Annotated in this window: 409 protein-coding genes, 24 tRNA genes, 3 pseudogenes and 1 riboswitch (1 of these 437 running past the window's edge); of the genes and pseudogenes, 293 read left to right on the forward strand and 143 right to left on the reverse strand. The window is 51.7% G+C overall.

What is annotated here, in order from left to right; genetic code table 11:
* The first annotated feature begins 1 nt into the window (after position 1).
* Positions 2–535, forward strand: coding sequence for a hypothetical protein (locus tag SHEW_RS06655; RefSeq protein WP_011865097.1), 534 nt, complete (start codon positions 2–4; stop codon positions 533–535).
* 231 nt (positions 536–766) lie between these two features.
* Here SHEW_RS06655 and xseA read toward each other — a convergent pair whose 3' ends face one another.
* A complete protein-coding gene (gene xseA, locus SHEW_RS06660; RefSeq protein WP_011865098.1) occupies positions 767–2,095 on the reverse strand; it encodes an exodeoxyribonuclease VII large subunit in 1,329 nt (442 codons plus the stop codon).
* A gap of 119 nt (positions 2,096–2,214) precedes the next feature.
* On the opposite strand from xseA, the gene guaB reads away from it, so the two are divergent.
* From guaB to tadA, 3 genes are all read left to right on the forward strand, one after another.
* Positions 2,215–3,681, forward strand: a complete 1,467-nt coding sequence (gene guaB, locus SHEW_RS06665; RefSeq protein ID WP_011865099.1) for an IMP dehydrogenase — start codon at positions 2,215–2,217, stop codon at positions 3,679–3,681.
* Between the two features lie 102 nt (positions 3,682–3,783).
* A complete protein-coding gene (gene guaA / locus SHEW_RS06670) occupies positions 3,784–5,361 on the forward strand; it encodes a glutamine-hydrolyzing GMP synthase (protein WP_011865100.1) in 1,578 nt (525 codons plus the stop codon).
* A gap of 146 nt (positions 5,362–5,507) precedes the next feature.
* On the forward strand, positions 5,508–6,044 hold the full coding sequence (tadA, locus tag SHEW_RS06675; RefSeq protein WP_011865101.1) for a tRNA adenosine(34) deaminase TadA: 537 nt from the start codon (positions 5,508–5,510) through the stop codon (positions 6,042–6,044).
* 45 nt (positions 6,045–6,089) lie between these two features.
* On the opposite strand, the gene SHEW_RS20820 is transcribed toward tadA, so the two are convergent.
* Both SHEW_RS20820 and mltF read right to left on the reverse strand, forming a co-directional pair.
* The gene (locus tag SHEW_RS20820; RefSeq protein ID WP_190272411.1) at positions 6,090–6,227 is read right to left on the reverse strand and encodes a hypothetical protein; all 138 of its coding nucleotides are present in this window, start codon (positions 6,225–6,227) and stop codon (positions 6,090–6,092) included.
* A gap of 50 nt (positions 6,228–6,277) precedes the next feature.
* Positions 6,278–7,708 carry a membrane-bound lytic murein transglycosylase MltF gene (mltF, locus tag SHEW_RS06685; RefSeq protein ID WP_011865102.1) on the reverse strand — a complete coding sequence of 477 codons (1,431 nt, stop codon included), beginning with the start codon at positions 7,706–7,708 and terminating at the stop codon, positions 6,278–6,280.
* Between the two features lie 325 nt (positions 7,709–8,033).
* Here mltF and purL point away from each other — a divergent pair, with 325 nt between their 5' ends.
* The 8 genes from purL (at position 8,034) to SHEW_RS06720 (ending at position 21,053) form a co-directional block, all read left to right on the forward strand.
* Positions 8,034–11,915: a phosphoribosylformylglycinamidine synthase gene (gene purL / locus SHEW_RS06690; RefSeq protein WP_011865103.1), complete on the forward strand. Its 3,882-nt coding sequence runs from the start codon at positions 8,034–8,036 to the stop codon at positions 11,913–11,915.
* 1,242 nt (positions 11,916–13,157) lie between these two features.
* A complete protein-coding gene (locus SHEW_RS06695; protein WP_011865104.1) occupies positions 13,158–14,714 on the forward strand; it encodes a cytochrome ubiquinol oxidase subunit I in 1,557 nt (518 codons plus the stop codon).
* 15 nt (positions 14,715–14,729) lie between these two features.
* On the forward strand, positions 14,730–15,869 hold the full coding sequence (gene cydB / locus SHEW_RS06700) for a cytochrome d ubiquinol oxidase subunit II (RefSeq protein WP_011865105.1): 1,140 nt from the start codon (positions 14,730–14,732) through the stop codon (positions 15,867–15,869).
* Positions 15,870–15,883: 14 nt separating this feature from the next.
* Positions 15,884–16,000, forward strand: a complete 117-nt coding sequence (cydX, locus tag SHEW_RS20350; protein WP_011865106.1) for a cytochrome bd-I oxidase subunit CydX — start codon at positions 15,884–15,886, stop codon at positions 15,998–16,000.
* Positions 16,001–16,515: 515 nt separating this feature from the next.
* Positions 16,516–17,013: an HNH endonuclease gene (locus SHEW_RS20355; protein WP_083764347.1), complete on the forward strand. Its 498-nt coding sequence runs from the start codon at positions 16,516–16,518 to the stop codon at positions 17,011–17,013.
* A 567-nt stretch (positions 17,014–17,580) separates the two neighbouring features.
* A complete protein-coding gene (locus tag SHEW_RS06710) occupies positions 17,581–18,402 on the forward strand; it encodes a deaminase (protein ID WP_011865108.1) in 822 nt (273 codons plus the stop codon).
* A gap of 116 nt (positions 18,403–18,518) precedes the next feature.
* Positions 18,519–19,694, forward strand: coding sequence for a hypothetical protein (locus tag SHEW_RS06715; protein WP_011865109.1), 1,176 nt, complete (start codon positions 18,519–18,521; stop codon positions 19,692–19,694).
* A 126-nt stretch (positions 19,695–19,820) separates the two neighbouring features.
* Positions 19,821–21,053 (forward strand): hypothetical protein, encoded by a 1,233-nt coding sequence (locus SHEW_RS06720; RefSeq protein WP_011865110.1) that lies wholly within the window; start codon positions 19,821–19,823, stop codon positions 21,051–21,053.
* Between the two features lie 20 nt (positions 21,054–21,073).
* Here SHEW_RS06720 and SHEW_RS20695 read toward each other — a convergent pair.
* Positions 21,074–21,229, reverse strand: a pseudogene (locus tag SHEW_RS20695) (IS110 family transposase); the annotation flags it as partial.
* Between the two features lie 95 nt (positions 21,230–21,324).
* Here SHEW_RS20695 and SHEW_RS06725 point away from each other — a divergent pair.
* Positions 21,325–21,804: a hypothetical protein gene (locus SHEW_RS06725; protein WP_041406532.1), complete on the forward strand. Its 480-nt coding sequence runs from the start codon at positions 21,325–21,327 to the stop codon at positions 21,802–21,804.
* A 401-nt stretch (positions 21,805–22,205) separates the two neighbouring features.
* On the opposite strand, the gene SHEW_RS06730 is transcribed toward SHEW_RS06725, so the two are convergent.
* The 3 genes from SHEW_RS06730 to SHEW_RS06740 form a co-directional block, all read right to left on the reverse strand.
* Complete coding sequence (locus tag SHEW_RS06730; RefSeq protein ID WP_011865111.1) at positions 22,206–24,209, reverse strand: methyl-accepting chemotaxis protein; 2,004 nt, start codon at positions 24,207–24,209, stop codon at positions 22,206–22,208.
* Between the two features lie 198 nt (positions 24,210–24,407).
* Positions 24,408–27,479 (reverse strand): efflux RND transporter permease subunit, encoded by a 3,072-nt coding sequence (locus SHEW_RS06735; protein ID WP_011865112.1) that lies wholly within the window; start codon positions 27,477–27,479, stop codon positions 24,408–24,410.
* A gap of 3 nt (positions 27,480–27,482) precedes the next feature.
* On the reverse strand, positions 27,483–28,598 hold the full coding sequence (locus SHEW_RS06740; protein WP_011865113.1) for an efflux RND transporter periplasmic adaptor subunit: 1,116 nt from the start codon (positions 28,596–28,598) through the stop codon (positions 27,483–27,485).
* A 142-nt stretch (positions 28,599–28,740) separates the two neighbouring features.
* On the opposite strand from SHEW_RS06740, the gene SHEW_RS06745 reads away from it, so the two are divergent.
* The gene (locus SHEW_RS06745; protein WP_011865114.1) at positions 28,741–29,352 is read left to right on the forward strand and encodes a TetR/AcrR family transcriptional regulator; all 612 of its coding nucleotides are present in this window, start codon (positions 28,741–28,743) and stop codon (positions 29,350–29,352) included.
* Positions 29,353–29,565: 213 nt separating this feature from the next.
* Positions 29,566–30,480, forward strand: a complete 915-nt coding sequence (locus SHEW_RS06750; protein WP_011865115.1) for an outer membrane beta-barrel protein — start codon at positions 29,566–29,568, stop codon at positions 30,478–30,480.
* 139 nt (positions 30,481–30,619) lie between these two features.
* Here the strand turns inward: SHEW_RS06750 and SHEW_RS06755 are convergent, their stop codons facing one another.
* The 3 genes from SHEW_RS06755 to SHEW_RS06765 form a co-directional block, all read right to left on the reverse strand.
* Complete coding sequence (locus tag SHEW_RS06755) at positions 30,620–31,192, reverse strand: chalcone isomerase family protein (RefSeq protein WP_011865116.1); 573 nt, start codon at positions 31,190–31,192, stop codon at positions 30,620–30,622.
* Positions 31,193–31,224: 32 nt separating this feature from the next.
* Positions 31,225–31,704 carry a DUF2947 domain-containing protein gene (locus SHEW_RS06760; protein ID WP_011865117.1) on the reverse strand — a complete coding sequence of 160 codons (480 nt, stop codon included), beginning with the start codon at positions 31,702–31,704 and terminating at the stop codon, positions 31,225–31,227.
* Positions 31,705–31,812: 108 nt separating this feature from the next.
* Positions 31,813–34,293, reverse strand: a complete 2,481-nt coding sequence (locus SHEW_RS06765; RefSeq protein WP_011865118.1) for a motility associated factor glycosyltransferase family protein — start codon at positions 34,291–34,293, stop codon at positions 31,813–31,815.
* A 431-nt stretch (positions 34,294–34,724) separates the two neighbouring features.
* Between SHEW_RS06765 and pseB the strand changes: the two genes are divergently transcribed.
* Together pseB and pseC are read left to right on the forward strand one after the other, a co-directional pair.
* Entirely contained in the window at positions 34,725–35,723 is a 999-nt protein-coding gene (gene pseB / locus SHEW_RS06770; protein ID WP_011865119.1) for a UDP-N-acetylglucosamine 4,6-dehydratase (inverting), read from the forward strand.
* Positions 35,723–36,889: a UDP-4-amino-4,6-dideoxy-N-acetyl-beta-L-altrosamine transaminase gene (gene pseC / locus SHEW_RS06775; protein WP_011865120.1), complete on the forward strand. Its 1,167-nt coding sequence runs from the start codon at positions 35,723–35,725 to the stop codon at positions 36,887–36,889. Before pseB ends, pseC begins: the two co-directional genes overlap by 1 nt.
* On the opposite strand, the gene SHEW_RS06780 is transcribed toward pseC, so the two are convergent.
* The 14 genes from SHEW_RS06780 to SHEW_RS06845 all read right to left on the reverse strand — a co-directional run bounded on the left by SHEW_RS06780 (position 36,873) and on the right by SHEW_RS06845 (position 48,879).
* Positions 36,873–38,078, reverse strand: a complete 1,206-nt coding sequence (locus SHEW_RS06780; protein WP_011865121.1) for a class I SAM-dependent methyltransferase — start codon at positions 38,076–38,078, stop codon at positions 36,873–36,875. The genes pseC and SHEW_RS06780 overlap by 17 nt on opposite strands.
* On the reverse strand, positions 38,079–39,269 hold the full coding sequence (locus SHEW_RS06785; protein ID WP_011865122.1) for a class I SAM-dependent methyltransferase: 1,191 nt from the start codon (positions 39,267–39,269) through the stop codon (positions 38,079–38,081).
* A gap of 10 nt (positions 39,270–39,279) precedes the next feature.
* Positions 39,280–40,008, reverse strand: a complete 729-nt coding sequence (locus tag SHEW_RS06790; protein WP_011865123.1) for an SDR family NAD(P)-dependent oxidoreductase — start codon at positions 40,006–40,008, stop codon at positions 39,280–39,282.
* Positions 40,008–41,150, reverse strand: coding sequence for an AMP-binding protein (locus SHEW_RS06795; RefSeq protein ID WP_011865124.1), 1,143 nt, complete (start codon positions 41,148–41,150; stop codon positions 40,008–40,010). Before SHEW_RS06795 ends, SHEW_RS06790 begins: the two co-directional genes overlap by 1 nt.
* On the reverse strand, positions 41,150–41,395 hold the full coding sequence (locus SHEW_RS06800; protein ID WP_011865125.1) for a hypothetical protein: 246 nt from the start codon (positions 41,393–41,395) through the stop codon (positions 41,150–41,152). The genes SHEW_RS06795 and SHEW_RS06800 overlap by 1 nt, the downstream gene beginning before the upstream one ends.
* Entirely contained in the window at positions 41,392–41,958 is a 567-nt protein-coding gene (gene pseH, locus SHEW_RS06805; RefSeq protein ID WP_011865126.1) for a UDP-4-amino-4,6-dideoxy-N-acetyl-beta-L-altrosamine N-acetyltransferase, read from the reverse strand. The genes SHEW_RS06800 and pseH overlap by 4 nt, the downstream gene beginning before the upstream one ends.
* Before the next feature lie 9 nt (positions 41,959–41,967).
* Positions 41,968–42,729, reverse strand: a complete 762-nt coding sequence (locus tag SHEW_RS06810) for an SDR family NAD(P)-dependent oxidoreductase (protein WP_011865127.1) — start codon at positions 42,727–42,729, stop codon at positions 41,968–41,970.
* Positions 42,730–42,747: 18 nt separating this feature from the next.
* A complete protein-coding gene (locus SHEW_RS06815) occupies positions 42,748–42,981 on the reverse strand; it encodes an acyl carrier protein (RefSeq protein ID WP_011865128.1) in 234 nt (77 codons plus the stop codon).
* A gap of 84 nt (positions 42,982–43,065) precedes the next feature.
* Positions 43,066–43,803 carry a cytidylyltransferase domain-containing protein gene (locus SHEW_RS06820; protein WP_011865129.1) on the reverse strand — a complete coding sequence of 246 codons (738 nt, stop codon included), beginning with the start codon at positions 43,801–43,803 and terminating at the stop codon, positions 43,066–43,068.
* Positions 43,804–44,880, reverse strand: a complete 1,077-nt coding sequence (gene pseI / locus SHEW_RS06825) for a pseudaminic acid synthase (RefSeq protein ID WP_011865130.1) — start codon at positions 44,878–44,880, stop codon at positions 43,804–43,806. It abuts the gene before it with no gap.
* A 1-nt stretch (position 44,881) separates the two neighbouring features.
* Positions 44,882–45,991 (reverse strand): aromatic ring-hydroxylating oxygenase subunit alpha, encoded by a 1,110-nt coding sequence (locus SHEW_RS06830; RefSeq protein WP_011865131.1) that lies wholly within the window; start codon positions 45,989–45,991, stop codon positions 44,882–44,884.
* Complete coding sequence (gene pseG, locus SHEW_RS06835; RefSeq protein ID WP_011865132.1) at positions 45,988–47,058, reverse strand: UDP-2,4-diacetamido-2,4,6-trideoxy-beta-L-altropyranose hydrolase; 1,071 nt, start codon at positions 47,056–47,058, stop codon at positions 45,988–45,990. Before pseG ends, SHEW_RS06830 begins: the two co-directional genes overlap by 4 nt.
* Positions 47,036–47,788, reverse strand: a complete 753-nt coding sequence (locus SHEW_RS06840; RefSeq protein WP_011865133.1) for an SDR family NAD(P)-dependent oxidoreductase — start codon at positions 47,786–47,788, stop codon at positions 47,036–47,038. Before SHEW_RS06840 ends, pseG begins: the two co-directional genes overlap by 23 nt.
* Positions 47,788–48,879 carry a 3-oxoacyl-ACP synthase III family protein gene (locus tag SHEW_RS06845; protein ID WP_011865134.1) on the reverse strand — a complete coding sequence of 364 codons (1,092 nt, stop codon included), beginning with the start codon at positions 48,877–48,879 and terminating at the stop codon, positions 47,788–47,790. The genes SHEW_RS06840 and SHEW_RS06845 overlap by 1 nt, the downstream gene beginning before the upstream one ends.
* A 132-nt stretch (positions 48,880–49,011) precedes the next feature.
* On the opposite strand from SHEW_RS06845, the gene SHEW_RS06850 reads away from it, so the two are divergent.
* On the forward strand, positions 49,012–50,034 hold the full coding sequence (locus SHEW_RS06850) for a ketoacyl-ACP synthase III (protein WP_011865135.1): 1,023 nt from the start codon (positions 49,012–49,014) through the stop codon (positions 50,032–50,034).
* Here the strand turns inward: SHEW_RS06850 and SHEW_RS06855 are convergent.
* From SHEW_RS06855 to SHEW_RS06870, 4 genes are all read right to left on the reverse strand, one after another.
* Positions 50,017–50,280, reverse strand: coding sequence for a hypothetical protein (locus SHEW_RS06855; RefSeq protein WP_011865136.1), 264 nt, complete (start codon positions 50,278–50,280; stop codon positions 50,017–50,019). The two genes, SHEW_RS06850 and SHEW_RS06855, sit on opposite strands and share 18 nt — an antisense overlap.
* Positions 50,277–51,572 carry a motility associated factor glycosyltransferase family protein gene (locus tag SHEW_RS06860; RefSeq protein WP_011865137.1) on the reverse strand — a complete coding sequence of 432 codons (1,296 nt, stop codon included), beginning with the start codon at positions 51,570–51,572 and terminating at the stop codon, positions 50,277–50,279. Before SHEW_RS06860 ends, SHEW_RS06855 begins: the two co-directional genes overlap by 4 nt.
* Before the next feature lie 50 nt (positions 51,573–51,622).
* A tRNA-Arg gene (locus SHEW_RS06865) sits at positions 51,623–51,698 on the reverse strand.
* Between the two features lie 76 nt (positions 51,699–51,774).
* Entirely contained in the window at positions 51,775–52,935 is a 1,161-nt protein-coding gene (locus SHEW_RS06870) for a flagellar assembly protein FlgT (protein WP_011865138.1), read from the reverse strand.
* Between the two features lie 518 nt (positions 52,936–53,453).
* On the opposite strand from SHEW_RS06870, the gene SHEW_RS06875 reads away from it, so the two are divergent.
* Together SHEW_RS06875 and SHEW_RS06880 are read left to right on the forward strand one after the other, a co-directional pair.
* Positions 53,454–53,963, forward strand: a complete 510-nt coding sequence (locus SHEW_RS06875) for a FlgO family outer membrane protein (protein WP_223294803.1) — start codon at positions 53,454–53,456, stop codon at positions 53,961–53,963.
* Positions 53,960–54,406, forward strand: coding sequence for an LPP20 family lipoprotein (locus tag SHEW_RS06880; protein WP_011865140.1), 447 nt, complete (start codon positions 53,960–53,962; stop codon positions 54,404–54,406). Before SHEW_RS06875 ends, SHEW_RS06880 begins: the two co-directional genes overlap by 4 nt.
* 78 nt (positions 54,407–54,484) lie before the next feature.
* Here the strand turns inward: SHEW_RS06880 and SHEW_RS06885 are convergent, their stop codons facing one another.
* From SHEW_RS06885 to flgA, 3 genes are all read right to left on the reverse strand, one after another.
* Entirely contained in the window at positions 54,485–54,910 is a 426-nt protein-coding gene (locus tag SHEW_RS06885; protein WP_011865141.1) for a flagella synthesis protein FlgN, read from the reverse strand.
* A gap of 10 nt (positions 54,911–54,920) precedes the next feature.
* Complete coding sequence (gene flgM, locus SHEW_RS06890; protein ID WP_011865142.1) at positions 54,921–55,238, reverse strand: flagellar biosynthesis anti-sigma factor FlgM; 318 nt, start codon at positions 55,236–55,238, stop codon at positions 54,921–54,923.
* Positions 55,239–55,358: 120 nt separating this feature from the next.
* Positions 55,359–56,066, reverse strand: a complete 708-nt coding sequence (gene flgA, locus SHEW_RS06895) for a flagellar basal body P-ring formation chaperone FlgA (protein WP_011865143.1) — start codon at positions 56,064–56,066, stop codon at positions 55,359–55,361.
* 209 nt (positions 56,067–56,275) lie between these two features.
* Between flgA and SHEW_RS06900 the strand changes: the two genes are divergently transcribed.
* From SHEW_RS06900 to SHEW_RS07145, 50 genes are all read left to right on the forward strand, one after another.
* Positions 56,276–57,196 carry a chemotaxis protein CheV gene (locus tag SHEW_RS06900; RefSeq protein ID WP_011865144.1) on the forward strand — a complete coding sequence of 307 codons (921 nt, stop codon included), beginning with the start codon at positions 56,276–56,278 and terminating at the stop codon, positions 57,194–57,196.
* A 137-nt stretch (positions 57,197–57,333) separates the two neighbouring features.
* Positions 57,334–58,173: a CheR family methyltransferase gene (locus SHEW_RS06905; protein WP_083764348.1), complete on the forward strand. Its 840-nt coding sequence runs from the start codon at positions 57,334–57,336 to the stop codon at positions 58,171–58,173.
* Positions 58,174–58,361: 188 nt separating this feature from the next.
* Positions 58,362–58,760: a flagellar basal body rod protein FlgB gene (gene flgB, locus SHEW_RS06910; protein WP_011865146.1), complete on the forward strand. Its 399-nt coding sequence runs from the start codon at positions 58,362–58,364 to the stop codon at positions 58,758–58,760.
* Positions 58,761–58,762: 2 nt separating this feature from the next.
* On the forward strand, positions 58,763–59,182 hold the full coding sequence (gene flgC / locus SHEW_RS06915) for a flagellar basal body rod protein FlgC (RefSeq protein ID WP_011865147.1): 420 nt from the start codon (positions 58,763–58,765) through the stop codon (positions 59,180–59,182).
* A 10-nt stretch (positions 59,183–59,192) separates the two neighbouring features.
* Positions 59,193–59,975, forward strand: a complete 783-nt coding sequence (gene flgD, locus SHEW_RS06920) for a flagellar hook assembly protein FlgD (RefSeq protein WP_011865148.1) — start codon at positions 59,193–59,195, stop codon at positions 59,973–59,975.
* Between the two features lie 63 nt (positions 59,976–60,038).
* Positions 60,039–61,400 (forward strand): flagellar hook protein FlgE, encoded by a 1,362-nt coding sequence (gene flgE / locus SHEW_RS06925; protein WP_011865149.1) that lies wholly within the window; start codon positions 60,039–60,041, stop codon positions 61,398–61,400.
* Positions 61,401–61,599: 199 nt separating this feature from the next.
* Positions 61,600–62,343, forward strand: a complete 744-nt coding sequence (gene flgF / locus SHEW_RS06930; protein ID WP_011865150.1) for a flagellar basal-body rod protein FlgF — start codon at positions 61,600–61,602, stop codon at positions 62,341–62,343.
* 10 nt (positions 62,344–62,353) lie between these two features.
* Positions 62,354–63,142 (forward strand): flagellar basal-body rod protein FlgG, encoded by a 789-nt coding sequence (gene flgG, locus SHEW_RS06935; RefSeq protein ID WP_011865151.1) that lies wholly within the window; start codon positions 62,354–62,356, stop codon positions 63,140–63,142.
* A 39-nt stretch (positions 63,143–63,181) separates the two neighbouring features.
* Complete coding sequence (flgH, locus tag SHEW_RS06940) at positions 63,182–63,856, forward strand: flagellar basal body L-ring protein FlgH (protein ID WP_041407052.1); 675 nt, start codon at positions 63,182–63,184, stop codon at positions 63,854–63,856.
* 11 nt (positions 63,857–63,867) lie between these two features.
* Positions 63,868–64,959 carry a flagellar basal body P-ring protein FlgI gene (locus SHEW_RS06945; protein ID WP_011865153.1) on the forward strand — a complete coding sequence of 364 codons (1,092 nt, stop codon included), beginning with the start codon at positions 63,868–63,870 and terminating at the stop codon, positions 64,957–64,959.
* Positions 64,960–65,006: 47 nt separating this feature from the next.
* A complete protein-coding gene (gene flgJ, locus SHEW_RS06950) occupies positions 65,007–66,032 on the forward strand; it encodes a flagellar assembly peptidoglycan hydrolase FlgJ (RefSeq protein ID WP_011865154.1) in 1,026 nt (341 codons plus the stop codon).
* Positions 66,033–66,096: 64 nt separating this feature from the next.
* Entirely contained in the window at positions 66,097–68,013 is a 1,917-nt protein-coding gene (gene flgK, locus SHEW_RS06955) for a flagellar hook-associated protein FlgK (protein WP_011865155.1), read from the forward strand.
* 11 nt (positions 68,014–68,024) lie between these two features.
* A complete protein-coding gene (gene flgL / locus SHEW_RS06960; protein ID WP_011865156.1) occupies positions 68,025–69,215 on the forward strand; it encodes a flagellar hook-associated protein FlgL in 1,191 nt (396 codons plus the stop codon).
* Between the two features lie 87 nt (positions 69,216–69,302).
* Positions 69,303–70,124, forward strand: coding sequence for a flagellin N-terminal helical domain-containing protein (locus SHEW_RS06965; protein WP_011865157.1), 822 nt, complete (start codon positions 69,303–69,305; stop codon positions 70,122–70,124).
* A gap of 236 nt (positions 70,125–70,360) precedes the next feature.
* Positions 70,361–71,179: a flagellin N-terminal helical domain-containing protein gene (locus SHEW_RS06970; RefSeq protein ID WP_011865158.1), complete on the forward strand. Its 819-nt coding sequence runs from the start codon at positions 70,361–70,363 to the stop codon at positions 71,177–71,179.
* Positions 71,180–71,283: 104 nt separating this feature from the next.
* Positions 71,284–71,673 (forward strand): flagellar protein FlaG, encoded by a 390-nt coding sequence (locus tag SHEW_RS06975; RefSeq protein WP_011865159.1) that lies wholly within the window; start codon positions 71,284–71,286, stop codon positions 71,671–71,673.
* A 30-nt stretch (positions 71,674–71,703) separates the two neighbouring features.
* Positions 71,704–73,077, forward strand: coding sequence for a flagellar filament capping protein FliD (fliD, locus tag SHEW_RS06980; protein WP_011865160.1), 1,374 nt, complete (start codon positions 71,704–71,706; stop codon positions 73,075–73,077).
* Positions 73,078–73,104: 27 nt separating this feature from the next.
* Complete coding sequence (locus SHEW_RS06985; RefSeq protein ID WP_011865161.1) at positions 73,105–73,425, forward strand: hypothetical protein; 321 nt, start codon at positions 73,105–73,107, stop codon at positions 73,423–73,425.
* 6 nt (positions 73,426–73,431) lie between these two features.
* Positions 73,432–73,842 (forward strand): flagellar export chaperone FliS, encoded by a 411-nt coding sequence (fliS, locus tag SHEW_RS06990; protein WP_011865162.1) that lies wholly within the window; start codon positions 73,432–73,434, stop codon positions 73,840–73,842.
* A gap of 266 nt (positions 73,843–74,108) precedes the next feature.
* Positions 74,109–75,542 (forward strand): sigma-54 dependent transcriptional regulator, encoded by a 1,434-nt coding sequence (locus SHEW_RS06995; protein WP_011865163.1) that lies wholly within the window; start codon positions 74,109–74,111, stop codon positions 75,540–75,542.
* Positions 75,543–75,763: 221 nt separating this feature from the next.
* Complete coding sequence (locus tag SHEW_RS07000; RefSeq protein ID WP_398351593.1) at positions 75,764–76,786, forward strand: sensor histidine kinase; 1,023 nt, start codon at positions 75,764–75,766, stop codon at positions 76,784–76,786.
* Entirely contained in the window at positions 76,779–78,122 is a 1,344-nt protein-coding gene (locus SHEW_RS07005) for a sigma-54-dependent transcriptional regulator (RefSeq protein WP_011865165.1), read from the forward strand. The genes SHEW_RS07000 and SHEW_RS07005 overlap by 8 nt, the downstream gene beginning before the upstream one ends.
* Before the next feature lie 196 nt (positions 78,123–78,318).
* Positions 78,319–78,651, forward strand: a complete 333-nt coding sequence (fliE, locus tag SHEW_RS07010; RefSeq protein WP_011865166.1) for a flagellar hook-basal body complex protein FliE — start codon at positions 78,319–78,321, stop codon at positions 78,649–78,651.
* 58 nt (positions 78,652–78,709) lie between these two features.
* Positions 78,710–80,407, forward strand: coding sequence for a flagellar basal-body MS-ring/collar protein FliF (gene fliF / locus SHEW_RS07015; protein ID WP_011865167.1), 1,698 nt, complete (start codon positions 78,710–78,712; stop codon positions 80,405–80,407).
* A complete protein-coding gene (gene fliG / locus SHEW_RS07020; protein WP_011865168.1) occupies positions 80,400–81,443 on the forward strand; it encodes a flagellar motor switch protein FliG in 1,044 nt (347 codons plus the stop codon). The genes fliF and fliG overlap by 8 nt, the downstream gene beginning before the upstream one ends.
* Positions 81,443–82,462, forward strand: coding sequence for a flagellar assembly protein FliH (fliH, locus tag SHEW_RS07025; RefSeq protein ID WP_011865169.1), 1,020 nt, complete (start codon positions 81,443–81,445; stop codon positions 82,460–82,462). Before fliG ends, fliH begins: the two co-directional genes overlap by 1 nt.
* Positions 82,434–83,774 carry a flagellar protein export ATPase FliI gene (fliI, locus tag SHEW_RS07030; protein ID WP_011865170.1) on the forward strand — a complete coding sequence of 447 codons (1,341 nt, stop codon included), beginning with the start codon at positions 82,434–82,436 and terminating at the stop codon, positions 83,772–83,774. The genes fliH and fliI overlap by 29 nt, the downstream gene beginning before the upstream one ends.
* Before the next feature lie 29 nt (positions 83,775–83,803).
* Entirely contained in the window at positions 83,804–84,250 is a 447-nt protein-coding gene (gene fliJ, locus SHEW_RS07035; protein WP_011865171.1) for a flagellar export protein FliJ, read from the forward strand.
* 389 nt (positions 84,251–84,639) lie between these two features.
* Positions 84,640–86,337: a flagellar hook-length control protein FliK gene (locus SHEW_RS07040; RefSeq protein WP_223294773.1), complete on the forward strand. Its 1,698-nt coding sequence runs from the start codon at positions 84,640–84,642 to the stop codon at positions 86,335–86,337.
* 99 nt (positions 86,338–86,436) lie between these two features.
* The gene (gene fliL, locus SHEW_RS07045; RefSeq protein ID WP_011865173.1) at positions 86,437–86,958 is read left to right on the forward strand and encodes a flagellar basal body-associated protein FliL; all 522 of its coding nucleotides are present in this window, start codon (positions 86,437–86,439) and stop codon (positions 86,956–86,958) included.
* 42 nt (positions 86,959–87,000) lie between these two features.
* Positions 87,001–88,026 (forward strand): flagellar motor switch protein FliM, encoded by a 1,026-nt coding sequence (gene fliM / locus SHEW_RS07050; RefSeq protein ID WP_011865174.1) that lies wholly within the window; start codon positions 87,001–87,003, stop codon positions 88,024–88,026.
* Positions 88,027–88,051: 25 nt separating this feature from the next.
* Complete coding sequence (gene fliN / locus SHEW_RS07055; RefSeq protein WP_011865175.1) at positions 88,052–88,435, forward strand: flagellar motor switch protein FliN; 384 nt, start codon at positions 88,052–88,054, stop codon at positions 88,433–88,435.
* A 27-nt stretch (positions 88,436–88,462) separates the two neighbouring features.
* Positions 88,463–88,822, forward strand: a complete 360-nt coding sequence (fliO, locus tag SHEW_RS07060; RefSeq protein WP_398351595.1) for a flagellar biosynthetic protein FliO — start codon at positions 88,463–88,465, stop codon at positions 88,820–88,822.
* Between the two features lie 11 nt (positions 88,823–88,833).
* Entirely contained in the window at positions 88,834–89,586 is a 753-nt protein-coding gene (gene fliP, locus SHEW_RS07065; RefSeq protein WP_086023629.1) for a flagellar type III secretion system pore protein FliP, read from the forward strand.
* An 8-nt stretch (positions 89,587–89,594) separates the two neighbouring features.
* Positions 89,595–89,864, forward strand: coding sequence for a flagellar biosynthesis protein FliQ (fliQ, locus tag SHEW_RS07070; protein ID WP_011865178.1), 270 nt, complete (start codon positions 89,595–89,597; stop codon positions 89,862–89,864).
* Between the two features lie 42 nt (positions 89,865–89,906).
* The gene (fliR, locus tag SHEW_RS07075; protein WP_011865179.1) at positions 89,907–90,704 is read left to right on the forward strand and encodes a flagellar biosynthetic protein FliR; all 798 of its coding nucleotides are present in this window, start codon (positions 89,907–89,909) and stop codon (positions 90,702–90,704) included.
* Positions 90,704–91,837 carry a flagellar biosynthesis protein FlhB gene (flhB, locus tag SHEW_RS07080; protein ID WP_011865180.1) on the forward strand — a complete coding sequence of 378 codons (1,134 nt, stop codon included), beginning with the start codon at positions 90,704–90,706 and terminating at the stop codon, positions 91,835–91,837. The genes fliR and flhB overlap by 1 nt, the downstream gene beginning before the upstream one ends.
* Before the next feature lie 152 nt (positions 91,838–91,989).
* Positions 91,990–94,089, forward strand: coding sequence for a flagellar biosynthesis protein FlhA (gene flhA / locus SHEW_RS07085; protein WP_011865181.1), 2,100 nt, complete (start codon positions 91,990–91,992; stop codon positions 94,087–94,089).
* 11 nt (positions 94,090–94,100) lie between these two features.
* On the forward strand, positions 94,101–95,525 hold the full coding sequence (gene flhF / locus SHEW_RS07090; RefSeq protein WP_011865182.1) for a flagellar biosynthesis GTPase FlhF: 1,425 nt from the start codon (positions 94,101–94,103) through the stop codon (positions 95,523–95,525).
* Between the two features lie 4 nt (positions 95,526–95,529).
* Positions 95,530–96,411 carry a MinD/ParA family protein gene (locus tag SHEW_RS07095; RefSeq protein WP_041406542.1) on the forward strand — a complete coding sequence of 294 codons (882 nt, stop codon included), beginning with the start codon at positions 95,530–95,532 and terminating at the stop codon, positions 96,409–96,411.
* Positions 96,404–97,123, forward strand: coding sequence for an RNA polymerase sigma factor FliA (locus SHEW_RS07100; protein WP_011865184.1), 720 nt, complete (start codon positions 96,404–96,406; stop codon positions 97,121–97,123). The genes SHEW_RS07095 and SHEW_RS07100 overlap by 8 nt, the downstream gene beginning before the upstream one ends.
* A gap of 42 nt (positions 97,124–97,165) precedes the next feature.
* A complete protein-coding gene (cheY, locus tag SHEW_RS07105; RefSeq protein WP_011865185.1) occupies positions 97,166–97,549 on the forward strand; it encodes a chemotaxis response regulator CheY in 384 nt (127 codons plus the stop codon).
* 13 nt (positions 97,550–97,562) lie between these two features.
* Positions 97,563–98,300 carry a protein phosphatase CheZ gene (locus SHEW_RS07110; RefSeq protein ID WP_011865186.1) on the forward strand — a complete coding sequence of 246 codons (738 nt, stop codon included), beginning with the start codon at positions 97,563–97,565 and terminating at the stop codon, positions 98,298–98,300.
* Positions 98,301–98,315: 15 nt separating this feature from the next.
* Positions 98,316–100,556, forward strand: coding sequence for a chemotaxis protein CheA (locus SHEW_RS07115; protein ID WP_011865187.1), 2,241 nt, complete (start codon positions 98,316–98,318; stop codon positions 100,554–100,556).
* Positions 100,557–100,649: 93 nt separating this feature from the next.
* Positions 100,650–101,759, forward strand: coding sequence for a protein-glutamate methylesterase/protein-glutamine glutaminase (locus SHEW_RS07120; protein ID WP_011865188.1), 1,110 nt, complete (start codon positions 100,650–100,652; stop codon positions 101,757–101,759).
* The gene (locus tag SHEW_RS07125) at positions 101,752–102,375 is read left to right on the forward strand and encodes a hypothetical protein (protein WP_011865189.1); all 624 of its coding nucleotides are present in this window, start codon (positions 101,752–101,754) and stop codon (positions 102,373–102,375) included. Before SHEW_RS07120 ends, SHEW_RS07125 begins: the two co-directional genes overlap by 8 nt.
* A 46-nt stretch (positions 102,376–102,421) precedes the next feature.
* Positions 102,422–103,213, forward strand: coding sequence for a ParA family protein (locus SHEW_RS07130; protein WP_011865190.1), 792 nt, complete (start codon positions 102,422–102,424; stop codon positions 103,211–103,213).
* On the forward strand, positions 103,197–104,186 hold the full coding sequence (locus SHEW_RS07135) for a chemotaxis protein CheW (protein WP_011865191.1): 990 nt from the start codon (positions 103,197–103,199) through the stop codon (positions 104,184–104,186). The genes SHEW_RS07130 and SHEW_RS07135 overlap by 17 nt, the downstream gene beginning before the upstream one ends.
* Positions 104,187–104,193: 7 nt before the next feature.
* A complete protein-coding gene (locus SHEW_RS07140; protein ID WP_011865192.1) occupies positions 104,194–104,688 on the forward strand; it encodes a chemotaxis protein CheW in 495 nt (164 codons plus the stop codon).
* 134 nt (positions 104,689–104,822) lie between these two features.
* Positions 104,823–105,227 carry a DUF2802 domain-containing protein gene (locus SHEW_RS07145; RefSeq protein ID WP_190272426.1) on the forward strand — a complete coding sequence of 135 codons (405 nt, stop codon included), beginning with the start codon at positions 104,823–104,825 and terminating at the stop codon, positions 105,225–105,227.
* A 30-nt stretch (positions 105,228–105,257) separates the two neighbouring features.
* On the opposite strand, the gene SHEW_RS07150 is transcribed toward SHEW_RS07145, so the two are convergent.
* Together SHEW_RS07150 and SHEW_RS07155 are read right to left on the reverse strand one after the other, a co-directional pair.
* A complete protein-coding gene (locus SHEW_RS07150) occupies positions 105,258–105,614 on the reverse strand; it encodes an EscU/YscU/HrcU family type III secretion system export apparatus switch protein (protein WP_011865194.1) in 357 nt (118 codons plus the stop codon).
* Positions 105,614–107,767: a hypothetical protein gene (locus SHEW_RS07155; protein WP_011865195.1), complete on the reverse strand. Its 2,154-nt coding sequence runs from the start codon at positions 107,765–107,767 to the stop codon at positions 105,614–105,616. The genes SHEW_RS07150 and SHEW_RS07155 overlap by 1 nt, the downstream gene beginning before the upstream one ends.
* A gap of 238 nt (positions 107,768–108,005) precedes the next feature.
* Here SHEW_RS07155 and SHEW_RS07160 point away from each other — a divergent pair, with 238 nt between their 5' ends.
* Positions 108,006–108,737, forward strand: coding sequence for an MlaA family lipoprotein (locus SHEW_RS07160; protein WP_223294805.1), 732 nt, complete (start codon positions 108,006–108,008; stop codon positions 108,735–108,737).
* A gap of 130 nt (positions 108,738–108,867) precedes the next feature.
* Complete coding sequence (locus SHEW_RS07165) at positions 108,868–109,971, forward strand: response regulator (protein ID WP_011865197.1); 1,104 nt, start codon at positions 108,868–108,870, stop codon at positions 109,969–109,971.
* Positions 109,972–110,076: 105 nt separating this feature from the next.
* On the opposite strand, the gene SHEW_RS07170 is transcribed toward SHEW_RS07165, so the two are convergent.
* On the reverse strand, positions 110,077–111,546 hold the full coding sequence (locus tag SHEW_RS07170) for a peptide MFS transporter (RefSeq protein ID WP_011865198.1): 1,470 nt from the start codon (positions 111,544–111,546) through the stop codon (positions 110,077–110,079).
* A 577-nt stretch (positions 111,547–112,123) separates the two neighbouring features.
* On the opposite strand from SHEW_RS07170, the gene rfaH reads away from it, so the two are divergent.
* From rfaH to cysC, 28 genes and pseudogenes are all read left to right on the forward strand, one after another.
* Positions 112,124–112,651, forward strand: coding sequence for a transcription/translation regulatory transformer protein RfaH (rfaH, locus tag SHEW_RS07175; protein ID WP_011865199.1), 528 nt, complete (start codon positions 112,124–112,126; stop codon positions 112,649–112,651).
* A gap of 771 nt (positions 112,652–113,422) precedes the next feature.
* Positions 113,423–116,185, forward strand: coding sequence for an SLBB domain-containing protein (locus tag SHEW_RS07180; protein WP_011865200.1), 2,763 nt, complete (start codon positions 113,423–113,425; stop codon positions 116,183–116,185).
* An 85-nt stretch (positions 116,186–116,270) separates the two neighbouring features.
* On the forward strand, positions 116,271–117,245 hold the full coding sequence (locus tag SHEW_RS07185; RefSeq protein WP_011865201.1) for a Wzz/FepE/Etk N-terminal domain-containing protein: 975 nt from the start codon (positions 116,271–116,273) through the stop codon (positions 117,243–117,245).
* A 217-nt stretch (positions 117,246–117,462) separates the two neighbouring features.
* Positions 117,463–118,560 (forward strand): dTDP-glucose 4,6-dehydratase, encoded by a 1,098-nt coding sequence (gene rfbB / locus SHEW_RS07190; RefSeq protein WP_011865202.1) that lies wholly within the window; start codon positions 117,463–117,465, stop codon positions 118,558–118,560.
* Complete coding sequence (gene rfbA / locus SHEW_RS07195; protein WP_011865203.1) at positions 118,560–119,435, forward strand: glucose-1-phosphate thymidylyltransferase RfbA; 876 nt, start codon at positions 118,560–118,562, stop codon at positions 119,433–119,435. Before rfbB ends, rfbA (SHEW_RS07195) begins: the two co-directional genes overlap by 1 nt.
* Positions 119,436–119,444: 9 nt before the next feature.
* Positions 119,445–120,311, forward strand: coding sequence for a dTDP-4-dehydrorhamnose reductase (gene rfbD, locus SHEW_RS07200; RefSeq protein WP_011865204.1), 867 nt, complete (start codon positions 119,445–119,447; stop codon positions 120,309–120,311).
* A 2-nt stretch (positions 120,312–120,313) separates the two neighbouring features.
* Positions 120,314–120,859 (forward strand): dTDP-4-dehydrorhamnose 3,5-epimerase, encoded by a 546-nt coding sequence (rfbC, locus tag SHEW_RS07205; RefSeq protein WP_011865205.1) that lies wholly within the window; start codon positions 120,314–120,316, stop codon positions 120,857–120,859.
* Entirely contained in the window at positions 120,859–121,917 is a 1,059-nt protein-coding gene (locus SHEW_RS07210; RefSeq protein ID WP_011865206.1) for a DUF1972 domain-containing protein, read from the forward strand. Before rfbC ends, SHEW_RS07210 begins: the two co-directional genes overlap by 1 nt.
* A 27-nt stretch (positions 121,918–121,944) precedes the next feature.
* Positions 121,945–123,453 carry a lipopolysaccharide biosynthesis protein gene (locus SHEW_RS07215; RefSeq protein WP_011865207.1) on the forward strand — a complete coding sequence of 503 codons (1,509 nt, stop codon included), beginning with the start codon at positions 121,945–121,947 and terminating at the stop codon, positions 123,451–123,453.
* A gap of 14 nt (positions 123,454–123,467) precedes the next feature.
* Positions 123,468–124,334 carry an SDR family NAD(P)-dependent oxidoreductase gene (locus SHEW_RS07220; RefSeq protein WP_190272413.1) on the forward strand — a complete coding sequence of 289 codons (867 nt, stop codon included), beginning with the start codon at positions 123,468–123,470 and terminating at the stop codon, positions 124,332–124,334.
* Positions 124,335–124,368: 34 nt separating this feature from the next.
* On the forward strand, positions 124,369–126,108 hold the full coding sequence (locus SHEW_RS07225; RefSeq protein ID WP_041406548.1) for a thiamine pyrophosphate-binding protein: 1,740 nt from the start codon (positions 124,369–124,371) through the stop codon (positions 126,106–126,108).
* Positions 126,109–126,110: 2 nt separating this feature from the next.
* The gene (locus SHEW_RS07230; RefSeq protein WP_011865210.1) at positions 126,111–127,241 is read left to right on the forward strand and encodes a polysaccharide pyruvyl transferase family protein; all 1,131 of its coding nucleotides are present in this window, start codon (positions 126,111–126,113) and stop codon (positions 127,239–127,241) included.
* An 8-nt stretch (positions 127,242–127,249) separates the two neighbouring features.
* Complete coding sequence (locus SHEW_RS07235) at positions 127,250–128,392, forward strand: glycosyltransferase family 4 protein (protein WP_190272414.1); 1,143 nt, start codon at positions 127,250–127,252, stop codon at positions 128,390–128,392.
* Between the two features lie 11 nt (positions 128,393–128,403).
* On the forward strand, positions 128,404–128,982 hold the full coding sequence (locus SHEW_RS20360) for an acyltransferase (RefSeq protein WP_011865212.1): 579 nt from the start codon (positions 128,404–128,406) through the stop codon (positions 128,980–128,982).
* 22 nt (positions 128,983–129,004) lie between these two features.
* Positions 129,005–130,078: a glycosyltransferase WbsX family protein gene (locus SHEW_RS07240; RefSeq protein WP_190272415.1), complete on the forward strand. Its 1,074-nt coding sequence runs from the start codon at positions 129,005–129,007 to the stop codon at positions 130,076–130,078.
* Complete coding sequence (locus tag SHEW_RS07245; RefSeq protein WP_041406553.1) at positions 130,068–131,048, forward strand: EpsG family protein; 981 nt, start codon at positions 130,068–130,070, stop codon at positions 131,046–131,048. The genes SHEW_RS07240 and SHEW_RS07245 overlap by 11 nt, the downstream gene beginning before the upstream one ends.
* Positions 131,048–131,857 carry a glycosyltransferase family 2 protein gene (locus SHEW_RS20365; RefSeq protein WP_011865215.1) on the forward strand — a complete coding sequence of 270 codons (810 nt, stop codon included), beginning with the start codon at positions 131,048–131,050 and terminating at the stop codon, positions 131,855–131,857. The genes SHEW_RS07245 and SHEW_RS20365 overlap by 1 nt, the downstream gene beginning before the upstream one ends.
* A 201-nt stretch (positions 131,858–132,058) precedes the next feature.
* A pseudogene (locus tag SHEW_RS07250) lies at positions 132,059–132,978 on the forward strand (IS5 family transposase).
* Positions 132,979–133,349: 371 nt separating this feature from the next.
* The gene (wecA, locus tag SHEW_RS07260) at positions 133,350–134,417 is read left to right on the forward strand and encodes a UDP-N-acetylglucosamine--undecaprenyl-phosphate N-acetylglucosaminephosphotransferase (RefSeq protein WP_011865216.1); all 1,068 of its coding nucleotides are present in this window, start codon (positions 133,350–133,352) and stop codon (positions 134,415–134,417) included.
* A gap of 153 nt (positions 134,418–134,570) precedes the next feature.
* A complete protein-coding gene (gene wecA, locus SHEW_RS07265; RefSeq protein ID WP_011865217.1) occupies positions 134,571–135,614 on the forward strand; it encodes a UDP-N-acetylglucosamine--undecaprenyl-phosphate N-acetylglucosaminephosphotransferase in 1,044 nt (347 codons plus the stop codon).
* A 64-nt stretch (positions 135,615–135,678) separates the two neighbouring features.
* On the forward strand, positions 135,679–136,563 hold the full coding sequence (galU, locus tag SHEW_RS07270; RefSeq protein WP_041407059.1) for a UTP--glucose-1-phosphate uridylyltransferase GalU: 885 nt from the start codon (positions 135,679–135,681) through the stop codon (positions 136,561–136,563).
* 113 nt (positions 136,564–136,676) lie between these two features.
* Positions 136,677–137,574 (forward strand): annotated as a pseudogene (rfbA, locus tag SHEW_RS07275) (glucose-1-phosphate thymidylyltransferase RfbA).
* A 180-nt stretch (positions 137,575–137,754) separates the two neighbouring features.
* On the forward strand, positions 137,755–138,498 hold the full coding sequence (locus SHEW_RS07280; protein WP_011865219.1) for a phosphatase: 744 nt from the start codon (positions 137,755–137,757) through the stop codon (positions 138,496–138,498).
* A 283-nt stretch (positions 138,499–138,781) separates the two neighbouring features.
* Positions 138,782–139,450 (forward strand): hypothetical protein, encoded by a 669-nt coding sequence (locus SHEW_RS07285; protein WP_011865220.1) that lies wholly within the window; start codon positions 138,782–138,784, stop codon positions 139,448–139,450.
* 382 nt (positions 139,451–139,832) lie between these two features.
* Complete coding sequence (cysD, locus tag SHEW_RS07290) at positions 139,833–140,738, forward strand: sulfate adenylyltransferase subunit CysD (RefSeq protein ID WP_011865221.1); 906 nt, start codon at positions 139,833–139,835, stop codon at positions 140,736–140,738.
* A 65-nt stretch (positions 140,739–140,803) separates the two neighbouring features.
* On the forward strand, positions 140,804–142,213 hold the full coding sequence (gene cysN, locus SHEW_RS07295; protein WP_041407060.1) for a sulfate adenylyltransferase subunit CysN: 1,410 nt from the start codon (positions 140,804–140,806) through the stop codon (positions 142,211–142,213).
* A gap of 159 nt (positions 142,214–142,372) precedes the next feature.
* Positions 142,373–144,100 (forward strand): SLC13 family permease, encoded by a 1,728-nt coding sequence (locus SHEW_RS07300; protein ID WP_011865223.1) that lies wholly within the window; start codon positions 142,373–142,375, stop codon positions 144,098–144,100.
* A 62-nt stretch (positions 144,101–144,162) separates the two neighbouring features.
* On the forward strand, positions 144,163–144,792 hold the full coding sequence (gene cysC / locus SHEW_RS07305; protein ID WP_011865224.1) for an adenylyl-sulfate kinase: 630 nt from the start codon (positions 144,163–144,165) through the stop codon (positions 144,790–144,792).
* A gap of 177 nt (positions 144,793–144,969) precedes the next feature.
* On the opposite strand, the gene SHEW_RS07310 is transcribed toward cysC, so the two are convergent.
* The gene (locus SHEW_RS07310) at positions 144,970–146,436 is read right to left on the reverse strand and encodes a capsule assembly Wzi family protein (protein ID WP_011865225.1); all 1,467 of its coding nucleotides are present in this window, start codon (positions 146,434–146,436) and stop codon (positions 144,970–144,972) included.
* A gap of 385 nt (positions 146,437–146,821) precedes the next feature.
* Between SHEW_RS07310 and cysQ the strand changes: the two genes are divergently transcribed.
* From cysQ to SHEW_RS07330, 4 genes are all read left to right on the forward strand, one after another.
* Positions 146,822–147,616 (forward strand): 3'(2'),5'-bisphosphate nucleotidase CysQ, encoded by a 795-nt coding sequence (cysQ, locus tag SHEW_RS07315; protein WP_011865226.1) that lies wholly within the window; start codon positions 146,822–146,824, stop codon positions 147,614–147,616.
* Between the two features lie 28 nt (positions 147,617–147,644).
* On the forward strand, positions 147,645–148,535 hold the full coding sequence (gene mak, locus SHEW_RS07320; protein ID WP_011865227.1) for a fructokinase: 891 nt from the start codon (positions 147,645–147,647) through the stop codon (positions 148,533–148,535).
* Positions 148,536–148,609: 74 nt separating this feature from the next.
* A complete protein-coding gene (locus tag SHEW_RS07325) occupies positions 148,610–149,350 on the forward strand; it encodes an ElyC/SanA/YdcF family protein (protein ID WP_011865228.1) in 741 nt (246 codons plus the stop codon).
* A 12-nt stretch (positions 149,351–149,362) separates the two neighbouring features.
* On the forward strand, positions 149,363–150,031 hold the full coding sequence (locus SHEW_RS07330) for a DUF2982 domain-containing protein (protein WP_011865229.1): 669 nt from the start codon (positions 149,363–149,365) through the stop codon (positions 150,029–150,031).
* A gap of 172 nt (positions 150,032–150,203) precedes the next feature.
* Here SHEW_RS07330 and SHEW_RS07335 read toward each other — a convergent pair whose 3' ends face one another.
* The 4 genes from SHEW_RS07335 to galU (SHEW_RS07350) all read right to left on the reverse strand — a co-directional run bounded on the left by SHEW_RS07335 (position 150,204) and on the right by galU (SHEW_RS07350) (position 153,224).
* Positions 150,204–150,659, reverse strand: coding sequence for a bactofilin family protein (locus tag SHEW_RS07335; RefSeq protein WP_011865230.1), 456 nt, complete (start codon positions 150,657–150,659; stop codon positions 150,204–150,206).
* A gap of 110 nt (positions 150,660–150,769) precedes the next feature.
* Positions 150,770–151,246, reverse strand: coding sequence for a ferredoxin-type protein NapF (napF, locus tag SHEW_RS07340; protein ID WP_011865231.1), 477 nt, complete (start codon positions 151,244–151,246; stop codon positions 150,770–150,772).
* 44 nt (positions 151,247–151,290) lie between these two features.
* The gene (gene galE / locus SHEW_RS07345) at positions 151,291–152,304 is read right to left on the reverse strand and encodes a UDP-glucose 4-epimerase GalE (RefSeq protein WP_011865232.1); all 1,014 of its coding nucleotides are present in this window, start codon (positions 152,302–152,304) and stop codon (positions 151,291–151,293) included.
* A complete protein-coding gene (gene galU / locus SHEW_RS07350; protein ID WP_011865233.1) occupies positions 152,304–153,224 on the reverse strand; it encodes a UTP--glucose-1-phosphate uridylyltransferase GalU in 921 nt (306 codons plus the stop codon). The genes galE and galU (SHEW_RS07350) overlap by 1 nt, the downstream gene beginning before the upstream one ends.
* A 454-nt stretch (positions 153,225–153,678) precedes the next feature.
* Here galU (SHEW_RS07350) and phhA point away from each other — a divergent pair, with 454 nt between their 5' ends.
* From phhA to maiA, 5 genes are all read left to right on the forward strand, one after another.
* Positions 153,679–154,476 carry a phenylalanine 4-monooxygenase gene (gene phhA, locus SHEW_RS07355; protein WP_041406559.1) on the forward strand — a complete coding sequence of 266 codons (798 nt, stop codon included), beginning with the start codon at positions 153,679–153,681 and terminating at the stop codon, positions 154,474–154,476.
* 46 nt (positions 154,477–154,522) lie between these two features.
* Positions 154,523–154,861 carry a 4a-hydroxytetrahydrobiopterin dehydratase gene (locus tag SHEW_RS07360; RefSeq protein ID WP_011865235.1) on the forward strand — a complete coding sequence of 113 codons (339 nt, stop codon included), beginning with the start codon at positions 154,523–154,525 and terminating at the stop codon, positions 154,859–154,861.
* 233 nt (positions 154,862–155,094) lie between these two features.
* Positions 155,095–156,639: a transcriptional regulator TyrR gene (gene tyrR / locus SHEW_RS07365; protein ID WP_011865236.1), complete on the forward strand. Its 1,545-nt coding sequence runs from the start codon at positions 155,095–155,097 to the stop codon at positions 156,637–156,639.
* A 246-nt stretch (positions 156,640–156,885) separates the two neighbouring features.
* Positions 156,886–157,872, forward strand: coding sequence for a fumarylacetoacetate hydrolase family protein (locus SHEW_RS07370; RefSeq protein ID WP_011865237.1), 987 nt, complete (start codon positions 156,886–156,888; stop codon positions 157,870–157,872).
* A 93-nt stretch (positions 157,873–157,965) separates the two neighbouring features.
* The gene (gene maiA, locus SHEW_RS07375) at positions 157,966–158,610 is read left to right on the forward strand and encodes a maleylacetoacetate isomerase (protein ID WP_011865238.1); all 645 of its coding nucleotides are present in this window, start codon (positions 157,966–157,968) and stop codon (positions 158,608–158,610) included.
* A 29-nt stretch (positions 158,611–158,639) separates the two neighbouring features.
* Here maiA and SHEW_RS07380 read toward each other — a convergent pair whose 3' ends face one another.
* Positions 158,640–159,530 carry a LysR family transcriptional regulator gene (locus tag SHEW_RS07380; protein ID WP_011865239.1) on the reverse strand — a complete coding sequence of 297 codons (891 nt, stop codon included), beginning with the start codon at positions 159,528–159,530 and terminating at the stop codon, positions 158,640–158,642.
* Positions 159,531–159,730: 200 nt separating this feature from the next.
* On the opposite strand from SHEW_RS07380, the gene SHEW_RS07385 reads away from it, so the two are divergent.
* The gene (locus tag SHEW_RS07385; RefSeq protein ID WP_011865240.1) at positions 159,731–160,948 is read left to right on the forward strand and encodes an MFS transporter; all 1,218 of its coding nucleotides are present in this window, start codon (positions 159,731–159,733) and stop codon (positions 160,946–160,948) included.
* A 41-nt stretch (positions 160,949–160,989) separates the two neighbouring features.
* On the opposite strand, the gene SHEW_RS07390 is transcribed toward SHEW_RS07385, so the two are convergent.
* The 13 genes from SHEW_RS07390 to SHEW_RS07450 all read right to left on the reverse strand — a co-directional run bounded on the left by SHEW_RS07390 (position 160,990) and on the right by SHEW_RS07450 (position 170,079).
* Positions 160,990–162,357 (reverse strand): sigma-54-dependent transcriptional regulator, encoded by a 1,368-nt coding sequence (locus SHEW_RS07390; protein ID WP_011865241.1) that lies wholly within the window; start codon positions 162,355–162,357, stop codon positions 160,990–160,992.
* Between the two features lie 2 nt (positions 162,358–162,359).
* Complete coding sequence (locus SHEW_RS07395) at positions 162,360–164,183, reverse strand: sensor histidine kinase (protein ID WP_011865242.1); 1,824 nt, start codon at positions 164,181–164,183, stop codon at positions 162,360–162,362.
* A gap of 83 nt (positions 164,184–164,266) precedes the next feature.
* Complete coding sequence (locus tag SHEW_RS07400; RefSeq protein WP_011865243.1) at positions 164,267–165,664, reverse strand: TRAP transporter large permease; 1,398 nt, start codon at positions 165,662–165,664, stop codon at positions 164,267–164,269.
* The gene (locus SHEW_RS07405) at positions 165,664–166,302 is read right to left on the reverse strand and encodes a TRAP transporter small permease (protein WP_011865244.1); all 639 of its coding nucleotides are present in this window, start codon (positions 166,300–166,302) and stop codon (positions 165,664–165,666) included. Before SHEW_RS07405 ends, SHEW_RS07400 begins: the two co-directional genes overlap by 1 nt.
* Before the next feature lie 87 nt (positions 166,303–166,389).
* The gene (locus tag SHEW_RS07410) at positions 166,390–167,355 is read right to left on the reverse strand and encodes a TRAP transporter substrate-binding protein (RefSeq protein ID WP_220045243.1); all 966 of its coding nucleotides are present in this window, start codon (positions 167,353–167,355) and stop codon (positions 166,390–166,392) included.
* A 308-nt stretch (positions 167,356–167,663) separates the two neighbouring features.
* Positions 167,664–168,896, reverse strand: coding sequence for an MFS transporter (locus tag SHEW_RS07415; protein WP_150099951.1), 1,233 nt, complete (start codon positions 168,894–168,896; stop codon positions 167,664–167,666).
* Between the two features lie 141 nt (positions 168,897–169,037).
* A complete protein-coding gene (locus SHEW_RS07420; protein ID WP_011865247.1) occupies positions 169,038–169,265 on the reverse strand; it encodes a hypothetical protein in 228 nt (75 codons plus the stop codon).
* A 152-nt stretch (positions 169,266–169,417) separates the two neighbouring features.
* Positions 169,418–169,493: transfer RNA gene (locus SHEW_RS07425), tRNA-Val, on the reverse strand.
* Between the two features lie 38 nt (positions 169,494–169,531).
* A tRNA-Val gene (locus SHEW_RS07430) sits at positions 169,532–169,607 on the reverse strand.
* Positions 169,608–169,644: 37 nt separating this feature from the next.
* A tRNA-Val gene (locus SHEW_RS07435) sits at positions 169,645–169,720 on the reverse strand.
* A gap of 38 nt (positions 169,721–169,758) precedes the next feature.
* Positions 169,759–169,834 (reverse strand) — tRNA-Val (locus SHEW_RS07440).
* A 59-nt stretch (positions 169,835–169,893) separates the two neighbouring features.
* Positions 169,894–169,969 (reverse strand) — tRNA-Val (locus tag SHEW_RS07445).
* Positions 169,970–170,003: 34 nt separating this feature from the next.
* Positions 170,004–170,079: transfer RNA gene (locus tag SHEW_RS07450), tRNA-Val, on the reverse strand.
* Between the two features lie 981 nt (positions 170,080–171,060).
* On the opposite strand from SHEW_RS07450, the gene gltX reads away from it, so the two are divergent.
* From gltX to SHEW_RS07505, 11 genes are all read left to right on the forward strand, one after another.
* Positions 171,061–172,470, forward strand: coding sequence for a glutamate--tRNA ligase (gene gltX / locus SHEW_RS07455; protein WP_011865248.1), 1,410 nt, complete (start codon positions 171,061–171,063; stop codon positions 172,468–172,470).
* Positions 172,471–172,573: 103 nt separating this feature from the next.
* Positions 172,574–172,649 (forward strand) — tRNA-Ala (locus SHEW_RS07460).
* A gap of 80 nt (positions 172,650–172,729) precedes the next feature.
* Positions 172,730–172,805, forward strand: a tRNA-Glu gene (locus tag SHEW_RS07465).
* Positions 172,806–172,912: 107 nt separating this feature from the next.
* Positions 172,913–172,988, forward strand: a tRNA-Glu gene (locus tag SHEW_RS07470).
* A 107-nt stretch (positions 172,989–173,095) separates the two neighbouring features.
* Positions 173,096–173,171: transfer RNA gene (locus SHEW_RS07475), tRNA-Glu, on the forward strand.
* Positions 173,172–173,278: 107 nt separating this feature from the next.
* Positions 173,279–173,354 (forward strand) — tRNA-Glu (locus SHEW_RS07480).
* 107 nt (positions 173,355–173,461) lie between these two features.
* Positions 173,462–173,537: transfer RNA gene (locus SHEW_RS07485), tRNA-Glu, on the forward strand.
* A 107-nt stretch (positions 173,538–173,644) separates the two neighbouring features.
* A tRNA-Glu gene (locus SHEW_RS07490) sits at positions 173,645–173,720 on the forward strand.
* Positions 173,721–173,841: 121 nt separating this feature from the next.
* Positions 173,842–173,917, forward strand: a tRNA-Glu gene (locus SHEW_RS07495).
* 74 nt (positions 173,918–173,991) lie between these two features.
* A tRNA-Ala gene (locus SHEW_RS07500) sits at positions 173,992–174,067 on the forward strand.
* Positions 174,068–174,486: 419 nt separating this feature from the next.
* The gene (locus SHEW_RS07505; RefSeq protein WP_223294774.1) at positions 174,487–174,909 is read left to right on the forward strand and encodes a cytochrome P460 family protein; all 423 of its coding nucleotides are present in this window, start codon (positions 174,487–174,489) and stop codon (positions 174,907–174,909) included.
* Positions 174,910–175,042: 133 nt separating this feature from the next.
* On the opposite strand, the gene SHEW_RS07510 is transcribed toward SHEW_RS07505, so the two are convergent.
* A complete protein-coding gene (locus tag SHEW_RS07510; protein ID WP_011865250.1) occupies positions 175,043–176,872 on the reverse strand; it encodes an ABC transporter ATP-binding protein in 1,830 nt (609 codons plus the stop codon).
* 242 nt (positions 176,873–177,114) lie between these two features.
* On the opposite strand from SHEW_RS07510, the gene SHEW_RS07515 reads away from it, so the two are divergent.
* The 8 genes from SHEW_RS07515 (at position 177,115) to SHEW_RS07550 (ending at position 186,162) form a co-directional block, all read left to right on the forward strand.
* Positions 177,115–178,626: a DNA-3-methyladenine glycosylase 2 family protein gene (locus SHEW_RS07515; protein WP_011865251.1), complete on the forward strand. Its 1,512-nt coding sequence runs from the start codon at positions 177,115–177,117 to the stop codon at positions 178,624–178,626.
* 65 nt (positions 178,627–178,691) lie between these two features.
* A complete protein-coding gene (locus SHEW_RS07520; protein WP_011865252.1) occupies positions 178,692–179,279 on the forward strand; it encodes a methylated-DNA--[protein]-cysteine S-methyltransferase in 588 nt (195 codons plus the stop codon).
* Positions 179,280–179,393: 114 nt separating this feature from the next.
* Positions 179,394–180,719: a DEAD/DEAH box helicase gene (locus tag SHEW_RS07525; protein WP_011865253.1), complete on the forward strand. Its 1,326-nt coding sequence runs from the start codon at positions 179,394–179,396 to the stop codon at positions 180,717–180,719.
* A gap of 33 nt (positions 180,720–180,752) precedes the next feature.
* Positions 180,753–181,223, forward strand: coding sequence for a dual specificity protein phosphatase family protein (locus SHEW_RS07530; protein WP_011865254.1), 471 nt, complete (start codon positions 180,753–180,755; stop codon positions 181,221–181,223).
* An 82-nt stretch (positions 181,224–181,305) separates the two neighbouring features.
* Positions 181,306–182,847 (forward strand): phospholipase D family protein, encoded by a 1,542-nt coding sequence (locus tag SHEW_RS07535; protein ID WP_041407065.1) that lies wholly within the window; start codon positions 181,306–181,308, stop codon positions 182,845–182,847.
* Positions 182,848–182,941: 94 nt separating this feature from the next.
* Positions 182,942–183,835 (forward strand): chemotaxis protein CheV, encoded by an 894-nt coding sequence (locus SHEW_RS07540; protein ID WP_041406563.1) that lies wholly within the window; start codon positions 182,942–182,944, stop codon positions 183,833–183,835.
* A gap of 300 nt (positions 183,836–184,135) precedes the next feature.
* The gene (sstT, locus tag SHEW_RS07545) at positions 184,136–185,359 is read left to right on the forward strand and encodes a serine/threonine transporter SstT (protein ID WP_011865257.1); all 1,224 of its coding nucleotides are present in this window, start codon (positions 184,136–184,138) and stop codon (positions 185,357–185,359) included.
* A 398-nt stretch (positions 185,360–185,757) separates the two neighbouring features.
* Complete coding sequence (locus SHEW_RS07550) at positions 185,758–186,162, forward strand: hypothetical protein (RefSeq protein ID WP_011865258.1); 405 nt, start codon at positions 185,758–185,760, stop codon at positions 186,160–186,162.
* An 84-nt stretch (positions 186,163–186,246) separates the two neighbouring features.
* Here the strand turns inward: SHEW_RS07550 and SHEW_RS07555 are convergent, their stop codons facing one another.
* Positions 186,247–186,900, reverse strand: coding sequence for an RluA family pseudouridine synthase (locus SHEW_RS07555; protein WP_011865259.1), 654 nt, complete (start codon positions 186,898–186,900; stop codon positions 186,247–186,249).
* Between the two features lie 248 nt (positions 186,901–187,148).
* On the opposite strand from SHEW_RS07555, the gene SHEW_RS07560 reads away from it, so the two are divergent.
* A complete protein-coding gene (locus SHEW_RS07560; RefSeq protein ID WP_041407067.1) occupies positions 187,149–188,069 on the forward strand; it encodes a M14 family metallopeptidase in 921 nt (306 codons plus the stop codon).
* Positions 188,070–188,137: 68 nt separating this feature from the next.
* Here the strand turns inward: SHEW_RS07560 and SHEW_RS07565 are convergent, their stop codons facing one another.
* Positions 188,138–188,788 carry a LysE family translocator gene (locus tag SHEW_RS07565; protein ID WP_011865261.1) on the reverse strand — a complete coding sequence of 217 codons (651 nt, stop codon included), beginning with the start codon at positions 188,786–188,788 and terminating at the stop codon, positions 188,138–188,140.
* Positions 188,789–188,915: 127 nt separating this feature from the next.
* The gene (locus SHEW_RS07570; RefSeq protein WP_011865262.1) at positions 188,916–189,755 is read right to left on the reverse strand and encodes an AraC family transcriptional regulator; all 840 of its coding nucleotides are present in this window, start codon (positions 189,753–189,755) and stop codon (positions 188,916–188,918) included.
* A gap of 208 nt (positions 189,756–189,963) precedes the next feature.
* Here SHEW_RS07570 and nadE point away from each other — a divergent pair, with 208 nt between their 5' ends.
* The gene (nadE, locus tag SHEW_RS07575; protein ID WP_086023616.1) at positions 189,964–190,797 is read left to right on the forward strand and encodes an NAD(+) synthase; all 834 of its coding nucleotides are present in this window, start codon (positions 189,964–189,966) and stop codon (positions 190,795–190,797) included.
* 143 nt (positions 190,798–190,940) lie between these two features.
* Here the strand turns inward: nadE and SHEW_RS07580 are convergent, their stop codons facing one another.
* Complete coding sequence (locus SHEW_RS07580; RefSeq protein ID WP_011865264.1) at positions 190,941–191,447, reverse strand: DUF6942 family protein; 507 nt, start codon at positions 191,445–191,447, stop codon at positions 190,941–190,943.
* 113 nt (positions 191,448–191,560) lie between these two features.
* On the opposite strand from SHEW_RS07580, the gene SHEW_RS07585 reads away from it, so the two are divergent.
* The gene (locus tag SHEW_RS07585; RefSeq protein ID WP_011865265.1) at positions 191,561–193,138 is read left to right on the forward strand and encodes an alpha/beta hydrolase; all 1,578 of its coding nucleotides are present in this window, start codon (positions 191,561–191,563) and stop codon (positions 193,136–193,138) included.
* Positions 193,139–193,296: 158 nt separating this feature from the next.
* Here the strand turns inward: SHEW_RS07585 and SHEW_RS07590 are convergent, their stop codons facing one another.
* Positions 193,297–195,465 carry a sensor domain-containing diguanylate cyclase gene (locus SHEW_RS07590; RefSeq protein WP_011865266.1) on the reverse strand — a complete coding sequence of 723 codons (2,169 nt, stop codon included), beginning with the start codon at positions 195,463–195,465 and terminating at the stop codon, positions 193,297–193,299.
* A 437-nt stretch (positions 195,466–195,902) separates the two neighbouring features.
* Between SHEW_RS07590 and SHEW_RS20935 the strand changes: the two genes are divergently transcribed.
* The 3 genes from SHEW_RS20935 (at position 195,903) to drt4 (ending at position 198,619) form a co-directional block, all read left to right on the forward strand.
* Positions 195,903–196,331 (forward strand): DUF4124 domain-containing protein, encoded by a 429-nt coding sequence (locus SHEW_RS20935; RefSeq protein WP_041406566.1) that lies wholly within the window; start codon positions 195,903–195,905, stop codon positions 196,329–196,331.
* Positions 196,332–196,334: 3 nt separating this feature from the next.
* Positions 196,335–196,919: a hypothetical protein gene (locus SHEW_RS07600; RefSeq protein WP_011865267.1), complete on the forward strand. Its 585-nt coding sequence runs from the start codon at positions 196,335–196,337 to the stop codon at positions 196,917–196,919.
* 68 nt (positions 196,920–196,987) lie between these two features.
* Positions 196,988–198,619 (forward strand): antiviral reverse transcriptase Drt4, encoded by a 1,632-nt coding sequence (gene drt4, locus SHEW_RS07605; protein WP_011865268.1) that lies wholly within the window; start codon positions 196,988–196,990, stop codon positions 198,617–198,619.
* A gap of 198 nt (positions 198,620–198,817) precedes the next feature.
* On the opposite strand, the gene SHEW_RS07610 is transcribed toward drt4, so the two are convergent.
* From SHEW_RS07610 to SHEW_RS07620, 3 genes are all read right to left on the reverse strand, one after another.
* Positions 198,818–198,894: transfer RNA gene (locus SHEW_RS07610), tRNA-Pro, on the reverse strand.
* A 180-nt stretch (positions 198,895–199,074) separates the two neighbouring features.
* Positions 199,075–200,862, reverse strand: a complete 1,788-nt coding sequence (locus SHEW_RS07615; RefSeq protein WP_011865269.1) for a DUF3413 domain-containing protein — start codon at positions 200,860–200,862, stop codon at positions 199,075–199,077.
* Between the two features lie 100 nt (positions 200,863–200,962).
* Complete coding sequence (locus SHEW_RS07620; RefSeq protein ID WP_011865270.1) at positions 200,963–201,178, reverse strand: YejL family protein; 216 nt, start codon at positions 201,176–201,178, stop codon at positions 200,963–200,965.
* Positions 201,179–201,255: 77 nt separating this feature from the next.
* Between SHEW_RS07620 and yejK the strand changes: the two genes are divergently transcribed.
* From yejK to SHEW_RS07705, 17 genes are all read left to right on the forward strand, one after another.
* The gene (yejK, locus tag SHEW_RS07625) at positions 201,256–202,287 is read left to right on the forward strand and encodes a nucleoid-associated protein YejK (RefSeq protein WP_011865271.1); all 1,032 of its coding nucleotides are present in this window, start codon (positions 201,256–201,258) and stop codon (positions 202,285–202,287) included.
* Positions 202,288–202,516: 229 nt separating this feature from the next.
* Entirely contained in the window at positions 202,517–203,401 is an 885-nt protein-coding gene (locus SHEW_RS07630) for a 6-carboxytetrahydropterin synthase (protein WP_011865272.1), read from the forward strand.
* A gap of 69 nt (positions 203,402–203,470) precedes the next feature.
* Positions 203,471–204,328, forward strand: a complete 858-nt coding sequence (locus SHEW_RS07635) for a M23 family metallopeptidase (RefSeq protein ID WP_398351601.1) — start codon at positions 203,471–203,473, stop codon at positions 204,326–204,328.
* Positions 204,329–204,617: 289 nt separating this feature from the next.
* Complete coding sequence (locus SHEW_RS07640) at positions 204,618–205,319, forward strand: LON peptidase substrate-binding domain-containing protein (protein WP_150099952.1); 702 nt, start codon at positions 204,618–204,620, stop codon at positions 205,317–205,319.
* Positions 205,320–205,376: 57 nt separating this feature from the next.
* The gene (locus SHEW_RS07645; protein ID WP_011865275.1) at positions 205,377–206,015 is read left to right on the forward strand and encodes a sigma-70 family RNA polymerase sigma factor; all 639 of its coding nucleotides are present in this window, start codon (positions 205,377–205,379) and stop codon (positions 206,013–206,015) included.
* A complete protein-coding gene (locus SHEW_RS07650) occupies positions 206,008–206,757 on the forward strand; it encodes a ChrR family anti-sigma-E factor (RefSeq protein ID WP_011865276.1) in 750 nt (249 codons plus the stop codon). The genes SHEW_RS07645 and SHEW_RS07650 overlap by 8 nt, the downstream gene beginning before the upstream one ends.
* 49 nt (positions 206,758–206,806) lie before the next feature.
* On the forward strand, positions 206,807–207,751 hold the full coding sequence (locus SHEW_RS07655) for a YbgA family protein (protein WP_011865277.1): 945 nt from the start codon (positions 206,807–206,809) through the stop codon (positions 207,749–207,751).
* Positions 207,748–209,184, forward strand: a complete 1,437-nt coding sequence (gene phrB, locus SHEW_RS07660) for a deoxyribodipyrimidine photo-lyase (RefSeq protein ID WP_011865278.1) — start codon at positions 207,748–207,750, stop codon at positions 209,182–209,184. Before SHEW_RS07655 ends, phrB begins: the two co-directional genes overlap by 4 nt.
* 1 nt (position 209,185) lies before the next feature.
* Entirely contained in the window at positions 209,186–209,629 is a 444-nt protein-coding gene (locus SHEW_RS07665) for a nuclear transport factor 2 family protein (protein ID WP_011865279.1), read from the forward strand.
* A 9-nt stretch (positions 209,630–209,638) separates the two neighbouring features.
* A complete protein-coding gene (locus tag SHEW_RS07670; protein WP_011865280.1) occupies positions 209,639–210,361 on the forward strand; it encodes an SDR family NAD(P)-dependent oxidoreductase in 723 nt (240 codons plus the stop codon).
* Positions 210,358–211,611 carry an NAD(P)/FAD-dependent oxidoreductase gene (locus tag SHEW_RS07675; protein ID WP_011865281.1) on the forward strand — a complete coding sequence of 418 codons (1,254 nt, stop codon included), beginning with the start codon at positions 210,358–210,360 and terminating at the stop codon, positions 211,609–211,611. The genes SHEW_RS07670 and SHEW_RS07675 overlap by 4 nt, the downstream gene beginning before the upstream one ends.
* Complete coding sequence (locus tag SHEW_RS07680) at positions 211,608–212,411, forward strand: DUF1365 domain-containing protein (protein ID WP_011865282.1); 804 nt, start codon at positions 211,608–211,610, stop codon at positions 212,409–212,411. Before SHEW_RS07675 ends, SHEW_RS07680 begins: the two co-directional genes overlap by 4 nt.
* Positions 212,412–212,522: 111 nt before the next feature.
* Positions 212,523–213,803 carry an SAM-dependent methyltransferase gene (locus tag SHEW_RS07685; RefSeq protein WP_011865283.1) on the forward strand — a complete coding sequence of 427 codons (1,281 nt, stop codon included), beginning with the start codon at positions 212,523–212,525 and terminating at the stop codon, positions 213,801–213,803.
* Positions 213,781–214,290, forward strand: coding sequence for a DUF2878 domain-containing protein (locus tag SHEW_RS07690; protein WP_011865284.1), 510 nt, complete (start codon positions 213,781–213,783; stop codon positions 214,288–214,290). The genes SHEW_RS07685 and SHEW_RS07690 overlap by 23 nt, the downstream gene beginning before the upstream one ends.
* Positions 214,291–214,338: 48 nt before the next feature.
* A complete protein-coding gene (locus tag SHEW_RS07695; RefSeq protein WP_011865285.1) occupies positions 214,339–214,827 on the forward strand; it encodes a chalcone isomerase family protein in 489 nt (162 codons plus the stop codon).
* A complete protein-coding gene (locus SHEW_RS07700; RefSeq protein ID WP_011865286.1) occupies positions 214,824–215,357 on the forward strand; it encodes a DUF3833 domain-containing protein in 534 nt (177 codons plus the stop codon). The genes SHEW_RS07695 and SHEW_RS07700 overlap by 4 nt, the downstream gene beginning before the upstream one ends.
* Positions 215,358–215,611: 254 nt before the next feature.
* Entirely contained in the window at positions 215,612–216,997 is a 1,386-nt protein-coding gene (locus SHEW_RS07705) for an FAD-binding oxidoreductase (RefSeq protein ID WP_011865287.1), read from the forward strand.
* Positions 216,998–217,115: 118 nt separating this feature from the next.
* Here SHEW_RS07705 and SHEW_RS07710 read toward each other — a convergent pair whose 3' ends face one another.
* The gene (locus SHEW_RS07710; RefSeq protein ID WP_011865288.1) at positions 217,116–217,706 is read right to left on the reverse strand and encodes a VOC family protein; all 591 of its coding nucleotides are present in this window, start codon (positions 217,704–217,706) and stop codon (positions 217,116–217,118) included.
* A gap of 74 nt (positions 217,707–217,780) precedes the next feature.
* A complete protein-coding gene (locus SHEW_RS07715; RefSeq protein WP_041407074.1) occupies positions 217,781–218,320 on the reverse strand; it encodes a L,D-transpeptidase family protein in 540 nt (179 codons plus the stop codon).
* A gap of 145 nt (positions 218,321–218,465) precedes the next feature.
* On the opposite strand from SHEW_RS07715, the gene SHEW_RS07720 reads away from it, so the two are divergent.
* The gene (locus SHEW_RS07720) at positions 218,466–219,293 is read left to right on the forward strand and encodes an ion transporter (RefSeq protein ID WP_011865290.1); all 828 of its coding nucleotides are present in this window, start codon (positions 218,466–218,468) and stop codon (positions 219,291–219,293) included.
* Between the two features lie 58 nt (positions 219,294–219,351).
* Positions 219,352–220,839 (forward strand): MATE family efflux transporter, encoded by a 1,488-nt coding sequence (locus SHEW_RS07725; protein WP_011865291.1) that lies wholly within the window; start codon positions 219,352–219,354, stop codon positions 220,837–220,839.
* 169 nt (positions 220,840–221,008) lie between these two features.
* On the opposite strand, the gene SHEW_RS07730 is transcribed toward SHEW_RS07725, so the two are convergent.
* Positions 221,009–221,278 carry a DUF2986 domain-containing protein gene (locus SHEW_RS07730; protein ID WP_011865292.1) on the reverse strand — a complete coding sequence of 90 codons (270 nt, stop codon included), beginning with the start codon at positions 221,276–221,278 and terminating at the stop codon, positions 221,009–221,011.
* Between the two features lie 124 nt (positions 221,279–221,402).
* Here SHEW_RS07730 and yqfB point away from each other — a divergent pair, with 124 nt between their 5' ends.
* Both yqfB and SHEW_RS07740 read left to right on the forward strand, forming a co-directional pair.
* The gene (gene yqfB, locus SHEW_RS07735) at positions 221,403–221,726 is read left to right on the forward strand and encodes a N(4)-acetylcytidine aminohydrolase (protein WP_011865293.1); all 324 of its coding nucleotides are present in this window, start codon (positions 221,403–221,405) and stop codon (positions 221,724–221,726) included.
* Positions 221,727–221,839: 113 nt separating this feature from the next.
* Positions 221,840–222,484: an esterase/lipase family protein gene (locus tag SHEW_RS07740; protein ID WP_150099953.1), complete on the forward strand. Its 645-nt coding sequence runs from the start codon at positions 221,840–221,842 to the stop codon at positions 222,482–222,484.
* Positions 222,485–222,499: 15 nt separating this feature from the next.
* Here the strand turns inward: SHEW_RS07740 and SHEW_RS07745 are convergent, their stop codons facing one another.
* Complete coding sequence (locus SHEW_RS07745; protein ID WP_041407076.1) at positions 222,500–222,955, reverse strand: hypothetical protein; 456 nt, start codon at positions 222,953–222,955, stop codon at positions 222,500–222,502.
* 273 nt (positions 222,956–223,228) lie between these two features.
* On the opposite strand from SHEW_RS07745, the gene SHEW_RS07750 reads away from it, so the two are divergent.
* From SHEW_RS07750 to SHEW_RS07765, 4 genes are read left to right on the forward strand one after another with little or no spacing between them, the layout of a single operon-like run.
* Positions 223,229–223,963, forward strand: coding sequence for a DUF1538 domain-containing protein (locus tag SHEW_RS07750; protein WP_011865296.1), 735 nt, complete (start codon positions 223,229–223,231; stop codon positions 223,961–223,963).
* Positions 223,963–224,751, forward strand: coding sequence for a DUF1538 domain-containing protein (locus SHEW_RS07755; RefSeq protein ID WP_011865297.1), 789 nt, complete (start codon positions 223,963–223,965; stop codon positions 224,749–224,751). Before SHEW_RS07750 ends, SHEW_RS07755 begins: the two co-directional genes overlap by 1 nt.
* On the forward strand, positions 224,741–225,091 hold the full coding sequence (locus SHEW_RS07760) for a P-II family nitrogen regulator (RefSeq protein WP_011865298.1): 351 nt from the start codon (positions 224,741–224,743) through the stop codon (positions 225,089–225,091). The genes SHEW_RS07755 and SHEW_RS07760 overlap by 11 nt, the downstream gene beginning before the upstream one ends.
* Positions 225,088–225,492 (forward strand): CBS domain-containing protein, encoded by a 405-nt coding sequence (locus SHEW_RS07765; protein WP_011865299.1) that lies wholly within the window; start codon positions 225,088–225,090, stop codon positions 225,490–225,492. The genes SHEW_RS07760 and SHEW_RS07765 overlap by 4 nt, the downstream gene beginning before the upstream one ends.
* A gap of 84 nt (positions 225,493–225,576) precedes the next feature.
* Here SHEW_RS07765 and SHEW_RS07770 read toward each other — a convergent pair whose 3' ends face one another.
* Both SHEW_RS07770 and SHEW_RS07775 read right to left on the reverse strand, forming a co-directional pair.
* A complete protein-coding gene (locus SHEW_RS07770) occupies positions 225,577–225,933 on the reverse strand; it encodes a glutathione S-transferase N-terminal domain-containing protein (protein WP_011865300.1) in 357 nt (118 codons plus the stop codon).
* Between the two features lie 212 nt (positions 225,934–226,145).
* Positions 226,146–229,505, reverse strand: coding sequence for a DUF748 domain-containing protein (locus SHEW_RS07775; RefSeq protein WP_011865301.1), 3,360 nt, complete (start codon positions 229,503–229,505; stop codon positions 226,146–226,148).
* A 170-nt stretch (positions 229,506–229,675) separates the two neighbouring features.
* Here SHEW_RS07775 and SHEW_RS07780 point away from each other — a divergent pair, with 170 nt between their 5' ends.
* The 6 genes from SHEW_RS07780 to SHEW_RS20095 all read left to right on the forward strand — a co-directional run bounded on the left by SHEW_RS07780 (position 229,676) and on the right by SHEW_RS20095 (position 233,787).
* Positions 229,676–230,668: a 2Fe-2S iron-sulfur cluster-binding protein gene (locus SHEW_RS07780; protein WP_011865302.1), complete on the forward strand. Its 993-nt coding sequence runs from the start codon at positions 229,676–229,678 to the stop codon at positions 230,666–230,668.
* A 131-nt stretch (positions 230,669–230,799) separates the two neighbouring features.
* Entirely contained in the window at positions 230,800–231,231 is a 432-nt protein-coding gene (locus tag SHEW_RS07785) for a GNAT family N-acetyltransferase (RefSeq protein WP_011865303.1), read from the forward strand.
* Positions 231,232–231,302: 71 nt separating this feature from the next.
* Positions 231,303–232,007 carry a DUF445 domain-containing protein gene (locus SHEW_RS07790; protein WP_011865304.1) on the forward strand — a complete coding sequence of 235 codons (705 nt, stop codon included), beginning with the start codon at positions 231,303–231,305 and terminating at the stop codon, positions 232,005–232,007.
* Positions 232,008–232,239: 232 nt separating this feature from the next.
* Positions 232,240–232,590, forward strand: a complete 351-nt coding sequence (locus SHEW_RS07795; protein WP_011865305.1) for a VOC family protein — start codon at positions 232,240–232,242, stop codon at positions 232,588–232,590.
* Between the two features lie 2 nt (positions 232,591–232,592).
* Entirely contained in the window at positions 232,593–232,940 is a 348-nt protein-coding gene (locus tag SHEW_RS07800) for a 5-carboxymethyl-2-hydroxymuconate Delta-isomerase (RefSeq protein ID WP_011865306.1), read from the forward strand.
* 73 nt (positions 232,941–233,013) lie between these two features.
* The gene (locus tag SHEW_RS20095; protein ID WP_011865307.1) at positions 233,014–233,787 is read left to right on the forward strand and encodes a substrate-binding periplasmic protein; all 774 of its coding nucleotides are present in this window, start codon (positions 233,014–233,016) and stop codon (positions 233,785–233,787) included.
* Between the two features lie 75 nt (positions 233,788–233,862).
* On the opposite strand, the gene asnB is transcribed toward SHEW_RS20095, so the two are convergent.
* From asnB to purM, 5 genes are all read right to left on the reverse strand, one after another.
* Complete coding sequence (gene asnB / locus SHEW_RS07810) at positions 233,863–235,521, reverse strand: asparagine synthase B (RefSeq protein ID WP_011865308.1); 1,659 nt, start codon at positions 235,519–235,521, stop codon at positions 233,863–233,865.
* 339 nt (positions 235,522–235,860) lie between these two features.
* Positions 235,861–237,522, reverse strand: coding sequence for a M28 family metallopeptidase (locus SHEW_RS07815; protein WP_011865309.1), 1,662 nt, complete (start codon positions 237,520–237,522; stop codon positions 235,861–235,863).
* Between the two features lie 221 nt (positions 237,523–237,743).
* Positions 237,744–238,490, reverse strand: coding sequence for an HAD-IIA family hydrolase (locus SHEW_RS07820; RefSeq protein ID WP_041406575.1), 747 nt, complete (start codon positions 238,488–238,490; stop codon positions 237,744–237,746).
* Between the two features lie 272 nt (positions 238,491–238,762).
* Positions 238,763–239,407: a phosphoribosylglycinamide formyltransferase gene (gene purN / locus SHEW_RS07825; RefSeq protein ID WP_011865311.1), complete on the reverse strand. Its 645-nt coding sequence runs from the start codon at positions 239,405–239,407 to the stop codon at positions 238,763–238,765.
* Complete coding sequence (purM, locus tag SHEW_RS07830; RefSeq protein ID WP_011865312.1) at positions 239,407–240,444, reverse strand: phosphoribosylformylglycinamidine cyclo-ligase; 1,038 nt, start codon at positions 240,442–240,444, stop codon at positions 239,407–239,409. Before purM ends, purN begins: the two co-directional genes overlap by 1 nt.
* 211 nt (positions 240,445–240,655) lie before the next feature.
* Between purM and upp the strand changes: the two genes are divergently transcribed.
* A complete protein-coding gene (gene upp, locus SHEW_RS07835) occupies positions 240,656–241,282 on the forward strand; it encodes a uracil phosphoribosyltransferase (RefSeq protein ID WP_011865313.1) in 627 nt (208 codons plus the stop codon).
* Positions 241,283–241,376: 94 nt separating this feature from the next.
* Here upp and SHEW_RS07840 read toward each other — a convergent pair whose 3' ends face one another.
* The gene (locus tag SHEW_RS07840) at positions 241,377–242,696 is read right to left on the reverse strand and encodes a Na+/H+ antiporter family protein (protein ID WP_011865314.1); all 1,320 of its coding nucleotides are present in this window, start codon (positions 242,694–242,696) and stop codon (positions 241,377–241,379) included.
* Positions 242,697–243,009: 313 nt separating this feature from the next.
* Here SHEW_RS07840 and SHEW_RS07845 point away from each other — a divergent pair, with 313 nt between their 5' ends.
* A complete protein-coding gene (locus SHEW_RS07845) occupies positions 243,010–243,615 on the forward strand; it encodes a peroxiredoxin (protein WP_011865315.1) in 606 nt (201 codons plus the stop codon).
* A 135-nt stretch (positions 243,616–243,750) separates the two neighbouring features.
* On the opposite strand, the gene cyaB is transcribed toward SHEW_RS07845, so the two are convergent.
* Positions 243,751–244,317 (reverse strand): class IV adenylate cyclase, encoded by a 567-nt coding sequence (gene cyaB, locus SHEW_RS07850; RefSeq protein ID WP_041406577.1) that lies wholly within the window; start codon positions 244,315–244,317, stop codon positions 243,751–243,753.
* 296 nt (positions 244,318–244,613) lie between these two features.
* Here cyaB and SHEW_RS07855 point away from each other — a divergent pair, with 296 nt between their 5' ends.
* Together SHEW_RS07855 and SHEW_RS07860 are read left to right on the forward strand one after the other, a co-directional pair.
* Positions 244,614–245,360 (forward strand): substrate-binding periplasmic protein, encoded by a 747-nt coding sequence (locus SHEW_RS07855; protein WP_011865317.1) that lies wholly within the window; start codon positions 244,614–244,616, stop codon positions 245,358–245,360.
* Between the two features lie 151 nt (positions 245,361–245,511).
* Positions 245,512–246,528 (forward strand): DUF3137 domain-containing protein, encoded by a 1,017-nt coding sequence (locus tag SHEW_RS07860; protein WP_011865318.1) that lies wholly within the window; start codon positions 245,512–245,514, stop codon positions 246,526–246,528.
* 99 nt (positions 246,529–246,627) lie between these two features.
* On the opposite strand, the gene rnt is transcribed toward SHEW_RS07860, so the two are convergent.
* On the reverse strand, positions 246,628–247,341 hold the full coding sequence (gene rnt / locus SHEW_RS07865) for a ribonuclease T (protein WP_041406579.1): 714 nt from the start codon (positions 247,339–247,341) through the stop codon (positions 246,628–246,630).
* A 168-nt stretch (positions 247,342–247,509) separates the two neighbouring features.
* On the opposite strand from rnt, the gene SHEW_RS07870 reads away from it, so the two are divergent.
* From SHEW_RS07870 to SHEW_RS07950, 17 genes are all read left to right on the forward strand, one after another.
* On the forward strand, positions 247,510–248,370 hold the full coding sequence (locus SHEW_RS07870) for a flagellar protein MotY (protein WP_011865320.1): 861 nt from the start codon (positions 247,510–247,512) through the stop codon (positions 248,368–248,370).
* 609 nt (positions 248,371–248,979) lie between these two features.
* Positions 248,980–251,133 (forward strand): prolyl oligopeptidase family serine peptidase, encoded by a 2,154-nt coding sequence (locus SHEW_RS07875; protein WP_041406583.1) that lies wholly within the window; start codon positions 248,980–248,982, stop codon positions 251,131–251,133.
* A gap of 158 nt (positions 251,134–251,291) precedes the next feature.
* The gene (ybgC, locus tag SHEW_RS07880; RefSeq protein WP_011865322.1) at positions 251,292–251,690 is read left to right on the forward strand and encodes a tol-pal system-associated acyl-CoA thioesterase; all 399 of its coding nucleotides are present in this window, start codon (positions 251,292–251,294) and stop codon (positions 251,688–251,690) included.
* Positions 251,680–252,369 (forward strand): protein TolQ, encoded by a 690-nt coding sequence (tolQ, locus tag SHEW_RS07885; RefSeq protein ID WP_011865323.1) that lies wholly within the window; start codon positions 251,680–251,682, stop codon positions 252,367–252,369. Before ybgC ends, tolQ begins: the two co-directional genes overlap by 11 nt.
* The gene (gene tolR / locus SHEW_RS07890) at positions 252,369–252,803 is read left to right on the forward strand and encodes a protein TolR (RefSeq protein WP_011865324.1); all 435 of its coding nucleotides are present in this window, start codon (positions 252,369–252,371) and stop codon (positions 252,801–252,803) included. Before tolQ ends, tolR begins: the two co-directional genes overlap by 1 nt.
* 3 nt (positions 252,804–252,806) lie before the next feature.
* A complete protein-coding gene (gene tolA / locus SHEW_RS07895) occupies positions 252,807–253,742 on the forward strand; it encodes a cell envelope integrity protein TolA (RefSeq protein WP_011865325.1) in 936 nt (311 codons plus the stop codon).
* Positions 253,743–253,751: 9 nt separating this feature from the next.
* Complete coding sequence (tolB, locus tag SHEW_RS07900) at positions 253,752–255,077, forward strand: Tol-Pal system beta propeller repeat protein TolB (protein ID WP_011865326.1); 1,326 nt, start codon at positions 253,752–253,754, stop codon at positions 255,075–255,077.
* A 34-nt stretch (positions 255,078–255,111) separates the two neighbouring features.
* Positions 255,112–255,654 carry a peptidoglycan-associated lipoprotein Pal gene (gene pal, locus SHEW_RS07905; RefSeq protein WP_011865327.1) on the forward strand — a complete coding sequence of 181 codons (543 nt, stop codon included), beginning with the start codon at positions 255,112–255,114 and terminating at the stop codon, positions 255,652–255,654.
* A 19-nt stretch (positions 255,655–255,673) separates the two neighbouring features.
* Entirely contained in the window at positions 255,674–256,396 is a 723-nt protein-coding gene (gene ybgF / locus SHEW_RS07910) for a tol-pal system protein YbgF (protein ID WP_011865328.1), read from the forward strand.
* 159 nt (positions 256,397–256,555) lie between these two features.
* Positions 256,556–256,631, forward strand: a tRNA-Lys gene (locus SHEW_RS07915).
* Positions 256,632–256,669: 38 nt separating this feature from the next.
* A tRNA-Lys gene (locus SHEW_RS07920) sits at positions 256,670–256,745 on the forward strand.
* 38 nt (positions 256,746–256,783) lie between these two features.
* A tRNA-Lys gene (locus tag SHEW_RS07925) sits at positions 256,784–256,859 on the forward strand.
* A 174-nt stretch (positions 256,860–257,033) separates the two neighbouring features.
* Positions 257,034–257,109, forward strand: a tRNA-Lys gene (locus tag SHEW_RS07930).
* A 174-nt stretch (positions 257,110–257,283) separates the two neighbouring features.
* Positions 257,284–257,359 (forward strand) — tRNA-Lys (locus SHEW_RS07935).
* Between the two features lie 175 nt (positions 257,360–257,534).
* A tRNA-Lys gene (locus tag SHEW_RS07940) sits at positions 257,535–257,610 on the forward strand.
* 39 nt (positions 257,611–257,649) lie between these two features.
* Positions 257,650–257,725 (forward strand) — tRNA-Lys (locus tag SHEW_RS07945).
* A gap of 656 nt (positions 257,726–258,381) precedes the next feature.
* A complete protein-coding gene (locus SHEW_RS07950; protein ID WP_011865329.1) occupies positions 258,382–259,524 on the forward strand; it encodes a DcaP family trimeric outer membrane transporter in 1,143 nt (380 codons plus the stop codon).
* Between the two features lie 53 nt (positions 259,525–259,577).
* Here the strand turns inward: SHEW_RS07950 and SHEW_RS07955 are convergent, their stop codons facing one another.
* The 3 genes from SHEW_RS07955 to acs all read right to left on the reverse strand — a co-directional run bounded on the left by SHEW_RS07955 (position 259,578) and on the right by acs (position 263,716).
* Positions 259,578–259,835 carry a GrxA family glutaredoxin gene (locus tag SHEW_RS07955; RefSeq protein ID WP_011865330.1) on the reverse strand — a complete coding sequence of 86 codons (258 nt, stop codon included), beginning with the start codon at positions 259,833–259,835 and terminating at the stop codon, positions 259,578–259,580.
* A 65-nt stretch (positions 259,836–259,900) separates the two neighbouring features.
* Positions 259,901–261,646 (reverse strand): DNA repair helicase RadD, encoded by a 1,746-nt coding sequence (radD, locus tag SHEW_RS07960; protein WP_502577622.1) that lies wholly within the window; start codon positions 261,644–261,646, stop codon positions 259,901–259,903.
* 117 nt (positions 261,647–261,763) lie between these two features.
* The gene (gene acs / locus SHEW_RS07965; protein WP_011865332.1) at positions 261,764–263,716 is read right to left on the reverse strand and encodes an acetate--CoA ligase; all 1,953 of its coding nucleotides are present in this window, start codon (positions 263,714–263,716) and stop codon (positions 261,764–261,766) included.
* Between the two features lie 178 nt (positions 263,717–263,894).
* Between acs and SHEW_RS07970 the strand changes: the two genes are divergently transcribed.
* The 3 genes from SHEW_RS07970 to catB all read left to right on the forward strand — a co-directional run bounded on the left by SHEW_RS07970 (position 263,895) and on the right by catB (position 268,677).
* A complete protein-coding gene (locus tag SHEW_RS07970) occupies positions 263,895–267,317 on the forward strand; it encodes a hybrid sensor histidine kinase/response regulator (RefSeq protein ID WP_011865333.1) in 3,423 nt (1,140 codons plus the stop codon).
* A 33-nt stretch (positions 267,318–267,350) separates the two neighbouring features.
* Entirely contained in the window at positions 267,351–267,962 is a 612-nt protein-coding gene (locus SHEW_RS07975; RefSeq protein ID WP_011865334.1) for a fumarylacetoacetate hydrolase family protein, read from the forward strand.
* Positions 267,963–268,050: 88 nt separating this feature from the next.
* A complete protein-coding gene (catB, locus tag SHEW_RS07980; protein WP_011865335.1) occupies positions 268,051–268,677 on the forward strand; it encodes a type B chloramphenicol O-acetyltransferase in 627 nt (208 codons plus the stop codon).
* Here the strand turns inward: catB and SHEW_RS07985 are convergent.
* Positions 268,674–268,976 (reverse strand): hypothetical protein, encoded by a 303-nt coding sequence (locus SHEW_RS07985; protein WP_150099954.1) that lies wholly within the window; start codon positions 268,974–268,976, stop codon positions 268,674–268,676. The two genes, catB and SHEW_RS07985, sit on opposite strands and share 4 nt — an antisense overlap.
* Positions 268,977–268,998: 22 nt before the next feature.
* On the opposite strand from SHEW_RS07985, the gene SHEW_RS07990 reads away from it, so the two are divergent.
* Entirely contained in the window at positions 268,999–270,288 is a 1,290-nt protein-coding gene (locus SHEW_RS07990; RefSeq protein WP_011865336.1) for an NAD(P)/FAD-dependent oxidoreductase, read from the forward strand.
* Positions 270,289–270,464: 176 nt separating this feature from the next.
* Positions 270,465–270,710, forward strand: coding sequence for an HP1242/YdcH family protein (locus SHEW_RS07995; RefSeq protein ID WP_011865337.1), 246 nt, complete (start codon positions 270,465–270,467; stop codon positions 270,708–270,710).
* Between the two features lie 102 nt (positions 270,711–270,812).
* On the opposite strand, the gene SHEW_RS08000 is transcribed toward SHEW_RS07995, so the two are convergent.
* A complete protein-coding gene (locus SHEW_RS08000) occupies positions 270,813–271,682 on the reverse strand; it encodes a LysR substrate-binding domain-containing protein (protein WP_011865338.1) in 870 nt (289 codons plus the stop codon).
* A gap of 200 nt (positions 271,683–271,882) precedes the next feature.
* Between SHEW_RS08000 and SHEW_RS08005 the strand changes: the two genes are divergently transcribed.
* Together SHEW_RS08005 and fghA are read left to right on the forward strand one after the other, a co-directional pair.
* Positions 271,883–273,013 carry an S-(hydroxymethyl)glutathione dehydrogenase/class III alcohol dehydrogenase gene (locus SHEW_RS08005; RefSeq protein WP_011865339.1) on the forward strand — a complete coding sequence of 377 codons (1,131 nt, stop codon included), beginning with the start codon at positions 271,883–271,885 and terminating at the stop codon, positions 273,011–273,013.
* A 60-nt stretch (positions 273,014–273,073) separates the two neighbouring features.
* On the forward strand, positions 273,074–273,910 hold the full coding sequence (gene fghA, locus SHEW_RS08010) for an S-formylglutathione hydrolase (protein WP_011865340.1): 837 nt from the start codon (positions 273,074–273,076) through the stop codon (positions 273,908–273,910).
* A gap of 22 nt (positions 273,911–273,932) precedes the next feature.
* Here the strand turns inward: fghA and SHEW_RS08015 are convergent, their stop codons facing one another.
* The gene (locus tag SHEW_RS08015; protein WP_011865341.1) at positions 273,933–275,471 is read right to left on the reverse strand and encodes an MFS transporter; all 1,539 of its coding nucleotides are present in this window, start codon (positions 275,469–275,471) and stop codon (positions 273,933–273,935) included.
* A 14-nt stretch (positions 275,472–275,485) separates the two neighbouring features.
* The gene (locus SHEW_RS08020) at positions 275,486–276,532 is read right to left on the reverse strand and encodes an HlyD family secretion protein (protein WP_223294775.1); all 1,047 of its coding nucleotides are present in this window, start codon (positions 276,530–276,532) and stop codon (positions 275,486–275,488) included.
* A gap of 119 nt (positions 276,533–276,651) precedes the next feature.
* Between SHEW_RS08020 and SHEW_RS08025 the strand changes: the two genes are divergently transcribed.
* The gene (locus tag SHEW_RS08025; protein ID WP_041407082.1) at positions 276,652–277,251 is read left to right on the forward strand and encodes a TetR/AcrR family transcriptional regulator; all 600 of its coding nucleotides are present in this window, start codon (positions 276,652–276,654) and stop codon (positions 277,249–277,251) included.
* 153 nt (positions 277,252–277,404) lie between these two features.
* On the opposite strand, the gene SHEW_RS08030 is transcribed toward SHEW_RS08025, so the two are convergent.
* The 4 genes from SHEW_RS08030 to ppsR all read right to left on the reverse strand — a co-directional run bounded on the left by SHEW_RS08030 (position 277,405) and on the right by ppsR (position 280,945).
* Positions 277,405–278,064 carry a response regulator transcription factor gene (locus tag SHEW_RS08030; protein WP_011865344.1) on the reverse strand — a complete coding sequence of 220 codons (660 nt, stop codon included), beginning with the start codon at positions 278,062–278,064 and terminating at the stop codon, positions 277,405–277,407.
* A 250-nt stretch (positions 278,065–278,314) separates the two neighbouring features.
* On the reverse strand, positions 278,315–278,740 hold the full coding sequence (locus SHEW_RS08035) for an acyl-CoA thioesterase (RefSeq protein WP_011865345.1): 426 nt from the start codon (positions 278,738–278,740) through the stop codon (positions 278,315–278,317).
* A gap of 153 nt (positions 278,741–278,893) precedes the next feature.
* Entirely contained in the window at positions 278,894–279,955 is a 1,062-nt protein-coding gene (locus SHEW_RS08040; RefSeq protein WP_011865346.1) for a 3-deoxy-7-phosphoheptulonate synthase, read from the reverse strand.
* Positions 279,956–280,132: 177 nt separating this feature from the next.
* Positions 280,133–280,945 (reverse strand): posphoenolpyruvate synthetase regulatory kinase/phosphorylase PpsR, encoded by an 813-nt coding sequence (gene ppsR, locus SHEW_RS08045; RefSeq protein ID WP_011865347.1) that lies wholly within the window; start codon positions 280,943–280,945, stop codon positions 280,133–280,135.
* 126 nt (positions 280,946–281,071) lie between these two features.
* Here ppsR and ppsA point away from each other — a divergent pair, with 126 nt between their 5' ends.
* From ppsA to SHEW_RS08070, 5 genes are all read left to right on the forward strand, one after another.
* Positions 281,072–283,441: a phosphoenolpyruvate synthase gene (gene ppsA / locus SHEW_RS08050; RefSeq protein ID WP_011865348.1), complete on the forward strand. Its 2,370-nt coding sequence runs from the start codon at positions 281,072–281,074 to the stop codon at positions 283,439–283,441.
* A 109-nt stretch (positions 283,442–283,550) separates the two neighbouring features.
* Positions 283,551–286,631 carry a D-2-hydroxyglutarate dehydrogenase YdiJ gene (gene ydiJ / locus SHEW_RS08055; protein ID WP_011865349.1) on the forward strand — a complete coding sequence of 1,027 codons (3,081 nt, stop codon included), beginning with the start codon at positions 283,551–283,553 and terminating at the stop codon, positions 286,629–286,631.
* A 62-nt stretch (positions 286,632–286,693) separates the two neighbouring features.
* Positions 286,694–287,143: a DUF1285 domain-containing protein gene (locus SHEW_RS08060; protein WP_011865350.1), complete on the forward strand. Its 450-nt coding sequence runs from the start codon at positions 286,694–286,696 to the stop codon at positions 287,141–287,143.
* 123 nt (positions 287,144–287,266) lie between these two features.
* Positions 287,267–287,683 carry a MarR family winged helix-turn-helix transcriptional regulator gene (locus SHEW_RS08065; protein WP_011865351.1) on the forward strand — a complete coding sequence of 139 codons (417 nt, stop codon included), beginning with the start codon at positions 287,267–287,269 and terminating at the stop codon, positions 287,681–287,683.
* Positions 287,684–287,731: 48 nt separating this feature from the next.
* Positions 287,732–288,205: a PliI family lysozyme inhibitor of I-type lysozyme gene (locus SHEW_RS08070; protein WP_223294776.1), complete on the forward strand. Its 474-nt coding sequence runs from the start codon at positions 287,732–287,734 to the stop codon at positions 288,203–288,205.
* Between the two features lie 135 nt (positions 288,206–288,340).
* Here the strand turns inward: SHEW_RS08070 and SHEW_RS08075 are convergent, their stop codons facing one another.
* Together SHEW_RS08075 and SHEW_RS08080 are read right to left on the reverse strand one after the other, a co-directional pair.
* Positions 288,341–288,685, reverse strand: a complete 345-nt coding sequence (locus SHEW_RS08075) for a hypothetical protein (protein ID WP_011865353.1) — start codon at positions 288,683–288,685, stop codon at positions 288,341–288,343.
* Positions 288,686–288,947: 262 nt separating this feature from the next.
* A complete protein-coding gene (locus SHEW_RS08080) occupies positions 288,948–289,979 on the reverse strand; it encodes a Glu/Leu/Phe/Val dehydrogenase dimerization domain-containing protein (RefSeq protein WP_011865354.1) in 1,032 nt (343 codons plus the stop codon).
* A gap of 256 nt (positions 289,980–290,235) precedes the next feature.
* Between SHEW_RS08080 and SHEW_RS08085 the strand changes: the two genes are divergently transcribed.
* The gene (locus SHEW_RS08085; RefSeq protein ID WP_011865355.1) at positions 290,236–290,685 is read left to right on the forward strand and encodes a DUF4826 family protein; all 450 of its coding nucleotides are present in this window, start codon (positions 290,236–290,238) and stop codon (positions 290,683–290,685) included.
* A gap of 187 nt (positions 290,686–290,872) precedes the next feature.
* Here the strand turns inward: SHEW_RS08085 and SHEW_RS08090 are convergent, their stop codons facing one another.
* From SHEW_RS08090 to rluE, 6 genes are all read right to left on the reverse strand, one after another.
* Positions 290,873–292,021, reverse strand: a complete 1,149-nt coding sequence (locus SHEW_RS08090) for a ribosomal protein uL16 3-hydroxylase (RefSeq protein WP_041407083.1) — start codon at positions 292,019–292,021, stop codon at positions 290,873–290,875.
* 195 nt (positions 292,022–292,216) lie between these two features.
* Positions 292,217–293,587, reverse strand: a complete 1,371-nt coding sequence (purB, locus tag SHEW_RS08095) for an adenylosuccinate lyase (RefSeq protein ID WP_011865357.1) — start codon at positions 293,585–293,587, stop codon at positions 292,217–292,219.
* A gap of 32 nt (positions 293,588–293,619) precedes the next feature.
* The gene (gene hflD / locus SHEW_RS08100) at positions 293,620–294,237 is read right to left on the reverse strand and encodes a high frequency lysogenization protein HflD (protein WP_011865358.1); all 618 of its coding nucleotides are present in this window, start codon (positions 294,235–294,237) and stop codon (positions 293,620–293,622) included.
* 3 nt (positions 294,238–294,240) lie between these two features.
* Positions 294,241–295,356, reverse strand: coding sequence for a tRNA 2-thiouridine(34) synthase MnmA (mnmA, locus tag SHEW_RS08105; protein ID WP_011865359.1), 1,116 nt, complete (start codon positions 295,354–295,356; stop codon positions 294,241–294,243).
* A 177-nt stretch (positions 295,357–295,533) separates the two neighbouring features.
* On the reverse strand, positions 295,534–295,983 hold the full coding sequence (locus SHEW_RS08110; RefSeq protein ID WP_011865360.1) for an NUDIX hydrolase: 450 nt from the start codon (positions 295,981–295,983) through the stop codon (positions 295,534–295,536).
* An 11-nt stretch (positions 295,984–295,994) separates the two neighbouring features.
* Entirely contained in the window at positions 295,995–296,789 is a 795-nt protein-coding gene (gene rluE / locus SHEW_RS08115) for a 23S rRNA pseudouridine(2457) synthase RluE (RefSeq protein WP_011865361.1), read from the reverse strand.
* Between the two features lie 272 nt (positions 296,790–297,061).
* On the opposite strand from rluE, the gene SHEW_RS08120 reads away from it, so the two are divergent.
* A complete protein-coding gene (locus tag SHEW_RS08120) occupies positions 297,062–299,281 on the forward strand; it encodes an NADP-dependent isocitrate dehydrogenase (RefSeq protein WP_011865362.1) in 2,220 nt (739 codons plus the stop codon).
* A gap of 125 nt (positions 299,282–299,406) precedes the next feature.
* On the opposite strand, the gene cspD is transcribed toward SHEW_RS08120, so the two are convergent.
* Positions 299,407–299,613 (reverse strand): cold shock domain-containing protein CspD, encoded by a 207-nt coding sequence (gene cspD / locus SHEW_RS08125; RefSeq protein ID WP_011865363.1) that lies wholly within the window; start codon positions 299,611–299,613, stop codon positions 299,407–299,409.
* A 244-nt stretch (positions 299,614–299,857) separates the two neighbouring features.
* On the opposite strand from cspD, the gene clpS reads away from it, so the two are divergent.
* Positions 299,858–300,166 carry an ATP-dependent Clp protease adapter ClpS gene (clpS, locus tag SHEW_RS08130; RefSeq protein ID WP_011865364.1) on the forward strand — a complete coding sequence of 103 codons (309 nt, stop codon included), beginning with the start codon at positions 299,858–299,860 and terminating at the stop codon, positions 300,164–300,166.
* 35 nt (positions 300,167–300,201) lie between these two features.
* On the forward strand, positions 300,202–302,460 hold the full coding sequence (gene clpA / locus SHEW_RS08135) for an ATP-dependent Clp protease ATP-binding subunit ClpA (RefSeq protein ID WP_011865365.1): 2,259 nt from the start codon (positions 300,202–300,204) through the stop codon (positions 302,458–302,460).
* 219 nt (positions 302,461–302,679) lie between these two features.
* Here the strand turns inward: clpA and infA are convergent, their stop codons facing one another.
* The 3 genes from infA to aat form a co-directional block, all read right to left on the reverse strand.
* Positions 302,680–302,898 carry a translation initiation factor IF-1 gene (infA, locus tag SHEW_RS08140; protein WP_011865366.1) on the reverse strand — a complete coding sequence of 73 codons (219 nt, stop codon included), beginning with the start codon at positions 302,896–302,898 and terminating at the stop codon, positions 302,680–302,682.
* 130 nt (positions 302,899–303,028) lie between these two features.
* The gene (locus SHEW_RS08145) at positions 303,029–303,733 is read right to left on the reverse strand and encodes an arginyltransferase (RefSeq protein ID WP_011865367.1); all 705 of its coding nucleotides are present in this window, start codon (positions 303,731–303,733) and stop codon (positions 303,029–303,031) included.
* The gene (gene aat, locus SHEW_RS08150) at positions 303,723–304,433 is read right to left on the reverse strand and encodes a leucyl/phenylalanyl-tRNA--protein transferase (protein ID WP_011865368.1); all 711 of its coding nucleotides are present in this window, start codon (positions 304,431–304,433) and stop codon (positions 303,723–303,725) included. The genes SHEW_RS08145 and aat overlap by 11 nt, the downstream gene beginning before the upstream one ends.
* A 52-nt stretch (positions 304,434–304,485) precedes the next feature.
* On the opposite strand from aat, the gene SHEW_RS08155 reads away from it, so the two are divergent.
* Positions 304,486–304,977: an outer membrane lipoprotein gene (locus SHEW_RS08155; RefSeq protein ID WP_011865369.1), complete on the forward strand. Its 492-nt coding sequence runs from the start codon at positions 304,486–304,488 to the stop codon at positions 304,975–304,977.
* 128 nt (positions 304,978–305,105) lie between these two features.
* Here SHEW_RS08155 and SHEW_RS08160 read toward each other — a convergent pair whose 3' ends face one another.
* Entirely contained in the window at positions 305,106–305,465 is a 360-nt protein-coding gene (locus SHEW_RS08160; protein ID WP_011865370.1) for a hypothetical protein, read from the reverse strand.
* Positions 305,466–305,675: 210 nt separating this feature from the next.
* Here SHEW_RS08160 and SHEW_RS08165 point away from each other — a divergent pair, with 210 nt between their 5' ends.
* A complete protein-coding gene (locus SHEW_RS08165) occupies positions 305,676–306,428 on the forward strand; it encodes a Nif3-like dinuclear metal center hexameric protein (RefSeq protein WP_011865371.1) in 753 nt (250 codons plus the stop codon).
* 103 nt (positions 306,429–306,531) lie between these two features.
* On the opposite strand, the gene metG is transcribed toward SHEW_RS08165, so the two are convergent.
* Positions 306,532–308,553: a methionine--tRNA ligase gene (gene metG, locus SHEW_RS08170; protein ID WP_011865372.1), complete on the reverse strand. Its 2,022-nt coding sequence runs from the start codon at positions 308,551–308,553 to the stop codon at positions 306,532–306,534.
* A 159-nt stretch (positions 308,554–308,712) separates the two neighbouring features.
* On the opposite strand from metG, the gene apbC reads away from it, so the two are divergent.
* The 9 genes from apbC to SHEW_RS08215 are packed head-to-tail and all read left to right on the forward strand — an operon-like array spanning position 308,713 to position 315,649.
* Positions 308,713–309,825 (forward strand): iron-sulfur cluster carrier protein ApbC, encoded by a 1,113-nt coding sequence (gene apbC, locus SHEW_RS08175; RefSeq protein ID WP_011865373.1) that lies wholly within the window; start codon positions 308,713–308,715, stop codon positions 309,823–309,825.
* Positions 309,826–309,837: 12 nt separating this feature from the next.
* Entirely contained in the window at positions 309,838–310,473 is a 636-nt protein-coding gene (gene udk / locus SHEW_RS08180; protein ID WP_011865374.1) for a uridine kinase, read from the forward strand.
* Between the two features lie 27 nt (positions 310,474–310,500).
* Positions 310,501–311,085, forward strand: a complete 585-nt coding sequence (gene dcd / locus SHEW_RS08185; protein ID WP_011865375.1) for a dCTP deaminase — start codon at positions 310,501–310,503, stop codon at positions 311,083–311,085.
* Positions 311,082–311,918 carry an aminodeoxychorismate lyase gene (gene pabC / locus SHEW_RS08190; protein ID WP_223294778.1) on the forward strand — a complete coding sequence of 279 codons (837 nt, stop codon included), beginning with the start codon at positions 311,082–311,084 and terminating at the stop codon, positions 311,916–311,918. The genes dcd and pabC overlap by 4 nt, the downstream gene beginning before the upstream one ends.
* Entirely contained in the window at positions 311,915–312,922 is a 1,008-nt protein-coding gene (mltG, locus tag SHEW_RS08195) for an endolytic transglycosylase MltG (RefSeq protein WP_011865377.1), read from the forward strand. Before pabC ends, mltG begins: the two co-directional genes overlap by 4 nt.
* Positions 312,919–313,551 carry a dTMP kinase gene (tmk, locus tag SHEW_RS08200; RefSeq protein WP_011865378.1) on the forward strand — a complete coding sequence of 211 codons (633 nt, stop codon included), beginning with the start codon at positions 312,919–312,921 and terminating at the stop codon, positions 313,549–313,551. The genes mltG and tmk overlap by 4 nt, the downstream gene beginning before the upstream one ends.
* Positions 313,552–313,568: 17 nt before the next feature.
* Positions 313,569–314,483, forward strand: coding sequence for a DNA polymerase III subunit delta' (gene holB / locus SHEW_RS08205; RefSeq protein ID WP_011865379.1), 915 nt, complete (start codon positions 313,569–313,571; stop codon positions 314,481–314,483).
* Between the two features lie 6 nt (positions 314,484–314,489).
* Positions 314,490–314,816, forward strand: a complete 327-nt coding sequence (locus SHEW_RS08210; protein ID WP_011865380.1) for a PilZ domain-containing protein — start codon at positions 314,490–314,492, stop codon at positions 314,814–314,816.
* 44 nt (positions 314,817–314,860) lie between these two features.
* A complete protein-coding gene (locus tag SHEW_RS08215) occupies positions 314,861–315,649 on the forward strand; it encodes a TatD family hydrolase (protein WP_011865381.1) in 789 nt (262 codons plus the stop codon).
* Between the two features lie 351 nt (positions 315,650–316,000).
* Here SHEW_RS08215 and rsmF read toward each other — a convergent pair whose 3' ends face one another.
* The gene (rsmF, locus tag SHEW_RS08220; protein ID WP_011865382.1) at positions 316,001–317,461 is read right to left on the reverse strand and encodes a 16S rRNA (cytosine(1407)-C(5))-methyltransferase RsmF; all 1,461 of its coding nucleotides are present in this window, start codon (positions 317,459–317,461) and stop codon (positions 316,001–316,003) included.
* 88 nt (positions 317,462–317,549) lie between these two features.
* On the opposite strand from rsmF, the gene SHEW_RS08225 reads away from it, so the two are divergent.
* Positions 317,550–318,776 (forward strand): spore maturation protein, encoded by a 1,227-nt coding sequence (locus SHEW_RS08225; protein WP_011865383.1) that lies wholly within the window; start codon positions 317,550–317,552, stop codon positions 318,774–318,776.
* Between the two features lie 115 nt (positions 318,777–318,891).
* Here SHEW_RS08225 and SHEW_RS08230 read toward each other — a convergent pair whose 3' ends face one another.
* Together SHEW_RS08230 and SHEW_RS08235 are read right to left on the reverse strand one after the other, a co-directional pair.
* The gene (locus tag SHEW_RS08230) at positions 318,892–319,680 is read right to left on the reverse strand and encodes a DUF481 domain-containing protein (protein WP_150100033.1); all 789 of its coding nucleotides are present in this window, start codon (positions 319,678–319,680) and stop codon (positions 318,892–318,894) included.
* Between the two features lie 333 nt (positions 319,681–320,013).
* Positions 320,014–320,385: a diacylglycerol kinase gene (locus tag SHEW_RS08235; protein WP_011865385.1), complete on the reverse strand. Its 372-nt coding sequence runs from the start codon at positions 320,383–320,385 to the stop codon at positions 320,014–320,016.
* A gap of 361 nt (positions 320,386–320,746) precedes the next feature.
* Between SHEW_RS08235 and SHEW_RS08240 the strand changes: the two genes are divergently transcribed.
* Both SHEW_RS08240 and SHEW_RS08245 read left to right on the forward strand, forming a co-directional pair.
* Positions 320,747–321,559, forward strand: a complete 813-nt coding sequence (locus SHEW_RS08240) for a DNA ligase (protein ID WP_011865386.1) — start codon at positions 320,747–320,749, stop codon at positions 321,557–321,559.
* Between the two features lie 29 nt (positions 321,560–321,588).
* On the forward strand, positions 321,589–322,053 hold the full coding sequence (locus SHEW_RS08245) for a low molecular weight protein-tyrosine-phosphatase (protein ID WP_011865387.1): 465 nt from the start codon (positions 321,589–321,591) through the stop codon (positions 322,051–322,053).
* 170 nt (positions 322,054–322,223) lie between these two features.
* Here the strand turns inward: SHEW_RS08245 and ylqF are convergent, their stop codons facing one another.
* Entirely contained in the window at positions 322,224–323,165 is a 942-nt protein-coding gene (gene ylqF, locus SHEW_RS08250; RefSeq protein WP_011865388.1) for a ribosome biogenesis GTPase YlqF, read from the reverse strand.
* 108 nt (positions 323,166–323,273) lie between these two features.
* Positions 323,274–324,113: an isopenicillin N synthase family dioxygenase gene (locus tag SHEW_RS08255; protein ID WP_011865389.1), complete on the reverse strand. Its 840-nt coding sequence runs from the start codon at positions 324,111–324,113 to the stop codon at positions 323,274–323,276.
* A 291-nt stretch (positions 324,114–324,404) separates the two neighbouring features.
* Here SHEW_RS08255 and SHEW_RS08260 point away from each other — a divergent pair, with 291 nt between their 5' ends.
* Entirely contained in the window at positions 324,405–325,322 is a 918-nt protein-coding gene (locus tag SHEW_RS08260; RefSeq protein WP_011865390.1) for a bifunctional methionine sulfoxide reductase B/A protein, read from the forward strand.
* 67 nt (positions 325,323–325,389) lie between these two features.
* Here SHEW_RS08260 and SHEW_RS08265 read toward each other — a convergent pair whose 3' ends face one another.
* Complete coding sequence (locus tag SHEW_RS08265; protein ID WP_011865391.1) at positions 325,390–326,949, reverse strand: SulP family inorganic anion transporter; 1,560 nt, start codon at positions 326,947–326,949, stop codon at positions 325,390–325,392.
* Between the two features lie 127 nt (positions 326,950–327,076).
* Positions 327,077–330,463 carry a ribonuclease E gene (gene rne, locus SHEW_RS08270; protein WP_011865392.1) on the reverse strand — a complete coding sequence of 1,129 codons (3,387 nt, stop codon included), beginning with the start codon at positions 330,461–330,463 and terminating at the stop codon, positions 327,077–327,079.
* Positions 330,464–331,062: 599 nt separating this feature from the next.
* Here rne and rluC point away from each other — a divergent pair.
* Both rluC and SHEW_RS08280 read left to right on the forward strand, forming a co-directional pair.
* Positions 331,063–332,022, forward strand: coding sequence for a 23S rRNA pseudouridine(955/2504/2580) synthase RluC (gene rluC, locus SHEW_RS08275; RefSeq protein ID WP_041406594.1), 960 nt, complete (start codon positions 331,063–331,065; stop codon positions 332,020–332,022).
* Positions 332,019–332,678, forward strand: a complete 660-nt coding sequence (locus tag SHEW_RS08280) for an HAD-IA family hydrolase (RefSeq protein WP_011865394.1) — start codon at positions 332,019–332,021, stop codon at positions 332,676–332,678. Before rluC ends, SHEW_RS08280 begins: the two co-directional genes overlap by 4 nt.
* Here SHEW_RS08280 and SHEW_RS08285 read toward each other — a convergent pair.
* Both SHEW_RS08285 and SHEW_RS08290 read right to left on the reverse strand, forming a co-directional pair.
* Entirely contained in the window at positions 332,659–334,032 is a 1,374-nt protein-coding gene (locus SHEW_RS08285; protein ID WP_011865395.1) for a sensor domain-containing diguanylate cyclase, read from the reverse strand. The genes SHEW_RS08280 and SHEW_RS08285 overlap by 20 nt on opposite strands.
* Before the next feature lie 343 nt (positions 334,033–334,375).
* On the reverse strand, positions 334,376–334,972 hold the full coding sequence (locus SHEW_RS08290; protein ID WP_011865396.1) for a Maf family protein: 597 nt from the start codon (positions 334,970–334,972) through the stop codon (positions 334,376–334,378).
* A gap of 430 nt (positions 334,973–335,402) precedes the next feature.
* Here SHEW_RS08290 and yceD point away from each other — a divergent pair, with 430 nt between their 5' ends.
* The 12 genes from yceD to SHEW_RS08345 all read left to right on the forward strand — a co-directional run bounded on the left by yceD (position 335,403) and on the right by SHEW_RS08345 (position 345,251).
* Entirely contained in the window at positions 335,403–335,927 is a 525-nt protein-coding gene (gene yceD, locus SHEW_RS08295; protein WP_011865397.1) for a 23S rRNA accumulation protein YceD, read from the forward strand.
* Between the two features lie 17 nt (positions 335,928–335,944).
* Complete coding sequence (rpmF, locus tag SHEW_RS20370) at positions 335,945–336,115, forward strand: 50S ribosomal protein L32 (RefSeq protein WP_011865398.1); 171 nt, start codon at positions 335,945–335,947, stop codon at positions 336,113–336,115.
* A gap of 14 nt (positions 336,116–336,129) precedes the next feature.
* The gene (gene plsX, locus SHEW_RS08300; RefSeq protein WP_011865399.1) at positions 336,130–337,158 is read left to right on the forward strand and encodes a phosphate acyltransferase PlsX; all 1,029 of its coding nucleotides are present in this window, start codon (positions 336,130–336,132) and stop codon (positions 337,156–337,158) included.
* Between the two features lie 9 nt (positions 337,159–337,167).
* A complete protein-coding gene (locus SHEW_RS08305) occupies positions 337,168–338,127 on the forward strand; it encodes a beta-ketoacyl-ACP synthase III (RefSeq protein ID WP_011865400.1) in 960 nt (319 codons plus the stop codon).
* A 46-nt stretch (positions 338,128–338,173) separates the two neighbouring features.
* Positions 338,174–339,100, forward strand: coding sequence for an ACP S-malonyltransferase (gene fabD, locus SHEW_RS08310; protein WP_011865401.1), 927 nt, complete (start codon positions 338,174–338,176; stop codon positions 339,098–339,100).
* Between the two features lie 10 nt (positions 339,101–339,110).
* Positions 339,111–339,857: a 3-oxoacyl-ACP reductase FabG gene (fabG, locus tag SHEW_RS08315; protein ID WP_011865402.1), complete on the forward strand. Its 747-nt coding sequence runs from the start codon at positions 339,111–339,113 to the stop codon at positions 339,855–339,857.
* Positions 339,858–340,017: 160 nt separating this feature from the next.
* Complete coding sequence (gene acpP, locus SHEW_RS08320; RefSeq protein WP_011865403.1) at positions 340,018–340,251, forward strand: acyl carrier protein; 234 nt, start codon at positions 340,018–340,020, stop codon at positions 340,249–340,251.
* A gap of 168 nt (positions 340,252–340,419) precedes the next feature.
* A complete protein-coding gene (gene fabF, locus SHEW_RS08325) occupies positions 340,420–341,661 on the forward strand; it encodes a beta-ketoacyl-ACP synthase II (RefSeq protein WP_011865404.1) in 1,242 nt (413 codons plus the stop codon).
* A gap of 158 nt (positions 341,662–341,819) precedes the next feature.
* Positions 341,820–342,179, forward strand: coding sequence for a hypothetical protein (locus SHEW_RS08330; protein ID WP_041406596.1), 360 nt, complete (start codon positions 341,820–341,822; stop codon positions 342,177–342,179).
* 86 nt (positions 342,180–342,265) lie between these two features.
* Positions 342,266–342,745 (forward strand): acyl-CoA thioesterase, encoded by a 480-nt coding sequence (locus SHEW_RS08335; RefSeq protein ID WP_041406598.1) that lies wholly within the window; start codon positions 342,266–342,268, stop codon positions 342,743–342,745.
* Between the two features lie 23 nt (positions 342,746–342,768).
* Positions 342,769–344,352, forward strand: coding sequence for an FGGY-family carbohydrate kinase (locus SHEW_RS08340; protein ID WP_011865407.1), 1,584 nt, complete (start codon positions 342,769–342,771; stop codon positions 344,350–344,352).
* Positions 344,353–344,375: 23 nt separating this feature from the next.
* A complete protein-coding gene (locus SHEW_RS08345; RefSeq protein ID WP_011865408.1) occupies positions 344,376–345,251 on the forward strand; it encodes an NAD(P)-dependent oxidoreductase in 876 nt (291 codons plus the stop codon).
* Positions 345,252–345,344: 93 nt separating this feature from the next.
* Here the strand turns inward: SHEW_RS08345 and cdd are convergent, their stop codons facing one another.
* Both cdd and sbcB read right to left on the reverse strand, forming a co-directional pair.
* Positions 345,345–346,235 carry a cytidine deaminase gene (gene cdd / locus SHEW_RS08350; protein ID WP_011865409.1) on the reverse strand — a complete coding sequence of 297 codons (891 nt, stop codon included), beginning with the start codon at positions 346,233–346,235 and terminating at the stop codon, positions 345,345–345,347.
* Between the two features lie 117 nt (positions 346,236–346,352).
* Positions 346,353–347,765, reverse strand: coding sequence for an exodeoxyribonuclease I (gene sbcB / locus SHEW_RS08355; protein ID WP_041406600.1), 1,413 nt, complete (start codon positions 347,763–347,765; stop codon positions 346,353–346,355).
* Positions 347,766–347,929: 164 nt separating this feature from the next.
* On the opposite strand from sbcB, the gene SHEW_RS08360 reads away from it, so the two are divergent.
* The 3 genes from SHEW_RS08360 (at position 347,930) to SHEW_RS08370 (ending at position 350,105) form a co-directional block, all read left to right on the forward strand.
* Positions 347,930–348,748: a hypothetical protein gene (locus SHEW_RS08360; protein WP_011865411.1), complete on the forward strand. Its 819-nt coding sequence runs from the start codon at positions 347,930–347,932 to the stop codon at positions 348,746–348,748.
* A 35-nt stretch (positions 348,749–348,783) separates the two neighbouring features.
* The gene (rlmA, locus tag SHEW_RS08365) at positions 348,784–349,596 is read left to right on the forward strand and encodes a 23S rRNA (guanine(745)-N(1))-methyltransferase (RefSeq protein WP_011865412.1); all 813 of its coding nucleotides are present in this window, start codon (positions 348,784–348,786) and stop codon (positions 349,594–349,596) included.
* Positions 349,597–349,898: 302 nt separating this feature from the next.
* Entirely contained in the window at positions 349,899–350,105 is a 207-nt protein-coding gene (locus SHEW_RS08370; RefSeq protein ID WP_011865413.1) for a cold-shock protein, read from the forward strand.
* Positions 350,106–350,583: 478 nt separating this feature from the next.
* Here SHEW_RS08370 and SHEW_RS08375 read toward each other — a convergent pair whose 3' ends face one another.
* The 4 genes from SHEW_RS08375 to SHEW_RS08390 form a co-directional block, all read right to left on the reverse strand.
* Positions 350,584–351,489: an ABC transporter ATP-binding protein gene (locus tag SHEW_RS08375; RefSeq protein WP_011865414.1), complete on the reverse strand. Its 906-nt coding sequence runs from the start codon at positions 351,487–351,489 to the stop codon at positions 350,584–350,586.
* Positions 351,486–352,322, reverse strand: coding sequence for an ABC transporter permease subunit (locus SHEW_RS08380; RefSeq protein WP_223294779.1), 837 nt, complete (start codon positions 352,320–352,322; stop codon positions 351,486–351,488). Before SHEW_RS08380 ends, SHEW_RS08375 begins: the two co-directional genes overlap by 4 nt.
* Before the next feature lie 74 nt (positions 352,323–352,396).
* Positions 352,397–353,044: a YceH family protein gene (locus SHEW_RS08385; RefSeq protein WP_011865416.1), complete on the reverse strand. Its 648-nt coding sequence runs from the start codon at positions 353,042–353,044 to the stop codon at positions 352,397–352,399.
* Between the two features lie 99 nt (positions 353,045–353,143).
* A complete protein-coding gene (locus tag SHEW_RS08390; RefSeq protein ID WP_011865417.1) occupies positions 353,144–353,977 on the reverse strand; it encodes a CvfB family protein in 834 nt (277 codons plus the stop codon).
* 549 nt (positions 353,978–354,526) lie between these two features.
* Between SHEW_RS08390 and speA the strand changes: the two genes are divergently transcribed.
* The 4 genes from speA (at position 354,527) to pdxH (ending at position 359,253) form a co-directional block, all read left to right on the forward strand.
* Positions 354,527–356,440, forward strand: a complete 1,914-nt coding sequence (gene speA, locus SHEW_RS08395; RefSeq protein WP_011865418.1) for a biosynthetic arginine decarboxylase — start codon at positions 354,527–354,529, stop codon at positions 356,438–356,440.
* 256 nt (positions 356,441–356,696) lie between these two features.
* Positions 356,697–357,617 (forward strand): adenosylmethionine decarboxylase, encoded by a 921-nt coding sequence (locus SHEW_RS08400; RefSeq protein WP_011865419.1) that lies wholly within the window; start codon positions 356,697–356,699, stop codon positions 357,615–357,617.
* A 28-nt stretch (positions 357,618–357,645) separates the two neighbouring features.
* On the forward strand, positions 357,646–358,569 hold the full coding sequence (gene speB, locus SHEW_RS08405) for an agmatinase (RefSeq protein WP_011865420.1): 924 nt from the start codon (positions 357,646–357,648) through the stop codon (positions 358,567–358,569).
* A 27-nt stretch (positions 358,570–358,596) separates the two neighbouring features.
* Positions 358,597–359,253, forward strand: a complete 657-nt coding sequence (gene pdxH, locus SHEW_RS08410; protein ID WP_011865421.1) for a pyridoxamine 5'-phosphate oxidase — start codon at positions 358,597–358,599, stop codon at positions 359,251–359,253.
* A 65-nt stretch (positions 359,254–359,318) separates the two neighbouring features.
* Here the strand turns inward: pdxH and SHEW_RS08415 are convergent, their stop codons facing one another.
* Positions 359,319–360,095: a hypothetical protein gene (locus SHEW_RS08415; protein WP_011865422.1), complete on the reverse strand. Its 777-nt coding sequence runs from the start codon at positions 360,093–360,095 to the stop codon at positions 359,319–359,321.
* A gap of 238 nt (positions 360,096–360,333) precedes the next feature.
* Here SHEW_RS08415 and cysB point away from each other — a divergent pair, with 238 nt between their 5' ends.
* Positions 360,334–361,308, forward strand: a complete 975-nt coding sequence (cysB, locus tag SHEW_RS08420; RefSeq protein ID WP_011865423.1) for an HTH-type transcriptional regulator CysB — start codon at positions 360,334–360,336, stop codon at positions 361,306–361,308.
* A 92-nt stretch (positions 361,309–361,400) separates the two neighbouring features.
* On the opposite strand, the gene SHEW_RS08425 is transcribed toward cysB, so the two are convergent.
* Complete coding sequence (locus SHEW_RS08425) at positions 361,401–362,777, reverse strand: L-serine ammonia-lyase (RefSeq protein WP_011865424.1); 1,377 nt, start codon at positions 362,775–362,777, stop codon at positions 361,401–361,403.
* Between the two features lie 358 nt (positions 362,778–363,135).
* On the opposite strand from SHEW_RS08425, the gene nagZ reads away from it, so the two are divergent.
* From nagZ to SHEW_RS08440, 3 genes are all read left to right on the forward strand, one after another.
* The gene (nagZ, locus tag SHEW_RS08430; protein WP_041406601.1) at positions 363,136–364,149 is read left to right on the forward strand and encodes a beta-N-acetylhexosaminidase; all 1,014 of its coding nucleotides are present in this window, start codon (positions 363,136–363,138) and stop codon (positions 364,147–364,149) included.
* Between the two features lie 75 nt (positions 364,150–364,224).
* Entirely contained in the window at positions 364,225–364,767 is a 543-nt protein-coding gene (gene ycfP, locus SHEW_RS08435) for an alpha/beta hydrolase YcfP (RefSeq protein WP_011865426.1), read from the forward strand.
* A 556-nt stretch (positions 364,768–365,323) separates the two neighbouring features.
* Positions 365,324–365,593 carry an acylphosphatase gene (locus SHEW_RS08440; protein ID WP_011865427.1) on the forward strand — a complete coding sequence of 90 codons (270 nt, stop codon included), beginning with the start codon at positions 365,324–365,326 and terminating at the stop codon, positions 365,591–365,593.
* A 39-nt stretch (positions 365,594–365,632) separates the two neighbouring features.
* Here the strand turns inward: SHEW_RS08440 and SHEW_RS08445 are convergent, their stop codons facing one another.
* The 3 genes from SHEW_RS08445 to SHEW_RS08455 all read right to left on the reverse strand — a co-directional run bounded on the left by SHEW_RS08445 (position 365,633) and on the right by SHEW_RS08455 (position 370,703).
* Positions 365,633–366,571 carry a peptidoglycan binding protein CsiV gene (locus SHEW_RS08445; protein WP_011865428.1) on the reverse strand — a complete coding sequence of 313 codons (939 nt, stop codon included), beginning with the start codon at positions 366,569–366,571 and terminating at the stop codon, positions 365,633–365,635.
* On the reverse strand, positions 366,564–370,046 hold the full coding sequence (gene mfd, locus SHEW_RS08450) for a transcription-repair coupling factor (RefSeq protein WP_011865429.1): 3,483 nt from the start codon (positions 370,044–370,046) through the stop codon (positions 366,564–366,566). The genes SHEW_RS08445 and mfd overlap by 8 nt, the downstream gene beginning before the upstream one ends.
* Positions 370,047–370,121: 75 nt before the next feature.
* Entirely contained in the window at positions 370,122–370,703 is a 582-nt protein-coding gene (locus SHEW_RS08455) for a hypothetical protein (protein WP_011865430.1), read from the reverse strand.
* A gap of 95 nt (positions 370,704–370,798) precedes the next feature.
* Here SHEW_RS08455 and SHEW_RS08460 point away from each other — a divergent pair, with 95 nt between their 5' ends.
* Genes SHEW_RS08460 through lolE form a run of 3 tightly spaced genes read left to right on the forward strand, consistent with a single transcriptional unit; the run spans position 370,799 to position 373,986 of the window.
* Entirely contained in the window at positions 370,799–372,031 is a 1,233-nt protein-coding gene (locus SHEW_RS08460) for a lipoprotein-releasing ABC transporter permease subunit (RefSeq protein ID WP_011865431.1), read from the forward strand.
* A gap of 3 nt (positions 372,032–372,034) precedes the next feature.
* Positions 372,035–372,736 carry a lipoprotein-releasing ABC transporter ATP-binding protein LolD gene (lolD, locus tag SHEW_RS08465; RefSeq protein WP_011865432.1) on the forward strand — a complete coding sequence of 234 codons (702 nt, stop codon included), beginning with the start codon at positions 372,035–372,037 and terminating at the stop codon, positions 372,734–372,736.
* Positions 372,733–373,986: a lipoprotein-releasing ABC transporter permease subunit LolE gene (lolE, locus tag SHEW_RS08470; protein ID WP_011865433.1), complete on the forward strand. Its 1,254-nt coding sequence runs from the start codon at positions 372,733–372,735 to the stop codon at positions 373,984–373,986. Before lolD ends, lolE begins: the two co-directional genes overlap by 4 nt.
* Before the next feature lie 27 nt (positions 373,987–374,013).
* Here lolE and SHEW_RS08475 read toward each other — a convergent pair whose 3' ends face one another.
* Both SHEW_RS08475 and SHEW_RS08480 read right to left on the reverse strand, forming a co-directional pair.
* Complete coding sequence (locus SHEW_RS08475) at positions 374,014–375,369, reverse strand: diguanylate cyclase domain-containing protein (RefSeq protein ID WP_011865434.1); 1,356 nt, start codon at positions 375,367–375,369, stop codon at positions 374,014–374,016.
* 332 nt (positions 375,370–375,701) lie between these two features.
* Positions 375,702–376,208, reverse strand: coding sequence for a DUF2062 domain-containing protein (locus SHEW_RS08480; protein WP_011865435.1), 507 nt, complete (start codon positions 376,206–376,208; stop codon positions 375,702–375,704).
* Positions 376,209–376,251: 43 nt separating this feature from the next.
* Between SHEW_RS08480 and SHEW_RS08485 the strand changes: the two genes are divergently transcribed.
* The 6 genes from SHEW_RS08485 (at position 376,252) to SHEW_RS08510 (ending at position 386,099) form a co-directional block, all read left to right on the forward strand.
* The gene (locus SHEW_RS08485; protein ID WP_223294780.1) at positions 376,252–378,525 is read left to right on the forward strand and encodes a DNA internalization-related competence protein ComEC/Rec2; all 2,274 of its coding nucleotides are present in this window, start codon (positions 376,252–376,254) and stop codon (positions 378,523–378,525) included.
* A 33-nt stretch (positions 378,526–378,558) separates the two neighbouring features.
* The gene (gene msbA, locus SHEW_RS08490) at positions 378,559–380,373 is read left to right on the forward strand and encodes a lipid A export permease/ATP-binding protein MsbA (RefSeq protein ID WP_011865437.1); all 1,815 of its coding nucleotides are present in this window, start codon (positions 378,559–378,561) and stop codon (positions 380,371–380,373) included.
* A gap of 5 nt (positions 380,374–380,378) precedes the next feature.
* Entirely contained in the window at positions 380,379–381,395 is a 1,017-nt protein-coding gene (gene lpxK, locus SHEW_RS08495; protein ID WP_011865438.1) for a tetraacyldisaccharide 4'-kinase, read from the forward strand.
* A gap of 1 nt (position 381,396) precedes the next feature.
* Positions 381,397–381,576 carry a Trm112 family protein gene (locus SHEW_RS08500; protein WP_011865439.1) on the forward strand — a complete coding sequence of 60 codons (180 nt, stop codon included), beginning with the start codon at positions 381,397–381,399 and terminating at the stop codon, positions 381,574–381,576.
* A 235-nt stretch (positions 381,577–381,811) separates the two neighbouring features.
* Positions 381,812–382,531 (forward strand): BUD32 family EKC/KEOPS complex subunit, encoded by a 720-nt coding sequence (locus SHEW_RS08505; protein ID WP_011865440.1) that lies wholly within the window; start codon positions 381,812–381,814, stop codon positions 382,529–382,531.
* A gap of 342 nt (positions 382,532–382,873) precedes the next feature.
* A riboswitch (cyclic di-GMP riboswitch) is annotated at positions 382,874–382,959 on the forward strand.
* A 71-nt stretch (positions 382,960–383,030) separates the two neighbouring features.
* Positions 383,031–386,099 carry an Ig-like domain-containing protein gene (locus SHEW_RS08510; protein WP_011865441.1) on the forward strand — a complete coding sequence of 1,023 codons (3,069 nt, stop codon included), beginning with the start codon at positions 383,031–383,033 and terminating at the stop codon, positions 386,097–386,099.
* Between the two features lie 83 nt (positions 386,100–386,182).
* On the opposite strand, the gene SHEW_RS08515 is transcribed toward SHEW_RS08510, so the two are convergent.
* The 8 genes from SHEW_RS08515 to SHEW_RS08550 form a co-directional block, all read right to left on the reverse strand.
* Complete coding sequence (locus tag SHEW_RS08515) at positions 386,183–388,471, reverse strand: hypothetical protein (RefSeq protein WP_011865442.1); 2,289 nt, start codon at positions 388,469–388,471, stop codon at positions 386,183–386,185.
* A 551-nt stretch (positions 388,472–389,022) separates the two neighbouring features.
* Positions 389,023–389,811, reverse strand: a complete 789-nt coding sequence (locus SHEW_RS08520; protein WP_011865443.1) for a DsbA family protein — start codon at positions 389,809–389,811, stop codon at positions 389,023–389,025.
* A gap of 33 nt (positions 389,812–389,844) precedes the next feature.
* Positions 389,845–391,215, reverse strand: a complete 1,371-nt coding sequence (locus SHEW_RS08525; protein WP_011865444.1) for a sigma-54 dependent transcriptional regulator — start codon at positions 391,213–391,215, stop codon at positions 389,845–389,847.
* Positions 391,216–391,691: 476 nt separating this feature from the next.
* Complete coding sequence (locus SHEW_RS08530; protein WP_011865445.1) at positions 391,692–392,570, reverse strand: MBL fold metallo-hydrolase; 879 nt, start codon at positions 392,568–392,570, stop codon at positions 391,692–391,694.
* A 111-nt stretch (positions 392,571–392,681) separates the two neighbouring features.
* Positions 392,682–395,729: an efflux RND transporter permease subunit gene (locus tag SHEW_RS08535; RefSeq protein ID WP_011865446.1), complete on the reverse strand. Its 3,048-nt coding sequence runs from the start codon at positions 395,727–395,729 to the stop codon at positions 392,682–392,684.
* Complete coding sequence (locus tag SHEW_RS08540) at positions 395,726–398,974, reverse strand: efflux RND transporter permease subunit (RefSeq protein WP_011865447.1); 3,249 nt, start codon at positions 398,972–398,974, stop codon at positions 395,726–395,728. The genes SHEW_RS08535 and SHEW_RS08540 overlap by 4 nt, the downstream gene beginning before the upstream one ends.
* Positions 398,975–398,988: 14 nt before the next feature.
* Positions 398,989–400,053: an efflux RND transporter periplasmic adaptor subunit gene (locus SHEW_RS08545; protein WP_011865448.1), complete on the reverse strand. Its 1,065-nt coding sequence runs from the start codon at positions 400,051–400,053 to the stop codon at positions 398,989–398,991.
* A gap of 748 nt (positions 400,054–400,801) precedes the next feature.
* The gene (locus tag SHEW_RS08550; protein ID WP_011865449.1) at positions 400,802–402,088 is read right to left on the reverse strand and encodes a citrate synthase; all 1,287 of its coding nucleotides are present in this window, start codon (positions 402,086–402,088) and stop codon (positions 400,802–400,804) included.
* A gap of 412 nt (positions 402,089–402,500) precedes the next feature.
* Between SHEW_RS08550 and sdhC the strand changes: the two genes are divergently transcribed.
* From sdhC to sucD, 8 genes are all read left to right on the forward strand, one after another.
* Positions 402,501–402,896: a succinate dehydrogenase cytochrome b556 subunit gene (sdhC, locus tag SHEW_RS08555; RefSeq protein ID WP_011865450.1), complete on the forward strand. Its 396-nt coding sequence runs from the start codon at positions 402,501–402,503 to the stop codon at positions 402,894–402,896.
* Positions 402,890–403,237 (forward strand): succinate dehydrogenase, hydrophobic membrane anchor protein, encoded by a 348-nt coding sequence (gene sdhD, locus SHEW_RS08560; RefSeq protein ID WP_011865451.1) that lies wholly within the window; start codon positions 402,890–402,892, stop codon positions 403,235–403,237. The genes sdhC and sdhD overlap by 7 nt, the downstream gene beginning before the upstream one ends.
* Positions 403,238–405,004, forward strand: a complete 1,767-nt coding sequence (gene sdhA / locus SHEW_RS08565; protein WP_011865452.1) for a succinate dehydrogenase flavoprotein subunit — start codon at positions 403,238–403,240, stop codon at positions 405,002–405,004.
* Between the two features lie 10 nt (positions 405,005–405,014).
* Entirely contained in the window at positions 405,015–405,722 is a 708-nt protein-coding gene (locus SHEW_RS08570; RefSeq protein WP_011865453.1) for a succinate dehydrogenase iron-sulfur subunit, read from the forward strand.
* A gap of 215 nt (positions 405,723–405,937) precedes the next feature.
* Positions 405,938–408,760, forward strand: coding sequence for a 2-oxoglutarate dehydrogenase E1 component (gene sucA, locus SHEW_RS08575; protein ID WP_011865454.1), 2,823 nt, complete (start codon positions 405,938–405,940; stop codon positions 408,758–408,760).
* 32 nt (positions 408,761–408,792) lie between these two features.
* Complete coding sequence (odhB, locus tag SHEW_RS08580; protein ID WP_011865455.1) at positions 408,793–409,983, forward strand: 2-oxoglutarate dehydrogenase complex dihydrolipoyllysine-residue succinyltransferase; 1,191 nt, start codon at positions 408,793–408,795, stop codon at positions 409,981–409,983.
* 103 nt (positions 409,984–410,086) lie between these two features.
* Positions 410,087–411,253 (forward strand): ADP-forming succinate--CoA ligase subunit beta, encoded by a 1,167-nt coding sequence (gene sucC, locus SHEW_RS08585; RefSeq protein WP_011865456.1) that lies wholly within the window; start codon positions 410,087–410,089, stop codon positions 411,251–411,253.
* The gene (sucD, locus tag SHEW_RS08590; RefSeq protein ID WP_011865457.1) at positions 411,253–412,125 is read left to right on the forward strand and encodes a succinate--CoA ligase subunit alpha; all 873 of its coding nucleotides are present in this window, start codon (positions 411,253–411,255) and stop codon (positions 412,123–412,125) included. Before sucC ends, sucD begins: the two co-directional genes overlap by 1 nt.
* 85 nt (positions 412,126–412,210) lie before the next feature.
* Here sucD and SHEW_RS08595 read toward each other — a convergent pair whose 3' ends face one another.
* Complete coding sequence (locus tag SHEW_RS08595; protein ID WP_011865458.1) at positions 412,211–413,884, reverse strand: FMN-binding glutamate synthase family protein; 1,674 nt, start codon at positions 413,882–413,884, stop codon at positions 412,211–412,213.
* 220 nt (positions 413,885–414,104) lie between these two features.
* On the opposite strand from SHEW_RS08595, the gene SHEW_RS08600 reads away from it, so the two are divergent.
* Positions 414,105–414,605 carry a GNAT family N-acetyltransferase gene (locus SHEW_RS08600; protein WP_011865459.1) on the forward strand — a complete coding sequence of 167 codons (501 nt, stop codon included), beginning with the start codon at positions 414,105–414,107 and terminating at the stop codon, positions 414,603–414,605.
* Positions 414,606–414,695: 90 nt separating this feature from the next.
* Here SHEW_RS08600 and fur read toward each other — a convergent pair whose 3' ends face one another.
* Positions 414,696–415,127: a ferric iron uptake transcriptional regulator gene (gene fur / locus SHEW_RS08605; RefSeq protein ID WP_011865460.1), complete on the reverse strand. Its 432-nt coding sequence runs from the start codon at positions 415,125–415,127 to the stop codon at positions 414,696–414,698.
* 310 nt (positions 415,128–415,437) lie between these two features.
* On the opposite strand from fur, the gene cobB reads away from it, so the two are divergent.
* The 4 genes from cobB to SHEW_RS08625 all read left to right on the forward strand — a co-directional run bounded on the left by cobB (position 415,438) and on the right by SHEW_RS08625 (position 417,873).
* Positions 415,438–416,184, forward strand: a complete 747-nt coding sequence (gene cobB, locus SHEW_RS08610) for a Sir2 family NAD+-dependent deacetylase (RefSeq protein WP_011865461.1) — start codon at positions 415,438–415,440, stop codon at positions 416,182–416,184.
* Between the two features lie 159 nt (positions 416,185–416,343).
* Positions 416,344–416,763, forward strand: a complete 420-nt coding sequence (locus SHEW_RS08615) for an ATP-binding protein (RefSeq protein WP_041407091.1) — start codon at positions 416,344–416,346, stop codon at positions 416,761–416,763.
* Between the two features lie 40 nt (positions 416,764–416,803).
* Positions 416,804–417,091: an antibiotic biosynthesis monooxygenase family protein gene (locus tag SHEW_RS08620; protein WP_011865463.1), complete on the forward strand. Its 288-nt coding sequence runs from the start codon at positions 416,804–416,806 to the stop codon at positions 417,089–417,091.
* A 101-nt stretch (positions 417,092–417,192) separates the two neighbouring features.
* The gene (locus SHEW_RS08625; protein ID WP_049766511.1) at positions 417,193–417,873 is read left to right on the forward strand and encodes a peptidase E; all 681 of its coding nucleotides are present in this window, start codon (positions 417,193–417,195) and stop codon (positions 417,871–417,873) included.
* An 11-nt stretch (positions 417,874–417,884) separates the two neighbouring features.
* Here SHEW_RS08625 and SHEW_RS08630 read toward each other — a convergent pair whose 3' ends face one another.
* Positions 417,885–419,102 carry an alpha/beta hydrolase gene (locus tag SHEW_RS08630; protein WP_190272416.1) on the reverse strand — a complete coding sequence of 406 codons (1,218 nt, stop codon included), beginning with the start codon at positions 419,100–419,102 and terminating at the stop codon, positions 417,885–417,887.
* Between the two features lie 508 nt (positions 419,103–419,610).
* Here SHEW_RS08630 and SHEW_RS08635 point away from each other — a divergent pair.
* From SHEW_RS08635 to SHEW_RS08680, 10 genes are all read left to right on the forward strand, one after another.
* Positions 419,611–420,801, forward strand: a complete 1,191-nt coding sequence (locus SHEW_RS08635; protein WP_011865466.1) for a thiolase family protein — start codon at positions 419,611–419,613, stop codon at positions 420,799–420,801.
* 135 nt (positions 420,802–420,936) lie between these two features.
* Positions 420,937–422,442: a CoA-acylating methylmalonate-semialdehyde dehydrogenase gene (locus SHEW_RS08640; protein ID WP_011865467.1), complete on the forward strand. Its 1,506-nt coding sequence runs from the start codon at positions 420,937–420,939 to the stop codon at positions 422,440–422,442.
* A gap of 162 nt (positions 422,443–422,604) precedes the next feature.
* Positions 422,605–423,762 (forward strand): acyl-CoA dehydrogenase family protein, encoded by a 1,158-nt coding sequence (locus SHEW_RS08645; RefSeq protein WP_011865468.1) that lies wholly within the window; start codon positions 422,605–422,607, stop codon positions 423,760–423,762.
* Positions 423,763–423,777: 15 nt separating this feature from the next.
* Entirely contained in the window at positions 423,778–424,551 is a 774-nt protein-coding gene (locus tag SHEW_RS08650) for an enoyl-CoA hydratase (protein ID WP_011865469.1), read from the forward strand.
* The gene (locus tag SHEW_RS08655; RefSeq protein WP_011865470.1) at positions 424,551–425,681 is read left to right on the forward strand and encodes an enoyl-CoA hydratase/isomerase family protein; all 1,131 of its coding nucleotides are present in this window, start codon (positions 424,551–424,553) and stop codon (positions 425,679–425,681) included. The genes SHEW_RS08650 and SHEW_RS08655 overlap by 1 nt, the downstream gene beginning before the upstream one ends.
* A 35-nt stretch (positions 425,682–425,716) precedes the next feature.
* On the forward strand, positions 425,717–426,616 hold the full coding sequence (gene mmsB, locus SHEW_RS08660; protein ID WP_011865471.1) for a 3-hydroxyisobutyrate dehydrogenase: 900 nt from the start codon (positions 425,717–425,719) through the stop codon (positions 426,614–426,616).
* 4 nt (positions 426,617–426,620) lie between these two features.
* Positions 426,621–427,379, forward strand: coding sequence for an SDR family oxidoreductase (locus SHEW_RS08665; RefSeq protein WP_011865472.1), 759 nt, complete (start codon positions 426,621–426,623; stop codon positions 427,377–427,379).
* A gap of 113 nt (positions 427,380–427,492) precedes the next feature.
* Positions 427,493–427,750 (forward strand): hypothetical protein, encoded by a 258-nt coding sequence (locus tag SHEW_RS08670; protein ID WP_011865473.1) that lies wholly within the window; start codon positions 427,493–427,495, stop codon positions 427,748–427,750.
* A 9-nt stretch (positions 427,751–427,759) separates the two neighbouring features.
* On the forward strand, positions 427,760–429,811 hold the full coding sequence (locus SHEW_RS08675; RefSeq protein ID WP_011865474.1) for a S9 family peptidase: 2,052 nt from the start codon (positions 427,760–427,762) through the stop codon (positions 429,809–429,811).
* A gap of 213 nt (positions 429,812–430,024) precedes the next feature.
* Positions 430,025–431,620 (forward strand): ABC-F family ATPase, encoded by a 1,596-nt coding sequence (locus tag SHEW_RS08680; protein WP_011865475.1) that lies wholly within the window; start codon positions 430,025–430,027, stop codon positions 431,618–431,620.
* Between the two features lie 154 nt (positions 431,621–431,774).
* Here the strand turns inward: SHEW_RS08680 and SHEW_RS08685 are convergent, their stop codons facing one another.
* The 3 genes from SHEW_RS08685 to SHEW_RS08695 all read right to left on the reverse strand — a co-directional run bounded on the left by SHEW_RS08685 (position 431,775) and on the right by SHEW_RS08695 (position 434,255).
* Positions 431,775–433,136 carry a leucyl aminopeptidase family protein gene (locus SHEW_RS08685; RefSeq protein ID WP_011865476.1) on the reverse strand — a complete coding sequence of 454 codons (1,362 nt, stop codon included), beginning with the start codon at positions 433,134–433,136 and terminating at the stop codon, positions 431,775–431,777.
* Positions 433,137–433,208: 72 nt separating this feature from the next.
* Entirely contained in the window at positions 433,209–433,637 is a 429-nt protein-coding gene (locus SHEW_RS08690) for an LETM1 domain-containing protein (RefSeq protein WP_011865477.1), read from the reverse strand.
* A 60-nt stretch (positions 433,638–433,697) separates the two neighbouring features.
* Complete coding sequence (locus tag SHEW_RS08695; RefSeq protein ID WP_011865478.1) at positions 433,698–434,255, reverse strand: TetR/AcrR family transcriptional regulator; 558 nt, start codon at positions 434,253–434,255, stop codon at positions 433,698–433,700.
* A gap of 128 nt (positions 434,256–434,383) precedes the next feature.
* On the opposite strand from SHEW_RS08695, the gene SHEW_RS08700 reads away from it, so the two are divergent.
* Together SHEW_RS08700 and SHEW_RS08705 are read left to right on the forward strand one after the other, a co-directional pair.
* Positions 434,384–434,854: an HPP family protein gene (locus SHEW_RS08700; protein ID WP_011865479.1), complete on the forward strand. Its 471-nt coding sequence runs from the start codon at positions 434,384–434,386 to the stop codon at positions 434,852–434,854.
* A 218-nt stretch (positions 434,855–435,072) separates the two neighbouring features.
* Positions 435,073–436,563: a sensor domain-containing diguanylate cyclase gene (locus SHEW_RS08705; protein ID WP_011865480.1), complete on the forward strand. Its 1,491-nt coding sequence runs from the start codon at positions 435,073–435,075 to the stop codon at positions 436,561–436,563.
* Between the two features lie 42 nt (positions 436,564–436,605).
* On the opposite strand, the gene SHEW_RS08710 is transcribed toward SHEW_RS08705, so the two are convergent.
* The 3 genes from SHEW_RS08710 to SHEW_RS08720 are packed head-to-tail and all read right to left on the reverse strand — an operon-like array spanning position 436,606 to position 438,604.
* The gene (locus SHEW_RS08710) at positions 436,606–437,370 is read right to left on the reverse strand and encodes a ribonuclease H family protein (RefSeq protein WP_011865481.1); all 765 of its coding nucleotides are present in this window, start codon (positions 437,368–437,370) and stop codon (positions 436,606–436,608) included.
* A 30-nt stretch (positions 437,371–437,400) separates the two neighbouring features.
* Positions 437,401–437,976, reverse strand: a complete 576-nt coding sequence (locus tag SHEW_RS08715; RefSeq protein ID WP_011865482.1) for a DUF1415 domain-containing protein — start codon at positions 437,974–437,976, stop codon at positions 437,401–437,403.
* Between the two features lie 31 nt (positions 437,977–438,007).
* Positions 438,008–438,604 (reverse strand): LysE family translocator, encoded by a 597-nt coding sequence (locus tag SHEW_RS08720; protein WP_011865483.1) that lies wholly within the window; start codon positions 438,602–438,604, stop codon positions 438,008–438,010.
* A 359-nt stretch (positions 438,605–438,963) separates the two neighbouring features.
* Between SHEW_RS08720 and SHEW_RS08725 the strand changes: the two genes are divergently transcribed.
* From SHEW_RS08725 to SHEW_RS08735, 3 genes are all read left to right on the forward strand, one after another.
* Complete coding sequence (locus SHEW_RS08725) at positions 438,964–441,858, forward strand: M9 family metallopeptidase (RefSeq protein ID WP_223294781.1); 2,895 nt, start codon at positions 438,964–438,966, stop codon at positions 441,856–441,858.
* A 309-nt stretch (positions 441,859–442,167) separates the two neighbouring features.
* The gene (locus SHEW_RS08730; protein WP_011865485.1) at positions 442,168–442,845 is read left to right on the forward strand and encodes a DUF4136 domain-containing protein; all 678 of its coding nucleotides are present in this window, start codon (positions 442,168–442,170) and stop codon (positions 442,843–442,845) included.
* A 328-nt stretch (positions 442,846–443,173) separates the two neighbouring features.
* Entirely contained in the window at positions 443,174–443,677 is a 504-nt protein-coding gene (locus SHEW_RS08735; protein ID WP_011865486.1) for a DUF2541 family protein, read from the forward strand.
* Positions 443,678–443,854: 177 nt separating this feature from the next.
* On the opposite strand, the gene SHEW_RS08740 is transcribed toward SHEW_RS08735, so the two are convergent.
* Together SHEW_RS08740 and SHEW_RS08745 are read right to left on the reverse strand one after the other, a co-directional pair.
* Positions 443,855–445,987 (reverse strand): TonB-dependent receptor, encoded by a 2,133-nt coding sequence (locus tag SHEW_RS08740; RefSeq protein WP_011865487.1) that lies wholly within the window; start codon positions 445,985–445,987, stop codon positions 443,855–443,857.
* Positions 445,988–446,333: 346 nt separating this feature from the next.
* A complete protein-coding gene (locus tag SHEW_RS08745; protein WP_011865488.1) occupies positions 446,334–447,155 on the reverse strand; it encodes a DUF2797 domain-containing protein in 822 nt (273 codons plus the stop codon).
* A 960-nt stretch (positions 447,156–448,115) separates the two neighbouring features.
* On the opposite strand from SHEW_RS08745, the gene SHEW_RS20825 reads away from it, so the two are divergent.
* The 7 genes from SHEW_RS20825 to SHEW_RS08790 all read left to right on the forward strand — a co-directional run bounded on the left by SHEW_RS20825 (position 448,116) and on the right by SHEW_RS08790 (position 454,315).
* Complete coding sequence (locus tag SHEW_RS20825) at positions 448,116–449,003, forward strand: hypothetical protein (RefSeq protein WP_011865489.1); 888 nt, start codon at positions 448,116–448,118, stop codon at positions 449,001–449,003.
* A gap of 88 nt (positions 449,004–449,091) precedes the next feature.
* Complete coding sequence (locus SHEW_RS08760; protein ID WP_011865490.1) at positions 449,092–449,580, forward strand: hypothetical protein; 489 nt, start codon at positions 449,092–449,094, stop codon at positions 449,578–449,580.
* A 112-nt stretch (positions 449,581–449,692) separates the two neighbouring features.
* A complete protein-coding gene (locus SHEW_RS08765; protein WP_011865491.1) occupies positions 449,693–450,205 on the forward strand; it encodes a hypothetical protein in 513 nt (170 codons plus the stop codon).
* 60 nt (positions 450,206–450,265) lie between these two features.
* Complete coding sequence (locus SHEW_RS08770) at positions 450,266–451,213, forward strand: DUF4365 domain-containing protein (RefSeq protein ID WP_011865492.1); 948 nt, start codon at positions 450,266–450,268, stop codon at positions 451,211–451,213.
* A gap of 602 nt (positions 451,214–451,815) precedes the next feature.
* Positions 451,816–452,328 carry a hypothetical protein gene (locus SHEW_RS08780; protein WP_011865493.1) on the forward strand — a complete coding sequence of 171 codons (513 nt, stop codon included), beginning with the start codon at positions 451,816–451,818 and terminating at the stop codon, positions 452,326–452,328.
* Positions 452,329–452,420: 92 nt separating this feature from the next.
* Positions 452,421–452,768, forward strand: a complete 348-nt coding sequence (locus SHEW_RS08785) for an Imm8 family immunity protein (RefSeq protein WP_011865494.1) — start codon at positions 452,421–452,423, stop codon at positions 452,766–452,768.
* Positions 452,769–453,430: 662 nt separating this feature from the next.
* Positions 453,431–454,315, forward strand: a complete 885-nt coding sequence (locus tag SHEW_RS08790; RefSeq protein WP_041406605.1) for a DMT family transporter — start codon at positions 453,431–453,433, stop codon at positions 454,313–454,315.
* A 51-nt stretch (positions 454,316–454,366) separates the two neighbouring features.
* Here the strand turns inward: SHEW_RS08790 and SHEW_RS08795 are convergent, their stop codons facing one another.
* Positions 454,367–454,864: a glycine cleavage system transcriptional repressor gene (locus SHEW_RS08795; protein ID WP_011865496.1), complete on the reverse strand. Its 498-nt coding sequence runs from the start codon at positions 454,862–454,864 to the stop codon at positions 454,367–454,369.
* Between the two features lie 279 nt (positions 454,865–455,143).
* Between SHEW_RS08795 and SHEW_RS08800 the strand changes: the two genes are divergently transcribed.
* From SHEW_RS08800 to SHEW_RS08820, 5 genes are all read left to right on the forward strand, one after another.
* Positions 455,144–457,402: an ABC transporter permease subunit gene (locus SHEW_RS08800; RefSeq protein ID WP_011865497.1), complete on the forward strand. Its 2,259-nt coding sequence runs from the start codon at positions 455,144–455,146 to the stop codon at positions 457,400–457,402.
* Between the two features lie 60 nt (positions 457,403–457,462).
* Positions 457,463–459,115: a phosphate ABC transporter permease PstA gene (gene pstA / locus SHEW_RS08805; protein ID WP_011865498.1), complete on the forward strand. Its 1,653-nt coding sequence runs from the start codon at positions 457,463–457,465 to the stop codon at positions 459,113–459,115.
* A gap of 77 nt (positions 459,116–459,192) precedes the next feature.
* Positions 459,193–460,011 carry a phosphate ABC transporter ATP-binding protein PstB gene (pstB, locus tag SHEW_RS08810; RefSeq protein WP_011865499.1) on the forward strand — a complete coding sequence of 273 codons (819 nt, stop codon included), beginning with the start codon at positions 459,193–459,195 and terminating at the stop codon, positions 460,009–460,011.
* Between the two features lie 48 nt (positions 460,012–460,059).
* Positions 460,060–460,761, forward strand: coding sequence for a phosphate signaling complex protein PhoU (gene phoU, locus SHEW_RS08815; RefSeq protein WP_011865500.1), 702 nt, complete (start codon positions 460,060–460,062; stop codon positions 460,759–460,761).
* 394 nt (positions 460,762–461,155) lie between these two features.
* A protein-coding gene (locus tag SHEW_RS08820; RefSeq protein ID WP_150099956.1) for a tetratricopeptide repeat protein crosses the window boundary here: on the forward strand, positions 461,156–461,373 show its 5' portion. Its footprint extends 205 nt past the window's final position; only the first 218 of its 423 coding nucleotides appear in the window; it begins with the start codon at positions 461,156–461,158; its stop codon lies beyond the right edge, outside the window.

The raw sequence follows: 461,373 nt of genomic DNA on the forward strand, positions 1-461,373 counted from the left end.
TATGAAACACCAACAACCCCTGCTGCTTGCCGCCACGCTGGCTCTCTTGGCCGGCGCCGCCCAGGCCGCAGATAAACAGGCCTTACTGGAAGACGCGCTCAACGCCGCGCCGCCGACCCTGAGGGATAAGGTCACAGTGATGGACTGGGACAATAATGTCCTGCAAAAGGGTAGTGTCGATTATACCTGTTTCCCGACCCCGCCTAGTCTGCAAGGCACGGCGCCCATGTGTATGGATGGGCCCTGGATGGAATGGGCCGACGCCTGGATGAACAAGAAGCCGTTTCAAGCGAAAGCCGTAGGTATCTCCTACATGCTGGCCGGTGATGGTGGCGCGAGCAATACCGATCCCTACGCCGAGGGCGAAACCAAAGACAATCAGTGGATCGTCGAAGGGCCGCACCTGATGATCATCATGCCGGATCCCGCCTTGCTCGACAGCCTGCCTACAGACCCTTATGCCGGTGGTCCCTATGTGATGTGGAAGGGCACACCTTACGCGCACATCATGGTGCCTGTGGGGCCTAGAAAGTAATGTCTTATTGCTAGGCGGCTAGTGCCTGGTTTCTAGAGCCTGGTTTCTAGTAGCTGATTTTAAGCAGCCAGTTTCAAGTGCCAGGTTTAAAGCGCCTAGCTTCAAGCGTCTAGTGTTAAGCGCTCATGTTAGCTTCGGCAAGTACAGGCTCAGGCTAACCTTAGTGCTTATTTGCAGATCTTATTAGGTTTTCTATTTAACGCCCGCCAGGGCGTTTTTTTGTCGAAGGACTTAAATCACGGTAGATTGCACCTCGCCATCGACCAGCTTAGTGGTGAGGCGAGCGCCGGTGCGGACATCTTGCGCGCTGTGCAGCACCTTGCCCTCGGTGTCTAGGGTGATGCTGTAGCCACGGCTCAGGGTCGCCAGTGGGCTGACCGTCTCAAGTTGATGGGCGGCATATTGCAGCGACTTTTCTGCCGAGTTGAGCCTTGCCTGCATGGCGCTGTGTAATCTTTGGTTCTGATGGGTCAGACGGCTGGCGGCCAAGGCGAGCTGATGGCTGGGAGAGACCTGGTTTAATCTGGCGTGCAGGGATTGTTGACGGCGCTCCATCTGGTGCAGCTTACCGGTTAAGGCGGCGCCGAGCCTGAGTTGCAGCTCGTCGAAGCGCTGCTCATATTGCTGCAGGCGACGCTTGGGATCCTGACGCTCCAACCTGTGGTGTAGCTGGCTGAAACGCTGTGCCTGTTTCAGGCCATAGTGTTGCCAGCCCTGCTTGAGGCGTGTCATGGTCATCCTGAGTTTGTCGGCCTTGCTGAGCGCATCCTGGGATAGCAGCTCGGCCGCCGCCGAAGGGGTAGGGGCACGCAGGTCGGCGACATAGTCGCTGATGGTGGTATCCACCTCATGGCCCACCGCCGAAACCACGGGCAATGCGCTGTTATAGATGGTATGGGCCAGGGCTTCGCTGTTGAAACACCAGAGGTCTTCCAGTGATCCGCCGCCGCGGGTGAGCAGTAGCACATCCACTTCCATCCTGTCGTTGGCCTGCATGATGGCATGACACAGGGATTTGTCGGCGTGCTCTCCCTGTACCTGGCTCGGATAGATGATCACCTCGATAGAGGGGTCGCGTCTCTTGAGAACATGCAGCACGTCTCTGATGGCCGCGCCGGTTGCAGAGGTGACCACCCCTATGCGTTGAATGTTGCTCGGCAACGGCCGCTTGGTGTCGGCGGCAAACAGGCCTTCGGCGGCCAGCTTCATCTTGAGGGCTTCATATTGCTGAGCCAGCAGGCCATCGCCGGCGGGGAGCATGGAGTCGATGATCAGCTGATAGTCGCCCCTGGGCTCATAGACGCTGATGGCGCCCTTGACCAACACCTGCTGGCCATTGGCCGGACGGAAGGTGACGGCGCGATTGCGGCCCTTAAACATGGCGGCGCGGATTTGGGCGTAATTGTCTTTGAGGGTGAGATACCAGTGGCCCGAGCTGGGCGCCGAAAAATTGGATATTTCTGCTTCGAGCCAGACTTTACCCAGTTCACCTTCGAGTAATTGCCTCACTTCTCCGTTGAGGCGCGACACGGTGTAAACATTATTTTTCGGCATTTTCATAGGTTTTTTGCTACTAAAGCGACTTTTTTACTATTTTCCATTTACCAGACCCAATATGCAAGGTATAATCCCGCCGCAATATTTTACCTCTTATATCACCTACATGGGGAGATGTTGCCATGCTACGTTTAAAAAAAGAAGCACTAACCTTTGATGATGTGTTGCTTGTTCCTGCACACTCGACCGTACTCCCTAACACTGCCGTTCTCAAGACTCGCTTAACCCAAAAGATCGAACTCAATATGCCTATCGTGTCTGCAGCCATGGATACCGTGACTGAAGCGCGCCTTGCCATCGCCATGGCACAGGAAGGTGGTATTGGTTTCATCCATAAAAATATGAGCATAGAGCAGCAGGCCGAGCAAGTTCGCCAAGTAAAGATCTATGAAGCCGGTATCGTTCAGCAACCTGTAACGGTCACGCCTAATACCACACTTGAGCAGCTGAAAGTCCTGACCGAGAAGAACGGCTTTGCCGGATATCCTGTGGTTGACGAAGCCAATGAGTTGGTGGGTATCATCACGGGCCGTGACGTACGTTTCATCACCGACTGGTCTCGCACCGTCGACCAGGTGATGACGCCAAAAGAGCGTCTGGTGACTGTTCCTGAAGGTACGCCGCTGGATGAAGTGCAGAAGTTGATGCACGCTCACCGCGTCGAGAAGGTACTGGTCGTCGACGGTGACTTCAGACTCAAGGGCTTGATCACAGTTAAAGATTTCCAAAAAGCGGAAGAGAAGCCAAACGCCTGTAAAGATGAGTTAGGTCGTCTGCGTGTCGGCGCCGCCGTAGGTGCCGGTGCCGGTAACGAAGCCCGTGTCGACGCCCTGGTGAAAGCCGGTATCGACGTATTGCTTATCGATTCATCTCACGGCCACTCTGAAGGCGTTCTTCAGCGTATTCGCGACACCCGCGCCAAGTACCCAGATCTACAGATCGTCGGTGGTAACGTAGCCACGGCCGAAGGTGCCCTGGCACTGGTCGAAGCCGGTGTGAACGCCGTTAAGGTCGGTATTGGCCCTGGCTCTATCTGTACCACTCGTATCGTCACCGGTGTGGGTGTGCCGCAGATCACCGCAGTATCTGACGCTGCAGCCGCAGTTAAGCACTTAGATATTCCTGTTATCGCCGATGGTGGCATCCGCTTCTCGGGTGACTTGGCTAAGGCGCTGGCTGCCGGTGCATCATGCATCATGGCGGGCTCTATGTTCGCCGGTACCGACGAGGCGCCAGGTGAAACTGAGCTATACAACGGCCGCGCTTACAAGTCATACCGCGGCATGGGCTCTCTGGGCGCCATGACACAAGGTTCTTCTGACCGTTACTTCCAAAGCGATAACGCTGCCGACAAGCTGGTACCCGAGGGTATCGAGGGTCGCGTGCCTTATAAGGGTAAGCTCAAGGAGATCATCCATCAGTACATGGGCGGCCTACGTTCATGCATGGGCCTCACAGGTTGTCCTACCATTAAAGATCTTAATGAGAAGGCGGAGTTTGTGAAGGTAACCTCGGCGGGTATGGGTGAGTCCCACGTTCACGACGTGACCATCAGCAAAGAAGCGCCTAACTATCGTAGCCGTTCTTAATTATTGAAATCAGGCAGTGTCATTGAAAAATACACTGCCTTTTCTTAAGCCGGGTCTTAATAAATGACATTGGCGAAAAATCTGAAAGATAAAAGGTAAAGCATGAGCAACATTCATGATCATAAGATCCTCATACTCGATTTTGGATCTCAGTACACGCAATTGATTGCCCGCCGTATCCGTGAGATCGGTGTCTACTGTGAGCTTTGGGCCTGGGATGTGTCTGAAGAGCAGATCAAAGCCTTTGCGCCTAACGGCATCATCTTGGCCGGTGGCCCAGAAAGCGTTACCGCCGACAACTCGCCTCGTGCACCTGAATATGTGTTTAACGCCGGCGTACCTGTACTCGGCATCTGCTACGGCATGCAGACCATGTCAGAGCAGCTGGGGGGCAAGGTGATCCAAGGCGTAGGCGAAGGTGAATTCGGTTATGCTCAGGTAGAAGTTCAGGCAGCATCTGAGCTGTTCAAGAGCATCGAAGATGCGGTCAGCGACAGCGGCAAGGCGCTGCTTGACGTCTGGATGAGCCATGGTGACAAGGTTTCTGAGATCCCTGAAGGTTTCGTGACAGTGGCTAAGACAGACACCTGTCCTTACGCCGCAATGGCCAACGAAGAGAAGCGTTTCTACGGCGTTCAGTTCCACCCAGAAGTAACCCACACCCGTCAGGGCAAGCGGATGCTCGAGCATTTCGCTCTGGATATCTGTCAGTGTGAGGCCAACTGGAAACCTTCTTCTATCATCGAAGACGCGGTTGCTCGTATCAAGGAGCAGGTCGGCGATGACGAGGTTATCCTAGGTCTGTCTGGTGGTGTGGACTCCTCCGTTGTGGCCATGCTGCTGCACCGCGCCATCGGCAGCAAGCTGACCTGTGTGTTTGTGGACAACGGTCTGCTGCGTCTGAACGAGGCCGACCAGGTACTTGAGATGTTTGGCGACCACTTCGGTCTCAATATCGTTCACGTCGACGCCGAATCGCGCTTCCTCGACGCACTGGCCGGTGAAGCCGAGCCAGAAGCCAAGCGTAAGATCATTGGCAAGGTGTTTGTCGATATCTTCGACGAAGAGTCACGCAAGTGCGTTAACGCCAAGTGGCTGGCCCAAGGCACCATCTATCCAGACGTTATCGAGTCTGCAGGCAGTGCTACCGGTAAGGCCCACGTGATCAAGTCACACCATAACGTTGGTGGTCTGCCGGATGATATGGAGCTGGGTCTGGTCGAGCCGCTACGCGAGCTGTTTAAAGATGAAGTGCGTAAGATAGGTCTCGAGCTGGGTCTGCCGTACAACATGCTTTACCGTCACCCATTCCCTGGCCCAGGCCTGGGGGTACGTGTACTGGGCGAAGTGAAGAAAGAGTACTGTGACCTGCTGCGCCGCGCCGATGCTATCTTCATCGAAGAGCTGCACAAGGCTGACTTGTACAACAAGGTGAGCCAGGCCTTTACCGTCTTCCTGCCGGTTCGTAGTGTTGGCGTGATGGGCGATGGTCGTAAGTACGACTGGGTAGTATCCCTGCGTGCGGTAGAAACCATCGACTTCATGACGGCGCACTGGGCACATCTGCCATACGATTTCCTCGGCAGAGTCTCAAACCGTATCATCAATGAGATCGACGGCATCTCTCGTGTGGTTTACGATATCTCAGGTAAGCCACCTGCAACCATCGAGTGGGAATAATCCCGCGATAAGATGCGTTGAAAGATAGAAAGGGGGCATAGTGATATGCCCTTTTTTATTTGAGTGGCATTAGGTTCCAGCTAGATGAGTAAGCCGAGAAGCTTAGACTAAACCACGGCCTATTGGACCGAAACGATAGGGATCAGATGAGTAACCCGATAGAGAAGCAAACCAGCCTGGATGAGCAGGCGGTAAAAGATGAAGCCTATATGCGCCAAGCCATGGCGCTGGCCGCCCAGGCCGAGTTGCGGGGCGAGGTGCCGGTGGGCGCGCTGTTGGTGAAAGATGATAGTGTGATAGCGACCGGCTACAACCTCAGTATCTGCCGCCATGACGCCAGTGCCCACGCTGAGATGGAGTGCATTCGCGCCGCGGGCCAGGTGATGGAAAACTATCGTTTGCTGGATACCACCCTCTACGTGACCCTAGAGCCCTGCGCCATGTGCGCCGGCGCCATGGTGCATGCCAGAATTGGTCGATTGGTGTTTGGCGCCGCGGATCTCAAGACGGGCGCGGCCGGTAGCGTGGTGGATCTGGTGCGCAGCAGCGCCTTCAATCATCAGCTGGAGGTGACCGCTGGGGTGTTGGCCGAGGATTGCGGCGAGCAGCTCAGCGCCTTCTTTCGCCGGCGGCGTCAGGAGAAGAAGGCGTTGAAGATGGCAGAAAAAAAACAAGGGCAATAGGCCCTTGTTTTTTATGCGTTGTTCGCTTGTTTGGTGTCGCCTTGATTAGTCGATTGGACTCAGGCTGCCAGTTTGCTTAATGAAGGTGAAGAACTGCTTCTGTCGATTGATGGTGTGTTGGTGGCGTATCTTAAGCAGGGTTCTTCGCCGTGAAGACAGATTGTTTAAGGTTTTTTTTCTCATGTTGAACCTCCGTAGGGCCGTTACCCAGACAATCACAGGCCGCGTCATATCTAGTTGGGCTGCGCGGCGGAAATCTCGCTTTGTGATTGTTTTTCCGCCGTTTGTTGTTGCGCTTCCATCACCTCATCTTGTAGTTGTTGATTCTGATTGTCAATCCATACCAAGGTGTCGTAGTAGCGCCTGATGTTATCCACGTAGTGAACCGCCTCGCTGCCGCGGGCATAACCGTAGCGGGTCTGCTTGTAGTATTTACGCTTCTGCAGCAGGGGCAATACCTTCTTCAGATCGCGCCAGGCACTGGGGTTAAGCCCCATAGATTGTGCCAGCTTGCGGGCATCTTCCACATGGCCATAGCCTATGTTGTAGGAGGCCAGGGCAAACCACATGCGCTGATTTTCCGGAATCGACTCAGGCAGGCGATTGAGTATGTCGCTCAGGTATTTGGCGCCGCCGCGTATGCTCTGCTCAGGGTCGAGACGGTTGTCGATCCCCATCTGCTTGGCCGTGGGCAGGGTGAGCATCATCATGCCGCGCACGCCGGTGGGCGAACGGGCATTGGGGTTCCAATGGGACTCCTGATAGGCGGTGGCCGCTAGCTTACGCCAGTCGAGATCGCCGGCATATTCGACGAAGTTGTCGCGGTACTTGGGCAGCCGACTATCTATGGCGCGCAGGAAGGCGCGGGTGTCCACATAGTCGAAGCGCTTCACATGGGCGAAATATTTTTCGTTCAGGTGGGCCAGGGTGCCGGCTCTTTTTTCCTGATGCCAGAAGCTTAGCAGGTCACTCATCAGCTGATCGCTGCCATTGGGCGGCAGCAGCCAGACCACGGCCTGTCCCTCACGCAGCACAGGACCGGCCCTGAGCTCAGGCATATAGCGGCGGTTGATCTCGAAGGTGGTCGAATCGGCTATGGTGTAGCTAATCTCGTCGCGGGCGATCATCGCCAGCAGCTCTTCGCTGTCCTTATCCCACTGTTGATCCCATACCAGCTCAGGGTAGAGCTTTTGCATCTCCGCCAGGGTCTCGATAAAGGAGGAGTCTGAGATCACGGTAATGTTGTCATCCAACTGACTCACATCCGTTGGGTACTTGGCCCCCTGTTTGTAGACCAGCACCTGATTAACATAGTAGAGCGGCGGCCCCAGCCTGAACTGCTCCCTGCGGCTCTGGGTGTCGGCCAGCCCGGCGGCGATCAGGTCTATCTCACCATTTCGCATCGCCTGGTAGAGATCGCTGATGGTGGGGTAGGGCTGCATGTTGAGCGTGAGCCCCTGATGCTTGGCGAAACGCTCGGCCATCTCATAGTCAAAGCCTGCGAGGCCTTGACCCGTGGTGACATAGATCTGCGCGCCGTAAAGGGTACCCACGTTGAGCTGGGTTTTCGGCTGGGTTTCAACTGCTTTTGCTGCGTCCACGCGCTCGCCCTGACAGCCTGTCAGTAGCGATACACAGAATAGAATCAGCAGGAAACTTCTCATTAAGTTACTATTTTTTAATCCGTTTTATAAAACGCGGCCGATGATTATATCACAAGCTGGTCAAAGGCAATAATGGCGATTATGTCGGCAGAGTTTGGTTGTTTTTTGTTGGATGATTTTAGCGTTTTGCCAGCTTAAGTATGGGGCATGAATTTGGCGCCGCGCCAGTTTCTTTGTTACGTAAAGCTGTTTTCGCGCTATGGTGATAATAAATCGAGGGAAACGCTGTTTTGAAGCCATGCTACGGATGATTTGTGCCCCACATTTCCCTATAATAGCGCCAGATCTGACCCTGCAATTATAAATAATAAGGTGAAAAGACGTGATGGAGATCATCCGCGGAGCCCCTGCATTATCAGCGTTTAGAGTCCAAAAGCTAATGGAGGCCTGTCAGAGTGCGGCGCTTCCAGTACAAGATATCTATGCTGAGTTCATTCATTTAGCCGATTTAACAGAGGCGTTGGACGCTGGCGAAACCCAGCAGCTAGCCAAACTGTTAACCTATGGACCTGCGATTGAAGCACATGCGCCCCAAGGCAACTTGTACTTCGTAACGCCGCGTCCGGGCACCATCTCTCCATGGTCGTCTAAAGCGACCGACATCGCTCATAACTGTGGTCTGAACAAGGTCAAGCGCCTAGAGCGCGGTATCGCCTACTATGTTCAGGCCGATAATCTGGATCACGCCCAGCAGAAGCAGCTGCTTGGCCTGCTGCACGACCGCATGGTCGAAGTGGTTCTGCCAGATTTCGAGCAGGCGAGCAGCCTGTTTGCCCGCACCGAGCCTGCGGTCTTTACCAGCGTCGACGTGCTGGGTGAAGGCAAGGCGGCACTGGAAGCGGCTAACGTTAAACTGGGTCTGGCGCTGGCGCCGGATGAGATCGACTACCTGGTAGAGAACTTCCAGCGTCTGAATCGTAACCCTAATGATGTCGAGCTGATGATGTTTGCCCAGGCAAACTCGGAGCACTGCCGTCACAAGATCTTCAACGCCGACTGGACCATCGACGGCGAGGTACAGCCAAAGTCGCTGTTCAAGATGATCAAGAACACCTTCGAGAAGACCCCAGATCACGTGTTATCTGCCTACAAAGATAACGCCGCCGTGATGGAAGGTTCTGTCGCCGGTCGCTTCTTCCCCGAGCCAAATGGGGTGTACGCCTATCATACCGAGCCTATGCATATCCTGATGAAGGTGGAGACTCACAACCACCCGACGGCCATCAGCCCATACCCGGGGGCGGCCACAGGTTCTGGCGGTGAGATCCGCGACGAAGGCGCAACCGGCCGTGGCTCTAAGCCAAAGGCGGGCCTCACCGGCTTTAGCGTATCAAACCTTAAGATCCCAGGCTTCGTTCAGCCATGGGAAGGCGATTATGGTAAGCCAGATCGCATCGTGACCGCGCTGGATATCATGACCGAAGGTCCACTGGGCGGCGCGGCCTTTAACAACGAATTTGGTCGTCCGGCGCTGCTGGGCTACTTCCGTACCTATGAGCAAGAAGTCTCGAGCCACAACGGCGTCGAGGTACGTGGCTATCACAAGCCAATCATGCTTGCCGGTGGTCTGGGTAATATCCGTGAAGAGCACGTGCAGAAGGGTGAGATCACCGTCGGCGCTAAGCTAATCGTTCTGGGTGGCCCTGCGATGAACATCGGCCTGGGCGGCGGCGCGGCATCTTCAATGGCTTCAGGCCAATCGAGTGAAGATCTCGACTTTGCCTCGGTACAACGTGATAACCCAGAGATGGAGCGTCGCTGTCAGGAAGTGATCGATCGCTGCTGGCAGATGGGCGAAGCCAACCCGATTCAATTTATCCACGACGTGGGTGCGGGCGGTCTGTCAAACGCCTTCCCTGAGCTGGTGGACGACGGTGGACGCGGCGGTCGTTTCGAGCTGCGCAACGTGCCATCGGACGAGCCTGGCATGAGCCCGCTGGAGATCTGGTGTAACGAGTCGCAAGAGCGTTATGTACTCTCTGTGGCGCCGGAAAACCTCGAGCTGTTCACCGCCATCTGTGAGCGTGAGCGCGCGCCATTTGCCGTGGTGGGTGAGGCAACCGAAGAGCGTCACCTGACCCTGTCGGATGAACACTTCGACAACAAGCCTATCGATCTGCCGCTAGAGGTTCTTCTAGGCAAGGCGCCTAAGATGAGCCGTGACGTGGTGTCGCAAAAGGCGGACTCGCCTGCGCTGGCACAAGAGACAATTGAGCTCAAAGACGCGGTGCGCCGCGTACTGCGTCTGCCAACCGTTGCCGAGAAGACCTTCCTGATCACTATCGGTGACCGTACGGTTACCGGTCTGGTGAATCGCGACCAGATGGTCGGTCCTTGGCAGGTGCCTGTGGCCGACTGCGCCGTAACCGCATCAAGTTTTGATTCTTACAGCGGTGAAGCCATGTCTATGGGCGAGCGTACGCCGCTGGCACTGCTAGACTTTGGTGCCTCGGCGCGCATGGCGGTAGCCGAATCTATCATGAACATCGCCGGTAGCGATATCGGTTCACTCAAGCGTATCAAGCTGTCGGCCAACTGGATGTCTGCCGCGGGTCACCCGGGTGAAGACGCAGGTCTGTACGAGGCGGTCAAGGCCGTGGGCGAAGAGCTGTGTCCCGAGCTGGATCTCACCATCCCAGTGGGTAAAGACTCAATGTCGATGAAGACGGCCTGGCAGGACGGCGGCGAAGATAAGACGGTTACCTCGCCTATGTCGCTGGTGATCACTGCCTTCGGTGCGGTGCAAGATATTCGTAAGACCGTAACCCCAGAGCTGAGAAGCGACAAGGGTGATACCGAGCTGCTGCTGGTCGACCTTAGCCAGGGCGAGCGTCGTCTGGGCGGTTCATGTCTGGCGCAGGTATACGGTGAGCTGGGCGACAAGGCGCCAGACTTAGCCGATGCGGCATTGCTGCGCGGCTTCTTCGAGGTGACTCAGGCGCTGGTGGCCGATAAGGCACTGCTGGCCTATCACGACCGTAGCGACGGTGGTCTGTTCACGACGCTGGTTGAGATGGCGTTCGCCGGTAACACGGGTCTGGATGTGGATCTCAGCGCGCTGACGGGCACTCATTTAGAGCGTCTGTTCAACGAAGAGCTGGGCGCCGTTATTCAGGTGCGCGCAGCCGATAGCCAGGCGATCAAGGCGCAGTATCAGGCGGCCGGTGTGGCTTGCCGTGTGGTTGCTAAGCCAGTGGCTGGCGACAGCATCATCATCCGCGATGCAGGGGCCGAGGTATTGGCCGAGTCACGCACCGAGCTGCGTACCATCTGGGCTGAGACCACCTATCGCATGCAGGCGATGCGTGACAACCCTGAGTGTGCAGAGGAAGAGTTCAAGCTCAAGCAGGTGGCCGATGCCCCAGGTTTGACAGTCGATCTCAAGTTCGACCCGAGCGAAGATATCGCCGCGCCTTATATCCTCAAGGGCACAGCGCCTAAGATGGCTATCCTGCGTGAGCAGGGGGTTAACTCTCACCTCGAGATGGCCGCCGCCTTCGACCGCGCCGGCTTCGAGAGCCGCGACGTTCACATGTCTGACATCCTCTCGGGCCGTATCAGCCTGGAAGAGTTCCAGGGCCTGGCGGCCTGCGGTGGCTTCTCCTACGGTGACGTACTGGGCGCCGGTGAAGGTTGGGCCAAGTCGATTCTGTTTAACAGCCGTGCCCGCGAAGAGTTCAGCCGCTTCTTCGAGCGTAACGACAGCTTTGCCCTCGGGGTATGTAACGGTTGTCAGATGCTCTCTAACCTGAAAGATATCATTCCGGGTACCGAGCATTGGCCACACTTCGTGCGTAACCGCTCCGAGCGTTTCGAGGCGCGTTTCAGCCTGGTGGAAGTGCAGAAGAGCCCATCCTTCTTCTTTGAAGGCATGGAAGGTTCTCGTATGCCGATCGCCGTATCGCACGGTGAGGGTCGCGCCGAGTTTGCATCGCCTGAGGCGCTGGCCGCCGCAGAGGCATCTGGCACTATCGCCCTGCGCTTCGTCGATGGCCATGGCCAGGTAGCGACGCAGTACCCAGAGAACCCTAACGGCTCACCAAACGCCTTAACCGGTATCTGTAGCACAGACGGTCGCGTCACCATCATGATGCCGCACCCTGAACGTGTGTTTAGAACCGTGGCGAACTCTTGGCATCCTGACGAGTGGGGCGAAGATAGCCCATGGATGAGAATGTTCAGAAACGTTCGCGCTAAATTAGGTTAACCTAAGCTTAGTGGTTTAATTGATGCAAAAAGGGCCTCGAAAATTCGAGGCCCTTTTTTTATACCCATAAAGAGTTAGTTTAAACCCACACAGATACATGCACTTAGCCTTACTTTATTACATTCTGAACTGCTAAACAGCCATAAAGTAGGGGTATCGACGGATTTTTCCTTTAATTCGCGCAAATCACGCTTAATGGGATCTGCCCCGAAAATCGCTAAAAGGCGATATTATTTATTTAGCGCCTGCTAAACTAATCTAAAATCATCTAAACCAAGTCGTTAGAAAGTAAAAAGCCACCGTCTTCGAGGAGAAAACGGTGGCCGTTTTGCGCTAACAAAACTTCAAGCAATGGCGGGTTAAGGTGCTATTTACAGCTCTCTTGCAGTATAGAGTTCAACAAAAGTGCGCTTGTAGCTGTTAACTAGACGATCAAATAGGTTTTTCATAACGGATTCTCCACACAGTGATTAATGATGTGAGCGGAGTGTGGCTTGCCGGGCAACTTCACCGGGTTGATTGAGCCGTCTCCTTAACACAGGCATATAGTAAGCAAATACCGCCTAGGGAACAAACGATTAAAATTGTAAGTTCGCATTAGAATTTTTAATCAGCAACAAGTATTCTTGGTGTGATATCGATGTTTTTTAGTTTCATATTTCATTGATTTTGTTGGTTTGTGTTGTTGGTTGCGCGGTTGTTTAGAGTTATATATATTGACTCTTAAATTGTTAAATCTTGTTAAATCTTGCATTTTGCGCGATGTGGGCTGAAATTTGCTAAAAATAGCCTTTTTATCAAAATTTAATGGCTTCCTATCACGTTTGCAATGTTTTGGCAAGCGTGTTGCCGGGTGAAGTGTGGCGTCGTCCGCAAAACCCACTATCCGCGCCGTGTTTGATTGATTTGAATCAATTTTGAATGGTATAAAATGCTTAGGGTACGTTTGATATGCCTTGTTGTAAGTTTTTGAAAAAAATAATTTAAATTGATTTTCTCGGCCGTTTTCTGCGACGGGGGTTTAAAAACCAAAAGGTTTTGTGAGCCGCCTCTCAAAAACTGGGGTGAGAGGGCCTTTTTGAGCGTCAGCGACGCTTGAGCGAGGCAAAAAGTTAAAATTTGGCGGTTTGTGAGACTCGGGTCTGACAAATTACTTGAATAATAAAATTCCTAAATAGGCATTTTTCCGGGTTGATGGGGATCTAACCTTGAAGAATGATCGCACCACCTAAGGAGTCACTGATGATTGTTGAAGAGGTTGTAGAGCTCTCGCGCTTACAGTTTGCGCTGACAGCTATGTATCACTTCCTGTTTGTACCTTTGACCTTGGGGCTGGCGTTCTTGCTGGCCATTATGGAATCACTCTATGTGATGACCAATAAGCAGATCTATAAAGATATGACCAAGTTCTGGGGTAAGCTTTTTGGTATTAACTTCGCCCTGGGCGTAACCACAGGTCTGGCGATGGAGTTCCAGTTCGGAACCAACTGGTCATACTATTCTCACTATGTGGGTGACATCTTCGGTGCGCCACTGGCTATCGAAGGCTTGATGGCCTTCTTCCTCGAATCTACCCTGGTGGGTATGTTCTTCTTCGGTTGGGACAGATTCAGCAAGCGTCAACACCTGGCGGTCACCTGGTTGGTGGCCCTGGGCTCGAACATGTCGGCGCTGTGGATCTTGGTCGCCAACGGTTGGATGCAGAACCCAGTAGGTAGTGTGTTCAACTACGAAACCATGCGTATGGAGATGACCAGCTTCGCCGAGGTGCTGTTCAACCCGGTTGCCCAGGTGAAGTTTGTTCATACCGTGGCGTCTGGCTATGTGGCCGGCGCCATGTTTGTTCTGGCCATCAGTTCTTACTACATCCTAAAGAAGCGTGACCTGCCGTTTGCCCGTCGCTCATTTGCCATCGCGGCAAGCTTCGGTATGGCGTCTATCCTGTCGGTCATCGTACTGGGTGACGAGTCAGGTTATAAGGTGGGTGAGGCCCAGCGCGTTAAGCTAGCGGCTATCGAAGCCGAATGGCACACAGAACCTGCACCTGCGGCCTTTACCGCGGTGGGTTTCCCGAATCAGGAAACCATGCACACCGATTACGCCATCAAGATCCCATACGCCATGGGTATCATCGCCACCCGTTCTATCGATGAAGAGGTGACCGGTATCCGCGACCTTATCGTCGAGCACGAGGAGCGTATTCGCAACGGTATGAAGGCTTATGCCATGTTGACCGAGCTGCGCGCCGGCAAGGAAACCCCTGAGCTGCGTGCCGCCTTCGAAGAGGCAAAAGTCGACCTGGGTTATGGCCTGCTGCTGAAGCGTTACACAGACAATGTGGTCGATGCGACAGAAGAGCAGATCAAGGCCGCGGCCAAAGACTCTATCCCATCGGTTGCCCCTATGTTCTGGAGCTTCCGTGTGATGGTTGGCCTGGGTGTCGTCATGCTGTTCGTGTTTGCGGCGGCCTTCTGGCAGAGCACACGTCATCAGATCGAAGAGAAGCCTTGGGTACTTAAGGCGGCGCTGTACAGCCTGCCACTGCCTTGGATCGCCATCGAGTGTGGTTGGTTCGTCGCCGAGTACGGTCGTCAGCCTTGGACCATCTCCGAGGTGCTGCCAACCTTCATGTCGGCGTCTAGCCTAACGGCTGCGGATCTCTGGTTCAGTATCATCTCTATCACGCTCTTCTATACAGTTCTGCTGGTGATTGAGCTGTTCTTGATGATCAAGTTTGCACGTAAGGGACCTAGCAGTCTCAAGACGGGCCGTTATCACTTTGAAAACCTAGAAGCTTAAACCGGAGATCTCATTATGTTTGATTATGAAATATTAAGATTTGTCTGGTGGGCGCTGATTGGTGTGCTGTTCATCGGATTCGCCGTCACCGACGGTTTCGACATGGGCGTGGGTGCCTTGCTGCCTATCATAGGTAAGGATGATACCGAACGTCGTATTATGATCAACTCGATTGCCCCCCACTGGGATGGCAACCAGGTATGGTTAATCACCGCCGGTGGCGCCCTGTTTGCCGCCTGGCCTATGGTATACGCGGTCTCCTTCTCTGGCTTCTATGTGGCCATGATGTTGGTGCTGTTTGCCCTGTTCCTGCGCCCCGTGGGCTTCGATTACCGCTCTAAGATCGAAGATCCAAGATGGCGTAAGGCTTGGGACTGGGCGCTGTTTGTGGGTGGCTTCGTACCGCCGCTCATCATAGGCGTCGCCTTTGGTAACCTGCTGCAAGGTGTACCGTTTAACTTCGACGAGTACCTGCGCGCAACCTACCACGGTGGTCTGTTTGGCCTGCTCAATCCATTTGGCCTGCTGGCCGGTCTGGTGAGCGTGTCTATGATCATCATGCAAGGCGCTTCTTGGCTACAGATGAAGACAGAAGGCGAGCTGCGCGTACGTGCGGCGACGGCTACCCAGGTGGCTGCGGCCTTGGTTGCTGTGCTCTTCACCCTGGCCGGTGTATGGCTAGCCAATGGTATCGACGGTTATGTTGTAACCTCGACTATCGACACCCACGGCGCATCTAACCCAGCCCTTAAGACGGTTGCGGTAGAGGCGGGTGCCTGGCTGGCTAACTACGACAAGTACCCAGTGACCATGCTGTTCCCAATCCTGGGTATCGCCATGCCTGTACTGGCGCTGCTGGCGAGTCGTTTCAACCGCTCTGGTTTTGCCTTCCTGTTCAGCTCACTGGCGGTGGCTATGGTGATTCTGACTTGCGGCGCGGCCATGTTCCCGTTCGTGATGCCATCATCACTTGAGCCAAACGTGAGCCTGACCATGTGGGATGCCACAGCGAGCCACATGACACTGACTGTGATGACCTGGGCGGCCGCGATTTTCGTGCCTATCGTGCTAAGCTACACCATCTGGACTTACTTCAAGATGTTTGGTCGCTTGAGCCGTAGCTACATCGAAGACAACAAGACGTCACTTTACTAACAGGAGCCGACACTATGTGGTATTTTGCTTGGATATTAGGCATTTTGCTGGCGTGTTCTTTCGGTATCATCAACGCCTTGTGGTTAGAGAATACTGAGAACATGGATAGGGATTCAGAGCTTAAAGATTAAGCCATGAATTTCGATTGATGAATAACCCCGTATGAGAATGCGGGGTTTTTTATTGCTCGTGTTTGGGGCGCACGGGTTAGCGCTTTGGATTGACAGTGGTTTAGCGTTTGGCTGCTTGGGTATTTGTTAGGGGATTGAAGGTCGTACCTTCACTGTTATTTTTCGCCTGCCCGGCGGGGGATGAGGAGTCATTAAAGGTTGTTACATCTGCCCGTATTGGTATTTGGTGGGTATGGAAGGCCGTACCTTCATGGCAACCTAACGCCTGCCCGGCGGGGGGATGTGCAGATACGTCTGTGACACGCTGTACGCCATCCCTGGCCGCTCTACGGTTTCATCCCTGAAACCGAAGGTCACAGCCGTATCTGCACTCGGTATCCAACGTCTCTTCGATTTGGCGGTATTGATGTATTTAAGGTCAAAGGGGTAAAAGCTAACTGAATTTTGCCCCGAAGCTTGTTACGAGTTTAGATGAATGCTCCTTCTGGCACAGCCCAGTTGACGAAATTTTAGTAATGATACAGAGTGACTACTCTATCGGTGGCTATTCAGTTGTTTTTAATCTAGGAAGAATGATTGTGATTACAGTAACTTTTCATGCAAAGAATAGACGCACACGCTCATACAAATCTGAGAAAGGAGCTTTAAAGGCTGTATGGAAATGGCTTAAAGAATCGGACGACGAATACGCTTATGCCGTACTGATAGGACCAATTTATCAAGAACCTAGGTTGATAAGGAATTGGCAAGAACTTCCATTTAGCGACCCTGTTGAAGTGGATTTTTTGCAAACACCAGAATGGCGAAAATTGAAGCAAGAAGCTTTTGAACTATATGGTAATTACTGCGCATGCTGTGGCAAAGGGCCCAAAGATGGTGTGGTACTGCATGTCGACCATATAAAACCGCGATCACTTTATCCAGAATTACGATCTGACATAAACAACTTACAAATTCTTTGCGAAGAACATAACACGAACAAGTCTAACACCAGCGAAAAGAAATGGCGCTGACTACCGCAGTAGACCTGTTGGTTACATGGATATGTTGTAACTGTAAACATCCCTTTTACAGTGGAAGTCTAAAGGAGAAAATTCTACCAATGGTTAGTAGCATCGCCCTTGCTAAAGCTTAGTTAACACGCCTATGCCCCAAAATGAGTTATCAAGATGTCGGAGGGTCAGTAACGAGCAGACTTTCTGGCCTAGAAATTTTTATCGCTACACCCGCGTGATGTAATTCACTACTCCCCAACCAAAAAACTGGATAACTATACAGTCATATTCAAATCACAAGGGTTTTGAACGATTTTCATCCTGTATTTGTGCGCGTTTTCTCATTTCGGTATAAATAAATGGCTTTAAAATTACATACTTACAGTATTCGTTAATTAGATAATAGGTTTGGAAAACGCGCATGCGCGTTTTTCCAGATGGTATATTTGGCAAAATGCTGATAAGTTCATTACATACAGATAGTTAGCTGTGCGTGTTTTCACTGGTCCAACGAGGTAAACGCGCATGCGCACTAATAAAATGTTAGGCGCCATTTATATTTACTAAGTTAAGGATTCATAAATAGTGACAGGAAAATTACCAGCCTTATATATGAAGCAAGCTGTTGACCAGATGAGAATGTCTGAGGGAAAAGGACCGAAGGTTGGTGCGGTTATAGTTACAAAAGGTCACCAAGTTATAGCTGGACATAAGAAAAATGGCACTCATGCAGAACGAGCTGCAATTGAAGAGGCTCAAGAGAAAAAAATTGATTTACGTGGCGCGACTTTATATTCAACTCTAGAACCTTGTGTGTCAGTTGGCTCAAAAAAGGAAGCTTGTTCAGATCTAATATCACGAGTTGGTATTAAGACTGTATATATTGGTCGATATGACCCTAATCCAAATATTCAACGCCTTGGTTGGAAGAAACTTAGAGATGAAGGTATCTCGCTGCATGACTTTGATATTGAGTTTAGAAACGAAATTGATGAAATAAATCAAACTTTCATGGAGCACTTTGTCTCAGGCACTGGTCCTACAGGTGGTGCGAGATTCGATTATCAATTAAATGGAGGGGAGTTTGAAATTCAGTTCTCTGAGGATGATGAAAGAAGTATTATCACTCAGTGGACCAATCGGGGAAAAGATTCCATCTACGCTTATGCAGTAAAGCCTGTTGAGGTTGCAATTGCACGATATGCTACCGAGTTTTCTGAAATAGATGATCCTTTAGCTTATGACTTTACATACACCGTTCCTGTTAGTGTTGGCGAGATCGCAATTTTTGTATCTAATGACGGCGCAGTGTTGGTAAAGGTTCTAGAGGTAGAGTCTGATCCTGCAAAGACAACGTCGCAAAAGTACGTAAAAATTAAATATGAAGTTCGACCGAAGAGCGCCTAACAAGCGCCTGCAATCTGACCTCCGGTCACTGTCACCTTTTGTGCAAAAAGCCGCACAAAAGTCGCCAGTAGCCTCCGGCAGTTGAGGCGGGCGTTAGCTTTCCATGCAGGAATAAGATGAAATCATCAACTCTGAACACTTTAATGGTAGCCAAGTCTATTTATGGTGAAACTAAATACTTAGTCAATTCAGGTGATAAGCATGCCTGCACTGCAGGAATAATTCTTTTACAAGACTTCGTTGAGCTAGTTGTGTTGGCGGCTTTGGACGAATTAGATGTTGATGAACAGAAAGCGTTAGAATCGAAATCTTTCGATGAGCTGCTCGGGGAACTAAAAAAGCAGAAAGTTCCAATCATAAAGTCTGGCACTATTAAAGCACTGAACAAGCAAAGGGTAATTTCTAAACATTATGGGCAACTAGCGGAGCCTGCTTCAGTTGTAAATTATTTTAATGTAGCAATAGCTTTTGTAGATGCACTGTTAAAGCATGTTGTTGGTTCCAATTTAAGCGAAATATTTCTTACTGATATCCTGAAGGACGGAGAAGCTAAGGATTTAATTAAGGAGTCTATATCCCTATCGGAGCAAAAAAATTACCTTGATGCTCTTATTGGTTTGAGAAAAGCATTTTTCACTTCATATGAATATCAATACTGTGTTTATGCTTTTCGGGATACAGACGAGAATGAAAGAGGGTTGATGGGCTTTCTTGGTCTGGGATTTTCGGGAGGAATGAAAGCACACTATTGGACTCGGAGCAAACAATGGATTGATAAGAATGTAATAAAACCCATTGATTACATTCAAATTAACCATGAACAATTAAAGACCGATTGTATGGAGCTAGGTGTTAGCACCGTAGATATTGAGAACTTTCGACGACTAACTCCTGAAGTTGTAAGAACTGAGAAAGATCAGTGGCATTGTGAGTACTCAAGCACTTTTGTTGCTAACGAGCTCAATATCGAGAATTTCAATTATTGCTTGGATTTACTAATTGACTTTTTGCTTAAAAAACAAGAGATGGATTCAAGTAGAAGGTACCCTAAACGAGAGAATTCAATACCAGCACCGCCTATTTACGTAGATAAGCCTGTTTTTAGAAAACCATCTCTAGCCTCCGAACAAGTCGGTATGGTTCAAGAGAATTATTACTATAACGTAGAGAGCATAGTTTCTGGTTTCGATCCTTCCGAAAAATATCTCTATGTACATTTATACCCACAAGAAGAGAAATTTCTTTCTACTGAAGGACACTTATGGGGTTACTTACTCATAGAAGAAAGCTAACAAATTGCTTAATTTCGTTCCGGCCACAAACAGCGTGGCCTCCACTGGACTGCCTACGCTACGGCAGCCAATTAGCAAAGCGTTAGCCGTCTCCATCACTCCATCTTCATAAAGGAAATGTAAGGAATGATTCGATCTGTTTTATCCAAAATTAGCTTACAGCTATTTACCTATAAGATAAGAAAAATATTGCAGGTTAGAACAGAGATCCGTACTAATATCTTTAGGCGTATGTACGTGGATGCATGTGAAATGTATCCAGAAAATACGTTATCTGAAAATAGTGATATTGCCAGCACCGTTACCCAAGCTTTATTGGGTCTTGATAGCTTTAACTTGAACATCGATGAGTCTAGCGTGGACGCTGTGCGTCAACGAGCTTCAAATGACGAATGGGCTAGCCAAAATATCGCAGACTATCATCGGGTTACTGCATACTACTTTTCTTACAATGATTCATATAGCTTACACTCTGAACACATTGAAGAGGCTATGCGTCAAGCAAAAGAGGCTTTAGCGAGTGTAGAAGCCCTAAGTGACTTGAGTTTCAGTAACCTTGTTAAAAGTGTCAAAAATGACAAAAGCTTACTGAGGAAGAGAATTAGAGCTTCCAATAAACTTAAAATCGAGCGGGAAAAGCTAGAAATAATGTCGCCGATTAAAATTACATCCGCTCACTTCTCTGTTTCTCTAACGCTGATTTCGACGCTATTTATAATTAGCGGTTTTGTTTATACCAAGAGTTTCTTTTACTGGTTTGGTATTAATGTTGGGGACTTTTACAGCGTCCAAGACTATTTAGCGAGTAGTATTGATGTTATTAGTTCTACAGCGCTGTCAGCATTTATGGGTCTCCTGTCTCTATTTTATGGTTTAAGTCGAGCTTTAAATGATGAACTTCATGACGGGCAGTTCGATATTCAAGAAAAGCGTAGAGATTATGTTTTGCCATTTATACTGATAACTTCTAGCTTAGGGTTAGCCTCAAGCGTATATTTTACAGGTCGTTGGCCTAGTATCTTGGTGTTTCCCATAGTTTTTACTTTGTTAATGTATACGTATTTTAAAATTCCTATTTGGAAATTTGTAGAGAATAAAGCCGCAGTCGGAACTGCATGTTTAGTGATCGCTTTCTTTTTTATGCATCTGGGATTTAGAATTAAGGATAACGTCGAAAATGTACTTTTAGATGAATATGAGCCAATTTACTCAATTAAGTTACAAAGTAAGTACAAGCAGTACTCTCAAATGTCTTATTTGACTAGCAACTCAAACTTTGTATTCCTAGTTGATACCCAAACTAAGGAAGTTGTAGTGTTGCCTAAAAATAGTGTTACATCGTACAAAATCAACGGCTAACAACTGACTGTGGTGTTCAATCAATATGTTTGTCCGTTTTTTACGCACCACAGCTCCTCGCTTTTAAGCATGGTATTCAAGATCACGATGAGCTTTCGCATGCAGGCGATCAGTGCTACTTTCGGCACTTTGCCAGCCGCTTTGAGACGCTGGTAATAGCGCTTAAAAACAGGATTACTGTCTAATAGGTTGTATGGGTATACGGCCTGTACTGTATGCCGTAAACTAAGCCGTTAGCTGTAATATCTAAGCTTTTTAAAGGATTAAATTTTTGACTGATGTCTCGTTTAAAAAAGTAAATTCAGTGGGTCAATATATTGTATTTTTGCTGTGTTTATTGTGTTGCTTACCTTTTTATTTTTTTCATGAAAACATTCCACCGAATCTCATAGGTAAAGTTATTGTTATCACTCTCTGGCTTCCGATTATGTTTATTTGGCTATGTTACAGAATTTACAGGATCTATAGCGATCCAAGCTTTGTTGTTTTGAAGCTTGATGCGAATAGCGTTGAGATTGATGGTGTTAGTCACGGCGTTGAACGCCTTAAATACCTCAATGTTGTCTTTGAAAATGACCATTTTAAACTGGAATGGGAGCTACGAAGCGCCAAACAAATTTGGCAAGCTCAAATCATGAGCACTCGCGCGCACTATGTTACCGACGCCCCTTTAAGTGAAATCAAGAGTTTGACCGAATCTTCTAACAAACTGTCTTACTTCGATAATTCGAGTAAGCTGCAATACAGCTAACAAACGCATTAGATTGTTTGCTTAGACAGTCCTAGGGTACCAAAAGTCGCCAAATCGAAGAGACGATAGATACTGGTGTAAACACATTTGTGACCTTCCGAGGCATGGATGCCGAGGTAGAGCTCACAAGGAAGTGCTTGCAGCGTGTCACAAATGTGTTTGCACATAAGGCCTGCGGCAGGCAATTGATACACCATAAAGCCATGGTTACGGGGCTAGCATTGCCAATACTGAATTTGGCCGAATTTTAGATAGCTTTTGCTCTCAAAATTTTACGGAAATTAACTTCTGCCCAATTTTAGTTGACCACGACATAGATAGCCGAAATGGCTGAGCCTAACAGACATAAAAAAGCCGCTTGATAGCGGCTTTTTTCGTTGAGATGAGCGGATACGCTGAATTTACGACTTAAACACGCTGATCTTCTGTTTGATCTCGGCGGCGATGTGGGAGAGGTTTTGGGCGGCGTCGACTGTGTCGCCGGCGCGCTGTTCGCCGTCGCGGGCGAGCTCGGTGATCTCATGTAGGTTGCGGGTGATCTCGTCGGCGACCGCGCTCTGCTGCTCTGTGGCGCTGGCGATGCTGCTGGAGGCTATAGCCAGTTCCCCGATACTGATGGTGATCTGGTTGAGGTTAGTCGCGGCCTCCTGTCCCTGGGCGGCCGAGGCGGTGCCCAGCTGGTGGCTCTGGCCCATCTGCTCGGCGGTGAGCTTGATCTGCTGCTGTAGCTGAGTGATGGTCTGGCTGATCTCCGAGATCGAGGTCTGAGTACGCTGGGCCAGGGTTCTCACCTCGTCGGCCACTACGGCGAAGCCGCGGCCCTGTTCGCCGGCGCGGGCGGCCTCGATGGCGGCGTTGAGTGCCAGCAGGTTGGTCTGCTCGGCGATGCTGTTGATCACCTCGGTGACCTGGCTTATCGCCTCGCTTTCCTTGCTGACGTTCTCGACGCTCATATGGCTGGCATCGAGCTGCTCGCTGAGTTTGCCTAGGCCCTGCACCAGTTGGTCGAGCTGCTGGTGGCCATCGCGGGAGGCGTTGTCGACCTGCTGGCTCTGGCTGGCGCCTTCGCTGGCGTGGTTGGCCACGTCGCGCACCGAGGTGGACATCTCTTCGATGGCCGTGGCGATCTGGTCGGTCTGCGCCATCAGCTGCTGGGCCTCTTCGCCGTTGAGTCTGGCCACTTCCTGGGCGCTGCTGGCCTGCTCCTCAAGCGTATTAACCGAGGCGCGCAGGGCACCGACCAGTTCGCGCAGGCTCAGTGCCATCTGGCGGGCGGCGTGGGTGATTCTGTCGACCTCGTTGTCTGTGTCTGGGCTGACCTGGTCGAACTCTTGAGTCAGGTCGCCCTTGCCGAGCTCGGTGAGCTGGTGCTGCAGGTGGCGCAGCGGGCGCAGTGTCTTAATCAGCACCATGGAGAGCAGCAGGGTGATCAGCAGCACGCCTACGGCGGCGACACCGGCATTGATGCTCAGCAGTTTCAGGCTCTCTTCGTTCAGCTCACGTTTCTTGGCCTGACCCAGCAGGGTCCATTGCCAGCCGGGAATGGTGACGGCGTAGGCGTACATGGGCTCCTTGTTGCTATTGAGGTATTCGCTCTCCTGGCCGCCGCGTTTGGCCGCGTCAAGAGAGAGGCCGTCGAGTATCGCCTCTGTCAATATGGTGCCCGACTCCTGATTGGGCTGGGCGATGATGGCGTTGTCCACGTTGCGGATCAGGGTGAAGTAACCCGACTCCTCCAGCTTGAGCTGGTTCATGGAGCGTTGTAGCTCGGTCAGCGCCTCTGAGATATCGAAGCCGATATAGAGTATGCCTATGATGTCGCCCTGTGGGCCCGTGATGGGGCGATAGACTGTCATATAGTCTTTGCCAAACAGTCTGGCGTAGCCTTCATACTCTTTGCCCGCCATCAGCGCGCCGTAGCCCGGGTGCTTCTTACCCAGGTAGGTGCCCAGGGCGCGTTTGCCGTCGGCTTTTTTCAGCGAGGTGGAGATGCGGATAAAGTCGTCGCCGTCGCGTACGAAGACGGTGGCGTTACCGCCGGTGAGGTTAGAGTAGCGATCTACCTTACTCTTGGAGGCATTGATCTGTTCGCGCTCGTGTACCAGCGCCGGGGTGGGTTTCCCCATGACCAAGACGGTCTTATCTGGCTTGAAGAATTGACCTGGGTACATGGCTCTGAGCACATCGGCGTTGCGTCTGGCGAGAGACAGCAGGCTGTTGTATTCGAGTTCAATCAGGTCGGCGGTGCTGTGCATCTGCGCTTTTACGGCCGTCTTACCTTTATCTTCCAGCACGTTGGCGGCTGTGATGTAGGAGACGCTGCTGAGAATGGCAAATACGACGACGGTGAGGATCAGGGCAAGTGCGCCTATCTGTTTGGCGATAGGCCAGTTTTTATAGTTCATTATGGTAATCCACCTTGTGGTTAGACTGTCGCTAATGTAACTAAGGTAGTGCGAGATTGTTTTGACGCAGGTCTATTTCGGTAAAGGAAAAATTGCCCCAAGCCTCGGCAATTAGTCTAAATATGCACTGGATCACCTTGGGCGGGCGAGCCAGTGCATCTTGTGATTAGCAAATTGATGAGACCGTTAGTTAAGCCGTTAGCTGGGCTGCAGTGCGGGCACGGGCGCCGCCTGGCGCTTGGTCATCAGCAGCTGGTACATGGTCGGCACCCAGACCAGTGACAACAGTGTGGTGAGCGCCGTACCGCCAGCGATGGCGATGGCAAACGGTGGCCAGAAGCCGCCACCTGCGATGATCAGCGGCAGGAAGCCGCCTATGGTGGTGATGGTGGTGGAGCCGATATGACGACCGCAGCTGCTGACCACTTGGACTATGGCATCGATACTCGCCTCTCGCCTGTCTGGCATATCCTCAAGCTCGGCAAGGATCACGATGGCGGCGTTGATCGCTAGACCCATCAGGCCCAGCAGGCCGATGATCACCGTAAAACCGAAGGGATAGTTAAACAGGTAGACGGCGAGTAGGCCAAGGCCTGCCGACTGAACCGCGCTCAGCAGTATGATGCCGGTCAGGCGGAAGGAGTTGAACGACAGCACCACGGTCGCCAGCAGCAAAGTGATCACCAAGACTATGTTGGACAGCAGGTTACCCACGGCCTCGTTACGCTTGGCGCTCTCGCCGCCCACCTCGATACGATAACCGGCGGGTAGGGTGAGGGCGTCGATGCGCGTCTTGGCTTGGTTGAGCACCTGCTGGGGCAGCACGTCGCTCTCCAGGTAGGCCTCTATGGTGTTGACTCGCTGGCCGTCACGTCTGGGGATGGCGCCCAGGCTGACATCGATACGGCTGCTGGCCAGCGCCGAGAGCGGGATGCCGACGCCGTTGCTTGACAGCAGGTTGATCTGAGACAGCTCGGTCTGCTGCTCGCGCATCAGATCTTGGGTGCGTACCCGGATCGGTAGCGACTCCGTCTGTTCCAGTATACTGCCGCCGTTGATGCCGGTAGTGGCCATCTGGATCTGGTTGGCAATATCCGTCAGGCTCAGGCCGCTCATCTTGCTGGCGTCTTCGTTTACCTGAAACCATACCTTAGGCGCGCCGGCGCTCAGGGTGGCGCGGGTGTGCAGCACGTGATCTGTGGTGATCAGAATACGCCGCACCTCATCGCCAATCTCCCTTAAAGTATCTAAGTTGTGGCCGTAGATGCGCAGCTCAACGGGGGCATTGAACGGCGGGCCCTGCTCTAGCTTACGCACCAGGATCTGCGCCTCGGGGAACTCGGCATCGAGCTGTGTCTGCAATCTTGGGATCAGCTGGTTGGCACGCTCGAAGTCGGCAACTTTGATCATCGCCTGGGCGTAGTTAGCCGCCCCCTGCTGACGCTGCAGCAAGTTGTAGTAGAAGGAGGGCGCATTGCCGCCAATCACCCAGTCGAGCCTCTGCATCTCGCCCGTGGCCCTGAGCTTGGCATCGATACGCTCCACCAAGGCGCGGGTGTTTTCTATGCTGGACTGGGGCGCCAGGTGCACCTCTATCTGGAACATGTCCCTGTCTGACGGCGGGAAGAATTGCTCCGTCATCTGCCCCGAGGCGATAAAGCCAGTTATGGGCAATATGCCTATCACCACGCCGGCCAGTAAGGGACGCTTGAGGGCGATATGCAGGGTTTTGCTAAAGGCGCGGGCGATGATGGGGAAGTTGACCCCACGCTGATACCAGTGAGTGGCGTCGCCCTCGGCGCCGAAGCGGCCCGCGAACCCGGCGATCAGCGTATGGGAGATGAGGTAGGAGCCCAGTAGGGCGAAGATCACCGAGATAGCGATACCGCCGACAAATTCTCCCGCGGCCCCCGGCATGAGGATGATGGGGGTGAAGGCCAGCATGGTGGTGATGGTGGAGCCTGCCAGTGGCAGCCAGAGATGTTTGAGGGTCTCGCCGACGGCGCTTAGGCGATCCAGCCCCTGACGGCGACGCTGGGCGATGGCATCGACGATGACGATGGCGTTATCCACCATGATCCCCAGCGCCACTACCAGGCCGGTCACCGACATCTGATGAATCGGCAGGCCGACATACTTCATGCAGGCTAGGGTGAAGAGGGCGGTTAGCGGCAGCGACAGTGAGACGATCACCGCGTTGCGCAGCCCTAGGGTCAACATCAGTACCACCAGAATGATGATGAAACCCAGCAGCAGGCTGGCGATCAGGTCACTCAGGCGGGTGGTGGTATAGCCTTCTTGATCGAACAACCACTGGATCTCCACGTTGGAGGAGAGATCCCCTTGCACCTTCTCGACCACGCGATGCACTTGCTGTAGCCAGAGGTCGACCCGGGTGTTGTTGAGCATGCGCGCCGACACCATGATCCCCTGGGCCTGCTCTATGAGGGCGATGCTGGCGGCCGGGGTCTTGGGCTGGCGCTGCACGCTGGCGACCTCGCCCAGGCGTATGATCTGACCGTTTTCATCTACCTTGAGTGGCACCTGTCTGATGCGGGTGACAGAATCCAGCTCGCCTGAGACCTCTACCAGGGCGCGAAAGGCGTCGTTGGTGATCTCGCCTGCCGAGACTTTTGTATCGGCGTTGGCCAGGATCTGGGCGATGGCGGCGGCGCTGAGGCCTATGCGGTTGACGTTCTGGGCGTCTATTTGCACCAAGATCTCTTCGGTGGGGGCGCCATAGAGTTTCACGAAGTCTGTGCCAGGGATCAGCCTGAGCTGGCTCTGTAGCTCCTTGGCGTAGCGGTTGAGGATATCTTGGCGTGGCTCGCCCGCGCCTTGCCAAACTAGGCCCAGAATGGCAGTGTTGGCATAGCCCAGCTGATCATCTAGCAGGGCATTTTGCGCCGCGGGGGGGAGCAGGTTCTTGGCATCGTTGACCAGATCCCTGGCCCTTGACCAGACAGGGTCAGTCTCTGTGATCCTGTCTTTCAGCTCGAGTTGGATGACTGAGATCCCCGGGCGTGAGGTGGACTGCACCAGTTTCAGCTCTTCCAGGCGTCTGAGCTGATTTTCCAGCACCTCGGTGACCAGGGCTTCGACCCGCTCGGCCGAGGCGCCCGGATAATGGGTCACCACAGAGGCGAAGCGGTTGGTGATGCTAGGATCTTCCATGCGGGGCAGGCTGGTGATGGCGCCAAGGCCGGCGACGATCAGCAGGGCGATCACCAGGCTGGCCAGACGACCATTTTCGACTAAGGCTTTTATCATGACTTACCTCGTCGCCACTTGGGTGTTGAGCATGACGCGCTCGCCCACCACCACCTTGTGCAGGCCCTGAGTGACGAAGCGTTCATCTTCGCTTATCGCCCCCTGGATGAAGGCCTGATCGCCACGGGTGTAGAGGATCTCTATGTCGCGCCGCTCGATAAGGTATTGATCCGGCTGTTGTTCGACCAGCACATACAGGTTCCACAGGCCGCGCAGGCCGTCGGTGAGCGAGGAGATGGGCACCCAGAAACCGGCGGTGTCGACTGTCTTGTTGTAATGCAGGTAGGCCAGCTCGCCGTTGATCACCTTGGCATCGGTAGGCAGGGTCAGGCGCACCGGCACGGTACGCGTCACAGGATTGACCTCGGCGCCAATGCCGGCCACGGTGGCTAGATAAGGGGTCTCTTTTACCGTCAGGGTCAGCTGCTGGCTGTCTTGCAAACTCTGCGCGAGTCCTACGGGCACGCCGACGGTGGCCTGGGGATTGTTGTGTTGGATCAGGGTAAATAGCGGTGCGCCCAGGGCGACCACTTCACCTAAGTTATTGTTACGTTTGGCGATAATACCATCAAATGGCGCGACTAGGGTGGACTTGGCGATCCGCAGCGCGTTGGCCTCAATCGCGGCGCGCAGACGTTGCTCGGCGGCTTGCAGGCTGCTGAGTTGTCCCTTGAGTTCGTCCAGTTGCTGGGCCGAGGCGTAGCCCTGTTGTTTCAGTGCCTGGCTGCGCTTGAGGGTGCTCTGGGCCAGCTCTCGGTCGGCGCGGTTTTGCGCAAGGCTTGCCTGCAGCTCGCGCTTCTCGGCTTCAAGCAAGGAGGTGTCCAGCTGGGCTAGTAGGTCACCCTGTTTGACATGATTACCACTGTCGACCGCCAGGTGTTTGATCTTACCCGCCAGCTCGAAGCCGATAGCCGTGGTATTGCCCGCGCGTATGCTACCGGTGAATACCTGCTCTGTGTCATAGTTGGTCGAGCGGATCAGACGCTGACTGGAGACCTTGGGGAAATGTTCGCTGTCGGGGGCGCTGGTGGACTCTTCCTGTTGGCAGCCGCTGGCCGCGAGGCTAAGGCTGCTCCATAACAACACCCTGGCGAGGGATTTGGCGGTAAAGATCGTCATACTGATACACTTCCGTGGTTAACAGTTGGTGAATAAATCGTTAAACTAGACTTGTTAGTCTAATTTGCAAAAACTGGACTGTCTAGTCTAGTTTGTGTATAAATATGTCGTGATGAAAATGAAGACCTTATAGGACGTTTCAATGGTACAAACACCCCTTAGCCGCAGTGAACAGAAGAAGGCGCAGATATTACACGCCGCGATTGAGCTCTTCTGTGGGCAAGGATTTCCCAATACCAGCATGGATGAGGTCGCGAAGTTGGCGGGCGTCTCTAAACAGACTGTCTATTCGCATTTTGGCAGCAAGGATGATCTGTTCGTTGCATCAATCGAATCTAAGTGTGTTGTGCATCAGGTGACGGCGGAGCTGTTTACCAGCCCCCAGGACCCTGAGCAGGCGCTGCTGCATTTCGGTAACTATTTTGGCGAGATGATAGTATCGCCCGAGGCGATAGAGGTGTTTAAGACCTGTGTGGCCCAGGCCGATACCCACCCGGAAATTTCGGCGCTGTTTTTTAATGCCGGTCCAGAGTTTCTGCTCAATCTGCTGGAGAACTATTTCGAGCAGGTGGAGAAACTCGGCGAGTATCATTTTGGCGATCTGCGCCATGCCTCGGTGCGTCTGTGTATGATGCTGTTTGGCGAGATGCGTCTCAAGCTAGAGCTAGGCTTACCGGTCGAGGATCTGATTGCTAAGCGCCCGGCCTACATCAAAGAAACGGTGAGCATGTTCCTGCGTGCCTATCGTGTTTAGACATAGGCTATTTTAGTAACAGCGCTAGCCGTTTTGAAGGGAAAGTGATCTTTTCGCCAATCTGGTCGTACTAAGCTTGAGTGTACTAATTTTAAGATTGGAATTTGGTCGGGTGCCTAACTTGGTCGGGTGCCTAATTTGGTCGAGTGCCTAAGTTGCAACCGGGCAGCCGGCCAAACATTAAGTCTAACTGAGTAGCCCCAGGGAGAGGGTATGAAGCCAAGCCTATTATCTCGCAATACGATCAACGCCCTGGTTTTAGGGTTAACCTGTCTGACGGCCGTTTCCGCCCAGGCGGCACAAGGGGGAGCGCGACAGGCGTCGCCCTTAACCCTGTCGGTATCGCGTATCGGCGTCGGTGAGGCCGATGTGGGTGACAGCGGCCTGGCACTGCAGCGCGACACCTGGCTGTTCGGCGCCAAGACCAGTTATGTCTTGAATCGTCAATGGTCGCTAAGTGCCAGCATCAGTTACGACAGGCTGGATTATGACTGGAGCGGCCGCGGCGCCTCACTGCTGGGTGGTAATCTGGCGCCCTGGTCCAATGTAGACAGGTATGGGGTTGGCCTGGGGGTCAGCTTTCGTCCCAACAATCGTTGGCTGTTCATGCTGGCGCCTAAGCTGCAGTACGCCTATAGCGAGGGCACCTCATCTTCCAATGCCCAAAGTTATGGGGTGGTCGCCTCAGGCATGTATCGCTTCAATGGCGGCAACATGCTGGGCCTAGGGGTCGCCTATCTTAATGACATCTCTGAGGTGAGAACCTTGCCTTATCTGGCAGTGAACTGGCAGATAACCGATAAGCTTAAGCTTGCCAATCCCTTTTCGGCGGGCTTTAGCGGCCCGGCGGGCCTGGAGCTGAGCTATCAGTGGTATGACTCGCTGGATGTGGGTGTCGGCAGTTCGAAGCGCACCCAGAGATTCTTGGTGAAAGATGAAGATGTGACCCTGGAGATAGACGAGTGGGTTGGCTTTGTCAGGGCGGGCTGGCAGGCGAGCGAGCCACTCAAATTTGATGCCTATCTGGGCTATTTCTTCAGTGGTGAGATAGAGCTCTCCTCGCCGAAAACCCAGGAGTCGCTAGAGAATCAGCTGGCACTGGCGTTTTCCGCCCAATATCGATTCTAGGGTGCCGCTTAAGAATCAGAAAATGCGATGAATAAGAGAATGTGATGAACACAAAAATGGCCTGAACATACCGTCAGGCCATTTTTTTATGATTTTTCATTTAGCTGTCATTTAGCTACCGGCTAGCTTCAACTCTTGTTTAATCACCTAGCATGGCTTTTTTGAGGCTCTTCTGCGCCGGCTTGTCGCCCAGCCAGATCTTCAGCAGCGCCTTGCGAAAGGTCTCACCCTCGACCGTGGCCTGCTTTTCGCCATTCTTATAGGCGGTGACGCCAAGTTCTTTTACTGCCTCCAAGGTAAATTGATCCCCCTCGGCAATCGGCGCCGAGAACAGGGCCATGAAGGCATCTATCTGGGGCTGAATCGCCTGAGGTTTGCCGTCTGTGGCATCGTCGAAGCCTTCGATGATCGCATCTTGCATCTTCTCTGAGGTGATCATGCCTGAGACGATATTCAAGCGAATCGCGACCCTAGGGGCGTTGAGTACGCTGTCGAGCGTTTGGCTCGGACTTGGGGTGTATAGGCTGCCCACATAGAGATCCATAAAGAACTTGCTGCGAATGCCAGCGCCGTTGAGCTGCAAGGCTTGTTCGCTTAGGATTATTTCATCGGCGAGGGACACATCTGCCAGTGTCTTGGCGGCCAGAGGGGCACTTAGCATGGCACTGGTCACGGCGCTGATAAGGAGCAGTTGGCGTAGGAGGGACTTCATATAACCTCTTATAAATATTGTGATAGTGGCGGTTAGCCGCGTTTACCCAGCTGATATTGACCGCTTTGATGGAAGAAGGCTGCCTGTTTCTTCTTGGGGGCGATCAGCAGTGGGCCGTCATCGAAGAAGAGAAAACATTTCCAGTTGCGCACGAAGACGTCCCAGCGGGTCTCGATGATCTGATACTTGTCGTAGCAGAAGTAGACCTGCGTCTCGTCTTGCCAATCGAAGTGGTTCTGAAACAGCTCGGGCAGGGCGGGTGAGTCGCTATCCCAGGCGCTTTGCCAGTGATCGGTTTCCTGCCAGGCATCGCCTTTCGCGGCCCAGTCGCCCTTGGCAAACTGCTCGCTGCGGCTGCTCTTGTTACTCACCCACTGGTTCCACACCGTCATGGATGATTTCTGATCCAGCGGCTTGATGCAGGCCTTGTCTTCATCTGTGACGGGGAGATCTTTATGGTTAAAGATCCATTTACGTTTGTATTGTTCGAGTGGGATATAGGTATGAGCCACAGGGCCTCGCTATTGGCTGTAAGTTATTAACGCCAGACATTATACGGCTTGCCACAGGACAAGGGAAACGGCGCCGCGGGATAATTTAGCCCCCGGCGCCGAAAAAACTTAGGGCCTGAGCTGCCCCAGGTAGTTGAGCGCCGCCTGATTATCTTCATCCAGCATGAGGACGTTTTCGAAACAGGAGATGGCGCCGTCAATCTGACCCGCTTGGGCCAGAAAGATCCCCAATTTTAGCATCACAGGAATGTCCTGAGGATATTTATCCAAGTAATCGAGGTAGACACCCAGGGCGGCCTGCGGATCGCCACTCAAGTTCAGCGCATGGGCATACTGAGGCAGATACTCGTCGCTGTACTCAATTATCTTGGCGTAATGCTCTAGGGCCAGCGGGAGGTTATTGAGATTCAGAGTCAGCTGGATGGCGAGTTTACGCTCGGCCTCTTGAAAATCATTCTCAGGGATCTTCTGTAGCGTTTCTAGTGCCAACTCGGGTTGGTTTTCCAGCATGTATTGATAGCTTAAAGCGAGAAAATGCAGGCGATTAACCTCGGGATCAGTTTGAATAAAAGGCGCCGTGTATTGTGCAATTTTGGAGATACCCAGCAGATGCTTGTTGTGCAGTAATATCTGTAATTTCTTAAAGGCGTTTTCGATAAAGGGGACGGGGGCGTCATCTGTATCATCGATAAACTCTTTAACGACAAACTGTTCAAGATAGATCTCTTCACTCTTCTTAAGAAGCGATTTTTGCTCAGCCGACAAGGCCTCATAAGCTTGGGGGTGTTGCTGTTGCCAGATAATAGCTCGTCCCCACTGCATATCATTGTGCCATTGCTGACATAAGGCACTTATGTCGCAGTCTGGTTTTTCCTCTTCGAGTCTTGAGTGGAGGCGTATGATGGCATCATCAATTAGCCGCGCTATCTCTTGGGCAATGCTCTCAAATGCCGAGTAGTAGATTCGGGTATGTTTGTTGACATCTTCCTGGGACCAGTCCTGCTCTTTTTTGGTAGAGAAGAAATGTGAAAATTCATAGTAGCCATAGAATTTGATGAGGTTGGCTAGATCTGGGTATTTTTCATTGATTCTCTGTTCGAGTTTTTCGAGCTTCTCCGCTTGAATCGCTATACGCTCAGGCGACTTGGCAATCTCCAGTTTGTCTATGATGCTATGAGCCTGTTTTAATTCAGCATTAAGCAAGGTGAGTTTCTCTAGGTGAGATTCAGTTTCCGTTAAGGTGTCTTCTAGATAGCGCTGCTTTTCGCTTGTTGTAGTGCAGTGCTTTTGCGGTAAAAGTAGAGCGCGTTGGCTTGTGGTTAGTGGCTGGATCTCGATTTGGTCGGTAGCGAGATAGTTGACCCCTTTAACTTTCGCCGCATCAAGAGATAAGTTGATGTATTGGGTATCTGGGGTATTGCTAATTGCCTCTTCAAGGGAGGTAATGGCGTGTAGCAATTGAATTGGTGTTTCAGCCATGTCGCCGGCATTTGTTTCAACCCATTCGAACATGACTCCTATGTTAGGCCCCAGACTGGCGCCATATGTCCCTTGAGCATGGGTGACACCTGTCTGGGAATGACAGAAATCTACACCGCAAAGCAGTACCTGGCTAAAGCCCATTTCCGTGGCGATCTCTATGGCGCTGTTGGTAACTGTTGGCCCAATGGATCTTATGTTGTGGTTATCTCTCTCGTGCAGCCATGGAAGGTGATTGCCCGTATATAGAGAGCTACCTTGCCATTGACCTAAAATTTGTGGCACCACATGGTAAGAGTTGATCAATAAACTCTTATGCTCCAACTGCATAAACTCTTTATTGACATCAAAGCTGTGGGTTTGCGGATCGACGGAGACAACTATGTCGACAGAGATCTCTTGTTTGACCAGTTTGCCTACGACTCGCGATGCGGCGATGATGACTAGGTCGTCGTTGTTTTGCTTAATCCATTCTAAATGTTCGTCTAGGGATGGACCTCCCCCTAACACTATACAGGTTTTATCGCGAAAGGCTTGTTTGAGTATTGATACAGGCTTTTGATTTTCAGCGAGGTTTTTAAATTGTGCCTTGATGAATATTTTTTGTGTGAAACCAATGCTTTGCTCAAAATACTCGTGATCGACACTCGTTTCTACTAGTTCATTCAATGCGCAATATGCATCGAGATAGTTGCCTTCTACGGCAATGGAACGGTGAATTTTGAATTGTTTCTTAACTATGTAGAGATTGTTGTCATGGGCCGTTATTGCCTCTTGAAAATCATTCGCTGAAACGATTTGCATGTCATCTTTGAGGTGTTCAGGAATCTCTATGGTTAGCAGAGAAAGTACGTCAGCCAGCTCGACGAACAGATATTTGCTGCCTTTTGCCTGTGGTTGCGACATGAGATAGTTTGCCAGTAGGCCAGAATCCATGCCTATGATGATGTGCAGTGTATCTTCTTGCTTAAAAGCGTCCTGATATTTCTTGTTGTAAAGAGAAGCGGAGTCCAGCTTTTCAAAGGTATGTCTATTTACACTGGGTAAGTAGTACTCATTGAACTGACTGATTGCAAACGTTTTGGATATTTCTGATTGGGTGTTCTGCATTCTGGCCTCTTTGCCTTCAAAGCAAGGTGTTCGTCAAATTATTGTCAGCTAAAGTCGATGTTTTCACCAAATTTAGTCGCAAATTCTGCTTATTCGATAAAATGCGATAATTGTGCCATTAGGTTTACAAATTAGATCCTTAGGACAATTTTGTGAAAATTTGTTCAAATAGCAGACTTAGATGGCAAACAAATGAAATAAGGTTAGACAATTGACATGAAGTTACTAAGATTACAAAAGGTTAGATGAAATGTTGCAAGCGAAAAACTGCACATTTGTGAGCCTCTTGGTGATTATTCAGTCCGCATCTTAATAAGTGGTGTAATAATTGCTGTATAGCTTGCTAAGAATAAGATGACTTGGCCTCTTGGCTGTGCGAAGTTTAATACGGCGTATGATGTAAGCCGAAAAGAGGCAACTTTGGAGAGTACATGTTTAACAATAAATCGATCCTGATAACTGGCGGTACGGGCTCCTTTGGCCAGAAATATACTAAGACGATTTTAGAGAGATACAGTCCAAAGCGATTGATCATCTTATCGCGAGATGAACTCAAGCAGTATGAGATGCAGCAAATTTATAATGCGCCTTGTATGCGATATTTTTTGGGGGATGTCCGTGATGGTGACCGTATGATGCAAGCCTTTAAGGATGTGGATTACGTGATTCATGCCGCGGCCATCAAGCAAGTGCCTGCCGCAGAATATAACCCCATGGAGTGTATCAAAACCAACATTCATGGTGCTGAAAATGTGATTAAGGCTGCAATCGCTAACAAGGTAAAGAAAGTGATCGCCTTATCGACCGATAAGGCAGCAAATCCCATTAACCTCTATGGTGCAACCAAATTAGCGTCAGACAAACTGTTTGTGGCCGGGAACAACATTGTTGGCGATGGCGAGACACGCTTTTCTGCGGTGAGATATGGCAATGTAGTCGGCTCGCGGGGATCTGTGGTTCCTTTTTTTCAGAAGTTAATTAAGGAAGGGGCTCAGTCTTTACCCATTACTCACCCTGACATGACACGTTTCTGGATCACCTTACAAGATGGTGTAGATTTTGTTCTGAAGAACTTTTCACGTATGCAGGGGGGGGAGATATTTGTCCCCAAAATTCCATCGGTTCGAATAACGGATCTCGCTCAGGCATATGGCCCAGGGTTGAGCCACGATATTGTTGGCATCAGGCCCGGCGAAAAAATGCATGAAATCATGTGCCCTGCAGATGATTCCCACCACACCATTGAGTTTGACGATCATTTTGTGATCACGCCGAGTATCTCCTTTTTCGGTCGGGAGCATGATTATTCGTTAAACCAATTGGGTGAGAAAGGGAGTTTGGTTGAGCAAGGTTTTGAATATCATTCGGGTAATAATCCACATTTTCTTACCGTAGATGAGATTAAGCTATTAGACGGAGATAAGGCCTAATGATTCCTTATGGTCGCCAAGATATTTCGTCATCGGATCTCGAAACCTTGAAGCAGGTGCTGCTCAGCGACTTTTTAACTCAGGGTCCCCAGGTTCCATTATTTGAAAGTAATATCTGTAAGGCGACTGATGCGTCCTTTGCGGTAGCAGGAAACAGCGCAACCTCTATGTTGCATCTTGCATGTTTGGCTTTAGGCGTCAAAGAGGGAGATCTTGTCTGGACAAGCCCCATTACCTTCGTCGCTTCGGCAAACTGTGCTCGTTACTGCGGAGCAGATGTTGACTTTATTGATGTGGATGCCCATACCGCCAATTTGAGTATTGATGCATTAGCGATGAAGTTGGTTGCTGCAGAAAAGGCTGGTCGATTGCCTAAGGTGATAATCCCCGTACATATGGCTGGCCATAGCTGCGATATGCAGGCCCTATCTGAGCTGGTAAGGCCATATGGCATTAAGATCATAGAAGATGCAGCTCACGCTATTGGAGGTCGTTACCAAGGACGTCCTATAGGTTGCTGTGAATATAGTGATATATGTGTTTTCAGTTTTCATCCTGTGAAAATTATCACTACTGGCGAAGGCGGAGTGGCGACTACAAATGACCCTGCATTGGCAAAAACTATTGCTAGTCTTCGCAGTCATGGAATCTCTAAATTACCTCAAGAGTTGACTAGGCCTGAAGAGGGAGACTGGTACTATGAACAGGATACACTGGGTTTTAATTATCGTATGACAGATTTACAAGCAGGATTAGGCAATAGCCAGATCCAGCGATTGCAGGAATTTGTCAAACGACGTAATGAGCTAGTGCAGCGATATCATCTCTTCCTGTCTGCATTAGATATTGAGTTTATTCGGCCGAGTGAGCAGTGTTTGAGTGCTTATCATCTCTTCATCATTCGCTTGCCAAAAGAGCTTGATCGAAAGTTAGTATTTAATGCCATGAGAGCCGCCGGGATTGGCGTGCATGTGCATTATATCCCTGTATATCTACAGCCTTATTATACGGGCTTAGGTTTCAACCAAGGCCACTGTCCCGAGGCCGAATCTTATTATGCTAGCTGTTTAACTTTACCTTTGTATCCGACATTAACCGACTCAGAGCAGGACTATGTTATTGAAACTTTGGCCGCTGTGCTCGATAAGGTTAAAAGGGATCGATAACTTGTGCCGACCAACTTTGAGAAACCTGATGCATTTTTTCTCTGGTTGGTGCATATAAAGGCAACATGAAAACCGGATACCTTGTTGAGGCGATTGCCGAACTGCATCGAATAGATGAACCAACATAGGTATGTCCAGCCAGCTCATAGTCATAAAGAATGATGCTATTAGCTTGTATCAAGTCGATAAGCTCGGGATAGCTCTGGGTTAATTGGTAAAAATCACCTCCTATGCCCCATATGCCAATAGTGTCATTTAACATCAATGCTTGCTGTATCTGCTTAAACAACGAATCCTGAAAGGCATGATAATCGTTAAAACGCTTGACCACAGCGACATCGGCCCCCGAGGTCACGGGAAGGACTGTGGTAGAACTTTCTTGCGTCGTCTTACTCAGCAGTATTAATAGCCGTGGAATATCACCAGTTGTCAGTTGCTGTAAAGCGTCAATCTTTAGGCCTGCCAAGCGGGCTATTTGGGCTAATGAGTCTTTGCTGTAATAGTGAATATGTTGCCCATGAACTAGATTGGTAAAGGCCAGATGTTCAATGAAGGCATCTGGGCTGCAATCAGGCACTTCGATAAAAATATGCCCGTCATCGCTTAACATTGATCTTATCTGCGTCAGAAAGTGAATGGGATCAATTAGGTGTTCCAACACATGAGTGCTAATCGCCAAAGAGATTGGCTGGGTGACAAATTCAGCTTGCAGTGCCTCAAGTTTATTAAGATCTGCACTCAGGTATTCGATGGTTTCTGATTGAATATGATTGTGAAAATCTACACTGGCTAGGGTGAGTTGCCTTTCTTTATGGGTATTTTCAATATGCTTTAATGTGGTTCCTGCACCCGCACCAAAATCTACGATATGCGCGCCATCTTGAATATAAGGAGCAATAAATTCGAGCATCTCTTCATAGGGAGATTTTTGACCATTTGGCGTTTCGCACCACATGTCGGGTTCGGCTTGGTTAGAAAAATAGAGGGAATCGAAGATACTCTGAGTGTAGGGGATTGCAACCTGAACATGATGGCACTTGGTACATTGGCCAATAGGGAAACGTAACTCTTCCCTGTTTAGCTCATCATGGCGTTTATCCCAAATGCCGGAAATTAAGGTCGCTACTAGCTCCCACGAATGCGCTTTGCACAGTTTACAGTCAGTCAGGTGTTCTTGATTGATTGTCATCTAGGCATTCCCGTCGATAAAAGGGTCAATTACATTAGGCCAGTCTCGGCTGATGACGTGCATTTTTACTCTAGTTTCAGCGAGTTGAGGCGTCATAAATACAGGATGGTTAAATTGGGGAATTTCGTCGCTGCCTAGAATGTGCTGGCGTTGTAATGCTTTACCTTTGAGAGAGTAATCAAATAATACAACCTCTCCTTTCGCTATGAGTTCGGTAAGCTCTGGGTGTTCGTTTAGCATATTATAAAAGTCAGCTCCAATCCCCCAGAGACCTACCTTACTTTGTTCATTGAGCGCTGCGTTAACCTTTCCTACCAATCGATTTCTGAGATCACGGCAGCATGATTGATAGTGAAGGATGACATCGGCGGCATTAAATAAAGAAGGAACCTGTTCCTCCAATGACGCGTTATGAGGTTCAAGTAGCATTTGTAACCTGGGGATATAGCCAGTCGTAATTTGAGCTTGCTTTACAATGGTCAATCCAGCCTGCTTAGCGGCAAAAGCCAGAGAATCTTGCGTGTAGTAATGAATGTGTTGAAGATTAACTAAATTACTCATGCCAATAGACTTTTCATCGTGACGAAGGGTGAAGTCTGGCACTTCTATGAAAATCTTTCCGTGAGGACTGAGCCTGGCTTTCAGTTCTGCTAAAAAGCTGACAGGGTCAATAACATGTTCGAGTACATGTGATGCCATGGCAAGATCAATGCCGTCAGGCCAAAGGTGATTGGATAGCTGACTAAGATCATTGAGATCGAAAGCCATATAGGTAATATCTTGCTGAGAGAATCTGTCGTTAAAATCGATACCGATTAGTTTGCTCTGCTTAGCTATATCTTTTGCTGCTGCTAACAGTTTTCCCTCACCACATCCAAAGTCCACTATGCTCGTTGGGTATTTGCCATTGAAGGCAAAGTCAATCATCTCCTCGTAGGGACGTTCACTGCCTACCAATGATTCGTGCCACATTACGGCTTCTTGGGATGAATGAAAGTAGAGTTTCTCAAATAATTCCTTGGTGTAAATCAGGCTCACTTGCACGTGTCCACAGGATTGGCATTTCCCCAAGGGATAATTGGAGTTTTGCCGTGAAAGCTGTTTGCTGTCCTTATCCCATATGCCAAAGGAGATCGCAGAAAATATCAGCCAATTCTGTTGTTTACAAAGTTGGCAATGCGCCTGTTTCATAACCCAGTTCCTAGTTAGTGATTCCGCCATCAATGGTGAGTGTTTGCCCGGTAATAAAGGCGGCCCCATCGGATAACAAAAAGCTGATCGCTGGAGTGATATCGTCGACCTTACCTAACCTATGCATTGGAGTGCGGCGTATAATCTGGTCTCGTTTCTTATCTGAGAGCGTTGATGACATCTCAGTATCCAGGTAGCCAGGTGCTATGGAGTTGACAGTAATGTTTCGACGTCCGTTCTCTCTTGCCAGTGCTCTAGTTAGGCCGTCTAAACCTGCCTTTGAGGCAGAGTAGGCGGCGAGCCCCGTGTAGCCTCGACTGCCAATTATCGAGCTAATATTGATGATTCTACCGGCACTATTCTGGCGTAAGAATACACGTAGCACTTCCCGGGCTGTATAGAGCGCCCCGTTTAGGTTTACTTGTATCAGTGCGTCAGACTCAATGTTGGGAAACGTCGCTAGTACACCTTCTTTGGCGATCCCCGCATTGTTGATCAGCCCCCAAAGAGGCGATTCATTAGCCCAGATGCAGGCCTCTTTAACAAATTGCGATGTTTGCTCTGCGTTTCCAATTTCACAGGGAAACCATTTAAAGTTTGGATTACTCTGTTCCAGTGCCTCTATGGTTGACGTTGTTGCTCGGCTACAGGTTGAGACTTTATAGCCTTGCGCTAAAAGGTGAGTCACTATGGCCAAACCTAGGCCTCTGCTGCCACCCGTCACAATGATATGTTTCATTAATTTGTTCTCACTTTTTTACCACTGGTTGACAGAGTGATCTGCTCGCTAAAGCGAATGATGCGTGGCGTTGCAGCAGGATCGCGTCCAAGTGACCAGGTTTTAAGTGCTTCTCTGGCCTTGGTTTCATCTGTTGCACAACATTCCAGGCAGATTAGTGCCCCCGTGATTGGGTTTGACTTAGCAAATACTCGGGCATCGAAAATTTCCTCAATAGCAAGGATCTCTTGCTCGAGTGTTTCAAGGTTAACTTTAACACCGCCGACATTGACTAGATTGTCTTCTCTACCGACAAATATCACTCTGTCTTGGGTTAATCTAATGCAATCGCCGGTATCTATTTCGACTAAGCCATTGTCGAGGTGCAGTGTGTTGTTAGCCGAAATTTGCCAGCCATTAAATGTTTGCTGTAACCAGCTAAGTGGGAATCCTTCTATGCCGTCTTTTATTGAAAAGATCACGCCAGCCTCTGTCGTAGCATAGATATGCCTTAGCTGGGCCTCAGGGAAACTTTGTCTAATGCTATCTAAAGTAAGCTGATCGGCAATTTCTCCCCCAAGACTGATGATGGTTAGTGGCGGCCTTGTTAGATGCCAACAAAGCAACATGGCCCGCATCATGGAGGGGGTCGCACTTATTGCATTAATATCCTGACTAATCGCCAGTTGAGCCTTGGCTTGTAGATTGGTATCAACTGATGCGACTAAAAGATCTTGGCTTACAATTGCTTGTAAGATGACCTGAAGTCCGGCAAAGCTCATTGGATGATAACAAAGTAGCCAGCGAGTGTTCTCTCTTGTTTGGCTTTTTAGATTCTTGGGTAGAAGCTTTTCGAGTCGATGAAAAACTAATTTGGGCTTTCCCGTTGTCCCAGAGGTTAGTAAGCCAACGGCAAAATGTTCTGGCAGTTCATCGAGATTGATCTCCTGTTGAGTGCGATTAAAGATGACAGGAATGTTAGCGGTCTGGCCGTCGATGATAGCTTGTATCATCTCTTTGACTAACGGCTTACCGTTAGTCGTCGAACCGGCCGTAATTTCGATGAATTTTCGTCCTTGTAGGTAGTGCTGAGGCTGAAATGAGTCGCTACCGAATTGACTTCCTTGCTCAACTAGAGTGAAACCTCGGGGGATTGTGAACATTAAGCGGCCGTATTTTCGTATAGAGTGATCAGTTCGGCGATGCTATGGAACTGCTTGAAACCGTCCCTAAATGGATCGAGCCCAGTGTTAAGCTCCAGGCTGACAATTAGGGTCGCCAGATCCAATGAGTCCATAGGAAGGTCGGACAGAAATTCAGCTTGTTGATCGAAGTCAGGACAGATTTCTCCCTTATTCTCAATGATCAGTCTGGTTTCTTTCATTATGATATCTGCAATTTTACTCATGCATTATTCCAATCGTTAAAGGCTGCTGAAATTTTTTCCAAGCTAAAATGTTGTTTCTGACTGAGCCAATCTTGCCTCAATTGTTCAAAGATATGGACGTCTAAAAACTCACCATTTTTGTAGATATGTTGTTTAAGGTGACCGACAAGCCTGGTCTTGTGTAACGTTTGTAGCTTGACCACTTTTTCATTGGCGTCGAGTACATAGTTAACTATTTTGTTTAGCTTAAGTTGGTGAAACACGTAGTTGCAGATATAAGTGTGCATGGTGACGCCATATTTAAGTCGAGCCTGACGCTCATAAATATAGGAACCTGTGCTGCAACGTTGGTGAAATCTGTCTATATCTGAGAAACATAAGAAGCCAATAGAGACACCATCATCTTGTATCATGTAGGCTCGGTAATCATCTCGCTTCGCTAAAGATTCTATCCAAGCCCGCTGCTTGTCTACCGACGGATTTTCGAGATCGGTAAACATGTGTTTAGTGATTTCCGGAGTCGTACGCCACTTAAGCAACAGCTCGGCATCGTTTACATCTACACGCTTAAAGTTTAATGCCATATCTTCTTCTTAATTTGCTAAATATCCACCTTCAACGGGCAAGGTCACTGCATTGATCCATTTAGCGGCGTCACTCAGGAGAAAGGCAACCGCATTAGCGACATCTTCGGGTTGCCCTAAGCCCATTGGATGCTGATCTAACATATGTTGAAACTGTGCTTCTGTCATACTCTCTTGTGTACGAGTCGCCATTTCTGTTGCGACCAATGCTGGTGCGACACAGTTTACCCTGATGTTATCCCTAAGCAATTCCATGGCGAGACCTCTGGTTAGAGACATCAGGCCTGCCTTGCTTGCACCGTAAAGCGTGTTTCCTGTTTGGCCTATTAATCCGGCGATGGAGGAGACAAATACTATCGCACCTTGTTTTGAACGATCACGTTTTAGTCTGAAGCCTTTGCTAATAGCCATGGCGCTAGCCAGGTTGACATGCATGGTTTCGTCAAAGAAGGCTTGGTCGAAAAGTCGGATCGGTTTGGTGATTTGTATACCTGCACAGTGTACAAAACCGTCTAAATAACCATGTTCTTTCACCAGCATTTTCACCCAGTCGGTAAGCTTATCTGTGTCGGCCATGTCGAAAGGTGCACAAACGTGGCCATTACCGCTTAATTCGGTGAGCGTTTGTTCGAGCGCTTTTGAGTTACGGCCATTGAGAATAACCTGAGCACCGAGTTGGGAAAACAATATGGCACAAGCCTTTCCGATGCCTGCGGAGGCGCCAGTGACAAGCACTCGCTTGCCACTGAAATCCATTGGATTGACATTCATCACGGTAGTGTAATCGCCTTAGGCGGCTAGATGTTCTTCTACTAAACCGACAAGATCGCCCACTGTGTTGATCTCTTCTAACTTGTCACCTTGAATCACTATATCGAAGTGCTCATCGGCCATGGCGATGATGCTTAGAAATGCCAAAGAGTCCCATTGCTCAATGTCCATCAAGACCTCGTCCCCCTTAAGCGTATTCTCGTCCAGTTCAAGGATCTCTTCTAGGGCATTTAAAAATTCTTGTTTGTTCATAATATGTTACCTCGAGTTATTTATGTTCTTTATATTAAAACTATTGTTATTTACTTTATCGGCAGCGCACAGGAATGATTTATCTTAATGTGCAATGCGCTGCGCGACATGTTTGTTGATTTGGGCGAGCTCCGGATTGTCTGTCAGCAGTTTGCAAATTGTTTTATGATCTGCTGTGAGCCAATTTTCGCCTAATAATTGGATAATTTGTTCGACCAGACGTAGGTCGTCTATTTCGTCTACGCAAAGCCTAAACTCACCCCAAGAGGCCTTTCCTGTTTCAATTGGTACTATTTTGGCGTCTGGTTGGGTATAGAGAAATAGTGTTACATGTTCTCGTTGTGCCTGAGTGTGAGCATGTTGAAATGCCAGAGTAAGGCTATGCATACTAAATACTTCTACATCAAATCCCCTAGGAAAAAAGGCCAGGCTAATGTGCGTATATTGGGCGGGATCCCCCGTTTGATGCTTACGAATGGCTTGATCGATTAATTCTGGGCAGATCAACGGACAATCACCTGTAAGGCGTATGATAATGTCTTCTTGCTCTGCACCCACTGAAAGTGCCGCCTCGTAGAACCTTTGTAAAACGTCCTGCTCATCTCCTCTAAAACACTGCAGTTGCTTGGTATGGCAATAATCGGCGATAGCCTGGTCATTATCTTCGATTGTAGTCGCGATAATATGGGTATCAATGAGATGTGATTGAGCAACTCTCTCGATGTGATATTCGAGCATAGGCTTATTGGCAATGGGAGTCAGTACTTTACCTGGTAACCGACTTGATCCCATTCGCGCTTGTGTGATGCAGATTACGCGCATTTAATCCTCTCGTTTAACCAAGGGCTTGGAGAGATAGCTCTCTCTCATTGGTTCACCAAAGGCAATATCTTGGGATGCCTTTTGTCCCAGTATTTGAGGCAGATAGCGAGTGTGCAATCCATGTGCAGGTCTTACCGAACGTACATTGTCGCGAGTGAAAGACTCTCCCTTCTTGATAGCTTGGCTAACGTATAGTGAACGACGAAAATCGCGACCACCCGCCTCACTCGGTTTAATCTCATAACCGGCATGGCCTAGGGCGAGATGGGCTTTGTCCACCTCTTGTTTCAATGTCGCAAATGCATCGGGTTCCAGAGAAAAGGCGGCATCAACAGAGCCATCGTTTCTATCGAGAGTGAAGTGTTTTTCAATAATACTAGCCCCTAGCGCAATCGCCGTTATGGCTGCCGTGGTTTCTAAGGTGTGATCGCTTAGACCGATAGGAAAATCGAAACGTTGACATAGGTCGGTGAGCGTGCGCAGATTGCAATCTTCAATAGGCGTTGGATAACCACTAATACAATGCAGCAGGGCCAGTTGGTTACCGCCCGCATCGGCAACTGCCTCAACGGCTTCTTCAATTTCGGCGAGTGTCGCCAAACCTGTCGAGATGATGAGTGGCTTACCGGTTTTCGCAGCGGCTGTGATGAGGCCGATATCATTGATCTCAAACGAAGCAATTTTATAGGCCGGGCAGTTTAGAGACTCAAGCAGTTCAATTGCCGATAGATCGAACGGAGATGAAAACAGCGCTATGTTATTTTGTTTTGCTCGTTCAAATAGTGCCTCATGCCATTCCCATGGCGTATGTGCTTCTTGATAAAGGTCATATAAGGTTCTGCCCGCCCATAAGCCTCCCTGTAGCAGGAATTCTGGGCTATCGTGATCAAGTGTAATGGTATCTGCGCTATAGGTCTGTATCTTGATGGCATCAACCCCTGTGGCTGCTGCAGCATCTATCATGCTAAGCGCTTTAGACAGACTACCTTTGTGATTCCCCGACAGTTCGGCTATCACATAAGGTTTATGTTGTGGACCTATCTGCCGGCCATTTATAGAAATGTTAGGCGTAAACATCTTAATCCCTCAATGGTAAATGGGGCTGGACATCGTGACGCCAGGCGTCATGAAAATGCAGAATTCTCTCCTCGCATTTGCCCAGTATCCCAGCAGAGTCAATGCTCTGCATATTAGCCTGACATGATTCTGCTACCAATCTATCTTCTTCTAAGATGGTATGATTGAATTCAGTAAAGTTTGCCTTGATCGCCGCCTTAACCGCATCGCTGGTAGCGCCTCCATCTACTCTTCTCATCATACGTAATTGAAAATTCAGCTGAGACTGAGTGGTTCCTTTGGGCTCATAAGTTTGCAGTGACATGAGCGAACCGTTGGTCAGTCCAATAGCTAAATTGGGATAGATGAAAAAATGATTGTATTCACTATAGGAAGTGCTTTGCTCGAGTTTGAGATGCTTCCTGGCGCCGGCCCACCATTTCTTTGGTGCGTCTTGCAATGGAGTGTTGCCTGTCGTATGTCCATTAAAATGAGCAACCTCAACTTCAGGTTTGGCAAATTTGGCAAAGGTTTCGGGGTGAGTTCCGGCTACATGATAGACTTCGAGAACCGTCTCGCATGCTAGCTTCCAATTTGTTTCCCAATGATAATTGCCTTGTTGCACTGGATCGACGAAATCATTGGATATTTCTTCTAATATATTGAAATAAGGGCCTAAAAATTCATCTAATCTTGGACCTTCTTTGGCAACGCGAACAAACAACATGTTACCGCAACTAGCCAGATTAAACTGTTTTAGGGCGAGTTTTTTTTTGGCTAAATCATCCAAGCCAAAGTCGGTACGATTTTGTGGTACCCCACTAAGGGCGCCATCGCTCTTGTAACTCCAACAATGGTATGGGCAAAGCAGTGGTCTGTTACCACGTTGTGCTGTTTGAAGTTTTGCCTTGCGATGGCTGCATACGTTGAGTAGTGCACTGAGCTCGCCATTAAAGTTCTGCACCACAACAGGGGTGTTACCTACCTGTAATGTAATGAAATCATGATTTTGAGAGATCTGGTCTTTAAAACCGACAAATACCCAACTCTTTTCGAATACCTGGGTCTGTTCAACCTCAAGTGTTTTCGCGTCATAGTAGTGTTCTGGATGTAAGGATTGTTTTGCAATCATTGGTGTTTCGACTTCTCTTCTAGGCCAATAACTAATCTATCTATTACTCTTTGGCAGCCTTGGCCGTCAATCAGTTGACGAGCCTTATCACTCATTAGTTGTCGACAGCATTTATTATGCCAAAGTGCGTAGGCCTGAGTTGCTATTTCATTGATGAGCGCTAGGTTACTTTCACTCTCCGGCTCAGATTGTTCATAGTGCCGGCAATCTATTGCCTGATACCAGGTATTATTCAAGGGCGAGGTTAAGGCTGGTAGCTGGTTGTCGACGGTTACCAAGGCAAGAGTTGGTACGCCTTGGCTGGCTAATTCTCCAAGGGTTCCTCCTGCCGCCGATATGGCTAATCCTGATAGCGTCATCACTTCAGCAACAGATTGTGGGTCGCAAATAAGTGAAAAATTTACCTGTTCTCGTGTCAGAGCTTCTAGGGCAATTTGATCTTGATGAGGTTTTCCCAACAGTAATTGTACCTGACATTGGTTTAAAGTCTTTAATAGGGCTTTAGATAGCGGTAGGGCTAATGATTTGGTATCAGTACCACCCAACGAGATTAAAAGGTTAGGGCGCGCCATTAACGGTGTAAAATGGCAAGTCGTAAACTCTCGTCTTAAATAGGTAAAATGTGGCCCAAGGCAGTAGTTAGCATGCGGTGCCCTGCTTTGATAATCCGTTTGGGTACAGTTAGGTGCAGGGTTGATAATTAAATCGGCTAGTATTGGGTCATCATCAAGGGCATCATCCAGTTTAACGAGGTAGCTTCCAGTACTTACAAGTTGATGCCATTCGTTGCCAGTTAACTCGTAGTCATCGACTATTATTGTGTCGAATTTATGCTGTTTTAATTCGCTACCGGTCAAGCTAGATGATATTTGGAGCAGATTAAAATTAGCCCGTTTAAGTTTACTCAGTAGCGCATCGCTGCAGGTCTTATAGACAAACCAAATATCAAATTGATTTGCGGCAGCTTCAGCGAGGGCGTAGAGGCGCATAATGTGTCCGGCGCCAATTCGGTGGGAATTGTTACCGTAAAAAGCGGCTTTAGGCTTAGCCGGCAAGGAATCCACCATCTACAGCGAGCGTGATGCCAGTAGTATTGCGACTTAGATCGCTTAATAAAAAGTAAACACTGTTTGCGACATCTTCTGGTGTGCTTAGTCCAAGTGGATGGGCTTCGATTAATCGTTGGCTTAGCTCCACGCCGAGCGTAGCAAATTGTTGTTCAGCCTTGGCACCAGATACCAGAGCCGGGGCGACGCAATTTACTCTAATCTGTTTAGCGGCTAGCTCTAAGGCCGCCGACTGTACCATAGACGAGAGTGCAGCCTTAGATGCGGCGTAGAGCGTTCTTGCTTTTAGCCCCCTCTGTCCAGCCGCAGAGCCGATGAAGATAAAACTTGCCCCTGGATTAAAGTGTCTGGCTTTGGAAAAGGCAGAGGTAAGCATAACAGCAGCAGAGAAGTTTATATCTAGGTATTGATGGATCTGCTTGGGAGTAATACCTCTTAGTGGGCTGTACCCTTGAAAGCTCGCGCTATGTACTAGCCCATCTATCGCACCATATTGCGTGACGATAGATTTTGCCCAAGTCGTAATATTTTGCAGTTCACTAAGGTCAAAAGGGCACACTATGTGTTCTTTCCCCTTCAGCAGACTCAATGTCTCCTGCAGTGCGTGTTCTCGACGTCCCACAAGAATTAATTTTACCCCACAATTATCAAGCTTTTGACAAATTGCGAGGCCAATATCTGAGTCCGCAGCAGCGCCTGTGACTATATAAAGTTTGTTGGTGAGATCCATTATGATTGCACTAAAGTTAATGGTTCAAAATCGTCAGATATTTCAATTAATTCTGGGGCTACGATGGGGCCAATATCTGTGATAATGGCGCCCCAAGACCATCCGACTCCGAATCCGCCAAGCATCACTTTTTTCGTCTCATTGGTGAAGAAATTGGTGAGCTTATGACAGATCGCAAGTGGCACCGAGGCGCTGGAAGTGTTCCCAAAGTCGGCCATATCAATCAAGTATTTTTCTTCGGCCACTTTGGCTTTCTTACGTAGATGCTCAAGAATAAACTGGTTTGCCTGATGCATTACAACCATGTCTAAATCATCGGCTTCAATATTGGCTAGGGCCAAGGTTTCCTTGATGAGTTTAGGAACGACTCTTAAGGTAAATGAAAATACCGCAGCTCCATTGAGGTAGAGTCTGGAATCTTTGTAGAGCCTTTCTTCTTCCTCTGTTGATCTCGGTTCTCGTTCTGGCATGGTAGGTACGCGGCGTCCACCCGCCTTTACCGCTATGTGCTGGCCGCCGGTGCCATCAGTACCGTAGACGGCATAAGAATCTGGCCAATTTTCATCATATTCTAAAGCGGTAGCGACGCCTGCATCGCCAAACAGTGGCAGGGTTCCACGGTCATCAGGAAGTAGGTGACGACTAGAGGTATCTCCGCACAGAACCAAGGCTCTCTTACCGCTTGAGCTATTGAGGAGTTGACTGGCTATCCATGTGGCGTACACAAAACCAGAGCAGCCAAGACTGACATCTAAACATGCAGCAGTTTGCGGAAGCCCGAGCCTGTGTTGCATTAAACAAGCTGTTGCCGGCAGCGCATAATCTGCATCTTGAGATACATAAATTAATACATCTATTGATTCGGGCGCCCAATCAAGCCTTTCTAGTAGTCTTTGCGCCGCAGCGATACACATGTCAGATGCACAGAGGTGTTTGGGGAGTATTCGTCGGCTATGAATACCAGTACTGGCATAAATCTTATCGGCTTCTTCTTGGGTGAATATGTCGGGTGTTTCTACATATGAATGTCTATGGGGGGGAACAGCAGCTTGCATTCCTGCAATTTTAACTGACTTAATCACAGCTTCCATAAATAACCCTGTTGAATTAAACGAATAATGTTGGTTTTAACTATAACATTGAATAATATAGCTTGAAAGTGCCGTGCTTGCGCCAAAAGTGCACTAACCTTTTGCTATATAGTGAAAAATCAGGGATAAGAAATGACCATTACTTCCGTGAACAAGGTGTCGATCACAGGCATTGTCTCCGTCTTACCTGAAATTAGTTGTGAAAATATTGATGAATCTTCGAGTAGTGCAAGAGAAGAGATGGCTCGTATTGTTGCCTCGACCGGGATTCGCGCAAGACGTGTTGCTTCAGCTGACCAAACCGCGTTATCGCTTGGTAAAGTAGCATGTGAATCATTGATAGATGCAATGGATTGGAAGCCGGAGGAGATTTCGCTCGTCGTCTTTGTTACCCAAACCCCGGATTACCCTTTGCCAGGGAATGCAGTCCAGTTGCAACATCAGCTTGGCTTGAGCAAAGATACTATCGCCTATGATGTAAACTTGGGATGTTCAGGGTTTGTTTATGGTTTATGGCAAGTTGCGCAGTTAGTAGCAGGACTGTCAAAGGGTAAAGCGCTATTGGTTGTGGGGGATACAACGACACATCAATATCGTCAGGATAATCGAGCGGTATCCTCATTATTTGGTGATGCGGTTAGCGCTATCGCAATTGAAAAGTGCATGGAAAGCGATGAGATGGTGTTCTCGCTAGGAACCGATGGTGCCGGAGCGCCTTATCTTATTCAACCTAAAGGGGGAGCGCTCTGTCCCGGTGAATCCCCTGAACTCTTTATGGATGGCATGCAGGTATTTGTGTTCACCCTAAGGGAAGTTCCCTCTTCGATCACAGCCTGTTTAGCCGCTAAGGGCTGGCAAAACGCTGATGTCGATTATTGTGTAATGCATCAAGCAAACGAAATGATGCTAAAGCGATTAGGAGACAAGTTAGGTTTAACACATGAACAGCTAGTTATATCTATGGGGGAAGTCGGTAATACCAGCTCTGCATCCATACCTTTGGCATTAGGGTTAAGTTTAAGTGAACCGCTGCTAAAGGGAAGCGTAAACTTGGTATTGTCTGGATTTGGCGTTGGTTGGTCTTGGGGGACGGTTGCTTTAACACTAACCAAGCTTAAAGTTTGCCAGGTTATAGATCTAAGTCTGGCTCAATAGCGCGCTTAATTCGTGTTCTAAGTAGTCCGCAAGCCCTAACCAGTCATGGCGCTCCTGAGCTGCTAGCATATTAGGAATCAATTGAAAAATCACTTGTGCCTTTGGGTGTGAGCTGAGAAGGGGTTCTAATAGATCTAGTCCTTCGCGCAACCGCTGAGAGCCTTCTGCTTCCTGGCCTAATCGAAACGCGTGAGCGGCTTCAACAAAGTCACTTGTAATTACTGCATATGTCTCTTTTATATTCAAACTAACTCCTTGTACTGTGCGCCAATTATTCTGGCCCCTTCTAAACTCGATTGGTAGAATTTCACTTTGGGATGAATGCGAATATAGTGTTCCAGACTGCGAAGATAAGCTCTAAAGTTGAGATCTGTGGCGACACGTTTGCCATGGCCATTGAGAACCCAATGTTTTTTCTGCAATTGAGTCGAAGGTCCTAACATGCCGTCTTCCCAATGGGCGTGGGTTTTATTATTGGGGTAACAAAAATCACAGCCAAATAATGTGATTTCTTTGATTCCCAATGTTACCGCCAGATCAATCGCGGGGTGGATGACGCTGCCGTTGGTAAATAGCCTGATTTTTTGGTGGTGCTTAGCTAATTGATCGTAAATAGGGCTGGTTGAGTAGGCATTGAATTTGGGGCCTGGCCAATTAGATATCACCTCTTTTGATAGTGTAGGAAAGTAAACTAGGGTTATATCTTCCGGTATGTTTTCAGGGAAGTGTTCCAATGTTATTTTACTGTCAATAGAAACTACTATGTCTGGAATGATTTTATTTTCAGTTAACGCCTTTAATGATGTATCAACGGCAATCATCAAGGGGCGTTGCCCAATCGGCAGAGCGCGTTGCCTGAGCAGATAGGAGTAATGTGTTTCTAGCGTCGGGCCTGCTCCAATCAGATGAGCGTGAGATTGATGGTGAGTCATTTTCAGCGTTGCAGCATCTGGATCCTGTTCAATTGCCGATAGGTTTTCAAGTAAACGTTGCTGAATTTCTGGATTGTCTATCGTGTGGTGTTTGTTGGCATATGCACGATTATTTTCTAAGACCAATAGGTCTCTTAACTTTGCATTTTCATCATCAATCAGGAGTAGGTCGGGCGTAATGGCAATATAATGAGTTGCCAGCTTGTTCTGCTCGAGTTGGTGCACCAAAACGACTCTTTTATCGTTCAGCCATTCACTCTGATCTGTGTAAGAAAGCAATAAAGCAAACAGCGCGATATTTAGTGGGCAGATAAGTATTTGCTGTAATTGAGGATTATCTATCAGCAAGCTAGGTACATCGCCCATACCGATACCGTACACTGCGACATGCTTGCAGCCGCTGGGAAGCTGTTCGATAAATAGACGTGCTTCGGCCATTCTATCGTGGCGGCTACTTAGTTGAATGCCATTAACGCTAATGGTTTGAGTTTGGCCGGTAACAAGAGCGGCATCTAAATGATCGAAAGATGCGTGTTGAAGTGCAGAGGCAATGATAGGCCAACGCTGGCTGATGATGTTGAGATTGGCATTAAAAAGCTCAGTCATTGACACTGTCCCTCGAAGTCATGCTTCATCTATTAGGCTAGTTCACTAACTGGTCTCCCCACAGGGACTCGAACCCCGATCGATCGCTTAGGAGGCGACTGCTCTATCCTGTTGAGCTATAGGGAGACGCAAGTGATTATACTGTTTTTCATCGCGATGAAAAGGCTTTAGATTTAGTTGCTTAATTAGTGCACTAATTAAGTTAGATTTTAATCGCGATGTCGTTAATTTGTATGTTGATCGCGCCGTTAGCGCCTTGCAGCAGGGCGGTGGCGCTTTCCTGTGTCACCTGGTCTATGGTGATCTTGGCGCGCGATTCGCTGGCGACTGCACGCATATTATCCAGTCGATCCGGCAGGTTTTGCTGCAGCACCAGTTGGAATTGGTCCCCAACTTTCACGCCATGATTGCGCCCCAGGTTGATGATAACCCGGTTGTCGACGCGGGAGACCACCTGCCCAAGTAGCGGGCGGCAGTCGAGCACCTTGTCGATATCTTCGCTGGCCTGGGTCAGCAGCATTTCGATGTTCTTACCATAGCTGGATGCCCAAAAACGGTTGCTTTGGGCTGGTATCGTCGCTTGGCGTTCAAATTCCCATGGGGCAGGGGCGTCGTAGTACTCACTCCAGATCTGCTCGCCGCTGATGCCATGATACAGAGATAGACGTAGCTGAAACTGGCGCTGAGGATAGCTATCCCAGAGGCCAAACAGGCTGGCTTCGACCGGCTCGGTGGAGATGTCGATGATCTCAGGCATTAGAATGTATTGGCTGTCGGTGATCTCGCTAAGCCAGCTTGGGAGGCGGTAACCGCGGATGTCGATCAATGACTGCTCGATATCGAGTCGTTCGTTGGCATGAACATGGGCGAAACTCGCCTTACCCTCGCGGGCGATGATGCTGCCGAGCTTCTCCGACAGGGCCTTCTCGAAGTTGCCAAGGTTGCCATATCTGAGTTGGCTGCGATCGGCAATTTGCGCCTGGGGCACCAGGATGGCCGCCTTGAGTTGACTCATCCCACAGGTCTGCACCTTAGCGTTTTGCAGTACATCGACTCTTAGGTTGACGCTGAGGGTATCGCCCTGGATACGCTCGCTGATAAGCTCGACGCGGCCGGCTTCGGCCTGCTGCGACATCGAGAACTGAGTCTGGGTTAGCTGACCGTTCTGTGTCTGCTGCATGCTGGTAAACTGGCCACCCGATTGCAAAGTGACATAGCTCAGCGCCTGCGCTATGGCATCTTCTCGCGCCTGGGTGATATTGCCGTTGATGATCTTGGCTTCGCCCTGGGCCTCAAGCCACTGAGCCATCACCTGAGTGTTAAAGGCGGCGAGTAACAGCAATAGTAATTGAATTCGTTTCATTGTATCTGTCTCAACTGAGCCGGTTTATCTAGCGCGTAGCAGGTGCCAAAATGCTGACAGTTTTTGCGCCCATTCTCATGTTCCCATTGATTAGTTAGACTCAAAGCAATATCTATGCCTGAGTTGGTTAAAGTCAGTCAAAGTTAGCCAAAGTTAGCCAAAGTTGGCCACCGTCAGGTCATCTGCCGTAAAGTAGGATGATGAACGCCAATCTGTCTCTTAAGGATTCGCCAAGTTTGCGCCCAATACGTGAGGCTCACCCTAATAGGTGTAAATCGAATAATGCTAAGCTTATGGCATATATATTGCTGCATAATTTCCAATAGGTTTGGTTGGCCGAAATTATGGCGCAGCCAAGTGGGTATATTGGCCTGGGTCAATATCGAAAACCATGGGACATCATGATGCGAAATGCTTTGATAATATCTTCCCTTTTGCTATTGGGGGGCTGCGCGGCAAATGAGCCCGCCACGCCAACCTTGCAGAGCGGCAATAGTTTGCCTGCGAGTTCATCTGTGATGCATCTGACTCAGCAGTTGGCAAATGAATTGGTGCGCCAGAACGATCAGTTGACGCCTAAGCAGCCCTTGCTGGTGGCGACGCCTGTGTTGCTGGATAACCTCAAGTCGACTAACGCCTTGGGGTTACAGATACAACAGGGGCTGATCGCGGCCATGCATGATCATCAGTTTAATTTGGTGGATCTGAACGTGGGCGAGAACGTTAGGGTGACAGATCAAGGTGAGCTGCTGCTGACCCGTGACTGGCGCCAATTGCCAGCGGATCTGCCGGTTGAGCATGTACTGGTGTCAACCATGAGTCTTAAACCTGATGGTGTGGTGGTAAACAGCCGTATCGTTAATGTAACTAATAACCGTGTGGTTTCGGTCGCAGCGGCGAGTGTGAGTCAGGCCGAGCTGGCGGACTACCTTAGCCTGTCTGAGAAGGTGGTCGCCCAGGATGGCAAGCTTATTCGTTACAGCAGCCAAGGTCAGGGAGATGTCCAGATTAAAGGGGTTAAGCAATGAGATATCTAATTAGTGTGTTGCTGCTCGTCCTGAGTGGATGTGCGTCTCAAGACAGATACATTCAATGGGAAACCCAAGCGCCGGAAAGTTTTCCTAAGTTAACCGCAATCGGTTATGCGCCGCTGGCGACTCAGCCGGCGAAAGAGGCATCTCAGCGGGTGTTGATGGCGATGCAGGCGTCGAAGATCGCCGCCTACCGTGAGCTTGCCGAGCAGGTTTACGGCCAGCAGCTATCGGCGTCGAGCAGTGTGAAAGATTGGATGCTTTCCGATGATAATATTCAGGCCTCGGTGAGCGGGGTTATCCGCGGCGCTAGAGTGGTGAAGAGCTACCCGGTCGGGGATCATTATGTGACTGAGCTGGAGCTCGACTTCCAGCAGGTGTGGGCCTTATACCAACAGCAGAATCGGCCGCAGACGGTGAAGGAAGTGACCTATTTCTAGGTGTCAGCAAACAAAAAAGCCTCTATTAAGAGGCTTTTTTAATGTCTTCAGCTTGAGCCTGTAACTCTATTTTAGTGATTAGGCTTTCAGATTATTGCCGAGCGTGGAGATAGTCGAAGTCATACCCTTGCCGTCATAGGTGAGGCTACTGGCATTACGACTGGCCTGCAGTGCCTGGGAGAAACGATTGACGCTGGCCATGCTGTGTTCGATAAGCGCGGCGTTTTGCTCGTTAAGCTGTTTACACTCTGCCAATGCCTGCTTGGCATCGTCGACCAGGGCAATAAGCTGAGGCTCCTGAGTGAGTCTGCCCAGGTCAGGATGCGCAGCTAATTCGGTATCACCTAGTTTGATCTCATTTAACAGCTGGGCCTTCTCATTGGCCAGACGCAACAATTGATCCGCATCTTGCGCGATCAGGGCATCCTTCTCTGCCGTGATGGTCTGCTTTAAGCTGTCCAGTAATTTGTGTTGATTGGCGATGATATCGGTTATCTGCGTCATAACGTATTAGTTAAAGATCCTGAAGTTCCTTTTCAAACTGCGCTATGTTGCTGGCGAGTTTGTCGGCATCTATCTTATAGCGTCCCTCGGCGATGGCCGCCTTAATCTGTTCGACCTTCTTGATATCGATTTCAGGAATGTCGTTTAGTTTGGCCTGGGCACTTTGCAGCTGCTGCGCCTGAGAGGTGATAGAGACAGAATCGCTTTTCACCGTCTGCGCTGGTGCGCTGGTGGCCGCAGTGCTACCTTTTTGCTGCGAGGCTTTCGAGCTGGCGCTGCCGACCCGGCTGTTAGTGTTTGTATTTACGTGCTTAATATCTATAGGCATTGTGGGGTCCAACTTACATAAATGAGATCAACATACTTGTCTATCGGCACTCATGGTCAAAGCTTTAGAATAAAGTTTCAAAAAACAGTATAAATTTTTGCGCGTCAAAGGTCATCAGGATCACATCCTGACTTCCACCTCGCCAATGCCCGTTACATGTGCATCAACTGTCTTGTTGGAGCGACTATTGCGCACCTGTATCTTATCGCCAAGGTTACCATCTTTTAACGCTTCACCGTTGGTTTTTATCACGAAATTATCGGCCCGTGCATAGATGGCCACGATATCGCCCTTGCAGACGAAGCAGAGGTTGCTGGCAAACAGTGGCTGATTGGCGGGAATTCTGCGCTTTACCCGGGTGCCGGTCACTGCTACCGGGTCATCAAATTGCTGACCTCTGAGCTGGCTCTGCTCCACATAGTCGAGGCGTATCTGATCCGATTCGATGAGATCGCCGGGCCCCAAGGTCTGGTTCGCCACCACCACGGGGAAGAGCACCTCGACGCGAACCGAAATGTAGATCTGCCAGGGGTAGTCGAGATCTGGACTGGCACAGCTGATCTTGACCGTGTTGTTTTTACTGATGGCGCGATCGCTGGCAATTTCCGCCTTTGGCTCGCCTAAACAGGCGGGGGGATTTAGCCGGGTGTCCAGACTTTGGGGGGTAATGATGACCTTGGCATCTTGAGGGAAGGCCATTTTTTCCTGCACAGCCTCTGTAGCTAATCGCGCTATGGTCGATACAGAGGGAACACTGGTGGTCTCAGCCGCCTTTAAGGGCAGAGAGATGAGTAGCAAAAACAGAAAATATGCAAAATTTACTTTCATAATGAATTGACTAGCTTGATTAGCCAGATTACACCTATACTTCGTTTTAAGAGCCAAGGCTTTGCCATTTTTTGTGAGAAATGAGTGTCATAAATTTGACAAAGTAAAGGTCTGGTTGTCATATAACTAGATAAAGCAATTAGTATGCCTATACTCATATTTACAATGGGAACGGCTTCGCATTCACCCGACAACAGGGCAAAGGCATTATGTCGAGTATTCTTGAATCAGTTAACAAACGCACCCAACTTGTAGGACAAAACCGCTTAGAGCTATTGCTGTTTAAGTTAAACGGGCGGCAAAGGTTTGGCATTAACGTATTTAAGGTGAAAGAGGTGCTGCAGTGCCCGCCACTGACAGGCCTGCCTAAGCTCAATCCCTATGTGAGGGGCGTGGCTCATATTCGCGGCCAGACCATTTCGGTGATCGATCTCAGTGCGGCCACCGGCGGCAGACCGATAGAAGATACAGAAGGCTGCTTCATCATCATCTCCGAGTACAACCGCAGTGTGCAGGGGTTCCTGGTTAAGTCGGTCGAGCGCATCATCAACATGAACTGGGAGGCGATCATGCCGCCGCCGCAAGGCGCAGGGCGCTACTCCTACCTGACCGCCGTGACCGAGATTGAGGGGGAGCTGGTGGAGATCCTCGATGTCGAGAAGATCCTCGACGAGATCTCGCCGGTGAAGACTCAGATCAGTCAGGAAGTCGACGAGCAGTTGACCATAGACAGAGAGCGTCATTATCACATCATGGTGATCGATGATTCGGCCGTGGCGCGTAAGCAGATCATTCGTGCCCTGGAATCTTTGAGCCTGCAGATAGATACCGCCAAAGATGGCCGCGAGGCCTTAGATAAGCTGGTAAGCGTCGCCGCCGAGATGGATAACGTAGCCCATGAGATCCCGCTAATCATTTCCGATATCGAGATGCCAGAGATGGATGGTTATACCCTGACGGCAGAGATCCGCGATAACCCTAAATTGAAAGACATTAAGGTAGTGCTGCATACCTCGCTCAGTGGCGTATTTAACCAGGCCATGGTGGAGAAGGTGGGCGCTAATGACTTTATCGCCAAATTTAATCCTGATGAATTAGCGGCGGCGGTGAATAAGCATCTTAGTTTGTAATTTGTACTAAGTTGGGCCTGAGCCTAAATTTGGTAAGTTTAGGCTTGTATCAGTGAGTTAGCTAATGTATAACGCTGACCTCTGTAACGCTTGCTATAGTGTATGTTGTAGCCTGTTTTCTTTTTTGATATTGGGATATCAAGGTGCCGAATAAATCACTTGCCGAAGCCGAGTACAACCAATTTAAATTATTTCTGGAACAACACAGCGGTATTGTGTTGGGCGACAATAAGCAATATTTGGTTCGTAGTCGACTCGCGCCTCTGATGGGGAAATATAACCTTCCCTCATTATCTGAAGTGGTTAAACATTCGATGAAGCCCACCGAGCGGCAACTTCGTGCCGAGGTGATCGACGCCATGACCACCAATGAAACCTTGTGGTTTCGCGATCGCTATCCCTTCGAGTTGTTGGGCAATAACCTGTTACCCGAATATGCCCGACTGGGACGGCCGCTGAAGATCTGGTCGGCCGCCTGCTCGTCGGGGCAGGAACCCTATTCGCTAGCCATGACCATCTTGGAATATCAGCAGCGCAAGCCTGGCGCCTTGCCCGGCAGTGCGACGATTCTGGCTACTGATCTCTCCCCCTCTATGTTAGAACGCTGTAAGGCGGCCGAATATGACAACCTTGCCTTGGGGCGCGGTCTGTCCGAGGAGCGTAAACGTCAGTTTTTTGAACCCACGGGGAGTGGCTCCATGGTGGTAAAGGCTAACGTCAAGCGTTTGGTGAATTTCAGGGCGCACAATTTGCTTGAGAGTTACACCTTGCTGGGCAAGTTTGACATCATCTTCTGCCGCAACGTGCTGATCTATTTTGCCCCAGAGGCAAAGGCCAAGATATTGCGGCAATTTGCTGCCGCCCTCAATCCCAAGGGGATACTGTTTTTGGGAGCGTCTGAGTCGATTGCCGGTCTGACCGATGAGTTTGATATGGTGAGGTGTAACCCAGGGATCTATTATCAGAAGCGGACCTAAGGTCGCAAACCAAGCTCTTGAAGGGGCTAACCCTCTGAGTTCGCAATCAAGTTTCAAATGCCAGCAGTCGCTGGCATTTTTTATGCCTGCCATTTCAACATCCGCTTTGCCTGAGCAAGTTGCCGAGAGCTGATTTTATTGGCACAAGTATTGCTTTGTTTATGGCATTCGTGTGTGGAGGCAATTTTATGGCGATTAGTTTCGATAAGGCATTGGGGATACATCAGTATACCTTGGGGATACGTTCGGCGCGTGCCGAGGTGATCTCGTCAAATATCGCCAATGCCGATACGCCCCATTACAAGGCGAAAGACCTGGATTTTGATAAGGCGCTGCAGGCGGCGCGCACGGCCCAAAGCGGGCTTGCGATGAGCCGTAGCAACGAGAAGCACTTCGATTTGGCGGCGCTTTCCCAGCAACACATTAGCTATCGGGTACCCAATCAGCCTGATACAGGTGATGGCAATACGGTGGATATTCAGCAGGAGCAGTCAGAGTTTATGCAGAATGCGCTCGAATATCAGATGTCGTTAGGTTTTCTTGACGGTAAGTTTTCCGGCCTGAAAAAAGCCCTTAAAGGAACGTAATTATGAGCCTTTTTAATATCTTCAATGTGGCAGGCTCTGGCATGTCGGCCCAGTCGGTCAGGCTAAATACCACTGCCAGTAACATCGCTAATGCCGATTCAGTCTCCAGCAGTGTGGATAAGACCTATCGCGCCCGCCATCCGGTTTTCGAGGCCGAGCTGGCCAAGGCCAGTCATCAGCAGAATACCAGCCAGGCGGTCAAGGTGGCCGGTATTGTCGAGAGCGATAAGCCGTTACAGAAAGAGTATTCACCCGATCATCCGTTAGCGGATGCCGATGGGTTTATTTATAAGCCAAATGTCAATGTGATGGAGGAGATGGCCAACATGATCTCGGCCTCTCGTTCCTACCAGATGAACGTACAGGTTGCCGATGCGGCAAAATCTATGCTTCAGCAAACCTTACGCATTGGCAATTCCTAGGGGGTAAGTCGTGAGCCTAGTTAATCCGTTAAATACTCAGGTTGCGCAAACCAGTTCGACCCAGAGCGCCAAGTCGGTGACGCCTCAGGCGTCGAGCAGTCAGGCAACCACCCAGACTACGGGAAATCCGTTTCTCGACAGCATGCGCCTGCAAGAGGAGTCCTCGATCCCTGAGGCCAAGAGTCAGGAGCTGACCCAGGAGGATTTCTTCTCCCTGCTCAGTCAGCAGCTGTCGATGCAGGATCCTTTTAAGCCGGTGGACAACGATCAGATGATCGCCCAGATGGCGTCTTTCTCCACCGTGGATGGCATCACTAAGCTCAACGAGGAGATAGTTAACCTCAATACCGTGATGACCTCGAGCCAGGCGCTGCAGGCCTCGGGGCTAGTGGGGCAGAAGGTGTTGATCCCATCGGATACCGGGCATATCTCGGCGGAAGATCCCGTGCTCAAAGGGGTGATCAGTACCCCTGAGCCTATCGAGTCGATAACCGTGCGAATCGAAGATGAGAAGGGCCAGCTAGTGAAGACCTTCACCGTCGATGGTAGCGACGGCGGCAACATAGATGTCTCCTGGGATGGACTGGATAAGGATGGGGAGCCCGTTGCCAGTGGTAATTATTCCATTAAGGCATCGGGCAAGGTAGATGGTAAGAGTGAAGATTTAGCCGTATCGACCTACGCTCACGTGACGAGTGTTTCGCTGGGAACGGCAAGTACCGGCGCAATTCTCAACTTGAGAGGCATAGGCGGTATCAAACTCGGTGATGTTCTGGCCGTGTCTGAAACCTAGACAAAGCAGAGCGTTAGGGCTGTAAGGTCCAGAACAGATAACAAATTTTTAGTGAGGTGATTTATGTCATTTAACATTGCATTGAGTGGTATCGCAGCGGCGCAAAAAGATCTCAATACCACGGCGAATAACATCGCCAACGTTAATACCACAGGCTTTAAGGAGTCGCGCGCCGAGTTCGCCGACGTGTATGCCAGCTCTATCTTTGCCAACAGCAAGACCACAGTCGGTGGCGGTGTTACCACGGCTCAGGTGGCGCAGCAATTCCAGCAGGGCAGTCTGCAATTTACCAGCAACGCGCTGGATATGGCGATCAATGGCGGCGGTTTCTTCGTAACCTCATCAGAAGTGGGCTCGCAGGATCTATCCTACACCCGTGCCGGTGCCTTTAAGGTCGATGCCGACAGCTATCTGGTGAACTCGGCCGGTAACTACCTGCAGACCTTCCCGGTGGACAAAGATGGCAACTCGACCTCTGTGAGTCTGACAACTACTCAGCCTGTGAAGATCCCTGACACTGCAGGTAGTCCACAGAAGACAGACAATATCGGTATTCAGATGAACCTTAACGCGGGTGAGGGCACGCTGGATCCGGCAAACTTTAATCCGAACGACCCCGATACCTACAATAACTCGACGTCGGTCACCATGTACGACTCACTGGGTGAGCCACATATTCTGACCACCTATTTCGTGCGTCCACCCGAGGCGGCTTACACAGGCACCAGTAACTGGGTGGCCTTCTATGCGGTTGACGGCAAGCAGGTGGATTTGGCGGGCGCAGCGGGCACCTATGGTCGTGATACTACGGGTGACGGCGTTGCTGACTCGACCGGCACAGCGGTTAACGCCAGCGGCTGGAAGGGCTCGGTTTTATCCTTCAACGACACAGGAGCCTATACCGGCAGCGATCCTGCGGTGATCACCACAGAGACACTCGGTGTTGGCGGCGCTAATGTGTTAGGCCCAGGTACAGATGGTAGCCAGACGCTTACCCTTAACTTCAACAGCCCGACTCAGTACGCCTCGCCATTTGAGGTAACCGAGCTGAGCCAGGACGGTACCACAGTGGGTCGTCTGACTAACGTGGAAGTGGGCGCCGATGGCTTGATTAACGCCAGCTACAGTAACGGCTCTACCGTGCCTCTGGCGCGTGTCGCCCTGGCACGTTTCTCTAACGAGCAGGGCCTGACTCAGGTGGGTAACACCTCCTGGAAGGAGAGCCTTGACTCGGGTCCGGCACTGGCGGGTGAGGCCAACAGCGGCACCTTCGGTAGCATTCGCTCATCGGCGCTGGAACAGTCAAACGTCGACCTGACCACAGAGCTGGTGGACCTTATCTCGGCCCAGCGTAATTTCCAGGCGAACTCGCGTACCTTGGAAGTGAACAACACCCTGCAGCAGACGGTACTGCAGATCCGTTAAGCTGCCGCTTAGTGGGACGAGTGAAATGTGTTGCCCAGGCGGCAACACATTTCCGCTTCTCTTGCCGCTTCTCCTTTCCTTCCTTAGCTTCATTTCTATCTGCTTGATTTCATCTGCTTAACCAAATCTATTGCTTGGCATGATGTTTGCTTTGTTCTGTTATTAGACAGTTTTAGTTGAAACATTGACGGAGCAGCAAGTGGATAAATTACTCTATGTCGCCATGAGTGGCGCCAAGCAGAATATGAATTCGCTGGCAGTGCGTGCCAACAACCTTGCCAATGCCAATACCGACGGCTTTAAGTCGGATCTGGAACAGGCCAGATCTATGCAGGCCTTTGGCGAAGGGTTGCCGACACGGGTGTTTTCGATGACAGAGAACCCGTCGGCCAACTTTGCCGCCGGTCCCATAAAGACCACGGGACGGGATCTCGATATCGCGGTGAAAGGCGACGGTTGGATTGCCGTGCAGGCCGTCGATGGCGGTGAGGCCTACACTCGCTCTGGCAGCCTGAGTTTCGATACTTCAGGCCTGCTGCGTAACGACAGAGGCAACCCCGTCATGGGCGATGCCGGTCCTATCGTGCTACCCCTTCCTATCGAAAAGGTCGAGATTGCCCAGGACGGCACCATCTCGGTCAGACCGCTCGGCTCAACCGCTGAGGTGATCGAGGAGGTCGGCCGTATCAAGTTGGTTAACCCTGGTAATCAAAACCTGATGCGTGGCGAGGATGGTCTGTTCCGTCAATTGTCTGGCGTTAATGCCCCGGCCGATCCCAATGTCGCCGTGGAGAGTGGCGCCATCGAAGGCAGCAATGTCAACGCCGTCGACGAGATGGTCTCTTTAATCGATCTGCAGCGCCAGTTTGAGATGCAGGTCAAGATGATGAAAACCGCCGAAGAGATGGATCAAGCCTCTTCGTCATTAATGCGCATTAGTTAGGAGATAGGTTATGCATCCGGCGTTATGGATTAGTAAGACTGGCTTAGATGCCCAGCAAACAGATATCTCGGTGATCTCCAACAATGTGGCGAACGCGAGCACCGTTGGATACAAGAAGAGCCGGGCCGTTTTCGAAGACCTGCTCTATCAAACCGTCAACCAGGCGGGGGGCATCAGCGCCTCTAATACTAAGCTACCCAACGGCTTAAACATAGGCGCGGGGACTAAGGTGGTGGCGACCCAAAAGATGTTTACCCAGGGTAACATGCTTACCACTGACAACTCACTGGATCTGATGATCGAAGGCCCGGGTTTCTTCGAGGTGCAGCTGCCAGACGGCACAACCGCCTATACCCGAAATGGTCAATTTACCTTGGATGATACCGGGCAGATCGTGACCCCGGGTTCTGGCTATGTGTTGCAACCGGCGATCACCATCCCGGATGATGCGACTAGCATTACCGTGTCTGCCGAAGGGGAGGTCTCGGTGAAGACCCCTGGCGCGGCGGAAAACCAGGTGGTGGGTCAGTTGAGCATGTCAGATTTCATCAATCCGAGCGGCCTGGATCCCATGGGGCAGAACCTCTATCTGGAAACCGGTGCCAGCGGCACGCCTATTCAGGGCACCGCCTCTCTGGATGGCATGGGCGCCATTCGTCAGGGCGCGCTGGAAACTTCTAACGTTAACGTGACCGAGGAGCTGGTGAACCTGATCGAGAGCCAACGTATCTACGAGATGAACTCTAAGGTGATCTCGGCCGTCGACCAGATGCTCTCTTACGTCAATCAGAATCTGTAGAGGTTTGATATGACTAAGTTTGTTATGGCTAAGTTTGTTATGGCTAAGTCATCTGTCTTAGTGGTTGCGCTGGCGTTGGTGGGCTGTGCCTCAACCAACCAGAAGCCGATCGCCGATGACCCTTACTATGCGCCTGTGTATCCCGAGGCGCCGCCGACTAAGATCGCCGCCACGGGCTCTATGTATCAGGATAGCCAGGCCTCTAGTCTCTATTCGGACATCAAGGCGCTTAAGGTCGGCGATATCATTACCGTGATCCTGCAAGAGTCGACCAAGGCGAAGAAGAGCGCTAACAACGAGTTGAAGAAGGGCTCAGATCTGACGCTGGATCCCATCTATGCCGGCGGCGGCAACGTCACCATCAGCGGCTCGCCCATCGACCTGCGTTACAAAGACAGCATGAACACCAAGCGTGAGTCGGATGCCGATCAGAGCAACAGCCTGTCGGGCAGCATCTCGGCCAACGTGATGCAGGTGCTGAACAACGGCAACCTGGTGATCCGCGGCGAGAAGTGGATCACCATCAATAACGGCGATGAGTTTGTCAGGCTGACCGGCATAGTACGCTCGCAGGACATCCGTCCCGACAACACCATAGACTCTCAGCGTGTGGCCAATGCCCGTATTCAATACAGCGGCACGGGCACCTTTGCCGATGCGCAGAAAGTGGGTTGGTTAAGCCAGTTCTTTATGAGCGACTGGTGGCCCTTCTAAGGAGCGATGCCATGAAGATAAAATTAATATTGGCCTGTGCCCTGATGGTGTTTTCCGCAGCCAGCTCGGCCCAGCGCATCAAAGATATCGCCAACGTACAAGGAGTGCGTAGCAACCAGCTGATCGGCTATGGTCTGGTGGTCGGCTTGCCGGGTACCGGCGAGAAGACACGTTATACCGAGCAGACCTTCAAGACCATGCTGAAAAACTTCGGCATCAATCTGCCCGATAACTTCCGTCCTAAGATCAAGAACGTCGCCGTGGTGGCGGTAAGTGCCGACATGCCCGCCTTTATCAAGCCGGGCCAGACGCTTGATGTCACCGTCTCTAGCCTAGGTGAGGCCAAGAGCCTGCGCGGCGGTACCTTGCTGCAGACCTTCCTCAAGGGCGTCGACGGTAACGTGTATGCCATTGCCCAGGGCAGCATGGTGGTCAGTGGCTTTAGCGCCGAAGGACTCGATGGCTCTAAGGTGATTCAAAATACGCCTACCGTGGGTCGTATCCCTAACGGCGCCATCGTCGAGCGCACCGTGGCGACGCCATTTTCTACCGGCGATCATCTGACCTTTAATCTGCGCCGCGCCGATTTTTCGACGGCTAAACGTCTCGCCGATGCCATCAATGATCTCTTAGGCCCTGGCATGGCCCGTCCACTGGATGCCGCCTCGGTGCAGGTGAGTGCGCCGCGGGATGTGTCCCAGCGTGTCTCATTTCTGGCGACCTTGGAAAACATCGAGGTGGAGCCAGCGTCCGAGTCGGCCAAGGTGATCGTCAATTCCCGTACCGGCACCATAGTGGTGGGTAAAGATGTGCGCCTGCTGCCGGCGGCGGTGACCCATGGCGGCCTGACGGTAACCATCGCCGAGGCGACCCAGGTGTCTCAGCCTAATCCCTTGGCGGGGGGCGATACCGTGGTGACCAGCGACAGCACCATAGATGTGTCCGAAGCGGATAATCGCATGTTCCTGTTTAACCCTGGTACTACCCTCGATGAGTTGGTGCGGGCGGTGAATCTGGTCGGCGCCGCGCCATCTGACGTGTTAGCCATACTGGAAGCGTTAAAGGTGGCAGGTGCTTTGCATGGTGAGCTTATCATCATCTAAATTTTGTCGCAGACGATTCAGTCGTCGCCAAGGCATCGGGATTCAACATGGATAAGCTGTCAAACGCATCGCATTTCTTGGACATAGGGGGCCTGGACTCCCTACGTGCCAAGGCGCAAAAAGATGACAAGGCGGCACTCAAAGAGGTGGCGCAGCAGTTTGAGGGCATCTTCGTGCAGATGTTGATGAAAAGCATGCGCGATGCCAATGCTGTGTTTGAGTCCGACAGCCCCATGAACAGCCAGTACACCAAGTTTTATGAGCAGATGCATGACCAGCAGATGTCAGTCAATCTGTCGGACAAGGGGATGTTGGGCCTTGCAGATCTCATGGTGCAGCAGCTCTCGCCGCAGACCAGCCGGATGACGCCGGCTTCCGTGCTGCGGGGCGGGATGGTGAGTCCGGTTGCCAACAGCGGGCAACAAGTTGATAGACAATCTCTGGCCCAATCAGAGGCTCAAAGTAAGGTATCAAGTGGTGATAAGCCCTTGCCGCGGATATTTGATGAGCTAGTGAGCGGCAAGGTCTTGCCGTCTCAGGCGCCAACAGGTTTGGCTAATAAGGGCTTCGAGAGCCGTGAGGCGTTCGTCAAGGCGGTCTATCCCCATGCAGAGCAGGCGGCCAAGGTCTTGGGTACCAGCCCAGAGGTATTGATTGCCCAGTCGGCACTCGAGACAGGTTGGGGGCAGAAGATGGTGCGCCGCGCCGATGGTCAGCCTAGCAATAACCTATTTAACATCAAGGCCGATCGCCGCTGGGATGGCGAGCGGGCCGGTGTCAGTACTCTGGAGTTTGAACATGGGGTTGCGGTGAAGCAGCGCGCCGATTTCAGGGTATATCAGGATATCAAACAAAGTTTTGACGATTTCGTCTCTTTCATCTCCGAAGGCGAGCGTTATCAGGATGCGATGGACAAGGCCGCTAATCCCGCCGCCTTCATCCGTGGCCTACAAGATGCCGGTTATGCCACAGACCCAGATTACGCCGACAAGGTGATCAAGGTGATGCAGGCGGTAACTCAGACAGTCGCCCAGACGGTAAACAAACAGCTTGGCGCAGCCATTGGCAAGTGACAAGTGGAGAGTGAAAAGTGATGAGTGCTCAGTTAGCAACAGGTGCAATAAGAGGTAAAGCATAATGTCGATGGATCTGCTGAATATCGCCCGTACCGGCGTGCTTGCCTCTCAGTCGCAGCTGGCGGTGACCAGTAACAACATTACCAATGCCAATACTCAGGGTTACCACCGTCAGGTGGCTGAGCAGTCTAGCCTGGAGTCCCAGCGTCTGGGCAACAGCTTCTATGGTGCCGGTACCTATATTACCGACGTCAAACGTATCTATAACGAATATGCCGCCCGTGAGCTGCGTATCGGCCAAACCGCACTGAGCCAGGCGCAGACCACCCAGACTAAGATGAGCGAGCTGGACCAGCTGTTTTCTCAGATTGGTAAGGCGGTGCCGCAGAGTCTTAACGATCTCTTTGCCGGGCTCAACAGCCTGGCGGATCTGCCCGATGATATGGGCATTCGCGGCAGTCTGCTGGGTAATGCTGACCAGATCGCCAAGGCGCTCAATCAGATGCAGTCGCAGCTCGATGGTCAGATGAAGCAGACTAACGATCAGATCTCGGCTATGACAGATAGGATCAATGAGATCAGTACCGAACTTGGCCATATCAATCAGGAACTGATGAAGTCTCAGGGCGCCGACATGCAGCTGCTCGATAAGCAGGATGCCCTGATCCAGGAGCTCAGCGAATACGCTCAGGTTAACGTGATCCCACTCGAATCTGGCGCCAAGAGCATCATGCTGGGCGGCGCCGTGATGTTGGTATCCGGCGAAGTCTCTATGCAGATGGGCGCGACCACGGGTGACCCGTATCCTGGTGAGTTGCGTATCACCACTACGGCCGGCAATCAGACCTTAGTGGTCGACCCCAGCAAGATGGGCGGCAGCCTGGGGGCTCTGTTTCAATTTCGCGACGAGACACTGATCCCGGCGCAGCTAGAGATGGGCCAGCTGGCGCTGGGTATTGCCGACAGTTTTAATCAGGCGCAGTCCCAAGGCTTCGACCTCAACGGTGAAGTCGGCAGCGATCTCTTCCTGGATATTAACGATCCAGCCATGTCTGTGGGCCGCGCCGGCGCTTATGGCAACAACACGGGCAATGCGGCACTAAGAGTCAACATAGATGATGTCAATGCCCTGTCCGGTGGCAGCTACGAGCTGACCTTTACCGCACCTGCTACTTATGAGCTTAGAGATCAAGAAACCGGCACCGTGACGCCACTTACCTTAAATGGCAGTCAGCTGACCGGTGGCGACGGCTTTAGCATCAATATCGATTCCGGCGCCATGGCCTCTGGAGATAGATTTGAGATACGTCCCACATCCGGCGCTGCGGCCGGTATCAAGGTGGTGATGACAGATCCTAAGGGGATTGCCGCCGCTGCGCCAAAAATCACACAAGATGCCGCAAATTCTGGCAATACCCAGGTGAAACTGGTGAGTATCGACAATCGCAGTGTGGCTAACTTCCCTTTAACCGGCAGCGAGTTGACCTTCGAGATAGATACCACGGCAAATACCTTCGAAGTATTCGATGCGGCGGGCAACTCGCTTGGTGCGCCGACAGCCTTTACGCCGCCATCCATCAGTGCCTATGGCTTCACCTTCGAGGTGGATGCCAGCGCGCCAGCCACTGACAGGTTTACCTTCGACCTCAGCTTCGCCGAAGGGGATAACACCAATGCGGTCGCCATGGCAAAGCTCGCGGAAACCAAACTGATGAACAATGGCGGCTCGACTCTGGCCGATGTTTACGAAGGCACCAAGTTGCAGGTGGGTGGCAAGGCCAAAGCCGCCGAGGTGGCCTTCGGGTCGGCAGAAGCCGTCTATTCTCAGGCTTATACCCGGGTGCAGAGTGAGTCAGGGGTAAACCTGGATGAAGAGGCCGCCAATTTGATGCGCTTCCAACAGTCTTATCAGGCCTCGGCGCGGATCATGACCACGGCCACTGAAATTTTCGACACCCTCTTTAGTTCGGTGAGATAGGAGCCTTTATTATGCGGATCTCAACGGCGCAGATGTTTAATCAAAACATTAATAGCGTGCTTAACAAGCAATCGGCGACCAGCAAGATCATCGATCAGATTGCCAGTGGTAAGCGGGTCAATACTGCGGGCGACGATCCTGTGGCGGCTATCGGAATCGATAACCTTAATCAGCAAAATGCCCTGGTCGATCAGTTTATGAAGAATATCGACTACGCCACCAATCGCCTGGCCTTAACAGAGAGCAAACTAGGCACAGCCGAAACCCTGACTGGCTCGGTTAGAGAGCAGATCCTGCGTGCAGTGAATGGCAGCCTGTCTGATTCTGAGCGGCAAATGATTGCCGATGAGCTGAAAGGCACATTGGAAGAGTTGGTTTCTGTGGCCAACACCAAAGATGAATCGGGCAACTATATGTTTGCCGGCTATGAAACTGGCAATCAGCCTTTTGCTTTCAATGCGGCGGGAAATGTGGTTTATAGCGGTGACAGTGGTGTGCGCCAGGCCATAGTGGCTTCAGGTGTCACGCTGGGCACCAATGTGCCTGGCGATCAGGCCTTTATGAATGCGCCATCAGGTCTTGGCGACTTTAGTGCCAATTATTTGTCGACTCAGACGGGGGATTTTCGTGTTCTGAGCGCAGCGATCAGCGATCCCGCCACCTATGTTGATGATACCTATAGCTTTACCATGAATGGGGCCAATCTTGAGATCCGCGATTCGTCCGCGACTCTGGTAACGACTGTTCCTAATTTCGACGCCGCCAATCCCATTAACTTTAACGGTATCGAGGTGAAACTCGATGGCCAGCCTGCCCCAGGGGATACCTTTAGTATCACGCCGCAATCTCAGGTGAGCGTCTTCGATACCATCAACCAGGCGATCACCTTGCTTGAAGATCCTAATAAGGTGAATACTCCCCAAGGTAAAGCTGAGTTGGCACAGATGTTGAATAATATCGATAGTGGTGTCAATCAGTTGAGCACTGCCCGGGGAGAAGCCGGTAATAGCTTAAAGCAAATTGAGCGTTACAGTTCGACCCATGTGGAAGAGAAACTGGTGAACAGTTCGGCGCTCTCAATGCTGGAAGATTTAGATTATGCCTCGGCGATAACTGAGCTCGAGAAACAACAGTTGGCCTTAAATGCCGTATCGAGTGTGTTTAGCAAAGTCGGGTCGACGACACTTTTTGATTATATCTAAACGGGCTCAGGCCTTTGACAAACTTAACTTCTAATTTATTAGCCAAGCTCAACGTCTTGGCAGTGCAACCAAGAAGAGGAAAACACAATGGCTATTAATGTTAATACCAATGTCACATCGATGAAGGCGCAGAAGAACCTAAATACTTCTTCTCAAAATCTGGCAACCTCTATGGAGCGCTTGTCGAGTGGCCTTCGCATCAACAGTGCGAAAGACGACGCCGCCGGTCTTGCGATCTCAAACCGTTTGAACTCTCAGGTTCGTGGTCTTGAGGTGGGGATGCGCAACGCGAACGATGCTATCTCTATCGCGCAGATCTCTGAAGGCGCAATGCAAGAGCAAACCAACATGCTGCAGCGTATGCGTGATCTGTCGATTCAATCTGAAAACGGCGCCAACAGCACTGCCGATCTACAAGCGTTGAAAGATGAGATGGACCAGCTCGCAGAAGAGATCACCGCTATCGGTAACAGTACCGCCTTTGGTAACACTAAGTTGCTTACGGGTGAGTTTTCTGCTGGTAAGCTGTTCCAGGTGGGCCACCAGGACGGTGAAGATGTCACTATCTCAGTAGGCACATTGAACGCAGGTGTACTGTCAGTAAATAGCCTTACTGTGTTAACGTCAGCCGGCCGAGATTCCGCTATCGGTAAAATTGATGCGGCTATTAAGGTTATCGATACCCAGCGTGCCAAGTTAGGTGCGGTGCAAAACCGTCTGGCGCACAACATCAGTAACAGCGCAAATACTCAGGCTAACGTTGCCGATGCCAAGAGCCGCATCGTGGATGTGGATTTTGCCAAAGAAACCTCAACCATGACGAAGAATCAGGTGCTACAGCAGACAGGCTCTGCCATGTTGGCACAGGCTAACCAGTTACCTCAGGTTGCCCTGTCACTACTGGGTTAATCTCTCAGTTTTGGCCCACAATAAAACGGTGCAAATTAGTTTTTTGCACCGTTTTTTTCGTCTCTGCGTGATGTAAATGTATGATATATATGTATTATAAAAAATAGCCTATTTTTTATAAAAAATTTTCTAAAGATCGAAAACCCTCTGCCGTTAAATATACTGTAACCCAGTAAGACCGGCCTGGCTTAAGTAGACAGGCTTAGTTTTAAGCCAGGTATAAAGAGGAATCGATTATGGCTATTACAGTAAACACTAACGTAACATCTCTAAAAGCACAGAAAAACCTAAACGCTTCAGGTAGCAACTTAGCGACTTCTATGGAACGTCTGTCTAGTGGTCTTCGCATTAACAGTGCAAAAGATGACGCAGCCGGTCTTGCGATTTCTAACCGTCTGAACTCTCAGGTTCGTGGTCTTGAAGTAGGTATGCGTAATGCTAACGACGCTATCTCTATCGCCCAGATCTCCGAAGGTGCGATGCAAGAGCAGACCAACATGCTGCAACGTATGCGTGACCTGTCTATTCAAGCTGAAAACGGCGCGAACAGCACTGCAGACCTTCAAGCTCTGAAAGATGAGATGGATGCACTTGCGACCGAGATCACTGCAATTGGTACTAACACTGCTTTTGGTGATACTAAGCTGCTTAACGGTGATTTCTCTGCTGGTAAGACTTTCCAGGTTGGTCACCAAGATGGCGAAGACATTAAGGTTTCTGTCGGTAAGTCTGATGCAGCTGCACTTTCAGTTAACTCACTGACAGTATTGACCTCTGCTGGTCGTGCTTCAGCTCTGACTAAAATTGATGCTGCAATCAAGAAGATCGATACTTCACGCGCTAAACTAGGTGCTGTGCAAAATCGTCTGGCACACAACATCAGCAACAGCGCTAACACTCAGGCTAACGTCGCTGACGCTAAGAGCCGTATCGTAGACGTGGATTTCGCGAAAGAAACCTCTGCTATGACTAAGAACCAAGTGCTTCAGCAAACCGGTTCAGCTATGCTAGCTCAAGCTAACCAGCTGCCACAGGTTGCCCTATCTTTACTCTAATAAAGTAATGGGTTAGACCGAGTTTGATGAAGACAAGGGAGGTTCGGCGACGGATCTCCCTTTCGTGATTTTAAGGATAAATTAACGAAGTAGAGGTATAGGTCATGGATATTAATACTGTTAATTCATCCAATGCTACAGCTGCTAAAATTGATATAGGCATGACGCCTGTTAAAGCAAATGCGGCAGAGGACGTGGAATTAGCCAAAGGTTCGATCAAGGCGGTCGAACAGAGCAATCAAGCCGAAGCGGCTCAGGCCGAAGAGCAATCGCCCGAAGCGATGCAGAAGTTGGTTGAAGAGATGTCAAATATGATGTCTGTGATGCGTAAAGGCTTGGCTTTTAAGATTGACGAAGATTCTGGCACAAATATTGTTAGCGTTATGGACATTGATTCGGGTGATGTGATCCGTCAAATTCCAAACGAAGAAGCATTGAGGTTGGCGCAGAAACTTTCTGAAGTCACTGGATTATTAATGAAAACTGAAGCCTAGGTTTCAGCTGGCGTTTGAGTAGAGGTAGTTATGGCATTAACGGCAACAGGCATAGGTTCAGGGCTTGATATCAACACGATTGTGGGGGTGCTGGTTGATGCTGAGAAGGTGCCTAAAGAAGCGATCTTTAATAAGACAGAAGACACAATCGATGCGAAAGTCTCAGCCATGGGCTCGCTAAAGAGTGCTCTGTCAAAGTTTCAGGATGCCCTTGAAAAACTCAAAGATGGCAGCAGTCTAAATCAACGTCAGGTGTCAACCGGTGACAGCAGTTTCTTTACGGCTACGGCTGATAAGAATGCCCAGACGGGTAGCTATAACATAGTCGTAGAGCAACTCGCCCAGCGTCACAAGGTGGCAGGGGCCTTCACGGCAGATGCCAGTGCAGCAGTAGGTGAGGGCAGTCTCGGCTTTACCGTTAATGGTCAGAGTTTCTCGGTCGATGTGGCCGCGGGAGACTCGCTGTCAGCCATTGCAGACAAGATTAACAGTGCCGACGACAATGTCGGGGTTACCGCAACGATAGTTACTACCGATGGTGGCAGTCGTCTGGTGATCAGTTCCGATACCGAAGGGCCGGATAATAACATCAGCGTAACTGCAAGCGATACGTCTGGTACAGGTCTTAGCGACATGTTTGGCCTAGGAAATCTGAGCGAAGTGCAGGCCGCCAAAGAGTCAATTGTTTACATAGATGGTCAGAAGCTACAGTCGCAAACCAACGAAATCAAAAATGCGATAGCCGGCGTGACCCTTAATCTCACCGACGCCGATCTCAATAAGACCTCTGTACTTAAGATCGAACTCGATGAAGATGCGGTAAAAGAGAATGTTCAGGGTTTTGTCGACGCCTATAACAGCTTAATGAGCACCATAGATAAGGTCTCTTCCTATGATGCGGAAAAGGAAGTGGCATCGGCACTCCAAGGGGATTCGATGATACGATCAATCGAGTCTCAGATGCGTAATATGATTTCAAATCGTGTCGATCTTGGTGGTGGGCAGTCGGTTGCCCTCTATGACATAGGCATAGAGGCGGATCGCTACGGCAAACTGTCGGTCAATAGCACTAAGCTGGATAAAGCCATCAGTGAAGATATGAGTAGCATCGAGAGTTTGTTTGCGACAGATACCACAGGTTTGGCCAACAGATTGGATAGTTTAGTTGAGGGTTACGTTAAGAGTGGTGGCCTGATCGATTCTCGTAATAATATCTACACCGCTGATAAGAAGCGACTCGATGCGCAGCGCGAAGCATTTTCTTTGAAGATGGAGCAATTAGAATCCCGTCTATTTAAGCAGTTTAATGCGATGGATCTGGTTGTGGGTAAGCTGAATCAACAGTCTGCTGGTATTGTTAATGGGCTGAACTCGCTACCAGGCGTTGTTTCTCAGAAAGCCTAGTTGAGAGTGCTGTAAGAAGGAAGAGCATTGGAGCCTTTAGATAAGCTAAACGAACAAATTACTCTAGTTATGCGGCGTCTGGAACAGTTACCTGCCGAACAGGAAGACGCCGATGAGTTGGTATCGAACTTGCTAGACTTGGTTGGAAAGCGTCAACTTTTGCTCGACGAGGTGCTCGTCTCACCGAAAGAGGAAGACAGAGCTCTATTGCAGGCTCAACTGGAATTAACCAGCAGCTTTACGACGCAGGCGGTAAGCCTGTTAAAGCATCGTCAGGAGTTACTGCATGTCGGACGTAAGAGTCAACGCCAACTTAATGTTTATAAGTCTATAGATGCAGAAAGGTAGGTTTTTATGAGAAAGTCACTGCAGTCATATCGAAAGGTGTCATTAGAGAGCGAGATCTCAGTCGCCTCTCCACACCGAATTATCCAAATGATGTTTGAAGGTGCGCTGCAACGACTAGCCCAGAGTCGTTATGCAATAGAAAACAACGATATAGAAAATAAAGGTATCTATATCGGCAAGGCAATCGGCATCATCACAGGGCTTAACAACAGCCTGAATATGGAAGCGGGTGGCGAGATCGCCAGCAACCTTAGCGACCTCTATGATTTCATGCTGCGTAAGCTCTCTGAGGCCAACATGAATAACGATGTGCAGGCGATCGATGATGTGAGTGAAATCATCCGTACCATCAAGGAAGGGTGGGACGCCATTCCCCAAAATGAGCACCATCTAGCGTCACACACAGAGGCAATTTAATCGTCTCGACTATCTTTCTGAACAACAACTTTTTGTCAGGCGTCAAACGATTGGCGCCTGATGCTTGATACGTTGAGAATTTGCTCTAAAATCAGATGAGTTAGTCAGAAAATGAATCTGATACTTGCTAATGTGCTGCTGATAATACACTATTCCGTGTGATAGTCATTTTTTGGAAAACTGGATTAAAACGATTATCTCGCTTTCGAAGCAACTAACACTAATAATTAATGCGAATAACACTGAGTGCTTTACGGCCTTCTTAAATGATGCAAACAGATCAACGAATTCTACTTGTCGGTAATCAGTCAGAGCGAATTAATCGCTTATCTTGTGTTTTTGAGTTTCTTGGTGAGCAGGTAGAGTTGCTTGCCGTCGACAGACTCGAATCTCGAATGTCGAATACCCGCTATAGAGCACTTGTCATTGCACAAGAGGCTCAATCTAAGACCTTGTTGCAATCTATTGCCACCTCAATGCCTTGGCAACCCATCTTGTTGTTAGGCTCTAATGGCGACGTGACTGCAGGCAATGTATTAGGTTGTATTGAAGAGCCGTTAAATTATCCTCAGTTGACCGAACTCCTGCATTTTTGCCAGGTGTTTGTGCAGGCTAAGCGTCCGGATATACCTACCAGTGGTAACCAGACTAAGTTATTTCGCAGCCTGGTGGGCCGCAGTGAAGGTATCGCCCAGGTGCGTCACCTGATCAACCAGGTGGCCGGTTCCGATGCCACCGTATTGGTTCTAGGTCAGTCTGGTACCGGCAAAGAGGTGGTTGCACGCAATATCCACTATATTTCCGATCGCCGTGATGGCCCCTTCATCCCGGTAAACTGTGGCGCCATTCCGCCAGAATTGCTCGAGAGTGAGCTGTTTGGTCATGAGAAGGGCTCATTTACCGGCGCAATCAGTGCCCGTAAGGGACGCTTCGAGCTCGCCGAAGGGGGCACCCTGTTTCTCGATGAGATAGGCGATATGCCCCTGCAGATGCAGGTGAAACTGCTGCGTGTATTGCAGGAGCGCGTCTTCGAGCGTGTCGGTGGCAGCAAACCGATTCATACCAATGTGCGCGTCATCGCGGCAACCCACAGAGAGCTAGAGACCATGATCGCCAACGGCGAGTTTAGGGAAGATCTCTTCTATCGCCTCAATGTGTTTCCTGTCGAGATGCCCGCCCTGTGTGAGCGCAAAGACGATATCCCGCTTTTGCTGCAGGAGTTGGTCAGCCGCGTTTATAACGAGGGGCGTGGCAAGGTGCGTTTTACCCAGCGTGCGATTGAGTCACTCAAGGAGCATAGCTGGTCGGGTAACGTGCGTGAACTCTCTAACCTGGTCGAGCGTCTGACGATCCTTTATCCGGGTGGCTTGGTCGACGTTAATGACCTGCCGCTTAAATACCGCCATATTGATGTGCCTGAATATCAGGTGCAGGTCAGTGAAGAGGAGTTGGAACGCGATGCGCTGGCCTCTATCTTCAGCGATGAGGTAGCGGTCGATATTCCCGAGAGCCGTTTCCCCAGCGAGTTGCCACCCGAAGGAGTGAACCTTAAGGATCTATTGGCCGAGCTTGAGATCGATATGATTCGCCAGGCACTGGATCAACAAGACAATGTGGTGGCCCGCGCCGCAGAAATGCTTGGCATTCGCCGTACCACACTGGTTGAGAAGATGCGCAAGTATGGCATGAGTAAAGATTAACTCCTGCTCGCCGCACTCCATAAACAAGGGCCCATTTCTGGGCCTTTGTCGTATCTGACTCATAATTCTCTGTTAATTCTGACTTTTTGTTAGCTTTTTAATTGGCATGTTACCTGCATCGGCCTGTTTAGCAGCAAATTATTGACGGAGTGGTTATGGCCGCGAATCCAAAGGTGGCATATACAGCGCAGGCGCAGGTAACACTGGCTCCTTCCCAAGTCATGGGTGGTGAGGTGGCAAACGATGCCATCTCCAGCCGCATGGAACATATACTCCAGGCTATGCCATCGGGTGTAGTGATCCTCAATGGCGATGGTGTGGTGACAGATGCCAATCCGGTTGCGGTGCAATTGTTAGGGCAGCCCCTGGCGGGCATACGCTGGTTACAGGTGATTAACCGTGCCTTTTCGCCCCAAGATGACGACGGTCACGAGGTCTCGTTGAAGAACGGTCGCCGGGTGAAGCTGGCGATCACGCCGCTAACGCCCGAGCCTGGTCAGCTCATCGTCTTGACCGACTTGACCGAAACCCGTCTGCTGCAGAAGAATCTCTCGCATCTGCAACGACTATCCGCCTTAGGTAAGATGGTAGCCAGCCTGGCCCACCAGGTGCGAACACCTTTGTCGGCGGCCTTACTCTACGCCGCGAACCTGGGGAGCCCTAAGCTGACCCAGGTCTCAAGGGAGCGTTTTCAGGGCAAGCTTATCGACAGGCTCAATGAACTGTCGCAACAGGTGGATGACATGTTGCTGATGGCCAAGGGGCGTCAGCAGGAATTGACCGAAGTCTGCAACATGCAGCAGGTGATGACTAGCGTGATGGCCAACTGCGAACCTATCGCCGAGCGTAAGGGCTGCCAGCTGCTTCTTAAGCTAGACACTCACTTGCGCTTTAAGGCTAATCCGGCGGCGCTCAGCTCGGCGATCAACAATCTTGTTATGAACAGTATCGAGGCCGGGGCCAGTCAGATCTGGCTTAATGCCCAAGATGAGACGGGGACTGTCGCCTTCGAGGTAGTCGACAACGGTAAGGGGCTCGATGCCAAATTGCAAGAGAAGGTGTTAGAGCCTTTCTTCACCACTAAGGCCCAAGGCACAGGTCTGGGCTTAGCTGTCGTGCAGACGGTTGTGGCAAATCATCAGGGCCGCTTGCAACTCAATTGTATCGCGGGAAAGGGATGTCGCGCCTCGTTTAACCTGCCGGCTGTTTCGGCCGATTCTGGGCTGGAGGTAAGCCATGGCTGAAGCCAAGATATTACTCGTTGAAGATGATGCGGCGCTGCGCGAAGCCTTAGTCGATACCTTGCTGCTGGCGCAGTATGAATGTGTCGATGTTGAATCGGCCGAGGCGGCCATCGTCGCGCTCAAGGGTCAGGAATTCGACATGGTGATCAGCGACGTGCAGATGGAGGGGATAGGCGGTCTCGGGCTGGTGAACTATCTTCAGCAGCATAACGCCCAGGTGCCCATCTTATTGATGACGGCTTTTGCCACCATAGACAGTGCGGTAAGTGCCATTAAGCTCGGCGCGGTGGACTATCTGGCGAAACCCTTCGCCCCTGAGGTCTTGCTTAACCAGGTGTCTCGTTATCTCAAACCTAAGCTAATCGAAGATCAACCCGTGGTGGCCGACGAGCGCAGCCTGGCGCTCTTGGCGCTGGCACAGAAGGTGGCCCAATCCGATGCCTCCGTGATGATCATGGGGCCGAGTGGTTCGGGTAAAGAGGTGCTTGCCCGCTATATTCATCAACACAGCCAGCGTGCCAACGAGCCATTTGTGGCAATCAACTGTGCGGCAATTCCTGAAAACATGCTCGAAGCCACACTGTTTGGCTACGAGAAGGGGGCCTTCACCGGGGCCTATCAGGCCTGTCCCGGTAAGTTTGAACAGGCTCAGGGCGGCACCTTGCTGCTCGATGAAATCTCCGAGATGGATCTGGGGCTGCAAGCCAAGCTGCTCAGGGTATTGCAAGAGCGCGAAGTCGAGCGACTCGGCGGTCGTAAGACGATTAAGCTCGATGTGCGTGTGCTGGCCACCTCTAACCGTGACCTTAAGGCGATGGCGACCAAAGGCGATTTTAGGGAAGATCTCTATTACCGCATCAATGTGTTCCCGCTGACCTGGCCGGCACTGCATCAACGCCCGGCGGATATCTTGCCGCTGGCGAGGCACCTGGTGTTGCGTCATGCCAAGGCTGCCGGTTTAGCCGTGGCGCCAAGCCTGGACGATCAGGCGAGCAGGCGTCTATTGGGCCACAGATGGCCGGGGAACGTTCGAGAGCTGGATAACGTGGTTCAGCGCGCCCTAATTCTACAGACAGGTGACACTATCTGCGCCAAGGATATCGTTATCGATACTCAGGATGTGATGCTGGAGCCTGCTTTTGATAGTGAAAAAACTGTCGAGCCCGAGGGGCTGGGGGATGAGCTTAAGGCACAGGAGCATGTGATCATCCTAGAGACCCTCAATCAGTGTAATGGCAGTCGCAAGCAGGTGGCCGAAAAGCTGGGTATCAGCGCCCGGACCCTGAGATATAAGATGGCGCGTATGCGTGACATGGGTATTCAGATCCCTGCCTGATAGGCGTATTCGTTTTAGCTGACATGTGTCAGTGAAGGAAGCAAACCGCCGCTTTAGCGTCTCTACGGCCCATTTGAACGTTTCGAAGCCGACACCCAATCTGGGTTTGTCGGCTTTTTCTATTTTTGGCAAACATATTGCATTGGTCTGAATAAGAATAGATTTCGTCAATTTCACGACGATAGCGGAGGCCAAGATGCAGATAGGTGCCAATTCATTACTGCAAGAGATGCAGACACTCACGGGCGAAATCAAGCCTAATGGGATCACACCTAATATCACTCAGCAGGTGGCGAACACCAGTGGTAGCGACTTTGGCAGCCTCTTGTCTGAAGCTGTGGGCAATGTAAATGCGCTGCAGGCCACCTCATCCTCGCTGCAGACACGTCTGGATATGGGCGACACCCGGGTGACACTGTCAGATACCGTGATCGCCAGAGAGAAGGCCAGCGTGGCATTCGAGGCCACCGTTCAGGTGCGCAACAAGCTGGTGGAAGCCTATAAAGAGATCATGAGTATGCCTGTCTAGGCATGGACTCCCTAAAGATTAAGAAAGATAACGGCAGGTATTTATCGTGAGCACAGATATGGTAGTCGGAACTGGCGCTGGCACAACACAGGATATGTTGGCAGGCGGCGTACAAGAAGAACATAAGCCGAGCGGCGGAATGTTTGGCGGTGTCGACATGCTCAGACAGATCACCATGATCCTGGCGCTGGCTATCTGTCTGGCGTTGGCCGTCTTCGTCATGTTGTGGGCTCAGGAGCCCGAATACCGTCCTCTGGGTAAGATGGATACTCAGGAGATGGTGCAGGTCCTGGATGTGCTGGACAAGAACAAGGTCAACTATCAGATCGATGTCGATGTGCTCAAGGTGCCGGAAGATCAGTACCAAGACGTCAAGATGATGCTGAGCCGCGCCGGTATCGATAACTCGCCGAGTCGTGACGATTACCTATCAAAAGACAGCGGCTTTGGCGTGAGCCAGCGCATGGAGGCCGCCAGACTCAAGAACAGCCAGGAGCAAAACCTGGCACGTACCATCGAAGAGTTAAAGAGCGTCAGCCGCGCCAAGGTGATCCTGGCCATTCCTAAAGAGAATGTGTTTGCCCGTAATCGCTCCAAGCCAAGTGCAACCGTGGTGGTTAATACCCGCCGTGGCGGTCTGGGTCAGGAGGAGGTCGATTCCATCGTAGATATCGTTGCCTCGGCGGTGCACGGTCTCGAGCCGACTCGAGTCACTGTGACCGATGCTAACGGTCGCCTGCTAAACTCGGGCAGTCAAACTGCAGGCTCGGCCAGAGCCAGACGCGAGCTCGAGCTGGTGCAGCAGAAAGAAGCCGAATACCGCAGCAAGATTGAATCGATTCTGATGCCGATTCTGGGGCCGGAAAACTTTACCGCTCAGGTCGACGTGAACATGGACTTCACCTCGGTCGAGCAGACCGCCAAGCGTTATAACCCGGATCTGCCCGCGGTGCGCAGCGAGATGACGGTTGAGAATAACTCTACCGGTGCCAGCACTGGCGGCATCGCCGGCGCGCTGAGCAACCAGCCACCGATGGAAGCCAATATTCCTCAGCAGGCTACCGGGACTAGTGCTCAGGAGCAGACCCTGCCGGGTTCTAGCCACAAGGAGGCAACCCGCAATTATGAGCTAGACACCACCATCAGCCATACCCGCCAGCAGGTGGGGGTGGTCAGACGGGTTAGCGTGTCGGTGGCGGTCGATTTCAAGACGGGACCTGCCGGTGAAGACGGTCAGGTGACCCGCGTTGCTCGCACCGAGCAGGAGCTGAGCAACATACGCCGCCTGCTAGAAGGGGCTGTAGGTTTCAATACCCAACGTGGCGACATGATAGAGGTGGTCACAGTTCCCTTCATGGATCAACTGGTAGAAGAGGCGCCAGCGCTGGCTATCTACGAGGAGCCTTGGTTCTGGCGAGCCATCAAGCTAGTGATGGGCGGTCTAATCATCCTGGTGCTTATTCTGTTCGTGGTGCGCCCTATGCTCAAGCGCCTTATCTACCCAGATGGTCAGAAGATGCCGGATGCGCCATCTTTGGGTGATGAGTTAGCGGAGATTGAGGATCAGTATGCCGCCGATACCCTTGGCATGCTTAATCGTCCCGATGCGGAATACAGCTACGCCGATGATGGGTCAATTTTGATACCGGATCTGCATAAAGACGATGATATGATAAAGGCCATACGTGCATTGGTGGCCAACGAGCCTGAGTTGTCTACGCAAGTCGTCAAGGGATGGTTACAAGAAAATGAGTAAAGACAAAGAGATCGACACAGCTAACGGTGAGTTCAATACCAAAGATCTGACCGGTATCGAGAAGACAGCCATCCTGCTACTCAGCCTTAGCGAAGCCGACGCCGCCTCAATCCTAAAACACCTCGAGCCTAAGCAGGTGCAGAAGGTGGGTATGGCCATGGCGGCCATGAAAGACTTCGGCCAAAACAAGGTGATCGGCGTACACAAGCTGTTTCTGGAGGAGGTACAGAAATACTCCTCCATCGGATTTAACAGCGAAGAGTTCGTGCGTAATGCCCTTACCGCCGCCTTGGGTGAAGATAAGGCGGGTAACCTTATCGAGCAGATCATCATGGGGGGCGGTGCCAAGGGCCTAGAATCACTCAAGTGGATGGACGCCCGTCAGGTGGCCACCATCATTCAGAACGAACACCCGCAGATCCAGACGATTGTGCTCTCCTATCTTGAGCCGGATCAGGCCGCCGAGATATTTGCCCAAGCACCGGAAAATACCCGTCTCGACTTGATGATGCGAATCGCCAACCTCGAAGAGGTACAACCGGCGGCACTGCAAGAGCTTAACGACATCATGGAGAAACAGTTTGCCGGTCAGGGCGGCGCGCAGGCGGCGAAGATGGGCGGCCTGAAGGCGGCGGCCAACATCATGAACTACCTGGATACTGGCGTCGAGAGTCAGCTGATGGAGACGCTGCGCGAGACCGACGAAGAGATGGCGCAGCAGATCCAAGATCTGATGTTTGTCTTCGAAAACCTGGCAGATGTCGACGACATGGGTATTCAGACCTTGCTGCGTGAAGTGCAGCAGGATGTGTTGATGAAGGCCCTCAAGGGCGCAGACGATCAACTCAAAGAGAAGATCCTCGGCAACATGTCCAAGCGTGCCGCCGAGCTGCTTAAAGACGATCTCGAGGCCATGGGCCCAATACGGATCAGCGAAGTGGAAGTGGCTCAGAAGGAGATCCTCTCTATTGCCCGTCGCTTAAGTGACGCCGGTGAGATCATTCTAGGTGGTAGCGGCGGAGAAGAGTTCCTCTAATGACCATGTCTGGCGACAAGAAGCCCCAAGAGGGCAAAGGCGTACACACCACACAAGCCGATTTTAGCCATTGGCAGCTGCCGGATGTGACCCCTGTGGTGCATGAGCCCAAGGAGAACATGTTCGGCCGCATCGCCCCGCAAAAGGCGGCTAAGGCGGTCGATGAGCCGGTGATGCCCCCCACCCTGGAAGAGATCGAGTCGATCCGCGCCGAGGCCGAGGCCGAAGGCTTCGCTCAGGGCCAGGAAGCCGGTATGGCCAAGGGCTTGGAAGAGGGGCGACTGAAAGGCCTGGAGCAGGGCCACGAAGAGGGCTATCGTCAAGGACAGGCTCAGGGTATGGAGGCCGGCCTCGTCGAGGCCAAACAGACGATTGCGCATTTTGAAGCCCTGATGCAGCAGTTATCAATGCCGCTCTCTCTGCTCGACACCGAAATAGAACAAGCCTTGGTACAACTGAGCATGACGCTGGCTAAGGCGGTGATCGGCCATGAGCTTAAGACACATCCCGAACATATTCTAGCCGCCCTGCGTCAAGGGGTCGACGCCCTACCGCTGAAAGAGCAAGGGGCGCATCTGCGTCTACATCCAGAGGATCTCGCTATCGTCGAGCGACTCTATGAAAGCGCGCAGCTAACAAAAAATCATTGGGAGTTAGAGGCCGACCCGACCTTGAGCCGCGGCGAGTGTATCGTAAGCAACAGCCGTAGCCGGGTGGATATGGGGCTGGAGCATCGCATCAAGGCGGTGTTCGATAAGCTTATCGCCAGTGAGCAGCGCCTCGAGCAGCAAAGGCTACAACAGCTAGCTGCCATGGAGAAGGTCCCCGAGCATCAAGACCAAAACCAAGACCTAGACGGCGACGCTGCGCAAGCGGGCCTCGAAACAGATAGCCAGACAAGCGATCCGCAACAAACGCAAGTAGTTGACGCATCGCAAGTCGCGCCGAGCGAACAGATTGCACCTGACGCACCGCAAGAGACGAGCCCAGATGAAGACACGTCAAAACCGGCTTCTTGATAAGTTAAGGCAGCATACCCAGGCGGTCGCCCCTTTTATGCCGGAGGCCTCGGGCCAGCTGGTGCGCGTGGTAGGCCTAACGCTGGAGGCCACCGGCTGCAAGGCGCCCGTGGGCAGTCTGTGTAGCATAGCCACCATGGCAGGAGATCTGATCGCCGAGGTGATAGGCTTCGATGACAAGCTACTCTATCTGATGCCCATCGAGGAGCTCAGCGGCGTGATGCCTGGTGCCAAGGTGACGCCGCTCGGCGAGCAGACTGGGCTGAATGTCGGCATGGGCCTGCTTGGCCGCGTGCTCGATGGCAATGGTGCGCCGATAGACGGCTTGGGGCAGCTGCATACCGATCAGAAAGCTACCCGTCATGCCACCATGCTAAACCCCTTGGCGCGCCGCGCCATCAGCGAACCTTTGGATGTGGGGGTTCGTGCCATCAACGCCATGTTGACCGTGGGTAAGGGCCAACGTATGGGTCTATTTGCCGGTTCGGGTGTGGGTAAGAGTGTGCTGCTGGGCATGATGACCCGGGGCACCACGGCCGATGTGATTGTCGTTGGTCTGGTGGGGGAACGTGGCCGCGAAGTGAAAGAGTTTATCGAAGAGATCTTGGGCGCCGAGGGACGTTCCCGCAGCGTGGTGGTGGCGGCGCCCGCCGATACCTCGCCGCTGATGCGTCTTCGAGCCTGTGAGACCTCGACCCGTATCGCCGAATATTTTCGCGATCTGGGTTACAACGTATTGCTGCTGATGGACAGCCTGACTCGTTACGCCCAGGCGCAGCGTGAGATCGCCCTGGCCGTCGGTGAGCCGCCGGCCACCAAAGGCTATCCGCCCTCTGTGTTTGCCAAGCTGCCTAAGCTGGTGGAGCGCGCCGGTAACGGCGGCGCCGGCCAGGGCTCAATTACCGCCTTCTATACCGTGCTGACCGAGGGCGATGATCTGCAGGATCCGATCGCCGATGCGGCGCGGGCGATCCTCGATGGCCATATTGTGTTATCGCGGGCATTAGCCGATTCGGGTCATTACCCTGCCATCGACGTCGAGGCCTCTATCAGCCGTGTGGCGCCTATGGTGATCAGTGACGCTCATCTGGAGGCGACGCGCCGGGTGAAGCAGATGTATTCTCTGTACCAACAAAATCGCGACCTCATCTCTATCGGTGCCTATACTCAGGGGAGCGACCCTCGTATCGATAACGCCATACGGCTGCAGCCAGCCATGAACGCCTTCCTGCGCCAGACCATGAAGGAAGCCATCAGCTTCGATTCCAGCGCCTTGATGCTGGGTCAATTGAGCGCCCAGTGTCAGGTCTAGCCTGAATTTTATCGGAGAGCGTAACGGCCATGGCAAAGCATGACCCCTTAGAGACAGTACTCAAGTTAGCCCTCGACGCCGAGGAGGCCGCGGCGACTCAGCTAAGAGGCGTGCAGTTGACGTTGAATAAATGTCGCCAGCAGCTCGATGCCTTGCAGCAGTATCGTCTCGATTACATGAAACAGATGGAGGCGCAACAGGGGCAAGTGATTGCCGCCAGCAGTTATCATCAGTTTCATCAGTTTATCCGTCAGATCGATGAGGCGATCGAGAAGCAGGTCTTCGCCGTGTCGGAGACGGATAAGCAGCGTCAGAAGGCCCAGCAATATTGGCAGGGTAAGCAACAAAAGCGCAAGGCTGTCGAGCTGTTACTCGCGCATAAAGCCGAAGCAAAACAAAAGTTTGAGGCTAAACAGGAACAGAAGATGATCGACGAGTTTGCCTCGCAACAATTTTTCCGCCAGTCTACCCGTTAATCCCCTAATAGGTACAATCAGTAGAGGCGTGCGTCTCTTCATCATCCCCATACAATTCTACTGTCTCGCCACTTTTTTCAAGTCAAATTGTAATACCAATCACGGTAAGTAAGTGATCAGAAGTAGTGTAGGAAAGACGTTCGAGGACAAGGCATGATCTTTCGATAAGCAGTTATTCTACAATCAAAAATAGTAACGCCGTTATCGGGCATTTTAACAAGCTAGCATGATTGGTTATTTACTAGGATTGGTATGATTAACTTGGCATTTTTATTGCTTGATGTTGATTAGTAAGGGCCAATGAGTCCAAAGCTTAGCGAATAATTGACGCTCGGGTGGCACGTGACATTGTCGTGCCCAAGATGAGTGTTGGAGGAAGCATGCCACAGATGACCCAAATACTCCTATCTAATGTCGAGCCCGGCAAAGAGAAAGTCGGGGTGTTGCCCAGTGCATCAGATGCGAAGTCGACCGCAGAGTCTAAGTCAGAAAACAAAGGTTTTTCAGAGGCTTTGGCTAAGGCGAGTGGCCAGGATGAGGTGAACTCACAGGCAAAAACGCGCCACCAGTCCCAAGCCGAAAACGTGGCTCAACGCGATAACACTGATAAGGCCGATGTTAAGCAGGAGAAGGCGCCCACGCAGGACAAAGAGAGCGACGATGTCTCCAACGTGCTGGCGCAGATCCATCTGGCGAACAAGCTGGGGGATGAGGCGGAATTTGCCGCCGACGGCGTCATTTTGCCGCCGGGTGATGCTGATGGTGAGTCATCTGCCGACAATGAGCTGCTTCCTACCTTTGTAAAAGGGGCTAAGGACAAGGTCGATACCGAAAAAGCGGCCTTAGAGGGTATAGATGAGCTGCTTAACCCCGGCGCCGGAGATGATCATATCTTACCCGTCATCAATCCAAATAGCCTGGGGAGCGAGGCGATATTGGCTCAGCTTCCCGAAGATGCTTTAAGTGAGGTGATGGCGCAAACCGGTTTGTCCAAGGATGAGCTGACGGCCTTACCGCCGCAGATGCTAGAGGGGCTTATTCATGGCATAGCGGGTAAGAATAAGTCTGGAAATGGTGAGCTTGGTCAAGCTGAGGCGCTAGAGAGTGATGCTGCCAAGCTGGCGGCACTTATTAATGACGCCAAGCAATATCTCTCGGCCAAGGCGAGTCAGTCGCAAAGCAACCTTGCTGCAACTCAAACTGAGCCTTCACAAGGTGCAGGCGGTGCCAGTCAGGCGGGACTAAATCAGGTTGGGCTAAATCAGAATGAGATTAGTCAAACAGGCCTAACCTCGGCCAATAACGCGAGCGGCGTGGAAAGTGCCGTTAATGAGAAAGGCGTGAAAGCCATATTGGGTGAATCCAAGGTTGGTGAGTCTAAGTTTGGTGAAGCTAAGCTAGCTGACGCCAAGCTTGCCGCCGAGCAGGCACAAAATGGTGCTCTGAAGACGACCTCGGGCGCAGAGGGCCGCGATGGCAAAGCCGCGCAGGAGCTGCTGAAGGGCGCTAACCTTGCCGTGACCATGTCGCCAAAGGCCGGTGAAATGCCAGATGCCGCGGCAGATACTAAGCTAAACGCCTTATCGCTGCAGGGCTTGCAAGGCGCAAGAAATGAGGTCCTCCCACAATATCAAGTTTCTATCAAGCCTCAGGGCGAACCTGTGACGCAGATGCAGGAGATGATCCATAAATTCTCGCCCGTGATGCGTCAGCAGCTGGTGGCCATGGTGAGCCAAGGCGTGCAGCAGGCTGAGATTCGCCTGGATCCGCCCGAGCTTGGCCACATGATGGTTCGGGTTCAGGTGCAGGGCGACCAGACTCAGGTGCAGTTTCATGTAACCCAGACCCAGACGCGGGATCTGGTTGAGCAAGCCATCCCGCGTCTGCGAGAGCTACTGGCCGAGCAGGGGATGCAGCTGACCGATAGTAACGTCTCTCAAGGCGGCAAAGAGCAGGGCGGCAATGGCGAGCAAGGCGAGGGAGTGGGCCATGGTCTGTCTGAGATGGATGAAATTTCGGCAGAAGAGAGCCTGTTAGTGTCGAATAACGCAACAAGTTATCGTTCGGGTATAGATTATTACGCGTAAGCAGGTAACCTATAGGTTGGTATGATTGCCCAATCGTTTGATATGCGCTAAAAAATCATGACGATGCTGAGTGTGAGCCGAGTGTGATAGGGATAAGAGATGGCGGAAGAAGAATCGTTAGAACTTGAAGAGAATGTAGAGCCTAAGAGTAAGAAGAAGCTCATTATCTTTGCGGCTATTGGTGCACTCTTGGTGGTCCTGTTAGGTGTGGGTGCCTGGTTGTTCTTGTCGGGCGGCGAACCGAGTGATGAGACCATGGCCGAAGGGGAGCAAACCGAGCAGAGCGAGCCGGCAAACAGCCGTGAAGCCTTCTATGTGGGGATGCCGAGACCCTTCCTGTTCAACCTGCCGGGGCAGAATCGCTCCCGTCTGGTGGAGATCAAGGTGCAGCTCATGGTGCGTGGCTCTGACGATGACGTCTTGATCAAGAAGCATATTCCGCTTATCGAGGATGCGTTGCTGACCACCTTTAGTAGTGCCGATGTGCAGAAGCTCAGCTCCCTTGCTGGTAAGGATGAGCTGCGCCAGTTGGCCCTGCTGAATGTGCAGAATACCCTGCAACCTGTGACCGGACGTAAAGTGGTTGAAAAGGTGCTGTTTACCGGCTTCGTGATGCAGTAATGCCGGTGATTTATAAGCTAACAAGTATGATAGGACGATATTGTGAGTGATCTATTAAGCCAAGACGAAATTGATGCGCTACTTCATGGTGTCGACGACGTCGAAGAGGAAGAGGTGAGTGACGCGCTCGATGCGCGCGCCTATGACTTTTCATCACAAGATCGTATCGTCCGTGGTCGTATGCCGACCCTGGAGATCGTCAACGAGCGTTTTGCCCGCCACCTGAGGATCAGCATGTTTAACATGATGCGCCGTGCGGCCGAGGTGTCGATCAACGGCGTGCAGATGCTCAAGTTTGGCGAATATGTCCATACCCTGTTTGTACCGACCAGCCTGAATATGGTGCGTTTCAGTCCCTTGAAGGGTACTGCGCTGATCACCATGGAGGCCCGTCTGGTGTTTATCCTGGTGGATAACTTCTTCGGCGGCGACGGCCGTTTTCACGCCAAGATCGAGGGGCGGGAATTTACTCCCACCGAGCGGCGCATCGTGCAGCTGCTTTTGAAGATCATCTTCGAAGATTATAAGGAAGCCTGGGCACCTGTGATGGATGTCGAGTTCGATTATCTTGACTCCGAGGTGAACCCTGCGATGGCTAACATCGTCAGCCCGACCGAGGTGGTGGTGGTGAGCTCCTTCCACATCGAGGTGGATGGTGGCGGCGGTGATTTCCATATCACCATGCCATATTCGATGATCGAGCCGATTCGTGAACTGCTCGATGCCGGGGTACAGAGTGATACTCAAGATACCGACATGCGTTGGTCTCAGGCCCTGAAGGATGAGATCATGGATGTCGAGGTGGGCCTGGATGCCACCATAGTCGAGAAAGAGATCTCGCTGAAGGATGTTATGGGCTTTAAGGCCGGCGACATTATTCCGGTGGAGATGCCCGAATATATCGTGCTGCGGGTCGAGGACCTGCCCACCTATCGTTGTAAGCTGGGGCGTTCGCGCGAGAATCTAGCACTGAATATCCGGGAGAAGATCCCACGGCCCGAGACGGTAAAGACCGAGCTGCAACTTGTGACTAAGAAGAGTAAGTCTCGGGATCTCAACAATATTTAATGGAATGCGTTTAAGGTAGAAATCAATGAGCACAGAAGATACAGGTGACGATTGGGCCGCAGCCATGGCCGAACAGGCGCTGGAGGAGGCTCAGGCGGTCGAACTCGACGAGCTGGCCGATAGCTCAAAGCCGCTGACCGAAGAGGAAGCGGCCAAACTCGATACCATCATGGATATTCCTGTGACCATCTCCATGGAGGTGGGCCGCAGCTTCATCAATATTCGTAACCTGCTGCAGCTCAACCAGGGCTCAGTGGTGGAGCTTGACCGGGTGGCCGGTGAGCCGCTGGATGTGATGGTAAACGGTACCCTGATCGCCCACGGTGAAGTGGTGGTGGTCAACGACAAGTTTGGTATTCGTCTCACCGACGTTATCAGCCAAACCGAGCGTATTAAGAAACTCAAATAAGGAAGGCCTATGGGGATCTCATCCTTGATGGCCGTTGCGGCCGCCGCGACGACTACTCAGGTAACCGGTGAGCGAGAGTCGGCATTGGCCACCATGACCAATATGCTGGGTGGCTTGCTGGTGGTGATCGCCTTGATCTTCCTGCTCGCCTATCTGGTCAAGCGTCTCAAGCTTGTGCCCAGCTCCCACGGCGTGCTTAAGACCCTGGCGGTCACCCCGCTGGGGCAGAGAGAGAAGATGGTGTTGGTCGAGGTCGATGGCCAACAATACCTGCTGGGGGTTACGCCGCAGCAGGTTTCGCTTATCGATAAACTCGATACTCCAATCACCATAGAACAGGACTCCTTTGCCAGCCGTCTGCGTCAGGCAAAGTCATCACAGTCATGAACCCAATAAAAATCATGAAACGGATCTTGACCCCACTCTTGTTACTCCTGGCCGTGATGGCGCCGCAACTGGCACTGGCACAGGATGGGATTCTCCCTGCGGTAACTGTCACCACAGGCGCCGATGGCTCGACCCAATATTCGGTGACCATGCAGATATTGCTGCTGATGACGGCGCTGAGTTTTCTGCCCGCCATGGTCATCATGCTGACCTCTTTTACCCGCATCATAGTGGTGCTGTCGATTCTGCGCCAGGCGATCGGCCTGCAGCAGACGCCGTCGAATCAGGTGCTGATCGGTATGAGTCTGTTTATGACCTTCTTCATCATGGCGCCCGTGTTCGACAAGATCTACGACCAGGCGGTGAAGCCGTATATCGACGAGACCATGACCATAGAGCAGGCCTATGACAAGGGCAAGGAGCCGCTGCGGGCCTTTATGTTGGCTCAGACCCGGCTCACGGATTTGGAGACCTTCGTCCAGATCTCTGGCTATCAGAATATTCAGTCGCCCGAAGATGCGCCCATGAGCGTGCTGATCCCTGCTTTCATTACCAGTGAACTCAAGACCGCCTTCCAGATAGGCTTCATGCTGTTCGTGCCCTTCCTGGTGCTTGATCTCGTGGTGGCCAGTATCCTGATGGCCATGGGTATGATGATGCTGTCGCCCATGATCGTCTCCTTGCCCTTTAAGATCATGTTGTTTGTGTTAGTGGATGGTTGGAGCCTGGTGATGGGCACCCTGGCCAACAGTTTTGGGATCTAGGAGCCGTTATGACACCCGAAGCCCTCATCGACATCTTTCGTGAAGCCCTCTCGGTTATCGTGACCATAGTGTCGATGATCATCGTGCCCGGGCTGGTGGTGGGTCTGGTGGTGGCGGTGTTTCAGGCGGCGACCTCGATCAACGAGCAGACCCTGAGCTTCCTGCCCCGTCTACTGACCACGCTCTTTGCCCTGATGATCTTAGGCCATCTGCTGGTGCAGACCATGATGGAGTTTTTCCTGCAGATGGTGAATCTTATCCCTCAGGTGGTGGGCTAGGTATGAATCGCCGCGCCCGCCCGGCTATCGAGCGTCGCTGAGATGGAGATCTTGCTATCGACTATCATGCAGACGCTGTCGGCCTATATGTGGCCGCTGTTTCGAGTGTCGAGCATGTTGATGGTGATGGCGGTATTTGGCGCCAATACCACACCGACCCGTGTGCGCCTGCTGCTTTCGGTGGCGATCACCTTCGCCATCGCCCCCATGTTGCCGGTCAATACCGAGGTCGAGCTATTTTCATTAGGCGCCGTGTTCGTGACCGTGCAGCAGATCTTGATTGGCGTTGCCATGGGGTTTGTCACCTTGCTTATCATGCAGACCTTCGTGTTGACCGGACAGATCATCGGCATGCAGACCAGCTTAGGTTTCGCCTCCATGGTGGACCCCGGCTCAGGCCAGCAGACCCCGGTTATCGGTAACTTCTTCTTGCTGCTGACGACCATGATCTTCTTGGCGGTGGATGGTCATCTGGTGATGATCCGCATGTTGGTGGCCAGCTTCGATACCATTCCCGTGTCCATGCAAGGAATAAGCATCGCTAGCTATCGGCGTCTGGCGGAGTGGGGCGCCTATATGTTCGGTGCGGCGCTGACCATGTCCATCTCGGCGATTGTGGCGCTCTTGCTGATCAACCTCTCTTTCGGGGTGATGACCCGCGCCTCGCCGCAGCTTAACATCTTCGCCATCGGTTTCCCCGTGACCATGGTGAGTGGTTTGATTATTCTCTGGTTGACCTTGACGCCTATTATGGCGCATTTCGACGAGGTCTGGCGTTCGGCCCAGTTGTTGCTGTGCGATCTGGTGCAGCTGCAATGTAGCACTGCTGGGAGCTTCTGATGGCCGATAACGATACCAGTCAGGAGAAGACCGAAGAGGCGACCCCCAGGCGACGCGAACAGGCGCGAGAGAAAGGGCAGGTCGCCCGATCTAAGGAGCTGGGCACCTCAGCTGTGTTGATGTCGGCGGCGGTAGGGTTTGCCGTCATAGGGCCGAGCCTGGGCCAGTCGTTGATGAGCGTGATGACCAAGCTGTTTACCATGAGCAGACAGGAGATCTACGACACCAATAGCCTGTTCAATATCTGGATGATGGTCTTCAAGGAGCTGGCGATCCCTATGGCCAGCTTCGTGCTGTTTCTCGCCTTTATCGCCTTCTTGGGTAACGTGGTGCTCGGTGGGATAACCTTCTCCGCCAAGGCGTTCATGCCCAAGGGTAATAAGATGAATCCCATCAGCGGCTTTAAGCGTATGTTCGGGGTACAAGCCCTGGTGGAGCTGACTAAGGGAATCGCCAAATTCTCCGTGGTGGCCCTGATGGCCTATCTGCTGCTGAGCTACTATTTCAACGATATTCTTACCCTGTCCCAGGGGCATCTGCCGGGCAATGTCTATAACGCCCTGGATCTGCTGGTGTGGATGTTTATTGTGCTCTGCTCCTCTACCGTGATCATCGTGGTGATCGATGTGCCGTTTCAGATCTGGAACCACAATAAACAGCTGAGAATGACCAAGCAGGAGATCAAGGACGAGTACAAGGACACCGAGGGTCAGCCTGAGGTGAAAGGCCGGGTGCGTCAGATGCAGCGTGAGATGGCGCAGCGGCGCATGATGGCCGAGGTGCCCAATGCCGACGTGATTGTGGTCAACCCAGAGCACTATGCTGTGGCGGTAAAATATGATGTGACCAAGGCCGCCGCGCCCTATGTGCTTGCCAAGGGGGTAGACGATGTGGCCTTTAAGATCCGTGAGATCGCCCGCGAGCATGATGTAGCCATCGTCTCGGCGCCGCCATTGGCCAGGGCCATCTATCACACCACCAAGATAGATCAGGAGATCCCCGAGGGGCTGTTTACTGCCGTGGCCCAGGTATTGGCTTATGTGTTCCAACTGCGTCAATATCAGCAAAAAGGTGGTAAGCGTCCGACACCTATCCCTATCAATCAGCCGATCCCTGATGAGCTAAAATACTAACGCTTTAAGTTGGTTAACTCTTATTTTGCGTCTGTACTGTCTGATATTTGTTCGTTTGTTATCCGCTCGAGTCGCTGCGAACTAAGCCGGCCTTAAGTTGGCGTACTTTTTGCTGAATCCTAGCTAGATGTCAAAGTTCAGGCGCTAGATTGATGGATTTGAAAGCAACGCTCGGTCAGATAAAACAGGTAAAACCCGCCAATTTTAAAGGGATAGGTACGCCCATATTGGTGCTTGCGGCGCTGGCGATGATCGTCTTGCCCATGCCGGCCTTCCTGTTGGATATCCTGTTTTCTTTTAATATCGCCTTGGCCCTGGTGGTCTTGCTGGTGGCCATCTATACCGACCGCCCCCTGGATTTTGCTGCCTTTCCCACAGTGCTGCTGGTTGCTACCTTGCTGCGTTTGGCGCTTAACGTCGCCTCGACCCGTATCGTCTTACTCGAGGGGCACAACGGTGGCGACGCCGCCGGTAAGGTGATTGAGGCCTTCGGCTCAGTGGTGATTGGCGGTAACTATGCCGTGGGTCTGGTGGTGTTTCTTATCCTGATCATCATCAACTTCGCCGTGGTAACCAAGGGCGCCGGACGTATCTCAGAGGTGAGCGCTCGCTTCACACTAGATGCCATGCCAGGTAAGCAGATGGCAATCGACGCCGACCTTAACGCCGGGATCCTTAATCAAGATCAGGCGCGTATTCGCCGCGCCGAAGTAACCAAGGAGGCCGACTTCTATGGTGCGATGGATGGTGCCTCCAAGTTTGTAAAAGGCGATGCCATCGCCGGTATCATGATTCTGGTGATCAACATCCTGGGCGGTTTCGTCATAGGTATGGCCCAGCATGGGCTGGACTTCTCCTCTGCGGTTGAGATCTACACCCTATTGACTATCGGTGATGGCCTGGTGGCGCAGATCCCTGGTCTCTTGCTCTCCATCGCGGCGGCCTTGATGGTGACCCGTCAAAACGAATCTGGCGACATGGGACAGATGGTTATGAGCCAGATGTTCGACAACCCTAAGTCGCTGGCCATCGCCGCCGGCGTCCTGCTGACCATGGGCATAGTGCCTGGCATGCCGCATTTCGCTTTTCTCAGCTTTGGCCTGATCACCGCGGGTGGTGCCTATTTTCTGCATCGTAAGAAAGATCTCGACAGACAACGTGCCTTGGAGATCGCCAAGTCCTCACCAGCGACTCCCGGCGATGCCAAGCCCAAAGAGCTTAGCTGGGATGATGTGCAGCAGGTGGACACCATTGGTCTGGAGGTGGGCTATCGTCTGATCCCGCTGGTGGATAAGGGCCAGGGTGGTGAGCTGCTTGGACGTATCAAGGGCGTGCGTAAGAAGCTCTCTCAAGAGCTGGGCTTTCTTGTTCCCGCCGTGCATATTCGCGATAACCTGGATCTGGCGCCAAACACCTATAGGATCTCCCTGATGGGTGTGGCCTCAGGTGAGGCGGATATTCGTCACGATTGTGAACTGGCCATCAACCCAGGTCAGGTTTACGGCAAACTAGATGGTGTCGAGACCACAGATCCCGCATTTGGTTTAGAGGCGGTATGGATCGCCCCTGAGCTCAGAGAACATGCTCAGACTCTAGGTTATACCGTGGTGGATGCCGCTACCGTAGTGGCGACTCACCTGAGTCAGCTGTTAACCAATAACGCCTCCAAGCTGCTGGGCTACGAAGAGGTGCAGCAGCTGATGGATATGCTGGCCAAGCATTCGCCTAAGCTGGTCAGTGGTTTCATTCCCGATGTCTTGCCGCTGGGCACTGTGGTCAAGGTGATGCAGAACCTGCTTAACGAAGGCGTGTCGATCCGCGACCTTAAGACCATAGTTCAGACTCTGCTCGAGTACGGGCCTAAGAGTAACGATACCGAGGTGCTTACCGCTGCTGTACGTATTGCACTTAAACGCATGATTGTTCAAGAAATAAGCGGTCCAGAGCCGGAAATTCCTGTCATTACTTTGGCGCCCGAATTGGAACAGATGTTGCATCAGTCTATGCAGGCAACGGGAGGCGAGGGGCCGAATATCGAACCTAGCCTTGCCGAGAGGATGCAAAAGTCGTTACTCGACGCATCCCAGCGTCAGGAGATGGTGGGCCAACCAGCCATCCTACTGACATCGGGTATGTTACGTTCGACGCTGTCGCGTTTTGTTAAACATACGATTCCAAATCTGCGGGTGATCTCTTACCAAGAGGTACCCGATGAGAAACAAATTCGCATCGTATCAGCGGTCGGCCAGTAGAGGGTATTTAAGTGAAAATAAAACGTTTTTTGGCAAAAGATATGCGCTCTGCATTGGCCCAGGTGAAAGAGACATTAGGTTCGGATGCGGTGATCATGTCGAACAAGAAAGTTACCGGCGGTATCGAGATCGTCGCCGCGGTAGACTACGATGAGCCTAAGCCGAGCGTGGCGAAAAATGATGCCGCGCCTTTGTCACCCAGCTTTCTCGATCTGGCCGAGGAGAAGGTTTCTATCGGTCGTCAGCCCATTAAGACAGAGTCAAAAAAACAGCCATCACCCGTAGCCGATTCGCTGCAAGCGCTGCTCGAGCGTCAACAAAATCGCGTCAGTCAGCAATTAAGCCAATCGAATGAAGCACTCGAGATGCCTGCCTGGGCCCAGGGATTGAAGGCGCCAAGCGATGAAATGGCCGCGCCTAATATGCATGGCGGCATGCAGGCTAATCCCCATGCCAACACACACGAGAGCCAGAATTTTAACCGTGCCAAGCGTGATAAGAGCGCGCCGGCCAGCGAGATCGAGTCTATGCGTGAAGAGCTGGCATCACTTCGCAACCTACTGACACATCAGGTGACCTCACTGCTGACTGAGCAGAAGAGTCGTCTGGATCCTGTGGGCGCCATGTTAGAGAGCCGCCTGCTGGATGCCGAGTTTAGCCCTGAGGTCGCCGCCAAGTTATCGGCCTTGAGCGAGCACTATGTGCCAGCGGACTTGGTGAAGGCCTTGCCACGCAGCCTGGCGAACATGCTCGACAACCAGGGGGACGACATCGTTCGTCAGGGCGGTGTGGTCGCCTTCGTGGGCCCAACTGGTGTGGGTAAGACGACGAGTGTCGCAAAATTAGCCGCTCGATTCGCCGCGCAGCATGGTTCAGATCAAGTTGCACTCATTACAACGGATCATTATCGCATTGGAGCCTATGAGCAGCTGGCAACCTATGGCAAAATAATGGGGTGCCCGGTCAAGCAAGCTCATGATCTCAATGAGTTGGAACAAATTCTTTATCAGTTCCGCAATCGCAAGCTAGTATTGATAGATACGGCGGGCATGGGACAGAGAGATGTGAGATTGTTCCAGCAACTTGATAATTTAACTGCAAATAGCAGATTACCTATTCGCAGTTATCTGGTACTGTCATCTACAAGTCAAAGAAGAGTGCTTGAAGATGCCGTCGCGCAGTTTACCCGGATTCCATTATCCGGCGCGATTTTGACCAAATTAGATGAATCAGTGGCCTTGGCACCGGCGTTGAGTGTGTTGATTCAAAGTGGATTACCTTTGAGTTATGTCACCGATGGACAAAGAGTGCCAGAAGATATGCAAGTGGCCGACACCTTAGCCTTAGCCAACAAGGCCCTGTCGGTACTCGAAAAGAAAGTGCAACCAATACAGAATAACGAAAGGTCATATGAACAGGCCTACGCATTTGAGTAATATAATGAGTCGGGATCAAGCAAGCGGTTTACGTATGATGAATCAACCATATAACGAAAAAGTAAAAGTAATTGCCGTAACCGGTGGTAAGGGTGGCGTAGGTAAAACCAGCGTGTCGATCAATACCGCCGTCTCCCTGGCCGAGAAGGGCAAGCGTGTGCTTGTGCTCGATGCCGACTTGGGGCTAGCCAACGTCGATGTCATGTTGGGCCTGAGAGCCGAGCGCAATCTCTCCCACGTATTATCTGGCGACGCTGACCTTGACGATATTATCGTACGTGGTCCAAAGGGGATTGGCATTATTCCAGCCACCTCTGGCACCCAGGCCATGGTCGAGCTGACACCGGCCCAGCATGCGGGCCTGATCCGTGCCTTCAGCGAGATGAAGACCCAGTTTGATATCCTGGTGGTCGATACAGCGGCAGGTATCTCAGACATGGTGCTCAGCTTCTCTCGCGCCTCTCAAGATGTGTTGGTTGTGGTGTGCGACGAGCCGACCTCTATTACCGACGCCTATGCTTTGATTAAGATTCTTAGCCGTGAGCATGGCGTATTCAGATTTAAGATTGTGGCAAACATGGTTAGAAGTTTGCGAGAAGGGATGGAGTTGTTTGCTAAACTTAGCAAGGTAACCGACCGTTTTCTCGACGTGGCCCTGGAGCTGGTTGCGACTATCCCCTTCGATGAAAACCTTCGCAAATCAGTTCGTAAACAAAAGTTGATCGTCGAGGCATTTCCTAAGTCACCGGCGTCAATTGCTTATCACGGCCTAGCGAATAAGATCATTAGCTGGCCAGTGCCACAACAACCGGGCGGACACCTGGAGTTCTTTGTAGAGCGATTGGTTCAACGTCCCGAATATCAAGAGGATCGTACGAGTGAGTAAAGCCGCTGCGTATACTTGTTTAGATAACAAAGCTTCTATTGTCGAACAGTATGCACCGTTGGTAAAAAGGATTGCTCACCATTTACTCGCTCGTCTACCCGCCTCGGTGCAATTGGATGATCTGTTACAAGCAGGTATGATGGGCCTGCTTGAAGCCTCGGCCAAGTTCGATGGCAGCAAGGGTGCCAAGTTTGAAACCTTCGCCGGTATACGTATTCGCGGCTCCATGCTCGACGAGATTAGGCGAGGAGACTGGGTACCCAGGTCGGTTCACCGTAATCAGCGACGCATAGCCCAGGTGATTGACGAGCTAGAACAAGAACTTGGACGTGACGCAAAAGACAATGAAATTGCGGATCGACTTGATATGACGCTCGATGAGTACCATCATATTCTTAATGATGTTTCCGTCGGGAAAGTAGTTGGAATTGAAGATCTTGGTGTATCGGTCGATGTAGTAAGACAGGAAGACGATCATCAGGACGACGCATTTGAGTCACTGGCAGAGACACAGTTCCACGAGGCCCTCGTCGAGGCGATTAAATTACTGCCAGAAAGAGATGGATTAGTTTTGTCGTTATATTATGACGAAGCATTAAATTTAAAAGAGATCGGTGCCGTACTTGATGTAAGCGAATCCCGAGTAAGCCAGATACACAGCCAGGCGATGCTCAGACTCAAAGCTAAACTCAAGCATTGGACCAAAATATAACGATTACATGAGCAATATAAAAACAGCTCCGCGGAGGAAACCTTGGACAAGAATATGAAGATTCTCGTTGTTGACGACTTCTCAACAATGAGACGCATCATCAAGAACTTGTTGAGAGACTTGGGTTTTAATAACACTCAGGAAGCAGATGACGGTTCGACAGCCTTGCCTATGTTGCAAAAAGGCGATTTTGACTTTGTCGTGACCGATTGGAATATGCCTGGCATGCAGGGGATCGACCTGTTAAAGGCTATCCGTGCTGATGACAACCTGAAGCACATTCCTGTGTTGATGGTGACTGCGGAAGCAAAAAGGGAACAGATCATTGCAGCGGCGCAGGCCGGTGTGAATGGCTATGTGGTGAAACCTTTTACTGCGGCGACATTGAAAGAGAAGTTAGACAAAATTTTCGAACGACTCGGTTAATCAAGGTTGAGCTATGCAGGCAGAAACTTCAGGGCTGATCAATCTAGCACAGGCCAAGCAACTCGTTGATCTGCTAGAGGCGGGTCAACAAGAGATGGCCGATGAGCTAATTCGCGATATCGCCAGCCCGATTCAGAAAGAGCTGTTTGACGAGGTGGGTCGCCTAACCCGTCAGCTTCACAGTGCCATAGTGGACTTTCAGGTGGACGGTCGTCTCGTGGAGCTGGCCAATAGCGAAATTCCCGATGCCAAAGAGCGCCTCAATTATGTCATCGACATGACGGAGCAGGCCGCCAATAAAACCATGGACGCCGTCGAAGAGTCTCTGCCTCTTGCAGATGCCCTTACCATGAACGTACAGGCCGTTAAGCCTTCTTGGGATCGCCTGATGCGTCGCGATATTCAGCTGCACGAATTTAAGGCGCTCTGCCATGATGTTCAGCAGTTTATCGAGCGCAGCGAATCCGATTCCAATCGTTTAAAAGAGTTACTCAACAACATATTGCTGGCCCAGGACTTCCAAGATCTGACCGGACAGATGATCCGCCGGGTGATCGAGCTGGTGCGAGAGGTTGAGAGTAACCTGGTCTCTATGTTGACCGTATTTGGCGAGCAGCCCGCCACGGATAAACCCCGTGCATCAGAGAAGTGTGTCGAAGCTGAAGGTCCTATTATGAACGCTGATCAGCGTGATGATGTCGTGACAGGGCAAGATGAAGTCGATGACTTGCTGTCGAGTCTAGGTTTCTAAGTAGGAGTCATATGAATGTCCTTTGATGTTGATGAAGAGATACTGCAGGACTTTTTGATTGAAGCGGGCGAGATCCTTGAGCTTCTCTCTGAACAGCTGGTGGCGTTAGAAAATAACCCCGACGACACCGAACTACTCAATGCCATCTTCCGTGGATTCCATACCGTTAAAGGCGGCGCCGGCTTCCTGAGCCTGACGCCCATGGTGGATGTTTGTCACGAAGCGGAAAACACCTTCGACCTGTTGCGCACGGGTAAGCGTAGTGTCTCTGCCGAGCTGATGGATATCATTCTCCAGGCCGTCGACACCATCAACTCTATGTTTGCCGAGACCCAGGCGGGTGTCGAGCAAAGCCCTGCCGATGAAGGCCTGTTAGCTAATCTTAAATTATTGAGCTCTGGTGGCTTATTGCCATCTGAGCAGGGCGGGGCATCAGTTGAAGCCGTTGCCGAGACGCCGGCCGAACCGGCTGTCGAAATACCAGCTGACGACGGTATAGAGCTATTTGATATGCCGCTCGATGACGGTGTCGAACTGTTCGACGAGCCGGTAAGCGATGCACCCGTGACCTCTATCGCCGGAGAAGGCGATATCGATGAGATCGATGAATCTGAATTCGAAGCCCTGCTCGATGCCCTTCATGGCAGCGGTAAGGGGCCATCAAGTACGGCGCCTGCAGGTGTGGCGCCGATTCAGGCGAGCGATAGCGACGACATCACAGACGATGAGTTCGAGTCGCTGCTCGATGAACTGCATGGCTCGGGTAAATTTCAGGCCCCTTCGGCTCCTATTGCCAAGGTGCCAGAGCCGACCTCGCCGCCGGTGGACGCCGATGAGATCACCGACGATGAATTTGAAAAGCTGCTCGATGAGCTGCATGGCGCCGGTGCTGGCCCTGGCAGTGAGACAAGCAAACCAGTAGCTTCTGCCGCTAAGGCGCCAGCAGCCCCTGCGCCGAATAAAGTCGCCACCCCGGCGCCAAGCAGCGTTAAGTCGCAACCCGTGGAGGTGCCAGCTCCTAAGCCTGTGGTGAAAGAGAAGGCTGCGGCAAAGGCGCCAGCGACCAATATGCCTCAGGCGGAAACCACAGTGCGCGTCGATACCGCGCGCCTGGATCAGATCATGAACATGGTCGGTGAGCTGGTATTGGTGCGTAACCGCCTGCTTAGCTTAGGGATTTCCCGCGATGATGAGGATATGTCTAAGGCGCTGGCCAACCTGGATCTGGTGACAGCCGATCTCCAGGGCGCGGTGATGAAGACGCGCATGCAACCGATCAAGAAGGTCTTCGGCCGCTTCCCTCGCGTGGTGCGGGATCTGGCGCGCAGCCTGAATAAAGAGATCGATCTTCGCATGATAGGTGAAGATACGGATCTGGATAAGAACCTGGTGGAAGCCCTTGCGGATCCTTTGGTTCACTTGGTGCGTAACTCGGTTGACCATGGTATCGAGATGCCTGACGAGCGTGAAGCTAACGGCAAGTCGCGTACCGGGACTATTACCCTTTCTGCCAGTCAGGAAGGTGACCATATCCTGCTCAAGATTGAAGATGATGGCGCGGGGATGGACCCCGAGAAGCTTAAGCAGATCGCCATCAAGCGCGGCGTGCTCGATGAAGATGCTGCGGCGCGCATGTCTGATGAAGAGGCCTATAACCTTATCTTCGCCCCGGGCTTCTCTACCAAGGTGGAGATCTCCGATATTTCCGGCCGCGGCGTCGGCATGGATGTGGTGAAGACGCGTATCACTCAGTTAAACGGTACCGTGCATATCGACTCCTTAAAAGGTAAGGGGACTTGCCTGGAGATCAAGGTGCCGCTCACCCTGGCTATTATGCCGACCCTGATGGTGGAAGTGGCTCAGCAGGTATTTGCTCTGCCGCTGTCGAGCGTTAGCGAGATCTTCCACCTGGATCTGACCAAGACCAATGTTGTCGATGGCCAGCTAACTGTGATTGTGCGGGAAAAGGCCGTGCCGCTCTTCTATCTCGAGCATTGGCTGAGTCGTAAGGCGGTGAGCTTTAAGCATGGCGACAAGCAGCACGGTCACGTGGTGATAGTGCAGCTGGGTACCATGCAGATAGGCTTCGTGGTTGACTCCTTGATCGGTCAGGAAGAGGTAGTGATCAAGCCTCTGGGCACCTTGTTACATGGCACCCCAGGCATGGCTGGCGCGACTATTACCTCTGACGGTGGCATCGCATTGATATTAGATGTGCCCGGCTTATTGAAACATTACGCCAAGAACAAGAAATAACAGTTAGCGGCACAGTGAGCTATAGGATCAGCGTGATGCCCAGAGGCGTCACGCTTTGTTTAGGCAAGGATCCTGTTGCAGATAGGAATTTGAATGGCCATAAAAGTATTAGTTGTCGATGATTCAAGCTTTTTTCGTCGCCGAGTCAGTGAGATTGTCACCAAGGATGCGGAGTTAGAGGTCATAGGCACGGCGTCTAATGGCGCCGAGGCGGTCAAGTTGGCGCAGCAGTTAAAGCCACAAGTTATCACCATGGATATTGAGATGCCAGTGATGGATGGCATCAGCGCCGTGCGTGAGATCATGGCGAAGTGTCCGACCCCCATCTTGATGTTCTCATCCCTTACCCACGACGGCGCCAAGGCAACCCTGGATGCCCTGGAAGCGGGTGCGTTAGATTTTCTTCCTAAGCGATTTGAAGATATTGCCACCAACAAGGATGAGGCGATCGCTCTGTTGCAGCAGCGCATCAAGGCGCTGGGCCGCCGCCGTGTGTTCCGCCCCATATTGCCAAGAAGTGTACCACCAAAGCCTGCGACAACAACTGCTTCTACGACGCCGACAAGAGAGATGGCGCAGCGTCCTGCAACGCGTCCGAGCGCGCCTGTTACCCGCGCCAGCGGTAAGAGATATAAGCTTTTATTGATCGGCACCTCAACCGGCGGCCCCGTTGCGCTGCAGCGGATATTGACCAAGCTGCCGGCGAACTATCCTCATCCTATTTTGCTTATCCAGCATATGCCGGCAGCCTTTACGCCCGCCTTCGCCACGCGCTTAAATGGCCTGTGTGCCATCGAGGTGAAAGAGGCGCAAAATGGCGATCAGCTCAGGGCAGGCTGCGCCTACCTGGCACCCGGTGGCATGCAGATGATGTTAGAGCGTGGCGGCAGCTTTGGACGCATCAAGATAGTGGCCGGTAGCATGGATATGAATTACAAGCCCTGTGTCGACATTACCTTTGCCTCGGCCTCAAAGCTGAGTGGCGGTGAGACCCTGGCCGTGGTATTGACTGGTATGGGCGCCGATGGCCGCGAAGGGGCCAGGATGCTTAAGAATGTCGGGGCGACTATCTGGGCTCAAGATGAGGCCAGCTGCGTCGTTTACGGCATGCCACAGGCGGTGACCGCCGCCGGGATCTCCAGTCAGTCGATAGCGCTCGATGATATGGCAGAGGCCATCATTCGCGAGAGCGGACGTGGCTAGGCAGCGACAAGGCCTCAGCACCACAGTGCTGTTGCTGTTTTTTCTCTTGTTAGTTTGCTGCCTGGTGACCGGATCACTCTATCTCGACCTGAGGCATAAGAATGGCTTGCTTGAGGAGAAGGTAGCCCAGCTAGAGAAGAGTCAGGTGCTGCTGATGGTGCCCGACGAGCAGGCAAAGGCCTTGGCAGATTGGATGGAGAATAATCCAGAGTTTACTCAGTCTATCATCAAGCAGGCCGAGCCTGGCAGCCAGGTAAGAGTCGAGATTGGCCCCGACGTGCCTGAGGCGATCGCCAGGCAAGAGGCAGTTAGTCTTACAGACAGACATAGTGAACGAACCGATAGTCTCGATGAACAGACAGCTAATCTTAATGAACAGCAGGATCAGACCAGGCTAACGCCCTTGTTACCTGAGGCGGGAGCTGAAGAAGCAAGCCAGAGTGAACATCTGAGCAAGAACCAGCGCGAGCAAAAGGTGGCCAGCGCCACAGATAAGGTGACACAGGATGGTAAAACGCCATCGCAGCCGGTTAAGCTGTCAGAAGATAAAGATGGTGTTAAAGTAATAAGCCTGCCCCATGGCGGCATTCGAGTCACGACTCGCGAAGATAATTAAAACGATAACCTGATGGCGATACGCTCGAGGATTTAAGGGGTTTTACTTGAAGATCTGGACCATAGCAAATCAAAAAGGGGGCGTGGGTAAGACGACCACAGTGGCGAGCCTGGCTGGCGCCATGGCAAAACGGGGCAAACGAGTCTTGATGATAGACACGGATCCCCACGCATCTTTGGGCTATTACCTGGGCATAGATTCCGAAGAGGTGCCCGCCTCGCTCTATGATCTGTTTCTGAAACACAAGAACCTGAATAAAGATCAGGTGCTTGCCCATATAGTTCCCACTAAGGTGGAAGGGATAGATCTCTTGCCGGCCACCATGGCGCTGGCAACGTTGGATCGCTCGCTCGGCCATCAGGAAGGGATGGGCTTGATCCTTAAACGCCTGCTTGCCTTAGTCGCCGACCAGTACGACGTCGCCCTCATCGATTGTCCGCCGGTATTAGGTGTGTTGATGGTCAACGCCCTCGCGGCCAGCGAGCACATCATTATCCCGGTGCAGACTGAGTTTCTGGCGATCAAGGGGCTAGATCGCATGGTCAAGACCATGACGCTCATGGGGCGTTCTAAGAGCACCAACTACAGCTACACAATCGTTCCGACCATGTACGACAGACGTACCAAGGCGTCGCCCGCCGCCCTGCAGCAGCTGGGGGAAGAGTACGGCGATGTACTTTGGCCAGATGTCATCCCTGTGGATACCAAGTTTCGTGACGCCAGCCTGGCGCACCTGCCAGCCTCGCACTACGCCAGCCATTCACGTGGTGTTAAGGCCTATGAGAGATTGCTCGACCACCTGCTGACCAAGGAGTTTGCGCATGTCAAACTCGGTTGACGAAGCGGTCTTTAATTATTTTTCCTTGCTGCTCTCCGAGCCCGGTGAAGAGAGCGTCACGGCCGACAAGCCTGAAGTAAAGGGCGAGCAGGCGATAGCACAAAATGGTCAAATGAGAGGCCCTGCACCTGCAGTAAAACGTCAGCCTCTTACCGAACAGTCTAAACCGCGCCCGGTGGTCACTCAGGCTACGCCGACACCACTCAATAAGCTCGCGCTCGAGCAATTGCTGGCGCCGGTGAGTGAGATTGCTACTCAGACAGAGACTCAAACAGCAAGCAAGGTCGAGCTCAAAACGCTCGATACCAAACCTGCTAGCGTCGAAACGATGACACAAGCTGTATCGGTTCAAACGAAATCTGAGTCGCAAGTTAAGCAAAAAATCGAAGAAAAATTAGAAACTTCGGCTAGTATTAAGCAAGAGGAAATTGTAACCGAAAAGGTCGATCTGGCCGCGGCACCACAGACGCAAACTGGCGCGACACCACCAGGGGTGACAGAGGCGCTAGTCGAGCAGCTCGACGATGAGTTTCAGGTGCTATTTTTCAAGGTGGCGGGTCTCACGTTGGCCGTGCCCTTGGTGAGCCTTGGCGGAATTGTTAAGGTGGAGCGGATCAATCACATTATGGGGCGACCGGCCTGGTATCTTGGGGTTCAGACCCACAGGGATTCGCAACTCAATATTGTCGATTCGGGTGCCTGGGTGATGCCGGAAAAATATGATGATAAACTGGCGCAATCCGTTGATTACCAATATATTGTACTCTTAGAGGACAGTAATTGGGGGCTGGCCTGTGAGTCGCTGGTGAATTCCGTCAGAATTTTAAAGTCAGAAGTTAATTGGCGTACCAAAGCGGGTAAACGCCCTTGGCTGGCTGGCGTCGTAAAAGAACAGATGTGCGGCATTCTACATGTGCAGGCACTGATTGAATTATTAAATTTGGGTTTAGGTAGTCAGGACTCTATTGGCTGAGGTTAATATGGCAGATGCAAAAAACGTCGCGGCAGTTGCCGCAGGTAAAGATGATGAAGTGTTGCAGTGGGTAACCTTCCGTTTAGACAATGAAACCTATGGTATCAATGTGATGCAGGTGCAAGAGGTGCTGCGTTACACCGAAATAGCACCTGTACCTGGGGCACCTCATTATGTGCTGGGGATCATTAACCTGCGCGGTAACGTGGTTACCGTTATCGATACCCGCTCTCGTTTTGGTTTGCCTTCTGCCGAGGTGGATGACTCTACCCGTATCGTGATCATCGAAGCAGAGAAGCAGGTGATAGGGATTCTTGTCGACAGTGTCGCCGAAGTGGTCTATCTGCGTGGCTCAGAGATAGATAACGCGCCGAATGTGGGCACGGAAGAGAGTGCCAAGTTCATTCAAGGCGTGAGCAATCGTGATAACGAATTACTCATTCTGGTGGATCTCGATAAGTTACTCTCTGATGAAGAGTGGATGGAGTTGGCTCAGCTTTAAGGGCTTAGCCGTCGACGATAGTGCATTGACGATATAGCCATTGACGATAAAAAGCCGTCGCCTAGTTCGATGGCTTTTTTCGTGTTGTAAAAGGTCGAGCGTAGAAATGAAGGTTAATGGAGTTGGCATTTATGATAGGCGATGAGATCTTAATCGCGGCATTACTGTATGTGGTTGCCTGTCTCGCACTGGTGCTGTATCAGCAAAAACAAACTAGCAAGCTCAGAGCCAAGATTGACGCCCTGACGCTGCTGGTTAAAGAGAACGATAGGCAGCGCGAGGCGGTTAAGCAGGAGCTACAGGAGCTGAGATCGGGCACCATAGGCGTTGGTCGCCGCATGCTCGAGCTGGAAAAGCGGGTGACCAAGCAGGAGGCGCGCATCGATGAGACGGTGGCGGATGAACCTCAGGCAAGGCTCTATACCCGAGCGATGAAGATGGTCGAACTCGGCGCCGATATCGATGAGCTGGTTAAGGAGTGTGAGCTGCCTAAGGCCGAGGCCGAACTATTGCTGCGCCTTCACGGTAAGGGGCGATAGCGCTCCTTTATTGAATTAGTTGTCTAAACACTACACCTCTTGCATGATCCTTTTGTGCATATTGTCCCAACGCTCAGGGAACTTGCCGTCCAGCATATAGACGAAGGCGATCAGTTCGGCGATGAGCAGATATAGCTCCTTGGGGATCTCTTCACCTATCTCGAGTTTTTGAAGAAAGTTACTCAAGTTGGCATCTTGATGGATATAGATGCCAGCCTCCTTGGCGATGGCGATGATCTCCTCGGCGACTAAATCCTCCCCCTTGGCTGTGATTTGCGGGGCCAACTTTCCGTCATAGCGCAGCGCCGCAGCTTGAGTGGGCCTGCGTGGTTTGTTGTCTGAACCACCTTGTAAGTCATCTGGTTTATTGTCGTATGTGTTCATCATTAGGCCTTAATTTTTACCAAGTAGTGCTCGCCTGGTAGTAAGGAGGCGGGTACCTGAGAAACCTGGGTGCGGATCTTGTTTGGGGTTAAGCCGATTGCCTGGATCTTCTGCTCCAGACCCATGAGTCTTTGTTCGATACTGTCGAGCAGACTCTGATCTTCTGAGGTGAAGCCCAGGTTCAAGCGCCCATCTTTAACATCTGCGTTGATCAATAGTCCAGCCTGACTCAGATTAAACTTAAGCTGCAGCCGCCAGTGGGGCGATGCGTTTTTTTCCTGCGCTTCCTGGCTGAAGTGCCCCTCAAGCTCCTCGTGCCTGTGCTCTATCATATAGGGCAGGGTAAAGTACCAGTTCGTTGACTGCGGCGTATCGCTGCTCGCCTGCTGATAGAGGGACAGGTTAGATACTAGTTTGCCAAGTGATTCGAGACCGCCGCTTTTCTCGAGTAGGCCGAGTAGCTGGCTGTTTGATGCTAGCTGCTGCAGGGTTTGTACCTGGCTTGTGGCTTTACCGCCGGCCTGGGTTTTCACCTGTCTGCCAAGGAGCAGCTGAAACAGTACCCCTATGGTGCCGGCATGGCTGGTGATATTGGCAAGACTAGATACTGGAGTTGCCGGCGCAGCGATGCCGATGAGGCTATCGAAAAGCTCCTGTTTCAATGAGCTAGGACTCGCTAACTCGGTAAGCGGCTTGGGGAAGGCGAGTGGGAGAAGCTGTTGCATCAACTGCAGCAAGTTTCGACCCTGCGCGCCTTTAGCTGCCGGCATGGCTTTATCTGCGAGTTGACCGAGCGCGAGATTCAGCCCTCTATGATTTAGCTCCATGGAATTGAGCCCTTTAGCGTTTAATGCTGCCGATTGTGTTGTTTGGCTCATATCTGCTGATTGCGGTGCTATGCCCCTTGGCGATATTTGTCCTTCCTGTTTTCCTAAGGCGGCAAGCTGAGCCAGCGCGGCAGGGCTAGATTGCAACTGGCTGCTAGCCTTGGCGTTTCCTTGTTCACCTGATGTGGCTTGGGATATGGATTGGAGCATGGCATGGCGGACAAGCTGATCGTTAGCATCGAGCCTGATCCCTGTAACCATGGCGCTGACCCTCTGAAAGAGTTGGCTCTGATTTATTTGGGCAATATCTTTTAGCTGCTGGGTCTGGGTACTTTTAGGCTCAACAGCAGCTACTGAAGTTAGACTTGAGGCAAGCGACTTACCTGTCAGCGATCTGAAAGTCATAGCTGCCATGTCGTTGTTTTGGGCTGTTTGAAGCGGTATCTGGCTAATCTGCTGATTAGTTGATGCCTTGATTGCTGGTACTTGATTTGAAGGTGATTGATTTGCTGGTACTTGATTTGAAGCAGCCTTGTTTGGCATAAGACCTGGCCTGGGCTCACCGGCCCCCTTTGGCGTTGTTAACTCTCTGATAAGCCCATTTAACGATTCTGGGGTTAACGAGGTTTTTGCCAAGCTGTTTATTAGCTGATGGTAAGCGCTGGCTAACTCAGGTTTGCTGATAAGTGCTTGTGAAGCTTGGGATGATAGATAGAGTGCGGGGGAGCTGGTATTGCTCAGCAGCGCCTCTTTACCCATAGGCGTCAGCAGCAGATTCACTTCTGCCAATTTAGGAGTGAGAGCCAGGGTTAACTGTCCATTATCCATGGTAATTTTGGCTAGGTACTGACCATCAGCGATGGGAGGGCTAGGTAATCTAACCAGCTGTTGAGCGCTAAAAAACAGCTGATTTGCGGTTATTTGCACCTCACCTAAGGGGTAGCCCTGTGGGCGGTTAGCGAAGTTAGTGAGCTGGGCCAGACTTATCTGGTTGGCATTGATATAGGCAACCAGCCCTTTGGGTAAGGGTAGGGCGATAGCTTCTCCATGGGCCTGCACGGTAGCACTTAACATAGAGCTTGAATTCGCGGCGGCGCTCAATTGGGTCAATACTGTAAGACGGACGGCATCTTGTTTTAAGCTTTGCTGATCTTTGCTGTCTTGATAGGTGATAGCCAGCTCGCGATGATTGAGCCTGAGCTTGTCGCCCTGAGGAGTCGATGCTACCTCAATCGGAATATTTTTGGCCTGAGCAGCCTTGTCTGTTTGATTGAGAAGCTCACCGCCAGATACCGCTGGGGCGGGCATGTCGATACGGGAATTACTCAATTGTTAACCTCAAATTGATGCTCCATGAATGTCTTATTACAAAATTCAATTTGACCTATCGCTTTAGCTGAGTATCCTTAGCGATCTGAAAAGGAAAACCAAACTGTGTAGTCTAGTATTGATACTTTATCGTCAACAATAGCTGGTGACTTTAGCCGTGTTAATACTAATTAGGAAACTAATTTATATGAAGTGTAAATGGATTGCGTTGAGTCTGCTATTGGTTGGTGCCCAGGCGATGGCACAAACAGACACAAGCGATGAGCGTGCAACGGATAGCACCACAGCAGAAGTCACCATTATCTATAACGATGAGCGCGATCCCCTGGAAGGCTTTAACCGCGCCATGTGGGATTTCAACTATCAGTTTCTCGACAAATATTTCTATCGCCCCGTGGCTCATGGCTACAATGATATCTTGCCCAGGCCGGTGAAGACTGGTGTTAATAACTTCGTCCTCAACTTCGAAGAACCCAGTTCTATGGTGAATAACGCCCTGCAGGGCAAGTGGGGTTGGGCGGCCAATGCCGGCGGGCGGTTTACCATCAACACCACCATTGGTTTGTTAGGGGTGATCGATGTTGCCGACATGATGGGCCTGCAACGTAAACAGGACGAGTTTAATGAGGTGTTAGGCTATTATGGTGTGCCTAACGGTCCTTACTTTATGGCACCGTTTTTAGGCCCCTATGTGACTCGAGAATTGGCCTCAGACTGGGTGGATGGTCTCTATTTTCCGCTGTCTGAGTTGACCATGTGGCAATCCTTGGCCAAGTGGGGGCTGAAAAACCTACACAGGCGCGCATCGGCGATTGACCAAGAAAGACTTGTCGATAATGCACTTGACCCCTACACTTTTGTTAAGGAAGCGTATTTTCAGCATCTTGACTATAAAGTTTATGATGGCGACATACCCGTGTCGACTGATGATGACGAATTGCTCGACGAATACATGACAGAGCTTGATTAACATCAGTGTCCCGCATAACCCATTGTTTCATAATAGGCGAAGGAACTAGCGATAAGATGTTGCTTATCTAGGCGTATATGGATGTACTAGATTTTGCGGCTTAGCCAGAGTGCAAGCCTGGGGAAGCTAAATGGCGTTAGAAGATCTAGTGATACTGTTAGTGGAAGACGACCCGGTATTTCGCAGTATTGTGGCCGCCTTCTTGACCAATCGCGGTGCGACCGTGATCGAGGCCGATGATGGTCAGCAGGGATTAGAGCGGTTTAGTCAGCACGATTTCGATATTGTACTGGCGGATCTCAGCATGCCTATCCTGGGTGGGCTGGATATGCTCAAGCAGATGATAAAGCGCAAGCCAGATACCCTTTCAATCGTCATTTCCGGTAACCAGGTGATGGCCGATGTGGTCGAGGCGCTCAGAGTGGGCGCAAGCGATTACTTAGTTAAGCCGGTTAACGACCTCTGTCTTATCGAGAATGCTATCCGTCAATGTGTGGGCGGCAGTAGTCAGCAAGATGTGCAGCTGGAAGATCTCGACGAATTATCCTATCAAGAGTTGGAAGAGCACCTTAATCTGCTTGAGCAGAACGCCGAGGCAGCTAAGAGCGTTCAGCAGCAGCTGTTTCCTCCCTCTGTCATCGATTATCCCAAGGCCAAGATCGACTATAGCCTGTTCAAGCATGACGAGGTCAGCGCTTACTTTATCGATAGTGTCAATGTGGGCGAGCGTTATCTCATCATGTATATGGCGCATTTTCATCCCCAAGATAATCGCTGCGCCTTTGCGAGTGTACTGCTGAAGAGCTTTGTCAATCAGAAGCTTAAACAGTTTCGCAATGACAATACCGAAACTGTCATCGAGCCTTTCAATATGTTGAGTTACCTCAATGAGCGGATGAGTAAGTCGGGGTTAGATATCTATGTGGATATCGTCTATGCCGTGGTTGAGCTGACTCATTATCGGGCGTCTATCGCCCAGGCGGGGAAGGGGCTGAGATGCTATATCCGCAACGAAGAAGGCTTGATGCCGCTAGCGATGCCAGACGCTTTGCAGCTGGGTATTTTAGAGTGGGGCCAGCCCAGCACTCAGTTTCGAAACTTAATGCCGGGAGAGAGCCTGTGTGTGGCTTCTAGCAATATCGAGCATAGGGATATGTTACTCAATGATGAGTTTGTCGGTTTGAGCTATAGCCCTGAGGTTGCCCCTGGTGGCTATGTGCAGATGAGCTTCTAGTTATTCCTCGAAATTTTTCCATTTTCACCAAGTCTAAAAACAAAAAACGCCACATTGAGTGGCGTTTTTTATGGAATTAAATTTTAGTTATCTAGCGATAAGTCATTAGCGCTTAATTGCTTCATGCTCGGCAGTGATAGCAATCTCTTCTTCTAAGGCTTCTTCTTCTGTGTGGTGGCTATCTTCGGCGCCATGCATCCAGTCAACCAGTTTATCCGCCATGAAGTAGAGGATAACGCCTGACAGTGCGGCCGTGATAGCGATACCGGCGAAGATAGACATAGCGTTGGCTAGCTGCTCCTCTTTTGCACCACCATGGCCGATGAATGAACCGATGATACCGCCAATCTTGTTAGCCGCGGCAACAAACAGGAACCATGCACCCATCATGAGTGATGCGATACGCAGTGGAGCCAGCTTAGTGACCATAGACAGGCCGATTGGAGAGAGACATAGTTCACCCATGGTGTGGAAGAAATAAGCACCTACCAACCACCACATGCTTGACTTGGCATTAGCGTCACCGCCCATCTCGAGTACCGCACCGATCATGAACAGGAAGCCTGTTGCAAGCAGTACCAGGCCTAGCGCGAATTTCACCGGAGAGTTTGGCTCTCTGTCACCCAGGCGAACCCAGATAGAGGCAACTACAGGGGCGAAGATCACGATGAACATAGCGTTCAGCGATTGGAACCAGGTAGTTGGGACTTCCCAGCTGCCGATCATACGGTCGGTGAAGTCGTTGGTGAAGAGGTTCATTAGGCCACCGGCTTGCTCGAAGCCTGCCCAGAAGATAATGGTAAACAGACCCATGACCATGATCACTTTGATGCGATCACGCTCAACTTTGGTTAGCGGCTCTTTGCGCACTTCACCTTTTTCTGCTGCTCTCTGCTTTTCAAGTTGGGCGGCTGGTACACGACCGATATCGCCTAGCAGCTTTTGTGCGAACAGGAACTGGATGATCAGTGAGAGGATCATACCGATACCGGCGCAGATGAAGCCTGCTTGGAAGTTACCATCGAAGTAAGCCACGACCGAACCAACTATGATGCCCGACAGGAAGGCACCTACGTTAATACCCATGTAGAAGATGGTGAATGCACCGTCTCGGCGGTGATCGCCTTCTTCATAGAGGTCACCTACCATGGTAGAGATGTTTGGCTTGAATAGGCCGTTACCTAAGATTAGGACGCCCAGACCAACATAGAAGACTTCAGTTTCCATGCCTTGTACCCAAGCGTGAGGAGTACCAAGAATAAATTGACCAGCGGCCATCAGGGCGCCACCTATCATGATGGCTTTACGTTGACCTAGGAATGTATCGGCGAGCCAGCCACCGATGAGGGGAGTCAGATAAACAAGACCTGTGAATGTACCATAAAGATTTAGGGCGTCTGCCTGGGTCCAACCTAGACCGTGACCACCTTGGGATTGTACTGCATCGACGAGATAAAGTACCAGGATGGCTCGCATCGCATAGTAACTGAAACGTTCCCATAACTCAGTTGTAAACAACAGGAACAGTCCCTTAGGATGGCCGAGCATCGTACCTTGGGGTTTTGCTGCACTCATGTAAGTCTTCCACCTTCAGCTTGTGATTGCCTACATAACAAAAACTATGTAGAAAAATGGTTGTTGCTAATATAGCTCGCTTGTTGGATAGATACGCTCTATTAGTCTAACTTGATGAAAATGTTATCTAATCTGTCTTTTTGCGTTCTAAGCTTGTTGCGAGAATTTATTATATTTTAATATTTAGGGTATTAAATTTTATCAAACCCATCTTATATACCCTTTTCATCGCCTAAAAGTCAATTTACCTGGGTTAACTGACCAACAAATCATCACTGGTTGGAGGGGCTAGGGCATGATTGTTCATGGTCTGTTGCGCTTAGCAGAAAGATTTGACCTGAGTTAACAAAGTGGGTGGGAAAAATAGAGGAAAAACGCTCTTTTCTTTGACCTAGAGTATTTGCTATGATTTCGGCCGTGAATTGGATGTCACCTGAATTATCTCGTTATCTTTGCGTTGCGCGTTATTCTGAGCGTCTTGCAAAACACAGCAATTGTGAAAGTAAGTCCGCAGTGGTTTCTGTCATAGCGGTTATTAAGTGTTAGCTAACGATAAAACTAGGTTTTTAAGGAAATTATGAAGTCTTGGTATCTTGTGTATTGCAAACCTCGCGGCGAAACGCGTGCGCAGCAAAATCTTGCATTGCAACAGATAGAGACCTACCTGCCCACTCTCCCGCAACAGATCACTAAGTCCGGCAAAAACAGCGTAAAACGTCTACCGCTATTTCCCTGTTACCTGTTTATCTATTTCGACCCGCTAGAGATCAGCGTAAGTAAGATTCACTCGACACGAGGCGTGTCTCGAATCATAGGTTGCCGAGAAGAGATGACGGCGATCGACGATGCCATAGTGCATTCCATCAGGATGCGTGAGGCCAAGCTGCTTAACGCGTTGCAATTGCCCAGTGATGATTTGTTGAGTGGCAACGCTGAGCCTAGGTTGTCTGTTGGCGATAAGGTGAAGTTTGTTGAAGGGCCATTTAAGGAGCTCGAAGGGATCTTCGAAGAGCAGAGTGGCGATAAGCGCTGTCACATTCTTTTTGAGATCATGGGCCAGCAAAAGAGGGTGTCGGTCTCAAGAGTCAGTATCAAGGGTATTTGAGAAAGGTAGCTGATTGAGTAGCTTCTGATTGGTCAAATAGCACTTTGAAGCAATACGTAGACGTTTATAAGGGATAAGAAGTAGGTCGTTGGCGCTAATCTTTGTAAGAGATCTGCTATAACGCGCGATTCGTTGTTAGATTAATCTTCCCGTTTTGTTGGTGTTTTGGTTATTCGGTAACAGATTTTGGTCGTTGAAGGCCTGTATTGAGTGATTTTAAGCTGATTGTGCTTACCGCATTCGATTGTATTAAACGATTGACGAGTATATGAGCAGTAATTGTCATTTTGTTCCAGTACAATGAATCGCTTTTCTTCAAGATAGCGCAAAAGTACTTTGTTTAATGTGTCATTTTGTAGGGCATCTTAACCAAATTATTTTAGTAAAGAGTGATTTAAAAGTTGAATTTCGCGTGGCGAAGGGCATGTTGGGAGCCGTAACCTATGGGCGGTAGCGTGCCCGCAGGGCATCGAATGAAAAGTTTCATTCGTTAAGCGATAGCCGAAGGCCTCTGGCCGCCATGCGGATCGGTAGCGTGCCTGAAAGGCAAAGACAGAACAGTTTCTGTCTTTTAGTGGAAGCTGCTAATGATTGTCAGGAACCATCATTAGCAGCTTTAGCTGGCTTGAAAAGTGAAGTACAGGATGTACTGAGTCAGATCCCCGCCACATGGGCATGTATCGTGTCCGAATGCCAGTAATTGGCTTAGATTTTATCTGCTTAAGCCGGAAAGTTTTATTTAGACCTTGCCTTTATCAATGGAGAGTATCGGTGTTACAACGAACCAAAAAAGTCATTATAACAGCGGTTGCCGCACTGTTTTTGGTGGGGACCCAGGTGCAGGCCATCACGCCTTCGCCGCAAATGATAGAGCAGTTTAAAAATCTGCCAGCTTCTGAGCAGCAAAGACTTGCCCGCCAGTATGGAATCGATCCTGCGATGCTCGGCGGCGCGAGTGTATCGCAGCAAAATCTCGATAATCCGCAAGTCGTTCAGCCTCGAGTAAATGATCAATTTAGTCAGCCTCGTGCAACTAATGACGTGGTCGATCATTCCCGCGATGCGGCTAATGAACTTAATTTCTCACAGGATGAACAGAAGAAGCAGCTAGCACGTTTTGGTTATGAGCTTTTTCAAGGTGAACCTACCACTTTTGCGCCCGTCTCTGACGTGCCAGTTCCTGGTGAATATTTGGTTGGTCCTGGCGACAGAATTAAGGTACAGCTCTTTGGCAAAGAGAATAAAGAATATGACCTGGTGATTAATCGAGAGGGGAGCATTCAATTCCCCGAACTAGGTCCTATCTCAGTAGCGGGTTTAAGTTTTGCCGAGCTTCGAGAGTCTCTGAGTCATCGTATTTCTCAGCAGATGATAGGGATTGAGTCGAACATCACCATGGGTGAGCTACGCTCTATTCGTATCTTTATCGCGGGTGATGCCTATAAGCCAGGTTCATACACCGTCTCGAGTCTGTCTACTATCACCCAAGCGTTGTTTGTCGCAGGCGGGGTGAACGAGATTGGTTCACTGCGTAACATTCAGGTCAAGCGTAACGGAAAACTAGTCGGCAGCATGGATCTGTATGATCTACTTATGCGAGGTGATGCGTCGGGAGACATACGTTTGCGTTCAGGCGATGTAGTGTTTATTCCCCCAGTAGGTGGGCTCGTAAGTATTACTGGCGAAGTGCGTCGCCCTGCTATCTACGAGCTAAAACGTAACGAAACGGTTGCCGATATCGTCGCTATGGCCGCTGGCGTGAAACCCGGTGCCTATCCAAAGAGCAGTAGCATAGAGCGATATAATAGTAATGGCCTTCGCAGTATCGTGAATGTCGATCTGACTTCTACTCAAGGTAAATCAACAAAGGCCCAAGCCGGTGACTTTATTCGCGTAAAAAATGCTTCTGGTCAGTTTGAAGATGCCATTACCGTGGTTGGTGCCGTCGTTCGACCAGGAAAATATCAATGGTTTGATGGCCAAAAAGTAAGCGATCTTCTGCCGTCACTTTGGGGCGATCTTTCAATTTCAGCCGATCTCAATTATGCGATTATTGTGAGAGAGGTGAATCGCTACGGAAAGGTTAAGGTACTTCAATTCTCTCCTAGCCGCGCTATCGCCGAGAAAGATGTCACGCAAGATTTGTTATTAGCCCCTCGTGATAAGGTCATGCTGTTCAACTATAGCGATGATACACAAAATCGTTACGAGCTTAATAAGTTGGTTAAACATAGAGTTAAAAAGGTGACCTCACTTACGGGTGATAGCCTTGTAGGTAATGATCTGTTTAAGGCTGGCTTCTCTCAGCTCGATAAGATGCAACTTTCACAACGTAGTCAAATTGGTGGTGTAGTTGTAGCTAAAGAAGCGCCTGATGATAAAGAGCAGCTTGTAAAGGGTGAAGTCAATAAGATGCTGGCTAACCTATTTGAGGATAAGGAGCTCATTAAGCTTAGTGGCTCAATGAATCGTAGTGAGCTGCTTTATCCCGTTGTTGCACAGCTAGCTGCTCAAGGTAACTCAGATAAAGGCACGCAAGTCGTCGCCATCAGCGGTAAGGTACGTCATCCAGGTGTGTATCCCCTTTCTCAAGGGGCTAAGGTTAAAGACTTAGTCATTGCTGCGGGTGGATTGGTTGAAGGTGCCTACACGGCTCGAGCAGAATTGACTACTACGGTAATTGGAAGCGAAGAGTCTAGCGTTAACCATTCAAGTGTTAATTTAGATGACGCATTGGCAGGGATTGATAGTGCCAATGTGGTGTTAAGTTCCAGAGACATCTTGACGGTAATGACAACGCCTGATTGGCAGGAAAACAAGGCGGTTGAGATTCGTGGTGAGGTAAAATTCCCAGGCATGTATAACATTCGCCGTGGTGAAACGCTTGCCGACGTGATCGATCGTGCAGGTGGCTTTACTCAGTACGCGTATTTACCTTCTTCTGTGTTTGTTCGCGAGTCAGTGCGTCAACAAGAACAGCTGGAAATTAAAAAGCTTGCCGATCAACTTAGACGAGACATAGCTACTCGCGGTGTATCTAAAGATGGCAATGTGGTGAATTACAGCGATGCAAAAATGATGCTTACCGACCTTGAAAACATCAAGGCGGTAGGCCGTTTGGTTGTTGATTTGTCTGCTATATCGATTGGTATCGAACAGGCCGATATTCAGCTTGAAGATCAAGATATTCTTTATGTGCCGTCGGTCAAGCAGACGATTGCGGTAATGGGTGAGGTGCAACACGCTGCCACTCATAGGTTTAAAGAAGGCTTAACGTTAGATCAGTATCTTGAGATGTCTGGTGGAGCCAGAGAGCGCGCCGATGAAGACAGAACCTACATTATTAAGGCAAATGGTTCGGTGCTCCTCCCGAATCGTTCAATGTGGTTTAGCAGTAATACTGAGCTCAATCCTGGTGACACCATTATTGTACCGCTGGATACAGAGTATAAAGATAACCTCACACTCTGGACCCAGGTTACCGGCATTATTTATAACAGCGCCGTTGCATTGGCCACGATTGCCAAACTATAGCCTTTACTATGAGCACTTTGATGAGCTTAGTTATCGAAGTGCTTTGTTTCTTCTTAGGATAATGAGACTCAGAGACACAAATTCTATGTCCACCGAGATAAAAAACTACGGCGATGCCCAATTTTCCGATATGCGCGCTCAAGTACAACAAGCTAATGATGAAATAGACCTTAGAGAACTGTTTTCAGTCATCTGGCAAGGCAAGTGGTTAATTATAGCCATAACGGCCGTATTTGCGATTGGTTCGGTTGTTTTTGCGATTATGCAGCCTAATATCTATAAATCTGAGGCGCTTTTAGCCCCCGCAAGTGAGGAGCAAGGAGGCGGTTTAAGTGCTTTAGCTTCTCAGTTTGGCGGCTTAGCGAGTATGGCTGGTATTAACTTAGGTAGCGGCGGTGGCGTTGATAAGACTAAGATGGCCATTGAGGTGATGAAATCGCGCCAGTTTGCGAGTGATTTCATTAAAAAGCACAATCTTTTACCTGATTTGATGGCCGCAGAAAAATGGAACATGGCTGATAACGGCATTGTCTATGACAATGAGTTATATGATGTTGAATCAAAAAAATGGGTAAGAGAAGTTAAAGCCCCTTTCAAGCCTGAACCATCAATGCAGGAAGCTTTTAAAGAATTTAGCAAAGTAGTTAGTGTTAACTCAGCAAAGGACACTGGCATGGTAACCGTATCTGTAGAGCATTTATCGCCAGCGGTTGCTCAACAATGGGTCAATTGGCTAGTTGAAGATATCAATAAAGTCATGAAAGAGCGTGATGTAGCAGAGGCTATCCGCAGCAGCGACTTTTTAAACAAGCAAATTGCACAGACGAACGTTGCTGATATACGCGCTATTTTATACAAGCTAATCGAAGAGCAAGCCAAAACCATTATGTTCGCTGAAGTACGTGATGAATATGTATTCAAGACGATCGACCCAGCATTGGTCCCTGAAGAAAAGGCCAAACCCAAAAGAGCACTAATATGTGTATTAGGTACCATGCTAGGTGGTATGTTAGCTGTAATGCTGGTTCTTATAAAATATTTCGTAAGAAGAGAAAGCTAGACGAAAACTTTTAAGGGTCTATGGGGACCAATGCTGTTTAATAAAGAGCAGAAAAAAGTAAAACCTAAGCTCTGTAAGGGATAACGAAGATTCGATTGTCTCAAAATGGATAAAAAGTGTCTCAGTTGGGTTTGAAAGACTGAGATGTGATAGTGAAATTTATCATTCCTAAATAGCCATTTAGTATGGCTAAATTCATCAAATTTGGTAGTAAAAAATGAAGATTCTAGTCACAGGTGGAGCCGGATTTATCGGCTCTGCGGTCGTTCGTCATATTATCAACAATACACAAGATAGTGTAATTAATGTCGACAAGTTAACTTACGCTGGCAATCTTGAGTCACTCGTGAGCGTAGATAAAGATGAAAGATACGCTTTTGAGCAAGTTGATATCTGTGATCGAGCAGAATTAGATAGGGTCTTTAATGAACACAAGCCTGATGCGGTAATGCACCTGGCTGCAGAGTCTCATGTTGATCGTTCAATTACAGGTCCCGCTGACTTTATTCAAACCAACATCGTTGGTACTTATACCCTTCTTGAAGCGACTCGCGCATATTGGAATGAACTACCTGCTGATAAAAAGACAGCCTTTCGTTTTCATCATATTTCTACCGATGAGGTTTATGGTGACTTACTTCATCCTGATGAAGTACAAAATCCAGACGAGTTACCCTTATTCACTGAAACCACTCCTTATGCCCCGAGTAGTCCGTATTCGGCATCGAAAGCATCTAGTGATCACCTTGTTCGCGCTTGGTTACGCACCTATGGTTTGCCAACAATTGTGACCAATTGCTCAAATAACTATGGTCCTTACCACTTTCCCGAAAAACTTATTCCTCTTGTGATTTTGAATGCATTGGAAGGCAAGTCTTTGCCTGTTTACGGCAAAGGTGACCAAATTCGTGATTGGTTATATGTAGAAGATCATGCTCGTGCGCTATATAAGGTGGTTACTGAAGGTGTTATTGGGGAAACCTATAACATTGGCGGTCACAATGAAAAGCAAAATTTGGAAGTCGTAAAAACCATCTGTTCTATTTTAGATGAGCTAATGCCTAAGGATGTTCCTTACTCAGAACAAATTACTTATGTAACAGATCGTCCAGGTCATGATCGTCGCTATGCCATAGATTCAAGCAAAATGAGTCAAGAGCTGAACTGGTTGCCTGAAGAGACCTTTGAAACAGGGCTTCGGAAAACGGTACAGTGGTATCTTGATAACCAGGTTTGGAGTCAACGTGTGCAAGATGGTTCTTATCAAAGAGAACGTTTAGGTGTGATTAGTAACACTCAGGAAGGTGATAAATAATGAAAGGCATTGTTTTAGCCGGTGGCTCAGGAACGCGATTATACCCTTTGACTAGAGGCATATCTAAGCAATTGTTGCCCGTTTACGACAAACCAATGATTTATTACCCTATATCAACGCTGATGTTGGCAGGTATCCGGGACATTTTGATCATTACAACGCCTGAAGATAATGAAAGCTTTAAACGCCTGCTAGGTGATGGTAGTAATTACGGAATTAATCTTGAGTATGCCATTCAAGAAAGACCTGATGGTTTAGCACAAGCCTTTACTATTGGCGAAGACTTTATAGGTGATGATAGTTGCTGTTTAGTGTTAGGTGACAATATTTTTTATGGTCAATCTTTTACTAAAATGCTACTAAATGCGGCTAATCGTGAGCAGGGGGCGACGGTATTTGGATATCAGGTGAAAGATCCAGAGCGTTTTGGCGTGGTAGAGTTTGACGATGATATGCGCGCTGTTTCTATAGAGGAAAAACCACAGAATCCAAAGTCCGATTATGCTGTAACAGGTTTGTATTTCTACGATAACCGTGTTGTTGAATTGGCAAAACAGGTGGAACCTTCTGAACGCGGAGAATTAGAAATTACAACGCTCAATGAAATGTACCTTAACCATGGTTCTTTGAATGTAGAGCTTTTAGGTCGTGGTTTTGCATGGTTAGACACTGGAACACATGAAAGTTTGCATGAGGCAGCTTCATTTGTTCAAACATTAGAGCATGTACAAGGATTAAAGGTTGCCTGTTTAGAAGAAATAGCATTTCAACAGGGCTGGTTAAATCAAGAAGATTTATTACGAATTGCAGAGCCTATGTTGAAAAACGATTATGGTCAGTATCTACATAAATTAGCTACAAAGTCTGATAAATAGCGAGTCATCATGAAAGTGTTAGTTACAGGATGCAATGGGCAAGTTGGTCATTGTTTAGTTGAACAATTACAAGGTAAGGCTGAAATCTTAGCTGTAGATGCACAAGAGTTAGATATTACTCAACAGCAAGCGGTTAACGATGTAGTTAATAAATTTATACCTGATGTAATTATCAATGCTGCTGCCCATACGGCTGTTGATCGAGCTGAAACAGAGCAAGAACAGTCGTATAAAGTGAATTGTGATGGGCCGAAGTATTTGGCGCAAGCAGCACAATCCATTGGGGCATCAATCTTACATATATCGACAGATTATGTATTTGAAGGCAATAAAGATGGCTTATATAACGAAGAGGATGTAACAAACCCTCAAGGTGTATATGGCGCAAGTAAATTAGCGGGAGAGCAGGCTGTTATACAAGCGTGTGAAAAACACATCATCCTTCGAACTGCTTGGGTATTTGGTCAGCATGGAAATAATTTTGTTAAAACTATGCTTCGTTTAGGGCAAGAACGCGATTCATTAAGTATTGTTGGAGATCAGTTTGGTGGACCAACCTATGCCGCTGATATAGCCGTGGCATTAATCCATATCGCACAACAGGCGCATGCCGGAAAAAATGCTTGGGGAGTTTATCATTTCTCAGGTATGCCTCATGTAAATTGGTATCAATTTGCTGACGCAATTTTTACTAAAGCTGTTGAGCAAAATATATTGGAAAAAGCACCAACTTTAACATCTATCTCTACTCTCCAATATCCAACACCAGCGAAAAGACCGACTAATTCAAAGCTGGATTGTCACAAGATAAAAAGTATTTTTGGCATTTTACCAAGTGACTGGGTAAAAGCATTAACCGAAATTAAAGAATATTAAGCATGAAAATAATCGATACTAAAATTCCAGATGTAAAAATCATTGAGCCAACAGTATTTGGTGATGAACGTGGTTTCTTTATGGAAACATGGAACCAAAAACGTTTTGAAGAGTTGGTGACAGGTAAACATACTCAGTTTGTACAAGATAACCACTCTAAATCTAAAAAAGGAATTTTACGAGGCTTACATTACCAAACTGAAAATACTCAAGGGAAGCTAGTTAGAGTTATTTACGGTGAGGTATTCGATGTCGCTGTGGATATTAGAAAAGGTTCACCAACATTTGGTAAATGGGTAGGAGAGTACTTATCTGCTGAGAATAATCGACAGTTATGGGTTCCAGAGGGATTTGCACATGGTTTTTATGTCACAAGTGAACATGCTGAGTTTGTATATAAGTGTACAGATTATTATAACCCTCATATGGAGTGCTCAATTCAGTGGGACGATAAGTTTTTGTCAATAGAGTGGCCGTTTGAAAGCGAGCCAATTTTGTCTTCTAAAGACTCAAATTGTTTAGGTATGAACGAACAGGTATTATTGTAGTGAGAAAAGTAGTAGTTGTGGGGACTGTGGGTATACCTGCATGTTATGGAGGCTTCGAGTCACTTGTCGAGAATTTAACAAAGAATTCATCAGCTGAAATAAAGTATGAGGTCATTTGTTCATCAAATTCTTATCCTGAAAAAAAAATAGAGTATAATGGAGCAAAGCTATCTTATATACCGTTAAGCGCAAATGGTATGCAAAGTATTTTCTATGATATCGTTTCGCTGATTAAATGTATTTTTTCTCGTCCCGATGTCGTTTTAGTATTAGGGGTTTCTGGGTGTATTTTTCTTCCATTTTTTAAGTTGTTTTCTAGAGCAAGAGTGATAACAAATATTGACGGATTAGAATGGAAGAGAGATAAGTGGGGTAGTCTCCCTCGAAAGTTTCTTAAGATCTCAGAGAAAATGGCAGTTAAGTTTTCTGATGTTGTTGTGACTGACAATAAGGCTATTAGCGATTATGTCTTGTATGAATATGGGATAAACAGCGAAACAATAGCTTACGGTGGTGATCATGCAATAATTGGTGGTCAACATCATCAGAATTTATCTGTTCAGGAATATGCTCTTGCTCTGTGCCGGATTGAACCTGAAAATAATGTAGCCATGATTTTAGATGCGTTTTCAAAATCAAATAAAGTGCTAAAATTCATAGGAAATTGGGAGCATTCTGAATTCTCTCGTAAATTGAGAGAAAAATATTCAACCTCAAAAAATATTCAACTTATTGATCCTATTTATGATCTAGATACATTGTTTAACCTTAGGAAGTCTAGTTCTATTTATATTCATGGTCACTCAGCTGGTGGGACTAATCCCTCCCTAGTAGAGATGATGCATTTTGGAAAACCTATTCTGGCGTTTGATTGTGATTTTAATCGTTACACTACTGATAATAGTGCCATTTATTTTAAGAGTTCTAGTGAGTTAATAGATATTATTGATAGTGAGCATTATACGCGGTTTGAAAAAGTTGGAAATAAGATGGTTGAAGTAGCAAATCGATGTTACAAGTGGCAAAACGTTACGGAGCAGTATGAAAAACTTTACTAATTTTTTAAATGTTGACAGCCATAAATAATGAATAAAAAAATCATCGTCAATACATTGGCGTTATATTCACGTCAGGCGTTAGTTGTTTTAATAAATTTGTATGTTGTAAGGATCGTTTTAAATGAACTGGGAGTGTCAGATTATGGTGTTTATAATGTAATATTAGGGGTTACAGCAATATTCTCCTTTATTCCTAGTGCTATGACTGTTTCAGTGCAACGGCAATTTGTTTTTTCTATAGAAAAAGGTAGGGAAAGTTTAAAGCGATGTTTTTCTTCCTGCTTAGTAATATATTTATTAATGATAGCTCTTTCTTCGATGTTGTTTTTTACATTTGGGAGTTTTTTTGTTAAAGAATATTTAGTAATTCCAGAGCAAAGACTCAGTCCTGCATTAACGCTGTTTTATTTTTCCATTGTTATTTTTATACTTTCTATAGCTACATCCCTTTTGACTTCATTAGTTATATCTCATGAAAACATGAAGGTTTATGCAATTTTATCTGTCATTGAAGCACTGCTTAAATTGATGTCTGCCTTTATTCTTGCATATGAAATTGAGGATAAGTTAATAACATATGGCGCTCTTGTAATGCTGTCTTCTTTGATAGTTTTTATGCTGTATAATGTTGCATGCATAAAATACTATAAAAAATATCGAATAAGTATTATTGGGTTTGACAAACAACTATTTGTAGATACTGTAAAATTTTCATCTTGGACACTGTTTGGCTTTTTTACATCAGTACTGCGTACACATGCTACAACCCTACTGATTAATCAGTGGTTTAATCCTGTTGTTGTTGCTGCACGAGTTATTTCTAATACAATATCAAGTCAGCTTATGATATTTGCTAATAATCTTAACGTGAGTCTCTACCCCCCGATCGTGAGAAATTATGCAAATAAGGATGTAAATGGTGTCAACACCATTCTGATTGAGGGGAGTAAGATTTCCTTTTTTTTAGTTTGGTTATTAGCTCTTCCAATGCTTGTAGAGACTGAGTTTTTCCTTAAAGTGTGGTTGGTGACTCCACCAGTTGACTCAATATCATTCACACGCCTTGCATTAATTGAGGCGCTTTTAATGTCGTTAGGCTTAGTAGTAGGAAGTGCTGCTAGAGCTACGGGAAAGATCAAGAAATATGAGTTAATTTTAGGTGCGGTCCAAATTTTAACATTCGTTGTAACCGTGTTTGTATTATATATAGGGTACCCAGCTTACAGTGTATTTGTTATTGGTATTGTAACAAATTTAATAATGCTTTTTTTGAGACTTTGTATTTTACAATTTTTGATGGGCTTTAGTATGAAAGCTTTTATTAGCAAGGTCTTGCCTACAGTAAGTTTTATGGTTATTACATCTTCTGTTTTTTCTGTTTTTCTTAGGCAAGAATTTCAAAATGGATGGGCTAGGGTCGTTGTTACTCTATTTATAGGTACATTTTTCTCCTTTCTAGTAATGTACAAATATGGTTTGAGCGCAGAGTTAAAGATTAAGCTTAAATCTAAATTAATCGATTGGATAAGACGATAAGGAAGAGGTTTGTTTTGTCGATAATCAATAAAGCTTTTTATATAATAAAAAAAACTCTAATTGCTATTAATTCAATTAAACGTATTTATAAGCAAGGTGGGTATACTAAACTAGAAGTAAAGCAGGTATCAGGCGACGATTTGCTAAAAGGTAAAAAAATATTGGTAACAGGAGGTGGGTCCGGAATAGGGCTCGCAATAGCGAAAAGAGCATTAAATCGTGGCGCATCTGTTTTGATATGTGGTAGAGACAAAATTAAGTTAGATAACGTAATTAAAGAAGTTGACGACTCAAATTTAAAGATGTTGTCACTTGATGTAAGTGATATTAGCTCGCATAAAGATAGCCTGGAACAGGCTGTACAGTTACTTGGTGGCGAAATCGATATCTTGGTTAATAACGCCGGTATCATTGATGGCGCAGATTTCTTGCAAGTGAGTGAGGAGACTTGGGATAGAATTTACGCTGTAAACTGTAAGGGGATGTATTTTTTATCACAATCGATTTGTAGTCGCTGGATTAATAAGGGCTGCACTAATGGCCGCCGTATTTTAAATATTTCTTCTCAAGGTGGTTATGTCGCGGCTACTTATCCTTACAGATTAAGTAAATGGGATGTTGTTGGAATGACTCAGGGGCTTGCTTTGAAACTAGCTCCTTTAGGTATATTGGTTAATGGTTTGGCGCCTGGAATAGTTGCTACTGATATGCAAAAAGATTTAGTAAAAGATGATACGAATGCCTTTTTGCCTTTGAATCCATTACAAAGACATGCGTCGCCAGATGAAATTGCTGAGCTCGCTGTGTTTTTAGTCAGCGACTCCTGTAGCTTTATTGTTGGACAAACGATCGTTTGTGATGGCGGGTTCATTCTTAAGTAAAGTATTTTATAAAAAATTTTTGGAGTAAGCATTGATGACGTATACTAGAGAAAAAAATACTCAACTGTTAATATCACTTCTAAAACAACATGGTGTTAGATATGTAGTTGCTTCACCTGGCAATACAAACACTGCTTTCATTGGAAGTATTCAAGGAGATCAGTATTTTACAATATTCTCCGCTGTAGATGAACGTTCGGCTGCTTATATGGCCTGCGGAATAGCTGCGGAGACCGGTGAGACAGTTGTAATTAGCTGTACTGGCGCTACTGCTTCGAGAAATTATCTGCCAGGTATGACTGAAGCATACTATAGAAAATTGCCGGTTATTGCAGTGACGTCATCGCAACCCATTGCAAATATAGGACACCTTTCTGCCCAATTACTCGATAGAACAGTAATCCCAAAAGATGTTGCAAAATTATCTGTTAATCTTCCTATTGTAAAAGATAATGATGATGTTTGGGAATGCGAAATCAAAATTAACCAAGCAATTTTGGAGTCGTGTAGACATGGGGGCGGTCCAGTACATATTAATCTACCAACGACATTTACAAAGCCATTTGATGTTAACAAAATACAGCATGCTAGGTTAATAAACAGAGTTACTATTGATGATCAGTTCCCTTTGTTAGAGGATAAGAAGGTAGCTATTTTTATTGGATCTCACAAGAAAATGTCAAAGGATGTTGAGTCTTTAATAGATAGATTTTGTGAAGAAAATAACTCTGTAGTTTTTTGTGATCATACAAGTGCTTATAAAGGGAAGTATAGAGTTCATTATTCATTAGTATCAGGTCAAGAATATAATAGCATAATTACTGAAAGGCCGGACATTTTAATTCATTTTGGAGAAGTAACGGGCGATTATTATAATCTTAAGATTGCCGCCAAAGAGCAAGTGTGGAGAGTTAGTGACGATGGTGAAATACGAGACTCTTTCCGCAAGTTAAGATATGTATTTGAAATGTCACTTAACTCTTTCTTTTTAAATTATGTAGGTCATGGTACTGAAATAAATATTAGTTATTATGAAACATGTAAAGCCAAATTAGATCAAGTTAGGAACAATATTCCTGAAATACCATTTTCAAATATCTGGGCAGCATCCCAAGTTTCATCGAAATTACCGGATCATTCAGTGATTCACTTTGGTATATTGAATAGCCTTCGATCATGGAATTTTTTTGATATTCCAGACACCGTTACCTCTGACTCAAATGTAGGCGGCTTCGGAATTGACGGCAACATGTCTTCGTTAATTGGTGCCTCACTAACTAATCCTGAAAAACTGTATTTTTTGGTTAATGGCGATTTGGCTTTCTTTTATGATTTAAATGTATTAGGCAATAGACATGTCGGAGCTAATATTAGAATTTTACTTGTGAATAATGGGAAAGGCACAGAGTTTAGGCAGTATAACCATCATGCTAACTATTTTGGTGAAGATACAGATAAGTATATCGCAGCAGCGGGCCATTTCGGTAATAAGTCGAAAAGCTTAGTTAAATGTTTTGTTGAGAACCTCGGATTTGAATATATTTGCGCATCTGATAAACAAGAATTTTTATTTCAAATTGACAGATTTGTTACTAAGAACGTTCAAGATAGACCGATGGTATTTGAAATTTTCACGAATAGTAACGATGAAAGTTGTGCTTTAGAAAAAATGCTTTCTATTGATATAGATAAAAAAATTGTCAGGAAAAATAAAGTCAAAAGTGTAGTTGGAACTTCTGTTATTAGTAGTGTAAAGAAAATACTTGGTAGTTAAAAATGAAAATTGGAATCGTTACATTTCATCGCGCGTTAAATTATGGCGCAGTGTTACAAGCATGTGCAATGCGCAGGATATTTAGTGACCATGGCGAAGTCGAGATGGTTGATTATTGGCCTGATTATCATAGTTCTCATTACTCGTTACTTGACACGCGCTTTTTGAATAAAAATCAATCACTATCAAGTCGAGTAAGGCTGCTTAAGTCTGCTATTAAACGCATTATATTGCTGCCAGTTCGGTTGAAAAGGAATAAAAAGTTTTTATCCTTTATCGATTCTAATATAGTAAAAGTTTCTAATGCTCCAATAAAATTGGCAAACAAAATACCTGATTATTTTGATGTAGTCGTATATGGAAGTGATCAAATTTGGCGTGTGTATGATTTTGATAATTACCCTAGACCAGACATGGTATATATGGGCGCTGGTGTTTTAGACGGAACTAGGAAAATAGCATTTGCAGCAAGTATGGGGGATGTTAACGTTGATACACTATGTGATGATAGTGTTATTAAAGCTCTTAAAAATTTTGAACATATAAACGTTAGAGAACAAGCTTTGAGTGAATCTTTACTAAAGCATTCAGGACTTTCCTCTTGCGTAGTGTTAGATCCAACTTTTTTAGTTAGTTCTGATGTTTGGAAGAGAATGGCTGAAACAATACCAAGAAATAGGAAAGATAATAAATATGCACTTTTTTATAGCTTGATTCCTTCAGAGGAGTCTATACGGATTGCTAAAAATATAGCCGAAGAGAAAGGCGTTGAGTTAGTTGAGATTAATGGTTTTGAGACTATAGGTGGATTGTTTAATAAGTCGGTGGCTCAGTCGGCAGGTCCTTTGGATTTCCTTGAACTTATTATGAATGCAGAGTTTATTGTATCTACTTCATTCCATGGTGTTGTTTTTTCGATCATTTTTGAGAAGCAATTCTGTGCTTGCGGCATGAAGGGGCACTCTGAAAGAGTTAGGAGTTTACTTTCTAAGCTTTCTATAGAAGACAGGCTAATAGATACTGTTGAACAGTTAGAATCTCTTGGTGAAATTGACTATAAAGAGGTGACTAAATTATTAGCTAGGGAAATAGAACATTCAAAAGAGTTACTCGAATATTCGTTATTTGAATGAGCTTAAAAATGAAATTAATTTATGTAGTTGAAAGCTCCGTACCATATGGAGCAAATAAATGTTTAATTGAAATTATTGATAGGTTAGATAAAGACAAACATGAGGTAATGGTTGTAGGCGCTGATGAAGGAGCTCTATCATCATGGCTTAGAGAGAGAAATGTTTCATATGTTTCTTTAAATCATCGATTATCAATATATCCAGTCTTAAATAGTAGGAAAGATTATCTGTTGTGGCTTCCGAGACTTTTTCGGAGAGTAGCATTAAACGTTATTGCGATGGTCAAGTTTTTTAAAATATGCAAGCGTTTTAAACCTGACATTGTGCATACTAATGTTGGGCCGTGTTCATTAGGCTATTTTGTAGCAACATATCTGGGAATAAAGCACGTTTGGCACGTCAGGGAATATCAAGATTTGGACTTTGGAATGTCATTCTTTCCAAATAGAAAAGCTTTCCTTAAGCGCCTTAAACGTTCAGATGCCGTTATATGTATTACTAATTCCATAGCTGCTCATTTTCATTTGACGGATAATGAAAACTTAGCCGTGATAAATGACGGCGTTATTTCAGATGAAAAAGAAATAGATATTATTCAGAAAGAAAATTATTTTCTTTTTGCTGGTAGGTTAGAGGCTGCAAAAGGTATAGAAGAGGCTATTGAATCATTTTTTGAGTTTTGCGAAACAGACTCATCCGGTATTAGCTTTTATGTCGCTGGTGACGGTAACTTTAATTACTTAAAAAAATTAAAGGAAAAGGTTTCAAAGAGTAATTTCAGTAATAGGGTTAGATTTTTAGGTTTCAGGGATGATATTTTTGCACTAATGCGAATGGCTAAGGCCCTGGTAGTAGCATCAAGGTGTGAGGGGTTTGGCTTGATAACGGCGGAGGCTATGTATCAAGGTACTTTAGTTATTGGACGCGATACTGGTGGAACCTCGGAGATATTAAAAGACAGTAAAGGGATTCATTACGGCTTTCTGTTTAATTCTATAGATGAACTCACGAAATTAATGCATGAGGTGGTTGATTTAAGTCCTGATGAGTATACAAAAATGGCTCGCTCAGCTCAAAGAAGAACTTTAGATAAATATACCATCAATAGAAATTTCCGTGAAATATCTGATGTGTATAATACCCTTATGTAAGGTGATTTTTTATGGTTAAGTTAAGGCTTTTTTTTATGTTCTTATGTGGTCTTTTTTGGTTTAAAAAGGCCGGAGTGTATATATCTCCTAGTTCAAGAGTAATCGGTGCTGATAGAATTTCAGTTGGTAGGAAGTTCGGTGCTGGTTCTGGATTTTGGATGGAGGCAATAGGATCATATGCAGATAGATTATATCAACCTATGATTTCTATCGGGAATAACGTCAGTTTTAGTAATAATTGCCATGTATCATCAATTAATAAAATTCACATCGGGAATAATGTTTTAGTTGGCAGTAATGTCCACATTACTGATTTATCACATGGGTGTTATTCAGAGGCTAACTCGTCTTGCGATCCTGAAGAACCACCGATTTATAGAGCGTTATTTAGCGGCGGAGAAGTAGTAATTTCCGATAATGTTTGGATTGGAGATGGTGTAGTCATTCTACCAGGAGTTACCATTGGCCGCGGTACAGTCATCGGCGCAAACAGTGTTGTCAGTCGTTCTATTCCAGAAAATTCTATTGCAGTTGGTAATCCTGCAGTCGTAATAAAGCAATATAGGAATGGCGGATGGCGCCGAATTTAAAGTTTATACACAGAGATTTATAATGGAAAAAATAGCATATTATCTTGGCCAATATCATTCATTAGAGGAAAATAATGCATTTTGGGGGGAAGGGTTTACTGAATGGCATAATGTTGCTAAGGCTAGGCCTTTGTTCCCATCACATAGGCAGCCAGTTTTACCAGGTAAACTAGGATTCTATGATTTACGAAATAATGATACAATTGAAGAACAGGTAGCCTTAGCTGATAGTTTTGGAGTTACAGCTTTCTGTCACTGGCACTATTGGTTTGGCGGGAAACGAGTATTGTATAGGCCATTCGATTCTATGCTAAAAATTCAAAATTCACCTGTAAAGGTAATGTTGGGTTGGGCAAATGAATCTTGGACAGGCATTTGGCATGGGCTTTCAGATCAAGTGATTTTTGAGCAACCCTATAATAAAATTGAGTTGAACGAACATGCTAAGCTGCTAGCAGATTATTTTCGACATGAGAACTACTTGAAGGTTAACGGTAAGGCTGCTTTTCTAATATACAAGCCTAGAAAAATACCTGAAAGCAAGAGCTATTTGCAACTTCTTCGACAGAAAGTATATGAAAACTGTGGCCTTGATATGTATATAATTGGCACTTGGGGACCTGGCCGGTTGGAAGTAATTCATAGTGCAGATGAATTAGGCTTGGATGCATTAGTTGCTAATAATGTTGGAGCAACGTTTAAATCTGAATTATCAAGAAAGTTATATAATGGTTTTTGGACTGCAGCCAAATCATTAGGTCTTGGCCCAGAGTTAAGAAATTATGCATCGACAGTTAAAACTTTAGAGTACGCTCACCAAAATATTTCTGGCACCGTTCACTCTACTATTGTTACTGGATGGGATAATAGCCCAAGATCAAATCGCCGAGCATTGGTTTTGACTAACTTTAACGAAAATTCATTTAAATATGCAATCGATATAGCGATTTCTAATGAGAAAAATAATGAAAATAAGTTATTATTTATTAAATCTTGGAATGAATGGGCAGAAGGGAACACTTTAGAACCTCGCTTTAAAGAAGACTGGAGTTTAGGAAAGGTTCTCAAAAAACAGATCATTAAGCATGATGTATAGAATTAGTATCTATAAGATAGGTTTTTTATTTCTAGCTTTAAGTCTCTGCGCTATTTTGGCTTTAAGACATATCCCTAGTTTTTATGACATCAATGATTCTGGACGATATGTAGCTTGGATTGAGTCTTATTGCCTAGGGGAGGAGGGCTATTATGAAGATAAACTTGAAAGCCCTTCTTATCAACTATTTTATTCAGTGGCTACGCTTAATTGTACGATAACTGAGCCCCACACATTTCTTTTTATCGTTGCCTTGTTTACTCCTCTTCCATTTGTTTTGTTCAGTAGAGGAGGGTGTGGTAACTTCATGTGGAGTTTGACTTTTTTTTTAAGTGTCTTTAGTTTAGAGTTAATGACAAATGCTTTGAGGCAAAGCTTAGGTTTAATGCTTTTTATGTTTTCTCTGGCGCTTATAAAAAAGTCTAAACTCTTCGCTTTTGTAATTCTAATTGTGTCAATATTTAGCCATCCTTCTGTCGCAATATATAGTCCGCTTTTTATAGTTATGGCATATAATGGTTTTGTGCTTAGAGTGTTGCGTCACAAGCCTTACATGTTTTTATTTTTTAGCTTGGTTGTTTTGTTTTTGGGGGTTATTTCAAATTACTCTTTGTTTTGGGGGCAGTTAAACTTCTATCAATCTATATATATGAACTCATTGAATTTAAGCTTTGTGCTTTATGTGACCTTTCCGGTCTTTTTTGTGTGGTTTACTCGTTACGTTGTAGATTATGAATTAGTAAGTTTCGACGAAAGGTTCTGTTTTTTTTATTCTTTGTTTTTAATTGTGGTTACTTTAGTTTTTTTTCCCGCAATAACTTATAGGGTGGTTTTTTTAACCTTTCCAATTTATATATTTATAATTAGTAGGGAGGGAGTGACCAAACTGTCTGGGTTATGCGCTTGTATTGGTTTGGTAATTCATATGTCTGTGATGATGCTGTTCTCTTCTAATAGGATTTTATATTAATGGGTAAATTAATTACAGTTGTTATACCTACATATAATAGACGCCGCAAAACAATTCAGGCTATAGAGTCTGTTATATCCTCTAAGCCTGGCTTGGTTGAGATTATTGTAGTTGACGATTGTGGTTCAATACCATTCGAGTACCCATCGGTCAGAAATAATTGTGGCGTTGCTGTTAGGGTTTTGTCACTTGATGTCAACTCAGGACCCGGAATTGCAAGAATGTTAGGTGTAAAACATGCGACGTCTAATTATATAGCTTTTTTAGATTCGGATGATGTATATAGTCCCGCGTGGGTAGACTATTTATTAACTAAGATAGCTAGCTATAGTAGTTCTGGTAATGCTAGAGTTTTTATAGCTGGGCATGCGGTTGGTGGAAATAGTTCTGGTTTTTTTGTTACTAAGTTTCTTAGTCTTGTTCCCGAAAATTTGCAAACTGTTTTAACTAGATTTGTTTCTATTTTCTTTAACCCTTTTTATACTCCTACTTTGTTCATGCATAAAGATTGTTGTCATTTTTTAAAGGGGCTTAGGCATTGCGAAGACTATTATACAAATGTATTAGGGGTTTTTACATCTTCTGAAGTTCTTGTTGTTCGAGAAGTAGCTTGTGAGTTGGGGAGGGAGCCAAACAGCAAGGGTGGGGAGTCAAATGACAAGATCAAAATGAGTCGTGGAGAAATGGTTGTTAGAAAGAGTATGTTGCGTTCGAATTCAATTTCTGTTCTTTATCGTTTATTTGTTCCCTTGGGTATGCTTTATCAAATGGCTAGGATTAGTTTTAAAAAGCTTTTTAGTTTTAAATGATATTTAGTGAATTTATTTTATTTCGAATGTTGTGGTGTGCCGAGATTTAAGGCTTCGGTAGTGATGAATAGATTGTGTAAAGTTGATTTTTGATTTGTTTTCATACTGTTGGTGATTCAGGTAGGCGTTGTTGCCTAAATCGAATTGAACCATTTTGCTCATTTGCGATCTGATCGTTAAACCCTACTATCAGGTCGCATCATGGGTACAGCCAAGGGCAACATCACCAACTGGACGCAATACAACCAAGTCTTAACCCAAAGAGGTTCATTAACCTTTTGGATGGACGATGCTGCTATCAAGCATTGGTACAACCAACATCCTTCTGGTCGTCAGGGCCGCAGTAATACCTACAGTGACTCAGCCATTAGTACCGCGCTCATGATTAAGGGCGTGTTTAAGTTACCTCTGCGAGCGCTGTATGGGTTTATCAACTCGCTATTTCGGCTGATGGATGTTGATCTAAAATCGCCCGACTATAGCTGTATCAGCAAGCGAGCTAAGACGGTTGAAGTCAACTATCGCCTACGCAGTAAGGGACCAGCTAGGCACATCTTGATTGATGCAACAGGGCTGAAAGTCTTCGGTGAAGGAGAATGGAAAATCCGTAAGCATGGCAAGGAGAAGCGGCGCATATGGCGCAAGATGCACTTGGCCGTTGATGCCGACACTCGCGAAATAGTGAGTGCGGTAGCCTCGCTCGATAATGTGCATAACAGTGAAGTAATCCCTACGCTCATTAACCCACTTCGCTGTAAGATCAAGCAAGTCTCCGCCGACGGTGCCTATGACACAAAGCATTGCTACGCAGTGCTTCAGCGGAAAGGTATTACAGCCATCATTCCATCCAGGAAGAATGCAGGATATCGGCGAGGCGAACAGCCACGAAACGAGGCCGTAGATGCACTAAAAGAGAGATCAGTTAGCCTCGTGGAAGCATGATAGAGGTTATCATTAGCGGTCGTTTTCAGAGACGGTTAATATATCGCTATAAGCAACTCAACAGCGGGAAATTGAGCCTGCGCGATTACAACGCTCAAGTAGGTGAAATTATGGCTGGCGTTGCGGCGTTGAACAAAATGAGCAGGCTAGGTATGCCTGTTCGTCAGATACCTGGATAAACTGCTGAACAGCGCAGGGGGACTGCGTTCCCTGCACTGAATTGATCAACAACGCCATTTAGGTAATGTAATTTTTAGTTAGACGTTTAAATGAATTTACCTCAGGTTTTTTAGTTGGTTTAATATAGCTGATGGATGGAATGTTTTTATTTTATAAGTCGCTTATTGGATGCTTAAGCCAGTAGTAATTTGTGGTCAGTTTCTCTTTGAGTTGAGCTAATAGCTTTTAGATGGCACGAGTTATTTTATGTTAAAATTGGTTTTTAGCAAAGGTTACTTTATTTTTATCATTTCGAATGAATAACTTAGTTATCTATAGCGAGTGAACGTAAAGCTTAACCTATTGCCTATAACCTAGAGTGTTGTAGTTTATGAGTTTTTATTTGATTTTTGCATTTTTTAGTTCGTTTATTTTGTTACTTGTATGTCGTAAATTAGCTAAAAGAATTGGCTTGGTCGACAAACCTAATGAGCGTAAGTTACATGTAGGTCAAGTGCCATTAATTGGTGGTATTTCAATCTTCACTGCTATCATGCTGAACATCTGTTTGGTGTTCGATGTCACGAGTAATGTGATGCTTTACATGGTTTGCTCCACAGTACTGATTGTACTAGGTGCGCTTGATGATCGTTTTGATCTCAGCTTTAAAGCTCGTTTGGGGGTGCAGGCAGCGATTTCGATGGCGATGATTTTGATCGGTTATAAGAGTCTATATTACTTAGGCTTTATTGCTGGTGATAAGGCGTTGATCCTACCGACCTTTGTCAGTTATGTCGTGACCATTTTTGCCGTGATCGGAGCCATTAACGCCTTTAATATGGTTGATGGTATTGACGGTTTGTTGGGTGGATTAGCCTTGGTGACCTTTGGTGCACTTGGTTATATGTTTTACGGTGCAGGGCAGATAGAGTTGGCACACTTTTGTTTACTGCTCATGGTGGCGATGCTGCCTTATATCATGCTTAATTTAGGCTTTCCTTTTGGGCGTCGTTTTAAAGTGTTTATGGGTGATGCTGGTAGTATGTTTATTGGCTTTACCGTCATTTGGTTGTTGATTGAGGCGAGTCAGGATCAGCAAGAGGCGGTCATTCGTCCGGTGACGGCTTTGTGGTTTATCGGGTTGCCGTTAATGGATATGGTGTGCATCATGTCGCGCCGCATCAAAAAGGGTCAATCACCATTTAAGCCCGATAGAGAGCATTTACACCATATCTGCCAACGCGTTGGAATGTCGCCGAGAATGTCATTGTTGGTCATCTGTTTGATAGCGACCTTGATGGCGGTAGTTGGGGTTTGGTCTGAGTATCTCGAGATTAGTGAAACTGTGATGTTTGTCGCGTTTTTGCTGGTGTTTGCTTTGTACTATCTCGCGATTAGTTATGTCTGGCGCATAACTGCATTCATGCATAGGTGGTTTAAGTTTACAAGAGCAACATAAAATAGATTTGGCTTCAGGTCCAAAGTTATAGCGTTTTATGTTGATCCGTTTTTACCTTGTCATATGGAGGCTATACTATATGGCTGGTAGTTGTTGGCGGTAGAGAACAGTATGGTTCCTCGTCATTCTGTATTGACTTAGGGAAGAGAGTTTATGGAATACTTTATACCGTTTGTTACGGTGTTTTGCTTAACGTGTGTGGCAATTAAATTGTTTCATCCAATTGCAGAGAAAGTGGGCTTAGTAGATCTACCTAATGAAAGGAAAACACATGTTGGTGCAATACCGTTAATCGGTGGCGTGGCAATATATTGTAGTGTTTTGCTTGTTTCCAGCATTGTGTTTGAACAAAATCAGGTGTTCAATCTTTACTTGATTTCTGCTGCGCTCATATTGTTTTTGGGGGTGTTGGACGACAAATATGATTTGTCTGTTCGAGTGAGGATTGTTGCGCAAGTGATCACCGCTTCAATTCTTGTCTTTGGTGCAGGATTTTACCTTACTTCATTAGGCCATATTACTTATTTCTTTGAGTTGAAGCTTGGCTACGTAGGTGTTTTTGTCACCATATTGGCAGTTATCGGTGCCATTAATGCCTTCAATATGGTGGATGGCATTGATGGCTTAGCCGGTATGTTGAGCCTAGTCACTTTTACCTCTTTGGCACTGCTGTTTTACACGGCCGGTAATCATTGGTTTATTCTTCCACTACTTTTCATTGGCGCAATAATTGGGTACTTGATATTTAATTTAAGATGGCCTTTTGAAACCGTTCAAAAAATTTTTATGGGCGATGCGGGGAGTATGCTGATTGGGTTGACGGTTGTATGGTTACTCGTGTTGGGTGTTGAAGCTGATGCTCGGGTATTTGCACCCGTTACCGCACTGTATCTGATTGGTATTCCGTTGATGGATATGGCGGCCATCATGTACCGTCGTGTCAAAAAAGGGATGTCTCCTTTTAAGCCTGACCGAGATCACCTTCACCACATATTTGAAAGAGCGGGCTATAGTCGAAAACAAACCCTGGTTCGGATTTCACTGGCTTCCATAGTACTCGCTGCACTCGGGGTTTCGGGAGAATGGATGCTAGTGCCTGAGTGGATTATGTTTTTGGGCTTTGTTGCTATTTTTGTGGCCTATAACTGGGCATTATCACACATTTGGCAAATATTGACTTGGCTTCGTAAAGCTTAGTTTATTGTGGCATTGGAAAAATCCTCTTATGGGGGGTTGTCTGTTTTATCATATTGGATTTTTTATGAAAGTTGTTATTCCTGTTGCAGGTCTTGGCACGCGCATGTTGCCTGCAACCAAAGCCATACCGAAAGAGATGTTGCCGCTAGTTGACAAGCCACTCATTCAATATATTGTTAACGAGTGCGTATCAGCTGGTGTGAAAGAGATTGTATTGGTAACTCATGCGAGTAAGAATGCTATCGAGAACCATTTTGATACTTCCTATGAACTTGAGTCTACGCTTGAGAAGCGTGTAAAGCGTCAGTTACTGGACGAGGTGCAATCAATTTGCCCCAAAGATGTGACCATCATGCACGTGCGCCAAGGCGAGGCTAAGGGGCTTGGTCATGCCGTACTTTGTGCTAAACCTTGTATTGGCAATAACCCTTTCGCTGTCGTATTGCCGGATGTGATCTTAGATGAGTACAGTGCCGATCAAAGCTCAGAAAACCTTGCGGCAATGATTAAACATTATAAAGCGACTCAAGCTAGCCAAATCATGGTAGCGCCAGTGGCTCTAGATGAAGTTAACAAGTACGGAATTGCCGATTGCGGCGGAGTGAATATCGAACCTGGTGAATCATCAGTTATTAAGGCTATGGTTGAAAAGCCTGCTATTGATGAAGCCCCGTCTAATCTTGCTGTTGTAGGTCGTTACGTTTTGTCTGAAAAAATCTGGGACTTGCTGGCTAAAACCCCTGCTGGTGCAGGGGATGAAATCCAATTGACAGACGCAATCGACATGTTGATTGAATCTGACACTGTCGAAGCCTTCAATATGACAGGTAAGTCTCACGATTGTGGCGACAAGCTTGGTTATATGGCAGCCTTTGTTGAATACGGCCTGCGTAATGAAAAGCTGGGTAAAGAGTTTCGTCAGCAGTTAGATAACCTGCTAGCACAATAATCTTGCCCCGAGATTTAATGCCCACTTTGGCTTGCTGAAATGGGCATTTTTCATTTCAGGGTAGTGTATTATCTATTGATAGCTTTAAGCTGAGACTAAATGAGAGCGATATAGTGAAAGGTATTTTATTAGCCGGTGGTACTGGCACGCGGTTGTACCCCATCACACGCGGCGTATCTAAGCAGCTGCTTCCGGTGTATGACAAGCCAATGATCTATTATCCGTTCTCTGTCCTGATGCTGGCGGGGATCCGCGATATTATGATCATCACGACTCTCGATGAACAAATGCTGTTTCAGCGCTTACTCGGCGATGGCAGTGATTTTTGGGGTTTTGCTTTCCTATCAAGTACAGCCAAAGCCTGAAGGCATTGCACAGGCTTTTATCATTGCCGAGGAGTTTATTGGTACCGATAGCGTGTGTTTGGTGCTGGGAGATAATGTTTTTTATGGGCAGGGTTTCAGTCTCACGCTGAAACAGACTGTAGCTGATCTCAGCAAGGCAGATTCAGCGGGAGCGACTATCTTTGCCTACCAGGTCGATCAAGCAGAAAGATTTGGCGTGGTGGAGTTTGATGCTGATTTTAACGCCTTGGCAATCGATGAAAAGCCAGCTATACCAAAATCTAACTGGGCGGTTACCGGGCTCTATTTTTATGACAATCAAGTCATCAATATCGCGAAAGGGTTAAAGCCCTCAAAACGTGGTGAGCTTGAAATTACTGAAATTAATCAATCTTATCTAATGCGTGGCCAGCTAAAGGTCGAACTGTTGGGACGTGGTTTTGCCTGGCTAGATACCGGTACGTTCGACAGTCTGCAGCAGGCTTCATCTTTTGTTCAAACCATAGAAACTGTGCAGGGGCTAAAAGTGGCTTGTCTTGAAGAGATAGCCTGGCGTAATGGTTGGCTAACCAATGAGGATATTCATCGTCTTGCCCAACCTATGCTGAACAATAGTTATGGGCGCTATTTGCTCTCTTTGATAAGCGATACAAAGTCTGTGACATAGTAAGAAGAGCAAAAGCGCAGATATCTAGGCATAAAGAGGTTCAGGTGTTGAGCAATGAATAGAGTCGACTAACGGGTTTTAAACTGCGAGCTGTGTTATGGAAAATGCGGTTTAAATACGTAGACTAGAAACACAGCCTAATTTCTTCTCTTACCTTGTATCTTACTAACGGAATCGCCGATGAAGTTTCTTGTTGATGTTCATGCACATACCATAGCTTCTACTCATGCCTATAGCACGGTTCATGATTATCTGGCTGTGGCGAAAGAGAAGGGCATTAAGCTGTTTGCCATTACTGATCATGGGCCCGATATGGCTGATGCGCCGCACTTTTGGCACTTCGTCAACATGCGAGTATTGCCTCGAATTGTCGATGGTATCGGTGTGCTCCGAGGTATTGAAGCCAATATCAAAAACGAAAATGGTGATATTGATTTCTTTGGTAGTTATCTCAATGAATTAGACATCGTGCTAGCGGGATTTCACGAGCCAGTTTTTCAGCCATCCACTCAAACTACCCACACTCAGGCGTTAGTCAATTGCATTGAAAGTGGCAATGTCGATATCATCAGTCATCCTGGCAACCCAGCTTATCCCATCGACATTAAGCGTGTTGCGGAAGTGGCCGCGACCCACAATGTTGCCCTTGAGATAAATAACTCCTCATTTTTGACCTCGCGAAAAGGTAGCTTGAAAAACTGCACGGCAATAGCCCGTGCAGTAAAAGAGGCCGGAGGCTATTTGGTCTTGGGATCAGACTCCCATGTTGCCTTCAGCTTAGGTGGCTTTGACAAAGCGATTGAGTTGATTCAAGAAGTTGATTTCCCGATTGAGCGAATTCTTAACCATAGTCCCAAAGCCCTGCTGGAGTTCTTAACGTCAAGGGGTCATAAAGGGATGGATGAATATGCGGAGATTGTTTAAGAGTCGATAGAGAAAAACAAAGCCGACAAAACTCGGACGTTCTGTTCATGTTCGGATTACAGTAGAGTTGTGTGATACAGCTTTTGTAAAGTTAATAGCCCATTACAATTTGACGATAAGAAAACACTGCAATCGTCTAAGCTCATGTAGATTTAAGTAAGATTTGTGGTGAAGTCATTGATTGAGATTTCGTATGGTTAAGAACCTGTTAGCATTCAATATTTCTTTCTTGGTTTTAAAGCGTTATTATGATTTTCTTCATTTGAGTTGCGAGTAACGAACCTTGTTTGATGAGTTTCAAATTCAGTTAACCACTTTCGATTGGAATGGTGTTTCCGGGCTAACAAATGTCTTAATGGTTATTTTGACCGGCTTGTTACTTTATGGGTTAAAGCAGGGATCAAATAATATTAAAGAGTCTGCATTATCTAGAGATGCAGACATTCTAAGATGGGCGATGACCGAGATGGATCATCTTAAGCCTGCAATAAGGCTTATTACTGATGCTCATAAACGTCATCCATATTGTAATTGTCCGAACGAGCATATAAAACATAACGACTGTTATTGGAATGATGAAGAACTTAAGGCTGCTCAAGAGGTCAGCGTTAAGTTACAACGTATCGGTTACATGGCGTTGCATAATCTAATTTCAAGAAATCACTTTATGAATGTTTGGGGCCCAATGTTTTTATCAACTTGGTATGCCCTAGAGCCTTGGGTTAAGCATAAGCGGTTGGATTTAGACGAACCACAGAAAATCGAGGACGGTGCATACTCTCGTATCTATTTAGAGCAGTTTGCCTTGTATTGTGAACAAAATTTACCCCTTGTGTTGGTGAATAATGAGCGAAGAAGGTTTAACTTGCCGATGCACAAACCCTCGCCAGTCACTTTTAAAACTTGGTTGTTAGCTAAGGTAAAAGGCACTAACGAAAAATTAAATATCTGATGTTTTGCAGAGTTACTTACGGTGCATGGGGCTGAGAGAGCATTCTCTTGCCAAGCCCCAAGCCCCAAGCCCCAAGCCCCAAGCCCCAAGCCCCAAGCCCCAAGCCCCAAGCCCCAAGCCCCAAGCCCCAAGCCCCAAGCCCCAAGCCCCAAGCCCCTGGCTCATTAGCTGTTTCCCTTCCAAATTTTAGCTTCCTTGTTATTTCTTTTTGGTATAAATAAATTAATATTTATAACTTCTAAAACGACTCCGTGCTGGTATTATCCTGTTTAGGCCGATTTTTGGTTAACCATGCTTAGATTTTATGTTGAATGAAATGTAGAGTAGGTTGGCATCTTGGTTAATAGCAATTTGATAACATTGGAATAAAACGGAAAGCCATATGTCTACACAGCAAACCCATCTTAAACAACTCGAGGCTGAATCGATTCAGATCATGCGTGAAGTTGCCGCAGAGTTTGAAAACCCCGTGATGCTCTATTCCGTTGGTAAAGACTCTTCTGTGTTGCTGCATCTGGCGCGCAAGGCATTTTATCCCGGCAAGATCCCGTTTCCTTTGCTGCATGTCGACACCAACTGGAAGTTCAAGGAGATGATTGAATTTCGCGATCGCATGGCCAAACAGTATGGGTTCGATCTTATCGTGCATAAGAACCCCCGTGGCCTGGAGATGAACATCTCTCCCTTTACCCATGGCAGTGCCAAACATACGGATATCATGAAGACTGAGGGCCTTAAGCAGGCGCTGGACATGCATGGTTTCGATGCCGCCTTCGGTGGCGCCCGCCGCGACGAAGAGAAGTCCCGCGCCAAGGAGCGCGTCTACTCGTTCCGCGACAGCAAGCATCGCTGGGATCCTAAGAATCAGCGCCCCGAGCTGTGGAATATCTATAACGGCAAGGTCGACAAGGGCGAGAGTATCCGGGTGTTCCCGCTGTCTAACTGGACCGAGCTGGATATCTGGCAATATATCTATCTGGAAAATATCGAGATCCCATCACTGTATCTCGCCGAGCCACGTCCGGTGGTGAAGCGTGATGGCACCTTGATCATGGTTGACGATGAGCGCATGGAGCTCGAGCCTGGTGAAGCCGTAGAGCAGAAGATGGTGCGTTTCAGAACCCTAGGCTGTTATCCGCTCACCGGCGCCGTCGAATCTCAGGCGACAACCCTGCCAGAAATTATTCAGGAGATGCTGCTTTGTACTACCTCAGAGCGTCAGGGACGGGTGATCGATAACGACTCCGCCGGCTCGATGGAAAAGAAGAAGATGGAAGGTTACTTCTAACTTAAGGCATCGCATTGATGGCCCATTGGCCAGGTACGCAGCAGATAACGAATACGAGAAACACCATGACGACTGAAAACACATTATTGCAGACCGACATCGAAGGTTACCTAAAGCTTCACGAAAACAAAGATATGTTGCGTATCTTGACCTGTGGCAGCGTGGATGATGGTAAGTCGACCCTGATCGGCCGCTTGCTGTTCGATAGCAAGATGATCTTCGAAGATCAGATGGCGGCTATCGAGAAAGATTCCAAGCGTTTTAACACCACAGATCAGGCCTTTGACTTGGCGCTTCTGGTAGATGGTCTGCAGTCGGAGCGCGAGCAGGGGATCACTATCGATGTGGCCTACCGCTACTTTGCCACCGAGCAGCGTAAATTTATCATCGCCGACACCCCAGGCCATGAGCAGTACACACGCAACATGGCCACAGGTGCGTCGACATCCGATCTGGCCATTATTCTGATCGATGCCCGTCATGGGGTGCAGGTACAGACACGTCGTCACAGCTATATCTGTTCACAGCTGGGCATCAAGCACGTAATCATCGCCATCAACAAGATGGATGCGGTCGGCTACGACCAGGGGATTTATCAGGGGATCAAGAAGGCCTATCGCGAGTTTGCCAAAGATCTTGCCTTTACCGACGTGCGCTTCGTGCCGATCTCGGCGCTCAAGGGCGACAACGTAGTGAACGAGAGCGAGAACATGACCTGGTATCCAGGTTCGACCCTGATCAAGCTGCTCAACACGGTTTCTGTTGAGCAGGATAGGAGCGAATCGTTCCGCTTCCAGGTGCAATATGTCAATCGTCCAAACCTGGATTTCAGGGGCTTCTGCGGCACAGTGGCATCGGGCGAGATCCGTGTCGGTGACACCATCGCCGCCTTGCCATCGGGCAAAGAGAGCCGCATCAAGTCAATCGTGACCTTCGACGGCGAGCTCGAAAAGGCTGTGGCAGGGCAGGCGGTGACCTTAACGCTCACCGATGAGATAGACGTCAGCCGCGGCGACATGTTGGTGCGCCCCCACGATAAGCCTAACTCGACCACTCATTTCGAGGCCGACGTGGTGTGGATGACCGAAGAGCCCCTGTGTGTAGACCGAGAGTATGCGCTTAAGCTTGGCAGCAAGGCGGTATACGGCTATGCCGATGCCATCAACTATAAGGTGGATATCAACCATTTGACCCAGCACAGCGCCCAGCAACTGGCCCTGAACGAGATGGGCAACTGTCACTTCTCGGTTACCGAGCCTGTGCAGTTTGACGCCTATGAAGATAACCGTGCCACCGGCGCCTTCATCATCATCGACAGGCTCACCAATGTGACAGTGGGCGCTGGCATGATCCGCAAGGCGATCGACGCTGGCAAGGGCAAGCAACGTGAGATCTCGGCCTTCGAGCTGGAGATGAACGCCTTAGTGCGTAAGCATTTCCCTCACTGGGGCGTGAAGGATATTTCCAAGGCCTAATTACGTATATTTAGTACAGATATTAGTGACAGACATTAGTTACCGATAACAGTTACGGACAGTTGAGGCCAAGGGCTAGCGCTAAGTAAGGTGTTTAGTATCGTTTTGATGGCGAACACCGACTTAGAACCGCTAGCCTGAGGCTTAAGAAAGCAAACTATGACATTTAACGCTTATCTCACCATCGCCATCTTCCTCGCGACTATCGTGGGGTTAGTGCGTTTCCAAAACCGGCCGGCGTTGGTGTTTGGCGTGACCCTGCTGGTGCTGGTGGCGTTTAATCTGGTGACCAAGGAGCAACTGCTCTCCAGCATGTCTAATCCTGGCCTGGTAACCTTGGTACTGCTGATCCTCTGCTCCTTTGCATTGGAGAAGACCCGGCTGCTGCGGGTCATCGCCGCCAAGGTTATCGTCAGCGGCTACCGTACCACCTGGCTACGCCTGTACGGCATGACGGCACTGAGCTCGGCTCTGCTTAACAATACCGCCGTGGTGGCCACCCTGTTGTCGCCCATTCGCAATAATCCGCATCATGTGGCGAGTAAGTTATTACTACCCCTGTCTTACGCGGCGATACTGGGCGGTACCCTGACCCTGGTGGGCACCTCGACCAACCTTATCGTCAATAGTATGGTGATTGATGCCTCAAACCAGTCGCTCTCTTTCTTCTCTTTCACCGCCATCGGCGCCTTGCTGGTGCTGGGCTGTGGTCTGGTGCTGCGTATCGCCTCAAGATGGCTGCCGGATATCGCTCACCAGGAGACCTGCTCCAAGGGCTACTTTATCGATGCCAAGGTGGTAGCAGGCTCCGAGCTAATTGGTCGTTCGGTGGAAGACAACGGCCTCAGGCATCTCGAATCCCTGTTCCTGGTTGAGGTGGTGCGTAATGGTCGCCTCATCAGCCCTGTGACGCCCACCGAGGTGCTGCAGCAGGATGACAGGCTGATCTTCAGCGGCGATATCGCCAAGGTGATGCAGCTTAGTCAGTTCTCTGGTCTTGAGATGTTTGCCGAAAAAAATGGCCTGCTCGACAGCAACCTCACCGAAGTGGTGGTAAAGCAAGAGAGCGTACTGGTGGGTAAGACCATGAAGAAGGCGGGCTTTCGCGCCCTGTTTGACGCCGCTGCGGTGGCCATTCGCCGTGACGGCGAAGAGATCTCGGGAAAGCTCGGTGAGGTGCAGATCAAGGCGGGCGACTTCTTAGTGCTGGCTGTCGGTAAGGACTTCCTTACCCGCCACAACATCAGCAAGAACTTTATCGTCATCAGCGGCGTCGAGCCCGAGACCCGTAACAATGGCAAGAAGGCCTGGATCTCTATCGGCGGTTTCGTGCTGACACTGGTGCTCGCCGCCACAGGCGTGGTGGAGATGCTCCAAGGGATGTTACTGCTGCTGGGCGTGTTGATCTTCACCCAGTGCCTCAACGTCAACGAAGTGGTTCGCCGCTTCCCTGTGGATATCTGGCTGGTGGTGGCCTCGGCCATCTTGCTCTCCCATGCCCTGGTCAACAGCGGCGTGGCCGAGCTGGTGGCCAGCTGGGTAGAGGGAACGGCGGAGAAAGAGCATCTTATGCTGGCGTTATTGCTGGTTTATCTCGCCACCTGGCTGATGACAGAGCTCATTACCAATAACGCGGCGGCGGCGCTGATGTTCCCTATCGCCTACAGCATAGCACTGGGCTTCGGGGTGGACTTCTTACCCTTCGTGATGACGGTGGCTTTTGCCGCCAGCGGCAGCTTCATCAGCCCCTATGGTTATCAGACCAACCTCATGGTGTATAACGCCGGTCGCTATCGCCTGATGGATTTTGTTAAAGTGGGCGTGCCCGTGAGCCTGACTTATGGGGCCATAGTCCTACTGACAGTGCCTTTGTTTTTCCCGTTTTAGACGAGGGGCGAGACGATCGGTTTCGCCCATCGTGATTGCAGTTAACCCGTTAAGGAAAGCCGATGTCCCCCTATAAGACAGTCGATGTTAATGTGAAATCCAGCGATGTTCAGTGGCATCAGGCCAGCGTGACTCACGCGGAGCGCGAGCAGGCCAACGGCCACAAAGGCGCCGTGCTCTGGTTTACTGGCCTGAGTGGTTCTGGCAAGTCCACAGTGGCTAACGCAGTCGACCGTCTGCTCCATGACAGAGGCTGTAACACCTATGTGCTCGATGGCGATAATGTACGCCATGGACTCAATGGCGACCTGGGCTTTTCCGATGAGGACAGGGTAGAGAACATCCGCCGTATCGGCGAGGTAGCCAAGCTGTTTGTCGATGCCGGCACTTTGGTATCGACGGCCTTCATCTCGCCATTTAATGCCGATCGCAAGCTGGTGAGAGATCTGCTGGCGGCCCATCAATTTATCGAGGTCTTCATCGATACGCCGCTTGAGGTGTGTGAGCAGCGCGACCCCAAGGGACTCTACAAGAAGGCGCGGGCCGGTGAGATTAAACACTTTACCGGTATCGATTCTGCCTACGAGGCGCCGGTTTCCCCCGAGGTGCATGTTAAATCCGCCGAGCAGTCGGTGCAGCAGTGTGCCGAGCAGGTGGTAGATTATCTAGTTAAGCAGGGGCTGCTGGCCTAAGTTGGTTTTAAGCTGGAGCTAAGCAGGAAAGGGCTAAGTTAGATTTAATCTTTTCTAGTGCTTAGGCTTAGTTAGTTTACCCGAATCTAATCTTCTAGAGCGCCGAAACTACTCGGCGCCCTGTTTATTCGTCATTTCGAAACAGACTTGGCTTTAATGGTTTACACCTGTGCAGCCTTAGAAGCGCCTTTCCCACAGGGCATACAGGCTGGTGTCCCAGTCGTGTCCGCCGTTATGGACAAACTGGCGATAACTGAGGGTGCCACCCAGCTTGAGGATGCCCTCAAACCAAGGTCTGTGGTAGCTGGTATCGAACTGATAGACCCGCTCATATTCGCCAGGAGAGACAGGGTTACCGCCTGCGCTATTGCCCGTATCTATACCGTCGGTGTTGAGCCTGAGCCAGCGCAACTTGTTGGTGACGCTGTGGCCATCGCCCAGCTGAGTGATGCCACCAAGGACTAAGGTCTCGGAATCGTTATCATAGGTGCTGCCCAGGCTCCTGCCGTAGTAGCGGTAGCCACTCTGGTAAAAGCCATGTTCATACAGACAGTTATAGGCGTTAGGGTCGATGCCACAGGCCACCTTGGTATCGGCATACTCGATGAAGACCCGGGTGCTCAGTGCATCTAGCATAAAGTCTACCCCGCCCAAGTTGGCGGCATTGATCAGCTTGTTTTTGCCGTGGTGATAGTCTTCGTGGATCCGTTCGAAATAGATGCCATAGGGGACGCCGAAGGCGGTGTCTGACCAGCGAAAATCATAACCGGCGAGCATATTTTCCTGGCCGTTGGTGACATCACCCTCAGACTGGCCACCATTAAACAGGCCATCCCACCAGTCACTCAGGCTATTGCCATAGCCTTCGCCGCCCCACTGCATGGTCCATGAGAAGCCAACCTCTAGTTTAGAGATAGGTCTGAGGGTGCCGCGAGCGCCCCAATGTCTGGCATCGGGCACATAGCGGTCGCTCTCCATCTGGCTGAAGCTGGTGGTAAAGGTCCAGGGGCCGATCCAGTTAAGCCAGGGCGATTCGAATGCGGCGCTGTTGTTGCGGCTTAGTGTCACACCTAGCATGGGGCGGGCATTGGTGGTCTGGATTAGGCCGGTATCCCATCCTGGCCCCCAATATTTTTGCTGAGCACCGGCGCTGAGGATCCAGTTGCCCAGGCTCAGGGCGGCGAAGCTGTTGTCTAGCCGGCTGCTGTTGCCATCTATCGGGTCTTGATGATAGCTAGCCGAGAGGCGACCGCTAAACCACTCCTTGGTGATCTCGACGTCCACCTTGGCTTCGGCCTTGTCTCTATAGTCATGGCCAAAGCCCAAGAAGCGCGCCCTGTCGGTGGCCGCCCCCAGGCCGATGCGGGTACTAAGGTCTCTATGGTCTCTGGCATAGGCGCTCATTACTCTATCGTAGGCCGCGGCCTGGGCCGGAGAAAGCTCGGGCAATTCGGCTGCATCGAGATCTTGCTTGAGCCCGGCCCACATCAGCGGATAGGTGGTGACCGGCTGCTTGATTATCCCTGTATCGGCGAGCAGTTGAATGTCGGCTCGCAGCGGCAGGTCGGTCGGTTCTATCCACCAGGCGGCAAACGCCGAATGGCTGCTAACAAGTAGGAGGGGAACGGCTAGGTATCGTTTCATCTGCTCATCTTTTCGATCTGAATTTTTGCGCGAATATGATGATTAATTGGCTAATTAACAAGGGAAATGTCGATAATTGCTGGATTAATCACCTGGCTTTGTAGCTTTGTGTTGCCTGGGTGATTTTTAGGTGAATTAGGCGTGGGATTTCGGTGGTGATTTTGTACTTGCGATAGAGGTGAAAGGTTAACAGCTTGTGGGGTGATCATCGGTTGGCTGCAAGCCTGACAAGGTGCTGAATACGAATGCAAGGCGCGGCGAAAGGCTTTTCACTGCCCCGCGCCTAGCTTAGTATCTTTTACGCAAAGTATGATCAAATTGTTATTAAATTCTTAGGCGTGGAGATGGCATACTAAGGCAATCTAGGACGAAGAGAATTTATATTGTGAGTCATATATTTAAGCAAGAATGGTTAGATGAGTTGGTCGAGATCGCTAAGAAGGCGGGCGATGCCATCATGCAGGTCTATGGCAGCGACCAGATGGATATTCAGGCCAAGGCCGACGATAGCCCTGTGACCGCGGCCGATCTGGCCAGCCACAAGGTGATCGTCGAGGCGCTTGCGCATCTGACGCCAGACATTCCCGTGATGTCTGAAGAGGCCGCCGATATTCCCTGGGAGACGCGTAAGCAGTGGCAGCAGTATTGGCTTATCGACCCACTGGATGGCACCAAAGAGTTTATTAAGCGTAACGGTGAGTTCACCGTTAATATCGCCTTTATCGACAAGGGCCGCGCCCTCGCTGGGGTCGTCTATGCGCCCGTGCTGGATAAATGTTATTACGGCGCCCAGCATCTTGGCGCCTGGTTGGCCAGCGCCGATGGGGTGACAGATTTGAACCAGCTGGCGGTTGCGGCGCCGAATGTGCCCAGGATTGTCGGCAGTCGCTCCCATGTGAGCCCTGGGCTTGCGGCCTATCTCGAGGAGATAGGCGAACATGAGATGACCAGTATCGGCAGCTCGCTGAAGTTTTGTCTGCTGGCCGAAGGCAAGGCGGATATCTATCCCCGCCTGGGTCTGACCAGCGAGTGGGACACGGCGGCGGCGCAGGCAGTGTTGGAAAGTGTTGGCGGTCTTGTGGTGAATGCCGATAACGGCCAGCCGCTGGACTATAACCAGAAAGAAGATATTTTGAATCCCTACTTTATCGCCACCGCAAAGCATTGGCGCGATAAGTAAGAAAAAGAGAATAAGATTGGAGCAGAGTATGATGAGAATGGGTGTTGACCTGGGGGGCACTAAGATAGAGCTGGTGGCCCTGAGTGAGGCCGGTAAGGAACTGTTTAGGAAACGGATCCCCACGCCGCGTGAATACAAAGCCACCCTGGATGCCATCGAGGCACTCGTCAATGAAGCAGAGTCCACTCTGGGTCAAAAAGGCACAGTGGGTGTCGGTATTCCCGGGGTGATTTCTCCTTTCTCTGGTCTGGTGAAGAATGCCAACTCGACCTGGATCAATGGCCATCCCTTAGATCTGGACTTAGGTGCGCGTTTGGAGCGTGAGGTGCGCGTAGCCAACGATGCCAACTGTTTCGCCGTGTCCGAGGCGGTAGATGGCGCCGCGGCCGGTAAAGGCCTGGTATTTGGGGTGATCATAGGCACGGGCTGTGGCGGCGGTATTGCCATCAACGGCAAGGTCCACGGTGGCGGCAACGGTATCGGCGGCGAGTGGGGCCATAACCCGCTGCCCTGGATGACACCCGACGAGTTCAACTCTACCGAGTGTTTCTGCGGCAACAAAGACTGCATCGAAACCTTTATCTCTGGCACCGGCTTCGTGCGCGACTATAAGGCGGCCGGTGGCGATGCACCCAGCGGTATCGAGATCGCCCGTCGTATGGAGCAGGGTGAAGCGCTGGCGACCGCGGCGTTTGAGCGCTATATCGACCGTCTGGCTCGCTCGCTGGCCCATATGATTAACATGCTGGATCCCGACATTATCGTGCTCGGCGGAGGCGTCTCCAACATAGAGGCCATCTATCCAAGATTACCTGAGGCACTGTCTAAGTATGTGCTTGGCGGTGAGTGTCGTACCCCTGTGGTGCAGAACATGTATGGCGGCTCATCTGGGGTTCGCGGCGCCGCCTGGCTCTGGTAATGACTTCCAGGCATCCCTAGGTTACACTTGCCCCCACTTTTCAATGGGGGCAAGACTTAGGGGCAAGGATAGCCATGTTCTGGATAAAAAAACTAATTTCACAACTCTTAATGCCGATCCCATTATCGGTATTGTGTCTGTTTATCGCGATCCTGATCCTGCGACGACGCAAGTTCGTTAAGGCGCTGATCACACTCTCTTTTACCATCTTATTGCTGGCGAGCAGTCAATGGGGCAGTCATCAGCTGACCGCACCGCTCGAGGGGCAATACCCAGTCAACAACGACCCAATAGAAAACGCCTGCGTGGTGATGGTGCTGGGCAGTGGTCACGATTCTACTATCGCCGATCGCGCCACCCTGCAGCTCTCTGCCACCGCACTGGCCCGTCTTACCGAAGGGGTGAGACAACTCAGCCTAGGCCAGGATTGCCAACTGGTGGTCAGCGGTTGGGGTGGCAGTGATGCTGTGCCTCAGGCGCAGGTGATGGCCAATGCCGCCATCGAGCTTGGGGTGAACCCAGAGCGGATCATTAAGTTTCCCCTGGCCAAAGATACCCTGGAGGAGGCACAATTTCTCAAGTGGGAGATAGGTGATAGCCCCTTCAGGTTGGTGACCTCGGCCACCCATCTGCCACGGGCCATGATGATCTTTCATCAGGCTGGCATGCACCCTCAGGGGGCGCCGGCAGACTTTATTGCCCGGGGCGGCTACTGGTGGCAGCTGGATGCCCGTAACCTGTTGGCCTCCCAGCGTTCGATCCATGAATATGTGGGACAGACTTGGCTTAAGATTAAATTTGCTTTGGCAGATTAGCGTTTGGAGATTATGGAACAAGAAGCTGTTGTCATTCGCGCGGTGACCAAGCGTAACGCGCGCACCTTTACCCTGATTGGCGGCATCGCCTTAATCAGTGCCCTGTGCATGTTTATCGCCTCCAGGGCGCTGATGGGGCCGGGCATGATCTGTTTCATCTTCGGTATGATCTTTACCGTGTTGGGGATAGCCAAGTGGATGCAGCCCGAGGTGAGTATAGAGCTAAGGCCCAGGGGGCTGGTGTATCATCATCACAGGGGCAGCATCTATCTGGAATGGGACAACATTCAACGGGTCGATATTCCTCGCAGCATTCAGACGTTTGATAGCCATGATCTGCCCTATATCGGGGTCAGGCTGAAATCCCTGTTGCCGCTGATCGACGATATACCTCCCAGGCTGGCGACTGGGCTCTTGAGCGAGCAGCGCCCGCTGCTGATCTCCTCCCTGAATCTGGACGGTGAGCTTGCGGACCTCGAGCATTATCTCAACTCAGAGTTCACTCCCATCACACTAGAAGGCACAGATTTCAGTGGCGTGCAGGCGATGTTTGCCCGGCGCTGCGCTCAGCTCAATACTCAGCTGGGTTACCATGTTTACTTGCCGGAAGATTGTTTAGACAGAGCGCCGAGAGAGTTTCTCGCGCTGCTGAGGGAATATAGAAGCAACCTTAGGCAATAGCAGGTCATCCTGGCCTGCTAGAAAGCGACTGCTGACCATAGACTCATTATTATGAGTACAAGAAATGGGGGCAAGGGATGGATATAAAAAAGGCCACACAATCCTGTGGCCTTATTTGTTAAAGCTGTCCACTTAATATAGCCAGATAGGGCTCTAGCCAAGCTTACCTAGATTAGGCAGATTTAGTGAGTTCTTTAAAGTAATTGTCTAACTGAGACTCTGCCTCAGGTTCGGCATCAGATTTGGTTTCAGGGTTAATTGCTTGGACGTCTGGTTCGCTGGCGAGCAGAGCGACCTCTTCGCGTACGCGCATCCCGATAAACTGACCCCCTTCGAAGATCTCCATCGAGTTACAGGCGATCTCGCCCTCGACGCTACCTGTGCTGGTGATGTTCAGTTTTTCACACTTCATCTTGCCCTTAAACGCACCAGAGACCTTAATTTCCTTACACTGCAGCTCGCCTTCGATATAACCATCGACTTCGATCGTCAGCTTACCGGTCGCGCTGATTTTGCCGTGCAGTTCGCCGCCGATGAGGGCTTCGCCGGCAAAATGAGTTTCCCCTGATAATTTAGTCCCTTGCGCAATAAAGGTGAGACCTGCTTTGTTATTTTTCTTTCCAAACATAATGATTAACTTTTTGCCCGTTTTGCCCAATATTACCCTTAAACTTTGTGTAACAAAACCACTAATATTTGGCGCTGCCTGTCAGTTTTTTGGCAATGCTTTTCACTACATTAGCTAAGTTTTATTGATTGATTAGGGCAGGGGGCTACGCAGGCACCGCAGCCGTTACACATCTCGGTATCGATCACAGGCTTGGGCGCCTGACCTATGCTGGCGGTAAAGCTGATGGCTCTGGGATCGCAGGCATCTTTACAGGTCTGACACCAGATGCCGCTGTTGGCGAGACAGCTCTGGTCGATACTGGCCTTGATCTGCCAGGGGGTCTCTTCGGTGTCGGTAAACAGCGGCTCGGGACACACCTTGGCACAGGCGCCACAGAAGGTGCATTCATCCTGACTGAAGCTGACCTCGGGAAAGCCACCGTCGCCACGGGAGAGGATCTTGGTTTCACAGGCGTCGATACACTTATCGCAGCGGGTGCAGATATCGGTAAATTCGACATCTGTGCTGCTCCAGGGCGGGCGGATCACCTGGCTCTTGCGGCGACTGAAGAGGTTACGGCGGCTTTGGTTGATGCGATTACTCATAGATTCACTTGCTATCAAATGGAGGGCCTGAGCCCCCGATTGCTTTAGGCCTTGTAGCCGCTCGGGTTAGAGGACTGCCAGTGCCAGCTGCTGTTGGCCATATCTTCTATGGTGTGGGTGGCCTGCCAGTTCAGCTCTGTCTGCGCCTTGTGAGGATCGGCGTAACAGGCGGCGATATCGCCAGGACGACGCGGCGCGATCTGGTAGGCGATGGCATGCCCGCAGGCCTTCTCGAATGCCTTGACCATGTCCAGCACGCTATAGCCCTGGCCTGTGCCCAGATTATAGGTGACTAAGCCTGGCTGGGTGTTGAGTTTCGCAAGCGCCTTCAGGTGGCCCTTAGCCAGATCCACCACATGGATATAGTCGCGCACCCCTGTGCCATCATGGGTGTCGTAGTCGTCGCCGAAGACGCTCAGCTTCTCGCGTTGACCCACGGCAACCTGGGCGATGAAGGGCATCAGGTTATTGGGGATATCGTTGGGATCTTCGCCGATGAGGCCGCTCTCGTGGGCGCCAACAGGGTTGAAGTAACGCAGCCTGGCGATGTTCCAGCTCGAGTCCGAGTGGTGTAGATCCTTAAGGATATGCTCGACCATCAGCTTAGACTGACCATAGGGGTTAGTGGCGCCCGTGGGGAAATCTTCGGTAATGGGCAGTGAGGCGGGATCGCCATAGACGGTAGCCGATGAGCTAAATACCAGGTTCTTCACATTAAATTCGGCCATCACCTCGCACAGCACTAAGGTGCCGGTGACGTTGTTTTCATAGTAGCGCAGCGGCTGGGCGACCGACTCGCCGACCGCCTTGAGGCCGGCAAAATGGATCACGGCGTCGATATCATGGTCGGTAAAGACCTTCTGCAGGAAGGCCTTGTTGAGCACGTCGCCCTGGTAGAAGGTGACCCCTTTATTGGTGATCTGCTCGACCCGCTTGAGGGCCTCGACGCTTGAGTTACTCAGATTGTCTATGATCACTACCTGTTGATCATCATTAAGTAGCTCAACGACAGTGTGGCTACCTATGTAGCCTGCGCCACCTGTGACTAAAATCGTCATTAATCTTTATCCTGTTGTAAATCTGAAACTAATGTCTTGAGGTAGTCGGCAAAATCCCTGCCCACTTCGTGATGGCGCAGCGCGTATTCGACATTGGCGCGCATGTAGCCGAGTTTGTTGCCACAGTCATGGCTCTTGCCATGCATGTAATAGGCGTTGACGGTTTGAGTGTTCATCAACATGGCGATGGCATCGGTAAGTTGGATCTCATCGCCTGCGCCGGCGGGGGTCTTGCCCAGTAGCTGCCAGATCTGCTTAGGTAGCACGTATCGGCCAACTACCGCTAAGTTAGATGGCGCCTGGCCCACCTTAGGTTTCTCCACCAACTCATTGATAGGTTTAGATTGCCCGGCCTCCAGCTGATGGCCGTTCACATCGGCGATACCATACTGGTCGACGCTGCTCTCTGGCACGCCCTCGACCATGATCTGGCCCACTTCGGTTTCGTCAAACAGCTTGATCATCTCGGCCAAGTTATCCCGGCTGAGATCGCAGCTGGCATCGTCTATGATGACGTCCGGCAGCAGGACCGCAAAGGGCTCGTCGCCCACGACCTTTTGGGCACATAAGATGGCGTGGCCCAGCCCCTTGGCCTGAGATTGGCGCACGCTGATCACTGTCACGTCGCTTGGGCAGATGGCCTGCACCTCGGCCAGTAGCTGACGCTTTACCCTGCGTTCGAGCTGAGCCTCGAGCTCGAAGCTGGAGTCGAAATGGTTTTCGATGGAGTTCTTACTGGCATGGGTGACCAGGACTATCTCATTGATCCCGGCGGCTATCGCCTCGTTGACCACGTATTGGATCAAGGGTCTATCGACTATGGGCAACATCTCCTTGGGGATCGCCTTGGTTGCCGGAAGCATGCGAGTGCCGAGACCCGCGACGGGAATAACGGCCTTGCGAACTTTGTGCTGTTTCATCCTAATCCTAGTTGGCTGCGCAAAATGCCCTTTTATTCTAATAAAAACGCCCTGAAAAGCCAGGAGATTTAGGCGCTTTGGCCGCTAGCTTCTCGGCATCCGTCGAACTATTCGGCGTCGGCCTTAGCTCTAATCTGACGCCATTAGAGGCACGCTGGATGCCAGAAAAGGGATCGAGCAGAGTATGTAAAATACCTTTACATAAATATTTATCCCATGGGGTAAGCAGATGAAATTGATGCCAAACTCGGCATTTGTGTCAAGAGTGTTACATGTCTATTTTTCTGTAAGTCTATAAATAAAAACGATTTAAATTTTCATGTTCTGCCGGATGTAAATTTGAGGTTACATCTTGAGCGGCGCGGCAGCCAAATTATAAAGTGTGATCCTGTTAACAAACTCTGGCGTTTAGTCAAATATGGAGGCAGGAGCAGTCATTTGTGTTGTATTTATCATGAGTAAACAAACTACGTATCAGGCCAGACTGCCTGATAGCCAAGGGGTCATCCAATACCCTGACAATGAACACGAGATCTGGCAAGCGCTGTACGACAGACAGAAGGGTAATTTGCCCCACTATGCCTGTGATGCTTATCTGAAAGGGCTCGAAGATCTTGCCTTGCCTGCAGATCGCATCCCGCAGCTTGGCGAAATAGACGCTGTGCTGCAACAGGCCACTGGGTGGAAGACGGCCGCCGTGCCGGCGCTGATCTCGTTTGAGAAGTTTTTCCAGCTGCTGGCGAACCAGGAGTTTCCGGTCGCCACCTTTATCCGCAGCAAGGAGGAGTTCGACTACCTGCAGGAGCCCGATATCTTTCACGAGATCTTCGGTCACTGCCCGCTGTTGACCAATCCTTCATTTGCCCGTTTCTCTCACGAATACGGTAAGTTGGGTCTGGCCGCCTCCAAAGAGGAGCGTGTCTTTCTCGCCAGACTTTACTGGTTTACCGTGGAGTTTGGTTTGATCCGTCAGACCAACGATGAGCTGAAGATCTACGGCGGCGGCATATTGAGTTCGCCCGGTGAGACGCTATACGCCATGAGCGATACTCCAGTGGTGAAGCCTTTCGATCTGTTGGATATTTTAAGAACCCCTTATCGAATCGATATCATGCAGCCAATTTATTACGCTATTGATTCAATTGATTACTTAGACGAAATCGTCAAAATGGACATCATGGGCGCCGTGACTAAGGCGCGTCAGCTAGGCCTACATGCCCCCATGTTTGAGCCAAAATCGAAAGCCAGTTAAGAAAGCTAGTTAATAGAGCCAGATAAGAAAATCAGAAGGAAGAAGTATGACTGAATTAGCCCAAATGAAATGCGAAGCCTGCCAGGCCGACGCGCCAAAGGTGACCGATGCCGAGTTGGCCGAGCTGATCCGCATGATCCCAGATTGGGGTGTCGAGGTGCGTGACGGTATCATGCAGCTTGAGCGTGTCTACAAGTTTAAAAACTTTAAGCTGGCGATGGAATTTACCAATAAATTGGCAGACTTAGCCGAGGAAGAGTTCCACCATCCCGGTATCCTAACCGAATGGGGCAAGGTCACCGTGACCTGGTGGTCTCACTCGATCAAGGGCCTACACCGCAACGATTTCATCATGGCGGCCAAGACAGACCAGTTATTGGACTAAGTTAAAATTGATTTAAAAACAGCGTCATAGCCTAGCTATGGCGCTGTTTTTTTGGTTGCTTTTCGAATCCGGTGTAAACAACTCTTGCCACAAATCTCATTACACTCTAACGTATAGGCGTTTTATCGGCATTTCTGCGTGGCGTGTCACACTTTTTCTGGCATGAGACGCAACCATGCTCGCGATAATCCCAAAAACCGTGAAGTAATAAATATAAAAAGGGACGAAAGGGTATGCGCTTAGAAGTAAGTTGCATCGACCGCGTGGGTCTAGCAAAAGACATTCTGGTGATCCTCGAAGGCTATGGTATTAACCTGATAGCTATCGACGCCAGTAACCAGGGATTTCTCTATCTGCAGTTTGCTGAGGTCAACTTTGATGTGCTCAGTGAGCTGCTGCCGTTAATCAGGAAGGTGGAAGGGGTGCATGATGTGCGCACAGTCTCTTTCATGCCTTCCGAGCAGGAGCATTACGCGCTCAAGACCTTGTTGAAGACGCTGCCGGATTCTGTCTTCTCCATCGACGTTAAGGGGCGGATCCGCATCGTCAATGAGTCGGCGCTGATGACGGTCAACATGGGTGAGCACGAGGTGCTCGACGAACCCCTCAATCATTGGGTACAGGGCTTTAACTTCAACCGCTGGCTCAGCGAGCCGCTGGTGTTGGCCCAGGCCACACGGGTTAACATTGGCCAGAGCGAATACCTGGCCGAGATGCTGCCCATCTATCTGCCTGACGAGAACGACAAGACCATTCTGGCCGGTGCCGTAGTCTCCCTCAAATCGCCCGCACGGGTCGGCAAGCAGTTTAACGCCCTACAGAATCAGACCACAGGATTTGAGAATGTGCTGGCGGTCAGCGACAAGATGAAAGAGGTGTTAGTGCAGGCCAGACGCATGGCCCAGCTCGATGCGCCTCTGCTGATCACGGGTGAGACGGGCACAGGCAAGGAGCTGATGGCCAGAGCCTGCCACGATGCTAGCATGCGTCGTGAGCACCCCTTTATTGCGATTAACTGCGCCGCCATGCCTGACAGCGCCGCCGAAGAGGAGCTCTTCGGTTATGTCAGCGGTGGTGAAGTGGTCAAGCGCGGCTTCTTCGAGGAGGCCAAGGGCGGCACCGTCTTCTTAGATGAGATAGCGGAGATGTCCAAGGCGGCCCAGGTCAAACTGCTGCGCCTGCTGCAGGACGGCACCTTCCGCCGAGTAGGCGGCGATGTGGAGGTGCGCTCTGACGTGCGCATCATCTGCTCGACCCAGAAGAACCTGGCCGAACTATGTCAAACCGGCGAGTTCCGCGAAGATCTCTACTATCGCATCCATGTGCTCAGCTTCCATATGCCGTCGCTTCGCGAGCGCAAGGTGGATGTGATCCCCCTGACCGAGATGTTCCTCGAGCATTACAGTCAGCAGCTGTCTATCCCTATTCGTCGTATCTCGGCTCCATGCCGCGAGCATCTGCTGGGCTACGCCTGGCCGGGTAACGTGCGCCAGCTGAAAAACGCCATCTTCCGTGCGGTATCCATGTGGGATGGCTCGGCGGAGCTGACGGTGGATCAGCTCAAGCTACCGTCATACGCCGAGGGCTTTGGCTATTTCGATCATCAGTTTGAGGGCAGTCTGGATCAGGCGATGAAGCAGTTTGAGGCGAGTCTGCTCAGACGTCTCTATCCGGCTTACCCCAGTACCCGCCAGCTGGCGAAGAAACTTGGGGTGTCTCACACGGCTATCGCCAACAAGCTGAGGGAATATAAGATCAGCAAGCAAAAAGGGATGTAAAACCTTATTGCCAGTTGGCTGGCGGTTTTCTAGGCAGAGACAAGGCCGAAACCCCATGAATTTGGGGTTCTCTCTGCCTGTCATGAATTGTTTACAAATTTGAATGTTATGGGAAGGAGTGTGATTTGTATCACGCTATTCCTATCTTGAGGCGCATAGGGTATTTCTATGCCAAATTGATAGTCCCAGACCCATTAGCGGCGCGCCCCTAAGGTCTGGCAAGAGAAGAATTCGGAAGGAGTGGGTATGAAGTTAGCAAGTTATAACAACGGCCGTCGTGACGGTCAGCTGATGCTTGTGAGTAAAGATCTAACCAAGGCTGTTGCGGTACCGGCCATCGCGCACACCATGCAGCAGCTGCTCGACGCCTGGGATCTGCTTCAGCCGCAACTGCAAGAGCTTTATGAGGCCCTCAACCAAGGCGTGCTAGACAACACGGTCGACTTCGACGAGAACAAGTGCCTGTCACCGCTGCCACGTGCCTATCAGTGGGCGGACGGTAGCGCCTATGTGAACCACGTTGAGCTGGTACGTAAGGCCCGTGGCGCCGAGATGCCAGAAACCTTCTGGACAGATCCTCTGGTGTATCAGGGCGGTTCTGACAGCTTTATCGCGCCTAAGGCGGATATCGAGCTGGCCAGCGAAGAGTGGGGCATAGATTTTGAATCTGAAGTGGCAGTGATCACCGACGACGTGCCTATGGGCATAGACGCAGAGTCGGCCGAGAAGCATATCAAGCTGCTGATGCTGGTGAACGATGTGTCGCTGCGTAACCTGATCCCAGCCGAGCTGGCCAAGGGCTTCGGTTTCTTCCAGTCTAAGCCGTCCAGCAGCTTCTCACCTGTTGCCGTGACTCCTGATGAGCTGGGTGACAAGTGGCATGAGTCTAAGGTGCATCTGCCGTTGATCACCCATCTGAACAACGAGCTGTTTGGTAAGCCAAACTGTGGCATCGACATGACCTTTAACTTCAGTCAGTTGATTGCCCATTTCACCAAGACTCGCCCGCTGGGCGCCGGCGCCATCATAGGTTCGGGCACCATCTCTAACTATGATCGCAGCGCTGGCTCTAGCTGTCTGGCCGAGACCCGTATGCTGGAGACCATCAGCGACGGTAAGCCATCGACCTCATTCATGCGTTTCGGTGATCGCGTGCGCATCGAGATGCTGGATGAAAATGAGCAATCTATCTTTGGTGCCATCGACCAGCAGGTGGTTGAGTACAAAGGTTAATTCTCAAAAACTTTTGAGACTTCGGGGCGACCAAGGTTGCCCCGTTTTTGTAACAGCCGCCGGGCAATGGGCGGAGAGAATAGGAGCCATGTGATGAAATTATTGGGCTACTGGCGCTCCAGCGCCGCTTATCGGGTGCGTATCGCATTGAATTTGAAGGGACTGGATGCAGAGCTCGAATCCGTGCATCTGGTGAAGAATGGCGGCGAGCAGCACCTGCCTGAGTATGCCGCGCTCAATCCCCAGGAGCTGGTGCCAACCCTGATCGAGGGCGACAACGAATTTGTCTTGTCTCAGTCGCTGGCGATCATCGAATATCTCGACGAGCAGTATGGCGGCGCCATGATGCTGCCAACAGCTCCCAAGGCGAGAGCCGAGGTGCGCGCCATGGCACTCTCTATCGCCTGTGAGGTGCATCCACTGAATAACCTCAAGGTGTTGCAGTATCTCACCAACACCCTTGAGCTGGATGAGGACGCCAAGAACGCCTGGTACCATCACTGGATCCATCAGGGCTTTAGCGCCTTCGAGAAGCAACTGGAAAAGCACGCCGGCAGCTATTGCTATGGCGATGAGGTGACGCTGGCGGATCTCTGCCTGATCCCTCAGGTCTATAATGCCAATCGCTTCAAGGTCGACTTGAGCACCTATCCCAACATTCGTCGTATCTGGGATAATTGCCATCAGCTCGAGGCCTTTGTGTTGGCGGCGCCAGAGCGTCAGGCCGATGCCAGTTAGATTGGTCTCATGAAGCCGTTAGCATTCCGCTAAGGGTTATTCATCAAGAATTCGACAAACGCCCTGTCGGCAAGGCCGATGGGGCGTTCTCTATTCCAGGCAATATGCAGATCCAGATGCACCGCAGGTGAGAAGGGGATGGCGCGGATAGGATCTCTGGCTTCTATCACCATCTCCAGCACACTGGTAATGGCAAACCCCTGGGCGACCACCTGCTTGATCAGGTTGATAAGGTTAGTTTCGAAGGCGATATTGACCTCGAGATCCAGTGCCTTGGCCTGAGACAGCATCCACTCGCGGTGAAAATAGCCGGGTTTAAACATCACCAGCTCCTGCTCGAAAAACTGCTCCAGGGTGATCTCTTTGTGCTCCGCCAAGGGGTGATCTTCTCCAACGGCCACCACCATCTGCTCTCTGAGCAGCAGATGACTGTCGAAATTAGGCTGCAGATCCTGGCCTGTGATGATGGCGATATCCACCTCTTCGTTTTGCAACATGCGCAGGCTGTCTCGGGTACCGCCCTCGAACAGGGAGAGCTTGAGATCCGGATACCTGTGCCTGAAGGCCATCAAGCGAGAGGGCAGGTAGTAGGAGCCCAGCATGCCGGGCACCGCGATGCGCACCTCGCCCTTGGTGAGGTTGGCCATGGATTTAATATGGGCCTCGGCCTGTTTGACCTGCTTGAGGATCAGCCTGGCATGTTGCGCCAGCGCCTCGCCTTCGGCGGTGAGGGTGAGGCGGCTGCCATCCTGACCGCGATAATGTTTGTTACGGTTGACAAGCGTGACCCCGAGGGATTCTTCGAGGCGTTTTATCCCCTGACTCAGGGCGGGCTGGGCGAGGTTGAGCTGTTTGGCCGCCAGGGTAAAGCTACCCTTGGTCGCCAGCGCCTCGAACTGCCTAAGCTGTTTGATATCCATCTTTCATCCCACCTTCTCGCATTTTTCTATCATGCTGAGTTAGCACCATTGTCTTAAGCGCTTTTTAGCAGATTGTTTTCAAGCATTGGTCATCGGAATTGTCTATAACAAGTTATTATTGACATCATAGTTATAATCTATTTTTGTTATGTTAGCGCCGGTGCTAGCCTGTGTCTATCTATCCTATTGAGCGCGACAACATGACCGCCAGCCGTCCACTACAACTTCGTCTGATCTGGGGCCTCTCTCTGGCTTCCGTGGTGATCTACATCAACCTGTATATGGTGCAGGGGATGTTGCCGCTGATCGCGACCAGTTTTAGCGTGTCGCCGGCCCACGCCACCCTGTTGTTGTCTGTGACCAGCTTCTCCATGGCCTTCGCGCTGCTCTTCTATGCCACACTGTCTGACAAGCTAGGCAGGCGTAAGCCGCTGCTCTGGAGCCTGGCGCTGCTTGTGGTGGCGGATCTCATGTTGATCTGGGTGCAGGATTTTTCGGCATTGGTGGCGGTGCGCCTGTTTCAGGGGATACTGCTGGCGGCGGTGCCCGCTATCGCCATGGCTTATTTTAAGGATCTGCTCGATACCAGCGTGCTACTCAAGGCGGGGGCCATCTATATCGGCGCCAACAGTCTGGGGGGCATCGCCGGGCGCCTGCTCGGCGGTCTGATGACAGAGTATCTGACCTGGGTAGAGGCCATGGGGCTGGTGAGTGTCTTGACCCTTGCTGGCGTGGTGGGCGTGTTACTGTTATTGCCGCGACTCGACCGGGTGCGCATCCGTCGCCGTCAACACAAGAGTGGTTTTGGCCTCGCCGATCTTAAAGGCTTTGGCCTGCACCTTGGCGATGCCACCCTGGTGAAGCTCTACCTCTTGGGGGCGCTGGCCTTCATGGTGATGGTCAATCAATTTAGCTATATCCAGCTGCACCTGATGCAGGCACCATTTGGCTGGGGTAAGTTTCAGGTCACCCTGATCTTCCTCTGTTATTTGAGTGGTACCTACGCCTCGTTCCGCTCCGCCAAGTGGGTGACTCGCCTGGGACGTCAGCCACTGTTTATCCTGTCGGCGGTGATGATGTGTGTCGGTAGTCTGGTGACCCTGGGGGATACCAGCAGCGCCATCGTTATAGGTTTCCTGCTGTCGAGCTTTGGCTTCTTCACCTTCCACAGCGTCTGTAATGCCTGGGTAGCCCAGCGTGCACAACAGCACAGGGCGAAGGCCACGGCGCTCTATCTGTGTAGTTACTATCTGGGGGCGGCGCTGGGCGGGCCTTTCCTCTTGCCCTTCTGGCAGCATTGGGGCTGGAGCGGCGTGGTGGCTGGCAGCTTGACCCTGCTTAGCGGCGTGATCCTATTGGTGGTGATGCTGCAGCGCAACCATAGGCCACACACGCCGCTGTTAGATGCGGCGGGCTAATGGACTTCTGCTTAACGGCGGGCTAACGCCTAGGGCTTCGATTAGTTGATGAAGGTCTTACGGTTGAGGCCGAACTTCTGCATCTTGTCATAGAGGGTCTTGCGAGGCAGCTCTAGCTGCTCCATGGTGAGCTTGATGCTGCCCTTGTTGTTGCTCAGTGCCTCTTCGATCAGCAGCCGCTCGAAAAACTCCACCCGCTGCTGCAGCGACATGTTGGCGTTGAGTTGACTGCTCTGTCCCAGTGAGGTGGCAAAGGCCGCCTCTGGACCTAAGAGCACATAACGCTCGGCCAGGTTTCGTAGCTCTCTTACATTGCCGGGCCAGTCGTGGGAGACCAGCTGGGCCGTGTATTCGGCCGTCAGGGGGATCAAGGCCTTGTGATAGCGGGCCGAGGCGACCCGGGCGAAATGCAGAAACAGCAGGCCGATATCTTCGCGCCGCTCCCTGAGAGCCGGAATCGGCACAGTCACCAGATTGAGGCGATAGAGGAGATCCTGGCGAAACTCGCCCGTGTCGCACAGACTCTTGAGATCCACCTTAGTGGCGGCAATGATGCGAATATCTAAGTCTATGCTCTTGTTGGAGCCGAGGCGCTCCACCTTCCTGTCTTCCAATACCCTGAGCAATTTAACCTGCAAGGATAGCGGCGTGCTCTCAATCTCGTCGAGAAACAGGGTGCCGCCGTTGGCATACTCGAACTTGCCGATACGTGTCTTATCGGCGCCGGTGAAGGCGCCAGATTCGGCGCCAAACAGCTCGCTCTCTATGATGGTCTCTGGGATGGCGCCGCAGTTGATGGCGACGAAGTTGGCCTCTGCTCGAGGGCTGTGGTCGTGCAGATAGCGGGCGACCAGCTCCTTGCCCGTGCCTGTCTCGCCTTCAATTAAAACATCGGCGGGCATATCGATCACCTGATGGATGATGTGGCGCATCTGCTTGATCCCCGGGCTGTGACCCAGAATGCGCGGCCCTGGGGTGCTCTGGGATTCTAGCTCACGTTTCAGGCTGCGGTTTTCCAGGGTCAGGGCGCGTTTCTCCAGCGCGCGCTTGGCGATATCCAGCATGTGTTCGTTGTTAAAGGGCTTCTCGATAAAATCATAGGCCCCCTGTTTCAGTGCCTGCACCGCCATGGCGATATCACCGTGGCCGGTCAGCAGGATTATGGGAATATCCTTGTCTTGAGCCAGCAGGGTGCGCATCAGCGATAGGCCGTCGATATCTGGCATGTTGACGTCTGAGATCACTATGCCCGGCCAGTTGTCGGGCAGGCCCAGGCCAATCTGCTTGGCGTCGGTGAGGGCCAGGGCGCGGTAGGATTCGAGTTCAAACAGCTGCACCAGGGCCGAGCCTATCAGGGGCTCGTCGTCGACGATTAAGATGTCGTATTGATTAAAAACTTGATTTTGCATCGCTATCCTACTGCATGAATGGGCAAGGTGATCTGGAAGATGGCGCCGCCCTGTTGGCGGTTGGCAACGCTTATCTTACCCTGCATCGCCTCGACGATACGCCGGGAGATCGAAAGCCCCAAGCCCAGTCCTTGACGCGAGCTGGTGTAGTAGGGGTCGAAGATCTTCTGCATCTGGCTCTCGTCTATGCCAGTGCCGGTATCTTCTATGGTGATCTCCAGTCGGTTGCTCACCACCACACCTATGATCAGCTGTTTCGGGTTGTTGGCGCGCATGGCTACCATGGCATTGCTCATCAGGTTGATCAGCACCTGCTGTAGCCTAATTGGGTCGCCCCAGAGCAGCGTCTGACACTCTGTGTTGTTGAGCACCAGATCAATTCCCTGCTTGTCCACCTCGGGCTGGACTATGGTCAGCGCATCCCTGATGCACTGCGCCACGCTAATCGCCTTGTCGTTGCCCTGGCTCTTACGGGTAAAGCTCTTAAATTGCGAAACTATCGCCGCTAGGCGGTCGGTGAGCTCTATGATGGTCATTATGTTGCTGGAGACATCGTCCCACTTGGCGCGGGAGAGCAGGGTCTGGGTGTTCTGTGCATAGCTGCGAATCGCCGCCAGCGGCTGATTGATCTCATGGTTGATGCTGGCCGACAGGCTGCCGATCACTGTGAGTTTAGCGGCCTGGATCAACTCATCCTGGGCCTCTTTGAGCTGTTGGTGGCTGGTCTCCAGCGCCTGGGTGCGCTCCTTGACTCTTTGTTCTAACTGCTCATGGGCCTGTTGCATGCGGCGGGTGTTCTTACGCTTCTCGATGGCGAATAACAGTGCCAGCGCGCACAGCAGGTAGAGGGCGCCATAGAGCAGGAGCAGTGGCGGCAGCGAGCGGTATATTGGCGTCATGGGCGAGAGGATATGCACCTGCCAGCCCGCGTCGCTCATGTAGGCGGCGTTATCCATAAACTCGGCGCCGCGCTTGTCATCGCCTATCTGATAGATCTGATAGTCTGCTGCCAGGGATGGGGCAAAGGGGGGCTCTATCGCCAGCGGACTGATCTCACGGTTGGCGTAGCGTCTCGAGGATTCGATGCGCTGCTTGAGCTGATGGGTCACAGGCGTCAGCGCGGTGAGGCGCCACTCAGGCCGGCTGGAGAGGAAGATAATATGGTCCGGGTCGCTGATGGCGAACTCATAGTTGCTGCCCCTGGCCATGCCTGTGCTCTGCTGTTCTATCTCGGTAACATCGACCTTAACCACTATCGCCCCTAACACCTTGGCCTCGCCCTGGCTGGGGGTGACCGGGTAGCCGTGGCTGTAGATGGGATAGGAGAAGTAGTAGCCGCGTTTGTTCGAGCTGGTGCCGACGGCGAAATAGCGGCCCATCTTGCCCTCGATGGCATCCTTGAAATAGGGTCTGAAGGCGTAATTCTTGCCAATAAAGGAGTAACTCTGCTGCCAGTTGCTGGCGGCGATGGCATCGCCGTCGATATTGACCAGATAGATATCCAGCGCCTCTGTGATGCTCTGGATCTCCTCCAGATAGCGGTTGAGTGGCGTGATGGTATCGGGATCGTCCTGCTTTAACAGGGCACTGGCCAGCAGCGGGTTGGTGGAGAGCACATGGGGGATGCTCTCATAGCGACTTAGAGACCCTGAGAGGAAGCTCAGTAGCTCCTTCATCTGGGCGTTGGATTGTTGCCGCGTCATCTCATAGCCATGTTCCAGATGGAACCAGTAGGCGACCCGTAGGGTAAAGGCGAGGCCCAGGAGTATGATGAAGCCGACGCCGAGGTATTTTCTTCTTGTTATAATTTTCGACATATAAGGCATGTCCAATTGAAAAAGCGAATCTGAAAGGGGACCGATTAGATCCCGTTTCAGACTCGCCCAATTGTTAAGCAAAATCAAGTGATTTAATAACCGTTTAACTTATCAATATATTCCGGCAGGAACAGAGAGATCTGCGGAATATAAGTGATCAGCGCCAGGAAGAAGAGCAGCAGCGCCAGCCAAGGGATACAGGAGTGGATCACCCATCCCATGCTGCGGCCGGTGATCCCCGCGGTCACAAACAGGTTGAGTCCCACAGGCGGCGTCAACATGCCTATCTCCATGTTCACCACCATGATGATCCCTAGGTGGATAGGGTCTATCCCCAGCTGGGTGGCGATCGGGAACAAGATAGGCGCCATGATCAACAAGATGGCCGATGGTTCCATAAAGTTACCCGCTGCCAGCAGCAGCAAGTTGACTATGATGAGGAAGCCCCATACCGGCAGTCCCATGCCCACTATGGTCTCGGCAATTAGGTGCGGAATGCGCTCTGTGGTGAGCACGTGGGCGAACAGCATGGCGTTGGCTATGATGAACAGCAGCATGATGCTGACCTTGGCACCATCGCGCACCACGTGGCGGATCTCCTTGTCGGCTGGGGTCTTGAAAACCGCCAGCACCATGAAACCCAGGTTACGGAGTATGGCTCTGATCAGCGGCTCGCCGCTATCACGCCAGCTGACATTTTTCAGCGGGCCGATATCACGATAACCAAATACCGCGATGAAATAGGCGTAGACGCAGGCAACCGCCGCCGCCTCGGTCGGGCTGGCGATACCGCCATAGATGGAGCCGAGCACGATAACGATAAGCGCCAGGCCGCCCATCGCCTTGGCGCTCGATATGGCCAGGGGACGAAAACCGGGGAAGGGACGGGAAGGCAGCTTCTTGATGCGGGCCACGATATAGATGGCGAGCATCAACAAGAGTCCCATCATCAGACCGGGGATAAGCCCCGCCATGAACATACGCGCCGCCGAGACTTCCGTTGCCGCCGCGTAGACCAGCATAACGATAGAAGGCGGGATCAAAATCCCTAGCGTACCTGAGGTGGTGATCACCCCTGCGGCAAACTTTTCAGGGTAGCCGGCGCGAACCATGCCGACGATAACGATAGAGCCGATGGCGGCAACCGTGGCGGGGGATGAGCCAGATACCGCGGCAAACAACATACAGGCCATGACAGAGGCCATGGCGAGACCACCGCGAATATGACCTACACTGTCCATGGCAAAGTCGATGATGCGCCTGGCGACGCCGCCGGTGGAGAGAAACGCCGACGACAGAATGAAGAAGGGGATCGCCAGTAGTGTGTAGTGCTCCGAGGTGGACTCATAGAGTTTCAAGGCGACCGAGGCCAGTGAGTCATCGGAGAAGAGTAATATGGTCAACATGCTGGAGAAGCCGAGGGCGATGGCGATCGGCATGCCTAGCAGCATACAGAGAAACAGGCTGATAAAGAGGGTTGCTATAGTCATTATTTTTTGTCTCCCGGCTGCTTGTCGTCGGCCTGGGCCTCTTGATCGATAAGGTGCATGCTCTCCTTGGCCTCATCGGCAAAGGCAAAGCCGTCGGTTTTATTAGTGATGATGGCAAGAGCCAGCTGCAAGAAGCGCCAGGTAAGCAGAATAAAGCCGATGAGCAGTATGCTTTGAGAGGTCCACAGCGGCACAGCAGGCTCTTCGACGTCGATGCGCAGGTATTCCCAGGCAAAGTCGCCGTCCAGTCCGCCAATCAGAAAATGGGGCAGGTCGATATCTTCCATGGGCACGCCAATTTGATACATCTTGGCCAGGTAATCCCAGCTGCCGACCAGGAACATGCCGCAGTAGATGAGGCAGATGGCTACGGCCAATATGGCGGTGTACTTACGTCCCTGGGCGGGGAGTTTTTTCACGAAGGCATCGACGCCTATGTGGGCGCCGACCTTGACGCCATAGGACATGCCAAACAGCACGAACCAGCCGCAGATGGTGAGCGTCAGCTCCTGGATCCACAGGAAACCTGTGTTAAAGAAGAAACGAGCGATCACTTCGACAAAGACCAATAGGGTCATGGCGGTGATCAAGGCGTTAAGTACCACCTCTTCGATATGAGAAAAAAAGCGAGACATCATCTCTAAGACTCCTTAGATAGGAAAGAGGCCGAATGCCATGGAAACGGCCTCAATGCTTTCCTATTAAGTTTAGTGGGTTAGCGCTTATTATTCGTTTGAGGCAACGGCGGCATCGATAAGATCTTTACCTATCTTATCTTCGAACTGTGCCCATACTGGTTTCATGGCGTTGACCCAGGCGGCGCGCTGCTCTGGCGTCAGGTAGGTGACCTCAGAACGCTTAGAGTCGATGATTGCCTGCTTGTCTTTGTTCACTTTAGCCGCGGCGATCTCATTACCATAGGCAATGGCTTCATCCAGCGATGCCTTGATCACCTTGCGCTTGTCGGCGGGTAGCGACTTCCAGAAGGTGTTTGAGGTGACCACCATGTAATCGAGCACACCGTGGTTACTCTCTGTGATGTTGCTCTGTACTTCGTAGAACTTCTTCGAGTAGATGTTAGACCAGGTGTTTTCCTGACCATCGATGGCGCGGGTTTGCAATAGGGTGAAGACTTCAGAGAAGGGCTTCTTCACCGGAATAGCTTCGACCGCCTGGAACTGGGCCGCCAACACGTCTGAGGCCATGATACGGAACTTCTTACCCTGGGCATCTTCTGGCAGGACAAGCGGGCTACTGGCCGAGAACTGCTTCATACCATTGTGCAGGTAACCCAGGCCGACGACGCCCTTACGCTTCATCGAGTTCAGCAGTTGCTGGCCGGCGTCGCTCTGTTGGAAACGGTTAACGGCGTCCATGTCTTTGAAGAGGAAAGGTAGATCGAATAGCTGCAGCTTCTTGGTGTAGCGCTCGAACTTGGAGAGCGATGGTGCCACAAACTGCACGTCGTTTAGTAGCAGGGCGGAGAGCTCGTTGTTGTCACCAAACAGCTGAGAGTTTGGGAACACGTTTACCTGGTACTCACCGGGTAGACGCTCTTCTACTAGTTGCTTGAACTTCAATGCCATTTGGCCTTTAGGAGTATTTTCGGCCACCACATGGGAAAACTTAATTTCCGTTGGCGCCGCCCAGCTGTTTAAGCTGGCACCCAGAAGGGCCGCGATTGAGGTCATCTTGACGATCTGTTTGATAAAGGTACAGGTGTTGAGTCTGGTCATTTTGTTATCCCTATTATTGTTAATCCTTCAGTGCCTTAGGGCGACTGCCGGTCACAGTGTGCTTAACTCATAGAAATTATAGGCAAGGACCAGGCCAAAGATGTTTAAATTATGTAAATTGCCTTATATCAACATGTTGCGACCTGTTGGTTGATTGGTAAACAGGCGTGCTTGGGGAGGATATCGCCCATTGGTCTTATTTCAATGGGTGGGAATCCACCCATTTTGCGGGGTTAAAGTTTGAGCTAAGTCCCGTTATCGAGTTAATTGTGCGCCGGCCAGTATTCACGTTTGAAGTGACCGTGATATAGGATGGCGCCGGCAGCCGCCGCGCACAGGGCTCCGATCAACAGCACAATCTTGACATCGAACACGGCTAACAGGCCGCCGAAGAGGGCGGCGAGCAGGTTGCCGACGCAGAAGATGGTTACCAGCATGCCCATAAGCTGTCCCTGGGGCCTGTCTTGATAGGCATGGGACAGGTAGGTCGGCAGGAAGCTGTTGTAGATGGCGATGCCCGCGCCTATGGTCATGAAGGTGAGCAGATAGCTGTCATTGGTGAGATAGGGAAAGCAGGCCAGGGACGCGCCAAACAGCAAGATCCCCACCAAGCTCGCGCTGGCGTGGTTAAGCCTGCGCTGTAGCACAGGGGTAAACCAGATGCTGGTGGCGATCATGCAACCGGTGAGCAGCACGGTTACCCAGCTGATCTGCGCCGGGGTGAAGTCTGCCTGTTGCACCAGGTGCAGCGGATAGAACTCATAATAGAAGTTAACTCCCATGGTCAGCAACAGGTAGAGTAGAAAGAAGCGTCTCAGGGCCGGTTCTCTGAGCAGCACCAAGCTAGAGCCTTTCTCGGCGTTGGCCTGGGTCTCATCGAGCTGACGGGGCAGGAGATGATGGCTCAAGAGGGCACACAGAATACAGGCAAGTGCCGCCGCGCCAAACACTGTCTCCATCCCCCAATAGATGAGGTAGCCGCCGGCTAACGGCCCAAGCAGATAGCCGCCATAGCCCATGGCGCTGATCAGCGAGAAACTGCGGGTCTTATCGATTTGTGGATGGAGATCGGCCGCTATCGCCCTGGCGATGGCTATGTTGCCCTCGCAGATCCCCGTCAGTAAACGCGCGAGACAGAAAAGTACAAATTGCTCCGAGTGTGCCGCGAAGGCCGTGAGTCCATAACCCAGTGCGCTGCCCATCAGGGTGAGGCTGAGCATACGCTTGCGCCCATAGGTGTCAGACAGGCTGCCGATGAAGCTGCCGCCTATGATGATCCCCAGCGGATAGATACCTAAGACGATACCCATTAGAAATTCGCTGGGCAGGCCCATGAAGTGGGTAAGGGGAGAGCTGTTGTCGTGAAATAGTGGTGCCAGCACAGGATATGGCAGTGCAATGCCCGCCACACTGATCAGGGTAACGATTAGGGTGACGCCGAGAATGCGCTGTGCCGTCTGCTTCGGAGCGGCTTGTAGGGAGTCGGTGGCCTTCATGTCAGCCTTCAAAAGAATCAATAGGTAGGACAACTCTACCTCAGTGATTAATTTAGTAAAGTATTTTGTTTATTTAATTGGGTGAAGGGAAAGAGAGATTTAGGTAAGCTATTTATTTTATTGGTAATAACATCAGCATTATTATTTTGGCGGGTTGATGCGTTTTAGAATTGCCTCGCTGGGCAGCAGCTCCAGATGGCCCTGAGCATCGAAATACCAACCCGTGATGAAACCTTTTTGTCGCATGGCGACCAGGTTTTGCATCACCTCCTTGGCTTCGATCATCGCTTCCTGCTCATCGCATTCATGGGTGAGTTTGAGGTACGCGGCAATGCTTGCCAGCGACGCAGATTGAGTAACATCGGCCATGTTCAACCACCTTGAGTCGTACTTGGTTTGAGCAAAGTTTTAATGAAGAATAGTTGAGGCTAAGGGATTCGCAATAGCGAGAACCGGGCGCAATGGCTTGCTGCTAGGCTGTTTGATTATAAATAGGGGAGTGAAGCAATAAAGAGGAAATATGGTGGTCGATACTGGGCTCGAACCAGTGACCCCCTCCTTGTAAGGGAGGTGCTCTCCCAGCTGAGCTAATCGACCTGGGACTGTCTGTGATTTATCGTTTCATAGCCGTGCTATGGTGGTCGATACTGGGCTCGAACCAGTGACCCCCTCCTTGTAAGGGAGGTGCTCTCCCAGCTGAGCTAATCGACCTGGGATAAATACAGCATATTACATATTTTGATAACAATGGTGGTCGATACTGGGCTCGAACCAGTGACCCCCTCCTTGTAAGGGAGGTGCTCTCCCAGCTGAGCTAATCGACCTGGGACATTATTATATTCGATATTCTCTCATGAAGAGATGGTGGTCGATACTGGGCTCGAACCAGTGACCCCCTCCTTGTAAGGGAGGTGCTCTCCCAGCTGAGCTAATCGACCTGGGAATATCTCACAACATTTAACTCGATGCACCACATATTTCAATCTAGGACAAAATATGGTGGTCGATACTGGGCTCGAACCAGTGACCCCCTCCTTGTAAGGGAGGTGCTCTCCCAGCTGAGCTAATCGACCTGGGACACATCAAATTTTTCAGCCATACAGTGTATGGTGGTCGATACTGGGCTCGAACCAGTGACCCCCTCCTTGTAAGGGAGGTGCTCTCCCAGCTGAGCTAATCGACCTCGCTGTGTGGGGCCGTATTATAGGGGGGAACGATCTACTGTCAACGCTTTTTTCGAGAAAATAATGAGTCCGGTTCAAATTTGTTCGGATCGTCTTAATGTTAAACAAATCAGGATGATTTCCGGTGTCGCCCTGGCGAAAGCCTGAGCAGAAGGGGGCTCTAGCTTGCCGACCAGATTTAGGACTTGGCAGCGACAAGCGGTGTAAAACTGGGCTGCCCGATAAAAACATTCGGTAAAAAGGGGCGAGCATAGGGGGGCTTGCTGGTTTTTAACGCGTTGTTATTCACCTTTCTCTATCACTAGGCTGGCAAATCAATGTAGTACTTGGTTAAGCTCGGTGGCTTAACTGTCTGCACAATATCCTTCACCATGTCCTTCAGCATTTTTCCGCACGATCTTATTCTGCACCATATATAGTCGCTGCAAATGATAAGAAGAGGAGCAGGTCGCTTTGGCTCTTATCGTTTAGACACGAATCATACAGGCCTTATTACCAGGGCTCTCTAATCGCTGCTGACTAATAGCCGCCTTGTTTTTTAGACTAGGTGCTTATATAAGGGCTTTGCAGCAGGAGCCTGATGCGCGCAGCATTTATATAACCCTATCTGATCATCTCTTCAGATCACCGCTTCCTCTATCTATGCCTCCTCTATTTCCAGCATTCCCATTTTTATCTTCATTGGCCTTAGCTATATAGAGGAAGACTTTCATACCGGAAGATGTCATCTATATCGAGAAGCGGGTAGGTGGGTCAGGTGACAATCTTGCGGCGGCACATTCCTAGCGTTGCATTCATCTATTGAGTATCTGCCGAGGTAAGCCGCGTATCCTATGATGGGGGATCACCTTTTCGGGCCGCCGGGCAAGCTGCGGTTGTTCTGGCTATTTTCTCTTATCCCATTTGGCTGTTAGAATAGCGGCCACATTAAATAGCTCAGTCTATATTTAGACCATTCGATAACAGGTTACTGTCCCATTATGACGATTAAGACGCGTTTTGCTCCAAGTCCTACCGGTTTTCTTCACGTAGGTGGTGCTCGTACTGCACTCTATTCATGGCTCTATGCCCGCGCTAACCAAGGTGAGTTTGTCTTGCGTATCGAAGATACGGATCTCGAACGTTCAACTCCTGAAGCCTGCGCAGCTATCTTAGAAGGTATGGAGTGGCTTGGACTGAACTGGGATGAGGGTCCGTACTACCAGACTAAGCGTTTCGATCGCTACAACGAGATCATCGCGCAGATGCTAGAGCAGGGCACCGCCTATAAGTGTTACTGTAGCCGCGAGCGTATCGAGGCGATGCGTGAAGAGCAGGCTGCCAAAGGCGAACAACAAAAGTATGATGGTTGCTGCCGTGATAAGGCGCCGCGCGATACCGACGAGCCTTTTGTGGTGCGTTTTAAAAACCCAACCGAAGGTAGCGTGGTGTTCGACGATCACGTACGTGGCCGTATCGAGATCTCAAACGAGTTGCTGGACGACCTAATTATCGCCCGTACCGACGGTACGCCTACCTATAACTTCTGCGTTGTGGTTGACGATTGGGATATGGGCATCACCTGTGTGGTACGTGGTGAAGACCATATCAACAACACTCCGCGCCAAATCAACATCCTTAAGGCACTCAATGCGCCTGTACCTGAGTATGCCCACGTGGCGATGATCTTAGGTGACGATGGTGCCAAGCTGTCTAAGCGTCACGGCGCAGTTGGTGTGATGCAGTATCGTGATGACGGTTATCTACCAGAAGCGCTGCTTAACTACTTAGTGCGTCTAGGTTGGTCACACGGCGATCAGGAGGTCTTCTCTATCGAGGAGATGAAGCAGTACTTTAAGCTAGATGACATCAATAAGGCGGCGTCTGCCTTTAATACCGAAAAACTGATCTGGTTGAATCAGCACTATATGAAGGAGCTGGCGCCTGAATATGTGGCCAAGCACCTCGAGTGGCACATGCAAGATCAAAACATAGATACAGCAAACGGTCCTGCGCTGGCAGAAGTGGTCTCGGCATTGGCCGAGCGCGCCAAGACCCTAAAAGAGCTAGCTGCTTCTAGCCGCTACTTCTATGAAGACTTTGCCGAGTTCGATGAAACCGCCGCTAAGAAACATCTGCGTGGCGTTGCCTTAGAGCCGTTACAACTGCTGCAAAAGAAATTTGCCGAGCTGAGCGAGTGGAACGTAGAAGCGATTCATCAGGCTATCGAAGCGACTGCTGCAGAATTAGAGCTAGGCATGGGTAAGGTCGGTATGCCACTGCGTGTTGCGGTAACCGGTGCCGGTATGTCGCCTGCTGTAGATTTAACCGCTTTCCTCGTCGGAAAGGCCCGTTGTGAGCAAAGAATCTCCAAAGCGATTGAATTTGTAGCAAATAGAATAAATTCCTAAAAAACGAGTTGACACTTTTGGGTGTGCTGCATAGAATGCGCCTCGCAGTTGAGACACAGCCGGCAGATGCTCGCAGTGCACTCAAAGGTGACAAGTTAGGTAAGGGGCCTTAGCTCAGCTGGGAGAGCGCAACACTGGCAGTGTTGAGGTCAGCGGTTCGATCCCGCTAGGCTCCACCATCTAATTTGAAAGCGTTGAAGCAATAGCCTACTGGCTTTAACGAGTATTCACTCGATACGGAGTATAACGTATCAACAGTGTCCCATTCGTCTAGAGGCCTAGGACACCGCCCTTTCACGGCGGTAACAGGGGTTCGAATCCCCTATGGGATACCACTTTCTTGAGTGGTTGACTGCGAAGTTGACGATTCGATAGCGTTGAAGCAATAGCCTACTGGCTTCGACGAGTATTCACTCGATACAGAGTCTAACGTATCAACAGTGTCCCATTCGTCTAGAGGCCTAGGACACCGCCCTTTCACGGCGGTAACAGGGGTTCGAATCCCCTATGGGATACCACTTTCTTGAGTGGTTGACTGCAAAGTTGACGATTCGATAGCGTTGAAGCAATAGCCTGCTGGCTTTAACGAGTATTCACTCGATACAGAGTATAACGTATCAACAGTGTCCCATTCGTCTAGAGGCCTAGGACACCGCCCTTTCACGGCGGTAACAGGGGTTCGAATCCCCTATGGGATACCACTTTCTTGAGTGGTTGACTGCAAAGTTGACGATTCGATAGCGTTGAAGCAATAGCCTACTGGCTTCGACGAGTATTCACTCGATACAGAGTCTAACGTATCAACAGTGTCCCATTCGTCTAGAGGCCTAGGACACCGCCCTTTCACGGCGGTAACAGGGGTTCGAATCCCCTATGGGATACCACTTTCTTGAGTGGTTGACTATGAAGTTGACGATTCGATAGCGTTGAAGCAATAGCCTACTGGCTTCGACGAGTATTCACTCGATACAGAGTCTAACGTATCAACAGTGTCCCATTCGTCTAGAGGCCTAGGACACCGCCCTTTCACGGCGGTAACAGGGGTTCGAATCCCCTATGGGATACCACTTTCTTGAGTGGTTGACTGCAAAGTTGACGATTCGATAGCGTTGAAGCAATAGCCTACTGGCTTCGACGAGTATTCACTCGATACAGAGTCTAACGTATCAACAGTGTCCCATTCGTCTAGAGGCCTAGGACACCGCCCTTTCACGGCGGTAACAGGGGTTCGAATCCCCTATGGGATACCACTTTTTGAGTGGTTGACTGCGAAGTTGACGATTCGATAGCGTTGAAGCATTTCTCTTATGAGATGGCCTACTGGTTTCAACGAGTATTCACTCCCTTACGGAGTCTAAATGTAAGACCGGCGTCCCATTCGTCTAGAGGCCTAGGACACCGCCCTTTCACGGCGGTAACAGGGGTTCGAATCCCCTATGGGATACCACAACTTATTTTGAGAAACTTTGAAATAAGATGTTGTGTTTGTTCAGGTTTTACTGTATAGTCACAATCAGTTTCGGGGCCTTAGCTCAGCTGGGAGAGCGCAACACTGGCAGTGTTGAGGTCAGCGGTTCGATCCCGCTAGGCTCCACCAAATAAGCGTTTAGTTACGCGGAAAAGACCACCCAATAGGGTGGTTTTTTTTCATCTGTAGTTTATTCACATTTCAGTCTGTTCTCACTTAAGTTTGTTTCCAGTATTGTCTGTTTCATTTGGGGCTCTCAATTTAGGTTCGCCCATTTGATTCTCTGTCATTAAGTTTTTGTCTTACTTCAGCTTTCTCCAACCAAGGGAGAGCTCTTCTTCATAGATGCTGAAGTCCTCATTGATGAGAAAATCCTACCCTTCGGCAAAGCTCATCTATTGCGTCTACACTGACAAAACTAACTGCTAGGCGAGTGACTAGTGTATTTGGGCAACAGAGTGAGTCAGACCATGAAGAGATCCCTTTTTCTGCTGTTAACAGCAATTTCATTAATTTCATCAGTAAGTTATGCAGAGGATTCGACACCTTTGCCGTCCCATCAGATCGCCTATCCTCAAGGCTGGCAAACCTGGTCGAGTATTGCCGTGTCCCATCGCACCGATAACAACACGGTCAGGGCCATCCTGGGTAACGAGATTGCGGTTAATGCGGCCCGTAGTGGCAATCATATGCCTTGGCCAGATGGCGCCATCTTTGCGAAGGTAGTGTGGAAGGCGGGCGAATTAACCCATTGGCCGCAGGCGATAGGCCCCAAGGCTTTCGTCCATGCTGAGTTTATGTTTAAAGACTCGGTAAAGTATGCCGACACCTATGGCTGGGGCTGGGCGCGTTGGGTAGGGGAGGAGCAGACCCCATTTGAGGGCGGCATGCAGGTCTGTATCAGCTGCCATACACCGGTTAAAGACAACGACTGGGTCTTTACCGAGCCGGCATGGTTTCCGAACAAGTGATAGAGGTTGCCGTTTTATAGGCTGATAATGTGATTAAAAGCATCAGGCGGTAAGCCCGAGAAGCGTATCGACTGGCACAGCGTGCAGAAATGGCGGCTAGGCCAGTCGATGGATTAGTGCTTGGTAGACTTAGTTACTCTATGCCGAGGAAGCCACCTGTCTGATGGGCCCAGAGCTGGGCGTAGATCCCACCCTGTTTGATCAGTTCCTGGTGTGTGCCTTGCTCGACGATTTTTCCCTGATCTAACACGATCAATCTGTCCATGGCGGCAATGGTCGACAGGCGGTGGGCGATGGCTATCACCGTCTTGCCCTCCATCAGTTGATAGAGACTCTCCTGAATGGCGGCCTCTATCTCAGAGTCCAGCGCCGAGGTTGCCTCGTCCAGCAAGAGAATAGGGGCGTTCTTTAGCAGTACTCGTGCGATAGCGATACGCTGGCGCTGACCGCCTGACAGTTTCACGCCACGCTCGCCCACCTGAGCATCGAGCCCATGATTGCCCTCTGGATCGCTAAGTCCTTGAATAAATTCGTAGGCTTGGGCCTGGCGGATCGCATTTTCCAGCTCTTCCTCGCTCGCATCCGGCTTGCCGTAGCGTATATTGTCGCGAATGGAGCGATGCAGCAGAGAGGTATCCTGAGTCACCATGCCTATGTTGGCCCGCAGCGAGTCTTGTTCCACTTCGCGAATGTTCTGCCCATCTATGGTGATGCTGCCTTGTTCCACGTCGTGAAAACGCATCAGCAGGTTCACCAGGGTGGACTTACCGGCGCCCGAGCGGCCCACCAGGCCGACCTTCTCGCCGGGTTTTATCTTGAGATCGAGATCTTCAATAACGCCGCTGGCCTCGCCGTAGTGGAAGCTGACCCGGTTAAAGGCGATCTCGCCCTTTGATACGGTTAGCTGGCTGGCGTTGTCGCTGTCCTGCACACTGGTGGGGCGCGACAGGGTGTTCATGCCGTCGGCGACCGTGCCGATATTTTCAAATAGTGAGCTGATCTCCCACATGATCCATTGGGACATGCCGTTGAGCCTGAGAGAGAGACTGACCGCCACGGCTATGGCACCTATGGTGATGGCGTTGTCGCGCCACAGCCAGATGGAGACGGCGGCAACGCTGAAGGCGAGTAAGTAATTAATCACCTGCACGCTGACGTTGATGCCGGTTACCAGACGCATCTGGCGATAAACCGTATCGAGGAAGCCTGTCATGCTCTCCTTGGCATATTGAGCCTCTTTCTGGGTGTGAGAAAACAGCTTCACAGTGGCGATGTTAGTGTAGCTGTCGACAATGCGTCCCGTCATGGTGGAGCGGGCGTCGGCCTGTTCGGTCGAGACCTGTTTCAGCTTAGGCAGGTAGTAAAATTGCAGCCCCACATAGATCATCAGCCAGACCAGCATAGGCAGCATGAGGCGCAGGTCGGCATCGGCGATGATCACCAGCATGGAGAGGAAATAGACCAGAATATAGACTAAGACATCCAGCAGCTTAGTGACCGTCTCACGCACTGCCAGAGAGGTCTGCATCACCTTGGTGGCGATGCGCCCGGCAAAATCGTTCTGATAGAAGGCGATGCTCTGTTTAAGCAGATACCTGTGGGCGAGCCAGCGGATTGACATGGGGTAGTTACCCAGGAGTCCTTGGTAGATCACCAGGGCGTGCAGCAACACCAGCACAGGGATCACCACGAGCACCAAGACGGCCATCAGCAGTAACTTATCACCCTGCTCGGCAAACAAGGTCTCTGGGCTGTGGCTGGCGAGCAGATCCACCAGGTCGCCCATAAACGCAAACAGTGAGACCTCGAGGATCGCCAGCAGCGCAGTCAGTATCGACATTAATGCGAGCGGCAACTCGAAGCCGCGCGTGTAATGCCTGCAAAACCGGTAGATCCCACGGGGCGGCTGTACCGCTTCCTGGTCGGGTAGGGCGGAAACCCATGATTCGAAACGCTTAAACATTTAAGTCCTTATAAAATTTAGGCTTATTAGGATGATAGTCGATCTGATCGTTATCAATCATCATATAGCAGGCGTCATCCGAGTGCGACGAATTGTTGCTTAGATAGTTATTCTCACCTTGAGTGCCGTTTTCCGCTAGTATCCAAACCCTGGCTGCATTAGAGTGGCCTTATCAAAGCAAAACGAGTCATCTTCAAGTGAGCCAGCAAACACAAGAGTCTAGTGCAAAAGCGTGCAAAGCCATGCAGGCTGAGGCGCAGCATCCCAAGGCGGAGCAGTATCGCACCGCGCGTCTGTCACGGGACGCCAGATTCGATGGCCTGTTCTTCGTCGGCGTCTTCTCCACCGGCATCTTTTGTCGTCCTATCTGCCCGGCGGTGCCTGCCAAGGAGGCCAATGTGAGGTATTTCGACGATGCCCTGTCGGCGGCTCAGGCTGGCCTGAGGCCCTGTCTGCGTTGTCGCCCGGACAGCGCGCCGGGCTCAAATCCCTGGCTTGGTAAACAGACCAGCCTGAATCGCGCCATGAGTCTCATCGACGCCGGCGTCTTGTGCGGCCCCCAGGCGATCCCTATGACTGGGCTCGCCGAGCGATTAGGGATCAGCGAGCGTTACCTGAGGCAACTGTTTCACGACAGCCTGGGCACCTCGCCCAAGCAATATGCCCTGTATCAACAGCTGATGTTTGCCAAACAGTTGCTGCATCAGACCAAGATGCCGATCACTCAGGTGGCCTATGCCGCCGGGTTTAACAGCGTGAGGCGCTTCAACGAGATCTTTCGCCAGCAGCTGCAGTTGACCCCGAGTGAGATCCGTAAGGCCACGGGCCAGCCGTCGCTGCCCGTCCAGGGCCTGACACTCAAGCTTGCTTATCGTCCGCCCTATGATTGGCAACACCTGCGCAGCTTCTTCGCACAGCGCGCCGTGCCCGAGATGGAGTGGCTAGATGAACAGAGCTATGGCCGCAGCTTCGTGCTCGGCGCCGCCAAGGGCTATTTCTGCGCAGTCCATAGTGAGCAAGAGGCCTGCTTTCATGTCACCATTCATCTCGCCGAGGCGGACTCACTCAGCCAGCTCAAGGGGATCATCAGTCATATTCGTCGCATTCTGGATCTCGACGCCGACATGCTCACCATAGGCGATAAGCTGCAAGCGCTGGGTAAGGCTCTGCCTCAGGTATCGCCTGGCCTGCGTCTGCCCGGCGTCTGGTCGCCTTTCGAGGCGGCTTGCCGCGCCATCTTAGGTCAGCAGGTGAGTGTGACCCAGGCGATCAAGCTCTTGGGGCAACTGGTGGCCGATCATGGCGAGACGATTAGCCTAAATGAAAAAACGGTGCGTCTGTTCCCGACTCCTGCGGCGCTAGTGGATGCCAGCCTGGATGGGCTTAAGATGCCGGGGATCAGAAAAGAGGCGATTCGTGCCCTGGCGGCCTTTGTGATGGCTAACCCCGAGTCGGAAATAGACGACTGGCTACAGATCAAGGGGATAGGCCCCTGGACTTTGGATTATGTGCGCCTGCGGGGCCTGAGCCTGCCAGACGTGCTGCTGGTTGGCGATCTCGTGGTCAAACAGCAACTGCTGGTGAACCTGCGACCCGAGCCGTCCAGTTGTGATGGTGAGCCTGCTGAAGACGAAGATCCCAAGGCGGCGAAGAAGCGGGCGCAGGCACAATATCAGGCGCTCAGCCAAGCCGTGCTACGGCAGGTCGCCCCCTGGGGCAGTTATCTCACCCTGCAGCTCTGGAATCGGCAGTAGAGAAAGCCGCCACAATGCATTTAGAAATAACCTAATGAATCTAGAAGTAAACTAGGGAATATAAAATGAATCAAAAGACCTCAGTGCTTGAGTACATTCCCCTAAGCCGGGACGCCGGATTAAGCGGCTATCAGGCGCTTGCCGAGCGAGTCATAGATACGCCGCTGGGAAAGGTGAGTCTGGCGGCCAATCAGTTTGGTCTGTCGCACCTGAGCTTTCTGCCCGGGCAAGATGACGACTTTGCCGCACGGGAAGTCACCTTGGTCGCGCGCGATCGGCAGGCGCTGGAGCAGGCCGAGGCACATCTCGACCAGGCCGAGCGTGAGTTATCCGCCTATTTTGCCGGTAAGCTGACCGCCTTTAGCCTGGCCTTGGCGCCGGTAGGCACGCCGTTTCAGCATCAGGTGTGGCAGGCGCTGCTCGCTCATCCCTTCGGCGATGCGGCGAGCTATTCGGATATCGCCAGCGCGATTGATAATCCCAAGGCGGTGCGGGCGGTGGGCAGCGCCAACGGCGCTAACCGAATCGCCATTATCATTCCCTGTCATCGTATCATAGGCAAGGGTGGGGCGCTGACGGGTTACGCCTATGGCCTGGGGATTAAGCAGCAGCTTTTGGCCCTGGAGGCCGAGGCCGTGGGCGAAAGCCTATAAGCGATCTAAGATAAGATTGATGCCTAAGTCGATTAGGCAGTAAAGATTAGGTGTTTGGCAGTAAATTTAGGTACAATGCGCGGCTCTATTTTGTACGGTTAGCTAAATCTTATCATGACAACTAATGCGCTCGACCCATCTGCTCTTGAGCCCTCTGCGCCATCGGCCCTGTCGCTGTCGACGACCGATTTTAGTCAGTTAAATCTGGTCAAGGCGCTACAGGCCAGACTGCATCATCTCGGTTATCAGCAGGCCACGCCGATTCAGGCCAAGGCGATCCCCGCCATCTTGGCCGGTCGCGATCTGCTGGCCGGTGCCAAGACAGGTTCGGGTAAGACCGCTGCCTTCGCGCTGCCCTTGTTGCAGAAGCTGGTGGGACAGAGAGCCGGTGGCGGCAATCATGTTGGCGCCCTGGTGTTGGTGCCGACCCGTGAGCTTGCCCAGCAGGTGGCCGACAGCTTCATCAGCTATGGCGCCGAGCTTGCGCCAAGAGCCAAGGTAATCGCCGTGTTTGGTGGCGTCTCGGTGAACAGCCAGATGTTGGCCCTGCGTGGCGGCGCCGATATTCTGGTGGCGACCCCGGGCCGTCTGCTGGACCTGCTCGGCAGCAATGCCGTTAAGCTCTCTCAGCTCAAGGCCTTAGTGCTCGACGAAGCCGATCGCATGTTAAATCTGGGCTTCACCGAGGAGCTCGGTGAGATCCTCAAACAACTGCCCGACCAAAAACAGACCCTGCTGTTCTCGGCAACCTTCCCCGAAGAGGTGCTTAGCCTCACCGCCAAGCTGCTGACCGACCCTGTCGAGATCCAGATGCAGGAGGCGCAGAGCGCAGATATCGAGCAGCGCGTCTACACCGTTAACCGTAGCAACAAGACGGCGCTGCTTGCCGAGCTTATCAAGGTGCGTCAGTGGCGACAGGTGCTGGTATTCGCCAGCGCCAAGCGCAGCTGCGATCATTTAGCGCAGAAGCTGGAGAAGCGCGGCATCAGCGCCCAGGTCTTCCATGGTGACAAGGCCCAGGGCGCCCGTAGTCGTGTGCTCGATGGCTTCAAGAACGGTGAAATTACCGTGCTGATCGCTACCGACATCGCGGCCCGTGGCATCGACATCGACAAGCTACCCGTGGTGATCAACTTCGAATTGCCAAGAAGCCCCGCCGACTATCTGCACCGTATCGGTCGTAGTGGCCGCGCCGGTGAGACAGGTGAGGCCATCTCTCTCATCAGCCACGACGAGTATCATCATTTCAAGGTGATCGAGAAGAAGAACAAGCTGCGCCTGCCAAGGGAGCAGTATCCTGGCTTCGAGGCCGACGCCGAGGCGCCGCTGGATTGTCCATCACGTCAGGATAAGCCTATGGCGAAACCCGAAGGCACGGGTAAGAAAAAACGTAAAAAGTTACCCAAGATCAATGACGCGATCTGGAAGCGTCCCTCATAGTAGGGCGCGTTTATCTAACAGAGTGAAACAGAGATGCAGCAGCTTTTTTGGTTAGTCGAAGGCGAACTTGCCGGTCGTTGTGGCCCCAACCTGGTGCCTTGGGATCTGAGTGAACTCAAGGCGCAGGGCGTCGGCGCTATACTCTCGGTCAATGGCGGCGATCTCTGTGATCCTGATGAGATGGCGCGGTTGGCGCTGCGCTACGCCTGTATTCCGCTATCGGGCAATATTCCCCCCATGGAGGGCGACGAGGCGCACTGCGTGGCTCAGCTGCCCAAGGCGCTGGCCTTTATTCGTCAGTGTGAGGCCGATGGCCTGCCTGTGATGATCCATTGCCGCTCTGGCAAAGACAGGACCGGGCTCTTGATGGCCTACTACCTGATGGAGAATGGTGCCGCGCCGCTACATGCGGTGAGCCAGGTGAGGGCGGTGCGTGATATCGCCTTTAGCGCCGAGGGCTGGGATCAATTCGTCTATGACGTCTTATACGCTTTACAGGAGTAAGGCTAACGCCTATGTTAGTGACTAGGCGTATAAATTCATGGTGTTAGGGTAAGTGATGAACCTCTCTGTGGTAAGCAAAAGCATGATGCGATTGGCCTCAAAGTTGATGGCTTTGCCCTCGAAGTTGATGACTCTGGCCTTGACCCTGAGCCTAGTGTCGGCCTGCAGCAGTTTACCGCCACCCCAGCAACTTACCCCCAGCCACAAGCTGGCTGCGCCGACCGATTCTGGCCTGTATCGTTACCTCGAAGGCGACCTCAAGGCGCATCCAAACAAGACGGGCTTTCTGCCTCTCTCATCCGGTGTCGATGCCTTCGTGGCCCGCCTGGCGATAGTCGATGCGGCCAGTCAGAGCATAGATCTGCAATACTACATCTATCACGACGATGAAACCGGCCGTCTGCTGATCTGGCACTTGATCGACGCCGCCGATCGTGGTGTGCGGGTGAGGGTGTTACTCGATGACCTCACCACCAAGACCCTGGATGATGGGCTGGTGCTGCTGGCCAGTCACCCCAATATCGAGATACGCCTGTTTAATCCCTCCTATGAGCGCACCTTTCGCAGCTTCGCCATGTTGACCGGCTTCTCCCGCCTCAATCACAGGATGCACAATAAATCCCTTACTGTGGACAATCAGATAACCATTGTCGGCGGGCGCAACATAGGCAATGAGTATTTCTCCAAGAATGACGATGTGGATTTTGGCGACTTCGACCTCCTGACCATAGGCGATGTGGTCGATGAGGTATCGGATCAATTCGACCGCTACTGGAACAGCGAGCAGGTCGAGAGCGTGGTCAACCTGGTGCCGCCACCGACCAGTGAGATGTACAAAGAGGCGGCCAAGATCATGGCCAGAAACAAGCAGAACTTCCTCCACGATGAGTACCTTAATCGCCTCGAGCTGAGCGAGCTGCTGACACAGATCACCTCCAAGGGGCTCGCCTGGTATTGGGGCGATGCGCAGCTACTGTACGATCCGCCCCAGAAGGCGAGCAGGCAGGGCCATCAGGAGTGGTTGCTAACTGACCTTAGCCAATTCCTGGGCAAGGCGCGCAAGGAAGTACTCATCGTCTCGCCTTACTTTGTGCCTACCGACGGCGGCTGTCAGGCCTTGATAGACGCGGCTAAGCAGGGGATCAAGATCACCATTATCACCAATAGCCTGGCGGCCACCGATGTGTTGGCAGTGCATGCAGGCTACAAGGCTTATCGCGAGCGGTTGCTGGAAAACGGCATCGCCCTGTATGAGGTTAAGGTAGATATCAACAACCGTCCCAGCGCCTGGAAGGGCAGTTCGCGCACCAGCTTGCATGCCAAGACCTTTGTGCTGGACAGGGCGTCTGTGTTTGTCGGCTCCTTTAATTTCGACCCCAGATCGGCCTGGATCAACACTGAGATGGGGCTGATTGTCGACCAGAGTGAGTTTGCCGGCGAATTAGTGGATGAGATTCAAAAGTCCCTCAAGCGCAGCAGCTACCGCTTGGATCTTAACGATGGCGAGCTGATCTGGCATGACGATCTTAAGGGCCAAGTCTATTATGCCGACCCGGATGCCAGCTTCTGGCGTCGTTTCATGGCCGATTTTATCGGTCTGCTGCCGATAGAGTCACAGTTGTAAGGCCAATTTATCAAGGCTTGAGCATCGTCAATTTAATCTGGCTATGCTAGGGTTAAACTTATCGCTAATTAAGCATTTACGTGTCGGTAAGAATATGAAAAGTAAGGCGAGCCAATCTCAAGGCCTATTATTGTTCCGCTTGTCCCATACTCAGTTGTTTGCCCTCGGCACACTCAAGATCCGTGAACTGGTTCCCTTCTCAAAACTCAGCGCCATCCCTCAGTCTCATCCCGCTATTTTGGGCGCCGCGACCGTCAGGGGCCACACCATTCCCATCATAGACATGGCCGCGGCCGTGGGCTATGCGCCCATCACGCCCGAAGAGTGCGCCAACGCCTATATCATCATCACAGATTGTCAGCGCATGGTGATGGGGTTTCTGGTGCGCAGCATAGATAAGATCATCGAGTGTAACTGGCGGGATATCGAGTCGCCGCCGGATAACCTGGGCAAGAATGCCTTTCTCACCGGGGTGACTCGGGTCGATGACAAGTTAGTGCAGTTGCTGGATGTGGAGCTGTTATTGTCCAAGATCTTCCCCGCCAGCCCAGATACCACCCGGGCGATACTGACAGATGTGCAGCGGGAGATCTTAAAGCCGCTCAATATCTTGCTGGTGGACGATTCCATGGTGGCGCGCAAGCAGCTTAGCGACGCGCTGGACAGCATCAATATTCCCTATCTGGTGACCTCAGATGGCAGAGACGCGCTCTCCATCATGGAGGAGGCCGCCAAGGAGGGAAGGCCGGTGGATCTGCTGGTGAGCGACATCGAGATGCCGGGGCTCGACGGCTACGAGTTGGCGTTCGAGGTGAAGAACACGCCTGCCTTGGCCGACGCCTATATCATCTTGCACACCTCGCTCTCGAGTGAGATCAGCGTGAGTCAGGCCCATCAGGTAGGTGCCAACGAGGCGCTGACCAAATTCGACGCCCACGAGCTGATCGACGCCATGCTCAGGGGCGCCAAGCGGCACCAGGCCAGTTAAAGATTAGATTTTTGTTATCTTTATGATGCTAGTGGGTAATATCTAAAGCGAAATCGAGCGGTTTGCTAGACAAGACGGGGGAGTTTCTATAAAACACAGGATGAAGGAAGTTTAACCTTGGGCCAGATCCTGTGTTTGACACCAGCTTTTACTCTCATCCTTAGTACGTTTCGGTCATAACGGCCATGCGTGACCAAGGCGAGAGACGATAAATAACATAAAGAAAGCTGTTCTGCTCAGCGAACGTTGACGGCGATGAGCAAAGGTTAAATTCAATTAATTATAATGATAGGTCAATCAATGAATCAAAATCGTTCCTTATTTGCCAAGTTGGCAGATGGCAGCTTAGTGCTGCAAATTATCTTGGGGATCATTGCCGGGGTAGCCCTGGCGAGTTTTTCACCTTCCTCGGCAGAGAGTGTCGCCTTTCTAGGTGATCTGTTTGTCGGCGCGCTAAAGGCGATTGCGCCGATCTTAGTGTTTATTCTGGTGGCGGCCTCGATAGCCAATCAGAAGAAAAATACCAAGACCAACATGCGACCTATCATAGTCCTCTATCTGTTTGGTACCTTTGCCGCGGCGATCACCGCAGTGACCATGAGCTTCCTCTTCCCCACCTCTTTGGTGCTGGTGAGCGGTGCCCAAGGTGCGACGCCGCCGGAGGGGATTGGCGAAGTCCTCAATACCTTGCTCTTCAAGGTGGTCGATAACCCGGTTAATGCCCTGATGACGGGTAACTATATTGGCATCCTGGCCTGGGGTGTTGGCCTAGGCATCGCCCTGCATCACGCCTCTGAGAACACTAAGACGGTATTTGCCGATGTGAGCCACGGTGTCTCTCAGATGGTGCGTTTCGTGATCCGTCTGGCGCCTATCGGCATCTTCGGTTTGGTGGCTAACACCTTCGCCGCAACCGGTTTCGAGGCGATTGCCGGCTATGCTCAGCTGCTTGCCGTGCTGCTGGGTTCTATGCTGATCATCGCGCTTATCATCAACCCGCTTATCGTCTGGTTTAAGATCCGCCGTAACCCTTATCCGCTGGTATTTACCTGCCTCAGAGAGAGCGGCGTGACCGCCTTCTTTACCCGCTCGAGCGCGGCCAACATCCCGGTGAACATGGCTCTGTGTGAGAAGCTGGATCTGCATGAAGATACTTTCTCGGTATCTATCCCACTAGGGGCGACCATCAACATGGCGGGCGCGGCGATCACTATTACCGTATTGACTCTGGCGGCGGTGCACACAGAAGGGATCCAGGTCGATATCCTGACCGCGATTCTGCTGAGTGTGGTAGCGGCGGTTTCGGCCTGTGGCGCCTCTGGTGTGGCCGGTGGCTCGCTGCTGCTTATCCCGCTGGCCTGTAGCCTGTTTGGTATCTCTAATGATGTCGCCATGCAGGTGGTTGCCGTGGGCTTCATCATTGGCGTGATTCAAGACTCGGCGGAGACCGCCCTCAACAGCTCCACCGACGTGCTCTTTACCGCGGCGGCCTGTGAGGCGGCCGAGCGTCAGGCGGAGATTTAAGCCTGCGTTAGTCAGAGTAATAAGTTTTCGAATTGAGAAGGAGCCGCTTGGCTCCTTTTTTGCGCCCGGTTTTTATAACAGGATTTCGTGACTAGATTTCGTGACTAGATTTCGTGCTGGTACTTTGTGCCTGGATTTGTGTTTTGGCCGATTTAGGCCTCATGGCATGAGCCGATGCGGCCGATAAGATTTAGAGAGTGACGGCTTTGGCGTGTTGAAAAAAATTTGTATTACACTTTACTTAAATAATGCATTAAAAGTGATTTAGATCGCGTTTTTATTTCCGCTCTAGGTTACAATTTCACACAAAGGAGACGACAAGTCGATTTAACTTGTTGGTTTATGGTTGCTTTTTCACAATGTTGTAACATTTGCGGTAATTTAGAGGTTAAATAAATATGAGTTCTGAGCTTAGGGTAATGTTAGGCAATGCCAGTGCTAACGGTTCACAGTCATTACTTCAAGTTATCGAAATGTCGGTTGTCGAAAAGCGCAAACGTTTACGTTGGCAGGAGCAAGATATGGAAACACGCGAAATTATTGGCCAGTGGATAGATGAGCGCCCCTCTCTGGGCGACAAGATCACCCTTTATCGTCAAGGCGATAAGCTGTTTCTAGAGACCTGGTATAACGATGGTTGCCATAGTTTTGATGAGATGCAGGCAACTAGACTCGATAATGGTCTCAAGCTTGAAGATCTCGGTGGTAACCTGTTCGGCGAATATTTCCTGCTCTCCGACGACAACAACCTGCAATTTTGCAACAGCAGTGAATGCTTCTATACCGCCAAACGCGCGGCATAAGCTAAGAAGAAAGGCGCCAGATAGGCGCCTTTTTTGTGTCTAGCTTTACTACTCCTGAGAGTCGCCTCCTGAAAAGCAAAGGCTTTAGAAGGGATGCAGACTCGAGAAGCTCAGTCTGGTCTGCTTGTAGGGATGAGTGATGCTCAAGTGCTCGGCATGCAGGTGCAGACGCGGCGCGGCGGCAATAATGGCTTCGTCGCCATAGAAATCATCACCCAGTATGGTGTGGCCCAGCGCCTTCATGTGTAACCTGAGCTGGTGGGTTCGCCCCGTGATCGGCTTGAGTTTCACCAGAGTGCTGTTGCTGCGTCGCTCCAGCACCTCAAAATAGGTGGTCGCCGGTTTGCCATCCTCGGCAATCTTCTGTAGCGGCGGTTGCTCGCTATCAGGCTTCATCGCCAACTCTATCTTGCCACTGTCCTGGGCCATCAGGCCCTCGACCTCGGCCACATAATATTTTTCTGTGGTGCGGTTTTGAAACTGGGTCTTGAGGTGAGACTCGGCCTTCTTGTTGAGGGCGAATACCATGATGCCAGAGGTGGCGCAGTCGAGCCTGTGCACCAGGATCGCTTCGGGAAAACGCTGCAACAGGCGGTTGATGGCGCAGTCATGGGTCTCCGCGGCGCGGCCGGGATTAGACAACAGGCCAGATGGCTTGTTGATTATGATAATGTCGCGATCTTGGTAGCGTATGTCGAGCCAGGGAATAGCCGGGGGCTGGTAACTAAAAATTTTCATCGTCTCTCCTCGGCGGCGATCCTAACAAAGAATCCCGGCCCTGCCTATCCTATGGGCATCGGTTTGCGACCCTCTTGGCCTCTTTAATTTCGCCTTGGCCGCAAGTTCAAGGCTGGGTTTACAAAGCTTGGCGAGTTGAATTTTCTTAAGCTTGCTCACAGGCGCGCCGAGTTTAGGTATCATGGGGGAATGTGGCCCCGCCAACAAAGGGCGGCTTGGCCGAGGCAGAGAACAAGATGGAAAATAAGATGACAGAGCAACAAGGTTATTGGATTGGTGAGGCGGGTAAGCCTTGGGGCGAGGCGGAAAAAGCAAAGTGGCGCGCCGCGCAGCAGAAGAAGCGCTCCTATGAGCAGGAAGTGCTGAGCAAGTTCAGCCAGGTGAGCGAGAGCTTCGAGGCGCAGCAGTATGGCGAGCTTAACTATGCCGAGGGTCAGTATCCGCTCTATGGCTTTAAATCCCGCGACTGGGATCAGGAAAAGCCCACTATCTTAGTTACCGGCGGCGTACATGGTTACGAGACCAGTGGCGTGCAAGGGGCGCTGCGTTTCTTAATCGCCAAGGCCGCCGAGTACAGCCAGGATTTCAATATCCTGGTGGCCCCCTGTGTCAGCCCTTGGGGTTACGAGACCATCAATCGCTGGAACCCCGAGGCGATTGACCCAAACCGTTCCTTCTATGCCGACAGCCCGGCTCAGGAGTCCCGCGCCCTGATGCAGTGGGTGGCGAGCTTTAACTTGCCCTTGATGGCGCATATCGACCTGCATGAGACCACAGACACAGATAACAGCGAGTTTCGTCCAGCCTTGGCCGCAAGAGATGCCAAGGTGCAGACTAACTGGAATATTCCCGACGGTTTCTATCTGGTGGGAGATAGCGAGAACCCTAACGATGAGATGCAGGCGGCCATCATAGCGGCCGTGGGCAAGGTGACCCATATCGCCCCGGCCGATGAGCAGGGACGATTAATCGGCGAGCCTATCACTCAATTTGGGGTGATCAACTATGCGACTAAGGCACTGGGCCTGTGCAGCGGCTTTAGCGATGCCAGATACAACACCACGACCGAGGTCTATCCAGACAGTCCGTTGGTGGACGATGAAAACTGTATCCAGGCCCAGGTGATGGCGGTAAGCTCGGCGCTGGATTATATCCGCAGCCAGGGCTGAGCTAGACCCTCACCCGAGTAAGCCCGGGCGCCGCTGTCTTGAGGGCTGAGGGCTTAACGGTCAAGGTTTTAACGGGCGAGGGCGCCGGTGAGGATCACTCCGGCGACGAAGATAAAGAGCAATCCGGTCAACAGGTTGATCATTGGGGTTGCTCTTTTCATTTTGAGCTGCATCTTGGGATGAGAGAGCACCAGGGCTATCAGGCTAAACCACCCCAAAGAGAGGGCGAACATCATGGCGGTGGCGGCCACCTTAGTGCTCAGGGTCACCTCTGGGGTGATCAGGGTCGAGAATAGGGTGATGAAAAATACCAGCGCCTTGGGATTGAGCAGGTTGGTGGAGACCCCCTGCATGAAGCCCTGAGCCGCGCCGAGCCCTCGACCCGCCGCACTTGCCGCATTCAGATGCGCCTCATCGCGCCAGTGGGCGATGGCGGCGCGTATCGCGCCTATGCCCATCCAGCCAAGGTAGCTGGCGCCAATCAGCTGCACCGCCATGAAGAGGTTAGGGGAGCCCTTGATGATAAGGCTCACCCCGGTGAGGCTCAGCAATGTGTGTAGCGTGATGGCCACCGCCAGGCCCAGCGCGGCGGCGACCGCCGTGCGTCTGTGCTCCTGGGCGGCCAGCCTGACCACCAGGGCGAAATCCGGGCCAGGGCTTGCCAGGGCGACCGTGTGTATGACGGCCAATGAGAAAAGCAGTTGCAGCTGTAGTTCCATCTGTGTTGAACTCTCACGCGTTAAATTTAAATCGATGTCGCCATAGTAAGCCTATCCGCGGCGCCGGGATTGTAAAATATTGCACGTTTGCTTTTAGGCCTGATGTTTTTGCCTGTGGGCTAACCTATCAGGGCGTGACCCGTTTCTGAAAATGGGCTGGAGTGATCAAAAACGCCCGCTTGAACGCCTTATTGAAATGGCTCTGATCGAAGAAACCTAAGTCATAGGCGGTGCTGATGGCGCTGTCGCCCCGCATCAGCGCCTTCTTGGCATATTCCAGCCGCAGGCGTTTCAGGTAGGCGTGGGGCGTCATGCCGGTGGCCGCCTTGAATTGACGCAAGAATTGAAACTTACTCAAGTCGACGGAGAGCGCCAGCTGCTCCAGCTCGAACTCCTGATCCAGCCCTTGGTGGAACTGCTGTTTGATATTGTCCAGCTGGGCACCGCTTAACCTGGCCTGACAGCTCGGCAGGTTACGCAGCTTGCCATGGCGATAAAACAGCTCGCTGATAAAACCAAGCAGCAAGGTCTCCGCCTCCAGCGGCGTGATGTTGGCCTGATGCAGGGTCAGCTGCCTGTGCAGGCGGATAAAATAGGCCCTCAGCTTAGGGTCGTCTAGGATAGGCGTGCTGAAATAGAGCTCTCCCTGGTTGAGCGCCCCGCCGACCTGCTGCACATAGCTGGTGGGCAGAGACATCACCAGCGCCTCATAGCCGCCATCGGCGATACTCTGGCCGTTGTGGCTCTCGTCCGGATTGAGGGTGGATATGTTGCCCGGCGTCAGGCGGTACTCGCTGCCCCTGTGATGATAGCGTTGGCCGCCATGGCAGACCACGCCTATGTGGTAGTCCAGATGCACATGTTTCTCGAAGGCGAAATGGGTAAATTGCGCGCGGCTAAGCTCCATCTCTTTCAAGATGCTCGCCTGCCAATAATCTATCTTCTCTACCGCGCTTGTAGCCATCATCTCGCTTCGCTTGACTCCTGACCGGACCCTCCGATCGTCTGATTAGCCAGTGTAGATCAGGGCGTTTTCCCCTGACTAGTAAATAATTGCAGCCTCTCGACCTATTTATTGGATTGGGGTGAGCTTAGGTCGTGAATTTCCCGAGGAATTGGCTCATAATGGTCAGCTTAGAATCATGCTGACAGTTAACCTAAGTGGAGTCGGACCAGTGAAAGGACAGATCATACGTGAAATGAAGGTGCAGCCGCATATTGAGGTGGAATATGAGGTGCAAAGACGTATCGCCTTTATCAAAGCGAAACTCAAAGAGGCGCGCGCCACCAGTCTAGTGCTGGGGATCAGCGGTGGGGTAGACTCCTCACTGGCAGGCCGTCTGTGCCAGCTGGCAGTGGATGAGCTGAACAGCGAAGGCGAATATGAAGGCAGTTATCAGTTTATCGCGGTGCGTCTGCCCTTCAAGGTGCAGAAGGATGAAGATGAGGCGCAGATGGCCTGTCAGTTCATTCAGCCCAGCAAGCTGGTAACGGTTAACATAGGTGAAGGGGTCGAAGGGATCCATCATCAAACCCTGGCGGGCCTCGAAGTGGCCGGCGTCATCTCTCATCCCCACAGCAATGTCGATTTCGTGAAGGGTAACGTGAAGGCCAGAATGCGTATGATCGCCCAGTATGAGATTGCCGGCCTGACCGGTGGCCTGGTCGTGGGCACCGACCACAGCGCCGAGAATATCACCGGCTTCTATACCAAGTGGGGCGATGGTGCATGCGATCTGGCGCCGCTGTTTGGTCTGAGCAAGCGTCAGGTGCGTCAGCTGGCGGCGGCACTGGGCGCACCTAGCGTGCTGGTCGATAAGGCGCCGACGGCGGATCTCGAGTGTGACAAGCCACAGCTCGAAGATGAGGTCGCCCTGGGCCTGACCTATGATCAGATTGATGATTTCCTCGAAGGTAAGCCGGTAGACGCCGCGGTCGAGGCGCGCCTAATCGCCATCTACAACGCGACCCAGCACAAGCGTAAGCCTATCCCGACGCTATACGACTGACTCTGAATCTGTCATTGCGAAATAAAAAATAGCAAACAGAATCGATAAAGGCGCCTAGGCGCCTTTTTCTTTGGTGAGGCCGCTCTGCCTGATGCAAATCCTTTTTTATCTCCTTGAGCACTGGAGACGGTTGGGCTTGAGGGCTAACCGGTGAGCGATTCGCGAAGCTTACGCAAATCCGCTATCAGGGCGTTGGGACACTGGCGATAATCCAGATAGGGGAGCAGGTAGATTTGATTATCGTTATCTTGCTGGTGTGTAAAGGTCTTGGGCTCACTTAAAGGCGTTAAGCCTAGGGCGATGGCACTCTGCTGGCCGCAGACATAATGCTCGCAGGCCATGGATGACAGGGCATCGGCGCCGAAACGTATCTGCTCGTCGTGCTGTAATAGCTTGTGCATGTAGCCGCGCCAGTCGTCGTCCGGCGCGCTCAGTTTTGCCATGATCACTACGATCTTGCGCCAGTTATTGCCGTTGAGAGCGATCAGGCTCTCTAAACTGCCTATATTTAAGCTAGTTATTTCTGAGTCAGCTTTATTTAAGTCGGCTGGCTGGGCATGCTGCCAGTCGGCAGGCAGAAGGGGAGGCGTTGGCAGATAAAAGCAGCGCTTGGCGCATTCCTGCCCTAAGGGCTTCACATTCTTAGGCATAATCTTTATTCCTTGGGCTTTGGGGCTGGAGTTTACGCAATAAAGCCGTGTATGTTAATGGTTAACGGACTTGCAGCGCATCAGCGCGCACATGGAGCCTAGCGGTCATTCTCATGAAAACACTGCTCATTCACTCGACAAAACATCTTTCCATCGCCGTCACCTATGCCTGTCTCGGCATTGTCGCGGCCGCGCTCGCCTTTGGGGTCTGGTTTTTGAATGCCCGTCCCGACCTGTCCATCTGGCATTCGACCATGCTCGAGCATCAGTTTCGCCTCGATAGCGAGGTAGACGATTTCCCTGCCTATCAGGCGCTGGAGGCCAAGCTGTTCGAGGAAGTAGAGAGTAAGATCTACCGCCGCACCCAACACTTGGATCAGCCCCTCAATCGCTATTGGCATGGCAGCTTTGCCGATCCAGACAACTGGCCTAAGGCCTGGAATCGCAGCTATGAGTGGGCCAAGCCAGACGCCGAGTTTGGCATCTTGTTGCTGCACGGCATGTCAGACTCACCCTATGCCTTGTCGCACTTTGCCGAGCATTTTAAGGGGCGTGCCCACCTGCTGGGGCTAAGATTGCCGGGCCACGGCACCATACCCTCTGGCTTGGTGGAGCTTAAATGGCAGGAGATGGCCAGGGCGGTGGAGCTGGCGACCAAGCATCTTAAGCAGCAGATGGGCGATAAGCCGCTCTATGTGGTGGCCTTCTCTACCGGCGCGGCGCTGGCGTTAAACCATGAGCTCGAGCGGCTCGCGCATAATTCGACGCTGAGTTACCGCGGCATGATCTTCCTCTCGCCGGCCATAGGTCTGTCGCCGGTGGCGGCCGGTGCCAAGTGGCAGGACAGGTTAGGGCGGCTTTTGGGGCTAGAGAAGCTGAGCTGGAACTCGATTCAGACCGAGTACGATCCCTTTAAATACAACTCCTTCGCCGTCAATGCCGGCGATGTGGTCTATCAGCTGGCAGAGCGCAATCAACAGCTGATGCAGGCGATGCCCCAGGAGCAATTGGCCGAGCTGGCCGACATCTTAACCTTTCAGTCGGTGGCCGACGCTACTGTCTCGACCCCGGCAGTGGTGAGCAATCTCTATGGGCGTCTGCCTTCGAAACAGCATCAGCTGGTGCTGTTTGATATCAACCGCCAACCCCTGAGTCTGGCCCTAGTGGTGAGCGATCCGCTGACTGCCTTGTTGCCTTCACTCAGTCTCGATGCCCCAAGATTCGATCTAACTCTGGTGCAGAATCGTCAAGCTGTTCCGGAGCGGAATCAGGAGAGAGAGCAGGAGTTGGTTGCGCAAACTGTGCTTTCTCAAAGCGATCCGTCACAACATAAGCCGTCACAGAACGAGCCGCTAAAGAGCCTCGACGAGGTCGAGGCCAACAGATATCGACCTGGGAAAGTGGTTGTTCATCAGCCCTTAGGGCTCAATTGGCCGGCGGGCATCTACTCGCTCTCCCATGTGGCCCTGCCTTATCCCGCGAGCGATAACCTGTATGGCACGGCGTTCGTCAAGGGGAGTCACAGGGTGCAGATTGGTGCGGCGGCTACCCGCGGGGAGCGCGGCGTGCTGGGCGTGTCGGCAGCGGAGGTGCTCAGGCAGAAATGGAATCCTTTCTTCCCTTATCTGTTAGAGCGGGTGGATAGCTTTATCCAGGCGCGCCAAGGGACTAATTCTACGCCTGCAAACTAGTCTGTCGCCAACGCGGCAAGGCTTGAGTCTTTAACAGAAGGCCAGGCTCGTTAACAGAAGGCTTGGCTCGGTAAAAGAGACCAAGTTATATGAGCCTAAGTTAAAAAGCCTAGGGGCTAAAAGCGCGTGAGCTAAAACTGCATAAGTGAAAGCCGTCGTTAGCTTAGCTGATCTTCGGCTGACAGCAGGGAGCAGATCACTCGGTTGCGGCCATTTTCCTTGGCCTCGTAGAGGTTAAGGTCGGCCATCTTAAACCAGTGATCTATGTCGTTCATGTAGCCGGCATTGCTGATCACCGCGCCGATACTCACGGTCAGGCTGATTGCTGCCTGGCCCGGCACCTCTATCTGATGCTCGGCGACCAGCTCCTTAAACTGATTCAGGTGTTGCTCTACCTGCAGGGCGTTGCACTGGGGCAGCACCACCAAAAACTCTTCACCGCCATAGCGAGAGACAATATCCGTGTCCCGCTTAAAGAACTGCTTCATCAGTTCTGCCAGGGCGATCAGGGCGCTATCGCCTATCTGGTGGCCATAGGTGTCGTTGATCTTCTTAAAGTGATCGATATCTATGATGCAGAACGCCAGCGCCGCATAGCTGCGCTTGCACATATCGTGAATATTGCCGAAATGATTTTCCACGTAGCGGCGGTTGTAGAGCTGAGTCAGCTCATCGCGCTCCGCCAGCGCCTGCAGCTTGAGGTTGGCATCTTCCAGCTCAACCGTGCGCATTGCCACCTTTTCCTCCAGCTCCAGCTGGTAGCTGATCAGCTCCTGTTTACTCTTCTGAATGCTGCTGGAGAGGGCGTAGATCTCCTGGGGCGTGGTGTCTGCCATCGCCTCATCCTGATGTTCGGCCATGCCCCATTGGCTAAATTTCTTGGCGATGGTCTCAAGCGGCTGAGTCAGGCGATTACTGATCACCTTGATCAGCAAGATGGTGATGATGAAGGCAATAAACAGCAGGCTGAAGGTGGTCAGGTACTGCTGCTCCACCTGCTTCACCAGCGGCGAGAAGGGCATCACCACATAGAGTGACCAGCCATTTTTCAGCACATATTTGGCGTAGGCGAACTCAGGGTTAAAGCTGTCGAGATTGCGAAAGTTGATCATGTTCAGGCTGGTGCGATAGCGCTGCCCCGAGGTGGAGACCTTAAGCGGGGTCAATGGTGCCAGGTCGAGCATCTCAGAGGCGTAGATCACCAGGCCGTTCTCGTCGGTAAGCACCATGGCCTGCTCGTGAAACTCGCGGTTGCGCTCATCGATACTGGCGAACTTGGTAAGGTTTAACGAGCCTTCGATGATCCCTATGGGACTGACCGGGTTGTCCTTGGAATAGAGCGGCGCGCTGATGGCGACTATGGGATCTGTACCAAACCCCCGCCCGAGGAAGGCCGGGGAGATAAAGGTCAGCTGATTGTAGAAGGCCTCCTGAAAATAGTGCCTGTCGCTGATGCTGAGATCTTTGTTTTGAACTGTCTCCTTGCCCAGGCGTGAGATGGGGCTGGCCGCCGAGATAAGCCCCTTGTCATCGGCTATCAGCATAGAGATAAAAAACGGGTAGCTCTGGTGCAATTTAGATAACAGGCTCTGCCACTGGGCCGCATCATAGTTAGAAAGGCTCAGCCAGCGCGCCGCGTTGTCTATGGCGCTGATATGTCCCTCGATAAAGCTCTCGGTGGCCTTGCCTAGGTGGGCCGCCGAGTCTTCCAGGTTGAGCTTCACATCCCGCTGCTGTTGGTCGATGGAGTTGTTGTTGAAGATCAGCGCCGATACCAGCAGGGCCAGGGTCAACACCTGGGTAAAGGTGTAGGTGAGCTGGGCGTTGAAGCTCTTGCGCTTCTTATTCATCAGCTTGCCGTCGATATGCAGCTGGCTTGGCAGCATGGTGACACAGATGGCGCCGAGCGCCGTATAGAGCATGCCGTTAATCCCCTGCTTGAGGGTGATAAAGGTCATGTAGCTGTTGGGCATCTGAAACACCAGGTTGGCGTACAGATAGAAGAGCGGCATGCCCAGCAAGAGCCAGAAGGTGATATCCGCATACAGGGTGTAGAATTCTTTGCGCCGCGCATAGCCCAGCCACAGCGCCTCTAACGGGAACAGCAGGAACATGTGCCAGCTGTCCCAGGCGATATAGAGGCCGGTGGCACAAAGCAGCGAGGTTAACAGGGCATACCAAGGGCCGAGGAAGATGGCCACGATCACGAAGAAGAGGTTACCAATGATCAGCTGTTGGTTTCCAAACAGGGGAATAGGTGCCAGGTTGACCAGCAAGCCCAGTAGACCCAGTAGCAAGGCAAACCCTAGGTGATTCTTATTGATCAATTACTTTCTTCCCTAATCTTTCATTGACGACGCAGTTGATGCAGAAAATGCTGGCAGAACTGCGACAGCGGATGCTCTTTGCCGGCGCCCTTAATAGGCATTCATCGGCCGCACTCTGAGCCTTTTGCTAGGCCTGTATCGATAATGACACGCTTAAATAGGAGTGTAAGGGAATCCCAAGTTAAATGCTAACCAAATGTTTCTTATCACTCTTTTGTGGTTTTTAGAGGACTTGTTTTTCAGTGAGAACATTGACTAAGAGTTTGGTTAAGAATGAGGATGTTTGATGGGGATAGTAATTTGCTGTATTTGTGGCGAGAAAGCAGAGGAGATCTTTTGAATTACTGTATACAAAAAGGACTACCAACAGGTAGTCCTTTTTATTTGGCTATATTGGCGATAAACTCAATAGGTTAGTTCGACATAGGATGTTAAGAATGCATAAATGGATGTTTATCACATTGATTATGGCTAGCTTCAACCTTCATGCTGCAGTTTATAAATGCACCATAGACGGGGTTGAAACTTACAGCCAAGATCCTTGCGCAGAAGATGCCCAAGAGATCACAGTAACTCCTCCCGTGAAAATGAATAGTAGTGACAATGATTTGAGCGTCGATCAATTGGTCGAGCAATGCATTACGACGTTAACATTAATTGGGGGATTTAAAGATCCAGAGTCAATTAAGGTACTTGGTCACCATTTTGATTGGGTGCAGGATGACACTGGGGCACGTCGCGTACTCCAACTAAGAATCAATGCAAAGAATAGCTATGGTGGTTACGGCGGGGCTGAATTTTACCCCTGTTTCTTGAACCATAGCGGAACTCAACTTAGTGAGCATCAGTACAGAATACGGAAGTAAAGCGTGTCTAAATCAAAGAAAAGATATTTAAACCTCTGGCGAGAAATATTAGCAATTATAGTTGTTTTGGCTTCCATGTATTATGGCTACTGGCTACTTTCAGTGAGTCTAATAACCAGTTCTGATTTTTTAACGTGGAACATTATCACATGGTTGTTAGCAATCGCTTTCATAGCACTGCCACGGATAAGCGAGATCTCTATTGGGGGGAATGTTATTAAGCTTATCCAAGCAACTAAGCAAGCCCAATCTACTCTTAAAGGGTTGTTTAGGGCACAGCTTGTTATGCTTAGACAAACTCCTAGTGGATTTAGAAGCTCACTTGTCACAGTTGATCCTCGGGTAGAGCCATTCTTCGATTTGTGTGAAGAGATAGCCAAACTTGAGCTAGCCGATGAGCTGAGCGCTGATATGGTTCAAACTGCACAAGAATTGATACAAACTCATGTAACTAATTTTATGGATATGCTTTTTATGCATGAACCACCTAAAGATGAGTTTTATAGTGATGATGAGCTAATTCAACATCGTGTAATGCCAGATGCAAAAGATGTTTATGTAAGACTGCGGGATTTCATCTGCCGTTAACTCTTAAGGTTTTTTAATATAGCTCGTATGGTGATGCTAGGTGTTTGTGAACTATGGGGGGCTAGTATATGAAGGTTAAAGATTTACTCAATATTACGGATGAGGATGAACTAAAAAAATATCGTGTTTTTAGAGCATTATCTCGCTTTAACTATTTTCCAAATCAAAAACAGGCTATAGGCGAGTTACCTGATTGCTTTACAACTTCATCTTTAACACCTGAAGTATGTTTAAGACTATTATCAGGTGGGATTGACAACAAAAGAAAAAACACAGGATTTGCTCCTGTTGAGTACAAGTCAACGCGTTATAACAATATACCTAGAGTTCTTTCTCTTGTTCATCCTGTTGCCCATGCGCAGCTTTGCAAACATATTTACGAAAACTGGCAAGATATTGAGTATATTTCTGCTAATACTATTAGCAGAGTTAGACCTGAATTCTATGAAGTAGATAAGCGAATTGTTGTCATGAATTATGATGATCCGATTGTTAAAGATAGGAAGTTTAATGACATAACATTTGGAAAGAAATACATTGTAAATGCAGATATCGCGAGTTGTTTCGATAGTATTTACTCTCATAGTATACCTTGGGCAATTAAAGGATATGAGTTTGCAAAAAACAATAGAGGTGAAAATGAATGGTTTAACCAGTTTGACAAATTTTTAAGAACAACTAAAAGATGTGAAACCAATGGGATGCCGATAGGTCCCGCTACTTCCTCAATATGTTTAGAAATTATACTTGCGAGAGTTGATAGTAGGTTACATGACCTTGGTTTTGAACATGAACGATATGTAGATGATTTTTGTTGTTACTGTTCAACCAAAGAGCAGGCTGATGAATTTATTATAAAATTGTCGGAGTTGTTAGCTGAGTATCGATTGAGTTTGAACTTGAGAAAGACAACTATTATTGAGTTGCCAATAGCATCAACTGATGATTGGATTGTAGAATTGAATAGCTTGTGTATTGACCGATATAATGCAGATGGAGACCTAGTTCTGATAGGTGCTAAAGAAGCTATAAATATTATCAATAAGGCAGTTTTTTTAAGCCAATCACATAAAGATGGTAGTGTGATTAAGTTTGCAGTAGGTTTTTTAGTAAAAAAATTAGCTGACACTGCATACCAAGATGTGTTCGAGTGTTTATTAAGTTTGTCATTTCATTATCCAATTCTTATTCCATATTTATCTATTTTGCTGGGCAGAGGAAACTTAGAGGCTCAGCATTACGTTGATAAGTTTCAGATGATCATTGAAGAAAATGCGCTCCATAAAAGATCAGATGGGATGGCGTGGCCACTTCATATCTTTAGAGAGCATAATATTGAGCCAACCCAAGAAATAGTTGATAGAGTTTTGGAAACTAAGGACTGTGTTGCTATCACCATTTTGCAAGATATTTGCCCTGATAATGAGAATATAAGGCAATTTGTAGTAGATATCTCAAATGATTTGGATATTAAGAAGGATGAATATTGGCTATTACTATATCAATCATATCTTCTTGGACATATAAATAACCCCTATCGCGATAGATGTTTTATTGTACTAAAAGATTATGGTGTTAATTTTTTTAAAACTGATAGTAGAACCAAGTTTGAGATGAGATGTGATAATGTTGGTGCTGTTTGGGCTTTTAAAGAATTAGAAGAGATTAAACAGCCTCAAGCAAAGGCAGTAAATATCTAACTCCGAAATCTTTCCAATCCGACCCAATCCCATAAGCCGAGACAATGACATCACGTTCACTGTCTCGGTTTTTTATGTGTGACAATTATCTTGTGCTTTGATCACTAGGGGCTAGCGCAAAGAGCCTTTAGTTACTTTGATACGCTATCAAATCCCAGACAGCAAAAAGCCAGCTTCTCAGCTGGCTTTTCTAGTATTTGGTCGGTATGAGAGGATTCGAACCTCCGACCCCTGACACCCCATGACAGTGCGCTACCGGGCTGCGCTACATACCGATTTTATCCAAAGCAGCAAAGACTTGGGGTCTGCTTCGAACAGGCTGAACTTTATCAAGTCGTTTGCCCCTGTGCAAGTGTTTCGGCGGTTGGGCCCGATCGACTGGCTAGTTTATAGTCGCTGGCGGCTCAACCTAAGTAGTTGGCGCATAGCGATCTAATGTTCAGTGACTCAAGTTTCTAGTGATTGTAGAAGCGTCGTCCCTCGCGCATCACCTGGATCAGCTCGGGTGCGCTAATCTTCTTGTTGCGCAGACGCTGGCTATAGTCACGGTTATAGATACGGTATTTGCCGTGTCTGTCGATCACTGTGATCTCATCTTCCTGATAGATGCCAAACACCAGGTTGTCACCGATGTAGGTCCAGTTCTCGCTTTGGGGCTGCAGTATGTTGCGCCCGGCGCTGTAGTCGCTCGGCTTGTTGGTGCAGTCGAGTAGCTGAGTCATCAGGGTCGGCACCACGCCGTAGTGGCTGCTGGGGTAGGTGACCGTCTTGTCATACTCCATGCCGGGCCAGTGGATGATCAAAGGCACATGCACGTTGGCCGGTGACAGGTTGCCGCGCTGGTTGTCGTTGTCGCCGGTAAACACCTTGCCCGACACGCCGGTGACCATCACGAAGGTGCTGGCCGGTAGGCGCTCGATAAGCTTTTGCAGCTGCTTGTCGATAAAGTTGAGCGACTGACGGTATTGGTTGAACAGCACCTTCTGCGCCGGCTTGAGCGGCGTGCTCGGCTTCACCGTTTCGATACCCAGGAAACCGATAGGGGTGTCGTAGCTGTCGGGGCTCTGCAGGTTGAGCAGGGCAAACCAAGGCTTGTCTTGCTGCATACGCCACTCGTTAAAGCTGTCGATGGATTGAATATCGGCATCGGCCACGCCGTTGGTGAGTGGCTGAATGTGCGAGGTCATATCCTGATAGATGGCCTGTGGCTCGATATTGCTGGTTTCAGGGGCGAAACGCGCCAGGGTGTAGCCCTGTTTAGCCAGCTCCTGGGTGAACACAGGCGAGCGATAGCTAAGATCGCTGGCGGCGATATAGCTGCCCTGCAGGCCATAGAGCAGGGAGAACATGCCGCTGTTGTGCATATTGCCGCCACTCAGGTGCTGCTTAAATTCATGGTTGTGTTTGCCGTATTCGTACAGGAACGGCATGGTCTCTTTGTCCACCAGATCGGCCCTGAAGCCGTCGATAGCTACCATCAATATGTTGATCTCTGGGTCGGCGCTACACTGCAGCGGCGATATTGGGTAGTTGAGACTCGGTTGCAGCTTGCTTGGGTCTTGTGCCTTGCTGCTCTTCTCTATGCCGTGGCTCTCCATGAAGGAGCGCGCGGTGGCAGGATAGGAGAGCGGATAGGCGTCATCCAAGCGGGTGATCTCTGTGATATCGGCGGCGTCGGCCCAGATATGAATCAGGTGGCTGCTGACGAAACAGAGGCCGATAACCAACACCACCTTAGGGCCGTAGTTAGACTTGCGGATCTTTTCTATGCGTTTCCACAGGTAGTTGGCGGCGGTCAGCTCCAGGATGATGATCCCCAGCGGCGTGACGATATAAGAGGTGCCTTGCAGCAGGGCATTGAGATCGGCCCAGGCGATGTCGAACACAAATGGACTAAGGTGCAGACCATAGTCGTCGTAAATCAGGGTGTCATACAACAAGATACACAGGCCAAGGGTGGCGGCAAAGGCCGCGAGCCCGCGCAATATCTTGGAGTAGGGCAGCAGTAGGGTGATGGGAAACAGCACCACCAGATAGACGATGAAGGCGAGGAAGCTAAAATGCCCCAGGGTGCTGATGGCCAGGTAGCCCCAGCCAATCCAAGACTCGGGCGCGCCCACGGTTTCAATATAACGGACGCCGACTATCATCGCCAAGAAGCCGTTGAAGAAGGCAAACCAATGCCCCCAACTGACTAAGCGTGACACACGATCACGGCCCATCTCTTTTTTACGCTCGATCATAGGGATCCGTTATTTGTTGAAATACTTGTCTATCTTAATTTTTTTTAAGGCGGATTGGCCAGTTTTTTGCGAACAAAAACCGCTTTTTTAGCCGTTAGTGTTAGCTTTTTACCGACTGGGTCAGCGCCTTGGCAAACTGCTCGGCCACTTGGGCACGCGCTTCCTCAGGCACCTTGCGTAGCAGCAGATCTGTGACACAGTTGCCCAGCACCATGAGGCTGAGGTCGGTCGGCGCCTGGTGCTTGTCGAGTACTGCCAGGATCTCGGCGATAACGGCTTCGACCTGGGCGTTTGAATATTTAGATTGGATAGCCATATTTAAAAATTTTTTCACTTTAATTTGAAATAGCGGCATATAATAACGGATTTCTACCAACATCACTATCGAGGCTTATGAGTATTAACGTCGAACAAGCAATTATTCACGCGATATCCCAAGATGGCGAAGGCCAGCTCAGCTGTAGATTGCGTCCACAACCGCTACTAAATAGTCAAGCCGTCGAAGCCATGCTCGAAGAGCTGCATCAAACCTACACCAGTAAGTCGGGTAAGGGGTTTGGTCATTTTGGTACCCACGGCGAAGATGGTGAAGCCAACCCACAGTTTAAAGAGGCCCTGAGCCAGTATCTGGGTGGCGAGCTTGGGTTCGTCGAGTTCTCAGGCATGGCAGGTAAGCTGCTGCAGGAAGAGCTCGCCAAGTATGACTTCAGCCAGGGCGGCTTCCTGCTGCTGGCCTGTTATACCTATATGACCAGCGACTACCTGTTTGTCTCTCTGCTCAACGCCAAGTCGTCGATGACGGTTCTGGATGATATGGAGCTGTCGCAGAACACTCACCTGGATCTCAACAATGTGCAGCTGGCGGCGCGTATCGACTTGACCGAATGGCAGGCCGATCCGGATTCGCTCAAGTATATCTCCTTCGTGCGCGGCCGTGCCGGACGTAAGGTGGCGGACTTCTTCCTCGACTTCATGGGCTGTGTCGAAGGGGTTAACACCAAGGCGCAGAACAAGTCGCTGATGAACGCGGTAGAAGATTTCGTGGCCAGCAGCGAGCTGACCAAGGATGAGCGCCAACAGTGCCGCGAGAAGGTGTTCGAGTATTGCACCGAGCGGGTCGATAGCGGCGCCGACATACAGCTTAAAGACTTGGCAGATGAACTGGCCGATGCGGGCATGGACTCCTTCTACGATTTCGCCCAGGGCGGCGACTATGAGCTGGAAGAGGAGTTTCCCGGCGACAAGCCGACCCTGCGTCAGCTGAAAAAGTTCTCGGGTACCGGCGGTGGCGTGACCATCAGTTTCGACGGTCAGCATCTGGGCGAGCGGGTGATCTATGATCCCATCTCAGATTCTATTTTGATCAAGGGCGTGCCGGCTAACCTGAAAGATCAGCTGGATCGTCGCCTCAAGGGCGGTCAATAACCCCATTAACGGGTATTCAGCGCCAGAAAAAAGCGTCTGTGTTAGACGCTTTTTTCGTTTATGATGCTTTAAATAGGGTGTAATGGTCAGGCGGCGAACGCTTAGGCCCTGTGCGACTTGCTAAAATATCGCAGATGAGTTGAAATTATCTGTTGAAACTAGAGTGTCCTCCGGCCGTTTGCCGATGGGATCAATTAAGGTGGACTGTTTTTCTGCCGACGGAGCGTAAATGCAACTTTTTGTTAGAGATTTAACCGTAATCGATTTTTCTTACCTGTGTCCTATCCGTGGCATGGTGGGAGAGAGCTGGATCGTCGATGTGCTGCTCGATGGCGGCCTGGACGATCAGAACATGGTGCTGGATTTTGCCAAGGTGAAACGCACCATCAAGAACACCATTGACGATGTGGCCGATCACCGCCTGCTGATCCCCACCGCCTGCGCAGAGGTGAGATGGCAGCAGCAGGGCGATCGTGTCTGGATGGACTTCAACAGTCTACAGGGAGATATCCATCTCGCCTGTCCTGCCCAGGCCTTTGCCCTGATCCCGACGGAAATTATCGATTTCGACAGTGTTAATGCCTTCTTGCAAAAAGCCTTGAAAGAGGTGTTGCCTGACAACGTGCAGGGAATTGCTCTGACACTGCGTAACGAGCTGCATGAAACGCCTTATTATCACTATTCACATGGCCTGAAGAAGCACGATGGTAACTGCCAGCGCATCGCTCACGGTCATCGCAGCCCGATCAATGTGTTTGAAAATGGTATCGCCGCGCCTAAGTGGGACGAGTATTGGGCCCGCCGCTGGAAAGATATCTATCTCGGCAGCGAAGATGATCTGGTCGAGGTTGACGAGCTGGACCTGTCACCGCAGACAAGCGTGAGCGATGAGACCCACTATGGTTTCCATTATGTGGCGCCGCAGGGGGATTTCCAGCTGGCCATGCCTAAGAAGCGCTGTGAGATAATCCCACACGATACCACGGTAGAGCTGCTGGCCGACTTTATCGCCACCACACTGGCGAGCGAAAACCCAGAGAGTGAATTTAAGGTGATCGCCTATGAAGGCGTGGGTAAGGGTGCCATCGCCTCTAAAGGCGAGCGCAACGTTTAGCAGCGTGTCAGACGTTTTAGTTAGCCTTAGTCCTTTATTAGCCTGAATCGATAGGAGTCGAATTTGAACTTGTTGCGCTTAGTTGTGGCTGTACTCTGTCTTGGTGGCGCCGTGGGCGCTCAGGCCGAGGTTAACTTGAGTGGCAAGATGGAGCAGGGCGCGCTGATCCGCGGCCAGGCTCAGGCGGGAACCCAGGTATGGCTCAACGGCGAGCCAGTAAAAGTCAGCCCCGAAGGGCTGTTTGCCTTCGGTTTCGAGCGGGAAGCCACGCTCAATCAAGAGCTTAAACTAATCTACCCAGATGGCCTGACCCAGCTTATGCCCCTCAAGATAAGCGAGAAGCAGTACAAGATCGACAAGGTCAACGGCATCGCCAAGAAGATCATGAAGCCAGATCCTAAGGCCGTAGAGCGCGCGGCCAAAGACAGCAAGCAGGTCAAGGCGGCCAGAGCCACCTTCTCGGGGCAGACCGCCTTTGCTCAAGACTTCATCTGGCCGCTGACCGGCCGCATCTCGGGCGTGTATGGCAGCCAGCGGGTCTATAACGGCAAGCCGGGCAATCCTCACTATGGCGTGGATGTCGCCGCCAAGACGGGCACTGTGGTGGTGGCGCCCGCCGATGGGGTGGTGACCCTCTCAGTACCCGACATGTTTTATTCTGGCGGCACTATGGTTATCGATCACGGCTATGGGGTCAGTTCCAGCTTTTTGCATCTGAGCAAGCTGTATGTGAAGCCGGGTGAGATCATTAAACAGGGCCAGCCGGTTGCCGAGGTGGGCGCCACCGGACGCGCCACCGGGCCGCACCTTGACTGGCGTCTCAACTGGTTCCAGATGCGACTGGATCCCGTGACTGTGGTACCGTCCATGGCGAGCGTGCTTGAGCGTCAAACCCAGGCCAAACAGACCAAACAGGCCAACAAGTAGGGAAGTAGGGAAGTAGGGCGAGTAGGGAAAAGCGCTCTCTGACAAGGAGAGTGGAACGAAATATCAGTTAAGGCGACCAAGGGTCGCCTTTTTCATGTCTCCTGTTATTAACTCCTCTCTTTATTAATCCTTCGCTTTAGTTATTCCTCGCTTGCTTATCCCATCTGGTACTTAGGTGATCGATTCTCATCGGCGCTGCGTATGCAAGTTATAGGTCATGCAGATATCGTAAGCAGCAAAGTTACCGCGCTTTGATTTTTGTGTCGGAAAGCACTTAAGCAGAAGAGTCGTGTCAATCAGTATGAAGATCACCCATGAAATCAGCCCTGCTACCGGGGCGCAGCAAGCGGGTCACTCAGAGTCGCGGCAACAGCAGCCCACCAGTCTAGCGGAGCAGACTCTGGCGGTCTTTCCCCTGCCACTGTTTGTGCTGCCGGGGGGCGTGCAGCGCCTGAGGATCTTCGAGCAGCGCTATCTTGCCATGGTTTCAGAATCCTTGGTTTCAGAATCCTTGGTGGCCGAGTCTACAGGCAAAGGCTTCGTGATCGCCCGCTACGATAAGGCGTTTGACTTCAATGTCCCCGACTGGGGCACTAAGGTGCAGATAATCGATTTTCACCACGGCGAAGATGGCCTGCTGGTGATCGATGTTAGAGCTAACCATCTGGTGAGCCTGGACAGTTTCGATGTGCGTGGCGACGGGCTCTTGATGGCTCGCTGTCATTACCGCGACCACTGGCCGACGCTTGCCGCCAGTACCAAGCGCGGCGAGCTGGGGCAGGCCCTTAGCGCCCTGTTTGCCAAGCATCCACAACTGGCCGAACTTTACCCGCAACCAGAATTTAATCGCCTGGATTGGGTCTGCGCTCGCTTTTTAGAGATATTGCCTTTATCTTTGAATGAGAAGGAGAAATTCATCTTGCCTGGCAGTTTTCCTCAGGCAAAATCGTTTCTCGATACATTCATTTTGGGTCAGGACAAAATTAATTGATCCTCGCCGCGCTCACCTGCGTATAGGCCTCTATGTAAGGGTCATACGTGAGTACAGATGCAGACATTTGTTAGCGCAGGCGCCCCGGATAAAGGGAGTGCGAATATCAAGACTCAACCAGAGACGCAGGTGCCTGCCGAGCTGTCGACCTGGCTGGTGCGGGTAGCTGATGCAAGGGACAAGCAGGCGTTTACCCGTCTGTTTCAATTCTTTGCGCCCAAGATCAAACGCTTTGGTATCAAGCAGTTAGGCAACGAGGCTCAGGCACACGAGTTGGTGCAGGAGACCATGAGTAACGTCTGGCGCAAGGCGCATCTTTATGACGGCGACAAAGGCGCGGCCACCACTTGGGTCTATACCGTGATGCGCAACGCCGCCTTCGATATGCTTAGGCGCGTCAAGGCCAAGGCCGAGATGAACCTGGGTGACGATATCTGGCCATTGGAACAGGCGCAGGTCCAGAGTGAGGAGGAGCCGCTACATTTTGCCGATCATCTGATGGAGAAGCAGATGCTGGCCTATGTCGACAGCCTGCCCGAGGCCCAGCGAGCCGTGGTCAAGGGCGTCTACTATCAGGAGCTCTCCCAGGAGCAGTTGGCCCAGCAATTTGGCGTGCCAATCGGCACCATTAAATCCAGACTCAGACTTGCCCTGGCAAAACTCAAGCAGCAGATGGGAGACCAGCAGCATGATTAATCACCATCCCAACTCTGATGTTTTGGCGCAATTTGTCGCAGGTACCTTACCAGCATCGGTATCCGTACTGGTCGCCAGCCATGTGGAGCTATGTAGCGAGTGTACCCGCGCGGTGCAGGCCCTCACCGAACAGGCCGCCATCGACGCCTTCGGCGAGTCTAGTCAAGAAGCCTTACGAGATGCGTCTCAACCCGCTGGCTTAGCGGATGTTTCTGGCTTGGACGATTTTGATGGCTTGGACGATTTTGATACTAGCGACCAGTTCGGCGACTCAGACGAGTTTGCTGATTGCATTAACGCCATCACGGCCCTGGAGCGCGACGATACGCAGCAGTTGCCGCAAACCGTCACCGAAATTGCCGTGGGCGGCGAGCGTATCCCGCTGCCGACCGCGCTTAGGTCTATCCCCCTTAAAGAGTGGCAGGGCATGGGCAAGCTATCCCGTTCGCGCCTGGCGCTGGACGATGGCGATCTCAGGATGAGCCTGCTGCACATAGACAAAGGTGGCAGCGTGCCTTGTCATACCCACAAAGGGTTCGAGATCACCTTGCTGCTGCAGGGCAGCTTCACCGATGAGATGGGCGAATACCGCAAGGGCGATTTCATCTGGCTCGACGGTCAACACACCCATCAGCCGGTGACGGAGAAGGGCTGCGTCTGTCTCACGGTATCGAGCGACGCCATTCGTTTCACCCAAGGGGTGAGCCAGCTGCTTAACCCAATCGGACGATTCATCTATTAGTCCGAGTACTAATTCGAGTATTAATCCGAGTCTGCCAACTGGAGGCGCCATGAAGAAGAAATTGAAGATCGGCATCAGTGCCTGTGTGATGGGCGAGCCGGTGCGTTTCGACAGAGGTCATAAGAAATCGGGCTTCTGTATGGAGCAGCTGGCGGAGTTTGCCGAGTTTAAACCTGTGTGTCCCGAGATGGCCATCGGCCTGCCGGTGCCGCGCCCGACCATCAGGCAGATAGTGCGGGACAACATCATTACCGTGTCCCGCCCCGACGGCAGCGGCGATGTGACCCAGGCCCTTAAAGAGTTCGGCGCTAAGGCCGCCCTGAACTATCAGGAGCTGGCGGGTTTCGTGTTTTGCGCCAAGAGCCCCAGCTGCGGCATGGAGCGGGTCAAGGTGTATCATCACCACGGTAAGGGCTCAGAGTCCACCGGCGTCGGCATCTTCGCCGAGCAGGTGATGAAGGCCAATCCGCTCTTGCCCTGCGAGGAGAATGGTAGGCTGAACGACCCCATCATTCGCGAAAACTTCACCACCCGCATCTTCACCTATCAGAAGTGGCTGGATCTCAAGGCGGAGGGGCTGACCCGGCACAAGTTGATCCAGTTCCATAGCGCCCACAAGTATCTGGTGATGAGCCACCATGTCGAGAGCTATCGCGAGCTTGGACGTCTGTTGGGCCGCGCCGACATTGGCCTCGAGGAGCAGAGTGAGCGTTATATCTCGGGTCTGATGCAGGCGCTTAAACATAAGGCGTCCCGTCGCAGTCATACCAACACACTGCAACATCTGCAGGGCTACTTTAAGCGTCAGCTTGACGAGCATAAGCGCCGCGAGCTGACCCAGGAGATCGCCGCCTATCGCGAGGGGCTGTCGCCGCTCCTAGTGCCGCTGACCCTGATAAAACATTATCTTATTGAGTTTCCAAATGAATACCTGCTACAGCAGGCCTATCTGAACCCCCATCCCAAGGAGCTGAGATTGAGGTACGGCTATTGAGCGCACTCTTGTGGCTGAGACGGGATTTCCGTCTCCATGATAATCCCGCCTTGAGTGAGGCGGTGCGGCTCAGGGTGAAACAGGCGCTCTTTATCGCTACCCCGGCCCAGTGGCAGCAACATGATATGGCGCCGATAAAAGCCGATCTCATTCGTCGTCACCTCGAGTTGATGGCCGGTGAGTTAGCTGAGTACGGCATCGAGCTGGTCATCTTGTCTGCCACAGATTTTAGCGATCAGGTGAGGGTGTTATGCGACTACTGCCGTGACCATGGGGTCAAACTATTGCTGGCCAACAGCGAGCCTGAGCTCGATGAGCAGGAGCGCGACAAACAGGTGATGGCGGCGGGGATCGATCTGCGCCTGTGGCAAAACGATACCATCTTGCCGCCGGGCAGCGTGCTCAACCAGCAGGGGGAGATGTTTAAGGTCTTTACCCCCTTTAAGAAGGCCTGGCTCAAGTGTGTGGCGGCGAAGGGCATAGAGTGTGTGCCGACGCCGGCCAAATCGACGCCGGTAAAATCGATCGGTGATGCTCAAGCAGCGTCTCAGCTTCCCCAACAGCCAACACCACAATCATCAAGCATCAACCTAGATTATCCCCTGGTGGATTCCGGTCGCTGGCCCGACAGTGAGCAGGTGATGGGCCAGCTGCTGCCCCATTTCTGGCAAGACAAGCTGCTCAATTATGGCGAGCGGCGCGACTTTCCGGCCATCAAGGGGACATCAGGCTTATCGCCTTATCTGGCCATAGGGGCGATTAGCTCGCGTTGGCTGGCGCTGCAACTGGTGCAGCGTCATCCCGAGGTGATATACGACACTCAGCACGGCGCCTTCACCTGGCTCAACGAGCTGATCTGGCGGGATTTCTACAAACATCTGCTGTTTCACTATCCAGAGCTTATCAAGGGCGGGAGCTTTCAGCCCAAGTATGAGTCGCTGCCCTGGCCCAATAACGAGGCCCACTTTCAGGCCTGGTGTGAGGGGCGCACCGGCTACCCCATAGTCGATGCGGCCATGAAACAGCTGCGCCGTACCGGCTGGATGCACAATCGCCTGCGTATGATAGTGGCGAGTTTCCTCACCAAGCATCTGCTGGTGGACTGGCACAAGGGCGAGCGCTTCTTCATGCAGCAGCTGATCGACGGCGATTTCAGTGCCAACAACGGCGGCTGGCAGTGGGCCGCCAGCACGGGCTGCGATGCCCAGCCCTATTTTAGGATCTTTAACCCCATCACCCAGAGCCAAAAGTTTGATCCTCGGGGAGAGTTCATCCGTAAATATCTACCAGAGTTGAGAGAGGTGCCCGACAAGCAGATCCACTTCCCCCACGACTACTTAGCGAGTCAGGGCAAGGCTGAGATCTACCCTGCGCCGATAGTGGACCATAAGGCGGCGCGCCAAAGGGCCCTGGCATTTTATAAGGTGGAATAGGATGACAAAGACGATGGCTAGCGCCCTGTGGTTACAGAACTTCACGGCCGTATACCGCGAACTGGGTACCGATAACCTGGAGGCGCTGCGCAAGATCTATCATCCCGAGGTGGTGTTCTGCGACCCTCTGCATCGCGTCGAGGGGCTGGATAACCTGCTGGGCTATTTTCAGGGCCTCTATCGCCAGGTGATCAGTTGCGAATTCACTATTGAGCATGTGTTTGAGCAACAAGGTGAAGCCGCCGTCTACTGGACCATGACCTTCAGGCACAAGCAGCTTAACGCCAGCCAGCCCATGGTCGTCGAGGGACACTCTCGACTGAAGGCCAAAGACAACAAGGTTGTCTATCACAGGGATTATTTCGATGTCGGCGCCATGTTGTATGAACAGCTGCCGCTGCTCGGTGGCCTTATCCGCGCGGTCAAACGCCGCGCCGTGAACTAGGAGGCCGGGATGAAACTCATGATAACCGGCGCCACCTCTGGGATAGGCAAGCAGCTGGCCCTTGGCTATGCCAAGGCCGGGCATAAAGTAATCGCCTGCGGTCGCAGTCAGACAAAGCTAGATGCTTTGGCAGAGGCGCAGCCTAACATCAGCACCTTGTGTTTCGATCTGATGCAGTACGATAGCTATCCTGCGCTCGCTGCCGACCATGGCCCGCTGGATCTGCTTATTCTCAACGCCGGCGACTGCGAATATATCGACGATGCGCTCAACTTCGATGCCAAGCGTTTCGACAAAATTATCAACATCAACCTTATCGCCATTGGCTACGCCCTGCAGGCCTGGTTACCCAATTTGAAGCCTGGCGGTCGCCTGGTGTTGGTCAGTTCCAGCGCCCAGCTTTTGGCGCTGCCTCGAGCCGAGGCCTACGGCGCCTCCAAGGCGGGGCTGAGTTATCTGGCCAAGGTGCTGGCGATCGATCTGGCTAAGCATCAGATAGAGGTAACCTTGGTGCATCCAGGCTTCGTGCAGACGCCGCTAACGGATAGAAACACCTTCGCCATGCCCATGATGATCGGCGCCGAGGAGGCCGCCTTGACCATAATGCGTGGCATCGCCAAGGGCAAGCGCGACATTCGCTTCCCACGCCTGTTTATCTGGCTGATGCAGAGCCTCTCACTGTTACCTTTTTCGCTCTGGCGCCGTCTCGCCATGAGGATGGTGTCTTCATGAAAAAAATTGCCATTATCGGCTCGGGCATCTCGGGCCTGACCTGCGCCTATCTGCTGGACAAGCATTATGATGTGACCCTGTTTGAGCAAAACGATTATGTGGGTGGACACACTGCCACGGTCGATGTGCACCATGAGGGGCGCGACTATGCCATAGATACCGGCTTTATCGTGTTCAACGACCGAACCTATCCCAATTTCAATCGTCTGCTGGCCATGCTCGGTATCGAGGGGCAGGCTACCGAGATGAGTTTTAGCGTGCACAACCGCCAGACGGGTTTCGAGTACAACGGCCACGGCCTCAATAGCCTGTTTGCCCAGCGGCGTAATCTGTTTCGTCCCCGTTTTTGGCGTCTGCTAAGTGAGATCTTAAGCTTCAATCGTCTCTGCAAGGAGTGTTACGGCCAGGATACTGTGCCTGATGGGATGACCCTGGGGGAATTTTTGCAGCAACATGGTTTTTCTCGCTTTTTCAGCGAGCACTACATTCTGCCCATGGGCGCGGCCATCTGGTCGACCAGCCTGAAAGAGATGCAGGCCTTCGAGCTTAGGTTCTTCATCCGTTTCTTCTACAACCATGGCCTGCTCAACATCAGCGACAGGCCCCAGTGGTATGTGGTGCCCGGCGGCTCACGTCAGTATGTTGAGGCGATCCTCGCCGGCCTCTCTTGTCCGGTACATTTAGGTAGCCAGATTGAGGGGGTATATCGCCAGGAGGGTGAGGTGAGGCTGGTGCTGCAAGGGGGCGAGACCCTGGTATTCGATGAGGTGATCTTCGCCTGTCACTCGGACCAGGCCCTCGTCCTGTTAGGGGACGCCACGGCCGATGAACAAGAAGTGCTGGGCGGCATTCCCTATAGCCGCAACGAGGTGGTGCTGCACACAGATATCAGTCTGCTACCTAAGCGGCCACTGGCCTGGGCGAGCTGGAACTATATGTTGGATGATAATCTCGAGCGCGCCGCCTGCGTCACCTACAACATGAATATCCTCCAAGGGATCGACAGCGATACCACCTTCTGCGTCACCCTGAATCAGAGTGAGGAGATAGCCGAAGATAAGGTACTGCGCCGCTTCGTCTATCACCATCCGGTGCTGAACGAGGCCAGCTGCCGCGCCCAGCAGCGACGCCTGGATATATGCGGTAAGGCCCACACTCATTTTGTCGGCGCCTACTGGTACAACGGCTTTCATGAAGATGGGGTGCGCAGCGCCCTGGATGTCACCAAGCGCTTCGGGATGAGCCTATGAGTGTCAATGGCCAATCATCTGCTGCCTCTCAAGCGAGCGAGCAGCGAGAGCCAAATGCGCCTGTGGAGCATAGCGGTATCTACACCGGCCAAGTTCGCCATCGCAGGTTTGGCGAGATCCCACACGCCTTTGGCTATCGCCTCTACATGATGGGGCTGGACCTCGACGAGCTATCAGCAGTGACATCCCGTAGCTGGCTGTTTGGCCAGCGTTGGTTCAACCCCATACGTTTTAATGAAAAAGATTACCTCAAAAATGAACCCGGCAGCCTTAAGCAGCGTATTGCCCAGAAAGTCGCCGCACTCGGTGGAAGTTGGCAGACAGAAAACAGGGTAGTGATGCTGGCTCAGTGCCGCTGCTTAGGGGTTTATTTCAGTCCCATCAACTTCTACTTCTGTTACGACGCGCAGCAGGTTTGCCGCTACATGTTGGCCGAGGTGAGTAACACCCCCTGGAACCAGAGGCATTACTACCTGCTGAGCCTGGAGGGCGAGATGAAGCTCAAGAAGGCATTTCATGTGTCGCCCTTTATGGCGATGGAGATGACCTATCATTGGCGAGTTTCGCCGCCGGCGGCCAAGGCGTTGGTGCATATCGAGAACCATCAGGAGGCTAAGGTGTTCGATGCCACCCTGGCACTCGACAGACAGGGGATCACCCCGGCTAATTTGCTGAACACCTGGGTCAGGATTCCTGCCATGACGGTGAAGATGCTGCTCGGGATCTACTGGCAGGCGCTTAAGCTGTTTCTCAAGCGGGTGCCCTTTATCGCGCACCCAGATGCCGATAGCGCCAGTTGAGCCACTAGCCAGTTAAGTAAGTAGCGCTAGATAGGCAATTAGCGCAGGCAGACAGCAGCAGAGCATGGCGACAACCCGGATGCAGATGGTATTTCATTTAGCGAGGTAGAGATGGAACAGACAATCAAACAAGTAAATGGTGTAAGGCCTCGCGCTGTGGCAGTGGAACTGGGCACAATGCAGAAGTATCGCGCCCTGGTCATTCGCCTGTTGGGCCAGCTCAAAGGCGGCTTTATCACCCTCATCGAAGGTGATACGCAGCAGCAGTTTGGTGAGCGAAGTGCAAGCCTCAGCGCCCAGATAAACGTGTTGGATCCCTGCTTCTATCGCGACCTTATCCAGGGGGGCAGCATAGGCGCCGCCGAGGCCTTTCTCGATGGTAAGTGGACCAGCCCGGATCTCACCCGTCTGATTCAGGTGATGGCCCGCAATCAAACCCGGCTGGACGCGCTGGAGCAGAAGATGGCCTGGCTGACCCGCATCAAGCATCTGCTGCTAAGGCTGAGTCAACGCAACACTGAGCAGGGCGCCAAGCGCAACATCCTGGCTCACTACGACATAGGTAACGAGCTCTACGAGCGCTTCCTCGATGACTCTATGCTCTACTCCTGCGCGCTTTACGGCGACAGTGCTCAGACGCTCGCTCAGGCCCAGCAGCATAAGCTGCAAACCATCTGTGAAAAGCTTGAGCTAAAACCCGGAGAACATGTGCTTGAGATTGGCACAGGCTGGGGGGCGCTGGCCATCTATATGGCGCAGCACTATGGTTGCCGCGTGATCACGACCACCATATCCGATGCCCAGTATCAATATGCCAAGACGCGGATTGAGCAGGCGGGCCTTAGCGACCAGATAACCCTGCTCAAGCAGGACTATCGCCGCCTGACAGGCCAGTATGACAAGCTGGTGTCGATAGAAATGATTGAGGCGGTGGGCCACGAGTATCTGGGGACATTTTTTGAGACCTGCTCGGGCTTGCTGAAGGATGATGGCAAGATGCTGCTGCAGGCGATCACCATCAGTGATGGCCGCTACGAAAAATACCGTAAAGGCGTCGACTTCATTCAGAAATATATCTTCCCCGGTGGCTGTCTGCCGTCTGTGGCCGTGATGAGTGAGCAGCTGGCCAAGCGAACCGACATGGTGATCTGCGATCTGGAGGATATCGGCCTGCACTATGCCAGAACCTTGTACGACTGGCGTCAGGCGTTCGACCAGGCCTGGCCGGAACTGGAGGCGCTTGGCTATGACGAGCAATTTAAGCGTCTCTGGCTGTTTTACTTCTGCTACTGCGAAGGGGCATTTAAGGAGCGACTGATCGCCACCCATCATCTGGTCGCCCGTAAGCCCAGGTATTTTGGTGCTCAGGATGAAAGCGTTCTGGCTTATTAATCTTGGCCTGTTTCAGCTGGCTTGGTGGTCGGCGGCTTGGTTAACAAACTCGGCCAGCTACATCATCTCTGGGCTGATCGTGCTGCACTGTCTGCTGTCCCCCTGTGTGAGGGCGGATCTCAGGCTGCTGGCGCTGTTGCCGCTCGGGCTGCTGGTGGATGGGGCGCTCATCGCCCTCGGCGCCTTTCGCGGTGTCGAGTCTGCATTTCCCCTCTGGCTAGCCCTGCTATGGATGATCTTCCTGATGAGCCTCAATCACAGCTTACGCCTGCTATCCGGGCTCAGCCTGCCCTGGCTGATGCTCATCGGCGCCCTTGGTGGGGCGGGCAGCTATTGGGCCGGCGTGAGCCTGGGCGCCTTAACGACCCAAGTCTCGGCTATCAGTTTTTGGTTGATCGCGGCGCCAGTCTGGGCAGTGCTCTTGCCCTTGCTGGTTTGGGGACAGGAGAAGGTCTCAGCGCCGCAAGCTAGCAAGCTCATTCGGTAACAAGCTCATTAGGTAAGAAGCGTATTAGGTAAGAAAGCGAGGTGAGTCATGGGCAAAGTTCTATTGCTATTACTCTTAAGCCTGAGTGCTCAGGCCGCGGATCTCGACAGGCTACATAAGATAGGTAGCGCCGAGATGCAGTATCTGTTTTGGACCTTGTATCGAGCAGAGCTGTATAGCGCTCAGCCTGACTATGAGGCGAGTGCTGATAAGGCGCTGAAGATAAATTACTACCGAGATATCGAAAGCGATCTGCTTATTGAGGCCACGGTAGAGCAGTGGCGTCACCTGGGTTACTCAGACCAGCAGATAACTTCTTGGCAGCGGCATATCCAGGGACTCTGGCCCGATGTGCGCGAGGGCGATAGCCTGACCCTATGGGTGAACAGCCAAGGCGACAGCTATTTCTACTTCGGTGACAAGCCGCTTGGGCAGATCCAGGATCGCACCTTCGGCGAGGCGTTTCTGGCCATCTGGTTATCTGAGCGCACCTCAGAGCCTGAGTTAAGACAGGGCCTATTGGGATTAAGACAATGAAAAATATCGTTTTGGCATTTGTGACCGCCTTACTTATCTTGCTGCTTAGTGCCTGTGGCAGCGCCTCACTGGAGGACTATAGCGCCACCACCCCAGAGCTGCATCTGGACAGCTTTTTTGACGGTAAGCTAAAGGCCTACGGCATAGTGCTGGATCGCTCCGGCACCCTGATAAGGCGCTTCGAGGTGGATATGTTGGCTAACTGGCTGGGCGATAGGGGCGAGATCCAGGAGTGGTTTCTGTTCGATGACGGCGAGAAGAGCGAGCGCACCTGGCAGCTCACCAAGCTTGATGATAATTCCTATCAAGGCAGCGCCCAAGACGTGGTGGGCAAAGCCCTCGGACGCACCCAAGGAGCAGCGCTGTTCTGGCAATATGAACTCGAGATCCCAATCGATGGCGAGATCTATCAGGTGACCTTAGATGATTGGATGTTTCTGCTCGATGATAAGCGCCTGTTCAACAAGACAGAGATGAGCAAGTTTGGCTTTAAGGTGGGGGAAGTTATCCTCTACATCGAAAAAATTTAGGGTTAAACCGCCAACCCGTTTGCTGTCGTCATTTTAAATCGCGTTTGAGCATGCGTCTGGTTATCCAAACCTCATGGTTTCTACTAACATAAAGACTGATGCTCTTTTGATACGCCGTATTTATATCCGTGACTGAATTCCATTACTCCAACTAGAACCAAGCATTATTGACGTTATACTTGAGGGAATGAGCATAGCACTTATTGGCACATACATTGTTTGCGCGGCGATGTGACGCTTAAGAGGCAGCTTATATGAAAGGTTTACAACAATCTCAGGTGGACAGTTTTAAGGCTGGATTTGGTGGCGATGTTATTTTGCCCGAAGACAGCAACTATGACGAAGTGCGACAGATCTGGAATGCCATGATAGATCGAAAACCGGGGATGATCGCCCGTTGCACCTCGGCGGAGGATGTGGTCAAGGCCGTCAACTTTGGCCGGGAACATGATTTACTCATCTCGGTTCGCGGCGGTGGCCACAATATCGCGGGTAAAGCCCTTTGTGACGATGGCCTGCTGATAGATCTGTCCTTGATGAAACAGGTTAAGGTCGACCCCGACAAACAACTGGCTTTGGTTGAGCCTGGTTGTACTCTGGAGGATGTGGACGCGGCTACCCAAAAACATGGTCTGGCGGTACCCGTGGGGATCAACTCCACCACAGGGATCGCAGGATTAACCTTAGGTGGTGGCTTTGGCTGGTTAAGCCGCAAATTGGGCATGACAATCGATAACCTGGTGTCGGCCAATGTCGTTACCGCCGAAGGCAAACAGCTCGTTGCCAGTCAGGCCAGCGAACCAGAGCTCTTCTGGGGACTGCGCGGCGGCGGTGGTAACTTCGGCATAGTCACTCAATTTGAGTTTAAGCTGCATCCCCTCGGGCCCGACGTCCTCAGCGGCCTCATCGTTTTCCCCTTCGAGCAGGCAAAGTCTGTTATCAGTCAGTTTGTTAACTTTACCGCCAATGCCCCCGAGGATCTGAGTGTCTGGATGGTGGCTCGTAAGGCGCCGCCACTGCCATTTCTCCCCGAGTCGGTTCACGGCAAAGAGGTGATAGTGCTGGCGATCTGTTATGCTGGCGATCCCGCCGAAGGTGAGAAACTGATCGCGCCGCTTCGTCAATTTGGCACGCCTGTGGGTGAGCATGTGGGCGTACAACCCTTTGCTGCCTGGCAGCAGGCCTTCGATCCTTTGTTGACGCCCGGTTCACGTAACTATTGGAAGTCCCATAACTTTACCCAGCTTAGTGAAGCGGCTATCGATACGGCCATCGAATATGCCGGTACCCTGCCCACAGAGCAGTGTGAGATCTTTATCGCCTCAATCGGTTGCGCCACCTGTTTGCCGGCCGCCGACGCCATGGCTTATTCGGCCCGGGATGCCCAGTACGTATTGAACGTGCATGTGCGCTGGGAGTCTGCCGACGATGATAAACGCTGCATCGCTTGGGCGCGGGAATTCTTCGATAAGACTAAGCCTTTTGCCAGTGGCGGCGCCTATATCAACTTCCTGACCGATGATGAATCCGATCGTACCGAGTCGGCCTATGGGGAAACCTACGGGCGATTACGTCAGCTGAAGAAGCAGTACGATCCGAACAACCTGTTTAGGGTGAATCAGAACATCAAGCCCGCTTAGATTGGGGCTTAGGTTGAAAGCAAAAACCAAGTGACTGTTTATTTGCAAGATAACAGTCACTTGGCAGTTATCTGACTGCGGTCAGGCTACTTGGCTACTGGATTAGTGTGCTACTTAGCTAAGTAGCTTCGGAGGCGATAACCGCCTTTATGCCGTGGGGATGGACCTTGATGCAGAGGTTGCCCCGCTTGAAGGCGATGGTGGGGTTAGCCAGGCGCTCATGTTCCCCCTGCGGCGAACTCATCTTCACCTTCACATCCGTTTCCTGAGCCAGCACTCTGGTAAGTGTGGGTATCCGCTCGAGCAGCTGCTCGCTCAGTGTCTCTGTGGTGGTCGCACCGCCCGGCAGCACCAACTCGATATGTTCCCAGCCCTCTACCGGGTAGCGTTTATCGCCGGGGTAGGGCAGCTCGATACATTCTATCGTCAGCTCGCCCAGCACCATGGGGGTGTCGAGGGCGATGATGAGAATCGGGCGGCCGTTGATCATATTATCTGAGATTATCTCACCCTGACGGCAGAAGGCCTCTCTTAAGCTGTCGGCACCTTGGTTGGTGTTGATCCTGAGGGCGGCATGGTCGCACTCAAGATCCAGGCCATCCAGCCCTAGCTCCTTCATGAAATCTAAAATCGCTTGGCTAAAGGTAGGCCACTGCAGCTTGAGCGCGTCAAAAGTCAGCTCATCGGAAACTTGAGATTCAGTCATCATATTTGTCTTGTGTGGACTCAAAATTGGATATTGATGCCATGCTAGCGGTGCTGGCACCGGGTTCGGCACTGGTCTTATGGCCAGATCTCTATGGGGGTGCCAGTATCGACGGCGCGCCACAGCTCGTCTATCTCTTCGTTCTTGATGGCGATGCAGCCGTCGGTCCAGTTGAGGCGCTGGGCTTCATCCGGGGTGAGCGAGGAGTTAGGGTTCTGGCCGTGGATCATGATCTGTCCGCCGGGATTGATCCCCAGCGCGGCGGCCCTGAGTTTATCTTCGTCGTTGGGGTAGGAGATATGGATAGCGCGGTAGTAGGCGCTGTCGGCCTTCTTGTAATCCAGGATGTAGCGCCCCTCTGGCGTGCGTTGATCTCCCTCTTGCAGCTTGTGGCCAACCGGGCGATCCCCCAGGGCAATCTTGTAGCGTCTCAACACTTTACCTTGACGCATCAACAACATGCTGGCTTCAGACTTATTAACCACCACGAGATCTACCTTGCCAATCTGGCTCTTACTGGTGCTGTGGGGCGAGCTGAGGCCACTCGATTGCGCCCAGGTAACCCCTAACGGGGCGAGCAGGCAGAGCAGCAGGAGTTGTTTAAAAAATGTCTGCATCGTCTTGGTTCGGTAAAATAAAGCCACTACTTGGGTGTTCATCATACCTTATTTTAGATTAAGCTGGATCGGTTAATTCCATGTTGCGTCAAAGCGCATGGGGTTGGCACGTTTTTATTGCATGAGATAAGGATTGTTGATTTAGATGGATGAGACCCCGCAAGAGGCGCGTAAACAGAAGCTCAGAGAGATTATCTTCGGCACAGACACTCCGGCCGGTCGCTATTTCGACCTTAGCCTGATCGTCTGTATCGTGTTGAGTGTCGCCCTGGTATTTGTCGACACCATAGACAGCGTGCATAACCGCTACGGCGACTGGATCCGCATCGCCGAGTGGGGCTTTACCGGCATATTTACCCTGGAGTATCTGCTTAGGCTCTACTGCTCGGCCCATCCGGTGCAATACGCCCGCAGCTTCTATGGTGTGGTGGACCTGCTCTCCATTCTGCCCAGTTACCTGGCGCTCATCTTCCCGGGCGCTAACTTCACACTGGTGATCCGTGTGCTGCGACTGTTCCGCATCTTCAGGGTGCTCAAGTTGCTGCGTTATCTCAGCGAGGGCAACATACTGCTGCGGGCCATGATGCAGTCGAGCCGTAAGGTGTTTCTGTTCTTCTTCTCCGTCAGCCTGATCGTCATGGTGCTCAGCGCCATCATGTATGTGGTGGAAGGACCCGAGCATGGTTTCACCTCCATGCCGAAATCTATCTACTGGACAATCGTGACCATCACCACTGTAGGTTATGGCGATATCACCCCGCAGACGACATTAGGGCAGGGGATCGCCGCGCTGACCATGCTGATCGGTTACTCCATCATCGCCATCCCGACCGGCATCCTAACCTCGGAGATCTCCCAGGAGATGGTGCGCAAGAAAGATCTGCGCCGCTGCAGCAACTGTCTCAAGATGGGTCACGAAGTCTCGGCGCTCTACTGTGACAAATGCGGCAACGAGCTGGAAACCGACCTCTAGGGAGCCTTATGTTTGCAATCTATTCGGCAGTAAGCGTGATTGACCGTGAGGGAGCGCTATGACCACGGCTAAGTTTGTCCAGGGCTCCATCATGCGCCACATACTGGTGATGAGCTCCACCGCCGCCATCGGCATCTCGGCGCTGTTTGTGGTGGATCTGATCGACATCTTCTTCCTTAGTCTGCTGGGGGAGCAGGAGTTGGCCGCGGCCGTGGGCTACGCGGGCACCATCTCCTTCTTTACTACCTCTATCGGTATCGGCCTCTCTATCGCCCTCGGCGCCCTGGTGTCTCGCGCCGTGGGGGCCAAAGAGTTTGAGCTGGCCAAGCGTTTGCTGCTCAATAGCGCCGTGGTGACAGTGCTGGTGGCCTCTGTTGTCGCCATCATAGTCACCTGTTTTATCCCCGAGTTACTCACCTTGGTGGGTGCCACGGGCCGCACAGGTGAGCTGGCCGCCGGTTACCTCTATATTCTGGTGCCCTCCATGCCCATCATCTGTCTGGCGATGGCGTTAGGGGCCGCGCTCAGGGCGGTAGGCGATGCCAAGCTCTCCATGGTGTCGACTCTCACTGGGGGCGGGGTCAATTTGGTGTTTGACCCTATCTTCATCTTCCTGCTGGCCATGGGTATCGAAGGGGCGGCGCTCGCCTCTGTGCTGGCGCGTCTCGCCGTGTTGCTGGTGGCCGCAAGGGGCGTGGTGGTCAAGCACAAGCTGTTTGGCCGTTTCGATTTGACCGCCTTCAAGGAAGATATCAAGCCGATTTTTGCCATCGCGGGCCCGGCGATGATGACCAACATCGCCACCCCCATAGGCAACGCTGTGGTGACCCGCGCCATCGCCGAGTTTGGTGACAGCTATGTGGCCGCCTGGGCCGTGCTGGGCAGGTTGACGCCCGTGGCCTTTGGCATGATCTTCGCGCTAAGCGGCGCCATAGGCCCGATAGTCGGGCAGAACTTCGGCGCGCGGGAGTTTGCCCGAGTGCGTCAGAGTCTCACCAAGGCGCTGCAATTCTGCGCCCTGTATGTGGTGACTGTGTCCTTGCTGCTGATGCTGCTGCAGGAGCAGATAGTGGCCCTGTTTGCCATGCAGGGGGAGAGCGCCGAGCTGATCCGCTTCTTCTGTCGCTACATCGCCGTCTTCTTCGTCTTCTCCGGCGCTCTGTTTGTGGCGAACGCCTCCTTCAATAACCTGGGTAAGGCCAAGTACTCGACCCTGTTTAACGTGGGTAAGGCGACCCTAGGCACCATTCCCTTCGTCTATTATGGCGGCCAACTCGGGGGCGTCGAAGGTGTGTTGATTGGCCAGGTGCTGGGAGCGATCCTCTTTGGCGTACTCGGAGTGTTAACCGCTTATCGTTTGGTAGATAAGGTGCAGGCGAGTGCCGTACCTGTGGTCAGTCAGGAGGTGCTGGACGAGGAGCTTAGCCCCAGCAGCCCCAATCCACTCTCGTCCTCCTGCGCTCAGATGGCGCAGCTCAGCGAAGAGCAAGATTGCGAGGAGAGCAATAGAGTGAGTGAGCTGGTCACTGGCCCGGGTCGCGACTAGCCGCGCTTGGTTTTTAATAAGAATTGATGAGAACGACGCTGAAAGTGAGAGGTACAAAAACGGCGCCCGTGATGGCGCCGCTTGGGGGAAGGACTGAGCACTAGTCCTAGCTCTTTCTATTTAATAGCCTTGAGCCTTATTGCTCAGCGGGGGATTACTTAGAGGCCTGTTATTCAGAAGCTTTTGACTCTGCGGCTTGTGAAGCTTCTTTCTGCTCAGCTGTTTCAACAGTCTCAACAGCGACTTCCTGCTCGCCCTCGACCTTAGCGGCCTTCTCGGCGGCATTAGCCTTGGCAGCCATCTCGGCCTGCTCCTGAGCCAGCATCTTGGCGCGATCGCCCTTAGAGATATATTTCTTTACGGTCGGCGGCGTATGTTTGTTGTGACGGGCCTTGGCGCGCTTTGCCGTCTTCTTCAGCATCTTTTGTTTCTTGTTCATACTTCCACCAGGGTCTTTGATTCAGATAAAATAAGGGCTTAAACCTAGTTAGCTTAAACCGGGGGCGGATTTTAACCTAATCTGTGCCAAGCGGCTATAGGCAAAAATAGCAGATAGAGGAAATATGACCCCGTTAACCTATGATGGCAAGATCACCTTCTTCGAGCGATTCGAAGCCGATATCCTCAGCGGAGCGAAAACCATCACCCTCAGGGATGAGAGCGAGTCGCACTTTCGCGTCGGTGACCGCTTGTCGGTATCCACCTTTGAAACCGGGCGACACTTTTGCGATATTCAGGTGGTGCGGGTCGAAGAGCTTGCCTTCGAGGCATTAAACTCCCGGCACGCCGTGCAGGAGAATATGACGCTTGAGCAGTTAAAGGCGGTGATCACCGAGATATATGGCGAGATTGATACCCTCTATCTTATCGAGTATCGTCTGCTCTAGCTTGTTTGACCCAGGATGAATAAGGAAAAATCGGAATAACAAGGATAAGTCGGAATGACAAGGATAAGTCGGAATGACAAGGACAAGTCGGAATGACAAGGAGCCAGCCAGCGATGAAACCCCGCAATGAGTCAGTGATCTTACTCCATGGTTTGGCACGCACTCGAGGCTCGATGGAGAAGATGGAACATGCCCTGTCGGCTAAGGGCTATCAGTGCGTGAATCTGGGGTACCCTTCGACTCAGTTCGATATCGAGACTTTAGCCGGCGAGCATATCGACAAGGCGCTGTCACAGTGCCGGGGTGAGAGAGTGCACTTCGTGACCCATTCCATGGGCGGCATACTGGTGCGCCAATATCTGAGCCAACATACTTTGCCTGCACTTGGGCGTGTGGTCATGCTTGGGCCGCCCAATCGCGGCAGCGAGGTGGTGGATAGCCTCAAAGATTTTCCCGGGTTTAAGTGGATAAACGGCCCGGCGGGTCTGCAGCTGGGCACGGAGGAAGAGAGCGTGCCTAATCGCCTGGGCAAGGCGCACTTTGAGGTGGGAGTGATTGCCGGCAGTCGCAGCGTGAATTTGCTGCTCTCGACCCTATTGCCATGGCCTAACGATGGTAAGGTCTCTGTGGCCCGCACCCACCTGGAGGGGATGCGGGATCATATCAGCCTGGCGGTCACCCATCCCTTCATGATGAATAACCCTAGCGTCATCGCCCAGACGGCGTATTTCTTAGCTCATGGACGCTTTCAGCGCTGAGATGTGACTCGGCGCTTATTTGTTGGCAAACTTGCTGATGTCGGCGTCGGTGGCGCCGTCGTTACACTCGCCGCGGATCTCACCGCGTCCTTCCTCTATGATACGGCTCAGCTCCAGATATCCTTCGCGGCAATAGCCTGTCATGGCGATGGTCTTCTCAAGGCCTAACTCTATCTGCTGTGTCCAGCGGGTCAGATCTGGCTCATAGACAGAGCGTTTCTTGCTGCCCGAGCGTTTCATCTTCTCTATCTGGCGTACCCGCTGCATGTGGGGCTGCTCAAGCGTCGGTAGATCGGCGTACTTCACCCTGTAGGTAAACAGCTTGATGCCGTTGCCCTTGATCGAGGTATGGAAGGTATCTTCAACGCGCACCTTAAAATCATCGACGTCGCGTTTGCTGGCGCAGCCGCCAAGGCCAAGGATTACTATGAGCAGCAGTGTGGTGGTAAGCAGTGGGGAAGGTATCGGCATCTTGTTGTTATCTTTATTTTTCGTCGAGGTTAACATTCGTTGCAGGGTCAGCATAACCCAATCGCCGGGGGAGGTCACCCCAGGTGACCTGACTTTACCTAAATTGACTCTGGCTTAGTAACTTGGGCTGAGTAACTTGCATTGGCCGAGTAACTTGAACTGGCTCACGTAAATGGGGCTGGATGTGAGAAAATTGTTGTTATTTGTTAGCGCCTTGGCACACTCAAGGTAAGGGGAAATGTGTTAGGAGCTCCCCAGTGCTAAGGAGTCTGCATGTCGGCCTTGTTAAGCCTGTTTCGTTCATTACTCGGCAGTTTTCGGGATCTGGTACCCATCATCTGTGTGGTTGCCTTCTTCGAGATCTTCGTGTTGCATCAGGCCCCGGCTAATCTGGCCGAGATCCTGCTCGGGCTGGTGTTTATCGTCTTTGGTTTGACCTTCTTTGTCTTTGGGCTCGAGATGGGCCTGTTTCCCATAGGTGAATCTCTAGCCCAGGCGCTGGCGCGTAAGGGCAGCGTCTTCTGGTTGGTTGTCTTCTCCTTCTCCCTGGGCTTTGGCACTACTTTGGCGGAGCCCGCGCTGACGGCGGTGGCCAACGAGGCGGCCGAGGTCGCGGCGAACTCCGGGGCCATTGCAGCAAGTCAGGATGCCATGGATAGCTATGCCATGGGGCTCAGGCTGACGGTGGCCATCTCGGTGGGGCTGGCGATTCTGCTCGGGGTGATCCGTATCCTCAAGGGCTGGCCCATTCATTATCTGATCATCGGCGGTTATCTCTGCGTCATGGTGCTGACGGCCTTTGCGCCTGAGAATATCATAGGGATCGCCTATGACTCTGGCGGCGTGACCACCTCCACCATTACCGTGCCGCTGGTGACCGCCTTGGGGGTAGGCTTGGCCAGCGTGATCAAGGGGCGTAATCCTATGTTGGATGGCTTTGGCTTGATCGCCTTTGCCAGCCTAACCCCGATGATCTTCGTATTACTCTACGGCATGTGGGTATTGTGATGACTTACCTGAGTGAGATGCTAGACACCCTCTTATTGACCGCCCGGGATGTGGTGCCCATCGCCGCTATCTTGTTTGGCTTTCAGCTCGGGGTACTTAAGCGTGCCATAGCCAATTGGCGCCGGGTGCTGTTGGGGTTTGTCTATGTGATCATCGGCCTTAGCCTGTTCCTGGTGGGGCTGGAGCTGGCGCTGTTTCCCATCGGCCAGAGCATGGCCAGTCAGCTGACCTCGCCCGATTTCCTTCATCCAGAAGGCGGCGATACGCCCTTTATCTGGCAAGATTATCTTTGGGTCTACCTGTTTGCCGCGGCTATTGGTTTTAGCACCACGATCGCCGAGCCTTCATTGATTGCCGTGGCGATCAAGGCCAACGAAGTATCGGGCGGCGCCATCGGCATTCAGGGGCTGAGGATCTCTGTGGCGATCGGGGTCGCCATGGGGATAGCCCTGGGCTGTTTTCGTATCGTGGTGGGTGACCCCATTCATTACTACATCATGGCTGGCTATGTGCTGGTGGTGATCCAGACCTATTATGCTCCTAAGATGATAGTGCCACTGGCCTATGACTCGGGCGGGGTGACCACCTCGACCGTTACCGTGCCGCTGGTGGCGGCGCTGGGCTTGGGGCTGGCGACCAATGTGGCGGGGCGCGACCCGCTTATCGATGGCTTTGGTTTGATTGCCTTTGCCAGCCTGTTTCCTATGATCACAGTTATGGGCTATGCCCAGTTAGTCGAATTCTTAAGTCAGCGAAAATCCGCTAAGGAGCGAGACCATGCGCTTTAAACTTATCGTCGCCTTCGTCGATGAAACCTGTACCGATACCGTGCTCGATGCGGCGAGAGAGGCGGGCGCCACGGGAGCGACAGTCATCAATCATGCCCGCGGCGAGGGGCTGGAGAAGAAGAAGACCTTCATGGGCCTGGGCCTGGATATACAGCGCGACGTGATCCTCTGGTTGGTGGAGGAGCACATGAGTCGCAGCATTCTGGAAACCATTTGCCGGGTAGGGGAGTTCGACACTAACCCGGGGCAGGGGATTGCCATACAGATAGATGTGGAGGACGCCGTGGGCGTCGCCCATCAGGTGGAAAAACTCAGCAAAGAGATTGAGGATCAACTATGAAACCAAGCAGGCTAATTAAGAACAGCGACGTCATGAAAGACAGCTATGTGATGGTCGATGGTCTGCATACCGTGGCCGAGGCGATCAAGTTGGCTGTGGGTAACGATGTCAGCATGTTGCTGGTGAACAAGCGTCATGAACACGACGAATATGGCATGGTGCTGATGAGCGATATCGCCCGAAAGGTGCTGGCGAAAGACAAGTCGCCAGAGCGGGTCAATGTCTATGAGATCATGATAAAGCCCGTGCTGTCTGTGCATGCCGACATGGACATTCGCTATACCGCCAGGCTGTTCGAGCGCTTCGGCATCAACAAGGCGCCGGTGATTGAGGCGGGCAAGATCTTAGGTGTGGTGACTTATCATGACATAGTGCTCAAGGGGATGATGCCCCATCTCTAACGACTTGAGCCAGACAATAAAAAGGGCACCCTAGGGTGCCCATTGAGCTTAAGCGATAGCTAAGGTGAAAGCCTAGGTTAAACCTTAGGCGAAACGCTTGTTGAGATAATCTATGATATCTGAGGATTCATACATCCACTGAGTCTCTCCCGCCTCGTCAATACGCAGGCAAGGCACCTTGGCCAGTCCACCCTGTTCTACCAGCATCTGTTGATGCTCGGCTTGTTTGGCGTCGACAGTGACGATATTTAGCCCTTGGCGACGAATGGCGCGGCGTACCTTAACGCAGAAGGGGCAGGCGGCGTATTGATAAAGCTGGAGCCCTTGTGTCTGCTCGTCGACCTTTGCCTGCTCGGCCAGCGGACGCTGACGCTTCTTAGGGGTAAAAACAAAATTCAGAAACAGGATAATGCGGCCTAATACCCAGCGAACAATAAACATTAACGACTCCTAGATAATTTTGATGGGGCGGATTCTAACGCAAGCGTGATGGAGATCAAAGCCTCGGTGCAAACTGAGCGCTGGTGAGCTGCATTTCGCCCTGTTTGGCGCCAAGTATGTTGTGAAGACACTATGGCCTGTAGCGGCAAATAAAAAACGGCCAAGCTGTCCATAAACTGGAGCCTGGCCGCCTGATGAGGTTAACGCCTCTGTTATTCGGCGCTTAGGGTCAGCAGGGCCTGTGAGGCGCTAGTGTCGAGAGCGGCCTGACTGTCGAGCACGAATACCCGGCCAGGTTCAATCTTGGCCTCTTCAATCAGGTATTGCTTCACGGCCAGGGCCCGGCTCTGAGCCAGCTGACCCAGGGCGTTATCGTCGAGCTGCTGGGCCGAGACCAGATAGTTGTACAGGGCTATATGCCAGCGGGTCTGCAGCTCCTCGTCGCTCAGCTTCTCGGCACTCTTATTCCCGGCACTATTGTCCTGCTGGGCCTGCTGCTGTTTGATCTCCTTGAGCACCTCGTCGGGATCTTTTTGCAGCGTCTTCTCATAGAGGGACCTAAGCGCATCGGAGAGTACCCCTGTGGTCGGGAAGGTGCTGGCGGTGAGTTCAGCCGGCATCTGCGCCTCGGTGAACTTGGCATCGTCAAGCTGCGCCTGGGCAATCAGCGCCTGGTGTAGCTTGGCCGTCATCAGGGCCTGGCTGTCGCTCACCGGATCCACCGCGCCCTTGGCGCTGACGGTGAGTTTAGGCCTGTCGGCCAAGCCCTTGGAAAGCTTGCTCAGCAGCGACTGGCTTTCCTCTGGCAGCGTCGCCAGACCTGGGGTAAAGGCCACCTTATCCAGCTCATCGTCTGAGCCCAAGAGGCCGGCTAACAGGCTGAAGGGCGCGGTCACCGCCTTAGTGATCACATTGGTGAAGGCGGTGGCGATAATGCTGCCGAAGCTAAAGCTTGGCTCGTTGAGATCGCCAGAGACCTGCAGGCCTAAGTCGATCACCCCGTGTCTGTCTTGTAACAGGGCGATGGCCAGGGTGACAGGCAGAGAGGTTGCCAGGCTGGAGTTACTCTTCTTACCCAGCTGCAGCTGATCGACCACCAGATGGTTGTCGCCCACCAACTGATTGTTCTTCAGTTGATATTTAAGATCCAGCGACATCAAGCCTTTGTCTATGTAGTAACCTGCATAGGTGCCCGAATAAGGGTTAACCGAGGTCAGCTCCACATGCTTGAAGCTAAGGTCGAGATCCAGGTAAGGCTGCTCTAGCAGGGGGTTGATCTCACCCTTGAGGACGACCGGGGCGTATCTGTCTATCTTGCCCTTGATATCGACCTTGGCGGCCTTCTCGCTACTTGAGGAGAGGTTGGCGATATTGCCTTCGAGCTGCTCTATGCTGGCGGCAAAGTTAGGGGTGAGAGAGTTATCGGCAAAGAAGGTCGAGCCATCTTTAAACACTATCTTGTTGATGCTAAGGGCCATCGGCTTGGCCGCATCGGCGGTTTGCGCTGTGACCTTTTTCTTGGCAGCTTGTTTTTCCTGTTTGTCATTTTCCTGTTTGTCATTTTTCCGGGTGGCAGGCTTAGCTGCGCCGGATTGGTCGGCATCGGCCGCCGCATCATCCGCCGTAGCATCATCCGTCGCCACGACAAGTAGATCTTGGAAATTAGTGGTGCGATCTTCGTTGATCAGAATGCGTCCGTATGGCTTGTTTAACGTGACTTGATCGATTGCCAGTTTATTGGCCTCTTTATCGAAGTCGAGCTGGTTGAGATCCAGCTGCTGCCACTTCACCAGTGTCTTGTTGGCCTTAAGGTCTTTGACCTGAAGATCGTCAACTTGAAGTGTGCCCTGATAATTTAGTTTTCCGTTGGCGTCGGCAAGCAGTTGTCCCGATGTCGCCAGGCGGCCATCGTCAATCTTGATGTTCACAATAGGCGCAATGTAGTTCTGGAACCAGTTAAGGCCCAGCCCCTCGAGTGAGAGCTCGGCGCTGACCTGCTTGGCCAGGGCGTCGATCTGCCCCTGACTCTGCACCTGGGCACTTTGGTTGATGGCTAATGCCAGTTGATAGTCGATGGGTTGACTCAGGCTCTCATCTACCGCGCCAGTGGTGAGTTGCAGCTGGCCTATCTGCCAGAGGTTCTCCTCTTTAAACAGCTGCTCGGTAAGGTTTAGCTGATAGTTGCTCAGGCTTATCTTCTCAAGCTTAGCGTGCCAGCTTGGTGCCTGACTGTCTGTCTTCTTGTCTGTACTAGCCTCCTGGGTATCGGCTTCGGCGACTTGTACAGTGGCATCTTGAACATTACCGTCATGTACATTGGCATCTTGAGTATCTTCAGCCTGCTCGCTTGCCGTACTATTGTCTGTCGCTTTAGGCGTCTCAGTTGATTTTGCCTTATCACCATTACCTATTGGTGCCAGCAGGGCGACGAGATCGATCCCTTTATCATCTAGGCGTGCGTTAACCAAGAGGTCGCTCGAGGTCAGGGCGGCCACATCGACTTGCTGCTGGCCAAGATCCGCTGCGATGCCCGAGAGGGCAAAACGTCCCAGGGAGATAAGCTCTCGCTGCTCATGGGTGATCAGTAGGTCACTGAAACTCAGCTCGCCGGCGCTGGTGCTGGCCTCAAGCTGGTCGTCATCCATGGCGACGCGGTACTCGGTGGCGAAATCCACATAGCCCTTGTCCAGTGACACATGGAAGGCCTTATCGACAAAGGTCCACAGCTGCGGCAGATCGATATGGCTCAGGCGGACATCGCCGACAAGCTCGAAGGGGGTGAGCTGTACCTGGCCCTTGAGGGCGATTTTGCCGCCGCGATCGCTATGAAACTCCATGTGGTAGCGGTTGGCCTTCTGCGCCGCGTCATTTTTGGCATCAAGGCTCTGGCCCTCAAGAGGCTTCGGCTTTGCGGCGTCGCCGCTCATCTTAGTGGCAACTATGGGGTTATGGGAGTCGAAGCTGGCGACCTTGAGGTTAACCTTGGGATAGCTGACTTCCCCTTGAGTGATCTCATCGAGCAGATGCAGATTGGCATCGACGATCGCGAGATTCTTGAGGATAAAGTGGGGAATAGTCTTACCGCCCTCTGGCTCAGGTTCCGGCTCTGGTTGCGCCTTGCTGTTTTTCGCCAGGGTCTCCAGGATGTCGGAGAAGTTAAACCTTAGCGCCTCGTCGCTTTCTAAGCGTTTTACCTCGGCGTGGGGATTTTCCAGTGTGATATCCGTGAGGCTCAGCCCTTGCTGAAGCAGGGAGTCCCAAAATTGGATATTCAGGCCGAGGCGTTTAAAGCCGACAAAGGGCTGGTCGTTTTTTTCCTTGATGGCAAAGTCGGTGAGCTCGACCTCAAGCGTGAAGGGGTTGATCTTCACCTGGGTGAGGGAGACGGGTCTTTGGATCTGGTTCGACAGCTGCTTAGGGATTTGCTGGGTCAGCAGATAAGGAAGCAGTAGACCCAGTAACAGGCTCCATGTTAAATACAAGGTAATTGAGATACCAATATATCTTTGATATTTGGGCAGCTGTTTGTATTTTTGTCCGAGTTTAGCGAAAAATGATGGGACGGAAGACATAATGACCTTAATGACGTTGTAGACGAACTGAAAAGATTCAAGGAAGGGGGGACGGCGAGTCCAATCCGCACGTTTGTGAACCAGTCGCTATAATTTTAGTAGGTTTATTATCGATAATGAACGGCTAAAGATTAAATTTATTTAAATTTTTACGAGATAAATCGACATATATGACAACATTTTACCTCGACGGTCAGGCATTTGAGGCCAAGGCCGGTGAGTCGGTATTGGACACCCTGATACGCCATGGTCAGCGGGTCAATTACTCCTGTAAGAAGGGGGTGTGCAAAACCTGTCTGCTACAACATGTCGATGGCGAGATGGCGATTGGCGCCCAGCGCGGCCTGACCCTGGGGCTGAAGCAGCGTCACTATCTCTGCTCCTGTCAGTGTAAGCCCACTCCAGCCTTGCGCCTCAAGTCTATCTTGCCTCAGGACCTCTTCATCGGCGCCAAGATCCAGGAGAAGCAGTTTATCAATGAGGCCGTGGTGCGCGTTCGCTTGGTTCTTGATGAACCTCTGGCGCACCATCCGGGGCAGTATATTAATTTACGGCGCTTCGATGGCTTGACCCGCAGCTATTCGCCCACCAGCCTGCCGGGGGAGCCCTTTTTAGAGCTGCATGTGCGGCGCAAATACAACGGTCAGTTCAGTGACTGGCTGTATCACCACGCGGGGATAGGCGAGAGCCTGCTGGTGCAGGGGCCGCTGGGCAGTCGCTATTATCGCACCGCCTATCGCGATGCCAAGCTGATCATCGTCGCCTTCGGCAGCGGTCTGGGAGTGGCCCACGGCATGTTGATGCAAGCGCTGGCCCAGGGCCATCAGGGGGAGATCTTCCTTTATGTTGGCGCGCGGGACGATAACGACCTCTATCTGCACCCTAAATTACTTAAGATGATGCTGGAGCATCGCCAGTTTCATTATCAGGCCTGTATCACGGGGCAGAGTGAGAGCAAGGGGCGGCGGGTGATCCACGCCAACCCGTTTAGCGAGGCGCTTAAGTGTCATCAATTTGACCGTCAGCAGCACCTGTTTCTCTGTGGCGAACCTGGCCTGGTTAACGAGAGCCGGGAGATCGCCTTTCTTAACGGTTTCCCCATCGAGCGGATCCACAGCCTGTCGTTCGAGTATAAAGATCTGCGTAAACGTCCAAGGGGCTAGCCTAGACTTATGTAGTATTCACAATGGACTGTTATTTTAATCTTAATGTGATAACATCAACTAAATCATAAGGATGTAACTGTATTTGTCGCCCCTCATTCCCAGGGCAATACAGATTTCAAGGACGGAATATGCTGATACGAATTGCAATTGAAGATGACTTGACCCTGCTGGCGCCTTTGTTTGACCGTTACCGTCAGAGCCTTGGACAAACCTCCGCACTGGTCGACAGTGGTGACTTTCTGCAGGCCCGCCTGCATGAGAACGATTCGGTGATCTTCATTGCTCAGCTGGACCAGGCGATTGTCGGTTTCATTCAGCTTTATCCTTCTTTCTCCTCGCGTCTACTTAAACCCGTTTGGTACTTTGACGATCTTTACGTCGAAGAGGCTTTCCGCCATCAAGGCATAGCCACCCGTCTGGTTGAGAAGGCCAGGGAACTGGCAGATGAGACCAATGTGATGGCGGTGCGTCGCGAGCATCTCGGCGGCGATGGCTTTATCTTTGTCGATGAATGCGACACTCGTGCCCTGTTTGCCGAGCAGGCGGTTAACCAAAACTGATAGGCTGTCTTCAGGGATTTTGCTTGTGGTAAGATGGCGCGGTTTTTTGTCTTATCCTTGGAGATAAATCGGTGAATAAGAGTCTTATCACTAATTTACTGGCCGCCGCGTTGGTGGTCTGTGGCTATCTTTTTCAGCACGCTATCCTGTTTAGCATCGGCCTGTTTGCCCTGTCGGGGGCGGTAACCAACTGGCTGGCGATCCACATGTTATTCGAGAAGGTGCCCGGCCTCTACGGCAGCGGCGTGGTGCCGGCCCGCTTCGAGGAGTTTAAGGCGGGGATCGCCCATCTCATGATGGAGCAGTTTTTCACCAACGAAAATATCGATAAGTTCCTGTCACAGCAGGGTGGCAGCGTGGCACACATCAACCTGGAGCCCGTTATCGAGAAGGTGGATATGTCGCCGGCCTTCGATGCCCTGGTGACCACGGTTGAGCAGTCTTCATTTGGCGGCATGCTGGCCATGTTTGGCGGCACAGAGGCGATAGCTCCGCTGAAAGAGCCATTTATCAATAAGATGAAGGCCTCCTTGGTGGAGCTGTCCCAGAGCGATGATTTCTATGAGCTGCTGAAGAATGAGATAGAGCAGCCGGATGTGTTAGCCGATCTCAGGGCTAAGGTGAAGAGCATAGTAGACCAGCGCCTGGCCGAACTCACGCCGCAGTTGGTGAAAGAGATAGTGCAGGAGATGATCAAGCAGCACCTTGGTTGGCTGGTGGTCTGGGGCGGCGTCTTCGGCGGCCTCATAGGTCTGCTGGCGGCCTTGCTGGACTAACCTCTCAAGACTTACTGCTAATAAGCTGTATTTCAAAAGCTGTATTTCATAACCTCAATGATTCAGAAGGGAGCCAGGCTCCCTTTTTTGTTGGCTAAAATCTAGGCTATGTCGGCGGCTGGGGAGATTTAACACTCGCTTTACTTTTAGAACGAGGGTAGATTGAAAAGTGATACTTGGCTCACGTTTATGGGCCAAAACCTAATAACGAATATCCCTGCAAGGAAATGCAATGAATCAAGACCAGACCATTAACTATATCGAGATCCCGGTTAAGGATATTGCCGCGACCAAGGCCTTCTTTGGCAAGGTGTTCGGCTGGCAGTTTGAAGATTATGGTCCCGAGTACAGCTGCTTTACCAATGCCGGTATTGCCGGTGGATTTTTTCTGTCGGATAAAGGATTCGATATCGCCTCTGGTTCGCCGTTAATCGTACTCTATGCCAAGGCGCTAGAGGTATGTTTAACCTCGGTTGCCGATGCGGGCGCCTTGATCACCCAGGAGATCTTCTCATTTCCTGGCGGTCGTCGTTTTCATTTTAAGGACCCAAACGGTAACGAGTTTGCGGTATGGTCTGAGTAAGAATGCCTCATTGTATCGTCGAATATAGCGCGCCGCTGGCGCAGCAGATTGCCATCGACAACCTGGTTGAGCAGGTGCATCGCGGCGCCATCGAGAGCGAGCTGTTTGAGCCTGCCAGTATCAAGTCTCGCGCCTATAGCGCCGAGCATTACTGTGTTGGCGAGGCAAAAGCTGCTAGCTTTATTCATATCAGCTTTAAGATCATGCCGGGGCGCAGCAGCGAGCAAAAATTGCACCTGATGCAGTGTGTCGATCGCCTGATCGCGCCGCTGTGCGCTTCTGTATCCAGCATCACCATGGAGGTGCTGGATATCGAACGTGAACACTATTTTAAACGGCTAAATGATTAAGCGGCTGATGAGCCGGGGTTTTATCAGGAGCAGTATGGTCAACGGGAGATGGAGTCCCAGGAGTCATTCTTGAATGCAGCTTACTAGGGCCTTGATGTTGGCGGCGGGCTTGCTCGCCGCGCAGCCCATCTACGCCGGCGAGGTCGAAATTGAGCGAGTAATGCGGGTCTGCGTCGACCACTATCCGCCGTTTCAGATCCTACAGCCTGAGCAGCCACCCATAGGTGAGAATATCGCCGCGCTCGAGCTGTTTGCCAGCCTGTTACAGCGCCAGTTAACCTTTATTGCCAGCCCCAACTTCGCCCGTTGCCTGCATATGCTAGAGCAGGGTAGCGTCGATGTGTTGGCCGGAATATACGCCAAGCCTGAGCGTGCCGCCTTTAGCTATTTTCTGCCCTATCGCAATGACGGTCGCTTCGTCTTCATCAGCCAACAGACGCTGGCGAACGTGAATGACTATGAGGATCTCAGCGCGCTTTCTATCGGCGTGTCGCGGGAGACAGAGTATTTCGATCGTTTCGACAGCGATGCCAAGCTGAACAAGGTGCAGACCAATGATGTGATCTCGGCAACCAACATGCTACTCAAGGGGCGCTTCGATCTGCTAATCGTCTCAGAGGTGGTACTGCCTAGCCTGAGGGCCCGTTTCAGTGATTTCGACGACAAGCTTAAGGTGCATCCTTATACCCACGAGGAGCAGCGCCTGGTCTATTTCGGCGTGAGTAAGCGACATCAGATGGCGATCCCCCTGGGTGAGATGCAGGCGATTATCGGCAAGGCCTATGAAGAGGGGCGCTTCATGCAGGCGGTCGAGGAGTTTGCCACGCATCATCTCGAGCATTATTGATTCACAGAGCGTTAAAAAGTGCATAAAAAAAGAGACCCTGTGGTCTCTTTTTTTATGCTTGTTCAAATGCAGTGACTAGTAGGCACTCTCGTGCACCGATTGTACCGCACGACCCGAGGGGTCGATGATCCCTTGCAGGCTTTCATCCCAGGCCAGCGCCTCGGGGGTAGAGCAGGCGACCGACTTGCCACCTGGCACTGTCTCGGCGGCCGATGGCAGCGGGAAGTGCTCTTCGAAGAAGCAGCGGTAGAAGTAGGCTTCCTTGGTTTCCGGCGTGTTGTAAGGGAACCTGAACTTGGCGTTGGCCAGTTGCAGATCGTCCACCTGGGCCGCGGCATGTTCCTTCAGACCATCGATCCAGGAGTAGCCGACGCCATCGCTAAACTGCTCCTTCTGACGCCATGCCACCTCTTGCGGCAGCTTGTGCTCGAAGGCCTGACGCAGGATATGCTTCTCGATACGGCCATCTTTGGACATCTTGGCCTCAGGGTTGATACGCATCGCCGTGTCGATAAAGGCCTTGTCGAGGAAGGGCACGCGCGCCTCTAAGCCCCAGGCCGCCATCGCCTTGTTGGCGCGCAGGCAGTCGAACAGGTGCAGCTTATCTAGTTTACGCACCAGCTCCTCGTGGAAGGCCTGAGCGTTTGGCGCCTTGTGAAAATAGAGGTAGCCGCCAAACAGCTCGTCGGCGCCTTCGCCAGATAATACCATCTTGATCCCCATCGCCTTGATCTTACGTGCCATCAGATACATGGGGGTTGCCGCACGTATGGTGGTGACATCGTAGGTTTCCAGGTGATAGATCACATCCTTAAGCGCATCTAGGCCTTCCTGGAAGCTGAAGGTGATCTCATGGTGTATGGTGCCTATGGCATCGGCCACCTTCTGCGCCGCCGCCAGATCCGGCGCGCCGGTCAGGCCAACGGCGAAGGAGTGTAGTTGTGGCCACCAGGCATCGCTGGCACCGTCATCTTCGATGCGGCGCTTGGCGAAAGTCTGGGTGATGGCCGATACCACGGAAGAGTCCAGTCCGCCGGAGAGCAGTACGCCGTAGGGCACATCTGACATCAGCTGACGCTTGACCGCGGCTTCTAGTGCCTCGCGCAGTTCTTCCACGCTGGCCGCGTTGTCCTGTACCGCCTCGAAAGATTGCCAGTCGCGCTGGTAGTAGTGGGTCTCACCGCTCTTGGTCAGGTAGTGGCCAGGCTTAAAGGTCTCGACCGTCTTACAGACGGGCATCAGCGCCTTCATCTCCGAGGCGACATAGAAGTTGCCTTCGGCATCATGGCCTGTGTAGAGGGGGATGATCCCCATGTGATCCCTACCAATCAAATAGCTGTCGCTGCGCTTGTCGTAGAGCACGAAGGCGAAGATACCGTTGAGCTTGTCCAGAAATTCGGTGCCATATTCCTGATACAGGGCGAGGATCACCTCGCAGTCTGAGTTGGTCTGGTAACTGTACTTGTCACCCAGTTCGGCCTTGAGTTCCTTGTGGTTGTAGATCTCACCGTTGACCGCCAGGATCAGGCTTTCATCTTCTGAAAGCAGTGGCTGGGCGCCATGTTCGATATCGACGATGGCCAGACGCTCATGGGCGAGGATTGCCTTGTCGCTGGCGTAGATCCCTGACCAGTCGGGGCCGCGATGACGCAGCAACTTGGACATCTCCAGGGCAACTTGGCGTAGCGGCGTGGCATCGGTTTGGATGTCGAGAATCGCAAATATTGAACACATAATGAAAGCTCCAGAAAACGGTATAAATCGCAGTTGCCAATCACTTTGACAGCATTTTCTTCATCTGCCAAGTCTGAAAATTATCAAAACGTCATAAAATATGCGTTTTAGGTGATGTTTTTGTGGTTTTTATAGCAAAGATTTTGAGTTTTGTTTTGCTGTTTGCGGTTTTAATTGTGGAATCTCTATTTTTGCTCCCATATCTGAGGTGGGATTTGTGCATTCTTAATCTCAGTCTGGATTTTAGTCGAGTTGGTAAAAAGTGGCGTGACTGGCGGATAAATAAACAAAAAGGCTTCCGATGGAAGCCTTTTATTCATGAGTTGCCGAAAACCTTAGTTACTCGGCGGTAGTGGTCTCTTTTGTGGTTGCCGGGCGCAGTTGGTGGAATTCGGTGCCGGCATAATAGCCGGGCCAGTCACCGTTGTTACCCAGGCGTTGAGCGGCCTGATAGTAGACTCCAAGGTCTTCCAGGGCGCCGGAGAGATCCCAGTCGGCGCGATATTCGTCGCAGACATTGTGGTAACAGCCCTTCATCTGCGCTTTCATCTCGGCCTTGTATTTGGCCGTGGCGTCATCGACGGGGTTGTTGCCGCCACCGGCAAATACCGCAGGCACACCATACTTGGCGAAGCTGAAGTGGTCTGAGCGGAAGAAGCCGCCAGATTCAGGACGTGTCTCACTCACCGCGGTGCGCTGCTGGCCGCTGGCCGCCTCGACCAGATAGGTTTCCAGTTGTGACTTACCTTTGCCTACGATAGTGTAATCCGATGTACGGCCATAGATATTGGTGCTGTCCAGGTTGAAGACGGCCACTGTCTTGTCCAAAGGATAGACAGGGTTGGCGGCGTAGTAGCGCGAACCTAACAATCCTTGCTCTTCGCCTGTGGTGGCGACGAAGGTGAGCGAACGCTTAAGCGGCTTACCTTGCTTGGCCTGGGTGGCAAACTGGCGGGCAATCTCCAGGATCCCTGCTGTGCCAGAGGCGTTGTCCAGGGCGCCGTTATAGATCTGATCGCCCTGCTTGCTGGTGTCCAGGCCGATATGGTCCCAGTGGGCGGTAAAGAGGATCTGCTCGTCACTTGCGCCTTGGCCGGGGAGGGTGGCGACCACGTTGTAGCTATCGGCATATTCTGCCTTGTTGGCGAAGGCGATGCTGGCGGATTTTTGCAGTGCGACATTCACCGGGCTGCTGGCGGCGCGATCGCTTAAGGTCGCCAGCGACAAGCCAGCGCTGTCGAACAACTCGCTGGCTTTCTCCTTGGTGATCCAGCCTTCGACCTGTACGCGGCTGTCTTGCGTGGCCTTATCCAGTACCAGATCTTGCTGAGCCCCTGTCCAGCTGTTTTCTACCACAGACCAAGGATAGGAGGCGGGCTTGGTATCGTGGATGATGATGGCGCCGAGCGCACCCTGGCGGCTAGCCTCCTCAAACTTATAGCTCCAGCGGCCGTAGTAGGTCATCGCCTTGCCATTAAACTTGCCCGACTCGGGCAGGGCAAAGCCGGGGTCGTTCACCAGGATCAGGGCGATCTTGCCCTTCATATCCAGGCCTTGATAGTCGTCCCAATGATATTCCGGCGCCTTGATGCCATAGCCCACGAAGACCAGCGGCGCATCTTTAATCTCCACCCCTTGGTTGTCGTGGCGACTGCCCAGGACGATATCCTGACGATAGTGCATCGGCAGATCGCCAAGGGTCACGGTTTGTGATTCGCTGGCGGTATAGCTGACCATAGGCACAGGCTGCAGGAAGCTGCCATCGTTGGCACCGACCAGTCCGGCGGCGGCAAAGGCCTTGCTGAGATAATCCAGCGTCAGCGCCTCACCTTGGGTCGTGGGGGCGCGGCCCTCAAATTTATCTGAGGAGAGGGTCTGAATATCCAGCCTGAATCTGGCTTCGTTGAAGGCGGGAACTTGCTCTTCGCTACTTAGCTGGGGAGCATGCTGGCTGCAGGCGCTGAGGAGCACCAGAGCACAGGTGGGTAGGGCAAAACGCATGGGACTTCCTATTTGTTTTTGTTATTTATTAATCGCGACCACATGATGAATAAGATGACCGGCATTATCAAGGGAGGCGGGGCGATTAAATGTTACGCTTTATGTTTGATGAAAGGCTGATGGCAGCTGGGCCGACAGGGATAAATATTGTGCAGGCATAGGATAAAAAACGCGCGGTCTGGACCGCGCGCCTTGGCTAGTGATTTCTTTGGCTAAATAGGCTAGATGACGTCGATATCACCGGCGCAGTCAAACACATGGTTGGGCCTGAATGGCTCCTTGTCGATATCCTTTATCTGGCTGACGCCGCTGGTGACTAAGATGGTCTCCAGACCCGCCTGGAATCCTGCCAGGATATCGGTGCGCATGTTATCGCCGATGATCACGGTATTTTCCGAGTGGCCGCCGATATGGTTCAGGGCGCTGCGGATGATCCAGGAGCTGGGCTTACCCACATAGAAGGGCATGCGACCCGAGATGCGCTCGATAGGTGCACAAAGGGCACCACATGCAGGGCTGTGGGCCGGGCCGTGAGTATCCGGGTTAGTGGCGATGAAGCGGGCGCCGGCGGCGACAAACTGGGCGGCCTTGTGGATCATGTCCCAGTTGTAGGAGCGGGTCTCACCGACGATGACAAAATCTGGGTTGATGTCGGTAATGGTAAAGCCGGCCTTGTAAAGCTCGTGGGTGAGGGCGCCTTCGCCGATCACAAAGGCCTTGTCACCCGTCTGATGCTTGAGGAAGTCTGCCGTGGCCATGGCCGAGGTGTAGAAACACTCCTCCGGTACCTGGATACCGGCGGCGCCGAGGCGGTTTTGGAGATCTTTACCCGTCTGTACCGGGTAGTTGGTCAATATGACCAGCGGGTTTCCCTGCTCGAGAATGCGATGGATAAACTTATCGCTGCCAGGGATCAACTTATTGTCATGTAGCAGTACACCATCAATATCACAAATTACGTTTTTCATCTTAGGTCTCATCTTGCTAGCAGAAAGTCAACTGTCTTCATCTAAAACCAATTGTGTTTTAAAAACAATGGAATTTGGTGATTTATTTAGTCTGGCCAGCAATAAAGGGATGCTTTGGGCTTAGTGGTTAAATTGGGTGGGTGTTTCTGCTGTGGATCAAGGTATGTCGCCAAAGAGGTAAGGCATAACATACAAGCTGTTTAAGAATGCGCTTACGCCAATAAAAAAGAGACCCTGAGGTCTCTTTTTTAGATAGCTGACAATAGGCCGGGTCAGTCGGCGGCGTAGCCCATGGGGCTTAACAGTTGATCGTCAAGGTAGGCCTTGCCGTCTGTCATACGCAGGCGTTGCTGGCTGAACCACTTTACAACCAGGGGATAGATGGCGTGTTCCTGCTCATGGACCCTTTCTGCCAGCACGCTGGCATCATCCTCGGGATAGACGGGCACCTTGGCCTGCAGGATCACTGGGCCGGCATCCAGCTCTGGGGTCACGAAGTGGACGCTGGCGCCATGCTCGCTGTCACCGGCGTCGATCGCCCGCTGATGGGTATGCAGGCCTGTGTATTTCGGCAGCAGCGAAGGATGAATGTTGATCATTCGTCCCTCGAACTGCTTGACGAAATCGTCGCTCAGGATACGCATAAAGCCCGCCAGCACGATAAGATCTGGCTGGTACTTGTCGATGGCCGCCTTGAGTCGCAGATCATAGTCGCTGCGAGACTCGCCCTCATGGGGGATCACGCAGCTGGTATCGATCTCACTCTGATGCGCGCGCACCAGGCCATAGGCATTGGGCTTATTGCTGATCACCCCAACGACTTCGGCGTCCAGGTTATCGTCACAACCGTCGATGATGGCTTGTAGATTGCTGCCATTACCAGAGACCAGGACGAGAACGCGACAGCAGTTGGACATTAGCAAATCTCCACTTGCTCTTCGTCGCCATTGCGGCTGGCAATGTCACCGATGAGCCAAGCGTTTTCACCTTCGGCCTTAAGCAGGGTTAGCGCCGCATCGACCTGATCCTGTGGTAGGGCGATGATCATGCCAACACCACAGTTGAAGGTACGGTACATTTCAAACTCGGCGATATTACCGTTTTCCATCAACCAGTTGAAAACGGTAGGCCATTGCCATGAGTCGCCTTTTACCACGGCTTTAGCATCATTAGGTAGCACGCGTGGGATGTTTTCCCAGAAGCCACCGCCAGTGATATGCGCCATGGCATGGATGTCATGCTTCTCAAGCAGCTTAAGCAGCGGCTTAACATAAATCTTGGTCGGTTCCAGCAGGTGATCGATAAGCGGCTTGCCTTCGAGGTCTTGCTGAGGATCGGCCTTGCTCACTTCCAGTACCTTGCGGATCAGCGAGTAACCGTTTGAGTGTGGACCGCTTGAGCCCAGGGCGATCAGCGCGTCACCGGCAACCACTTTAGAACCGTCCAGCACATCTTCTTTCTCGACCACGCCGACGCAGAAGCCAGCTAAGTCGTAGTCTTCGCCTTCGTACATGCCAGGCATTTCGGCGGTTTCACCACCGATTAGAGCGCAACCTGATTGAGCACAACCTTCGGCGATACCGTTAACCACAGAGGTCGCGGTCGCAACATCTAGCTTGCCAGTGGCGTAATAGTCGAGGAAAAACAGGGGCTCTGCACCGGCAACAATCAGATCGTTGACACACATGGCAACCAGGTCGACGCCGACGCTGTCATGCTTCTGATAATCGATAGCCAGTCTAAGCTTGGTACCAACACCATCGGTGCCAGACACAAGAACTGGATGTTTGTACTTAGTTGGCAGCTCGCAAAGTGCGCCAAAACCACCTAGGTTGCCCATAACTTCGGGGCGGTGGGTACGTTTAACGGCAGATTTAATATTGTCTACAAGGGCATTGCCTGCGTCGATATCAACACCTGCATCTTTATAGCTTAGCTGGGTAGGAGTGCTCACGGAGGATCCTCTCGGGTACATCGTTATTGGATTTTTATGCGGCGCTATTCTATCAGCTTGTGTAGGCACTCGAAAGGGATGATTTTGAATATTCAAACGGACTTAGGTCACGATTTACCGTGTTTGTAAAACTTTATGTTTTCGATTGTGAACAAATCTACTAGAATCGGTACAATTTGCTGGAAAAACTGGAATAGATCAGGAGAAAACGATGAAAGTGGTCGAAGTTAAGCATCCTCTGGTACGTCATAAGATTGGCTTGATGCGTGAAGGAGATATTAGTACTAAGCGTTTCCGTGAGTTAGCGGCTGAAGTGGGTAGCCTGTTGACCTATGAAGCGACCGCTGACTTTGAAACCGAGAAGGTCACTATCGAAGGATGGAACGGTCCAGTAGAAGTTGAGCAGATCAAGGGTAAGAAGGTTACCGTAGTGCCTATTCTGCGTGCCGGTCTTGGCATGATGGATGGCGTACTTGAGCACGTCCCGAGTGCACGTATCTCTGTTGTGGGTATCTATCGCGACGAAGAGACGCTGGAACCTGTGCCTTACTTTGAGAAGCTTGCCAGCAATATGCATGAACGTATCGCATTGGTGGTCGACCCTATGTTGGCAACCGGCGGCTCTATGATCTCAACTATCGATCTGCTTAAAGAGCGTGGCTGCACCTCAATCAAGGCGTTGGTATTAGTCGCGGCGCCAGAAGGCATCGCGGCGCTTGAGAAGGCCCACCCAGATATCGAGCTTTACACCGCTTCTATCGACAAGTGCCTTAACGAGAACGGTTACATCCTGCCTGGTCTGGGTGATGCTGGCGATAAGATCTTCGGGACTAAGTAACGCGAGCGAAGATTGTAAGACGCCATTGAAAAATGGTGAGCAGTAAAAAAGGAGCCTTAAGGCTCCTTTTTTTATGGATCTTTATCAGTGTTGGCTAAAGCACCATGGCCGCTATCCAACCCGAGATCAACAAGGGGATGTTGTAGTGGATAAAGGTTGGGATCACGCTGTCACGAATGTGATCATGCTGACCGTCGGCGTTAAGACCGGCCGTTGGGCCCAGGGTCGAATCCGAAGCCGGTGAGCCCGCATCACCCAGCGCCGCAGCCGTGCCGACAAGCGCTATGGTGGCCGGTACCGAGAAGCCGAAGCTGATGGCCAGCGGCACATAGATGGTGGCAATAATCGGGATGGTGGAAAACGATGAGCCGATTCCCATGGTGATGAGCAGCCCGACCACCAACATCAAGAAGGCCGCCAAGGCGCGGTTGTCACCGATGAGATGGCTGAGGGAATCAACCAGGGTGCCCACGTCGCCTGTGGCCTTGACCACGGCGGCGAAACCGGCGGCCGAGATCATGATGAAACCTATGTTGGCCATCATGCGTACGCCTTGGTTAAAGATATCCTGATCGGCCACATGCTTGAGGGCGCCAGAGAAGCTAAAGATGATAAAGCCGATGAGGGCGCCGAAGATCATCGAGCCGGTATAGAGCTGCACCGCTAGGGTAGAGGCAATAGCGACCAGGGCGATGATGATGTTACGGCGATTGAGGGTCTCCTCCGGCTCGGCGGCGAGGATCAACTCTTCTTTATACTCTCTTGGCTTGCGATAGCTGATGAATACGGCGATGAATAGCCCCACCACCATGCCTAGGGCCGGGATTAACATGGCCGATGGGATCTGCTCGCGCACCGCATCTAAGTTGTTGCTGGTGAGGTTAGAGAGCAAGATGTCGTTGAGGAAGATACCACCAAAACCCACGGGCAGGATCATATAGGTGGTCACTAGGCCGAAGGTGAGCACACAGGCCACCAGACGTCGGTCGAGCTTGAGCTTAGACATCACATGCAACAGCGGCGGAATTAAGATCGGAATGAAGGCAATATGAATCGGCAGAATGTTTTGTGACGATACCGCCATGGCCAGGATAGCCAGCAAGAGGAACCAGCGCACCTTGTTGACGTTGCCAGGGCTTTCTTCTTGTCCTAACTGGGCGATCACCTTGCGGGAGATAAGCGTGGTGAGTCCCGAGTGTGACAGGGCCACGGCAAAGGCGCCCAACAGGGCATAGCTCAGGGCGATCTGCGCGCCGCCGCCAAGGCCGGTATTAAAGGCGTCGACCGTCTGATCTAGGTTCATGCCGCCGACGAGTCCGGCGACCAATGCACTCACGGTGAGTGCGATAACGACGTTTACCCGGGCAAGGCTAAGGCCCAACATCAAGCAAACGGCAATAACAACTGCATTCATATTGATTCAATCTGATTTTTTAATCTGTAATGGGAAGCTATTTTTGCCAGCAATAGCCCGTGTTGTCCAGCGCCATGGCGTTTTATCTAAGAATTTAGCAAGAGATGTAACCGAACTGTATTCAAGTTTACTGCGTAAGTGTAAATAAGCCTAACCGGCCGGAAAGAAGACGGTGATAACTTGGGCAACTCGATGAATATTTATTAAAAAAAGTGACAATGATCCCAAATTACTTGTGTCCCGCTGGTGACTGCCTATAATGCTTTTGAGTTCAGAATTAAAAGCTTTTTCAATCCATAGATGGAGATAAAAAATGAGCGTATTAGTAGGCCGTCCGGCTCCTGATTTTACAGCTGCAGCAGTGCTAGGTAATGGCGAAATCGTTGATAGCTTTACCCTAAGCGAAGCGATTAAAGGAAAGCCAGCTGTAGTATTCTTCTACCCACTTGATTTCACATTCGTATGCCCATCTGAGTTGATTGCTTTCGACCACCGCATGGAAGAGTTCAAGAAGCGTGGCGTAGAAGTTATCGGTGTTTCTATCGATTCCCAGTTCACTCACAACGCATGGCGTAACACCCCAGTAGACAAGGGTGGTATCGGCCAGGTGCAATACACGCTAGTGGCTGACGTGAAGCACGATATCTGTAAAGCCTACGATGTTGAGCATCCAGAAGCCGGTGTGGCTTTCCGTGGTTCTTTCCTGATCGACAAAGAAGGTCAGGTTCGTCACCAAGTTGTTAACGATCTGCCACTAGGCCGTAACGTTGACGAGATGCTACGTATGATCGACGCGCTTCAGTTCCACGAAGAGCACGGTGACGTTTGCCCAGCTGGTTGGGAAAAAGGTGACAAGGGTATGGACGCAAGCCCAGAAGGCGTTGCTTCTTACCTGACTGACAACGCTGACTCACTATAAGCGATTAATATCGTTAGTAAAAGCGTTAGTAAAAATGTTAGCAAAAAGCTGCCCTAGGGCAGCTTTTTTTTATGGCTGAATTTCATGAGCCTCATGTCGTTAGGGCTCATTTACCGTCTTCCTTGCCGTCTGCCTCTAAGTGGGCGAGGGTACAGATTGGCGTTTTTGCATCAGCTCGCGATAGGAGCGGGTTTCCCTGTCTTCTTGCGTAAGGCCAAGCTGCTGGGCAAGCTCGAGCAGGCCTTGTTCGTGATATGCCAGCTGGGTCTCATCGTCTGTCATGATCGCCAACTCGGCAAAATCCCCCATGCCTTCGAGATTGTCGACCGTCACATGGTACTGGTCGATAAAATAGATGCTGCGAGTCTTGGTAAGCTGCAGCACTACCTTATAACCTAAGGTTTGTAGCATATCGGCGGCGCTGTCGATATTGTCGATGCGAGTCGCCTGACACTGCTTGTCACCAGGGCCTTTAACTATCCACAGCTTGATGTTTGATGGGTGCATCTGCCTGATACACAAGTGCTTGCTCTGCTGAGCCAACTGCCCCGAAGGGGTGTCGTAGTAACGATCAAACTCGACATTGTCTTTTAGCATAGTCTCGTGGGGGAGACTCTCTAGCCTGCTTAAGAAGGCGTCTCTATCTTGGAGCCTGTATTTATGCTCGACTTCATACTTGCCGTCAAAATGGGATTGGCTCATGGGGGATTCGCTCATGGAAATTGTTGTAACCTAGGTTAAAAAGCTGGGCCGACTATATCATCTTTCCTTCTCATCGGGGTGAGGCGAGCGGCGGGTTTTGGCTCTTTTACTCTTGGCTATTTGATCTAGGCCATTTAATCCGGGTAGTTTCAAAGGAAAAATGTTAATGAATTGATCATTTTGTTTACCACTGATATACCTAGAGCAACTCCCTGAGCATTATCGCCCAAGTGGCTTATCCAAGGAGCAAGAAGTCAGCTACTAAACATAGGGTATTAGACGTGCGGTATAACTCGATGCGAATCTCTCTAGCCTTTATCTCTTGCCTGATGTTAGCGGCGCCGCTTCGCGCCGAGACTGTGCTCTCCTATGACGTCAACGGATCTAGCAGTTGGTACCCTTACTTTATTCCCGAGACCACCAAAGACCCAGGGATCCTGGCCGAGTTGGTGCCGCAGATCTTCGCCTTAACCCCAGTGAGGTTAGATGCAAAACATTATCCGCCTAAGCGGACCAATCAAGCATTGGCAACCGGCGGACTGGATTTTGATGTGGTCAGCCCCAGCTGGTTCGAGGGAGGGGATCTTGGCGATGCCTTCGTGCAGTCTCAGCCTATTTTTGCCATAAAGGAGCATGTGGTGGTGCTGGCCGGTAACCAGGAGCAGTGGATGGATATCAACACGATCCGCGGCCAGGAGATAGGCACGGTGCGTGGCTACCTCTACCATGATGACAGTGAATATACGCGTATCGATTTCAAGTCTGAACGTGAGCTGATCATCGCCTTGCAGAAGGGGCGAATTCAGGCGGCCATTGCAGGCGATCTTACCGCGTTATATTGGGCCAAGGAGCTGGAGGTACCCATCGCTCTGGCGGCGGTGCATTCCGATGGCGTGTTGGTGATCCGCATGCGCAAGGAACATCAGGCCTTACTTGGACAGATTAACGATGCGATCAGCCAGCTAAGATCCCAGGGCGTCATAGATGCGCTTCTGGCTAAATATACCTCGGGGCAGTCTGTCGCCAGCCGATTGAGTAAATAATCTTTCGCCGAGATCAAGATTTTCTATCTCGATGCAAATCAAACCGAGTAAGCTAAACGATTGTTTTTCAATCGATCGAATCATCATCTCTTGACGTGCGCCGCAAGATATCCGCTAATTGTCGCTCAAGGACATTAGCAAGGATAGATGTATGAATCCAATGGAGTTTGCGATTCCGGCCGAGGACAAGCAGGCCTTTAGTCAATATTACGCGAAACAGATAGCCCCTAGGTGTCGGCGTTATGAGTCGGCTCGTCAGGCGGCGGCCGCTAAGTATCTGGCCCGCAGAAAAATAAGCGCTCCCGTCACCCTGATAGGATTACCTGTCTTTTTGGCATTTTTTGCCCTGAGTTTTTATGGCGCAATAGTGCTCGATTTTGAAGATGGCGTATTTTATATCGGCTTTGCCGGCGCCTTTTTATCTATCGTCGCGGTGGCAAGCGTTATCATCTGGGCGAGTAGCGAGATAAATCAATTGCGCACTAAGATAGTCGATGAGATCTATCCACTGCTGCTCGGCTATTTTGGCAAGAGCTTTGAGTTGAATCCGTCGAACTTACCCGAACTGGATGCTTATAAGGACTATGGTCTCTTTCCAAAATATGACAAGGGCTACTTTGACGATTCGGTTAAGGGAAAATACCACAATGTGCCTTTCCTGATGAGAGAGCTGACGCTACTCGAGTATAAAGGGACTAAAGACAATAAACCCCAATACAAGACCTTGTTCGAAGGGGTTTTGATTGAGTTTACGCTATTAAAGAAATTCTCTGGTAATACCCTGGTGCGTCAGGATAAAGGGGTTATTGGCAACAGCTTAGTGCAGTTTAAACAGAAGCTGACACGGGTAAAGCTGGAAGACCCAACCTTTGAGCGAGAGTTTCAGGTGTATAGCGACGATCAAGTCGAGGCGAGATATTTGCTAAATACGGCGACCATGGAGCGTTTGCTCTCACTGTCTCGTTTTTACCGTGGCGAACTAGAGGCGAGTTTTAAAGATGGACGACTGCTGATTAAGATCGCTTGCAAGCATAACTATTTTGAACCTAAACTGGATCTGTTAAAGCCACTGGATTTTGTCGAAGACATAGAGCAGGTGTTTAAGGAGATCTATGAGGTGTTTGATTTAATTAAAGCCCTGAATCTGGACAGTCGTACAGGGCTGTAAATATCGGTTTAATTATTGATAGCTCGCCGCATCCGCTACGAGCTATCAAGCTCTTACTATTAAGCTCTCATAAGAGTTACGATTGATACTCGCTATTTGTTAGCAGTTAGCACTCGTATCTGTGTCTTGCCCGCTAGCCGGCTCGCTGGCGGCTTCATCGCTACCTGTTTCTTCGCTAGGCGTGGCCACCGGCCAGCCGCCTAAGGCCTTCCACTTGTTGACGATATGACAAAACAGCTCGGCGGTGCGCTCGGTATCATACAGGGCGGAGTGAGCCTCTTTGTTGTCGAAGGGGATACCGGCAATCTCACAGGCCTTGGCCAAAACGGTATGACCCAGCGCCAGCCCCGAAAGGGCGGCGGTGTCGAAGGTAGCAAAGGGGTGAAATGGTGTGCGCTTGAGGGCGTTGCGCTCAATCGCCTGGGTGACGAAGCCGTGGTCGAAAGCGGCGTTGTGGGCCACTATGATGCTGCGGTGACAATTTGATGCCTTCTGGTGCTTCTTGACCTCTTTAAAGATCTCTAAGAAGGCTTCCTTCTCGCTGACGGCGCCGCGCAGTGGATTGCTTGGGTCTATGCCATTGAAGGCCAGGGCTTCTGGCTCTAGGTTGGCGCCTTCGAAGGGTTCGATATGATAATGCAGCGTCTTATCCAGCACCAAGTCGCCATTATCATCCATCTTCAGCAGGGTGACGGCGATCTCCAGCAACGCATCGGTTTGAGCATTAAAACCCGCGGTTTCAACATCTATGACGACGGGAAAGTAGCCACGAAATCTATGCTTAAGTTTGTGTGCGTCGCAAATATCGCTCATTAAAATATCCAAAGTGAAGAGTGGGGGGCTATTATGAAGTATCCGATGGGAGCTTGTCATGTTTGATTGGTCAATATATGGGCTAAAGGAATGCTAAATTAGGCCGATAGGGATAAGTAACGTAATTAACAAGAGTGACTGTCTATGTGGGTTAGGGTGCTATGTGCGATGACATTCGGGATTGGCTTGAGTCTGGCGACGACGGCGCAGGCCGAGTTGCGTCACTATGTGGCATCCCTGGAACAGTCTTCCTGGCGCCTGAGCGGCAATACCCCCATTATCTGTCGCCTGGAACATGAGATCCCATCCTATGGCAAGGCGGTGTTTACCAGCCGCGCCGGTAAAGATCATGATTTAAACTTTAGCCTGGATATGTGGGTCAAGCCTGACGAGGTGACCAGCGCCAAGTTGATGAGCATGGCGCCCGCCTGGCGCCCTGGTGTGGTATCCCGTCCCATAACCGATCTCACCTATCAGAAATATTTCAGTGGCGAGGTGCCTAAGAAGGCGGCCTGGTCCATGCTCAATGAGCTAGAACGCGGCATGCAGCCGACCTTCTATTATGCCGACTGGTACAACCGCTCCAGCAAGGTAGCCGTGGGACTGTCGGCCGCCAATTTTGGTCGTCGTTACGCCGAGTTTAAATCCTGTCTGGCCAATCTCTTGCCCTATAGTTTCGATGATATCGCCTTTACCGTGCTGACCTACGAGTTTGGCGGCTCTGAGCTGACCCGTTACTCCAAGGCGCAGATCGCCAAGGTGCAGGAGTATCTCTCTTATGATCCTGAGGTCGAGCTGGTGTTGATCGATGCCTATACCGACAGCTTCGGTGGCCGATCGGTGAACAAGAAGGTATCGGAGAAGCGCGCCAATTCGGTCAAACAGCTCTTCCTGTCGGCGGGTATCCCCAATGAGCGTATCCATACCTATGGTCACGGCGAGCGTCGCCACGTAGCATCTAACGACACCATAGATGAGCGGGCGCGTAACAGACGCGTGGTGATCCGCCTCAGCAAGCCGCTGGATTAGAGTAGCTTTATTGAGTTAATAATATTTATGGAAACCGGCCAACAAGGCCGGTTTTTTGTTATCGGCCCGGGATAGAAAGCGAGCGGTGGCAAAAGCCTGGTAAAGAACAGGCAAAAAAAAGCCCACTTAATCTTAAGTGGGCCGCAAATAAATCATTGCAATCAACAAATTGAAGGAAGGAAGTCAAGCATAAGAACCAGGGATGAATTCACGTGACTGGCACGGGAACTCGGAGTTCTTGTTTCCCATCTACCAGCGGGGTAGACACTTCCGGAAAACGAGGTGAATTATAGGGTCAGACCATTTGTCCTACAAACTAGAAAAATTCCCACCTTAGATTAGTATTTCTAATGTATAAAGAGGGTGTTTAAAGGGCCGAATTCACACATTTGGGGTATTTGCGCTTGATTACGCAAAATTGCTGCATAATTTCACGATTTATATAATTCATCCATGTTGTTTTTTTATTAACAAGTCAATTTCGCAAATGCCGGATTCGTTTATTTGTAGCCATTGCACGGTTTTTTTTTACTTGTATAGTACGAGGTTATTGGGCACTAGCTCACAGGTTTACCATTAATAATAACGAGATATCCAGGACGGCTACAGATGGCTCTTAAGACGATTTTATCCAAGCAAACCCTTTTGCTTGCCGGATTAGGTTTAACACTCATGGGTTGCCAGTACCATGCCAATGAAACGGCAGCAGCGCAGGCAGCGGTTCAGCCCCAGGGCGTGGTCGAAACAATTCACGGCGTACAGGTTGCCGACCCTTACCGTTATCTAGAGGAAGAGAGTGACGCGACCCATGCTTGGGTGAAGCAGCAGCAACAGGCTGGCCATGATTTTCTGGCGCAGCTGGAAAACAAGCAGGCGATCGTCGATCGCATCACCGAGCTGTGGAACTTCGAGAAAGTCACAGCCCCTAACGAGCGTGGTGACAACACCTTCTATTACCGCAACGATGGTCTGCAGGCACAATCTGTCCTCTATGTGAAGAACAAGGCCGGTGAAGAGAAGGTCGCCCTCGACCCAAACAGCTTCTCGACCGACGGCACAGTTGCCCTGAGCGGCGTCTCTGTCAGCGGCGATGGTAAGATCATCGCCTATGGCGTCTCTAAGTCGGGCTCAGACTGGCAGCAGTGGCAGTTTGTCGATGTGGCGACCGGTGCCAAGCTAGGCGATGAGCTCAACTGGATTAAGTTCTCCAGCGCCGAGTGGAGCAAAGACAATAAAGGTGTCTACTATTCTCGTTATGACGCGCCCGAAGGCGGTAACCTGCTGGCCGACGTTAACTTTAACCAGAAGGTTTACTATCACCAGCTGGGCACAGATCAGTCTCAAGACAAGCTGATCTACGAGCGTCCACAGAATAAAGATTGGGGCTTCGGCGCCGAGGTGTCGGAAGCTGGGGATTACCTGTTGATCTCCATTTCTCAGGGCACAGATAGCCGTAACCGTTTCTTCTATAAGTCACTGATCGATGCCAATGCACCAGTGGTCGAGCTAATCAGCGAGCTTGAGGCCGAGTACAGCTTCCTGGGTAACGACAAATCTGTCTTCTACTTCAAGACAGATCTCGATGCGCCAAATGGCAAGATAGTGGCGGTGGATGTGAATCGTCCAGCCAAGGCAAACTGGAAGACGGTGGTTCCTGAGTCGAGCGATCCTATCGCTAGCGTAGCCATCATCAACGATCACCTGGTGGTCAGCTACCTGCACGACGTGCTGGGTAAGCTCACTATCTTCAGCATGAATGGCGTGAAGCGCCAGGATGTCGACCTACCGGGTAAGGGCAAGATTGCTGGCCCATATGGCAAGCGCAACAAGGATTACTTCTACTACACCTTCAACAGCTATGTGCAGCCGCAGACTACCTATAAGTTTGACTTTAAGACGGGTGAGTCTAGCCTGTACGCTAAGCCTAAGGTTGCCTTTAACCCAGACAACTATGTTTCTGAGCAGGTGTTCTACACCAGCAAGGATGGCACGCGCGTACCTATGATGATCTCCTACAAGAAGGGATTGACCCTTAACGGTGAAAACCCAACCCTCTTGTATGCCTACGGTGGATTCTCTATCTCGCTGACGCCAAGATTCAGCCCGGCTAACATCGCCTGGATGGATATGGGCGGCGTATACGCAGTGCCAAACCTGCGCGGCGGAGCAGAATATGGCGAGAGCTGGCACCAGGCGGGCATGTTCGACAAGAAGCAGAATGTGTTCGATGACTATTTTGCCGCGGCCGAGTATTTGATTGATAACAAGTACACTAATCAGAGCAAGCTCGGCGCCTATGGCCGCAGTAACGGTGGTCTGCTGATGGGCGCGGCCGTGACTCAGCGTCCAGACCTGTTCGCCGCCATTCTGCCTGCGGTAGGCGTGCTGGATATGCTGCGTTTCCATAAGTTCACCATCGGCTGGGCCTGGACCAGCGAATATGGCAGCGCCGACAATGCCGAGCAGTTCCCTGCGCTATTGGCCTACTCGCCGTATCACAACATTAGTGAGCGTGACTACCCGGCGACCATGGTGATGACGGCGGATCACGACGATCGCGTGGTGCCGCTTCACAGCTTCAAGTTTGGTGCCCTGCTGCAGGACAGACAGACGGGAGATGCACCTATCATCATGCGAATCGAGTCAAAGGCTGGTCATGGTGCCGGTAAGCCGACGGCGATGAAGATTGATGAATTTGCCGACATTTACAGTTTCTTAATGCATAGCTTCGGCCTTGCGGTGCCGAGCAAGATAGGCGGTTAAGTAAACCAACCTAAAAAGGGAAGTGAATAACTTCCCTTTTTTATTAACAAAATTTTATGCACTTAGTCCCGGCAACAGGGGCGTCAAGCATTCACAATTGCCTGGGCACTCGGTATAGTAGGCCTCTATTTAATCTGAATGTTGAGCCGTTTCTAGCTATGTTTCGTTGGCCTATATCCGTTTACTACGAAGATACCGATGCCGGTGGAGTGGTGTATCACTCTAACTACCTCAATTTCTTCGAGCGTGCCCGCACCGAGTGGTTGAAACAGATAGGGGTAAAACAGACGCAGCTGTTGGCCGACGATATCGCTTTCGTGGTCAAACACGCCGATATCGATTTTAAGGTGGCCGCGCGTTTCGAGCAGGACCTTTTGGTCGAGTCTGAGGTCATAGAGATGAAGAAGGCCTCTATGGTGTTCCGCCAGCGTCTATTGGATCAAGATGGAACCCTCTATTGTGAAGCACACATTCAGGTGGCCTGTGTGGCATTATCGCGCATGCGGCCAAAAGCCATTCCCCATCATATTGTTCAGGAGTTAAAGGGTGGAAGCTGATATCTCTTTTATCGGGCTGTTTTTACAGGCCAGTCTATTAGTTAAATTCGTCATGTTGACGCTACTGGCATTGTCCGTGGTGTCCTGGGCGGTGATTATTCAACGTAGACGCCTGCTGACCTCGGCTCGTCAGCGTTCGCTCAAATTCGAAGACAAGTTTTGGTCCGGTGTCGATCTCAATAAGCTCTATAAGGAACTCTCTGCCAGACAAGAGAGCAATACCGGTTTAGAGGCGATGTTTTACGCCGGCTTTAAAGAGTATGCCCGCCTGAGTAACCTTAACGGCAAGGTGCCTGCCGCCGTGATGGACGGCTGTTATCGCGCCATGCGCGTCTCGCTCTCCAGAGAACTTGAGAAGCTGGAAACCCATCTGCCATTGCTGGCAACGATTGGCTCGACCAGCCCTTATATCGGTCTGTTTGGTACCGTGTGGGGGATCATGAATTCCTTCATCGCGTTGGGCGCGGTTGAAAACGCGACACTTGCCATGGTGGCCCCGGGTATCGCCGAGGCACTTATCGCTACGGCCATGGGCCTGTTTGCGGCGATCCCTGCGGTAATCGCCTACAACCGCTTCTCGACTCAGGTGGAGAAGATAGAGATGTCATACGCCAACTTCATGGAAGAGTTCTCTAGCATCCTGCATCGTCAGGCCTACAGTGAGAAGGAAGTCGGCTAATGCAGCAGGGTTATCAACGCAAGAGGCGTCGTCCGGTTGCCGAGATCAACGTTGTCCCTTATATCGACGTGATGTTGGTACTGCTCATCATCTTCATGGTGACCGCGCCTATCGTGACCCAGGGGGTAAAGGTGGATCTGCCCCAAGGGGAGGCCGAAAGCCTGCCTGCCGACAGTAAGCCGCCCGTGGTGGCCTCTATCGATGCCGACGGCGATTATTACCTGGATATTGGCAGCGCCAGCAGCAAAGAGGTGTTGGATCTCGAAGAGATCGCGGTCAGAGTCAGCGCCATAGTGCAGCTGGAGCCTGAGCGTCCTGTGGTGGTTAAGGCCGACAGAAGCATTCCCTATGAGCGGGTGATCCAGTTGATGGTGACGTTACAAAAAGCAGGCGTACCTTCGGTAGGCCTGATGACAGATTCGCCTGAGGAGTAGCAGGTGGCAGGGAAATCAGAATTTACCGTTCCACTCATCATTTCAGCCAGCATTCATGTTGGCGTGATAGTTGTTTTGGCCATGGGCGTCGATTTTAGTGAGAAGCCCAAGGTGGTGCCTCAGGCCAGTGCGCCGGCGGTGCAGGCCGTGGTGGTGGATCAGAAACGGGTCAACGAACAGGTTGAGAAGCTAAAAGCCGAGAAGCTAGCCGCCGAGCGCAAGGAGAAGGCGCGTCAGGAGGAGCTGGACCGTAAGGCCAAAGAGGCTCGCCAGGCCCGCGAGCGTGAGCAGGAGCGTATCAAGAAGCTTGAGCAGGAGCGCAAGCAGAAAGAGCTAGAGACGCAAAATGCGGCCAAGGCTGCAAAGGCTGCCAAGCTCAAAGAGCAGCAGGAGAAGGAGAAGGCCGCCAAGGCCGAGGCCCAGCGTAAACAGAAAGAGGCCGAGCGCAAGGCCGCCGAAGAGGCCGCAGCCAAAGCCGAAGCCAAGCGTAAGGCTGAAGAGGCTGCTGCCAAGAAGGCCGCCGAAGAGCGTAAGCGTAAGGAAGAAGCCGAGGCGAAACGTAAGGCGGAAGAGGCCGCGCGCCGCGAGCAGGAACGTATGATGCAAGAGGCCTTAGCCGCCGAGCAGGCCGCGCTGTCCCAGACTCGCAACAAGCAGGTGATGAGTGAGGTGCAGCGTTATACCTCGATGATCCGCGCCACGATTCAGCGCCACCTGGTGGTAGATGAGTCGATGCGAGGCAAGAGCTGCCGCGTGTTTATTCGTCTGGCTAAAGATGGCTTTGTGACCGGCAACGAGATAGTGTCTGGCGATCCTGTGGTGTGCCGGGCGACTAAGGCGGCGATCAACAAGGCGGGACGTCTGCCTGTTTCGCCCGAGGCCGATGTTTACAACAAGCTAAAAGAGATTAATCTCACCGTACAACCGGAGTTTAATTAAAGGAGTTCCATGAAAAACTTGGGAAGATGGCTCATCTTGGGGCTGGCATTTTTAACCATTCCGGCCAAGGCGGCATTGGATATAGTGATCACCGAAGGGGTCGATGCGGCGCGTCCTATCGCCGTGGTGCCTTTTGTGTGGCAGGGGAGCACACCCATGCCGCAACAGATCTCTGATGTGGTGATGTCGGATCTGACCCGCAGCGGTACCTTTAAGCCAATGGACGAATTGGGTCTGCCACAGCGCAATTTAGGTTCGCTGGCGCAGATGGATTTGAAGGCCTGGTCGAATGTGGCCGCCGAAGCTGTGGTCATGGGCACGGTTAAGCCTTATGGTCCAGATCAATATCTGGTTAATTTCGAGCTTATTGATCTGGTTAAGGCGCAGATGCAGTCTGGTGGCCCTCAGTCGGCCAGCGAATATCTGCTCGATAGCCGCGAGACAGTGATCAGCAGCGCCCAGTTCAGGCAGTATGGTCACAGAATCAGCGACATCGTCTATGAGAAGCTTACCGGTATTCGCGGTGCCTTCTTGACCCGCATCGCCTACGTGGTGGTGGATCACAAGGCGAAATCACCCTATAAGTTGATGATTGCCGATTACGATGGCTATAACGAGCAGATGCTGCTGCGCTCGCCCGAGCCGCTGATGTCGCCAGCCTGGTCACCGGATGGTCGCCGCTTGGCCTATGTGAGTTTTGAGAACAAACAGGCCGAGGTTTTTGTTCAGGATATCTATACTCAGCAAAGAACCAAGGTGACCAGCTTTCCTGGCATCAATGGTGCGCCTACCTTCTCGCCCGATGGCAAGAAGTTAGCGCTAACCCTGTCGAAAGATGGGCAGCCTGAGATCTATGTGGCGGATATTGCCACCAAGGCGATAAAACGTGTTACCAACCATTATGCCATCGACACCGAGGCCTCATGGACACCCGATGGTAAGTCGCTGATCTTCACCTCAGAGCGTGGTGGTCGTCCGCAGATATATCAGGTGGCATTGGCATCGGGTAAGGTTACACGCTTGACCTTCGAGGGGGAATGGAACCTGGGCGGCTCTATCTCACCAGATGGTCGCAGCATGGTGTTTGTGAATCGCACCAACGGCAAGTTCAATATTGCCCGTATGGATCTTGAGACGCGTTTTATGCAGGTGCTGACGACCACACGTTTGGATGAGTCGCCAAGTATAGCGCCTAACGGTACTATGGTTATCTATGGCACCACCTATCAGGGCCAACAGGTGTTGGCGGCTGTCTCTATGGATGGACGATTTAAGGCAAGATTGCCAGTGGGTCAAGGGGAGGTGAAGTCTCCTGCTTGGTCACCTTTCTTATAAATTTACTACTGAGAACAAGATTAAGGATTACAAAATGGATCTGAATAAGCTGTTTAAAGCTATGGTTGTTGCCCTGCCGATTATGGCGATCAGCGCGTGTAGCTCAACCTCTGAGTCACAAACCGATGCGACAAGCTCTATGAGCGGCAGCGAAAGCAGCGAAATGAATGCCGGTGGTGGCGTTGAGACGGGCGGTGTAGCACCTATCCTGACACCAGAAGAGCAGCAACGTATTAAGTACCAGGAACTGCGTAAAGAACATATCATCTACTTCGATTTCGACCGCAGCTCGGTATCCTCTGATTTCTCAGAAGTGCTTAATGCCCACGGTGAATACCTGCTCGAGCATCCAAATGTTCGCGTGATGATCGAAGGCCATGCCGATGAGCGTGGTACGCCAGAGTACAACATCGCGCTGGGTGAGCGCCGTGCTAAGGCCGTTGCCAAGTACCTGCAAAGCATGGGCGTGCTACCGAGCCAGATGAGCATAGTGAGCTATGGTGAAGAGAAGCCACAAGATTTCTCTCGCACCGATGATGGCTTTGCTAAGAACCGTCGTGCGGTATTGGTTTACTAAGCGTTAGATAGGGTTAACTATGAAGACTGCCGTTGTTACCGCGGCAATTCTAATGAGTGTTGGCGTCGCAGTAGCGGCGCCTGCGCCCGTTGAGGATGTTGCCGGTGGTTCCTCCGAAGATAGAGTTGCGCGCCTTGAGCGTATCATAAAGGCCAAACAAGCGGCCGAGTTTGAGATGCAACAGCGCCTTGACACCCTCCAACAGGAGGTACTTGACCTGCGTGGCCTGACTGAGCAGCAAAGCTATCAGATCAATCAGATGCTGCAGCGCCAGCGCCAGCTCTATGACGATATCGCTAACCTGAGTAAGGCTAAGTCGACACCTGTGGCCGCAACCCCTGTGGCGACCAGTTCAGAGACCTCTTCTCTGGGAGAAACCGCCAGCTATGAGCGCGCGGTTAATCTGGTGCTGAAAGAGCGTCAGTACGATGAGGCGATCCCGGCGTTTCGTGAGTTCATCGCACAATACCCCAACTCGACCTATGCGGCGAATGCTAACTATTGGTTAGGTCAGCTACTCTATAACAAGGGTGAGCTTGCTGAGGCGGGCAAGGCCTTTAATACTGTGGTGAACCAGTTTAAAGAGTCGAATAAGCGTGGTGATAGTTTGGTTAAACTTGGCATGATCGCACAGAAGCGTAACGATAACGCTGCTGCGAAACGTTACTATCAGCAAGTCGTTAGCGAATATGCCAATAGCGCTGCGGCGCGTATCGCCAAACAGCAGATGGTGGGGCTTTAATCTCTATTTAACCAAAAAACATACTCTTAGTCTGTTTTTCATGCAAACAAAAAAAAATGGGGAATTTGCACTTGCATGAGAAGATGAAAAAGGTATTATAGGCGCCCTCGAAGCGACGTAGTCGTTTGGGCGCTAAATCAAAGAGATTTAGTTGGAAATGGGTCGTTAGCTCAGTCGGTAGAGCAGTTGGCTTTTAACCAATTGGTCGAAGGTTCGAATCCTTCACGACCCACCACTTTTCTGACAGTGGTTAAACAGTTAGGCATCTAAGATGGGTCGTTAGCTCAGTCGGTAGAGCAGTTGGCTTTTAACCAATTGGTCGAAGGTTCGAATCCTTCACGACCCACCACTTTTCTGGCAGTGGTTAAACAGTTAGGCACCTAAGATGGGTCGTTAGCTCAGTCGGTAGAGCAGTTGGCTTTTAACCAATTGGTCGAAGGTTCGAATCCTTCACGACCCACCACTTTCTCTAGGTGGTTAAATCAAGAGAAGGACTTGGAAAGTTGTTAGCTCAGTCGATGCTTTTAAAGCAAAGAGGCAGTTGGCTTTACTTTTTAACTCCACATTGGTCGAAGGTTCGAATCCTTCACGACCCACCACTTTTCTAGCAGTGGTTAAACAGTTAGGCATCTAAGATGGGTCGTTAGCTCAGTCGGTAGAGCAGTTGGCTTTTAACCAATTGGTCGAAGGTTCGAATCCTTCACGACCCACCACTTTCTCTAGGTGGTTAAATTGAGAGAAGGATTTAGAAAGTTGTTAGCTCAGTCGATGCTTTTAAAGCAAAGAGGCAGTTGGCTTTACTTTTTAACTCCACATTGGTCGAAGGTTCGAATCCTTCACGACCCACCACTTTTCTGACAGTGGTTAAACAGTTAGGCATCCAAGATGGGTCGTTAGCTCAGTCGGTAGAGCAGTTGGCTTTTAACCAATTGGTCGAAGGTTCGAATCCTTCACGACCCACCACTTTCTCTATGTGGTTAAATCAAGAGAAGGATTTGGAAAGTTGTTAGCTCAGTCGATGCTTTTAAAGCAAAGAGGCAGTTGGCTTTACTTTTTAACTCCACATTGGTCGAAGGTTCGAATCCTTCACGACCCACCACTTCTCTAGCAGTGGTTAAACAGTTAGGCATCCTAAGATGGGTCGTTAGCTCAGTCGGTAGAGCAGTTGGCTTTTAACCAATTGGTCGAAGGTTCGAATCCTTCACGACCCACCACTTTTCTGACAGTGGTTAAACAGTTAGGCATCCTAAGATGGGTCGTTAGCTCAGTCGGTAGAGCAGTTGGCTTTTAACCAATTGGTCGAAGGTTCGAATCCTTCACGACCCACCACTCCTCTTGCTGTTTAATTCCCTCACTGCATTTTCCTATTTGAAATAGTTTTAACTGGGCATATTTTAATTCTTCGAGATTAGAATTCAGCCAGCTGACTTTACTTTTTACCTCTATTTGGGTTTAAGGCTTGAGTCCTTCGCGAGCCACCACTTTTTCTGGGGGGTTAAATCATGATAGGGATTTAGAAAGTTGTTAGCTCAGTCGATGCTTTTAAAGCAAAGAGGCAGTTGGCTTTACTTTTTAACTCCACATTGGTCGAAAGTTCGAATCCTTCACGACCCACCACTCCCCTTGATATTTAATTCCTTTACTACCTAGTATTCCTCTTGCTATTCAATCCTAAGTGGTTCAATTAATAAGTTATTCAATTCCTAAGCTATTTAAATATTGGTCTTTTCTCTCTCATTTCTAATTTTATATGTTTCTGATCAGGTGCTAAGTCCCTATGCATTAGCCGCCTGATTTTGCCTCATAACTTAGAGTTAAGTTTGATGATTAGATAGCAATTGCCCAAACCTAGACTAATTCACTAGCTATTTCTCGCATATTAGTCATACCTGTTCGACGTTGGTCTTATAGACGTTTTGCTAATGTTACTTGTTTGTTAACTCCGTCATATTCGTTGCGATAATAATGAAAAAGGGAGAGGACAGATGAAAAACGCAAAAGTGTCTTTGCTGGCTGCGGCGACCTTACTGGCGCTAGGTTCCAGTGCCGCTATGGCCGAGACAGAGTTCAAGTTTGGTGGCTATGTAAAGGCCGATGTCATGTTCAGTGACTACAGCAATGGTGCACCGGACTCAGGCAATCTTTCTCGCCAGTTTTATGTTCCAGGTACCATTTATGGTACGCCGGGCAATGGCAAACAAGTCGTAGATTTCCAAGCGAGAGAGTCTCGCTTTAATTTTAAGACAACGACAGATCTAGACGGTCACAAGCTGACTGGTTTTATCGAGTTGGACTTCATGACCCATACAGACGGCAACGAAAGGGTATCGAACAGTTACTCTCCACGTATTCGTCATGCATTTGTGAGTTACGACAACTGGACCGTGGGTCAGACCTGGAGTACCTTCATGAATCCAGGCTCCTTGCCTGAGAACCTTGACTTTGTGGGTGCGGCCGACGGTACGCCTTTCGTTCGCCAGACGCAGGTCAGATACACCAATGGCGGCTTCCAGTTTGCCTTGGAAAATCCTGAAACTACGGTAACTCCTAATGGCGGTGGTTCACGTATCACCAGCGGAAGCGGTATAGTGCCAGATTTCGTGGCGCGTTATAACTTCAAGACCCAAGGCGGTGCAAAGTTCACGCTGGCTGGTATTGCGCGTCAACTTAACCTTGAGAAGAACGGTATAGATTCTCAGACCATGGGCTATGGCGTGAACTTTACCGGGGTGATCCCTGTTGGTGATGATGATCTTAAACTATCGGCGACTGCCGGTGATGGCTTAGGGCGTTACATGGCGCTTAACTATGCCAATGCCGGTGTGTTAGACGCCTATGGCGACATCAAGACCATCAGCTCTTACGGCGGCTTTGCCTCTTATCGCCATTGGTGGAACGATAAATGGCGTTCAAGCTTTACCCTGTCAGGCTTCAAGGCGGATAACGATGTGGCCTTGACCGGTGGCGCGGTGAACGAGGAGTCTTACTCTGGCTACATTAACCTGCTCTATTCACCTGTGAAGCCTATGACGGTTGGGGTGGAATATATGTATGCAGAGAACACCAAACAAAATGGGGACAAGGGCGAGTTGAATCGCGTGATGTTCTCGGTGAAATATGTGCTCTAGGGCGTGAACTGAGCATAAAAAAGGAGGCTAAGCCTCCTTTTTCTTTGCCTCAATTACAGCAAATTGTTGTCGCGAACATATTGTTCAAATTCGGTGCAGCCACCGATATGCTCTTGATCGATGAAGATCTGTGGCACGGTTTCAACTGGCTTGCCTACCGTCTTTTCCAGATCGGCCTTGGTGATACCCTCTGCATGAATATCGACATACTTGAATTTAAAATCATCACGAGATTCAACCAGTTGCTCTGACAGTTGAACGGCTCTAACGCAGTATGGGCAGCCTGGACGGCCGAAAATTACAACAAACATATTCGCTCCAGAAGTAAATGTTGGTGACTTTATACCATAGGCCGGCTGGGTTTGCATATGACAGATCATACAAACTTATGCTGGCTATCGAATCGGCCCCGATAGTCGAAGAAACTCTCGACAAGTTCCCAGCCGCGTTTGCCCTTCTTGAGGAGCAGCAGATCCGGCATACGAAAATAGTCCCGCGCGGCGATCACCTGGTCGACCTTGCTAAAGGTGGGTTGTTTCTGGCCTGGTGTGCGTGTGTGTTGATGCACAAAGACGCCATAGAAGGCGCGGATCTGCGCCTTGGTGGCAAAATTGAAGTAACAGCAGAAATCGTTACCCTCGATATCCAGGTAACGCACCCTGAGCCTGTCGTTGTCGGCCTCAAACAGCATCTCCTGGCAACGGAACAGGTGATGATGTTTCTGTTGTAGCACCTCTTTAAGACGCTTGTCCGGGTCTATAAGCGTTGACTGACAATGCTGGCACACCTTGGCGGCAATATCGTTTTCTTCGCCGCAATTTGGGCAGGCCTTGGCGCGAAATCGAAAGTCGCATTGGTGCTTGCCGTCGCCGTCATCGACCACGGCCTGACAGCGTCGTCCGAAGTGCTCGATAATATCGCCATCACCATCGACTAACCCCCAGAAGACGTTGGCAAAGCCACACTCGGGGCAGGGGACCTGTACTGGCACGCTCTTGCTGTCGGGTTTGGGGCGACCGACTTCGGGAAAGAAGAGGTCGAAGCCGTTGGCGGCGTAGTCGATCACTAAGCAATCCCGCTTGCCTTCGCAGATCCTCAAGCCCCGGCCGACCATTTGCTGGAACAGGCTCACAGAAGCCGTGGGCCTCAAGATGGCGATAAGATCCACATGGGGGGCGTCGAAGCCCGTGGTGAGTACCGCAACATTGACCAGGTAGCTGAGCTCGCGGCGTTTGAAGGCATCGATAATGGCATCGCGCTCCTGGCTTGGTGTATCTGCGGTGATTAGCCCCGCCTCGGGGCTGTCCAGCAGGGTCATGATCTCTTTGGCATGACGCACGGTCGCCGCGAAGATGATGGTACCGGCGCGGGTGTTGGTGAGCTGTTTTATCTGCTCCACAATCGCCTTGGTGGCGCGGCCCGCGTGATGCAGCAGAGAGTCGACTTCGGCCTCATTGTATTCACCGTTGGCATTGGGTGAGAGCTCGCTGAAATCATACTGGGCCGACAGGCCATCAAGTACCTTGGGCGGTGTCAGAAAGCCCTGTTTAATGAGCGGGCGCATCGGCAGCTCGAAGATACAGTGCTCGAACACCGGCTGCTCGGTATTGCCAATCTTGCCATGGTAGTGATAGCGGTAGATCCAGCCGCTGCCCAAGCGATAGGGGGTGGCCGTCAGGCCCAAGAGCCTGAGTTTCGAATTCTTTGTTCTTAGATGACTAAGCAGCTGCTGATACTGGCTCTCTTTCTCGTTGGAGACTCGGTGACACTCATCGATGATCACCAGCGAATAGGGCTCGTCAAACTGCTTGGGATTTCGTACCGCCGATTGAATGCTGGCCACCACCGTCTTGTTGCGGGTCGATTTCTGTTTCAGCCCGGCGGAAAAGATACTGGCCTCATCGGTCAGTAGTCCAACCTTCTCGGCGTTTTGCGCCACCAGTTCCTTGACGTGAGTAAGCACCAGGGTGCGCCCCTTGGCGATGCGGGCAAGCTCTGCGATGACGATACTCTTGCCGGCTCCGGTCGGGAGGACGAGCAGGGCGGAGTCATCACTGCGCTTAAAGTGGTTGATGGCAGCATCGACGGCTTGGCGTTGGTAATCTCTGAGTTGCAAGGCAATTGATGGTCTGTGATTGGGGCTGTCAGGATAGCAGCGCAGCTTGGTAGCGGCTAGGGGAGATATAAAAAAAGCCCCTCGAAGAGGGGCTAGAAGAGAGAATCTAATTCAGCAAAAAGGTTATTCGCTGCGGTTGAGACGCGTCTCAATCAGGGTGTCGATCACCGCTGGATCAGCGAGAGTTGACGCATCACCTAAGTTGGTCACTTCGTTGGCGGCGATCTTACGCAGGAAGCGGCGCATGATCTTACCCGAACGTGTCTTAGGCAGACCGCCGGCCCACTGGATCAGATCCGGCGTCGCCAGGGCACCAATCTCTTTTCTGACCCATTGACGCAGCTCCTGGCGCAGCTCTTCGCTCTCCTGAGTGCCCTTGGTCAGGGTGACATAGGCATAGATTCCTTGGCCCTTGATGTCGTGAGGGTAGCCCACCACGGCGGCCTCGGCGACATGCTCGTGAGCCACCAGGGCGCTCTCGACCTCGGCGGTACCCAGGCGGTGGCCCGATACGTTAATCACGTCATCGACTCGGCCAGTGATCCAGTAGTAGCCATCTTCATCGCGGCGAGCACCGTCACCAGTAAAGTACATGCCACGGAAGGTCTTGAAGTAGGTCAGCGCGAATCTGTCGTGGTCACCGTATACGGTGCGCATCTGTCCTGGCCAGGAGTCGAGGATCACCAGGTTACCCTCGGCTGCGCCATCTATGATGTTGCCCATGTTGTCCACCAGGGCTGGCTGCACGCCGAAGAAGGGGCGTGTGGCAGAACCTGGCTTAGTATCAGTGGCGCCCGGCAGTGGCGAGATCAAGATGCCACCGGTTTCGGTTTGCCACCAGGTATCGACGATAGGGCAGTTCTCATGGCCGATCACCTCGTGATACCAGCGCCAGGCCTCTGGGTTAATAGGTTCACCCACAGAGCCCATGATGCGCAGCGAGCTGCCATCGAAGCCATCGAACTGCTCCTTGCCTTCTGCCATTAGAGCACGGATCAACGTCGGCGCCGTGTAGAGGATGTTGACCTTATGGCGGTCGATCATCTCACCCAGACGGGCTGGCGTTGGGTAGTTAGGGATACCTTCGTGGATCAATATGGTCGCGCCGTTAGCCAGCGGGCCATAGACCATGTAGGAGTGACCGGTGATCCAACCCACGTCGGCGGTACACCAGTAGATCTCACCCTCTTTGTAGTCAAACACATATTCGTGGGTCATCGAGGCATAGACCAGGTACCCCCCCGTGGTGTGCAGCACGCCCTTAGGGTTACCGGTAGAGCCAGATGTATAGAGCAGGAAGAGGGGATCTTCGGCGCCCATCTCTTCGGCCACGCAGTGCTCTGAGGCGGTTTCCATTAGTGACGCCCACTTGATGTCGCGTCCCTCAACCCAATTGACGGGGTTGCCGGTACGCTCAAGCACGATCACCTTCTCGACACAGGTCACGTCTGGGTGAGACAAGGCCTCATCTATGTTGGCTTTTAGTGGGATAGTGCGGCCACCGCGCACGCCTTCGTCGGCGGTGATCACGACCTTGGACTTGCCGTCGATCACTCGTGAGGCGATAGAGTCAGGCGAGAAGCCACCGAACACCACAGAGTGGATGGCGCCAATGCGGGCACATGCCAGCATGACCACGGCGGCTTCGGGCACCATTGGCATGTAAACCGTGACCACGTCACCACGACGCACGCCTTGGCTGCGCAGGGCGTTGGCAAACTTACACACCTCTGTATGGAGTTCACCATAGGTGAGGGTGCGTTGATCGGCCGCGTCATCACCTTCCCAGATGATGGCTAGCTTATCGGCGTTGTCGGCCAGGTGTCTGTCGAGACAGTTAACCGAGGCGTTAAGGGTGCCGTCATAGAACCAGTTGATCGACAGGTTATGATCGTCGAAGGAGGTTTTCTTGACCTTAGTAAAAGGCTTCATCCAATCGATGCGCTGGCCATGCTCTCTCCAGAAACCTTCGGGATTAACCACAGATTCCTGATACATCTTCTTATATTTCTCGTCATTAATATGGGCATTCGCCGCGATTTCGCTTGGAACTTTGTAGAGAGACTGGGTGCTCATCTGACTTCCTTTTATTTCTAATTGTGCGTAGATAAAGTATGGAATGCTTAGGCTATTTACCTCTATTAGACCTTGGTCTAGTAAAAAAATATCCTTTATTTTTAGTCTGTTGTGATTATATTTGCACGAGATTTAAGCTAGTATTTAGCGCAGAATAATTAAAAGAATTGGAATTGCTATGAATCTGACTCTGGTTGTCGGCGTGATCGCCCTGTTATACGTGTCGCTACTCTTCCTGTTGGCCTGGGGAGCGGAGCGCTGGTTTGGGCGGATCACCAAGAAGATACAGACATGGATTTATGGTTTAAGTTTAGCGGTTTACTGTTCCTCCTGGAGCTTTCTCGGCACAGTTGGTCAGTCGGCGCAGGATCTCTGGTCTTTCCTGCCTATCTTCGTCGGCCCCATACTCATCTTTACCTTCGGCTTCGGTCTGCTGCGCAAGATGGTGATCGTCTCCAAGGCGCAAAACATCACGTCGGTGGCCGACTTTATTGCCGCCCGTTACGGCAAGTCGCAGACCATCGCCGCCATCGTTACCCTGATCGCCCTGTTTGGCATCATGCCCTATATCGCTTTGCAGCTTAAGGCCATGGTGTTCAGCCTCAACCTGTTTCAGCCCGAAGACGCCCAATACGATGGCGCCTGGGTCTCTCTAATTGTTACCGGCATACTAGCGATGTTTGCCATCCTGTTTGGTACCCGTAAGCTGGATGCGACCGAGCACAACCCTGGCATGATGCTGGCGATCGCCTTCGAGTCATTGGTGAAACTGGCGGCCTTCCTCTTGGTGGGCTGCGTGATCAGCTTTGGTTTCTTCGATGGCTTCGGCGATATCTGGGCCCAGGCCACCGAGCGTCAGCTGATCAATAATCCCGAGCTGCGGCTGGAAAACCTGATGCCCCAGTTGTTGGTGGGCATGGCGGCGTTTCTCTGCATGCCGCGCCAGTTCCACGTGATGATGGTGGAGTGTAAGGATGAACCCACCTTAGTTAAGGCCAAATACCTGTTTCCCCTCTATCTGATCCTGTTTGGTATGTTTGTGGCGCCGCTCGCCCTGGCGGGTAAGCTGATGCTGGGGGATAGCGTGTCGGCCGATACCTATGTGATTAATCTGCCGCTGGCGCTGGATCAGCCCATGCTGGCAGTGATCGCCCTGCTTGGGACGCTGTCGGCGGCCACCGGCATGGTGATCGTTGCCGTGGTGACCATCAGCGTCATGGTGAGCAACGAGTGGCTGGTGCCTCTGATGTTGCACTCGGGCAAGATCCGCCAGAAGAACTTCAGCCAGTTTTCGCAGTTCCTGCTCAATGCCCGTCGCATCGCCATAGTCCTTATCTTGGGGTTGGGTTATTTCAGTTACCTCTCCTTCATGAACAGCGATTCGCTCTCGGCGCTGGGCATGCTCTCCTTCGGCGCCTTTGCCCAGCTCGCGCCTGCGCTGATTGGTGGCATGTACTGGAAGCACGGCAATCGCGGCGGGGTGTATTTGGGGCTTATCGTCGGCTTCGGCCTCTGGTGTTACATACTGGTGCAGGGGATGAGCGACAGTCAGGGGGTGTTTGGCGGCGAGCTGGCGCTGCTCGACAGTATCAACCCCAACATTCGTGACATTCTCACCGCGCTGCTGGCAAACCTTGCCTGTTATGTGCTGGGCTCTATCTGGTTTCGCGCCGGGGTGGCCGAGCGTATCCAGGCCAGTGCCTTCGTGACCCCAGGCGAGCTGAAAAACACCAGTAACCGTAAGGCATCGCCCATCTCGCAGCAGGATCTCTTGATCTTGGCCAGTCGCTTCGTGAGCCCCACGAGAGCCTATGAGAGTTTCTCCCGCTTCTCCGATGAGGCGGTGCGCAGTGACAGCTGGCACAAGGTGGCCTCGCCGGAACTGATTGCCCACACCGAGCATATGCTTGCCGGGGTGCTGGGGGGATCCAGTGCCTCCTTGGTGATGGATTCTGTGCTGCAGGGGCGAGATCTCGCTCTGGATGAGGTGTTCAGCCTGGTGGATGAGGCCTCATCAAAGATCATCCTCAGCCAGGATATGCTCAGGGGCGCCATAGAGCATGCCTATGAGGGGATGAGCGTGGTGGACAAGGAGCTGAACCTGGTGGCCTGGAACTACAAGTATGTGGAGCTCTACGATTATCCCGAAGATTTTCTGCAGGCCGGCATGCCTATCGCCGATGTGGTACGTTTCAATGCCGAGCGCGGCTACTGCGGTCCCGGGGATGTGGAGGAGCAGGTGGCCAAGCGGGTGCAGCATATGCGTAACGGCACCCCACATGTATCCGAGCGTGAGCGTCAGGATGGCAAGGTGATCAAGATACAGGGTAATCCTATGCCCAGCGGCGGTTTTGTGATGACCTTTACCGACATTACCCAGTACCGCGAGCAGGCCAGAGCGCTGCAGGAGGTCAACGAAACCCTGGAGGCCAGGGTGAAGGAGCGTACCTATGAGCTGGCGCTGCTCAACAGTCAGCTACTTGAGGCCAAGGCCCAGGAGGAGATAGCCAACGCCTCCAAGAGTCGTTTCCTAGCCGCAGTCGGCCACGACCTGATGCAGCCACTTAATGCCGCCCGTCTTTTTACGGCGTCTCTGGCGCAATACCCAAATTTGGATCAGGAGGGGCGCACCACGCTCTCCCACGTCAACAGCTCACTCAAAATTGCTGGCGAGCTGCTGACGGATCTACTGGATATCTCTAAGCTAGATTCCGGCATGGTGGAGGTAAACCGCCGCGACTTCTCGGTGGCTGAGCTGCTGGAAGGCTTAGCGGTGGAATTCGATGCCATGGCTAAGGATTACGGCATCAAGTTTTCCATGGTGGCCAGCTCAAGTATTATCAGCTCAGATCTCAGCCTGCTCAGGCGGGTGCTGCAGAACTTTCTCACCAACGCCTATCGGTATGCCAAGGGCAATCGGGTACTGCTGGGCTGTCGTCACCGCGCCGGGGCGCTGGAGATCCAGGTGAACGATACCGGCTGCGGCATCGACGAGCAAGAGCTCGGTGAGATCTTCAAGGAGTTCAAGCGCCTTGAAAACCCTGAGAGTAAGAGCGTCAGCGGTTTAGGCTTAGGGCTAGCCATCGCCGATCGCATCGCCCGCGTGCTGGGTCATGACATTAAGGTGGTTTCCAAGCTAGGGTTGGGCTCGATGTTTTCTATCACAGTGCCGCTTGGGGAGAAGGCTAAGGTGGCCCTGCCTAAGAAGGCCAATCCTGTTATGCAACCGCTGGCCGGGGTGAAGGTACTCTGTATCGATAACGAAGAGGCGATCCTGGCAGGACTCGAGAGCCTGCTCAGCCGCTGGCAGTGCGAGGTTATCTGCGCCAGCGATCTCGCCGATGCCCGCATCAAGCTGGGGCTCAAGGGGGTGGCACCCGATATCGTTCTGGCGGATTACCATCTGGATCATGGCCAAAACGGCGTCGATGCCATGGACGGGATCCGTGCCCTCTATGGCGCTCACTTGCCGGGGATCTTGATCACCGCCAATACCCGTAAAGACTTGGTGGAAGATGTGCAGCAGCGCGGCTATCACTACATGGCCAAGATGGTTAAACCCGCGGCGCTGCGCGCGCTGATATCCAGTTTAGTAAAGTAAGAATTCTCTATATCAAAAGTAAAGGAGTGAAGTTTGCGCTTGGTTAAATATCTAGAGCAACAGGTGACGCCGAGTAAGATAGTCTGCGTCGGGCGAAACTATGTCGAGCACATCAAGGAGCTTAACAACGAGATGCCCGAAGAGATGGTGCTGTTTGTTAAGCCTAACTCGGCAATATCCGAGACGTTACTCAGCACAGATCAAGAGCCGCTACACTATGAGGCCGAGCTCTGTTTCCTTGTGAAGGCGGGCGGGTTTGAGGCTGTGGGCGTCGGTTTAGATCTCACCAAACGTCAGCTACAGAGCCGTCTCAAAGCCAAGGGGCTGCCCTGGGAGCGGGCCAAGTCTTTCGATGGCGCCGCGCTGTTTAGCGAGTTTGTGCCTTTTGATGGCGATCTCGATTCACTCTCGTTTCGCCTGAGCGTCGACGATGAGCTGCGCCAGCAGGGGGATGTCGCATTAATGCTTAATCGACCCGAGGCCATGTTAGCCGAGATAGCCAGTTTTATGACTCTCGAAGATGGCGACATCCTGATGACAGGCACACCCAAGGGCGTTGGGCAGATAGTTAAGGGTGAGCACTTTACCCTGGACCTCTATCAAGAGGAAAAGCAGCTCGTCAGCCAAAGCTGGGTGGCACAGTAAAGTGCAAATGCCCTAGTGCCATCTCCTGGAACACTCTAATGCACGCTAGTTTGGGAAGGTTTGAGGACAAGTAACAACAGGTTTTAAGATGAAAAATTATTTTGATAGCCCTTTTGCCGGCCAATCGCTAAAGGAGCAGGTCACTAATCCCAATATTATCGTGGGCGAGCATAGCTACTATTCTGGCTATTATCATCAACACAGCTTCGATGACTGCGCCCGCTACCTAGCGCCCGATAGGGACGATGTCGACCGGCTTATCATAGGCAACTACTGTTCCATTGGCTCTGGCGCCGTGTTTATGATGGCGGGTAATCAGGGCCATAGAAGCGACTGGGTCAGTAGCTTTCCCTTTTTCTATCAACAGGGTGATAGCTTCTCGGGCGCCCAGGATGGTTTTGTCCGCGCCGGTGATACCCTGATAGGCAATGATGTCTGGATAGGCTCCGAAGCGATGATCATGCCCGGAGTCACAGTAGGGGATGGCGCTGTTATTGCGAGTCGCGCCGTGGTGACCAAAGATGTGCCAGCCTACGCCGTAGTAGGCGCCAACCCAGCGAAATTGATCCGCTATCGTTTTTCGGATGAAGAGGTCGCCATGTTAATGGAGATGCAGTGGTGGCACTGGAGTGATGACAAGGTGAAAGCGGCGATGCATCTGCTCTGTAGCAAGGATATTGCCGGCCTTTACGCCTATTGGCAGCAGACCCGTTAACGTCTGCAGCGCGCCGCAGTCAGCGGCGCGTATCTGCTTTTATATTTACCCGTAAATTCATATAAATCATCATTTTTACTCTCTAGCTGTAACGCCCATTTCTTACTCCCTGCTTTCTTACTCCTTGTTTTCTTACGCCCTGTTTTCTTACCCCATGTTTTCTTACTCTTTTTTTTCTTAGCTTGGTTTTTTCGAGCGAGTATCTCGTGAACTAGTTGACCTGAAATTGCACCTAGGTATACTCGAATATCAAACACGTTGTAAAAAATATAAAACAAAGCCGCATCATGGCGGCGCAACCTAACGATTAAGGAAAGCCGGATGTCATTCGCTCGCTGTAACTCTTATTACAATGCCACCATCAAGCAGGAGACCTATTACCCAAGCCTAGAAGGGGAGCTGGATGTCGATGTGGTGATCATAGGTGCCGGTTTTACCGGTGTGGCGACCGCACTGGAGCTTGCCGAGCGTGGTGTCAAGGTGGCCGTGGTGGAGGCAAATAAGGTGGGTTGGGGGGCAACCGGTCGTAACGGCGGTCAGGTGACCGGCAGTCTATCTGGCGATAACGCCATGGTAAAACAGCTGCGCAATTGTATCGGCCATGACGCAGAGGAGTTTGTCTGGAACCTGCGCTGGCGCGGCCATGAGATCATTAAAAAGCGGGTAGAAAAATATCAGATAGATTGTGACCTTAAATTCGGTCATCTGCACACCGCCTATAAGCCGGCCCATATGGCCGAGATGCAGACTACCTATGAAGAGGGGCTGAGGCGGGGCATGGGCGATGAGCTAACCTTGCTGAGTAAGGCCGACATCCCCGATTATCTGGACACGCCGCTGTATCACGGTGGCTTATTGAATCGCCGCAACATGCATCTGCATTCGGTCAATCTCTGTATCGGCGAGGCGCGGGCCGCCGAGGCCTATGGCGCCTTGATCTTCGAAGGCTCACAGGTTTTGGACATTTCTGATGATAAGCGGGTTACCGTCACGACCGACAAGGGGCGGATCACCGCCAACTGCGCCGTACTGGCGGGCAATGCCTACCATAGGTTGGCGCGTCATAAGTTAAGGGGCATGCTGTTTCCCGCATCCTTGGGCAACTGCGCCACGGTGAGACTGGACCCACAACTGGCCAAGCAGCTCAACCCCCATGATTTAGCCGTATATGATAGTCGTTTCGTGCTCGACTATTACCGCATGACCGCCGATAACCGCTTGATGTTTGGCGGTGGCACCAACTATTCGGGGCGTGATTCTAAGAATGTGGCCGCCGAGCTGCGCCCGGCGATAGAGCGCACCTTCCCTAGGCTCAAGGGGGTGGAGATAGAGTTCGATTGGACCGGCATGGCGGGCATAGTGGTTAATCGTATCCCCCAGCTTGGTAAGGTATCCGAGCATCTGTTTTATTGTCAGGGCTACTCGGGTCATGGGGTGGCCACCTCGCACATCATGGGCGAGATCATGAGTCAGGCGGTGCAGGGACAGCTTGAGGAGTTCGACCTCTTCGCCCAGATGAAACAGATAAGATTGCCGGTGGGTGATTGGCTCGGTAATCAGGGGATGGCGCTGGGCATGCTCTATTACCGCATGATGGAACATTTTAGGTAGCGAATGACTGGGCGAATCTCAGGTGTAAAGGCTTGTAAACAGCGAACTAAAACTTAAATTATCAACTCTTTGCAGTATTTTGTGAGGTGGATGCTGATCAGGGGCGTGATGGCGTGCTACATTTATGAACAAGGCATAAAATTTATCCATTTATCTGCTCAAGTAAAGGGGGCCTTATGCTAGGTGAAAACCACTCGCTCATTAACGACTTTCCTGATTATCAAGACCTGATCCTCAAACTCACCGAATCCGATGATGGATTCGCGCAAGACAACAAGAAGTACAGTTCGTTAGACAAAGAGATCCGAACCTTAGAGCTTAACGATGCGCCTATCGACGATAGCGCCATGCATCAGCTTAAGCACGATAGAGCCGAGCTGAAAGACGCCCTCTATCAACGTCTGCTCGACGCCAGTAACTGACACGCCAGCAGCCGGAGATCTGGCGTTAAGCGTTAAACAAGAGAAACGCGCCTTCATACCAGATGAAGGGGCGTTTTTTACTGTCTTAAAACCTCGCAAGGTTTAGGGCAGGGCGCGGTCGAGAAACTCTACCATCAACTTCACCTTAGGTGAGAGGTGACGGTTTTGGGGATAGAGGGCCCAGACACCTTCGTTTGGCTCCTGATAGGCGTTGAGCACTGACACTAAACGGCCCGCCTTAAGATCCTGGCCTATATAGTAGTTGGGCAGCTGCACCAGTCCCAGTCCCTTAAGCGCCGCGTCTCTTAGGCCGTGGCCGGTATTACACCTCAGATTGCCCTTTATCTTAAGCTGGCGCTCGCGCCCCTGTTCGAGAAAGCGCCAGTAGTCATGGTTGCCGATCAGGCAGTTGTGCCGGCTCAGTTCAGACAGGCTGTGGGGCTCGCCGAACCGCTTGAGATAGTCCGGTGAGGCGCACACATAGTTGATCCGCTGACTGATCCGCTTAGCGATCAAACTAGAATCGGCCAACTTGCCGATGCGAATGGCCAGGTCTATGCCCGCATCCACCAGTCTCACCTGACGGTTGGTGAGGGCGATATCCACCTCGACGTTGGGGTAGGCGAGTAGGAAGTCGTTGACGACAGGCAGGATATATTTCTCGCCATAGGCCACCGGCGCCGTCATCCTCAATAGCCCCTGGGGCAGGCCTCTTAAGCTGCTCAGCGCGCGCTCGGCTTCTTCCAGGCCATCGAGCACCTGACGGCAATGCCGGTAGTAGAGATGCCCCTCTTCCGTCATGGAGACCTTGCGGGTGGTGCGATAGAGCAGCTTGGTATCCAGCCTCTGTTCCAGCGCGCCTACCTGGCGACTCACCTGGGCGGTAGAGATCCCTAAGCGCTTGCCCGCTTTAGTAAAACTCTCTGTCTCCGCCACCGCGACAAATTCGCTGACCCCTTCCCATTCCTGCATGGCTTTAAACCTATTATTACTATTTGGTAAAAATGATTTGTATAAAACGGAGATTATCATCTCATGTGAAATAAATAAAATAGGCTCAAGTGATCAAATCCACCGTGATGCAACTGCTGGCGAGACAAGGTAATGGTCAGCGACTACATTGAAGTGGGCAGACAGATACATAGATACAGACACTAAATGGAGCAAGCGAGATGACAGACAAGTTTATTAAATCTAAGGCCGCCATCGCCTGGGGACCGGGCCAGCCATTATCGGTAGAAGAGGTGGATGTGATGTATCCCAAGGCCGGTGAGGTGTTGGTGAAGATAGTCGCAACCGGTGTCTGCCATACCGATGCCTTTACCCTCTCGGGTGACGATCCTGAAGGTGTCTTTCCGGCGATCCTGGGCCACGAAGGCGGCGGTATCGTCGAGGCGGTCGGTGAAGGTGTCACCAGTGTGGCGGTAGGGGATCACGTGATCCCGCTTTATACCCCTGAGTGCGGCGAGTGTAAGTTCTGTAAGTCGGGTAAGACTAACCTGTGTCAGAAGATCCGCGAGACTCAAGGCAAAGGCTTGATGCCAGATGGCACCACGCGTTTCTTCAAAGATGGTCAGCCTATCTTCCATTACATGGGCTGCTCAACTTTCTCAGAATATACCGTACTACCAGAGATCTCATTGGCCAAGGTTAATCCCGAGGCGCCACTGGAAGAGGTGTGTCTGCTAGGTTGCGGTGTGACCACTGGCATGGGCGCGGTACTCAACACGGCTAAGGTTGAGCCGGGGGCGAGCGTCGCCATCTTCGGGATCGGTGGCATAGGCCTGTCGGCCATCATTGGTGCGACTATGGCGGGCGCTAGCCGCATCATCGCCATCGATATCAACGAGAGCAAGTTTGAGCTGGCCCGTCAGCTAGGGGCAACCGATTGCATCAACCCCAAAAACTATGACAAGCCTATCCAGGAAGTGATTGTTGAACTGACCGATGGCGGCGTGGATTACTCCTTCGAGTGTATCGGTAATGTGGATGTGATGCGCTCGGCGCTGGAGTGCTGCCATAAGGGGTGGGGCGAATCTGTGATTATCGGTGTCGCAGGCGCCGGCCAGGAGATCTCGACCCGTCCATTCCAGCTGGTGACCGGACGCGTCTGGCGCGGCAGTGCCTTCGGCGGCGTGAAGGGACGCTCGGAGCTGCCTGAGATCGTTGAGAAGTACCTGCGCGGCGAGTTTAAGCTTAGCGACTTTATCACTCACACCATGGCGCTGGAGGAGATCAACACAGCCTTCGACCTCATGCATGAGGGTAAGAGTATCCGCTCTGTGGTGCACTTTAACCGATAGGCATCATTTGGCTTAGCTTAGGTGCAGACGCCCGCGTCTGCACCCTTTAGGGATGAGAGTATGACCATAGAAAATATCAGTAGCAACAAGTGCTTTGGTGGTTGGCATAAACAGTATCAGCATCAGTCTCGGGTGCTAAATTGCGCCATGCGCTTCGCCATCTACCTGCCGCCTCAGGCCAGCGAGCAGAAGGTACCAGTACTTTACTGGCTATCGGGGCTGACCTGCACGGATGAGAACTTCATGCAAAAAGCCGGCGCCATGCGTATCGCGGCTGAACTTGGAGTAGCCATCGTCGCGCCTGATACTAGCCCAAGAGGGATGGAGGTGGCCGATGACGCAGCCTACGACCTGGGCCAAGGCGCGGGGTTTTATCTCAACGCGACTCAGGCGCCCTGGCAGGCGCATTATCAGATGTATGATTATGTGGTTGAGGAGCTCCCCGAGCTTATCGAGGCCCATTTTCCGATGACCGAGGCGCGCTCACTGGCCGGTCACTCCATGGGAGGGCACGGCGCCTTGACCATAGGCCTTAAGCATCCAGATCGTTATCGCTCTGTCTCGGCCTTTAGCCCTATCGTCAATCCTATCAACTGCCCGTGGGGGCAGAAGGCCTTTACTGAGTATCTGGGTAAGAATCGAGATGCTTGGCTGGCCTATGATGCCTGTGAGCTGATGAAGCAGGCCAGTTGCGATCTGCCGATTTTTATCGATCAGGGCAGTAGTGACAACTTCCTCGAGGAGCAGTTAAGGCCTGAGGCCTTGATTGCGGTGGCCAAGGAGAAGGAGTATCCGCTGATCCTACGCATGCAGGAGGGGTACGATCACAGCTATTACTTCATCGCCACCTTTATCGAAGATCACCTGAGATTCCACGCTAAGTATCTCTATGATTAATTTTGCAAGAGACCCAAATATATTATTTGGGTCTCGCGGGGTGATTTGCCCACTTCATCGTGAGCACCATGCTGGGTATGATGATAAGGGTCGTAGCGATTAACCATTGATAGTTGTTTACGCCGGCCACAGACAGCGCCTGCGTCTTAAGTTGGCTCATCAACAGCAGGGCTGAGCGCTCGGGCGTCGGTGCCAGCGTTGACTGCTGTAGGCTGGCAGTGATCAGCTGTTGGTGGTGGATGAACGTCTCGTTTAGAGGGTCATAGTTTTCGGCTAACTTTTGCATGGCGTTGCTGGTTTCTATCGTCATGAAACGAGAAAACTCCCCTATGGCAGACAGCGAGCCTAGATTACGAAATAGGTAGAACCAGGCGATCGTTTCGAGCAGGTGCTGTCTTGGTAAACTACGCAGAATATGTATGGTCAGCGTGATGTTGAGTATTCCAATGGCGAAGCCTTTAAGCAATATTGCAGGCCAAAGATAAGCTTGACCTATCAAGGCATTGCTTCCCGTTAGCCATATACAGGTAGCTATCATCATGATGATACCTATGGGGACGACTTTGAAGGGATTACGATCGGGGTTGCAGGTGGCGAAGAGTGCAACGCCAAGGCCAGCAAGCATGCCGACAAAGCCGATAAGGTTGATATAACCGGCGTTAGCGGCGCTGTATTGCATTATTTTCGTCATATACACAGAGGTGAGCATGGAGATGGCTAATACGACAAAGCCTGCGATGGCGGCTTGTAACATGCTCAGTTTCCCAATACGGCTAGCCAAGACGCTTGCGTCTAAATATTGTCCTCGTCCCCGGCGGTTTTTTATTGCTAAGCCTAATAGTGTTATCGCCGAGGCGGTAATTAGCGTAATCCAGATAATGCTCGGCGTTTCAAACCAGTCAAAGCGCTCGCCCCGAAGCAGTATGTAGGCAATGCCACAGCTAGCGATCGTCAGCAACAGGGCTTGTAACCAGTTAAAGCCTATTTCCTGTGTCTCTTCCAGATGGGGCCAGTGACCGAATCGCGCCCAGCTGAGCATGAGTAAGAAGGGGACTAGCTGTAGTGAGAAAGACCATCGCCATAAATTGTTCTCTGCCAGGATAGACAGTAGGTAGGGGTAGATGCCCAGCGGAACTAAAACCGCCACTAGCAGCACTAGGCTCTCGGCATAAGCAATAGCCCTGAAGTTAAGATTCTTTAAGATGATGGCGTGGGCGAACAGCACTAGAAAGCTTGCCGATAAGCCGTGCCCAAACCAACTCAACATCTGAGGTGCTGGTTGCATGCATAGGCTGCTGGCCAGTGTACTGAATAGGCCTACGACTGCGCCAATACGAAATAGCTGCCTATAGCCGAAACGACTAGCCAGCCAGGCGCCGAGCGGAAGCGCAATCAGTAAACCAAAAGTATTAAGTGTGTTAAACCAGCTGGCCTCATCCAGAGACAAGCCAACACTCGCTGCTATCTGTGAGGCGCTACTATTATAGATTTGACCGGTAATGCTCTGGGGAATCACTGCAAGTAGAGCTAAGAGCAGAATATTGAGAACCTGTTTATTCATAAGAACCTACCATCTCAATGATTGGTATCGATTGTTACCTCAGCCGATAAGCCGGGTACAATTCTGCCTTGGAGTGCCCTGGGGATCTCGAGGGCAATCTTGATGGGAACGCGTTGTACGATCTTGACGAAGTTGCCTGTCGCATTGTCCGGTGGCAGTAGACCAAATTGCGCGCCTGTCGCTGGCGCAATGCTCAATACCCGTCCTTTAAGGTGTTCCTCGGGAAAGCTGTCGAGCATCACGTCGACAAGCTGACCTGGCAATATATTTGTGATTTGGGTTTCCTTATAGTTGGCCTCTATCCAGATAGATTCGACAGGAACGATAGCCAGAAGGGGAGCGCCTTTACTGGCAAAGCGTCCGGCGCGCAGGGCGCGATTACCTATGATGCCGGCAACGGGGGCTCTGACCTGTGTATTCTCTAATCTTAGTTTGGCCAGTGCCAGCGCAGCATTGGCCTGCTCGGCTTGGGCATTCAAACGAGCCTTATCACTCCTAAGGGTGTTGAGTTGTTGTTTGGCCGAACTAAGCTGTAACTGGCTCGCAGCCAGTTTCGCTTTCGCCTGATTGTTCTTATTGGTTTGCGCTTCAAACTGTGATTGAGAAATGAGTTCCTTATCTAACAGGTTTTGCAGTCGATGCCATTCCGCCCGATGAAATGTGGCATCGGCCATAGTCGAGTCTATCTGAGTCGATACCTGTTTTATTGATATCTGCTGTAGCTTTATACGCTCATCTATATTGGCAATTGCCGCCTGCGCCATGGTCAGTCCTGCCTTGGCTTGATTGTATTGAGCCAGATAATCTCTGTCGTCAATTTGTGCCAGCAGTTCACCTGCTTCTACATATTGGTTATCGGTTATGTAGACGTGATTAATAATGCCCGATACCTCGGCACTCACTTGCGAAATTTCCCCCTGAACATAGGCGTTATCTGTGCTGATCAAGCCTGCTTTGGGAAACTGGTAATAATAAAACAGAGAAGCGAATAACATCATGCTGCTGATAATTATCGCTTTTTTAATTTTGTTGCCCTGTGTTTTGCGAAGAAGTTGTTTCATGATGACGACCATAGATATAATACTGTACCGTTCAGTATCATATCTGTGGTTCGAAAAGGATGCAACCTTATCCTATAAAAAAGTGTACTATGGGGTATCAAAAGTTAGAGGAGGTGTTTATGCGACCATCGAGTTTGAGAAAGCGGCAGAAGTATTTGCAGGTAGCCGCAGAACTCTTTTTAGAGCAGGGCTATGAAGGCACCAGCCTAGATCAGTTGATAGAGCATTGTGGTGGCTCAAAGCTTACCTTGTATAACTACTTTAATGATAAACAAGGCCTGTTAAAAGCCGTGGTTGTTGAACTGACCGAACGCCTGCAACTGGGGTTAAGCATCGACGTAGATGCCGATAGAGTATTTAGGGAAGAGTTATTGTCTTTCGCGTTGAAATATTTGGAGTTTATCTATCACCCTGAGCTCTTGAAGTTGGCGCGCTTACTGATGACACAGACAAAAACCGCACCGGAATTAGTGGCATTTTTTCTTGAGCGAAGTTCAGGCCATTCTCAACAAGCATTACAGGATTATTTGATGCATCGACAAGCGATGGACAAACTCGTCATCACAGACTTGGCCATAGCGAGCGAACAATTTCTCGGTGCATTAAAGGGAAATCGTCATTTCGAAGCCTTATTCGGTGGGCAAATGTTGACATCTGATGAAATGAAAATTTACGCAAAGCATGCAGTAGATAACTTTATTCGCTGTTATCAATCTTGAACACAAATTTGCCGAAAGCTGCGGACTGGAGTCGACAGGTTCGGTTATTTGCCAAAAGTGCTTATTTATGAGGAATGCTTCTTGGCTGAGATCTATTGAGGCTTGGGAATAGACAGGGAGAGAAAGGGAAGATCATAGGATCTTCCACCTAGGTTAAAGCTCGACCTTTTCCATCTCCAGCTGCTGCAGGGCGATAACTGCCTGGGTGCGATTTCTCACCCCGAGTTTTCTAAAGATGGCGGTGGCGTGGGCCTTGATGGTGGCCTCGGATACGCCCAGGTCATAGGCGATCTGCTTGTTGAGCAGGCCTTCGGCAAACATCTGCAGCACCTTATACTGTTGCGGCGTGAGATCGGCGAGCTTGGCCGCCATCTGATCCGTGGCATCTTCGTTGATCTCTTGCAATTCTATATTGTCTGGTAGCCAAATATCGCCATAGAGCACAGCCGTGAGTGCCTCTGAGAGGGTTTCCATGGAGGCAGACTTGGGAATAAACCCGGCGCTACCATAGTGAACGGCGCGGCTGATGGTCATGGCATCTTCGTGAGCGGAGATCACCACCACAGGCAGTTCGGGGAAATGGGTTCTTAGGTGTATTAAGGTGGAATAGCCATGGGAGCCGGGCATCTGTAGATCCAGCAATACTAAGTCATAGGCGGTGTTGCCCTGTTCCAATAGGCCTTGTAGGGCTTCGGCGCTGTCGGCCTCAAACCATTGGGTGTCGGCAAAGGCGCCGCTCAATGCCTGTCGCAGCGCATTCCTAAATAATGGATGATCATCTGCGATGATGATGTGCAAGTTTTCGAGCTTCATTGCTTTTTGATTATCTTTGTTGCACTTGAAGGTAAAGTCAATGTAACAGATAAATGACTCAGTATTCTATTGCTTTTGTGTCTGGGTGACGGGATTTTTTCGTTTTTACAAACAATTATTAGACTTAAGTCTAATGAGTCTTCGGCTGACAGCGGAGATACGAGGTGCGAGATTAGGGAAGGTAAGAGGCGAGAAGTGAGAGGAGAGAGGTCGGCAGGTGTGCGCCCGCCGACAGGAGACCTTCTTAGGATTACGCTTCGCTCCACACCTTAGTGGGTTTACGATCTTCATCCAGCGCCACAAAGGTGAAGACGCCGCGAATGGCATGCTCACGATGATCTTGGTACATATCTTCGACGAAGATGTTGACCTCAACCTTGAGGGAGGTGTTACCCACATAGATCACGTTGGCGATGATCTCTGCCAGGGTGCCGGCAGGAATCGACTTATTGAAGTCGATACGGTCTGAACTGACGGTTACAAGTGTCTTGCGGCAGAAGCGGGTCGCGGCGATAAAGGCGGTCTCATCCATCCAGGCCAAGGCCTCACCACCAAAGAGAGTGTTGTGATGGTTGGTAATAGAGGGAAAAATCGCTTTGATCACCCGGGCTTCTGACTGCGCGATGCGCGCGCGAATGGCGTCAGAATACTGAGTTTCTGTATCGGTTAGGGGCATACGGCAACCTTAAGGTTATGCATTGAAAAAAACCGGCGGATTATACTGATAATCGCGGCGTAATGACAGCGCTGTAGCCCGGTAATGTGGCGGCTTTCATGACATTAAAAAAGGCTTCACGAGGAAGCCTTTTTAAAATAATCACATTAGGTATTAGCTAAGCTTTGCCATGCGCGCCTTGGAGGCTGCAGCAAGGTCTCGCAGCAGCTTTTCTGAGTCGGCCCAGTCGAGGCAGGCATCTGTAATGCTCTTACCGTAAATCAGTGGTTCACCGGCCACCACCTTCTGGTTGCCCTCTTCGATAAAGCTCTCTGCCATGATGCCGGCAATCGCGGTCGAGCCTGAGGCGACCTGCGTCATGATATCTTTGGCGACTTCGAGTTGACGCTTATGCTGTTTCTGGCTGTTGCCGTGGCTAAAGTCCACCACCATGCGGTGAGACAGGCCCACGTCTTTAAGCTTCTGCGCCGCAGCCTGAATGTCGGCCTCATGGTAGTTCGGCTGCTTGCCGCCACGCAGTATGATGTGGCCATAAGGGTTACCGCTGGTGCGGTAAACCGCCATGGCGCCATCTTTATCTGGCGAGTAGAAGATGTGGGGTTCCTTGGCGGCGCGCACCGCGTCGATGGCGATATTGATGTTGCCGTCGGTACCGTTCTTAAAGCCGACCGGGCAGGAGAGCGCCGAGGCCATCTCACGGTGGATCTGACTCTCAGTGGTACGGGCGCCAACCGCGCCCCAGGTGATGAGATCGGCAATATACTGACCGTTGACCATATCCAAAAATTCGGTGGCGATAGGCAAGTTTAGCTCGGTGATCTCTTGCAGCAGGTGACGCGCCAGGCGAAGGCCTTTGTTGGCATTAAAGCTACCGTCGAGATCCGGATCTGAGATCAGTCCCTTCCAACCAACCGTGGTACGAGGTTTCTCGAAATAGACGCGCATCAGGATGCAGAGTGAGTCTTTGAGTTCTTTATGCAGCACGGCCAGACGCTTAGCGTAGTCGATGGCAGCCTGGGTGTCGTGGATAGAGCAGGGGCCGATGATCACCAGAAGACGTTTGTCTTCACCTGTGAGAATGGCTTCAACTTCACGTCTCTGTTGAACCAAGTAGTCGGCGGCGTCTTGAGTAAGCGGGTATTCAGATGCGAGTTTAGCAGGTGAAATGGCCTTACATAGTAATGTGGTGCGTAGTTCGTCTGTTTTAATGGTCATTCAATATACCGAGCGTTTGTCTTGGCTTTCGCCTGATTGCCTCGGATTATAACCAATAGTTGCTAGCTGCACAGGGGTAAACAGATGAAAATTTCGGGTATTTGTCTACATCTGTGCAGTTAGCTTGCCATTTGGGGCGCTTAACTTGCCTCTATATAGGCAGAGGTAAGCCTAGTTTTAGAACATATGGCGTTCCAGACCTGTGACATCCAGAATCTTGGTGGCGATCTCTTCAACCGAATGGTTGGTGGTATTGACGAAGGGAATGCGCTCGCGCTTATACATCATCTCTACCTCTTTTACCTCGATACGGCACTGTCTCAGCGAAGAGTAGCGGCTGTTCTCCATGCGGCTCTGACGGATCTCATGCAGGCGCACAGGGTCGATCGTCAAACCAAACAGCTTATGTTTGTTCTTCTTTAACACCTCGGGCAGCTTGAGGTTGTCCATGTCATCTTCGATGAAGGGATAGTTAGCCGCCTTGATGCCAAACTGCATCGACAGATACAGGCTGCTGGGGGTCTTGCCGCAACGGGATACACCCAGAAGCACTATGTCGGCCTTGTCGATATGTTTAAGGGTCTGGCCGTCATCGTTTTCCATGGCGTAATTGATGGCGTCGATACGCGCTTCATAACTGTGATTGGCCTTGCCGTGAGTCCTGTGGGTCACGGGAACCGCCTTGACGCCTAACTGATCTTCAAGCGGGGCAACGAAGGTGTTCAAGAAGTCATAGTCGATACACTCACTGCTGTAGATGATGTCTCGGATCTCGGCTTTGACGATAGAATGGAACACAAGTGGTCGTTCGCCTGTTGTAATAAAACAATCATTAATTTGTGCTTTTACCGCCTCGGCTTTCTGAGTCGTCTCGACAAATGGAATAGTAAGTGCTTCAAACTCAACTGGAAATTGAGACAGTACCGCATGGCCAAAAACCTCGGCCGTGATCGCCGTCCCATCTGAGATATAAAAGACTTTACGTGACATTTTGACCTCTTGTAGTAATAAAATTACAAATAAAATTATAGATTTACGCGTCTTGCTGTGGAGTGTAAAATGCCGCTGCCCTCGTGTGAAGGGGCCACACTGAAATAAACTTGCGGAGATAGAACTGTGCAGCAATATGTACTCTGGTATCAAGAATTAGGCATGGGTGACGTCAACAAGGTAGGCGGTAAAAATGCCTCTCTTGGGGAGATGATCAGCAATCTAGCTAATGCAGGTGTTCAAGTGCCTGGTGGCTTTGCGACCACTTCCTTTGCGTTCAATGAATTTCTTGAACAAAGCGGACTTAACCAGAAGATATACGAGACGCTAGAAGCTCTAGACGTCGACGACGTGAATGCACTCGCCACCGCAGGTGCACAGATCCGACAGTGGGTTATCGATACCCCATTCCATAGCGAATTTGAGCAGGTTGTACGTGAGTCGTACGACAAGCTTTCCTCAGAAACTAAGGATGCATCGTTCGCAGTACGCTCTTCAGCGACTGCTGAAGATATGCCAGATGCTTCATTTGCCGGCCAACAGGAAACCTTCCTGAACGTTAAAGGCTTCGACGCAGTACTGGTTGCTATCAAGCACGTATTCGCCTCTCTCTTTAACGACCGAGCTATCTCATACCGTGTACACCAAGGTTATGACCACAAAGGCGTTGCGCTTTCAGCTGGCGTACAGCGTATGGTTCGTTCAGACACCGCCGCTTCAGGTGTAATGTTCACCATGGATACTGAGTCAGGTAACAACGATGTGGTCTTCGTGACCTCTTCATTCGGCCTAGGTGAGATGGTAGTACAAGGCGCGGTGAACCCAGATGAGTTCTATGTTCACAAGCCAAGCCTGACCGCAGGTCACAAGGCCGTTGTTCGCCGCAACATCGGTAGCAAGTTGATTCAGATGGTTTACTCTGACGACCTGAGCCACGGTAAGCAGGTGAAGATTGAAGATGTACCTGCCGACATGCGTCGTCAGTTCTCTATCAGCGATGAAGAGGTGATGGAGCTGGCTAAGCAAGCCATGATCATCGAGAAGCACTACGGTCGTCCAATGGACATCGAGTGGGCTAAAGATGGTAACGACGGCAAACTGTATATCGTACAGGCGCGTCCAGAAACCGTACGTTCACGTGAAGATGTACAGCTGATCGAACGTTTCCACCTGAAGACCAAGAGCGAAGTGATTGGCGAAGGTCGTGCCATCGGTCATAAGATCGGTAACGGTACCGCTAAGGTACTGGCTTCTATCGAAGATATGGACCAGATCCAAGAAGGTGACGTACTGGTTACCGACATGACTGACCCAGATTGGGAGCCAATCATGAAGCGCGCCAGCGCTATCGTCACCAACCGTGGTGGCCGTACTTGTCACGCGGCGATCATCGCCCGTGAACTCGGCGTGCCGGCGGTAGTAGGTTGTGGCGACATCACAGACAAGATCAAGCATGGTCAACAGGTGACTGTTTCTTGTGCCGAAGGTGACACAGGTTACATCTACGAAGGTATCCAAGAGTTTGACGTTATGTCTTCTCGCGTCGATTCTATGCCTGAACTACCGATGAAGATCATGATGAACGTGGGTAACCCAGACAGAGCGTTCGACTTCGCTCGTCTGCCTAACGAAGGTGTGGGTCTGGCCCGTCTCGAGTTCATCATCAACCGTATGATCGGTATTCACCCTAAGGCGCTGCTTGAGTTCAACGACCAAAGCGCCGAGCTGCAGCAAGAGATCCACGAGATGATCGCCGGCTACGAGTCACCAGTAGAATACTACGTGGCACGTCTGGTTGAAGGTATCGCGACTATCGCATCGGCCTTCCATCCGAAGAAAGTTATCGTACGTATGTCAGACTTCAAGTCTAACGAGTACGCTAATCTGGTTGGTGGTGACCGTTACGAGCCGGAAGAAGAGAACCCAATGCTGGGCTTCCGCGGTGCAAGCCGTTACATCTCTGAGTCGTTCCGCGACTGTTTCGCCCTTGAGTGCGAAGCCATCAAGCGTGTACGCAACGAGATGGGTCTGACGAATGTAGAGATCATGATCCCATTCGTACGTACGCTTGAAGAAGGCCGTCAGGTTATCGAACTGCTGAAAGAGCAAGGCTTGGAGCGTGGTAAAGATGGTCTGCGCGTCATCATGATGTGTGAGCTGCCTTCTAACGCCCTGCTAGCCGACCAGTTCCTCGAGATCTTCGATGGTTTCTCAATCGGTTCGAACGACTTGACCCAGCTAACCCTAGGTCTGGACCGTGACTCAGGCATCATCAGTCACCTGTTCGACGAGCGTAACGAAGCCGTTAAAGCCCTGCTGGCAATGGCTATCAAGGCCGCTAAGGCGAAAGGCGCTTACGTGGGTATCTGTGGTCAAGGTCCTTCTGACCACGCCGACTTTGCGGCTTGGTTGGTAGAGCAAGGCATCGACACTGTATCGCTTAACCCAGATACAGTGATCGATACCTGGTTATACCTGGGTGAAGCTCACGCTTAATTATTCTTTAGATAGAATAAGCTAATTGACGAAAGCCGCTTTTTAGCGGCTTTTTTTTGTTTATAATGGCAACATTATTTTAATAAACACCAATTGAAAAGAAGTCATCATGCTCCCTAAGTTATCCCATCAACAGACCCTAGAGCCTGTCTATTTGGCGTTTCTCGACGCCCTTGCCCAGAGCAATTATTGTGGCGATATCGATAAGCGTTACAGTGCGCGTCTCGCCCAGGCAACGGATAACTCTGTCTACCAGTTTCTGCCTCAGGCGGTCTTGTACCCCAAGACTCAGGCCGATGTTAAGCTGATCATGACCCTGGCGACTAAGCCAGAGTTTAAACAGGTAGTCTTTAGTGCGCGCGGGGGCGGCACAGGCACCAACGGTCAGTCGCTGACCCATGGCCTCATTCTGGATCTGTCGCGTTATTTCAATCAGGTGATTGAGATCAACGAGAAGGAGCGCTGGGTGAGGGTGCAGGCCGGGGTGGTCAAAGATGCGCTCAACGATGCGCTGCGCCCCCATGGTTTCTTCTTTAGTCCAGATCTCTCAACCTCTAACCGCGCCACCATGGGCGGCATGATCAACACAGACGCCTCGGGCGCAGGCTCGCTGGTTTATGGCAAGACGTCGGATCATGTGCTCGAGCTGATCAGCGTGCTATATGACGGCAGCGTGTTGGAGACCAAGCCGCTGGATCTTAAAGCGCTAGAAGCTTTAGATGCGCTGGAGTCCCCAAGCCTGGGGCAATCACTGCAGCGTGATATCGCCCGCATGACCCGTGAGCACAGAGGCGAGGTGGAGAGCCGCTTTCCAAAGCTTAATCGTTTCCTGACGGGTTATGATCTGAAAAACGTCTGGAACGAGACAGTCGATGAGTTCAACCTGTCGCGCATTCTTACCGGCTCTGAAGGCACGCTGGCGGTGATCACCGAGGCCAAGCTGGATATTACGCCACTGCCCAAGACCCGCATGATGGTCAACATCAAGTATGACTCTTTCCAGTCGGCGCTGCGTCACGCGCCGGATCTGGTTAAGGCCGAGGTGACCGTGGTGGAAACCGTGGACTCTAAGGTTCTTAATCTGGCCAAGCAGGATATCATCTGGCATTCGGTGTCATCTCTGATTGAAGATGTGCCGGGCGCCTCTATCGATGGCCTCAACATGGTGGAGTTCGCCGGTGAGCCTGACGAGGTGGAAGCGAAAGTTAAACAATTAGAGGCGATGCTCGATACCCAGCTTGCCGCTAATGAGGCTGGCCTGCTGGGTTATCAGGTCACATCGGATAAGGCGAGCATCAACACCATCTACGCTATGCGCAAGAAAGCGGTGGGGCTGCTTGGCGCCACTAAGGGAAGCCGCAAGCCTATCGCATTCGCCGAAGATACCGCTGTGCCGCCTGAGAAGCTTGCTGACTTTATCTTGGAGTTCAGGGCGCTGCTGGACAGCCATGAGCTGCAATATGGCATGTTCGGTCACGTAGATGCCGGCGTGCTGCATGTGCGTCCGGCGCTGGATATGTGCGACCCGCAGGATGAGCGACTGCTCAAGACGGTATCTGATCAGGTGGCGGCCTTGACCCTCAAGTATGGCGGCCTGATGTGGGGCGAGCATGGTAAGGGGGTACGTGGCGAGTATGGCCCATCTGTCTTCGGTGAGACCTTGTTTGGTCTGCTCGAAGAGGTCAAAGGCTATTTCGACCCCAATAACAAGCTAAATCCAGGCAAGCTGGTGGCACCTAAGGGCAGCGGACCGCTGCTCTATAATGTCGACAGCACCAAACGCGGCGCCTTCGACCGTCAGATCCCGGTTAACACCCGCGAAGCCTTCCCGGATGTGATGAACTGTAACGGCAATGGCCTCTGTTTCAACTACAGCGTCTATTCGCCGATGTGCCCCTCATTTAAGGTGACCGGAGACAGGGTACAATCGCCGAAGGGGCGCGCGGGTCTGATGCGCGAATGGCTGCGCTTATTGGAAGCAGAAGGCGTGGATGTCGAGGCTCTAGCCAAGGCCAAGCCTCTGGGCTGGCTGCAGCGCACCCAGAACACCCTGAAGAAAGAGCGCGAATATGACTACTCCCACGAGGTGATGGAGTCGTTGAAAGGTTGCCTCGCCTGTAAGGCCTGCTCGTCTCAGTGCCCTGTGAAGGTGGATGTGCCCAAGTTCAGGGCGCAGTTCTTTAACATCTATTACCAGCGCTATCTCAGACCTGTGAAAGACTATCTGGTGGCGGGGATTGAAGAGAGTCTGCCATTGATGGCCAAAGTGCCTCAGATCACCAACTTTGCCTCACAAAACAAACTGAGTCAGTGGGTGATTAAACAATCTATCGGCTATGTGGATGCGCCGGCGCTGTCAGTACCGACCCTCAAGCAGCGTCTGGAGAACCACGCCTGCCGTGGCTATGACCTCAATGCCTTGCAGCAGATCCCTGAAGCCGAACGTGACCAATATGTGCTGGTGGTGCAAGACCCGTTCAACAGCTTCTACGAGGCCGAGACGGTTTATCACTTTATTAAGCTCATCGAGAAGCTGGGCTTCAAGCCAGTGCTGTTGCCCTTTAAACCAAATGGCAAGCCGATTCATATTAAGGGATTCCTGGATAAGTTTGCCAAGACGGCTCAGTCCAGCGCCGATTTCTTGAATCAGGTGCACGCCCTTGGCATGCCTATGGTGGGGGTAGATCCTGCCATGGTGCTCTGCTATCGCGATGAATATAAAGAGATCTTGGCTGAAAATCGTGGCGACTTTAACGTGCTGCTGGCCAACGAATGGCTGCTCAAGGTGATCGACATCGTGGCGCCGACAGCTAAGTCAGCTAAGTTAAATAAGTCAGCTAATGCGACTAATGCGAATAGGCAGTTTACCTGGTTCAGTCACTGCACCGAATCGACGGCCAAGCCCAATACGGCCAAAGAGTGGCAGGCGATCTTTAGTGCATTTGGCGCCGAGTTAAGCACAGTCAGCCTAGGCTGCTGCGGCATGGCAGGCACCTATGGTCATGAGAGCGATAACCTAAAGCGCTCCAAGGCCCTGTATGAGATGTCTTGGGAGAAGGCCATTGATTCGCTGCCACATGAGCAGATATTGATCTCGGGTTATTCTTGCCGTAGCCAGGTGAAGCGTTTCGGTGGCTTCAAACCTAAACACCCGGTGCAGGCGCTGCTGAGTCTTATCGATAATGTTTAGTAAATGCATGGCTAATCTGTTCAAGGTTAATCAGTGCATGGCTAATGAGCTAACGAGAGACTATGCCTGAACTCGAGCCCGCCGCGCAGCTGCGGCAAATCACTCAAGGGGCGCAGCTATGCGATGAGGCGCCGCTGTTTCATATCGATAACCAAGGACGTTGGTTTTATCGCGGCGAGCCTCTGCCTGATAAATTTTGCCGCCTATTTGCCACCATTTTGCATCATAAATCTGAGGGATATTTACTGATGACGCCGGTGGAGACGGTGAGGGTGGAAGTTGTAGAGTTTCCCTTTATTATCAATGATTATGAAGAGGCGCAAGACGGGCAATTTACCCTCACCAGCTCCATAGGCACCCAGTTCCAGGTGGCAAGCAGAGATATGTTTGTAGTGGATGAGGCGGCAATATCCGTCTCCTTAGCCAGGGGATTATCGGCTAAACTTGGAAGAGCCTGTTATTATCGTTTTATCGAGCAATACCTGCTAAATCAAGACGGCGACGCGAACTAAGAGTTAAGCCTTTCTTAGATAAGGCAATTGGTTTTTCGTTACGAATTAGCGTTAGCCGAGCCCTAGTTTCTTTAGGACCAGATGTTAGTATTAATGCATGACCGCTGTATCTGGAGGTGCTGATTGAAACATTATGAAAGCTTGGGATACCTAGTGTCTCATCTTAATATCGAGCTTCAGAAGGCCTTGGATGAGAGGCTAAAGCGCTATGAGCTAGACATTAAGCTCTGGCCCGTCCTGTTTGCCCTGTGGCAGGAGGAGGGCGTTACTCAGACAGAGCTGTCTAAGCGCTGTGACGTGGCTAATTACACCATGACTCGCCTGTTAGATCAGCTGCAGGTACAGGGCTATATTACCCGTCATCAGGAGGCGGACAATCGTCGCGCCTTCAAAATTTTCCTAACCGACAGTGCCAAGGCGTTGGAGCAAGACCTTATCTGCGAGGCCGAGCGGGTCAACGAGCAGTTTCTCGGTAATTTGTCTGAGTTTGAATCACAACAATTTATCTATCTACTCAATAAGATCAATGGCCTATCCTAGGCAATCTGACCTATTATCAAACCTCACCTAAATCAACGGATGATCAAAATGCTGAAACCTCTGCTTACTGCGGCGCTTGTAATGAGCCTGTCTGCCTGTATGGTTAATATCGAGAAATCCCCCAAGTCTTCAACTCAAGCCTCAAACCAATCCTCAACTCACTCTTCCACATCTCAACCTGCTGCCTCCGAGCCAGAATCGGATGGTGCATCGAGTGTGAGCAGTGACAGCTATGCTAAAGCCTTTACGCTGGCAAACGGCTACAGCCTGGTGGTTGTTGAGGGGGCGTTGGAGCCAAGATCTATCGGCAGCGTGCAGGTGAGTCTGTATCGCAACCTGGATGTGGGGGATTTTGCCACTAGTCTGGCTTTCGTGCGGGACGGCACCATCCTAAAGGCCGAGCTTGTGGATAATTCTCAGAAGCAACAGAAGCTAGTGGTTACCATGGTGACGGCGGGCAGCGGTAACTATCAGAGCACTCAAGCTGTCTGTGTCGCTGGGGAAAGCCTGACGCTTTGCTAATAAGCAGAGCTTTTTTATGTATTGGCGCGGATGGTCACAGAAGCTTGAATACTTGTCTGCGCTATTGAGTCTGTCTGGTTAGATCTGTTCTTTTATTTGAATAGGCGATTAAGCTCGGGATGTCGTCACTTTGAGTTACACCACCAGCAACATGCCCAGGCTCGAGACGGCCATTACTATGATGACAGATTGCAGCAAAAGACGACTCTGCATCAGGTTTTCCTTTCCCTGTTTGATGCTTGTGATCAGGCGGTTTTGTTTGTAGATGCGGCAGATCATCTGCTCGCTGTTGGGATCGATAAAGAGTTGAAACTTACAGGGATCGCCGCTGTGCAGCTGCACCTCATGTTCGCTCTTGGGGCCGAAATTCAGCTTACGCGAGACCCGCTTGCCGTTAACAAATACCTGCTCCAAGCCTATCCAGTTACTGGCCTGTAACTCCACTAAATCCTGATTAAAGTGGTACTTGAAACTTATCATAATGCAATCCTAGCGAAGATGATGAGCCTCTAAGTCAAGCAGAGGAATATGACATTTTCCAGTACGCCTTTGTGAAAAATCTGTGTCTGAAAATTATCTCTTTGGCGGTAAAAGAAAAATTGAATCAGAAAATTTTTGAGCTGTTTTTTATCGGTTGAGTAGGCTATGGCTTGGTGCAAAACTTGGGTTGCAGGCAATAAAAAACCACCGAACCTGTCGGTGGTTTTTCAATCCGGCTAGTACCAGGAATTAGCGCCAGAAATTATTTTTCGCCGTTGATGATGGCGCGTGCCAGTTCGTCGGCAACATCCGCTGTGGTGCGGTTTTGCGCATCAGACTGTTCGAAGATCTTCAGCAGGGTGTTGTAGATCTCTTCTACCTTGGCGGTAGATTTTTGTGCGTCGTAATCTTTTTCGAACGAGACGTTGATGATACCGCCGGCGTTGATCACATAGTCTGGCGCGTACAGGATGCCCAGTTCTTTGAGCTTCTCGCCATGGCGCAGTTCGGCAAGCTGGTTGTTGGCACAACCTGCCACAATCTTAGCCTTCAGCAGTGGAATCGTGGTGTCGTTGATGGTGGCACCCAGGGCACATGGTGCATAGATATCGACATCTTGATGGTAGATATCTTGAGGCGCAACCACAGTAGCACCAAACTCGGTAGCGACCTTATCCAGTGATGACTGGTGAATGTCGGTGACGATCAGCTCGGCGCCTTCTTCGTGCAGGTGACGACACAGGTAGTAACCTACGTGGCCAACGCCCTGAACGGCAATCTTAAGGCCCTTGAGGCTGTCCAGGCCACGCTGATGCTTAACGGCAGCCTTGATACCCAAGTAGGTGCCAAGCGCAGTAAATGGTGATGGGTCACCGCTCTGACCTTCAAGACCCGCCATGTATGGGGTTTCTTGGTGAGCAATCATGATGTCGCTGGTAGACACGCCCACATCTTCTGCAGAGTAGTACTTACCACCCAGAGTATGAATACAACGACCGAAGGCGCGGAACAGGGCTTCACGGTTTTCTACTTTAGGATCGGCGATGATCACCGACTTACCGCCACCCATTGCCAGACCGGCTAGGGCGTTCTTGTAGGTCATGCCACGAGACAGACGTAATACGTCGGTCAGTGCTTCGTCATCAGACTCATAGTTCCACATTCTGCAACCGCCGACCGCTGGGCCCAGGTTGGTGTTGTGAATGGCTATGATTGCACGTAAGCCACTTTCTTTATCATGACAAAATACGACCTGTTCGTGGTCATCAAATGAGATATGATTAAATACTGCCACTTTATGAGTTCTCCGCTTGGGAATTAAAACGCCGAATGCCAAAGAGGCGCCTTCGACGGCTTGTTATATTTATTGCAGAACGATAGCATTTAGCGATACTCTCAACAAAGCAAAGATTGGGATTAATTGTGATCGGCGTGGCAATTTTGCTTTCCACTTTACGTTAACGTAAAGTTGTGTGTGAATTTTCACGCAATATGCAGTTTGTCAGCTCCATTTCGCCCTTCACAGCATAACTATAACAATAGGAAGCAGTATGACGGAACAAGCAGTCGAGAACACTAAAGCACTCACTCCAGAAGAACAAGAAGCCCTGACACAACAATGGGTTAAAGAGCATTTTCAGAAGGCAAACCGCTTTCTGGCGGAAAAAGGGGTGATCCCAAGTAAAGTGATTGCCGAAGAGAGCCGTTACCTTGCGCCTTTCCTCGCGGTATGGAAGATGGAGTCTAAGCAGCCAAAGCCACAGACCTTCTGGGTGATGTCTGGCGATCTGCCTTCAGACTATGTGGATGTTAAGGTTGCCGCCACCGCGCGCGACGCGATTCGCCATTTCTCTATGATGTGGCAGCTTAAGGCGGAAAACCTGGTTAAATCTGGCGCCGTAAAAGACAAGACCCAGGCTCAGTTTGCGCAGCTGTTGGTGTCACGTGCCGAGAGCCTGTATCAGATCCACAATGACGAAAAATTGTGGAAAGAAGGCTAAGTGTTTTAAACAGCCACCGCTGTTAAGCGTGTCTTTAAAAAGCGCTTGAGCCTAATAAAACAGCCGCCCATCTGAGGCGGCTTTTTTGTGTTCTCAGCTTCGACGCTTTCTTGAAACCAGATACAGAATATCAGCTACTTGGCATTAGCTACAGGGCATCAGTGACTGGAGACTCGCATTTGGCAGCTTATGCCAGGTAGGCGTAGCCAGAGTTAAGCAGCCAGATAAAGTATTGGCCTATGGCCTCACGCTGACACAGGTCCAGTGCCTGCTTGCCCTCGAAGCTAAATGCATTGGCCAGCAGCATGAGTTTGTCATCTAGCTCATCTGCATCGTCATCATCAACAGCATCAAAGTCGTAGATCTCACCATTGATAAAGAGCCTAAGGTGTTTATCGCCTTCGAGACGAATCACCTTAAGCCCGCCGATGCGTTGGAGGCAGGCACCATCTTCCAGGGCTTCCATCAGCTCTTCCTGGCTGTAACTTTCCCCTTGCTCTGCCAGATCAAGTTCGAAGCGGTTCTGACTCAGGGTCTGACCCAACACGGTTTGATAATGGTCTGGCTGGGATAAGATCTCTGAGACCAGGGCCAACATGCCTGCTTGCTGCTCGACGCTCAGTAGGCCAGGGCTAGCGGGTTCTTGGTTCGAGGTAAAGCGCTTATTGCCGCCGTTGGTGTCGATGAGATGATCGGCAATGCTGCTAAATAGCTCCTGTTGGCTGGGGGCGCGAAACCCTATGGAGTAACTCAGTGCCGTCTCCAATGTCTCACCACGGTGGGGGAAGCCTGGCGGGATATAGAGCATGTCGCCGGCCTCGAGTACCACATCCAGGATGGGCTCAAAATCATCGATCAGCGCCGTGTGGGTATCGCCGCCGCGGGGCGAATATTGCCCCTTGGCGCCGACTTTCCAGCGGCGCCTGCCTTCGCCCTGCAGCAAGAAGACATCATAGTTGTCTATGTGAGGGCCGACGCCACCACCGGGCGTGGCGTAGGAGACCATGAGATCGTCGAAGCGCCAGTCGGGGATGAAACGAAAGGCGTTAACCAGGGGCTCTACATCCGGGTACCAGTGGTTGACGGCCTGGACCAGTAGCTGCCAGTTGGCATCGCCAAAGGGGGAGTAATCTTCGATGGGGCCCTGGAAGATCTCCCAGTTATCTTTCTTGGTCAGGACGATGCGTGAGGCGATCTCCTCTTCGCAGGCGAGTCCCGCCAGTTCATCGGGGGCGATAGGATCTTGAAAGTGCGCGAAGGCGCCTTTGATCACCAGAGGCTGCTTCTGCCAGTGATGGGCTAAAAACTCTTGGGTATCGAAGTTGGGAGTATACATGGCGTCGGTCATCAGGCCTGAATAATAGGGGCAGTATATGCCGAAAATCACATAGTCCGGAAATCATATAATCCGGAAATCATATAGTCAGGAAATCGCATCTTCCTGAAACTAGGTATTGCGGAAACTAGATATTCCAGAAATAAAAAGGCGGTAAGCTGCTGCCTACCGCCTTTCATAAGGTGTTAGGGATGATTACTTGAGATCATCCACAAAAGCTTCGGCGCGGCCAATGTAGTTGGCAGGCGTCATCTTTTTAAGCTCAAGCTTCACATCACTTGGTAGCTCGAGAGTGTCGATGAACTGTGCCAGTTGCTCGCCATCGATACGCTTACCACGAGTCAGCTCTTTAAGCTTCTCGTATGGCTTCTCGATGCCGTAGCGGCGCATAACGGTTTGTACTGGCTCGGCCAATACTTCCCAGTTTTGGTCCAGCTCTTCACGCAGGTGAGCCTCGTTCACTTCGAGCTTGCAGATGCCTTTCAGGGTTGCCTGATAAGCGATCAGCGAGTGCGCCATGCCGACCCCCAGGTTACGCAGTACCGTCGAGTCGGTCAGGTCGCGCTGCCAGCGAGACACAGGCAGTTTAGCCGCCAAGTGCTGCATCAGGGCGTTAGCGATACCCAGGTTACCCTCAGAGTTTTCGAAATCGATAGGGTTAACCTTGTGCGGCATGGTCGATGAACCGATTTCGCCGGCAATCGTCTTCTGCTTGAAGTGACCCAGGGCGATATAACCCCAGATGTCACGGTCAAAATCGATCAGTACGGTATTGAAACGGGCGACGGCATCGAACAGCTCTGCGATATAATCGTGTGGTTCGATCTGAGTGGTGTATGGGTTCCAGTTAAGGCCCAGGCTAGTCACGAAACGCTCTGACAGTGTGTGCCAGTCAACTTCAGGGTAGGCTGACAGGTGAGCGTTGTAGTTGCCCACGGCGCCATTGATCTTACCCATGATCTCAACCGCTTGGATCTGCTTAAGCTGACGTTCGAGGCGTACGGCAACGTTGGCCATCTCTTTACCTAGGGTAGAAGGCGAGGCTGGCTGACCATGGGTACGTGACATCAGTGGTACAGAGCGATATTCGCTGGCCAGTTTCTTCACGCCATCGACGATCTGTTGGCAGTATGGCACCAACACCTGCTCGCGGGCTTCGCTAAGCATCAGGCCGTGAGACAGGTTGTTGATATCTTCCGAGGTACAGGCGAAGTGAACAAACTCACCGATGGAGGTAAGTTCGCTGTTGTCTGCGATCTTCTCTTTGATAAAGTACTCAACTGCCTTCACATCGTGGTTAGTGGTGGCCTCGATGGTCTTGACGCGCAGCGCGTCTTCTTCGCTGAAGTTGTCTTTGATCTGGTCGAGCAAGGCCAGTGCGACTTCGCTAAAAGGAGGAACTTCTTCAATTTCTGGGCAGCTAGACAGCAGCTTTAGCCAGTTGATTTCGACTTGAACACGGTATTTGGTCAGGCCGTACTCGCTGAAAATCCCTCGCAATGAGGCGGTTTTACTACCATAACGACCGTCTACCGGAGAGATAGCAGTTAGTGCGGAAAGTTCCATTAGAAGCTCCTTTAATGAACTTAACTTATTATTTATAGGGTGAGGCTTTTCTTAGCTGTATCAACTATTGTTTTTCGCGAGAAGACAAGGTGCCTGCGCTTGCCTCCAAGTTGGCGCCACAGGACTGCGCTGCGCATGGCAGCCAGCAGCAGGGCGCGTATCTTATGTTGCACCATAGGTTGTTTCAGGTACTCGGGATTGCCCGAGATCTGTATCTTGGGGCCTAAGGTGCTGATTATATCGCTGTAGATGCCGGCGAAGTTGGCAACCACCTGCTCGTCGGTAATGGCAAAGTGGTGCAGCTGGCGATGTACTTGATTGATGCGCTCGGCCAGCATGCCCATGGCGTTTGAGCTGCGTGACAGTTTACGCTCCAGGGCCAAAATACCGATAAGGTAGCGGGTTACCTCGACATCTTTCTGCTTGTCATCGCCCAGCTGGTTCAACACCAGTTGGTAGCCGCGATTCAGCGCGACCTTGTCTTGATATACATCGGCAGTGCTGTCTGGATTGGTCACCATGATGGTACCCAGACAGGCGCCAAGCATCTCATCGTCTGCCTGGCCGTGTCTGGCAACCTTTTGTACCTGACCTATCGCCTGCAATATACCGGCAAAGGCCATGGTTCTGTCGAAAATCGGCTCGCTCACGGCTTACTCTCTAATCAGACTGTCTATGATACCGCCGCCCAGACAGACTTCGCCGTCATAAAACACGGCCGACTGACCAGGGGTTACGGCGGCAACTGGCTCGTCGAAGATCACCTTGATGCGATCGTCCCCTTCATAGGTGAGGGTACAGGCCACATCCTGCTGACGGTAGCGTGTCTTGACCGTGATCTTGGCGCCATCATTAGGCCCTGTTCTATCGACCCAGTGTAGCTGATCGGCGTAGAAACCCACCGACATGAGGCGAGGGTGCTTACCACCTTGACCGACAACCAACACGTTACGTTCGAGATCTTTATCGACCACATACCAAGGATCGTCGTTGCTGTTCTTCATGCCGCCGATCCCAAGCCCCTTGCGCTGACCCAGGGTGTGGTACATCAAGCCTTGGTGCTCACCTATGACTTCGCCTTCGGCTGTCTCTATCTTGCCAGGCTGCGCGGGCAGGAAGGTGCGCAGAAAATCGGTGAACTTACGCTCGCCGATAAAGCAGATGCCTGTGCTGTCCTTCTTGTCATGGGTAACCAGCCCCATCTCTTTGGCAATTTCACGCACTTCGCTCTTCTCCAGTTCACCCACAGGGAACAGGGAGCGGGCGATCTGCTCATGGCTCAAGGTGTAGAGGAAGTAGCTCTGATCTTTGTTGCCATCGACGCCACGTAGCATCTGGCTTTGACCCGAGGCATCGCTGCGGCGCACATAGTGGCCCATGGCGATGTAGTCGGCGTCCAGGATGTCGTCGGCAAACTCGAGAAACGCCTTAAACTTGATCTCTTTGTTGCACATGATGTCTGGGTTAGGGGTACGGCCCGCCTTGTATTCGGCGAGGAAGTACTCGAACACGTTGTCCCAGTATTCGGCGGCAAAGTTAACCGTGTGCAGCTTGATCCCCAGTTTGTCGCAAACGGCTTGGGCATCTTTAAGATCTTCGGCGGCAGCACAATACTCGTCGGTATCGTCCTCTTCCCAGTTTTTCATGAACAGGCCTTCGACCTGATAGCCCTGTTGCATGAGGAGATACGCCGAAACAGATGAGTCGACACCGCCGGACATGCCGACGATCACTTTTTTACCGTTTGGATTGGGTTCGATTGCTGCCATAAATCCTAAAAACCATTAAATTCGTGTAGCTATGGTGATGTTTTCTGCGGTTGAGCAAGCCGGTTTGCCTGCTTAGCCCTGTGTCTAATTGCGCGTTGATCACGCATCACTTGCCGGGAAAATCATCACCATAATATGCGGGGGCATATTCTATCATGCATTGTGACTTTGGGCTAACTAGAGAAAGCGGCTATTGACCACCTCAGTCGAAAAGAGTTTTCCCTGAAGAAAGTCGTGAATACATTGTAGTACCAGGGGGCTTCTGAGCTGGCTCTTGAGCTGGGTTATCTCATCTAGTGTCATCCACAGGGCGCGGCGAATAGCGCTGTCTTGGGGCTTGGGTGTGAGCGGCTCATCTAAGGTGCAGGCATAGGTGAAGCGCAGGAAGGCCAGATCGTCTCTAGCCTGAAATTGATAGATGTTGATCAGCGACTGCGCCTTGATGGCAAGGCCTGTCTCTTCCCATACCTCGCGCTCGCAAGCCTGGTTAAGGCTTTCAAAGGCTTCTAGATGACCTGCGGGCTGGTTGTAGGTGAGCTTGCCATCGATGAGCTCCTCGACCATCAGGTATTTGTCGTCACAATTGATGACGCAGGCGACGGTGACATTGGGTTTATAACGTTCCATCTATTACCTCGTTAGGATTGGGGCAACACCTTATATTCGCCATTTGCGACGCCATTCAGGCTCCATTGACCTATTTTATAACGAATCAGTCTTAGCGTTGGGTAGCCCACATGGGCGGTCATGCGCCTGACCTGACGGTTGCGTCCCTCGCAGATGGTGATCGCCAGCCAACTGGTGGGGATCTGTTTGCGCTCTCGCACCGGTGGGTTGCGGGGCCAGACATCCGGCTCGGCGATACGCTCCACCTTGGCGGGCAGGGTCGGACCATCTTTGAGAGTGACGCCGTCTCTTAGCGCCTGAATCGCCTCGTCGCTGGGAATGCCTTCGACCTGCACCCAGTAGGTCTTATCGGTTTTTTTCTTGGGCTCTGTGATGCGCGACTGTAGCTGACCATCGTTGGTCAGTAGCAGTAAGCCTTCGCTGTCTCTGTCGAGCCTGCCGGCGGCGTAGACATCTTGAATCGGGATGAAATCCTTCAAGGTCTGACGGCCCTGCTCATCGGTGAATTGACACAAGACATCGAAGGGCTTGTTAAACAGCACTATGATGGGGTTCTGCGGCCTTGGCTTTGGCTTAGGTTTGGACCTAGGCTTAGCTTTAAGCTTAGGTTTGTGTTTGACACCCTCTGCCGCGGTGGCGCCCCCTCCTCGTTTGGGCTGATAAGAATTGCCTTTGGATTTAGTGGCTGGGGCGTTGGTTTTCGCTCCCTGACGACGAGAAGCTAGCTTATTGGCGCTGGGTGTTTTTGGACTCACGAGGCAAACTTTTGGCTGAGTGTATGCTAATGCTGACATTGTACTGTGCATTCGCCATTAGTGGAATTTGAATATTGGCGTGAATGATTTATGATGTCGGCCAACTAAATGTGATCGATAGCAAAACGTGAACAGATTTTGAGATGTTAACCGCGCTTTGTTTTGCATTAAATCGGTTTAAGTGTCAGGGGAGAGCCCCAGGGCGTTCACCCTTACGATTTATCCTTTTCATGCCTCGCATTCGCCATCGTAAAATTATAATAATGACATCATAGTGGTTTGATTAATAAACGATTTATTTTACAAAAACGTAGGAAGTAATAATGAACGACAATCCAACGATCATCTATACGGAGACAGATGAAGCTCCGGCTCTCGCGACCCTATCTCTGTTGCCTATTATCAAGCATTTCACCGCAGCCGCCGGAGTTGGCGTTGAGACACGCGACATCTCTTTATCTGGCCGTGTTATTGCCAATTTCCCTGAATTTTTAAAGCCAGAACAGCAGATCTCTGACGCGCTCGCCGAGCTGGGTGAGCTGGCCACTAAGCCAGAAGCAAACATCATCAAGCTGCCTAATATCAGCGCTTCTATTCCACAGCTAAAAGCTTGTATCAAGGAGTTGCAAGATAAGGATTATGCACTGCCTAACTACCCTGATGAGCCGCAAAATGACGCAGAAGCTGATATCAAGGCACGTTACGACAAGATCAAAGGGAGTGCCGTTAACCCAGTGCTGCGTGAAGGTAACTCAGATCGCCGCGCGCCGACTTCTGTAAAAAACTACGCCAAGAAGAACCCACACTCAATGGGTGCCTGGAGCAGCGATTCTAAGTCTCATGTTGCGCACATGGAAGCCGGCGATTTCTACGGTAGCGAGCAGTCGGTGACTGTTGCCGAGCCAACCAGCATAGATATCCTGTTCGAAGGTAAAGATGGTAGCAGCAAGACACTGAAAGCTGGCCTTAAGTTACTGGCCGGTGAGGTGATTGACGCTTCTACCATGAGCAAGAAAGCCCTGGTTGCCTTCATGGAGCGCGAAATCGAAGCGGCTAAGGCCGAAGATGTATTGCTGTCTCTGCACCTTAAGGCGACCATGATGAAGGTTTCTGACCCTATCATGTTCGGTCACGCGGTTAAGGTGTTCTACAAGTCACTGTTTGAAAAGCATGGCCAGCTGTTTGAAGAGCTGGGCGTCGATGTTAACAATGGCTTTGGTGACGTCTATGCAAAGATAGCTAGCCTACCAGCCGACAAGAAAGCCGAGATCGAAGCCGATATCGCCGCTATCTACACCGAGCGTCCAGCCCTGGCTATGGTTGATTCAGACCGTGGTATCACCAACCTGCACGTGCCAAGCGATGTGATCATCGATGCCTCTATGCCTGCGGCGATTCGCTCTTCAGGTCAGATGTGGGGCCCAGATGGTAAGCTAAAAGACACCAAGGCGCTGATCCCAGATCGTTGCTACGCAGGTGTATACCAGGAAACTATCCAATTCTGTAAAGAAAATGGCGCCTTCGATCCAACCACCATGGGCAGCGTGCCAAACGTGGGCCTGATGGCGCAGAAGGCCGAAGAATATGGTAGCCATGACAAGACCTTCGAAATTGCCGCCGATGGTGTGGTCAAGGTTGTCGATGCCGCTGGAAATCTGTTGATGTCTCACGACGTCGAAGCCGGTGATATCTGGAGAATGTGTCAGGTTAAAGACGCCCCTATCCGTGACTGGGTTAAGCTTGCCGTTAACCGTGCGCGTCTGTCATCTACGCCAGCCGTGTTCTGGTTAGACGAGAACCGTGCCCACGATGCACAGCTTATTGCCAAGGTGAAGCAGTATCTGCCTGAGCATGACACCGATGGACTCGAGATCCACATCATGGCGCCTGTGGCGGCGACTCGTTTCTCACTGGAGCGCATCAAGCAAGGTCTGGATACAATCTCGGTAACCGGTAACGTGCTACGTGACTACCTCACCGATCTCTTCCCAATTCTTGAGCTGGGTACCAGCGCCAAGATGCTGTCAATCGTGCCGCTGATGAGTGGTGGTGGATTGTTCGAGACTGGTGCCGGCGGTAGTGCGCCTAAGCATGTTCAGCAGGTGGAGAAAGAGGGTCACCTACGTTGGGATTCTCTGGGTGAGTTCCTGGCACTGGGCGCGTCACTCGAGCACCTGAGCCAGAACTATGGCAACCCTAAGGCGCAGGTATTGGCCGATGCGCTGGACAATGCTATCGGTAAGTTCCTCGATGAAAACCGTTCGCCATCACGTCGTGTGGGTGAGCTGGATAACCGTGGTAGCCACTTCTACCTAGCGATGTACTGGGCACAGGCTTTGGCCGCACAGGATAGCGACGCTGAGCTAAAAGCGCAGTTCGCGCCACTTGCCGAAGCACTAACCAATAACGAAGCTAAGATAGTTGCCGAGTTAAATGGTGCGCAGGGCCCTGCGGTTGATTTAGGCGGTTACTATCGCCTGGATGCTGTTAAGGCGGAAGCGGCGATGCGTCCAAGCGCGACGCTGAACCAGCTGATAGGCTAATTTAGCCATATAATAAAAAAGGGCGCCACGGCACCCTTTTTTATGCTTTGTTGGTGTCCGTTAGCGATTAAAAATCAGCAATAAAAAAGGCAGGGATAACCCTGCCTTTTTTGTTTTTTGACCCACTATTTAGTGGGCGATATCGCTGACGCGTGCATCCCTTTAGGCCCCTGTTCCACCTCGAATTGGACTGATTGGCCTGCTTTTAGAGTTCGATAGCCTTCCATTTCAATGGTAGAATAGTGTGCGAAAACGTCTTCACCACCAGCTTCAGGGCAGATAAACCCGAATCCTTTGGCGTTGTTGAACCATTTCACAGTTCCGTTTGCCATACTTCCACTTCCTTCTGTTGTTTACTGACCAGTAAGATAGTAAAACTTATGAGGCGGGGTAAATTCACCGCTCGATGAACAGAATGAAACCAGTAAAAGCGGATGTCAAGACCAATTTAACAAAAAGGCAACATTTACGCCAAATTCGTCAGCAATTGGTTCTAATGGTCGGATGAGTAACAGGTTTATCCCGGGTGGTCAGCAACTTTTGGAAGAAGCCAAAACTAGAGGCTAATATTGAAATATGGGTAAAGTAGGTAATATTGAGCATATTGAAGAGCGCGCGGAAACTGAACTCATGCCGCCTTCGATGTACAAAGTGATCTTAAACAACGATGACTATACCCCGATGGACTTTGTCATCGAGGTGTTACAACTCTTTTTTAATAAAAATGAACAAGAAGCCACAGATATCATGTTGGCGATTCATCACCAAGGTAAGGGAATTTGCGGCGTTTTCCCTTTCGGCATTGCAGAAACCAAGGTCGCACAAGTAAATCAGTTTGCAAGACAAAACCAACATCCGTTACTGTGTTCATTAGAGAAAGCCTGAATATCGAAGTTTTGTGATTATTTTAGGGGGTGCTTATGTTAAATAAAGATTTAGAGGTCACCTTGAATCTGGCGTTCCAACAAGCCAGAGACGCGCGACACGAATACATGACCGTAGAGCATCTGCTATTGGCGTTAATCGATAATCCTGCGGCTCAAGAGGCGCTGCTCGCCTGCGGTGCAAACCTCGATAAGTTAAGAGAAGAGGTGTCGAGTTTCATCGAACAGACCACACCTATCATCAGCGATCCCAACGACGACAGAGAAACCCAGCCTACCTTAGGTTTTCAGCGCGTGCTGCAGCGCGCCGTCTTTCATGTGCAATCCTCGGGGCGTAACGAGGTGACTGGTGCCAACGTCTTAGTGGCCATCTTCAGCGAGCAGGAGTCTCAGGCGGTTTACCTGCTCCGTAACGGTGAGATCACCCGTCTGGATGTGGTCAACTACATCTCCCACGGCGTGTCACGTGATGAGCTGGATAATGCTCAGGAACCCGAGCAGATTGAAGATCACAGTGAATCGGAAGAGCGCAGCAAGCTGTCGCAATTTACCGCTAACCTCAACGAAGAGGCCCGCAAAGGAAATATCGATCCCCTGATCGGCCGCTCCGATGAGATAGAGCGCTCGATTCAGATCCTCTGCCGTCGCCGCAAGAATAATCCACTATTGGTGGGTGAGGCTGGCGTCGGTAAGACGGCGATTGCCGAGGGGCTTGCCTATCGCATCGTCAACGACGAGGTTCCTGAGGTGATGGCTGATGCCACTGTCTACTCGCTGGATCTCGGCGCCTTGCTGGCCGGTACCAAATATCGTGGTGACTTTGAGAAACGCTTTAAGAGCCTGCTCAAGGAGCTCTCGCAAGATAAGCACGCCATACTGTTTATCGACGAGATCCACACCATTATCGGCGCAGGCGCGGCATCTGGTGGCGTGATGGATGCGTCTAACTTGCTAAAGCCGCTGCTCTCTAGTGGCCATCTTCGCTGTATGGGTTCGACCACCTTCCAGGAGTATCAGAGCATCTTCGAGAAAGATCGTGCCCTGGCCAGACGTTTCCAGAAGGTGGATATCAACGAGCCTTCGGTGGCGGAAACCACTAAGATCCTACAAGGTCTCAAGAGCAAGTATGAGGAGCACCATGGCGTGCGCTATACCATGGCGGCCTTGTCGGTGGCGGCCCGTCTGGCGGATAAGCATATCAACGACAGACATCTTCCCGATAAGGCGATCGATGTGATCGACGAGGCGGGCGCCCGCATGGCGATGCAGCCAGCGAGCAAGCGCAAGAAGACCATAGGTCAGGCGGAGATCGAGTCTATCATAGCTAAGATAGCGCGGATCCCTGAGAAGACGGTATCGGCCACCGATAAGGATATGCTGAAGAACCTTGAGCGTAATCTTAAGATGGTGGTGTTTGGCCAGGATAAGGCTATTGAAGCCTTAAGCTCGGCGATTCGCCTGTCACGCTCTGGCCTCAGCGGCGCCCACAAGCCAGTGGGTAGCTTCCTGTTTGCCGGTCCGACCGGTGTGGGTAAGACGGAGGTCACCAGTCAGCTGGCGTCCTGTCTCAGCCTCAAGCTGGTGCGTTTCGATATGTCCGAGTATATGGAGAGTCATACCGTGTCTCGCCTTATCGGTGCGCCGCCGGGCTATGTTGGCTACGATCAGGGGGGCTTGTTAACCGATGCGGTGATCAAGAACCCACATTGCGTGGTGCTGCTCGATGAGATCGAAAAGGCCCATCCTGATGTCTACAACCTGCTGCTGCAGGTGATGGACCACGGTACCTTGACCGACAACAATGGTCGCAAGGCGGACTTTAGACACGTGACCCTGGTGATGACGACCAACGCGGGCGTGCAGGAGACGGTGCGTAAATCCATCGGCTTCAAGCAGCAAGATCACAGCCAGGACGCTTTGTCTGAGATCAACCGCGTCTTCTCGCCCGAGTTCAGAAACCGCTTGGATGAGATCATCTGGTTCAACCATCTGGATATGACGGTCATCGCCAAGGTGGTCGACAAGTTCCTGGTCGAGCTGCAGGCGCAACTGGATGAGAAATCTGTGGTGCTGGATGTGAGCGATGATGCCAGAACCTTACTGGCTGAGAAGGGCTATGATAAGGCGATGGGGGCACGGCCTATGGCCCGTGTGGTCACCGAGATGATCAAACGACCACTTGCCGATGAGATCCTCTTTGGCAAGCTGGAGAAGGGCGGTGTGGCCCATGTGGATGTCGACGGTGATAAGCTGACCATCAAGATCGAACAGTCGGAGCGGCTGACACAGGCGTAATACACTGACGTAATAAAAAGGCTGCAGATGCAGCCTTTTTTCATGATTTGGTTTATGTGTCAGATCCTGCCTAGTTGCTAGAACCTTCTTCAACCTTCTTCGCTGCCTGATTCGGCTTGGTCGGGACTGTGTCGGTTTCCGCCAGTCTCTGCCATTGTCGCTATCGATTAGGAACAAAAAAACCGGCACTGCCGGTTTTTATTATTCGCAAGCTAACGATTAGCGTGAACGGAAGACGATGCGCCCTTTGCTCAAATCATAAGGGGTCAGCTGAACTGTGACCTTATCACCCGTTAGAATACGGATGTAGTTTTTACGCATTTTGCCTGAGATATGGGCGATTACTACGTGACCATTCTCTAGCTCTACTCGAAACATTGTATTTGGCAAGGTTTCAAGAATAGTGCCTTGCATCTCAATGTTGTCTTCTTTCGCCATTAATCAGTTATCCTGTTAGCCTTCAAATATTAAAAACGGGCGTATCATGCCGCAAATTAGCGCTTCTGTAAAGAGGTGTTCGTTATCTGGGCAAATATCTGTTTGCTTTATTTTTTCTCATTAAGCGCGCTTATTCACTGAGTTGCCAACCATTTGCGGTCAATATCTCGTAGGGATGGTAGGCGGTCTTGTAATTCATCTTACGTGACTCATGGATCTGATAACCCAGGTAGACATGCGCCTTGTGCATCTGCCTCGCGAGATCGCACTGCAATAGAATCATCAAGGAGCCCAGAGAGCGTTTATCCAGCGCGGGGGCAAAGAAGCTGTAGATGGCCGACAGGCTGTTTGGCAACACGTCAGTGACCGCTACGCCTATCAGCTCACCTTCGAGCCGCAGTTCGAGCAGCTTTGGTGGATGCCAGCTGCACTGCACGAAATGATCATACTGTTCTCGTGAGGGGGGATACATGGGACCATCGTGGTGGCGCGCCTTGATGTACCTGTCATAGAGCGCGTAGTGCTCGTCGGTGCAGGTGTCGACCAGGCGCCAGCTAACATCCTGATTCTGTTTCAGGGTGCGTTTCTGCCGTCGTGACGGCATAAATAGGTCCACCGGAATACGTATCGGCAGGCAGGCCTGGCAGTGAGGGCAATGTGGCTTATAGATGGTCTCGCCGCTGCGGCGAAAACCCAAGGCCAAGAGCTTCTCAAACAGGGTGAGGTCGAGAGATTCCTCCTGCAGCACTAACAGCTGCTCCTGCTTGCCCTGCAGGTAGCTGCAGTCGAAGGTATGTGTCATACCCACCTGTATGGTGTCGGATCTAGAGTTCAATCTGCACCTCTTGTGGGTGCCAGGCATCGCTGGCAACCTCGATATCGCGAAAACGCTTCAATAGGTTGATGAAATCCGCTCGCTTTAATGCCTTGGCACCCAGGGATGCCAGATGAGGATTCATGACCTGGGCGTCGATCAGTCGGTATCTGTGTGATAGCAGGTGTTGGTGCAGCATGGCCATGGCTGCCTTGGAGGCATTGCTCTGCAGGTGAAACATGGACTCGCCGCAAAACACCTGGCCGATGGCCACCCCATAGAGGCCGCCAATCAGCTTATCGCCGTCCCATACCTCAATCGAGTGGGCCTTGTTGTACTTGTGTAGCGCCTTATAGGCCTGCTGTATCTCTAAGGTGATCCAGGTACCTTCCTTGCCTTGGCGGGTGAGGGCACAGTGCTCAATTACACTGTTAAAGGCGCGATTGACGCTGAAGCGCCACTGACGGCGTTTGATATCGCGCTTCAGGCTGCGACTGACCTTGAGTGAACCGGGTACAAATACGGCGCGGGGGTCGGGCGACCACCAGAGGATGGGATCGTTTTCGTTAAACCAGGGGAAGATCCCCTCATAGTAGGCGTTAAGCAGACGCTTGGGGTGTAGATCGCCGCCGATGGCCAAGAGTCCGTTTGGATCGGTTAGGGCAAACTCCGGCGAAGGGAACTTTGCCAGCTCATGATTTAAATAGGACAGTGAGTTCACAATTGAGTAAAATTAGTTATCGGCCTCTTTATAAGTTAGCGGAAAACCTCTTATGTTGAAACCTACCTCCCGCCTCTTTCGCTTTATTTGGTCAGTTTTTATCTTGCTTGCCAGCCTAGGGCTGAGTGCTGGTGTCGGTGCCGCCTACGAGCGCAATCAAGCCGTCCCCGTCGAGAAGGTAGAGTATGGTTATGTCACCTCGGTACGTAACATTACTCAGACGCAGTTAGTGGAAGATCGTAACCAGGGCTGGCGCACATTTGGCGGCGCCTTGATAGGTGGCGTCATAGGGCATCAATTTGGTGGCGGTAGCGGTCAGGATGTTGCCACAGTATTGGGGGCCCTCATTGGTGGCGGCATAGGCCATAATGCGGGCGGCGATTACTATCAGCAGTTGAAGCTGGTGGAGCTGATGATACGTTATGAAGATGGTCGGGAGGTAATGGTGATTCAAGACCTGGATCCCGGCATGATTTTCAACGTCGATGATGAGGTGCGCGTGGTCTACCTGCAGGGGGGCGTGCGAGTCGACCTGGCGATGTAGCAGTCGTACAGCGACGTAATTTAAAGCTAATTCAATGAAAGCTAGTCGTATAAAAGCATTCAACAAAAAAGGAGCCATGGGGCTCCTTTTTTTATGACGATACGTTCTTATAACGATAAGTGGCTTGTTTAGAAGCCGCGAGGAAGTTGTCCTTTACCCGCCAGCTTTGCACGCCAAAGCTCTTTCGGTGTCATGCCACCAGAGGTTGATTTGCTGGCTTTCGCATCTGCCTTAGGCTTGGCTGCTTTCGCAGGTGCGGCTTTCTTAGGCGCTGCCTTAGGTTTTTCCGCTTTTGCAGGAGCCTTAGCTGCAGGAGCTTGCTCACCTTGTTCAGCCAACATAGCTTCTAAATCACTAAAACGAAGAGACTTACCACCATCGATCTTGTACCAGCTTCCTTTCTGCTCGATGGTAACGCTCTTACCCTGCGCCTTGCTCAATGCAGCCTCGAGTGTGCTGATCACCTCTTCTTTGGTCAACTTTGACATAGTATTAACCTATTTCTTTTAATGTGTAATTGAAGGTTTGGCCTAATTTTATAGCTGAAACGCCTGAATTGTCCAATTTTCACAGAAATTCAACGTATTTCTATGAACTGAGGCCCAGATATGGCTAAACTAGGCGCTATCGCCACGGTCATTTTTCAGCCTTTGAGCGCTGGAACGGCCAAAGTTATTTGATTCATATGAGGAGCTTAGATGAATCGCACAGCATTGACTCGATACCTCACGGAATTTCTGCAGGTAGGCAGCTACAAGGATTATGCCCCCAATGGGTTACAGGTCGAGGGCAAGGAGCGAATTAAGACGATTGTCACCGGAGTGACCGCCTGTCAGGCATTGATCGACAAGGCGGTTGAGCTAAACGCCGATGCCTTGCTGGTGCATCATGGCTTCTTCTGGAAGGGTGAGCCTGAGACCATCACCGGGATGAAGTATCGTCGCATCAAGTCATTGATCAATAATGATATCAACCTCTATGGTTATCATCTGCCGCTCGACGGTCATCCTATGCTGGGGAACAACGCCGAGTTGGCTAGAGAGCTTGGGATCATAGATGCCGAGTCGGTGGAGGGGGTTGCCCAGGGGCTGGTGTGGCAGGGGCGTCTCGATGAGCCTATGGCGCCGAGTGCGTTTGCCGAACATCTTGCGAGTGTTCTTGGCCGTCAGGCCTTGCACCTGGGAGAGAGCGATAAGCCGATTCATCGCCTGGCCTGGTGTAGCGGCGGGGCGCAAGACTACATAGATATCGCCGTAGATTTGGGCGTCGATGCCTTTATCAGTGGCGAGGTGTCTGAGCGTACCTTCCATAGCGCGGTCGAGCAGGATATTCACTACTTTGCCGCGGGTCATCACGCCACGGAAAGATTCGGTATCAAGGCATTGGGCGAGCACCTGGCCAATGAGTTTGGTTTGACTCACCATTTTGTGGATATCGACAATCCGGTGTAACGAATCGATTGTTAAAGCTGACTCAAGTCGAGTTTCTAAAAGAAAAGGCCGCTAGTTAGCGGCCTTTTTTGTGTCTTCTCGGTTGAGTCCCGAACAAAGCGACTTATTTCACGCGCATGCCAGGTTGGGCACCTTCATGTGGCTCCAGGATCCACAGATCTTTTTTACCAGGACCGGCCGCAAGCACCATGCCTTCAGACATGCCGAAACGCATCTTACGCGGTGCCAGGTTAGCGACCATTACGGTCAGCTTGCCTTCCAGATCTTCTGGGGCATAGGCAGACTTGATGCCGGCAAACACCTGCTTAGTCTCGCCACCTAGGTCCAGCTGCAGCTTAAGCAGCTTGTTGGCATCAGGCACATGTTCCGCCTTGGCGATACGGGCGATACGCAGATCTAACTTGGCGAAGTCGTCGAAGCTGATCTCTTCGCTGATAGGATCGAGATCCAGCTGGCTCTTAGGCGCCTCGGCTACCTGCAGGTTCTCGGTCGAGGCTTCGATAATGGCTTCGATGTTCTTCATCTCGACACGTTGCATCAGTGCCTTGAACGGCGCGATTTCGTGACCGCTGAGATCTTTTGCCAGGTCATCCCAGGTCAGCTCAAGTTGTAGGAAGGCCTCCACATCCTGGGCCAGTTTTGGCAGCACAGGCTTGAGGTAGGTCACCAGGATGCGGAACAGGTTCAGCGCGTTGCTACATACCTGGTGGGCTTCCTCTTGCTTATCTTCCTCTTTCACCAGCTGCCATGGGGCCGCATCGGCGACAAAGGCGTTGGCGATATCGGCGAGGGCCATGATCTCACGCATCGCCTTACCAAATTCACGGGTCTCGTAAAACTCGGCGATGGCATCTGCCTTGGCGAGGAAAGTTTCAGTCAGGCTAGCGTCGGCAACCTTGGCCAGCTTGCCGTCGAAACGCTTGCTGATAAAGCCTGCGGTGCGAGAGGCGAGGTTAACCAGCTTACCCACGAGATCTGAGTTGACGCGCTGGGCGAAGTCTTCCAGGTTAAGGTCGAGATCGTCGATACGGCTGCTGAGCTTAGCCGCATAGTAGTAACGCAGGTACTCAGGATTTAAGTTATCCAGATAGGTTCTGGCCTTGATGAAGGTGCCTTTAGACTTTGACATCTTGGCGCCGTTCACCGTCACATAGCCGTGGGCGTAGACGCTGTTTGGCTTACGGAATCCCGCGCCTTCTAGCATGGCAGGCCAGAACAGGCTGTGGAAGTAGACGATATCTTTACCGATGAAGTGGTATACCTCGGCGGTTGAGTCTTTTGCCCAGAACTCGTCGAAGTTAAGGTCGCTGCGCTTGTTGCACAGGTTCTTGAACGAGCCCATGTAGCCGATAGGCGCATCTAGCCAGACGTAGAAGAATTTACCCGGTGCATCAGGGATCTCGAAGCCGAAGTAAGGCGCATCACGGGTAATGTCCCACTGCTGCAGGCCCTGTTCGAACCACTCGCCCAGCTTGTTGGCCATCTCTTGTTGTAGCGAACCTGAACGGGTCCACTCTTTCAACATATCTTCGAAGGCGGGTAGGTCGAAGAAGAAGTGCTCAGTCTCCTTCATCACAGGTGTGGCACCCGATACTGCCGATTTAGGATCGATTAGATCCGTTGGGCTGTAGGTCGCGCCGCAGCTGTCACAGTTGTCGCCATATTGATCCACAGACTTACACTTGGGGCAGGTGCCCTTAACGAAGCGATCCGGCAGGAACATAGACTTTTCAGGATCGAACAGCTGAGAGATGGTCTTTGACTTGATATAGCCGCCATCGCGAAGTTTGAGGTAGATCTCGCTCGCCAGCTCACGGTTTTCGTCGCTGTGGGTGCTGTGGAAATTATCGAACTGAATATTAAAGTCGGCAAAATCCTGCTGATGCTCTTTCTGTACCTGAGCGATCATCTCCTCTGGCGCCATGCTGAGCTGCTGCGCCTTAAGCATGATGGGCGTGCCGTGGGCATCGTCTGCACAGATATAGTGACATTCGTGGCCGCGTAGCTTTTGAAAACGCGCCCAGATATCGGTTTGAATATATTCAAGCATGTGACCTAAATGAATGGGGCCATTGGCGTACGGAAGTGCGCTGGTCACGAGAATTTTACGTTGTGAAGTTGCCATCTTGTCTCTAAATCAGTAAGTGCCCAAAAAGAATGGCATAGATACTAACCGATCATCGCTAAAGTTTCATCAAAAGCTGCTTTAAGTGAACTAAATCTATCCGAATATGAGGAGTTTTTCTGATACACTTAGCCAAATTTATTTTTGGAGGTAGTCGTTTTGTCTTCAGCGTCTCAGAATTATCATCTCAGCGATGATCTGCTCGGTCCGGTTTTGGCTATTTTAGATGCCCATCAAGACCCCTATTTAATGCAAGGTCTGGTGAGCGCAGGTTGCGTGACCAAGCTGGATATTGAAGGCAAGCGATTGCAGCTGGGGCTGTGTTATCCCTACCCCTGTCAGAGCCAGTATCGCGATACCGTCATGGCGATCACCAATAAGCTGGCGCTGCTTGATGCCATCGATGAAGTCGAGTGCGAAATCGATTTCCAGCCTGCGGTGATTTCGGCCGGTGCGGTCGAGCCGCTGCCAAACGTCAAACAGGTAATTGCCGTTGCTTCGGGTAAGGGCGGCGTGGGTAAGTCGACCACCTCGGTTAACCTGGCGCTAGCATTAGCGGCAGAAGGCGCCAAGGTGGGGATTCTCGATGCCGATATCTATGGCCCCTCGATTCCGCTCATGCTGGGCGTGCCAAACTTTAACCCTGTCTCACCGGACGGCAAGATGATGACTGCCGCCGAGGCCCATGGTATAGCCGCTCAGTCTATCGGCTTTATCGTCAGCGGTGATGAGGCCGCCGTATGGCGCGGCCCTATGGCGGCCGGTGCATTGGCGCAGCTGCTTAATGAGACGCTATGGCCCGAGCTGGATTATCTGGTGATCGATATGCCACCAGGCACAGGCGACATTCAGCTTACCCTATCGCAGAAGGTGCCGGTAAGCGGCGCCGTGGTGGTCACCACCCCGCAAGATATCGCCCTAGCCGATGCCAAGAAGGGGATCAGCATGTTCCAGAAGGTGAATATTCCTGTGCTGGGTATTGTCGAGAACATGAGTTTCCATATCTGTAGCGACTGTGGTCATAAGGAGCATCTCTTCGGTGAAGATGGCGGCCTTAAGATGGCAGCACGTTACAATGTACCGCTTTTGGGGCAGCTACCGCTGCAACTGAATATCCGCGAGGATGTGGATAAAGGCACGCCGACCGTGGTGGCGGATGGCGAGAGCCAGGTGGCCTTGTTGTATAAGGAGATCGCCAGAAAGGTGGGGGCACAACTTGCCCTGAGCCAGACACAGAGTGTCGTATCTATTTCAATTTCAGATGATGAGTAAGGTTTACAAAGCATGAATTCGCAATGTGTCATAATTGGTATCGCAGGGGCATCGGCATCGGGTAAGAGCCTAATCGCGAAGACGATTTTCGAGGAGCTATGCCGTGATCTGGGCACAGATCAGATAGGGGTTATCGCCGAGGATGCCTACTATAAGGATCAGGGCCATCTGTCGATGGACCAGCGTGTCCTAACCAATTACGATCACCCAAAGGCGCTGGATCATCAGCTGCTGTGTGAACACCTTAGCGCCCTGAAAAATGGCGAGGCGGTGGAGATCCCTCAATACAGCTATACCGAGCATACCCGTATGGCCGAGACAGTGACCATGACACCTAAGAAGGTGATCATCCTCGAGGGGATCTTGCTACTGACAGATCCTAACCTGCGCGAGCAGATGGATGCCAGCGTCTTCATGGACACGCCACTGGACATCTGTTTCATGCGCCGCCTGACCCGCGATGTGGCCGAGCGTGGCCGTACCATGGAGTCTGTGATGCAGCAGTACACTCAGACAGTGCGTCCAATGTTCCTGCAATTTATCGATCCTTCTAAGCAATATGCCGATATTATCGTGCCGCGTGGTGGTAAAAACCGCATCGCAACCGATATATTAAAGGCTAGAATTCAACACCTTTTAGCAAAATAATCGCTTGATATGGGGAGTTAGGCTGGGATGCGTTTAACGGATTTAGAGATAGCAGCATGTTTAGAGGAGGGGAGTATTGTCATCGATCCCCGTCCCGATGCTGAGGCCATCAGTGGCGTCAGTGTCGATGTGAAACTCGGTAATCAGTTCCGCGTATTTCAAGACCATACGGCCCCCTATATCGATCTAAGCGGCCCCAGCAGCGAGGTGCAGGAGGCCCTAGATCGCGTGATGAGCGATAAGATAGTGATCCCCGAAGGGGAAGCCTTTTTCCTTCATCCCGGCGAGCTCGCACTGGCTGTTACCCATGAGAGTCTGACCCTGCCCGCCGATATCGTCGGCTGGTTGGATGGCCGTTCTTCTTTGGCACGGTTAGGGCTCATGGTGCATGTCACGGCCCATCGCATCGATCCCGGTTGGCAGGGAAAGATAGTGCTTGAGTTCTTCAACAGCGGCAAGCTTCCCCTGGCCTTGAAGCCTATGATGACCATAGGCGCCCTCAACTTCGAGCGCCTAAGCTCGCCCGTGGCGCGCCCCTACAATAAGCGCAAGAGCGCTAAATACAGGGATCAGCAAGAAGCCGTTGCCAGCCGGATCAGTCAGGACAAATGATGTCGCAGACTATCTGGGTATATGGTGAACAAGCAGCAAGTGTTTCGGCGTCCGACAGGGGACTGGCCTACGGCGATGGCCTGTTTGCCACCATGCGCTGTCGAGGCGCTGAGGTACTCTTCATCGAGAGTCACCTGCTTCGTTTGGCCCAAGGGGCTCATCGCCTTGGCTTCCCGCTGCCAGATGCTGCTGTGCTGAGCGAGCAAATAGCAAAGGCCTGTGAGCAGGGGGCCAAACAGTTTTCCCAAGATTATTGCCTCAAGTTACTCGTAAGCCGCGGCACTGGCGGACGCGGTTATATGCCGCCGCAAACGCCCGCACCGACCTGTGTGTTGTCGCTACATGAGATCCCCGCGCATTACCGTCAGTGGCAAGCTGCTGGCATCAAGTTGCAACTAAGTCCGGTGACGCTCGGCCAGCAGCCGCTGCTGGCGGGCATGAAACACCTTAATCGTCTCGAGCAGGTGTTGATCCGCACACACAAGTTAGATGACGGATTCGATGATTGGCTGGTCTGCGACACGGCTGGCAACATTATCGAGGCCTCCATGGCCAACCTCTTCTTTATAAAGGGCCGCACCATAGTTACGCCGAGTCTGGATCAGGCCGGGGTGGCTGGTGTGATGCGCGAGCAGTTGTTGCTCTGGTTTGTCGAGGCCGGGTTTACTCTCGAGGTGCGCCGCGTATCATCCGAAGAGCTCAAGCATTTTGACCATGTTCTGGCCAGCAACAGCCTGTTTGGCGCTGTGCCGGTGAATGGCATCGCAAAGCACTCATTCGGCCATAGCCCTCTGCTAACCCAATTGCTACACGATCTAAAAATAATATTATGAAAAAACTGATCAAATGCGTGCTCATCGCACTCTTTAGCTTATTAACCTTGAGCGCGATTGGCCTGTATTGGGTCTATCAGAGCGTGGTGAGTTATGGCCAGATGCCGCTTAAGCTAGAAGCCCCCGTCGAGTTTGAGGTGGCGCGTGGTACCTCCTTTTCACAGATGGCGAACACCTTGGCACAAACAGGTGCCGTGGACGAGCTTTGGAAGCTTAAGCTGCTGGTTAAGCTGCGCCCCGAGCTTGCCAAGATCCGCAGCGGTCTGTATCAAATTTCTCCCAATGACACTGTGGTCGAGCTGCTCGAAAAGTTGCGTCAGGGAAAGGAGATGGTCTTCACCGTGACCCTGGTCGAAGGGCAGAGCATCAAAGAGTGGCGCGAGCAGCTCAAGCAATTACCGCGCCTGAAGTGGAAGGAGGGCGCCTTCCTGGAGGTGCTTGAGGACAATGGCGATAAGTCTAAGCTGCCCGAGGGGAAGTTCTATCCCGACACCTACCATTATGGCAATGGCGACTCGGTTAAGGTGATTCTGCAGCAGAGCTATCAGAAGATGCAGCAGGAGCTAGACAGGGCCTGGCAGGAGCGCGACCAGAGCATACCGCTAAAGAGTCCCTATGAGCTGCTGACCATGGCATCGATTATCGAAAAAGAGACGGGTAAGGCCAGCGAGCGTCCCTGGATCTCGGCGGTCTTTACCAATAGATTGCGTAAGGGGATGCGTCTACAGACAGATCCTACTGTGATCTACGGCATGGGGGAGCGTTACCAGGGCAATATTACCCGCAAAGACTTGCGCGAGCAGACGCCCTACAACACCTATCGTATTCATGGCCTGACGCCGACGCCCATAGCCGCGCCGAGCGGGGCATCCCTGATGGCGGCGGCGCGTCCGGCCGATGTCGACTACCTCTACTTCGTGTCGAAGAATGACGGCAGCCATATATTTTCTAAAACATTAACCGAGCACAACCGTGCTGTAGACAAGTATCAGAGAAATCGATGAAGCAAAACAGCGCGAAATTTATCGTTATCGAAGGATTAGAAGGGGCTGGCAAGTCGAGTGCCATCGCCCTGGTGAGAGATTTTATCGAGAAACATAACGGCGTACCGCCCGTGTGCACCCGTGAACCAGGCGGCACGCCACTGGCAGAGCGCATTAGGGATCTGGTGAAGATTGCCGACCCTAATGATCCCCTGTGTGATGAGTCAGAGTGTTTGCTCATCTATGCCGCCAGGGCGCAGCTGGTGGCCAACGTGATAAAGCCGGCTTTGGCTCAGGGTAACTGGGTGCTGGGTGACCGTCACAATCTCTCATCTCTGGCTTATCAAGGGGGGGGGCGTCAACTCATGCCGCTGGTCGAGGCGGTGAGTCAGGCCACCCTGAAAGATTTTAAACCCGATCTGACCCTATACTTGGATATCGATCCTCAGCTTGGCTTGCAACGCGCCAGAGACAGGGGCGCCCTGGATAGAATCGAGCAGCAGGCGCTGAGTTTCTTCGAGCGAGCCAGGGCAACTTATTTGCAGCTGGCGGCGCGCGACGAGTCTATCGTAGTGATCGATGCCAGCCAGACGATGGCGCAGGTGCATAAAGAGATCTTGGCCGTGTTGCAACGACAAGACTGGTCATGACAGTTGGGGAGTCTTTGATGGATCTACCTTGGTTAACCCCGGTTTGTGAGGCTTTCTGTAGCCAGCTGATATCTGGCCAGCAGGGCCACGCCTATCTGTTGGGGATCCACCAAGGCTATGGCGGCATGCAACTAGCCAATACCTTGGCTCAGGCCAGCCTGTGTATGGCGCCGAGGGCCATTGGCGCCTGCGGTGTGTGTAAGAGCTGTCAGTTGTTTATCGCCGGTAACCATCCTGATTGCTATCAGCTGGAGGCCGACGGCAATCAGATCAAGGTAGATCAAGTCAGGGAGCTGTGTCAGAAGTTGACCGCCACTGCCCAGCAAGGGGGCAGACGGGTCGCTGTGATTAAAAACTGTGAGCGACTCAACACCGCGGCGGCCAACGCCCTGTTGAAGACTTTGGAAGAGCCGGGCAGAGAGACCCTCTTGTTGCTCCAGAGTGATACCCCCAGTCGTTTGATGGCTACCATAAGCAGTCGTTGTCAGCGCCTGCATTGCCAGCTGCCGAGCCGTGAGGCGGTGCAGGAGTGGCTGGCGGCGCAGTTTAGCCTAACGAGTGATGTGACCTGGTGTCTGCCGGTTGTCGGCGGCCCTGTCGATCTGCTCACCGCCTTAAATGATGGTCGCTACGAAGCCTTGATCGGCCTCAGAAAAGCCTGGGTGCAAAGTTTGTCGTCTGGGCACCTGTGTGCTAACTTAACTAATATAGATGAAAAGCAAGTTTCTGATGCACTTAAGGTTTTGTATGTTGTCCTGCGACAAAAACTGGTGAAGCAGAAAAATGCTGATGCATTAATTAACATCAAGATAACAAAATTTGCAGCCAAGGTTATGGAGACGTATCATAGCCTGAGTATGATGCCTAATGTGAATTTTATGGCCGTTTTTCAGGCGTTTATCTTAGAGTATCAGTCGCTAACAACAAGTTAAAATAATATGGTCGATCTCGTGGTTAATTTTGATACATTACATCAGCTATATAGAGCCTACATGCCCTTCATACAGCCCGCGGGCCTGTTTGTGGCGACTACCGAAAGCCATTATTTAGGGCAGGAACTTACCATCGCCTATCAACTACCGGGCTCAACCGTGCGTCATGAGTTTCAGGGCCTGGTGGTGTGGATCAATCCTCTGGGCGCATCCGGTGGCCGACCGGCGGGGATTGGGGTGAAGATAATCACCGACGCCCAGACCCACAAACATCATATCGAAAACCTACTTTCCCGCGAACTCGCCTCAGGCGATTTGACCTGTACCATGTAGATAGCTATCCTTTGGCTCCTTTTGTAGTGACTTAGGATTTTTGCGTGCTTATCGATTCCCATTGCCATCTCGATCGCCTTAAGGCGGCGCCCGATCAAGATTCATTGAAGACCTTGCTGACTCAAGCCAAGGAGCGCGGCGTGGAGTATTTCCTGTGCGTCAATGTGCGCCAGCAAGGTTTTGCCTCTATGCAGGCGAAAATGGCAGCCTTCGACCAGGTGTTCCTGTCGGCGGGCGTACATCCGCTGGATGTGCAGGAGGGGCTGGATACGGCGCAGCTGCAAAGCTATCTGCAAGATCCTAAGGTGGTCGCCATCGGTGAGACAGGCCTGGATTATTACTATTCGGGCGAGACCAAGACGCTACAACAGCAATGTTTCGAGCAGCAGATCGCCCTGGCGGTCGAGGTAGATAAGCCGTTGATCGTCCACACCCGTGATGCCCGTGAAGATACCATCGCCATGTTGAAAGCAGGTAACGCGGACAAGGTGGGCGGTGTGCTGCACTGCTTCACCGAGAATTGGGAGATGGCCAAGGCCGCCATCGATCTGGGCTTCTATATCTCAGTCTCTGGCATAGTGACCTTTAAGAATGCCGGTGAGCTGCGCTCTGTGATCCGCAAGGTGCCAAAGGACAGACTCCTGGTGGAAACCGATGCGCCGTATCTTGCGCCCGTGCCTCATCGCGGCGAAGAGAACCAACCTGCGTTTGTTCGGGATGTGGCGGAGTTTGTAGCTGAGCTGCGCGGCGAGAAGTATGAAGAACTGGCAGAGTATTCCGGCGATAACTTCTTCAGGCTGTTCAAAGACGCGGCTAAGTTAGTGAAAGCCTAGTGACTGTTGAGTGATATAGATTCAGCGAACTTGGCATATTTAGCATATTTGGCGGCATTGAGAAGTGTTGCTGAGCACAGCGTTTAAGAAAAGCTGCGAAGAATAGGCTTATCCAACAAGCCAAGATAAGTAGATAAAAAAAGACCCAAAACTATTCCAATTGTTCTGGGTCTAGGGGAATGGCTCTTTGCAGAGCCGTGCGCTACTGTTTGAGATTGCCTCGAATTTCATCTCAGGCTTTTAGTGTAGTCAAACTCCACCTCACTGCCGGACTCGTCTAGGCAAATCTCAGATTAAAATGTAACAAAATGTTAATACGTGCCCACTGACGTTAATTCAGTGGCTTTTGCTTTAGTCTTCGCCAGTAGCTTGCTGATCTACTGCCATCGCCGAAGAAGAGCAGATTTTATCCCGCACCAGGTCTCTGGGCAGGCTGTTCTTCAGCTTATTGCCCAGATGTTTCACCAGGCCTAAGTGGGCGCCTTGGTAGCTGACCAACCGCTCGCCTTGTGGCTTCTCTTTGCTGGTTAAGGCGATATCACGCCCCATCAGGTATTGAATCGCCTGAGCCTCATCAAGGGGGATCCCTCGTAACCTGTCGGCCAGCGCCATTACGGCCTCGTGTCTAGGCTTAAAGCCTTTCTTCAGGGCGTCGGCCAGCTTGAGACCGATCCGCTGAAAACGGATCTTACCGATGAGCGGGTCGACATTAGTCGGAAACAGCCAAAACTCATCGTCTCTTTGCATCAAAATCCCCTGACCATCGAGTTTGATGCCGAAGCTGGTATCGAAGTAGTCGCAGAGGGCCTGGCGAGACTTCTTGTCGATTGGGGTAAAAGGAAAGTTCTTCTGCTTGCGTGGCTCCTCGCTGTTTCGTGGCACGGCGGCGATCTTGGTTAGCTTGGCGATGAAGAAGCCTTCGCTGTCGAAGATCTGTGGCCAGACATGGAGGAAGCCTTCACTGGTACTGGCCTTCTCGGCGCCGGGGAAGAGTCCGGCAAGGGATTCAAACTGCACCGCATCGCCATAGGTGGCCTTGAGGTGCAAACAGACGTCCTGATTTTCGCGGCGATTGAGGGTACAGGTGGAATAAACCAGGCTGCCGCCGGGCTTTAACGCCAGAAAGGCCGACTCGATCAGGTCGCGTTGTACGCTGGCAATAGCCTCTATCTCACTCTCGTCCCAATGTTTGAGGGCGTCTGGGTCTTTGCGCACCGTGCCTTCACCGCCGCAGGGGGCGTCGAGCAGTATGGCATCGAAGCTCTCGAACAGATACTTGCCAAACACTCTGGCATCGAAGTGCGTGAGGGCGAGATTACTGGCGCCCATGCGCTGCACGTTGGCGTGTAGCACCTTGACCCGGCTGGAGGAGTATTCGTTGGCGACCAACAAGCCTTGGTTGTTCATCATGGCGGCAAGCTGAGTGGTCTTAGACCCCGGCGCCGAGGCCATATCCAGCAGGGTGAGGGAGGTCGCATCTTCTATCGGCTCGGGAAACAGTGCCTTAGGCGGCAGCATGGAGCTGGCCTCCTGAATATAAAACAGCCCCTGTATATGCTCTACCGTGTTACCCAGCTGCACCGAGTCATCCACCTTGACCCAGAAGCCGTCCTCGCACCAGGGCACAGGTTCAAATTGCCAACCTTTGGCATTCATCATGGTGATAAAGTCAGCAGTCGTTATCTTGAGGGTGTTGACCCTGATGGAGGGACGTAAAGGCTTGGCGCAATAGCTGATAAATTCATCCATCGAGAGATGATCCGGCATATCTTTCGCTATGCTATTGATAAAATTTTGATTTAGTTGAACCATAGGTAACAGAATAGAGATATCGTTAGTCGCCAGTATATCACATCCATTATCGGGCCTTGAGCAAAGCTTGGGGTGAAAGGAGTCTCGGGTGTTAAATCGCGTTTGGTTTGCCTTTTTTGTCACCGCCTTAGTCGCAATCGCCATCAGTCTGTTTCAGGGGCAGTGGCAGATCCTCTCTGCCGTGGTCGATGCCCTGTTTGCCAGTGCCAAGTTGGCCGCCGAAATTGCTTTGGGGCTGATAGGCGTGCTTTCCCTATGGATGGGCTTGATGCGAGTGGGAGAGAAGGCGGGTGTGGTGGGCCTCTTTGCCCGTCTGTTTGAGCCTTTACTCAGCCGTTTGATGCCAGAGGTGCCCAGGGGACACCCCGCCTTTGGCAGCGTTACCATGAATTTGACCGCCAATGTGCTGGGGTTAGATAACGCTGCTACGCCGCTAGGGCTCAAGGCGATGCAGGATCTGCAGAGCCTGAATCCGGTGAAGAGTGTGGCTACCAATGCGCAGATCCTTTTTTTGGTGCTCAACACCTCTTCGGTCACCTTAGTGCCAGTCACCGTCTTTCTCTACCGCGCCCAGCAAGGCGCCGAGTCGCCGGCGGATATCTTTCTGCCTATCTTGCTGGCGACCACGGCCTCGACTCTGGTGGGTGTATTAGTGGTGGCCATCTATCAGCGTATCTCACTGCTCAATAGTGTTTTGCTGGGATATGCGGCCTTGATGCTGGCGGCGGTATCTGCCCTAGTATTTTATCTGGGCACTTTAACCGTTTCTGCCATAGGTGAGTTTTCGACGGCGCTTGGCAACGGCATCTTAGTGCTGCTGATCTTCAGCTTCATTCTGGTGGCAGGATTGCGTAAGGTGGCCGTTTATGATGAGTTTGTCGGCGGCGCCAAGGAGGGCTTTACGCAGGCGGTGCAGCTGATCCCTTATCTGCTTGCCATGCTACTGGCCATCGCCTTGCTACGCGCCTCGGGCGCGCTCGACTATCTGCTAGGGGTTATCGCCGCCCTGGTGAATCTGGTCGGGGGGGATACCCGGTTTGTCGATGCCTTGCCAACCGCCTTGATGAAGCCCTTCAGCGGTTCGGGCGCCCGCGCCATGATGCTGGAGACGATGCAGCATTATGGGGTCGACTCCTTTGCCGGTCGCTTAGCGGCCGTGGTGCAGGGGAGCACCGAGACCACCTTCTATGTGCTGGCGGTCTACTTCGGCGCCGTGGGAATACGTAATGGTCGTCATGCTCTGGTGTGCGGCTTAAGCGCGGACTTTGCCGGGATCTGCGCCGCGATCTGGGTCTGTTATCAGTTTTATGGTTGAGTGACGTAAACAGAATGCTGAGCTGGCGGTCGAAATTGCCAAGCGGGAATTAGTGACGCAAGTAGGCCGCTAGGGGGGATCTCCTAACGGCCTTCAATGGAAGATATTGTGAAGCTTAGAAGCGGTAGCTTACCGACAGCATAGGGCCGATAAAGCTGTAATACAGGTTATAGTCTGCCACGTTAAGCTGATCTGAGACACTGTGTTTAAAGTCAACGTCGACCTTGTAGTAGTTAAAGGCGGCTGACATGTGCCAGTTCTTGGTGATCTCAGCTTCGACACCGGCGCGGATATCGACCAGGCTGCCCTTGATATCATCGAGCTTGATGTAGAAATACTGTGCGTGAGCGTTGAACTTGAAGCCTGGGCTGAACTCATAGTCGCCATACAGGCCAACGTCCGGCAGTGGCGCCGTGACCTCTTCATCGACAAATCTTGGTGTGGCGGTCTGCGCGCATTGTTGTAGCGTCTCACCTTTGGCACAGACACCTATGTCACCGTCAAACGCTGTCTTGATAAACATGGTGTGTACGCCCAGGGACAGGCCAAGATTGAAGTTATTCCCCTGATAGAAGTTATAACCATAGCCGAGGCGGGCGATGTCGATATTGAGGGTGGTCTCCAGACGACCGCCGGATTGAATATCGTAAACCTGATCGTCTAGGGTGACTTGAAACGGTATGGTAAGTTTCTGTACTTCGGCGTTGCGGTGCAGCTGTTTCCAGTCGAAATAGATGCTGTGACGCGAATTGAAGTGGTAGCTGGCCTCGAAAAATGGCAGAAACTGCGATTCTTCCAATGCCAAGTCTTCTTCGAAATCAAGCCTGAAATTATTACCCTGAACCGGGTTGGTGACATCCATGCTGGAGTTAGAGTTGGAGTAGAAACCGCCGAGTTTTAGCATGATCTCGCTGGGTTCTACCGGTGCCGACACCGAATAGGAATTGGCAGCTCCAGCGGCGAAAACCGAAGAGCTAAAGAGACCCAAGCTAAATATGGCGACCGACTTAATCACTAACTACAACCTCTATCAACTAATAATTATTATAAGTTATTGATTTATTTAGTAAGACTTTTTTACTACGTTATCATTCTAGCAGGATATTTAAAATTGTGAATGATTTGTATCAAAAAATGTCAAGGTTGCGGCGTTTTTGTTGATATTGGGAGCTGGATTACAGAAATAAAAAGGCTCCCGATAGTGTATCGAGAGCCTGGTATTCAAGCTGGCAGCGGGTTAGAAAACCAGTGGCCAGAGGATCAGTAGCCAGGTGATACCACACAGGGCCAGGGCGATAAAGACAGCCGCTGAGGCGATATCTTTTGCCTGTCCGCTTAGGGGATGGATTTCGTGACCGATACGGTCGACCACCGCCTCGATGGCCGAGTTAAGCAACTCGACGATCAAGACTATCATCAGTGTCATGATGAGCAGGATGCGTTCAACCATATGCACATCTACCAGTAGTGCGACAGGCAGCATGAAGAGAACCAAGATCAACTCTTGGCGAAAGGCTGCCTCAGATTGCCAAGCAAGCTTAAGGCCTTGCATAGAGAAACCTGTCGCTCTGAAGATACGTTTAATGCCGTGGTTATTTTCCGGTTTCATAGGTGTCCATTTCGTTTGTTCGATTTTGTCAGTGTTGATTTTGTTTGTGTCGTTCTACTGTTTCAGCCTGCCTTTCTCTGATGCAGGCTGGCGAGTTACAAATTGGGCGCTAGTATAACACTCTAGTTACCTCCATAACATCTGCATGAGGGGCTTTGGGCTAAACTTAACGCTTAGCTATCATTCAGTTGCTCAAGGAGGAGCTATGTTGTGTTCTAGTCGCCCTATGGTTATTGGGAGTATTGCTTTACTCCTGAGTTGGCTATCGCCTGCAGCGATGGCCGCCGAGTCGCCCGAGTTAATCGAGTCGTATAAGCCAGCTGAGCCGCCCAAGGCATTAACTGTTGAGGCAAATCAGTTGATGCCAGAACAGCTAAAATCAGAACCGCTTGAGCCAGCACAACGACTCCCGGGCATACAGTTGGCCGGGAGTCTCGAGGCCGACCGACCTATATCAGAGTATCTGGTGAGCGAAAAGTTCGATGGCGTCAGAGGCCGCTGGACGGGAGAACGTATGCTAACCCGCTCGGGGCAGGTTATTAGGCTCCCAGCTTGGTTTACCAAGGGCTTTCCGACGGAGCCCTTAGATGGCGAACTGTGGATTGCTCGCCAGCAGTTTGAGGCGATCTCAGCCCTGGTGCGTGATAAAGATGCCGACCCTGAGCGTTGGCGCGCCGTTCAATTTATGGTCTTCGATTATCCCACCATTGATAGTCCCTTTGCTGAGCGCTATGCCCTCGCCGTTAAACGCTACGCAAATTTGTCGCCTTTCCTGCAGATCATCCCTCAGTGGCGAATTCAAGACAGTCAGGCGCTGAACGCCGCCTTGGATGAGTGGGTGGCTCAAGGCGCCGAAGGGCTTATGCTGCATCACCAGGCTGCACACTATCACGCAGGGCGTAACGGTGACCTGGTAAAACTCAAACGCTATCAAGATGCAGAGGCCAAGGTTATCGCTTACTTCGAGGGGAAGGGCAAGTATAGAGGAATGATGGGCGCCCTAGAGGTCGAAACAAATGAAGGCATACGTTTTAAGTTAGGCACAGGATTCAGCGATGAGCAGCGCCGGCATCCTCCGGCCATTGGCAGCACGGTTACCTACAAGTATTATGGCCTCACCCACAATGGTGTGCCCAGATTTGCCAGCTTTATGCGGGTACGGGAGCCCTTGTAAGAACGCTAATTAAGTAAGAAAGGAAGGCTATGTCTAAGGTTAACTCTGTCCTATTTGTCTGTCTCGGCAATATCTGCCGCTCACCGACGGCCGAGGCTGTGTTTAGGGGGCTGCTCAGCGAGCGCGGCTTGTCTATCGGCTGCGATTCGGCGGGCACCTCTGCCTATCACGAGGGGGAGGGCCCAGACAGACGGGCCCGCTTGGCAGGCGAGCGCCGCGGACTCGATTTCAGCGGCATTCGCGCCAGAGGCGTGACAGATGAAGATTTTGAGCGTTTCGATCTTATCCTGGCGGCCGATAAGGCAAATCTTCGCGATCTGCGTGCGCGCTGCCCGGCTCACCATCAGTATAAGTTGGCGCTGATGCTCTCTTTTCTTGAGGAGGGAGAGCAGGAGGTGCCAGACCCTTACTATGGCGGCGATGATGGCTTCGAGCAGGTATTGGACTTACTGCAACAGAGCTGTGAAGGGCTGCTGTCACAGATTGCTAAGTAATTAAAATCAGCAGGGTTAATGAGTAGAGCTAAATTAAGCAGAGTTAGCCAAGTGGGGCCTTATAAGGTAAGGCTATAGAAGGCAAAACCGCTTACAACTGACGCCTATTGGAATAGTCCGAAGTGCATCTCCTTGCAAGCGGTGTAATGTCAGTATTTCAATCAGACAGCTTAGTCGTTATGACGAACGCCGGAACGTTTCAGGCGCTCGGCCTCTATTTTGGCCTGTTTCTCGGCCTCTTTCTCGGCCAGGATGCGAGCCACTTCCGCTTTCTCTGCCTCGGCCATCTCTGGAGTCTCCAGTGACAACTGGCCTATCTTACCCGAGCGGAACTCATGCAACAGGAGTTCAGAAGCTTTGTGCAGATCGATTCTGCCACCCGGTCTCAGCGCGCCGCGCTTACGGCCGATCGCTTCGAGCAGGCCGATATCGTCATTGGGTAATTCTTTAAGCTTATAACGCTCAAGCATGGCATCGGGATAGGCCTTGAGGAAGTATTCGGCGGCGAACATGGCCACATCTTCATATTCCATAGCCGTATCTTTGATGGCGCCGGTCACCGCCAGGCGATAGCCGCTGGCCTCGTTGTCTACTTTAGGCCAGAGAATGCCCGGGGTGTCTGACAGCACTATGCCATTTTTCAGATTGATACGCTGCTGGGTCTTGGTCACCGCAGGCTCATTACCCGTTTTGGCGATGACTCTTCCTGCCAAGGTATTGATAATGGTTGATTTACCTACGTTAGGGATCCCCATGATCATGGTGCGGATATCTTTCTCTATCTTGTCGCGACTAGGCACCAGCTTACGGCAGAGTTCGGGGACCTTACGCACCTGGGCAGCCTGCAAGGTGGTGATGGCCATCGCCTTTACCCCTTGCTCTTGCTCCAGATAGTCAATCCAGCGTTGGGTGATCTCGGGATCGGCCAGATCTGACTTGTTGAGCAGTTTGATACAGGGTCTGTTACCGCGCAAACTGGTGACCATAGGGTTTTCGCTGCTGTAAGGGATACGGGCGTCGAGTACCTCGATCACTAGATCGACCTGAGGCATCACCTCTGCTATCTCTTTGCGCGCCTTGTGCATATGGCCTGGAAACCACTGAATTGCCATCTCTGTACTCTGTCTCTGTGCAAATTTGGGGAGGGATTTTACCTTGATATGGCTTAAAAATCATAAATAAAAAGCGCCCTGAGGCGCTTTTTATCTTAGTCGAGGAGGTTAGATAACGCCTAATTCTCTCAGACGCTCCATCAGATAGCTGTCGGCGGTGTAACGCTCTGACAGGACCACCTCTGGCTTAGGATGTAGGAAGAGGGGCAGGGAGATGCGCGAGCGTGTTTTGTCGGCGCCTTCTGGGTTGACCACCCTGTGGGTCGTCGATGGGAAGTAGCCGCCCGATGCTTCTTGGAGCATGTCACCTATGTTGATGATCAGGTTACCGAAATCGCTCGGTACGTCTAACCATTCGCCCGATTTGGCTTTTACCTGCAGGCCGGGCTCGTTAGCGGCCGGCAACACGGTAAGCAGGTTGATATCTTCGTGAGCCGCGGCGCGAATGGCGCCTAGCTCTTCGTCACCCGACATCGGTGGATAGTGAAGGATACGCAGCAGCGTCTTGTGGCTGTTCTCGATCATCTTAGGCAGGGCGATAGAGTAATTGACCGCCACTTCTGCCGGTGTATGAGCTTCCACCCAACCTAACAGCTCTTCTGCCAATGCATTAGCTTCCTGGTAATAGCGCAGAATGTTTTCCCTGAGGGAATCGGGGATACGGCCCCATGGGTAAACATGGTAATACTCTTTAATGTCTTTAACCGTATGACCCTTAGCGGTTTCAGAAACATCGGCCGGGAAGAAACCGTCGTGGGTTTCTGGCTTAAATAGGTAGTCATGTTTCTCATCGCTATTGAAGAAGGCTTGCCACTCTTCATAGATGGTATCTACTAAGGCCTTGTCGATTGGGTGATTTGAGAGTACGCCAAATCCAGTTTCACGCAAGGACTCAACGAAGCGCTGGGCGCTGTCCTGAGCACGGTAATCTATTGTTTCTAATTTCATATTTTGTTTTCTTGTTATTGAACCCCGCAGGCAGTGTACCCCTGGGATCGCCTTTGAGCAATTGGGTGTGATAAAAATCACGTTTTCATTGTTTGGCCATAAGAAGAGGCTAGATCACCACTAATATTTTCATCATTAAAATCATAGGCTAGCTAATAAACAGCCGATAATTGATATAATCATGTAATAACCTACCTATTTACTAGGTCTTTTATCTGCTATTGTGAGTAGTGTGATCTTATTGACCCTAAGGGTCGTATTAGCGGTACAGGAGTGCAAGAGTCTTTAACTATGCGTGAACTAACGGAATTTGAGCGGTATGTGATTGAGAGCAAGGGGACCGAGCGCCCCTTTAGTGGCGAGTATAACCAGCATGATGCGCCTGGTGTCTATCACTGTAAGCGCTGTGATGCGCCTCTCTATCTGTCCGAGCATAAGTTTAACGCCCATTGTGGCTGGCCTGCGTTCGATGATGAGATCCCGGGGGCGATCAAACGCTTGCCTGATGCCGATGGGCATAGGGTGGAGATAGTGTGCGCTCAGTGCGGCGCGCATTTAGGCCATGTGTTTGAGGGAGAATACCTGACAGACAAAAATTTACGCCACTGCGTAAACTCTGTCTCCATGGTATTCAAAGGTGAAGCGACGCAGCAGAGCGATGACAGTCATATTCGCTGGGCGACCATTGGCGGTGGCTGTTTCTGGTGTCTCGAGGCGGTATTTAGTCAGCTCAGAGGCGTGATAGCGGTGAAGTCTGGCTATGCGGGGGGGGATGCTTCCAGCGCTAACTACCGCGCCGTCTGCGCCGGGGATACGGGCCATGCCGAGGTGGTACAGATAGAGTTCGACAGTCATATCATCAGCTTTGAAGAGCTGCTGGAGGTCTTCTGGCAGAGCCATGATCCCACTACGCTTAATCGGCAGGGTAATGATGTCGGTACTCAGTATCGCTCGGTGATCTTTGCCCATGACGATGAGCAGATTAGGGCCGCAAGTCAGATGATATCCAGGCTGACCGAGGCGAACATCTTCGATAAGCCCATAGTTACAGAGCTGGTGGCGCTGGATAACTTCTATCCCGCCGAGCCTTATCACGATGCCTACTTCGAGCATAACCGGCAGCAGCCCTACTGTCAGATGGTGGTCAAGCCCAAGGTGGATAAGATAAAAGCCCTGTTTAAGGAGCGGCTCAAGTCGGGCGGCGGATAATAAAAAAGGCGCATCATGCGCCTTTTTTGTTGCCAAGGTTTAGCCAGCTTATTTGGAGCTGGATGCCTTAAGAATCGAGTTTGTCGTCGGCCACCTTATAGTGGGGATCTTCTATCAGGTTGACCTCTACCAAGTCGCCCGCCTTATGCAACAGCTTTTTACAGTCATGGCTGAGGTGACGTAGATGCAGTCGTTTACCCGCACTCACATAGCGCTCGGCCAGGGTGTCTATGGCTTCGAGGGCTGAGTGATCGCACACGCGAGAGTTTTGGAAATCGACAATCACATCTTGTGGATCTGTCTTGGCGTGGAACAGCTCTAAGAACTCGGCGACCGAACCAAAAAACAGCGGGCCGTTGAGCTTATAAACTTTCCAGCCGTTGGCATCTTCGCTCACATCGACGTTGATATGTTTGGCGTGCTCCCAGGCAAAGACCAGCGCTGAGACAATAACGCCGACAAATACCGCAAAGGCGAGATCGGTAAACACTGTCACCACAGTCACCAGCACTATAACGAAGGCATCATGCTTAGGCACCTTACGCATCACCTTGAAGCTTGCCCACTCGAATGTGCCCAGTACCACCATGAACATCACACCCACAAGCGCGGCTAGCGGGATCATCTCGATCAGCGCCGAGCCGAACAGGATAAAGGTGAGCAGGGCGATGGCCGCCGTGATCCCCGAGAGTCTGCCGCGTCCACCCGAGTTGATGTTGATCATCGACTGTCCAATCATGGCACAGCCACCCATGGCGCCGAAGAAGCCACTGGTGATGTTGCCTATGCCTTGGCCGACACATTCCTTGTTGCCTTTGCCTCGGGTGCTGGTCATCTCATCGATCACCGTCAGGGTCAGCAGTGATTCGATAAGACCAACGGCCGCCAAGATAAAGGAGTAGGGCAGGATGATCGACAGCGTCTCCAGGTTAAAGGGCACTGAGGGAATGGCGAAGCTCGGCAGGTTACCGGCTATAGTTGCATGCTCGTCACCAGACATGGACTTCAAGAAATCCAGTACGTTGCGGGTATCGAGTTCGAAGTAGACCACGATGGCGGTCACAGTCAGTATCGCCGCCAGCGACGATGGAAACGCCGTGGTGAGCTTAGGCAGGAAGTGGATGATCGCCATGGTGAGGGCCACTAGACCCAGCATGAGGATCAATTGATCCTGTGGCAGCCAGGTTAACACACCGTTAGCGTCGGGGACCTTAAACTGGCCAAGTTGGGCCAGAAAAATCACTATGGCCAGACCGTTCACGAAGCCTATCATTACCGGATAGGGCACGATACGGATAAATTTTCCCAGCTTAAACAGGCCACAAGTCACCTGTATCAGGCCAGCCAGCACGACCGCCGCAAAGAGGTATTGCACCCCATGTTCGCTTACCAGTGCCACCATGACAACCGCCATGGCACCCGTGGCGCCAGAGATCATGCCGGGACGACCGCCGATAAGGGCGGTGACCAGTCCCATGATGAAGGCGGCGTATAGGCCGACCATAGGCTCGACACCGGCGACGAAAGCAAAAGCAACGGCTTCGGGGACCAATGCCAAGGCAACCGTGAGTCCCGACAACAGGTCTGCTCTGTGGCTGCTGGTTTTGTGACGAATAAGATCGAACATTTAGCCTCTGTTATTAATATGTTAGTTGAGTGATTTTCGGTCGCGCATACTAGCAAAATAGTGGCGCCAATAAAATAAAAAGCCATGCATTATTGCATGGCTTTTTTGACTTAAGGCTTAGTATACCTTAGGGACGTGCCATTTCCGAGTTTGCGCTGTTACCGCGTTTCACTGGCTCGGCCGACGCTTCTTTTGCCGTGGCTTCATATTGACGTCCCGATGGGGTGTCGACGAGCGCCCTGGCTTCTACCTCAGGTTTGGTCATGGTAGAACTCACCATGGAACCGAAGCGGCTGGTGGCCTTAGGCGCAGGCTTCTCAGCCTCGTCGCTAGCCGTCTCTTCTGGCTTATCCTCTGCTGGCGTTGCCTCAACTTTAGCTGCAGGTTTCACCTTAGCGGTTGGGGCTGGTACGGCTGCAGGCTTTGCCATAGGGGCTGATGCGGCGCTGCTCTCTTTGGCAGCAGGCGCTTCAGTCTTAGCTTCAGTTTCGACTTCAGGCGTCTCGACTGGCGCAGTTTCTACTGCTGCTGGCTCTTCGGCCTGCGCAGCGACGTCTTCTGCTTGAGGGGCCGCTTCTTGGCTGGCCTTAACCTCTTCAGGTGTGCTGGTTAGATCCAGCTCCGCCTGAACTTCCTCTTTCAGACTGGCTTTCGCCTCGCCTGCCAGTGGTAGGCTCTGCTGAGCTTCTTCTACAGAGGTTTCCTCTTCAGAAGCGACTTTGGCCTTAGGTGCACGACGTCTTGGCTTAGGCTTGCTCTCTTCTTGAGAAGCTTCTTCGGCGGCCGCTTTAGCAGGTGCTTCCTCAGCGACTGTGGTTTCGGTGACAGTCGTTTCGGTGACAGTCGTTTCAGCGACTGTAGTTACTTCGTCAGCCTCTTGTTTTACCGCTTCTTGCTCGGTCGCAGTTGCCTGTACTTCGCTAACGGCTTCAACAACGCTGCCTTCTTGCTCTAGCTGCTCACCCAGCAGAGGCGCAGTTTCCACCTCATTTGGAATGAAGGCGGGCTCGCCATTGTTAACTTCACCATTGCCTTCTTCATCGCGGCGACGACGTTGACCGGCGGCGCGCAGATGACGTGGGCTACGACGACTACGACGTTGGCCTTCTCTTGGCTCGCGTTTGCCTTCTGACTCGCCCTCTTGTGGTTGAGCACTAGCCTCTTCAGCTTGAGCTTCGTCTGCATGCGCTTCGACTTGTGTTGTCACTTCGGTATCTTTAGGCTCGTTTGCGGCTTGAGTCTCGACAGCTGGCTGCTCGCTGGCAGTGTCTTCATCGGCGACTTGCTCGGCTTGAGTCTCTTCCTCTAGCTTGTCGGCTTTATCCTGCTTAGGCTTGCTCTTACGTGGCTGACGCTTCTGACGCTGTGGCTTATCGTCTGCAGTGGCTTCTGCAGCTGGCACTTGTACCTGCTCGTCGTTGGCCTTCTCGGCAACTTCGATGGCGAGTGCGGCCTCATCGGCGAGCTGCTGCTCTGACTGCACGCGGACCTTACGGCGCATGTTGCGGCGTTGACGACGCTCGCGAGCGGCTTCTTGTTTTGGTTGCTGCGCTTGGCTTTCAGTGTCTTTGCTCTGACTCTGTGGCTTGTCGTCACGGTCACGCTTTTGGCGTTTCTCGTTACGGCTCTTCGCACTGCGGCTATCCGCGTCATCAGGCTTGGCACTGCGGCTGCGTTTGTTGTCTGTCTCTTTGCCTTCGTCGCGGCTCTTACGTGTATCGTTGCGACGGTTGTTGCGACGACTGTTACGGTTCTGCGCGTTGCGACGAGGCTGCTCTTTCTTGACCTCTTCCTTTGGCTGCTCTGGCTCACCACCAAACAGCTTGCCGATGGCGGCAAATAGCTTGGCGATCAAACCTGGCTCTTGAGCCTTTTCAGCTGGCTTGGCTGGTGCGGGAGCCGCCTGGGTTGGCGCATCCTTAACCGGCGTCGAGAAGCCTTTCAGTGCTGGCTCAGGTGATGCGGCGCGCTCTAGTTTGCGCGGCTCGTAGAGCTTAGACTCAGGCTGCTCGAGCAGCTTGTAGCTTGACTCGCTGATCTGATCGTCTTTGCGGTGACGGGTCACACGGTAGTCAGGTGTCGTCATGTTTGGATCTGGGATCACGTAGACTTCGACATCATGACGCTGCTCTGTGATACGAATGGCTTTACGCTTTTCGTTGAGCAGGAAGGCGGCGACATCGACAGGGACGATCGCTTCAATCTGAGAGGTGTTCTCTTTGATCGCTTCCTCTTCCATCAGACGCAGGATAGAGAGCGCCAGTGATTCGGTACCACGAATGGTGCCTTGGCCATGACAGCGTGGACACAGGTGCGCGGCAGACTCTTCCAGTGACGGACGCAGACGCTGACGCGACATTTCCATCAGACCGAAGCGAGAGATGCGTCCTAGTTGGACACGGGCTCTGTCGTGATGCACGGCGTCGCGCATTCTGTTTTCGACTTCGCGTTGGTGTCTGACCGGTGTCATGTCGATGAAATCGATAACCACCAGGCCGCCCAAGTCTCGCAGACGCAGCTGACGAGCAATCTCGTCGGCCGCTTCAAGGTTGGTATTGAGCGCAGTTTCTTCGATATCGCCGCCCTTAGTCGCACGGGCCGAGTTGATATCGATTGAGGTCAATGCTTCGGTTGGATCGATAACGATAGAACCACCAGAAGGAAGACGCACTTCACGCTGGAAGGCCGATTCGATCTGAGTTTCAATCTGGAAATGGGTAAACAGCGGTACTTCCGCCTCGTAGCGCTTGATACGATCGACAAAGTCTGGACGCACCAAAGCCACGTGTTGCTTAGCCTGTTCATAGATACGCTGATGGTCGATCAGGACTTCGCCCACGTCGCGGCGCAGGTAGTCGCGGATGGCACGTACGATAACGTTACTTTCCTGATGGATCAGGAAAGGTGCGGGGCGGTTTTGCGCCGCTTCTTCGATGGCAGCCCAGTGGTGCTGGAGAACCTTAAGGTCCCATTTCAGCTCGGCTGCGTCTTTACCTACACCGGCGGTGCGCACGATAAGCCCCATGCCTTGCGGCACTTCCAGCTCTGACATGGCCGCTTTTAGCTCGGTACGCTCATCACCTTCGATTCGGCGAGAGATACCGCCGGCGCGAGGGTTGTTTGGCATCAGCACCAGGTAAGAGCCTGCTAGACTGATGAAGGTGGTCAGGGCCGCGCCCTTGTTGCCACGCTCTTCTTTATCAATCTGTACTATAACTTCCTGACCCTCTTTAACCACCTCTTTGATGTTAGGACGGCCTTGGAAAGAGTAACCTTTAGGGAAGTATTCGCGTGCAATTTCTTTGAGGGGAAGGAAACCATGACGCTCGGCGCCATAGTCGACGAAAGCCGCTTCGAGAGAGGGTTCTACGCGGGTGATTTTACCCTTGTAGATGTTGGCTTTCTTCTGCTCGTGACCAGGACTCTCAATGTCGAGATCGTACAGTTGTTGCCCATCAACGAGGGCAACGCGCAACTCTTCAGACTGAGTCGCATTAATTAACATCCGTTTCATGATGACGTATTTCTTCTTAAAATAAGGTCATCAAACGTAGCTGTTGTCGATGCATTACGGGCCCAGAATGGTAAGTGGAGCCTCACGGCTTGGGTCTGGGCTAGGGTGCGCAATCTCTGTAAGACGCAATCGCTGCGTGTCGCACCCTATTTATGGCTTATTTTTTAAAATCGCTAAAAACAAGGAATTCGTTGTTAAACGTCAACCAACCCCATAAATTCTAATGTACTTTCCGGTAATGCCAAAATCGATAAGTGCTCGTCTGACGACAAGTTAATAGTAAACTTCGAAATTTGGGGGCGCTATTCTTAGAGAAACCACGTTGAAATGTGGCATTGATACTGTGTTTAGTCGTTTAAACTCGTTTTCTCGGTTTATTTTTATCCAACGACTTGTAAGTCAATCACTTACTACTCAGTAAAAATGGCTTTTAGTCTCCGCTCTTCGCGCCTGCATTGGGGGATTTGTGAACACTTTATTCACCATTTATCCCCATTGGCGTGGCAAATATAGCAACAATCCTGAAAATCAGCAAATGGAAAGGCACAAAACTTGTTATCTGATGTACAATGTGCAGCTTGAAAGAGACAAGGCGTAGCATGAACAATCAACAAGCGTTAAATAAAGTCGAACTGGTAACGATCGACGAGGATAACCTCGGCCAGCGAATCGATAATTTTCTGGTCACTAAACTGAAAGGCGTCCCTAAGAGCATGATCTACCGTATCGTGCGTAAGGGCGAGGTGCGCGTCAATAAGAAGCGGATCAAGCCCGAATATAAGCTGCAAGACGGTGATATAGTGCGAATCCCGCCTGTTCGCGTCTCCGCAAGCGAGGACAAGCCAGGCCCAAGTGCCAAGTTGACTAAGGTGTCGCAGCTCGAGGGGCGTATCCTGTTTGAAGACAAGGCCATCATAGTGCTTAACAAGCCCGCGGGCATTGCGGTTCATGGGGGCAGTGGCGTGGATTTCGGTGTGATTGAGGCGATGCGCTCGCTCAGACCGCAGCAGAAGTTTCTCGAACTGGTTCACCGCTTGGATAAGGAAACCTCGGGCGTCTTGTTGATCGCCAAGAAGCGCCGCGCGCTTAAACACCTGCACGATCAGCTGCGTTACAAGAAGATGCAGAAGGACTACATGGCCTTGGTTCGTGGAGAGTGGCAAAACCATGACAAGGTGATCAATGCGCCGCTGTTGAAACTCACCCTTAAATCGGGCGAGCGTATCGTGCGGGTCAACCAGGAGGGTAAACCCTCGGAAACCCGTTTTAAGATAATGCAGCGTTATCAAGGTGCCACCCTGGTGCAGGCCAGTCCGGTTACCGGACGTACCCATCAGATCCGTGTGCATTGCCAGTATGCCGGTCACCCCATCGCCTGTGACGAGAAATACAGCGAGCAGAAGTTCGATGATGCCATGCGCGAGTTGGGCCTCAATCGTCTCTTTCTCCATGCCGCCCAGCTGAAATTTACCCATCCGGTATCGGAAGAGGTGATGCAGGTGAAGGCGCCACTGGATAAGGCACTACAAGACTTGTTGAATAAATTGGATAAGGCATGAAACGTTACGATTTAGTGATATTCGACTGGGATGGCACCCTGATGGACTCGGTCAGCAAAATAGTGGCCTGCATGCAGCAGACCGCCAGGGAGCTGAGCATGATGGTGCCGAGCGAGCAAGCAATTCGCGACATCATAGGTCTGTCGATGAATGAAGCGCTAAATGTGCTTCACCCCAGCGCCTGCGAGCAGACCCGTCAGAATATGGTTAGCGTGTATCGCCAGCAGTATCTGCAGCTTAATCAAACGCCGAGCCCAGTATTTGACGGCGCCGAGCAGCTGCTCCTGTCTCTCAAGGCGTCTGGGCATCAACTGGCAGTGGCCACCGGCAAGGCCCGCGCCGGGTTAGACAGGGTGCTCAATGAGACAGGTTTTCATCAGCACTTTGTGGCCAGTCGCTGCGCCGATGAAGCCAAGAGTAAGCCTCACCCGCAGATGCTGCACGAACTGCTCTCACTGCTCGATGTTGTTCCCGAGAAGGCGGTGATGATTGGCGACTCGGTGCACGATCTCAACATGGCCAGCAATGCGGGAATCGATGGTATAGGAGTGAGTTATGGCGCCCATTCTGCGTTGAAGTTGCAAGAGGCCAACCCTGTCGCCATCGCCGAGCATCCGCTGGCGCTGCTACCACTCATCACTGGCGAGCCTCATTAAGCCGCTTACGGCGCTTGTTGCGGTACATTGATTTGTCCGCCAGACAGATAAGCGCCGAGACATCTCTCTGATCCGGCTCGACCCAGTGACAGCCGATACTGGCTGCGAGCCTAAGATGATCTCCCTCATGCCTAATGCCGTCGTCGAGCATCTGATTCAAGCTTAGGCAGAGTGTGGAGAGCGCGCGGCTTTTGTCGCTCTCATTTTGAGCGTCGAAGCTATGCAAAATGATAAACTCATCGCCGCCGATCCGCGCCACCATCTCAGCCTCGGGGCAGACCTTCCTTAAGATCTCGGCAACTTTCTGCAGTACCTTGTCACCAACCAGGTGGTTGTAGTTGTCGTTAATTAGCTTGAAATCATCCAGATCCAGATAGAGCACGGCGAGTTCTGCTTGGCTTTGGGGTTGGCTAGAGAGCATCTCGGCGAAGTGATTAAACAACGCCAGACGATTAGGCAGCTGGGTCAGCGAGTCATGAAAGGCCAGATATTCGCTTTGCTCTTTTGCCTTATGCAGCTCGGTAATGTTATGAGCCGAGACTATGACCCCGCTTATCTGACCATTTTCATCCTGGTGCGGATTGTGGTGGACGTTGAGGTATTGCGGCTCAGACACAGAAGGGGGATGGATGCGGGTCTGGGTGTTTATCGACTCTCCCGCGAAGGATCTGTCTAGCAGTGGCTTAAGGTGGGTCTCGAATATCGCCTTGCCGTGGATCTCGCTGGCATGCTTGCCGATGATCTCACTCGCATCACAGTTAAGCAGGTGCTCATAGCCTTTAGACACCACATGGTAGCGATAGTCGAGGCCGACGAAGGACATCATGTGGTGGGTCGATGCGATCATCTCCTTGTGCACCGACAATTCCCTCGACATCAGCAGGCGCTTGTACTCGATACCGATCCGCTGGGCGAGTAGCCGGAAAAACTCCCTCGACTTAGTGTTTTCCCGCTGGGGGAGGGTATCCATGACCAAGATATGCCCAATCGGGCCGCCTTCGTCGTCCAGGATCAATTCGGCCTGGTAGCTGACCGCGCCGAGATCTTTGATGAGCTGAAAGTCGGGAAAGCGCTGCTGCAGATCATTTGCATACAAGAGATGGGTATTGGGGTAGCGCATCTGATAGATGGCTTCACAGGGGGAGCCCATAAGATCAAATTCAAACCCGGGAATGGTTTGTTTCACGTCGCAAAAGGCGACCACCTCTATTTTCCCGCGATGAATCGAGGGGCGGGCGAAGGCCGCCCAGCGACACTGAGTCACCAGCGCGAGTGCTTTTAGGGCTCGCTGAAAAAATCGCTCGTCGATACAGGGGGCGGCGAGCAAGGCAAGCGCTTCTTCGAGATCGGTCATAATAACTAACCACCCAAATGCAATTGACTTCCTTGTCGCTAAGTTATTGGCGTATGAAAATCTTAAACTTCAAAGTAGCTAGTTTTTATCCGTTTGTGAAGCCTGGATTCAGTGAATAAAACTAAACATGCTTAATTGTGTGGAGCGAATGCCTGGTTGCGGGCTGCGGTATGGCCTTGCGAAGGCCTTTATCCTGGATTCGAATCTGCCAACCGTGGTGAAACCGGTTGGCACATACGTTCTGATGAATAAGTACTGGTGAATATCTACTTGTGAACAAGTAGGTGAATAGTGCTAGTGATTAAGGTCTGACGATTCACTATCAGCTATTAGCGGATAACCTTTATTTCTGCGCCGGCGCCAAGATGTCCACCCCTTGCTTAAGCAACATCTGGGTGAGGGCGATAAGAGGCAAGCCAACCAGGGTGTTGGGGTCCCGTCCCTCGAGGCGCTCAAATAGAGCGATGCCCAGGCCTTCAGATTTGAAGCTGCCCGCGCAGTAGAGCGGCTGCTCGGTGTCGACATAATACTGGATCTGTTCAGTCGTTAGCGCCCTGAAGTGTACGATGAAGGGCTCGCAGATCACCTCGTACGTCTCATCGGCCACGTTAAACAGGGCTAGGCCGGTATAGAAGGTGATGGATTTACCTGAGACGCGCTCGAGTTGTGCAATGGCGTTGGCACGAGTCAGCGGCTTACCTATGATGTCGCCATCGACCACGGCGACTTGATCTGAGCCTATAACGAGACCGCTCTGACGGCCCTGTGCACCCGCCTTGGCCTTGGCTAATGCCAGGCGGGTTACCAGTTGCTGAGCCGATTCGCCCGCAATCGGGGTCTCATCGACCTCAGGGGCGCAGGTGTCAAACTCGATAGCGAGTTTTTGAAGCAAAGACTGACGAAATACCGAGGTGGAGGCGAGTATGATAGCCGGGGTCATGGTTTAACCTTGTTATCTGTTATCTGTTATCTGTTATCTGTTATCTGTTATCTATTGCGGAGCAAAGCTTTATGTAAGTGGCGGCTATAATAAGCCATCTTGGGTAAAAATGCAGAATAGAGTCGTGTAGAAGACGAGATGGGCGAGTATAGTTTTCACGCAGTAGGCACAAAAATGAATGCATGCTTAGACCGACAAGCAAGGTGCGGACTATATTTAGGCAAGGGTAATAAAAAGAGGCGACTAAGGCCGCGCGAATGCTTCTATTTTAAGCGTGCGGGGCTTGAGTATCCATTGGCCCTTGGGTAAAATTTTCACTCCAACAATTTTTGAATTATTGATGGGTTTTATCGCTTTCGTTAACGGGATCGATAAAGGAGATAAATTTTCCTTTGACTCAAGGTAATTCAAACTATAATATGCGCGCCTTATGCAAACAGTAAAGATACCGGTTTCAATTGATCCTATACGCGCAGCGGCCAGCAAGCTTTCTTATGAAGGCATTGTACCCGGTGTGCAGCTAAAGCGATTAAATGAGTTATGTGCCGGCGACTGTTCCGATGTGGCAGTGTCGCTTGAATGTGGTGTAGATATACAGGGGATAGTCTACCTGAAAGGGAAGGCTGTGACGGAGCTCACTCTGATATGTCAACGTTGCATGACGCTTTTTACCACTGAGGTTACGGTCGACTTTTGTTTTAGCCCTTGCGGGTCTGAGGCAGAAATCGATGAGCTCCCGGATGCGTATGACCCTATTGAGTGCAATGAGATAGGTGAGATTCGTCTGCATCAATTGATTGAAGATGAATTGATAGTAGCTATGCCTTTGATCCCGATGCATGCAGAAGAAAGCTGCAGCAAAGGCGATCAAGATGTAGTAGTAGGCGAGATTGAACCCGCTCAAGAGGAGCGTCCAAATCCGTTTGCAGTGTTAGAAAAACTGAAGAGCAAGTAATCTAGGAGACAGGTCAAATGGCTGTACAACAGAATAAAAAATCTCGTTCAAAGCGCGGTATGCGCCGTTCACACGACGCGTTGAGCACTGCTCAACTGTCAGTTGATGCAACGAGTGGTGAACTGCACCGTCGTCACAACGTGACTGCAGACGGTTACTACCGTGGTCAAAAGGTTATCAACAAGTAATCTGTTGATTGCCGATGACTAATCTGACGCTTGCGTTAGATGCGATGGGGGGCGACTTTGGCCCCCGCATCACAGTGCCTGCAACCCTGCAGGCACTTCGCTTATATCCCTTCTTACACGTCATCATGGTGGGTGACAGGTCGCAAATCGAACCTCTGCTAAGCCACCTTGAATCTGATTTACTCTCGCGTATTGAACTCGTGCACACCACAGAAGTGGTGAAGATGTGCGATCGCCCCGTGCATGCGCTGCGCAACTGCAAGCAAAGTTCTATGCGTCTGGCGATCGAGCTGGTACGAGACAAGAAGGCTCAGGCCTGTTTAAGCGCGGGTAATACCGGGGCCCTGATGGCCATCTCCAAGGTGTTGCTCAAGACGCTTCCCGGCATAGATAGACCCGCCCTAGTTAGCTGCTTACCCGCGGTCAATCATAAACCCGTGTATCTGCTGGATCTCGGTGCCAACGTCTCCTGCTGCTCGGAAACCCTGTTTCAGTTTGCGGTGATGGGCTCGGTTCTGTGCGAGGCCGTGGATAAGAATCCTGCCCCTAAGGTGGCCCTGCTTAACGTGGGCATCGAAGAGATCAAGGGTAACGATCAGGTACAGCAGGCGGGACAATTACTGCAACAGAGCCCGCAGCTCAATTACGCCGGATTTATCGAAGGCGATGATATCTATTCGGGTAATGTCGACGTCATCGTCTGTGACGGTTTTGTTGGCAACATTACCCTGAAAACCTCAGAGGGGATAGCAAGGCTCCTCGTCCATCAGTTGAAGAAAGGCTTAACTCAAGGCTTTTTCGTACGATTACTGGCCAAGTTAATCGCCCCGCGCATTAATAGTGTTTTAAATCAGATGAACCCCGACCACTATAACGGAGCAAGTCTGATAGGATTGCGCGGAATTGTAGTAAAAAGTCATGGAAGTGCGGATGAATCTGCCTATTTACAAGCAATTAGTTTGGCAGTGACCGAAGCACAACGTCGACTCCCCAAGATGATCGAAGAGCGTCTTGAGTCGATCCTTTTAGACATAAATAACTGATATCTCCTTATGCATACAAAAATTCTCGGAACTGGTAGTTATTTGCCAGCGCAAGTCCGTAGCAATCAAGATCTGGAAAAGATGGTGGATACCAGTGACCAGTGGATTGTTGAACGTACCGGTATTTCAGAGCGCAGAATAGCCGCCGAAGACGAATCAGTATCAACCATGGGTTACGCCGCCGCTGTGCGCGCCCTGGAAATGGCTGGGGTAGACCCTAGCGAGCTGGATATGATCGTATGCGGCACCACGAGCGCCAATAACGCCTTTCCTGCCGCGGCCTGTGAAATTCAAGCGATGCTGGGCGTGCATACCATTCCGGCCTTCGATGTCGCCGCCGCCTGCTCAGGCTTTGTCTACGCGTTGTCGGTTGCCGATCAGTTTGTGAAGACGGGCGCGGCCAAGAAAGTCTTGGTGATTGGCGCCGATGTTCTGTCACGTCTGTGTGAGCCTGAAGATCGCACCACCATCATTTTGTTCGGTGATGGCGCCGGGGCCGCCGTTGTGGGCGCGTCAGAAGAGCCGGGCATCATCTCGACCCATATCTACGCCGATGGCCGTCAAGGCGATCTGCTCAAATGTTCCTTCCCGCCAAGAGCCAGTGAGTCTTCAGAGGCCGTCGGCTATATGACGATGAAGGGTAACGACGTCTTCAAAGTCGCCGTGACTCAACTTTCTCATGTGGTCACAGAGACGCTACGTATCAACCAGATTGATAAATCTGAGATCGACTGGCTGGTGCCTCACCAGGCGAACTTCCGCATCATCAAGGCGACCGCCAAGAAGCTCGATATGAGCTTGGACAAGGTGGTATTGACCCTGGCCAAACATGGTAATACCTCGGCTGCCTCTGTGCCTATCGCCCTGGATGAGGCTGTGCGCGACGGACGTATTCAACGTGGTCAGCTTCTGCTTCTCGAGGCCTTCGGTGCCGGATTTGCCTGGGGCAGTGCGCTCGTTCGTTTTTAGTCGATTTTAGTACTAGAATACATTGATTTAGTAAAGGTATATAAAAATGGAAAAGATTGCTTATGTCTTCCCTGGGCAAGGTTCTCAGGCCGTAGGCATGTTGGCCGACCTGGCGGCGGAACATGACGTCGTCGGTCAAACCTTCGCCGAAGCGAGCGAAGTGTTAGGCTATGATTTATGGCAACTGGTACAAGAGGGACCAGCTGAGTCTCTGAATCAGACCGATAAGACCCAGCCTGCATTGCTTACCGCAAGCGTCGCCATCTGGCGCGCGATCCAAGCCACCTCTGCATCTAAGCCAGCCCTGCTTGCCGGCCACAGCCTGGGTGAGTACTCGGCGCTGGTATGTGCCGGTGTTATCGATTTTAAAGACGCTGTTAAGTTGGTTGAGCTACGTGGTCAGCTGATGCAACAGGCGGTGCCTGCTGGCACTGGCGCCATGTTTGCGATTATCGGTCTGGATAACGACGGCATCGCTAAAGCCTGTGAAGAGGCGGCCCAGGGTGAGGTGGTTGCACCGGTTAACTTTAACAGCCCTGGTCAAGTGGTTATCGCCGGTGAGAAGGCGGCGGTTGAGCGTGCGGCGGATGCCTGTAAGGCGGCCGGTGCCAAGATGGCCGTTGCCTTGCCTGTGAGCGTGCCGTCTCACTGTCAATTGATGAAGCCTGCGGCGGATGAACTGGCCAAGGCGCTGGACGCGCTAAGCTTTAGTGCGCCTAGCATTCCTGTTGTCAACAACGTCGATGTCGCTACGCCTGAGTCAGTCGAAGCCATTAAAGATGCCCTAGTGCGTCAGCTTTACTGCCCGGTCAGATGGTCTGAGACCGTTGAGAAGATGGCGGCAGACGGCGTTAGTCAGCTGGTCGAAGTGGGCCCAGGTAAGGTGCTTACCGGACTGGCGAAAAGAATTAATAAATCGCTGAGCGCGAAAGTGGCAAATGATACTGCCTCTGTTGCCGCGCTGAGTGAATAAGGAGTAATAGATGAGTTTCAATCTAGATTTAACCGGCAAGGTTGCCCTGGTAACTGGTGCTAGCCGTGGTATTGGCCGTGCGGTCGCCGAAACATTGGTTGAGGCCGGTGCGCTGGTTATCGGCACCGCGACCAGCGAGCGCGGCGCAGCTGCTATCCAGGAATATCTGGGTGATAAAGGTCATGGATTAGTATTAAATGTCACCGATAGTGAGTCAATTGACCATTTATTTGCCTCGATCAAAGAAAAAGTCGGTGAAGTTGATATTCTGGTAAACAATGCGGGTATCACGCGCGACAATCTCTTGATGCGTATGAAGGAAGATGAGTGGACGGACATCATAGATACCAACCTGACCTCTCTCTATCGCACCTCAAAGCAGGTGTTACGTGCAATGATGAAGAAGCGCAGTGGCCGTATTATTAACATTGGCTCTGTTGTAGGCACAATGGGCAATGCAGGTCAGACAAACTATTGCGCAGCTAAGGCTGGTTTGATTGGATTTACAAAATCTCTTGCAAGAGAGGTTGCATCTCGTCAAATAACAGTGAATGCTATTGCTCCTGGGTTTATCCAGACCGATATGACGGATGAGCTGACGGAAGAGCAGCAAAAAGGTATTATGTCACAAGTTCCTATGGAAAGACTGGGACAGCCGCAAGAGATTGCAAATGCTGTACTGTTTTTAGCATCGGATTCAGCGGCTTACATCACAGGGGAAACTCTGCATGTAAACGGCGGCATGTACATGGTTTAAACGTCGGTTATAACAACTGACTGATTTTGATTGATTTTTGGCGTAGACTTACGTAGGTTTTGTGGTTAGACCACAAAAGTTAAGCTTGCATTGTGTGCCAAATTGAATAAACTACTCGCAATCTTACGCAAGTGCGTAATTTGAATAGGAAAGAAAACTAATGAGCAACATCGAAGAACGTGTAAAGAAAATCATTATCGAGCAACTGGGCGTTAAAGAAGAAGACGTAAAACCAGCAGCATCTTTCGTTGACGACCTAGGTGCAGATTCTCTGGACACCGTTGAGTTGGTAATGGCTCTAGAAGAAGAGTTTGACACTGAGATCCCTGATGAAGAAGCTGAAAAGATCACTACTGTTCAAGCAGCGATCGATTACGTTTCTAAGAATCAGTAATACTGAATTCTCTAAAACAGGCGGCAATTATGCCGCCTGTTTTTGTTTGAGGGCTAGCAGCAGGAGAGGGCGGATGCCCGCCTGGGTTTCCTGTGCTATAACCTAATAAGCCTTGTTTTTCCGGTCTCTTTTGAGGCCTCCCATCTTATTCTAGTGAAAGGTGAAAACGTGTCTAAACGTCGTGTAGTCGTCACAGGTATTGGTCTCGTGACCCCTGTGGGCAATACCGTAGAGGCGTCCTGGAAAGCCCTGCTTGCGGGACAGAGCGGTATCGCACCGATAACCAAATTTGATGCCAGCGAGTTCTCTACTCGTTTTAGCGGCTCGGTCAAAGATTTTGACGTAGAGCAGTACCTGCCAAAGAAAGAAGCCCGCAAGATGGATCTCTTCATCCAATACGGCATGGCGGCAGGTATCCAGGCGATCCAAGATGCCGGTTTGAATATGGAAGTGGAAGATCCCACCCGTGTTGGTACAGCCATCGGCGCCGGTATGGGCGGTATGCCGCTGATCGAGGCGGCCCACTCAGCCTTGCTAAAGGGCGGTCCACGCAAGATCTCGCCATTTTTCGTGCCGAGCACCATCATCAACATGATCGCTGGTCACCTGTCGATCAAGTACGGCATGACAGGCCCTAATTTCGCGGTTACCACCGCCTGTACCACGGGCGTACATAATATCGGCTTTGCCGCACGTACTATTGCTTACGGCGATGCCGACGTCATGATTGCCGGTGGCGCAGAAGATGTGACCTGTCCGTTGGCCGTCGGCGGCTTCGGTTCGGCCAAGGCACTGTCGACTCGTAACGAAGATCCTGTCGCCGCAAGTCGTCCTTGGGACAAAGACAGAGATGGTTTTGTCATAGGTGATGGCGCTGGCATCATGGTGATGGAAGAGTATGAGCACGCTAAGGCGCGCGGTGCGACCATCTATGGTGAGCTGGTTGGTTTTGGTATGAGCGGCGACGCCTTCCATATGACCTCGCCACCGGCCGATGGAGCTGGCGCTGCCCTGGCGATGGAAAATGCCATCAAAGATGCGGCTATCGACAAGCAGCTCGTGGGTTACATTAATGCCCATGGTACTTCTACGCCAGCAGGTGATAAGGCCGAGGCCTCTGCGGTGAAGAGTGTGTTTGGCGACCATGCCTACAACCTGCTGGTCAGCTCGACCAAGTCGATGACAGGCCACCTTCTCGGCGCGGCTGGTGCAGTCGAGGCGATCATCACCTTGCTTGCACTGCGCGATCAGATGATCCCGCCGACCATCAACCTGGATAATCCAGACGAAGGTTGCGATCTTGATTTCGTGCCCCATACGGCACGTAGTCACGCGTTCGATTACGCCCTGTGTAACTCGTTCGGCTTTGGTGGCACTAACGGTTCACTGCTGTTTAAACGTGGCGAGTAAGCCTCGGTTTTTAAGTAAAAAAGCACCTTAATGGTGCTTTTTTTATGTTTGAATGAAGGCGAAATGGCGCCGGGATGAAGCTTAATTCATCTCTCTTGGCAGCGACGAAATCAGGGCGGATAATCTGGCTCTGTTAACTTCACTCTGATGGTGTCAAAGTGTTAAATCCTGTCGTTGTTCCGTTAATGCCCTTGGTTGGTCTACTCACCGCTAACCTCAATGGACTCATTCGTGGTGAGCATTCCTTAAGCCTACCGGTAGGCCTCAAGACCTTCATCCTTGCCTCTGCCGCCTTTGCCACTGTGTGGTTTGCGCTGCTGGTCACCGCCATCTATAGCGGCGGAGAGACCAACCTGGCAGCTGGCGTCGAGGTACTTGTGCTGTTCCTGCTGGGGATCGGCCTGTATCGTTTCGTCAAGGTTTCAAGCATTTTTGGCGAGCAAGCCCTGCTTTGGCTGTTTCGCCTGAGTCTACCGCTGATCCTTGCGGCCTGTCTTGCGGTGATCAATTGGGGATAATTGCGCTAATCGCATGATTCTTAGTTACTATCGCCAAGGTATTTGCAGTACACTTTAGTTTTAATCAATGAGATAAGGTGGCTGTGATGGCGGGACAAGATAGAGAGATCACCCTGCGATTTTTGGCCGAGCCGGCCGATGTAAACTTTGGTGGCAAGGTCCATGGTGGCGCGGTCATGAAATGGATCGATTTAGCCGCCTATGCCTGCGCGGCGGGGTGGAGCGGTAAGTACTGCATCACCGCCTATGCAGGGGGGATACGTTTCGTCAAACCCATTCATGTGGGTAATATCGTCGAGGTGGGGGCCAAGGTGATCTATACAGGTCGCACCTCGATGCACCTGGGGATAGACGTGAAGGCGGGCGATCCCAAACATCCAGAGCGACATCTTACCACCCACTGTATCGTGATCATGGTGGCGGTGGACGATTCTGGTCAACCCTCCCCTGTGCCTGAATGGATCCCCGTTACCGAGTCGGACAAGGTGATGCGCGACTCTGCCATCCGCCTGATGGAGATGCGCAAGAAGATCGGCGCCGAGATGGAGGCCCACCTCAAGCCTTAGGCTTTGGTCTTTTATTATTGTCTATGACCTTAACTTCAACTCCCGCTTCTTCTGCTAGCACGGGCGAGAATCCCTATTTTCTCGCCCTGGACTATGGCACCCAGAGCGTTAGGGCCTTAGTGTTCGACCGCCAGGGGCAGCTAGTGGCTAAACGGCAGCATGCCGTGCAGCCTTATCGTGACGGCGCACCTGGTGAGAGTGAGCAATCGGCCGACTATTGTTATCGCCAACTGGTGGATGTGATCCGCGGCCTGTTTGAGCACACTCAGGTGTTGCCAAGTCAGATCAAGGGGATGGCGTTGACCACCCAAAGGGCCTGCACTGTGCTGCTCGATGACGCGGGGCAGGCGATATCGCCTGTCTACATGTGGTCCGACAGACGCCTGGCGAGCGATAATCTGCCGCCCATGGCCTGGTACTATCGTCTGGGGTTTTTCTGTATCGGTCTCAGTCGGCGTATCGCCTATCTGCGCCGCGCGGCGAAGGTGAACTATCTTCTAGAGCATCAAAAAGACAGGCTAGCTGCTGCCGATAAGGTGGGGCTGCTTAGCGGCTACCTCATCGGACAGATCACCGGCAGGCTAGTTGATAGTAAGGCCTCACAGGTCGCCTATCTTCCCTTCGATTATCGCCGCAAAGCCTGGGCGCATCCGCGCAGCTGGCGTTGGCAGGCGCTTGCTTGCCGTCCATCGCAGATGGTGCCCTTGACCGCCCCGACCGATCAGTTGGGCCTGGTGAGTGAGCATTTTGCCAAGGATTCTGGTTTAACGCCGGGCCTTGCCGTCTATGGCGCCGGTGCCGACAAGGCCTGTGAGGTGTACGCGGCTGGCTGCGGCGAGCAGGAGATTGCCTGCATTAGCCTTGGCAGCGCGGCCATACTCGCCTGGGGCGGTGAGCGCTATCGCGAGGCCTATCGTTATCTTCCTGCTTTTCCCTCGATCGAAGCAAATGACTATATTACCGAGATCCAGCTAGAGCGAGGCTTCTGGCTGCTGAGCTGGCTCATCGAGCAGTTTGGCGCCCAGGATGTGATCGAGGCTAGCAGGCTTGGCATCAGCCCTGAGCAGTATATCACCCAGGCTATTGCCAAGGTGCCTGTGGGCGCAGATGGTCTTTTGCTGAGCCCGCTCTGGGCCCAGGGCGTTATCTATCCAGGCCCCGAGGCGAGAGGCAGCATAGTCGGCTTTACCCCAGAGCATGGCAGGCTGCACCTGTACCGCGCCGCCATCGAAGGGATCCTGATGACCCTCAAACAGGGGCTGCTTTGCCTGGAAAGACTCAAGGGCTCACCCTTTAAGGTGGTTCGCATCACGGGCGGCGGCGCCCAGAGCGACCTGGTAATGCAGATGTGCGCCGATATTTTTAACCGCCCCGTGGAGCGTTTATCGCTGCATGAAGCCTCAGGCCTTGGCGCCGCCATGTGCTGCGCCGTGGGCGCTGGGATCTATCCAGATCTCGCCAGTGCCAGAGGTCAGATGTGCCGCCTTGGCGAAAAATTCGAACCCGAGGCTGCTCATGTGGCACAATATGCCCGCGTATTTACAGCCTTCGAGGCCTTGTACCCCCAAATAAAACCTTTCTTCAAGAAGGTGAACAGGCAGTATTAAACAACAAAGAGATAGGACAGAAGATGGCAAAGGTAGCATTTTTAGGATTAGGCGTGATGGGATTCCCTATGGCGGGGCATCTGGTGAAGCATGGTCATGAGGTAACTGTCTACAACCGTACTCAAGCCAAGGCACAGGCCTGGTGTGATACCTATGGCGGTAACTGGTGTGCCACCCCAAATGAGGCCGCCAAGGGACAAGACTTTGTGTTTGTCTGTGTCGGTAACGATGACGATCTGCGCTCTGTGGTGCTGGGTGATACCGGCGCGCTAGCGGCCATGGCGCCGGGTAGCATACTGGTCGACCACACCACGGCATCGGCAGATGTGGCGCGCGAACTTGGCGCCGCGGCTAAGGCCAAAGGGGTTGGTTTTATCGATGCGCCAGTTTCTGGCGGACAGGCCGGCGCCGAGAACGGCGTGCTGACCGTCATGGTGGGCGGCGAAGCGGCGAACTTCGAGGCTGCCAAGCCGGTGATGCAGGCCTACGCTCGCTGCGCCGAGCTGCTGGGTGAAGTGGGTAGCGGTCAGCTGACTAAGATGGTGAACCAGATCTGTATCGCCGGTGTAGTACAGGGGCTGGCCGAAGGCTTGCATTTTGCTCGCAGTGCCGGCCTAGATGGCGAGAAGGTGGTTGAGGTGATCAGCAAAGGTGCCGCACAATCATGGCAGATGGAGAATCGCTATCAAACCATGTGGCAGGGTCAATATGACTTTGGTTTCGCCGTCGACTGGATGCGCAAAGACTTAGGCATCGCCCTGGGTGAGGCGCGCCGTAACGGCTCACACCTGCCGTTAACCGCATTGGTGGACCAATTCTACAGTGAGGTTCAGGCTCAGGGCGGACAGCGCTGGGATACCTCAAGCCTGTTAGCGCGCCTGGAGAAGAGTCGCGGCTAATGCCAGCATCCAGGTATCTATAACCTGCTTGTTAGATAATAAAAAGGACTGCCAAGCAGTCCTTTTTTGATCCTTAAGGTGTGGAATCAGACCTTAAACCGGATCGACCATGATGTGTTCAAGTTCTACGGCGGCAACCGCGTGCAGGGCATCCATGGTGGCGCCTACCAGGGAGATCTTGCCCTGGCTGGATTCGATCAACACGGCGCGATTGATCTCGCTGAAATCACGGTTATGTCTGGCCATGGCCGACAACGCCATCTGCATCGGCAGCATGGAAGGGTTGAAGGCGGCGTTTTCCGCATAGCGGCCGCAGAAGGTCGCGCCATCTCGGGTCTCTAACACCACGGCGGCATAGCTTTCACTATAGGGCGCGTAGCTCAGGCTCAGGTGATCCAGCGCCTCGATGATCATGGGATCGGCGCTTTCCAGGGTAAACTCATGTTGCTGTTTGGAGAGCAGTGGCGTCTTGATATTCAGATCGGCCGGACCGAAGGCGTAGGGCAGATAGTGAGACAAGGGCTGAGTGGCCTGCTCAGGCAGGTGGATGCGGATGGCTTGGCCCTCGACCAATTCGTTCATAAACTGGCGACAGTGACCACAGGGAGAGGCGTTGACTATGATATCTTCGATGCCAGTCTCACCGCTTAACCAGGCGTGGCTGATGGCGCTCTGCTCGGCATGGACGCTATGAAACAGGGCTTCGCCGTCCAGTTCTAGGTTGGCCCCCATGTAGATGTCACCGCTGGCGCCCTTGGCGATGGCGCCCACATAAAACTCGCTAATGGGAGGCTTGGCAAGTGCGGCGGCGATGGGCAGCAGGGCTAACAGCAACTCATCCTGGCTCATCTGCGTGGCCGCGGCTAAGTCAGCTACCTGCTGGGCGTCCATATGCCCCACAAAGTCCTGGTTCAATAAAGGGACTAATTGATCTGCCAAAGGTTGAGGCAGTTGAGCTATGCAGTGAACAAATCTATCTTGCATGAGCTTGATCCTTAATTGTTAAGCTATTGGAAAATCATTTTAGTAACTAAGTTACCATGAAAACGGGATCTGACGCCCATTTTGATCGCCATTTCCCCCAAATCACCGCAATTTCGGCTACAGGTTGCTAAGATAATGACACAAAGCCGTCAATAACTTCTGTTTTTCTTCGTCAGCCTCTGTGTCGTTGACCAAGGTTTCCAGCTTGATCATATAGTCAGGATCATTCAGGCGTGACTGACAGAAGGTGCGCCAACGTTGCTGCTCGGTATCATCCAGGGTTTCCGGATAGTTGCGAGCGCGGTAGCGAAACAGCATTTCCGGCAGACGCTCGTCGTCAAAGTCGAGCTCCAGCGCGGCTAAGTGTTGCGGCGCCGTATGACGTATGATCTCCATCTTGCTCTTGTCGGCGTGACTGAAGAAGCCACCGCTGTAGAGTTGCAGATCCGGATCGCTTATCTCATTGCCATGCTCGGTATCGAAGACGGCCACCAGTTTCTCTCTGATCTCTGGGTGCTGACGCAGGCGCTTGTATTGGGCGCGGGCAAATTCCTTGTCTATCTCTAAACGCTGGGCGTTGCCGTCTGTGAGTGTCTTGGCGGTTGCAATAAAGGGACACTTGTTGATGTGTAGCTGTTTTAGGCCGATTGGCAGCTCGTCGCTGGCGAGATCGACCCTTGGGGTATACATGCGCTCGCGGATCTCATCGGCGCTCAGTTCAATCAGCGGCGTGACATCCATGGCCAGATTGACGCAGATGATGGCATTCTTATTGGTGCTATGGTGAGCCACCGGCGCGATCAGCGTGGTACAGCCGTGAAGGGCGCTGATCTTGGAGCTGACATGTATCAGAGGCTGCATGTTCAGCACGTCGATCTGCTTGCTCACTTCATTCTTCTTACGCAGATTGAAGTAGTAATCGAATAGCTTTGGCTGACGCTCTTTGATCAACTTGGCCATGGCGATTGTAGCGTACACATCTGACATGGCGTCGTGGGCTTTGTCATGGCTTAGGTTGTTGGCCTGGGTGAGGTGCTCAAGCTTAAAACTCGGGCTGCCATCCTCTTTCTCGGGCCAGTTGATGCCTTCGGGCCTTAGCGCATAACAGGCGCGCACCAGATCTATGATGTCCCAGCGGCTGTTGCCGTTCTGCCACTCCCGCGCATAGGGATCAAAAAAGTTACGGTAGAAACCGTAGCGGGTCACCTCATCGTCGAATCGCAGCGAGTTATAGCCGGCCACACAGGTGTTGGGCTGGGAAAACTCGCTATTGATCCTGGCCATAAACTCCGCTTCCGGCATCCCCTTGAGATTGGCGAGCTGGGGCGTGATCCCGGTGATAAGGATCGCCTCAGGCGAGGGCAGGTAGTCGCTGGCCTGCTTACAGTAGAAGGTTACCGGCTCAGAGATGATGTTGAGATCCATATCGGTTCGAATACCGGCAAACTGAGACGGCCTGTCTTTGGCCGGGTTTGCGCCGAAGGTCTCGTAGTCGTGCCAGAAGATGCTGGGAAGGTTATTTGCAGGCATAGCGTAAGGTAGCGTGTGAATAGTGGCACTTATCATAGCACCCTAGTTTGCGCCTGCACTAATTTAACGGTTTATTTTCCCTATTTGATTGAAATCGCGTCATTTTGAAGTTGGCAGCGGCTCAGTTGGCCAGTTACAATGGTCGGCTAACGAGGAATAACCCGATGTTTGAACCCTTACTGACTCAGCCACAATTTATCGAACTGACCCAGAGGCGTCAGTTGCATCTGCGTTTGCGTGAGTCGGTGAGCGATTTTAGCCTGCTGCAGACCATGGGGGGACACCTGCTCGAATGTGTGGTGACCCAAGCGTGTAGCGACAAGGGCTTGATCTTAAGATCCCATCCTTACCTCATCTGCGAGCTAGTTTCCGGGGAGGGGCCTGCGCTTGATGCAGCAATGCCTCAAGAGGAGAGCTTACACCGCTCCCACGGCCAGGGCTGGCGTCTGTTTAGTGCACTTGGGATCTCGCCCGTGATGTGCGCCGAAAGGTTACGTAAAGGCTTGGTGATAGCGGTTGAGACCCTGGGCGATAGCGTGTGCTTTCGGCCACAGTTTGATCAGAAATGGTTGCTGGTGACCCTGGAGCGCGACCTGAGACTCTTCGGCGGTCCCCTGGAGCTGCGAAGAGCCAAGGCGGTACTTGCCCGGGCGGAAGATCTCAGCCAAAACGCCGAGGCGCTGCTGCTGGAGATAGGTGAGATAGAGCTGGTTCGTCAGGAGCTGGCCCATTTTGCCAATCATGGCGATGTGAAGCAGCACGGGGTGATCTTAAGCGAGGTGACCAAGGTGGATGAGCAGTTGCTACGCAAGAAGCAGTTATTGTCCCATCATTATTACCAGAAGGTACAGCGTCCTAACTGGCAGCATGCCGCCAATCAGCATGAAGATCTCGAGGCGCTGCAGCGCAAGCTGGAGTCCTATCAGCTGCTGGCACCACCCGAACTTAACCTAATGGTTGAGCAGATGTTTTTAGACGACTAGTCGGTTTATGACCCGACTAGTATTGGAATATTGTAATGAATTACCTTTGTCCTATCTGTCAGCGCACGCTGTCACTCATAGATCGCACCTGGTGCTGTGAGGCAAATCATAGGTTCGACTGTGCCAAAGAGGGTTATGTCAACCTGCTGCCGGTGCAGAAGAAGCGCTCTAAAGATCCCGGCGACAACAAAGAGATGATGTTCGCCCGGCGGGAATTTCTCAACAAGGGCTACTATGAGGCGATGAGCGATAGGGTAAATGCCCTAGCGCAGGAATATGCCGGTGAGGCTCGTCATGGGCTGGATATAGGTTGCGGCGAGGGTTACTACAGCCACAGACTGCTGCAAGCCATGGGCAGCGCCGAGTCGTTTAGCCTCAGTGGCTTGGATATCTCTAAGTCGGCCCTTAAATATGCGGCCAAGCGCTATCCGGATATTCAGTTTTGTGTGGCCAGCAGTTTCGAGATGCCCTTTGCCGATCAGAGTTTCGACTTCATGTTGCGCATCTACGCCCCGTCGCAAGATGACGAGCTTAGACGCGTCGCTAAGCCGGGTGCCATTCTGATCACCGTCTCGGCGGGCCCGCAGCATCACTTTGCCCTTAAGCAGGTGATCTATGACCAGCCAAGACCAAATCCCGAGGTGGACAGCCAGATAGTGGGGTTCGAGCGTCTGCATAGCGAGCGACTGACGCAATCTATGACCATCAGCGACAGTGCGGATATCGGCCATTTTCTAGCGATGACCCCCTACAATTGGAAATTTACCGATGCGCAGCGCGCCTTGCTGACATCCAAGCCCTTGACCTGTGAACTGGATTTTAAGCTTGAGGTCTTTCGGGCCTGCTAGCTGGTTAATCCTTGTTTAATTTGTGTTTTTTATCCGCTTAAAAAAACTTAGTGTTTTTACACGAAGTTTTAGAAGGTTTTTTTGTAACAACTGACAGATATGTAAGTAAAAAATAGGATTTGCGCCTTTTAATGTTTGTTGACATACGGTCAGAATGATTTATAGTGAACTCAGCTTGAAGGTTGGGCTTAACTTTATGTGTTCAATACGACCAGTTCGTCCTGTTAACATAAGTAATACCGGCATTTTCCAGCTCTACTGCCGTTTAAGGCTTTATTTTATTTAGTTACAGGATTTATATCATGTCTCAAGTTACTGGCGTTGTTAAGTGGTTCAACTCTGACAAAGGTTTTGGTTTTATCGAGCAAGAGTCTGGCCCAGACGTTTTCGTACACTTCCGTGCGATCAACTCTGACGGTTTCAAAACTCTAGACGAAGGTCAGAAAGTGCAGTTCACTGTGACTCAAGGTCAAAAAGGTCCACAAGCTGAGAACGTAACTGTTATCTAAGCTGACCTTTGGGTAACCCAAGGTTACCTAAAAACAGAATTCCAAGAGCTGTGATGAGTATCACAGCTCTTTTTTTGTCTGCAATTTCCCGCAAAGCCCATTCTTGAAGCCTAATCCACGGCTTATCTTTCATGCTTGATTTTCGCTTCCGCGAATTTACGATACGAGTCGAGGATTCGTTACCAGTTTTCGTTGCCAGCCTCAAGTTTCAGTCTCAGGTTTCAGCCTCAGGTGCCAGCTTCCAGTTTCGGCCCCCGGCTCCAGCATTGGGAGGCTAGGGCAAAAGAGTGAGTGAGAGATGAAGAGAATAAAGAGTTAGAGAGTTGAGAGTTAAAGAGTTGAGGCGGTCAGCCTAAGCGCAGAAGTTAATGAGCGGGCACGGCATAGGCGCCGTGCCCTAAGTGACACTCTGCATAAGTGTCACTTTATATGGGTGACACTCCGTATTAGTGCCACTTTATCTCAGTGACATTCTGGCTTAAGCCTGTGAGAACAGCTTGTCTTCCAGGGTGCGGCCTCGTTGAATGGCCCGGTAGCGCCAGTCTTGGCGATTGAAGAGGGCGAACAGCTCGGTTTCCAACGCGAAGCTTGCCGTGACCTGATAGTGGATCACAAACTCCTTGCTCTGACTGGATTTCACCGATATGACCTGAGGCAGCGCCTCTAGCGCCGCCATCAGCGCTTCGTCGTCGCAGCTCTGCATGGTGAGGGTCAGGTATTCGTCGGCCAGCTCGTCCTGAATCGAGATAGATTGATTCAGCACGCCTTTATCCAGATAGAGCACCTTGTCACACAGCTTTTCCAGCTCCGCCAGGTTGTGTGAACTGATGACGAAGGTGGTCTTGCCTATCTGAGCGCGTACCAACTCGCGTATCGCCTTGGCGTTGGCGGGATCCAGCCCCGCGGTCGGCTCATCGAGCAGTACCAACTCGGGAGAACCTATGAGTGCCTGAGCAATCGACACCCGCTTGCTCATGCCATGGCTAAGAGAGGAGGGCTTTTGCGCAGCGACCTCTGCCAGATCAACCAAGGCCAACACCCGCTGGCACTCCCGGCGCGCCGATGCGGCATTAAAGCCTTGTAACTGGGCAAATAGCTCCAGCTGCGCTGCTATGGTGAGGTTAGGATCGAGCCGCGCATCCTGGGGCAGGGCGGCAACCTTCCCCAGGAGCGCCGTGCTGCCGGGGGCGTGTCCTAAGATCTCCACAGCTCCTTCTGTTGGGCGAATATAGCCACACAGCAGCGAAAACAGGGTGGTCTTGCCCGCACCGTTGGGGCCGACCAGGGCGATAGGTTGTCCAGCGCTGAGTTCCAGGTTGATGTCGTTGAGTGCGCGTTTGCTGCCGAACTGCTTGCTCAGCGCCTTACAGGTGATTAGCTTCATAGTGCGATCCTCGCCATATAACTTCTTCCTAATAGCAGGAGTACACCGGCCTGAAGCAGGGGAATGGCTGCTATGGCAAGGCTGCTAAGGCCTTTGGTATTAATCATCATATCCAGCTGGGCACCGGGCACCAGCCATTGCAGTATGTTACTGAGTCCAGGTAGATAATAGGAGATGATGCCGTTGGCTATTGTGCTACCCGCTAAGAACAACACAGCATAGATGCTCGCCTGTCTCGCCGAGTTGGCGTGCAGTGACAAGATTGCCATCATGGCGGTAAAGGGGGCCAGGACGATCATGATATTGATAAACACCAAAACCCCCGAGCCCATTGCGGCCCACACCAAAGCCGTGTCGCGATAGGCCACCAGTAATAGTGTCGCCACCAGAGTGAGTATCAGCAGTATCGCCTGGATCAGCAGATAGCCAGTGACCCGACCGAAGAACAGGGTGTCGCGGCTGACTCTCAGAGTGAGGAAGCGAAAGCTGCCCCTGGCCTTGTCAGAGGCAAACTGATCGGCGCCCACAAACAGACTGAAGATGGGGAAGAGGTAGAGCGCGGCGACCCAGAGAATGGCCATCTCGGCCACGTCCCACGAGAGCAGTTCTCCCACATTGGCGGCGCCAAATACGCCTTCGAGTAGCTGCTTAAAGTCAGGCGAAAACAGGTAGAAAGAAGCCTGTCTTATGGGGTACCAGAGGATGAGGCACCAGGTTAGCGCAAAGGTGGCCAGGCCTATCATGCCTCTTGTGCTAAAGAGGATTTTTTTCAGTTCGAACCTGGCCAACACCAAGGCTGCGTTCCATGAACTGCGCGGAGTAAGATTATCCAAAGATGATTCCTTTATCATGTTAATGAAGGCTCAGCCTAACATTCATCTGTTTGTCTAAATGTTTCAGATTGTTGTTAAATTTTGCCTAAGAGCTCGGCAACTTGCAGTTTCAGTTCGGCCACTTGCTGTTCGAGCAGCGCGACGCGCTCCACAAGCTCATCATTTGCCAGGCTACTCGCTTGCGCTGGCTGAGTTGCCAGTTGAGTATCGAGCTGCGTCTCGGCCTCGCTGATGAGTTCGATAAAACGCGATTCACGCTTACCCGGCTCTCTAGGTAGCTGACGAACCAACGCCGGCTCCATCTGCGCTAGGCTGTTGAGGGCTTGCTCGACCTGGGCGACATCGTTAAAGCCATATAGGCGATTACTGCGGGTTCTTAGCTCTCCAGCGGTCTGTGGCCCTCTTAACAGCAAGAGACAGATGATGGCGACTTTGTCTTCGCTCAGCTGGAGATCGCTAAATTCTGTGTTGCAGAATCTGTGCTTGTATTTGACGACGCGCGAGCCGAAACCACTCTGTTCGGCTACCAGGCGTTTCTTCGCCAGAGAGTCCAGCGCGGCCTGGGTATCAGCTTCCGACAGGTTCATCACAGGCTCGCGGCTCGATTTTTGGTTACAGGCCAAAGTGAGGCCGTTGAGGGAGAGGGGATATTGCTCTGGCGTCGTCTTCTCTTTTTCCAGTAGACAACCTATCACACGCGCTTCATGGGAGGTGAGTTTCATGATTTTGGTACCCAGATAAAAAAAGCATAGCCCTGTTATAACAGAGCCATGCTTTTATGCAAAGACAATCAGAGGCTTGGCGCTTTCGCTGCCTAACTTCTATTCAGTCAGGCGGATACCGTCTGCCTCGATGGCGATCTTCTGCTGCTTGTATAGGCCGCCGATGCTCTTCTTGAAGGCCTTCTTACTCATGGCAAGCTCGGCGTAGATCACTTCGGCATCTGTCTTGTCGGTGAGGGGCAGGAAGCCGCCGGCCTGGTTGAGTTTCATCAAGATGGCGGTGGCATGTTTGTCCAGCTCCTCTTTGGCGCCGCGCTGCAAGATCAGGTCAATCTTATCGTCACTCCTGACACGCTTGATGAAGCCTTTGATGCGCTGACCAAACTTGAGGGGTTGATACACCTCATTCTTATACAGCACACCCCAGTGGCCATTGTCGATGATGGCCTTGTAGCCAAGGTCTGTGGTACCGGCGATGATCAGGCTCACCTCTTGGCCGTTGCGATAGGGCGGTGGCGTGCGGTCGAGGAACTTGTCTATCTTCGATGAGGCCACGATGCGATCGTCGGCGCTGTTAACATAGACATAGACCAGATAAGAGCGTCCCACCTCGATCTCCCTGTGCTGCTCACCGAAGGGCAACATGAGATCTTTATCCAGGCCCCAATCCAAGAAGGCGCCGTAAGGTCCGGTCGCGACTGCCTTAAGGTAGGCAAATTGGCCCACCTGCGCCTTGGGGCGCTTGGTGGTGGCGATCACCATATCTTCTGAGTCCAGATAGAGGAAGACCTCGACGCTATCGCCTACTTCGCAGCCTTGGGGGGCAACTTTATTTGGCAGCAATACCTGGCCGAATTCATGGGCATTTAAGTACACCCCAAAATCGACGCGTTTGACGATCTCTAAGGTGCAGCGCTTTCCTATCTCTATCATGTGGTTCTCTATGGATTATGGCTTAGATGTTAAATGTGGCGATTATAGTGGAAATCTTGCCAAGATGCTTTAGCCTAAGCAGTTTATTCTGAAGTGAATGACATTAATTTCGGCTCAGGGGCGAGTGAGTCAGATAGACTCCAACGGCTGACAGTGTGGGAACCCGGTAAACGATAGGGCCGACTGTCTGTTTAATGCCCGGCTGTTGAGCGAATTTACTGTAAAAAACGCTGAACACCCGTAAGGGATAAAAGGCAGTCTGGGCGCGTGCTTGAGTGCAAAAAACCTTGTAATAAATTAATGTGATAATGATACTTGCATTTAGTTAAATTCAGGGGTTTAATTGCGCGCCTTTTTTTACTTTAGACAAGTATAAATTGAGTTAACTAATATGGCGGGGACTCGAAGGATAACTTCGATATCTGACACCCAAAAACGGTGTTGATGTTGCGGCTTATTTACCTGATAGGTGCGATAGTAAGTAACATTAATGTGTTGGCAGACAAAGCAGCTGCCGAATATGAATGTAAATAGACAGGTTGAGAGAATATGAGTAATTGGTCTATTAAAGATGCTTATGTTGGTTATAACGTTAATTACTGGAGCTCTGGGCTCTACGGCATAAGCGAGGCCGGTGAGGTGACGGTGTCCCCCGATCCTAATCATCCTGAGCACACTATAGGGTTAAATGAACTCGCTAAGGATATGGTGAAATCCGGCGTGGCCTTGCCTGTGTTGGTGCGCTTCCCGCAGATCTTGCATCACAGAGTCAACAGCTTGTGTAACGCCTTCAATCAGGCGATCACCCGTTATGACTATCAGTCAGACTATCTGCTTGTCTACCCCATCAAGGTGAACCAACAGCAAACTGTGGTCGAAGAGATCCTAGCAAGTCAGGTGTCTAAAGAGGTACCACAGCTGGGTCTTGAGGCCGGCAGTAAGCCTGAGCTGATGGCGGTACTCGCCATGGCGCAGAAGGCCAGCTCGGTGATCATCTGTAACGGCTACAAAGATGTGGAATATATCCGCCTGGCGCTGATCGGCGAGAAGCTCGGCCATCAGGTCTATATCGTGCTCGAGAAGCTGTCTGAGCTGAAAGTCGTCCTCGAAGAAGCCAAGAAACTGGGGGTGACCCCGCGTCTGGGTCTGCGCGTGCGTCTAGCCTTTCAGGGTAAGGGCAAGTGGCAAGCCAGCGGCGGCGAGAAGTCTAAGTTTGGTCTGTCTGCGGCTCAGGTGCTGAACGTGATCAACTCACTGAAAGACGAAGACATGCTCGACAGCCTACAGCTGCTGCACTTCCACCTGGGATCGCAAATCGCCAACATCCGCGATATCCGCAGCGGTGTGAGCGAGGCGGGCCGTTTCTACTGTGAACTGCAGAAGATGGGCGCCAACGTTAAATGTTTCGACGTGGGTGGTGGCCTGGCGGTGGACTATGACGGTACCCGTAGCCAGAGCAGCAACTCGATGAACTATGGCCTGACGGAATACGCCAACAACATCGTCAGCGTGCTGAACGACATGTGTCGCGAACACGATCAGCCAATGCCGCGTCTGATCTCTGAGTCTGGTCGTTACCTGACGGCTCACCACGCAGTGTTGATCACCGACGTGATTGGCACAGAGGCCTATAAGCCTGAAGATCTGCAAGCGCCGGATGAAGAAGCGCCGCAGCAGCTCAAAAACATGTGGGATTCATGGGGTGAGGTGAGTGGCCGCGCTGATCAACGCGCCCTTATCGAGATCTACCACGATGTGCAAAGCGACCTGGCCGAGGTGCACTCGCTGTTTGCCCTAGGGCAGATGAGCCTGTCCGACAGAGCCTGGGCAGAGCAGATGAACCTGCGTGTCTGTTACGAGCTGAAGGGTGTGATGAGCGGTAAGTATCGTTTCCACCGCCCGGTGATCGATGAGCTTAACGAGAAGCTGGCGGACAAGTTCTTCGTGAACTTCTCGCTGTTCCAATCGCTGCCAGATGCCTGGGGTATCGATCAGGTGTTCCCTGTGATGCCGCTAAGTGGTCTGGATAAGAAACCTGAGCGCCGCGCCGTGATGCTGGACATTACCTGTGACTCTGACGGCACTGTGGATCAGTACGTAGATGGTCAGGGTATCGAAACCACACTGCCGGTACCTGCGTGGAGCGCTGAGAGCCCATATCTTATCGGTTTCTTCCTGGTGGGTGCCTACCAGGAGATCCTCGGGGATATGCATAACCTGTTCGGCGATACTAACTCTGCCGTGGTGCGACTGGACGACGATGGCCTGGTGAATATCGAGTCGGTTCTGGCCGGTGATACGGTTGCCGATGTGCTGCGTTACGTTAACCTGGACGCCGTCTCTTTCATGCGTACCTATGAGGAGCTGGTGAACCTGCACATTCAGGAAGATGAGCGCGCCAATATTCTCGAAGAGTTGCAGATTGGACTGAAGGGCTACACCTATCTGGAAGATTTCTCCTGATTGGCAGGCTAGCCTGTTTCGCCTGGGATCTCGGCTAAGGCTGCCGGGATCCTGTTATACCAATCACGGCAAGTAAGTGATCAGAAATAGCACAGGAAAAACGGCCGAGAACAAGGCGAGATTTTTCGATAAGTAGTTATTCTACAATCAAAAATAGTAACGCCGTTATCGGACGTTTTAACAAGCTAGCATGACCAGTTATTTACCATGACCAGCTATTTATTAGGATTGGTATTAGACGATGAGGAGCGGGTCGATGTATTTTGAAGGGGCGGAGAAGCGCTTATCGCTGACGCTGGCGGCGGGTTGTCCGTCGCTTAGGGCGTTGGGCGATGCGTATTGGCGCCGCGCCCTGGCCAAGAGTGATACAGAGATCCTCTCAAAGCTGAGCAGTGAGCAGTGCGATGCTTACCTGCTCAGCGAATCTAGCCTGTTTGTCTGGCACGATAGTCTGGTGCTGATCACCTGTGGCAACACACGGCTAATCGAGACCGTACTTTCCCTGGTGGAGTCACTGGGTCGCGATCAGATTGCCAGCCTGAGTTATCAGCGTAAGAGCGAGATCTTACCCGCCTTACAGACTAGCCGCTTCGAAGAGGATATCGCCCGGCTTGGCACCATGCTAAGCGGCGCCGCCTACCGCATAGGCCATTTAGATGGTCATCACCATCATATTTTCTTCTCTGGCAGTAAGGTAAGGCTTAAACCCGCCCAGACGGTGCAGATGTACCATATTCGCGGTGAGCTGGCCGATTATCTGCTCAGCGATGGGCAAACGATTGCGGGGATAGCCAGCCGGCTTAATTTATCTCAGCTACTGAGCGGTTTTGATATTGATGCGCACCTGTTCTCGCCACTGGGTTATTCCCTCAACGCCATCAGGGGAGAAGATTATTTTACCTTGCACATCACCCCGCAAGAGACGAGCTCCTATGTGAGCCTGGAAACGAATTTGTCGCTCGGCGCAGGGCTTAACGGTATAGTAGGTAAGTTGTTAAACCGCTTAAATCCGGTAAGCTGGGACTTGGCAGGATATGAAGCCGAGACGTTAGCATACTGCGCCAAACAGTATAGCCTAGAGGCCCGGGGCGAACTTGCCTTGGCGGATGGCCAAGGCCTGTATGTAAAACACTATAAACAGCGCGATTGTGAGCAATTGCTGCCCGTTGCGTTGTGATCTTTACTTCTATAGATTTGGAGCAAATATGACCACTATTGCAGATAAGCCTGATTACTCGCTTTACTCAAATGCATTTGGTTATTTAAGACAGCCACTGGATTTTAAACCGCTCGAGAGCGATGCCGATGTGGTGGTAATAGGTTTGCCGTTTGATATGGCCACTACGGGTCGTTCTGGCGGCCGTATGGGTCCTGGCGCTATCCGTCAGGCGTCGGTCAATCTGGCCTGGGAAGAGTGCCGCTGGCCATGGGACTTTAAGTTGTCCGATCACCTGAAAATGGTCGATGCGGGCGATCTGGTGTTCGATTGCGGTGATGCAGCCGATTTCACCCAACGTGTCGAAGACTTCGCGACGGCCGTGCTCGACTCTGGCAAGGCGCTAATGAGCTTTGGTGGCGATCACTTCGTGACCCTGCCGCTGCTGCGTGCTCACTACAAGAAGCATGGCAAGATGGCACTGCTGCATTTCGATGCGCACACAGACACCTATAGCCAGGGCAGCAAGTATGACCACGGCACCATGTTCTTCCACGCGCCAAATGAGGGCATCATCGATGCTTCTCACTCAGTGCAGGTGGGGATCCGTACCGAATATGACAAGCCAAGCCATCTGTTCAAGGTGATCGATGCGGCCGCCGCTAACGAGATGACTGCCGATGAGATAGTGGCTCAGATTAAAGATCGTGTCGGTGATATGCCATTGTATGTCACCTTCGACATCGACTGTCTGGATCCAGCCTTCGCACCGGGCACAGGCACGCCTGTATGTGGCGGTCTCACCAGCGACAAGGCGATGAAGATCATTCGCGGCCTGCGCGGCATGAATGTTGTCGGTATGGATGTGGTCGAAGTGGCGCCAGCCTACGACAGCGCCGAGATCACCGCACTGGCCGGGGCCACCTTAGGCCTTGAGATGCTACACGTTTGGGCCTGCGCCCATAAGAAGTAAGCAATACGGGACAGGGTAAGGAAGCAGATGTCGAACTTAAGTGATATTAGACGAGAATACACCCTGGGCGGGCTGCACCGAGAGGAGCTGCCCGACAACCCCATGGTGCTGTTTGAGAAATGGATAGAGCAGATTAGGGATTCGGAGATCCTGCCGGATCCCACGGCCATGTCGGTGGCAACCGTCGATGCCGAGGGGCAGCCGTTTCAGCGTATCGTGCTCTTAAAACGTTTCGATGACAACGGCTTTGTGTTTTTCACTAACCTGGCCAGTCGCAAGGCGGAGCAGATAGCCCACAACAACAAGGTGAGTCTGCTGTTTCCCTGGCACGCCCTGGAGCGTCAGGTGGCGGTGACGGGTGTGGCGGAGCAGCTTTCGACCACTGAGGTGCTTAAGTACTTCGTGACGCGGCCCAAAGAGAGTCAGATCGCCGCCTGGGTGTCGAAGCAATCGAGCAAGATCTCGGCGCGCCAAGCGCTGGAGAGCAAGTTTGCCGAGATGAAGGCCAAGTTCAGCCAGGGTGAGGTGCCGCTGCCTAAGTTTTGGGGTGGTTACCGGGTGCGTCCTAGCAGCATAGAGTTCTGGCAGGGCGGTGAATATCGCCTGCACGATCGCTTCCTCTACAGCCGTAAAGATTCAAGTCTTAAAGAAGGCGGCTGGGATATCGACCGCCTGGCGCCTTAAGCTTTCCGATAATCGCGATAAAAAAAACCACCGCAATGCGGTGGTTTTTTTGTCTTAGGCTGCCGTTACCATTTCTTCTTTGGCTGGAACAGCACGTCGATATCATCTTCGTCGCTCTTCTGCTGCGGCGCGTTAGGCTGCGCCATCTTCTGGGCGCCCATGATCTCATCGAGTAGCAACTTGGCTTCATCCACCTTCTTGGCGATAAAGGGATCGTTAGGGGTCAGACCCTTGATGGTGTGCAGGGTCGCCAATGCCTTAGTGACCATCTGCTTGGCGGAGCCGTATTGCTTCATGAAGCAGGCACTACGGGCGCGTGACAGCATAGAATCCACATTGATTCTGAGTTGCAGGCTGTCCACGCGAGCCTCTTCCTGGGCAAAGATATTGGGGTCGACCTTGCCCTTGTTGTGCTCGGCGCGCAGGATAGCCTTGAGTTTTTTCAGTACCTTAACCAGATCCAGGATCTGCTTGTCGGTATCGGGCAGGCGAAAGCTTTCGATGGCAGGGGTCTGTTTCTGGGCGTTTTGCAGGTTTTCGACCTGGCCGGTAAGGTCGGTGAGACGACGCTGATAATCCGCAGTCTGTGGTCCACCAAGGCTTACAGACTGGCTTAAGGCTTCTTGCACTCTTCTGTAGAGGATCAATACCAGATTGGTCGAGCAGGGAAACATTCCGGTGCAGGAGAGCACGTTCTCGGTTTCGTCGATGATGGCTCTTTGTCTGGCTAATTCTGTTCTTCGCTCGGCCTCGGCACGTTCTTTTTGTTGTTGGATTACATTGATGCCAATAACCAATAGCAGCAATGCACCGATGAGGATCAGAACCAAAGTAAATATCATAGATCTACCAATTTTTATGCAATTCCATTAATGCTACTATAAATCAACACGCTAGCATAGTTATCTTAGACTAGCTTTCTCTTTATGTCGTGTGATTCATCTCACCTCTATGCTATATTCCCCTTTGATTTAATTTTTCGCCTGTACTATAACTAATTCTTATACTAACTCTTATGTTAGGGTACCGATTTCAGGCCGTGGCTCTCTTTGAGACACTGACCTTTGCAAAGGAAAGACGATGAAGCTGCAACAACTCAGATACATTGCCGAAGTGGTGAATCACAACCTTAATGTGTCGGCGACCGCTGAGAATCTTTACACCTCTCAGCCTGGGATCAGTAAACAGGTGCGTATGCTCGAAGATGAGCTGGGCATTCAGATCTTTGGCCGTAGCGGTAAGCATCTGACTCATGTGACGCCAGCCGGTCAGCAGGTGATCAATATCGCCAACGACATTTTGGGCAAGGTCGAGAGCATCAAGAAGGTTGCCGAGGAGTATACCAAGCCGGATCAGGGTGAGCTGAATATTGCCACCACAGATACCCAGGCGCGATATGCCTTGCCTGGGATCATCCGTGCCTTTATCGACCGTTACCCTAAGGTGAATCTACACATGCATCAAGGCACGCCTTCGCAGATCAGCGAGTTGGCGGCGAGGGGCGATGCGGACTTTGCCATCGCCACCGAGGGGATGCACCTCTATACGGACCTCATCATGCTGCCTTGCTACCACTGGAATCGCTCCATCGTGGTGACCAAAGATCATCCACTGGCTTCGCGCACTCAGATCAGCATCGAAGACTTAGGCCGTTTCCCGCTGGTAACCTATGTGTTTGGTTTCGATAGAGAATCTGAAATTGAGAAGGCCTTCAATCGCGCCGGTATCGACCCGAGAGTGGTGTTTACCGCGACCAGCGCCGATGTGCTTAAGACCTATGTCAGATTGGGCCTAGGGGTTGGGGTGATCGCCTCCATGGCGGTGGACCCTGTGATAGATAAAGACTTGGTGGCCATAGATGCCAGCCATCTGTTTGCCCACAGCACCACTAAGATAGGTTTTAGGAAGGGCAATTTCCTGCGTAATTATATGTATGAGTTTATTGAGCATTTTGCGCCGCACCTGACCAAAGATATTGTTGAGAAGGCGGTGGCCCTTAGAGACCCTCAGCTGATTGAAAACCTGTTTGCGGATGTGGAGCTGCCGATCCGTTAAGGCGAGCGTTTGAGCTTAGCTAAGATAAGCTGATGTGTAGCCATAAAAAAACTCGCCCTAGGGCGAGTTTTTTATGTTTCATTCATTGCCGATTAACACTCGACTATGTTAACCGCCAGGCCGCCCTTGGCGGTTTCCTTGTACTTGCTGCGCATATCCTTGCCGGTATCCATCATGGTCTTGATCACCTTATCCAGAGAGACCTTATGGTTGCCGTCGCCGCGCATCGCCAGGCGTGAGGCGTTGATTGCCTTCACCGCGCCCATGGCGTTACGCTCGATGCAAGGCACCTGCACCAAGCCTCCGACTGGGTCGCAGGTCAGCCCCAGGTTGTGCTCCATGCCGATCTCGGCGGCGTTCTCCACATGTTCAACCGTGCCGCCCATGATCTCTGTGAGCGCGGCGGCGGCCATAGAGCAGGCCACGCCGACTTCACCCTGACAGCCCACTTCGGCGCCTGAGATAGAGGCGTTCTTCTTGTAGAGAATGCCGATGGCGGCTGCGGTCAACAGGTACTGACAGCAGATATCCAGATCCACCTCTTGAACGAAGGTGTCGTAGTAGCAGAGTACGGCAGGGATGATGCCGGCGGCGCCGTTGGTCGGCGCAGTCACCACGCGATCGCCTGCGGCATTTTGCTCGTTCACGGCCAGGGCAAACAGATCGACCCAGTCCATGGCGGTGAGCGGATCGACCACTGTCTTGCTCTCGGCCTTGAGGCGGCGGTAGAGCGCCGGGGCGCGGCGTCTGAGTTTCAGCCCGCCCGGGAGTATGCCTTCCTTCTGATAACCGCGCTCGACGCAGCTTTTCATGGTCTGCCATATGGTCCACAGACGCTCCTTCACCTCTTTCTCGCTGGCAATAGAGAGTTCGTTCTCCATCATCAGCGCAGAGATGCTCAGGCCGTTCTCGACACACATATCCAGCAGCTCGGCGGCGCTGTTAAAGTCATAGGGCGCGGCTTCGATAGGGGAGGCTGGCGAGGCATCCTGGGCCAGAATTTCATCTTCATCTAAGATGAAGCCGCCACCGACAGAGTAATAGGTACGCTGATAGATGCAGTTGCCCTTGGCATAGGCGTAGAGGGTCATGGCATTGGCGTGGGCCGGCAGACTCTTGCGTCTGTGGTAGGTGATGCCATCTTCACGGCTGAAGCGCACTACCTTGTTGTTTGGCATGGTTAAGCTTTGTGTGTCATGAACCTGTGCCAGGGTGGCATCGATCTTGTCGGTATCAACGGTTTCAGGGGCTTCGCCCATCAGGCCTAAGATCACGGCCTTACCCGTGCCGTGGCCCTTACCAGTTTGGCCGAGTGAGCCAAACAGCTCAGATCTCAGCTCATCTGTTTCTGCTAGATGACCATGTTTTTCTAAATCTTGAATGAAGATATTACCCGCTTTCATCGGGCCTACGGTATGGGAGCTTGAGGGCCCGATACCAATTTTAAACATGTCAAAAACGCTAATCATTATAAAACCCTGTTGTAATCATTATTTTCGTTATTCAATCTCAGTGATTTTAGGCCAATTTAATTATTCATGCCTGAAGGGGCGTTAATGTCGCCCCGTTGTGCTAACCTTGCGAGCACATTAAGATTGTCAATTATTAAGTATCCCATACTTTAGTCGCAGCTTTCGCATTAGTTTTTTTCAAGAGTGAGTTTCGCATTAGGCATACTATTGCTAATCGCAGAGGGCTGAGGAAAGCTGCCCGAAGGTTTGTGGTTTTATCAATTGTATACAAAAACTTAGACGATTTTGCCTTGCTAAGTATTTGTTAATCATCGGCGTCGATAAAACTGATTTAACAGTTTTTCTAGGGGGAGTTGTGAGTTATTTAATGATGGATTTGTTATCCACCGAGATGAATGCGCAGGAGCAAGCGCAGTTGATGCATCCCATGGTCGGCGGGCTGATATTGTTTTCCCGCAACTATCAAGATCGCGATCAGCTCTGCGCCTTGGTGGCCTCGGTGCGTGCCCTTAGACCCGATCTGCTTATCGCCGTGGATCATGAAGGCGGGCGGGTACAAAGATTTATCGACGGCTTTAGTAAGATCCCCGCCATGGGCGACATATTGCCAGCGGCAAAGCAAGACCTTCAATTAGCCAAGGGCTGGGCGAGGGAGCTTGGTTTTCTCATGGCCGTTGAATTGCTGGCCTGTGATATCGATTTAAGTTTTGCCCCTGTGCTGGATCTGAACGGCATCAGTCAGGTGATTGGCACCCGCGCCTTTAGCGATAAGCCCGATGAGGTGATAGCCCTGGCCGAAGCCTTTATTCAAGGGATGCAGGATGCTGGCATGGCCGCCGTGGGTAAACATTTCCCCGGTCATGGCAGCGTGGCGGCTGACTCCCATATTGCCAAGCCGGTGGATGAGCGTAGCGAAGCCGAGATCCGCGCCCTGGACATGGTGCCCTTTGCGCATCTTATGGGGGCGAAGCGATTACAAGGGGTGATGCCGGCCCACGTGATCTATCCTAAGGTCGACCCCAATCCCGCGGGTTTCTCCTCCTATTGGCTTAAGCAGGTGCTGCGTGAAGAGCTTAAGTTCGATGGGGTGATCTTCTCCGACGATCTCGGCATGAAGGGGGCTGGCGTGGTGGGTGGCTACCCAGAGCGGGCCAGCGCCGCTATTAAGGCGGGCTGTGACATGATCTTGCTGTGTAATGACAGTCAGGGCGTCAGCGAGCTGTTAACCTCGTTTGAGTGGCCTGAGCAAGGTCCACAGGTGCCGGCGCGTAAACTGCTGGCCAACAGACCTCAGGTTGCCAAGGCGCTGGAGGATGAATCTCGTTATCTGGCGGCAAGAAGGATAGCAGAGCAGATCTGTATGGGCTAAATTTGATGTAGCGCAACAACAGCCTATGATGAGTTAGCTAAAGTTAATATTCACATACAGTTAGCAGGTAACAGGATGATCCTCTATTTCCACGGTTTTGACGCCACCAGTCCAGGTAACCATGAAAAAATGCGCCAGCTGCAGTTTGTCGACCCCGACGTACGGCTGATCAGCTACAGCACGCTTCACCCTAAGTACGATATGCAGTATCTGCTCAACGAGGTGAGTCGTCAGCTAACCCAGAGTGACGATCCCGCGCCCCTGGCGATAGGTGTCGGCCTCGGCGGCTATTGGGCCGAGCGGATAGGTTTTCTCAATGGCCTTAAAACCGTGATGATCAATCCTAATCTGCATCCGGAAGACAATATGCTCGGCAAGATAGACAGACCGGAAGAGTATGCCGATATTGCCAGCAAGTGTGTCAGCCAGTTTAGGGAGAAACATAAGGGGCGGGGCATGTGTATCCTATCTCGCCAGGACGAGGTGCATGACAATCAGGCGGTGGCCAGCATCTTAGCGCCTTTCTATCCCATCGTCTGGGACGAGGAGCAGCGCCATAAGTTTCCCTCGCTGGCCGCACATCTCGCCGAGATAAAGGCCTTTAAAGAGCAGCAGTAACGTGATTCGTACCTAACAAGGAGCCAGCTGGCTCCTTTTTTTATGTGCAGATACTAGATGTGCAGATACTAGTGACGGCAATGTGGCCCGATACTGTGGTCTGATAAAGCCGCTTGATTCCTATTTTTGTACTAAAAATGAGCGGCTTTGCCTCGGAAATGACGTGAACGAAAAGCCTTTGCAGGTTTGGATTGAATCCTCGCTGGTCGAGAGGAGGCGCTTAGGGCGTTTTCTGCAGCGTATTGATCGCCATTTTTCAGGGGCTTATGGTGACTAAGCGATAAAAAGTGGTCGAATATCCTGATTTTAGCTCGAAGCTGAGCGTAAGTGGTTAACAATTTTTGTTATTCAAATCTAGCATAGCTTATCCCTTTTATGATACAAAGTGATACATATTGCTACATGATGGTCTTACAGACCTTTTCCCAGTTTGCGTATGTCGCCCGATGCAGCTAACCACTTTATTAGTTAGCTGTTTTTTTTGTCTATTTTTTGCCCATCCCGCAAGTTTAGGTTATCTTCAAAGGGTTAGATCGATAAGAAGAACGAGGCGCAGATGAAGCGGGTATTATTGACAATATCGGGAAAGGTTCAGGGCGTGTGTTTCAGGCGATATAGTCAGCTGAAAGCCAATGAATTGGGGCTGACGGGGTATGCCAAAAACCTGGAAGACGGCAGGGTGCTGATTTTATTGCAGGGAGGCGGCTTAGCTGTCGATCGTTTCATCGCCTGGAGTGAGCAGGGTTCGCCTCAGTCTGTGGTCGATAACGTGCTGGTGGAGGAAGACGAGGCAGATGAGATCTACCTCGATTTTTCTGTCTATTAGCTATCTGTTTTCTAACTAGCAATTAGCTAGCTATTTAGCTTAGTTCTGCGGGACCACGTTTGGCTGGCTCACCTCGAGGGTGCGCTCGCCGGGCTGTTCCATCTTTCTGATCTGTAAGATCATTCCCATGTTAGGGTGATCGAAATAATGGATTTCGTCACTCTTCACACGCTTATTCTGCGTCATATAGATGTTGTACAGATAAGGCACCTGGCTCATTACCGTCTCATCCTCAAGCTGTGGCTGCGCTTTACTGCCAGCCCTGTGCAGGGTTAACGCCGTTTCCACATAGAGGTAATGGTTCAGATAGATGTTGAGCGTGCCATCCAGTGCCCAAATAGGGGGCGCCTGCTTCTCCTCGAAATTCAGATCGAAGTTAAATTGTGGAATGCCGCTGGTATCACTTTGGGGCGCCGCATTTACCGCGTAGCCATCCTCATTGAAGCGATCTGAGAAATCTTCACCGCCGTAGAGACGCACGGGTTTCGCCAGATGACGGGGCAGCATAGATTGTTGCCAGGTCATATGCAGCAGGCTCTTGTGTCCGGCTTCGCGCTTTAAGGTGGTAATCATCTCGCCAAACTGCGACTGGGAGTCGGCCAATAAGACAGTGCCGGCCCCTAAGGTGGCATATTGGGGGGTTGGCGCGCCTATGGTGCTTGGGATCTGGCTAGGTTGAGTCACCTGCGCCTGTTGCAGCTGCTTGTCGCAATCTTCAGGCGTTTCCAGCCACTGCTGGGCGCTGCAGCCCTCGAGGCCCAGGCTGGCACCGGTAATATCCGTGGCAAACAGCGGCGAGATCATGTCTATCGGTTGACGCGTGTGGCGATTGCCTGGGCTTGCCAAGGTTTCTTCCAATTGACTTCCCTGACGCTCAAACAGGTAAACTTCCACCTCAAACCAACGCTCGTTATCTGCCCAGGCGGCGCCGGATAGTGAGGCAAGGGTGGTCACCAATAAAAGACTCTTTTTAAACACGCGGTTCTCCAAGGCGATGTTGCATGAGTTGAGAGATGATCAGGGATAACAGGGCTAACCTATCCTTGTCTGTCTCTGTCGGCATCAAGAATTTTAACTTACTTGGGCCGTCCATACGATAATTTTGTGGCTGACTCTGTAATAGTCCGATGATAAAGCCAGGATCTACACAGTGATCGTTATTAAATTCCAGGCTACCGCCCTTGGCGTGCATCTCTATCTTGGCGATGCCGAGCGCCGTTGCCTGGTGCTTGAACAGCGAGACCTCCATCAGGTTCTTGGTTGCCTGAGGCAAGAGGCCGAAGCGATCGATCAGCTCGACCTTTAATTCGTCCAGTGCCTGGGCGGTGGCGCAGTTGGCGATACGCTTATAGAGCGACAGGCGGATGTTAACGTCGCCCACATAATCTTCCGGCAGCAGGGCTGGGATCCGCAGGTCAATCTCACACTGTCCCCTGAGCATCTGATCCAGGGAAGGCTCCTTGCCCTCCTTGAGGGATTTCACCGCATCTTCCAGCATCTCCATGTAGAGGGTAAAGCCTATTTTGGAGATATGACCGCTCTGCTCATCGCCCAGGAGTTCACCCGCGCCGCGGATCTCGAGATCTTGAGTCGCCAGCATGAAGCCTGCGCCGAGATCTTCCAGCGCGCCAATGGCCTCCAGACGCTTGATGGCATCCTTGGTCATGCGTTTTGGATGGGGCATCATCAGATAGGCGTAGGCCTGATGATGTGAGCGCCCCACACGGCCCCTGAGCTGATGCAGCTGCGCCAGGCCGAAGTTATCGGCCCGCTCTATGATGATGGTGTTGGCGCTGGGTACGTCGATGCCCGTCTCTATGATGGTGGTACACACCAGCACATTGTATTTCTGGTGATAGAAGTCAGACATCACCTTTTCAAGGTCGCGTTCTCTCATTTGACCATGGGCGGTGACAACTCGCGCCTCGGGCAGTAGCGCCTCAATCTCCCGGGCGCGCTTCTCTATGGTCTCGACACTATTGTGGAGAAAATAGACCTGGCCGCCCCTTAAGATCTCACGCAGCAGCGCCTCGCGCACCGTGGCATCATCATATTCGCGCACGAAGGTCTTAACCGCCAGGCGCTTGGCTGGCGGCGTGGCGATGATGGAGAGATCGCGCATGCCAGACATCGCCATGTTGAGGGTACGCGGAATAGGGGTTGCCGTCAGGGTCAAAATATCAATATTGGCGCGCAGGGCCTTGATCTTCTCCTTCTGACGCACGCCGAACCTGTGCTCCTCGTCGATGATAAGCAGGCCTAAGTTTTCAAACTTGGCCTCAGACTGCAGCAGCTTATGGGTACCGATAACGATATCAACCTGGCCAAGCTCCAGCTGCTTGAGCACCGCCTGTTGCTCCTTGGCAGTCTTAAAGCGTGACATCACCTCTATCTTGATCGGCCAGTCGGCAAACCTGTCTTTAAAGTTTTCATAGTGCTGCTGAGCCAGTAGCGTGGTAGGTACCAAGATAGCCACCTGCTTGCCGTCGTTGACCGCTACGAAGGCGGCGCGCATCGCCACCTCAGTCTTACCGAAGCCTACGTCGCCACACACCAGGCGGTCCATCGAGATGGGGCTGCACATGTCGGTGAGCACGGCGTCGATGGCAGTTTCCTGATCCACGGTTTCTTCGAAGGGGAAGCTGCCGGCAAACTGAGCGTACTCTTCGCGATCCAATCGGCAGGCCTCGCCGGGGCGGGCCTGACGGCGGGCGTAGACATCTAACAGTTCGGCGGCCACGTCGCGGATCTTCTCGATCGCCTTGCGTTTGGCCTTGGTCCAACTCTCATTGCCCAGCTTGTTGAGCTGCGGTGCATCATCGGCCCCGACACTGTACTGGCTGATGAGGTTGAGGGAGGCGACAGGCACATAGAGCTTGTCGCCACCGGCGTATTCCAGTTTCAGGTACTCGGCGACCAGGCCGCCCGTGTCCAGGGTTTCCAGTCCCTGGTAGAGGGCGACGCCGTGATCCAGATGCACTATGGGTTGACCGACTTTGAGCTCGGCCAGATCCTTGATAAGCGCATCCTGGCTTACCTGACGCTGTTTATCTCGTCTGCGTTGCTGGGCGATGCGCTGACCAAACAGCTCGGTTTCACACACCAGTGCCCAGCTAGGACCCTTCTTGGGGTGATAGATGGCGCCTTGAGACAGCGGCGCAACAATTAAGCCAAAGGGCTGAGGCTTATGGCTGAAGCTGTCCAGATGGTCCAGCAGCGCAGGTTTAATCTCTATCTTGGCCAGCAGTTCCAGCAGCGCCTCGCGGCGGCCTTCCGATTCGACGCAGAATAAAATTGGTGTGCCGCCATTGGCAAATTCTTTAAGGCTGATAAGTGGCTGTTTCAGCTTATGGTTGGCGGCGATGTTAGGCAGTGCCTCGAGTTGGGCCTCAACACAGGTGCCAGTGGCTTCATTACCCTTGATTAGGAAGCGCGGCAGCTGTTTGAAGGCCTCGAAGACCTGTTCGGTCAGCAGGTAGAGATCCTTTGGCGGCAGTAGTGGCCTCAGGGGATCGACCCGGCGGTTCTCATAGCGCTGGTTAATTTCCTGCAGGTGGTGTTTGGCAGCATTCTCTAGATCGCCCACCTGCACCAATTGGCACTCGCCGGGCAGATAGTCAAACAGGCTCGCCGTCTCATCGAAGAACAGGGGCAGGTAGCTCTCGATCCCGGCGGGCATCACCTTGCGGCTCACCATCTGATAGATGGACTCCGGCTCCTTGACCACTACCTCAAACTGGCGGCGGTAACGCTGGCGAAACCCTTCGATGGCGGCGTCATTGGTCGGGAACTCCTTGGCCGGCAGCAGGCGAATCGATTCAATCTCGCCGCTGGAGCGTTGGGTTTCCGGGTCAAATTCGCGGATCGATTCGACCTCATCATCGAACAGCTCGATGCGATAGGGGCTCTGGGCGCCCATGGGGAAGAGATCTATGATAGAGCCGCGCACGGCAAACTCGCCATGCTCATACACCTGCTCCACGTGATGATAGCCGGTATTGACCAGCTGGCTGCGCACCGCTTCCAGGGGATAGTTGTCACCCTTGCTGAGCAGCAAGACGTTGCCGGTTAAGAATGATTGCGGCGGCAACTTCACCATCAGGGTGCTCATGGGCACGATCACCAGGCTATGGCCGGCGCTTGGGATCCGCGATAGGGTCTCAAGCCGTTGAGATACCAGATCCTGGTGGGGCGAGAAGCTGTCGTAAGGCAAGGTCTCCCGGTCGGGGAACAGCATCACGGGGATCGATTTTGGCGCTAACAGGTAGCCTAGCTCTGCCTCTAGCCTGAGCGCGCTGGGCGTGTCTGGCGTCACCACTAAGGTCATGCTGCTATACTGCTCGCACAGCTTAGCCAGGCTTATCGCCCGGGCGGCACCGGTTAACTGGCTCAGGGTTTGGGGCGACTTAACCCCTTTGACTTTAGGTGGTGTGAGGATGGAAAAAGCATTCATGAAAACAGACTAAGGCCAACAATCGACAATGATGCGGCCATTGTAGAGACTTAGCCCCGTCAGTGCCAGTGAAAACTAACTCGGGTCTTGTTGCTGTTTTTTGCGTTGTTGTAATTGTTTTTGTTGAATATTCAGGCTGGCTTTGACCAGTTGCTCGACATCCTCATCGAGAATTTGAATAAAGCTGAGTTCGCAGTCGAAACCACCTTCAGAGGCCTCATCGTCACAGCGGGTGCACTCACCGATGCAGAGGATGGCGATAAGCGCCTCCCTGATATGCAGTGTGATGCGGTAGCGCTCTCCGGGTATCAATTTTGTGGGGCTTAGAAGATGTAAGCCGCTACCGCCAAAATGCAGGCCACTGCAGTGCTCGCCCTCGTGCGGCTGCTGCTCGAGCACATGTTGCAGTACCAGGTCTATCTTGCGCGACTGTAGCTTGAGGTAATCCACCACGGTGCGCGCCTCATCATCCAGGTGCCTGAGCTGGAGTAGACAGTCGGCTTCCATCGCCTTGACTTGGCTGATGAGCTGCATGCCGAGCGGCAGCATACCTCTTAGCTCATAGTCGTTGGGCAGCGGCTGCTCCTTAGGCCAGGGCGATAGGTAAGCGGCGAACCCATGCGCGACGCTAAAATAGGAGTTTGATTGGCTGTTCAACGGATTGCCTCTTGTTTTTAAGGTGCTATTCCCCCTATTATCGTGCCCATCTTAATGATTTATCAAGACTCTGACGCAAAGAGACCCTGCCAAACATGAATTTAGCGTTATCTTGGACCATAGGTTATCGGTACTGGCGAGCACGTAAGGCCAATCCATTTGCCTCATTTATTACCCTGTTTGCCGTGTCGGGGATCTTGCTCGGGGTTGCGGCCCTGATCATAGTTAGTTCTGTGATGAATGGTCTCGAGGGACAGCTCAAGCAGCGCATTCTCGGCGCAGTGCCGCAGCTGACGGTGCACTGTGAGCAGCACCTTGGCCACTGGCAAGATGTCGCCAATACCTTAATCGATGGTAAGCAGATCCTGGCGATGAGCCCGAGCGTGGCCACCCAGGCCATGTTACAGTCGCCGAGCAACATCAGTGCGGTGCAGGTTTATGGTATCTATCCCGAGCTTGAAAAAGACAATCTGTCCCGTCTGAACCGTCACTTCAATGGCTCCCTCGATAGTCTCGAGGCGGGCAAATACCGCATCATCATTGGCGCCGAGTTGGCGCGTCGTCTGGATGTGAAACCCGGCGATAAGATACGTGTACTCAGTGGCGATGGGGTAGTCTATTCGCCGCTGGGGCCTGTGCCGAGTCAGCGTAAGTTTATCGTAGCCGGCGTGTTTGAGATGGGATCTCAGGTAGATGCGAGCCTGGCTTACGTGCATCACGAGGATGCACTGCGTCTGATGCGCAAGTCCCCCAATGAGATCAAGTCGCTGCGCCTCTATCTGGCCGATCCCTTCAAGGCGAGCAAGTTGGCTTCTAAGGTTAAAGCCGCGTTTGAGGCGGCCGGTGACAGTGTGACCACCAGTGATTGGCGCGAAAACTATGGTCATCTCTTCTCTGCGGTAAAGATGGAGAAGAACATGATGTCGTTGATGCTCAGCCTGATCATCGCCGTGGCGGCCTTTAACATCGTCTCGGCGCTGGTGATGATGGTGGTGGATAAGACCACAGACGTTGCCGTGCTCAAGACCCAAGGCCTGACCACGGGTAGCATCATGGGGATCTTCATGATCCAGGGCTCGCTCAACGCCGTCTTAGGCCTGGTGGGCGGCCTGGCTATCGGCGTGCTGGCCACATTAAATATCAATACACTCTTCTCAATGCTCGGCATTCATGTGCTCGGGGCGGGGCAACGTCTGCCGGTGCAGCTCGAGTGGGGCCAGTTGTCCCTGATCGTCGTTGGCACCCTGGCCATCACATTTTTAGCGACCGTTTATCCCGCACTACGGGCAGCAAGCGTGCAACCTGCCACAGCTTTAAGGTATGAATAATCTATGACCCAACAGGACAACTCTTTGTTACTTCAAGTCAGTAACGTCAGCAAACGCTACCACGAGGGGAGTATAGATACTCAGGTGCTGAGCGGCGTTAATCTCAGTATCGCCAAGGGCGAGCAGGTGGCTATCATCGGCAGTTCTGGCTCGGGTAAGAGTACCTTGCTGCACATCATGGGCACGCTGGACAAACCCAGCAGCGGTCAGGTGATGTTCGACGGAGAAGATCTTTACCAGCTTTCCCCCTCGCGTCAGGCGGCGATCCGCAACCAGGAGCTGGGATTTATCTATCAGTTCCATCATCTGTTGCCCGAGTTTACCGCCCTTGAGAATGTGGCTATGCCTGGGCTCATTCAAAAGCGCCCGCGTCAGGAAGTCGAGCAGGAGGCCAAAGAGCTGCTCAGCCGCGTGGGCCTTGGCCACCGACTACATCATACCCCGGCGGAGATGTCAGGTGGCGAGCGCCAACGCACCGCGATAGCCAGGGCGCTGATCAATCGTCCTAAGTTGGTGTTGGCCGATGAGCCAACGGGCAACCTGGACGCGGCCAGCGGCGATAGTGTCTATGAGCTTATTCGAGAGCTGGGTAGCCAGCTGGGTACGGCCTTTGTGGTGGTCACCCATGATCCTAAGCTTGCGGCGCGCATGGACAGACAGCTGAAGATGCAAGATGGTCAGTTAAGCGCCTGGGAGATGGCATGAGAGAGAGACTCGCCTTCTGGGTAGGCTGGCGCTTCTACATGGCGCGTCAGTCCAATCGTTTCATCAGCTTCATCTCCTTTGCCTCTACCGCGGGCATCGCCCTGGGGGTCGCCGTGTTGATCACTGTGCTGTCGGCCATGAACGGCTTCGAGAAGGAGCTTGAGCAGCGCCTGCTGGGCGTAGTGCCCCATGGTGAGCTGACCGGGGTGAATGAGCCGCTGCATGACTGGCCTAAAATTGCCGAGGATGCCAAGAAGATCCCCGGTATTAATGCCAGCGCACCATTTGTGCGTATTCAGGGCCTGATCCAGAAACCCGGTGGCTTTCAGGGGCTAACGGTTATCGGTATCACGCCGGAATTAGAAGCAAAAGTTTCCAACATCCGTGATTTCATGCCGGATGCGGCCTGGCAGGCACTGGCCAGCAAAGAAAACAATATCGTCCTGGGTAAGGGGCTGGCCGATGCGCTGGGGCTGTCGCTGGGTAACACCCTGAGCCTCTACACGCCAAACCTTGCCAGTCAGTCAACGGGACGCGGCCTTGGCTCGGCCAAGAGTCATCAGTTTAAGGTGGCGGGAATTTTTGCGCTTGGCGGTGAGCTAGATCTGACCACTGCCTACATCTCGCTGGATTATGGCGCCGAGCTGTTGGGGCTGGGGGATGGCGTGAGCGGGATCCGCATCAAGGTTGACGATGTCTTTGCCGCGCCGCAGCTGATCCGCACCTTGGGCTATAGCCAGTCGCAATATATGTACCTTTCCGATTGGACCCGTACCCAAGGCCATCTCTATCAGGATATTCAGCTGGTGCGCGCCGTGATGTATCTGGTGCTGGCGCTGGTGATCGCCGTGGCCTGTTTCAATATCGTCTCGACCCTAGTGATGGCGGTACGTGACAAGCAGTCGGAGATCGCCATCTTGCTGACCATGGGGATGGCCAAGGCCACCATCATGGGGATCTTTGTGGTGCAGGGCGCGCTAAATGGGCTGTTGGGTTGCTTGATTGGTGCGGGGCTGGGGATCACCCTTGCGCTGAACCTCAGTGCTATCGCCAGCGGTATCGAGCAGCTGTTTGGCGTGCAGCTCTTATCGGCCGATGTCTATTTCATCGACTTCTTACCTTCACAGCTACATCTTCTGGATGTGGCGCTGGTGGTGTCTCTGGCCTTGCTGATGAGCCTATTGGCCACCCTCTATCCCGCCTGGAAGGCGAGTCGTATTCATCCCGCCGAGGCATTGGCTGGGCGATAAGACTAGGTCGTAAATTAAGATGGGTCTTTAGCGACTTTCCCGGTAGGCGCGTTTTTGTTGATACATCCGCTTGTCGGCATCTGAGAGCAACTCTTTGATGTCGGCATTCTGACCATCATAGATTGCATAGCCTATGCTGAGTGAGGGCGTCAGTTGTTGTGACTGCCAGCTAAAGGGCTGGGATTCTATCGCCTGGGTGATATGCGCCATGATCTCCTCGATTTCCTGCATGTCGGTGAGCTCATAGAGCAAGATCAGAAACTCATCGCCGCCAAATCGGGCGACCGAGCCCTTAATACCAACCTCTGTCACAAGACGATTGGCGATATATTTTAGCAGCTCATCGCCCGCTTCATGCCCCAGCTCGTCGTTAACCCCTTTAAAGTCGTTGAGATCTATGTTGAGCAGGGTAAAAGGGGGCTGATTTGGTTTGTTCATCAGACGGTCGAGTTCGTTGATGATGAAGCGCCGATTAGGTAGGTGGGTCAATTCATCGTGCAGCGCCGCCCTGTGGGTGTGCTGATAGTTGCGAAACAGGAGTAGCATCAGCATATACAAGGTAAAGGCCGCGATCGTACCTATACCGCCTATGCCAAGGCGCAGCTGGCCGATGCGTTCGAGATTCTCAATATGAAACCTTGCTGCCATATTCCAGGTGGCGCTGGGTAACTTGATGGGGTAGATCACATCGGCATTGTCGAAGATGCTGGCATCACCGTAGAAAACCTGTTCGGGTTCGTTGGCGGTGATCTGTTTCTTGATGGCGATATCGCCCCCTTGAAACTGGGTGATCCCTGTGTCATGGAGTAATTGGTTATAGTTCATCACTACGCTCACCCCGCCCCAGTATTGGGTGTTTTTGGGGTAGTCGGCGAAGATAGGGTAGCGTGCGATGAGTCCCAATCCGCCTTGCACTAGATTTACCGGGCCGGCGATATACACCGACTGCTGCTCCTTGGCCAGTAATACAGTCTTTAGCTGGTTTGGCTGGGTGCGAAAGTCGAATCCAACTGCCGCTTCGTTGCCTTTGAGGGGATAGACTAAGGAGATAACATTGTTTGGCGCGATGGCGACGTTGCGCACGTATTGCGCCTTGTCGAGCAATTTAGCGGCTATCACATGCCAGTTTTTCATGGCAAATTCGGGATCTATAGTCACCACAGTGGCCAGGCTATCGGCCAGATAGGTGTCTTTGTAGATGGTGGCCTCGAAGTTAAAGCGGATCAGCGCCAGGTTCTTGCGCAGGTTTTCCTCTTCTTGCTGGATCTCATTGTCGACAAAGTATTTTGTTAGCGCACTGATGGTGATCACTGAGGCGAGCAGAAACAAGCAGGAGAGCAGTGCGAAGATCGCAACATGTTTTCTATTTGAATTTAAGTGCATGGCCTTCCTGCATTTTTTGTGATTATTCTAACGAGCGACTTCATCCAAGGCATGTCATTCAGATAGATACAAAGCGTCAACTTTGTGATCAATTTGTTTATTCTATCTTAAGTTTCTCTTAGATGCGAAGTGGCAATTGCAGCAGCTCATGCTGCAGCTAGCCAAATGTGCAGTGTTATCGGCGAAAATAGCGCGATGATTTGGTTAACAAAAGCTTATTGGAACCACAGTCCGGTGAAGTTTCATTGCCAGGCATAGCTTAATGCTTGATAGCAAGATCCTGTGAGGGCTTGTGATCAGAGCAAAGGCGCCAGGCGGTGGGCAGGTGTTCGCTACTTGGTGCGATTCTTCCACTTGAACAGGATAGAGTACTTCCACAGGTTGTGGACGACAAAGTAACCCACGGCGGAAAATATGATCCCAAACACCAGACAGCCGAGCAAGAAAGGCGGGCCTATGGTGAAGAGTGAGGCCTCGATCCATTGCCAGCTGGCTTCGAAGGCAAATTCTTGGGGAGGGTGGTTGAGCAGTTTGGCGCCAAAGAGGTAGGCGGCGTAGAACATAAAGGGCATGGTGACTGGGTTGGTGACCCACACCAAGGCGACGGCGACAGGTAAGTTACAGTTGAACAGGATCGCTAGCGCCGCGGCTAACACCATTTGAAATGGCATGGGGATCCAGGCGACAAACAGGCCGACCGCAAAGGCGAGGGGAGCGGAGCGTCGATTCAGGGCCCAGAGGTTAGGCTTGTGAAGCAGCTTACCGAACATCTGCAGGTGCTTATGATTCTGCAGTGTCTCAGGCTTGGGCATATATCGTTGAATGAATTTTTTTGGCATAGCTTAGTGTTGCAGTCTTAAATTATTCATTATGAATCGATTCATGTTTGGCTATTGTGCCACGCTCATCTCCGCGCTGCTCTGGCCTACTTTGCCAACCTTTCCCCTTGCATGTGCCGTCTTGGTAATTGCCGTCATCATGCTGAAATGGTCGAAATTATTGGCCGGTAGCCTTCTGGCTATAGCTTGGATGAGTCTATTTTGCCACCAACTTTTGGTTTTTACGTCCGATAAATCGAGCGAGCCGCCATCAGTAAGGGGCGAAATCATATCACTAGTTTATCGAAACGGCGACTGGATTAATGCCGATATTCGTATTTTAGCGGACCATCCCTTTCATTTTCCTGACAAATATTTACGCTTACGTTGGCAAAGCGAACAAAAAGTCGCCATAGGTGAGGTGTGGCAATTCACCCTTGCCCCAAAGCCCATCACCAGTGTGCTCAACCAAGGGGAATTTAATCAGCAGGCCTACCTGCTCTCGAAGCACATCATAGGCAAGGGCAGGGTCATTGCGGCCAAGCGCCTGTTACCACCACAGGGCATGCGGGCCAAACTACTGACAAAGTTGCGCCAGGATCTGGCCTCACTGGCCAATGGCGATTTGATGCTGGCGCTCATGCTGGGCGATAAACAGCAGATAAGCGATGCACATTGGCAGGGCCTGAGGCAAAGCGGAACAGGGCATCTGGTGACCATCTCTGGGCTGCATCTGTCTGTGCTGGCAATCTGGGTGATGGGGCTGGGGGGCTATCTGTTAGGGCGACTCACTCCTCGTCTGGGACTCGGTAATCGTCAGGCCATCGCCCTGGTGGCGCTGATTTGCTGTGGTCTCTATGCCTTTCTCGCCGGACTTGGGCTGCCGACCCAGCGGGCGCTCATCATGCTGGTGATGGTGATCCTGCTTGGTCTAATCCGCCGTTACGCATCGCCCTTCGAGCGGCTGTTATGGGCACTTTTCATTGTACTGCTGTTGGACCCTTTAAGTATTCTCGGCGCCGGGCTTTGGCTCTCTTTTGGTGCGCTCGCCATCATTCTCTGGTTTACGCAATCATGGCCTGCGCCTGATGAGCGTCTATCAAGCTGGCAACGGCTGAAATGGCGTCTTAAGCAGATGTGGCAGATCCAGTGGCGCCTGAGTCTATCGCTTGGCTTGCTGCAAGGGCTATTGTTTGGCGGCTTTGCGCCCTACGCGTTGATATTTAACCTTATCTTCGTGCCTTGGTTTAGTCTGGTGGTGATCCCCCTAAGTTTCATGGCGCTGATAACCTGGATAATCGGCATTTATCTTGGCGTGTCCGTTAGCCTGCCGCTTTATCTGTTGGATCTTGCCATTTCACCCATGACTCTTGCGTTCGATTGGCTAGGGGAGCTGCCGCTTCACTGGCTGCCAGCCTCGATGCAGCTGGTCTCAGCTTTGGTGTTTGGCCTGCTTGGGCTTATCCTTTGGCGACTCGCCTCCGGCGCCTGGCGTTGGATGATCCCTGTGTTGTTCATGCCCCTGTGTCTCTGGTTTTTACCACAGAGATTGACGGACCCTAAAAGCTGGCAGGTGCACCTGCTTGATGTCGGGCAGGGGCTCAGCCTGGTGGTTGAGAAACAGGGGCGGGCACTGATCTATGATACAGGCGCGGCGTTTGGTGAGCACTTTAGTTATGCAGATAGGGTCATAGTGCCCTTCTTGCATTACCGTGGCATAGGTGAGCTGGACTATCTGGTGCTCAGCCATAGTGACAATGACCATGCCGGCGGCGCCGATTATCTGTTAGGTCGCTACCCTAAAGTGAAATTGGTGACAGATCTCAGCTATCCCGGCGCCATCGACTGTCGTCCTAAAAGCCTCAACTGGCAGGGGTTAAGACTTGAGATTTTGGGGCCGCGCGAGCCGCAGCCCGGCAATAATGGCTCCTGTGTCGTGCGGATAAGCGACGGCAGGCGAAGTGTGCTCATCCCTGGGGATATCGAGAGTGAGGGTGAGCAGTCACTCCTGACCCAGAGCGCCGAGGTTGGCAGCACTGTCCTAATCGCGGCCCATCACGGCAGTAACACCTCATCGAGCGGGGCCTTTATTCGGGCAAGCGCGCCCGGTATCGTGCTCTACGCCGCCGGTTTCAACAATCGCTATGGTTTTCCCAAGGCTGAGGTGGTGAGGCGTTTTCGCGACCAAAAGGCGCTTCAGTACAGCACGGGCGATAACGGTCAGCTGAGTTTAAAACTGGACGAGCAGGGCATTACCGTACTGGGTTATCGCCGGGATCTGGCGCCATTTTGGTACAATCAACGCTTTGAATTTGGTGAGTTTGGCAATCCAGAGTAGAATACGCTTTTTGCACCTACGATAGAATCCTGAATGACAAATTCTTCGAAAAGTGAAGTTGGCAGCGTTTTTCTCAGACTGCTCACTTATCTTGTCCCGCTCAAAGGGGTGTTATTTTTGTCTGTGTTTGGCCTAGTGCTTTACGGCTTGGTGGACGCAACCTTTATTTATTCAATTAAACCTTTTATTGATCAAGGTTTTGCCAGCAATGTGCCGACCACGCCTGGCTTGGTTGAAGGAGTCGACCTTGGCATGGGCGGCGGCTTTAACTCCGACAGCGACGTGCTCAAAACTGCACCTTTCGTGGTGATTGGCCTGTTTACCCTGAGGGGCCTGGCTAACTTTCTCTCCACCTATGGGATCTCTTACATCAGTGCGCGCATGATCATGGATATGCGTCAGCAGGTGTTTGAGCATTACCTGAGATTGCCAGTGAGCTATATCGACGCCGAAAGCAGCGGTAACTTGATCTCCCGGGTGACCTTCGATACCGAACAGATCGCCAGGGCATCGGGCAGTGCGCTGATCACCATAGTGCGTGACGGCATCACAGTGATCGGCATGCTGGGGGTGATGTTCTACAACTCCTGGAAACTCTCGCTCTGTATCCTGATTGTCGGGCCCCTTATCGGCTTGGTGATTGCCGTGGTCAGCCGAAAGTTTCGCAAGGTCTCTAAACAGATCCAGACCGCCATGGGCGGTGTGACCTCAGTTACCGAGCAGATGATCAAGGGCCACAAGAATGTGTTGGTCTTCGGTGGTCAACAGGCTGAGTCGCAACGTTTTGCCAAGGTGAACGACGATAACCGCTCGCGCACCATGAAACTGGCTCTGGCCCAGGCAATCAGTCAGCCCTTGGTGATGGTCATCGGTTCTCTGGCGCTAGCCTTCGTGTTATACGCCTCGAGCCTTGAGAGCATGCGCGCCGACCTTACCGCGGGTACCTTCGCCACTATCTTGGCGGCCATGCTCGCCATGTTGCAGCCAATCAAGAGCCTAACCCGCGTCAACGCCGAGTTTCAGCGTGGTATCGCCGCCTGTAGTACCATCTTTGCCGTGTTAGATACCCCGGCCGAGGTGGATAACGGCACCTTCGAGACGAAAAGAGTCGAGGGTCGCTTGAGCTTCGATAAGGTCAACTTCCGCTACAACAATCAGGAAGGCTTGGCGTTAAAAGAAGTGGATTTTCAGGTTAATCCGGGTGAAACCCTGGCCCTGGTGGGACGCAGTGGCTCGGGTAAGTCGACCATTGCCAGCCTGATCACCCGCTTCTATTCGGATCTCGACAGCGGTGATATTCGCTTGGATGATGTCAGCCTGAGAGATTACAAGCTGGCGGCGCTGCGCCGTCAGGTGGCATTGGTGTCACAGCAGGTGACGCTGATCAACGATACCATAGCGGCGAACATCGCCTATGCCTATCCGGGCGAGGTCACCGAGGAGCAGATCATCGATGCGGCTAAGCTCGCCAATGCCTGGGAGTTTATCTGCAACATGCCTGAGGGGATCTATACCCAGGTTGGCGAAAACGGCGTCATGCTCTCGGGTGGTCAGCGCCAGCGTATCGCCATTGCCAGGGCGATACTGCGCGATGCGCCGATCTTGATCCTCGATGAGGCAACCTCGGCGCTGGATACCGAGTCGGAGAAGGCTATTCAGACGGGTCTGGATAACCTCAGACAGAATCGCACTTCGATCGTGATCGCTCACCGTCTGTCGACCGTCGAAAATGCCAACCAGATCTTGGTGGTGGATCAGGGCAAGGTGGTCGAGCGCGGCACCCATAGCGAGCTACTGGCCAAGCAGGGGATCTATTACAACCTGTACCAGATGCAGTTTGGTAGCTAAGCAGTATGCAGGCGTTGGTTAATCGTCTCTGGTATGACAGGCAGGCCGGTGTTCACTGGCTGCTTGTACTGTTGCTTCTGCCTCTAAGTGGCTTGTTTTATCTGCTGACGAGTCTCAGGCGACAGCTGTTTCGTTTGGGGCTTAAGGCAAGCGCGCGGCTCGATGTGCCTGTGATTGTGGTGGGCAACATCACGGTCGGTGGCAGCGGCAAGACCCCCACGGTTATCTATCTCATCGAACTGCTTCGCCGTAATGGCTATCGCCCTGGGGTGATCAGCCGCGGCTACGGCGTCGAGTTTTCCGGCTGTAAGCGGGTTATTGCTGGCATGCCAGCCAATGAAGTAGGTGATGAACCGGCCATGATAGTGGCGCGCACCCAGGTGCCTATGGTGATAGGTAGCGATCGCGTGGCGGCGGGTAAGGCCCTGATGGATTGGCAGGCGGTGGATGTGATCATCAGCGACGATGGCTTGCAGCACTATCGCCTTAAACGGGATATCGAGATCTTAGTACTTGATGGCAAACGCCGCTTCGGCAATGGTCTGCTGTTGCCTGCCGGACCATTGAGAGAAGGGCGCTGGCGTCAAGGCCGCGTCGACTTTACCTTGGTCAACGGCGAGGGTAGTGGACCCGAAGAGTTTGAGATGGCGCTGGCGCCTGGCAATTGGCGCAGCGTGGCAGATGGCCAGGTAGTTACAGCTAATGTGGACAAGAGTCATGAGAGTGTGGCTATCGCCGGCATAGGCAATCCACAGCGATTCTTCGATACCCTTAGTGAGATTGGGGTTCAACCAAGTGGTCAACATGCCTTTGACGATCATCAGGCTTACAGTCTCGAGGCTATAGAGACGGTTGCGGCGGGTCGGGGCGTGCTAATGACAGAGAAAGATGCGGTTAAATGTCGCGAATTTGCAAAGTCTAACTGGTGGTATTTGCCTGTAGATGCCAAGATAGCACCAGAATTTGAACAGCAATTGTTAACGCTGCTAAAGCGGCGCGAAAACGTACAACAAGGAAATTAACATGGCGTTTGATAAGAAACTTTTAGAGATAGTTGCCTGCCCTGTATGTAAGGGTAAGCTTGAATATGACAAAGCTAATCAGCAGCTTATCTGTAAGGCCGATCGTTTGGCCTATGCCATTAACGAAGGGATCCCTGTACTGCTTGAAAACAAGGCAACCCCTTGGAACGAAGAAGCGTAACTCGTTTTTTTTCTATTAAATGTCGCGCTTTGCTTTAAGTAGTAGCTTATCGCGCGGCAAGCTAGAGACGTGCCGATTGGCACGTCTTCTGTTTCATCTTCACTTTTTTATCTTCATTTTTTTATCTTCAAGCCAAGTTGCTGTCGCTCATAGTTTCCCCGCTCAGGTCCTCGAAGATTGCATTTGTCTTAGCTTGCACACATAATCCCTTTTCACTTTTACCGGAGTACCTTGTGTGACTGTTTCTAGCCTTCAACATGTGATTGATAAACTACTTGTCGAAAATCAGGGCGAACGAATAGTCAGTTTCGAGCATCAAGGCCGCAAGTATTGGCTTAAACAGTCAGAACGCCTTACCGGCGCCATGCGTTGGCTAAAGTCCCAGCCCCAAGCGGCGTTGCAGCTCGAGATTTCAACCCTCACTCAACTCGCCAAGCGAGGTGCCCCTGTGCCCGAACTGGTTGCCAGTGGCGAAGGTTTTCTGGTGGTTGCCGATGTGGGCATGCCCGTCAATGGTTGGTTAAATGCCGACATCTCAGAGGCCGAGAAGCTAAAGATATTGCAAGATAGTGCGACTGGGTTAGCGCATCTGCATCTTAAAGGCTTGGCTCATGGCAGACCTGCGCTTAGGGATATCTGCTGGGAAGAGGGAGATGTTGCCTTTATCGATTTTGAGGCGAATCAGCAAGACAGTGACATGCATAGGCAGCAGATCAGGGATCTCCTCGTCTATATCCACAGCCTGTACCGTTACATAGGGCCCCATCCTGAGATCGCCGAGCCTGTCATTGCAGCCTATCGCGCCGCGGGCGGAGAGTCACTCTGGCAGGCGTCCAAGCAAGAGATGGCTAAATGGCAATGGCTAAACTATCTAATCGCACCACTTAGATCTATCGGCGGTAAAGATCTGCGCCCCGTCTATTGGTTACTGCGCCACTTTAAACAGACCCATTAATCCTCCATTCATCTCCTATTTGCCATATCTCATACAGTCATTTCTGTGCTATTTCGACGCTATCGCTTTCACTTGATGGCTGCATATGTTGTATTGCGGCATTTTTACCTATTAGTTACTCGGATGGCAGTTGATTTGACTATTTTGCGGATCTGATGTCGAGTTTTGCGCCAGTAACCGCTGTTTTGGTAAATTTTATCCACTCATTGTGTATTGATTTCCATAGAGTTTTAAAAATTGGTTAAAAAATGATCGATTTTTTGGTTGAGCTTCGCTTGAATTAATTGCTAGAATGCCCGTGTTCTCTGGGCTGTAGCAGCTTAGAGGTTTAGTTCGAAAGCACTCTCGAAACGGCAAGCATTAAGTAATTAATGTACGCAAAGCCACAGGCCCTAATTGCATAGCAAAAGGGTGGCTGGGTTACCGAATGAGCGTTGATAGAGCCTAGTACTTGTACTTGGAGCTTTCGAAGTGATGTTGACTTTGAGAGGTCCAAGCTATGAGTTCAGTTCATTGCGCAGCTGCGCGTACCGATTCTACTTTCCTGAAAACCTTTGGTTTGGGCCTATTGGGCGCAGGCCTGTTGTCGGCGTCGGCTATCATGCCTGCAGATGCGGGCACTCATGGTGAACAAACCTCTGCGGCGGCCCAGGCTAAACGTGATGCCAAGCAACAGGCGCGTCTGACTCATAAGGCGGAACTTGAAACTCAGACGCTGCAACTTTCTGCAGTTGCAGCGCAATACCTGGATGCCACTAAGTCTAATGGTGCATCTCATGCCTCTGACGCCGCGCTTTACCAGCAACTTGAAGCGCTGGTGGCGGCTAGACAAGTAGAACAGCAATCACTCATCGCACTCGATCCTTTCAGTGTCGTTTCTTCTGTACTGCCAACGGCTAAGCGTCGTGGCATACCCGCCGAGATCCAAGCCAAACTAGCCCAGAAAAAGGCAATCAGCGGTGAGCTGGAAATGGTCTATGAAGATTTTGATGACGCAGGTGAAAATCGTCTGCAGTACATGGTGCGCACCGAAACTGGTCTGGTTAAATTTTTCTTGGCTTCAGGTAGTTCAAAAGCTCAGGCTAATCAATTACAACCCGGAGCAAAGGTTCGTGCAGAAGGTTGGCTATTTGGCGGCGATGAGGCTGGCGATGCCTTAATTGGCGATCTCGAAGTGCTTGCCCTAACCGATGGCAACACAGTTTCCTCTTCGGGCACCGGCGCTGCGCTTTCTCTTACCGATACCACTGGTGAACAGCGCACCTTAGTACTGCTGGTTAATTTCCAAGACAATCCTCAACAGCCTTGGACTCTGGCCGAAGTACAACAGATGGTATTTGGCAAAGTCAATGATTTCTATCGCGAGGCCTCATACGGTCAAACTTGGTTAACTGGTGATGTTAAAGGTTATGTAACCCTGCCAATCAACAGTACTTGTGACTATTTCGGCATGGACAGCTACGCGCAGCAGGCGGCCCGCGATAGCGGTATCGACGTCAGCCAGTATCAGCGCTTAGTCTATATGATGCCTCAAAACAGCAGCTGTGGCTGGCGTGGTCAGGGTACAGTGGGTGGTTCACCTTCGCGTGCTTGGATTAATGGTGAGCTAAATCTGATGACTATCGGTCACGAACTGGGTCATAACCTGGGACTCAAGCACGCTAAAGAACTTAACTGCGGTAGCGGTTATCTCAGCGATGCTTGTGTCGAGATCACTTATGGCGACACCCTGGATATCATGGGTAAGTCTGAGGGGCACTTTAACCTCTTCAATAAGGCGCGTTTAGGTTGGCTGAGTGAGTCTCGTGGTGAAATCGCAACAGCCGATGCCGATGGTACTTATCGTCTTGAGCCGTTAGTGGGTGATTCACAAGGTGGTGCTAAGGGATTAAAGGTACGTCGTGGTACCGATAGCCTGACTGGTGAGCCATTATGGTATTACCTAGAGTATCGTCAAGCACAAGGTTTTGACAGCTTTATGGCTGGTAAAGCGGTTACTGAAGGCGTATTGGTACACCTAAATAGCAGTGCACAAGATATCGAAAGCAGCCAGCTACTGGATATGACACCAAAGAGTTCACTCTATGACCTGGATGATGCGGCGCTTCAGGCAGGTTATAGCTATAGCGATGACACTGCTGGTGTAACTATTACCACAGAGTCGGTAGATAACGCTGGTGTTGACGTTACCGTGGCCTATTCAGGTGGCACATGTGTACAGGCTAATCCTACACTTGCGCTTTCTCAAAACAGTGATTGGGTTGCACCAGGTACAGCTGTTACTTATAGCGCAACTGTAACCAACAACGATAGCTTAGAGTGCGGTGATTCTCAGTTTAGTGTTAACGTTCAGGTACCCGCTAATTGGAGTGCCAGCAGTGCAAGCCTAAGCTTGGCACCCGGCGCCACAGCTAATGTGAGCTTTAGTGTCGTTTCGAGCGGCGATGCCAACGACGGTTTCTATGACCTAGATGTCACCGCGTACAATGCACAAGATAGCAATCTAGTGGCTACCGGACTGGTTAGCTATGTTGTTCAGGCTCCAGTTGCACAGTGTGTGTTAGCAGCGCCTCAGTTCGTACTGACCAACAACAGCAGCGGTGAGGTTGCACCCGGTACAGGCGTGGTTTACCAAGGCACAGTGACTAATCTAGACAGTGATAGCTGCGATGCGAGCGACTTCAATTTGGCAGCCAATGTGCCAGCGGGTTGGTCGGCAACTGCGACTAAGGTGAATCTTGCTCCTGGCCAAAGCCAGAACGTCAGCCTAACGGTGACTTCTAGCCTAAGCGCAGCCGATGGACAATTTGATTTCAACCTGATTGCTAGCAATGGTCAAAATGCGGGACTACAAAGCAGTGCGAATGCCAGCTATACGGTTCTTGATCCTGCAAAGCAATGCACTCTGGCTCAACCAAGTGTCAGCGTGAGCGGTGGAGCTGGCGAGTATGATGCGGGTAGCCTGGTACCCTATACAGTGACAGTGACAAACCAGAATGCTGACAGCTGTGCCGATGCCGTGTTTGTGATCAGCGCAACCGTACCTCAGGGCTGGAACGCCAACGGGGCGACCGTTAGCCTAGCAAGTGGTCAAAGTACGAGTGTCGTGGTGAGTGTTAGCTCTGCGCAGTCTGCGACAGCAGGTGCCTATGGTCTGGGCTTTAGCGCGGCAGATAAGAGCGACAATCAATATCAAGCAAGCGCACAGGCACAGTACAAGGTGGCTCAGCAAGCGAATACAGCACCGGTTGCGGTAAACGACAGTGCATCGGTATCTAGCGGTTCATCAGTCATCATCGCGGTGCTGAGCAATGACAGTGACCCTGAAGGTGATACCTTAACTGTGGTTAGCGTGACTCAAGGTAGCAAAGGTAGCGTAACCTTGCTGGCCGATGGTAGCGTGAAATATACACCGGGTAAGCGTTTCAAGGGTAGCGATAGCTTTAGTTATACCATTAGCGACGGTGAGCTAACTGCGACGGCGACAGTGACCATAGGTCAGAGCAGCGACAGCACTGGTGGCAATACCGGTGGCGGTACTGGCGGCAAAGGTAACGGTAAGAAGTAAGCTATATCAATAATAAAAAGCCAAGGGCATCGCCCTTGGCTTTTTTTGTGCGGAGGTATTACCGTTAAGTATTTCTCACGCTATTACTCAATTGCACCTACCTGGATGCTGACATCGGCGGTAGACTTGTCATTCTGGCTATTTGTCAGTTCAACCACTACGTCTTCTAAGAAGGCGATAGGATCTGTATTTTCAAGTCCTGGTTTGAGTTCTATTGTAAAGGCACATTCATAGTCCTCAGTGCCTGAACCTGTGTAGCCGAAGAGGTGATTAAAGCCACAAGCACCGTATGAGGTACCATTGTACATACCTCCTCCGTTGATAATCTTGAAGCCTGCTGTATCTGGTTCGGCGAAGACATCTAATATGCCTATAGTAAGCTTAGTCAGATTGGCGTTGTTCACGTCAGCATTATGCATGCCTAGGACGACTAACATGGTTGCAGCAAAGTCCATATCCACAGCAGGAGCGGCCGGTGTAAAGGTCACTGTGGCATCATCGGAATCAGACACAGCTTGGCCATCTTCGTCGGTACCATCTATGGTGGCCACGTTGGTGTGGACATCGGTGCGGTAACCTTGAATTTGCAGCGTGATAGTACAGCTGGCGTTTTCACCAGGTAGAAGCACGAAGCCAGCTAATGGTGTATCTGCAATTGGGGCTCCATTCTTCATATCGACCATACAGTCACCTGTCAGAACACCAAATATGTCATCTGTCAGTGTGGCAAAGGTTACTGAGTCAACGGTATTTTGACCGCCTACTTGATCGTCAACGCTGAACCAGAAGGTAAAGTCGACGTCGCGGTAGATATCTGGATTATCACCGGTTTCCAGCACAGAGGTTGGATTAGCAGTTTTCTCCAGAGTGATCATAGATGGAATATCATTGATGATCACGGTGGCCGAATCGGCATTCATGGCTTCAGTATTTTCATCGTCGACCGCTTTGGCGGTTGCGGTGTTGGTATGAGAACCTGCGCCTGTGCCACTGATGAATTTATCGAAACTACATTCATAGTAGCCACCGAAGGCAATGGTTCCACCGGTCGCACAAGTACCTTGACCATTAAGATCGCCAAACTTGTCATCGTTCAGATAGGTCAGGGTTAGCGGTGAGTCATAGTCTGCAGCAGTATTGTCGACTCTAACTGTGTAGGTCACCCAAGCGCCTGATTCAGGAACTTGATCAGGAACTGCAGATTTATCGACTGTGATGCTAGGTGGTAGGTTCGTCACGTTCACCTGAAGCACGTTAGAACAGTGATCGCCATCGACGCCGCCTATGGCTGCGCAGCTGCCACCATCCACAACGGGATCGTTGTTCTTATCTATCAACGCTAGCTTGATGATGTCGTTATACAGTTCAGGACTCTGGTCGTCAGGCAGATCTCTGTCGACGATAGTGACAGTGAACTGACAGCTGTAGGAGCCGCTAGGTACTATCTCACCCCCGTTGGCAGGTTGACTACAGTTACTGGCGGTGAGGTATACACCATCAGCTGCACCTGCTGCACCGACACCATTCCAAAGATCCAGCATGGTTTCATAACTACCATCGGCGCCTTCGTCGACTTTATCGTATAGATCGGTAATAAAGAGTGAAGTATAGGCGTTAGGGTTATCGAAGCTGAGTTTAAAGGTATAGGTGCCACCCGGTTCGGTGTGGGTGTCGGTTCCTATAAGCTCTTTAGTAATGGTTGGTGCATTAGGTTTAATAAATACATCTATGTCGAATGAGTCACAACGACACTTAGATGGGGTACCGGGCGCTGCAGGATCATCTTCGCTACAGTCTTCGCCAGTCTTGTTATGCCAGGCCATACAGTAGTTAAACTCTGCCTTGCCGGAATTATCATCGTCACGACAGAAGAGAGTGATCTCTTCATCGGCATATACGTGGGTTGGGTTGTAACCTGCTGCCTTACTGATATCGGCACAGGCATCTAGGCCTTCCTCCAGATCCACCCCTGGACCATCTGTTCGGCCGAGTAAGATTGAACATTCATTGTTAGGGTTAGCATCTTGAGCACTCCAGTTACCTTCGGGCAGGTAGACAGAGTAATCGTAACGTTCGTTTGCCGTGGTGGTAATGGTCACATCGGCGATGAAGGTGACTTCGTCACCCAGATTACATTCGACCTTGGCATTAGGATCGTTTGGATCTCGAATGTTGTCCACTTTACTGACGCGAACGTCATTAGCGGTACAGTTTAGGTTAAAGCCCGCTTGCTCAGCCATACAGGCCTGATCCATCTTTTGTGGGAAGAAGGAGGCGTTTGCGGTCGTGATGGTAGCGCCATAGAGGCTGGCGCCGCTTATGAGGACGATGCCCAACGCCCTGACAAGCCGGTTGCATTTAAATCGTTTCATAATATTGACCTTTATTAACCAGTTAATATGGATAAAACGTCTTGTTAGTTCATCACTTTATGTCGGTGAAATTGGGCTCAATTTCGACAAAGTGCCTATTCGTTGTTGCTAGGTTATTACTACTATTTCGGCGTATGCCGCTTTTAGTGGCTGCATTGATGGCGAATAAAACAGTGCCTCATGGTGCAGCGTCCAAATCGATGGCCTAATAAGAGCAAGCATTGGGCCAGAAAGATAAGCTTTTGATAAATAGTGGATTACTTTGATTTTGGGGCGATTGGATTAGCTGGGGTGTTACATATGTGTAACACTGTGCGTTGTCCAAATGAAACCTGGACATGACGCTTGCTAAAGATGAGATTTTAATGATTGGCCAAGCTTATGGTGCTTTTGAAAAAATGGTACTGGGTGAGGAAAGTAAAGCGCCGCCAAGTGATACTAGATAAATGCCTTTATAAAGGGCGTTGCGGCGCCAGATTTGAGATAGTTAAGTTAATTAAGAGTTAAGTTAATTAAGAGTTAAGTTAGTTGAGTTAGTCGAGTAAGTTCAGTTAATTCGTCTGGGTCGGTTTTTCTAAGGCGTCGATCACCGCTTTGAAAGTGTCATAGCTTTGTGCACCAACCACTAGCTTGGGCTCTATGAGTCGATTGTTTTCCAGTTTACCTATGAGGAAGCTTGGCGTACCACGAACGCCTATCGATGAGCCATAGCCGATATCCTGCTCTATCTTGCTCATGATGGCTTGATCTTCCAGGCAGGCAGCGAATTTTGTCATGTCTAGCGAGAGCTGGGTGGCGGTATCTTGGTAGAGTTTGTCCCCTAGTTGCCTCATGTTTTTAAACAGGGCGTCACGCATGGGCCAATAAGCGTCCTGTTGCAGGCTACAGTTGGCGGCTATGGCAGCGCCTTTAGCCTTAGGGTGAAAACCTAAGGGGAAGTCTCTGGCGATATATTTCACCTTGCCGGTGTCGATATAGTCGCTTTTGATCTTGGTGAAGGTGTTGTCCATGTATCGTTTGCAGTAGGGACATTGATAATCGGAAAACTCTATGATGGCGACCTGCGCCGTCGCCTCGCCTAAGGCCGGGAGCTTACCATCTTCGCCCGGATTTATTTGCGTTGGTAGGCTTCTATGCTGCGGTTCCTGACTCTTCATGGCAATGGTGTGTATCTCTTTCACCTGGCTGCCCATAATGGCCACTTGCTGTTTTAATTGGCCCATCTCCTGTTTCAGGTAGGCGAGCTCCTTCTCTAACTTGTCGTCATTTTTTTGCTGACAGGCAGCAGTAAAAAACAGCAAAGATAGGCAGACTATCACTGTCGAATGAGTAGATGGCATAAGTCGATCCTCGTTTGGTGCCACTGACCTTGTCTATAGCGTTATCTTGCACTTCTTGATGAGGCGATAGAAAGTCGTTCGTGAGATGTTGAGTTCACGGGCCGCCGCCGAGATGTTGTGGTTATTGCGCTTAATGGCGGCCAATAGAAGTTCGGTATCAATTTCGGTTCTGTGCTGCGCCAGATCGACCACATCGGGATCATCGTTTGCCGAACAAGCGAATTTAATGCCGAGGTCGGCTTCTGTAATGATGTCGCTTTCGGTCATGATGATGGCGCGTTGAATGCGGTTTTTAAGTTCGCGCACATTGCCTGGCCACTGGTAGTTGGTCATGGCATGTAACGCGTCCTGGTGAAACTGAAATTGACGATTGGGTGGAGCGAGTTTGGTTAAGTAATCTTGAGCCAAGAGAGGGATATCTTGCTTATGTTCTCTTAAGCTGGGTAGCTCTATTTGTATGATATTGATTCGATAGAATAGATCTTCCCTGAATTTCCCCTCTTCGACGGCGTTTTCCAAATTGACATGGGTGGCGAAGATGATGCGACAATCCACCTCGGTGGACTTCTGGCCGCCGATACGTTCGATATAGTGCTCTTCAAGAAACTGCAGCAGATTGATCTGTAACTCGAGTGACAGATCGCCTATTTCATCTAAAAACAGGGTGCCCTTGTTAGCTCGCTCTATTCGACCTATGTATTGCCTGTCGGCGCCGGTGAAGGCGCCTTTCTCATGGCCGAACAACTCTGAATGAATGAGGGTTGGGGGCAGGGCGCCGCAATTCACCGTGATAAAGGGGCCATTTTTGCGAGACGATAGAGAATGAATCAAGTTGGCGCACAGACCCTTACCCGTGCCGGTTTCGCCGCCTATCAGTACGGTTTCATCTGACTTAGCGATCTTATAGAGATTATCGCGCAGGGTCTGCATCACGCTTGATTCACCAAAGAAGAAGGACCTTGGTTGATGCGTGGTTTTCTCCTTACTCCATTGCTCATTTAATTGGGCCATGCCACAGAGGTGCCCTAAGGTGTGATCGAGGCGCTGCCAATCAATGGGAAGGTGATGAAAATCCAGGAAATAGTCGGTAAAGCAGAAGCAAAGGTTCCCCAGGTTTTTAGGGCTGTCTAAGGAGATAGCCAGCCAGAGTAAGCGGGGTTGACGCGCGGACAGTAGTTCTATGGCGCGCAGTACCACCTGCTGGTGAGGGAGATCTATGATGGCGATGGCGATCTGACAGGGAGCGCTCTCTAAGGCTTTATATGCCGCACTAAGAGTACCTGCATGATTGAAATGCCATTGTGTAGTATCGGTATGTTCATCTGTAAGACACGCTTCATCCGTGAGGTTTAATACCAATATGTTACGTTCCTTGTGAGTTAAGTTCCTCTTACGGTTACTCACACTTGATCCTTAGCCGGGGCCCCAAGACAGCCAATGCATTTGCTAGACAGGATGCTTAAATTTTAGGAAAGCTTGCTATTAACGCAAGTTGATAGTGTATCTAATTGTGATTCTTTTTATGTGTGGTCATTAGCACTGCAATCGCCCGTTGTGCCTGGGTTTTACCTATATTGCTAAGCTGTGTTTTGGCCTGTTTAGTCATAGATCTTCTGTGTGCCTGTTTTAAGGTGCTTTTTTGGCAAAAACGTGTTTCCGCTTGGTTTGAGTTTGTCTCTGTTTTGATGGGGGATTTTGCTGAGCACTCGCCTTAGCGATAAGTGAAAGTAAGATTGAAAATGGTCAGTAGGTGAAGACGGCTTAGGAAGGAAAAGGCGCAGTACTTAAACCGCGCCTTATTCTTCTATAGGTCAATATATTTTTAGATAGCCTTATCGCTGCTACTCGTTCTCTGTTAATCGCATCTATATTTGGGATGATTATCGACTCTTAAGGCCGTTATAGAGGGTTTCTATCCAGGTTTCCTGAGAGATAAATTTCCATCCCCAGCCCTGTAAGTCGTCCGGTAAGCCTTGCTGCTTGATGGCATCGAGCGACTTGCCCGATTTGAGCTGGGTGTTCATCCAGTCGATAGAGGTGTCTAACATCTGCTTGAACTTGACCAGATCTTGCTTGTTGGCAAGTTCGCCGTGTCCCGGAATGATTTTGGTGTTGTCATCGACCCTGGCCAAGATGGTGGCGACGCTGTCGCGATAGCCAAGCACCGAGCCACCTCCTTTAAGATCGATATAGGGAAATCTGTCTTTAAAGAAGAGATCCCCCATATGCACCACAGGAGCATCACGCCAGAAGATCACGCTATCACCATCTGTATGGCCTGCGCCCAGGTGCACGAGTGAGAGCGTGTCGCCATTGAAGTGGATATTGATCCCCTGATCATAGGTGATGCTGGGTAAGGCCTGTTTAGTGAAGTCTTGGTTACTGGCCAAGCGTTTGAGCACATTGTCATGGGCGAAGATGGTGCCGGTTTGGCCAAAGAAACCGTTGCCGCCGGTATGATCGCCATGGTAGTGGGTGTTGACGATATATTTAGGTTTGCCCGCCTGGATGTCGGCCAGCGCCGCGCTAATCTTGTCCGCCAGTGGGGCAAACTGATCGTCGATGATCAGCAGACCATCTTCTCCCGCAGATACGCCTATGTTGCCGCCGGCGCCGGTCAGCATATAGACATGTTCTGAAAGTTTGGTGGCCGCTATTTCGACCTTGGCAAACTTATCTTCGTCGGCCAAGCTATTGATGCTGATGCCATAACTGCCGATGAGCAGGCTTGTCAGCGCAAAGCGTAAGATGTTGTTCATTGGAAGACCTTTTTCTCTCTTATCGAATCAATTTATATAGTTGCATAATAAAAAGGCTGCAAGAAGCAGCCTTTTTTAGTTTGTCTGATTTGTGCGCCTTTCCTATCGGCCTTAGTGAGCCCAGGGCATGATACGGCGGGTGAACCTGTCGGCGTTACCCAGCTTGATAGCGGCCTGATGGCGCATGCGATACAGGGCTTGATAGCAGAGCGGTACCAGATAGAGGCTGGTCAGCGTCGAGAAGCTCAAGCCGCCGATGATGGCGATAGCCATCGGTGAATAGGGCGGTCCGCCGCCACCAATCTGGGTGTCGCCCATGGCCAGTGGTATCAGGCCTAGTACCGTGGTGCCCACAGTCATGAGTACCGGGCGCAGACGGGTGATACACACAGCCTTGATGGTGGCAGAGAGACGGTCGAGCTCCGGCGTTTTCTGGTTGATCTGATCAACCAAGACTATGCCGTTATTCACCACAATCCCCATCAAGATCAATATCCCTATCATGGCCATGATGGACATGCTGGTGCCGGTCAGCAGCAGCGCCCAGAACACCCCTGTGATGGAGAAGAGGATCGAGGTGATGATAGCCGTTGGCAGCAGTAGCGATTCGAACAGAGCGGCCATGACGATATAGATCATGGCGATGGCCAAGATCATATTGGTCGCCATGATGGCCTGATCTTCATCCTGACGTTGGAAACCGCCTCGCAGCGAATAGCCATAGCCCGCAGGAAATTGCACCGCATCCATCACCTGTTTGATGGCCTTCTGGGCCTCTTCCGTGGTCATTTCATCCAGGTTGGCACCGATTGAGAGCGCGGTTTGACGATCATAGTGGCGGATAGTATCGAATCGCGGACGAATCGAGATCTCGGCCAGGCTCTGTAAGGTGTAGACGCGGTTACCCTGACGCACGATAGGCAGCTCTTTTAGCCTTTCGAGCGACTCGCGCCACTGTTTGTCGTAAGCCAGCTCGATACGCAGCTCACCGCTTGGGTCGTGTCTGAATGAGCGCAGCGGCGAACCCCTAAGGGCCATGGATACGCTGCGGGCAAGCTCGCTCAGGCTTAGATCCAATCTCGCGGCCATGGTGCGGTCCAGCTCAATGATCACTTCTTGCTGTGTGCTGTTAAGCTCTGAGCGCACATCGATGAGCCCGTCTATCTTGGCCAGCATAGGCACCACCTGTTCACTGATGGTGATCAGTTCGCTGGTGGAGCGTCCCGTGAGGGTGACGCGAATGCCGTTGTTGTCGTTACCCCAGCCAAATTGCGGCTTGGCGATGGAGAACTTAGGGAAGCCTTCACGTATCTTGCGCTTCAGTGCCTTGATATCTATGTCGGCATCTTCCTGTAGCAGCAGGGTCGACTGACCTCTGTCGGCCGAGAAGTAGCTGTAGACAGAGTCGATATAGAAGGCTTCTTTATTAGCGTAGAGGTAATCTTCCATGCGGTTGATCATCGCTTCGGTGACATCCAGGCTGTGACGCCCCTCTACCTGGTAGTTGATGTAGAGGCGGTTATTGCCTTCACCGTCGTTTTGATCCTGCTGCACCATGCTCAGGGGCAGCGCCGTTGAAGCAAGGATCACCACGGCAATCAGCCCTGAACGCTTAGGTCTGTGTAAGATCCACGCCAGGCTACGCTCGTAGAAAGACTCGAGCTTGCTCTGCTTGGGATTGGTCTCAATCTCGAAATGCAGCTTAGTTAACATCAATGGGATCAAAGTCTTAGCGACCAAGAGCGAGGCCGCCAGCGAGATACAGATGGCGATGGCCACATGCTCCAGGAAGATGGTCAGCTCTACCTTGACGCCGAAGATGTTTGGCAAGAAAACAATGGCTGTGGTCAGGGTGCCGGCCAGCACCGCCAGGGCAACCTTGTTGACCCCAGTGAGCACCGCCTGGGAGGTGGTTGCCGTGCCCTGGTGCTGCTTCTCCTGCAACACGCTTTCACTGACCACCACGGCGTTGTCGATCAGCATGCCGACTGCCAGTAATAGTCCCATCATAGAGAGAATATTCAGGCTGTAACCCAAGAAATACATGCCTGCCAGCGTCATACACAGAGAGATGGGCACAGAAGAGACCACCACCAGTGTCATCTTCAGGTTGCGCAGGAAGAGATAGAGCACGGCGAACGAAAGTAGGGCGCCTATCAGGCCGGCGGCAAGTAGATCAGACAGGGAAGATTTCACCCCGTAGGCCTGATCTTCCATGATAAATAGCTTGATACCGTTGAACTGCTGGTCCTGTTTAGCCGCCTCAATCACCTTGAGTACGCGCTCAGACACGTCCACCAGGTTGGCGCCGGATTCTTTGAACACGTCGAGACCGACCGCATATTTCTGATCCAGATGACGACCATCGAGGCGCTCGGGCAGGGCGTAGCGAATGGTCGCCACATCGCCCAAGGTGACGCCCGGGATCAATACCAGGGCGGCGATATCGTCGAGATCGCGAAACTCTCCCTTTGGCGATACCTGATACACTCGGGTGTTGGCTCTGAGTGTCCCCGCGCTGACGATAAAGTTCTCCTGCCCCAGTCGTTGTTGCAGCATGGCACTGCTTATTCCTGTGGCACTGAGCTTATCGGCATCGATTCTGATCTCTATCTGCTTCTGCTCGACGCCATACAGGGTCACCTGAGAGACTCCTTCGACTCGCTCTAACGGCTTCTTCAGCTGTTTATCCAGCAGATCGAAGGCGCCAGAGAGCTCTCGTTCACTTGAGATACGTATGGTCAGCACCGGCATGTCGGCGGTCGAGAACTGACGGATAAAGACGCGTTCGACATCTTTAGGCAGCAGGTGGCGCACCGCATCCACCTTTTCCCTGGCCTCCAGGCTCTTGGTGGAGACATTCTCGCCCCACTTCATTCTTAGCTCGATCTCGGCGCCGTTTTGCGACGAGCGGGATCTCAACTCCTCGATCCCCCCCATGGTGGCGAGGGACTCTTCTAGGACGTTGGTGATCTCACGTTCGACTTCCGCAGGGGTAGAGCCCTTGTAGGGGACTTCAATCAACACCTGGGGCATCTCGATGCCGGGAAACATCTCCAGCGGCAACAGGCGACTCGAGGCCAGACCAAAGAGCAGTATGGCCACGAAGAACATGCTGGTGGTCACGGGTCTGGCAAGGGCTAATCGGGTGATATTCATGCTGATTCTCCCTCTTGAGCCACTTTGGCCGGCGCGTCAAAGGCCTTGCGATCGAACAGGGCATATAGCGCCGGGATCACCACGAGTGTCAGTAGGGTGGCCAGTGACAGACCGAAGATAACGGTGATCGCCATGGGCGCACGTACCTCGCTGCCATCGCCTAAGCCCAGTGCCATTGGCGCCAGACCCAGAGCCGTCGTCATAGTGGTCATGACGATGGGACGCAGACGTGACTTGGCGGCCTCTTCGATGGCGCTGAGTTTTTCGATGCCTTGCTGACGCAGCTGATTGATGCGATCGACTAGGACGATGGCGTTGTTAACGACGATACCCGCCAGCATGATAAGCCCGATGAAGACTACCACACTCAGGTGGGTCTGAGTAATGAACAGGCCAAAGATGCTGCCGCCTACCGCCATAGGTACGGCGATAAGAATAAGCAGCGGATGCACCAGGGACTCGAACTGACTCGCCATAACCAGGTACACCAGGAAGACGGCCAAGATCAGGGCGATCTGCAGCGACTGGAACGAGTGCTCCATCTCTTCATTCTGGCCGCCGAAGCGCACCTGAATCGAGCTAGGCAGATTCTGCTGGTCTATGATGCTTCTCGCCTCCAGCACGGCGTCGTTAAGATCGCCATAGGCGAGGTTAGCTGACACGATAGCCACGCGTTGCTGGCTGATACGGTTGATGGCAGAGGGGCCCAGATTCAAGGAGACATCGGCAACGGCGCTCAGTGGAATAGGCTGATTGCTGTTGGGGTTGATGATCATCGAATCGATATCGCTTATCTGGTCGCGCTCCTCGAGTTCGCTGCGCACCAGGATGTCGATCTTTCTGTCGCGTACCGTGTATTGGCTGGCCACAGTGCCACCGATGCGCTGGGCGATGCGGTTAGCGACGGTTGGCGCGTCCATACCCAAAGCGGCGAGACGAGCATGATCGAAGCGGATGCTCAGCTCTGGCTGACCATCACGCAGACTGGTGTTGAGGTCGGCAAAGCGATCTGAGTCAGACAGCGCGCTGATGAGGTTATCGGCGGTCTGCTTGAGCTGAGTTAAGTCATAGCCTATCACTTCTATCTCAAGCGGGGTCTTGAAGCTAAACAGCTCTGGATGTTGGATCTTGGCCTCTAGCTCAGGGATACGCATGGCTGTGGTGCGCAGCACATGGGTGACTGCATCGAAGGCCTGATGATCGGCCAGCACCACCTGCAGACGGCCCCAGTTTTCGCCGCCGCGCGAGGTGTCTGAGGTCATCAGACCGCCGCTACCGGCTTGGCTGTAGGCATGTTTTACATCTTCCCTGTCTTTGATAGACAAGGCCAGCTTTTGTAACACTCTGTCTGTCTCACTGACTTCTGTGCCCGGCGGCAGCAGGACTTCTACATAGAACTCGCCCTGATTCATCGGCGGGATCAGCTCCATGCCGAGTCTTGGTATAAGGCTCATGGTGCCTAAGGTGAGGGTAAGGGCGATAGCCAGTGTCACCCAGGTAAACTTAAGCGCCTGACGCAGCAGCTTGTGATAGACACCTTCGAGCAGGTGATAGAACCAGTTAAATGCCAGACTGATGGGGCGCATGATAAGGCCCGCAAGCCATGAAAACGCACGGCTCAGCATCAAGGCTAGGGTCAGTAGCAGTGACGGCAGATAGCTAAACAGTAGCACGAAGGGGAAGGAGCAGACGGTGGCACCGTAATGCTTCACCTTGGCCAGTTTAGTGTCGAGCACAGGCTTCTCACGTTTCTGCACCAGGTGCGGCAGGGCCTTGAAGCCTTCGCGCGATGCCAGCATAGGGATGGTGGTCAGCGCGACCAACAGCGAGGCCAACAGGGCGAAGGTGACTGTCAGCGCCTGATCCGAGAACAGGGCACCGGCGACGCCATCGACAAACACCAGCGGCACGAATACCGCCAGGGTGGTCATGGTAGAGGCGAAGATAGCGCCGGCCACCTCTTTGGTGCCAGTCACGGCGGCGTCGAGCTTATTCATCCCCAGCTTGCGACAGCGGTCGATGTTTTCCAATACCACGATGGCATTGTCCACCAGGAGCCCCACCGCCAGGGCGATACCGCCAAGCGACATGATGTTGAGGCTGATGTCGGCAAAATACATCATGTTAAAGGTGGCGATCACCGAAAACGGAATCGAGATGGAGATGATCAGGGTAGGCACTATGTCCCTGAGGAACAGGTAGATCACCAGCATGGAGAGTAAGCTACCGATCAGCGCCGCCGAGGTGACCTCGCTGACTGCGCTCTCGATAAACTCGGATTGATCGTAGATAACCTTAAGCTCAGCCTTCTCGTTTAGCTTCTTGAGGTCGTTAAGTTTAGCGGTGACTTTACGGGCCACGGCAACCGTGTTGGCATCGCCTTCCTTATAAATGGCCAGCTCGATAGACTCGGCCGAGCCGATGCGGGTGATGTCGTTGCGTTCCTTATGGCTGTCGATGATGTCGGCCACCTCGAACAGACGCACCAGGGTCTGGTTGTCGCGATAGACGATGATCTGACCCAGCTCATCCAAGGAGTTGAACTGATTGAGGGTTCGCACCAGATATTCTTTCTCGCCCTGTACCACCTTACCGGCAGAGAGGTTGATGTTTTCGGCGGCGATACGCTCGCGGATCTTATCGGCGTTCAGATTTAACTGAGTCAGCTTCTCCTGATTGAGCTGAATATGCACCTCTTGCTCGAGGCCGCCGGAGAGTCTGACGGCCGCGACGCCGCTGAGGGATTCCAGCTGACGCTTGAGCTCCTCCTCGGCAAAGGTGCGCATCTGCTTAAGCGATTGCGCATCGGCGTCGGGCAGTGAGAGGGCCAGACGCACGATAGGATCTAGATTGGGGTTAAAGCGCAGCAACAGCGGTTTCTTCACATCCAGGGGCAGCTCTATGGTGTCTAGCTTTTCCCTCACCTCCAGGCTCGCCATATCCATATCTGTGCCCCATTCGAATTCGAGCACCACATCTGACATGCCAGAGCGGGAGATGGAGCTTATCTTACGCAGCCCCTTAACGATACCGGCGGCCTCTTCGATAGGCTTAGAGACAAGCTGCTCCACCTCGACCGGCGCGGCGCCTTCATATTGGGTGCGTATGGTGATGGTCGGGTAGCTGAGATCCGGCAGGAGTTTCACCGCCAGGCGAGAGAAACCCACCATGCCAAAGAGGATCACCGCCAGCATAAACATCCACACGGATACCGGCCGTTTAACGGAAGTATTTATTATCGACATAAGCTAAGTTCCCGTTATTGTTGTGCGCGAGCAACGTCTAGTTGGCTGATCACTTCAACTAAGGATTGATCTTTCAGGTTTTGTTGTCCGCGGATCACTATTTGCTCACCGGGTTCTAGCCCTGAGACCACCTCTACGGTATCGGCCTCGCGATAACCCAGGGCAACTTCGCGGCGCAGGGCATTGTCACCTTGAACGACATACAGGGCGTATTGATTGTCCTGATTGACCACGGCGTTATAGGGAACGGTTATTACATTGCTGTGGGTGTCGTATCTCAGCTCAACTCGGGTAAACATCCCCGCCTTAAGCTGGGCATTTTGGTTAGGCACCGAAAGGGTGACCTTAAAGGTACCGCTTTGGGGATCGACGATGGGGCTTATACGCAGCACCTTGGCATGAATGGTATCCTTGGTGTGCTTGTTGGCGTACAGCTCGGCCTCCTGGCCTAGACGCAGGCTCTGTAGCTGAGCCTCTGGCAAGTGCACTATGCCGTACAGCTCGTCTTGATTAACCACATAGAAAAGCTGCTCAAACTCTTTGGCCATGTTACCAGCTTTCACATAACGCTTGGCCACCACGCCATCGATAGGGGAGCGAACCATGCTTTCTTGTACCTGTAGGGCGGCTAAATCGCGCTTGGCGATGGCGGCCTGTAGGTTGTATTCGAGTTTGGCCATGGAATCGGCGCTGATGAACTCTTTATTGCTCATCTTCTTCAAACGGTTGAGCTCCTGCTCGATGATTTCCACTTCGGCCTGTGAGCGGGCCAGATCGTAGCGCTGGCGCTTAGCATCGATTACTGCTAGCAATTGCCCCTTGGAGACGCGATCCCCTTCTTCGACTTTAATGGATTCGATAAGACCAGCGATGCGGCTAACAACGTCGGCTTCCTGAGGGGCTTCCAGGGTTGCGGTAGTGCTATAAAAAGAGGAGACATCACCTTGTATGACAGTCGTCGTTTCAACGGGAACGGCGTACTTTTCTTCTTCTTTCTTTGTTTCCTCATTACCACATGCACTGAGTACGGCAACAAATAGTAGGGGAAGTGCCAACTTAAACTTTGAAAAAGATTCCATGTGAAGATACCTATGTTATTTATCCAATTAGCCTTAGTAAGCACAAGGTGTGCCAAAATGTTAAACGATTATTTATCAGTTGCTTACGCTAAAATCAGTTGGGGCACGGTGAGTTTGTTAACTGGTTTGTAGCGAAAATGTTTAACATGTGATGCTTTTGACTAATTAACAGTTAAGACCCATTGCCAAGGTCAGTGCAAATTGGATTTGATACAAAATGTATCTCTGCTGCATGGGGGAGCTTAAGCTGGCTAGATGTCAGGTTGATTACTTAATGGCAAAGGGCTCAGATGTGAAGGGCTAAGAGAAAAAGGACTGAGCGGGAAGGGCAAAAAGGAAAGGGCAGAAAGAAAAGGGCAGAAAGAAAAGGGCAGAAAGAAAAGGGCTTAAAGAGGAAAAGTGTACAAGGTAAAGGGAGTCAATCGCTTTAAATCTTAAACCCATTGCGGTGAAGCCTCAGATATAAACATCCAGATATAAAAGTTCGTCTATAACTACTCATGTAAAAGGTGCATATAAAAGGCGCATGTAAAAGGCTCATATAAAAGCTCAGGCATAAAGCCTTGCCTAAGACTGAGGCGTTAAAAGAGTGCGACCATAAGAGCTATTAAAGAAGAGCTATTAGAAAAGAGCGATTAAAGAAGAGCGATTAAAGAAGAGAGATAAAAAAGAGTGATTAAAGCAAAGCTATTAGAAGAGAGGCATAAAAAAAGCACCCCATAGGGTGCTTTTTAAGACTAGGCTGCGATTAACGCTTGTCCAGTTTGACGAAGTCGCGTTCTGGTGAGCCTGTGTAGAGCTGGCGTGGACGGCTGATCTTGTGACCAGGCTGGTCCAACATCTCTTTCCAGTGTGCAATCCAACCCACGGTACGCGCCAGGGCGAACAGTACGGTGAACATGCTTGTTGGAATGCCGATAGCCTTCATGATGATGCCTGAGTAGAAATCGACGTTTGGATAGAGTTTCTTCGATACGAAGTACTCATCTTCCAATGCGATACGCTCAAGTTCCATCGCCACGTCGAGCAGCGGATCATCGACCTTAAGCTCAGCAAGGACTTCGTGACAGGTTTCGCGCATAACCTTGGCGCGAGGGTCGAAGTTCTTGTAAACGCGGTGACCGAAGCCCATCAGACGGAATGGATCTTCTTTGTCCTTCGCACGAGCGATGAACTCAGGAATGCGATCGACTGTGCCGATCTCTTCTAGCATGTTCAGACACGCTTCGTTCGCGCCGCCATGTGCAGGGCCCCATAGTGAGGCGATACCCGCTGCAATACACGCAAATGGGTTAGCACCCGATGAACCGGCTAGACGCACGGTAGAGGTAGAGGCGTTTTGCTCATGGTCTGCGTGCAGGATAAAGATACGGTCCATAGCGCGTTCGATGATTGGGTTAACCTTGTACTCTTCACAAGGAACGGCAAACATCATGCTTAGGAAGTTGCCCGCATAGCTTAGGTCGTTACGTGGGTAAACAAATGGCTGACCAATTGAATACTTGTAACACATAGCGGCGATAGTCGGCATCTTAGAGACTAAACGGAACGCCGCAATTTCGCGGTGGTGTTCGTCGTTGACATCGAGAGAGTCTTGGTAGAATGCAGACAATGCACCGGTTACGCCACATAGCATGGCCATCGGGTGTGCGTCACGGCGGAAACCACGGAAGAACGAAGCCAGTTGCTCGTTAACCATAGTGTGGGTCTTAACCGTGTAAACGAATTTGTCGTATTGAGCCTTGTTAGGTAACTCACCGTAAAGCAGTAGATAACAAAGATCTAAATAGTCTGAGTCGACGGCAAGTTCGTCGATCGCGTAACCACGGTGTAAAAGTATACCTTGGGCGCCATCAATGTAAGTGATAGCTGATTCGCAGGATGCTGTCGCTAGGAATCCTGGGTCAAATGTAAAATGACCTTTGCTACCGAGTTTGCTGATGTCGATAACATCAAATCCCGCCGTTCCTTTCTTAATAGGCAGGTCAATCGAATCGTTCCCTGGTAGTTCCAATTTGGCTATATTATCAGCCATACCCCGTTCTCCTTACTTCATTCTTATGTGAGTGCGGCTTTGTCAAACGCCAATACTTTACAGTGAATCTAGATCACATTTCAATTTAAATAAGTGTTTAAATTCGTTAGACCATGGTCTTAATTTGACGTAAGTGCCCGTCAATACAGCAACTTGGCAGATTTTTTTACCAAAAAAACAAAATTTGCATAATGTGATGTTTGTATTTGACATTTGTGGGGCGTATACTTGCTTCGGCTCGAAAGAGCTACAAACAAACCAATTCGTAGACCATTATTTACATACTTATTTAGTGATTTTTGAATTAGTTAACTGTTTGTTTCAACTTTCCTTTTGAGGCGAGAGGAGGTGGTAAGTTTGCTTGCTGGTCAAATTTCGTTCGAAAGAGGTTCAATAACAAAAATAATGCTCAATGGAGCAGAGTGAGCAGAACGTGAAAAAGCAAAGACCTGTCCATCTAGATCTGCAGACCATTCGCTTTCCTGCAACAGCGATTGCGTCAATCCTACACCGTGTCTCCGGTGTCATCATGCTGTTTGCCGTCGGCATTCTTATCTGGTTGTTGAGTGAGTCACTCGCATCTGCTGAGAGTTTCGCAGGCATTCAATCTCTATTTGATACCTTTATCGTTAAGTTTGTTGTCTGGGGAATTCTGACCGCGCTTGGTTATCACCTGATTGTTGGCCTACGCCACCTGATCATGGATACCGGTCGTTGGGAAGAGTTGGAATCGGGTAACGCTTCAGCGAAAGCCGCCTTCGTTATTGCAGCGGCATGGTCAATCATTGCGGGGATTTGGGTATGGTAACAAATGCAGCGAGTCTTGGACGCAGTGGCGTTCATGATTTTATTCTTCTTCGTGCTAGTGCCGTGATCCTTACTTGTTACACCATTTTCTTAGTAGGATTCATCGCCGCTAGTGCGCCTCTCACTTATGACGTATGGCACGGTTTGTTCAGTGCTTTGCCGATGAAAGTGTTTACGCTTCTTGCCCTGGTCGCCATCCTGGTTCACGCCTGGATCGGTATCTGGCAGGTGCTCACCGACTATGTTAAGCCGGTAGCCGTCCGTGGCGTACTCCAATTCGTCTTCGTCGTAGCAGCGCTTTCTTACCTGGCTGCTGGCATTGTTATTGTGTGGGGTGTTTAAGTGAGTATTCCAGTACGTGAGTTTGATGCAGTCGTAATTGGCGCCGGTGGCGCGGGTATGCGAGCTGCACTACAGATTTCTAAAGAAGGTAAGAGCTGCGCGCTGTTATCTAAAGTATTCCCAACGCGTTCTCATACCGTTTCTGCCCAGGGTGGTATTACCGTTGCCCTAGGTAACGCCCATGAAGACCATTGGGAACAGCACATGTACGATACCGTTAAGGGTTCCGACTTCATCGGTGATCAAGACGCGATCGAATTTATGTGTCAAACCGGTCCAGAAGCCATTATCGAACTTGAGCACATGGGTTTGCCATTCTCTCGTTTCGATAACGGTAAGATCTATCAGCGTCCTTTCGGCGGCCAATCGAAGAACTTCGGTGGCGAGCAGGCGGCACGTACCGCTGCGGCGGCAGACCGTACCGGTCACGCCCTGTTGCACTGTCTATACCAACAGAACGTTAAGCATAAGACTGAAGTCTTCTCTGAGTGGTATGCACTGGATCTGGTGAAGAACGAAGACGGTGCCATCGTAGGTTGTACTGCAATCGAAATCGAAACCGGCGAAATCGTTTACTTCAAGTCTAAGGCCACCATTCTGGCTACCGGTGGTGCGGGTCGTATCTACGCCTCTACTACTAACGCTCACATCAACACCGGTGACGGTGTCGGCATGGCAATGCGCGCTGGCGTGCAGATGCAAGACATGGAGATGTGGCAGTTCCACCCAACCGGTATCGCCGGCGCGGGTGTACTGGTAACCGAAGGTTGTCGTGGTGAAGGCGGATACCTGCTGAACAAAGACGGCGAGCGCTTCATGGAGCGTTATGCGCCAAACGCGAAAGACCTGGCCTCTCGTGACGTGGTAGCACGTTCTATGATGACTGAGATCCGTGAAGGTCGTGGCCTCGACGGTCCACTAGGTCCTCACTGTCTACTGAAACTCGATCACTTAGGTAAAGAGACGCTTGAAGCACGCCTACCAGGCGTTTGTGAACTGTCTCGTACCTTCGCGCATATCGATCCAGCCGATGGCCCAATCCCTGTACTGCCAACCTGTCACTACATGATGGGTGGTCTGCCTGCTAAGGTGAGCGGTCAGGTGATCCGTAAGAATGAAGATGGCAGCGAAAGCGATGTCGTTGGTCTGTTTGCCGTGGGTGAGATTGCCTGTGTATCGGTACACGGTGCGAACCGCCTGGGTGGTAACTCACTACTCGACCTCGTGGTCTTTGGCCGCGCAGCGGGTCAGCACCTGGGTAAGGCGCTGGATGAGACTGCCGATCCTAAAGAAGCGAGCGCCGATGAGATTGCTAAGTCGCTTGAGCGTCTAAATCGTTGGGAAAGCAACAAAGACGGTGAAGATCCTGCGCAGATCCGTAAAGATCTTCAGCTTTGTATGCAGCTTAACTTCTCGGTATTCCGTACCGGCGAGGCAATGGCAGAAGGTCTTGAAGAGCTTAAGGCGATTCGTGAGCGTCTGGCTAATGCCAAGCTGTCTGACAACTCAAGAGAGTTCAACACTCAGCGTATCGAGTGTCTAGAGCTAGATAACCTGATGGCGACAGCAATTGCGACTGCTTATGCGGCGAACTTCCGTCAAGAGAGTCGTGGTGCGCATTCACGTGAAGACTTCCTCGAGCGTGATGATGAGAACTGGTTGTGTCACAGCTTGTTCGATCCTCAGACCGAACAGATGACCAAGCGTGCGGTAAACATGGAGCCTAAGCTTCGTGAAGCCTTCCCGCCGATTAAGCGTACCTACTAAGGAAGATAAGATGAATTTGAAGATTGCTATTTATCGCTATAATCCTGAAGTAGACACTAAGCCTTACATGAAGGATTACACGCTAGAAGTGGCTGACGGTACCGATATGATGGTGCTGGATGTCCTGATGCAGCTGAAGGTACAAGACCCAACGCTGGCGTTCCGTCGCTCATGCCGTGAAGGTGTTTGTGGTAGTGATGGGGTAAACATGAACGGTAAGAACGGTCTGGCCTGTATCACACCAATTTCTACCTTCAAGGGTAAGAAGCTGGAGATACGTCCACTACCGGGTATGCCTGTGGTTCGTGACCTGATTGTTGACCTGACTCAGTTCTACAAGCAGTACGAGAAGATCAAGCCTTACCTGATCAACGACGACAAGACACCGGCCCGTGAACATCTGCAATCGCCAGAAGAGCGTGCGCACCTGGACGGTCTGTATGAGTGTATCATGTGTGCGTGTTGTTCAACGGCTTGTCCATCATTCTGGTGGAACCCAGACAAGTTCATCGGTCCAAGCGGCCTGTTGCATGCCTATCGTTTCCTTATCGATAGCCGCGATACCGCCACCGAAGAGCGTCTGTCTGAGCTCGACGATGCTTACAGCGTATTCCGTTGCCATGGCATCATGAACTGTGTTGACGTTTGTCCTAAAGGACTCAACCCGACTAAAGCAATTGGACACATCAAGTCTATGCTGCTTAAGCGAGCTGTCTAAATGCAACACACTGAGCTGATTTTAATAATTATATAGCTCTTATGAGAGTCACTTCTTCTATGTGAGAAGTGGCTCTTTTATGTAATGGAACTACACATGCCGTGAAATCTGGACTCTAGGGGCGGCAGATATTTTGCAATTGCAGTACATTTGACTGGATTGCATTTTCAATACTTTGGCTAAAAACACGTGTATAAAGTTTGAAAGGAATAGAAATGCACCAAGGCATCATGAAAGCCTGGCTCGAATCGTCTCATTTAAACGGGGCTAATTCGACCTATGTAGAAGAGATGTATGAAGCCTATCAAGAGGACCCTCAGTCAGTATCAGAAGACTGGCGAGCGGTGTTTGATAACCTCCCATATGCCAACGGTGCAACAGCAGATGTGCCCGAAGCTGCCCACTCTAAAGTACGTGAATATTTCCGTAGTTTGGCGCTAGACGGTCGTCACAAGAGCGCTGCTCGTGTGACAGATCCAGAAGTCGATGCCAAACAGGTTAAAGTTCTTCAGTTGATCAACGCCTACCGTTTCCGCGGCCACCAGAATGCGAATCTGGATCCCCTCGGGCTATGGAAGCGCGATACCGTCTCTGAATTGGACCCGGCCTTCCACGGCTTAACCGGCGAAGATATGGAGCGTGAATTCAACACTGGTTCATTTGCTCACGGTGGCGACACCATGAAGCTGGGTGATCTGGTTAAAGCACTGAAAGCAACCTATTGTGCTGCTATCGGCGCGGAATACATGCACATCACAGATACCGATGAGAAGCGTTGGATCCAACAACGCTTGGAGCCGTCATTAGGTAGAGCGAATTACGATAAAAACACCAAGACACGTATCCTCGAGGGCCTGAACGCCGCCGAAGGTATGGAGAAATATCTCGGCGCCAAGTTCCCCGGCGCAAAACGTTTCTCACTGGAAGGTGGTGACGCGCTCGTCCCTATGATGCGTGAAATCATCTACCGTGGCGGTGAAGCGGGTACTAAAGAGATCGTCGTGGGCATGGCTCACCGTGGTCGTCTAAACCTGCTGGTTAACATCTTAGGTAAGAAGCCATCAGAACTCTTCGACGAGTTCGCCGGTAAGCACAGCGATGAGCTCAACGGTTCGGGTGACGTTAAGTATCACCAAGGTTTCTCATCAGATTTCGAAACACCGGGCGGCAACGTGCACCTGGCACTGGCGTTTAACCCGTCGCACCTTGAGATCGTTAACCCTGTGGTCATGGGCTCGGTAAGAGCACGTCTGGACCGCCGCGGTTGTAAGACGGGTCTTCAGGTGATGCCTATTACTGTTCATGGTGACAGCGCCATCGCAGGTCAGGGCATAGTACAAGAGACATTCAACATGTCTCAGACCCGAGCCTTCAAGGTGGGCGGCAGTATCCGTATTGTGGTCAACAACCAGGTGGGCTTTACTACCAACCTGACTGAAGATACCCGTTCAACCGAGTACTGTACCGATATCGCCAAGATGGTACAGGCGCCTATCTTCCACGTGAACGCAGACGACCCAGAATCGGTTGCCTTCGTTGCTCAGCTGGCGGTTGATTATCGTAACGAGTTTAAGCGTGACGTAGTGATCGATCTGGTCTGTTACCGTCGTCACGGCCACAATGAGGCCGACGAGCCGAGTGCAACTCAGCCGCTGATGTATGCCAAGATCAAGAAACATCCAACGCCACGTAAGATCTATGCCGACCGTCTGATCGAAGAGCAGACCCTAGGTGCAGATGATGTGACCGCGATGATCAACGACTACCGCGACGCGCTAGATAAAGGCGATTGCGTAGTTAAAGAGTGGCGTCCAATGACGCTGCACACGGTTGACTGGACACCTTATCTTAACCGCGAGTGGGACGAGGCTTATCCTGCCGAGTTGCCGCTAGATCGCGTTAAGGCGTTGGCTGATAAGATCAGCTACGTGCCAGAGAGCCACAAGCTACAGTCGCGTGTTGCTAAGATCTACAAAGACCGTGTGGCCATGGCCGCCGGTGACAAGCTGCTGGACTGGGGCTTTGCCGAGACACTAGCCTACGCCTCGATTTTGGATGACAACAAGCGCGTGCGTATCACAGGTCAAGACTCTGGCCGTGGTACCTTCTTCCACCGTCACGCCGTGCTGCACAACCAAAATGATGCGACAGCTTATCTGCCGCTGCGTCACCTGTCTGACATGCAAGGCCCTATCGATATCTCTGACTCGGTATTGTCTGAAGCCTCAGTATTGGCGTTCGAATATGGTTATGCCACGGCTGAGCCGGGCGGCCTGACCATTTGGGAAGCCCAGTTCGGTGACTTCGCTAACTGTGCCCAGGTAGTGATCGATCAGTTCCTCTCTTCTGGCGAGCAGAAGTGGGGCCGTCTGTGTGGTTTGACCATGCTGTTGCCACATGGCTACGAAGGTCAGGGCCCAGAGCACTCGAGTGCACGTCTGGAGCGTTTCCTGCAGCTGTGTGCTAACCACAACATGCAGGTGTGTGTCCCATCGACACCGGCACAGGTTTACCACATGCTACGCCGTCAGGTAGTGCGTCCTATGCGTCGTCCTCTGGTGGTGATGTCACCTAAGTCACTGCTGCGTCATCCGCTGGCGGTGTCTAGCCTGGAAGAGCTGGCCGAAGGCACCTTCCAGAATGTGATAGCCGAGATTGACGAGCTCGATAGCAGCAAGGTCGATCGCGTGGTCTTCTGTAGCGGTAAGGTTTACTTCGAACTGCTCGAGAAGCGTCGTAAAGAGAACCTGGACAACGTTGCTCTGATCCGTGTAGAACAACTGTACCCGTTCCCACACGAAGATATGGCACAGATCCTCGCCCAGTATCAGCACGTTAAAGATTTCGTTTGGTGTCAGGAAGAACCTCAGAACCAGGGCGCTTGGTATTGCAGCCAGCACCACTTCTGGGCCGCCATTCCTGCCGGAGCTCAATTAACCTATGCGGGTCGTGAAGCCTCGGCCGCGCCAGCATGTGGTTATCCGGCCCTGCACACCCAGCAGCAAGAATCTTTAATCAATAGCGCATTAAAACTGTAGTAATAGACAATTTATAAAAAGGATAGCTTTCCATGAGTATCGAAATTAAGGTACCCGTACTGCCAGAATCAGTTGCTGATGCAACCATCGCCACATGGCATGTTAAAGCTGGCGAGCAAGTGTCTCGTGATCAAAACCTGGTCGATATCGAAACCGACAAGGTGGTTCTAGAAGTGGTTGCGCCGGAAGATGGTTCAATCGTTGAGTTCCTGGCGGAAGAGGGCGACACAGTGTTGGCCGAAGCCGTCATCGCTAAGTTTGTTGCTGGTGCGGTTGCCGGTCAGGAAGTCTCTAAAGAGCAAGCCGAAGCGGCAGCACCGCAAGCGGAAGCTACTAGCGAAGAGTCTAACGATGCCCTGAGCCCATCTGTACGTCGTCTGATTGCCGAGCACAACCTGGATGCCGCTAAGATCAAGGGCACTGGCGTTGGCGGTCGTATCACTAAAGAAGATGTGGAAGCCTTCATCAAGTCAGCGCCTGCTGCTAAAGCAGCGGCGCCAGCCGTTGTTGCGCCGCTAGGTGAGCGTAGCCAGAAGCGCGTACCTATGACGCGTCTACGTAAGACTATCGCTAACCGTCTGCTGGAAGCAAAGAACTCAACCGCTATGCTGACCACTTTCAACGAAGTGAACATGAAGCCTATCATGAACATTCGTAAGCAGTATCAAGAGCTGTTCGAGAAGAAGCACGGCATCCGTCTTGGTTTCATGTCTTTCTACGTGAAAGCCGTGACCGAAGCCCTGAAGCGTTTCCCAGAAGTGAACGCCTCTATCGACGGTGATGATATCGTTTACCACAACTACTTCGACGTGAGCATCGCGGTTTCTACGCCTCGTGGCCTGGTAACACCAGTACTGCGTGACACAGACACCATGAGCCTGGCCGACATCGAGCGTAACGTTCGTGACCTGGCTATTAAGGGCCGCGACGGTAAGCTGACTGTTGACGACATGACCGGCGGTAACTTCACCGTGACTAACGGCGGCGTATTTGGCTCGCTAATGTCTACCCCAATCCTTAACCTGCCACAAAGCGCTATCTTGGGCATGCATGCCATCAAAGATCGTCCAATGGCGGTTAATGGTCAGGTAGAAATTCTACCTATGATGTACCTAGCACTCTCTTATGACCACCGTATCATCGATGGTCGTGAGTCTGTTGGCTTCCTGGTTGCCATTAAGGACTTCCTGGAAGACCCAACTCGTCTACTATTAGACCTGTAAGACGATGTTGTTTCGATGCCTGTCGGCAACGGTAGGCATCACCCCTCGCTACCGGCTCTATTGAGCCGGTTGGATTAGATTAGAAGTATACGGATAGATCATCATGAATTTGCATGAGTATCAGGCAAAAGCCCTATTTGCCGAATATGGTTTACCAGTGTCAGAAGGTTATGCTTGTGATACCCCTCAAGAGGCGGTAGAAGCGGCTGGCCATATTGGCGGAGATATGTGGGTTGTTAAGTGTCAAGTACACGCAGGCGGCCGTGGTAAAGCAGGTGGCGTTAAAGTTACCGGCGATAAAGAAGAGATCAGAGCATTTGCTGAGCATTGGTTAGGTAAGAACCTAGTAACTTATCAGACTGACGAAAAAGGTCAGCCAGTTGCTAAGATCCTAGTCGAAAGCTGCACTGATATCGCAAACGAGCTGTACCTAGGTGCCGTTGTTGACCGTGCGACCCGTCGCGTTGTCTTCATGGCGTCTACCGAAGGTGGCGTTGAGATTGAAACAGTTGCCGAAGAGACACCTGAGCTGATCCACAAGGCGATTATCGATCCTTTGACAGGTCCTCAGCCTTACCAGGCACGCGATCTTGGCTTCAAGTTGGGTCTGAACCCAACTCAGATGAAGCAGTTCACTAAAGTCTTCATGGGTCTGGCGACTATGTTCACCGATCACGACTTCGCACTGCTTGAGATCAACCCTCTGGTTATCACCACCGAAGGCAACATCCACTGTCTAGACGGTAAGATTGGTATCGATGGCAACGCACTGTTCCGTCAACCAAAGATCCGTGACATGCACGATCCATCACAGGATGACGCTCGTGAAGCTCACGCGGCGAAATTCGAGCTGAACTATGTTGCCCTAGACGGTAACGTAGGCTGCATGGTAAACGGTGCCGGCCTAGCAATGGGTACTATGGACATCGTTAACCTGCACGGTGGCAAGCCAGCTAACTTCCTGGACGTTGGTGGCGGCGCGACTAAAGAGCGTGTTGCTGAAGCATTCAAGATCATCTTGTCTGACGCTAACGTGAAAGCGGTTCTGGTTAACATCTTCGGTGGTATCGTACGTTGTGACATGATCGCAGAAGGTATCATTGGTGCCGTTAAAGAAGTGGGTGTTGAAGTGCCAGTGGTTGTTCGTCTAGAAGGTACTAACGCAGATCTAGGTCGCGAAGTATTGGCTAACTCTGGTCTTGACATTATTGCAGCCGAGTCGCTAACCGACGCTGCTGTTAAAGTTGTTGCTGCTGCGGAGGGCAAATAATGTCTGTATTAATTAACAAAGATACCAAGGTTATCTGTCAGGGTTTCACTGGCGGTCAAGGTACTTTCCACTCTGAGCAAGCGATCGCTTACGGTACGCAAATGGTTGGCGGTGTTTCGCCAGGCAAGGGCGGTCAGGTTCACTTGGGTCTGCCAGTATTCAACACAGTAAAAGATGCTGTGGCTGAAACCGGTGCGACTGCTACCGTTATCTATGTACCAGCGCCTTTCTGTAAAGACGCTATCCTGGAAGCTATCGACGGCGGCATCGAGCTAATCGTTTGTATTACTGAAGGTATTCCTACTCTGGATATGCTGGAAGTTAAGGTTAAGCTGGAAGAGACTGGCGTTCGCATGATCGGTCCAAACTGCCCAGGTGTTATCACTCCGGGCGAATGTAAGATCGGTATCATGCCAGGTCACATCCACAAGCCAGGTAAAGTGGGCATCGTGTCTCGCTCTGGTACCCTGACCTATGAAGCGGTTAAGCAAACGACTGACGAAGGTTTCGGCCAATCAACTTGTGTTGGTATCGGTGGTGACCCAATCCCAGGTACTAACTTCATCGACGTATTGGAAATGTTCCAAAACGATCCACAGACCGAAGCTATCGTTATGATCGGCGAGATCGGTGGTACTGCTGAAGAAGAAGCTGCTGCTTACATCAAGGCTAACGTGACTAAGCCTGTTGTCTCTTACATTGCCGGTGTTACTGCACCTGCTGGTAAGCGTATGGGCCACGCTGGCGCGATCATCGCTGGCGGTAAAGGTACGGCTGAAGACAAGTTTGCTGCACTAGAAGCGGCAGGCGTGACTACCGTACGTTCACTTGCCGACATCGGCAGTGCACTGCGTGCTAAGACTGGCTGGTAATATCCACCTAAGTCTGTAGCATGAAACAAAAAAGGCGCCTTGGGCGCCTTTTTTATTACCTATCAAATTTGTTAGCTTCTACAGCTTAAGCATTTTTCCTGTGGCCATTTTCCCTATGACGGGAGAGACCAAACTCGGCGGGGGTCAGGATATAGGTATCTTCGCAGTAGAAGTCTTCGGCGGTGCATTGCTGCCACCAGGATGCCCAGGCGGTGCCTTGCAGCTTCTCTTCTATGATGGCGTTGTGGGTGAGAGGGGCCACCAGGCTGCCGGTGGAGATCAGCAGGCCATAGGGGGAGCGGCGCTTGATCATTCGCGGCTTTAACTTGTTGGGGTTATCCAGTCCCATGCTGCCCACCAGTTCATAGAAGGCTTTTAGGGTGTTGTGATGGAAGTTCTTCACCCGTTCGCTCTTCACCTGTACATCCAGCGCCTTGGAGCGGGCGGGGTCTTGGGTGGCGATGCCTGTGGGACACATGTTGGTGTTACAGCTTCTGGACTGAATGCAGCCTAGTGACAGCATCATGGTGCGGGCGGCGTTGACTAAGTCGGCGCCCATGGCGATTTTGGTCAGCAGGTCGAAGCTGGAGGCCGTCTTGCCCGAGGCGATCAGGGTGATCTTGTGCCTCAGGCCCACGCCAACCAGGGCGTTGTTGGCAAAGTAAACCCCTTCGAGACACATCATCCCCAGACGGTTACTGAACTCGACCGGCGCCGCCCCCGTGCCGCCTTCGGCGCCATCTATGGTGATAAAGTCGGGTGTGATGCCTGTCTTGAGCATCGCCTTGCAGATGGCAAGAAACTCCGCCGGATTACCTATACAGAGCTTAAAGCCCACCGGTTTGCCACCACTCAACTCCCGCAAGCGTTTGACGAAGTTGAGCAGGGCGATAGGCGTGGTGCACTCAGGGTTGACCGCGGGAGAGACACAATCTTTATCCATAGGGATATGGCGGATGAGGGCGATCTCTGGGGTGATCTTGGCCTTGGGCAGCACGCCGCCGTGCCCCGGCTTAGCTCCCTGGCTGAGTTTTATCTCTATCATCTTGATCTGCGGGCGTTTGGCCATCTTCTCGAAGCTGTCGGGGTTAAAGTTACCCTCATCGTCGCGGCAGCCAAACAGGCCGGAGCCTATCTGCCATACCAGATCGCCGCCATGCTTGAGGTGATAGGGACTGGCGCCGCCTTCCCCCGTGTTGTGATAGCAACCCGCCTTCTTGGCGCCCAGATTGAGTGCCTCGATGGCATTGGCGCTGAGGGAGCCGAAACTCATGGCCGAGATATTAAAGTAGGATGCATCATAGGGCTGAGTGCAATCTGGTCCGCCGATGCGCACCCGCTTGGCCTGCTCGTCGATATGTTTCGGCGACAGCGAGTGCCACAGGCTCAGATAGTTCTCCTCCAACAGATCGCGCTGGGTGCCGAAGGCTATGGTATCGCGCACGTTCTTGGCCCTTTGATAGACCAAGGAGCGCTGCTCGCGGTTAAAGGGGGCTTCCTCTGTGTCGCTGGCGATAAAGTACTGCTGTATCTCTACCCGGTAAGACTCGAGGAAGTAGCGCAGGTAGGCGACCACAGGGTAGAGGCGGTTAAGAGTGTGGGAGCTAAAGAGCAGATCGTAGGCGCCGACCAAGGTGTAGAGCAGTGTAAAGCCGAGGACCAAGGCGGCGCCAGTGCCGCCAAAGGTGAGATATAAATAGAGTCCGGCCCCGTTACCTAGGGTGGCGATAAGCCAAAAGACCTTTTGCATGATTGTCATAACGCATTCCTGTATTGCAGACACTTATCATAATTTGTCTATTGAACGTCATTGCGGCGGCTTTGGCAATCGGCCATCTCTGTGGCGAGCGATGAATTTTGCTTATTTTAAGCGGGGTTAGTGTAAAGCTGAGTCGACAAATCCCTAGATTAATACTTTCTAATCTACTCTGTAGTGGGTATATTGATGGGCTGGATGGGGGAAAAGAAAGGAGTGACAGATGTTCATCGCAGAAACAGAGAGGCTGATTTTACGTCGATTCGAGGCCAAGGATGTGGAGAGCCTATTTCTGCTCAATAGCATTCCCGAGGTGCTGACCTATATTCCCGGCGCGCCCATGACCTGTCGCTCGCAGGCAGAGGATATTTTGGAAAATGTGCTGCTGAAAAACTATCGCGAGCGTGGCTTTGGCCGCTGGGCGGTAGAGCATAAGGCTGACAATAAGGTGATAGGCTTCTGCGGCCCGACTTACATCAAGGAGTTTGATGAGGTGGAGCTGGGCTATCGTTATCTGCCCGAATATTGGGGCAAGGGGATTGGCAGCGAGGCAGGTCATGCGGCGCTGTCACGCTTTAAAGATCACGGCATAGATGAGGCGATAGCGCTCATACTGCTGGGCAACAAGGGCTCCGAAGGGGTGGCGCGTAAGCTGGGCATGGCTGAGCGTGAACGCAGCAAGTTTATGGGCCACAAGGTGAACGTATTTCACAAGGTGTTGTGATGAAGGCATTAACTCTCTTGAGGAATAAACCTTAGATAAAGAAAAACCAGCATGATGCTGGTTTTTCTTTATCGGCTGTTTGCCTGCGAATTATTCGTCGCCGTGGTCGCACTCGTCGTTGGTGCAGACACCGTAGAGATATAGGCTGTGGTTGGTCAGCTTGATGTTGTGCTTCATGGCGATCTCGTCCTGGCGTCTCTCGATCACTTCGTCGGAGAACTCGATCACCTTGCCACACGAGAGACACACCAGATGATCATGATGGTGGGTCGAGGCCAGCTCAAATACCGCTTTGCCGCTTTCGAAATGATGACGGGTGACGATACCCGCGTCATCGAACTGGTTCAGTACACGGTATACCGTGGCCAGTCCAATCTCTTCGCCAATATCGAGCAATTTCTTATATAGTTCTTCTGCACTGATATGCTGGTTGTCGGGCTCCTGCATCAGCTCGAGGATCTTGACTCGTGGTAAGGTGACCTTTAATCCCGCTTTCTTTAGCGCTTGATTTCCATCTGTCATTATTAATCTCTGGATTGAAGAACCATTAGCAATGCCAATAGTGGTTCAGTAGTTGATGTTGAGAACCATTATAGGGGTTGAATTTGAAAACTTAAACCTTTGATCTTGCATATTGTTCGCATCGGCAGAAATTTGTTCTAAATTGGCCCTACCTGTGTGATTTAGGCTGAATTTAACGCGTACTTTTTGTAATGTTATTGAGACTAATGCCTAATAGCCTAACGGCGGCAATTCTGACAGGATGAAATCTGGTCAACCTGTATCCTGTGGGCGATAGCGACCCGCAAAAGCATAAAAATAAGGAAGAGGGATGTATCGGCAGATCGTAGTGTTAACTGGGGCGGGGATCTCAGCGGAATCTGGCTTGAGAACCTTTAGGGATCAAGATGGGCTTTGGGAAGAGCATAAAATCGAGGACGTGGCGACGCCCGAAGGTTATGCCCGCGACCCGGAAATGGTGGAGCGCTTCTACAACGAGCGTTGGCAGCAGCTTCACAATGGCAAGATAGAACCCAATGCCGCCCACAAGGCGCTGGCGAGGCTCGAGCAGGAGTTCGATGGCCAGCTATTGGTGGTAACGCAAAATATTGACGATCTGCATGAGCGTGCAGGTTCTCGTCGCCTGCTGCATATGCATGGTGAGTTGACCAAGGGACGTTGCCCGCGCTCTCATCAGACCTTTCTGCTGACCGATCACTTTGGAGTCAACCATACCTGTACCTGCTGTATTCCCGCCCAGCGCCTGCGCCCCCATGTGGTCTGGTTCGGCGAGATGCCCATAGGCTTAGATCGCATACAGCATGCGCTGGATACCTGCGATCTCTTTATCGCCATCGGCACCTCGGGCACCGTCTATCCGGCGGCGGGTTTCGTCGACACCGCCAATCATCATGGCGCCCAGACGGTAGAGGTCAACCTGGTGCCGGCGGATCGCCACAGCCAGTTCCAGTATCACCTGCAAGGCAAGGCCAGCGAGATAGTGCCGCAACTGGTGGAGCAGATCCTCGCAGGCGAGGTGATTGGCGAGAAGCCCTTATCTGGCGCCGCTAATGTGTGATTTAAGGTATGAGTCAAGGCATGAGTTAAGGCATGAGTTAAGGTTTGAGGTCAAGGCGTGAGCCATTTTGAGTGTGACCTCGGTGACCTCGGGGCAGAAGTGCTGACACAAGACGCTGCAACTGCGGCGGACAGTCTCAACAGCCAGCTAGCGATCATCATGCGCGGCCTGCCAGGCAGTGGTAAGAGTCACTGGGTCGATAGCTTCATTGCCGCTCGCCCCGACGGTGAGGCGATTCGCCGCCGCGGCTACTTCTCTACCGACGATCGTTTCATCATTGCAGGTGAGTACCGCTTCGATGCCAGTAAGCTGTCTGAATATCATCAGCTTAACCTTACCGGTTTCATTCAGGCCTTGTCGCGCCGGGAGCCCGTAGTGATCTGCGATAACACCAACATGGCCCACTGGGAGTTTATGGCCTACGAGGCCGCCGCCAAGGCGATGGGCTATCAGGTGCGCATTTTGCTGATTGGCGATCCCGAGGATGAGGCGCATCAGGCGCTGTGCGCCGAGCGTAATCAGCACGGCCTGGGGCTCAGGCAGATCCAGGCGATGGCGCGTCAATTCCAGCAGCTGTGAAGACCATAATCTTTCCGATTTAGTCTCTTGAGGAGGCAAGATGTTTGCCGTGATTTTTCGGGCCAAGGTGGCCACTTTAGATGCCAGATATGCCGAGATGGCCGCTAAGATGCGGCAGTTGGCGATGGATAAGTATCACTGCCAGGACTTCGTTGCCGTCACCGAAGGCGATCAGGAGATCGCCATCTCCTATTGGCGCAGCGAGGCCGATATTCTGGCCTGGAAACAAGACAGCGAACATAGAATCGCCCAGCAACTTGGCCGCGAGGCCTGGTATGAGCGTTATAAGGTCGAGGTGGTGGAGATCAAGCGCCAGTATCAAGGCTAAGACTATTACTTAACTAGGCCTTTATTGAGAATTAAGCAGAACATTTGCCTCGGAAAGAAAGCCTCGGAAGGAAATCCACACAAGGAGACGAAACAGTGACTATGGTGCTGATCAGCGATCTTAACAACGCTGCAAGTCAGGCGGCGATAACCTCTGTGCTTAGTCCCTCTGTTCTCAACCAAGGTGCTAATAAGAGCACTAGCCTGGGTTATCTGGCCTCGGGCCATGAGCCGGAGCAAAACTACTACCTAGGGACTCAGCAGCAGTATGCCCGCTTAGGCATGGCGCTTAGCCATTATCTGGATCTCGAGCAGGGCTATACCCAAGCAGGGCTGGATAGATTACTCAATTGCCAGGCGATTCACCTTGCCGGCGGCGATACCTTTCAATTTCTGGCTCAGGTGCAGAAACGCGGCCTGATGGCGGAGTTTGCCGATTATCTCAATCGCGGCGGGATCTTAATTGGGCTCAGTGCCGGCGCCATGCTGATGACGCCAAGCATCGCCTGTGCGCCCCTGTGCGGCGATGAGAATCATCTGGGGCTGAGCGATTTGAATGGTATGGGGCTGCTTCCCTATCAGTTTCTGCCCCATAGCGATCTGAGCGATGGCGGCGTAGCACTCAGCGTCAGGGCCGCTTGCCTGCTTGAGGCCGCTTCTCTGGCAGAGTATCCGCTGATCCTCTGTGGTGATGAGGATGCCGTTGTCGCCACCAAGGCAGGGCTGCGCGGTTTCGGTCAGCCACTGCTGTTCGATGGTGTGAGCCTTATGTCCTTAGTTTAAAGGCAACGCCACTATTGCAGCTCCCATAGTTCCCAGGTGTTGAGGCGATACTGCGTAGCCAGTGCCAAGGCTTTTTGTTGGTGTCGCTGCGCGTTTGCTTCATCGCCTTGAGATTGATAGTAGAGACTCATCTCCCTGTGCCAGTAGGGTGAGGCTTCGCCCTCTTTAGCAACGCTGTCCAGCAGGGCCTTGGCCCGCGCACCGTCGCCCTTAACGTTAAAGCCCTTGGCCACCTGCACTGTCACTATGGTGAGCGAGTCGGGAAACTCCTGCTTTACCGCCGCTAAGATCCCATCGAGTTTATCGAGTTGCTTTGACCAGAACAGATACTTGCCAAACTGATAGGCCTGCAGCCACTCGATGTGAAAGCCGGCCCAGTTTGCCTTGCGCTTGGCAAAATAATCCAGCACGGCGCGGTAGTCGCCAAGGGCCAGCATATCGCTGCCATCGAGGCCGTAATCGGGTGATAAAAACAGCAGACCGTCATTGAGTGCGGGCAGGGCGGTGGTGAAGTGATTTTCGCTTGGGTACTGCTTAAACTGCCAGTGGATCTTTTGTGCGTCATAGCCTTTGAGTGCAGTTACCAGTTCATCCACGCCCATCTCCTGCTCATTAGCCAGGGTCAAGAATAGCGGCGCCTCGATGGGCGATTTCTGCAAACGCTGCTTGAGTAATTCGATATAGTGCATCTTGTCATACCAAACGCTGGGGCTCATGGCCAGATAGGCATCGAAGGGGCTGTTTGCTTGCGTCATGGCATAGAGGGTGAAGAGGCCGCCCAGCGAGTAGCCGGCCAGCGCCTTGTGGGGATTGGTGCGGAACTGCTTGTCAATAGTGGGTATTAGCTCCTTGGCCAGATAGCGATAGAAGGTGTCTGCGCCGCCAAAGGCCTCGCCCTCGTCGCTCTTCCAGGTGGTGGTGTAGAGATAATCGCTCTGGCCTTGATTAGCGATGCCCACCACTATCATGGGTGCTATCTTACCCATGCGCGCAAGATGCAGTGCCAGGGCCGATACATGTTGAAATTGAAAGTCGGCGTCCACCACATAGAGCACGGGGTAGTGTCGCGTATTGCCATGGTAGCCTTCGGGCAGGGAGACCATGTAGCGCCTTGGCGTCTTAAACTCGCTCGAGTCATGGCTGAACTCATGTCCCGCGATGATGGCATTGTCACTTGCTGTGACGTCTGCGTTAGCTGGCGTCTCGGCCCATGCCTGGGTGAGGGGCAACAGCAGGCAAAGGCAGAGGGAAAGGCATTTTCCCAGGGCTGTAGGGATATTTGTTCTTATTGGTTCTGGTGTTGTAGGTACTGATGTCTTAGGTACTGATGTCTTAGGTATTGGAGTCATAAGTCGTCCCGTCCATGTGAAACGAGTAGGCCGATAGCCTTATATTTTTAACCTTATTTTTACCAGTAAATAGTCACTTATGTCTTGCTAAAAAGTGCTTCATCTTGCCTTTTTCATCCATTACTTATTGTTTTTAATCGCTTTACTCATGTTTTACAGCAGCAGGCTAGCCTATTCCCCTTGTTGCGCACACCACCAAAAACAGCATCTTGTCGCCAAGCTGTAAATTCAGCCTGACAAGACATTAGACTAAAGTTAGTGAAATTCGACCAGTTAATGCTTGCTTTACGTTCGCGTAAACGTCACAGTGATATTATTTGAACATGATCACGCTTCCTAAGGGGAAACGTGTGATGTAAGCGCATAAGTACCTTGAATGGAGCGGAAGATGAGTACAGAGCAAACTAACCAAGAAATCGTGATTGTCGCGGCTAAACGCACCCCAATGGGCGGATTCCAGGGATCCCTTTCCAGCGTGCCGTCACCGACACTCGCCGCCACGGCGATCAAGGGACTCATGGACGCTGCCGGCGTTCAGGGCGGCGATGTCAACGAAGTCTTGATGGGCTGCGTATTACCGGCGGGCCTGGGTCAGGCGCCGGCGCGTCAGGCAACCTTAGGTGCGGATCTTCCCCTGTCTGTGGGCGCGACTACAGTCAACAAGGTGTGTGGTTCGGGCATGAAGACAGTCATGCTGGCTCACGACCTGATCAAGGCTGGTAGCGCCGATGTCGTGATCGCCGGTGGCATGGAGAGCATGAGCCAGGCGCCTTACCTGCTGGATAAGGCTCGTGGCGGCATGCGCATGGGTCATGGCAAGGTGCTGGATCACATGTTCCTCGATGGTCTGGAAGATGCTTACACAGGCGGCGCCATGGGCACCTTTGCCCAGAAGACGGCCGATGATTTTGGTATTACCCGTGAGGCGATGGATAACTTCGCCCTGAGCTCGCTGCAAAAAGCTAACGCTGCGATCGAATCTGGTGCCTTCAAGGCAGAGATAGTGCCGGTTACCGTGGCGAGCCGTAAAGGCGATCTTGTTGTCGATACCGACGAGCAGCCAGGTAACGCAAGACCCGAGAAGATCCCAACTCTGCGTCCCGCTTTTGCCAAAGATGGCACCATCACAGCTGCCAACTCAAGCTCTATCTCAGATGGCGCTGCCGTGTTGATGATGATGAGTGCCGATGAGGCGAGCAAGCGCGGTCTAGAAGTTCTGGCCACTATCAAGGGCCATACTACTCATTCACAAGAGCCTTCTATGTTCACCACGGCGCCAGTGGGTGCCATGAACAAGCTGCTGGATAAGGTGAACTGGTCGAAAGACGAGGTGGATCTGTTTGAGATCAACGAAGCCTTCGCCATGGTCACCATGCTTGCCATCTCTGAACTTGGCCTGGATGAGGCTAAGGTTAACGTCAATGGCGGCGCCTGTGCACTTGGCCATCCTATCGGCTGCTCGGGTGCCCGCGTGCTGGTCACCCTGATCCACGCTCTGAAGGCCAGAGGCCTTAAGCGTGGCGTGGCATCACTTTGTATCGGTGGTGGTGAAGCCACGGCCATGGCTATCGAAGTGTAATTCCCTTATTTAGGCTCGCGAAAGCGAGCCTATGCATTTACCCATGATTATGTGAGTTTTTTGCTGTCACTTACATAGCAGATCATCAGGCAGCGGCATTCGCCCAGGCCTGTTAGACGTATTTAGGAAAGCGATATGACAACTCAAGTAAAACATTACATCGACGGTCAGTTTATTTTAGGTAGCGGCCAGCAACAGATCTCTGTCACCAACCCGGCAAACAACGAGGTGATTGCCACCATCAACGCCGCTACGGTAGAAGAAGTTGAAACCGCCATCGCCAGCGCCAAGCAAGCCTTTGCTACCTGGAAAGAGGTGCCTGTGTCTGAGCGTGCGCGCGTCATGTTCCGTTACCAGCACCTGCTAAAGCTGCATCACGATGAGATCGCCACCATCCTGGCCCAGGAAACCGGTAAGACCTTCGAAGATGCCAAGGGCGATGTATGGCGCGGTATAGAGGTGGCAGAGCATGCCTGTAATATCGCCAGCCTGATCATGGGCGAAACCGTTGAAAACGTGGCCCGCAGCATAGACACCTATAGCTACACTCAGCCCCTGGGGGTGTGCGCCGGTATTACGCCGTTTAACTTCCCGGCGATGATCCCACTGTGGATGTTCCCTCTGGCGATCGCCTGTGGTAACACCTTCGTACTGAAGCCATCAGAGCAAGATCCGCTGACGCCACAGCGTCTGGTTGAGCTGTTCGAAGAAGCCGGCGCGCCTAAAGGCGTACTGCAGCTGGTACATGGCGACAAGACGGCGGTAGACGTGCTGCTCAGCCATCAGGATATCAAGGCGATCTCTTTCGTCGGCTCTGTGGGCGTGGGTCAGTACATCTATAAGACAGGTACCGATAACCTCAAGCGCGTTCAGGCCTTTGCCGGTGCCAAGAACCACTGTGTCATCATGCCAGATGCCAACAAGCAGCAGGTGATCAACAACCTGGTGGGCGCCTCTGTGGGCGCGGCCGGTCAGCGCTGTATGGCCCTGTCGGTAGCGGTGTTTGTCGGCGAAGCCAAAAAGTGGATCCCTGAGCTGCGTGACGCCATCGCCAAGGTTAGACCCGGCGTATGGGACGATAAAGATGCGGCCTATGGCCCAGTTATCAGCCCGGCCGCCAAGGCGCGTGTGCTTAAGTTGATTGCCCAGGGTAAGGAAGAGGGCGCCGAGTGTCTGCTGGACGGTAGCGATTTCACCGTAGAAGGCTATGAAAATGGCAACTGGGTTGGCCCAACCATGTTTACCAATGTGACCACAGACATGAGCATCTACAAGGAAGAGATCTTCGGCCCTGTACTTTGCTGCATGGAAGTAGAGTCGCTGGAAGAGGCGATCGAGCTGGTGAACAACAGCCCATATGGTAACGGCACCTCTATCTTCACCGCTTGCGGCGCCGCAGCTCGTAAGTATCAGCACAATATCGAAGTGGGTCAGGTCGGGATCAACGTGCCAATTCCTGTGCCACTGCCATTCTTCTCGTTTACCGGTTGGAAGGGCAGCTTCTACGGCGATCAACACGCCTATGGTAAGCAGGCGGTGCGTTTCTACACAGAGACCAAGACTATTACCGCTCGCTGGTTCGAGACAGATATTGTCGAGGCGGAGCACCATGCGCCTAACATGACCATTGCCCTGAAATAAGGGATAGCAAGAGACCTTGCAAGGTAAAAGCGATAAGGCCGGGGCCGAATCGCTTTTATCATTACTAGCCTTCAATAAGTTAAGCGCCGCCATAAATAAGCCGGAGACTGGAGCCAAATAAAAGGCCCAAGGCAAATACAAAGGCGCGAAAGGAGAGATCAGATGGATTTTAATCTGAATGAAGACCAACGTCAGTTTGCCGAACTGGCTACCCAATTCGCCCAGGAAGAGCTGGCACCCTTTGCCGCCAAGTGGGACGAAGAACATCATTTTCCTAAAGACGTAATTCAAAAAGCCGGTGAGCTGGGCTTCTGCTCACTCTACTCGCCCGAGTCGGAAGGCGGTATGGGCCTGTCGCGTCTGGATTCATCCATTATTTTCGAGCAGCTCGCCATGGGCTGTACCGCCACCACCGCCATGCTGACCATTCACAACATGGCCACCTGGATGGTGACCAGCTTTGGCTCTCAGACCCTGCGCGACGAATGGTCTGAGGCGCTGACCACAGGTAACAAGCTGGCCTCATACTGTCTGACCGAGGCGGGGGCGGGTAGTGACGCGGCGTCACTCAAGACCAAGGCGGTGCGTGAAGGCGACGAGTATGTGATCTCAGGTGCCAAGATGTTTATCTCGGGCGCGGGTTCTACCGAGCTGTTAGTGGTGATGTGCCGCACCGGCGACGCAGGTCCTAAGGGGATCTCGGCCATCGCCATCCCGGCCGATGCCGCAGGGATCAGCTACGGTAAGGCGGAAGATAAGATGGGCTGGAACGCCCAGCCGACTCGCGAGATCACCTTTGACAAGGTGCGTGTGCCTGTGACCAACCTACTGGGTGAAGAGGGCCAGGGCTTTACCTTCGCCATGAAGGGCCTAGACGGCGGTCGTATCAACATCGCCACCTGCTCAGTGGGTACCGCCCAGGCGGCGCTGGAGCGCGCCCAGCAATATATGAACGAGCGTCAGCAGTTTGGTAAGCCGATTGCCGCCTTCCAGGCGCTGCAATTCAAGCTGGCCGACATGGCCACCGAGCTGGTGGCTGCCCGTCAGATGGTGCGTCTGGCTGCCTTTAAACTTGACTCTGGCGATCCAGAGGCGACCGCCTACTGCGCCATGGCGAAACGCTTTGCCACCGATGTGGGCTTTAACGTGTGTGACAGCGCGCTGCAGCTACATGGCGGCTATGGTTATATCCGTGAATATCCGCTGGAGCGTCATTTCCGCGACGTACGCGTGCACCAGATCCTAGAGGGCACTAACGAGATCATGCGTCTCATCATTGCCCGTCGTTTACTCGACGAAAATGCCAGCCAAATCTTATAGTCAGGGAGAAGAGAGATGACAGCGATAGTTGAACAGATCATCGGCCATACCGCCGTACTGACCATGAACAACCCACCGGCCAATACCTGGACGGCCGATAGCCTGGCACTGCTGAAGCAGAAGGTGACAGAGCTGAACGCGAACAAGGAGATCTACGCCCTGGTACTGACCGGCGAAGGTGAGAAATTTTTCAGCGCCGGCGCCGACCTCAAGCTATTTGCCGACGGTGATAAGGGTAATGCCGCCACCATGGCAAAGCACTTTGGCGAGGCCTTCGAGGCCCTGAGCGGTTTCCGAGGCGTCTCTATCGCCGCCATTAACGGCTACGCTATGGGCGGTGGCCTAGAGGTTGCACTGGCTTGTGATATCCGTATCGCCGAGGCCCAGGCCGTGATGGCACTGCCAGAAGCCACAGTCGGCCTGCTGCCATGTGCCGGCGGTACCCAGAACCTCACCGCCATGGTGGGCGAAGGCTGGGCCAAGCGTATGATCCTCTGCGGTGAGCGTGTAGGCGCCGACAAGGCGCTGAGTATTGGTCTTATCGAAGAGGTGGTCGACAAGGGAGCAGCCCTTGATACCGCCATGGCGCTGGCCGAGAAGGTGGCGAACCAGAGCCCAAGCAGCGTGACCGTGTGTAAGCAGCTGATCCAATCGGGCCGCGCCATGCCGCGCACTCAGGCGCTGCCACTAGAGCGTGAGCTGTTTGTGGGCCTGTTCGATACCGAAGATCAGGCCGAAGGGGTTAATGCCTTCCTGGAGAAGCGCAAAGCAAACTGGAAGAACCGCTAATGACTGAGCAGACTAATTGTGTGGTCTTTCAGACCCTAGGCACCCTATCGGGTAAGCTGGTGGGCGTTGCCACCCTCAACATGGAGAAGGCACTAAACGCCCTTAACATGGAGATGGTGCGCGCGCTGACTACTCAGCTCACGGCCTGGGCCGACGATGACGCCATCGCCATGGTGGTACTGGACGGCGCTGGCGAGAAGGCCTTCTGCGCCGGCGGCGATGTGCGCGCCCTCTATCAGGCGGCCCGTGAGCTGCCGGGCGAGATCCCAGAGGTGACTCAGGACTTCTTTACCCGAGAATATTTCCTCGACCATCTGCTGCATACCTTCGACAAGCCTGTCTTGGTGTGGGGTGATGGCATCGTCATGGGCGGCGGTCTCGGCCTGATGGCCGGTGCCAGTCACCGCGTGGTGACCGAGCGTTCACGTATCGCCATGCCAGAGGTGACCATCGGCCTCTATCCCGATGTGGGCGGCAGCTACTTCCTCAACCGCATGCCGGGCCATATGGGCCGTTTCCTGGGGATGACCGCCTATAACATGGATGGCGCCGACGCCTTCTATGTTGGCCTGGGTAATCACTACCTGAATTCAAGTGACAAGCAGCCGCTGTTCGATGCGCTTTCAAGCATCGACTGGGAGAACGATGTCTGTGCTAACCACGGCAAGCTTAATGCGCTGCTTGAGGCGATGTCGAGCCGCTGCGCCCAGCCAATGGGCGAGAGCATCCTCGAGCAGCATCAGGCGCAGATCGATGCCCTGATGGACGGTGAACTCAATGAGATAATGACCAGAGTGAAGGCGGTTGAAGACGCCGAGCCTTGGCTTTCGCGCGCTCTAAGCACCATGCTGGCCGGCAGTCCGCTGAGCCTGCATCTGGTCTATCAGCAGTCGCTGCTAGGCACTGAGCTGAGCCTGAGTCAGGTCTTCCAGCTGGAGTTGGGACTGAGCTGTAACTGCTGCTCAATCGGTGATTTTGCCGAAGGGGTGAGGGCACTGCTTATCGATAAGGACCGTCAGCCCCAGTGGCTGTATGAGACCGTCGAAGCCGTTCCACAAGAGATGGTCAAGTCACTGATGACCTCGCCATGGGATCCGCAAAACGATCCACTGCGCACCTTAGGCCAATAATTTTTCAGGCAAAGCCTGAGGAAAAGGAGCAAAACATGAATACAGTTGCATTTATCGGATTAGGTAACATGGGTGGCCCGATGGCGGTCAACCTGGTGAAGGCTGGCTACACGGTTAAGGCCTTCGATCTCTCTCAGACGGCCCTGAGCCATGTGGTCGAGGAGGGTGCCATGCAGGCACCGAGTGCCTGTGCGGCAGCGGCGGCGGCCGATGTGGTGATCACAATGTTGCCTGCGGGCAAGCATGTGCGCAGTCTCTATCTGGGAGACGAGCAGAACAAAGGCATCATAGATGTGGTGGCCGACGGCACCCTGCTCATCGACTGTTCTACCATAGACGCCGAGAGCGCACGTTTCGTCGCCGAGCAGGCCAAGACCAAGGGGCTGGAGTTTATCGACGCGCCGGTATCGGGCGGCACGGCCGGTGCAGCGGCCGGAACCCTGACCTTCATCTGTGGCGGCAGCGATACCGCTTTCGAGCAGGCCCAGGGCGTGCTGAATGTTATGGGTGCCAATATCTTCCACGCCGGCGGCCCGGGTGCCGGTCAGGTGGCCAAGATCTGTAACAACATGCTGCTGTCTGTTTTGATGGTTGGCACCAGCGAGTCGATTCAGATGGGGATCGACCACGGACTGGATCCTAAGGTGCTCTCAGAGATCATGAAGGTCAGTAGTGGTGGTAATTGGACGCTAGATAAATATAATCCTTGTCCAGATGTGATGGAAAACGTGCCATCATCAAATGGTTACCAGGGTGGATTCATGGTTGATCTCATGGTGAAAGACTTAGGTCTGTCCCAGGAGGCGGCCTTGCTCTCTAACTCGAGCACCCCAATGGGCGCCTTGGCCCGTAGCCTGTACGTGAATCATGCCCGTCAGGGCAATGGTAAGCGTGATTTCTCCAGTATTTTTGAGCAGTTTAATAAAAAAGGGTAAGTTGATGGATTTAAAAGATAAGGTTGTTGTCATCACAGGTGGTGCCGGTGGTTTAGGTTTTGCGATGGCCCAAGAACTTGCCGCTGCGGGTGCCAAGTTGGCACTTATCGATGTGGATCAGGAGAAGCTAGAGCGCGCCTGTGCCGATATCGGCGATACCACTGAGGTGCAAGGTTACGCCTTCGACATTACCGATGAAGAAGATGTGGTGGCTGGTTTCGGTTATATCCTCGAAGATTTCGGCCAGGTCAACGTGCTGGTTAACAACGCGGGTATTTTGCTCGATGGCATGCTGGTGAAGGCCAAAGAGGGTGAGGTGACTGATCGCATGTCGCTGGCGCAGTTCCAGGCGGTGATCAATGTAAACCTGACAGGATCATTCCTCTGCGGACGCGAAGCGGCGGCGGCGATGATCACCTCTAAGCAGCAGGGTGTTATCGTTAACATCTCTAGCCTGGCGAAGGCGGGCAACATTGGCCAGACCAACTACGCGGCCTCTAAGGCGGGCGTTGCGGCCATGTCTGTGGGCTGGGCGAAAGAGCTGGCACGCTACAATATCCGTAGCGCCGCTGTGGCGCCGGGTGTTATCGAGACTGAGATGACGGCGGCCATGAAGCCTGAGGCGCTGGAGCGTCTGGAGAAGATGGTGCCGGTTGGACGCTTAGGCCAGGCAAGCGAAATCGCCTCTACCGTTAAGTTCATCATCGAAAACGACTATGTAAACGGTCGCGTGTTCGAAATAGACGGCGGTATCCGTATCTAAGTCCTTCATTATAGTTGTGCGAAACGGGCCCTGTGCCCGTTTTTTTATGGCGACGCCTATTCTTGGTAAAGGCGCTATGTGCTAAGGCGTGCCACTTGATGTAATCTAACCTTATGAGTAAGAAAAGAAAGATGATATGGTTTGAACAAGCAACCAAGACGCTGATGCTAATCGTGGGTGTCATTGGGGTGGTGGTGATCTATGCTGGTTTCTTCTTTCTGCTGATAACCCAGTCTACGGCCAGCTTCTTGCCCTGGTATATTCTGATCTCCCCCTGGCTCTGCATCTACTTCGGCCTTAGCGGTGAGAAGCAGAGGCTCACTCTCCTGTGGTTGCGACGTAAGTTATTCTTTTGGCGTAAATTCAAGTGAAGTAAGACTATGGCGCGACGGTTCAAAAACCTGACTCTGGTGCTGATCATGGTGGCCGTGGCCGCCGTACTCTCGATGCGCCTTTTTCAGGTCGAGCCTCCCGAACAGCCCCGCGACAAGCGTAGTGGTCGTCTGATCGCCGACTACGGCAGCTGGCACTCGGTGCTCTCCGCCAAGCAGGTCTACGCCCCCTCGGACAGCTTCGGCGTCCTCAGGCCCATGGAGGGCGGACTCTATTTCACCCAGGCCGACGCAGAACGCGGCGGCAAGGTGGGGGTCAATAAGCTCACACCAAAGGGTGAGGTGGCGAGCATCATAGCTCCCGAATTCGATGTGAAGAGCCGGGTACACGAGTATGGCGGCGCCCCCGTGCTGGCCATAGGTAACAGCCTGTTTGCGGTGAAAAGTGACGATCAGCGCCTCTACCGTATCGCCCCCAATCAGGCGCCCGTGGCCCTAACGCCAGCAGATACGCGCCACGCCGACTGTGTCTCTTACCCTAAAGGTTCGCGCATCATCTGTGTGCGCGAAGATCACCGCCAGGCAGGGGATCCCACCGCCAGCATAGTGGCGTTAAACCTTAATTTTGAAAATGAAGGCGAGCCCCTGGTCAGCGGTAGTGATTTTTACGCCGCGCCCCGTGTCTCACCGGATAATCGCCAGCTGGCCTGGATAAGCTGGCAGCAACCTAATATGCCCTGGGACAACACTGAGCTTTGGGTGGCCGATCTTGACCCCAAGGGCGGCATCAACAATCCAAGACGCCTGTTTGCCAATCTTAAAGGCGCCATCACTCAACCCCTCTACAGCCCCGGCGGTGAGCTCTATGTGGTGGCCGATTTCAACAATTGGTGGAACCTCTATCGCATCACGCCAGAGGGCGATGCTCAGCCTGTGCTCGAATTGGCGGGGGAGTTTGCCCGGCCCGACTGGTTGCTGGGCAACCACAGCTATGCCTTCGAGTCTGAGGAGCAACTGATCGCCAGCGTGCAGACTGAGGGCAGGACATACCTGCTTAGGCTGCATACCCAGCTTGGGATCAGTGAGTCGATTGCCGCCGAGTTTGCGGAGGTTACACAGGTGGTTAAGGGGCCGGACGGCGTCTATTTCATCGGCAGTAAGGTAACGCCGGAGAAGGGGATCTACCGCATTCGGGGTCGGGGCGTCGAGTGGGTATATGGGCCTAGGGTGACGCCCCTCGACCCTCGCTACATCTCACGTGCCGAGTACATCCAGTTTATCTCGGACATCAGTGGGCTGCCCGTCTATGGCTACTTCTACGGCCCCATGAACCCAGATTATATCGCGCCGGACGACCAACGCCCGCCGCTTATCGTCATGTTGCATGGCGGGCCCACCTGGCGGGCCAGCCTGAGTTTTCGCCGGGATATCCAGTTCTGGACCAGTCGCGGCTTTGCCGTGCTGGATGTCAATTACCGTGGTAGCTCAGGCTTTGGCCGTGACTATCGTCAGAGTCTCTATGGTTTGTGGGGTAGGGCCGAGGTGGAAGATGCCATCGAGGCGGCCGATTATGTGATGGACAAGGGCTGGGTCGACGCCGACAAGGTGGCCATTCGCGGCATGAGCGCCGGCGGCTTCAGCGTGCTCTCGGCGATGGCCTTCTATCACACCTTCAAGGCCGGTGTGGTCTACTCGGGGATCAGCGATCTCGAGGCCCTTGATCGGGAGACCCATAGATTCGAACAGGGCTATCTGCATCATCTGGTGGGGGAGCTTAAACCTAACTCGCCCCTCTATCGTCAGCGCTCGCCTCTATATCACTTAGACGATCTCAAGGCGCCGCTGCTGCTGGTGCAGGGGGCCAAGGATCCTATCGTGCCCGCTAGGCAGTCAGAGGCCATCTACGCCGCGCTGAAACGCCGGGGCGTACCCGTGGCCTACCTGCAATTTGACGATGAGGGCCACGGGGTGAAGAAGCCGTTGAATCGTATCGCCGCACTCAACGCCGAATTATCCTTTTATGGTCAGGTGTTTGGCTTTACGCCAGCCGATAAGCTGAGTCCACTTGCCATAGATAACGCGCTCGCCCTAGGCCACTAAGGACGGCTGAGCAACTAAGCGGAAAAGCGGCGGAAAATCGCCCGCTTAAGTTGCTAAAATCCCCCAAAGTGGCTATAGTAGCGCGCTTTAAAATATCCCTTTAGCGCAGTTTTTCATCAGCTTGTCATCGGCAGCCGATAGGGTGTTTGTTGAGTAAGCTACTAGACTCAAACAGGCGTCACTTCGCTTAACTACTATTTTCGGAATTTCACATTGATCACGACAGCTAACATCACCATGCAGTTTGGCTCTAAGCCGCTGTTTGAAAACATCTCAGTAAAATTCGGCGGCGGTAACCGTTACGGCCTTATCGGTGCCAACGGTTGTGGTAAATCAACCTTCATGAAGATCCTTGGCGGCGAACTCGAGCCAACATCGGGCAACGTCTCTCTGGATGTGAACGAGCGTCTGGGTAAGCTGAGCCAGAACCAGTTTGGTTACGAAGAGTTTAACGTGGTCGATACCGTGATCATGGGCCACACCGAGCTGTGGAAGGTGAAACAAGAGCGTGACCGCATCTATTCGCTACCTGAGATGAGCGAAGAAGATGGCATCAAGGTGGCCGAGCTGGAGATGGAATTTGCCGAGATGGACGGTTACACCGCAGAAAGCCGCGCCGGCGAACTGCTGCTGGGTGTGGGCATTCCACTGGAGCAACACTTCGGCCTGATGAGCGAAATCGCTCCAGGTTTCAAGCTGCGTGTGCTGCTGGCCCAGGCGCTATTTAGCGATCCCGATGTACTGCTGCTCGACGAACCCACCAACAACTTGGATATCGACACCATCCGCTGGCTGCAAGAGATGCTTAACCAGCGTAACAGCACAATGATCATCATCTCGCACGACAGATACTTCCTCAACTCTGTCTGTACCCATATGGCGGATCTCGACTATGGTGAGCTGCGTGTTTATCCGGGTAACTATGATGAATACATGACGGCAGCGAGCCAGGCGCGCGAGCGTTTACTGTCTGATAACGCTAAGAAGAAGGCGCAGATCGCCGAGCTACAAGGCTTCGTGGCGCGCTTCTCGGCCAACGCCTCTAAGGCGAAGCAGGCGACCTCTCGTGCCAAGCAGATCGAGAAGATCAAGCTGGAAGAGGTTAAGGCCTCAAGCCGCGTCAACCCCTTCATCCGTTTCGAGCAGGAGAAGAAGCTGTTCCGTAACGCCTTGGTGGTTGAGGAGCTGTCTAAGGGTTATGACGACGGTCCACTGTTCAAAGACTTTAACCTGATTGCCGAAGTGGGCGAGCGCATCGCGGTACTGGGTGAGAACGGTGTGGGTAAGACCACCATGCTGCGTACCCTGATCCACGATATCCCGCAAGATACAGGTACTATCCAGTGGTCTGAAAACTCGGCTATCGGTTACTACGCGCAGGATCATGAATCAGATTTCGAAAACGACATGACACTGTTTGATTGGATGAGTCAGTGGCGTAAACCTGAAGATGACGATCAGAGCGTACGTGGCTACCTCGGTCGTATGCTGTTTAGCTCAGACGATATTAAGAAGTCGGTACGCGTACTCTCAGGTGGTGAGAAGGGCCGTATGCTGTTTGGTAAGCTGATCATGCAAAAGCCAAACATTTTGGTGATGGATGAGCCGACCAACCACTTGGATATGGAATCCATTGAGTCGCTCAACAATGCGCTGGAGATGTATGAAGGCACCTTGATCTTCGTCAGTCACGACCGCGCCTTCGTATCGTCGCTGGCCACCCGCATCATAGAGATCACCCCACAGGGCGTGAATGACTTCAAGGGTACTTATGATGAATTCCTGCGCAGCAAAGGCGTAGAAGAATAAGCGATTAGGTATCTTGCCTAATAAAAAGCCCAAGTGATTAAACACTTGGGCTTTTTTTTATCGTCTAACTTTTTTATCGTCTAACTTTTTTATCGTCTAACTTTTTTATCGTCCGACTTTTTTAACGTCTAACTCTCGTTTAACGAAACCGTCGTTACTTGGCGAAGCGATTAGCCAGATAGTCGAACACGGCGCGAATGCCGAAGGCTTCGCCGCCGATAGGGCGACCCGGTAGCTTACGGGTATTCCAGGCCATGACGTCGAAGTGGGTCCAGCTGATCTCCTCATCGACGAAGGCTTCCAGATAGAGGGCCGCCGTGATGGCGCCGCCGAAGGGCACCTTGCCACAGTTGGCTAAGTCGGCGATATCACTGCCGGTCAGGTCAAAGTAAGGCTTGTGCAGTGGCATGCGCCACACGGGATCTTCAACCGTCAGGCCAGAGGCGGTGATGCCGGCCGCAACTTCGTCGTCGTTGCTGAAGAAGCCAGGCAGCTCAGTGCCCAGGGCGATGCGCATGGCGCCAGTCAGGGTAGCGAAATCGATCAGCAGCTCAGGCTTGTCGCTGTTGGCTTCGGCCAGGGCGTCACACAGCACCAGACGGCCTTCGGCGTCCGTGTTGTCAATCTCAACCGTGAGGCCCTTGCGGGTGGTGATCACATCACCCGGGCGGAAGGCATTGGCCGAAACGGCGTTTTCCACCGCTGGCACCAATACGCGCAGGCGTACCGGCAGCTCGGCGGCCATGATCTGATGGGCCAGGCCGATAACATGAGCGGCGCCGCCCATATCTTTCTTCATCAGGCGCATGCCAGCGCCAGGCTTAAGATCCAGTCCGCCCGAGTCGAAACAGACCCCTTTACCCACCAGGGTGACCTTAGGCGCGTCTTCATCGCCCCAGGTGAGATCGATCAGGCGCGGCGCATTATGGCTGGCGCGGCCAACCATGTGGATAGTAGGGTAGTTGTGGGTCAGCAGGTCGTCACCGACGATCTGAGTGACCTTGGCGCCAAACTCGCTTGCCAGTGACTCCATGGTCTCGCCCAGGTGCTGAGGCATCATGTCGGCGGCAGGGGTGTTCACCAGATCGCGCACGATAGAGACAGAGCGCGCCATCTTGAGAGTCTGCTCAACCAGCTCGGCATCGCGGAGCACCAGCTGTGGGTAGACCTTGTCATTGGCCTTATAACGGTCAAACTTGTAGGCACCTAAGGCCCAGCTAAAGGCCGCCAGCTTACAGGTCTGGGTATCGGCCTCCAGCAGGTATTGGCCGGCGGGTAGTTCGTTAACCAGATCGCCACACACCCAGTGGGAGTCTTTGTCGTCGCTCACATAGAGCACCTGGCTGAGGCTGCCGTCAGTGCCTGGGATCAGGCTGAGGCCCTTGCCCTTGTATTGGGTGCTGCCTAGCCAGTTTTGAACCGGTTTATCCTGGCCGTTTAGCCAATCGTTATAGTCATTTGCCGCGAGTAGCGTTAGTGGGATCCCTTCGGAACCAGAGAGGAGTAGTTGAGTCATTGGGCATCATCTTGTTGAGGTCAAAATTCAACTTAGATTAGCATGTCAGCCCCTCGGGGTGAAAGCGGCGCATCATTCATTGCTGGCTTTTTCGACAGCGTCCAGGGCGCGCTTATTGGCACGGGCTTCACGGCTCAGCTGGGCCTTGCGTTCGGAGAGATTATTGAAGGAGCTGGGCAGCACCTCGACGCCGACCAACTTACCCAGTTTCACTACCACAGGAATGGTGATGGGGGCAAAGGGCAGCACGGCAAACACCCCAAGGCCCAGGCCTTTGATCAGATCCGCCAGCTGCTGGTTGGCCAGCCGTAGCTCTTCCTTGCTGGCCTGCTTGCGGGTGTAACGACCATAGGCGACCAGCATATCCTTGGTCTCCTGTTTCTCCTGGGCCAGGGCATCTTTGAGCACCAACATGTCACGTTTTAAACGTAGACCGAAGCGGCGTCGACTGATGCGCAGCACCCTGAAGGGGGCCTTATGTAATTTACGATAAATTTTCATGGCGCGATTGTCTCATAAGCCCAGCGCAAGACCTATCTTTTCCTGACACTCTTTTTTGCCTTAGATGAGGCTGGGTGCAAGATGTTGCAGCAGGCTCTGGCTGCGAAGGGCGGCGCCTTTATCCTGGCTCACCATGGCCGAAACGATGGCACCTTCTTTCATCAGGCAGATAAGGTCTACCAGGGCTTCATTTGGCTGATGGAGGTGCTTGCCAATCAAGTCTCGAACCGCCTGTTTATGGAACTTGGCGAAGCGCGATACCTGACAGCGGCAGTCGCCACATTCGATGGCGGAGTTGATAAACAGGCAGCCGTGAAACTGACTCAGCTCGGGTACCCGGTCGTTAAACCAGTCATCCAGCGCGCTAAACAGTGCATCGATCACGCCGAGATCGTCCTGAGCTGGCGTAAGGCGCTCCTCCAGCCAGTGGATGAAGATCTGGTGACGGGTTTCGAGCACCGCCACTATCAGGGCTTCCTTACTGCTGAAGTGATGATACAGGGTCTTCTTGGCGACTCCGGAGACCTTAAGCACCTCGTTGATCCCCACAAGATTGATGCCCCGCTCGGTAAAGAGGGAGAGGGCGGTATCGATTAGTAACTGTCTCTTATCTGTCATCTTAGCCTCGCTTTTTTTATATCTTGACATCGGTAGACCAAGTTGTCTACTCTTGCGGGTAGACAGACTTGTCTACATAAGGCTCGTCTATATAAAGCCTGTCTATATAAGGGAGTTAAGAGATCAAGATGAATAAACTGGCATTTGCGTTAATCTCCGGCCTGGGCGCCGCCTTGGCCATCGGCCTGTTGTCCTTTGCAGAAACCCTGCAGTCGGACATAGTGCTGCTCATGGTGCCTTTCGGCGCTACGGCGGTATTGGTGTTTGGGGTGCCGGACAGCCCCCTGGCCCAGCCGAAGAACGTGATCTTCGGTCATCTGCTGACCTGCGCGATCGGCCTCTATTTCGTTCACTATGTCGGGGTGAGCCCGTTGACCCTGGCGATTGCGACCGGGCTCGCGGTCAGCGGCATGCTGCTGACCAAGACGACCCATCCACCGGCGGGCGCCACGCCACTGTTGGTGATGTTAACCGGGCAGGATTGGAGTTTTCTGGTTTCCCCCGTGTTGTCCGGCGCCTTGATCATAGTGCTTGTGGGTAAACTGATCGCCTTGATGCACAAACGCCTGGAGCGGCAGCAGCGCGCGGCGCTGGATTAGAACATCCTTTAAAAGCCTGTACTTATGGCTAGGGCAAGATACAACTTTTGTGCGTAATTTCAGTAGGCTAGATTGGTATAGACTATACTTCTCATTTGGTCATGGGTGGGCGATTTGGCTTAGATGTCTATAGCGGGATGTAAACTGGACTTGGTTAGAGTCGCCCCTTACCCATGAGCTCGTCAGCGCAGGCCGCTCGGCAAAAGGATGAAGAGTGAATGCACCACCCATTTAAGCCGTTCAAAATCTATAGTCTGGCCATCTTATATGTCGTCTTTCTGGTGGGCGCCTTCTCTATCCTGATGGCCAGCATAGATCAGTCTCAGCGCGACTGGAAACGCCACACCTATGAGGCGCTGGAGAAGACCGCCTATTTCAACGACGCCATGGTAGCCCTGGGTTACGGCGGCTTTATCCACGACTTTAAGAATGCGGTGATCCGCCAGGACTTGAGCTATCTGAGGCGGGCGGAAACCGAGATAGAGCTGGGGTTAGACTCGCTGCAGAAATACCTGCAACGGGCGCCCGAGCATACCGCCGAGGTGCGGGCGATTCAGTCTGTGGTCAGCCAATATCGCCATAACCTGCCTAAGCTCAGGCAGATGCTGGAGGAGAAGCAGTCGGTGGCGGATATTGACCGGGTGGTTCGCGTCGACGATACTCCGGCCATCGAGGCGATAGAGGCCATACTCTCAAGCCACGCCCAGAGCCCTAACAGCCTATTCGAGCAGGCAGGCAGCGCCCATCAGCGGGTGAATCATATGCTGCTGGTGATCCTCTGCGCCCTGGTGCTGGTCAGCATCTTAGTGTTTAGCTTTATCCGTTATGTGAATAAACGCCTGGCGATCAAGCTTAAGGATCTCGAGGTGATCTTCCGTTGCGCCCCCAACGCCATCTTCTCGGTGAACGAACATGGCACCATCATCTCTGCCAATCGCGAGACCATGCGCCTGTTTGGCTTCTCCGAGCGGGCGCTCAACAAGATCAATGTCGACGACCTGGTGCCCAGCGCCACCAAGGAGAAGCACAAGAAGCTGCGCCTCGAGTTTCAAAAATCAGACCGGGTGCAGCCCATGTCCCAGCGCAACACCATCTTCTACGGCAAGAAGCTTAACGGCGACGTGTTTCCCGCCAGCATCTCTATCGCCACCTATGGGGTGGGGGATGAGAAGCACAGCATCGTGGTGATCAAAGATCTCAGCGATGAGATGCAGTACAAGTCCCAGGCCAATACCGATCCCCTGACAAAGGTCGCCAACCGCCGCGCCATCAACCGTCAGCTGGCGGCAGCCATCAGCCGCAGCAATCGTCAGCAGACCCCGCTTGCGGTGTGTATCTTCGATATTGATCACTTCAAGGCGGTCAACGATAAACATGGCCATCTGGTGGGCGATGATGTGTTGCAGCGGGTGGCCAAGATCTTCAGCGACGCCATACGTAAGACAGACTTTGTCGGTCGCTGGGGAGGCGAGGAGTTTGTGATCATCCTGGAAGATACAGACAAAGAGGGTGCCAAGCATTTTGCCGACAAGCTCAGGCAGGAGGTGAAGCGCCGCAGCCAGGGGATAGATTTCCCCGTGGCCATTACCTTAAGCGCCGGCGTATCAGTCTATTGTCAGGACGACAAGCAAGATTGCCTGTTCAACCACGCCGATCAGGCCCTCTACCGCGCCAAGGAGAGCGGCCGCGACTGCGTGGTAGTGATTTAACGCGGCTAATCTAACTCTCTGTAAAAAAGTGACGGTAGAAGCTTATCCCGCCCGCATCGCCAACAGGGCTGGAACATCCAACGGCTGCTGATAGCGGCTAAAGCGGGTTTCCTTGCTCTCTATGGTGTAGATAGACATGCGATCGGCCAGCTCGTTGCCCTCAATCCCTACGTGGGCCGCCACATGGCTGAGCTTGAGCTTATCCTTCAGGCTATCGTACAGCTCATGGGCCTCTTGGATCACGCTTAAGTTCGCTATCTCACCCGTCTTACGGCGCCAGCCATTAGCCTTCCAGCCATAGGCCCACAGGGAGATACACTTGATGGCATATTGGGAGTCGCTATGAATATGCACCCTAAGCCCCTGCTCAAGGTATTGCCTGGCCATCAAGAGCGCCTGATGCAGGGCGTTTAACTCGGCGGTGTTGTTGGTGCCCTTGGGGTTGTAGAGTCCATACCAGAGTTCGGCTAACTCGCCTTTTTTATACAGCGCCAGGCCAGAACCCGCCTCACCCGGATTGGGCTCGCAGCCGCCATCGGTATAGATATCGATATCGCTGTCTGGCTGCTCACTAACGGCGGGCTTGCTTGGCTTGGATGCCGCCGGTTTAGCCTTGCTGCTAGTCCCCTTGCTGCCTGCGGCGGATTGGCCTTTACCAGCACCAAAGGCGGCCTCGGCTTCTGCCTGGGTCTTAAACGACTTATAACGCGCGCCGGCAAAGCCGTCGACCAGTGCCTTGGTCTGGGGCCAACTGGTAAAGATGCCGGTTTCGCGTCCTGCCCATACCACATAATATTTGCTTGCCATCTGTCTCTCCCTCTTGTTTTTGCGCTTAGGTCAGTCGTCTTGCTTACAGCTTTGCAGCAGCTTGACGAAGAAGGCTTCGCCCTTACGCTCAGCAAAGGCGATGTTGCGCTCGGGGATCGACTCGGGATCCTCATAGTCGGCTAGGGCGCGCTCCATGCTGGCCTCGCGTATGATGTGCAAGGTGGGATAGGGTGCGCGGTTGGTGTAGTTGGCGGCGCTGTCTTGTGGCTCGCCCTCGAAGCAGTAGTCGGGGTGGAAGGTGGCCAGTTGAAACACCCCCTCGAAGCCCTGATCGATCAGCAGCGCGTTGGCGATATCCACCAGATCCAGATAGTGATAAAAGCCTTCGAAGCCTCGCGGCAGGATAAACAGTGTGGTCTCGGTTTGCGGATGCTCCTCGAGGTAGTGGCATTCGTCGATCAGCGCGTTTAATACGGCTTCCAACTGATGTTGCTCCACCACCTTGTAGCGTATGCTGTTGCGCTCCACTTCCCGGCGGGCGAAGGGGCAGATGTTGTACTTCATGATCACCTTCTCGACCCAATTCTGGGTGGCTAAGGCGACGCCTTTTTCTTCGGCGTTGTGATTGCGCTCAGTCGCTGCCACGGCTGCTCCCTATGATGCGGTTTTGTGTGGGTTATTGAGGAGCGATCATAGGGATGATAGAGGCCACAAGCAAGAGCGCCATGGCGATGTTAAAGGCTTTTTGCTGCCCTTGATGCTTAAGTAGCCGCTTGAGCGCCACGCCGAAGCCGAGCCACACCAGGGCGCAGGGCAGGGCGACGCTGAAGAAGACGCTGGCGATGGTGAGCACCTGAGGCGTCAGCGGCTTGTCCATCACGGTAAAGGTGGCAATGGCGCCGACGGCCATGATCCAGCCCTTAGGGTTGACCCACTGAAAGGCCGCGGCCTGCACGAAGGAGAGAGGCTTTGCCGTCTGTTTGCCCTCCATGCGGCTGCTGCTGTTGGCGATCAACCAGGCCAGGTAGAGCAGGTAAGCGATGCCGACATACTTGATGATAAGGTGCAGCAGGGGATAGGCCTGAAACACGGCGCTCAGCCCAAGACCTATCGCCAGTACCATGCAGGGAAAGCCGATACAGATCCCCGCCAGATGGGGCAGGCTCAGGCGGATGCCAAAGTTTACCCCAGAGGTCATCAACATGATGTTGTTGGGCCCGGGGGTGATCCCCGAGGAAAAGGCAAATAGGGCGATGGCGAAAACCAGTTCCATTAACGGCGTGTCTCTAAGGTGTTTAGTCGAGGCGCTATGATCTCAAGGCTTTTCTTTGCTGACCAGCAAATTTTTTCATTTCCGAAATTTCGCTATAACTTACTGTAAAAATTAATTTTGTCAGCTTATCTCTGTGGTAATTTGTACATTCCTAATGTAAATCTCCTGCCGGGCACTTGCAATAATATATTGTATAAAATATAACGGTGTTGCCATAAATTGTTAACTCTGGGTTAACAAGGATGTGCTAATCGCTCGATATAACGCCTCAGAGAAGGCGAACCGGGCTAATTCAACCTGAGTAATGAGAGGCCTTTAATGGTCGTTCGGTCTGGAGACCACCCAATATGACAACCAATATGACAAATAAAACATTAGGCGGCGCTCGCCGCTTCACCCCAACCGCGCTGGCCTTGGCCTGCTCGCTACTGGCCACCCCGCTGGTGCTGCACGCTCAAGATGTTCAGCCACAAGGCATGCCGGCAAAGGATGTAAAGGGCCCGCTTTCGATAAAAGCCGCACCGTCGACAAAAGCCGCGCCGCCGACGAAAGCCGCACCTGCCCAGAAGGTGAAGCCGTCTGCCGACAAGGCCGCTGCGAGTTCTCGATTCGACACGTCTGCGCGCAAGCCCATAGGGGCACGTGATGCGGAGCAGGGCGAAGGCGTGAGGCCTGAGAAGCGTGATAGCAAATTGGAGAAGGGGAGTAAGGGGCAATCGGCGCTGCCAGGCATGAAGGGCAATCAAGGCGCGACCGGGCCTGCGGCCGAGGCGGATGCCTGTAATGGTTACAGCCAGTTCGACAGCTTGAGTGGTCAGGCGCTGTACGATTTTGTTCGCCAGGCGGAGTTTTCCTGTATCTCCGAGCTCTATTCTCACAACGATGCCACCGCGGTCAAGGTGTATCAGGCCGACAATGTGGTGGCCGTGGCGAATCTGGCCAAGGCAACGGCTGCAAGTTACGATAGCAGCACCGGCGGCGAGCTGTTTAACCTGTTCTACTTCCTGCGAGGCGCCTTCTACATAGAGTATTACAACGATGATCTCAGCTATGGTGACAGCCGCGCCAGCGATGCCATGCGTGAGCTGCTACTGGAATATGCCAAGAACCCGGCCTTTAACAGCCTGAGCGACATGCAGGGCAACACACTGCAGGAATATTTCATCGCCTGGGACAGCTCCTACAACTACTATGATTCGGTGGCCGTGATCACCGATTATCTGAATCAGTTTAGCGAGCAGCATCTGGCCTCCTGGTACCACAGAAGCGCGCTGACCAAGGCGCTCACCACCCTGTATCGCGGCAACTGGGATGAAAAATATACCAAGGCGTCGATGGAGTATGATGCCCTGCGCGCCGCCTTGCTCAAGGTGGCGACCTCGGACTACATCATCAACTCAGAGTATGCTTTCGAGTCCACGGATGCCTTTCACGAGTTTGGACGTTTCTACGAGTATCAGGCCTACTGGAAACTACCGGATAGCCTGAAAACGGCCCTCAACGGCGGCGTGCAGCAATATATGGCCAAGTTTAACCGTCTGTCTAAGCAGTGGGTGGATGCGGCCGGTTATCTGGATTACTACAACCCTGGCCAGTGCGACAGCTTCGGCATCTGCGGCTGGGAGGATGAGGTGGAAGCCAGTGTGCTTGCTATTCACTACAGCTGCTCGGACACCATCAAGATCCGCGCTCAGCAGCTGACGGATCAGGAGCTGCAGGCCTCTTGCGAGCTCATGGGTGAGGAAGAGGGGCTGTTCCATCAGATCCTGGCGACCGGCGGCGAGCCAGTGGCGGACGACTACAACGAAGATCTGCAGGTCAATATCTTCGATAGCTATGACGACTATGATGTCTACGCCGGCATCATCTTCGGCATCAACACTGACAACGGCGGCATGTACCTGGAAGGCACGCCGTCGGATCCCGACAACCAGGCACGTTTTATCGCCCACGAGGCCACTTGGACCGACGACATCTTGGTGTGGAACCTGAGACACGAATATGTGCACTACCTGGATGGTCGCTTCAATCTTTACGGCGCCTTTAACTACTTCGATGTCGACACGGGTAAGTCTGTGTGGTGGGCCGAGGGCCTCGCCGAATACATCTCCCATCAGAATCGCTACGATGAGGCGATCGATATCGGCCGCAGCCAAGAATTTAGCCTGAGCGAGATCTTGTCTAACACCTATGACAGCGGTACCGACAGGGTCTATCGCTGGGGCTATCTGGCGGTGCGCTTCTTGTTCGAGCAGCACAGAAGCGATGTGGACGCTTTGTTAGTTCACGCCCGCGCCGGTGATACCTCGGCCTGGCTCAGCTATATCGACAACACTATCGGCACGAACTATGACGCAGAGTGGAACAGCTGGCTGCTGACGGTGACTAGTAACGATACGCTGCTCGACGGTGGCATAGTGACCCCGGTCGACAGCGATGGTGACGGGGTGATCGACAGCGAAGATGCCTTCCCCAACGATCCGACCGAGTGGGCGGATGAGAATGGTAACGGTATCGGCGATAACGCCGATGCGGCCAATGGTGGTGGGCAGACGGGGAACTGCGGCGCCGCAACCATCAGCGACGGCAATATTACCCAGGAGCAGGCCGAGTGTGTGGCAGGCACAGGGGTGAACTACTACTATACCTATGTCGAGCAGGATAATACTCAGCTCTATATCAGCACCACGGGCGGTGAGGGCGATCTGGATATCTACTTTAACCAGCAGACCTGGGCGAGCCCGAGCGACTATGAGGTGAAGTCGCAAAACAGCGGCAACGAGGAGCTGATCAGCGTGGTCGCCAATCGTGGTTGGGTCTATCTCTCGACGGTAGCCGTGACGCCATTTGAGGGCGTTAGCCTCAAGATCAGCCAGAGCGCCGACACTACGCCGGATAACGGTTCGCCTCAGGTGGCGGATGCCTGCCTAAGCCAAAGCCCTTATAGTTATGGCGGGGTAGAGTTTGGTCAGGCGGTGTGTGTGGACGACGGCCATTCCAGCTATTACTTCTATGTGCCGGCCAATACGGCGGCTATCGAGATCAACACGGCCCATGGTAGCGGCGATCTGAACCTCTACGCCAACGCAACGACCTGGGCGAGCCCGACGGCTTATCAGTTCAAGTCGGAAAACGTCGGCAACAGCGAGCAGATCCGCGTCGTTTCACCTGCCGAAGGCTGGTTCTATGTCAGCGCCGATGGAGCGCCCTCAAGCAGTGGCGCCAGTTTGCTGGTTACCCTGGCTAGCAACTAAGCACTTAGTGTTTTACTAATTTGCTTTCAGTTTCTTTAAGTTAAAAACGTCGGCATCTTGCCGGCGTTTTTTTATCTGCCTCGCTCAGGTTCTTATTCGCTCATCTTCTCTCATCATCTCTCATCTTTTCTTATGGCTGCGGGCTTTGGTCATTGGTTTTGGCCGTCGTCGTATCACCTAGCAAGATGATTGTTAAGGTTTTGTCAGGCTAGGTTCATGATCTTTCGCTTATACTTTGTCCAATCCGATACTTGGTCCAATCCGACTATCTCTGTGAAGGACGATTCCTAATAAGGACGAGGAGCCGTAATGAAATCTAGCTTGCTAAAACTGAGCCAGAACTTGGGTCTTAATTTGGGCCTTAATTTGGGCCTCAACTTGGGGCTAAAAATGGGCTTGAGCCTGTTGCTGTTAACCAGCGTGACCGCCTGCAGCGTGACTCAGGAGGAGCCTCTGCAACTGTCGATGGCGCCCGAGGATCGTCTGACCCTGGTGGCCAGTGGTGATTTGAGCTTCATCCAGGGGCAAGCTAGCCAAGACGGACAGGCGTTTGCCCTGCACCCAGATTTCGAGCTACTCAATGTGGGGCAAGAGGTGAAGCCGGAACAGCTAAAATCGCGAATGCGCGGCGCCATCACCGCCGTGATGCAGGCCAAGGGCTATCGACAGGTGCTGGCATCGGATTCGCCAGATCTCTTGATCGGCTATGGCGTGGCCCTCGGCGATACCATGAGCGATGGTGAGATCCTGCAGAAAGTCGGGCTAGTGCCGGGGGTCTCGGCCCAAGGGGTGGACATGCGCCGCTTCGAGAAAGGCTCTGTGTTGCTTCTGGTGTTCGACCCTAGGTTGATGGAGCCTAGCTGGCGGGTGTTAGCCCAGGGATTTACCCCGTTAAATCAAGACAGCACCCTGGCGGCGCAGCAGGCCGACGAGAGGCTTACTCGGGTGATCAATAAGATGCTCAGCGAGTTGCCGCAAACCCCTTAATCAGTCTTAGTCAGAAGCTTGTTAGCCAGAAGCTTATTAGGCAGTGTTAGCGCACACGCAGGTTGTGTGATTGGCCGAAGCCGAGAGGACTTACTAAGGTTTGTTAGGGTTAATGGGGCTTAGTAGGAAGGATTAAGCTTTACTAGAAGACTAAGCTTTACTAGAAGACTAAGCTTTACTAGAAGATTAAGCTTTACTAGAAGTTAGTTGGATTATTATCGGCCCGCGTGTTCACTCAATTGAGTGCAGTCAATGTGAGCGCACCAAGCAGCGGTGAAGTTGGTCCCAGGCCTTATAGCAGGTCATTTATCAGATAAGGAGTATCGCCATGTTGTCATCTTTTAAACATCATCTCTCACGGGTTATCGGCAGTAAGCCTTTGCCCTTGCTCGGCTCGTTCTTGATGGGCCTGGTGCTGCTAACGCCGCTGACGGCCAACCGGGTGCTGGCGTCCGAGTGGCGTGAGCTAGCCCAGAAGACGGTCGATTATAAGGCCGAGGTGGATAAGGTGAAGCTGGGGCGCAAGGAGCAGAACCTAGCCAGTATTAAACTCAGGTGCGATCAGGGCACGGTGAACCTAAAACAGATCGAGCTCTTCATGAGCGATGGCGAGTCGAAGAAGGTGGATAATCTCGGTGTCTTGACCAAGGGGCTGTCGAGCCGCGCCATCACAGTGCCTAAGAGCGAGGGGCATCTTGAGCGTATCGAGCTGGCCTACGACAGTGTTGGCAGTCAGGCGCTAGGGTTAGCCGGGGTTGCCAAGAAGGGCAAGATCACTGTGCTAGGCAAGGAAAAAGCGAGCGATAAAGAGCAAGCGAGCGACAAGGACTAGTGTTGTGAGAAAGCTACGCTGTTAGCGCATAAGTAACAACAGGCATTAGCGTAGGCTCTCATATGTTCACTAATGCATTCTTGCTAACACTCGCTTGCTAACACACGCTTGCTAGATCTCTCAAGCACGAGTCGGAAAAAAGCGCCGCCGGGTAACTGGGCGGCGCTCTTTTATCGGTTAGAAACGTGTCTTCACGCCAAGGTTGATGGTGGTGCCAAGGCCCTTGGTGTTGTAGCCCGCATAGGTAAAGGCCTGCGAACGCGCCGAGTAGTAATCTTCATTCAACAGGTTCTCGACCCCTAGGCTGAACTGCCAGTTATCCAATTGATAGCTGCTGCTGAGATTCACTAGGTTGTAGTGATTCACCGGCCCCTGGGCGCCCACATACTGACCATCGACCGTCTCGAAGCGCTTACGATCGCCCACATACAGGTAGTTGATGGCGATGTTCGCATCGTCGATCGGCTGCCAGTTGATAGAGGCGGTAAACTTAGGCGCCGAGATCACCTGGCCATCCAGGTAGATATCTTTCTCCGTGTCCTTACCCTCGACCCAGCTGTAGCTGATGTCTGTGGCCAGATTATCCAGCCATTGGTAGGCCAGCTGCGCCTCATAGCCCCAGATCTTCTGCGGTGCGCGCACCGGCATGTAAACCCCGGTCGCGGCGTCATAGGCGTTGCTGGTGCCTAGCTCTGAGGTGCTGCGATACGCCGCCAGCTCATAGCTTAGCTTGTCGTAATGGCCCGAGAAGCCTACCTCATAGTTGTCGACGATCGACGCCTCTGTCTGGATCAGCGAGATATCATTCACCGTGGCAGTACGCAGCAGGCGGCCAAGATCTGAGATGTCCGCCCCCTGTGAGAAGCTGGCAAACGGGCTGAAGGCGTCGGCTAGCTGATAGCGCAGGCCCAGGTTATAGGTGGTGGAGGTGAAGTTAAGCTCGCCGCCCTTAACGTCGAAGGGCACAGAGCAGGTGTCGGCGCTGCGGCACACCTTGAGGGTCTTGTAATCGTCTATGGCGATATCGACTCTGTCGTGGCGCACGCCTGCTTTGACAATCCAGTCATCATGAATGGTCAACTTGGTTTGTAGATAACCCGCCAGGTTGCTCATGTCCATCTCGGGCACCCAGATGCGGCCATCGTTTAGCGGCTGTGAGCTGACATCGTTCAGGGCATCGATACCATAGATGAAGCTGGCCGACACATTGTCCCAGTCGGCGTAGCTGTTGAGGTTGACTCGCAGGCCGCGCTTCTCTGAGCGGATCAGCGATTGGCCGCCATCATAGCCTTCGCTGGGGTTGGCTAGCGCAGCAGAGTAAAAGAACATGTTTTCGATCTTCTGGTAGTAGGCGTCCAAGGTGAGCTGGGTCTGGTTGAAGATCTCCTGATCTGTGTATTTCAGCATCAGGTTGTGGTTGCCTCGCGGCCCCTGTGGTACGCCCGGCTTAGGCTCGCTGCTCTTGATGGCGTAGGTTTTCTCGCCGCTGTTGACGCTGCCGGTAACATCCATGAGATCGGCGTTTTGCTGCGCCTCATAGTAGTTGTAGGTCAGCTGCACCTGCTTCTCGCTGTCAAACTCATAGGCAAGCTTAGTGAATAGGTTTTGCGACTTGGTTTCCGACAGGCCGTAGATCAAGCCAATGATATCGCCCTCGGCGTCATATTCGAGCCCTGTCTCCTCCTCGGCGGCGCTGACCACATAGCTGAACTTATCTAGGGTGCCATCCACGCTGGCGTGGTAGCGGTAACCTGCGCTGTCTTCAAATTTGACCGCACTGAATTTACTCGAGGCGCCCAGCTCAACGCTGGCCTTGGCATCGCTGCTTGGGGTCTTGGTGATGTAGTTGATGATCCCGCCCGAGGCGCCGTTGCCATAGATGGAGGTTGCACCCTTGATCACCTCGATACGCTCAATCGCGCTGGGATCGATAGAGCGAATGCCCAGGCTGCCGTTTCTCAGTGGGGTAGACTGAGGTACGCCGTCGATCATCACCAGCGCCTTACGCCCACGCAGTGTTTGACCGGCATTACTCGAGGTGCCTGTACTGGGGGCCATGCCCGGCACGCGAAACGCCAGCATGTTCTGCAGTTCAGAGGTGATCAACATATCCTGCGCCAGGGTCTTGTTGTCGATCAGGGTCACCGAGGAGGGCACCTCCTCGATGCTCTCGGCGCTGCGGCTACCCGTGACAATAATGCGTTCTATGCTGGCATCGGCGGCAACGGCCGTTTGACTCATCAGCCCAAGACAGAAGAGGCTGGTGTAGAGGGCCAAAGGTGATCTCTTTAAAGGAAGGTGAGCGGGCATCAAGTTATCCTAAGGTTAAGTACGAAAAAAGGTTGAACAATAATTTGATGCGAATGATATAGATTATCATATAAGTTTGCTCGGGATTTACATATGTTACATTTTTGTGTCGGCTAGGCTCGCGTTTGGAATCGGCTGTTGCTTCAGCTGATGTGTTAGCTGTGGGGAAGGGGGCGGCAGTGCTGTAAGTGACATTGCTTCAAGCGGAGTGTGGCGTTTTAACCCCCTGAATTTGGATAAAGAAACTGCACCAGAGCTTATCGAAAAATTTACATTAGATTGGCGATGAAAATGCCTGCATAACTTAGATATGCAGGCGCGGGCATCTGAGTCACGAAATCTCAGGTCACTCGGCCTCGAAGCTGACCTCGTAGGCGGTAAATTTACGCAGGTTGATCACCCCAGTGTCGAAGATCAGGTATTGCCCCTTGATCCCGAGTAGGGTACCGCTCACTACCGGATCCTTGTCGAAGTTGTGGGAGGCTATCTTGGTGGGGAACTCGCTCACCGGATAGTCGATGGCCACTATCTCTTCATTCAACCGCTCGATGGCGTATTCGCCATGGGCCATCGCCAGGCTGTGAATGTGCTGCTCAATCTGCGGTAGCAGCTCTTCGGCATGTTGTTTCAGCGGTAAAGGGTCGGCATTGCCTTTTAGCATGGCGCGCCAGTTGGTCTTGTCGGCGATCATCTTGGCCAGCTCCACCTCGATAAGGCCAGACAGCTGACGACTGGAGACTTTAAGGATAGGCAGGCCTTGGGTCGCACCCTGATCTATCCAGCGGGTCGGCAGCTGGGTATGGCGGGTGATCCCCACCTTGAGCCCCGAGGTGTTGGAGAGGTAGACATAATGGGGCACGAAACAGTTGGCCTCGCCCCACTCGGGTTCGCGGCAGGTCCCCTCGGCAAAGTGGCAGGTCTCGGGTTTCATGATGCACATATCGCAGCTCGCCAGCTTCTTCATGCAGACGAAGCAGTGGCCCTGGGAGTAGCTCTTCTTGGTCTTCTTACCGCAGTTGCAGCAGAAGATGTTGCCCGTATGAACCAGTTTGATACTGCTACCGATAAAGGGGTTCAGTTCGACTTCATTGTCGCCCACTAGCAGCTGATAATTGGCCAGGCCCTGCTCATCGAGCCTGGTGCGCATTTTTCTCAAGGTTCCTTGCATGACACTCTCAATTGCGTTGGAGTCATACGCCGCGGCGCTGACTCTTCGTGAATTTGTGATGAGTGTAACAGTTAACGGGGGGAAGATGAAAATGGTGTTGGCAGCATCTAGATGCTGCCATGGGGGATATGGGCATTTTCCAAAGGCTGGTGGGGGAAGGTTTGGGATGTTGGAGTTTGGGTGTATAACGTCTAGCGGCGTGTTGACCTGTTGAGTACGCTTGAAAGTCGTACTTTCATGGCAACCAAACGCCTGCCCAGCGGGGGGGGCTTTGTTTGCACTTTTGCTGTTGTAGCGTCTGGCGCTGTCGTCATTGGTATATGAGTTGAAGGTCGTACCGTCATGGCAACCTATCACCTGCGGTGGGCTTATGTGCAGATACGCCTGTGACACGCTGTGCGCCATCTGACCTCCATGGATGGAGGAAATGCCGAAAAATGTCGGGAACATTTTCGGCCCTGTTTCGGAAGGTCATCGGCGTATCTAAACTCGGTATCTAACGTCTCTTCGATTTGGCGGTATTGGTGTATTTAAGACGTGAAAGCTAACTGATTTTTGCCCCAAAGTGAGTTGTTGGTCAGCCAGTAAATCGCAAACTTACTACTCAACAATTTCTTATCTAAGTCCTGTTTGTGCGATTCACCACATGAAGTAGAAACTGGACAGATACACAGTCATATTTAAATTATGTGACTTTTGGGTGATTTTAAGCCTAAATCCGTGCGCGTTTTGCCGTTATTGATAATATAACTCCCTTTAAAATCAACTGATTGCAATCTTTGTCAAGTAGATAATAGGTTTGGAAAACGCGCATGCGCGTTTTTCCAGGTGGTATATTAAGTAAAATACTGATAAGTTCATTATATACAGATAGTTAACTGTGCGCGTTTTCACTGGTCCAACGAGGTAAACGCGCATGCGCACTAATAAAATGTTATAAATCAAAGAGAGGCTTATAGCATGGCCAGACCACGGGGAGCCGTGAATGTTGTTCCGTTTGTAGACCGGGATGAAATCTCAACGACGGAAGCGCAAGGCATAAGACATCTATCTCGCCAAGTAGAGCTTTGTGCGCAAGACCAATTTAATGCGCAATTGCGGCACCAGAAAAGCTATCTCAACTGGATTGACTCACGACACCAACAATTGCTAGATGCCAAGCGACAGCTAGACCCAGAAGGCCGAGGGCCTAAAGATGCTGTTTATAGAAAGTATCGTTGGTACGCATCCCAGCAATGCCTCCTAGAGGCGATAAACGCATTTGAGGTTTTCTTCAAAAGCTCGTTTGTTGGGCTGGCAAAATCGATTAGAAGATATGTTCCACCAGAAAAAATCAAAGGCAATGTTGATGCCAAAGTGCTTTGGGCTTCAAGAGGTTCGGCATCATTCACGGCACTTATATTTGAGCAGCAGCTATTCCATAATTTAGAGAACATTGACAATGTCACCAGCATGCTGATTGGCGCAAAGCGCTACAAGCCAAATGATCTAAATAGCCCGCTACGGAAACGAGTTGTGGCAATTCAGACTATTTTTCAAATTCGGCATACTTTATCTCATAATCAAGGAAACGTTACCCAAAGTGATAGAGCCAAGTTTGCTTCTTTCGGGTACGAAGCCGAACATTCAGAAGTGATCGATCCTAGCAAGGATCATTTTGGTGATGTTGTACTAGATTTATTGAAGCAGGAGAGTAAGGAATTTACCGAATGGCTTCTAAAAAGCACAGCAAAATACCTGCTGGATCGCCATCGAAATGGCGGCATAACTTTGAAGCTCAGGATAAAAAGCCGTATTGAGAAAAATATCGGATCACATCCAGACATAGATGCGTTGCCATGGAGTTGATTTATAACAAGCGCAGGCAATCCGACGGCTTTTCCGTTCCGCCTACGGCTACACTGCAATGCAGCGGTTGCTGCGAGCGTTATAAACCATGAATAAACTTAAGCATATCATCTCTAGTTTTCTTCTTTTTAGCGTAAGCACAAATGCTTGCCAAATTTTATCTTTCGAAGAGGAAATGGAGGACTATAAAGAAACAAAAGCTCTTGCAATAGAGCATGCTCAAAAGGCCGCTAGAGAGGCCGATACCATTTTGAAAGCACGGGTTGTAAATGTTACGGAAAGAGTAAATGACGAAAATCGCACAACTAAGTACTTTGATGTTGAACTTGATAACGTCGATGTACTTAAGGGAGCTTTTTTAGAAGGACAGCGCCTGTTTTGGAAAGAAAACCTAGAAACAATAACTATTGGATGCAGCCAGTCAATTTTTATCGATGCCATTGATTTAATGCCTAGCTATCCTTATCTCCTGTACATCAAAGATGGAGAAATAATCAGACAAAATGATATTGGCCCTTACTTTCCAACTTTAACCGGTGAAGAAGAAATAGAATTAATCGGAGTAAATGGCTTATAACAAGCTGCTCAAAGTGGACAACATTACGTTGGCTCGGTTTCGCTCCGTTTCACATTTTAGCCAACATAATTTTGCCTATTAGCAGGGCGTTAGAAGGTGACAGGAGATCACATTGGAATTTTGGAATGAATTTAAAAATAGTGTTGCCGTCGCATTACTTTTTTTGTTACTAGGCTTCATCGGTGGTGTTGGAGCTTACAAATATCTGTCTGATTTCTTTAACGCAGATGTGGTTCTAAAAGGCTCTTATGTTTATAAAACAGATATAGAAAAACAGTTCATTAGTGCTGAACTATACGAAAAAGCTCTTAAACGAATTGAGGGTCTAGAAACTAAAAACGCTGATTTAAAGTCCAACAATGATAGTCTTAGAGCTAGTGTATCTGAGTTTTCGAGATCGATTTGCCAAAGATATGCATCAGAGGCCAATTCTATTATCGATGAACAAAGAGAAGTAGAAGATAGCATACAAAATGCATTGTCTTTATTCATTTCATACAGTAAAAAAGATGAGGAGCGGCTTGCAGCTGATAAAGAAAAAGCGATTGAGTTAAGAAAATATTCGGCACAACTTAATGAGCAGCTTATTCAGGTCAGAGAAAAAATTTCTAAATGTGTAAAGTAGCTTCTAACAAAGCTGCGCCTATGCTAGCGGCGTTATAAATCAAAGCAAGACTGGGGGAACATGCAGACACAAACTGAAAGACTAGGAGTATCCAAGCTAGATCACTACTTTTCTTCTCATGGATGGCTTTTCAGAGAGCAAATGGTACATGATTATGGAATAGATGCTCATGTCGAGACTACAAACGAGAATTACCCTACGGGCCAGCTAATTGCGATACAGATAAAGTCTGGAATGAGCTTTTTCTCAGAAGAAAATGAAAACTCATATATTTTTAGAACAGAAGATAAACATATCGAATATTGGTCTAATCACACGCTCCCAGTAATTTTAGTTTTATACAACACTGATGATGACATTTTGTATTGGCAAGATGTAAATGAAGATACTGTTATATCCACTGGCAAAGGGTGGAAAATTGAAGTTCCTAAAACTCATGTTCTGGATGATCGAAGCCTAATAGCCTTTAGTAAACTTACTCAGCCCGAACCATATATACAGAAACTTAATAAGTTAAAACTAGATCGCTATTGGATGGAGAAGATAACCAAAGGCTATGAAGTTTTTGTAGAGTTTGATGACTGGATAAATAAGTCGCTGAGCAGGTACCAAATCAGACTTAGCTGTGAGGATGAAAGCCAGCATTGGCCAATGACCTATTGTCCAGGCATGTCGATTGAAGAGGCTCTCGAATTTTTCCTACCTTGGGCAGATTTTCGAATGGATATCGAGGCCCATCGTGAAGGCAGTATTGGGCAATGGGATGCCGAGTGCTATATGACTTACGACAAGGAAGAAGGAAGAGCAATACATGGTATGTCATTTGACGAATGGTACAACGAACCTGAGGGTATAGTTCCATATCAGGAAGACGGTGAAATAGCCTCTTACCGAATACAGTTAGAGCTAAACGAACTTGGTAGGTCATTCATGGAAATCGACGGCTTTCTATCCGAAAAAAGCAAATTCCAAGGGAAAACATTCACTACAGATGATTTGCAGTGGTAAAAATTTATAACAAAGCCAGCCAGAGGGACCCAAAAACCACCGCTTCGCTCTGGTTTTTCGGCCCCTGCTAGCGGCGTTAGCTGTACTGAAGGGGGAACGGGTTGCGATTTATATTCTGTATATTAGTAGTTTTAATCGTTCTCGCTGGGTGTACGAATCGACCTTATCAACAATTGCCAAGCGAATTGGTTGAAGATGAAAATGCTGACGGAATGCATATAGGGTACAAAGAAACTCTACTTAGTGACGAAAAGTGGTTGATTGAGTACCATGGTCTGGAATCTTGGAAGAATGAAGAACTTAGACATTACTTGATTAGAAGGGCTGGAGAACTGTGCTCGGGGGATTTTGCTCTTTCCAAATATAACGAGCTCTTTTCGGTAGTTGCTCACCGAAAACCGATACTCGTCAAGTACACTCAAGCAGAAGTTAAATGCAACTAGATGCGTATACAGCTAACAAACGCATTAACACTCGCTGCGCTCGCTGGGGACAAAAACACGTAGGCTCCCTCGCTTAGCTCGTTATTATAGTCTACGTATTTTTGCCCGTTATGCGGGCGTTAGGTTACTTGTGAGGCACTCTGCCAACCAAGAAGAGTTATGGACATAAAAAGCTATCGACTAAAAATTTCAGAAGCTAACTTTTTCTTGGAGTTGATAACTGCCCTTGAAAAGCGAGGAAACTCACTTACTCATCACGATAACCCTGATGAGGAGGCTTCTTTTTTGCTCAGTGCGGTACTCAACACCCTCTACTCTGCAACGGAAATGCTGGGTGGAAAACAAGAGCCTATGGTGAAAAAATTTCGAGAATCACATCCTCTATTTTACGCAGGCTCTGGTAAAGGAGGTTTGAGAAATACAACTGTTCATGTTACTCACGTGGAAGCTGCAAGTCTTGGTAGATTGCCACAAAAATCTCCTGGTTCAGTTCGATTAAATTTTGAGAGAACCCCAAAGTTGATTCAGGAGAAAGCAACGTCACAAGGTCGGCTTACCCTAAACTTCACCCCTATTTTCGTTGTTGAAATCGATGGTCAAGTTGAGAGAATTGTAGACCTTGTTTCGACGCAGATTTTCGAGCTTGGAAAACTTGTGCTGGACGTAACCTAACAAACGCATCAAGTCGCTCGCAAGCTCGCTGGGACATCAAAACTAATCGCCGCTACATTTTGCTCACCCCTTAACAGAGCGTTATACACCAAATGAATAATTTCGTTCCCGTCATCAGAAGTTTTGACTGTTCAGACTTTGATCCTATTGATAAATGGATATTTGAAGATCCAGCGGAAGTAGATTTCTGGTTAAATATTTCTGTTGGAGCAGAAGGAATGAAGGGAACCTATGACTTTCAGGTCCATGTGATAACACAAAAATCTCTGTCTCAATCGACCGATAAAGGCCATCTCCTTGTATTGCCTTATTATTCTTGGGATGAGACTTTAAAGGAATTAAATAAAGTTCTTTCCAATTGCGCTGACGTTAGTTGGGAAGGAATGTTTAGGCAAATTTCCAAACACTATGGTTGGGAATACGAATGGACGCATCGGTAAATGGTGTATAACAAGTTGCGTAAGTTTGCCCAAACAGCGGGCGGGACAAATACTCGCGGGGCTCGCATTTGCCCCTTCGTAAAGCGTTATCCCATAGAAATTTTTATCCGAAACTGACAGGTTAGAGTTAAGGCTTTAACTCGAAAATGTCCAAAAACAACTTAGGTTTAGGTGGGGAGTCACTAAGTTTTCATTCGATTCGGGTAAGCTGACGAGGTGTTTAACGCTGAACTATCTCATGTCATGTCGATTTTGATACGTTAGCGTCAGTCATCTGCCTAGTTTGGTGTGAGAATTGATTACTGTCGATGCAGATAAAAAAAAGCCGCGGCGGGCGCCGCGGCAATGACCTCATCCAGGGGCTTTTGCCCGGGACTTTCTTCCTTACCTCAATCGATATCTTAGAAGCTGTAACGTGCGCCAATGGAGTAACGGGCGGCGTTTTGCTGTGCTAGCAGCATCTGCTCCTCGTAACAGTTTGCAGACCTAGGCACTTATTAATCGTGTTCTTTTGGTGAGCGCCTCTTTTGGCCCACTTTCCTTTTTAGCGTCTTGACTGTTCTGTTTTTTATGTTGAACGAAGCGTTGTAAATGTTTAAACCGCTGGGCAGAATAACGGATTGCCTTTGGCGTAATGGAATGGGGGATGTGTGGCAAATTTGATGTTATTGGTGGCGGCAGCCATTTGGGGGCTTGGCTTTGTGGCGCAGCGCCTGGGGATGGATCATCTCGAGCCATTTGCCTTCAACGGCCTGCGCTTCGTAATAGGTGCGTTGAGTCTGCTGCCACTCATCTGGGTGATGCAACGTAAGGGCAGGTTAAAAGGCGTCTCCGATAAAGATATTTTACGCCGGGTCCTGATTGGCTCCCTCGCTTGTGGTGGCATCTTGTTTATCGCCGCTTCCTTTCAGCAGGTGGGCTTGCTGCACACCACGGCGGCCAACGCGGGTTTTATTACCGGGCTCTATATCGTGCTGGTGCCTGTGCTCGGCCTGCTGCTGAAACACAGCACGGGCACCAATACCTGGGTTGGCTGCGCCGTGGCGGCGGTAGGACTCTATTTCCTGAGTGTGGGCGATGATTTCAGCATCTCTTATGGCGATGGCTTACAGCTGATTGGCGCCATCTTTTGGGCCATGCATATCCTGGCGGTGGACCATTTCACCAATAGAGTGGCCCCAGTAGTGCTGGCCTGTGGTCAGTTCCTGGTATGTGCCCTGGCAAGCTTTGGGGTGTCGCTGGTGCTGGAAACCACCACTGTGGCGGGCGTTCAAGCGGCCTGGGCGGCGCTGGCCTACTCTGGGCTGGTCTCGGTCGGCGTAGCCTATACTCTGCAGGTGCTGGCGCAAAAGCACGCCCATCCGGCCCATGCTGCCATCATCTTGAGTCTGGAGACGGTGTTTGCTGCCATAGGTGGCATGATGTTTCTGGGGGAGAGTCTCTCGGGCCGGGCACTATTTGGCTGTGGCCTGATGCTGCTGGGCATGCTAATCAGCCAGTTGCCGCTGCGCTATCTGGTGAAATCCAGGCACGAAAAAGCGGCATGACTGCCGCTTTTTTCTTGAACTATTCTTACACTAACAACAATTACACTCTGACTAATCGACGATATCCAGTACCACGTCGTCACCTATGGTGTAGAGGGCCTGGGTGAGGCGCTGCTCGGCGGCCTCATCTTTCACACTCAGGCTGAAGTTGGCACGAAACAGGGCAACGCCCGTGTGGCTGGCGGTCTCATAATGGGTGGACAGTCGCTCGATGTTGGCGCCCAGCTCATTGATCTTGTTCGAGATGTCATGTACCAGGCCGGGTCTGTCGTAGGCCACCAGAGAGTAGCGACGTATAGTCTGCGGCGCCTGAGTCTTACGGGTTTTGGCGTAGGTGAGAGTGAGGCCTTCGATGCATTCCAGATTTTCCAGCAGTGTGTCCCAGTTGGCGGCGGGGACTTCCAGTAGCAAGATGGCGGCGAAGATGCCGTCGATGTGGCGCAGCTCAGAGTCGAGCCAGTTACCGCCGTGGCGGCTGACGCTGTGGGCTATCTGTTCGACCAATCCTGGTTTATCGGCGACTTGCAGGGTGACTAAATATCGTAACATTTCGCATAGGCTCCATCAGTTGGTTGAGTGCGGTATCGCCACGCACCCCGGACAGGGCGCGGTTGAATCAATTTCCGGCATTAACAATATGAAAAGCGGCTGAAAAAGTTTAACAAGCTCCTATAATGATGACATTTTCTGGCTGTAACATTAGTGTCATCTTTGCGTCATATAATCCCGACTGTCAGAAAAGGGCTTGCCTCGATTCACTATAGTTAACATAGCAGAAACGACAATCCCAGCGAAAACTCTACTGAACAAAAATTAACGAGGTTCTTAATGGAAACTCAGGTCATTCAACCTGGTTCTACTGCAACAGATTTGTTGATGGGCAAGGGCTCCAGCAAGCGAGCATTTAAGGATAAGCTCACCCAGATAGGGGTGACGATGGGCGGCACCATGGTCTTCGTGGCGCTCTTGCTGATCTTTTTCTACCTACTCTATGTTGTAAAGCCGATTTTCGATGGGGCAGATGTCACACCAGTGATAAATGTCGAACTGCAAGATGCCAAATCGCCAGCACTTATGGTGGGCAGCGACGAGCAAAACGAGATCCTCTACCGCGTGTCGCAGGATGGCGGGGTCAGCTTCTATAGCGCCCTAAGTGCCAGCCTGGTCAAGCAGGAGCAGATAAATGTACCGCAGGACGCCGAAATCGTCAGCAGCGTCGCCGGTGTACCGAGCGAGCAGCGCTTTGCCTTCGGCCTCTCTAACGGTCAGGTGATCATAGGCGGTGTTAACTTCGCCGTGACCTATCCCAATAATAAGCGTCTGATCACCCCAAGCCTGCGTTATCCGCTGGGCGCATCGCCGCTACAGGTATCTGAGTCGGGCACGCCACTTTATCAGCTGGCCTTCGCCTCGGCCTCTGACAAACTCAGCTTCGCCTATCATGATGCCAATGGTCGCTGGTTCCTGACCCGCCACAACGGTGAAGAGAACATGATGACCGAAGAGGTGGAGTGGGAAGCGACTACCAGTCAGATCCAGGAAGCGCCTGCTCAGGTCGATCAGCAGTTGATGACCCCAGATCAGCGCCAGCTGCTGCTGCGCTCTGGAAATCGCCTGTACGTCTACGATATCCGCTATGTGGATGAGATAGCCCTAAGTCAGGTGATTGAGCTTGAACGTGCCAAGACCAAGGTGACAGACGTTGCCCTGCTGGCCGGCGCCAGCTCGCTGCTGGTGAGCTATGACAATGGCCAAATCTTCCAGTATTTCCAGGTTAATGGCGACAAGGGTCGTCAGTACCAGGAGATCCGCGACTTTAAGAACAAGGCGGGCGTGAAGCGCATCGCTGGTGAGTTCTACCGTAAGAGCTTCGCCACAGTCAGCGAGTCTGGCGAGCTGGACCTGCTCTATACCACGAGTCAGCGCAAACTCTTCACCGAGACTTTCGATCTGGCCCACGCCACCCAGATGGGCTTTAGCCCACGTGCCAACGCCCTGGTGGTCGAGGCGGGTAACAAGCTGCATCTGTTTGCGGTGGAAAACAGCCACCCAGAGGTGTCTTGGAGCGCCATGTGGAGCAAGGTGTGGTACGAAGGTTACCCCGAGCCGCAATATGTGTGGCAGTCGACCTCAGGGTCGGATGACTTCGAAGCCAAGCTCAGTCTGATGCCGCTGGCCTTCGGCACCATGAAGGCTGCGCTGTACGCCATGTTATTCGCGACGCCTTTGGCCATTGCCGGCGCCGTCTATACCGCCTATTTCATGTCGCCAAAAGTGCGCGCCGTGGTGAAGCCGACCATCGAGATCATGGAAGCCTTGCCGACGGTTATTCTGGGCTTCCTGGCCGGTCTCTGGCTGGCACCGCTTATTGAGGATCACCTGCCGGGGATCATCATGTTGCTGGTGCTCCTGCCTATCAGTATTTTGTTGACGGCGCTGGGCTGGTACAAGTTGCCGGGTCGCTGGAAGCAGCGTCTGCCTGAGACATACCAAGAGCTGATGCTGATACCTGTTATCTGTTTCGTGGGCTGGTTTGCCTTCTATATCAGTCCGAGTATCGAAGTGGCCTTCTTCGGCGGCGATACCCGTTTGTTTATCACCAATGAGCTGGGGATCACCTTCGACCAACGTAACGCGCTGGTAGTGGGTATCGCCATGGGCTTTGCAGTTATCCCAACCATCTTCTCTATCGCCGAAGACGCCGTGTTCTCTGTACCGCGTCACCTGTCTAACGGCAGCCTGGCGCTGGGCGCAACTAACTGGCAGACCCTGACCCGCGTGGTACTACTTACCGCGAGCCCGGGGATCTTCTCTGCCGTCATGATGGGCCTTGGCCGCGCCGTGGGTGAGACCATGATCGTGCTTATGGCTACCGGTAACACTGCCATCATGGAGTGGAGCGTGTTCGAGGGGATGCGTACCCTGGCGGCTAACATCGCCGTGGAGATGCCTGAATCGGCTATCGGCAGCTCGCACTACCGCGTGCTGTTCCTGGCGGCCTTCGTACTGTTTATCTTCACCTTCCTGTTTAACACCATCGCCGAGGTGGTGAGACAGCGTCTGCGTGAACGCTACAGTTCACTCTAAGGGAGGCTGGCATGTTATCGATTTTTAATTTTTCGCCTGTGACGTTAAGAGGCCAATGTAATGGGTAAGTGGTTTAAGTCGGGCTCCCCCTGGATCTGGATGACAGGTGGCGCCGTGAGTATCAGTTTGATCGCCGTGTTGGGCTTGTTGCTGTTGATTGCCTGGCGAGGATTGAGCTACTTCTGGCCAGCAGATATCTACCAGTGGGAAGTGGTGGATCAGCATGGCAAGCGCTCAACCATTATTGGTGAGATCTACGATAAGGAAGAGGTGCCAACCGAGCGCCTGATCTCTGCCGGACACAAGTTTAGTGAAGACCCAGGTGAGCTGGTGACTCGCTACCTTATTAAGACGGGTAACCGTGAGTTCGTCGGCCTGGATTTTCGCTGGGTGCTGGAGACAGACATTCTGTCACGCACCATGCCAACCGATCTGGCAAAGCTTGAGCGTAGCAAGAACGGTGACTTCTTCGGCTATCCAATCGCCATCATAGAAGATGGTAAGCGCCTGGCGCTGGACGATGTGGAAGCCTCGTTTGAAGAGCATATCGAGCGCGCGGTAGCCCTGAGCGACAAGGCCACCACGCTGCAAAAGCGTGAGATTGGTGCCGTGAACTATGCGCTGGAAAACCTGCGTCTGAAAGAGCGTCGCTATGAGCTGGACAACGCCCTGACCGACAGCCGCAAGGCAGAGCTGGCGGCCGAGCGTGACAAGCTGCAAGCCGATTACAAGGTACTCGAAAAATCCTTCTTCGATCTGCGTGAAGAGGCGGGCCGTGATGCGGTGATCGTCCGTGACATGCGCGGCGAAGAGGTGACCCTTAAACTCGATAGTATCTTAGGTGTTACTTACTCTAACCGCCTTGGCATCATGGGTAAGATTGGCCACTGGTTTAGCGGCGTGGGTAACTTCGTTAGCGCCGATCCCCGCGAGGCCAACACTGAGGGTGGTGTCTTCCCGGCAATCTTCGGTACCGTCTTCATGGTGCTGCTGATGGCGGTGATTGTGACCCCATTTGGCGTGGTCGCGGCTATCTATCTGCATGAATATGCGAAGAAAGGCCCAATTACTAAGATGATCCGCATCGCGGTGATCAACCTTGCGGGTGTACCGTCAATCGTGTACGGCGTATTTGGTCTTGGCTTCTTCGTCTACATGCTGGGTGGCTCAATCGACCAACTCTTCTTCCCAGAAGCATTGCCGGCACCGACCTTTGGTTCGCCCGGGGTGATCTGGTCGGCGCTGACTCTGGCTATTTTGACCCTGCCTGTGGTGATCGTTTCGACCGAAGAGGGTCTGAGCCGTATTCCTAGCTCTGTCCGTCAAGGCAGCCTGGCACTGGGCGCGACTAAGGCAGAGACCCTGTGGCGCATCATCATCCCTATGGCGAGCCCGGCAATCATGACAGGTCTTATCCTGGCGGTTGCCCGCGCGGCCGGTGAGGTAGCGCCGCTGATGCTGGTGGGTGTGGTGAAGCTGGCACCGACCCTGCCGATCGATATGAACTTCCCCTTTGTGCACCTTGAGCGCAAGTTCATGCACCTAGGTTTCCATATTTATGATGTGGGCTTCCAGAGCCCCAACGTTGAGGCGGCGCGTCCCTTGGTTTACGCGACCTCCTTCCTGTTAGTGTCTGTGATCGTGAGTCTTAACCTGACCGCCATCGCCGTGCGTAACCACCTGCGTGAGAAGTATCGCTCGCTGGAACACTAACCTAAAACCCGAATTAATCGCGCCTGGGCTAGGCTAGGGCGCGAATAACCTTTATCCTGAAGTGATTAGGAACAGATATGATTTCGATAGATCAGTCGGTAATGAAAACAGAGACTTTAGACTTAAATAATTTAAGCAGCGAGCAGACCGCACTTGAGATCCGTAACTTAGATCTAAAATATGGCGACAAGCAGGCCCTGTTTGACGTGTCGATGAAGATCCCTAAGAAGAAGGTGACCGCCTTCATCGGCCCCAGTGGTTGTGGTAAGTCAACCTTGTTGCGCTGCATCAACCGCATGAACGACCTGGTGGATAACTGTAATATCGACGGTGAGATCTTGCTGCACGGCCAAAACATCTACGACAAGAAGGTAGATGTCGCCTCATTGCGCCGCAACGTCGGCATGGTGTTCCAGCGTCCAAACCCTTTCCCTAAGTCTATCTATGAGAACGTGGTTTACGGCCTGCGCCTGCAAGGCATTAACAACCGTCGTCAACTGGATGAAGCCGCCGAGCGCTCACTGCGCGGCGCCGCGATTTGGGATGAGGTGAAAGATCGTCTGCATGACAACGCCTTCGGCCTGTCTGGTGGTCAGCAACAGCGTCTGGTGATTGCCCGCGCCATAGCCATCGAACCCGAAGTCTTGCTGCTCGATGAGCCGACCTCAGCACTGGATCCTATCTCGACCCTGACCATCGAAGAGCTGATCACTGAGCTGAAGGCTAAGTATACCGTGGTGATCGTGACCCACAACATGCAACAAGCGGCGCGTGTGTCGGATCAGACCGCCTTCATGTACATGGGTGAGCTGGTGGAATATGCCGACACTAACACCATCTTCACTACGCCGAAGAAGAAAAAGACCGAAGATTATATCACGGGTCGTTACGGTTAATTGGGCCGCTGCCAACTGAATTGCAAGAATTGATAAGGTTGAATGTCAATGGAAAACATGAACTTAAATAAACATATCTCGGGTCAGTTCAATGCCGAGCTCGACGATATTCGTAACCGCGTATTGGCGATGGGTGGCCTGGTTGAGCGTCAACTGGAGCAGGCCCTGGACGCCCTGGGTAACCTGGATGCCGATCTGGCGCAGAAGGTGATTGACGGTGACCACAGCGTCAATGGTATGGAGGTCTCTATCGATGAGGAGTGTACCCGTATCATCGCCAAGCGTCAGCCTGCCGCCAGCGACTTACGTCTGATCATCGCCATCTCTAAGACGATTGCCGACCTTGAACGTATCGGCGATGCCTGCGTGAAGATCGCCGCCGCGGCGCTGGATAAGCGTCTCAAGAACCAGCAGCCTCTGTTGGTGAGCATAGAGCATATGGGCCGTCACGCGACCCGCACTCTGCACTCGACCCTGGATGCGCTGGCGCGTATGGACGCCGACGTGGCCATCGAGCTGCATAAAGAAGATAGCAAGCTAGATAGCGAATACGAGGGTATTATCCGCCAGCTGATGACCTACATGATGGAAGATCCTCGCTCTATCCCAGAAGTGCTCGACGTACTCTGGGCAGCGCGAGCGGTCGAGCGCGTGGGCGACAGATGCCAGAACATCTGCGAATACATCATCTACTATGTTAAGGGTAAGGACGTACGTCACACCTCTTATGAAGAGATGAAGCAGATCTAAGCTCAGCACTGAGTCTTCATTAAAGAAAAGCAGCCTAAGGGCTGCTTTTTTGTGTCCGTTATACTCTCAGAAATGTTCTCCATTGCCTGCTTAAGAAAAGCAAGTTGGACAAATTTGTGCTTTCAGAATGGGAAAGTTCTCTTAGATGATAATGGTGAATTTGGAATATTTATTACTGATATTGTGATGTAGATGGTGAATCGATTGTCGAATATTCTGTAATCTTCATTTTTGTCAGAGTTATTCCCATTTTTGATAGAGTGCTGTTTTAGAAATTGCTATTAAAGTTTGATGATTTATTACAAAATCTAGAATAATGAATTTAGATAACGTTTTATCTAACCAAATTTTTATATAGCTAAGTTAGCTATACGTTAGGGAATTTGTGAGAGTCATGGAAGTTTCTGAGTTATCCCCATTGATAGAATCTATAAACAGTTTGTCATATCGTTTTACCTTCATAGCCGGATTATTAACGGTTTTCTATCTAACATGGTGTGTTCGCCTTTTTATGAGTTGGTTTAGAGACGATGCTAGTGATCGCCCTCCAGAATTAATTGGGGCTGATCTACTGATCGAGCAAGCGAGATATGAACAGCTTTTTAAGAAGTG

This window comes from Shewanella loihica PV-4 (genome assembly GCF_000016065.1).
Lineage (GTDB): Bacteria > Pseudomonadota > Gammaproteobacteria > Enterobacterales > Shewanellaceae > Shewanella > Shewanella loihica.

Bases quoted from the DNA above. Each gene is read 5' to 3' on its own strand.
- odhB (WP_011865455.1), top strand. From the start codon at position 408,793: ATGAGTATCGAAATTAAGGTACCCGTACTGCCAGAATCAGTTGCTGAT.
- SHEW_RS06845 (WP_011865134.1), bottom strand. From the start codon at position 48,879: ATGGAAGCTGTGATTAAGTCAGTTAAAATTGCAGGAATGCAAGCTGCT.
- SHEW_RS08000 (WP_011865338.1), bottom strand. From the start codon at position 271,682: ATGCAGGAATGGGAAGGGGTCAGCGAATTTGTCGCGGTGGCGGAGACA.
- SHEW_RS07990 (WP_011865336.1), top strand. From the start codon at position 268,999: ATGTCATTCGCTCGCTGTAACTCTTATTACAATGCCACCATCAAGCAG.
- SHEW_RS07420 (WP_011865247.1), bottom strand. From the start codon at position 169,265: ATGGCCGATGTTACTCAATCTGCGTCGCTGGCAAGCATTGCCGCGTAC.
- SHEW_RS08770 (WP_011865492.1), top strand. From the start codon at position 450,266: ATGCAGACACAAACTGAAAGACTAGGAGTATCCAAGCTAGATCACTAC.
- SHEW_RS08600 (WP_011865459.1), top strand. From the start codon at position 414,105: ATGTTCATCGCAGAAACAGAGAGGCTGATTTTACGTCGATTCGAGGCC.
- cdd (WP_011865409.1), bottom strand. From the start codon at position 346,235: ATGCAAGATAGATTTGTTCACTGCATAGCTCAACTGCCTCAACCTTTG.
- SHEW_RS08240 (WP_011865386.1), top strand. From the start codon at position 320,747: ATGCCAGAACAGCTAAAATCAGAACCGCTTGAGCCAGCACAACGACTC.
- SHEW_RS08075 (WP_011865353.1), bottom strand. From the start codon at position 288,685: ATGATAAGTTTCAAGTACCACTTTAATCAGGATTTAGTGGAGTTACAG.
- SHEW_RS07695 (WP_011865285.1), top strand. From the start codon at position 214,339: ATGGGCAAAGTTCTATTGCTATTACTCTTAAGCCTGAGTGCTCAGGCC.
- clpA (WP_011865365.1), top strand. From the start codon at position 300,202: ATGTTAAATAAAGATTTAGAGGTCACCTTGAATCTGGCGTTCCAACAA.
- rfbC (WP_011865205.1), top strand. From the start codon at position 120,314: ATGAAAATAATCGATACTAAAATTCCAGATGTAAAAATCATTGAGCCA.
- SHEW_RS06815 (WP_011865128.1), bottom strand. From the start codon at position 42,981: ATGAACAAACAAGAATTTTTAAATGCCCTAGAAGAGATCCTTGAACTG.
- fliS (WP_011865162.1), top strand. From the start codon at position 73,432: ATGAGAAAGTCACTGCAGTCATATCGAAAGGTGTCATTAGAGAGCGAG.
- SHEW_RS07955 (WP_011865330.1), bottom strand. From the start codon at position 259,835: ATGTTTGTTGTAATTTTCGGCCGTCCAGGCTGCCCATACTGCGTTAGA.
- SHEW_RS08070 (WP_223294776.1), top strand. From the start codon at position 287,732: ATGCTGAAACCTCTGCTTACTGCGGCGCTTGTAATGAGCCTGTCTGCC.
- SHEW_RS06715 (WP_011865109.1), top strand. From the start codon at position 18,519: ATGAAATCATCAACTCTGAACACTTTAATGGTAGCCAAGTCTATTTAT.
- ybgC (WP_011865322.1), top strand. From the start codon at position 251,292: ATGTTTCGTTGGCCTATATCCGTTTACTACGAAGATACCGATGCCGGT.
- sucD (WP_011865457.1), top strand. From the start codon at position 411,253: ATGTCTGTATTAATTAACAAAGATACCAAGGTTATCTGTCAGGGTTTC.
- sdhD (WP_011865451.1), top strand. From the start codon at position 402,890: ATGGTAACAAATGCAGCGAGTCTTGGACGCAGTGGCGTTCATGATTTT.
- SHEW_RS08245 (WP_011865387.1), top strand. From the start codon at position 321,589: ATGTCTAAGGTTAACTCTGTCCTATTTGTCTGTCTCGGCAATATCTGC.
- SHEW_RS07325 (WP_011865228.1), top strand. From the start codon at position 148,610: ATGTTCTGGATAAAAAAACTAATTTCACAACTCTTAATGCCGATCCCA.
- mnmA (WP_011865359.1), bottom strand. From the start codon at position 295,356: ATGGCAGCAATCGAACCCAATCCAAACGGTAAAAAAGTGATCGTCGGC.
- SHEW_RS08235 (WP_011865385.1), bottom strand. From the start codon at position 320,385: ATGAAACCGGAAAATAACCACGGCATTAAACGTATCTTCAGAGCGACA.
- lolE (WP_011865433.1), top strand. From the start codon at position 372,733: ATGAGAGAGAGACTCGCCTTCTGGGTAGGCTGGCGCTTCTACATGGCG.
- SHEW_RS07135 (WP_011865191.1), top strand. From the start codon at position 103,197: ATGTCAAACTCGGTTGACGAAGCGGTCTTTAATTATTTTTCCTTGCTG.
- SHEW_RS06735 (WP_011865112.1), bottom strand. From the start codon at position 27,479: ATGATAAAAGCCTTAGTCGAAAATGGTCGTCTGGCCAGCCTGGTGATC.
- SHEW_RS08720 (WP_011865483.1), bottom strand. From the start codon at position 438,604: ATGGAACTGGTTTTCGCCATCGCCCTATTTGCCTTTTCCTCGGGGATC.
- SHEW_RS06870 (WP_011865138.1), bottom strand. From the start codon at position 52,935: ATGAAACGAATTCAATTACTATTGCTGTTACTCGCCGCCTTTAACACT.
- SHEW_RS20820 (WP_190272411.1), bottom strand. From the start codon at position 6,227: ATGAGAAAAAAAACCTTAAACAATCTGTCTTCACGGCGAAGAACCCTG.
- SHEW_RS07120 (WP_011865188.1), top strand. From the start codon at position 100,650: ATGGCCATAAAAGTATTAGTTGTCGATGATTCAAGCTTTTTTCGTCGC.
- SHEW_RS08340 (WP_011865407.1), top strand. From the start codon at position 342,769: ATGACCTTAACTTCAACTCCCGCTTCTTCTGCTAGCACGGGCGAGAAT.
- fliH (WP_011865169.1), top strand. From the start codon at position 81,443: ATGACCATGTCTGGCGACAAGAAGCCCCAAGAGGGCAAAGGCGTACAC.
- SHEW_RS07095 (WP_041406542.1), top strand. From the start codon at position 95,530: ATGAGTCGGGATCAAGCAAGCGGTTTACGTATGATGAATCAACCATAT.
- SHEW_RS06875 (WP_223294803.1), top strand. From the start codon at position 53,454: ATGCATCTGACTCAGCAGTTGGCAAATGAATTGGTGCGCCAGAACGAT.
- SHEW_RS07240 (WP_190272415.1), top strand. From the start codon at position 129,005: ATGGAAAAAATAGCATATTATCTTGGCCAATATCATTCATTAGAGGAA.
- SHEW_RS07730 (WP_011865292.1), bottom strand. From the start codon at position 221,278: ATGAACAAGAAACAAAAGATGCTGAAGAAGACGGCAAAGCGCGCCAAG.
- galU (WP_011865233.1), bottom strand. From the start codon at position 153,224: ATGAAACAGCACAAAGTTCGCAAGGCCGTTATTCCCGTCGCGGGTCTC.
- flgL (WP_011865156.1), top strand. From the start codon at position 68,025: ATGCGGATCTCAACGGCGCAGATGTTTAATCAAAACATTAATAGCGTG.
- pseB (WP_011865119.1), top strand. From the start codon at position 34,725: ATGTTTAACAATAAATCGATCCTGATAACTGGCGGTACGGGCTCCTTT.
- SHEW_RS06975 (WP_011865159.1), top strand. From the start codon at position 71,284: ATGGATATTAATACTGTTAATTCATCCAATGCTACAGCTGCTAAAATT.
- mltF (WP_011865102.1), bottom strand. From the start codon at position 7,708: ATGAGAAGTTTCCTGCTGATTCTATTCTGTGTATCGCTACTGACAGGC.
- cspD (WP_011865363.1), bottom strand. From the start codon at position 299,613: ATGGCAAACGGAACTGTGAAATGGTTCAACAACGCCAAAGGATTCGGG.
- SHEW_RS07150 (WP_011865194.1), bottom strand. From the start codon at position 105,614: ATGATGAACACATACGACAATAAACCAGATGACTTACAAGGTGGTTCA.
- flgG (WP_011865151.1), top strand. From the start codon at position 62,354: ATGCATCCGGCGTTATGGATTAGTAAGACTGGCTTAGATGCCCAGCAA.
- SHEW_RS07520 (WP_011865252.1), top strand. From the start codon at position 178,692: ATGAATCAAAAGACCTCAGTGCTTGAGTACATTCCCCTAAGCCGGGAC.
- SHEW_RS07380 (WP_011865239.1), bottom strand. From the start codon at position 159,530: ATGGATATCAAACAGCTTAGGCAGTTCGAGGCGCTGGCGACCAAGGGT.
- SHEW_RS07710 (WP_011865288.1), bottom strand. From the start codon at position 217,706: ATGATGACTGAATCTCAAGTTTCCGATGAGCTGACTTTTGACGCGCTC.
- SHEW_RS08650 (WP_011865469.1), top strand. From the start codon at position 423,778: ATGACAGCGATAGTTGAACAGATCATCGGCCATACCGCCGTACTGACC.
- SHEW_RS07300 (WP_011865223.1), top strand. From the start codon at position 142,373: ATGACATTTAACGCTTATCTCACCATCGCCATCTTCCTCGCGACTATC.
- pseC (WP_011865120.1), top strand. From the start codon at position 35,723: ATGATTCCTTATGGTCGCCAAGATATTTCGTCATCGGATCTCGAAACC.
- SHEW_RS08415 (WP_011865422.1), bottom strand. From the start codon at position 360,095: ATGATATTTACTTTGGTTCTGATCCTCATCGGTGCATTGCTGCTATTG.
- SHEW_RS07820 (WP_041406575.1), bottom strand. From the start codon at position 238,490: ATGAAAAACGTAATTTGTGATATTGATGGTGTACTGCTACATGACAAT.
- SHEW_RS08440 (WP_011865427.1), top strand. From the start codon at position 365,324: ATGAAGCGGGTATTATTGACAATATCGGGAAAGGTTCAGGGCGTGTGT.
- SHEW_RS07110 (WP_011865186.1), top strand. From the start codon at position 97,563: ATGCAGGCAGAAACTTCAGGGCTGATCAATCTAGCACAGGCCAAGCAA.
- SHEW_RS06810 (WP_011865127.1), bottom strand. From the start codon at position 42,729: ATGAATGTCAATCCAATGGATTTCAGTGGCAAGCGAGTGCTTGTCACT.
- plsX (WP_011865399.1), top strand. From the start codon at position 336,130: ATGACTAATCTGACGCTTGCGTTAGATGCGATGGGGGGCGACTTTGGC.
- tyrR (WP_011865236.1), top strand. From the start codon at position 155,095: ATGCGCTTAGAAGTAAGTTGCATCGACCGCGTGGGTCTAGCAAAAGAC.
- SHEW_RS08530 (WP_011865445.1), bottom strand. From the start codon at position 392,570: ATGAACAACATCTTACGCTTTGCGCTGACAAGCCTGCTCATCGGCAGT.
- SHEW_RS08685 (WP_011865476.1), bottom strand. From the start codon at position 433,136: ATGACTCAACTACTCCTCTCTGGTTCCGAAGGGATCCCACTAACGCTA.
- SHEW_RS08655 (WP_011865470.1), top strand. From the start codon at position 424,551: ATGACTGAGCAGACTAATTGTGTGGTCTTTCAGACCCTAGGCACCCTA.
- SHEW_RS07335 (WP_011865230.1), bottom strand. From the start codon at position 150,659: ATGTTTGGAAAGAAAAATAACAAAGCAGGTCTCACCTTTATTGCGCAA.
- SHEW_RS08370 (WP_011865413.1), top strand. From the start codon at position 349,899: ATGTCTCAAGTTACTGGCGTTGTTAAGTGGTTCAACTCTGACAAAGGT.
- purN (WP_011865311.1), bottom strand. From the start codon at position 239,407: ATGTCCAACTGCTGTCGCGTTCTCGTCCTGGTCTCTGGTAATGGCAGC.
- SHEW_RS08675 (WP_011865474.1), top strand. From the start codon at position 427,760: ATGGCGCGACGGTTCAAAAACCTGACTCTGGTGCTGATCATGGTGGCC.
- rne (WP_011865392.1), bottom strand. From the start codon at position 330,463: ATGAAACGGATGTTAATTAATGCGACTCAGTCTGAAGAGTTGCGCGTT.
- pseH (WP_011865126.1), bottom strand. From the start codon at position 41,958: ATGGCATTAAACTTTAAGCGTGTAGATGTAAACGATGCCGAGCTGTTG.
- SHEW_RS07815 (WP_011865309.1), bottom strand. From the start codon at position 237,522: ATGCGTTTTGCCCTACCCACCTGTGCTCTGGTGCTCCTCAGCGCCTGC.
- SHEW_RS07555 (WP_011865259.1), bottom strand. From the start codon at position 186,900: ATGAAAATTTTTAGTTACCAGCCCCCGGCTATTCCCTGGCTCGACATA.
- SHEW_RS07385 (WP_011865240.1), top strand. From the start codon at position 159,731: ATGACCGCCAGCCGTCCACTACAACTTCGTCTGATCTGGGGCCTCTCT.
- SHEW_RS08745 (WP_011865488.1), bottom strand. From the start codon at position 447,155: ATGCAAGGAACCTTGAGAAAAATGCGCACCAGGCTCGATGAGCAGGGC.
- sstT (WP_011865257.1), top strand. From the start codon at position 184,136: ATGAATCAAAATCGTTCCTTATTTGCCAAGTTGGCAGATGGCAGCTTA.
- SHEW_RS07740 (WP_150099953.1), top strand. From the start codon at position 221,840: ATGAAACCCCGCAATGAGTCAGTGATCTTACTCCATGGTTTGGCACGC.
- galU (WP_041407059.1), top strand. From the start codon at position 135,679: ATGAAAGTTGTTATTCCTGTTGCAGGTCTTGGCACGCGCATGTTGCCT.
- holB (WP_011865379.1), top strand. From the start codon at position 313,569: ATGGATCTACCTTGGTTAACCCCGGTTTGTGAGGCTTTCTGTAGCCAG.
- ybgF (WP_011865328.1), top strand. From the start codon at position 255,674: ATGAAGACTGCCGTTGTTACCGCGGCAATTCTAATGAGTGTTGGCGTC.
- SHEW_RS07185 (WP_011865201.1), top strand. From the start codon at position 116,271: ATGTCCACCGAGATAAAAAACTACGGCGATGCCCAATTTTCCGATATG.
- SHEW_RS07115 (WP_011865187.1), top strand. From the start codon at position 98,316: ATGTCCTTTGATGTTGATGAAGAGATACTGCAGGACTTTTTGATTGAA.
- SHEW_RS06745 (WP_011865114.1), top strand. From the start codon at position 28,741: ATGGTACAAACACCCCTTAGCCGCAGTGAACAGAAGAAGGCGCAGATA.
- lolD (WP_011865432.1), top strand. From the start codon at position 372,035: ATGACCCAACAGGACAACTCTTTGTTACTTCAAGTCAGTAACGTCAGC.
- SHEW_RS08705 (WP_011865480.1), top strand. From the start codon at position 435,073: ATGCACCACCCATTTAAGCCGTTCAAAATCTATAGTCTGGCCATCTTA.
- SHEW_RS06995 (WP_011865163.1), top strand. From the start codon at position 74,109: ATGATGCAAACAGATCAACGAATTCTACTTGTCGGTAATCAGTCAGAG.
- asnB (WP_011865308.1), bottom strand. From the start codon at position 235,521: ATGTGTTCAATATTTGCGATTCTCGACATCCAAACCGATGCCACGCCG.
- SHEW_RS08700 (WP_011865479.1), top strand. From the start codon at position 434,384: ATGAATAAACTGGCATTTGCGTTAATCTCCGGCCTGGGCGCCGCCTTG.
- SHEW_RS07245 (WP_041406553.1), top strand. From the start codon at position 130,068: ATGATGTATAGAATTAGTATCTATAAGATAGGTTTTTTATTTCTAGCT.
- SHEW_RS08030 (WP_011865344.1), bottom strand. From the start codon at position 278,064: ATGAAGCTCGAAAACTTGCACATCATCATCGCAGATGATCATCCATTA.
- xseA (WP_011865098.1), bottom strand. From the start codon at position 2,095: ATGAAAATGCCGAAAAATAATGTTTACACCGTGTCGCGCCTCAACGGA.
- yejK (WP_011865271.1), top strand. From the start codon at position 201,256: ATGAGTATTAACGTCGAACAAGCAATTATTCACGCGATATCCCAAGAT.
- SHEW_RS06830 (WP_011865131.1), bottom strand. From the start codon at position 45,991: ATGATTGCAAAACAATCCTTACATCCAGAACACTACTATGACGCGAAA.
- SHEW_RS07950 (WP_011865329.1), top strand. From the start codon at position 258,382: ATGAAAAACGCAAAAGTGTCTTTGCTGGCTGCGGCGACCTTACTGGCG.
- SHEW_RS08635 (WP_011865466.1), top strand. From the start codon at position 419,611: ATGAGTACAGAGCAAACTAACCAAGAAATCGTGATTGTCGCGGCTAAA.
- SHEW_RS06880 (WP_011865140.1), top strand. From the start codon at position 53,960: ATGAGATATCTAATTAGTGTGTTGCTGCTCGTCCTGAGTGGATGTGCG.
- SHEW_RS08730 (WP_011865485.1), top strand. From the start codon at position 442,168: ATGAAATCTAGCTTGCTAAAACTGAGCCAGAACTTGGGTCTTAATTTG.
- SHEW_RS07530 (WP_011865254.1), top strand. From the start codon at position 180,753: ATGCAGCAGCTTTTTTGGTTAGTCGAAGGCGAACTTGCCGGTCGTTGT.
- flgK (WP_011865155.1), top strand. From the start codon at position 66,097: ATGTCGATGGATCTGCTGAATATCGCCCGTACCGGCGTGCTTGCCTCT.
- SHEW_RS06970 (WP_011865158.1), top strand. From the start codon at position 70,361: ATGGCTATTACAGTAAACACTAACGTAACATCTCTAAAAGCACAGAAA.
- SHEW_RS07970 (WP_011865333.1), top strand. From the start codon at position 263,895: ATGAATCTGACTCTGGTTGTCGGCGTGATCGCCCTGTTATACGTGTCG.
- wecA (WP_011865217.1), top strand. From the start codon at position 134,571: ATGGAATACTTTATACCGTTTGTTACGGTGTTTTGCTTAACGTGTGTG.
- SHEW_RS07225 (WP_041406548.1), top strand. From the start codon at position 124,369: ATGACGTATACTAGAGAAAAAAATACTCAACTGTTAATATCACTTCTA.
- SHEW_RS08230 (WP_150100033.1), bottom strand. From the start codon at position 319,680: ATGCTAAAACTCGGCGGTTTCTACTCCAACTCTAACTCCAGCATGGAT.
- SHEW_RS07395 (WP_011865242.1), bottom strand. From the start codon at position 164,183: ATGCCTTATATGTCGAAAATTATAACAAGAAGAAAATACCTCGGCGTC.
- SHEW_RS06795 (WP_011865124.1), bottom strand. From the start codon at position 41,150: ATGTTCACAATCCCCCGAGGTTTCACTCTAGTTGAGCAAGGAAGTCAA.
- SHEW_RS07775 (WP_011865301.1), bottom strand. From the start codon at position 229,505: ATGTCTTCCGTCCCATCATTTTTCGCTAAACTCGGACAAAAATACAAA.
- SHEW_RS08305 (WP_011865400.1), top strand. From the start codon at position 337,168: ATGCATACAAAAATTCTCGGAACTGGTAGTTATTTGCCAGCGCAAGTC.
- rluE (WP_011865361.1), bottom strand. From the start codon at position 296,789: ATGCACAGTACAATGTCAGCATTAGCATACACTCAGCCAAAAGTTTGC.
- fliR (WP_011865179.1), top strand. From the start codon at position 89,907: ATGGAGATCTTGCTATCGACTATCATGCAGACGCTGTCGGCCTATATG.
- pstA (WP_011865498.1), top strand. From the start codon at position 457,463: ATGGGTAAGTGGTTTAAGTCGGGCTCCCCCTGGATCTGGATGACAGGT.
- cydX (WP_011865106.1), top strand. From the start codon at position 15,884: ATGTGGTATTTTGCTTGGATATTAGGCATTTTGCTGGCGTGTTCTTTC.
- SHEW_RS07665 (WP_011865279.1), top strand. From the start codon at position 209,186: ATGACAAAGACGATGGCTAGCGCCCTGTGGTTACAGAACTTCACGGCC.
- cysN (WP_041407060.1), top strand. From the start codon at position 140,804: ATGACGACTGAAAACACATTATTGCAGACCGACATCGAAGGTTACCTA.
- SHEW_RS07560 (WP_041407067.1), top strand. From the start codon at position 187,149: ATGACAGAGCAACAAGGTTATTGGATTGGTGAGGCGGGTAAGCCTTGG.
- rlmA (WP_011865412.1), top strand. From the start codon at position 348,784: ATGAATTACCTTTGTCCTATCTGTCAGCGCACGCTGTCACTCATAGAT.
- SHEW_RS07860 (WP_011865318.1), top strand. From the start codon at position 245,512: ATGAATCCAATGGAGTTTGCGATTCCGGCCGAGGACAAGCAGGCCTTT.
- SHEW_RS07655 (WP_011865277.1), top strand. From the start codon at position 206,807: ATGAAGAAGAAATTGAAGATCGGCATCAGTGCCTGTGTGATGGGCGAG.
- SHEW_RS06840 (WP_011865133.1), bottom strand. From the start codon at position 47,788: ATGGATCTCACCAACAAACTTTATATAGTCACAGGCGCTGCTGCGGAC.
- SHEW_RS08785 (WP_011865494.1), top strand. From the start codon at position 452,421: ATGAATAATTTCGTTCCCGTCATCAGAAGTTTTGACTGTTCAGACTTT.
- SHEW_RS07675 (WP_011865281.1), top strand. From the start codon at position 210,358: ATGAAAAAAATTGCCATTATCGGCTCGGGCATCTCGGGCCTGACCTGC.
- SHEW_RS08035 (WP_011865345.1), bottom strand. From the start codon at position 278,740: ATGCCCCTAACCGATACAGAAACTCAGTATTCTGACGCCATTCGCGCG.
- sucC (WP_011865456.1), top strand. From the start codon at position 410,087: ATGAATTTGCATGAGTATCAGGCAAAAGCCCTATTTGCCGAATATGGT.
- SHEW_RS08335 (WP_041406598.1), top strand. From the start codon at position 342,266: ATGGCGGGACAAGATAGAGAGATCACCCTGCGATTTTTGGCCGAGCCG.
- SHEW_RS06780 (WP_011865121.1), bottom strand. From the start codon at position 38,078: ATGACAATCAATCAAGAACACCTGACTGACTGTAAACTGTGCAAAGCG.
- SHEW_RS08710 (WP_011865481.1), bottom strand. From the start codon at position 437,370: ATGGCAAGCAAATATTATGTGGTATGGGCAGGACGCGAAACCGGCATC.
- SHEW_RS07755 (WP_011865297.1), top strand. From the start codon at position 223,963: ATGACTTACCTGAGTGAGATGCTAGACACCCTCTTATTGACCGCCCGG.
- fliN (WP_011865175.1), top strand. From the start codon at position 88,052: ATGAGCACAGAAGATACAGGTGACGATTGGGCCGCAGCCATGGCCGAA.
- pal (WP_011865327.1), top strand. From the start codon at position 255,112: ATGGATCTGAATAAGCTGTTTAAAGCTATGGTTGTTGCCCTGCCGATT.
- SHEW_RS06785 (WP_011865122.1), bottom strand. From the start codon at position 39,269: ATGAAACAGGCGCATTGCCAACTTTGTAAACAACAGAATTGGCTGATA.
- rnt (WP_041406579.1), bottom strand. From the start codon at position 247,341: ATGAGCGATATTTGCGACGCACACAAACTTAAGCATAGATTTCGTGGC.
- ppsR (WP_011865347.1), bottom strand. From the start codon at position 280,945: ATGTCACGTAAAGTCTTTTATATCTCAGATGGGACGGCGATCACGGCC.
- SHEW_RS08265 (WP_011865391.1), bottom strand. From the start codon at position 326,949: ATGTTCGATCTTATTCGTCACAAAACCAGCAGCCACAGAGCAGACCTG.
- SHEW_RS06860 (WP_011865137.1), bottom strand. From the start codon at position 51,572: ATGACTGAGCTTTTTAATGCCAATCTCAACATCATCAGCCAGCGTTGG.
- SHEW_RS07215 (WP_011865207.1), top strand. From the start codon at position 121,945: ATGAATAAAAAAATCATCGTCAATACATTGGCGTTATATTCACGTCAG.
- napF (WP_011865231.1), bottom strand. From the start codon at position 151,246: ATGAGTAATCGCATCAACCAAAGCCGCCGTAACCTCTTCAGTCGCCGC.
- SHEW_RS08665 (WP_011865472.1), top strand. From the start codon at position 426,621: ATGGATTTAAAAGATAAGGTTGTTGTCATCACAGGTGGTGCCGGTGGT.
- tolR (WP_011865324.1), top strand. From the start codon at position 252,369: ATGCAGCAGGGTTATCAACGCAAGAGGCGTCGTCCGGTTGCCGAGATC.
- SHEW_RS20095 (WP_011865307.1), top strand. From the start codon at position 233,014: ATGCAGCTTACTAGGGCCTTGATGTTGGCGGCGGGCTTGCTCGCCGCG.
- tmk (WP_011865378.1), top strand. From the start codon at position 312,919: ATGAAGCAAAACAGCGCGAAATTTATCGTTATCGAAGGATTAGAAGGG.
- SHEW_RS07670 (WP_011865280.1), top strand. From the start codon at position 209,639: ATGAAACTCATGATAACCGGCGCCACCTCTGGGATAGGCAAGCAGCTG.
- flgC (WP_011865147.1), top strand. From the start codon at position 58,763: ATGAGCCTTTTTAATATCTTCAATGTGGCAGGCTCTGGCATGTCGGCC.
- wecA (WP_011865216.1), top strand. From the start codon at position 133,350: ATGAGTTTTTATTTGATTTTTGCATTTTTTAGTTCGTTTATTTTGTTA.
- SHEW_RS07370 (WP_011865237.1), top strand. From the start codon at position 156,886: ATGAAGTTAGCAAGTTATAACAACGGCCGTCGTGACGGTCAGCTGATG.
- fghA (WP_011865340.1), top strand. From the start codon at position 273,074: ATGACCATAGAAAATATCAGTAGCAACAAGTGCTTTGGTGGTTGGCAT.
- SHEW_RS07685 (WP_011865283.1), top strand. From the start codon at position 212,523: ATGGAACAGACAATCAAACAAGTAAATGGTGTAAGGCCTCGCGCTGTG.
- SHEW_RS08475 (WP_011865434.1), bottom strand. From the start codon at position 375,369: ATGCACTTAAATTCAAATAGAAAACATGTTGCGATCTTCGCACTGCTC.
- SHEW_RS08285 (WP_011865395.1), bottom strand. From the start codon at position 334,032: ATGACCGATCTCGAAGAAGCGCTTGCCTTGCTCGCCGCCCCCTGTATC.
- guaA (WP_011865100.1), top strand. From the start codon at position 3,784: ATGAGCAACATTCATGATCATAAGATCCTCATACTCGATTTTGGATCT.
- rluC (WP_041406594.1), top strand. From the start codon at position 331,063: ATGAACAATCAACAAGCGTTAAATAAAGTCGAACTGGTAACGATCGAC.
- acpP (WP_011865403.1), top strand. From the start codon at position 340,018: ATGAGCAACATCGAAGAACGTGTAAAGAAAATCATTATCGAGCAACTG.
- rfbB (WP_011865202.1), top strand. From the start codon at position 117,463: ATGAAGATTCTAGTCACAGGTGGAGCCGGATTTATCGGCTCTGCGGTC.
- SHEW_RS08695 (WP_011865478.1), bottom strand. From the start codon at position 434,255: ATGACAGATAAGAGACAGTTACTAATCGATACCGCCCTCTCCCTCTTT.
- pseI (WP_011865130.1), bottom strand. From the start codon at position 44,880: ATGTTTACGCCTAACATTTCTATAAATGGCCGGCAGATAGGTCCACAA.
- SHEW_RS07160 (WP_223294805.1), top strand. From the start codon at position 108,006: ATGGCACAAACAGACACAAGCGATGAGCGTGCAACGGATAGCACCACA.
- tolB (WP_011865326.1), top strand. From the start codon at position 253,752: ATGAAAAACTTGGGAAGATGGCTCATCTTGGGGCTGGCATTTTTAACC.
- fabG (WP_011865402.1), top strand. From the start codon at position 339,111: ATGAGTTTCAATCTAGATTTAACCGGCAAGGTTGCCCTGGTAACTGGT.
- SHEW_RS08280 (WP_011865394.1), top strand. From the start codon at position 332,019: ATGAAACGTTACGATTTAGTGATATTCGACTGGGATGGCACCCTGATG.
- SHEW_RS07405 (WP_011865244.1), bottom strand. From the start codon at position 166,302: ATGATGTCTCGCTTTTTTTCTCATATCGAAGAGGTGGTACTTAACGCC.
- SHEW_RS06740 (WP_011865113.1), bottom strand. From the start codon at position 28,598: ATGACGATCTTTACCGCCAAATCCCTCGCCAGGGTGTTGTTATGGAGC.
- SHEW_RS08795 (WP_011865496.1), bottom strand. From the start codon at position 454,864: ATGTTACGATATTTAGTCACCCTGCAAGTCGCCGATAAACCAGGATTG.
- SHEW_RS08400 (WP_011865419.1), top strand. From the start codon at position 356,697: ATGTATTTTGAAGGGGCGGAGAAGCGCTTATCGCTGACGCTGGCGGCG.
- SHEW_RS07725 (WP_011865291.1), top strand. From the start codon at position 219,352: ATGACCACGGCTAAGTTTGTCCAGGGCTCCATCATGCGCCACATACTG.
- SHEW_RS20825 (WP_011865489.1), top strand. From the start codon at position 448,116: ATGGCCAGACCACGGGGAGCCGTGAATGTTGTTCCGTTTGTAGACCGG.
- SHEW_RS07615 (WP_011865269.1), bottom strand. From the start codon at position 200,862: ATGATCGAGCGTAAAAAAGAGATGGGCCGTGATCGTGTGTCACGCTTA.
- SHEW_RS20935 (WP_041406566.1), top strand. From the start codon at position 195,903: ATGCATAAATGGATGTTTATCACATTGATTATGGCTAGCTTCAACCTT.
- fliE (WP_011865166.1), top strand. From the start codon at position 78,319: ATGCAGATAGGTGCCAATTCATTACTGCAAGAGATGCAGACACTCACG.
- SHEW_RS07170 (WP_011865198.1), bottom strand. From the start codon at position 111,546: ATGAGTGCAGCAAAACCCCAAGGTACGATGCTCGGCCATCCTAAGGGA.
- SHEW_RS08595 (WP_011865458.1), bottom strand. From the start codon at position 413,884: ATGACAATCATGCAAAAGGTCTTTTGGCTTATCGCCACCCTAGGTAAC.
- rfbA (WP_011865203.1), top strand. From the start codon at position 118,560: ATGAAAGGCATTGTTTTAGCCGGTGGCTCAGGAACGCGATTATACCCT.
- SHEW_RS08570 (WP_011865453.1), top strand. From the start codon at position 405,015: ATGAATTTGAAGATTGCTATTTATCGCTATAATCCTGAAGTAGACACT.
- fliJ (WP_011865171.1), top strand. From the start codon at position 83,804: ATGGCAAAGCATGACCCCTTAGAGACAGTACTCAAGTTAGCCCTCGAC.
- tadA (WP_011865101.1), top strand. From the start codon at position 5,508: ATGAGTAACCCGATAGAGAAGCAAACCAGCCTGGATGAGCAGGCGGTA.
- cysC (WP_011865224.1), top strand. From the start codon at position 144,163: ATGTCCCCCTATAAGACAGTCGATGTTAATGTGAAATCCAGCGATGTT.
- SHEW_RS07280 (WP_011865219.1), top strand. From the start codon at position 137,755: ATGAAGTTTCTTGTTGATGTTCATGCACATACCATAGCTTCTACTCAT.
- cobB (WP_011865461.1), top strand. From the start codon at position 415,438: ATGTATCGGCAGATCGTAGTGTTAACTGGGGCGGGGATCTCAGCGGAA.
- SHEW_RS07795 (WP_011865305.1), top strand. From the start codon at position 232,240: ATGAATCAAGACCAGACCATTAACTATATCGAGATCCCGGTTAAGGAT.
- SHEW_RS08545 (WP_011865448.1), bottom strand. From the start codon at position 400,053: ATGGAATCTTTTTCAAAGTTTAAGTTGGCACTTCCCCTACTATTTGTT.
- SHEW_RS07525 (WP_011865253.1), top strand. From the start codon at position 179,394: ATGACAACTAATGCGCTCGACCCATCTGCTCTTGAGCCCTCTGCGCCA.
- dcd (WP_011865375.1), top strand. From the start codon at position 310,501: ATGCGTTTAACGGATTTAGAGATAGCAGCATGTTTAGAGGAGGGGAGT.
- infA (WP_011865366.1), bottom strand. From the start codon at position 302,898: ATGGCGAAAGAAGACAACATTGAGATGCAAGGCACTATTCTTGAAACC.
- pstB (WP_011865499.1), top strand. From the start codon at position 459,193: ATGATTTCGATAGATCAGTCGGTAATGAAAACAGAGACTTTAGACTTA.
- SHEW_RS07235 (WP_190272414.1), top strand. From the start codon at position 127,250: ATGAAATTAATTTATGTAGTTGAAAGCTCCGTACCATATGGAGCAAAT.
- SHEW_RS07330 (WP_011865229.1), top strand. From the start codon at position 149,363: ATGGAACAAGAAGCTGTTGTCATTCGCGCGGTGACCAAGCGTAACGCG.
- cydB (WP_011865105.1), top strand. From the start codon at position 14,730: ATGTTTGATTATGAAATATTAAGATTTGTCTGGTGGGCGCTGATTGGT.
- SHEW_RS08360 (WP_011865411.1), top strand. From the start codon at position 347,930: ATGTTTGAACCCTTACTGACTCAGCCACAATTTATCGAACTGACCCAG.
- SHEW_RS07510 (WP_011865250.1), bottom strand. From the start codon at position 176,872: ATGTTTAAGCGTTTCGAATCATGGGTTTCCGCCCTACCCGACCAGGAA.
- fliQ (WP_011865178.1), top strand. From the start codon at position 89,595: ATGACACCCGAAGCCCTCATCGACATCTTTCGTGAAGCCCTCTCGGTT.
- SHEW_RS08390 (WP_011865417.1), bottom strand. From the start codon at position 353,977: ATGATAGAGATAGGAAAGCGCTGCACCTTAGAGATCGTCAAACGCGTC.
- SHEW_RS06695 (WP_011865104.1), top strand. From the start codon at position 13,158: ATGATTGTTGAAGAGGTTGTAGAGCTCTCGCGCTTACAGTTTGCGCTG.
- SHEW_RS07870 (WP_011865320.1), top strand. From the start codon at position 247,510: ATGACATTCGGGATTGGCTTGAGTCTGGCGACGACGGCGCAGGCCGAG.
- SHEW_RS07005 (WP_011865165.1), top strand. From the start codon at position 76,779: ATGGCTGAAGCCAAGATATTACTCGTTGAAGATGATGCGGCGCTGCGC.
- SHEW_RS08120 (WP_011865362.1), top strand. From the start codon at position 297,062: ATGAACGACAATCCAACGATCATCTATACGGAGACAGATGAAGCTCCG.
- SHEW_RS06800 (WP_011865125.1), bottom strand. From the start codon at position 41,395: ATGAGTAAAATTGCAGATATCATAATGAAAGAAACCAGACTGATCATT.
- flgH (WP_041407052.1), top strand. From the start codon at position 63,182: ATGGCTAAGTCATCTGTCTTAGTGGTTGCGCTGGCGTTGGTGGGCTGT.
- flgM (WP_011865142.1), bottom strand. From the start codon at position 55,238: ATGCCTATAGATATTAAGCACGTAAATACAAACACTAACAGCCGGGTC.
- SHEW_RS08625 (WP_049766511.1), top strand. From the start codon at position 417,193: ATGGTGCTGATCAGCGATCTTAACAACGCTGCAAGTCAGGCGGCGATA.
- sucA (WP_011865454.1), top strand. From the start codon at position 405,938: ATGCACCAAGGCATCATGAAAGCCTGGCTCGAATCGTCTCATTTAAAC.
- SHEW_RS06945 (WP_011865153.1), top strand. From the start codon at position 63,868: ATGAAGATAAAATTAATATTGGCCTGTGCCCTGATGGTGTTTTCCGCA.
- SHEW_RS07715 (WP_041407074.1), bottom strand. From the start codon at position 218,320: ATGCAGACATTTTTTAAACAACTCCTGCTGCTCTGCCTGCTCGCCCCG.
- SHEW_RS07995 (WP_011865337.1), top strand. From the start codon at position 270,465: ATGCTAGGTGAAAACCACTCGCTCATTAACGACTTTCCTGATTATCAA.
- msbA (WP_011865437.1), top strand. From the start codon at position 378,559: ATGACAAATTCTTCGAAAAGTGAAGTTGGCAGCGTTTTTCTCAGACTG.
- SHEW_RS08670 (WP_011865473.1), top strand. From the start codon at position 427,493: ATGAGTAAGAAAAGAAAGATGATATGGTTTGAACAAGCAACCAAGACG.
- SHEW_RS08800 (WP_011865497.1), top strand. From the start codon at position 455,144: ATGGAAACTCAGGTCATTCAACCTGGTTCTACTGCAACAGATTTGTTG.
- SHEW_RS07650 (WP_011865276.1), top strand. From the start codon at position 206,008: ATGATTAATCACCATCCCAACTCTGATGTTTTGGCGCAATTTGTCGCA.
- fabD (WP_011865401.1), top strand. From the start codon at position 338,174: ATGGAAAAGATTGCTTATGTCTTCCCTGGGCAAGGTTCTCAGGCCGTA.
- SHEW_RS08550 (WP_011865449.1), bottom strand. From the start codon at position 402,088: ATGGCTGATAATATAGCCAAATTGGAACTACCAGGGAACGATTCGATT.
- SHEW_RS07040 (WP_223294773.1), top strand. From the start codon at position 84,640: ATGACCCAAATACTCCTATCTAATGTCGAGCCCGGCAAAGAGAAAGTC.
- SHEW_RS07535 (WP_041407065.1), top strand. From the start codon at position 181,306: ATGATGCGATTGGCCTCAAAGTTGATGGCTTTGCCCTCGAAGTTGATG.
- udk (WP_011865374.1), top strand. From the start codon at position 309,838: ATGAATTCGCAATGTGTCATAATTGGTATCGCAGGGGCATCGGCATCG.
- purB (WP_011865357.1), bottom strand. From the start codon at position 293,587: ATGGAACTTTCCGCACTAACTGCTATCTCTCCGGTAGACGGTCGTTAT.
- SHEW_RS07845 (WP_011865315.1), top strand. From the start codon at position 243,010: ATGAGCGTATTAGTAGGCCGTCCGGCTCCTGATTTTACAGCTGCAGCA.
- SHEW_RS08535 (WP_011865446.1), bottom strand. From the start codon at position 395,729: ATGAATATCACCCGATTAGCCCTTGCCAGACCCGTGACCACCAGCATG.
- drt4 (WP_011865268.1), top strand. From the start codon at position 196,988: ATGAAGGTTAAAGATTTACTCAATATTACGGATGAGGATGAACTAAAA.
- speB (WP_011865420.1), top strand. From the start codon at position 357,646: ATGACCACTATTGCAGATAAGCCTGATTACTCGCTTTACTCAAATGCA.
- upp (WP_011865313.1), top strand. From the start codon at position 240,656: ATGAAAGTGGTCGAAGTTAAGCATCCTCTGGTACGTCATAAGATTGGC.
- fliI (WP_011865170.1), top strand. From the start codon at position 82,434: ATGAAGACACGTCAAAACCGGCTTCTTGATAAGTTAAGGCAGCATACC.
- SHEW_RS20360 (WP_011865212.1), top strand. From the start codon at position 128,404: ATGGTTAAGTTAAGGCTTTTTTTTATGTTCTTATGTGGTCTTTTTTGG.
- SHEW_RS07785 (WP_011865303.1), top strand. From the start codon at position 230,800: ATGCTGATACGAATTGCAATTGAAGATGACTTGACCCTGCTGGCGCCT.
- SHEW_RS07165 (WP_011865197.1), top strand. From the start codon at position 108,868: ATGGCGTTAGAAGATCTAGTGATACTGTTAGTGGAAGACGACCCGGTA.
- SHEW_RS06900 (WP_011865144.1), top strand. From the start codon at position 56,276: ATGTCGAGTATTCTTGAATCAGTTAACAAACGCACCCAACTTGTAGGA.
- SHEW_RS07550 (WP_011865258.1), top strand. From the start codon at position 185,758: ATGAGTTCTGAGCTTAGGGTAATGTTAGGCAATGCCAGTGCTAACGGT.
- maiA (WP_011865238.1), top strand. From the start codon at position 157,966: ATGAAATTATTGGGCTACTGGCGCTCCAGCGCCGCTTATCGGGTGCGT.
- SHEW_RS08040 (WP_011865346.1), bottom strand. From the start codon at position 279,955: ATGACCATTAAAACAGACGAACTACGCACCACATTACTATGTAAGGCC.
- metG (WP_011865372.1), bottom strand. From the start codon at position 308,553: ATGGCAACTTCACAACGTAAAATTCTCGTGACCAGCGCACTTCCGTAC.
- SHEW_RS08025 (WP_041407082.1), top strand. From the start codon at position 276,652: ATGCGACCATCGAGTTTGAGAAAGCGGCAGAAGTATTTGCAGGTAGCC.
- fliF (WP_011865167.1), top strand. From the start codon at position 78,710: ATGGTAGTCGGAACTGGCGCTGGCACAACACAGGATATGTTGGCAGGC.
- phhA (WP_041406559.1), top strand. From the start codon at position 153,679: ATGAGTAAACAAACTACGTATCAGGCCAGACTGCCTGATAGCCAAGGG.
- SHEW_RS08645 (WP_011865468.1), top strand. From the start codon at position 422,605: ATGGATTTTAATCTGAATGAAGACCAACGTCAGTTTGCCGAACTGGCT.
- SHEW_RS08345 (WP_011865408.1), top strand. From the start codon at position 344,376: ATGGCAAAGGTAGCATTTTTAGGATTAGGCGTGATGGGATTCCCTATG.
- SHEW_RS07570 (WP_011865262.1), bottom strand. From the start codon at position 189,755: ATGATGGCTACAAGCGCGGTAGAGAAGATAGATTATTGGCAGGCGAGC.
- SHEW_RS08510 (WP_011865441.1), top strand. From the start codon at position 383,031: ATGAGTTCAGTTCATTGCGCAGCTGCGCGTACCGATTCTACTTTCCTG.
- SHEW_RS07360 (WP_011865235.1), top strand. From the start codon at position 154,523: ATGACTGAATTAGCCCAAATGAAATGCGAAGCCTGCCAGGCCGACGCG.
- SHEW_RS06765 (WP_011865118.1), bottom strand. From the start codon at position 34,293: ATGCAGAACACCCAATCAGAAATATCCAAAACGTTTGCAATCAGTCAG.
- SHEW_RS08480 (WP_011865435.1), bottom strand. From the start codon at position 376,208: ATGCCAAAAAAATTCATTCAACGATATATGCCCAAGCCTGAGACACTG.
- SHEW_RS08005 (WP_011865339.1), top strand. From the start codon at position 271,883: ATGACAGACAAGTTTATTAAATCTAAGGCCGCCATCGCCTGGGGACCG.
- SHEW_RS08015 (WP_011865341.1), bottom strand. From the start codon at position 275,471: ATGAATAAACAGGTTCTCAATATTCTGCTCTTAGCTCTACTTGCAGTG.
- SHEW_RS07585 (WP_011865265.1), top strand. From the start codon at position 191,561: ATGAAAACACTGCTCATTCACTCGACAAAACATCTTTCCATCGCCGTC.
- cysB (WP_011865423.1), top strand. From the start codon at position 360,334: ATGAAGCTGCAACAACTCAGATACATTGCCGAAGTGGTGAATCACAAC.
- SHEW_RS07540 (WP_041406563.1), top strand. From the start codon at position 182,942: ATGAAAAGTAAGGCGAGCCAATCTCAAGGCCTATTATTGTTCCGCTTG.
- sdhC (WP_011865450.1), top strand. From the start codon at position 402,501: ATGGAGCAGAGTGAGCAGAACGTGAAAAAGCAAAGACCTGTCCATCTA.
- SHEW_RS08540 (WP_011865447.1), bottom strand. From the start codon at position 398,974: ATGTCGATAATAAATACTTCCGTTAAACGGCCGGTATCCGTGTGGATG.
- pdxH (WP_011865421.1), top strand. From the start codon at position 358,597: ATGTCGAACTTAAGTGATATTAGACGAGAATACACCCTGGGCGGGCTG.
- flgE (WP_011865149.1), top strand. From the start codon at position 60,039: ATGTCATTTAACATTGCATTGAGTGGTATCGCAGCGGCGCAAAAAGAT.
- flgJ (WP_011865154.1), top strand. From the start codon at position 65,007: ATGGATAAGCTGTCAAACGCATCGCATTTCTTGGACATAGGGGGCCTG.
- SHEW_RS07700 (WP_011865286.1), top strand. From the start codon at position 214,824: ATGAAAAATATCGTTTTGGCATTTGTGACCGCCTTACTTATCTTGCTG.
- SHEW_RS07515 (WP_011865251.1), top strand. From the start codon at position 177,115: ATGCAGGCTGAGGCGCAGCATCCCAAGGCGGAGCAGTATCGCACCGCG.
- SHEW_RS07750 (WP_011865296.1), top strand. From the start codon at position 223,229: ATGTCGGCCTTGTTAAGCCTGTTTCGTTCATTACTCGGCAGTTTTCGG.
- SHEW_RS07780 (WP_011865302.1), top strand. From the start codon at position 229,676: ATGACAACATTTTACCTCGACGGTCAGGCATTTGAGGCCAAGGCCGGT.
- SHEW_RS08485 (WP_223294780.1), top strand. From the start codon at position 376,252: ATGTTTGGCTATTGTGCCACGCTCATCTCCGCGCTGCTCTGGCCTACT.
- SHEW_RS08385 (WP_011865416.1), bottom strand. From the start codon at position 353,044: ATGAAACTCACCTCCCATGAAGCGCGTGTGATAGGTTGTCTACTGGAA.
- SHEW_RS20355 (WP_083764347.1), top strand. From the start codon at position 16,516: ATGATACAGAGTGACTACTCTATCGGTGGCTATTCAGTTGTTTTTAAT.
- SHEW_RS07620 (WP_011865270.1), bottom strand. From the start codon at position 201,178: ATGGCTATCCAATCTAAATATTCAAACGCCCAGGTCGAAGCCGTTATC.
- SHEW_RS07705 (WP_011865287.1), top strand. From the start codon at position 215,612: ATGAAAGGTTTACAACAATCTCAGGTGGACAGTTTTAAGGCTGGATTT.
- SHEW_RS06820 (WP_011865129.1), bottom strand. From the start codon at position 43,803: ATGCGCGTAATCTGCATCACACAAGCGCGAATGGGATCAAGTCGGTTA.
- SHEW_RS07230 (WP_011865210.1), top strand. From the start codon at position 126,111: ATGAAAATTGGAATCGTTACATTTCATCGCGCGTTAAATTATGGCGCA.
- SHEW_RS08165 (WP_011865371.1), top strand. From the start codon at position 305,676: ATGAATCGCACAGCATTGACTCGATACCTCACGGAATTTCTGCAGGTA.
- SHEW_RS07745 (WP_041407076.1), bottom strand. From the start codon at position 222,955: ATGCCGATACCTTCCCCACTGCTTACCACCACACTGCTGCTCATAGTA.
- flgB (WP_011865146.1), top strand. From the start codon at position 58,362: ATGGCGATTAGTTTCGATAAGGCATTGGGGATACATCAGTATACCTTG.
- SHEW_RS08260 (WP_011865390.1), top strand. From the start codon at position 324,405: ATGCGTGAACTAACGGAATTTGAGCGGTATGTGATTGAGAGCAAGGGG.
- SHEW_RS06730 (WP_011865111.1), bottom strand. From the start codon at position 24,209: ATGAACTATAAAAACTGGCCTATCGCCAAACAGATAGGCGCACTTGCC.
- rpmF (WP_011865398.1), top strand. From the start codon at position 335,945: ATGGCTGTACAACAGAATAAAAAATCTCGTTCAAAGCGCGGTATGCGC.
- fliL (WP_011865173.1), top strand. From the start codon at position 86,437: ATGGCGGAAGAAGAATCGTTAGAACTTGAAGAGAATGTAGAGCCTAAG.
- SHEW_RS06720 (WP_011865110.1), top strand. From the start codon at position 19,821: ATGATTCGATCTGTTTTATCCAAAATTAGCTTACAGCTATTTACCTAT.
- SHEW_RS20365 (WP_011865215.1), top strand. From the start codon at position 131,048: ATGGGTAAATTAATTACAGTTGTTATACCTACATATAATAGACGCCGC.
- SHEW_RS08290 (WP_011865396.1), bottom strand. From the start codon at position 334,972: ATGACCCCGGCTATCATACTCGCCTCCACCTCGGTATTTCGTCAGTCT.
- SHEW_RS07765 (WP_011865299.1), top strand. From the start codon at position 225,088: ATGAAACCAAGCAGGCTAATTAAGAACAGCGACGTCATGAAAGACAGC.
- SHEW_RS08425 (WP_011865424.1), bottom strand. From the start codon at position 362,777: ATGATTAGCGTTTTTGACATGTTTAAAATTGGTATCGGGCCCTCAAGC.
- acs (WP_011865332.1), bottom strand. From the start codon at position 263,716: ATGAGCACCCAGTCTCTCTACAAAGTTCCAAGCGAAATCGCGGCGAAT.
- SHEW_RS08110 (WP_011865360.1), bottom strand. From the start codon at position 295,983: ATGGAACGTTATAAACCCAATGTCACCGTCGCCTGCGTCATCAATTGT.
- SHEW_RS08725 (WP_223294781.1), top strand. From the start codon at position 438,964: ATGACAAATAAAACATTAGGCGGCGCTCGCCGCTTCACCCCAACCGCG.
- yceD (WP_011865397.1), top strand. From the start codon at position 335,403: ATGCAAACAGTAAAGATACCGGTTTCAATTGATCCTATACGCGCAGCG.
- fur (WP_011865460.1), bottom strand. From the start codon at position 415,127: ATGACAGATGGAAATCAAGCGCTAAAGAAAGCGGGATTAAAGGTCACC.
- SHEW_RS07875 (WP_041406583.1), top strand. From the start codon at position 248,980: ATGGCTCTTAAGACGATTTTATCCAAGCAAACCCTTTTGCTTGCCGGA.
- flhB (WP_011865180.1), top strand. From the start codon at position 90,704: ATGGCCGATAACGATACCAGTCAGGAGAAGACCGAAGAGGCGACCCCC.
- SHEW_RS07855 (WP_011865317.1), top strand. From the start codon at position 244,614: ATGCGAATCTCTCTAGCCTTTATCTCTTGCCTGATGTTAGCGGCGCCG.
- fliO (WP_398351595.1), top strand. From the start codon at position 88,463: ATGGCCGTTGCGGCCGCCGCGACGACTACTCAGGTAACCGGTGAGCGA.
- SHEW_RS07000 (WP_398351593.1), top strand. From the start codon at position 75,764: ATGGGTGGTGAGGTGGCAAACGATGCCATCTCCAGCCGCATGGAACAT.
- SHEW_RS07800 (WP_011865306.1), top strand. From the start codon at position 232,593: ATGCCTCATTGTATCGTCGAATATAGCGCGCCGCTGGCGCAGCAGATT.
- SHEW_RS08690 (WP_011865477.1), bottom strand. From the start codon at position 433,637: ATGAAAATTTATCGTAAATTACATAAGGCCCCCTTCAGGGTGCTGCGC.
- flhA (WP_011865181.1), top strand. From the start codon at position 91,990: ATGGATTTGAAAGCAACGCTCGGTCAGATAAAACAGGTAAAACCCGCC.
- pabC (WP_223294778.1), top strand. From the start codon at position 311,082: ATGATGTCGCAGACTATCTGGGTATATGGTGAACAAGCAGCAAGTGTT.
- fliD (WP_011865160.1), top strand. From the start codon at position 71,704: ATGGCATTAACGGCAACAGGCATAGGTTCAGGGCTTGATATCAACACG.
- SHEW_RS08515 (WP_011865442.1), bottom strand. From the start codon at position 388,471: ATGAAACGATTTAAATGCAACCGGCTTGTCAGGGCGTTGGGCATCGTC.
- SHEW_RS06750 (WP_011865115.1), top strand. From the start codon at position 29,566: ATGAAGCCAAGCCTATTATCTCGCAATACGATCAACGCCCTGGTTTTA.
- SHEW_RS08790 (WP_041406605.1), top strand. From the start codon at position 453,431: ATGTTATTGGTGGCGGCAGCCATTTGGGGGCTTGGCTTTGTGGCGCAG.
- SHEW_RS07310 (WP_011865225.1), bottom strand. From the start codon at position 146,436: ATGAAACGATACCTAGCCGTTCCCCTCCTACTTGTTAGCAGCCATTCG.
- yqfB (WP_011865293.1), top strand. From the start codon at position 221,403: ATGACCCCGTTAACCTATGATGGCAAGATCACCTTCTTCGAGCGATTC.
- SHEW_RS08500 (WP_011865439.1), top strand. From the start codon at position 381,397: ATGGCGTTTGATAAGAAACTTTTAGAGATAGTTGCCTGCCCTGTATGT.
- SHEW_RS08640 (WP_011865467.1), top strand. From the start codon at position 420,937: ATGACAACTCAAGTAAAACATTACATCGACGGTCAGTTTATTTTAGGT.
- ycfP (WP_011865426.1), top strand. From the start codon at position 364,225: ATGATCCTCTATTTCCACGGTTTTGACGCCACCAGTCCAGGTAACCAT.
- clpS (WP_011865364.1), top strand. From the start codon at position 299,858: ATGGGTAAAGTAGGTAATATTGAGCATATTGAAGAGCGCGCGGAAACT.
- sbcB (WP_041406600.1), bottom strand. From the start codon at position 347,765: ATGCCTGCAAATAACCTTCCCAGCATCTTCTGGCACGACTACGAGACC.
- SHEW_RS08615 (WP_041407091.1), top strand. From the start codon at position 416,344: ATGCGCGGCCTGCCAGGCAGTGGTAAGAGTCACTGGGTCGATAGCTTC.
- SHEW_RS07410 (WP_220045243.1), bottom strand. From the start codon at position 167,355: ATGACCTCAATCGCGGCCCTTCTGGGTGCCAGCTTAAACAGCTGGGCG.
- SHEW_RS07720 (WP_011865290.1), top strand. From the start codon at position 218,466: ATGGATGAGACCCCGCAAGAGGCGCGTAAACAGAAGCTCAGAGAGATT.
- cysD (WP_011865221.1), top strand. From the start codon at position 139,833: ATGTCTACACAGCAAACCCATCTTAAACAACTCGAGGCTGAATCGATT.
- SHEW_RS07690 (WP_011865284.1), top strand. From the start codon at position 213,781: ATGAAAGCGTTCTGGCTTATTAATCTTGGCCTGTTTCAGCTGGCTTGG.
- SHEW_RS07565 (WP_011865261.1), bottom strand. From the start codon at position 188,788: ATGGAACTACAGCTGCAACTGCTTTTCTCATTGGCCGTCATACACACG.
- SHEW_RS08780 (WP_011865493.1), top strand. From the start codon at position 451,816: ATGGACATAAAAAGCTATCGACTAAAAATTTCAGAAGCTAACTTTTTC.
- purL (WP_011865103.1), top strand. From the start codon at position 8,034: ATGGAGATCATCCGCGGAGCCCCTGCATTATCAGCGTTTAGAGTCCAA.
- SHEW_RS06885 (WP_011865141.1), bottom strand. From the start codon at position 54,910: ATGACGCAGATAACCGATATCATCGCCAATCAACACAAATTACTGGAC.
- SHEW_RS08090 (WP_041407083.1), bottom strand. From the start codon at position 292,021: ATGTATACTCCCAACTTCGATACCCAAGAGTTTTTAGCCCATCACTGG.
- gltX (WP_011865248.1), top strand. From the start codon at position 171,061: ATGACGATTAAGACGCGTTTTGCTCCAAGTCCTACCGGTTTTCTTCAC.
- fliG (WP_011865168.1), top strand. From the start codon at position 80,400: ATGAGTAAAGACAAAGAGATCGACACAGCTAACGGTGAGTTCAATACC.
- SHEW_RS07400 (WP_011865243.1), bottom strand. From the start codon at position 165,664: ATGACTATAGCAACCCTCTTTATCAGCCTGTTTCTCTGTATGCTGCTA.
- phoU (WP_011865500.1), top strand. From the start codon at position 460,060: ATGGAAAACATGAACTTAAATAAACATATCTCGGGTCAGTTCAATGCC.
- SHEW_RS08020 (WP_223294775.1), bottom strand. From the start codon at position 276,532: ATGAAACAACTTCTTCGCAAAACACAGGGCAACAAAATTAAAAAAGCG.
- mfd (WP_011865429.1), bottom strand. From the start codon at position 370,046: ATGAATGCTTTTTCCATCCTCACACCACCTAAAGTCAAAGGGGTTAAG.
- SHEW_RS06655 (WP_011865097.1), top strand. From the start codon at position 2: ATGAAACACCAACAACCCCTGCTGCTTGCCGCCACGCTGGCTCTCTTG.
- SHEW_RS07630 (WP_011865272.1), top strand. From the start codon at position 202,517: ATGCAACTTTTTGTTAGAGATTTAACCGTAATCGATTTTTCTTACCTG.
- mltG (WP_011865377.1), top strand. From the start codon at position 311,915: ATGAAAAAACTGATCAAATGCGTGCTCATCGCACTCTTTAGCTTATTA.
- SHEW_RS08620 (WP_011865463.1), top strand. From the start codon at position 416,804: ATGTTTGCCGTGATTTTTCGGGCCAAGGTGGCCACTTTAGATGCCAGA.
- SHEW_RS08085 (WP_011865355.1), top strand. From the start codon at position 290,236: ATGACGGAACAAGCAGTCGAGAACACTAAAGCACTCACTCCAGAAGAA.
- SHEW_RS07770 (WP_011865300.1), bottom strand. From the start codon at position 225,933: ATGTTTATTGTTCGCTGGGTATTAGGCCGCATTATCCTGTTTCTGAAT.
- SHEW_RS07840 (WP_011865314.1), bottom strand. From the start codon at position 242,696: ATGAATGCAGTTGTTATTGCCGTTTGCTTGATGTTGGGCCTTAGCCTT.
- SHEW_RS07140 (WP_011865192.1), top strand. From the start codon at position 104,194: ATGGCAGATGCAAAAAACGTCGCGGCAGTTGCCGCAGGTAAAGATGAT.
- SHEW_RS07760 (WP_011865298.1), top strand. From the start codon at position 224,741: ATGCGCTTTAAACTTATCGTCGCCTTCGTCGATGAAACCTGTACCGAT.
- SHEW_RS08210 (WP_011865380.1), top strand. From the start codon at position 314,490: ATGGTCGATCTCGTGGTTAATTTTGATACATTACATCAGCTATATAGA.
- SHEW_RS08060 (WP_011865350.1), top strand. From the start codon at position 286,694: ATGCCTGAACTCGAGCCCGCCGCGCAGCTGCGGCAAATCACTCAAGGG.
- speA (WP_011865418.1), top strand. From the start codon at position 354,527: ATGAGTAATTGGTCTATTAAAGATGCTTATGTTGGTTATAACGTTAAT.
- SHEW_RS06965 (WP_011865157.1), top strand. From the start codon at position 69,303: ATGGCTATTAATGTTAATACCAATGTCACATCGATGAAGGCGCAGAAG.
- rsmF (WP_011865382.1), bottom strand. From the start codon at position 317,461: ATGGTTCAACTAAATCAAAATTTTATCAATAGCATAGCGAAAGATATG.
- SHEW_RS07580 (WP_011865264.1), bottom strand. From the start codon at position 191,447: ATGCCTAAGAATGTGAAGCCCTTAGGGCAGGAATGCGCCAAGCGCTGC.
- ydiJ (WP_011865349.1), top strand. From the start codon at position 283,551: ATGCTCCCTAAGTTATCCCATCAACAGACCCTAGAGCCTGTCTATTTG.
- SHEW_RS08375 (WP_011865414.1), bottom strand. From the start codon at position 351,489: ATGAAGCTAATCACCTGTAAGGCGCTGAGCAAGCAGTTCGGCAGCAAA.
- SHEW_RS06755 (WP_011865116.1), bottom strand. From the start codon at position 31,192: ATGAAGTCCCTCCTACGCCAACTGCTCCTTATCAGCGCCGTGACCAGT.
- SHEW_RS08255 (WP_011865389.1), bottom strand. From the start codon at position 324,113: ATGAAATTAGAAACAATAGATTACCGTGCTCAGGACAGCGCCCAGCGC.
- mmsB (WP_011865471.1), top strand. From the start codon at position 425,717: ATGAATACAGTTGCATTTATCGGATTAGGTAACATGGGTGGCCCGATG.
- SHEW_RS08520 (WP_011865443.1), bottom strand. From the start codon at position 389,811: ATGCCATCTACTCATTCGACAGTGATAGTCTGCCTATCTTTGCTGTTT.
- SHEW_RS08155 (WP_011865369.1), top strand. From the start codon at position 304,486: ATGTTGAAACCTACCTCCCGCCTCTTTCGCTTTATTTGGTCAGTTTTT.
- cyaB (WP_041406577.1), bottom strand. From the start codon at position 244,317: ATGAGCCAATCCCATTTTGACGGCAAGTATGAAGTCGAGCATAAATAC.
- guaB (WP_011865099.1), top strand. From the start codon at position 2,215: ATGCTACGTTTAAAAAAAGAAGCACTAACCTTTGATGATGTGTTGCTT.
- catB (WP_011865335.1), top strand. From the start codon at position 268,051: ATGAAAAATTATTTTGATAGCCCTTTTGCCGGCCAATCGCTAAAGGAG.
- SHEW_RS07680 (WP_011865282.1), top strand. From the start codon at position 211,608: ATGAGTGTCAATGGCCAATCATCTGCTGCCTCTCAAGCGAGCGAGCAG.
- SHEW_RS07390 (WP_011865241.1), bottom strand. From the start codon at position 162,357: ATGCAAAATCAAGTTTTTAATCAATACGACATCTTAATCGTCGACGAC.
- rfaH (WP_011865199.1), top strand. From the start codon at position 112,124: ATGAAGTCTTGGTATCTTGTGTATTGCAAACCTCGCGGCGAAACGCGT.
- galE (WP_011865232.1), bottom strand. From the start codon at position 152,304: ATGACGATTTTAGTCACAGGTGGCGCAGGCTACATAGGTAGCCACACT.
- SHEW_RS08735 (WP_011865486.1), top strand. From the start codon at position 443,174: ATGTTGTCATCTTTTAAACATCATCTCTCACGGGTTATCGGCAGTAAG.
- SHEW_RS07645 (WP_011865275.1), top strand. From the start codon at position 205,377: ATGCAGACATTTGTTAGCGCAGGCGCCCCGGATAAAGGGAGTGCGAAT.
- SHEW_RS06790 (WP_011865123.1), bottom strand. From the start codon at position 40,008: ATGAAACATATCATTGTGACGGGTGGCAGCAGAGGCCTAGGTTTGGCC.
- SHEW_RS08160 (WP_011865370.1), bottom strand. From the start codon at position 305,465: ATGTCAAAGTTGACCAAAGAAGAGGTGATCAGCACACTCGAGGCTGCA.
- SHEW_RS08460 (WP_011865431.1), top strand. From the start codon at position 370,799: ATGAATTTAGCGTTATCTTGGACCATAGGTTATCGGTACTGGCGAGCA.
- SHEW_RS08760 (WP_011865490.1), top strand. From the start codon at position 449,092: ATGAATAAACTTAAGCATATCATCTCTAGTTTTCTTCTTTTTAGCGTA.
- SHEW_RS06850 (WP_011865135.1), top strand. From the start codon at position 49,012: ATGACCATTACTTCCGTGAACAAGGTGTCGATCACAGGCATTGTCTCC.
- pseG (WP_011865132.1), bottom strand. From the start codon at position 47,058: ATGGTGGATTCCTTGCCGGCTAAGCCTAAAGCCGCTTTTTACGGTAAC.
- SHEW_RS07415 (WP_150099951.1), bottom strand. From the start codon at position 168,896: ATGAAGGCCACCGACTCCCTACAAGCCGCTCCGAAGCAGACGGCACAG.
- ylqF (WP_011865388.1), bottom strand. From the start codon at position 323,165: ATGGCAATTCAGTGGTTTCCAGGCCATATGCACAAGGCGCGCAAAGAG.
- flgA (WP_011865143.1), bottom strand. From the start codon at position 56,066: ATGAAAGTAAATTTTGCATATTTTCTGTTTTTGCTACTCATCTCTCTG.
- SHEW_RS08740 (WP_011865487.1), bottom strand. From the start codon at position 445,987: ATGCCCGCTCACCTTCCTTTAAAGAGATCACCTTTGGCCCTCTACACC.
- mak (WP_011865227.1), top strand. From the start codon at position 147,645: ATGATGAGAATGGGTGTTGACCTGGGGGGCACTAAGATAGAGCTGGTG.
- rfbD (WP_011865204.1), top strand. From the start codon at position 119,445: ATGAAAGTGTTAGTTACAGGATGCAATGGGCAAGTTGGTCATTGTTTA.
- lpxK (WP_011865438.1), top strand. From the start codon at position 380,379: ATGCAGGCGTTGGTTAATCGTCTCTGGTATGACAGGCAGGCCGGTGTT.